Genomic DNA, 460,252 nt, shown 5'->3' on the forward strand with positions numbered 1-460,252 from the left:
ATTGGCTCAGTGGAGAATTCCCGCTGACCATGGAGCAGATCAGGGGTATGGTGGTGGACCGCTGCGATCTGCCGGAAGGATATGATGTAAATAATTACGAGTTCTTTCAGGGGACGCCTACAAGAGTGTTGAAGGATAACGATTCGATCGACATCGGCGGGCGCATTCTGCGGGTGCTGCATACGCCAGGTCATTCGCCGGGGCATATGTGCTTTTATGAAAAGGAGCGGGGCTACCTCTTCACCGGAGACCTGGTTTACAAGGATACCCTGTTTGCCTACTATCCCTCCACCGACCCGACTGCCTATCTTGCTTCTCTTGAGCGGGTGGCGGCACTTCCAGTCAAACAGGTCTTTCCGGCGCATCACAGCCTGGATATCGGGCCGGAAATACTCCTAAGAATGCGTGACGCCTTCCGGCAGCTGAAAGCGGAAGGCAAGCTGCATCACGGCGGCGGAACATTCGATTACGGCGACTGGGCTGTGTGGCTGTAAGGAGAATTCATATGAAACTGACTTATGTGCCTGCCGAAGGAAGTGATATTGAGCCGTTGCTTCATCTGAGTAAGGACTTGATTGACCGATATGAGAACATCTCTCAAATCGACTACCCGAACGTGTTATCATGGGTTCTGAATAAAATTAAAAAGAATATCAACGAATATACCTGTATTTTTCGAGATAGTCAAAAAGTCGGGTACTGCCGTTTTCATTCCGTTGGCGAAAAGATGGAATTGGATGATATATACGTTTTTTCACCATATCAGAATCAAGGTATCGGGAGTGAAGTGATCCGGAAGTGTATCGCGGAAACGGGTTTGCCCATATTTCTCTATGTTTATATTCAAAATACGAAAGCTGTTTCTCTGTATAAAAAGTTGGGTTTTCGGATCACAGAAACCATCCGTGATTCACGGTATATCATGGAAAGAGACTGAGTGATTTTGAGCATAGTTATGTTGACGATCTGGCGGCCGGCAGCCATGATATCACCATGAGAAAATTAATAGGTATACATTTCCAGCCTCCTGTTCTTTAATTTCCGCGGTTTCAAGCCAGCGAATGAAGTAAGCATAAGTGAAAAGACAGTGGACTGCCGTAAAACCGGGAGTCCACTGTCTATATTTTAACCTGTATCAGGCCAGCTTCCAGCCGATAGCCTCTCTGCGGGCGTTCAGGAATTCGGAATAAATACCGGGCTGCTCCGCAAGCTCATCGTGCGTACCTTTCTGGACAATTTTCCCATTGTTCAACACCAATATCTGATCGGCTTTGCGCACTGTTTTCAGGCGGTGTGCAATCATGATGAGGGTCTTGTTGTGTGTCAGTGCGTCAATGGCATTCTGCAGTTCCGCTTCGTTCTCCGGATCGACGCTTGCGGTCGCCTCGTCTAAAATAACAATAGGCGCGTCCTTCAGCATAGCCCGGGCGATGGAGATTCGCTGCTTTTCTCCTCCCGAAAGGGAGCAGCCGCCTTCTCCGACCATGGAACCATATCCGTCCGGAAGCGCGGAAATGAATTCGTCGCAGCACGCCGCTTTGGCGGCGGCAACTACCTGTTCATGAGTTGCATCCGGTTTGCCGAATTTAATATTGTTTTCCACGGTATCGTTGAACAGGTAAACGTTCTGAAACACCATTGCAACGTTTTTCATGAGGCTGTCCAGTTTGTATTTCCGAACATCATATCCGCCTATCGTAATGGAGCCGCTGTCCACGTCCCAAAAGCGGGCGATGAGATTGCACAGAGTGGTTTTGCCGCCTCCGGAGGGGCCTACAACAGCGGTGGTGGTTTTTGCGGGAAGGGTAAGGTCGATTCCGTTTAGGACTTTCCGATCACCATAGGAAAAATTAACATGATCAAATATGATATCAGATGTAGCAGGGACGATATCCTCTCCATCGGTATCCATCATTGGCATATCGTCGATTGAGTTTGCTTTGTCCATGGAAGCCTCCATCATCTGCAGGAGGGACGCCATATTGCCTGCCGACTCCAATTCACTATACACCATAAAGGATGCAATCAGCATTATCAGGCAATGCGCCAGAGACAGTTCGCTATGCAAGTACAAAATGACAGAAGCTGTCAGAATTGCAATGCCGGCCAAGCGGATCACCACGGCTTTCAAAATATCACCTGGCACATACCTGCGGGTAACGCCAAGGTTGCGCTCACAGCTCTCATCAATCGCTTTTCGAATAGCCTGATCCCCATCGCCTTCCAAATTGAAAGCTTTTACAACGCTCATACCCTGCAGATATTCCATAACAGCGGCAACCAAGCCCTCCTGCGCCCTTTGGCGTTTAGGCCAACTTTTTGAAGATACGCGCCGGGCGGCCTCAGTCACCAGGAGATAAAGAGCAATTCCAGTCAATACGATCAGCCCTATTCGCCAGTTGATGGCACATACTCCCAGGCCAAGAGCAACGGAGGTCAGAAGCCCGCCAAGAACAGACACCATACACCGGGAGGCTGAGTTTTCCACATCTCCCAGCGTGGTGGTGACAACGGCCGTAATATCACCCAAACTGTTCCGATTGAAAAATCCCATGGGAATATACCGCAGCCGGTCCCCGATATGTATGCGCTTTTCTGCTACCATATAGTAGCCGATTTCGGTTTGCTGCATATTTGAAAAATAAGAGGATACCGCCCGACCGGCAATCGAAACCAGCATGATGCCCAGCGCAATCCACGCGGTTTTTGCGTTGCGGTTTTCCGCCAGGACTGCCGACAGAACGACTGAAAGAGCATAGAACTGCAGTGCGGAAAATATCGCGCCAATAAAGGAAATTCCAATTGACTTTCGCATTAGCCTCCGGCGCCCGCCTGCAAAGCTTGAGATTTTTTTTAAAACTCTGAACATTTTTTCTCCTTTCAAGCCTGATCGCGGGTGCCCTGATAAGCTGCCCACATATCGGCGTACACAGGGCAGGTGGAAAGCAGTTCGTCCTGCTTTCCCTGTGCTGCAATTTTCCCGTTTTTCACCACTACGATGTTGTCCGCATCCGTAATGGTGGAAAGGTGATGGGCTATGACAATCAGCGTTTTTCCCTTTGTCAGCGCGGATAGTGCCTTTTGAATGGCGGCCTCATTCTCGGGGTCAATGGAAGCAGTTGCCTCATCCAATATTACGATTGGAGCATTCTTGAGCATGGCACGGGCAATCGCCACACGCTGCCGCTCCCCGCCGGACAGGCTGCCGCCGCCGTTCCCCGCCGCGGTATCATAGCCGTTTTCAAGCCGGCGGATAAACTCCTCGCAGCCGGACGCTTTTGCCGCATCTTCCACCTCGGCGTCCGTGGCGTTTTTCCGCCCCATGCGGATATTTTCTCGTATTGAGCGGTCAAAGAGATAGTTGTCCTGAGAGACATAGGCGATTTGAGCCGTCCACTGCGTCAGGGGAATCCTGCGCACGTCGCACCCATCAACCGTGATCTGCCCGTCCGTTACATCCCAAAAACCTGCGATCAGCTTGGCGATGGTAGATTTGCCGGAACCGGAAGGCCCGACCAGGGCCGTTACCGTACCGGGACGGATATTCAGGTCAATACCGCGAAGAACCTCACCGCTGTCTTTCCCATAGGTAAATGATACGTTCTTAAGGGCAATATCCAGATGATCCAGCCTGACAGGCTCCTGAGGCCGTTCCAGTTCAGCTGTTTCCAGAATGCCGCTGATTTCCCCTACATTCGTACCAATGACCGCCAGGTCGTCCACAAAGGTCATGGCTGCCATAATAGGCCCGGTAAGCCCCAGGGAAAGCACAATAATTGTGAGAAAATCCGGTGCGGAAAGGCTGCCGCCTGCCCAGAAGGCAAAACCTGCCGGAAGCACGGCTACAAGGACAGCCGGGATGACGGACGTCCACAGACACATGTATTTCAGATTATCGCCCATCCAATCCACATAGTACTGACCGTTTGCTCTGACCGCGTCAGCGTACTTTTGATAGGAGCCCGCGGATTGGCTGAATGCCTTGACTACCTGAATTCCGCCGATATACTCCACAATCGCGTTGTTCATTCGACGCCCTGCCTCCACCGCTCCGGCCCAGCGCTTCGCGTAGGTTTTACCGCTCCGGGCGACAAATATAAACCCGATAAAGAGCGTTATGAGGGAGATAAGGGCCATACGCCAGTCAAGAATGAGCAGGTAAACCAAAATCGCAATCGGCACCAGAGCATTGGAGGTCATTTCCGGAATCAGATGGGCAAGCGTCGGTTCCATGCCCTCGACTCGATCCACAATCGTGGTCTTATACTGCCCGGACGGAGTGTTCAGCACTGTGCCCATCGGTACTCTCGCAAGCTTGGAAGTCAGCGCTTTGCGCAGATCCCGCAAGGTATGATAGGTAGCCGTATGCGAAATCAGGGTGGAGAAGCTGCCAAAGAGCACCTTCCCCAGATAGCCCGCCAAGGCTATGCCGCACCACATAAGATATGCAGGCATACTCACGCTGCCAGACAGCAGCAGGCGGAGGATGGCCGCCACGGAAAAGTAGGGAATCATCCCGCATGCTACGCCGAGTACTGCCAATAGGACGGAGCCAAGGAAGCTTCCGTGGTAAGGCCTTGCCCAACCCCAGAGTTTTGCGGCGGGGTGTGAGCCGGTTTTTTCTTTCATGTAATACATCTCCTTTGGTTAGATTAATCTAACTACACAGCAAAAGATAAAGGGTCTCAGGCGTTTGAGAGCCCTAAAATCTTAAACCAGCCGGCAGAATAGAATTCTCGAAGGCTATTTGTGTAAATAACAGCCTTTTCAAATGGCATGTCGTGTTTTACAGTTTCAAACATTCCAAAAAAGAGTGCGCTTGAAACGATATGAATCAGTGCGTCGTCAATGCAGCGAATCTTTAGCCCTTCCGCTGTCATCCGGTCAATCAAAGCCCGGCTTGAATTTGCTTCAATCTCAATTAAGGTATCAATGTAGTGCTCGTATTTTGTTCCGGCAGAGCAGCAGATAATAAGCTTAAACGCATCAAAATGATCGTAAATATGCCGAAGCATCCACAGCTGTTTCTCATCCGGCACCTCGGGTAACTCACATAATTGGCGTTCCAGCGGCATGGCAGCGAAGGACTTCTGGAGCTTGCGATACTGCTCCACTAAAGTTTTGGCGGACTCCTCGACCAGTGCGTCAAACAAAGCTTCTTTGTCCGAATAGTAGCGGTAAATGGCTCCGGTCGTAACACCCAGCGACGCTGCGATACTGCGCAGGGACGCCCCCTGAAAACCCATAGAGAGAAATTCCTTGCTGCCTGCTTTCAGCAGGTTTGCGGCAAGCTTTTCATTGACAAGCTTCATATCCAGCCTCCATAATATAACGGCGTTATTCAATAACGGTGTTATATTAACGCTTTGCTGATCATTTGTCAAGTTATATTTCAGAATAGAGAAATCGTCCTCCAAGAGATAAGCTTGAAGGACGATAAATGCTATGAAATATCGTGTTAGATCTGAGTAGGTCTATATGTCGTTTTTCTTGCCGGCTCCCCTAATCTCAGTTTATTAGCTTGACAATCAATATTAAGGTATGCTATACTAACAATCGGTTAGAGGAAGCTAACCGATTGAATGATAATTAGCACCTGTTATTAGGATAAAGGAAGTGACTCGTCTTATGTATCAAATGGCAAACAACCCAAGCCGCTATTATCAGGTGATTCATAATTATCAGGAGGCGCAGCTGCTTTTCGCGGCGATTCATTTAAATGTATTTTCCCATCTGGACACGCCGGCGACCGCTGAAGCGATTGCCGAATCTCTAAATTGTGATAAAAAGCAGATCGAACTGTTGCTGCTAACGCTAGTTTCCTGCGGATTTGTCAGCAAGATCGGCGATTTTTACGCGAACACTCCGGAAACAAAGGATTTTCTATCCCGAAACAGTGAAGTTTTCCTCGGAGAGGCATTGCTGTTCCGGGAAAAAATGACTTCCTTAAATGAGTTGGAATCAAAACTGAAAACCAGCCCGAAGTCACGTTCAAACAATTATGACTTTGAAGATTTAGCAAAAGCATCCATTCCGGAAATGTATACCGGGCGAGTACAGTCTTTTCTGGAAGAAATGCAGAAACTGTTTCCGAACCCGAAACGCCCTCTCCGTATCTTGGATTTAGGGGGAGGGACGGGAATTTTAGCGATTGAATTTGTTAAACATTTTCCCGGCAGCAAAGCAACCGTCTTCGAAACACCTGGAGTGGCTTCCGTAACAAATCAGATAGTCCGGCAGCACCATGAGGAAAAACACGTCGATGTTCTCTCCGGAAATTTTAATACGGATGATTTAGGAGGAAGCTACGATCTGATTATCGCTTCCGGTATCCTGAATTTTGTAGAGGGTGATATCGCATGCTTTATGCAGAAGCTGTCCTCGGCCTTGCGCGATGGCGGCTATCTGCTTGTGATCGGGCAATATGCGGATCACAAATATGACGCTCCGCCCAATATGCTGAGCTGGCTGTCCGGCTTTCTTAACGGAGTTCCGCTTCCTCCCAGTGACATAGAAATGGAAAGAGCCGTCAAAAAGGCCGGGCTGAAAGCCGCAGACGTTCTGGAGAACACGCTTTTTGAGGGGCAGCTTTACCGGAAAGGGATTACCGATCTCTCGCTGTGTTCAGGAGATGTTGTTCGTTCTTTTATTGAACTGACGGAGCAAATCGCCAACAGCAGAACGAATGTTCTTGACTTTGGCAGTGAAAATTTGACTTTTTACCGGGGCGAGATTCACATGATAAAAATGATCGGCGATTTCCCCGGCATTTACAGCGCGGAGCTTGCGCGGAAATTTGGAATTACCCGGCCTGTTGTCCATAAAACACTGCAAAAGCTCAGTGAGCGGGAACTGATTGCAAAGGAAGATGATCAAAAAGACAAAAAACGTTACCGGCTGTATTTGACGGAAAAAGGATGGACCGCTTACCGATTTCATCAGAGATACCACGAGGAAAATGACAAAGCGCTGTTCGATTACCTCTCAAATATGCCCGGAGATCAATTGACCGCGATAAAAGGCTTTCTGGATCAGGCAATTCAGCTAATTCATAACCACGCCTGAAAGAGGCCGTAGTATGAGAAGAACAGACTGGATACGCTGCCCTGTGTGCGGGAACAAAACCCGCATCCAAATCAGAGATGATACGATACTCATTCATTTTCCTTTGTTTTGTCCAAAATGCAAACAAATAACTTTGATAGACGTAAAAGATCAAAATATGATAATCGTAACAGAGCCAGACGCTAAGACGCAGAGCCGATAACACTGTAAAAGGTGCGATCGGCTCTGTGTCTTTATTTTACATGCAGCAGGAGGGGCTAACTTGAATCAGAGCATATTAGTAAAAGACATTAAAAAGAAAAATCGTGTTTCCAACGTGTTGATTGCAGTTGGTGCGCTATTTGATTTGATTCCACGCTTTTTAACGATACACATGGCAGCTTCTTTTATTGCCGGGCGACTAACCGTCGGTATCGTGATCACAGATAGCTGTTTTATGCTGTCATCGTTCCTGATAAAAGCAATTTGCTCTTATTATGCAACTTGGGAAGCGCATAAGGCCGCATACGGCACGCTTACAGATTTGAGGCTGCGCTTGATCCGGCATCTGAAGAAATTACCGCTTGGCTTTTTTCAGGAGCGAAAAACCGGCGATCTGACAAATATTGTAGAGCACGATGTGGAGCAGGTAGAGTTTTATCTTGCGCATGGATTGCCGGAGATTATGTCGGCGACCCTGTTTCCCGCCATTATTTTTGCAGCCATGCTGTTTCTCGATTGGCGTCTCGCACTGCTGATGGTTTCAAGCCTGCCGCTGATGCTGCTGATAAAAAAAGGATCCGCTGCTGTCTGGGATAAAAACCAAAGAATGTTTGTGGACAGCACAAAGGCCATGCAGGAAAACATGATGGAATATATTCAGAACATTGCGGTAATAAAGGCGTTTGGCAAAGAAGAGACCAAGACCCAAAATACAATACAGCTTGCCAAGGATTATGTAAGGGCCGCAAGAAAAGCCGCAGCCGGTGTTTCGCTGTCCATGGGTTTCATTGACATTTTTATGGAGGGCGGCGTGGTTCTGGTGATGATTCTGGGGAGCGGCTTTCTCTTAAAAGGGCAAATTTCGGTGCCGGTCTTCGTCCTTTCCATGATTCTGGGCGGGGCGTTCACTGCTTCCATCGCAAAAACCGCCACCCTGCAGCACTATAATATCGTTTTTCATCAGGCGATGCATGAGGTTGGTTCGGTTCTGGACGTGTCCGCTTCTGAAAAAAAAGAAGCGGCCGTCCCTGTGCGGAATGGTGATATCCGGATTCAAGGCGTCGATTTTTCCTATCCTGGAAAAGGCCGGTCTCTTGAAAATATAAATCTGACCTTCAAAAAGGGAAGCCGCAACGCGATTGTCGGCGCATCCGGCTGTGGCAAAAGTACACTTGTCAGTTTGATTATGGGCTTTTGGATTCCACAAACAGGCAGGATTCAGATCAATGGCGTTGATATTAAAAGTATGTCGGAAAAGCAATGGAACGCATTCATTGCCATTGTTCAGCAGGATACATTTCTTTTTAATATGAGCGTGGAAGAAAATATCCGGCTTGGGAAACCGGACGCAACAAGGGGTGAAATTGTTGCCGCGTCAAAAAAGGCAAATATCCATTCGTTTATTTCCTCCTTGCCGCAAGGCTATGACACAAAGGCCGGAGAATCGGGCGTTAAATTTTCCGGCGGGGAGAAACAGCGGATTGCGATCGCCAGAATGATCTTAAAAGACGCCCCCATTCTCATCCTCGACGAAGCAACCGCAGCGGTCGATGCCGAAAACGAAGCGTCTATTCAGGAGGCATTAGAGAATTTCAGCAAAGGGAAAACGGTGATCTCGATCACCCATCATCTCAACACCATCCGTAACGCGGATCAGATTATTGTCATGGATTCCGGACATGTCGTAGATCGCGGAACGCATCAAGAGCTGACAGAACGATGTAAATTATATCAACGGGCCGTACAGGATCAAAACCAGACAGAGCTTTGGAGTATCAAGGAGGGATGAAAAATGATTCGGGGTATCTTAACGCTTCTGACCGCAAAAGGGAAAAGAGCTTTAGCTTCCAGCGTTCTATGGTTTTCAATTTATGCCCTTTCCGGGATTGTCATGATGCTTTTGGTATTAAAGATGCTGGATCTTATAATGACCGAACAGGAGATTTCCCTTTATGCTGATTGGCTGGCACTTGCCCTTCTCTTACTGCTTAGGGGAATATCCAGTACCTTTGGCGATTTACGCAAACACTATGCGGGATTTGACTTGAATTATGAACTCAGAGAAAAAATTATTCACCGTTTAAAATCTTTTTCACTTGGTTTTTACACAAACGAAAGGCTTGGAGAAATCAGCACAGTCATCCACAGGGATGTTGATAATATGGTAATGGTCGTAGGGCACCTTTGTCCGCGGATGCTCAGCGATTTTATTGTATCCGCTGTTATGATAACCGCCTTGCTGATTGTGAATGGAAACATGGGTTTGCTGATGATTTCAATCCTGCCCGTTGCCCTGCTGATTCTAATTCTTGGCAACAAACGCGGAGCCAAACTGGAAGCGGAAAACGGAAATCGTCTTGCCGACATGGTCAGTCTGTTTGTGGAATATGTAAAGGGAATCCCATTGTTGAAAGCTTTTTCAACAAGCAGAAAAATTGATGAGAAGCTGGAAAAAGCAACCGTTCATTTCGGTGAAAGCAGTAAGGAGCTTTCCCGATACAAGGCAAGGCAGCTTTCCCGCTATGGCTTCTTTGTTGATTTATCATACGGCGTCATGGCGATTACCGGAGCCATTTTCGTGTTCAGCGGAAAGCTGGCGCTTATGACATATTTTCTCTACATTATCGTCAGCAAGGAAGTATATAAGCCGTTTAACGCAATGGAGACCTATTGGATGAATTATTTATCCGTTACGGACAGTTATTGCCGAATCAGGAAAATACTCGACGCTCCAATTATAGAAGAACCTGATAAGCCCCTGCAGCCATCCGGTTCAGATATCGAGTATCGAAATGTCGGATTTTCATATGAAGAAGATGAATTTGCGATGCGAAACGTCAGTTTCAAGCTCCCGCCAATACCTTAACGGCTTTGGTCGGAGAATCGGGTTCCGGAAAAACAACCGTGACAAATCTCCTGCTTCGCTTTTGGGATGTTGAAAACGGCAGTATTCAGATCGGCGGTACTGATATTCGGAGCATGAGCTATGATGATTTGCTCGGTTCCGTCAGCATCGTTATGCAAAACGTTCAGCTTTTCGCGGATACCATTGAAGGCAATATCCGGCTGGGAAACGCGAATGCCACCGATGAGGAAATCATCAGAGCGGCTCAAAAGGCAAGAATTCATGATTTTATTATGACTTTACCGCAAGGGTACAAAACGGTAATCGGAGAAAACGGCGCAACTTTATCCGGAGGGCAGCGGCAACGGATTTCCATTGCAAGGGCATTTTTAAAGGATGCCCCTATCTTAGTTCTGGATGAATTTACAAGCAGCATTGATCCGGGCAATGAAGTGCTGATTCAGGAGGCAATCACGGACCTGATCAAGAACAGAACCGTTTTGGTGATTGCTCATCACCTGAATACCATCCGCTCGGCGGACCAGATACTGGTTTTTCGGAATGGAGAAATTGTGGAGCGTGGCAGGCACGAGGAATTATTAAAAAAGAACGGATATTACAATAGCCTTTTTAAAGCTCAATCCATTAAATGAAAGGAGCAAAGTTCAATGAATTTAAGATTTATATATCTGGAATTACTTGTAAAGGAGATACCACAAGATGAAACATAATGTTACAGCCTTTGTTCTAACCGGTATTCTGTGCCCGCTTCTGGCGGCCTGCGGTCAACCAGCGAAAGAGGCGGACACGTTCTCCGCGGCGAAACCATCCGCTTCAGTCTCTAATGAATCAAGCAACACCGCATCGGTATCAGCCCAGTCCAGAATCATCACTGACTTGGACGGCAACACGGTCAAAATACCGGCCGCCTCGGAAATTAAGCATATCGTCATAATAAGTCCTCCGGTTATGTCGTTTGTTATTAAGAATCTCCCGGATACCGGCATGATTGTTGGAATCAATTCCCGCTCGTTTACAACATCCAACACGGAAATCGTGAAAAAAGTGTTTCCTGACTGGAAGAACGTTAATACGTCTTTTATCGATTCCAGCTTCGCAGTCAATAAGGAATCCCTGATGGAGCTTCACCCCGATATTATCTTCTACTATGGAAACGTACAAAAAAGAGGACTTAAAAATATAGACATTCCATCTGTTGATTTCTTTTCAAAACAGTTGAATGATCCCGAAGAAGTTTCCATTGCATGGGATAAGCAGATCTGCGAAATTTTAGGGCAGGGTTCTACAAGCAGTTTGCAGGATGAATGGACTACGGCCAATAAAAAGTTATCTGATATTTTGAAAAGCAAAAAAGAAACCAAAACCGCGCTTTGCGTTTTCTCAAATACGGCCGGAAAAGTTGTTGTAAGCGGCAGCGATTCGTTCGATTCCTATGCACAGAGCTTTTTTGACAAAGCGGAAATCACAAATGTTGCCGCCAATCTTAACGGTACCTCCGAGGTTTCCATGGAGCAGATTTATAAGTGGAATCCCGATATGATTCTTGTGTTTCATGACTCTCCGGCGCAGGCTATTTTGGAGAATTCTATCGAGGGTCAGGACTGGTCGCTGTTGGACGCCTGGAAAAGCAAAGCGGTCTACGACGTTCCAAGAACCACATACTCCTGGATAACGCCTTGCGCGGATTCCCCGTTGATGCCTTTGTGGCTGGTATCCAAAGCCTATCCCGATTTGCTGGATGAAAACAGCATGGATAGCCTGCTCTCGAGCTATTATCAGCGTAATTACAAGATTGATCTAATCGATTCTGACATCCGCTCAATTTTGGATTTGAGGAAAGCCACAACGCGATGAACAGAGAAAAAAACAAACGCTGCCATAAGGTAACGCTCATTCTGATTCTTCTTTTGACGATCACCGCTGTATGCGCTGTGCTGGTGGGACAATATACGATCGGTCTTACCGACTTTTGCCGGATCATAACGGAAAAAGTAAGAGGTACGCTCGGCGATTCCATGAAAACCTCCGCACACGTCATCTTTCAAGTCCGCATTCCGCGAATTTTGTTGGCGGGCATGGTGGGGGCCGGGTTGTCCATATCCGGATCCGCCTTGCAGGGAACGTTTCAAAACCCGTTAGTTAGTCCCGATTTGCTGGGAGTTTGCTCGGGGGCAGGGTTTGGAGCGGCACTGGGCATTTTGATCGGGAACGGTACTGGTTTGCTGACGCCCGTACTGTCACTTGTATTCGGATTGGTAAGCGTCTTATTGGTGTTCTTTTTTGCGGGTGTGAGCAGCCGTTCAGAGACGTTGTCCGTTATATTGGGAGGAATCATAGTTTCCTCCATTTTTACGGCGTTGATTTCTTTCATCAAATATGTCGCGGATTCCTCTGAAACACTCCCTGCCATCACATTCTGGCAGATGGGGAGCTTTGCGAACGCAAGCTATCACGATATTGGGATTTCCTTTGTCCCCATTGCCTTCGGAATAATCGGGCTGCTTTTGCTGCGCTGGAAAATCAATCTTCTTTCCCTTGGGGACGAAGACTGCAGCACACTCGGCATAAATCCAAACCATACCCGCTGGATGGTGATCCTGTTCACGACTCTGACAACCGCCGGATGCGTAACGGTCTCCGGTGTAATAGGCTGGGTGGGCCTTGTGATTCCGCACATTTGCAGAAAAATCGTAGGGGTAAATCACGGTTATCTGCTTCCGACCTCTTGCCTTGTAGGAGCGATTTTCATGATTCTTGTCGATACCGTTGCGCGGAATCTGACATCGGCTGAAATTCCCATCGGGATTCTCACCGCCTTGATTGGCGCGCCTTTCTTCGCGGCTATTTATCACAAGCGGAAAAAGGTTGGATAATTAGTAAAGACGAAGTGAGGAACGAATATGATTTTAGAAGTTTATAACGGCTGTTTTGAATATACGCAAGGGCAGCCTGTTTTGCAAAATATTGCTTTTCATTTGGATTGCGGACAAATTATGGCGGTCATGGGCAGAAACGGCATTGGCAAGACCACTTTGATCAAGTGTATTGTCGGAATTTTAAAATGGAATCGAGGATATTCCACGGTGGATGGGGTGAGAAGTCAGGTCGGCAAACCCATGAAAAGCGTAGGGTACGTACCGCAGGCCCACAAAGTTTCCTTTTCCTACTCGGTAAGAGATATGGTTGTGTTCGGCAAGGTCGGACATCAATCTTATCTGGCGGTTCCCGGAGATAGCGACTATGCTCTTGCAGACCAAATTCTTGACAAAGTGGGCATTTATGACTTGCGGAATCATTCCTGCAATGAGTTAAGCGGTGGACAGTTGCAGCTTGTTTTTATTGCAAGGGCCTTAATCAATTCCCCCAAGCTCCTTGTCTTAGATGAACCGGAAGCGCATCTGGATTTTCGCAATCAAATCAGGCTGATCAAATTGATCAAGAATGTCGTATCAGATAATAACATTGCCTGCATCATCAATACGCATTACCCAAATCATGCGTTGAGAATTGCCGATAAGTGTTTTTTATTGGGAGAGCAGGACTATATAGAGGGCCGAACCCTTCAGATCATGACAGACGATAATATCCAAAAATATTTTGGTGTCTATTCTCATGCCTATCAGTTTCAGTATAAAGACGAAAACATTACTGCATTCACATTTTTAGATGAAGTATAATTCCTATGCCTTAATAATTTTGAGGTTGCCCGCCCAACAAAAAACTTTTCCCCTTCCGAACTTCCGGGCTTGGAGGGCTTCTCTATGCGAGTCCGGCATGATAGGAACAGGCGGCTTCTGTTTATCAGCGGCCGGGTGTGATGAAGCGGACATTTATCTGCTGCATTTCGCCCGCCTTCTTCTTCGAACAAGTAGTATTACTTTGCAGCTTGCTTTTCCTGCCTTTATGAAACATACTGTATGGGAAGATTAAGCTGCCAAAATAAACACTATTGATAAAAGCGCATGAAGCATGTAATTTAAATCCTGTTTAAATTTATGTTTTAATATAATGAATGTCCGTGAAGGGGGGAGTACCAATGAATAAGATCCTCGTTGTTGACGATGATTCCAACATCCGCGAATTGATCCGGCTGATTCTGAAAAAAGAGGGCTTTGAAGTGACAGAGGCCACAGATGGAAAAGACGCACTGGAAAAGATTGAAAAGAACAAGATCGATTTAGCTGTGCTGGATATCATGATGCCGAAAATGGACGGCTGGGAATTTTGTAGAGAGGCCAGAAAGTTTTGGGACCTTCCGATTCTCATGCTGACCGCCAAGGGAGAAACAAGTCAGAAGGTAAAAGGCTTTGAGCTCGGCGCGGACGATTATCTGACAAAACCGTTCGAACCGGCAGAGCTTACCGCGCGTGTGAAAGCCCTGCTGAAACGCTGCCATATAGCCGCCTCAAAGATCATTGAACTCGGAAAAATAACGATTGATCAGAACCAATACATGGTAAGAACGGAAACAGAAGAAATCACGCTGCCGCTCAAGGAATTCGACCTGCTGTTTATGCTGGCCGGCACCCCCGGAAAAACGTTTTCACGGGACCGGCTGATTGAGGATATCTGGGGATACGATTTTGATGGAAACGAGCGTACGCTGGATGTGCACATCGGACGGCTGAGGGACAAATTCCCGCCGGATTTGTACGGTTTCAAAATCACGACCATCAGGGGTGTTGGCTACAGGCTTGAGGTGGCAAGATGAAACATGGGGTTGAAGCATATACTCCTGTATCTTATCCTTGCGGCGGCGCTTTTTACTTGTCTGCTGATTGGCGCGTATCTAACGGCGCCTTTATTCGGCGGGGGAATCTCTGTTCAGGCAGCCGCCAGGCAGGCCGCTTATTCGGCTGCCGGATTGCTTCTTTTTGTGTTGCTTTTATTTCTGCATCAGACGATACGCCATTGGATCGCCCATCATACGTGTTATGGGAAAGTGCATAAAAACTCCTACCATACCTTCATCAACGAAATAGAGACCGCTTTGGACAAAATCACCATAGGGGATTTCGAAGCCCGGATCGATAAGGAAAAGTACTCTGATGCCGGATACCATATGTCGGATCTCATCGACAAAATCAATCATATGGCATCTGAACTGGGCGGAATGGAGACGATGCGTCAGGATTTCGTGTCGAATGTTTCCCATGAAATCCAGTCGCCGCTGACCTCAATCAGAGGCTTTGTTTCTTTGCTCAAGGATGACAGCCTGAGCAGGGATGAGCAGCTCCATTATATCGGGATTATCGAGTCTGAGAGCCTGCGTCTGTCGAAGCTCGGTGAAAACCTGCTGCGGCTTTCGACACTGGAATCCGAATGCGCCGAAAGCAATCCGAAAAATTATTCTCTCAGCAGGCAGCTAAAAGACGTGATCCTGCTGCTGGAACCGCAGTGGTCTGCAAAGAATATTGAGGTATCGCTCAGCGAGGAGGCCGCCGATGTTTTTGCGGATGAGGATTTGCTCAGCCAAGTGTGGATCAATCTTCTCAATAACAGTATTAAATTCACTCCTGCCGGAGGAAAAATTATAATCTCTGCCGCAAAGCAAGAGATGCAGACGGAGGTAACGATATCCGATACCGGGATCGGGATGACGGAAGAAACCATGGCGCATGTCTTTGAGCGCTTTTATATGGCGGACAAAGCGCGCAGCAGAAGTGCGGGAGGAAGCGGCCTTGGCTTGTCCATTGTAAAAAAGATCGTCCAGATGCATCACGGCCGGATCGGTGTTGAAAGCAGGCCCGGGGAAGGGACAACCTTCTGGATTGCGATTCCCCAAAATACGGAGTCTGTTTAAACTGCGTTTAAATTCACGCTAAATGGAGTTTAAGAAGGGGTATTAAGATGTAGACAGTAACAGCAAAGGAGGCAATCAAATGAAAACAGGAATAACGGCGACTGGCCATGAAAAATCAAACCTTTCGGGATCACGACAGGGAAACGATAGGATGCCGAAGGTTCTGATTGATTATTTGTTCAGCCTGATAAAAACGGATCGGGAGATATCCGGCTGCCGGCATATTTTCAGACTCGGAAAAGGCCAACTGGGCGGTGAAGAGATTCAGGATATCTTTCACACCGGTGAAAACAAGGCGATTGCAATACACAGGGTGTTCGGTTATAAGCCTCTCGCCGCCGAAATTATCGTGATCTGTGACGGAACGAACTATTATATGTCGCTTTCAAATGATGCGTTTGCCGCAGACGGTCCTACGGATTCCCGTATAGAAACAAAAATGTCTTTTTTAGCGGCTGCGGCCTGTAACATATGAAAAATGAAATCAAATGAATCCTGTGAAAACTACCTCAAAGCGATCTATGAGTTACAAAACCGCCAGGGAGAAGTGCGATCCGTTGACATAGCCAGAATGCTCGGCTATTCAAAAGCAAGCGTTTGCGTAGCCATGAAAAAGCTCACACAAAAAAAGCTGGTAGAGATGAATTCAAAGAAAGAAATCCGTCTGACTGCGTCAGGTGAAAAGGCCGCCGCAGATCTTAAAAAGAAATATACTCTGTTAAAACGCTTGCTCACCTCGGTGCTGGATGTGGATGAACAAACAGCAGCCCAAGATGCCTGTCGGATCGAGCATGTAATCAGCAGCGAGTCTTTAAACCGACTTGAAATGGAATTAATTCGAGACACTCAATTAAAAAAAGCCGGTATTGACAAATGAGTTTAGCTGCTATATGCTGGGATCATGACAAATATAAAATCAAAAAACAGGACAAAGATAAGCTACACTTTTTTAAGGGTAGTCACCAAGTTTTCTGAGATTGACAGGAAGACCCGGTATTACGGCACGGACCAACCCTTATACGAGGCGGAGATCCATATGATCAAATCCATCAAAGAGAACGAGGGAATCCATGTGACGGGTTTGGCCGATATTTTGGGCGTGACGAAAGGCGCGGTTTCCCAAATTATCGGCAAGCTGGAACGCAAGGGGATGATCGTCAAGGATACCGACCCCCGCAATCTGTCAAGACTTTCATTGAGATTGACCCCAAAGGGTGAAACGGCCTATCAATACCACGAAGAGCTGCATCAGGAACTTGACGGGCTTTTCAAAGCCGCGCTTGAAGACGCTACTGAGGAAAATAAGGCGTTTTTGAAAGACTTCCTTAATTCGCTTGATGGAAAACTTGACGTCTATGAAAAAGAAGTGCGTCCAGACCGTTGGCAAAAATAATCGTCCGGCTTCGGCCGGATGATTTCAGGCAAAAGTGTATAGCTGCTACACTGAAACCTGGATTCATAAAAGGCAACGGTATTTATTGAGAATGTGTATAGCAGCTAAACTAATTTTTGAAAGGAACATATATTATGAACGAAAAAGATCAAAAGCTTGAAATGATGCGGAGCGGAAAAGTATCCACCGCATTGCTGAAAATGGGGCTCCCCACCATGATTGGAATGCTTGTCTCAGCGCTGTACAGCATCGTGGACGCCTATTTTGCCGGATGGCTCGGAACTTCGCAGCAGGCGGCAATCGCGGTTGTGTTCCCGATGATACAGATTATCATCGGATTGGGTATGACCTTCGGCACCGGCGCGGGGTCTTTCATTGCGAGACTTCTCGGAAAAGAAGATATGGACGGGGCAAACCGGGCTGCGTCTACAGGAATGTTCACCAGCCTGTTTGTCGGTATTTTAGCAAGTATGGGCTGTCTGTGTTTCCTGGAACCGCTTCTCAGAGGCCTTGGGGCGACGGACACGATTCTTCCTTTCGCAACCGATTATGCCGTTGTGTATATTGGCCTCGCGTTTTTTGACATTTTCAATGTTACCATGAACAACATTGTGACCGCAGAGGGCCGCGCCAAGCTGGCGATGATCTCCATGATGCTCGGAGGCGGTCTGAATGTGATACTGGACCCGGTGTGTATGTTCGGCCTCCATATGGGAATCCAAGGAGCAGCCGTTGCGACTGTGATCTCCCAGGCGGTTGTGTCGGTGATGTTCCTGCGGTATATTCTGGGCAAAAAAGGAACGCTGCGTTTCTCTCTGCGGCTGTATACCCGCAAATGGTATCTCTTCCAGGAGATTTTCAAGGTGGGCATTCCCATTCTTGTCTATCAGCTTTTGTCCAGCGTTTCCATGGGCATGACAAGCTCCGCGGCGAGTACATACGGGGATTCCGCCGTGGCGGCGTTCGGCGACGCGATTCGTCTGATGACACTGGGAACGTATGTGGTGTTCGGTTTTTTGAAGGGCTTCCAGCCGATTGTGGGCTACAATTACGGCGCAAAGAACTATGACCGCGTCAGAAAACTTGTCAATACGACGCTGAAATGGTCAACCATCTTCTGCGTCGTCGTCGCGGCGATTATGCTGATCTTCCCCAGTCAGCTCATGTCCATCTTTACGAAGAGCGACACAGAGCTGATTCGAATCGGCGCATTGTCTCTGCGTGCCAATGGAGTGATTTTTGCCCTCTTCGGCTTCGAGCAGGTCGCGATGGCGGTGTTCCTTGCAATGGGAAAAGGAATGCAGGGCGGTCTTCTCAGCATCAGCCGTCAGGGCCTGTTCTTCATTCCGGCAATGTTGCTTTTGCCAAGGATATTCGGTCTGAACGGTATTGCGTGGGTACAACCTGTTGCCGATGCATTTACAATTCTTCTGGCCGCAGTCTTTATGGTTCAGTTCTACCGGGACTTGCGTCGGCTGAGCGCGGCCAGCGTGCCGGAAGAGGGAGAATAACCGTTTTCTCTATCCGGTAGGCGATTATTAAACTTATCCGTGTTTTCATTATTGTGATTCACGGTCGAAGCTACTGTAAGCCAAAAGAAACGATGGAAAAGCCAATCAAGGCCATCATAAAAATAAAGGAGCATGAGAAAAATGAAAAAGAAAATTATTACAATCAGCAGAGAGTTTGGCAGCGGGGGCAGAACCATTGCAAAGGCGCTGGCAACACGCCTCGGTATTGCATATTACGACAAGGAGCTGGTCAAGCAGATGGCGATTGATACCGGCCTGGATCAGCAATTTGTTTCAGACGAGAGCGATTATGCTCCAAGCAAGAGTATTTTTGCCTATAATTTACAGGAAGGTATGTTGGGTGGGCTGTGTGCGGCGGATATTCTCTGGGATGTGCAGCGCAAAGTGATTCTGCAACTGGCGGATAAGGAACCCTGCGTCATCGTCGGAAGAAACGCGGATTATATTCTGAGGGATCGCACCGATTGCCTGAACGCGTTCATCCATGCCGACACCTCATTTCGATCGGAACGTATTGTAAGGCTTTACGGCACAACGGAAAAGACGCCGGAGGAGCGCTTAAAGGATAAAGACGCCAAACGGCGAATTAATTACAAGCATTTCACCGAAAAGGAATGGGGCATGTCACAAAATTACCATATCTCGCTGAACAGCGGCGTCATCGGCATTGATAAATGCGTGGATATTATCGCTGATCTTTTTACCGGACAAAGCAATTTGAAATAGCAAGTGAAATGTCGTAAACCGGCAAAGAAATAAGTATATGACTGAAAGAAAATTAGGAGGTCATGATGACAAATTTTAAAGAAAGACTGAAAACCTATGGATTGAACAAGGTTCTCTCCTACATGGATTCGAACTACGAACATAAAATTCCAAAAGCTCTCGACTGGCTTGAGCGTTTTGACAAAGAAGGCCAATACGCCGGAGCATATAAAACTGTAAGAGAAGTCATGGCAGTACCTGAAAAGTGTTTTTTCCGATCTTGATGAAGGCTCCAGAAGGATGCTTTTATTATCAATGCATCTATTATTGATTTATCCTATTGGGTAATGGCATTTGTCGGCGTAATTTTTGTACTAAACGGCAGTTTGAATCTAATGAATTATTTGATTTATATTATGATCAGCAAAGAATTTTATAAACCTTTCACCGCTATGGAATCACATTGGATGAATTATCTAAAAGTCACAGATAGTTACCGCAGGATACGTAAAGTACTTGATGCCCAAATAGTGGAAGAACCAAAACAGCCCCTGCAGCCAAAAGGCTCGGACATCGAATTTCGCAATGTTAATTTCTTCTATGAAGAAGATGAATTTGAAATGAAAAACATCAGTTTCAAAATTTCTGCAAATACATTAACTGCGCTTGTCGGAGAGTCGGGCTCCGGTAAAACTACGGTTACCAATCTACTTCTCCGCTTTTGGGATGTACAGGATGGAAGTATTCAAATCGGCGGAGTAGATGTCCGAAATATGAGCTATGATGATTTGCTTGGCTCCATCAGCATTGTTATGCAAAACGTGCAGCTTTTTGCAGATACCATTGAAGGTAATATACGGATTGGAAAGGCCAGAGCAACTAACAAAGAAATTATTGAAGCCGCAAAAAAGGCACGGATTCATGATTTTATTATGAGCCTGCCGCAGGGATATAAAACCGTTATTGGAGAAAACGGCGCTACTCTTTCAGGAGGACAAAAGCAGAGAATTTCCATCGCAAGAGCTTTTTTAAAGGATGCTTCCATAGTAGTACTGGATGAAGTGACAAGCAATGTAGATCCTGTTAATGAAGCTTTAATCCAAGAAGCTATCTCTGAGCTTACCAAGAACAGAACAGTTCTTGTAATTGCCCATCATCTAAGCACCATTCGTTCGGCAGATCAGATACTGGTGTTTAGAAAGGGAGAAATCGTGGAACGCGGCAGCCATGAAGAATTATTAAACGAGGGTGGCTATTATAATAAACTTTTCGATGCTCAGTCATTTAAAGAAAAAACAATCGACACTGAAAAAGGACTAAGCATAATGAATAGGCGTATATATGGCAATGTGTAAAAACAGCAATTTTCAGCCGGTAGACGTATGTCTTTTATAGAAATATGAACAAAGCATGGCGCTACCCGCCAACAAAAAAACGTGAGTTTGGCGGGTCAGTTTTTATGCCTGAATAAACAATTTCCTTCTTTCCCTCCAAGCTCACAAGTTTGGAGGGTTTTCTTATGCGCGTTCAATATACGTTGAGTTTCAGGCGACCGCTGCCAAGCAGCGGCCGAGCGTGATGAAGCGGACTACAATCTACTGCTCATCGCTTTTTTAACTGGTAGACTGTCAAAAAAAGCCTGTGCTTCTCATGGGAGAGGTATGAGCATAGACACGAACCAGTAGAGCAGGTATTTTGCGAAATAATTTATAGGAGCGCACTCATGGGCATCAATGCTCACCGATGTGCTCCTTTTTTATTATATGCTATCACTCCCCACTGCCGGGCCCCACCGTTTGTTCTTCATTTCCGGATTTTAACAATCACGAAATGGAGGACAAGCCCTATGGCAAAGTATCAGAAAAAGACAAATTACCGAGAGAAGTATCCCGGTTTGAGCGAAGAAATTATTGAGGTCTTGGAGAAAAGCGATCGGCAGATGGAATATCTGCAGTATGACATCAAAGTCGAGCGATGCCGGATCAACTCTGTCAGCGGCGCTGTTACATATCTCCCCAGCCGGGAGGACTCCTATGAACGGCTTCTGGAAGAAAACAGGCATTCATTTTATGACCATCCATGACAGAAAGATAATAATTCTTAGCAAATTAAAAAAGCTGATGGAAAAGTAGAAATTTTTCCGTGCAGCCCCCTCGCTCAACGGGTAAGTAAGTGAGGGGGTTTTTCTATTCCCTCGTTGTTCCTTGAAAATTTCATATCCGGCAGCATAAATACATGATCTGTCCGGCCGTGATGAGCGGCAGCGAAATGACGGGCGCGCCAGGACTACCTGCGGATGGGTGACAGACATCCGTCGAACCGACGGCATCGAAGGCGACGAGCGGGAAGGCCCGGTCATAAAACAGCCTGTGGTGGGCTGTTTCGCAGTGAAACGGACAGTGCCAACGCTACTTCCGTCCAGCCACAGATTCAAGCAATGGGGGCGGCTCGGTGAGAACCACGGAGAGGTGAAATTTTTATGGCGTTTGCTTAACCGGCAAACCGTTTATGCTGCCGCCCTAGCTTCGGGAAGCAATGCCGAATAGAAGCATCAGACCAATAAAATGAAGAACAAGCTTACTATAGATTTGAGGGACAGCCATGTCCAACCGGCTGTCCCTTGTTACATACAGTGGCGGAGGTGCTTGGCATGAATATAAGCAGAGGAGATGTTTTCTATGCGGATTTGATGCCGGTCATCGGGTGCGAGCAGGGCGGCATCCGCCCCGTCCTTATTATTCAAAACAATATCGGGAACCGATACAGCCCCACCGTAATCGTTGCAGCCATCACCAGCCGCATGGAAAAGATTTCTTTGCCTACCCACGTGCCGCTGACGGGAGAGCATATCGGACTTCGGCAACATTCCATCGTAATGCTGGAGCAAATCCGCACCATTGACCGCTCCCGCCTGCGCGCGTATCTGGGCCGCATCGGCGGCGAGTGCCTTCGGAGTGTTGACGAAGCCCTGGGCGTCAGCCTGGGGCTTTTTATCAGACAAGCTGAGAGTAAGGAGGAGCAGTATGAAACGAGCATGGCTTTATTACCGCATAGACGCGCCGGAGGATCGAAACGGCGCGCTAAAGAAGCAGGAAAAGCAGCTTTATGATTTTGCGGAACAGTTGGGATATCAAGTTGCAGGAGTAAGCGTTGATCTTGATCAGAATACGGGATTGGAGAAGCTGAAACAGGATGCCGACGTGAAACGTTTTGATGCTCTCCTTGTCACCAGCCTGTTCCATATTCATCGTGACCGCCGTCAGGCGCTTGCCTGGGTGCATGAATTTCAAAGCTTTGGAATTGAAGTCTTTTCTCCTTTGGAAGGACATATTTCCGCAGGGGAGGGTTTGATATGATTGCCGTTTCCGAGCGGGTGTATCTCTCCATGTTCAGGGATGAGCCGGAGGTCTTCACGGTTCCGGAAGCCGCAAAATTGCTGCGTATCGGTATCAATCAGACCTATCGCTTGGCACGGAGCGGCCGATTGGGGAGCATCCGGGTGACTAACAAGGTACTGGTCCCCAAACTGTCCGTTGTGGCGTTTCTGGTCGAAAATAACCCGTGCAGGTTTGTACCGTTTGACACCTGGCTTTCTCCGTCTGAGTGTGGTATTGTGTGTACTGCCGACGGCAGTACCGGAGAAAGCCACGCGAAAGGAGAACGGAAATGAAACGAATCACAGGCCGTTTGGCCACGAAAAATCAGAAATGGTACGCCGTATTAAATTTGTATGACACAGATGGAGTCCGCAAGCAAAGATGGGTCAGTCTTGACCTGGAGGACAAGCGCGGCACGAAAACGGAGGCCAACCACCGGCTTGCCGAGGTATTGGCGCAGTACAACGTCGGGGATTTATACCTTCAGGAAAACATGACCCACGCGGAACGGGAACGCAACCGGATCGCCAATATGTTGGTGGAAAATTATCTTCTGGAATGGCTGGAGCAGCACAAGCCCAATATTTCAAGCTCTACCTACCTGAATTACAAGAGAATGATCAACGGCAGGATGACAGCTTTTTTCAAACCGATGAAGTCAAGGTAAAGGAGGTCACCGGCGACGAAATCAACGCCTACTACACGACGATTCGCGCAGACGGGCTGAAAGGTACAACGGCGCAGCGTCACCACGCCATGCTGCACAGGGCTTTCCAACAGGCCGTTAAGCGGCGCATCATTCCTTCAAACCCATGCCAGCAAGCGGATCGTCCCAAATCAGTGCCTTTTATCGGAAACTATTACAACGCCGAGGAGCTAAAAGAGTTTCTGAACTGCGTCGAAGGGGACTCGATCCGTTTGGTCATCATACTGGCTGCCTACTACGGTTTGCGCCGCAGCGAGGTACTGGGGCTGAAGTGGTCAGCGGTGGATTTTACCGCCAAGACGGTCAGCATCCGGCACAAGATTCTGGAGGAAGAAACCAAGAACGGCGTCGTGCTCAAGGGCTACGACGTGATGAAAACGAAATCCTCTTACTGCACTCTGCCACTGATCTTCCATGTAGAGGAGGAACTTCTGGCGGAAAAGGTGAGGCAGGCGGAAATGCGAAAGGTTATGCGCGGTTCCTACAGCAAGGAATACACGGAGTACATATGCGTAGACGCGCTGGGCAGGCTGATTACCCCGCAGTATGTCAGCAACCATTTTCAGGTGATTCTCAAAGAAAACGGCTTGCGAAAAATACGCTTCCACGATTTGCGTCACAGCTGTGCCTCGCTTCTGCTGGCAAACAATATTCCCATGAAGATGATTCAGGATTGGCTGCGGCATTCCGATATGGCGACCACCGCCAACATCTACTCGCACATCGACAGCTCCAGCAAGCTGGCCAGTGCCAACATGATTGAAGAAGTGCTTGGAGTGACCGAAGACCAGGATAATCCGGAGAACGACAAGGACGAAAAACCGGAATAAACTCTCCGAAGGTTCGAACCCACGCAATGTCGCAGAAGGCTTTCCCATCTTGCAGTTTTCTTGCAAAAAAGCTTAGAAAAGCCGCGAATCCGCTTGCCTCGATTTCTACCAAAGTGGGGGAAGTAATGTGAAAGCAGGCATAAAAATGTCCTAAAAGCCCGGAAAGTCCGGGCTTTTAGGACGATTGTGGCGGAGAGGATGGGATTCGAACCCATGTGACGTTGCCGTCAAACTGATTTCGAGTCGTTGAAACCGAATGCTCACGGGTGCCTTTGGTGCGCTTTTTGGTGCGCTTGACCTGAGCCCCGAAAACTGAGCCAATAGAAAAGTTAGTCACAATATGATAAAATGCAGATGGAGTGATTAACATGAAGAAACGGTTCAGTGAGGAACAGATCATCAGGATTCTAAAAGAACATGAAGCAGGTAAAAAAGCGACGGATATTGTTCGAGAATATAATATTTCTGAACAGACATTTTACCGTTGGAAAAGCAAATACGGCGGGATGGATGTCAGCGAAGCAAAGCATTTAAAGCAACTGGAAGAAGAAAACCGCCAATTAAAAGAACTAGTGGCAAACCTTACTCTGGATAATCACATTCTAAAGAACGTCCTCGCAAAAAACGGATAAAGCCTGCCGAGAAGCGTCACATTGCGGAAGAGATACAGCAAACGTACCAGCTAAGTGAGCGCAGAGCGTGCAGGCTGTTGGATTTTGGCCGAAGCAGCAAACGATATGTTCCGGTGGATAAAACAGAAGATAAAGAAATAACAGACCGGTTAACACAGTTGGCAAGTCGATGGAAACGCTTCGGCTACCGGCGTTTGCATGTTATGCTCCAACGGGAAAACGTCTATATCAACCATAAAAGAACATACCGACTGTACAAAGAAGCCGGATTGACCTTGAAAAAGCGGAGTAAAAAGAAGAAATACGAAAAGCGTGGAATGCCGGACAGAACATCCCTGTTAGCAAATTCCAGATGGTCAATGGATTTTGTTTCTGATCGTACCCGATCCGGAAACCACATTCGAGTCTTAACTGTAATTGATGAAGCCACACGGGAATGCCTAGCGTTGGAAGTGGACAGCTCCATCACAGGGAAAAGAGTTGCAGCCGTACTCAACCGCATTGCCCTGTTTCGCGGCCTTCCCAAAGAGATTCTAACGGACAATGGTTCTGAATTCACAGGGAACGCACTAAACGTATGGAGTTACGACCACCATGTAGAACATGTTTTTACTGATCCCGGTCACCCGACCCAAAACGGATATATCGAAAGTTTTAATGGAAAGCTTCGGGATGAATGTTTAAACCAAAACTTGTTTAAAAATCTCTATGAGGCCAAAGAAATCATTGAAGACTGGCGAAATGAATATAACCACCTTCGCCCACACAGTTCTCTGGATAATTTGACGCCGGCAGAATACGCCATGAAAATCTCAGGTGATTACTAACTTTCTATCTGGACGGCTTTTGGGGGCAGGTCACGCTGAAAACCGCCACAAACGGCGTACTGATGCGGGTTCACGGGCACAAACGCTGATCGGAACACATGTTTACAAAATGACCGCCAAAAGCACGTTTTCAGGATAACTGTTAGCAAAGTGTTAGCAAGAATAACTTAATAAGGTCTTGCCTACGGTTCAGCCGCCCTCCGGGGCGGCTCATATTAATTATTGTAACTTTGATAAAGTTACAAAGAACCTAATAATCCTTTTGCCTTTTCGACTTCGCAGAGTTTATTCCCATTACTTATTACATCAGTTAATAATTTTTTGGCCTCAATCGTTCGCCCTTGTTTTAAGTATAACTTTGCGAGAGAAAATTTACCTAAAATTAAACCCCTTTTGGTCCGTGACGAAGCAATCATTTTGCAAAAAAATTCTTCACACTCATCCGTTTGGTCTGTTAAAAGTTTTTGCTCAAAAATATTAGCTTGATATATGTTATAAAATAACTTTTTATAGTCTTTACTGATATTTGCGTTTTCTATCATTAGTTTCATTTTATCCAACATAGCCTCAGCTTTTTGGTTTTCATTGTTTTCAAGATACGCACTTGCCAGATTGTTATAATAGAGAATTTTGTAATGCTTCGGAAACGCTTTATATTTGTCAACATCAATTGAATTTAACAACTCTAAAGCGCCTTGTGTATCTCCCAGCGATAGAATACCAGCACTTTTATTAATAAGTAAAGTTTGTCTCGTAATTCTTGAATTACATGCATCTAATAGTCTATCAATTTCTTTCAGAAACAAATCTGGGTCGCAGGCATTTTCCTGTAAATCAATCGCATATTTGAGTTTGTGCATATATAAAGAATTTGTTGAACAGTATACAAGAACTACTAATACAATAATGATAAAAACAACAGGCCAAAAGGGCAAGTTGCTTTCAGCAAAAACAATAGCAATTGGCATAGCAATAGCTATTGGAATTATAAATAGAAAGAACTTGGAGTATTTGAGAAAAATCATTTTGTGTTCCTCTCTTATCTTCGATTGATAAAGGTTCCTGTTGTAAAACAATTATACCATAAATTCTATGGTGGTAATTAGATTTAATACAATTTTATAGATCATGTCTTGCCTATATTTACAAAAGAGTTTAAGCAGACTTATACTTTGGCTGCATTAGATTTGGTGTCTGTATCCCCTCTTATGATGGGAATTGAATTTTATTTTTGGTCTTATTACAACTCGGCTAAGGCTATATTCTGCAAGGAATTATTAAATCAGTGAAACTTTTATAGAAATATTAAATATGCGGAATATCTTTGCTTGATAGTTGAACAGCCCTTTGGGGCGGTTGCTTTTTGCCTGTCGAAACCGGTCGGAATTATTCTAACACTTTTCGTTGACGAGAATGGTTAGAATGTGTTAGAATGTGTGTTAGAACAAACAAGGAAGTGAATACCATGCAGTTTGCTGAGAGCGCGACGCTTGAATTAAAGCGTCAGGTTGTTGATGATATCCGCAAAACGGTTATTGCCTTTGCCAATACGGAAGGCGGAACCATTTATATCGGAGTTGACGATGACGGCTCCATCGTCGGTGTAGAAGACACAGATGGTGAGATGCTGAGGTTATCCAACATGATTCGAGACGCTGTTAAGCCGGATGTTACGATGTTTGTTTCCTACTCATGCGAAGAAGAGCAGGGCAAAAAGATTATCGCGGTGACTGTGCAAAAGGGCACGGAATGCCCCTATTATCTAAGCTCAAAAGGATTGCGGCCGGAAGGCGTGTTTGTTCGGCAGGGCGCTTCATCCGTGCCGGCAACTGAGAACGCTATACGCAGAATGATCAAGGAAACAGACGGAGACAACTTTGAGGCGATGCGCTCACTCAACCAGATTCTGACGTTTGAAGCAGCGGCACGCGAATTTGAAGTTCGGAACGTTCCGTTCGGGGACAGCCAATTTAAAACCCTAAGGCTGACAAACGAGGACGGCCTTTATACGAATCTCGCTCTGCTGCTTTCGGATCAATGCGGTTACACCATAAAAGCCGCCGTGTTTGAGGGTGCAGGGAAAACGGTTTTCAAAGATCGGCGGGAGTTTGGCGGCTCATTGCTCAAACAGTTGAACGATGCGTATGCATTTATTTCACAGTATAACAAGGTTCATGCAGAGTTTTCAGGTCTATATCGCAACGACCGGAAGGATTATCCCGAAGAGGCACTGCGTGAAGCTTTATTGAATGCGCTGGTGCACAGGGATTATTCCTACAGTGCCAGTATGCTGATCAGCATCTTCGACGACCACATGGAATTTGTTTCGGTAGGCGGTCTTGTCAAGGGCATTTCTCTTTCTGATATTATGCTGGGCGTTTCCGTGACGCGTAATGAAAGGCTGGCAAATGTTTTTTATCGTCTGGCGTTAATCGAGGCGTATGGAACGGGCGTGCCAAAAATCATGCAAAGTTATCAGGGATACCCTGTTCAGCCAAAATTCGAGGTTACGGACAATGCTTTCAAAATCACGCTGCCGAATCAGAACGCAATACAAGGGGGTACGCATCTCTCTGACACGGAAATGAAGCTCGTTAAATTGGCAGGCAGCAAAGGAAAGATTGCACGCAAGGATGTAGAAGCGGAGCTTGGAATTTCGCAGACGATGTCCGGGCGGCTGCTCAAGAGTATGGTTGTCAAAGGGATTCTTCAGACAGTCGGTAGCGGAAAAAATACAGGATATGTATTGAATAAACAGTAAAATCACAAAATGATGATCTTGTTTATTTAATTATCAGTATTACCGTTTAAAAGTACTTTTGTCACGGGGTACCATATTGCTTTCTTGATAACTTGCTCCGTTTCTTCCCAAGGGAGATTCATAAAGTCGAGCGTCTTTTCGTCGGAAAACAGAGACGAACAGTAGGCTGGCAGCACATTCTCCGGCACTATCCCTATGTAATCCTTACCCAAAAGCATTGCGGCCAGTTCTATAGCGTTATCCAAATAAATCGGCAAGCCATGTTCCGAAAGCACCAAGTAAAACTTGACGGTTTCTACCGAACGGCCCACGCTGGAGCCGGCCAACCGGAGCCACCAACCTTTTCCGTCGTGGTGGACGTACAATGAAATGTGTGTGGAATTGCCGCCGCGACAAACCTCCCAAGGGTGCCCGCCTTGATGTGCTTTGCTATGGTACCATGTGCTGAACGCTTCGGCAGACGATCCATCCAGCTCTGACAGTCCTTCGTCCCGTCCGTCAGCATGGGTATAATATAACTCTTTTGACGTCAATTTTTCTGTGCCTTCATAACCATTTGCTTCGTAACCCAACCGGCAGCAGTTGAAAAATAAATCGGCTGTCATCTCGGACAAGCGGGTCAATGGTTTATCAGACGGCTGCTCATTGATCAGCGAAATGAACTGGTTGATTTCATTAGGCTTTATATCTTTGAGATACGCCGTTTTTTCATCGGGGAAAATCCGCCAGTAGTTTTCCCGAAGAATTTTTCCAATGCGCTTGCGGTAGGGCAGATTATTACGCACATATTCGTTGTATGCGCCTCTTTTGAGAGAAGCTATCGTATCATTCACGGCTCTCAACAGCCAACCGGCAAGCTCAGATTTATCGCAAGGATATTGCCGCTGCAGCTCCGACTCCGGCAGAATCTGTAATACCAGCTTGCCGCTTATAAAGACCGAGCAGTTATCCTTGTAAACCATTGTAGACAGCAGATACCACTTTTGCGGATCCGGATATTCTGAAAGCCACAACTCCTCAAATTCCTCACGGCTTTCCACTTCGCCGTCTTCCAGATAAACTTTGTAATCTCCGAATTCCTCAATCGACCCTCGCGGGGCTGTTAACCATAATTTTCTTTGTTCGTCTTCGCCACAAGCGGCTATGGATTGTAATTTTCGGAAGAGTTCATTAACCAGAGCTTTTGTCCGGCCATCCGAAATTTCATATAGCTTTTCTGCCTGATAGATCAGATTATCCGCTTTTGGTGCGGACAGCGACTTTACGGATTGACTGTCCTTATTCATTAGCGCCCTCCTTTGAACTATAGGGAGCATCACATAAGAAATCGTTCATTACATTTTAACGCACGGCCGATACACAGTAAATATGCAGCTTAGCAAAAAAATATAAAATCGTGCGATCATTCGGAACCATCCGGGAGGAAGGTTCCTTTTTTATTTGCGGAGGTGCAGAATGAAGATATCCAGCCGGAACAGCAGGACACCGTTCGTGATGGTGGATAAGGCCGTGCTGATGAACGAAACGCTTTCCGTCTATGACAAGGTGATCTACTGCATCCTCTGCGCTTACGCCGACAAAGACAGCCGGAGCTGTTTCCCATCTTATCAGACTATCGCGCGCAAAACCGGATGTTCGCGCCGTAAGGCCATTTCCGTTGTTGCCCATCTGGAGGAACTCGGCCTGATCGAGAAAAAGGAACAGCGCAATGCAATCGGAGACAGTACCAGTAATCTTTACACGATTAAGCCGATGGATGTGTCGGCGGAGCAGAGTGGTGAAACCAGTGCTCTGGATGACGAACAACTGGCTTTGCCAAGTGAACGCGAGATACCCGCACAATACTTGTTCAAACAAAAACAGTTAGATGGAACTCAATCTTCCACTTATCGTTCGGAAGCGTTTGACAGACTGAAAGAACAGATCGAGTACGATTACTTCGAAGAAAACTTTCCTAACCGCATCGGTTTTATTGACAGCCTGCTTGGCTATATGCTGGAGCTCAGGCAGGAGGGACGACCGGATATCCGCCGTCTGCTCGACAATGTGGACAGCTCTGTGATCTTCGAATTTCTTGAGGAGATGAAAGGAAAAAACTTTGCTGGAGTGCGGAATGTCGGTGCGTATATCAAAAAGAGCTTCGCTGAATTTCTGCGGGAGCGGGAGGTGCTGATGGCAACGCTGGAGTAAAGATTATTATTCTGCTGTTCACATAAAGTCGTGCAATACTGACCACATTGGCCGTTTGATACGCGTCTCGTTCCTGAACGGTAAAGGGAATGTTTTCACCCCAGAAGGCTCCCAAAATGTCCTGCTGACCGCTTTCCTCCGGCTTTTGCACCATTGTATCACCTTTGCGTGGCAAAACATAAATCTATAGAGTTATGTCAGCGTCCAGCATACTTTCCTGCTCGACGGTTACGCCCGTTCGCAGAATCGCGGCGATCCCATCCCGAATGACCGTGTTGTCCGTTCCGGATTGAAATTGCTCCAGACGATGCAGATACTCAGCATTCCTGGATTTCCCGGTTTTAAGATAGCGGTACAATTCTGAGGAACCCATTCGGTACGGGCGAAGATTTGGAACAATGTTTCTCCGCAGGCGCTCCAGCATCTGAAAACCGCCCAGATCCAGGTCGCCCCAAAAATAGAAAAGCGTATCCTCTTTTGCGTCTTGCATAATTTTTCGAAACAGACAACCATGCGGCGGAGAGTAAAAGCCGCCGTGATGGATCAGCAAAACCTCGGAAGGAATGCCCCTCAATACCAGAGCTCGATAATTGGTTCTGTTTTCGACAAAATAGACGCGGCGGATTCCGTCAAGGCGGATGTCCTGAACATCTGCGAGCGTTTCAGACTGCAGGCAAAACCCGCGCGCAAACAGTGCAGTCGGGACGGAAACGCCTTGCACGGTCAGGGCAATATCCCCACAGAACTCAAAGATTTCAGGATAGCGCAAAATGCCGATCTGTGCCAGCACCTCGTTATCCGTGAGCCTTTCATCGCTTTGGCAAGAATAAGCGACGATATCCGGCTCATAGCGACGGGCAATGGAAAGCAGAAATCTCAGCAACTCCCGCTCAAGATGCTTGGAATCCTGAAAACATTGTACGCTGAGGACGCGCATCAGCTGAGACTCTTTTTCCGAAGCCCTCAAGGCCGAAAATAGATCTTTCACAAGGCCGGGTTTTTCCGGAAGCAGGCGGCTTGCACGAAATGTTTCCCTCAGCCGAGTCTGCTCGTCTTCGATGAAGCGGCGAACCCAAGCGCGGCCGCTTTGCGCATACGCATCGTCAAGAACCTCCTGCAGCTCCCGCGCCTGCAACGATACCGGCGAGCGTTCGGCAACCCGATAAGCATTTGGCAGTCCGTCCAGATTCAAAAAAACCTTTTCAATCAACCATCCCTCATAGCCTTTTTGATATTGAAAAGTCACGAGGCCTGCCGACTGCATCTTCCCGATCGCCATATTGACCTCTTCCACTCGCTCTCGCCGGTTTTGCTGATAATAGGGAAATTCGGCCTCATTTAACGAGATGCCGATGCGTTTGTTGGAATTTTTCCCGGGAAGGCAATGCGCGCTACGCTCGTATTTATCCAGCAGCCGGTTTAACAGTTCGTTCTGAATATTCATTGCGCCAGGCCCTTCCGGTAAGCGGAGAGCACGGAGGTCTGATCATCCGGCTTCGTGACGACCCATGTGCGTTCCACCAGCGGCGCGATATAGGCGGCGCGGTCCGTCGGGGCGACGACGATGCTCTGGAAGCCGATCTTCTTGAGCATTAGCACGCACTCTTCGATGCGGCTGGTGTCGATTTTATCGAACGCCTCGTCAAACACCACCAGCCGCATGCTGTTCTCGTTCTGATTGACCCGGTAAGTTTTCATCAGTGAAGCCAGAATGGCGATATAAAAAGGGGTCTGACGTTCTCCGCCGGATTTACTGCCCATGCTGCGGCTAAGCGGATGTTCCTTTCCCTCAGCATCCACCTCGACCAGATCAAATCTAAGGTAGGTCTGAAAGGATTTATATTTTTCAATGTTTTCTTCAATCTGTCGGCGGTTAGTGGCGTCAGTATCTTCGGAGGAGATCAGCTGGAACAGCGTTTTAAGCAAAGGTTCGTACTCCTTTTGCGTATCCCGCTGCATAAATGTGTAGAGGCTGAGCCCATCCAAGCTGGTGTTCATAATGAGATCATAGTACCTCCGCAGATCGGCGTTTTCAGTCGGTTCGCATTTGAAACGGTACTGCACCCGTCCAAAGGTGTATTCCGCCAGCGTTTTATTCAGACTGCCGATTTCCAGCCGAACGTTGTCGATATTCCGCTTGATCTGATTGATAAATTCATTGCGAAAAATCTCCTCCGCACGGTCACGCGCTCGCGCTACTTTTTCCTGAAACTGCGCAATTTCAACTTTTTGCACTGCATCGTAGGCAACTTTCCATTCGTCGCTCGCGATATCGTCGCTCAATGAGGCCTCCTGATGGGCGCCGTTGTACTTTTGTACTTGCTCCCGAAAAGCTTTCGACAAAGAACTCAGCGCCTGTTCGGTCTGGCCTTTGGCGGGAATAAATGCCTGTTTGAGCTTTTCGGCTTTCCCTTTCTGGGCAAGCTCCCTTTCATACCGGGCAGAAAGAGAACTTGTAAACTCCTGCTCATCCCGATAAGCGGCTTCAAACGCATCGGATTTTTCCCGGAAGCGGGGCCGAAGCGTTTCGATCATTTCTTTTGCCTGCCGGATGGCCTGCTTTCGTTCGCCGAGCTGAGTCGCGTAATCCGTCAATTCCTTCCGGATTTCCTGGAGTCTCTTCTCGGTGGCCTTCTTCTGATTTCTGAGAGAATCTTCAAAGCTCGTATCCAGCAGATTCAGCTTTTGGGCCAGTTCGTCCGCTTTTCGGTCAAGTTCCGGAACACCCCGCAGGTCGCTTGCCGATTTTGCGAGAGTCTCCAGAAAATCGGGGTTGAATTCTGTCTCCTTCAAAATCGGATCCGTCATCCGCAGTTGCTCTTTGAGTGTTTGTAGTATATCGCGCAGCTCGGCAAGCCGCTGCCGGGTCGCCTCAATCTGCTGTGAAATGCTGCTTTGACCAATAAAATGGAGACGCCACAGCTTTTCTTCCATGCGTGCCGTGCTGTAGCTTTTATAAAGCATGCCGTCTTCCGTTACGGCAGTGCGTCTGCCGTCGACTTCCTCTATTTTCTCCACGCATTCTACGCGGCCGAGTAGGTAATCGACGTAGGCCCGTGCAAACGGATTTTCCGTTACAATGACACGCGCGAGACTGTTCGAGTAGACGTCCGGGTGTTCCTGCCGGATACTGTGGGTATTGACGATATTGTAGCGGGTGCAAGCATTTTCGCGGCTGTATTTTTTGAACAGACGGACAGCCGCACGGTAGCAATCCGGCTCGATGAAGAGATAAAATTTCTGCCGGGCGAGGTATCCCTCAATGGCGTTCGCCCAGTGTGGATCCTGAATATCGATCAGGTCTGCAAGAATGTTCACGGATATTGGGCGATCGAACTGTGCCGACAGTTCTCTTTGCAAAAAGGCGCGAAGTTGCAGCAAATCCAGCATATATTGCTTTTTCCCGGCTTCCAGTTGGCGCAGACGTTCTTCCGCTTCCTGCTGTTCGGAAAGCAGACGGGCATGCTCTTCTTCCCATTGGTTTTTTTGCCTGCGGATATCCTCCGTCAGGCGATTCAGCGCAGTCACATGTTCCTGAAAGCGGGTTGCGTTAAAGTTTGCGAAGGAGTTCAGATCAAGCTGCTGCTGTTGTCCGAAAAAGCTGGATTCCCGTTCCGTCGCGGGCCAGTCGAGTGAAAGAAACACCTTTGCTTCCTGCAGCCCGTTTAACTGTCGGTGCCATCCGGCGCTGCGCTGCCGAAAAGCGTTCAAGCGGTTCGTTCCATAAGCCCGAACCTCCTGAATTTTCGCGTTCAACTCGCCAAGCTGGTGCTCGAGTTCTTTGCGTGGCCCTTCCGCCTGAGCCAGCTGCGTAACTAAAAGTTCATGCTTTTTGGAGACTTCTTTTTCCTCGTTCGATTTCTCAGCTTGGCTTTCTAAAAGGCCCTGATGTTCTTTCTCCTGACGATCCCTCAGATTCTCTTGTCCCGCGATGGATTCCCAAAGGATGTCCACATCCGCGCGATCCAGAAAATACTGTTCTTCCTGCAGCCGGGAGAGCCTGTTTTGGTAGGCTTCGTGTGTCTGGCTGATCACACTGAGTTCTTGCTTTTTTTGTTCAAATTCCTGCATTTGCTGCTGCATCCGCTGATATTCGCGAATGGCGGTCTTCATTTTTTCTACGTCGATGGTATCTTCGATATGGCAGATATTGTGGACGATGAAGTCGTCAATACGGTTGAGCGGAACATATGCCACAGCCGTCCGGAACACGGAGAAGAAATTTTCATCGAATATCTGCAGACGGTACAGCAAATCCTTACGATAGGCAGTATTTGTCTGCGGCCAGTGGATCGGTAAACGATTCTGCTTCGCAAAAGATGAAAACTCTTCCATGCTGCGGGCGACGCGGCGGCCGTTCAGCGCCCATTCCTGTTTGAAAGAGCAGTCGGCGATGAAGTAGCTGTAATCTGGCCGGTCCTGATCGGCTTCCAGATCAAAGACAATGCCGAAGCAAAAATCTTCGTTTCTCAGATCGTCGAAGAAGTCCAGCGCAAGATAGGAGCTGAACCCCTTTGCCGCTCGCTTTTCTCCGCCATCGTACGCTCCGCGCAGATAGGTGGCGATGGTGCGGTCCGATTTGTTGCCCGTGGCGGATTTATTATAGAAATTTCCGTTGACCTCGCCGAGCATCAGAATTTGTATTGCGTCGACGATGGTGGATTTCCCCGAGCCGGTGATGCCGGTCAGCAGATTGGAAGCGCCGAAATCGATGGATTGCGGAGGATAATACATCCAATTGATCATGTGAAACTTTTTCATCCAGATCATTCCGATACCTCCTCGCTTGTGGCGGCGGCCTGTTCCTCCGGCAGCGACTCCAGCAGACGCTTGACCTTTGGTGCCGATATCGCGCACAGAATGGAAGGCATAATCGCAAGTTGGGTGTCCGGCTCCGTCAGTTTCCCGGTGATGCGGGTAATGATGTTTTTATTTTGCAGCGTGCGGAGCGCCCGCTCCCGCTCCTGCCGGCTGACCGGTTCGAGCGCGTCGAGCGTCGACAGCTTTTCGAGCAGTTCCTGTACGGTGGCAAAAACCTCACCGGAGGCGGACGCCCGCATCTTCTTTTCATCATATAAAAGCCGCAGGCCAAACAGATAATAGCTCTCCGTTTTGGTCAGAGTGACTTTTGTGGACGGATAGAGGCTGGTGAGATAGATGACGCCCGCCTGCGTGTCCTGGTTCAGCTTCCAGCCGCATTGCTCCAATAGTTCGGCCACGCAGTCGAAATTGAGGGATAAAAACGAATAGTCCGGGTTTGCCCTGCGCAACGTGTCGTTCGGCGCAAAAACAAACTCCAAAATGTAATTTTCGTCAAACAGCTTATGGCAAAGTTCTCTGATTTCCTCCCGCGTTTCGGCGCTTTCCTGATCAATCCGCAATTTTATCCCTTCTTTTCTTTCAGTGTGAATTCCGGCAGTAAATACCGTCCGTGTTCCGAAACGCCGTCCCGTACGGTGAAGCGATACGGGCATTCGTAGTCGTCGCTGTTGGTGGCAAGATAGATCGACATGAGATAGTCCTCGTCGTTTTCAATGCGGAACTCCTGCGAGGAGATGCTTTCGCGGTTTTGGAGCAGCTTGCCCGCGAAGGCGTTGATTTTTGATTTTACAAATTTAGCGCCCACCGTATCCAGAATAGCGGTGACATCTTCTTCCGGCACTTCGGGTGCCGGTTCGGTTGGGACGTCCTCGCCCCGCTCATGCCTGTGATTTCGGCGTGGACGGTAAAAGCTGTCATCCGTAATTGTCCCAACTTCTGAAAAATTGCAGCACTGTGCAAGCGATTCCCAGAAATCCTCTGATTCTGCTTTGCTGCGTTTCAGCAGCGAAATGATGTTGCCTTTTAGGCTGGTATCCATGGTCAGCATGTATTGCAGCTTCTGCCGTGTTACGCGCAGATAAAGATTGTTGCGGTCGTCCAGCTGCCGGATAACGGCTTCGATATTGTCAAATTGGCTGTGGATGAAGTGGAGCATTTCAAGCAAACCGGCGCGCGCATCTTCCTCGGTGGCTTCCTTCCGCGCTTGAACGGCATAGCGGAGCACGGTGTTCAAAAGCGGCGTATCCGAAAGAAGGTCGGCCGAGGCGGAAAGAATGGGACCTTTGAACCGGTCGACGCTGTCGTCCACTTTCAACGGAAAAAGAACTTTGTCTACCACGTCATGGACATAACCGTTCAGATGCGATTGCAAGAGGGCTTCCGGCCTCTGGTTCTCGAGCACAAGCGTATAGTAGGATTTGATTTTGGAATACATCATTTCCAGGCTGGTCAACAGCCGCCGCGTGCTGTCGTAGGCATTTTTTACACAGACATAGCCGTTTTCCGGCATCAGCCGGACCTGTTGCAGATTGGAATAGGTGTTGACGACATGGCCCGACTGATCCTCCAGTTGTAGAAGATTCCGAACGAAATCCGTCAGTTTCTTGCCGTACAGGGTGATGAAAACCATATCTGAAGCCCGGTCGCCCGACTCGTCGCTGTCTATCCACCCGCTTTCGATAAACTTGCGGACGGTATAGGCCGCCGTATCGTTCACTTCGTTCGGGCTTGCTCCGAAATCTTCTTCGTCTGAAAGATCTTCCCGCCAGTTTTCCCGTTCCAATCGGCGATGAAGCTCCCGCATCATTGCCGATCTTGGCAGGGCGATCTGTTTTGCTTCCGAAAGGGTGGACTCCATCAGCAAAAGGACATGGATATAATATTCCTTATGGATGGAGATTAGCAGGTTGAAAAATCGGGGGGATAAATCCTTGGGAAGCAAACCCATGACGGCACCTTCTTTGACATTGAAATCAAATTACGAAAGATATCTCTATATTGCTCATTGACCAAATTCGCTGGTATCAAATTTTAATGTTTTACAATTTTCACGGATTGTACGCGCAACGTCCTCAGGAATCCCATTCGGGATATTAACTTGAATATCTAGGGTAACGGTAACTGATGCGCCGGAGAGCTGCGACAAATGCTGAAGGACTTCCTGATTAATGGTCCCGGCGGTGGATCCCAACTTGCCGGGATCGAGTTTAACGCTGCCATAAAAATGTGTGTTGAGGATGGGCGTAGATGCCGAAGTTGCGGCTGGCACAAAGACGGTACCAATATTCGAAGAAACTGCCGTTGGGGCAACGATATTTCCAGAAATAGTTGCCTCCGTATTGTTTCCTGGCTCCCTTTCTTTCTTTTCTGATTCAATTTGCCTCAACGCTGCAGAGGACTTAACCAAAAGACCATCAGGAGTGATCTGCAGATATCCGCAATTTCCAAAGCAAAGGCCCTGGTACCGACCGTTGTCATCCTGTCCATCTGCATATCCGAAATAATCACTGGATTTAACGCCGATCTCCAAAGTATAAAATAAAACATCTTTATTTTTTAAACGTTGCAGATAGGTATAACGTGCATAATCTTCGCACAATTCGCGGACGGATATGAATTCATGACCCTTCCACAGATCAAATTCATCCATCTCCATCAGTAGGACTTTTGGAGAGAGCTGATCAATCATCAAATCATTTTCCCTGAGTTTCTGTGCAGCTTTTGCAACTGGGTTAGTTGTCCCGGATGCTCGGAGAATATTCCATTTTACCGGATTTGTACCATCTTGCGTTGGAACGAGCAACCAGCAGTATGCCTCCTGCAATCGATCGGAAATTGTATCTTCATAATGGTGAATTGCCTCGTGCACTTCTTTTTCCTGGGCCGCATCAAGATTGAGGCTGTCAGCATCATGTTCGATGGAACGCCACGCTAAAAGGACTCGCATATCCTGCATAAGCTGTTCCGTTATGCTGAAATCGGGTGCCAAAAAAACGATCATATTTCGATACATACGGGGAGAACCACCACGAGTTTCGAAATACTCGTGGATCGTTTTCAACGCTTCACTGTCTTCGTCGTCTCGTTTATAAGTCTGCTCAGCGGACAATAAAACCAGATGCACAGCCTGCTGATCCGGGATATCGGAGGAACTTGACGGAGCAATATGCAAACCGTCGAAAGGATCTTTGTTGCGGCATATAACCTTGAGAACCTTTTCCAGAGAAGAGACTGTGTCATAAGAATTTTGCATGCGCGCACGATCAGCAACTGTTTTTTTCAGTGTTGGCCGAGTATCATACCAATAACGGTAATCAGCGCTGCTATACAGATAGGTTAACTCATTGGCAAGACGCGAAAGCGCATCATTATATGTCGACATGTTTTCTTCCGGCTGTACAGCTCCAAGGTGAATATGAGCCATATTTATGCCTCGTGTTCTTTGTGCACGTGCATCCGGCGCACTGCCGAGAAAAATCGTACGGGCCACCCGACTGCTAGCAAAATACTTGCTGTAATATGTGTTTTTGTCATCCAGTGTAACCGGAGCAGAGTGCCGGCCATCTACTTCATTTTCGATGATGGTATCCCATCCAGGAGAAAGATAGCGGGTCAATTCCTCACGAATTTGCGTTTTGCCAAGCGGAATGGAACCGGGCATGATCATTGCACCGCTGTCGCCGGAGGCATAGAGCTCATGGATCACAGCAGCCATAAAACGCAGAACGCCGCGAGTCCTTTGAAACGATTCGAGCGTTGCCCAATCATTGTACAGTCGGTCGAATACCTCCGGATGAATAGGATAGCACTTTTTCATCTTTGTCAGATATTCCGTTTCATGGCATTCAACTGGGAAATCATCAGGGTGCTGGCAGTACATTTCAAAATAGGCATTGCAGACACGATCAACGGCATCCTTATCGGAAAGATCGCGAAACAACCTGCGACGTACGATTTCAAAGCCTTCTTCTGCCACAACCGGTTTCCAGACGGCCTCCATGCGCCCAAAGGTCCTTTCCACGCGCTCGAGTGCGATCATGCCAGCCTCCCCGCCGGCTTCGGTCTCCGACTCCGGGATAGAGGCGACTACAATGCTGTTTTTGCTGGCACGTGCCGCCTCAGTCAATTCCTGTACAAAGGAAAGCACATTTTCAAATGTGCCCGCAGGGATATCACCTTGTTTGTATCCGTATAATTTTCGCGCATAAGCGACAAGTTCATCAATAAGAATCAGGCAAGGTCCGCTATCGTCAAGGACATTACGAAGCGTATCAGATCCAGGCGAAATACCCTTTTTATCCGATTCCTTGATCAAGTCGTACAGCTTCGGATTGTTAGCCTGTTCGGCGAGCTGTGCGGTCATTTCTCCCCAGAGCGTGTTGATCGTGATTCCCGGAAAATTGATCGGCCTCCGCTGTTTGGCCGGTTCGAGGAAGGTGCCAACCAGAACGGCGACTTTCACTTTGGGCATGGTTGAAATACCCGCACTATTCAAGATCTCCGGAATGCCTTTTAACGACATAGGCGAAACAGCGCGCATCAAATGATAAAGTGCCAACATGCTGTGTGTTTTTCCACCGCCAAAAGCCGTCTTTAGCTGAATCACCGGTTCGCCGCCTTTGCTGGCGACCCTTTGTACCGCTTTGGTCAGCATGCTTTTCATCCCGGCAGTAATATAAGTTCGAGCGAAAAACTCTACCGGATCCTGATATTCAGGCATGGCCGTACCGCGCAGCACCTGTGAGAGATCGGCGGCAAATTCCGCTTGGCGATAGGTGCCTTTGGATACATCTGGATGCGGCTCGGCAATTTGCCGCCAGGGACGTGCATAGGAGTAGGCCGGTGAGGAAGGTGCTGAAGGAGTTACCGGAAACTGTGACTCCCGATGCGTAGCTTCTTCCTGATCACGCAATTTGCGCATCAGCTTTCGAATTTCTTCCGCTGATTCCTGATCGATGGGTTCCATCAGACGCGTCATAGTATCCAGAGCACGTACACCGTCGTCTGCGCTCAGACCGGAGCCGCTTTCATGAGCCCAATCATTACGTGTCGTAAGCAGTTCTTTTACCCAGTTGCGCTGCTGCAGCGTCATTTTGTACTTAAAGAGTTCGTTCCAGTTGCGGTCGATAATCTGGAAGCAGGCGGAGACATCTAGGCTATCCACCAGCTTGTCCCATTCGCCGCCGCGCGGGAGATTGCGGGTATAGACCTCTGAAAGAACGGTCAAAACACGATCCTGCCACCATCTGGGACCAATGCTATGCAGCATCTCCTGCCCGACATAAGCGGAAAGAATCGGTCGCATCACATCAAAGCCCTGATTGACATATGCACCTGCGCTCATCTGCATATCCATTGAACCTCTTTTCTAAATATTCAGCTTTGTTTGTTCAGGTACTTCCTGCTTCAGCTGGTCCATTCGCTCAAGCAATTCCGGCCAAGCAGAAACAAGACTGTTATAGGCGAAGGCTTCAGCCGTAGCGTGCTGACGTTCTGCGGCCAGATATGCCCGGTAGGCCAAGGACTTTATATTTTCCAGGTTTTCGTAGTTGGGCGTGGAGAGCTCCCGCATAGCTACGGCCGCGGCTCCGATGCCTCCGCCCTGCTCAAGCAAACGGCACAGCCTCTGCACCATGGTCCAGACCGTATTTTCACGGGAGACATCCCATTTTTCCGGCAGTTCGTTCCGGCCTTTCAACCGTGTGACGCCTCGCGCATGCTCCAGAACGCCGTCCGCTACCAGCTCATGCAGGTGGGCCAGTTTGGCGCGGGCGAGAGTGTCGGCTTCACCGGACTTTCCGGCGTTCAAGCCGTGCAGTTCGTACCATGCAATACAGAAGCGGCTGTCCGGATCCATACCGCCCTCCTGCGCGTTAAGATAGGCGTCGAGTTCCTGATTGATCAGCACCAGTGCCTCGTGCACATTCATGGGTGTGCCATCAGCTTCAAGCACCTCGGAATACTTGGAATACACCTCCATACCCGGCCCGATGGCCGCCTGCTGCAAGTCCACAGGCGCGATGTTGCCCGTTTGAAGATAATGGAGACCTTCTTTTAAGCGCTCTTTCAGCTCGGATAGAAATTTGCGCCGTGATATAGAAGGTGCATTTTCTGGCCTTGGGCGGCAAACGAGAGCGATGGAAGAGGCAAGGGCGTTTGATTCGATAGATATCGTTCTCCCGGGACGTTCCGTTCTCATCGGCCATGTTCCAGTTACCGTAAAACCTGCTTTAATCAAGGCGGATAGCATGCTTTCCCAACCAGTTGAAACTATTTTATTGCCAGCAACATTTGTAGAATCCTCATCGTTTTCACTTTGTTTAAATGCATAGTAGATTGTAAGTGGATATTCAGGAGAACTTGTTTCACGCATTTTTGAAAATGCAGAATACATACCATCCTCAAAGAAGTCTCGCGCTTTTTCAGCATCACCATTAAAACGATATGGTGTTGCTACTAATTCTTCTGTTTTGGGCACCAGCATCGTTGAAAACAGATTTGGATAAATTTTATCAAGCGAGCGTCGAAGCCAAATATAAAAGAAGTCGGACAGATCCGCATAGCCAATATTGTCGTAATAAGGCGGATCAGTAGAAATGACAATAGGCACTTGATTCCCTAATTGTGTTGCATCCTGCTGCGTCGCAAAGCCTTGTGCATTTGGTGTAAAACATGAAATGCATTCAGCCACCCATTCAACGCAATTGTCCCAACAACCGGATTGATCCGAAAAAATATTTGTCTCTGCAAAATCCCAGATCATTGGGATAGCCTGTCTGGAAAATGTGTTTCTTAATCCGTCTCTTGAAACATTCCAAGTGCATATTGATGAGCTATAGTCTGTTTCCTTATCCAAACAAAACGCCAGATATACGCCGATTGCTTCTGCATATGCACATGCACCGATGCCACCGTTATCGAGGCCTATATTGTCATCAGGCAATTTCGCTGACATAGCATCCTGTTTCACCTTAGCAATGGCATCGCCTATAAGGTCACTGAACGTGACAAGGGTGGTAAGTTGGCGAGGTGTAAAAAGATCAGAATATTTTGTCATACCGTATTGCTGTACTCGAAATCCTAAAGCCCTTTCTGGTAAAGGTGCAGAAGGATAATCCTTTGTTCTAAGTACATCCGCAGCTTGAGCATGTAACTCGTTGGGTGATAAATATTCTCTGCCATATTTGCTGTCTGCCACAATCGCCATTAATCTGGAATCCATGCGGCCTGCTTTTGCTTCCTCACGAATGTATGGAAATTCGACAGGCTGCCCGCAGCAAACGCAGCGTGCACCCTTGCGATTCACGGTACCTCCCGGTACTTTACCTTTACCATGTTGCACAACAAATTCGAATGATTTCCGGTCGGAGCTGATTCTTGGCAACACCCAGGCTTCCTTATTTTTCTTTTTCGAGAGTTCAAAAGAGTTGACAAGCGGCATTTCCACTCCACAGGCCGGGTTGGGGCACTTGACGGTTCGCGCCCATTTCCATGCGATGACGGTGGCTTCGCTTCCGTCCGGCAGCGTTGCTTTGGGGTAAAGATGGCCTACCCGCTTTTCCGCTTGTTCTTTCATCCATGCTCCATAATACTGTACGTCGGCGGCAAGCCCCGCCGCACCTTTATAGCCCGACGAGGAACCGCCCAGTCTTGTGCGAGATTCCGGATTTACCGGCGGGGTTGCCTGCGAACTTCGGCGGAATTTCGATCATTGCTTTATTGATAAGCACGGCTACGGGATTCAAATCGCCCGCGTGCGCTTTCAATCCAAGTCGTTGTGCCTCCAATGGGATAGAGCCGCCGCCGGCGAACGGGTCGAGGATAGGCGGCGGATTGCTGTTGGTCGACTTAAGGATTTCCTCGTAAGCATCACGATAAAGCTGTTCATCCCCGATGTTTTTCCAAACCACGAGCCTCTTAATCAAACCGTGCAGGCGTTCACGTTCTTTTTGTTGTGCCTCCTCGGTGGGAAATTTATCTTTATGGCTCGACGGATCGTCCACCAGCGAAGCAAACAGCACCGCACGGCAAGCGGCAAGCGGTTTTCTTGACCACCAAAGGTGAAGAGTGGAAGGGTGACCGTGGCGGATAGATTTTTCTCGTGCCGCTTCTTCGTTGATAGCCTCCAGTGGCAGCGATACCTCAATCAGTTTTTTCTTCATATAAGGATCTCCTTCTCGAACGCCACGGTGGCCACCCGGCGCAATTTATCCAGTTCAATGGTGTGATTGACATCCGCAAAGCCCGGCGGCTGCTGTACCCAGTTTTGATAATAGGTCACATGACGGTGGGGGCCGTCGACTTCCACTACCGCGAGCAGCGTTCGTTCCGGCTGGTTGGCAGCCACAAGCATTTCATTGTGTGTGACGGTAACGGTACCTTGCCCCGCCTGGCGCCCTTTGACCTCTATAAACCGCAGCTCATTGTCGGACGTTCGGGATTCCACGTCATAGCCAACCTTTTGGGCCCCTACGTCAACCGGGCTGTTACCGAAATCTTTTTCAATTGTCATGACGGTTTCCATAGCAATCCGTTCAACCAGAGCACGCCCTTCTGTACTGAAAGATACCGTTGTGCCTTTGGACAATGCTTGCGTGAGCATGGCGCGGGGAATTACCCACGCACCCCCCAATACGGTTGGAGGCTTGGAAATGATATTTCTTTCCTGTGTAAGTTCCGCGAGCCTGCGGTTCAGACGACGCTCCAAGTCGTTTACCCGTTCTCTGAAACGATCGGCATTGAGTTGGGCATTGGTTTTACCCTGAGCCACCTGATCGTACATTTTTCCGGCCTGCGCATCCCAAAAGGCAATTTCAGCATTAAGCCGCTTTCGAACTTCTGCTTCCACTTTATCGACATAAGCGATACGGCGATCGCGTACCTCTTTGAGATGCGTGGGCATGAGGGTTCGCACGGCAAAATCACGTGCCAGTTTTTCCGCGTCCTTTCCCCACCATGCTTTTTCCGCAAGTAGGCTTTGAATGAAAGGAATTTCTTCCGGCGTAGGCGCTGAATAATCGAGGTACGGCGCATAGCCAGCTGACGAAACCGTACTATCTTTGGATATCTCGACAAAGTGCAGGCGGTGCGAAACCTTTACAGGACGTCCTGCGCTGTCGTGACGGCCGTCCTCCAAAATATCTTCAATATAAAACAGCAGCCGGTCATTGCCGTGTGTGCCAGTTTCATCGATAAAAACAGTGCCTCTTTTCAAAAATGTCATTCCCTTATCGAGCACTTCATCAATAAGAGCATTCAGTAAGGGTTGACCCGGGCAAATCAGAGTGGCGTCCGGTTTACCATTGACATGAATATATTGCTTTTCAAAAGTGACTGCCTCATAGTTACGGGCGATTGCGTAGGGAACTCCCTGCGCGTTTCGCCGCTCACGCAAAGCATTGGGAACATGGGGGAGGGCAAATCTCTTATCTCCACGTGGACGTATCTGGCCTTTCACACTTTCATAAGCCTTTGTAAAAAAACTCTCAATGTAATGCGGTTGGAGCCGGCGTGCTTCTATACGCTCCATATCTTCACGGATTTCCTGCACCTGCTGCAGACCTAAAGACTGTCCGGCTAAGGAGCGCTCTTTTAATAATTTTTCAAGCGCGCCACGGTCGAGCGCCCCGTCAATCGTTTGGTCAAGACGTCGACGAACTTCGGGTCGGTTGCCGTAACGAATGGCCTCAATTAAAAGGTCACGTAATGGCTTTTCACCGAAAGTAACTTTCCCCAGCACATCAAAAACGCGACCACCTAACGCTTTACGCTCACGCTCAAGCTTTTCAAACAGACGCTGGAAAACCTCTCCCTCACGGGTTTCCATTGCAACCAAATTCCACAAGTGACAAACTTCACGCTGGCCAATGCGATGGATTCGGCCGAATCTCTGTTCAATGCGGTTTGGATTCCATGGCAGGTCGTAATTTATCATCAGGTGAGCACGTTGAAGGTTGATACCCTCGCCAGCCGCATCAGTCGCGACCAACACTGATACTGCAGGATCATTTTTGAAGCTTTCTTCAACCAGCTTGCGATCTTCTCTATGTAAACCACCCTGGATCGTAACGACGGCACTGGGGTCTCCCAGCATGTTTCGTATTTTTTCAGCTAAATAATTGAGAGTATCTCGATGTTCCGTGAAAATAATGATCTTTTCACGTGCTCCGGATTTATCATACATCAATGAATTATCTTGCAGAGTTTTAGAGACCTGCTCCCATTTTCGGTCGACTCCGCTGTTGCGCAATTTAAGTGCGAGGGCTTCAAGATCTTTGAGCCATTCGATTTCATTAGCAAGCTCGGCGACACTCTTGGCGGCAGTGGCTTCATCAACAAATTGTTCTTCAATAGTATTGACTTCATCTTCAGGCGCGTCTTCAAGATCATCCCAGTCTTCTTCAGAAAAAGCAGACGCCTGCATTGATTCGGAAACAGATTTGGAGGCTTCAAACTCTTCTTTGCGTTTTTCCAACCGCTCCCGCCGACGGCGAAGCGACTGGTAAATGGCTTCAGGTGACGAAGCCAACCTGCGTTGTAAAATGGTTAAAGCAAATCCGACCGCATGCGCGCGATTTGGATCAAGAACCTCAAGCGCTTTGTCAAATCCATCCTGCACATATTCGGTAACGTCATCGTATAGCTGACGTTCAAGAGGTGAGAGCTCATAACCAAGCGTATAGGCAATCCGTTCTGGAAACAATGGTTTGCCTTCAAAAGTCAAGAGTTGTTCTTTGACCAGACGGCGCATTAAATCGGAGGCATCTATTTTTTCTTTTCCACGATTGCGTCCGGCAAAGCGATCGCTATCAAGCAATCGCATAAAAAGCTGAAAGTCTTCGTCTTTACCATTGTGCGGCGTAGCGGTCAAAAGTAAGAAATGTCGTGTGATGCCGGACAGCAATAAACCTAGATTGTATCGCTTTGTTCTCTTTTCTTCATTACCAAACATTGTGGCGGACATTTTATGCGCTTCATCACACACAATTAAATCCCAATCGGACACTTTGAGCTTTTCTTTTATATTGTCATCGCGTGAGAGTTTATCCAAGCGTGCAATACAATACGGCATATCTAAAAATGCGTTTCCATGAACGGAGGACTCCAGCCGATCATTTGATAAAATTTCAAATTCTAACTGAAAACGTGAGTAAAGTTCATCCTGCCATTGTTCCACCAAATTACCCGGACATACAATCAAACAGCGACTAATGTCACCGCGAACCTTTAACTCTTTAATAAGTAGACCAGTCATAATTGTTTTTCCTGCGCCTGGGTCATCTGCCAACAGATATCGCAATGGTTGTCGGGGCAGCATCTCCTGGTAGACTGCTGTAATCTGATGTGGAAGAGGCTCAATCATCGATGTATGTACAGCCAAGTGTGGATCGAAAAGGTGAGCCAACCGGATACGGTACGCCTCTGAAGCCAACCGGTACCCATCGGCGTCCGTATCAAAGCTCCATGGCAGTCCACTGGTTTCGATTGAAACCTGATCCATCGCATTCGCGTAAAGCAATTGCTGACCAAGCGAACCATCATGACGGCGATATATTAGTTCAACAGCATCATGGCCAAAAGGAATTGCTGAAATAACTTCGATAACTTCTCCGGGTACCACGCCATTTATTCGTAGTCCGGCTTTTACTTCATCGAGTTGCATCGCATGGTCCCTCCTCTTTATATGGATTCAATCTATTCTTTCTGCAAAAATCATTGAAAACACCAAGAGCCATTTTATTAGGCTTCGTTTTACCATTTTCCCATCGGTTAATCGTTGCAAAACTGACATTTATGGCCCGTGCCAAGTCCTCTTGACTAAGGCCTAACTTTTCACGCACATCTTTAACGGCTCTTGGAAAATCCATGCAACTCACCTCATGGCTATTATAGCACATGTTATAACATGCGTAAATAAATATTTGAATTTGGACGATTTATATCCGTTTTTGTTGTGATTGATATATTCCCTCGAATGTCGGCATGCTTCCAAGCTCCTTAACTTCGTCCGCGCATGCCCGGTGCAGGTTGTCGAGTTGATTCGTGGGGAAACGCACATAAGCGGCGAACAGGCGGCTCAGCTTGGCCAATTCGACCGCGATCTTGTATTGCCCGGTGCCGAGCGATTTGCCGACCTGCTCCATTTTCTGTTGTGCCGCCGAGGTGAACATGTCATCGAAGAATTTCGGGTTCTGCTCGGCGTTCAGGAATCCGGCGTAAAATTCGATGGCTTTTTCCACAAAGGTATTGCGGGAATCCGCCCCTGCACGCTCCAGATTGTCATCGCAGAGTTTGAGATGGGCGGGTGTCAGCGCCAGCCCGGTTTTGACCCTATTTTTCATGATATCGGTCTCCTTTTTTCTGTTTATTCTCGTCGGTACCTCTCTACGACACCTAACAGGAAGCCGTGAAATGCCGATGTGATGCGATTGCTGTTTTGCTACGACCACGTTTGCGGTACCAAACGCATAAATCCGACCACCCAAGAGGTACCAGCCCCAACCCGCATTGCGGGGCGGTGTCGTTCGGCGCGGGGCACCTCCGGTGACCACGCGCCTTTATCCTGCTTGGTTTTCGACCCTGTGAATCACCCGCTTTCCATGCCGGAGTAAGGGCGACATTTTTCACTCTTCATCTCGGCAACTGTTTTCTGCTGCGTTTTTGTGTCCGGTGTCGATTTCGTAAACAACCCGTACAAAAGCTCAACGTTTGCTTTTTTCTACCGGAGGGGCACGGATGCCACTCCGGTTCCCAGAGCGGCACACAGGGGCGCACGGCCGCAGACAGGGGGATTAAGGCCGCGCGTGCTCTCCATCCCGCGCAACCGGAACGACAAGCAAGGCCCGCCTTTCCAGACGGGCCCCGGAGTATGTGCGTGGTTTCAGATCAGGCTGAGCATTTTCAGCAGCCGAAAGCAGTCTTTCGCGCCCTGCAGATAAAAAAATTCGATCTGATGGCTATTGATGTCTTCAACCGTGTCATTGTAATCGACGATCAGCTGTTTTGTCTGGCTGTTCATGCTGTCCTTCGCCTGCTCCAACCGATTGCTCAGTTCAATACGGTGCCTGACCAATGCGTCGAATTCCGCGTCCTGTTCTCGCAGGTGATGGATATTCAGGTCGGTCAATTCCGCCATAACCATGCCCCAGATTTCCGAGTATTCCATGTCGATGCTCGCCTCCTTCGTTTTCAACACACAATACTCGAAAACCGGTGCATAATCCATTCAGCAGACCCAACAAAGAAGCTATACCCGAACTGTCTGATTTGATCATTGCATGGAGCAGTGCCGTTTGCGATATTTCCGCGTTTCTACCGCTTCAAATGCAAAGGGGAGCCAAGTTGGCGCACTTTCCCGTACCTTCCCATAGCAGTCATTGAAAAATGTGACGAAACCGCCCATTCTGTCACAGTTTCTGTATCCACGGCTGACACGTGATCTATATCGTTCATATTTCCCGCTTTTTTGAGACGTTTATAGCCATGATGGTATATTTTTTACTTACAGTCCTTGTTGAGCACGGATGTTTTCACGATTGACCGAAGCACTTCTGCCAGCTCCGTGAACGTCCAACGGTCCGATTCGTCGTAATTCCTGTGCGGTACCGCGTCCCCCTATTGTGTATACGGGAAACAGAGACTTTTCGGAACCGCCGTTTCCGAATTTCATATTATTTTACGAAATTGCTCCGAACAGTACTTTTCTTGGGAGAAACAATGATTCGCCGAGAGCTTAGAGCCAAAGCGTGAGCCAGGTAGGTGCACATTTCAAAGCCACCTTGAGAAAAAACTTAAACATGAGCCAAGTAGGTGCAAGTTTATGCACACGCACTTGAAAAACGAAAAGTAAACCATGTAAGTTTGCGAAGCGGAATTTGAAACATTCGACATATACGAGGCAATCTGCGGCGTGAACCGATGCCCGGCATGCACAAACCGGTGCATATGATACACCACATCCAGAGCAGGCCATTCACCACCCGATGCGTCCCAAACACCACCTGATGCAGAAGATACACCTGAACAATATCCATATAAACAGAATCAGTGGAACGAGAGTCATCTCTCTATCAATCGCTCAGTGCCCGACAGACTGAAAACATCCAATGAGGTGTATGCAGGGCGAGATTTGCGGCGAATGAAGCAACCCTGACACCCAATAGGTGCATGCAGAATAAAAACTGCTTCGAATGAGTTGAACTCGATGCACAACGAAATCCCGGCGTATCGCTTTCTGATACCGCCGGGACAGTTCGCTTTTTCAGAGCGCAGATTTATGGTAAAACAGTTGATGCCCGGTTATCCATCAACTGGAAATGTACGAATGTCCTGAAACATAAAAACAAGCCTGTCAACCTGTTTACTGGTATGGTAATGGCCGCAGTACCATTTTTCATAACTCAACCGGCGCTCGATGGTGTCCAGCCATTCTTCCGTGCTTTTGTCGACGGTCGACTGGTCAATGCCGGGCAGGAATACCTCGGTGGGTTCATATTGGAGAGGGCAGGTGTGCGTGAGGACGATGTCGACTCTCCAATTTTCTTTTTCCAGGCGCTTTTCCACCCGCGCCTTGATTTCAGCGGAAGGCTGTTCATCCGCCCACCAGCACCGGCCGCGTGCCAGACGATAGTATTTATCCACACTGTACGCACCGCCGATCACGAGGCACCGCTTGCCGCCGAAGTCATAGATTTCTCCGTCTTTCGCGAAAAGCAGACGAGGAAACTCCGGTTCTACGAAAACGGTGCCGCCCCGCCAGAGGGTTTCGGCATAGCCGGGGATATTCTGCGGGCGCTCCTCATGATTCCCGTGGATGCAGAACAGCGTGATGGGCAAGCGGCTCAGCGCCCGCTTGAGCCGCCGGTCCTGCTCTTTTCCAAAACCGTTGATTCCCGCGTCACCCAGAATGATCAGCACGTCTTCTGCTGAGGTATGGATTTTCTCGCACAGAGAAACAACATGGGAAAAGTTTCCGTGGGTATCGCCGGTAATGTAGATCATAGAACCGCCTTTCATAACTGAGGGGATTTCTGCTCGCCGTACTGGCTCAGCTCGTTTGCCAGACGCCACGCCAGCCAGAACCCGCTGACGAAACTGTCAAAGGAAATATCGTGGATCAACTGATCCTTATCGTCGATGATTCGCAGCACCAGTCTGCGGTCGGCCTTACTCAGGTGATCAATTAATATCCGATGGTTGGCTTCTATGCGCCGAGCCTGCGGTGTGTTCTGCGGCTTGCTGTAAAAATTGCCGTACAGCGCTTCCAGAATATCTTCCATGCGCGTCGCCTCCTCAGCAACACACAATACCACAAACCGGTTGGAATAGCTATCAGATTTTCTGTATATGCAAATGTTCGCCTTTGCGCTCGCGGGCGCGCCGCGGTATAATAAAAACAGGTGGTCGTATGGATGAAAATTATATCAGCGGCGTAAAAATTTCAAAGCCTCTGCCGGAGGAGTCGTATCTGAACAGCCTGCCGGCGGTGCGGAATCTGATCCGGCAGGGCGGTCTTTCGTTTGAAAAGCGCGTCACTTTTCTGGTGGGCGAAAACGGTACGGGCAAATCCACATTGCTCGAAGCCATCGCGGTTGCGGCCGGCTTCAACCCGGAGGGCGGCACCCGGAACTTCACCTTTTCCACTCGTGCGACCCATTCGGAGCTGTACCGACATCTGACCGTCGCCCGGCGCGCACACCCGAAGGACGGCTTCTTTCTGCGGGCGGAGAGTTTTTACAATCTGGCAAGCAATATTGATGAAATGGACAGCGAACCGTCTTTTGGTCCACCGGTCATCGACAGCTACGGCGGCCGGTCACTGCATACGCAGTCGCACGGTGAAAGTTTTCTGGCGCTTATTGAGAACCGTTTCGGCGGCAACGGGCTGTATCTGCTCGACGAGCCGGAGGCGGCGTTATCGCCCAGCCGTCTGATGACGCTTTTGGTACGCATCCACGACCTTGTGCAGAAGCATTCGCAGTTTATCATTGCCACCCATTCGCCCATTCTGATGGCGTATCCGAGTGCTGTGGTGTATGAGCTGACGGAGGACGGCATCCGCCAAGTGGATTACCGCGAAACGGAACACTACCAGCTCACCCGCCGGTTTCTGGAAAACCCGGAGCGGATGCTCCGATATCTTTTGGAGGAATAAAAACATCTATGAAATATCAAAGCACATTGCTCGCCGTGCGCAATATGGAGCGTTCCCGGCGCTTCTACTGCGATCTGCTCGGCATGACGATTACCGCCGACTTCGGCGCCAATATCACGCTGTCGGATTGCGTCTCGCTACAGACACTGGACACCTGGAAAGGTTTTATCCATCGAGAAGAGAGCGAGATTCTCCTCGGAAGCAATGCAGCCGAGCTGTATTTTGAGGAAGAGGACATGGACGGCTTTCTTAAGCGGCTTGCGGCAACGCCGGACATCGAATATGTCCACCCGCCAATGGAGCATGCGTGGGGCCAGCGGTCGTGCGCTTCTATGACCCGGACCGGCATATCATCGAGGTGGGGGAAAACATGACGATGGTTGTGCGCCGGTTCTTCGAAAGCGGTCTTTCCGCCGAAGAAACCGCCAAACAGATGGATGTGCCGGTGGAGTATATCCTGTCTGTGAACAGTAACGCCGCCAATAGGTAATTGCAGAGCAATGTCGGAAAGGAGAAGCCATACATGGGCTTACATGTTGCAAAAGGGGACATCACGGCTTTTGAGACCGACGCTATTGTGAACGCGGCGAACACTTCACTGCTGGGCGGAGGCGGGGTGGACGGCGCCATCCATCACGCGGCTGGGCCGGAACTGCTGGCAGAGTGTCGTACCCTGAATGGCTGTGAAACCGGGCAGGCAAAAATTACGGAGGGCTATCGTCTGCCCGCGAAGCATGTCATTCACACGCCGGGGCCGGTATGGCGTGGCGGAAATTCCGGCGAGGACGGCCTGCTCGCTTCCTGCTACCGGAACTGCCTGCGACTTGCCGAGGAAAACGGCTGCCGGACTGTGGCGTTCCCTTCCATCAGCACCGGGGTCTACCGCTTTCCGCTCGACCGGGCGGCAGCCATCGCCGTGCGTGAGATTGCCGCGTTTCTCAAAACCTCCAAAGTAGTCCGTGAGGTAACGATGGTTTGCTTTGACATCGTTACGGAGGCGGCGTACAAAGCGGCGTTGGAAAAAGCGCATGCGAAAACAGAATAACGGGTTGATTCAAGGAGTACGCGGCGGGCATAGAAAAAGCATGTTGCCCGCCGCTTTTTGTTTTGCTGATCAATTTTTCTGCATTAATGCCAGAACTTTTTCAATGGTATTCCAGTTACGGGAGGTCAGCCGGTTCTGATGGCGCTTTGCGCCCAGCACCTTCGCGCCGAAGGGGGAAGAAAGCGTTTGGCCTTTCGGCACGATCCAGAACGCATCGCCGGCCGCCGGGTGAAACTGCTCATTTTCGCTGTGCGGTGTAGTGGTGAACAGCATGTCCAGCTCCTTCGGGAGCGCGGCGCTGTCGCAGAGCAGCAGATAGAGGTGACAGTCTTCCGGCACGGAGAGCGTGCGGGTAACGTCCTGTAATGTTTCCAACTCAGAAACCGAACGCAGATAAACAGGTGCGTCATAGCCGAGCGTTACTTTCAGCCTGTTTTCGATCAGTGGCTTCACTTCCTGCATGGATTGCTCCGCCATAAACACTACGTTCCCGGTGTTTAGCACCGTGCGCGCGCCGGTGAAGCCCATGCCCGCAAATGCTTCTTTGAGGTCATCCATTTTGATTTTGTTGCCGCTCACATTGATGCCGCGCAGAAATGCGGCAAAAGTTTCCGCCATGGCGTGTTCCTTTCTGCGGTTCAGCCCTTCCAGTTCCACCATTTGCATTTTTCAGGCTCCGGGTTCGGGGTGGAGGCGAAATATACCGCGCATCGGTAAACGTAAAGCTGGCAGCGGTCGATGGCGACACATCGTTCCACGCAGTCGCGCTCATACATCTCCTCGGGGTTCGCACCCTTGAGCGCCGCGATTGTTGAGTAACCCAGCCGGATCAGATCCTGCTCGGTCTGTTTCCCCACGCCGGGGATTTTGCGTAGTTCTCCCATGCGGCAAGCCTCCCGTTTGTTTCCTTTCCTATATTGTACCATACCTAAAGACCGTCCAAAAGATGAACCCCCGAGAAGGAGTAAGGAAAGCTGCTAATCGTTACATTCCGAGCCGGTTTCAGCATCTTTCTTCCGCCTGCGGAATGTGTTGACGTTGAAGTGATTGCGGCAGGTGGCCGAACAGAATTCGCTGCGGGGGTTCGTGCTGTAGTAGGCATTACCGCAGAATTTGCACAGCTTCAGCGGCGCGGCGGGGTCGGTTGCCGCACCGGAATAAGCGAGGCGAAGCACCGTCAGCAGGTTTCGCGGCTTCCAGAGAAGCTCCGGTTTTTCGCCAAAGGTCAGCTGATAAGTAAGCCCGTCGATTCCGTCCGAAAAATCGCGCTCCCATGCTTTCCTTAGCTTCTCCTGTTCGGCAGGAGAACTTATATGACCCTGCGCTGCTAGAAAATGTGCGTATATGGCCGTGAACTTTGCTTTGAAGCGGTCAAACGGTTCGCCGTAACTTCGTGAAAAGACGCCGTTATAGTAAGGAGACGTGCCGGCGGATTCCGCACGTTCATCCTGTGCCCCGGCACCGAAGAACAGATTCTGCGCCGTGGTGTTCGATGTTCCGAAACCCAGCAACCCATATCGGCGGGCAAAATCCAGACAGGCCCTGTCCAAATCCGGGGCAGCGTGCCAGATTTTCATCCCCGCGTTGAGGGCGTTCACCACCAAATCCTCCGGCTTTTCGGCGCAGTTATAAGGGATCGGCTCGGCTACTTTCACCGGGCGGATGTACTGCACGTCGCTTACCTCGGCGATTTCGTAATCCGACCACCGTACCCATTGGGCGTTCAGATTCAGAAAAAGTTCTTTCAATTCCATAGTTAACCTCATACAGGCAGACCAGCATTGAGAATTGCCGGTCTGTTTTTTGTTATGCTGATTCGAATCAGCATTATGCCGCCATGATTTTCGCCTTGAGCTTCGGGTAAATCCAATCCGCCACGAGCCAGCCGACCATAAACGGCCAGCAGATCACGCCGACAAGCACAAGCGCCGCAGCCCCTACTGTGCCCTCGGCCCTCCGGCTGCTTACCGTTTCCAGCGTTCTGCGGATGCTCTCCAGTGCCCGCTGTCGGATTTTGCGGATGTTTCGCTCAGAAACGCCCCGCGCCGACGCGATTTCCGACGTTGTGAAGAGACGTATCACGTTCCAGAAGAGGACTTCCTTCTGAGGAATGGTCAGCTTCTGAACAGCCTTGCTGATCGCTTCGTCGGTCACCAGCTCCTGCAGGTCTTCTGGTTTCCTTGAGTAGATGATGTCGAGCCAATCCTCGTCGTTGCTGAGTTTCAGCATTTTGGCGCCGGAAAAATTTCGTTTTCTTCCGGCTGCCGGTCGACGATGGTCGTGTCCATATCATCCCGATGTTCGTCATGCTTCCGGTCGTTGTTGCGCAGCTCGCCGTCCAGCCCGGCCAAAACCGCTTTCCAGTTTTTCTTCTTTTTCGCTGCCCTCAAAAATTTTCCCCTCTTTTCTGTTTTAACGATACCGTTTTTCCCGTTCCCGCCGTCTATAAAATAGAAACGTAATTGTTGTAATGTAATTATACTATTACAATAATTATTTTGTCAATCCCCGAAAACGGGAAAAGTCTGGTTTATTTGAGATGGAGGGCAAGAATGAGAAATACAGTAAGTTTACAGCAGGGCTGTGCGATGATGTTCCGCAATTACCCGGATGTGGTGGACGTGCCGGCAATGCGGGAAATGCTCGGCGGCATCGGGCGGCGGGCGGCTTACGCTCTGCTGAAAAGCGGCGAGATCGAGAGCGTGAAAATCGGTCGGATATACCGTATACCGAAACTCGGCATTATCGCGTACCTGTGTAATAGTTCCCGCGCGGCGGAAGAAGAACAGAACCGCAAAATAAACCGCGCAAAGTCGAGAGGGAATTGTCCGAACGGACTTGAATGAGCGCCAGAGCTATGGTAACATACGACACCACAGCGAGAAACCATTTCAGACAGGAGGGGTTCTAATGGTCACAGGCTGTCTCATTGAGCGTGGCGGCAAATATACCGCCGTGCTTAATCTTTACATCGGCGGAAAACGGAAGCAGAAATCCATCGCCACCGGCCTGCCGGTAAAAGGTAACAAGCGCCGTGCGGAAGAACTGCTCGAGCAGTATAAGCTCGAATACAGCGAACCCGCCGGAGGCAAGGTTCGAAGCGGTAAGTCGCCGCTTTTCGCAGATTTCATGCGCGACTGGCTCGAGAGCACCAAACGGAGTATCGAGCGCACTACTTACCAGAGCTACAAGAATATGATCGACGCGCGTATCGACAAACACTTCCGTGACCTGGGTGTCACTCTCGCGGAGGTGGAACCGAAGCACATCGAGATGTTGCATGAGAAGATTTTCAAAGACGGATTCACCGCCAATACGGTGATCCACTACCATGCAGTCATCCGCAAGGCGCTCCAGTACGCCGTGAAAAACGGATTGATCGACCATAATCCAGCCGACAGGGTTGACCGTCCGAAGCTGAACCGCTATCTCGCGGGGCACTATACCCGTGAAGAACTGATGACCCTGTTCGATGTCGTGAAGAATGATCCAATCTCGGTGGTGATTCTGCTCGCCGCCTATTATGGTCTGCGCCGGAGTGAGGTACTGGGCCTGCGGTGGAGCTGCATCGATTTTGAACAGAAGACTATCACCATTAATCACAAGGTGACGGAGGGCAAGGAGGACGGAAAAACTGTCTTGTTCACCGAGGACAAGCTCAAAACAAAGTCGAGCTTCCGCACCCTGCCTTTGATCCCGGCGGTAGAAGAGCTTCTGAAAGCAGTGCGCACCCGGCAGGAGCAGTACCGGAAGCTGTTCAAAAAGAGCTACGACGTAAGTTATCTCGATTACATCTGCGTCGACCAGATGGGCGTACTGTTCCGCCCGAATTACATCACCGATCATTTTCACTGGCTGCTCGAACACTATCAGCTCCGGAAGATCCGGTTTCACGATCTTCGGCATTCCTGCGCGAGCCTGCTGCTGGCGCAGGGCATCCCGATGAAGGCAATTCAGGAATGGCTGGGGCATTCGACTTTCGCTACGACGGCGGATATCTATTCGCACCTCGATTTCAGTTCCAAGCGTGAATCCGCCGAAGCTATCAGCTCGGCTTTCAGCATTGAAGCAAAGAAGCCCGTTTCGAACGGTGAGCCGGATGAATAAGGAGTACGCCCGGCTGCGGGCGGAATATCCGTCGGTGGTCACTCTCGACCAGGTCTACCGCATCTGCCACATCAGCAAGCGCAAGGGACGCTGGATGCTCGAAAACGGCGTGATTCCCTGTATAGACACAGGCAGGAAAACACACCGCTTTCAAGTGAAAATGGCAGACATCATTGATTTCTGGAACGGCGGGAGAATGGCGGCGTTACCATGCCGAGCGGTATCTTCTCAAACCGCCGGGCGTACCGGAAAGAAGCGCCACCCATGGTAAATGAGCAGCACTTCCGTGAATATCTGGAACGGGAATGGGCGGCTCTTCCCGACGCACTCACGGCCTGTGAAGTGGCAGGTTTGCTCGGCTATCACCGCACCACGGTGAACAGCTGGGCGGCTGGCACGAAATCGCGCTTGGGCAAGCTGCCATCCATTCATTATTTCGGCGAAACGGTTTTTGCCAAAGAACACTTGATCGCTTTTCTGGTTTCCACCGTGAACATCGGTTTTGTGGAAAAGTCGGCGAAGCACCGGGCGCTAATTGAAGCGTATCGGCAGGCAAAAGAAATTCGGGATGACTTGGTAAGTTGTTAATGGCTGGTTTCGGGATTATCCGTGCGTTCCAGCAGATAATCGACGCTCACATGGTACAAATCCGCAAGGGCACGAAGAATATGCGGCGGGATCACCCGTTGCCCCGCTTCATAATAAGCATATGTTCGCTGGGGCACGTTGATAGCCTCTCCGACTTGTGTCTGCGTCATATCATGGTCTTCCCGCAGGTTTCGTATTCTGGGATATACTTTCATAAAGATCACCATAAAAAGTATATCCTAGAACAGATTGTTCTATTGATTTTTAGATTGTATTGTTCTAAAATAGTCGAGGTGATGAAAAATGGCGGATTATCAACAGATGTATCTTAAACTGTTCAATAAGGTCACGGATGTAATCGAAGAATTGCAGCAGGTTCAGCGGGAAACCGAGGAACTCTACATACAGGGCACGGACACCGAACTGACAGTGTTGCAACCGGAACAGGATGATAATCCCGAAAAATGAGCGAACCCGCTTTTCTATATTGGAGAAGCGGGTCGTTTTCTGCAACCATTAGGGTGCTCATGCCGCACCGGAAGTTTTCGGCTTGTAACAAAGAGACTACCAAAAAAGGCAGCTCTTTATCGCGTAGCAAGAGCCCTCAAAAAATGGAAAATGACGCATGCTTGATCCAAAATCCGCACACCCCCTGTCTTCCGTTTGAGGAATGTGCATTTCTGTTATGTTTCCGTTTACCGAGTGCGGTTTTCCGTTTATCGGGTGAACATATGATTTCAAGGCTGTGTTGACATAAAATCAATTTTTGACTCAAGATCTGATAGTTTTGCTCTTATTTCACCTACATCTGAATTGTTATTATCGAAAGATGATAACCTAGAAAGAATATAATCAATGTTATCTTGTATTTCCGTCAAGCGTGTATCCAACGACCTGTAGTTTAAAAAGGCCATATATTCTGAGAAACTCAAGCCTAACTCATTGGCGGCAATTTTCAACTGTTCTAAAAGAGCTTGAGTTTCTTCTTTTTGCTTGATGAGCTGTTGTCTTTCTCGTTCTGCTTTTTCTTCCTTTTTTAACCGTGCCCGCTCTGCCTGCTCATTTTTTAGCTGTTGGAGTCTGTCTTTAGCTTTATCTATGACGCTCATATTGTACTCCTTTAATGTTCATTGTTAGGGGTAACGGAAAACACCTATCAACCAAGTAGCGTTCGAAGTTTGTCAGCAAGGATAGTTTTGCGCTTTTCATAGAATTCTTCAAAGTTTTCCAATTCAAGAGAAGTATCATCCGGTATGATTGCTTGTTTACAAAACTCTGCTTTCTGCTCGTCATTCATGTCATTATAGTAGTCCACAAGCCTCATATCGTTTTTACTACCATTACTTCTGCCTTCCAGAAGTTGGAGATTCGGCAGTCTGTTACGGCTGCTTCTCCATCTTCTCCAATCTTCCATGGATACCGAAACTGGCTTACTTCCATCAAACCGATCATAGGGATGAAGGTGATCTTGCTCATATATAAAGTTCTTATTTATCCAGTCAAGACTTAAGTAGTATAGTGCTTCTCCGGCAACTCTGCTACCTTTTTCTGAATTGAGAATATCTTCGATCTTTCCATCAGTCACACGAAGTTCGTTCATTTGATTAAGCATATCCACGGTGATTTCATAGTCATAGCTGTTGATATTACTCTTCATTTGTTGCAGTTTCCCGGTTGTACCAGATTGGAAGTATGTAAACAGAATAGCTCTAAGGAGATAGCTGCGTATACCTTCCATATTTTTTGCATAATCAGGGTTGTAATAAATGAAATAGATTATAGGCAGTAACACGTTCCAGCTACTCGAAAAACGACTGACTTCGATTTTCATGCCTCTAAGCACCGAATCAAGGTCTTGTAAAGCTTTCTTAAAAGTGTTCCAATTGTTTTTCAATTCATCTGCAATTTTCTTACTGATGTTTGACTTTACTACATCACCATACAACATGAGAGCAGAGCGAATAATAAAATCGGAGCCAAAGCCTGCATAGGAATCAACAAGAAGTTTTCCAAATTCCGTTTTTGCACTTGGCCAGTATGCCTCAAGAATGGACATGGTAATCTCCGATTTACGGAGAGCTTTACCGCCGCTATTGAATCGTACAAACATTTCAAGCGCATCATCTTGCTTCATGTCCGTAATTTCCGTATAGCGTATTAACTTTTCTACAAATATTTTTTGGTAGAGCTTGTTCAGAACATCTCTTGCATACTGCTTACTGTCAGACGGGACATTGGCTATGGCGTCTTCGATTGCTTTTTCCCTAGTAGATTCGTTCTGAAACTTGTTATTCAGAATACTCTTAATATCAAATTGTGTTGGGCTTAATCTGCCGACCTTTTCGCTGAACTTAATGTCATATTTTTTGCTGTTATATTCTTCTTCATCAACATCTAGTTTATTTTTATTTAGTTCAATCAGCAGTTTAGTGACGAGTCCACCACTGATTTTCTTCCTTGCGTGTTTTTGCCGAATATAGGCATCACCTAACAAAGAAAGGTATAAAGAGGTTAGACGCTGTTGTCCATCAAGTATGGCAGTATCGGTTACTTTAACATTAATGCTCGTCAGTTCATAATTTGTACTATCTGCTTGTTTACGACTATCAAATGTAACATTTGATAGAAAATTACAGAAATATGTGTCCCATGTAACATTGTCGTCATCTACGTGCCAATATAGAAAAGTAGCAATAGGATAGTCGAGTAAAATGGAGTCCCACAACTTCTCAATTTGCTCCATGCTCCAAACATATTGACGCTGAAATGCAGGCATAACATACTTTCCAGTTTTTATATTTTGCAGAGCTTCATAAATGCTTATGCTGTTATCGATCAAGATGCTCATATCAAGTCTCCTCGTTGTAGAAACCGGATTTATATTTCATAAGAGTGTTTTCAACTTCACTCCATATCCAAACCTTGTCGCCATTATCTTCAAATACTTTACCGTGGCTTTTTGCACCGTCGATTTTCAATTGAGAGTAGTTATTCTTGAAAGTTGGTACAAATAATTCTGGATGACTTTTGTCACTGCATAACCGTTCCATCATTGAAATGGTGGCATTGCCTGCTATGTCAACCGCCGTAAAATATGCACGGATTATTTTATGATTATATTGATCGGGTTTTAAAGCCCAAATAGGAATCCGCTGTTCAGCTTTTCCAAAATAATCTTCGCTGCTTATTGTTTTAGAAGTCTTTGGAGTGTATTCCTGCGATGCTTTTTCAAATGATTTTGCAATATATGTCCGCATACAAGTTTCAACAGCAGCATCCTTCTTTTCTTTGGTGAGGGCTAATGCCAGACAAAACTTTTCATATACATCTGATTCAATGTTAAATGTTACATCTTTTTTTATAGAAAGGCACCTCCAATTAGGTTGACTTTTTTAGTGTAGTACGCACCAGTGTATTTGTCAATACTAATTTACTAATTGAGTCTTGACTAATAAGCAGCTAATAAACGCAAAAGCATTCCGCATTACCGTGAGGTGCTAAAACACCGCTGAGCAACATCGGTGTCGAGCAGTGTAATCCAAATCCGCTCGTCTCTCCTAAAATTGTCAACGGCTGTTGGTTTAAAATTTCAATGACATCCTTGCCTTTTTCCGTTTGCAGAGTGTGCATAGGTAAAAATGTGATTTTGAATTTTTGATAACTTTTAACCGACAGGCCTTGCTATTTTCTGATTTTTGAGTACTAATTTTAGGAAACAGTACAGAGGTTTTACTGTGGATAAAAAAAGCATAGATATAGAAATCAAATATCAATTGCTCAAGGTTAGGGCATCTCACAGTGTAATCAGACGCAGCAGTGTGCGATGGTGGCTTCTTCGACCTGCTCACCAAGTGAAAACAGAGTACAAATCGATAGTGTTCCCATGAGTGAACACAGTGTTCAAATCTTCTCTGAGTTGGGGCTAAGTTTTCTTGCCTATAATCTGAAACGGGCGATAAATCTTCTGGGAACCAAGGCTCTGGTGGACGCGATACAGGGGTAATATGCCCCTGCTTTTCCACGCAAGCGGGAAAAAGAGCTCGAAAATGAGCATAAAAATGCCGAAAATCCCGATAAAATCGGACTTTTCGGCCAAAATGTGGCGGAGGCGGAGAGATTCGAACTCTCGGACCCGATAAAGGGCTTACCGCATTTCGAGTGCGGGCCGTTATGACCGCTTCGATACGCCTCCATATATAATTTTACCGCAAAAGCGGGAAAACGCGAGTTTAAAAAAGTGTTAGCAAACTGTTAGCATGTGCTTGATTTTCGGGAAGCATCGACCGCCGACAAGCCCTGATTTCATGCGGGTTCGCGGCTTTTCGGGTGAAACGTAGCCCACTTGATTTCGAGCCGTTGAGAAAACGGCACGGTACCTCACAGAACCTCACGGTTCATCACGGAAAAAATCCACGCAAAGCCTCGTGTTTCCAAGGCTTTGAGCCAGTAAACCCTGATAAAATAAGGGCTCATGAGCACTCCGGTTTGTCAACTGAATTTCAAGCGAAAATGCCCTCGTTTTGCAGATTTTCTGCAAAAGTGCAAGAAAACTGCAAGATGAAATTCCCTGACGCCATGCGCCTTTCTAGAACCGACTTTGTAAAATTGCAAGAAACAGGACCCTGATTTTAGAATGATTCTCCTTTCTGCCGTCGGCAAACAACGGAAAGGAAGAATTTAAATGACACAGGAACAACTCCGTAAAAAGCTGGAGCGGCAGTTCAAAAAATATCCCGATTGTGTATTTCCCGAGGACGTATCCAAAATGCTCCGCCTCGGTATCAACACCGTTTACCACATGCTGAAGGGTAACTTGATCTCCTGTTATCTTGTGACTAACAAATATCATGTGGCCAAGCAGGACGTGATTGACTTTGTTCTCGCCAGCGGCTACACCGAATGCATCTCACCCACTGACCAGCGCAAGGAAATCCAAAAGTACTGCGCCAAGGAGCCGCGAACCGCTTCTGAGATCTCGAGTATACTGGGGGTATCCAACCAATACTGCCGAAAGGTGCTGCTGGCGCCTATGTGCCGGGAGAAGATGTTGGAATCCTATGTTTCCTCCGGTAACGACCGTTTCAAGGGCGTAGTGCTATATCGGTACAAAAAGCAACAGCCCGGACGAGGCTCTAAAAAATGAGCAAGTATGCTGATTTGAAGGGTCGGTATCCTGAAGACCTGACTCTGGACGAAATGCGCACGGTCTTGCACATCAGCAAGCGTAAAGCCAGCTATATGCTGAAAAACGGCTATATCCCCTGCAAGGACAGCGGCAAGAAGACGCGCAACTTTCGGGTCAAACTGAAGGATGTCATTTCTTATCTGGAGGAGATGGAAAAGCATCCGGATAAGTATATGCTTCCCAGCGGAGCCTTTTCTTCTGCCACTCCGCATCAGCACGGCAAAGGGGCACAAAGGTTGCCTGTAGAAGAATTCCGCCTCTGGCTGGAGGATGAGTGGTTTGCCGCGCCGGATGCCATGACCAAAAGGAAAATGGCGCAACTGACAGGCTATTCCGACAGCGCCTTTCAAGATTGGATCTCTACGGGAAAACTGAGGTGCGTTTTACTCTATAACCAATCTGTAACAGCTAAGGTATGGTTAATTGATTTTTACTGCCATGATGGCTACCTCATTATACATAAATCGGAAAAGCACCAGAAACTGCTGAACCGTTTTTTTGAGGAATATCATGGCGAACCCGCGCGGCGTTGATATTTTGATGAACTTAGGCTAAAATAGAAACCGGCTCTGTTTTAGCCTGAGTTTTTATTTAGCCAGGAGGTTGACAAGATGGAAAAATTCATTCCCTATGAGAAACTGTCCAAGAAAAAGCGACGGGAGCTTGCCGCAGCACGGCGAGGAAGTTGGGGCGCACTGAATCCCGTTACTCGCAAGCCAGAAAATCCAAAAGCCTACAATCGGAAAAGGGCACGGAAATGGAGTGATGAATCACCCATGACCGTGCCTTTTGATTATTTACTCCGCACGGAGTATTTCACTTTGTTCCCGTATTTCTGTGCTGACAAAAGACTAAGCTCCTCAAATTTTAGTACAAAGTTGCGTATCGTAGCATATGCGGCATTGCCAAAGTCGCGCTCGAGCTGTTTGGTCGAAAATTCACCGTTCCCGTATGCGGACAGGACAAAGTTCCAAAGGTCTTTCTCTTTCTCTGTGATTTGGCCATTATCCAAAGCTTTGTTGAAAGCTGCCATCGTGTTGACCTGCGGCAGCACACTGCCGAGCTTGTTGTATACATTCTCAATAAAATAGGCGAGAAACGGAGTCACATCCATCACGCCGCTGATCTTCGCATTTCCCTCGGCTAGCGAATAGGCGTTATAATATCCCTTTCGGCTTCGCTCGATGTAGCTGGAGAACGGGATAAACAACGTTGATGAGTAACCCTGCCTCTTCAAGTACCATAGATGTATAAGCCTGGCCATGCGACCGTTGCCGTCAAAATACGGATGCAGATAAGCAACATAGAAATGGATAACCGCCGCCTTGAGCAAGTCGTTCATCGTGCTTTCAGCATTGATGAAGGTTACGAATTTGCTCATATATTCAGGAAGCTTTTCATAAGGCAGGCCGGTATGCTCCAGTTCCTGACCAATGATATATACACTGTCGTGACGATAGAAGACGCCCGGCTTTAGTTTGTCGTTTTCCGGCAAGTATTGGCCGATAGCTATATCATAAAGAGTGTGTATGTTATCCTCAGTGATCTCGTTGTCAGGATCAGAAATAAACTCAAGGCCCTTTTTCATGCCAAAGATACGGTTCTCACTCTCGTCGGCAGGCGCGTAGCCGCGCAGTATTTTTCTTACGCTATCGCGTGAGAAATCAATGCTTTCTATGGTAAGCGAAGATGCAATTTCGTCCTCCATTGCCTTGAGCCCAAAAGCTTCGTTTGAGCTTTGGGGCGTGAGGAGGAGTTTCACTGCCTTCATCCGTACCTGTGCCGCATTTGCCATATAAACAAGATTGTTCCCAGCAAAGTCCAGGATGGGCATAGTTTTATAAACGCTGAATTTCAACAGCGCTATGAATTCTTTTATGTCAATATCAGGGAATTTATATTTGATTTTTTTCAAATCGGTAATGCTTTTGTCTGAAAGTATCTTGGCATAAAGCGCCGCATCCATATACTCACCTCATCTCGCGATATTATTTAGTATCATTATGTATCAGTATAATGCAAATTATACCGATATGCAAGGGTAATTGACTATTGCAAAAAGATAAATGGTTTTCTCGACGCAGGGTTATAGTTAAACTGGGAGCGCAAGCTACCAAGTAAGCAACACCTTAGTACAGAGAATTAATGAAAAATTGAATAGCCAGGAAATCCAGCAAAATCAAGGGTTTCCGAACACATGGGGGTATAGCTCAGCTGGGAGCGCAAGCGCTCAGGTATGCGACCCCTCAAAAATGAGAAAAAGCAAAAAACTGAATAGCCGGGAAATCCAGTGAAATCAAGGGTTTCCGAACACATGGGGGTATAGCTCAGCTGGGAGAGCGCTTGAATGGCATTCAAGAGGTCAGCGGTTCGATCCCGCTTATCTCCACCAAAAACAATAAGCCACAAGGCCAAAACCTTGTGGCTTTCGTTTTACCTATCAGACCGGGCACTTGATAAAGAGCAAAGCATAAAAAGAGACGCCGTTGCACATTACTGCACACGACCGCGCCTCTTTTTTGCATATCATCCTTACCCCCTTCACGTATAGAAGCGGAAGCACTTGATTTGGCAGAAAAAAGTAATTATACTGAACCTATACTTTATAGAGAAGGGTGATTAAAATGCCGCGCGGATCACGTAAAAAGCCCATTGAAGAACAGATTGCGGATGTTGAATCCAAGATTCAGGAACTCCAGACGAAAAAGAAAGAACTGCTGGAGGCAAAAGAACAGGAAGATATCCGTCGACTTCTGGATGCCGTAAAAGAAGCCGGCACAACTCCCGAAGAACTTGTAAAGCAGCTTCTCTCTCAAAATGAAAATCAGTGATCTTTGATCGATAAAAACGAAGGCATGAGGGGAATTCCTGATGCCTTTGCTTTTTTATAAAGTGAGCGCAAGCATAAATAAATTTGGACAGAGCCATGTTTTCCGATTTGGAGAGCATGGCTCTTTTTTATACCCCGATATAAAATTCAGAAAAGAAAGGCGGAATGCTCCATGGTCTATGCAACCCTATCAAATTCAAACCGGCCCGGCTCACCTGCCGTGACAGTCGGCTTCCCCATCACGGAAAATGTATACGCGGATTTGGAGTCCATTGGTATCGGCAGCGCTACGGAGCGTGACTGTTATGCTGCTTCGGTCGGCGGTGACGTTCCGATCCTCAAGCGTCTTGAAAAGACTGCCGTGAACGTCGACGAGCTGGACTATCTCGTCAAACGGCTGGACAGCTTTGACCGGCGCGAGCTCGCACAGTTTCAGGGTGTGGCTGTCAGCCGCGGCTATTTTGACATGACCGATCTCATCAATCTGACCTTTTGTTGTCAGAGCGCAACGGTGGTGCAGAATTTTTCCGACCTCGCCTCCATTGGCCGCGCGCATTATCTGGACATCCATGGCGGCGCAACGGCAGAAGAACTGCAGTCAGTCGACGCCCGAAAGCTGGCCCTGTCCCTTCTGCTCAACGAGGACGGTAAGGTCACGCCTTACGGCGTCGTCTATGACAACGGCATGCAGCTGGAACAACTCTACGATGGACAGTACTATCCCGACTACCTGTACAGCGGCAATACCGTGCTGACTGTGGCGATGACGGATCGCAGATTTTCTGAAGATGCCACGCCGATCACCTGGCTGCACTTTCCTATAAACGACTGGCAGATAGAACGATCTGTCATTCGAACCGGGATCTCTGTTCCCGAAGACATGCGGCTGCGGTATTCCGACAGCGAGCTACCGAAGGAATTAACTGCGTTGCTGGGCGGCGAGAACCTCCATGACGTCAATGATCTATGCGCCGTCTTTGTAGAATTGGATCAGGGCTACCGGCAAAAGCTTGGCGCCGTCCTTCAGATGGTTCAGCCCGATGATCTTGTCCAAGCGCGGAACCTCCTGAAACAGCTCGACCTGTTCGATTTCATTCCGAAGGTCTCCACTCCCGCGGAATACGGGCGGTACATGATCGCGGAATCTGGTCGATTTGAATACGATGAAAATTTGGATGAGTTCTATGACTATCAAAAGTATGGAAAACAGCGCATGAGTCAGGAGCAGGGCCAGTATGTCGGCGGCGGCTATGTCAGCTACCACGGCTTCATTTCCATTGAGGAAGTGCTGGCGGGCAGTGAAACGGAACGGATGGAACAGACGCTGGGAGGAATGTGACATGCTCAAGCTGCAGTTGACCCGAGACGGTGCCTATGACGACGAATATCTGGAGCTTCCGGCAACTCTGGCCGATGTCGGTGAGGTAATGTCACAACTGGATGAAACAAGCAGCAATGTTGCTTCCACCCGCATCTACGGCACCATCAGCGACGTCTGGAATATCGGACGCTACTTGAAGCGTGCAAACGTGAATGATCCCGATCAGCTAAAAAAGCTGAACCGCATCGCGGAGATCGTCAACACGCTGGGCCGCGAGCAGTGCTTCGTATTCGAGGGTGCGTTGGATGCCGAGTCTGTAAATGGCCTGGATGATGTGATCGACATTGGAGAACGGCTGGAAGATTATATTCTCGTTCCCGAAATTACTACTGACCGGGAGCTGGGCGTTTGTCTTGTGGAATCCGGCGTCAAGCCTTTCAGTGAAAGCGTCCGACCTTATCTGGACTACGGGAAGATCGGCACCGAGTATTACGCCGATCACGGCGGCGCGTATATTTCCTGCGGCTATGTTCTCAGAAAAGACAGCGCGGATCAGGCCCTGCTGGATTTTACCCAGCCCCACCAGGCTCAGGAGTTCGGCGGAATGAATATGGGATAGCTATTCCCGCCGCTTCATGGTATCCTGTGTGCTTGACAAATATAAAGGAGATGAAAATTACACATGAGCGTAAACGCCAGAGAGGAACAGTATGAACATGTGGAGCTTTTCGGAAAACCCGCCCTCTTTACGAATTCCCGCATTGACCGCGCCACGATACCCGAAGGCTTCCACTGCTACGACCTGCGCGGCTCCGACTACGATCCCGGCAAGCCGGTGACAGTGGAAAATCAGGTTGCGGTCAATCACGCCGGCACGGTGCTGACTGCTGAGCCGGTGACCATTCCCAAGGAGGGCTTCCGCCGATTGCGCGGCAAGCTTAATTTTCTCGGTGAATGCCTGACGCTGCCGGAATTCTGCGAGGAACACGGCATCGCGCTCCCGCCCGACCACCGGAAATTCATTCTGCGCCCCGCCTCTCCTAATGAGGCGGGATTTTTTTATGCCCTGCCGGAGGAACAGGACGCGGAGCTGGGCGCCATCGGCCATGTCCGCATTGATTTTGGGCACGACGGCAATGAGTTCTGGCACACCTGGCATCCTCGCGGCGACGAGTCGCTGAACAGCCCCGAGTTCAAGACGGAACTGACAGAGCTGGTCAACGAGCTCAGGGAAACCGGCCCTCTGAAAAATCTCAGTGCCATGTACGGCTATTGCGGCAATCGCGGCGGAGAGATCGAGGGCGGCTGGCGGCAGAACTACGGCTATGTGATTGAAACCGGGCGGTACCGTTACTGCCTGCGGTGCAATCCCGGCTCCGGAGATTACCACGCCTATCTCACCGCCTTCGACCTGCGGGCGCAACGGATGAACATGAAGCAGGAATCTCCAGAACAAAAACATGGCCTCACGGAGGCTGGAAAGGAACTGCTCCGGAACGCCGCGGACAATACGCTGCCTCACAGCTACAGCTGGTTCATTTTTCAGGATTATAACACGCCCAGTGAAAAGCTCACCAGCGACCTGACGCTTCCGGAGGCGATCCAGTTATATAACGACATAGGCAGCGGCAACAAGCGGCTCGGCGTGACCAAGGACGGGATCGCCACCGTGGATCTCGCAATCACGCTGAACGGCGAACAACAGCTGTCGGAGGACTACACCCGACTCGCCAGCTTCTCCGGCGATCCGGTCATCGCGGAGGCGGCGGAAACGCTGCGCGGGGCAATCATAGAACAGACGCCCGAGCAGGGCATCACGATGGGAGGTTTATGAAATGAGACAGAACTCCGAATGGGTGAAATTCATAAAGGAACAGTATCCGCCCGGCACCCGCATCCGGCTCACGGAAATGCGCGATCCCTACGCTCCGGTGCCACCCGGCACTGAGGGAACCGTTGATTTTGTTGACGATGCCTGCGGGATACACATGCAATGGGACAACGGCCGCACCCTCGCGCTCATCCCCGGTGAGGATCGCTTTTCCGTCATTCCGCAGCCGCTTCAGACGCTGAAGCTGTACATGCCGCTCACCGTCAGAAGCTATGAGCGCAACGAATACGGCGACATGGACGATGATCCCATTGAGCTTGACGGCCGGACGGCCCTTTCCTATGAGGATCACATTCTCGCCGCCCTTCTGAAAGAACGCAGGCCGGAGGAAACGGAGCGCGGCCTTATGAAATACTACGGCGCGGACGACAGCGTAAACAGAAAGGTACGGTCTTACGTTTTCACAATAGAACGTGTTCAGGGCCAATTGATGGGGGTTGCCGAGTGCCACGTGCAGGGCGATCTGATGGCGGAGGAACTCGACCGGCTCAAGGAAACCATCATCGGTCAGGCAGCAGACGGCTTCGGGGAAGGGTTCGAGCAGCGCCCAATCAAAACCGGGGACGGCGAAATTTATGTCAGCCTGTGGAGCAGTGATAAAAGCTGGAGCATCATGACACGGGACGAGTTGGAGCAGGGCCAGCAGATGGGAGGAATGACGCTTGAATAATAAAACTATGGAGCTGGAGATCAGCCGCCCCGGCCCGTTCGGGGCAAACACTTCCGCAACCCTCGTTCTGCCTGCCATGCCCTATGAAATTCTGGACGCGCTGGACAGGGCGCGCGTGACGGATGAGCGCGTCATTTACTCCACGGAGATCCTGAGCTGTGAGCTGGACTACCTGCCGCAGTTTCTCAGCCCGAGCTCCAACCTTTATGAACTCAACCACCTGTGCAATCGTCTGGCTTCCCTCAGCGATTGGGAGTTGGACTGCTTCGAGGGCATGGTCATGATGGACGCTGTGCAAACCAGCTACGCACCCATCCCCTTGGACCGGCTCATCAACATGACCGCCAGCATGGAGCACTGCCAGATCGCCTATGAAGCGCACGACGACGAATCCCTCGGCAAATTCTACGCGGAAAACGGGTTTGTCCCGCAGCTCGACAGTGTGCCGGACAATATCTACGCCTGGCTGGACTTTGAAAAGATCGGTAAGGAGATGCGCGAGGGCGAGGGCGGCGTCTTCACTCCCCACGGTTATGTGGTACAGAACGGCATCATCGCACGGCTGTACCAAAGCGGAGAGGCCGTTCCCGCCGAGAAGCCGGATTATACCGTACTCCTTCACGTGACTAAGGGACGCTTCAACGATCCCGAATATGACAACGACCTTTCAACGCTCCTGAAGCTGCCCACCGGCGATCAGGAACTTTTTCACGCGGTGAAGGAGGTTGACGCAGCCTCCCCGGAGGAATGCGCGTTCACCGCCGTGGACTGCACCGTCCCCCGGCTGATGGAAAAGATCACTGACGAGCTGGAAGCCACGAACGGCGACTGTTACGGGCTGGTTAATGAGCTGGCCGGACAGCTCCGACACCTCGACCGGGAGGGCGGCATCCCGGTCTGCAAGGCCATGATCGCAGCGGCGCCCGATGACATCTCACTGGACGAGGCGCTCGACCTCGCGTATCAGGCCGACGAGTTTTCTCTTCTGCGGGAAGCCGCCACCCCCGCGGACTACGCGAAAACGGAGCTTGCGAAATGCTCAATCCCTCTGAAAGAAGAACTGTTTTCCGGCGATGCGGCTCTCCATCATTACGGCGAAAAGCTCATGGAGCACAACCTCGCCTCCGCCACCGATTATGGCATCCTCGTCTCCCGAAACGGCCGGACGGTGGAGCAGTGCCTGAACCGGCCCGGGCCGCAGATGGAAATGAGGTGAAAAAGATGAAAGCATATCCGTATCCCTACCCGTGGAAAGATCTTTCCGGCAGCATGGATGAAACGGCATATCTGGAACGCCGCTTTGCCGAAATGTCCGTCCGGGAACGGTATTTGCTGGAGGGTGCCGCCCGGCTTCAATCCATCGACACCGCCGCGGACATGATTAATCTGACGGAGCAGCTCGACAGCTTTTCCCTCTGCCTTGGCGCGACGGATGACGCCGCGCTCGGCGCTTATGTCGCCCGTTGCCGGGAAAGAATTCCCGAAAAACAGATACCCCTTCTTGATACGGCGCGCTGGGGACGCGACCTGCGGGAGCAGCATGACGGGGTTTTCACATCGGGCGGCTTCGTGGAGCAGACCTCTCCCCTCCGGCAGATCTACGCCGCCGGGGACTCTCTCAGCAAGCTGACGGCCGGAGACGCCGCCATGCGGCTGAAGGTTGCGTCCGCTCACTGTCCGGACGGCGTGTGGCTCATGCTCCCCGACCACGAACCCATCACCGGCGAGCCGGACGAGCGGGCCGCCGCGCGGGAAGTGCTCGGCGTGACGGGATGGGACGGCGCGGTCTTGCTGGAGGCGAAATGCTGCCTCTGGAACATCACGAACCCCGCGCGTCAGTACGCGACTCTCGAACAGCTCATCGACGCCGGAAATAACCTCGGTTACGTGCTGGAGGAACAAGAACAGGGAATGACCTGCTTCGACGAATATTTCCGGGCGGCAATGGAGCTGGAGGGCTGTACCCGGCTCGACGAGGCGCTGGACATCTCCCAAAATCTGAACTGCTATGATTTCATTCCTTCCGAGGAACATTGGAAAAAGTTCGGGCGCCGGATTGCTGAACGGGCAGGAATTATCGCTCCCAACAGCACCGCGGCCCTGTATTTCGACTATGCCTCCTACTGCAAGTCCGAGATCGAACGGCTTGGACTCAAGCGCTGCGCGGACGGATATATTGCCCGGAACGACCAAGCGTTCATCCATGAATTCAGCGAACCTGCCCCACAGGAACAGAGTTTGAGCCTGAACCTATGAAGGAGGCTGGCGACATGAGTATGATATTTTCTCTCGTCGGTCTGGAAACCAACACCGGCATCCGGGATATCGGGATCATGGGTGGCATACCGGAACTGGAGGACATCCAGAACTCCAAGGTGTACCGGGAGCTGGTGGAGGACTGCGGCGAATCGGAATACATCGCCGTCGTTGTCAAGTCCTTCCGTTATGGGCAGGGCCCACCCGAGCCCGCCTCCTCGGAAGACCTGAGCTGGATCGGGATGCATCCTGAGATTGTGAAAAACGGCGACGCGGCGGAGCTTCAGACCTCACGCTTCGCCATCCTTTATCCCGACCAGGGGATGCAGTTTCATATGTAGCGCCTTCTGATTTTAAAAGAATCGGAAGGCGCTTTTTGCGTTTCAGGGAAAAAAGCAGGTCGTCGTCAAATCGATACACAATCGCATACGGAAAACGAGAGGCGCTGTCTTTGTAAAAAGGCGGCGCCTTTTTTGTTTTCCGGGAAAGGAGCGCGCCATGCGCCAGGAAACCAAAGCAGAAGAAAAAACAGGAGCCGGAGCGACCGGCCCTCCGGAGAAACACACCGTGCCCCCTCCGCGGGATCTCCCACGCTGTGAGGGCTGCCCATATCCCCGCGTCGGCTTTATCTGCTGGAGTCCGGACGGTTCCTGCATGAAAACCGACATGGACAGATTCAGCCGCAGCCGGAAAGGCGGGTGACGCGATGAACAGCATCATCAGCTGGGTGGGCGGCAAGAAAGCGCTGCGGGATCTCATCTATCAGAAAATGCCGAAGGAGTTCGGACGGTATATCGAAGTCTTCGGCGGCGGAGGCTGGGTGCTGTTCGGACGAACACCCGACGCCGCCATGGAGGTCTACAACGACTTCAATTCCGACCTTGCCAACCTGTTCCGCTGCGTCCGCGACCAGCCGATGGCGTTCCTGAAGGAGTTGGGTTTCCTGCCGCTGAACGGCCGGGATGAATTCTTTGTGCTGAGAAAATTTCTGGAGCAGGAGGAATTCACCGACGCGTTTATGCGCCAGGAGCTGGAGCTTGCCCAGCGGGAGCTGACGCCCGTCCAGTTCGACGAGATCAAGGCGATTCTTTTGGAAAGAGCCGAGATGAACAATATCCGGCGGGCCGCCGCGTTTTTCAAGGTGATCCGCTACAGCTACGGAAGCGGCTGCACCAGCTACGGCTGTCAGCCTTTCGATATCCGTAAGACTTTCGATCTCATTTGGCAGGGCAGCCGGAGGCTAAAAGATACGGTCATAGAGAACAAGGATTTTGAAGAACTCATCAAGCAGTACGACCGGGAAAACGCTTTCATCTATTGCGACCCGCCGTACTATCTGACGGAAGGCCACTACGCCGTGGAATTCCGCAGAGAGGATCACTTCCGGCTGCGGGACACCCTGAAGGGCTGCCAAGGCAAATTTTTAGTCAGCTACAACGACTGCGAATTCATCCGGGAGCTGTACCAGGATTTCCGGATCGAAACGGTCAGCCGCCTGAACAATTTGGCGCAGCGGTACGACAGCGGCTGCGAGTACGCCGAAGTCCTGATCTCCAACTACGACACCGGCGAACGCCTGCGGGACTTGCCAATCCAGCTGGGGCTTTTCGATACCGCCGGGCTTACCGCGTGAAATCGACCCAAATATATTTTAGGAGGAAACCAATATGAAGCTTTTGAAAGTGTCCGCAAATGTGGACAAGGAGGGCCGCCTGGTTCTGCCCATGGAGTCCGTGAAACTCGAAGGGTTCCGGCCCGGCGACGAGGTGTTCGCTCTTCTGGCCGTCCCGGAGGACGAAGAATTTCCCGGCCTGATGATGCTGGCCGCGCCGAAGGATTCGGCCATGTCTTTCTTCACACAGGACTGCGGCGGCGATGAGGACGGAGAAAGCGCTGAGGAAGCGGACGATTTCGCCCTGCCGCACGATCTCCTGCGGGCCGCGGGCATCCCCATCGACGGGGATCTGGACGTCACCTGCGTCCCCGGCGCCATTATCATCCGGGAATCGGACGTCCTCGACCGCCTGCCGGACGGTCTCCGGGAGATATTCCGGTCCTTCGGCATCCATCCCGACACCGTGCGGGAGGTTATGAAAAAGGAGGGTTACTTCGCATGAAAGCAAAGCAGATGTATAAGGTCGTGGACGGCAAGGGCCGTGTCCTCATTCCAAGAGAGCTCCGCGCCGCATCCGGTATGGATTACGGCGACATCGTCCGGCTTGGCGTCAGCCAGGGAGCCGTCAACGTGAAAAAGGTGGATCTCATCGAGGTTGGCGACCAGTCTCCGGAGGCGGTGGAAGCCTTCATCTACGCCGCGATCCGGGACATGCCAGAGGAAAAAAAGATCGCCATAGCCGCGAAGCTGCTGGAACAGCTTCAGGGCGGGAAGGAGCCGCTTCGTGTCAACTGAAAAATCGCGGTACGGGCCCGAGGACTGCGTCCGGACCGGAACCGGCATGTTTATCGCCGGTTTCGTGGCCGTCATCGATCCGGATGCTCTGCCGGAAGACCAGCGCGGCGTCCGCCAGCTCCTGTTCTGCGAAGGCGGGGCAGGCAGCTTCCCAAACGCGGCCGACGACGCCGTGCGCGCCGTGTCCCTCTCAAACGGAGAATGCGTCATCAGAAAGCGCGGTGAGCTTCTCGGCCTGTTAAAGCCCGAACTGCTTCCCGACCGCGCGCGGCTCCAGCTCTCGCAGATTCGTCCTCTGGATTCGGAGATTCCGAAGAAACCGGAGTTTTTCGGCTACTGCTTCCTGCCGGACGGCCGGTACGCTTCAGGTGTCCCACTTGCGAATGATCTGGAGGTCCGGGAGTACATCGATATCCAGAGCCGCTACCAGCACCGCCTCATGATCTGTGACCGGGAGGATTGCTGCGTTTTTGATATGCGGGAGGGCAAGCTCATTTTCCCGACGAGGGAAGCTCTGGACGTACAGCGTCCGGAGTCTGACAGCGGCATGGAACTGAAATTATGAACCATATGCCGGGAAAGGAGGAACCCCCATGGACGGCATTCAGGTGAAAAACAACCGCATCCTGTACTATGGCAACACCGCGGGATATCTTGACGCAAAGCGGAACAAGGCGGTCGTCGACCCCATGTTCCGCACCGACGAAATGGAGTCTTATCTCTCGGAACAGAAAGGGCTCTCGGTGGAATGGGCGTCCGGTACCTATGACCGTCTCACGTCCGGCATCTCCGATACGGAGGGCAACCCGCAAGTGCTGAAAAAGTGCCGGATTCATCAGCTGAAGCCAGACGCCGACGTCATGATGAAATTCATCGGCTACGACGAGCTAACGGAACGCTTCGGGGAGCCGGACCCGGAAAATTATGAGGTAGTATACGACGGTGAGGTAAGTACCAACGATCTCGAAGCGCTCTATGAGAAATTCAACATCGACCACCCGCCCGGCTATAAGGGCCACAGCCTCTCGATCTCGGACGTGGTGGAGTTGTACGACGTGTCCGGCAGCACCTTTCACTATGTAGATCGCTTCGGGTTTAAAGAGATTGGCTTTCAACAACCTGGACAGGAAATGTGTCAGGGGCCCGCCATGAGCCCTTAAAAGATTCTCAAGGATTTTATCACATATGGAGGTGTGATATGCAAAAAAGGATTTTGATGATTGTCCTATTCATTCTTTTGCTCGTGGCAATCGGTATCACTTTTTCTTTTTGCCATGCCGGGACACCGAATGGCAGCCCATCCCCATCCAGCCAATCGGCCCCTTCTTCGCTCGATGATAACGGCAATGCCTTACCGGGCGGGTACGTTCCCAAATCCCGGCAGGAGATCCTATCCGAGCTGCGGGAGAAGGAGGTCGTAGTCACCGACAAAGTAAGCGAACAGATCGCTTTTTCAAGCGGTGGAAAGGGCACAGTCGGGACATGGACGGTGGAAAACCCGGCATCCAACAAGGTAATTGAGCAGTGCGCTGTCATACTGAACGGGCAGACTGTCGCAACGTCGGTGCCAATTTATCCAGGTCAGCACATTGAACAGATTACGCTCTCCCAGAAGGTGGCCCCCGGTACTTACGACGTCATCGCAAATATCAAATATTACAGCACGGATACCAAGTCACTGCTCGGCCAGGCGGATTACCGCCTTAAGCTCACCGTTTCATAATGAGTCGGAATTTCGGCTTACAATCAGATTTATAAGGAGGATTCCCCATGAAAAAAGGTATCAAGAAACTGCTGGCGGGTATTGTCACCCTTACTATGCTCACCCTCGCGGCGGTTCCGGCGTTTGCTGCGACCACCACAACCGATTCGGGCACCGGCAGCGTCACCGGCAACGTGACGATCAACGGCTCCATTTCACCGCTGACTATCAGCGTGACGCATCCGATCAACGTGGCATACGCCATCAGCCCCGACGCCGGCACGTTCACCTCGCCGGACATTGGGATCACCAATAATACCAAAACGGCGGTCAATGTTACCGTTCAGTCCCTCACCGCAGCATCCGGCGGTACACTGACCTTTACCGATGTCGATCCTGCGGCGAAAAGCTGGAATACGCTGAACAACGCAGATTCCAAGAAATACATCGCGCTCGGCGTGAAGGCAAAGGACTCCATCGGCTGGAACTCCGGTTACAGCACCGCCACCCATTGGGCGACCACCCCGTCGTCGCTGCTGGTCGGATCGCTGAACCCTGCCACGACCGGAACCTTGACGCTTACGGCGGATTACGGCCTTGCCTTTGACGCGGCCTACACCGCAAACCACAGCCTCGTGTTCCTGTTCCAGCTCACATAACCGATAACGGACAGGCTGCCGGAAGCACATCGCTTCCGGCTATCTGCCCCCCGGAAAGGAGGTCAAACTCTTCATGCATCACTTAAAGCGCCTGCTCTTCGTCCCGTTTCTTTCGCTCGCGCTGCTGTTTTCCTTCGCCGCGCCCGGCGTGACGGCTTCGGCCGCGACAGCGTTGACCCTTTCCGCTTCGCCCAACGCGTCCGGCAACTATGTCGCGCTCAGCTGGACCAACAGCGACAAAAACCAGCCGTACAGCTATATGCTCTACAGCAAGTCCTCCCACGAATCCACGTTTCAGAGCATCCCCTCCAAAAGCAGCGTGAAGGTGCTGAACATTTACCCCGACGTGACGTCCACCGTAACTTTTACAACATGGACGGGACAAAACTACACCCTGCCGAAGTCGGCGTCACTTAAAATGTGGATGGAGACTCCAAACCAATACGACTCCAAAGGTTACGGCAAGGGTTTAATTTCAGTCGATACCGTGTCCATCACCAGTTATAACGCCAATCCGAACGCATACCTGAAGAATTCGGGTGGCTCGTATAAGTACGATACCCTCTATTTTGGAGCATGGGATGCCTTTGCCAGCGAGGATCTTTCGGCTGCGGCGGAAACCGCTACCGACACTTTCATCAAAACCGGCAGAGGTGTGCTGTTCGGGCACGATACTATGGTAGACAACAGTGGCATCTCCATGCCGAATTTCTTTAAATTGGCCCATTACTGCGACATTCAGACCATCAGCAATTACACAGTGCTTGGCAACACGCAGATCAAGGTTTTGAAAAAAGGCTTGCTCACCAACTATCCATGGCAGATCGGAGACGTCGGCACGGTGCTGAATGTACCGCTTTCTCACTCCAACCAGATGGCCTTCGGCGATATATGGATGACCTACCAGCAGCCTTTTACTTATCCAAACAGCGCTCTGGTCACCTCGGGCATGGGCACCAACAATTTCTACCTCACCAGCTGGAGCAATGCCGCCATGATCCAGACGGGGCACAGCAATGGCGATGCCACCCCTGACGAGCAAAAAGTGACGGCTAACACGCTCTTCTATTTGAGCCAGATCACTACGGATACTTCGTGGAACGATCACAAGGGGCAGGATCTGGATTCACCGGACGCACCGGCGATATTGGGTGTCACCCACAATGCTGGCCGGACGCAGTACACGATCAGCTATTCATCGCAGGACAATGCCACTGGTTATCAGTATTATGTGGAAAGCACAGGCGAAAACGATGGTGCGAAATACAGTTCGTCCACCATCAGCACCAGTATAGAAAGCGGCATGCGGGGATATTCAGTTTCCGTAGACAATAACCCTTCAGGCATTCCAAACGGTATGGTTACCACTACGATGGGAAGTTACACTTTTGCACGGCCCTCCGGCAGCGGCTTCTATATTCACGTCGAGGCAATTGATGCGTCCGGAAACATCTCTCCGGTGACGACCTACCATGTGGACGAGTTAGTTTCCATTACGCACCCGGTCAGCGTCGGCTATGTGATCGATCCCAACAGCGTGGCTCCTTTTACGGCACCGGATGTCCAGATTATCAATAATTCCACGATTCCCATCCGGGTCTCGGTTCAGAACCTTTCCGCGACCGCAGGCGGTTCGCTCACGCTGAACGATGTGCCGCCGTCCAAGTATGCGGACTGGAGCAAGCTGACATCCGCGCAGACCAAGTCGGATATCGCCTTCGGGCTGGTGATCAGGGAAACCGTAACCGGAAGCGGCACATGGTCGGAGATCAACCGGACAACCCCGCTTTATGCCTCAGATATAACAGGCAAAACTCCAATTGGCATATTGAACCCCAATGGTGCCACAGGGACACTGGTGCTTACGGCGAAATACGGGCTTGCCTGGGATAAAGCATACACCTCGGTTCATGCTCTTACGCTATTTTTTGACCTTACAGACTGAAAATACTTCTCGGCTGTTTGGCCGCATCCATCTTGGACGTGGTGGAGCTGTACGATGCGTCAGGCAGCGCCTTTCACTATGTCGACCGCTTCGGCTTCAAGGGAATTGCGTTTCAGGCGCCGGAGCAGGAACAGCGGCAGGGCCCGCAGATGAGCCTGTGACCCACGGCAGCCGAACGGCTGCTTTTTTATTTCACAGCAAGGAGGATTTACCAATGTCAGATGAGTTTCCGATTATCTACCCCTATTCTTGCGAGGAAGCAAGAAGCCGGAACCAGATCTCCCAGTGGCGTGAGAGCCACAGGGAGAATATCGCGTGCAAAAACGCCATTGAGGAAGCGATCCGCAGGGATTTTGACGGGATGCACCTCAAGGCTGAATGCGCACAGAGCGTGATCGAACAATACGGCTTCAAACGCGTTCAGCGGGTGCTGGCAAACACCGTACAGCAGAAATCATGGGACGGGCGCTTTTCCCATGACAACAAAGCCTGGGCAAAAAGCGTGTACATCCCGCCCGATAAGAACAGCCTTACAGACCACAATCTGGAGTATGTGGCGGAAAGCCACCCCGCCGTGCTGGATGGCTTCATCAATCAGTACCGCCGCGCGTATCAGGCGCTGGAACTGTTCGGCCCCGGCCAATGCGAGCCGGACTCCGATAAGCTGAGCTACGAAGGCCGCGTTCTGGTGCTGTCGCCGGACATTTTGAAGGAGAACAGCTGGAGCCAGCAGAATCAGCTCTGGCTGGCGACCGGCGGCTTCGGCTGCGCCCCCAATTCTTCCGGCCGGGCGGTGTTCGCCACCTGCCTGAACGATGGAGAAAAAACGCGCTGGAACCGCGCTGACTTTACCGGCGTTCTGCAAGAGCAGCTTCTGCCCGATTGGGCGAAGGAAAAGTTCTCGGAGCTTCAGGAGCAGCAACCGTCCGAAGGCATGGGCGGCATGAAGATGGAATGATCACAGACACAAAAATCTGAAGGAGGAAACGATCATGAGTAAAAACCAGGCAGCCGAAAAAGCCCCGCAGACGGCGCAGAGCGCCGCGGAACAGCCCATGCCGATGAAAGTAGACGTGAAAATCGGCTCCATCCGGCCGGAGGGCAGCGTCCGGGCCTTCGCGTCCATCAACCTGAACGACTGCTTCGCCATCCGGAACGTCAAGGTCGTGGACAGCACCAAGGGCCTGTTCGTCGCCATGCCCAGCTACAAAGCGGGCAACGGCGAGTACAAGGACATCTGTTTTCCGGTGACCAAGGAATTCCGGGAGCAGCTCAATCAGGCGGTGCTGGACGCCTATCATCAGGTTCTCACGCAGAGCCAGAACCAGGGACAGACCCAGCAGAGGGCGGCAACGCCCCCTTTTGAACAGGCACCGGAGCAGGGTTCCGGTATGAAGATGGCGGGGCTGTGAGGCCCCGCTTTTGCTATGAAAAAACATATTGGAGGTAAAGCGAAATGAAGAAATTTCTGAGCAACACAAAGAACGGCCTGGTTTCCATGGCGAGGCGCGCGAAACGCGGCCTTAAAAGTATGGCAGACAAGGCCAGATATGAGCTGACCATGTTCTACCTGAATTCCCGCGGCCTGCTTCGCTCCCAGAGCGGCGAAGGCTACGTGGACACGGCCATCAAAATCCTCATCGCGGTCGTCATCGGGGCGTTGCTGCTGGCGGGCCTCTACGCTCTGTTCGGGGAAACGGTGCTGCCGACCCTGAAGAAACGCATTCAGGACATGTTCAACTATGGCGGTTAACGGTCCGCTTCTTCTGCAGGCGGTCAGCTTCACCATTCTGCTGACCGCCGCGGCGGTGTGCGATATCCGCAGGCGAATCGTTCCGAATCTGCTCTGCGCGGGGATCGCCCTGACGAGCCTTCTCGCGTTTGAACCGGAAAATCTCGCCGGAGCGCTCATCGCAGTGATCCCGCTGGTGATCGCCCGGTTTTTCGGCGGTATTGAGGGCGGGGACATCAAGCTCATGGCGGTGTCCGGGTTGGTGCTGGGTTTCCGACAGAGCCTTGCCGCCGCCATTCTCGGCTTCACCGCGTTTGCGGTGATTTCCGGCATTTACACGTTAATCGGGAAGGTGCGCGGAAGGGATACGGAACAAAAGCCGTATCCCCTCGCGCCCTTTCTCTCTCTCGGCTGTCTTGCAGCCTATTTTCTTTTCTGATGGGAGGAAATACTCATGAAATTTTTAAAAAACCGCACGGTGCTGGGCGCTGTCTGCATCGTGCTTTCCTTGCTGATCTGTTTCGCGCTGACGCCGCTTTTCAATCAGAGCGTGTCGCGAAAGACCACCGTGGTAAGAGTGGTTAAGGACATCCAGAGCGGAGAGCAGATCACCAAGGACATGGTCCAGACTGTGGAGGTGGGCGGCTACAACCTGCCTGAAGCCGTCATGAAAAAAGCCGATTCCGTGGTCGGCAAATACGCCAAAGCCGACCTTGCTCCCGGCGATTATGTCCTTTCCGCCAAGCTGTCGGATGCTCCGGCAGTGGAAAACGCCTATCTGTCCAGCCTGAACGGGACAAAGGAGGCCATCTCCGTCAGCATCAAGAACCTTGCGGAGGGGCTGTCCGGAAAGCTGGCGTCGGGCGACATCGTCAGCGTCATCGCCCCGGACTACAAAAAGCAGGGCTCCACGGTCATCCCGCCCGAGCTGACCTATGTGGAGGTCATCGGCGTGACAGCCAGTTCCGGCAATGACACCGATCAGACCAAGACTGAGTCCGGCAAATCCGACAGCGAGGACGAGGAAAAGCAGCTCCCCGCCACCGTGACCCTGCTGGCAACCTCGGATCAGGCGAAGATCCTGGCGGAGCTGGAGTCGGAGGGCAGCATCCATCTATCCCTTGTCTACCGGGGCAGCAAAGACAAGGCCGATGAATTTCTAGCGACGCAGGACAAGCTGCTGGATGCGTTATATCCGAAAAGCGCAGGCAGTTCCAGCGGAACAGGCACCGGTACGAATGCCCCCGCCGCGAGCTCCGAGGCGCCGGAAAGCGAGGGGAAATAAATGCTCAATTTCATGAAGGGGAGCATCTTCACCCGAAATAAACCGGCCCCTCCCCAGGAGGAAGCGGAGCCGGACATCCGGATGCTGGCGGTCTGGGGCAGCCCCGGCAGCGGCAAAACCACCGTCAGCGTGCGCCTCGCCAAATATCTGGCCGACCACAAGCGCGACGTGGCGCTGCTTCTGTGCGACATGACGGCTCCCATGCTGCCCTGCGTCTGTCCGCCCGCCGAGCTGGAGTGTGAACGCTCCCTCGGCAGTATTCTCGCGGCAGCCCATATCACCGACACCCTCGTCAGGCAGAACTGCGTCACCTTGAAAAAGACGAGCCACCTGACCATCATCGGCATGCTCAAGGGCGAAAATGTGTTCACCTATCCGCCCTATACCCAAGAGCTGGCGGCCGAGCTTCTGGACCACCTGCGCGACGTCGCCCCGACCGTCATCGTCGACTGCGGCAGCTATATCGCCCACGACGTCCTCTCGGCGGTGGCCCTGCTGTCGGCCGACTCCGTTCTCCGGCTGGTGAACTGCGACTTGAAGTCCGTCAGCTACCTTTCCAGCCAGCTTCCGCTCCTGAAAGAGCAGAAATGGGACGCTGACAAGCAATACAAGGCGGCCTCCGACATCAAATCCAATCAGGCCGGGGAGCACATCGAGCAGGTGCTGGGCAGCGTGGCGTTTCAGATTCCGCATTCCTCCGAGCTGGAAAATCTGGCGCTGGAGGGGAACCTGCTGGGTGAGCTGGCCCTCAAGGACAGCCGGGGGTTCCGCTCGGAGATTGCCAAAATCGCAAAGGAGGTGTTCGGCGTATGAGCAGAAGGCCCGATCTTTTAGCTTCCCAAAACATGACGGACAGCCAGGATCTGTTCTTCTCCTCCGGGGAAACCGTCCGGGATTTCCGTTCGGTGCTGCGCGACGTGCAGGAGTACATTTCCAGTAAATACGCGACGCTGATCACGGACGGCGGAACCGAGGAAGTCAAGGCGCAGGTCAAGCGGTATATCGCAAAATATGTGCAGGATTACCGCCTGACGGTGCAGGGCATGACACAGGAGCAGCTTGTGGATGCGCTTTATACCGAGATGGCGGAGTTCTCGTTTCTGACCAAATACATCTTCGGAACGGGCATCGAGGAAATTGATGTGAACGCCTGGAACGACGTGGAGGTGCAGTACAGCAGCGGCATCACGAAAAAGCTGGACGAGCGATTCGACAGCCCGGAACACGCCGTCAACGTCGTTCGCCGGATGCTCCATGTGTCCGGCATGGTGCTGGATAACGCCAGCCCCGCCGTGCTGGGACATCTGTCGAAGAACATCCGCATCGCGGCGCTGAAAACGCCGCTTGTGGACGAGGACGTGGGCGTATCGGCGTCCATCCGTATCGTCAACCCGCAGTCCATGAAAAAACAGGACTTCATAAACGGCGGCACCGCCACTGGGCCGATGCTGGATTTTCTCTCAGAATGCCTGCGTTACGGCGTTTCCACCTGCGTCGCCGGGGCCACCAGCTCCGGCAAGACCACGCTGGCGGGCTGGCTTCTGACCACCGTGCCGGACAACAAACGAATCTTTACCATTGAAAACGGCTCCCGCGAGCTGTCTCTGGTGCGGCAGGAAAATGGGAAGGTGGTCAACAGCGTCATCCACACCCTGACCCGCGACAGCGAGAACGAGCGTCAGCGGATCACGCAGACCAGCCTGCTGGATATGTCTCTCCGCTTCAACCCAGATTTGATCGTGGTTGGCGAGATGCGCGGCTCCGAGGCTTACGCGGCGCTGGAAGCCGCCCTGACCGGCATCGGCGTTCTGACCACCATCCACGCAACCTCCTGCGACGCGGCCTACCGCAGAATGGTCGCGCTGTGCAAGCGCGCCGTGGACATGTCGGATGAAACGCTCATGGCCTACGTCACGGAAGCCTATCCGCTGGTGGCCTTCTGCAAGCAGCTGGAGAACAAACAGCGCCGCATCATGGAGATCATGGAGTGCGAGATCCTGCCGGACGGCACAAGAAGCTTCCGCCCGCTTTTCCGGTACCATATTTCCGAGAACCGCATGGAGCAGGGCAAATTCATCATTACCGGCGAGCACGGCAGCGTGCAGCCGATCTCGGAAAGCCTGCAGAGGCGGCTCCTCGAAAACGGGATGCCGCAGGCTACCCTGAACCGCATCCTTTCCATGGGAGGTGAGGCGGCGTGAACGCCATTCTTCTGATTGCCTGCGTCGGCATGATCGCCGGCGCTTTTTTACTGCTCGGAATCTCTCCGCTGGGGTTTGCCGACGGGCTGTTCGGGTTTCTGACCCGGAGGAACAAAAGTCTCCGCGCGGAGATCGACGAGGCCGCGCGGCGCAAAAAGGCGTCCTTTTTCCGCAGGGAAATCTCGGAGGTACAGGAAATCCTCAAGATCACCGGCCGGAGCGGACGGTTTTCCCTTGTCTGCGCGGCGTCCCTGCTGTGCTTTGCCGTGGGCGCGGCCTTCGCCATCCTGCTCGGAAACGTGTTCCTTCTGCCGGTGATGGCCATAGGGATGATGTTCATTCCGCTTTGGTATGTCCGCCTGACCGCAGGCCACTACAAAAAGGCCGTCGCGTCTGAGCTGGAAACGGCTCTGTCGATCATTACCACGGCCTACCTGCGCAATGAGGACATCGTGTCGGCGGTGGAGGAAAGCATCGCATATCTGAACCCACCCGTGAAAAGCGTGTTTGCAGGTTTTCTCACGCAGGTGAAGCTTATCAGCCCGGATGTGGAGGCGGCGCTTCATGACATGAAGCCGAAAATCGAAAACGACGTCTTTCACGAATGGTGCGACGCGCTTGCCGCCTGCCAGTATGACCGGAGCCTGAAGACCACTCTGACGCCCATCGTCAGTAAGCTGTCCGACATGCGCATCGTCAATGCCGAGCTGGAATATCTGGTGTTTGAGCCGAGGAAGGAATTCATTGTCATGGCGATGCTGGTGGCCGGAAACATTCCTATCATGCGCCTGTTAAATAAGGATTGGTACTATACCCTGATGCACACGCCGGCGGGACAGATCACTCTTGCGGTGTGCGCGGCCGCCATTTTTATCTCCACGGCTTTTGTCATTAAGCTGACGAAGCCCATCGAGTACAGAAGATAAGGTGCGCACAATTTCTGCGGAAATTGCATGGTTCGCTGTGCTCACGGCGCACCTCACGGGCGGGACCAGTCCCCCCGTGTGCCCCCTTGCTCTCCGAGGGGGATTTTTACAGTAAAGGAGGTTCTATTTTGAATTTACTCTTTGTAGTTGGCGGTCTTCTGGTAATTGGACTGTTCTTTATTTTGGCGGATGTGCTAAAGCTCCCCACGCTGAAAGCGGCGAAAGCCATGCTGGGTGCGGGCAAGGAAAGCAAAAAAGCCTCCAAAACGTTGGAGGCCTGGCTGATGTCCGGCGCCGTGAAGCTGGCAAGGCACATCCGCATGGACGAGTACAAAAGGGCGCGGATGGCGAATGTGCTGAAGGCGGCCGGTTATTCCATGACCCCGGAGGTGTACACAGCCTACGCCCTGACAAAATCCGGCGCCATCCTGCTGGGCGTGATCCCATGCCTGCTTCTGCTGCCTCTGTTGACCCCGCTGGTGGTTATCCTCGCCGTCCTGTCGTATTTTAAGGAAGCGCGCAAGGCGGACGAGCAGCTTAAAACAAAGCGGGATCAGATCGAAGGCGAGCTGCCCCGGTTCGTAGCGACCGTGGAGCAGAGCCTGAAGGCCAGCCGGGACGTGCTGGCAATGCTGGAAGCCTACAAGAAAAACGCGGGCCCCGCCTTCGCCCATGAGCTGGACGTGCTGACGGCCGACATGCGCTCCTCCTCCTACGAGGCGGCGCTCACCCGGTTCGAGGCAAGGTTCAATTCCCCTATGCTTTCCGACGTGGTGCGCGGGTTGATCGGCGTCCTGCGCGGCGACGACAGCGCCGTGTATTTTCAGATGCTGTCCCACGATTTCAAGGCGCTGGAGCTTCAGCGCTTAAAAGGCCGGGCACAGAAAATCCCGCCAAAAATCCGCGTGTTTTCCTTCGTGATGCTGATGTGTTTTCTTTTGACTTATATGGTCATCATCGCGGTGCAGATCATGGATTCTCTCGGCACCATGTTTTAACAAGGAGGGTTTTGTATGGATCAAAATGAAAAACAATTGGAGAAAAAACTGCGTGACCGGATCGAGGCCAACTACCGCTCCTATATCCAGCAGCTCCAAAGCAGGCCCGCTCCCGACCTGATCGAACAGGCCGCGGAAATCGCCTCGGTAAAGCTGGTGTATGACGAACTTATGGATTGCTGCAATCCCGGTGACGCGGAATACCTGCTCCGGTTTGAAAACCCGCTGCGGCTGGTGAGTGACCAGTGGCTGGCTGAGCAGAACGTGTCGCACAGCGACGAGCTCGGGCATGTGCTCTGGAGCATCACCGACAAGGGGCTTGGCGAGGGCGAATACGCCATGCTGGATGCGGTGCAGGATGGCCCGGAAACGGCCGGGCTTGATCAGGGGGTACAGCTATGCTGAAGCTCCTCCGCTCCCGGCGCGGCGAGGGATATATCGACACAGCGGTGATGATTCTCTGCGCCATGCTGGTGATCGCGGTGGCGATGAGCGTCCTGCCGGTGTTTGTCACCAAAAACAGGCTGGACACCTATGCCTCCGAGCTGTGCCGTGAAGCGGAAATTCAAGGATGCGTCGGAACGGAAACAGCACGTCGGGCGCAGGTGCTGACCGAGCAGACCGGCCTCGAGCCGGACATCTCATGGTCGAAGACCGGAAAGATTCAACTCAACGAGGAATTCACCGTTACCGTCTCCGTGCGGGCCGATATCGGGCTGTTCGGCGGGTTCGGGAGCTTTCCCGTTACGCTGACGTCGAAAGCGTCGGGCAAAAGCGAGGTGTACTGGAAGTGACATCCAAAAAATTCTGTGCTATACTCAAAAGCAATAGAGGATCGGCCTTTCCGCTCACCATCGCGGTGACGCTGGCGCTTTTGCTGCTTCTCTGCGTCGCTTCCGAGGGCATCCGGCTGATGATCATCGCCCAGGGCGTGCGGGACGCGGTGCAGTCCGCCGTGATCTCAACCGTAAATGACAGCTATGACAATGTATATCACGGCGTGCGGGAGGGCTATTCCGGCGCTTACCAACTCTCGGCGGACGACTTCGAGGAAAGCCTCGATTACGGCGATATTTACGGACGGCTGGACAATCTGCTGGAACTCCGGCAGGAGAATGGATATCATGTGAAATACGCCGGGGACGAAGCCGAGTTTCGGTTGTCAAACCTGTCCGTCAATCTCAGGAACATGCCGCTGGCACCGTCCGATCCGGACAACGCGAACGGTTATCTGGCCGACGCGGTGATCCGATTGGAGGTTCCCGTGCGGTTTGGAGGGAATATCCTGCCGCCCATGACGATCAGCCTCAAGGTACAGGCAAAATATATGCCTTTATTCTGACTATTTCACGCGTGCCCCATAGACTTTCGAAACCGTCTGTGGTACTGTGTGATACTGAAAAAAGTCGATGAATCAACAACATGAAAAAGGAGGGTATCTCATATGAAACTGACAGATAAAACAAAAAAACGGCTCACGCTTGCCGGGCTCGGCGTTTTGAGCATTGTGCTGGTCGTCGCTATCGCCGCGCAGTTCAGAACGGGGACGCCCATGGATGGGAAAGGGAACGCCTCCTCCGCCGCGTCGGATGCCTCGGTTCCTTCAATCTCCGCTCCAGAAACCACGGGCTCTTCACCGGACGTCAGCGTCCCGGTTGTTTCCGCGCCGGACACGGCTTCTCAGAATGGCGGCGCCGAAGATACCGGGGATTCCAGCGGCACGGACCAGAGCATTCAGGCACCGGTGACCAAACCGTCCGAGCCTTCGTCGGAAGCGAAAACGAACCCCAATCAGACGCCGGACGGTAAAAAGACAACGAAAACCGATGGCGGAACGCCGACCGCGAATTCCTCCTCCGAACCATCGACACCGAAGGCCGGAGATAAGAACAGCAAAGGTCAAGTTTATTTCCCCGGCTTTGGATGGGTTGATGACGAAGGCGGCGGTACATCGGGAACAACCGCCGGTGATATGTACGAAAACGGCAATAAGATCGGCAACATGAATTAGCTCGATATCACGATATTACGGAAAGCACGGCTTCGGCCGTGCTTTTTCGTTTGGAAGGAGGATTTCATGAAACGAATCATCAGCCTTTTTTTAGCGTTTGTACTGATGATTTCCGTATTCCTGCCGATGAACGCCTATGCCATCGGAGACGGGAATGTGGATGGCGGCGGAGGTGGGATGGGAGACGGAACTAACACGGATTTCTGGAACACCGGCGACGAGGGAGTACGGGTAACGGTCATCCGGGCCAACGATCATGCGGTTGTGACAACGCCGGTCGATTTAACGAACAGGACCCCAGCCGGAACAATATGGCACTTTGGAAAGGTGTGCAAAATCTCTTATAATAGAGGGCAAACTTTAACACCAAGGACCGGAAACTATTCTTATGTAAACCCGTCTCAGGCTCTGCCCAAGATCATCAGCACATCCGGAGGAAACGGTAACATCGCCGCGATCAAGAGCTATTTCACTGACGAGCAGGTAATTCGGAGTATCGCGAACCTAACCGGAATGAACTTTAATGTCCTGATCAACGGGCAGTACAAGCTGCTTCTGGAGCCCATCGCATATATGACGTTCGGCGGTGTCAAATACGCCATGACCGCCACGGAGGCCGCGCTGTTCGATCAGCAGCTCGGGGGCGGCCTGCGGAGCAAGATGGTCTCTCTCAGCCACAAAAACCTGCCGCTAGCGATGTTCTTGGAAACCCCGGATCTCGGCTACCCGGCGTGGGGCGGTTCCACGACCAGGGCGGCGTCGGACACGGATATCATCTCATCACTTGGCCTTGGCATCGTGCGGTTCAGCGAAGCGGAACCGCCTACGATCAGTACAACAAATTATGAATACCGCGTCAACACGGAGGTCATCACATCCGTGACGGTGCGGGGCGGGCAGTCCGATCCGAACAATCCCGTCACAGTGCGTTTCACTATTGGGGGCCAGACTTACACCGTAGGCGGCGTCTACTACCCAGATGGCGACAGCCAGCTGGCGTGGGTGCGCTGGACAACCCCATCCACTCCGCAGACCATGACCATCCGCGTGTCGGTGAACGGCGGCGGCTCGGCAAGCGAGGGAACCATCACCGCAAAAATTACGGATCTCTCCGGACACGATCCACCCGATCCGGTGGCGGATGACCGGAACGACTCCTACGCCGCGTCACCTGTCCCCAATAATACGCAGAAAACTTCGGCGTCCTGGGGAGTCTGGTGCCCGTCATGGCACGCGAATTGGGTCTGGATTTCCACAGGAGAGGACTCCGGCTATTGGGAAGACACTGGATGGTGGGACTTTAACTGGACTTCTTATTCCGCGAGCCTGACCGCTTCCATGAGCATTACGCCGGATGCGAAAGATCCCACGGCATCGGGCAAAGTCCTGAAAAGCGGCTATGGGATCAACCAGACAACGACTGCCAGAGTAAGCACCGGCCAGTCTTCGGCGGTGACGGACGCGCAGACCGCCGTCACGTACTTTCCGGAATTCGGGTACCAATCATTCTGGCGGCTACTGGAACAGACGCGCTCCGGATATAACGCAGAATTTGAGTTTGCATCAAACAAATATTCGACTTACAAACGCCGGACGCACTTCACGCCGATTTGGATGCCGGACGGCAGCTACACGCCCTATACCTATCTGGAGGACTGCTGGACGCCCGCGGGGATGCTCAGCATGAACCTCACCGACTCGGTAACGATACGGGGCAGCCTTTGGAGCGACTGGCACATCGCGCCTGTAAAGCCATAGCAACAGAAAAGAAAAAGGATCGCGGAGCAGGAGCTTCAGCGGTCTTTTTTTCTTGCACAAAATTATTTGAAAGGTGGAAAATCCATGAAAACGAAACGTATTTTCGCGGTTCTGTGTGTGGTTCTCATCCTGACCTGCCTCTTTGGAACGACCGCGTATGCTGCGGGAAGCGGCGATGTGGCGGGAGCCGTGGAAGGCACTTGGAAAACAGCGTCACAGCAGATAAAGACTGTTGTCAACAGCGTGGTATTCCCAGCAATCGACCTGATTCTGGCCGTGTTTTTCTTCGCCAAATTAGGCACGGCTTATTTCGACTATAGAAAACACGGGCAATTTGAGTGGGCGGCGCCGGCAATCCTATTCGCCTGTCTGGTGTTTACATTGACGGCGCCGCTATATATTTGGAGCGTAGTTGGGATGTGATATATGAAAGCAGTCCGGCTCCAAGAAAGCCGGACTGCTTAAAATGGTATTGAATTTCAATTGGTCACTTTAATTTTGAAAGAAAATCCTGCAATTCAGGTCCGTTGTGAACAGGTGAACCATGCGAAGGACATAACCATTCAAATTCCAAGTTTTTGAGCATGGAGAGTGATTTTATTACTTCATCCTGATTCCAGTTCATAAATCCAGGGAAAAGTGCAAAGCGGCCATGGATAAATTTAAACAGATCGCCTGTAAAAACAATGTCCCGAACCTGAAAAATAGTATGTCCCGGCGTATGCCCGGGCGCACGCAGAATATGTATATCGCTGTAAGGCCAACCGGCGCTATAAGTTCCGCTGACGGCAGATTTTCGCGGCCTTATGATGGTTTCAATCAGATGCTTTACACCTGGACGCCTTTTCTCACCAATGATGTAGGGAATGTCTTCCGAAGGTGCCCACAGCTCGGCACCGGTGGCTTCCTGCAATTGCTTTGCATTTCCGATATGGTCTACGTCATGATGTGTGAGCAGAATCATGCGAATATCGTCGGGGCAAGTGCCGAGGCTTCGGATTTCTTCCAATATTTTTTTTGAAAGCCCCGGCATTCCCGTATCGATTAAAAACGTTTCATCCGTCCTGACTAAAAAAACATGGCTGCGTTTAGCAGCTTCCAGTTGAAAAACATTCTCGGTAATTTTCAAAGATATTCCTCCAATCAGCATGCGAACAATATTCCGATCGTTCATATACACTATTTAAACATCAGCATACCGCCCATGACAACGATCATTATGAAAAGCACCGGCTGGAGAACCTTCTCCAGCTTTTTCTTGTCCGCCCGTTTCAGGAGGAACGGCCCGGCGAGCGCGCCGCACATGGTGCCGATGGCCAGAAGCCCGACAAGCTGCCAGTCGATATTCCCAACGCTGAGATGCGCGAGAAAACCTGTCACCGCGATTCCGAACAGCACCAGAACCGAGGTGCCAACGGTCTCCAGTGCCGGACAGCCCAGGATCATCAGGCCCGCGACAATCGGACCGCCGCCGCTTAAACCCACCAGTCCGGACATGATTCCGCCGAGCAGTCCGAAGCAAACAGCCTTTATGGTGTTAGCCTTTTTTATTTGGGCAGAGTCCTGTTCCGCTGTTTTGCCGTGCTTTTTTCGCAGGAAGGAGATTAGCATCTGCAGGGCAAGCAGAAGTAGGATGATTCCGGTTAGTTTGTTATAAAGGCCCTGCGGCAGAAAACCGGAACACAGCGAACCGATGACGGAGCCGACCGCGCCGCTTACGAGCATTGTAATGCCGAACCGCAGATTCATGTTTCCGGCCTTCCAATGGGAAAACGCCCCCACCGCCGTGGTAGGGATCGTGGTAGCAAGCGAGGTTGATGCCGCAATAGCAGGCGAAATGTGAAAGAACACCGTCAGAATCCCAACATAGACGGCTCCGCCGCCTCCGCCGAGAGAAACAATCAGCAAGCCTACGACAAACCCAACAATGGGTAAGGCAATATAAGTACCCATATCAATCACTCTTTTCCATACTTAAAGATGAAATCAACCGAAAAGCAAGCTGTCGATAACTTTCGTCGACGTCCGCACCATTTCCACGGAAAAATCCAGCCGCTTCCAGAGAAACAAACCCATGGAGCGCACTGCGGAAACCACGGACAAAATGGATCGTTTCCTCTTCCCCTAAGTGATACGGCTCCATCACCTGATACAGAATCCGGACAACGGTGTGCCCCTTCTCCTGAACATCGCTGTCGCCGCAGTCCGGGAAGCGCAGGATTGCCTTGTAAAGCTCCGGATTTTCTTTCGCGTAGCTCCGATATGCCAGGGCGATTGCCAGTAACGCGTCGCCCTCGGACCGGCCGACCGCCGCGCCGCGGATTGCTTCTTCCAGCCTGCCGAGGGCAAGCTTCGCAATTCCTGTGGAGAGCTCCTGAACTCCGCTCAGATGGTTATAAAGGGACGGCGATTTGACCCCCAGCTTTTCCGCTACCTGAAGCAGAGAGACATTTTCAAGCCCCTTTTCTTCCGCGAGCTCCGCCGCAGTATTCAGGATTGTCTGCGAGTCCAGATTTCTTCTTGTGCCCATTGTGACCACTTCCATAAACTATAATATGCTTATTATAAACTAATGTAATTAGTTTATCAATACCCAATAATAAAAAAGGAGGCGATGTCCGATTGTTCTATCTCTAAGCGCCCGCAATCGTTTTGCATTGGAGCCTGCGAAAGCGGGCTCCATATTTTTTGAAGGAGGTGACCTCCCATGTTCATATGGGACTTTGTGGCAAACACCGTGCTGGGGCAGATTCTGGACTGGATCTACAGCCAGATGATCGGATTCCTCGGCAACTTTTTCGCGGCCATGGGCAACATGGGCGCGGACCTGTTCGACATGACATGGGTAAAATCCATCGTCCTGTTTTTTACTTACCTTGGCTGGGCGCTCTACGGGACCGGGCTGGTGGTTTCGGTCTTTGAGTGCGGCATTGAGTACCAGTCCGGCCGGGGAAGCATCAAGGACACCGCGCTCAACAACATCAAGGGTTTTCTCGCGGTCGGCCTTTTCTCCACGGTGCCGGTGGAGCTGTATAAGCTCTCAGTCTCCCTGCAGAGCAGCTTCACGGCTGGCATAACCGGGCTTGGAACCGGCATTGACACCGTAGCCGGAAACATTATCAGCCAGCTGTCCTCCGCGGGGGCGCTGGAGCAGGCCGCGAATGCCGGAGTGTTCGGCGGGATCGGAGGCACGCTCAATCCCATCATGCTGATCTTTATCCTCATCATGATGGGCTACGCCGTGATCAAGGTGTTTTTCGCCAACCTGAAGCGCGGCGGTATCCTGCTCATCCAGATCGCGGTGGGCAGCCTGTACATGTTCAGCGTCCCGAGAGGATATCTGGACGGATTCGTGAGCTGGTGCAAGCAGATCATCGGGCTGTGCCTGACCGCATTTTTACAATCTACCATCCTCATTGCGGGGCTGATGGTGCTGAAGGATCACGTCCTGCTGGGGCTTGGCCTGATGCTGGCGGCCGGGGAAATTCCGCGCATCGCTGGAGCGTTCGGATTGGACACCAGCACCAGAGCCAACTTCATGAGCGCCGTCTACGCCGGTCAGACCGCGATGAACATCACCCGCACCATTGTGAAGGCGGTGGCGAAATGAGGCTGGTATATATCTGCTCTCCCTACGCGGGGGATGTTGAAAGCAACGTCCGGTTTGCCAAAGCCGCCTGCCGATATGCGATGAAACAGGGCTGCGCGCCTGTCGCCGTTCATCTGCTGTATCCGCAGATTCTGAACGATGCCGTTCCCTCCGAGAGAAAAGCCGGTATCCGGATGGGGCTGCGGGTGCTGGTTTCCTGTGAGGAACTGTGGGTTTGCGGCGGCACCGTCAGCCATGGAATGAGCTGTGAGATCGCAAAAGCCGCACGATTGGGAATCCCCGTTCGATACCTGTCTGCGGAGCAGATTCAAAGCGAAGCTCCCGTAAGGCAATACGGCGTTCTGGCGCGCCGGAGCGCCGCGTCAATCTGCGGAGCGGCGGAAAACTGGCTCCAGCAGGACGGAAGGCCCATGACATTCGGCACTTATGAAGAAGCTGCGGCGGAAGCCGAGCGGCTGAACGACCGAATGGGGCCTGTCAACCGAACCGTCGAGTATTTTCCAAAAGAAACGGAGGCTGTGCCGGAGGAAACGCCTTCCTTCGGCATGGAACTGCGCCTGTGACCGCGCCGCTGACCCTTGGCAGCCTGTTTGACGGGATCGGCGGATTTCCGCTGGCAGGCGTCCGGCAGGGGTTCACTCCTGTGTGGGCCAGCGAGATCGAACCGTTCCCGATGAAAGTTACAAAAATACGGTTTCCGGATATGCTCCCTGTCGGCGACATCATGAAGCTGAAGGGCTCGGAGCTGACCCCCGTGGATGTGGTCTGCGGCGGGAGCCCGTGCCAGGATCTCAGCGTGGCAAACGGCAGGCGTCTCGGACTTCAGGGCGAACGCTCCGGCCTGTTCATGGAGCAAATTCGGATCATCAAGGAGATGAGAGCGCATGACAAAGCAAACGGAAGGCCAGCTGACGCTGTTCGACCTCGGTATATGGTCTGGGAAAATGTGCCTGGAGCCTTCTCCTGCTCAGGAGGCGAGGATTTCCGGGCGGTTCTCGAAGAAACCTGCCGAGTTGCTGACAACACCGTATCTGTACCTCGACCTCCGGGAGGGGTATGGCAATCTGCTGGGGCCATATTGGGAGATCAATTCTCCGTTGCTTGGAGAGTATACGACGCTCAATACTGGAATGTCCCGCAACGGCGCAGGCGCATCTTCCTTGTCGCGGATTTTGGAGGCCGAACCGCCCCAAAAGTACTATTTGAGCAGGACCGCCTGCCTGGGAATTCTGCGGCGGGCGAGAAAGCGCGGCAAGGAGTTGCCCCCGGTGCTGAAGCAGGCGCTGGAGCTTCAGGCGGGAATCCGGTCGGAGGATGCCTGACATCATGGGATGTACAAAGCCACCGGATATATGAAAGCGAGGGCGTCTGGCCCTCCCTGTACAGCGGCGGCGGTGGCGGGCACGGCTATGTATCCACAGAAAAAGAAAAAACGGAACCTTCGGAGGGCGGACCCATGGCTTTTGCGTGCAATCAGCGCGATGAGGCTCGGAACTTGCACGATGTGTCCGGGGCAATACAGGCCCAGCCCGGTATGAAGCAGCAGACTTTTATAGCCGAGACACCGCAGCAGGAGAATGCGAACTGCCTAACGCCATGGGATACCCAGCAGGGCCGAGTTTTTACAGAAAAAAGCGTTGCGCCTACGCTGGCCGGCGCCGATGGAGGCGGCGGCAGAAATCCGGGCGGGCTTTTGTTTACGGCGGCGTTCAGCGCGGGGGCCGGTTCGTCCGCAGGAGGGATCGGCTATCAGGAGGAATGTGCGCCGACCTTGAAGGCGACGGCAAGCGGAAGCATGATGCCCTCCGTGCTGTGCCTGAACGACCAGGGCGGCAACCGCATGGATGTTTCCGAAGACGTCGCCGCCACGCTCCGCTCGCAGGAACACGGCCATTCGCCGCTTGTCATGGGAAACCAGCCGGAGCTGTTTGAGAATTATGGGATCGACTCGCGTTACACGGGACCGCACAAGGTAGCGCCCACCATGTCCGCGAGATACGGGACCGGCGGGAACAACGTCCCTTTAATCTCCCAGCCGTCTGCGTTTCTGGCGGACTCGGGCGAAGACTCGGCGCCTGCCGAAACCTACTGCATTGCCGGAAATATCATCGACCGCCAGGACAAAAACGGCGGGAACGGTATCGGCGTCCAGCCGGATATCAGCTATACCGTCACGGCCACCGACCGGCACTGCGTGTTTTCCCAGCAGCGCAGCGACGAGTACGCGCCGAACGAGGTGGTAAGCACCGAGAGCGCCCGGCAGTATAAGGACGCCACCGACCTCGTGTGTGAAACGAGCCAAGCCGGGGCGCCTGAACCTCGCGGTGCGCCAGCCGAACCACATGTGCATCCCTATCGCATCCGCAAGCTGATCCGAAGGCTAACCCCGTTGGAATGCGAACGGCTACAGGGTTTTCCGGATCACTGGACGGACATCCCCGGCGCTTCGGACAGCGCCAGATATAAAGCTCTTGGTAACAGCGTGGCGATACCCTGCGTGGAGCATGTGCTCCGGGGAGTCGCTTATTTTTTACGCAAATTCAAGGAGGAATCATCATGTACATCTATCCGGACAACCTGAAATCCAAGGCGACGCTGTGGCTGTGGCAGCTCCGGGACATCGGGATCATCGGCGTGGGCCTGCTGCTCTCTGTGTTTGCGCTGGCACAGCTCCGGTTCCTGCCGCCTATTGTCATCACGGCTCTCTACGCGTTTCTGACGATCCGTTTTGATGATACCAGCATCCTCGACTTTATCAAAAACGCCTGCTCTTTCTTCTTCGCAAGGCAGCAGGTCTACGAATGGGGGTATGGAAAACATGAATAAGGCAGAAAAGAAAAACGCAAGGCAAAAACAATATACCCGTCAGCTCATCAACACGAAGGCCGTCACCGATTACAGTCTTGCGACCAGCCGCGGCGACGAGCTGGTGTATTTTATTATCAAGCCCACCAACATCTCCGTGCTTTCCGAGGAAAGCGTCTCGGCCCGAATTTATGCTTTGATGACCGTGCTCAAGGGCATCGCGGAGCTGGAATTTCTGTGCCTGAACAGTCGGGAAAACTTTGAAGACAACAAGCAGTTTCTCCGGACACGGCTGGAGCAGGAGAACCATCCCGCTGTGCGGCAGCTTCTGGAGCAGGATCTCTCCCAGCTCGACCGGATGCAGGTACAGATGGCGACGTCCAGAGAATTTCTGGTGGTGATCCGGCTCCGGAATGAAAAGCAGAGCGAAGTGTTCTCCTACCTGAACCGCATAGAAAAAACCCTGCGTGAGCAGGGCTTTTCCACAAAACGCGCCGGCAAGGAGGACATCAAGCGTATTCTCGCCATTTATTTCGAGCAGAATGTTACAACGGAAAAATTTGAGGACTACGACGGAGAGCGCTGGATCGTGCCGGAGGACTGACAGCTTATTTCAGCTTTTCGGAACAATCATCCATCAGAAGCTGAAACACCTGTTTCCCCGTCTCGCTGTCCTCATAAACCAGGCTGTCCAGCAAGGCGCAGGAGAGCCCATAGGAAAATCCCATGGAAGCAGGGACGGCAAGAAATTGCTCCTTCAGCATCCGGTTAATCCGCTCCATCGGGGGCTCTCCGACGACAGCGGAAATTCTGTCATACAGCATGTTCAGATCAGCGTTTTGGAGAACTTCGCTGATGCTATCCCTTTTATCCGACAGGAACCGGGACATGGCGTATTGGAGGAATTTCTCCGCCAGCAGCGCGTAATGCCGGTTCACGACAGTAAACCGCTGTGCAGATTGATCCGAATGTTCCTCAAAATTCTGCTTTACCTCCGGGTAAAAGGGATGTTCCTCTGCCTCTGCGCCGGTGTTGGTCAGTTGGAACGGGCGGTGCTTGTGCTCAGACGAATTTCCTGAGACTGCATCCAGAGCATAAAAGCACAGGTCTCTCAGCTCCGATGACACCTCATACCCGTCTGACACAGCCTCCTGACTGGAGGAAGCGATGACCGCTTGAAAGAAATGGGACAGGTAGCTCTCCACCAGATATCCCTCCCCGCCGAGCTTCGTCCGGATATCCGTGGTAAGCAGCAGGAGATCCGTGATGGAACTGGGCTGTTCAGTTTCCTTGGAAACCAGCAGATCCTCAGGATTCTGAAAAATGTTCATTTTTACCCCGACCTTTCTTTGAAGTCGGGAATCTCCGGCGCTTAAAAGTGCGGGCAAAGGCGGGGCTTCTCTGCCCGCTACCCTTGCACGCGCGAAAGATTCTTCTTGTGCCGCCACAAAAAACAAGGTACAATAGCCTTGTCGTGGTGCCGTTTACGGTTGTGCAGGGTGGTATGTTCACCTTTGCGCAGGGCTGATATGTTCTCAGCATATCAGCCTGCCATGACGCTTTTATTTTTCCGGGCAACTCCCGTTGGTGTCTATATCAACTCTGATCAAAAGAAAAGTCAAGGGCCTTGTGAGAGACGGCAAAAAAATTGGGAAGTCAAGAGCATAAGCTCTCAGCTTCTCATTTTGCTCCATAATGATCAGTTGGGCTTATACTAAATTACATGAGTTGGGCGCATAATGCTATCATTTTCATCCACAATTAATTTTCCTTCTAAATATTTATCAAATATTGATAAGCAAGGAAAACTAACCACTCCATCATCATCTTGAAACTCTATATCTAAAGGCTTTGAAGAAACAAAAAGAAAATGCGCTTTTACTGATTTTTGAGCCCCAATAAAAGTTTCCATCTTTTGTGGTTCACTAAGCACTAAGTCATATCTTCTTCTACAGTGGTCATAATATCCATCAGTTTTATAGAGCTTTTCATAGTCAGATATAATCCCGCTATTATTTAATGAATCAGAGAAAAATTTGGCTTCAATCAGGAATAACTCATTTGTTTCCTTTGTATAAAAAATTAAATCAAAATCACCGTAATTGATGGGCTTGCTTCCGAAAATTCTGTCATATTGAACATCAATCTCATCAAAGTAAGCTGTGTAATGATTTCTCAGCTTTTCTCTGAGAATATCAACTAACTTTACTGACAGTTCTTCATTACGCTTTTCAATAGTTGCAGTTAATTTGTCTTTGCAATTCGAGTAACTCATTCCACCATTATTAAAAATTGATACCCAAAGTTGCTTGGCCTGCTCAATAGCACAATACGAAATATTAACCCGGTCATGTAATGGTCAAGCAATTTTGTAACACCACTGTCTAAATTAAATCAAAGCATACCTTGCTTCATATGGTGTACGATAATCATTGTAGGAATGCGGGCGAATCTGATTGTACCAAACATAAGCAAACTCTGAAATTGCATGTGCCAATTCTTCATCGGTCCGAAAATTGAAGCGATTGATCAATTCCGCCTTAAAAGTATTGTAATAACGTTCCATCGGGGCATTGTCATAAGGACACCCTGCAGCGCTCATACTCTGCGTGATGTTGTGTGCCCGACAGTAAAGAATAAATTGAGCGGAAGTAAACTGGCTTCCCTGATCGGAATGTAATATCAGATTTTCTGGTCTTTTCTTTTGGGAATGAAGGGCCTTTTCGAGAGTCAGGATCGCTAAATCGCTTGTAATCCATTTGCCGGTTTCACTTGCAATCACGCTGCGGTCATATAAATCAATGATGGTACAGTTGTAACGCATGGAACCGTTCGTAAGAAAAACATATGTGAAATCCGTACACCAAACCTGATTCATTTTGTCTGCCAAAAAGTTTTGATTCAAGAGGTTTGGAAAGATTTTATGAGCATGTCCCTTTTTATACTCAGGGCGCTTACGGCGGCAGATACACTGCAGCTGAAGTTCTTTGTTCATATATTTATGAACCGTAGTTTTGCTTAAAAAGACCTGGTTTCTTTCAAGAAAGACACGCATGCTCCTGTAGCCAAGAATTCCCCCGAATTCATGATAAATGCCCTTGATTTTACGGCAAATTTCATTTTTCTTGGCGTAGTAAGCAGCTTTGGTTTGTTTTCTGTAATTGTAATATGCATTTGGATAAATCCCCATGCGCTTTAAGAGCCAACGAGTTCCGAAATGTCTTTGATGTTTCTCAATGAATCGATATGCCACTAATCGATTTCCTTCGCAAAGAATGCCGCTGCTTTTTTTAGAAAGTCGTTTTCCTTTTCAGCTTCTGCAAGTTTCAGCCGAAGCTGCCTGACTTCCTGCATTAATTCGTTTTCTGATTTTGCGGCATCATTTGTTTGGCATTCTTCACGGTAAGAGCGAATCCAGTTTGAAACAGTAGCGTGGCAGATTCCGTATTCAGCGGCAAGGCTGGCAATCGTGCGACCGTCCTGTATATGTAGCTTTACAACTTTTTTCTTGGTTTCCTCTGTTATTGTTTGCATGGCGTACTCCTTTTCTAATAGATATTATATTCCATTAGACAGGAGTGTTACAAATTTAATATACCACAACATCATTATCTAAACAAATAAATGGTCTTAACTCGTGTCTATACTTATTTGAATTCATCACCCAAATAATAGGGTCATTCTTTCTCACTTGATCTTTAACGTTCTCCTTTGTTAAAACAAATGTATTAAAAAATGCATTTCCGTCAACCAAGTTATTAGAATACTGTCCCACTTCGCCTATGAACTGGTCTTTATCAATAATTGTCATAGCTATTTTTCCATCTGATAACATATATTTTTGAAAAGAACTCATTACTTTTAATGAGTTAATAAACTTAATATTATACTCTTCGAAAAATCCTTTGCCAAATACTGATTGATCAGCATTTTTTAGTTCGCCATTTGTGTCGAAAACATTTTGATTTCCCGTCAACAAAGTATTGAAATAAATTATGGGGTGATATTTTATTACCTCCGCAGGAACATCCCTATTTGGAGTAATAGATATTCCATAAAACATTTCCTTATCGCCAAATTTTTGGCTCATTGAGAGTAAGGATAAAGCTTGGGATGCAAGACCATAGATATACATATCCAAAAACAACTCAAAATCAACATCAAACGACTTTGTATCATATTCTTTAGTCAAATCAGTCTGATAAAGAGCACAGTTTTCTAACCATAAATTAACCGCATCAATAACATTGCGAGACATATTACGGTTTTGCTCAAAAGTATCTCCTATTGATGCAGTGCTGACATTTAGTCCAGACATTTCGTGTCGTGCGTTTTTTTGCCGAATATAGAAATGAAAACACTCGTCTAATATTTTGTATAAGTCCTTTATTGTCAGATTAATATTTTCGCACTTCATCCGAATCATCATCTTATCCTGAATACTTCCTGTGATTGTAGATAGTAAAGCAATAGCTTCTGCTCTATTCTCGATGGAGTAGTCATTTCCTCCAAAGTATTCTTTATATTTCGCTCTAACTATTGAATTTGGTACATTAAGCTCAAACCAGAATGGCCTTGTCATAAATATGTAATCCATTGGCTATCTCCTTTTCTCCAAATACGCAAATAATCATCAATTGAGCTATATCATGTTTCGATTATTTCCACGATTAAAATTGCCGATCATATAAAATAACACGAACTTTTGCATTGAGACTATTATACCATATTTTGTTTCAAGAGTGTTCAGCGCCGTCACAGGAATGTGGCGGCTTTTCTTATATTCAGAATCAACTCAGAAAGGAAGAATGCCCTATGGCAAAACAGCCGAAAACCAACGCGCCTGCGCAGGAGGATGCCCGTATTCAGGAATTCCTCGATATGATATCGCCCTCCATCATCAAATTTAGCACCGATTACTTCATCTGCGGCAATACTTTCCGCTGTGTGTGGGCCCTGCGGGAATACCCAACCTCCACGGAAGAACAGGCGATCCTGCGTTATCTTGGGGAAAAAGACGGCGTGACGTTGCACATCTATACCCGTCATGTAACCCCGATTGAAGAAAAGAAAATCATCAGCAACGCGGCCAACAAGAACAGGATGCAGCGCAGTAGCACTCAGGACCTCCAGCAAACCGTCACGGCCGAAAGCAACCTGCAGGACGTCGCTACCATCGTGGCGCAAATGCACCGGAGCAAGGAGCCGCTGGTTCACACGGCGGTGTACATCGAGCTGTCCGCCCACGACCTCGACCAGCTCAAGCTCCTGCAGACGGAGGTTCTGACCGAGTTGGTGCGCTCCAAGCTCAATGTGGACCGTCTTTTACTGCGGCAGCAACAGGGCTTCCTGTCTGTGATGCCCTCCGGATGGAATGTGTTCGGGGATCAGTTCGAACGGGTTCTGCCCGCCAGCTCCGCCGCCAACCTGTACCCGTTCAACTATTCCGGCAAGACCGACCCGAAGGGCTTCTGCTTAGGCCGGGACAAATTTGGCAGCAATATCCTCGTCGATTTCAACCGCCGCTCCGACGACAAGACCAACGCCAATATTCTCATTCTCGGCAACTCCGGCCAAGGCAAAAGCTATCTGCTGAAGCTGATCCTGTGCAGCCTGCGGGAATCCGGCATGCACATTCTGGCCTTAGATCCCGAGATGGAATATGAGGATCTGACCCTGAACCTCGGCGGCTGCTTCATCGACCTGATGAGCGGCGAATTCATCATTAATGTGCTGGAGCCGAAAAGCTGGGACGAGCAGACGGAGCCAGTGCTCAATCCGCACGCGAAAACGTCGCCGGATCAGAGCGCCGACGACGGCGGGTTTGTGCCGGAAGCCTTTCGCAAAAGCAGCAAACTCAGCCAGCATATCAGCTTTCTCAAGGACTTTTTTCGCGCTTACAAGGATTTCACTGACAGGGAAATCGACACCATCGAAATCATGCTGGGCAAGCTCTACGACAAATGGGGTATCACCGACCACAGCAATTTCGACCGCCTCAAGCCGGAGGATTATCCCATCCTGTCCGATCTGTACGATCTCATCGAAGCGGAATATAAGGATTTCGACGAGAGCCGACGCCAGCTTTATACAGCGGACTCCCTGCGGGAAATCTGCCTCGGGCTCCACTCCATGTGCAAAGGAGCGGAGTCCAAATTTTTTAACGGCCACACGAATATCACCAGCAGCGAATTTGTGACCTTCGGTGTGAAGGGTGTGCTCAACGCCAGCAAAAATCTGCGCAACGCCCTGCTATTCAACGTTTTGTCCTACATGAGCAACGAGCTTCTGACCATCGGCAATACAGCGGCCAGCATCGACGAGCTGTACCTGTTTCTCACCAACCTGACCGCCATCGAATATATCCGGAACTGCATGAAACGCGTCCGCAAAAAAGAAAGCGCAGTCATCCTCGCGTCGCAGAATCTGGAGGATTTCAACGTGGAGCACGTCCGCGAATTGACGAAGCCTTTGTTCTCGATTCCTACTCATCAGTTCCTGTTTAACGCCGGTTCCATCGACGCGCGGTTCTACATGGATACGCTCCAGCTGGAGAAATCCGAATACGAGCTGATCCGCTACCCCCAACGCGGCGTGTGCCTCTACAAGTGCGGCAACGAACGGTACAACCTCATGGTTCAGGCGCCGGAGTATAAGGCGGCGCTGTTCGGAAAGGCGGGCGGACGGTGATAAAGCATGGACATGAAGGATCAGCGCTTCGGTATTGAGGTGGAGATGACCGGCCTCACCCGGCAGCAGGCCGCACAGGTGGCCGCTGAGCATTTCGGCTCGTCCGTCCATTTTGACGGTACCTATTACGGGATTTATTCCACGCTGGACAGCGAGGGGCGTCAATGGAAATTCATGAGCGACGGCAGCATCGACACGCAGAAAAAAAGCGGACGGCAGATCGTTTCCGCCGACAGCGACTACAGCGTGGAGATGGTCAGCCCCATCTGTCGCTACGGGGATATCGAAACGATACAGGAGCTCGTGCGGAAGTTGCGTGGGGCCGGGATGTTGGTCAACAGCTCCACCGGCATCCACGTTCATGTGGACGCGTCGCCTCACGACGCGAAGACGCTCCGGAACATTACCAACATCATGGCTTCCAAGGAGGATCTGATTTACAAGGCCCTGCAGGTGGAGGTGGCGCGGGAGCGGCAGTATTGCAAAAAGGTAGATCAGAGCTTCCTCGATGAAATCAACCGGAAGAAACCTAAAACGCTGGACGAGGTCAGCCGCATCTGGTACGGCGGTGAATCCCGCAGCAGCCAGCATTATGACAACAGCCGCTACCACTGCCTGAACCTGCATTCCGTGTTCCAGAAGGGTACGATTGAGTTTCGCCTCTTCAATTCCACCACCCACGCCGGAAAAATCAAGGCGTACATTCAGCTCTGCCTCGCCATCTCCACACAGGCCCTGAACCAGAAGTGCGCCAGTCGGCAGAAAACCCACAGTACCAATGAAAAATACACCTTCCGCACCTGGCTTCTGCGGCTGGGGCTGATCGGGGACGAATTCAAGACCGCCAGGCTTCACCTGCTGGAGCATCTGGACGGGTGCATCGCGTGGAAAGATCCGGAGCAGGCCCTGCGGCAGAAGGAACGGTTAAGGCAGAAAAAAGAAAAAGAGCTGGCCGAGGCCGCGCAGACGGTATCGGGACAGCCGGAACCTACAACTGAAAACGGACAGGAACAGGCCGGGGAGGAAGAAAGCCCCGGCTTTTCTCTGTCCATGTAGAAGGAGGAACCATTTCGATGAAATCCGAAACCCTGTACATCGCCTACGGCAGCAATCTCAACCTGCCGCAGATGGCGTTCCGCTGCCCCACCGCCAAAGTGGTCGGCGTCAGCGAAATCAAGGACTACGAGCTACTGTTCCGCGGCAGCCGGAGCAGCGCGGTTGCTACGGTGGAGCCGTTCCAGGGCTCCAGTGTCCCTGTTCTTCTGTGGAAGTTGAAGGATCAGGATCTGCAGGCCCTTGACCATTATGAAGGCTATCCGAGTTTTTATCGCAAGGAGCTTCTGCCGGTGGAGCTGAACGGAAGAACAGCCTCCGCGATGGTTTACATCATGAACGACGGGCATCACTTCGGGACTCCCTCCGATTATTACCTGAACACTATTCTAGAGGGCTACCGCACCTCTGGCTTCAATACGGATTTTCTGGAACAAGCCGTGGAGAAATCCGTCCGGCTGGCACAGGAGCAGCAGGAAACGGAACCGGAGCAAGGTACGCTGTTCGGACCGAAATGGTGGTAAAGAAACGAGCCATACCATCCGGTACAGCTCGTTTCTCAGCTGTCTCTTAACATCGCCTCAATGGTCGCGTAAAGAATCTGAAGCTGTTTCTCATTGCATTGCCGCATCAGCCGTTCGGTTTTGCGGTAGGTCTCCAGCCCATCCGCCCGTTCCGGAAAGAACAACGTGTCCAGCGACAGGTTCAATGTCCGCACCAGCCGGTACAGAAGCTCTATCGACGGCTTGCGGTGTTCGCTTTCAATATGCTTGACATGCGTCGGCGTAATCCCGACCAGCTCTGCCAATTCCTCCTGCGAAAGGTGTTTTTCCAGACGCGCGGCGCGGATAGCCGATCCAAGCTCACCCTTTTCCAATTCGGTTTTCATAACTATCAGCTCCTTTATATATTAGCTTACAGAGTCTATTTACGGTTGAAAATTAGCTAATAGAGATTTATAATATCTCTTATAGCTAACTATACAAGAATTTATACAGAAGGAGTAAAAAGTATGGGAAATCGATCAGGGAATAGCGAGCTGGATCTTTACCGCACCTGTTGCTTTACGGGGCTACGGCCGCAGAAGCTGCCCTTCGGCTTCGACGAGGGCAACAGGCTGTGCCTGCAAATCAAAGAACGGCTGAAGCAGGAAATAATCCGTCTGATTACGGAGCAGCATGTGACCCATTTCATCAGCGGGATGGCTCTCGGTGTGGACCAATGGACAGCCGAGGTTATCTTGTGTCTGCAGGAGCAGTATCCGGATATCACGCTGGAGTGCGCGCTTCCTTGCGAAACACAGGCGGCCAAGTGGTCGGTAAACCAGCGGGAACGCTATTTTTCCATCGTGGAAAGGTGTTCAAAGGAAACTATGCTGCAGACCAGCTATACGCGCGACTGCATGATAAAACGCAACCGTTACATGGTCGACCGCAGCCGGTATGTGCTGGCTGTTTGGGACGGCTCCAACGGCGGGACGGGCTATACGGTCCGATACGCCCGGAGCCAAAACCGGATCGTACAGATCATCAACCCAACTGAATTATAAAAAAACATACCGCAGAAACAGGGTGCTTCCGGTTGTTCGGAAAACATCCTGTTTCGTGCTGAAAGGGGGAAAATCACTTGGCAGCTCCCGCAATTGCCTTGGCGGTCAAGGCCGCCATCGCCGCCGCCACCGACAAACGAACGTGGAAGGCGGTCGGAATCCTGATCGCCGCCATTCTGACGCCCGTCATTCTGGCAATCGTCCTGATTCTCAGCCTTCTCTCCGGCACCTCCCAGCATAACAACGCCGCCGTTGACCTGTGTTTCAACGGCGGCGCTTTCTCGTCCTCCGCGCCCGCCGAGTATACCGCTCACATCGAGGATATGAGGAACTGTTTTTCTGCGCTGGATCAGGCGATCTCCGGCGCGGAGGCGGAGATGGACGGCGGCACGCTCGACAGCGTCCGGATCAAATCCATTTTTTACGCTCTGAATTTCGGCGCCGACCACTTGTCCCTGTCCGGCGCGGAGGCCAGATCCTTTGTGGACTGCTTCGTCAGATATGAGGAAAGGACCAAAACTGTGAAGGATGAGGCGACCGGCGAGGAAAAAACGGAAACCGAAACGGTCGCCGTTCCGGTCGGTCTGGACACGGCCTACGCGAACCTCTCGACGTCGGGAATCCCGGCTGGCAGCGACGACAGGACCAACGCGCAGAAGATCTATGAAAAGGTTGCCTGTGGCGGATCAGGATCGTATTCCGGCGGAATCGATCGAGGCGGCGGAAACGGAATCGCGCTGGACGGGCTTACCCTGCTCCACCCAGAAACCAAAAACAACCTGGACCTGGTTATCTACGCGAAGAACGCCTATGACTCCGGCTGGGGATATGTGTGGGGCACCTACGGCGATGTCCTGACGGATTCGCTGTTCGCGTCCAAGCTGAAGCAGTACCCGGACGGCGTGGGCAGCTACGCGGATTTCATTCGTGAAAACTGGCTGGGCGGCAGGACAACAGACTGTGTCGGGCTCATCAAAGGCTACGGCTGGTTTGATCCCGGCACGAAAGCCATTGAATACGGGACCAACGGCATGAAGGACGTGGGCGCGGACGGCATGCACAGCGCCGCCATCGTCAAAGGCTCCATGGACACCATGCCCGACACGCCCGGCCTCGCCGTCTGGAAGTCGGGGCACATCGGCGTCTACATCGGAAACGGCGAGGTGGTCGAGGCGATGGGCACGAAATACGGCGTGGTAAAAACAAAGCTGGCGGGCCGCGGCTGGAGCGCGTGGCTGCAGATCCCGTACATCAGCTACATTACGAAATAGGAGGAAAAACAAATGAGCATAACGGAACTGAATCTGTCCTTCCCCACGGAGAAGCTGGACGCTCTCCGCTTTTTTATGGATAAAAAGCAGCAGAGCATTGAGCATGAACTGCAGGATTATCTGGACAAAACCTATGAAAAGCTGGTTCCCGCGCAGGTACGGGAGTATGTGGAGAGCCGCATGGAGCCGGTGTCCGCACAGCGGCAGGAATCCCCGGCGCCAGCCAGAGAGCGCCCCGCGCGCCAGCCCCGCCGTTCCCGGCAGGCGGCATCCGAGGCGGCGTCGGTGCCGGAAGCTCCGCCCGAGCCTGAGGGCCCTGACGAGCAGGAGGGTCAGGGCATGACCTTGAACATGTGATCCACAGAAGAAGGAGGTGCGAGCTATGATCAAGCTCGGTGTGGACAACGGAAACTACAACACTAAATCCTCAGAGGGGATGCTCTATGCCTCCGGCTATGCGGTGAGCGACAAGGAATTCATCACGCCGGAGATGCAGCTTTTCTACGAGGGAAAATATTATGCTGTCGGAGAACGCCGCCTGCGCTTTCAGCAGGATAAAACCAAAGAGCCGGATACCTTCATCCTGACGCTCCCGGCCATCGCGGAAGCGATGAAAAGGACAGGAGCCGTCAATGCGGAAATCATCCTCGGTGTGGGGCTTCCCATCGACAGCTATGGAACGCAGAAGGACGCATTCCGCCGGTATTTTCTGCATGACAATCTCTCGTTTATGTTCGAGGGTACAACTTACCGCTGCCGTATCGCGGACTGTAAAGTGTTCGCCCAGGGGCACGCGGCGCTTTGCCGGTACTATCAACAGCTGAAGGAATACCGGAGTATCACGCTGGTGGATATCGGCGGGTACACCGTGGACGTTCTCACTGTTCACAATTTCAGATTAGACAGATCCAGCTGCGCCAGTCTGCGCATGGGAACCATCACGCTTTACAGCCGGATTCAGGACGCGCTCCAGAAAAACGACATTCTGCTCTCAGACGAGCTCATCACCGACGCCATCCGCGGGCAGATTCAGCACGCCGACCGCGGGCGGATCGATACAGTAGTGAAACAGTCTGTCGCAGTCTACTGCAAGGAGCTGTTCAACGCTCTTCGTGAAAGAGGGCTCGACCTGAAGCTCCCCACCGTGTTCGCGGGTGGCGGCGCGGAGCTGCTGGAATCCCGATTGCGCGGCGAGGGCATCAATACAGTGGCGGTCCTGAACCGATTTGCCAACGCGGACGGGTACCGCCTCCTGATGGGGTGAGCCTATGAGAAAGCGGTACTATCTTTCGTTTGACATGGATGATCCCAGGCATCGGGAAGCCGAAGCCCTTCTTGCCGATCAGGGCAGCCGCCAGCGCACCGAGTGTGTGGTTTCCGGCCTACTGGCGGCGAAGCAGGCAGATCACATAGAGCGGATTATCCGGCAGGCAGTCAGTGAGGAACTAAAAATCCTCCAATGTCGGTCATCCCCTCTACTGGCGGATGCGGCCGATAAAACGCAGTTGGCCGATCTCCCAGACAGCCTCATCCACGCGCTGGACGAAATATAAACCAAGTTGGCTCAACTATTTCGTGCCTTCCGGAAGTCGCATGGAAAGTTGCACCAACCTGGCTCACTTCTGAGAAATCGATATGGAAAGGAAGCAATCATCTATGAAAATGTCAACTGTTCAGATCCGGTATGACAGCGAAAAGTTGAGCGCCCTTCGGGAACACATGAGCGAAGCTGAGCTTCGCGCCGGACTGGAGGAACACCTGCAGGAACTCTATGAGCGGAATGTTACGGCGGAGCTGCGAAAAGCTCCCGGCCGCCGGGATGAAAGCGCCGCTGTCTGAGAGATACGGCGGTCTCGCTTTTTTTCTCTCTGCCGTTCGCGCTGCAGGCGCCATGGCATCCCGCTGAATGCGTACTGCGGCAGCATCCAAGCTGAATCGGAGAATCTGACGGGCCAAATGACACAGCAGATATGAAAGCCCGCGTCACCGCCCGTGTGCCCCTGTGCCGCGTTTTCCCCACGGGATGGCACGTTTACACCATCAAAAACGGTTGCGCCCCGTGTCGGAGCCTTGCACGGAAATTTGGCAGACAGCCGACCGGCAAGACTCCGGAGCCCGAGGTGAACCATGGGGTCGAAAACGATGCGGGTTAAAGAAGCGGGGTCGTAAAACGCCCCCGCTTCGGCTTACACCGCCCCGCAACGCGGGTCGGGGACGTTTCTCACCGGGGTCAGAATCCGGCCCTTGGTGTCGCTTCCGGGGTTATGAGAAAAGCGGAATGCCGAAAACACAAGCTAAATCAAGAATTTCTTAGGGGTTGCGACCGGTGTTGCGGCCCCTTTTCGCGTGAATGGAGGTTTTTGCATGCCGGAAGAAACAAAGAACAAAAAGAAGTTTCCGCTTTGGATGTATCCGGAAACCAGAAAGCTGGTTTCGGATTGGTATGAACGGGACAATTGCCAGAGCCAGAGCGAATTTATTGAAAAAGCAATCAAATTTTACTGCGGCTATATCTCTGCGGAGGAAGGCGTGCGCTATCTTCCAGCCGCTATCACCTCGGCCATGACCGGCATGGTGGACGGCATGGAGAATCGCATGGCCCGCCTGATCTTCAAGCTGGCGGTGGAAATGAGCATGATGATGAATGTCCTCGCCTCCACCGCCGATGTGGACGAAGCCACCCTTCGCCGTCTGCGGGGCAAGTGCGTCAGTGACGTCAAAAAATCGGTCGGCGCCGTGACCTTTGAGGACGTGGCAAGATTCCAGAAGGGTGAATGATTATGCCCCGGATTATCTTCAAGTGCCGATATCTGAAAAACGCGGCGGCGCACGCGGAAAATCTGGTGACCTATGTGGCGACACGGGAGGGCGTCGAAAGAATCCCGCAGAATAGGCGGAGCCTCCCGGCCACAGTCAAGCAGAAACTGCTCATCGCGGACATTCTCTCTCAGTTCCCAGATTCCGACCGGCTGTTTGAATATGAGGACTATCAAAACAGCCCGACCGTGGAGAATGCCTCGGAGATGATCTCGGCGGCGCTGGATCAGAACCTCGACCAGCTCTCGCACCAGGAGATTTACGTTAATTACATTGCCACCCGCCCCCGCGCTGAAAAGGTCGGTGTCCATGGCCTGTTCTCCGATGAGGATACGCCGCTGGTGCTGTCGCAGGTTGCGGAGGAAGCGGCCCGGCATACCGGCAACATCTGGACGCCGATCATCTCCCTGCGGCGTGAGGACGCCGCCCGGCTCGGCTATGACAATGCCGCCGCTTGGATGGCGCTCCTGCGGAAGCAGCGGAACATGTTCGCGGAGCAGATGAAGATCGCACCGGAAAACCAGCGCTGGTACGCCGCTTTTCACAACGAGGGGCACCACCCTCACTGTCACATGATCGTGTACTCAGTTGATCCCCGCGAAGGCTACGTTACTAAACCGGCCATCGAGAAGATGCGAAGCGGCCTCGCGCGAGAAATCTTTCAGCAGGATCTGCTCCAGATTTATTCCGAACAGACCGCGCGGCGGGACTCCCTGACCGCCGAGAGCCGGGATACCCTGCGGGAGCTTCTGGAGCAGATGTGGACCGGCACCTGCGCAAACCCTGTAATTGAGGATTTGATGTCCCGGCTGGCGGAGCGGTTGAAGTATACGGCCGGGAAAAAACAGTATGGCTACCTGAAAGCCCCGCTCAAGGAGTTGGTCAATCAGATCGTGGATGAGCTGGCGAAGGACGAACGGGTAGCGGCAGCCTATGCCAAATGGCAGGAGCTCCGCAACGAGGTTCTGCGTACCTATAAGGATCAGCTACCAGAACCCTTGCCGCTTTCCCAGCAGAAAGAATTCAAGCAGATTAAAAACATGGTAATTGCAGAAGCGGTCAGCCTCGGCAGTCACCATGTTACGTTTGAGGGAGATGCGAATGCCGGGCCGTCTTCTGAAGAAGAAAACGCCACCGAGGAAACGGAACCCGAACTTCCTCTATCGGAGCCGCCTGAAACAGTCGTGGATCAGGATGGTTCCCCATATGACAATGCTTTAGGCGATGTGTCAAGTCAGGAGTCCGGCGATACCCCGTCCGGCAAGCCCCACATCGCGTGGAATGACCGTTACAAGGAGGCCCGCACGTTTCTCTTCGGCAGCGATGAGACGGAGCCGGACTTTGAGCAGGCCCTCCGGCTGTTCCGGGAGAGAGCGGAGGACGGCAATGCCCTTGCCATGCACGACCTTGGCCGAATGTATGCGGACGGGCTAGGTGTGGAGATCGACACTGACACGGCTTTCGGCTGGTATGCCAAGGCCCTCTCCGCTTTTGAGGACATCGAGTCGGTGAAGGAAAACCGGTATGTGGAATACCGGATCGGCAAAATGTACGCGGCGGGACTCGGCGCGGAACAGGATTACGAGGCGGCAGCCGGATGGTTTGGCGAAGCGGTCGCCAAGCGCCACAAATACGCGCAGTATTCCCTCGCCGGACTGTACTTCCGCGGGCAGGGTGTGGAGCAGAGCTATGAAACCGCATTCAGCCTGTACATGCGCGCTGCGGTACAGCACATGCCATACGCCGATTACGAACTGGCAAAAATGTACCGGGACGGAGTCGGTACATCAGTCAACAGCGCGGAAGCCGCGCGGCATTTCAAAATCGCCTTTCAGGGATTTCAGCAGATGGAGAAACAAAGCCGCGACGATAAGCTCCAGTACCGTCTCGGCCAGATGCTTTACACCGGAACCGGGACGGAAAAGGATGTGGATGCAGCGCTCGGTTACTTTGAGAAATCCGCTCGGCTTGGTAATGTCCACGCACAGTACATGCTCGGCAGAATCTATCTGGACGCGGACGGCGGCCATGAAAACGCGGAGCAGGCCGTCCAGTGGCTGACGAAGTCCGCGTATGGCGGCAATGCCCTCGCACAGTACGCGCTCGGCAAGCTCTACCGGGACGGAAAACATGTGGAAAAGGACATTCAGAAAGCTATTGCCTTTTTTACATCCGCCGCGGAACAGGACAATTCCTATGCGGCATATGCCCTCGGCAGGCTTTATCTACAGAACGAGGATATCCCAAAGGACGTTGATGCCGCCGTCAAATGGCTGGAGAAATCCGCGAACCTCGGAAATCAGTTTGCACAATATGCCCTGGCAAAGCTGTACCTCTCCAGAGAAGATATCTCGAAGGATATTCCGAAAGCGCTGGAGCTGTTTCAGAAATCGGCAGCGCAGGGAAATTCATTTGCGCAGTACCGGCTCGGCAGGCTCTATCTGCTGGGTGAGGATATCGCAAAAAATGTGGATGTGGCCATTCGGTGGCTGACTGCCTCTGCGGAACAAGGCAACCAGTACGCCCAATACGCTCTTGGCAAACTCTATCTGCTGGGCGAAGACATTCCAAAAGACGTGGGCACCGCCGTCCGATGGCTGACCGCCTCTGCGGAACAGGGCAACCAATATGCTCAATATGCGCTCGGCAAGCTCTATCTGGCGGGGCGCGACGTCCCCCGCGACCGGGAAGCCGCCATTCGCTGGCTGACACGATCCGCGGAGCAAGGCAACATTTACGCGTACGCGCGGTTTTTTCTCGATCATCCGGACTCCTTCCGAGATCCGTCACTTTTCCTCGCAGCGACAAGGCTTCTGCACCATCTAAGCCGAATTTTCCGGGAGGAACAGGATCGGCTTCCCGGAGGTCCACGCATGCAGGTGGAAAGCAAGCTGCGGCGGAAAATCCGGCAGAAAAAGATCGCCCAGGGTCACGCTCCGGGCGATCATGAACAGAAGCTCATCACTTACTAAAAATAAAAGGAGGGTTCCTATGCACAGGCCCTTTGAAAAACCGTGGCAGAAAAAAGAAAACCTGAAAAAGCATATCAGCAGGCCGCCTGTTCGCCAACGGGCGGCCTTTTTCCGTCGCTGCGGAAAGCGCAAGCGCTGACGAGGGAGGGATTCCGGTATGGACTATGTGTATTTCACGGACGAGCAGAAGCAGCGGGCCAACTCCGTGGATCTGGTGGATTTCTTGGAGCGTCAGGGCGAAAAACTCGTCCGCTCCGGACATGAGTGGCGATGGAAACGCTATGACAGCGTCACCGTCCGCGGGAACGAATGGTTCCGGCACAGCCGCAAGGAGGGCGGCCATGCCATCGACTTTGTGCAGGAGTTCTACGACATGAGCTTTCCCGAAGCGGTGCGGTGGCTCCTGGGCGGCGAGAGCGGCGTGGAATGGAACCAGACGGACAAGAACGCTCCGGCACCGAAAAAAGAGTTTGCTCTTCCAGATGCCAATCCAGACATGCGGCGGGTATTCGCCTATCTCATCAAACAGCGTTTTATTGACCGGGATGTACTATCCCGGTTCGCCCATGAAAAGCTCATCTATGAGGATAAGCAGTACCACAATGCCGTGTTCGTAGGGCTGGATGAAAACGGGATTGCCCGTCACGCCCACAAGCGCGGCACTTATACCCAAGGGGCACCGTATAAGGGAAACGTGGAGGGCAGCGATCCCCGGTACAGCTTTCACTGGAGCGGCAAAAGCGACAGACTGTACGTCTTTGAGGCGCCGGTGGATATGCTGTCCTTTATCACACTGCACCCAAAAGATTGGATGAATCACAGCTATGTCACGCTGGACGGCGTGTCGGAACACGCCATGCTCCGGCAACTGGAGCTTCATTCAAACCTGCAAAAAGTCATTCTCTGCCTGGACCATGACGAGGCGGGCATCGAAGCCAATGGACGGCTCCGGGACATTTTGGCTGAAAAAGAATATACGGTTACAGTGATTCTGCAATCCACATGGAAGGACTGGAACGAGGACTTAAAAGCCCTGCATGGGATCACCCCCATCCCTGCGTCGGAGCATCCTAAACTGGAACTTTTACCGAAGGTATGCGATGAGCTTTCCGGCTTGTGTGAAACGCTTGCTTCGCGGAAGGATATCCGTGCTTTACTGACCGACTGCGCTCAGAAGCTGGAAGCGGCGGTCGTATCCGGAAAGGTAGCGCCTGAGAATACCGGCATAGCCGTGGACAGTTTGGAGTGCATGGCGGCGGGTTCCCTGCTGCTTTTGAAAGACCTGTGCCGACAGATGGAACGGCCCGTGACCGCGGAGCAGCTGGTGAGCAAGCTCCAGTCGGAATACAAGCCCCATGAAGACAGAGGCTGGCTGCGTTCCAGAATGGAGGACATCCGACGTGATCTGGCAGACATCGGCAGGCAGATCGGCACGCCCGGCATCCGAAGCGAGGACGATATGCGACAGCTCTGCCGGTCTTACCTAAACCTCGCTCTGGACTGTGTCAAAGCGCGGATGTTCATGGAGTTGGAATCACCCGAACTGATTCCGGAACAGGAGCGGGCCGTAAATTTTACGATGAGCATGTAGGACACGCTCCCTCCTAAATTATATTTTTATTCCTTGATTGATTTCATGCTAAAATGGCGTATAATATTAGCATGAAACAAAAATTGAGGGAGGTGATCCTGCATGTACGCGGAAACCCTGCAATCCCTTTGCGAACAGAGCGGCGGCATACTGCTCACAAAAGATATTGTCAACGCCGGCGTTCCCAGCAGTTATCTGACGGCATTTCTGAGAGAAGGTAAGCTGGAACGTGTCGGGCATGGCGTGTATATCACGCCGGATGTGCTGGAAGATAAGATGTTTACCCTGCAGGCCCGAAAAAAACGGCTGATCTATTCTCACGACACCGCTCTGTACCTGCACGACCTGACCGACCGCGATCCACTGACCTACAGCGTGACGGTGCCGACCGGCTACAACACCAAGCGCCTGACGGAAGAAGGGCTCAGCGTGTTTTCCATCAAGCCTGATTTATACGGGATGGGAATCACGACGGCGCAGTCACCCTTTGGCAGACCAATCCGGGCTTACGACGCGGAGCGCGCTCTGTGCGATATGCTGCGCAGCCGACATCAGATGGACGGCGCGCTTTTCCCGGAAGCCCTGAAGCGGTATGTCCGAAGAAAAAATAAAAACATTCCCCTGCTGATGCGGTATGCGGAATCGCTCCACGTCAACAAACTGCTCCGGCAGTATCTGGAGGTATTGCTATGAAAACATCCCGGCAGCTTAACGCCCTCATTCGGAACATGGCAAAAGATAAAAGCATCAACGCGCAGATCATTCTCCGGAACTTCATGCTGGAACGGATTTCCCTGTCCCCTTACCGGGAGAACCTGATTCTAAAGGGCGGCATGCTGGTCGCGGCCATGGTGGGGCTGGACACCCGCGCCACCATGGCCATGGACACCACGCTGAAGGGATACCCGCTGACCGAGGAATCCGTCCGCTCCGTTTTTGCGGATATTCTTGCCGTCCCGGTTGAGGATCATGTAACCCTTACGCTGAAAAAGCTGGAGGAAATCCACGACGAAGCGGAATATTCCGGCGTTCGTGTCACGCTGGAGATGCTCCTGGACGAAACAAGACAGACCCTCAAGGTAGACATCACAACCGGCGACCCAATCACACCGGCCGCGGTCGATTATTCCTTTCGGCTGCTGTTCGAAGACCGGAGCATTCAGATCAAGGCATACAATCTGGAAACGGTGCTTGCGGAAAAGCTGGAAACCATCTTCTCCAGAAGCACCACCAACACCCGTATGAGAGATTTTTATGACGTATATGTTTTATGGAACACGCGAAGAAGCGATATCCGTTTTCCTGTCATGAAGGAAGCGTTTCAGCGAACGGTCAGAAAAAGAGGAAGCGATTTTCTGTTGCGCGGCGGTATTCCGGAAGGTGCGGAGGCACTGTCCGGCAGCAAGGAAATGCAGGAGCTATGGGCACGCTATCAGAAAAAGTATTCCTATGCCGACGACATTGCTTGGGAGGACGCCGTCGCCGCGGCGAAGGAATTGTATAAAAGCGCCATGGCTGTGACAGAAAAGTAAAAAAAGAAATCATACATAAGGAAACCGCCGAAGAGCTTGAAAAACTCTCCGGCGGTTTCCTGCTGCCCAAGACAAGGAGGTATCGTATGCAAGCATCACAAATCATTATCTTAATCGTCGCCGGACTCACTATGTTCGGCGTTATCGGATTTTTATCCCTTCTAGCCCATTACTATACTCTGAACGGTATCAAGTCCAAGACCGTAGGCGACGGTCAGCACGGCACGGCACGCTGGGCGACCAAACAGGAGATTAAAAAGACCTATACGGAAGTCCGGTTTGAACCGGAAAAATGGCGCAAGGAAGAGAACCGACCCACGGCCCAAGGCCTGGTGGTCGGCTGGCGAAAGGCTTCCCTGTTCGACAAAACGGCTCCCCATGGTTACGCGCTGGTGGATGACGATGACATTCACTGCCTAATGATCGGCGCGGCAGGCGTTGGCAAGACCGCGAATTTTCTCTATCCGAACCTGGAATACGCCTGCGCCTGCGGTATGTCTTTCATTACCACTGATACGAAAGGCGACCTCTACCGCAATTACGCGGGAATCGCAAAGGATGATTACGGCTATCATGTGGCGGTCATCGACCTGCGCAATCCCACCCGCTCGGACGGCAACAACCTGCTCCATCTGGTGAACCGCTATATGGACCTGTATCTCGCAAATCCGGAAAATTTGGCGTACAAGGCCAGAGCGGAGAAGTACGCCAAAATCACGGCCAAGACCATCATCAACTCAGGAGGCTTCGATACCGCCTCTGCCGGACAGAACGCTTTCTTCTACGACGCGGCCGAAGGTCTGCTGACTTCCGTCATTCTGCTGATTGCCGAATACTGTAAGCCGAAGCAGAGGCACATCGTATCGGTGTTCAAACTGATTCAGGATCTGCTGGCGCCCAGCGGCGTGAAGGGCCGGACGCTCTTCCAGATGCTTCTGGCGCACCTGCCAGATGAGCACAAGACCAAATGGTTCGCCGGTGCCGCGCTCAACACGGCGGAGCAGGCCATGCAGAGCGTCCTGTCCACGGCGCTCTCCCGGCTCAACGCTTTTCTGGATTCCGAGCTGGAGCAGGTGCTGTGCTTCGATACCGCCATCGACGCGGAAAAGTTCTGCACGGAGAAAAGCGCCATCTTCCTCGTCATGCCGGAGGAAGACAACACGAAGTATTTTATTATTTCACTGATCGTCCAGCAGCTCTACCGGGAGATTCTCTCGGTGGCCGACGAGTACGGCGGTAAACTGCCGAACCGCGTGATGATGTTCCTCGATGAGATCGGCACTATCCCAAAGATTGAGTCGGCCGAGATGATGTTCTCCGCCAGCCGGTCACGCCGGGTATCCATCGTCGCCATTATTCAGAGCTTCGCCCAACTGGAGAAAAACTACGGCAAGGAGGGCGCTTCCATCATCATCGATAACTGCCAGGACACTGTGTTCGGTGGCTTTGCCCCCAACAGCGAGTCGGCGCAAATTCTCTCTAAAGCCCTCGGCAATCAGACCGTCATGAGCGGCTCCATCAGCCGCGGGAAGACCGATCCCAGCCAGTCCCTTCAAATGATCGAGCGGCCGTTAATGACATCCGACGAACTGAAATCCATGCCAAAGGGCCATTTTATCGTGACAAAGACAGGAGCCTACCCGATGCGCACCCGGCTGAAGCTATTCCTCGAATGGGGCATCACATTCGGAAAACCATATGAGATCGCGGAGCAATCCGCCCGAAAGGTGGAGTATGCGAACAGGCACTCGCTTGAGGAAGAAATCATCCGGCGCAATGCCGCGTGCGAAGCCGATCCGGAGGAAAAACCAGAACCCGATTCTCCCGCTTCCGTCGGTATCCAGCACACCCCCGCATTGGACCATAAGGCGCCGGAACAGCAAAAGCCCTCAATACGGATCTAGAGGGAGGTGATCCTATGAGCTACTTTTCCTCACTCTATTCTTCTGAACTGCCTCACCGGGCTAGGGCGGTGTACATGTATCTGCGCGACCGGGCTGACCGGGACGGCAAATGCTATCCGGCGATTGGTACCATCGCACAGGAGCTGAAGTTGTCCCGCAGCACCGTCAAGCGTGCGATTGCCGACCTTGAAAAAAGCGGTTACCTGCGCAGGGAACAGCGCTGGCGGGAAAACGGCGGCAAGAGCAGCAACATGTTTTACCTGACGAAGGCCGATTCCAGTTAGCGCTGAAAAATGGACATTCCTCCAGGGGAATGGTATGTCCATACGCTGGACTGTGGTACGGTTCATGGTGAACCATGAAGGTGAACCTCTCACTTTATAAAGATTTAACGACAGAGAAAAGAAAATTGTTAAGGCCTATTTTTACCCTCTTTCACCGTAATGTGAGTAACTTCCGCTGTATCCGGGTCAATTAGAATAATACCCTTGTTTTGCTTTCTGGCGTATGTAACAAGATGAGTAGCCGGTTCCATCAGTACCAGTGATTGGTCTTTGTAAACCGCCAGAAGCAATCCAGTGTGGTTTACCAAATACTCATTGCAACGGAGATAGCAGCGTCAAGGCCAAGCCTGTTTTTGAAAATGAAATTACAAGGACAGTGTAGGACTGCGATGAACATGAGATTCGAATTATTTCGGATACAGTTATTGCCCTGAAAAGTTCCCTGCGAAAACGCAATTGTGACTGATTCCTGAACAGAAAAAAAGCCCAGAAAAAATCTCAGGTTTGCTTCTAGATGAAGCCTCCTGAGATGTTTTTTTGCAGTGTTTCCTTTTTCCCAATTGGTCAGCCTACAACACTGTTCCGCCCTTTTCGTTTTGCCCGGTAGAGCTTCCGGTCAAGTATGCCGATGATTTGGTTTACCGTGCTGATGCCGCTTGTTTTGTAAATGGTTTGCACACCAAAGCTGCAGGTAAGATTCAATATCTGCCCATTGATACTGAAATTTCTCTTCTCAATGGACTGACGAATTCTGTTCGCAATTTTGACGGCCGTACCATGGTTGAGTTCCGGAAGACAGATCAGGAATTCATCTCCTCCATAACGGGCGGCCCATCCATCTTTTCGTCGAATACTGTTAAAAAAAATATCTGCCACCTCGCGCAAAACATAGTCCCCGGCAACATGTCCGTGTTCGTCGTTTATTGCTTTGAAAAAGTCTATATCTGAATAGATAAACGAAACCGGAGCGCCGTTTTGAAAGGTTCGTTTCAAATCCATGGGAAGTTTTTCATCGATATATCTGCGATTATACAGATTAGTGAGCGAGTCGGTGATGATTAATCTTTTAATATACGCAAGTGAATCCGGATTGTCGCTGTCTGAGCAGTAGCGAATCAATTCCAAGCGGCATTGCCGCCGTTCTACGGAAATTGGTATGCTGATTTCTATCTTAGCCTCTTTATCCCAAATCGAAAGAGTTGCGTCATGGAAAACATGGGACGCCGGATTTGACTCAAGAGAATTTGCGTTTTGAATCTCGTATAGGATTTGCCTGTGGTCATTGTCCCAAACGTGCACAATCGGAAAATACTTGTTCAACACATGCACAGATTGTTTTAATTGCTCAAAGTTTTCAAACTCCATAGACCTTCCCTTTGCTGTGATGATGGTATCACGTGTTTATTTATCCCATCTGAAATATGATAAGCCGGTTCACCGCTAAGGAGAAATTATGAAGCGGCTATATCCGCTAATATGCCCTATATTGAGCATATACATATATGTTCATTATAGGGCATACTTTAGATAAAGTAAAGTCTATGGGGTGAATAAATTTGATATCATATGCGCCATTATGGAAAACCATGAAGATAAGGGGTGCGACAACTTATACGCTCAGAAATAAAGGCGGCGAAGAAAATATAAGCGGTTCAACTATTTTAAGGTTGCAGAAAAACGAGTCCGTTTCCACAAATACATTGGACAGCCTATGCAGGATACTCAATTGCCAGTTGTCTGACGTTGCGGAATATATATCCAACTGATTATGTATAGATTTAAGAAATCGCAATTGCAAAATTGCTCGTACTGTGCGAGAAAATCATAATATCTCGCCAGTACGAGCTTTTCGCTTATGATGGAATGCTGTAAAACTACGATAAAGTCTTTGGCTTTGCGTCCCTGCGTTTAGAAAGATTTACCTATCAATTTTTCTATATATAACTTTTATCTATTACTGATTGTCACAGGTATGAGCCTTTCCCGATTTTTCGGAGACAAAGAAGTAGTGCAATCGGCTGATATCATAAAATATCGCAGAGTTGCTGACTATGCTGCCAGTTGCTGATAAAAGCGCCGTCGCAAATCCGCCGGCGGGAGATTGCCGATGGCAGCGTTGCGGCGCTGCCGATTGTAATAAATCTCGATATATTCAAAAATGGCGGATTGGGCCTGCTCTCGGGTTATGTAATGCTCGTGATAGATCATTTCCAGTTTAATCGTGCTGAAAAAGGATTCAGCACAGGCGTTGTCGTACGGCGTTCCTTTGCGGCTCATGCTGGGTATCATGTGATTTCGTTTCAAAAGCTTCTGATAGTCCAAACTGGCGTATTGAACTCCCTGATCGGAATGATGAATCAAGCCTGGTCCCGGTTTGTATCGCCGGATTGCAGTATTCAACGCTCGTTTGCAGAGGTCGGTATCTATTCGGCTTCCGGTGGCAAAGCCGACGATCTGCCGATCGAACAAATCCTTGACGGCGGCCAGATACAGCCATCCTTCCTCTGTTCGGATGTATGTAATATCGGTTACCCAGACCTTGTTGGGGGCTTCTACACGAAAATCCTGATGGAGAAGATTGGGAGCTACGGGATAATGATGTTTAGAATTGGTAGTGGCTTTGAACTTGCGACGGCGGATAGAGTACAATCCATGTACCCTTTGAATCCGGTAAAGCCGGTTCCGGCTGCAATGAGGAAAACGCAGACGCACATCGTCCAGCAACTTGTCCAGGCCCACGCGGCCTTTATTCTGATTATAGCTGTCTTTCAGCACATCATAAATCTTCTGATTTTCCCTGGCTGTCTTACTTTTTGGACAGGACAGCCACCGGTAATATCCGCTTTGGGAGACTTCTAAAATCCGGCACATCTTCGCCACAGAATGCTCCCCGCTCCGTTCGCGGATTATTTCGTACTTTTTCTCTGGCTTTGACTGAAGATGGCCGCCGCTTTTTTTAAGATTTCTACCGTATCCTCCAAATCCGCTTTTTCCTTGCGCAGCCGGCGGTTTTCTTCTTCCAGCTGCCGCATTTGCACCCTTTCGGCGTTGTGGCTGTCCGTATCCGCGGCAAGCCAGCGATCTACCGCATTGCGCGATACTCCCAGACTGCGACATACTTCCGCAATACTTTGTTTATTCTCCAACACTAATTTGACAGCGCCTTGTTTAAATTCCTCGCTGTACCGTCTTCCTTTGCTTTTTTCCATACTGGACACCCCTTCGTAGTAATTTTATTTTACACTACTCCGGGCTCTCCAGCAAATCGGGTATAGCTCAGTATGCTTTACTCATCACAATCGTCAGCGTACTGATGATCATGACAAACAGAACCCGTGGATTTCAATTTGCCATATAGATAATTGTTAACTGCCGTTTCGGCATCGCCTGATGCTCCGGTAATAACTTTGATCCCTTTTTCATTAAAAATATCAACTGCGCCACTGCCCATTCCACCGGAAATAATAACATTTACTCCCTTATCATACAAAAACACCGGTAAAAATCCAGGCTTGTGACCAGGATTCGGAATGAATTCTTTGCCTATAATCTGATTGTTTTCAGCTTCAAAAACGGAATAACCCTCACAATGGCCAAAATGCTCCGTTACTATTTTCCCTTCACAGGCAACTGCAATTTTCATTGAAATCAATCTCCTTTAAAATATTTATAAATAGTAATTAATCTGCTAAGATATCGAATACTTTCCGCCAGATATCTTTTATTATTTTACCGGCTTCGCTATCCATAATTATAAACAACAGTTTTTCCCGAATTGACATCCTATATGACAGCAAGATCAGACGGAATCTTATTGATAACCACTTAAAACAGCTAATTGCATTTTATTTCCTCCGGTGGACATTCAATGGGTTTGTTCCCATTGATATCGGAGATCTGGTCAAAAGTAACAGCGGCAAGTTTTTTCCGTATGGAATCTGATAAATTGGAGTATAGGCGATAAAATTTGCACATGCTTGTTGAGTTTCTGTTTTTACTGCAAACATCGGTTTTAACACAGCGGGTGAGGCCTATTTTTCCGTCAACCGCTTCAATGATGTCCAAGAGACTGATTTCTTCCGGCCTTTTATTTAATTCATACCCACCGCCAACGCCTTTATAGGAACGGATTACATGAGCAGCGCATAGTTTTCTCAGAATTTTTAATGCGAACCGTAAGCTGACGCCGGTACGGCTTGATATTTCTTTTGCGCACAGCCTTTCACCGCAACAGTTCAGGCAATCCACCATACGGACCGCGTCGTCCACTTCAAGCGTAAGATGCATTGGAGTCCCCCGCAACCATCATTGGCTACCGCCCCCGTGATACCCGGCGTGAATTTCTGTCATTTCCGAAAGCTCGCCATTTTTAAATTTTTTAACGATTTCTCCAACTGTTCCGTGAACAGCTTTCAGAATTTTGATATTGGCTGCTTTCAAAACATTGGCGGCGTTTTCGCCGCAATGGAATGTCACAACAGCTTTTGCTCCGCTGTCTACAATGGTCTGAGCGGCTTTGATTCCTGCGCCGCCCTGTGCCGCAGCGGCTTCATTGTCCAAAACCGTAAAATTTTGCGTATCGGTATCGACAAGGATAAAATAGATGGTTCTTCCGAAAGACTGGCAGACGGCGCTGCCAAGCTCTTTTCCTTCCGAAGGAATCGCAATTTTCATATCGAGTTTCCTTTCTGATTTTCCTCTTTAAAGAATTCATCCAGAGATTTGGTCGCCATTCATTTATCGCTTTAGGTCCTCCCCAGCGTATAGTTTCTTTTCAATTTCTTCAGCAGCATGACTCAAATATTCGTTATTCCCGTTTTCAATCTTACCCTCATCGCACAGGCGGGCCAGCAAAGGATCAATCGGAATGCGGCCGAGAACATCCAAACCAAGTTGAGCGGCGGTTTCAGCTAATTTGCTTTTGCCAAAAATCTCTTCCTTCCGGCCGCAGTCCGGGCATTGATAATAACTCATGTTTTCCACAATGCCAAGGACAGGGATATTCATCATTTTCGCCATGTTGTAGGCTTTTTTTACAATCATCGATACCAGATCCTGCGGGGAAGTAACTACAACAATGCCGTCAACAGGAAGGGACTGGAAAACAGTAAGGGGAACGTCTCCCGTGCCGGGCGGCATATCGACAAACATGAAATCAATATTGCCCCACACGACATCGGTCCAAAACTGTTTGACCGTGTTGGCAATCAACGGGCCTCTCCAGATAACCGGAGTTTCCTCTGTGTCTAAAAGCAGATTTACCGACATGACGCTAATGTTTCCACTTGTCTTTCTTGGTATAATTCCTAAATCATTACCTTCTGCCTTTCCTATTATCCCAAACATTTTGGGAATGGAAGGCCCGGTAATATCGGCATCCAGTACAGCTGTTTTATATCTTTTTTTGCTAAAGAAAGTGGCAAGCAGGGAAGTTACAAGTGATTTCCCGACACCACCCTTTCCACTGACAACACCAATCACATGTTTGACGCTGCTTGATGCATTCAACTTTACTCGAAAACTGTTTTTCGAAGATTGCTTTCTTTCATTACTGTTACAGTTTTGCCCATTTGTTTCGCCGCACGTTTCATTACGGTTACATCCATCATTCATGATTTACACCTCTTGTAATGAATATATGTATGTTCATTATGTTACCCAACCCATTGATTTATAAGCATATGTTTATAATGATTTATGGTACTGTTTCTAACAATACTGCAAAATATACCTATAAAAGATTGATTTTGGAAAAGTCGATATCACCGTTTTCTTTCAGCAGGGACTTTTCGCAGTGTACCGCTTCGACTTTCCCGATAAACATTTCGTGGGACCCGGTCATGATGGAATCGACGACCGAGCACTCGATGTTGACTGGGCAATCCTCCAAAATCGGGGCGTTAACTTTTTCGCCTTCCGCGACGGCCGCGCCGCATTTCGCCAGTTTATCCTCGTCCCGCCCGCTGTGGCTGCCGAGGTAATCAAACATTTCCTTCTGCTCCACGCCGACGAGATTGACAACAAAACACTTCGTTTCCTTGACCATATGGTAGGAATACCTAGATGGGACGATCCCGACCATCACCATTGGTGGGGCATAACTGCAGTTGCCGCAGTAAGCCACGGCAAGCGCATTGCTTTTCCCGTCCGCTCCTCGGCATGACACAAGGATTTTCGGCGCGGGCTGAAGGCAGGATTTCATGTTTGCATTTGCTTTTTTCATTGTAAAAGACTCCTTTTTAATATTTTAAATAGCTGAGGTAAATATGCTTTTGCGTAGCTTGCTCATCGCGTTTTGCGGGTTGCTAAAGTAAGATATTATTGGCACAGCTAAATCCCCTTATCGGCTTTCCAAGCTTGTATCATCAACGCACATTCGATCCTTTTTTTCTGCAAGGTACAACTTAGGTCGTTTGGCTGATCAATACTTCCGTTTGTAAAATAGGCGTTCGCGTGACATCCGCCGGCACAGAACAGCTTTGCCCAGCAATCCCGGCATTTCTGCTTCGCAAAAATATTGTTTTTCCTGAAACGGTCGCTCAGTGTGGTATTCGTGATACCGTGCTCAATGTCTCCGATTGCGAAATCGTCGTGGCCGACAAACTGATGGCACGGGAACAACTTCCCGTCCGGAGAGACGGCCAAATATTCGTAACCGGCGCCGCAGGCCGCGATTCGTTTAAAAATACATGGGCCACCATAGATGTCAATGTTGAAATGGTAAAAACGAAAAGCCCTGTTTGCCGCAATCCGCGCTATGTACTGTTTTGCCAGATTATCGTATTCTTCCAAGAGATCGGGAATATCGGATTCTGTAAAATACAGGTTGCTTCCGGAGCCGACGACCGGCTCAACGGATATTTCCTTAAATCCCATATCCGCCAAATGCATGACGTCTTTTGAAAAATCCTTGTTTTTCGTCGTAAAAGTGCCCCGTATAAAATAACTTTTCCCGTTTCTTTTGGCAACAAGCTTTTGCGCCGCCGGCATGACTTTGTCGTAACTGCCGCGCCCGAACCTGTCGTGCCGGACAGCGTCGTGGACTTCTTTTCTCCCGTCAATGCTTATGACGACGTTATCCATGTTTTCATTGATAAAATCAATTCTTTCCTGATTTAAAAGGGTCCCGTTTGTTGTAATTGTAAAATAGAAGCGCTTGTCTTTCTCTTCTTCAATTTTTCTTCCGTACGCAACTACTTCTTTCACTACATCGAAGTTCATGAGAGGTTCCCCGCCAAAAAAATCGATTTCTATGTAGTGCCTGCCCGTTGAATGAGACACCAGATAATCGACAGCCTTCAAAGCAACTTCTCTGCTCATCAAAGTTCGTCCGCTGTTGTAATCGCCCTTCGAAGCGAAGCAGTACTCGCAGCGAAGATTGCAGTCATGGGCCACATGAAGGCATAAAGATTTAACGCTGGTGTTCATTTGTTTGGAATTAGCAACCTCTTCAAGGCTCTCTTCGGTGGAAAACAGCATATCTCTATTAATCAAAGTTTGTATTTCTTCGTAAGCTTCCGTAATATCCTCACTGCGATACTTCCCACTCAATTCACTTTTAATTTCTTCAATAGGCGGAAGCGATTGTCTATCCTTTAAAATGTCATAGGTTAGGTCATTAAGCACATGAATGCTTCCACTGTTCCCATCAACTGCGATATGATAACTGTTTTGTGTATAAGTGTGAACCACTGATGCTATCTCCTTTTATTCGTTTTATTCGTTGTAGCTTTATAATTCAAAAGAATCCCCCGCATCCAAAAGCAGACACCGATCTCCAAGTTGTTTTTTAATCTCAGAAATTTGGGATTCCGATGTCTCTGTAACCGATGTGCAAAAATTTCCGGGAATACCGAAGCAGGGAAAAAGGGCAGACCCCCGCAATGATCATGTGACCATGGATTTATATTCAATAAAAATTGATAATCCGTGTTCCGCCAAAAATCCCCGCTTCCGAACAGTGTTGTTTACCAAAATATGAATTTTCATATCTGCATATCCTTATAGCCTTTTTTCGAAAAAAGTTGGCGACATAACAAACACAAACGCATTCGGCAATTTGAATTATTAATTCGCCCTGATAAATATTAAATTGCTGTAATTGATGCAAAAGCATTGTGAGCATAAGACCACAAAGACAATTGTAGAACAATTATGGGCATATGTCAATATTGCAATTAAAAAGAGTGGATTCTGCATTGGCAAAATCCACTCTAAAAAGGCATTTATAACGACATATATTTTCTGGAAGGTGTCCAGTTTGCACCTGAAAAATAAACTACTTTTTCATTCAAGGCTCCTGTTGGGCAGACATTGACACATGCCATACAGGCGGCACAGGCACTTTGATTTATTTCCGTATTGAAGCCCGCCGCAACAACTGTTTTATCTCCTCTGTTTACAAAGCCCAAATTACTCAGGCCGGAAATTTCCTGACACGCACGCACGCAGCGCCCGCACAGAACGCATTTGTTAGGATCATAATAGATCACAGGGCTGGAATCATCTTCTGGTTTTGTTTCAGTACTTTCCTCATATCTGCTTTCATGGATACCAGCCTGGCGAATAAGGCCTTGCAGTTCACAGGATGCCATGGGAGTGGGAACACCTTTCGAGCAGGTAAGGCAATTATGATGTCCAGACGCCATAAGAAGCTCCAATATGACGCGTCTGCAGTTATCCAGTTCCTTGTCCTCCGTAAGCACTTCCATACCTCCCTCGACGTGTGTGCAGCATGCTGCCGCAAAGTCTTTTCTTCCTTTGATTTTTACCAGGCATAATCTGCAAGCTCCATATTCCGTCAAGTCGTCATGGAAGCACAAATGAGGAAGATCGATTTTGTTTTCCATGCAAACGGTAAGCAGGTTCTGATTCTTCAGCGCTGAAATTTTCTGCCCGTTTATTGTTAATGTGACATGTTCTTTTTGCTTTTCGCTGAATTCTTTTTCATCAAAAAATCCGCCGTAAAGGTTCAGTTTCTCCGCAACCTCGGATAAAGCATAGCCATTCGGATTTTCGGGCAGACCTGTGCTTTCAAACGGATGGGTTAATACGGCGCCCCTGTCCATCGTAAAGTTTCCAATTCCTACCGTCTTTGCTATGCAGATTACTTTCTTATCCTTGAATACATATTCCACGCCTTCTAAACCATCCTGACAGATCAGCGGAATGACAACGGTCGCGGCGTCATACATATCTTTCTTTTTTATATCGTTTCTGTGTTTTTCCACAAGGTTTACCGTACATCCAATGCTGATTAAATCTTTTCCAAGCACGTGATAACCGTCTGCTACCAACATATCCGCCAATTTGCTCATCATGGCAGATCCGCCGATGCCGCAGGCTTTCACACACGTATCACAACTGATAATAACGATTTTGTCCTCCGGTACAAGCTGCTTTTTCAAATTCTCATAGCTTAAAGAACGAAGCGAGATAATCATTTTTCCGCCTCCATAATCAGTAATTTTTTGGAATCCATCGCTTCACCGGTACAAAGCCCATATTCATTGCCCCGCTCATTTTTGTGCTCCTGATAAGGCATCGTAACCTTCAGAATTTTCTGATCGGAGTCCGTTACCATCAAACCGATATCCGTTGTTGTTTCAACAATTTTATAATTTGAGTAATAACGCTTAATGTTTGACAGGCCCGCACTGCATGCGAGTGAAATAATCGTATTGATGTTTTTGCCCAATTTTGCAAAAAGGAGCTTTGGAGTGCAAGAGCTTGGAACCATATAGCCGTCTACTACGTTATATCCGTCTTTTCTTAATTTCAGCGCCAGTTCCTGCATTTTTTCTTCTCCGCCGCATCCGGAAGCTCTCACGCAAGACTCGCATCCGATGATCGTAATGACATCGCTTTTATCTAGTTTCCGTTTAATATCATTGTAAGGCAAAGCCTTTGTAAAAATCATTTGTATTCCCCCTATTTATTACTGGATACGGCATCTATGTATTCATTTTTGAAATAGCGCAGAGTACTCAGTACCGGATTGACCGATGTTTTGCATAAAGCGCACAAAGCGGTTTTTTGAATGACGGAGGCTAATTCCTCTAGTTTTTCAATGTCTTTCATGCTTGCGTTATGACTACAGATTTTATTTAAAATATTCAGCATCTGTTTTGTTCCTTCACGGCCGGGAACACATTTGCCGCAGGCTTCTTCCTTGCAAAATTCCATAAAAAATCTCGCAATATCCACGGCTGACTTATCGTCGCTCATGACAATCAATCCGCCGGACCCCATAATTGCCCCATATTCCTGCAATGTCTCATAGTCAACAGAAACATCCAGATGCTGCAAGGGAATACAGCCGCCGGAAGGCCCTCCAAGCTGAACCGCTTTAAAATGCTTGCCGCTTACAATGCCCCCGCCCAATTGATTGACAATCGTGTCAAGAGCTGTGCCGATCGGCACTTCCACACATCCGACATTATTGATGTCGCCTGTAATGGAGAATACTTTGGTGCCCTTGCTCTTTTCGGTTCCGATACCGGCAAACCATTCGCTGCCGTTTATAATAATTTGAGCAAGATTAGCAAGTGTCTCCACATTGTTGATTACAGTTGGTTTTCCCCAAAGGCCCGACTGAGCAGGGAATGGCGGTTTGGGCCTTGGATTCCCGCGCTCTCCTTCTATAGAATGGATTAGCGCCGTTTCTTCACCGCAGACAAACGCTCCCGCGCCTTCATAAACATCAATGTCAAAATCGAATCCGGTTTCCAAGATATTTTGTCCAAGAAGATGATAGGCCCGTGCCTGTTTAATCGCACGGTTCAGGGTTTCAACCGCCAGAGGATACTCGGCTCTGCAATAGATATATCCTTTGTGAGCACCGATTGCTTTTGCTGCGATCATCATGCCTTCCAATACGCTGTGTGGGTCGCTTTCCAACACGCTTCTGTCCATATAGGCACCGGGGTCGCCTTCGTCCGCGTTGCATATAATATATTTCACATCGCTTTTTTCTTTGGCTGCAAATTTCCATTTTAGCCCCGTTGGAAAACCCGCTCCGCCTCTTCCTCTCAGGCCGGAGTCAATTACCTCTTCTATAACGGCTTCCGGACTCATGGAAGTCAGTGCTTTTATAGCTCCCTGATAACCGTCCCTGCCAATATAATCATCGATTTTATTCGGATCAATCAAGCCCCTGTTGCGCATAACGCGCTGCTCTTGAAGGCTGAAAAAAGGGATTTCCTCAATGCCGCGGATGCTTTCGTCCATAACTGACTCACCCGGCATTTTCCCATGACCTTTAACGCGGTCTTTTATTTGATATTCCATACCACGTGCGAGAGCATATTCCGCCACCGGCTTTTTGCCCAGGATATGATTTTTGAATATCTCAGCTATTTTTTCCTCATTTACACACTCGTAAATAATCGGCTCCTGACCGGGAACAGATACGGTAACCAGCGGTTCTCTGGAACAGATGCCGGCACAGCCTGTTTGTATCAGTTTTACATCCGAAGCCCTTGTTTCTTTAACCGCGCTTTTTAAGGCGGATAAAATGTTCATGGCACCAGCGGCAATTCCGCAAGTTCCCATATGGATATAAACTTTCGTGCATCCTTGCTCATTGCTATTTTGAACTTTTTGCCGAATTCCATCAATATCTTCTATTTTCATACTGCTTTTTCCCCCATTCTACTTATATTGGTTTAAAATATCATCTACGGCATCAACAGTCACTTTGCCGTAAACCTTTCCATCCACCACCATGACGGGAGCCTGCCCACACGCACCAAAACATCTTGTCTTTTCATAAGAAAATCTTCCGTCTTTCGTACTATCGCCGACTTTAATATGATAGTCTGATTCAATTTTGTCGGCCAGCTTCTGACTGCCCTTAACGTAGCACGCTGTACCCATGCAAACCTGAACCCGATGACGTGCTTTTGGGTGCATGGTAAAAAAAGAATAGAACGAAATAACACCATAAATTTTATTTGGAGCAATACCCGTTTTTTCCGATATCCTTCTTTGAACGCTAACCGGTAAATACCCTAATAAATTCTGCGACTTTTCCAGCAAAGGAATCAGCCCTCCCGGCTCCCTGCCATAACATTCAATCAGGCTGTCCAATTGCTGGATTTGTTCAGTTGAAAGTTCCCTTGTAATCTCAGCCATTCCCATTCCTCTTTTCTGATTTTTTGATCAACATTGATAATTATTTAACAATATTAAGCACAATATTTATAGCATAAATCCATAAATTATTATAAAGTAATTATGGGCATATGTCAATATAATAGAGGAATATAATATTATTCTTCATCTTTTTGCCTTCAACATTGAGTTGACTTTAGAAGTTCAAGGCTCTATAATAGCTTTGTTTATGAATAATATACCATTTTATATTGGAAGGAAAAACATGAATCAATTTCGAATCAGAGAAAAATTTATTCCATATAATTTACCAAATCTGACGGATCAGGAAGTCAATGCGGTTATTGATACTTTGAAATCCTCTTGGATCGCCAAAGGACCGCGAACTGTAAAATTTGAACAGCAATTTGCGCAATTTGTAGGTGCAAAACATGCCATTGCGACAAACTCCGGTACAGCCGCACTTCATTTAGCATTACTCTCAAAAGGTATTGGCTCTGGCGATGAAGTTATTACTACACCCAATACGTTCGCTTCCACCGCTAATACAATAATCCATGTTGGCGCAAAGCCGGTATTTGCCGATATCGACTATCGAACAGGCTGTATTGATCCATCTGAGATTGAAAAGAAAATTACCCCGAGAACAAAGGCAATCGTACCAGTTCACTATAGCGGCCAAGTTTGCGACCTTGATCAGATTTATGAGATTGCCGACAAATATAGTTTATTTGTTTCCGAAGATGCGGCCCATGCGCTCGGAAGCTACTATAAAGGAAAAACGATTGGAAATCACACCAAAGGAACTGCTTCCTACAGCTTTTATGCCACTAAAAATCTGACAACTGGTGAAGGCGGTATGTTAGTGACTGATGACGACGAAATCGACGCAAAAGCACGCATTTGGGCTGGCCAGGGCATGAGTCAAAATGCATGGAACCGCTATTCAAAAGATGGAAAATGGCAATACGATATCTGCGAGCCTGGCTTTAAATACAATATGTTTGACATTCAGGCTGCTTTAGGCCTCGTACAGCTTTCACGCATGAATAAAATGCAAGCCAAAAGAAAGAAAATCGCGGAGAAATATCAGAATGAATTTTCAAGAATTGATGCCGTGGAACCGCCTTATATTCCGGATTACACTATACATTCATGGCATCTTTACATTATCCGAATCGTGCCGGAGCTTCTGACCATCAACCGCGATCGCTTTATTATTGAATTAAATAAACGTAACATTGGCACAAGCGTTCATTTTATTCCAGTTACAAGTATGAGCTACTACCAAAAGCGTTATGGGTTTAAAAAGGAAGATTTTCCGAATACCGAAAAGAATTATGAACGCATTATTTCCTTGCCGCTCTATCCATCTCTTTCCGATGAAGAAACCGATTACATAATTGATGCGGTACGCAACATTGTGGAAGAATATCACAAATAATAACGCAAAGAAGCAGCGACCTTACCTTTAGAGGTTGCTGCTTCTTTGTATACCCGGCAAATTATATTTATTTACAGATACAAGGTTGTTTCTGTCCGCGCCTGCGAATGAAGCTCTTTCCAGTTGGACAGAAGGCATAAACATTGATGGGATGAAGCTGAATTTTACTTTTCGGAGCCATGACGCCAGCAATTTCTTCTGCAAAATTTGTTTTTGCAGTTTTGTTTGCATACGACCCTTTTAGAACCGCATTCAGGGCAGGAGTATTTTCCGTTTTTGATGGATTCCAGATTCTCATAACTTTCCATCCATTCTTTACCGCAATCCAGACACTGAACCGGACAAATATTTCTGGTGAAATTACCGCCTTCTATATGAATCGTTTTTCCGTTTATCAGACTGTCAGCGATTTTTTCTCTCGCTGACAAAAGAATGCGCTGAAAGGTTGGACGGGAAACTTGCATTTTTTCAGCACACTCTGTCTGCTCAAGTCCTTCAAGATCTTTCAGGCGGATAGCCTCCAGTTCTTCAAGTTTTAATATGTTATCCGGAATATCATCCAGATTTTTATCCGAAGGAATAAAATAGGGTATGGTAGGTATATTTTCAATTTTTCTCCATTTTGTGGGCCTTGCCAAAATATCAGCTCCGTTTCATCTTTCTCACCTTAGATACTTTCAGTATGCTTAAAAACATATTCGTTTAAACAAACGCCAAGCTTTTGGGAAATCATCTCGCATTTTGCTTTTAAGAGAAAGAAAATCGGTTTACCACAACCCGAAAGGGCTTCAAAATTCCCCTGTCCCTTGCTTATTATAATATCTGCGCATTCAAAAGTATGTAAAAACTCCTCGCTGCAGTCTTCCAGAACAGCCCCTGGCGCGCTGCATCCGGTCGAAATAATCTTTGTATAATCAGCCAGACCGGAAGCATAAGCATCTTCGACTGTCGCATCGTTAATGATCGGCTCGCTTCTAACTGCATATGTAGTATCAAGAGGAAAAAGACGCTCGACTAACACGCGGTCAAAAACAGTCTCCCCCGCGTTATCGCCAATAATCAGCAGGCTTTTAGCGGTTTTCAGCTTGTCTTGAAAATGTCCGAGATCACATATTGAAAAATCTTTTCGCAGTTCTTCTTCGATACATTCCGTCATTCTCCCATTATTGTTGATTGCCGAATCTATAATATTCCCAGTGGCTGCAATTTTAAGTGCCCAATAAAGACTATTCTGTTTGCTTTTTAAAAAGCCATGAAGATCAGGCAATATTTTTTTTGCTGCATTGATGTCTCTTTTTTTAATTTCCGCATAAGGGTCTTTTACACAAGTGTGTTTTTTTACCGCCCGGTGTATTGCTTTACACAAATCAGGCGAGGATTTATATTCTTTATAATGTAATAGAATCTGAATGGAATCTTCCATTATCTTTTCCTGTAAGTCAGTCTGATGCGTTGCCAAGCGGGATGCTTCAAGCGCTTGCCGCAACATACAGGGAAGGCAGTCAAGTAATATTTCCATTGAATCCCTCTTATTTATAATTTATTTTTATAGTAACTATCCGATAAATAAATCGCGCCTAATGGATTATGCGCTAAAATCCTGTCCTTTACAGCAAATACGGTAATTGGAGCATCGGAGTATTTGATAAACAAGGAATCATGCCCGACACACAGGCCCAACATAATGTTTAATTCCGTTTTAGATTTATTTAGAAAAACCGCTTGCCCTATCGGATTGCACATTGGTTCATAAGTCCCCGGGCGATTCTTTTGGGAATCCTGAATGCCCAAAAACTCTTTTGGAACGCTTCCGTTTTTACAGATTACGGAGAATACTTCAAAACCATGATTTTTTAGGATGGAGCAGAAAATCTGCGCTTCTTTGCTGAGCCCAATGCAAAAAGCGATTCCTAATCTGTGAAATTGACATCTTTGCGCAAAATCAATAATTTCTTCCAATCTTGTTTTTTTACAGTATCCTTCTGATTCTACCAAAGCGGAGTTATACGCAAGCTTAGCGATTTCCGGATCTTGATACTTTTTCTTGATGTTCTCAATCTCATTTGTTTCCCGACAAGGGCAATTTTGAGGGGCGTTCTCTAAATCTCCGGTTCTGCAAGAATGTTTTTGACAAAATGCGCACGTATACATATTTGTTCTTCCTTTTTATACAGTAAAGATGGGATAAACCATATTTACATTATGTTAGCCCAATGGTAAACATATGTCTATGAAGACTATCGTTTATCACTTATTTCGGATATTCTTTCTGTAAAACTTTTTTCCCTCATAAGAAAATTTAAGCAGTTTGCCTTGTTTCACCAGCCTGGTGATAACTGCTTTATCCGCATTCCTTTTTCTGAGCAGTTCATCGACAATATCTTCTCTGACCGGATGAACCGACGTGATGCTCAGCAAATCATCCGCCACAGCTTCAGTAAAGAAAAATCCTTCTTCTTCTTCATCCCCCGTGATGCACTCAGTTTTCACTCCGGATATATTTTGAATTAATTTAACAGCATTCAAGAGGTTAGCTTTTGAAGCTCTTTGCACGCTGCTCTCAGCCGGTGGACGAGTAGGAACCAAAAGATAAGCCTTGCTTGGTTGAATTAATAACAACTGCTCAGCGATCTTTCTGATACATATTTCCTGATCGTTGATTCCGTCAACAAGCATTGTCTCAGTTACAAGCGTACCTTTATACGATTGTGAAAATTCAATAATGCCATTTATAATGTCTCGTTGGTTTAATGAACCATGCGGTCTGTCTATTTTACGCCAAGTATTATTATCTGCCGCATCAATACTAACGGATACCCAATCCGCTTTCATTAAATCGTTCTTTACATCATCCATCCATAGAAGCGACGCATTTGTGATGACGGCTATTTTGACATGAAATTGTTTCAGCAGGTTAATCTCAGTTCCCAGATTAATGTCGAGAGTGGGCTCCCCATCGGGAACAAAAGAAAAATAATCGGCGTGCCTATTTTGGCTGTCAAGTTGTTTCATCTTTAGTTCTGCTTCGTGAAAAATATCTTCCGGTCTGTAAAATTTCTGTCTAACAGCCCGCATTTTATCTGTTCTCCCGAGCTGACAATAAATACAGGAATAAGAACAGATCTTTGGCGGGATATTATTGATGCCAATGCTCTGACCCAGACGTCTTGACGGTACAGGTCCATATACGATCATTTACTATTAACCTCCGGTAAATCACTTTGTTTTATAATTGTACCAGGTATCATCTTATCTATAAATAATATTCCGTCAAGATGATCAATCTCATGGCAAAGAGCACGCGCCAGCAGCCCTGAGCCCTCCAAATCATACGACCTTCCGTTTTCGTCAAGCGCTTTAACAATAACTTTTTCAGGGCGTTTTACCTTGCCGTAAATGCCTGGAACACTCAGGCAGCCTTCTATTTCCTGTTGTTCACCTAGCGCTTTAACTATTACGGGATTAATCAGTTTAATAAGTCCATTTCCATCGTCAATGACTATAGCTCTGCGTAAAACACCTACCTGGGGAGCCGCTAATCCGGCACCATTAGAATGATACATGGTTTCAGCCATATCTTCAAGCAAGGTTCGTGTTCTGAAATCGAACTTTTCAACAGTTCTTGCTTTTTTTCGTAAAATATCATCTTTCTGATAATTCATAATGTTTCGCAAAGCCATAGATATCTACCCTTTTCATAAAAGATTAACTTACGCGAAAAAGGCAGGGAAAACCTGCCTTTTTCTGATGGATAAAAAACTATTCAGTATCTTTAATTCCGAAAGGCCTTTTTTACCTGTTCAAGCTGATTTTCATATACGGGGTATCCAAAATGTGTCCATCCTGGCAAACCAGCACGTGCTCCGTCGAAACCGTATGCGATGCTTATTGGTCTATACCCACGATTATATTAGTACTATTATAAGCATATGTCAATAACTATAGGAAAAAATAAACTTGTATGTGTTCAAAATAAATTTTGTTATATTATTGTTGACATATGCTCTTAATCTTATTATAATTTTAGTTGCGAATGCAAATCATTCGCAACTAAGTTATGTAAAGGTGGATAGCAATGAAACAACTAAAACAAATCGTGGTCTTCTGCTTGCTTATTTTAAGTCTCGCAGGGCTTGCCGGTTGCAGTACAAACGGTTCTGGTAACGCGACAGCATCATCCGAAAAACCGGACATCACAGTCAGCTCCTCTTCTAAAGTTTCGACTGAAAAGCCAATCATCGCCGTGACAATCGTTCCGGAGCAGACTTTTGCTAAAGCGGTTTGCGGAGATTTGGCTGAAGTGATTACTATGGTTCCTCCCGGAAACAGTCCTGAAAACTATGAACCCACCCCGGAAGAAATGAAAAAGTTCAGCAAGGCGTCTCTTTATTTCTCCATAGGAGTTCCAACCGAGGAGGCCAATATTCTGCCTAACACAGGGAATGTAGAAGTTGTCTCTCTCCAAAATGCCGTTTCGGCTGTATATCCTGAGCGGACGTTTAAATCCGGGGCAAGAGACCCGCATATTTGGCTTTCTCCCAAAAGAGTCAAGGTAATGGTTGAGACGATTGCTCAGAAGATGAGTAAACTTGACGAAGCAAATAAGGAAACATATGAGAAGAACGCAAAGGCTTATATTCAACAGCTGGATGCGCTCGACAAACAAATAACATCTGCTCTTAAAGGTGTGCAGAGCAAGAAGTTTATCGTGTATCATCCGGCCTTCGGTTACTTTGCGGACGATTACGGTCTGACCATGTATGCCTTGGAAGAGGACGGGAAAGAGGCAACGGCGCAACACCTGCAGGATATGGTTGATCTGGCAAAGAAAGAAAATATCAAAGTGATTTTCTATCAGGAGGAAATTGACAGCAGTCAGTCCGCCTCATTTGCCGAAGAAATTGGAGGGAAAACAATGCAGCTTGCACCGTTGGCGGCTAATTACATAGAGAACCTCAAATCCATGGCGGATTTAATGGCGGAGGTTATGCAATGAACGGCCCGGCGGTTCATATAGACAACTTGTCGGTATGTTACAGACAGACACCTGCTATTTCGGGTGTCTGTCTCGATGTTTCCGAAGGCGAATATCTCGGAATTATAGGGCCTAACGGTGGCGGAAAGTCAACGCTGCTTAAAGCAATTCTCGGTCTTGTCCCCATATCATCCGGAACTGTTCAGGTTTATGGAGATAGTCCTGGAAACCATAAAACCACAGTCGGGTATGTTCCGCAATTCACATCCTTGGACAAGCGATTTCCAATCACTTTAGGTGAAGTGGTTTTGACAGGACGTTTAAAAAAAGGCTTGTCTCCATTTTTCAGATATACGCAAAAAGATTATGATTTATCTCATCAACTGATTAAACAAGTTGGTTTGGAGAGCCTTGAAAATCGTCAGATTTCCGAGCTGTCCGGCGGTGAATTTCAACGGATGCTGATTGCGCGTGCGCTGGCTGTAAATCCAAAGCTTCTGCTTTTGGACGAACCAACCGCCAGTGTGGACGCTGCTTCACGAGATCAAATATATACTCTTCTGGCGGAATTAAATAAAAGTATGACCATTATACTTGTCACGCACGATCTGTTTGCCATTTCCTCTCATGTTCACAGGCTGGCCTGTCTTAACGGTCACTTAGTTTACCATGGTGAACCGCAGCTTACGGAAAATATCGTAAACAGTTTGTATGGGTGTCCTGTCGATTTGATTGCGCATGGCGTACCGCACAGAGTACTCAGAGAACACGGGGGAAACCTATTATGATCAAGGCTCTTTTTGAATATCAGTTTTTGCAGAACGCTTTTATATCGGGCATCCTTGCAAGCATTGTATGCGGCCTGATAGGGGTTATTGTTATTGAAAAGAAGCTGGTTATGATGAGCGGTGGTATCGCCCACACAGCCTATGGCGGTGTAGGGCTGGGATATTTAATGGGGTTTGAACCCATTATCGGTGCGTTTATATTTTCCATATGCGCTGCGATAGGGATAGGTTACATCAAAAGGAAAAGTGGCACAAGTTCCGACGTGATTATTGGCCTTTTCTGGTCTTTAGGGATGGCTTTAGGAATTCTTTTCATTGGGTTTATGCCTGGGTATCCGCCTGATCTGAGTTCTTATCTTTTTGGCAGCATCCTTTCGGTAACAAAATCAGATTTGTATCTAATCATAATTTTGACCTGTATTGTTACGCTTGTCGTTGTTATTTTATATAACGATTGGACAGCTTACTTTTTTGATGAGGAATTTGCATCGATCATCGGCATAAAGACAGCTTTCCTTGAATATTTACTTTTAATTCTTATTGCAATGACCGTGGTGGTTCTGATTCGGGTTGTTGGAATTATTCTGGTCCTTGCGCTTATTACGGCACCTGCCGCGACTGCGGGAATATTGACTTCTAATCTGAAGAAACGAATGGTATTTTCTATTTTGCTCGGCAGCGCTTTTTGTTTTGCGGGTTTATGGATTTCCTATGAACTAAATATAGCTTCCGGCGCATCTATAGTGATTTTATCGGTAATTTGTTATTTCATATTTTATATGGCAAATACCATCCATACACGGTTAAAAAGAAAACGGGTTACGGATGGTCATATTTAAGTAATGTCTGCTGAACAGGCAAAAAAGCCGCATGAATGCTGACTTATGGGAAGATTTATGGTAAAATAAGTGCAGGGAAAAGAACGGAGAAACCGAAATAACCTTGCACTTATGAGGCGATATGGATGTACAAATATGCGAGCGGACAGATCAGGTTTGAGGATTTCGGCCAGCCGGTCGGAATGAACATGAGTCCGAATAACCGGTGGGTAAAAAAGGGGGAAAGTATCCCCTGGGATGAAATAGAGCACCGGTATGCGGAACTTTTCAAGAATCGGAAAGGGAATGTGGCAAAACCGCTGCATCTGGCTCTTGGAGCTTGCATCATTCAATCGGAATACGGATATTCGGACGAAGAAACTGCTCTGCAGATTCAGGAAGGTCCGTACCTTCAATTTTTCTGCGGTTTTTCGCAATATGAATACAAACAGCCTTTTGACCCATCGCTGATGGTATATTTTCGCAAACGCCTGACGCCGGAGATTCTCGGAGAAATCAATGAACTGATCATCCAGAAAGCGAAGAAGGAATCGGAAGAAGAACGTCATGACGACAGGGATGATTCCGGCAAACCTCAACCGCCACAGAATAACGGGACGATGATTGTTGACGCAACCTGTGCGCCGTCGAATATCAAGTACCCGCAGGACACAGAACTGCTGAATGAAGCCCGTGAAAACACGGAAACCATGATTGACGGAATGCATGAGCCGAAGAACGGGAAACGGCCTCGCACCTACCGGAAACTGGCACACAAGAATTACCTGAAATTTGCCCGCAGCAAAAAGCATACGGGGAAGTCGATTCGCAAATCAGTCCGACAGCAGCTTGGATACTTGAGACGGAACCTCGGCGTGATTGATCAAATGCTGTCCAAAGGGAAAGTCCTCAGTAAAAAGCAGCAAAAGAGATTGGAAACCATCCGCACTTTATATGAGCAACAGGAAACCATGTATGAAAACAAAGTTCATTCCGTAAAAGATCGCATCGTCAGCTTAAGTCAGCCTTATGTGCGCCCGATCGTTCGTGGAAAGGCTAAAAACCCGGTGGAATTCGGCGCCAAACTGGATATCAGCGTTGTTGACGGTTTCGCCCGGCTTGAGAAACAGTCGTTCAATTCCTACAACGAGTCTACCTGCCTGAAGGAAGAGATCGAACGGTACAAAGCCAGAGAGGGCTGCTATCCGAAACGTGTCCTGGCGGACAAAATCTACCGGAACCGGGAGAATCTGAACTACTGCAAAGAGCGCGGCATCCGTCTTTCCGGCCCAGCACTGGGAAGACCGAGAAAGGATGCCGTCGTCGACCGAAAGCTGGAATATACCGATATCTGCGACCGGGTTGAGGTGGAACGGAAATTCAGCCTTGCCAAACGTAAATGCGGCTTGGGACTGATTATGACAAAGCTCCAGGTCACAACGGAGCATGTGGTTGCCATGTCGATTCTGCTGCTGAACCTCAGGAAGGTTCTCTGCGCATTTTTACGATCACTCTTCAATTGGATGTTCCTACCATGTCCCGTCAGAAATCAGCCTTTGTTCAGTTGACATTAAGTAAACGGGATGATTGCTATGAAGAAAACAGATTTTAGTAATGATTTGATCCGGAGCGGACTAAAAACGACAAAGCCTCGTACAGATATCATGGATATTTTGAAAAAGAGCGACAAACCGCTTTCTGCAGAACAAGTCTTTTTTGAACTTAGAAAGAGGGAAATACGAGTAAATCTATCAACAGTATACAGAGTCCTTAAGACATTAGCAGATAAAAACCTTGCTGTAAAACTCAATATTCCGGGGAATTCAAGGACTCTGTATGAGTTTAAACGTCTAGGTCACAAGCATTATTTAATTTGTCTCGGGTGCAATAAAGTTCTGGCAATAAACCGTTGCCCTTTGGGTAATTATGAAGAATCCCTTGCAAAAGAAACAAATTATGTTATTTCATGGCATAAACTGGTCATCTACGGCTACTGTCCAAAATGCCGGGAAAAGTATGCGCATAAGGAGTAAACGTGCGTAAAAAAACGACAACGGCATGGCTGGGATCAAAGCTGAAATCCGACGGCCTGATAACAGCGTGAAAGAACCCTTTTTATTCTAATTGCTATATTAGCCGGGCTTGGCCCCTACTAATTGAGTTTATTACCCAAACCATATTTAGTACTTTGCGTGTCTTATCATGTGCTGCACGGGAGAAGGCGTATATAACGCTTTCTTTTTTTATAGAATAGTTGTTGACATATGCCCATAATAGAGTTATTATAATTATGGGCATAGGCTTATAACTAATTATGACAGGCCAAAATTAAAGGAGATGGTTTTATGGCGGCAAAGGTAAATGAAGAAAAATGCGTTGGTTGCGGAAGCTGCGAAAGCGCTTGTCCAGTGGAAGCGATAAAAGTTGAGAACGGCAAGGCGAAAGTAAGCGACGACTGTATTGAATGCGGAGCGTGCGTCAGCGAATGCCCGGTAGAAGCAATCAGCATATAAAATTTTAATTGGAGGTGTTTATTATGCCCGGAAAAGACGGAACAGGACCGTTCGGTACGGGACCTGTGGCGGGAAAAGCGAGGCGAGGAGGGCAACGCGGAGGAACCGGCGCTGGACCGGCCGGATATTGTATTTGCCCGAAATGCGGTGAAAGAGTAAGCCATACGGCAGGAATTCCCTGTACTTCACTGAAATGCCCCAAATGCGGCTCCCCGCTTATAAGAGGTTTTTAGCTACCATGAAAAGCGATGTCCTTAATAAAAACATGACTCCCAGTAAGGAAAACTATTTAAAGGTTTTGCTTGAATTATCCGGCGGCAAGGAAGTGCATTCAAGCGATGTTGCCAATGCTCTGGGAGTTACCAGGGCCAGCGTCAGCTGTATGATGAAGCGGCTGAGGGATGAAGGATATGTTGTTAAGGAAAAATATGGGGCTGTTTCCTTGACGGAAAAAGGACTGAAAGAAGCCGCAAATGTGAAAAGACGCTATAACCTGCTCAAGTTGTTTTTCGTCAGGATTTTAGGGGTCGATACAGCAACGGCGGCCGAGGACGCATGCCGGATTGAACACATTATCAGCCCTGAAAGTATAAGCAAAATTCATGAGAGACTGAACTGTATTTGATCTGAATACGGGCAAGAATAATAAAAGGATTCCAAAAAATCAAGGAGGTGTGACAATGCCAAGAGGAGACGGAACAGGCCCACTGGGAATGGGGCCTATGACTGGACGCGGCGCGGGGTATTGTGCCGGCTTCAGATTCCCCGGATATCTTAATTTCGGGGGACGGAGCTTGGGTTTTGGCCGTGGGCGCGGATACAGACGGTTACTCTGGTTCGGCGGATTAGTACCGAGCGGCGCTTATCTGGCTTATCGCTGGTTTAATCGCAACAAAATAAGATAGGTTAAAATGTTAAAAATTAGGAAGGAGAATTTACTATGCCAAGAGGAGACGGAACGGGCCCGATGGGAATGGGTCCTATGACGGGACGTGGAGCAGGCTATTGCAACGGATTTGTGACATCGGGTTACGCAAATCCAGTTGGATTCACGGGAGGATTTGGATGCGGTTTCGGACGCGGATTTCGCAGGATGTTCTATGCGACCGGAATGCCCGGATGGGCACGCTACGGATATTCCGCATATACGGGAACAAACGCAGCCGCATTCGATGAGAAAACAAATCTAACCAATCAGGCTGAATTTTTGGAAAATCAACTTCAGCAGGTAAAGAAGCGGCTTTCCAGCCTGAACGGAGAAGCCGAATAACTTTCGGTTATTCATGCGTCATGGGGAAAAGGCATTGCTGTACGCCTTTTCCCCATAATTTAATCGGGAGGTAACGCATCAAAATGATACTCCCGTATTGGGGATCGTTAAACATGAGCTATGTTCAAACGCCAACTGCTGTGTAAGCAGCAAATCAAAAATGAAACGGAGAATTTATTATGAAATTAATCGTACCGGTAGAAAGTAAATCCCTTGATGTCCCCGTTTGCCCCTCCTTTGGTCGCTCTCCGCTATATGTGTCATTTGATACCGAAACCGGAAGCTGTGAATTTTTGGACAATTCCGCTGCCACAAGCCAGGGCGGAGCCGGAATCAAAGCTTCTCAGATGCTGGTAGATCATGGTGCAAAGGCTGTCATCACTTACCGCTGCGGGGATAACGCCGCGCAGGTTTTAAACGCCGCGAAAATCGAATTGTATAAGGCCCAGAATGGAAGCGTTTCTGAAAATATTGAAAAATTCAAGAGGGGAAAACTTTTGCGTCTCTCTGAAATTCATCCCGGATTCCATAACCACGGGGGTGCTAAAGAATGAGGATTGCCGTACTCAGTGGCAAGGGTGGAACGGGAAAGACCCTCGTATCCGTTAATCTTGCCTGTGCCGCTGAAAAAGCGGTATATGTAGACTGTGATGTGGAAGAGCCTAACGGGCACCTGTTTTTGAAACCGGAAATAACGGAAAAACAATCAGTTACTGTGGCGGTGCCTGAGATTGATATGAGCAAATGCACAGGCTGCCGAAAATGTGTTGATTTTTGTAAATACAACGCGCTGGCTTTGCTTCAGGACAGGCTGATGATTTTTTACGAGGTTTGTCATTCCTGCGGAGGCTGTATCCTTTTCTGCCCCGCAAAAGCGCTCACCAAAAAGCAAAGGGAAATAGGCACCATTGAAATTGGCAATTCCGATAATGTCACCGTTCTTACCGGCTGTTTGAATACCGGAGAGGTATCCGGAGTCCCAATCATCAAAGGACTCATGGGAAAGCTGCCGGAACAGGATACGATCGTAATCGACTGTCCTCCAGGAAGTGCCTGTATTGTTATGGAAAGCATTCGTGAGGCTGATTTCTGTGTGCTGGTCGCCGAACCCACTTTGTTTGGCGCTCATAATCTGGAAATGGTCTATGAACTTGTGAAACTCTTTAACAAGCCGTTCGGCGTTGTCCTTAACAAATGTTTGCCCGGAGAAAACCCTTCCAAAAAATTTTGCGAGGAAAAGAAGATCAATATCCTTGCTGAAATTCCTTATGATGAAAATTTGGGCAGGCTTAACTCCAAAGGACTTGTGGCTGTGCGCGAAAGTGGACAATATTATGAGCTATTTCGAAATCTCCTCTATAAGGTGGCTAAGGAGGCGCTGCAATGAAACAGCTTTTAATTCTTAGCGGCAAAGGCGGTACGGGAAAAACAACTGTAGCCAGCGCGTTTATAGCATTGAGTAAAGGCAGAGCGTTTGCTGACTGCGATGTGGACGCTCCTAATCTTCATCTTGTTATGTCCCAGTTATCTGAACCGATAAAAACGGATTATTATGGTTTTGGAAAAGCGGTGATTGATCAGAAAAAGTGTATCCGATGCGGCCTGTGCGAAAAAAACTGCAATTTTGGCGCGATAAAGGACTTTTCTATAGGTGAATTTGAGTGTGAGGGCTGCGGCGTCTGTGTGGGAATTTGCCCCGTACAGGCGATTACAATGATAGATCACGTATCCGGCAATATGATGCTTTATAAAAATGATGGAAGAGTGTTTTCAACTGCGCAGCTCAAAATGGGCAGCGGAGCTTCCGGCAAGTTGGTTACGGCTGTCAAGCAACAGCTAACCCAGGAAGTGCCTGACTCCGAGCTGGCCATTATAGACGGGTCGCCTGGAATCGGATGCCCTGTCATTGCGTCGATCAGCGGTGTGGATTTTGTGCTCATTGTAGCTGAACCAACCATATCCGGAATGCATGACATGAAGCGAATCATTGAAACCTCAAAGCATTTTGGAGTCAGCTGCGCTGTATGTATTAACAAGTACGATGTTAATACTGATGTCGCTAACGAAATCGAAAGTTATTGTAACAGTTTATCGGTACCGGTCGTCGGTAGAATTCCTTATGATACGGCAGTTATTAAGGCGGTAAACAATTGTCAGAGCATCGCTTGTTATCCGGATAGCCCGGCGGGAAAAGCGATCGCGTCAATATGGAAAAGAATTTCAAATGATTTAATTTCATTAAAAAAATGTATGTGAATGTAAAGACGTAACGGAATATTTTGTACATTATAAGGGATTGACCGTTTTTGATGCGGAACGCACAGATTACTAACAAATAATTTATCCTCAATCCGGGGCACAAACCTAGTTCCCATCTTTTCTTCCTTTATGATAATGTTAAACGCAATTAATTATTTCGAGCGCGGCATGAATGGGGGTAAAAAATGAAGTAATTACCGAAGTATCCTAGGGATACGAAAAAAATTGACGGCAATTATCTGCAGGGTGAACTGAAGCATGTTGACTAGTGCGGAGAATAATCGGTACTTTAAAATTGAGACATAAGCCACAGGAATTATGGTACTGATTAAAACTCTATGACAGCCTGACTGCCGATTGCCGCAGTGCAGAAACCTGCTCATCCGAGGGTGGGTTTCTGCTTCTTCTACGACATGAATGTGCTCTTCCTTAATCTGTGGCCTATTTACGCTTTTTTCTGTAACGGAAAAGGAAGTCTTACAAATGCGAGGATTCACCTATACTATGTGGAGGTTGAAATAAAGATAACCTACGCATAGCACATCGACGACATAAACATGTAAAAAAGGCAGCAGTTTGTAACGTGCAAACTGCTGCCTTTTTTTGTTCGACTTTTTTCTTATCCGTTCGACCGGATAGTATCTTTTTTGCACTTTGTGGGTTCTTGATCAGAACGCTGAAAAAACATTTGTGTTGCAGATCTCCGCCGCTTGTTCTTCATTTTCGGATTTCAACAATAACGAAATGGAGGACAAGCCCTATGGCAAAGTATCAAAAAAAGACAAATTATCGGGAGAAGTATCCCGATGTAAGCAGGGAAATCATTGAGGTTTTGGAAAAAAGCGATCGACAAATGGAGTACCTGCAGTATGACATCAAGGTCGAGCGTTGTAAAATAGATTCTGTCAGCGGTACCGTTACATATCTTCCCAGCCGGGAGGACTCCTACGAGCGGCTGCTGGAAGGGAACAGGCAATTTACCGCCGCTGGCGAGGGTGTGGACGATGCCGCTATTAAAACCGTGATGATCGAAAAAATGCTGACCTGTCTCAAGCAACTCAGAACGGAGGAACAGGAACTAATCATGGCCCTATTTTTCAATGACGACAGTGAACATCAGCTGTCCAGAAAAACCGGCGTTCCGCAGCGGACCATTCATGACCGGAAGGTAAAAATTCTGGCGAAATTAAAAAAATTGATGGAAAAGTAATTTTTTTCTGCTGGCCCCTTTGCTTAACATGGAAATAAGCTGGGGGTAAGTTTCCCGCTTCCATAGGACCGTGTATATGCGGATTTGTGACATCATCTCGGATTTTTTTTTGATTTCTCCCAAATATATTTGAGAATTCGACAGTAACGTTGTATAATGTGAATATCCAAATTTAGGAGGGTGCCTATGTCTGTTAGCTATAAAAAGCTGTGGAAGCTGCTTATTGACCGCGATATAAAAAAGAAAGACCTGTGTGTTTCGGCCGGTATCAGTCCCTCCTCGCTTGCCAAGCTGGGGAAAAGCGAAAATGTCAATACGGATATTCTCGTGAAGATCTGCAACGCGCTAAATTGTGATGTGTCCGATATCATGGAGGTCAAGCCGGCATCCGCAGAAAAGAAGGAGGAATCTGGGAATGAAAAGCACAGCTCCTAAGCTGCCCGGAAAGTTCTGCAGGGTGCTCTCCTTTATTCCCTGGATCAATTGGCTTTCCGTACTTTATATCGGAATCGTGAATACTAACGCACTGCATATTATTTGCGGAATTGTTTATGCGGTCATAACCTTCGCGGTTCCCTCTACGGCGCCGGTTTTTTGGATTGTGGGGGTCATCCAATATATTTTCGCTTACCGGAGCATCAAAAAGCGGATGGCTTCGGCTGAGACGCTTCCCGTCAAGCCGCAGGAAAAGGTCAATATCCATTCCCCATCACCGACAGCCCCCGGCTTTTCCGACATGGTGCTGCCGGGGGAGCCGGAGAAAAAACAGGCCGTTCCCGCAAGGCCGCAGTATTCCGCTCCCACGGTCCGGGTTTCGATCCATGATCCGCATGAAAAGTTCTTTGCGGATATGAAAAGGTTTGCCCAGAAGGACGGGAAAGCAGTTCCCTTTGTTCCCTTCATGTCTTATTGGCCAACTTATGACAGTATGAACAAAAGCCAGCAGGCATGGTATTTCTACTGGCGTTCCCAGGTTCGCCAGGGAAATTACATCGACACGGATCTGTCGTACATTTTCGTACTGATCTATGAATTGCTTAGCGCAACAGGATGGGAAACCCCGCAGGATGGCTATGAAAAGCTCACTCGGGTATGGAACGCCTACCGGGAGAGATTCCCCGCGCTGGATCGTTATCTGGCAGATTGGATATTTGACTTTGCCCGACAGAATGAACTTACAGACTTTTCCCTTTCAGAGCAGGAGAACCCTCACGCCTCGCCCTCGGCCAAAACGGATCTGATGATTGCCCAACATGCGTCCGAGGTTCCATTGAAGCTCTCTTTTTCTCTCATCGACGCGCTGTGCGACTATTCCATTGTCAGCAGCAAGTTCTATAAAGACGGCAATCAGGAACTGATGCGGGAGGCTATTCCTCGGGTTGTGGCTCTTGCTGACGCCGCACTTCAAAAGAAGACGGGAAAGGGTATCCTGGATACCTATGGTCCGACCCGAGCAAAAAAGCAGGACTACTATGCGTTTGCAAGCGCGGTATGCCCCCAGGCAAATCAAAAAATGACCTTTACGGTCAAGGGCTATTCCGCTTCCCCAAAACTGCGCGCTTACATCAATGAGCTGGTTCGCTACGGCGAAAACTCACTGAGAGGTTTGTGCGGATGCCGGGGCCGTCTTCGCGGGATTACGCTGGACCCGGAAACCTCAAAACTGATCGACAGCTTTCTGGCAAAAGAGTATGGCAATCGGCAGAAAATTGATTCGTCGGATGAAAAGCCCACGAAGGTCGTCCTGAATTTTGAGAATATTAACACGCTGCGGGAAGAATCGGACGCCGTACGGGAAGCACTTTCGGTGGAAGAACCGGAAGCCAAAGCAGAAAAGACTTTGCTGACCGATGTAAAAGAGGTCACCTCAATTTATCTGGCGCTGTCGCCTGAGTCGCGCGGCCTTCTGGACCGCTTGCAGAAAAACGCTTGGGAGGTTCCTTCCCAACAGGGAGACGAAGCCTTGATCCAAGAGATCAACCGGCAGTCGGAACGATATCTGGGGCGCGCGCTTCTGGTCGTGGAAAATTCCGATATTATCGCAGAGGACGATTACCGGGACGAACTCGCCTACATTTATGAAAATCCGCCCGCGATACCGGCGGAGGAAGCCCGGACAAAGTGCTTCGACGCATCTCTCCTGCCGGAAGAATTCCGTGGCTTTATGGAAGCGCTTTCGCCGGAGCAGGAAAAGGCTCTATTCGCTGTGACTGCGTCCGTTGACTCGCAGCCGGAACTGGAAAAAATCGCAGAGGAAGCGCTGACCATGCCGCAGATTCTTCTGGACGACATTAATGCGGCGGCCATGCAATATCTGGGGGATATTCTGATTGATACCGCCGAGGAATCGCCGCATATTCTAGACGAATACGCGCCGACTTTGAAAAAATCAATTGCTTAGGGGGAACGTTATCATGCAGACCGTAAAGATCAGCCGCCGGGAATCCGGCGCGCTTCTCAATTCTCTGATTGCCGGCGTCGTGCCGCGCGTCGGGCTTCGGCACATCGCTGTCGGGCGGCAGAAAGAGGTAGGCGCTTTTTTACAGGATTTATCCACAATTGAAGACGGCGGCGCGTCTTTCCGCCTTGTGACCGGCCAGTACGGCAGCGGCAAAAGCTTCCTGCTGCAGATGATCCGCAATAACGCCATGGAACGGAATTTTGTTGTCGCGGACGCAGATCTTTCCCCGGAACGCAGGCTGACCGGCACGAAAGGACAGGGCCTTGCAACCTACCGGGAGCTGATGCAGCATCTTTCGATTCTGACCCGGCCGGAAGGCGGGGCGCTGGAGGCAATTCTGCAGAAATGGATCAGTTCCCTGCAGGCGGCCGTCATTCAGGAAAGCGGCCTGCATCCCGGTGATCCGGGAATGGTTGACGCCGTCAGCGGCAAAATCGTAGCGGTCATGGCGGAGCTTTCCGAAATGGCCTATGGCTTTGCTTTTTCCACGGTGATCGAAGCCTACTGGCGCGGGATGAAAACCGGGCAGGAGGAACAGAAGCGGTCGGCGCTCCGCTGGCTGAGAGGCGAGTACACAACAAAAACGGAAGCGCGGCAGAACCTCTCAGTGGACTGCATCATTGACGACCAGAGCTGGTATGATTTTCTGAAGCTGTTCGCACTGTTTGCGGTAAGGGCGGGCTATCAGGGACTGCTTGTCTTTCTGGACGAGGGCGTCAACCTCTATAAGATTACTAATAAGCAGGCAAGAGACAGCAATTATGAAAAAATCCTGACGATCTTCAACGACACCATGCAGGGGAAAGCCCGGTATATCGGAGTCTTTATGAGCGGCACGCCGCAGTTTGTCTATGACGAACGCAGAGGCCTGTTCAATTACGAAGCTTTGCGCTCCCGTCTGGCGGACAACCAGTTCAGCGCAAACGGCTATACCGATTATTCGGGCCCAGTAATCAAGCTGAACCAGCTGACTCCCGAAGAAATCTATCTTCTGCTGGAACGCCTTTGCGAGCTTCACAGCTGCCATTACAATTACACCTGCCGGCTGGGGCAGCGGGAACTCACCACGTTTCTGAACGCGGTCGTTTCCCGCATGGGAGCGGATCAGCTTCTGACGCCCCGCGAGGTAACAAGGGACTTTCTCGGCCTTTTGAATATCCTCCATCAGAATCCGGAGCTGAGCTTCGATACTTTGGTGAATGAGAAGGGCTTTTCCGTCCAGAGCGCCGAACAGAACCCGGAAGAAGTGCCGGACAAAGAGGATGAGCTCTTCGCGGAATTTAATATATGAGCGGGACCGCATTCGAGCGCTACGCGCCGTTTATTCAGGAATACATCTACCGGAAACGCTGGACGGACCTGCGCGAGGTACAGGCGGAGGCCTGCTCCGCGATTCTTGACACGGACGATCACGTTATTATTGCTTCCGGCACGGCGTCGGGCAAGACGGAAGCCGCTTTTTTCCCCATTCTGACCACTCTGTACCATCACCCATCGAACTCCGTTGGCGTTTTGTATATCGGGCCGCTGAAAGCCCTGATCAATGATCAGTTCGAGCGGCTGAGCGGTCTACTGGAGGACAGCGGTATCCCGGTCTGGCCGTGGCACGGGGATGTTTCGCAGTCTATGAAGCAGCGCGCGCTGAAAGAAGCACAGGGCGTCTTGCAGATTACGCCGGAATCGCTGGAAGCCCTGCTCATGCTTCGCCCGTCAGAGGCAGCCCGCCTTTTCGGGGACCTGCGGTTTGTTGTCATCGATGAGATTCATGCCTTTATGGGAACGGACCGCGGACTACAGGTGCTGTGCCTGCTGTCCAGACTGGAAAAAATCGTGGGCTGCCGCCCGAGGCGCGTCGGCCTGTCCGCCACGCTGAACGACTACGAACCCGCGCTCCGGTATCTGGCGGCCGGGACGGATCGCCGCGCGCAGGCCGTTGGTATCCGTCATCATGGACGCACGATTTCCCTCTGCGCCGACAGCTTCCTCCTGCCTCACGACCCGGAAGAAGCGGAAAAGGTCATGGCGGAATACAATTCTTTTCTCTACGATAACTGCCATGACAAAAAGTGCCTGATCTTCACGAACAGCAGAAGCAACGCCGAAAAGGTCATCGCCGACATGAAAGAGATCGCGCACAAAAGGCAGGAAAAAGATGTTTTTTTTGTACATCACGGCAGCGTTTCCGCCGCGCTGCGGCAGGAAGCGGAAGCCGCCCTGCGCGACCGGGAAGGCCCGACCGTCGCCGCAGCCACGCTGACGCTGGAGCTGGGTATCGACATCGGAGATCTGGATTCCACCATACAAATCGGCGCGCCTTACTCCTGCACCAGCTTTGTCCAGCGTCTGGGACGTTCCGGTCGGCGCAGCGGAAAATCGCAGATGATGTTTCTGGAACTGCTGGAGCCGTCGGAGCGGAATGTTTTTGAACAGCTGCCATGGACGCTTCTACGGGCGATTGCCATCATTCAACTTTACCTCGAGGAAAGCTGGGTGGAGCCGTTCACCCTGAAGCCGAAGCCGTTCAGCCTTCTTGCGCATCAGACGCTAAGCACCTTGATGACCTACGGAGAGCTCAGTCCGCCGGAACTGGCCCGGAGCGTCCTGCTTCTTCCCGCCTTCCGTGAGACGATCACCCAAGAGGAATACAGGCTGATTCTTCGCTATATGATCGCTGAGGATTACCTGCAGCGTGTGGAAAACGGGGCAATTATCGTAGGTATCCGTGGCGAGCGGATTACCAACCATTATTCATTCTACGCTGTTTTTCAGGATGAACAGGCTTACCATGTGCAAAGCAAGGAGGGAGAAATCGGCACTCTGGACAGCTGCCCGACAGCGGGAGAAGTTTTTGTTTTGGCCGGACGAACCTGGAAAACGCTTGATGTCGATATGGAGCGGAAAATCGTATATGTCGCGCCGGTGAGAAACAGCCGGATTCCCAGCTGGAACGGAAGCGGAGGGCATATCCACACCAAGATCGTTCAGAGAATGAAAAAAGCTCTGGAAGAAGACGTCTGCTATCCGTACCTGACACCCAGGGCGCAAAAGGTGCTGGAAGCCGCCCGCTCTCTGGCAAGAAAGTCCGGTATGCTGGAAAGCAGCATCCTCCCGTGCGGGGAAAACTCCTTCTATTTCTGCCCATGGGTAGGCTCAAAGACAATGAAAACCATCAAGTGCCTGTTCAGCTGCGGACTTAAGGAGCCGCTTCAGATTTACTCCGTTTTTGGGGGCGACCATTACTTGCAAATCACAAGCGGCTTTTCAGGGGCTGAGTTTTTCCGGAGAATGGCGGAACTGTCCATTGACATGGACGACCCGGACATGGTTTCGCCGGAGGATCAAATCCCACAGGTGGACAAATACGACGCCATGATTCCGGGAGAATTGCTTCGCAGCGCTTTTTTGCATAACGAGCTGGATCTGGAGTCGGCAATTGATATTTTGAAAGATGTGGAAACCTGCAGTTAGTACGGAGGTGTTAAAACAGTATGAGAACAGCAATTACTCAGGATACCTATGATGAAGTTTCACGCATTGTGGAATGCGCCTTAAGCTCTGACACAAAAAAGCAGGCGGAACCGTTTACAAAGCGCCTGGAGTTTTTACGTTCCTCCGGTGGATATGGGGGATATGCAAATTGTGTTTTTGGTGACTTGATCGCGTCGACAAAACGCGCGTCCGGGAAAGTGGCAGACAAGGAAAGATTGAGCAGTTTCGCACGTACTGATCTTTATAAATTGAAAAGTCAGATCAGCAATTTTGCCGATAGCAAAAATATAAATGTCAGGGATTGACGTACAGGCAAAACGAACGCATAATGCGTCCGTTTTTACCGGGGATTTGGATACAACAAGCAAAATTGTTTTAATCTTAAGTTGTTTTTCCGAAATGCCTTTGAATGAGTTTAACTACTTCAACCATTGGAATGATGAGAAAAGCAAGACCCATGGCAGTCATATACTCCACAAATGAAATTGAGGTAAATCCAAAGGCGTTCACCAAGAACGGAACATAAATAACGACTGTCGTCAGAATGAGCGCAAGCGCAGCGCCACACCAAAGCCAGATATTCTGGCCTTCCAGCTTAAAAATTGAACCCCGGCGGGAACGCATATTAAAGGACTGAAAAATTTCAGCCATTGACATGGTGAGAAATGCCATTGTCATGCCATCCGGGCTATTGGTGATCTCCCAAGCACCCGCTTCCATGCGGTGACCAATGAAGTACGCCGCTAAGATCAGAATAGTGACAAATACGCCCTGATAAAGGACATCAATCCCGACGCCACCGGAGAAGAGGCCTGCTTTCGCATTGCGCGGGCGCTTTTTCATGGCATCCGGCTCCCCGCGTTCCATGCCGAGCGCCAGCGCGGGGAAACTATCGGTAATCAAATTGATCCAGAGAATGTGAGCTGGCTTCAGCAAGGTAAAGCCAAGCAAGGTAGCCAGGAAAACGCCAAGGACCTCGCTTAAATTGGATGAAAAAAGGAACTGAATCGCTTTGCGGATATTGGCATAGATTTTCCGCCCCTCCTCGACGGCCGAAACGATTGTCGCAAAGTTGTCATCCGCAAGGATCATATCCGCAACATTTTTTGTCACATCGGTACCGGTGATACCCATCCCGACGCCGATGTCCGCAGCCTTTATACTTGGCGCGTCATTGACTCCGTCCCCCGTCATGGCTGTGACTTTCCCGCAGCGTTTCCATGCATTTACGATCCGCACCTTATGCTCCGGCTGTACGCGTGCATAAACGTTGTATTTTCCAATGACGCGATCCAGTTCCTCATCTGACAGAGAATCCAGTTCCTGCCCCATGATTGCCTGGGAACGGTCTTTGAGAATTCCCAAGTCCTTTGCAATGGCAATTGCAGTATCAATGTGGTCTCCGGTAATCATGACGACACGGATTCCGGCTTCCCTGCATTTTTCAACTGCCGCCTTGGCCTCGGGCCGAACGGGATCAATCATGCCGTACATTCCAAGAAAAACCATATCATTCTCAAGCTCTTTGGGCTCAAAGCTGCCCGGCTTTTCAGGGAAATCCCTATAAGCAGCGGCGAGGACACGCAACGCCTTGTCCGCCATCTCCTTATTTTGACGCCGGATTTTATCTTTTTCATCCTCCGTGAGTGCCACTACTCCGTTTTCGGTACAGATCCGGGTGCAACGGCGAAGAATTTCATCCGGTGCCCCTTTGGTATACTGGACATAACCGGTTTCCGCTGCATGGACTGTCGACATCATTTTCCGCATGGAATCGAATGGTGCTTCGCCCACACGCGGCCATAATTTTTTGAGCTTATTTTTATTGAGGAATATTTTGTTCGCATAATTAACCAAGGCACACTCTGTTGGCTCACCTACCGCAGAGCCTGTTTCTTCATCGAGCTCCGCGTCCGAACAAAGGCACATCGCCGTGCCGAGCTTCTCTGCGTCAGCGCCGTAGGAATCCACTACGGTCATCTTGTTTTGTGTAAGCGTTCCGGTTTTATCCGAGCAAATGACTTGGGCACAGCCAAGCGCCTCCACTGCTGTCAGGCGGCGGATAACAGCATTCTTTTTCGACATCTTGGTCACGCCGATCGAAAGAACGATTGTGACTACGGCCACAAGACCCTCCGGAATTGCCGCAACCGCCAAACTGACAGCTAGCATAAAAGTATTCAGGACAACGAGAGTGGAAAACGCCCCCGCTTTGATGAGCCCAATTACAAAAACAATCACGCAGATTCCCAGTACGGCCCAAGTCAATATCTTAGACAGCCCCGCGAGTTTTAATTGCAGCGGTGTTGCCTCCTCTTTTGACTGAATCAGTGCATCCGCGATTTTACCCATTTCCGTCTGCATGCCAGTGCCGCAGACAACTGCGACGCCGCGTCCATAGACAACAGAACTGCCCATGTAAACCATATTTCTGCGGTCGCCCAATGGAATTTCCTGCCCATTTGCGTCAAGCGAATCCGACGTTTTTTCCACTGGAACAGATTCGCCAGTAAGTGCGGATTCCTCCACCTTCATGGATGCACACTCTATAATCCGCGCGTCGGCAGGGACTGAATCCCCTGCCTCGAGACGGATAATATCACCAGGAACGAGTTCCTCGCTCTTCACAACTATTACTTTTCCATCCCGCAACACCTTTGAGGTAGCTGCTGTCATTGTCTTCAGAGCGTCGATAGCCTTTTCGGCCTTATTCTCCTCAACAACGCCAAGTACAGAGTTCAGCACGACAACGAACAGGATAATAAACACATCTGCAAAAGATTCGCCTGCATAGGCAGATGTGATACCAGAAAGAATTGCGGCTGCCAGCAAGACAAGGATCATTGGATCGGCAAGTTGTTTCAGGAAGCGGGCGAACAGGCTTGTCTTTTTTTCTTCCGCAAGCTTATTTTTACCATACGTTCCAAGCCGTTTTTCCACCTCAGACGCTCTAAGTCCGCTCTCCGAAGACTGAAGCGCTTTCATAACCGCTTGCTTTTCCTGAAAATAGTATTTCATAATGTCAGTACTCCTTTGAGAAAATTGTAAGCAACAAAAAAACCCACCTACAACACGCCGCGATACCAATCAATGGAAACGCAGCAAATGTTGTACATGAGTCTCGTTCATTAAGATATGTCAGGCCAGATCGACCGTGTATGTTGACATATCACACTTTCGTGCAAACTACTCCCTCAAGGGTAATCTGTTCTTATATTAATTTCTTATACTGTACCGCTTAATTTTGTTTTTGTCAATGCTCTTGTGAAACTGCTGTCGAAATATAATGATACCAAAAAACAAACGAAACCGTGTACAAAACGGCCGGAGTTTTTGCATTTCTCTGCAGATATGGAGGGTATGTTAATTGTGTATTTGGTGACTTGATTGCGCTGACAAAACGCGCGTCCGGGAAAGTGGCAGACAAGGAAAGATTGAGCAGCTTCGCACGTGCTGATCTTTACAAATTGGAAGGTCTGATCAGCAATTCTGCCGATAGCGAAAATGTGAACGGCGTGGATTGACGTACAGGCAAAAAGAGAAGCAGTACCTTGGGGTGCTGCTTCTCTTTTTACAAGAAATTGATTATTGCTTTTTACTCGCCGCACTCGTCGTGATGCTGATGCTCGTGGCAGACGCTGCCGGTGGATTTCAGTTCGCCTTTCAAGTAACTCTCCGCCGCTGTCCGTGCGTCGCCGGAAGCACCCGTCACGACCTCCACATCCCGCTCATTGAAAATATCCACAGCACCCTGACCCATGCCGCCGCTGATAATGACCTTTACGCCCTTATCGGCGAGAAAGTTGGGCAGAAAACCAGGTTTGTGGCCGGGATTGTCAACGGATTCCTCTTTCGTAATCTGATTGTTCTCCACGTCAAACAGCATGAAATTGACACAGTGACCGAAATGCTCCGTTACTTTTTTGCCTTCAGCGGCAACCGCGATTCTAAACATACTTTTTCCCTCCGATTCATTTGATTGATTGATTTGCCCCGCCAGCAGTTCGCCAACAGTATCGAACCAGTTTCCGTTAAACAGTTCGATCATCCCGGCGTCACAAGCGGCCGAAATTTTGGGGTCGATGGGGAGCTTTGCCAACACCTGCAACCCATGTTTTCCGGCAATCTCGTCGATATGGCTCTCCCCGAAAATTTTGTAGTCCTTCCCGTTATCCGGACACCGGAAATACGACATGTTTTCGACCAGCCCCAGCACAGGGATCTTCATCATCTCCGCCATCTTCACCGCTTTGGAGACAATCATGGAAACCAGCTCCTGGGGCGAAGTCACAATGATGATGCCGTCCACGGGGATGGACTGGAAAACCGTCAGCGGCACATCGCCGGTTCCGGGGGGCATATCAATGAACAGAAAGTCCAGGTCGCTCCAAATTACGTCAGTCCAGAACTGCTTTACGGTGTTCCCGAGAATCGGGCCGCGCCAGATGACCGGGTCGGTGTCGTTCTCCAAAAGCAGATTGACGGACATGATGGCAATGCCGGTCTTGCTCTGCCTGGGGTACAGCCCCAATTCGCTTCCCTCAGCCTTTCCGCGGATGCCGAAGGCTTTGGGAATGGATGGCCCCGTCACATCCGCGTCCAGTATGCCGACCTTGTATCCAAGCCGCTGCATGGTGACTGCCAGCATTGCGCTGACAGAGGATTTCCCGACGCCGCCTTTTCCGCTGACGACGCCGATCACTTTTTTCACATGGCTCAGCGCATTGAGCGCCGCCCGGAAATCATGCTTTTCCTCTTTGCGGTCCGCGCACTCCATGCCGCAGCTTCCGCAGTTGTTGTCACAGCTTTTACTCATATTCTTTCACCTCTTACAGACTGATTGCCAGCCGGCTTCCGGTCGACAGATAGCCGATACGGTTTCCCATCACGGCCTTTAACCGCTGATACGCTTCCTGCCCCGTGCAGTGGCAGGTGTAGTACCGCGCGCCGGTTTGCAGAAGCTCCCGCGCCAGAGTGTCCACCGCCTCCGGGGATTCGCTTTTCCCGGAACCACGGCTGTGAAGATGGAATCCGCCGATTACCACGTCGGGAAAATGCCCGTAGTCCGACGTAAACTGCCGGACAATGTTGAGAATTCCCCGGTGGGCACAGCCGGCAATCAGAACGGCCCTTTTGTTCTGCCAAATGACCAGATTCTGCTCATGGGCAAAATCATCCGGCACAAAGGCTTCGCCTGCCTTTCGGTACAGCTCCGCATTGCCGGAGGGAACGGGCGTGATTTCCCGCACTTCCGAAAACAGCTCCAATTCCCCGTCAATCTTCTGACGCCCTCCGCAGAACACAAAGCGTTCATTGGGCAAAAGTTCCGGAGCAAGGCCGATATAGGCCTTGTGCCCGTCAGGGCGGTCGGCATAATGCGGTTCAAAGGCCCGCTCCTGCACATAGACCTTTGCCCGTTCGTTTTTTTCCAGAAAGGTTTTCAGCCCCCCGCCGTGGTCATAGTGTCCATGGGACAATACGGCAATATCCACCGCCGAAAGGCTGGCGCCCAGCTTGTCGGCGTTTTCCGCAAACAGCCCGCTTGCCCCGGTATCAAACAGCAGACGGTGCTGACCTGTTTCCACATACAGGCTGAGGCCATGCTCGCAGCCAAAATCTTCGGACGCCGCCGTGTTTTCCGACAGGACTTTGAGCATCATCTCGTTTCACCTCCTAAAAGCAGTTCCTTCACCTTTTCATAGACGTTCCGCACCGCCCGGCCGGACGGACAGTCCAGCTCCGCAATGCTTCTGCCGCTGTTGACGGCTTTCACCGCCTCCGCGTCAAAGGGGATTACCCCGGCAAAAGGAATCTGTTTTGCGCGGCAAAATGCGCGTATTTCCTCCGTTTTGGCGGGATTCACGTCGGCCTTGTTGACACAGACCGCCGTCTTTGTCCGGAACGTTTCCGCCGTTTTCACAATGCGCTCCATGTCGCTGATGCCGGAAGCAGACGGTTCCGCCACGATTAGCACCATGTCCACTCCGCTGATGGAGGCGATAACCGGGCAGCCGATGCCGGGGGAGCCGTCAATTACCGCCAACTCCGCATCTCCGGCGGCTGACGTCATTCGTTTTTTCACCTCGGTCACCAGTTTACCGGAAGTGCCGCTGCCCATCGCGAGCTTCGCCGTGGAGAAAACGCGGGTATCGTCCCGATACAGCGCCAATTCCCCCGCAGCAGTTGGTTCCATGGATACTGCCCCCGCCGGGCAGACCGCCGCGCAGACCCCGCAGCCCTCGCAGGCGAAGGGTTTCACTCGGAACGGAGTACCGGCTTCGATTGCATCAAACCGGCAATGGGAAAGGCAAGCCCCGCAACCGATACATTTGTCTGAATCAATCTGGGCTTTCGGCATCCCGAAATAGTCGGTACGCTGGGGCAGACTGCTCCAATGGGAAATCAGATGCAGGTTGGGTGCGTCCACATCGCAGTCGGCATAGGCATTTGCCTTGAATAGAAAGAGGAAGGCTCCGGCGACGGTGGTTTTTCCCGTGCCGCCCTTACCGCTGAGAATCAGAAGCTGCTTCATGCCGCGCCTCCTTTCCAATTTGCTCCAGCAGGGAGCCAAACAGCGCGCGGTACCGCTCGTTTTCCCGTGCGGCAATTCCGCCCTCCGCGTTCAGAGCGCCCAGCTCGGCATCGAACGGGATACGCCCGAGAATGGGAATCCGGTGCTCCAGACAGAACGACTCCGAAGGGTTTTCACCCGCCTGACATTTGTTGAGCACCGCGCCGAAGGGCTTATGAAACAGCGAAACCAATTCATAAACCATGGCCAGATTGTGCGCGCCGAATATGGTAGGCTCCGCCACCAGAACACAGAAATCCGCATCCTGAATGCTCTCCATCACGGCGCAGGCGCTGCCGGGGGGACAGTCGATGAAAACGGGGCGGTTCCCGCTGTTTGGAATTTTGCTAAGCAGTCGCTTAATCACCGGAATGCCGGAGGCTTCCCCGATGTTCAGCCGCCCCGTATATACATCTACACCATCAGATACTCCGGAGAATACCGTTCCCACGGCCTTGTCCGTTTCCCGGATAGCACCGGCGGGGCAGAGCAGGGCGCACCCGCCGCAGGAGTGACAGACCTCATCAAACAGCATGGGGTGATTTCCGGTAAAGGCCCGCGCGTGAAACGCGCAGAACTCCACGCATTTCCGGCAGCCGGTGCAAAGGGCTGTATCAATTTGTGGAATTTTGACTGCAACGGTTTCCTCTTCTGCTGCTTCGGGCTTGAAAAACAGATGGCCGTTGGGTTCCTCCACGTCGCAGTCCAGATACACCGCGTCCCCGGCCGCCGCCGCGAGATTGACCGACACCAGCGTTTTCCCCGTGCCGCCCTTGCCGCTGAGCACCGCTACGGTCAGGGGCTTATCCGCCATGGCCGTGAAAGCCCGCGTGAAATTCGGAAAGCGGCGAAAGCTTTCCCGCGGCCAGAGCTTCGAGATTTTCCTTTGCCGTTCCGTCCATGGCGCGGTAAGCCTTGATCTTCGCGCCGCTTAGTACCTTTTCCGCGTTTTCTCCGCAGCGGGGCGTAATCAGTTCGTCCGCGCCGCTGTCCGCCAGAAGCTGCGCCGCGGCGATGCCTGCTCCGCCCGAGCTTTCCGCCGCGCTGTTGGCAATCCATTTGATTTCCTTCGTATTGGTATCATAGAGCAAGAAATACGGCGCGCGTCCAAAGGACGGGCATACGCCGGATTCCGCATTTTGCTCATTCATGGGAATCGTGATTTTCATAAGGTTCCTCCGTTTCATTTTCCGTATTCTCAAAGCGCCTGCCACACCGGTGCCTGCGGCATCCGTTTCCGCCGCAGCCGTGCCCCTGCCCGTCGCAGAGGCGGTATTCTCCGCCCTCAATCAGCAGCGCCTTGCCGTTTACCAGCGACTGCGCCAGCTTCTTCCGGGCGCTGTCGTAAATGCCCTGCACCGTGGTGCGGGAAATATCCATCTGCGCCGCGCACTGCTCCTGCGTAAATCCGTCCAGGTCGATCAGCCGGATGGCTTCAAACTCATCCACCGTCATGGTAACCGTGTCCTCAGCCTGTGCATCCAGCGGGCCAAAGCGATTATTTTCGGGCAGGCAGCAAACTCTTCTCCATTTTCTTGGTCTTGGCATTTTCTCACCTCGCTTTTAGACAGAAACAAACCGGAGCGTCCCCCGGTTGTTTCCGCCCGCCTTACAGACTTTCCAGCTGACGGTCAATGTCCGCAAGCCGGTTTTTCAGCGCGTTCTTCTGCAACTGAAGCAATCCTTTGCGATCCTCCGCCGATAGTTCATTTCCGGCAGGAAATTGGCGAAAGCCACGGCCAAAGCCGCGTCTGCAGGCCATGCCGAGTCCAAGGCCAAGCCCCGCGCCTTTGGCAAGGCTTCCCGTACCGGCGCACGGCCCTAAGCTCCGTCCAGTCATGGCGCCGGCGCCCATAGGGCCGGTTCCGTTTCTTCCTGGCATATTGTTCACCTCCTTATAGTTTCCGGCATATGTCGTTTACAAATACTATTATAACCAGTTTCGGGCATATGTCAATAATAAATGCAAATCTTTTTCAGCGGACAACAGAATCCAGAATTTATGCATTGCACATTACGTTTGTATTGAGAATAATAGTAAAAACCGTGCGTTGAGTTCGTGCAGCACAAGCTCTAATAAGGCATAGACTAGCATGCTTCCCAAGACGCATTGAACGGCTGTCAGCCTCATTACCATCTTACAGCCAATTAACGGGCAGCCTGCGCGAACCTTATTTTTATGTAATTAATGTGATTGTCAGTTTCCCCGTTTCGATCTAAAATAAAGGAAACTTCTAAAAGTACTTGATTTCACCAGCAGATTTGGTAATTTAATACGCTGTAGCTACACTCAAAAAGTCGACAGTCCTTTATAAGTTGCGACCTTTTTGTTCCTATCACTAAAAGTGAACGTCAGCTGCCCAGAAACAATGGCATGCTACAGCAAACGATTCACGACAGAAAGGTAAAAGAACCTAACCAAGTTAAAAAAATTATGGAAAAGTAAAATTTTTTCCGCTCAACCCCCTCACTCAACGGGTAAGTAAGTGAGGGGGTTTTTTCTATTTCCCTCATTTGTTCCTTGAAAATTTCATATCCGGCAGCATAAATACATGATCTGTCCGGCCGTGATGAGCGGCAGCGACGATGACGGGCGCGCCAAGACTACTTGCGGATGGGTGACAGACATCCGTCGAACCGATGGCATCGAAGGCGACGAGCGGCAAGGCCCGGTCATAAAACAGCCTGTGGTGGGCTGTTTCGCAATGAAACGGACAGTGCCAACGCTACTTCCGTCCAGCCACAGACTCAAGCAATGGGGGCGGCTCGCAGAGATCCTGGGAGAGGTGAAATTCCTATGGCGTTTGCTTAACCGGCAAACCGTTTATGCCGCCGCCCTTGCTTCGGGAAGCAGTGCCGAATAGAAGCATTAAAATGAAGAATAAGTGGATTTTTTGATCTTAGAAACTACGCGGCAGGGCAAATGCGCCCTGCCGCGCCCTTGTAAGATCAAATCGTATTTAAAGAACTGGAGGTGTACGTATGGAACTGAAAAAAAGAGCATGGCTGTACTGTCGCATCGACGCTCCGGAGGATGCTCATGGTGCCTTAAAGGGACAGCGAAGGGAACTTTTGGATTACGCGGAACAGATGGGCCTTGAAATCGTGGGGGCTTCTGAGGATCTCGGCAGCGGGCTTAATTTTGACCGTGCTGGCCTTATGGAAGTCATGAAAGCGGCGGGAGATGGGAAAATGGATGTGCTGCTGGTAAGAAGGCTGGACTGTCTTGGGCGAGACACCGTGAAGATGCTTGAATTTCTCCAGGGCTTGGATCAGTTGGGTATCAAGCTCTATTCGCCATTGGAAGGCGAAATCAGGTTGCTCAAAGATATCGATGCGATCCATGGGCTTACCATGGGTACGGAACAGGAGGCTTCGCTATGAAAACAACTCAGCAGGATAAGAAGACAGAAACCATAAAAATCCAGATAAATGGAATACCTGTTACCTTGTTTTTTGCTACGGAGCCGAACAAAGAAGCGGCTGATTTTATAAAAAAGGCCCTAATCAATGCTTATGTGGTTAGGACTGCGTGATTTCAAAATATAACTTGAAGGCGGTTCTTTTCTGATGCAAAACGTAAAAAATCCGGCTATTTATATAGCTTTCTTCGGCTTTGTGTGAGATAATGTCGTTGGTGAAAAACCAATTGTTCCTTGACAATTGAACATATCAAGTGTCCGGTCTCTCACACAAAAACCAACGAATATGAGAGGACGGATACAAAATGGCTGAAAGAGTTTATTGTTTATACAGAGTTTCCACTGCCAAGCAGGTAGACCACGATGAGCAGAATCAGGCAGATATCCCGATGCAGAGGAAAGCATGCCATGAATTTGCGGAGCGTATGGGTTGGACCATCGTTCGTGAGGAACAGGAAAACGGAGTTTCCGGGTTCAAAGTCAGCGCCGCTGACCGCGATAAAATACAGCTCATAAAGGAACATGCCAAAGAGGGAAAATTCGATATCTTTCTGGTATTCATGTTTGACCGGATCGGGCGTATCGCGGAGGAAACACCGTTCATTCTGGAAGATTTGTTTGCATCCGGCGTAAGGATCTGGAGTGTGAACGAGGGCGAGCAGCGGTTTGATTCGCATGTTGATTTTCTTACCAATTACATCCGTTTCTGGCAGGCCAGCGGCGAGAGCAAAAAAACGTCGATCCGCACCAAGACCGCGTTAGGCCAGATGGTTCAGGAAGGACGCTTCCGCGGTGGCACGGCTCCGTATGGCTACCACCTTGAAAAAAGCGGTATCATTAACAAGCGCAAGCACGAAGTGAACAAATTGGTCATCGATGCGGAAGAAGCCGAAGTTGTGCGCATGATGTTTAATCTATGCGTATCAGCAGGTTACGGACGCTGGCGGCTTGCCATGTTCCTTAACGATAAGGGCATCAAAACCCGCAACGGAACCAACTGGCATGACGCTTCAGTAGGCGCGATCCTTCACAACGTAATGTATAAAGGCATCCTTCGCAGCGGATCAACTTACTCAGAACCTTTTCATGAACTTCAGATCATTGAACCAAGCACCTTTGATCTTGCGCAAAAGCTTATGACTGAACGCGCATATGAAAAGAATGAAGAAAGAACTGCTCCGCTGAATACCGCGGGTCAATCGCTTCTTTCCGGAAACGTATTCTGTGGGCATTGCGGAGGACGCCTGGTCCTAACCACCAATGGAAAAGTGGTCAAGCTTGCGAACGGTGAAAGAAAGGGCGTCAAGCGCATTCGCTACATCTGCTATAACAAAACGAGGCGCCGCCTTGACTGCGATGGTCAAACTGGTTATACTATGCATATTCTTGACGAGGCAGTGACTCAAGTGCTGCATCAGATTTTCGACCGCATGTCCTCCGCTTCTGACAGCGTAATTCTTGGAAGCACAGAAGATCGCCATATGGCTGAGTTGCGGGCAGAAGTGAAAAGAGCCAAAGCCGAGAACAGCAAAGCAACAACGGAGTATGAATCCATGAAAGCCGAAATGGTAAAGGTTGTTCTTGGCAAGAGCGATATGCCCAAGAATGTATTGTCAGAGGTTGTAAATGAGTGCCGTGATAAGGTTATAGCCACCAGTGAGCGGTTAACTGCGTTGACAGCCGATTTGGAACGCGGCAACGCGAGGGTCAGCGAAATGAAATCTGAACTTTCCCGCATCCGCACGTGGTCGGAGATTTTCGATGACAGCAATATGGAAGTCAAGAAGATGATTGCGAACTACATCATAAAGAGAGTCAACGTATTCAAAGGTTATAAGCTGGACATTGAGCTGAACCTGAACGTGCAGCAATTTCTGAATGGACTTGACAGCATCAGCGTCGATGAAGAACCGACCCCTGCGGCGGCATCATAATTGCTGCAACTCCAAAATACTCTTTTCAGCTGAGTAGATATCCACATATATGGGTTGGGTTTTGTGGTGGTGCACACCCGATACTTCGGGAGAGCGCTTGAATGGCATTCAAGAGGTCAGCGGTTCGATCCCGCTTATCTCCACCAAAACGATAAACCACAAGGCCAAATGACCTTGTGGTTTTTTCTTATACATGAGATCGGACACTTGATTATGTTTTCTTTAATTTCAACAGACGACACGTCTGCCCATCTCAATCCGATTAAGATTTTTTAAAGAGTAATCGTAAATTGATGCAATAATAATTTGATGGTCTGAAAAATCTCTATCTAAAATATTCATTAGTTTTTGAATGTTATCTTTATCCATTTCTTTTCCCGATGGTGAATCAAGTATTATTGGAAGTTTTACATTGAGAACTGAATCTACCGCTTTAATGTATGACATTTTGAAAGCGAATACCATCTTCATTAGGGTGGCACCACTAAGTTCCTTGAGATTATGAGTAAATACGAATCCAATTCCTGATGACATATACTTAGTTAATCCCAATTCTATTCCATACGTTTCAATAATATCATACATATCCTCAAGAATAGAGTTGTTGTTTTTCGCCAGTTCCGTAAGAGCTCGTTTAACTTCACTCTGCCGAGTATTAAGTTCATTCAAAATATTATCAACCGCTACTGCATCGATTGATATCTGCGATAAATTCTTATCGAATGCCTCGATCAAGGTTTCTGATGTAGGTTGCTGTGATTGATAATAAATTAAGTTTCTCAGCTTTGTGATCTGCTGATCTAACTTTGAAATCTGTGCTACTAATAGCTTTTTCCGTGACAGCAAAAAATCTGTATTGTCAATCAGTCCAACGATTGTGTCTTTGTTTACAGGTATCTCAGTTCCATCTGGAGCCTTTACACGCAAACTCATTTTTTCAATAAATTTTCCAATAGATATATTATCTGAAAGAGTGTTGGTAACCTGCGTAAGTTCTCGCCTAAGTGATTTAACATCAAATGAGCATACAGCTAAGTCGCGCTGTAGGGATTCATCGTATGTATCATGTATGATGTCGCCTTTTTCTTCATATACTTCCTGTTGATATTGCGCGACATCTTTCATCTGTTGATATTTTTTGATATCCCGCTCCAATAATTGAAGCTCAGCTTGAAGCTTCTCATAATCTCGACCCGACAGTCCAAGAATAAGTTGCTCAATATTGAACCCAATGCTACCTATTACTTTGCCACGATTAAGTAATGTCCAACCCTTTTCTTGATCCATATAGAACGTGCCAAGTAGATTATTGAGAATATCATTATCCTGCGTACCAAACAGTAATGAATGAAACTGGTTGAGCTCCGCCGGAAGAATGTAATAATCACTTTTTGTGCCTTCATTTACTATAAGATATTCATTTTCGCGTTTTATATGATATGTTATAGATTTTTCCTCCAAGATGGTTTGAGTGGAACATTTTTCAAATTTAATATTTTTTGTGTTTGGGATTGGATACCCAAGTGAATAGAGCATTAAGCGCAGAAGTGTGGTTTTCCCAACTGTATTATCGTTACTGTGAATTAAATTGGCGTTTTCTGAGAATGTATATGTTTTTGATTTTTGCCCCTCTGTAATCGTTATGGATTTAAATATCATAACAAATTCACCCTCTTTTTAACGTCATTTATTAATCGCCTTTGCTGGATAATTTGGTGCAGAATAATTTTTATAAGTGCTTCCGTTAAATCATCCTCTGACGTATCAGATGAAAAATCGTCTAAATACTCTGACCATTTTGAAGTAATAAAAGCAAGGACTCTTTCGTTACCAGTTTCATCAGTCTTTGGGTAGCTCTGAAAATCGCCTACAACACGAGTGACAAATGAAAACTTTTGGCATTTACATGATATGAAACTTTTATACCTTTCCATGATTTCTTCATATTCTCCATCATCCATGTCATCTATAAAAGGATTTCCTCTTCGCTCATTATCGCACATAATGACAATGAGCGGCCACATGATGTCCTTTTTTGTCAATATAATAGCTGTATTATGGAGGGTGGCATTTTCAAAGAGTTGCTTTTGCCATATATCTAGTACCTCCTGTGCGGAGCCCGAAATGGCGGACTTAATTGATGAGATGAAATCCTTGACTTTCTCAATAACCACCTTATAGCGGTCGTGCATATCGTTCTCAAAAGGCAGGGTATATATGTACAGTTTTGCTTTGTCTATATTGGTGCAGTTGCCCTTGCAAAGAATCCCGTCCACTACTTTTTTGCCGCTGTCATTTAAGGCAGAATAGGGCTTCCGAGACTGGCCATAAAAGCTCGGCATGGATTTTTTATCAGCCAAAGGATTATATGCATTAGTAATATAGACTAACTTACATACATTTGGATTTAATGCATCTTGATTTAATGTTCCGAACCCATCCGAAAGCTTTTGTTTTACATTATTCGTACTGGAGGGATTAGCCAACGCTTTTGCCTGAGAAAAAATACATCCACCATCTGTCATTGTAATTTCAATATCTTCGCTCTGGCCCTCAACTCTAACTTTTTGGATATTTTCAATATCCTCAAGCATAAGGACAATCGCAGCATTGATCTGAAAGTCCCATCCAAATAATGAATCACTTGCATTTGTTCCGGACATATCTATCCCCCCTATGATATATTAGTTGTCTGTAGTAGCGTGCGTGTCAAAAATCCGATCAAGATCCTCATTGGTGCTGATAGCCAAAACTTCACGCTGTATTGTGATATTCGTTAAATTGAGACGATAGAAGTGGCTTGCTCCATCAGTTCCAGAGAGTTTCCGAATTAGTTCAATTCTACCGTATACTACAAAATGGGCCTGAGCGAATTCGGCCAATCCCTTCGCTTTCGCACAATTATCGCTACGACTCGAATCATGTGGCTCAAGAATATCAAAAATATATCCATGTGCATCCTTTCGGACGATCATCATATCAGGGAACATGGCTTTGTACACACCTGAAACCTTATATGGAATTTCAATAGACCAATTTTTTCGGTCAAGGTTTCTAAGCCATGCAACAAAGTCGGCGCGGTGCATTTCTTCTTTAAGAACACCATCTTCCCATGCGTTTAATGTGACCCTGCAATTTCCGGTTTCATTTATAAATAAGTGCCTATCATATTCTGCTGAATTTTCTGAGCAGTTGAATGAAATGCTGAAAGGAGCTCTCCATTGCAATGGAGTAGCATTGCGTCCGGAAGAAACGAGGTGATCATATTTCTCGCGATCAGCGGTTCTAAGCATTTGAATTGCTCTACGATTTTCGTTATAAGTTTCATCAAAAAGCTTCCCAGCATAATCTTCTAGATTATCCATAGCGCTGACATTAGATGCCACAACAATCAGCTCAATTTTAGCTTCAGAATCATCTTTTTCCCGATTTTCTACGCGATATTGAGTTGCAATATAATCCCCAATTCTCTTTTCCGCTGTTTTAAAAATGGCTTCTTTATCTGCATTTAAAACTGAAACGCTCTGTGCATGATCCGCGACTATTTGATTTGTCGCGATTTCAACTTCCAACGTTTTCAAGTTCATGCCGGTTACACCAGATACTAATTTGTCGTAATTCTGAGACAACTTAATTACTTCAAGTTCTTCCCGAACCTTTTGACTCATTTTTTGCCGTATCGAGCGATCAGTAGATGCGTTTACTCCATCGACGGCAAGAAAAGCTCTTATCTTATCCAAGCGACGGAGATTAGTTTCTTTCCTGACACCTTCAACGCGGTATGTTACAAGATCCTGCATATGATTAAATACTTCTTCAAAAGCAGGATTTCTCGAAAGCGTAACAAGTTCAGGTGCAATTCCAGTTTCGGTCGGAGCTGCGTTTTCATCCTCTTTAAGGGCTTGAACCACATCACTGACTGTGCTTTGATCGAAGAAAGGAAGGAAAAGATGAACAGCATTTAGTGCTGCATTCATCTCGATACGATGAGCTAAAGGAGTTCGTACCATTCGGCCAAGCAACTGAGCAATATAGGTATAGTCTTGCGCAGAGCGGAAAGACATCATAACTTCTGCTCTCGGGCAATCCCAGCCTGTAGATAAGTTCATCTTAAAGAATACAAGAATTGCCTTTTCATTTTCTTCAATCCGTGATGGTTCTATTTTAACAATAGGAATAGAAAATCCATTCAGCGTTCCTTCGTCATTAAAGGTGTGGACGACTTCGCCAATTTCAAGTGACCTACCAAGCTCATCTGCCAGTGTCTCAAGACAGGTATTTATATCTGTGGTAGTCGCAACACTATCAGTCCTGTCATTCACCTGAACAACAAGAATGGGCTTCACAAGTCTTTCGCGCTCAGAAGCGCAATATGTACTCCATTCCACACTCATTGACTTCCATGTAGAAACCGCTTCTTGAAACAACGTCATTTCAGCGTTGAACGCCATTTCAGGGCAGTGGATAATAACTCTGTCTTTTAGTAGTCCAGATTCAATAACATCTTCAGGCCTTACAGAAACACTGTGTTTGGTGGAATTAGTTTCAGCAATCATACGTTGGAAGCGCTGAGGTGTAGCAGATACCCCAATAATTAGCGGCATCACGCAAAGACCATCCGCCTCACTTCCAACTATGAATTTTTGCATGATAGACCTTGCAATATTTTCGGCGCGAGTACTGATATTCATCCCCCGGTGTGCTTCATCAATAACCACGTAAAGTTGTTGCTGATATTTAGCAGCTGTATTGGTCAGCGTTTCCCATATAGTATACTGACGAGTATCGGATTTCTGAGTCAGAAGTTTATCGTTTCCCAGCTTTTGGGTATTAAGAAAATACACGTTTCCGGGGTCTAAACATTCTGAATCATAATTTGAATCAATGGTAATCAACCGTCTGGATTGAATCATGTCTGATTTTGCTTCGACTTTCAACTTCGACTGCTCATTCAGCTCAGGCATGTCAGATAGCCAAACAAAAATAGCGTCAGGCTGCGCATCAATATCGGCTGTACCAAAGAGAATATCTTCGAATAGTGATGTCATAATGATTGTTTTTCCTGCTCCAGTGGGGGCAGAAAATGTGATAATCTGCTGGCCCTGATTCATGGACAACAGATTGTGGGCAGCACCAATTTTTTTAATTAATTCTGCCTTTGCATCCTCTTGAAAGTCAAATAAGGACATCCTCATATTGAGTTCCTCCTTGTGTTGATCGTAAAATTATCAATGTAATCCCGATATAGTTGCTTTACATTGGGATTGTTAAGCTGTGATGCCATTTCCCTGAATGCTGTCTGTGAATCAGTTACCAAATATACATATTTAATATTGCACTTTCCTGCGATTTCATTCTTGAATGTTGAGAAGGCGCTTTCATTCAATAGCACTGCAAAGGAGCTGTTTTCAGGAATAAGCATCTCTGGAAGACCATCTTCTCCAATGGTTGGGCGCGACCCAACAGCTCCAGATTGCAACCAAAGCATAGGTAGGATCGCTTTGAAGCTCAAGCCGAGCTCTACGGAACTCTTGTCAAGGAAACCAAGTTTGAAATATTCTACATTTGCCTTGAATCCAGTACTCATAGGCACTTTTTTCTGATCTTGGACAATATAGTTTCCAAGTAACTCCTCTATTCGCGCCTTGGCAACAGAAAACAAGGTGTTGTCAGATGTCACTATGTAAAAATCCGTGATATGTTCTTGATCCTCTAAAGCAGCCAACCACTCATCAAGGCAGGTATCATTAAAAAGAATAGATGCAGTATGCTTTTCAGACACGATATATTGGCTGTCTGCTTTCACCAAGGACTGTGCTAACTTTTCTTTTCCAAGAAGCGATACGAGTTGCTTTTTCTTAGCAGTGGTATTCAAAGCATCCGCTGATGTGAACCCAATTTGGACGAAATTACGGGCAATTGTCTTATCATTGCTTTGAGTAGTAAAATACTCTCCGGATAGAATACTGCCATCAGTTCGCTTCCCTTCAATGGAATATTTCGTCCGAGGCCAAGTGACAGCATGGCAAATGCCCATATGTTCCCACTCATCATCACCGGGTTGGTATCCTTTGCTATATAACTCTTGCGCATCAGCTTCAGAAACCTCATTGTTAGTAACTAATATGCAACGGCGGTGCCCCTGATCTTCAGCATTTATAAGATTGACAGCATGAAGGGTAGTCCCGCTCCCTGCAAAGAAATCGACAATCAAAGCATTCTTTCTATTTCTCACTACTGCTAAAATAGCATCTCTTGTAGAATAAAGCGACTTTGGAAATGAAAAAGCCCTTGCTTGACCAATGATACTCGACACCATATCGGAGCCATACGCACCGGCGTCATGATAAGAACGATGCCATACCGTCTTAATCACACGGGTGTCATCTGCTGCATATTCAATTTCTACAACATTGGTAACCGGATCACGTCTAATAATTCGTATACTGCCTCGTTCAATTTTTTGTTGGTTTGGTTGGCTGATATAGCTAATTCCCCAAGTCTGGCGTTGTGAGTCATATTTACCACAAGAAACATATCCTTTTGAAATAAGGTCATTTAGCGTATCATTTCCAACGCTCCATCTACCCCAAGAACCGTCTCTTCTAACAGGCCATGCAACATCATAACCATCTATTCTTTCACCTAATACGGGATTCTCAGGTAATGGTAGAAAACCACCCGCCTTAACAACCATTTGTCGCTTACTGTCAATCAATACAGGATAAAACATACTCTCTCTATCACTACGCAAAGCATCTGTACCAGATCGCAATAGACCCTTCCATCTTGGCTTTCGATTGAGTTTGGGAGGATTAAGCAAATTATCATCACTATCTGCAATAAAAGCATTGGGTGCAAAACAATAGATTATGTATTCTTCTACGCGGGAAAAGCGCCCTTGCGTAACACCCTTTGGATTAATAACTGCAGTAATCATCTGGATATAGAACTCTGGAAACAATTCTTCTAGCAACACTCTTAAGTGATGAACTTCGTGCTCATCAATGGTAACAATGAGAACTCCATTATCAGGATTTAGTAAGCGTTTTGCGATTTTGAGTCTTTTCTGCATCATTGCCAACCATTTACTATGTCTCCAACTGTCAGCAGAATCCACATAATCGTTATTATATTTCCAGTCACGAGCACCGGTGTTGTAAGGAGGATCTATGTATATACAATCAACCTGTTTGGGATACAAGTATTCTAGCAGCTGAAGAGCATGATAATTGTCGGCCTCAATAAGGGTGTGCCACAGGCTACTATCTGGTGCATTTTCAACTTTATCCATGGGGATAAGTTGAGGGTAAATGGGCTCGCCAAATTGAGAAACGGGAACAATAGAGGCTTCGTTCAATTCAATAACTTCTTTAGTTTGTTTATTAACACAGGTTGCCACACCTTCAGCGACTTTGGCAACAATATATGTGTTCTTAATACTTGTTCCTTTTTTTGACACAGTGATGCCCTTTTTGATAGGCAAGCCGTATAGGGGAATGCACTCAGGTAAGTGTTCCTCGAATACCAAGCCGAACTTTTTAATATTATTCATTTTCGTGACTTCACACTGAATGCGCTCACGCAGCGTCTTATCTTCAATCTGAGAAATTAAGCCATTGATTACTTCCATTTATCATATCCTCCGATTTATATAAGGATGTCAAGATATATGTACTTAAATATGGACCGATAAATTGAGTGTCTCATTTCTCCGCCGCATTACCGGATTTCATCCATGCATCAACCTCGCTGACTTTGAACTTCCAAAGCCGTCCGATCTTAGCAGCAGGCATATCACGTTTCTCAATCCAATTGAGTACTGTATCACGGCTGACGCCAAGATATTCGATGATTTCTTTCATGGAGTACCAACGTTCAATGTTTGAGTCCATGGAAGTTCCCCCTCTTTCACATGAGTCAATAATTCAACTAAATAATAATACCATAAACTTGAAACACGCACAATGATTTTCGTGGTTTTATAATGAATTATATAGGTACTTTGCTTTTTATAAAGTGAACGCAAGCAAAAAAATTTGGGCAGAGCCATGTTTTCCAATTGGAAAGCATGGCTCTTTTTTTATACCCCAATATAAAATTTCAGAAAAGAAAGGCGGAATGCTCCATGGTCTACGCAACCCTATCAAATCCAAACCGGCCCGGCTCACCTGCCGTGACAGTCGGTTTCCCCATCACGGAAAATGTATACACGGATTTGGAGTCCATCGGTATCGGCAGCGCTACGGGGCGCGACTGCTACGTTTCTTCGGTCAGCGGTGACGTTCCTATCCTCAAGCGTCTTGAAAAGACCGCCGTGAACGTCGACGAGCTGGACTATCTCGTCAAACGTCTGGACAGCTTTGACCGGCGCGAGCTTGCACAGTTTCAGGGTGTGGCTGTCAGCCGCGGCTATTTTGACATGACCACTTTCATTAATCTGACTTTTTGCTGTCAGGACGCAACGGTGGTGCAGGATTTTTCCGACATCGCCTCCATTGGTCGCGCGCATTATCTGGACACCCATGGCGGCGCGACGGCAGAAGAACTGCAGTCAGTCGACGCCCGAAAGCTGGCCCTGTCCCTTCTGCTCAACGAGAACGGTAAGGTCACGCCTTACGGCGTCGTCTATGATAACAGCATGCAGCTGGAACAACTCTACGACGGACAGCACTTTCCCGACTACCTGTACAGCGGCAATACCGTGCTGACCGTTGCGATAACGGATCGCAGGGTTTCTCAAGATACCGCGCCAATCACCTGGCTCCACTTTCCTATGAACGACTGGCAGATTGAACGAGCTGCCATCCGTACCGGGATCTCTGTTTCCGAAGACATGCGGCTACGGTATTCCGACAGCGAGCTGCCGCAGGAATTAACCGCGCTGCTGGTCGGTGAGAACCTCCATGACGTCAATGATCTGTGCGCTGGCTTTGCGGCATTGGATCAGGGCAACCGGCAAAAACTCGGTGCCGTCCTTCAGATGGTTCGACCCGACGATCTCGCCCAGGCGCGGAATCTTCTGAAACAACTCGACCTGTTCGATTTCATCTCGAAGGTCTCCACTCCCGCAGAATACGGGCGGTACATGATCGCGGAATCCGGTCGATTTGAATACGATGAAAATCTGGATGAGTTCTATAACTATCAAAAGTATGGAAACCAGCGCATGAGTCAGGAGCAGGGCCAGTATGTCGGCGACGGCTACGTCAGCTACCACGGCTTCATTTCCATTGAGGAAGTGCTGGCGGGCAGTGAAACGGAACGGATGGAACAGACGTTGGGAGGAATGTGACATGCTCAAGCTGCAGTTGACCCGAGACGGCGCCTATGACGACGAATATCTGGAGCTTCCGGCAACTCCAGCCGATGTCGGTGAGGTAATGTCACAGCTGGATGAAACAAGCAGCGATGTCGCTTCCACCCGCATCTACGGCACCATCAGCGACGTCTGGAATATCGGACGCTACTTGAAACGCGCAGACGTGAATGATCCCGATCAGCTAAAAAAGCTGAACCGCATTGCGGAGATCGTCAACACGCTGGACCGTGAGCAGTGCCTCGTATTCGAGGGCGCGCTGGACGCCGAGTCTGTAAATAACCTGGATGACGTGATCGCCATCGGAGAACGGCTGGAGGATTATATTCTCGTTCCCGAAATCACTACCGACCGGGAGCTGGGCGTTTGCCTTGTGGAATCCGGCGCCAAGCCTTTCAGTGAGAGCGTCCGGCCTTATCTGGACTACGGGAAGATCGGTGCCGAGTATTATGCCGACCATGGCGGCGCGTATATTTCCTGCGGTTATGTTCTCAGGAAAGACAGCGCGGATCAGGCCCTGCTGGATTTTACCCAGCCCCATCCGGCTCAGGAGTTCGGCGGAATGAATATGGCATAGCTATTTCCGCCGCTTCATGGTATCCTGTGTGCTTGACAAAACAAGAAGGAGATGAAAATTACACATGAGCGTAAACGCCAGAGAGGAACAGTATGAGCATGTGGAGCTTTTCGGGAAACCCGCCCTCTTTACGGATTCCCGCGTTGACCGCGGTACGGTACCCGAAGGCTTCTACTGCTACGACCTGCGCGGTTCCGACTACGATCCCGGCAAACCGACGACGCTGGAAAATCAGGTTGCCGTCAATCATGCCGGTACGGTGCTGACCGCCGAGCCGGTGACTATCCCCAAGGAGGGCTTCCGCCGATTGCGCGGCAAGCTCAATTTTCTCGGGGAATGCCTGACGCTGCCGGAATTCTGCGAAGAACACGGTATCGCACTCCCGCCCGACAACCGGAAATTCATTCTGCGGCCCGCCTCTCCCAATGAGGCGGGATTTTTTTATGCCCTGCCGAAGGAACAGGACGCGGCGCTGGGCGCCATCGGCCATGTCCGCATTGATTTTGGTCGCGATGGTAACGAGTTCTGGCACACCTGGCATCCCCGCGGCGACGAGTCGCTAAACAGCCCCGAATTCAAGGCGGAGCTGACAGAGCTGGTCAACGAGCTCATGGAAACCGGCCCGCTGAAAAATCTCAGCGCCATGGCAAATTATTGCGGGAATCGCGGCGGAGAGATCGAGGGCGGCTGGCGGCAGAACTACGGCTATGTGATTGAAACCGGGCGGTACCGCTACTGTCTGCGATGCAATCCCGGCCCCGGAGATTATCACGCCTACCTCACGGCCTTCGACCTGCAGGCGCAGCGGATGAATATGAAACAGGAATCTCCAGAACAAAAACATGGTCTCACGGAGGCCGGAAAAGAAATGCTCCGGAACGCCGCGGACAACACGCGGCCGCACAGCTACAGCTGGTTCGTTTTTCAGGATTACAACACGCCCGGTGAAAGGCTCACCGGCGGCCTGACACTTCCGGAGGCGATCCGGTTGTACAACGAAACGGACAGCGGCAGCAAGCGGCTCGGCGTGACCAAGGACGGAATCGCCACCGTGGATCTCGTTATCACGCTGAATGGCGAACAGGAGCTGCCGGAGGATTACACCCGCCTTGCCAGCTTTTCCGGCGATCCGGTTATAACGGAAGCGATGGAAACGCTGCGCGGAGCCATTGCAGAACAGACGCCCGCACAGGGCATCACGATGGGAGGTTTATGAAATGATACAGAACCCCGAATGGGTGAAATTCATGAAGGAGCAGTATCCGCCCGGAACCCGCGTTCGGCTCACGGAGATGCGCGATCCCTACGCTCCGGTGCCGTCCGGTACCGAGGGAACCGTTGATTTTGTGGACGATGCCTGCGGGATACACATGCAATGGGACAACGGTCGCACCCTCGCCCTCATCCCCGGTGAGGATCGCTTTTCTGTCATTCCGCAGCCCTTTCAGACGCTGAAGCTGTACATGCCGCTCACCGTCAGGAGCTATGAGCGCAACGAATACGGCGACATGGACGACGATCCCGTTGAGCTTGACGGCCGGACGGTCTGTTCCTATGAGGATCACATCCTCGCCGCCCTTCTGAAAGAACGGCGGCCGGAGGAAGCGGAGCGCGGCCTCATGGAATATTACGGCAAGGACGATGGCGTGAACCGCAAGGTGCAATCCTATGTTTTCACGGCAGAGGAAGTGGACGGACGCCTGATGGGTGTCGCCGAGTGCCGGGTGCGCGGCGAGCTTACCGACGCGGAGCTGGAACAGCTCAAGGACGCCGTCGTCGGTCAAGCGGCTGATGGGTTTGGAGAAGGGTTCGAGCAGCGCCCGATCAAAACCGGGGACGGTGAGCTTTATGTCAGCCTGTGGAGCAGCGACAGAAGCTGGAGCATCATGACGCGGGACGAGCTGGAGCAGGGCCAGCAGATGGGAGGGATGACGCTTGAACAGTAAAATCATGGAGCTGGAAATCAGCCGTCCCGGCCCGCTCGGGGCAGATGCCCCCGCAACCCTCACGCTGCCCGCCGCGCCCTATGAGATTCTGGACGCGCTGGACAAGGCGCGCGTGACGGATGAGCGCGTCATCTACTCCACGGAGATCCTGAGCTGCGAGCTGGACTACCTGCCGCAGTTTCTCAGCCCAAGCTCCAACCTCTACGAGCTGAATCACCTGTGTCAGCGGCTCTCCTCGCTCAGCGATTGGGAGCTGGACTGCTTCGAGGGCATGGTGATGATGGACGCCGTGCAGACCTGCTACGAGCCGATTCCCGTAGACCGGCTGATCAACATGACCGCCAGCATGGAACACTGCCAGATCGCCTATGAAGCGCACGACGACGAATCCCTCGGCAAATTCTACGCAGAAAACGGATTCGTCCCGCAGCTCGACAGCGTACCGGACGACGTCTACGCCTGGCTGGATTTCGGCAAGATCGGCAGGGAGATGCGCGAGGGCGAGGGCGGCATCTTCACGCCCCACGGGTATGTGGTGCAGAACGGCATCATCGCGCGGCTGTACCAGAGCGGAGAGGCCGTCCCCATCGAAAAGCCGGATTATACCGTGCTCCTTCGCGTGACGAAGGGACGCTTCAACGATCCAGAATCTGAAAACGATCTTTCCGCGCTCCTGAAGCTGCCCGCCGGCGATCAGGAGCTTTTTCACGCGGTGAAGGAAGTGGAGGCGGCCTCGCCGGAGGAATGCGCGTTCACCGCCGTGGACTGCGCCGTCCCCCGGCTGACGGAAAAGATCACCGACGAGCTGGAAGCCGCGAACGGCGACTGCTATGGGCTGGTCAATGAACTGGCGGGGCAGCTCCGGTACCTCGACCGGGAGGGCGGCATCCCGGTCTGCAAGGCCATGATCGCAGTGGCTCCCGACGACATCTCGCTGGACGAGGCGCTCGACCTCGCGTATCAGGCCGACGAGTTTTCTCTTTTGCGGGAAGCCGCGACTCCCGCGGATTACGCGAAAGCGGAGCTTGGGAAATGCTCAATCCCGCTGAAAGAGGAACTGTTTTCCGGTGACGCGGCTCTCCATCATTACGGTGAAAAGCTCATGGAGCACAACCTCGCCTCCGCCACCGATTACGGCATCCTCGTCTCCCAAAACGGCCAGACGGTGGAGCAGTGCCTGAACCGGCCCGGGCCGCAGATGGAAATGAGGTGAAAGAGATGAAAGCATATCCGTATCCCTACCCGTGGAAAGAACTTCCCGGAACGGCGGAGGAAACACAATACCTTGGCTGGCGTCTTTCTGAAATGTCCGTCCGGGAACGGTATCTGCTGGAGGGCGCCTCTCAGCTTCAATCCGTCGACACCGCCGCGGATCTGATCAATCTGACGGAGCAGCTCGACAGCTTTTCCCTCTGTCTTGGCGCGACGGACGATGCCGCGCTCGGTGCTTACGCCGCCCGCTATCGGGAAAAGATTCCCGAAAAGCGGATATCCCTTCTCGATACGGCGCGCTGGGGACGCGACCTGCGGGAGCGGCATGGCGGCGTTTTCACATCGGGCGGTTTCGTGGAACAGACCTCGCCCCTCCAACAGCGATACACTGCCGGAGACTCTCTCAGCAGACTGACGGCCGGAGAAGCGGTCATGCGGCTGAAGCTGGCGTCCGCTCACTGTCCGGACGGCGTGTGGCTCATACTCCCCGACCACGAACCCGTCACCGGCGAGCCGGACGAGCTGGCCGCCGCGCGGAGAGCGCTCGGCGTGACGGGATGGGACGGCGCGGTCCTGCTGGAGGAAAAATGCTGCCTATGGAACATCACGAATCCCGCAAGCCAGTACGCAACCCTCGAACAGCTCATCGATGCCGGTAATAACCTCGGTTACGTTCTGGAGGAACAGGGACAGGGAATGCCCTGCTTCGACGAATATTTCCGGACGGCAATGGAGCTGGAGGGCTGCACCCGGCTCGACGAGGCGCTGGACATCTCCCAAAATCTGAACTGCTACGATTTCATTCCTTCCGAGGAACATTGGGAAAAGTTCGGGCGCCGGATTGCAGAGCGGTCTGGGATCGTCGATCCTGACAGCGCCGCGGCCATGTACTTCGACTATGCCGGATACTGCAAATCCGAGATCGAACGGCTAGGGCTCAAGCGCTGCGCGGACGGATACATCGCCCGGAACGGCCGGGCGTTCCTCCATGAATTCAGCGAGCCCGCCCCGCAGGAACAGAATTTGAGCCTGAACCTGTGAAGGAGGCTGACGGCATGAGCAAGATATTTTCTCTCGTCGGTCTGGAAACCAACACCGGCATCCGGGATATCGGGATCATGGGCGGCATACCTGAGCTGGAGGAAATCCAAGGCTCCAAAGTATACCGGGAGCTGGTGGAGGACTGCGGCGAATCGGAATACATCGCCGTTATCGTCAAGTCCTTCCGCTATGGGCAGGGCCCTCCCGAACCCGCCTCCTCGGAAAACCTGAGCTGGATCGGGATGCATCCTGAGATTGTGAAAAACGGCGCCGCGGCGGAGCTTCAGACCTCACGCTTCGCCATCCTTTATCCCGACCAGGGAATGCAGTTTCATATGTAGCGCCTTCTGATTTTAAAAGAATCGGAAGGTGCTTTTTTGCGTTTCAAGGAAAAAAGCAGGTCGTCGTTAAATCGATACACAACCGTATACGGAAAATGAGAGCGCTGTCTTTGTAAAAAGGCGGCGCCTTTTTTGTTTTCCGGGAAAGGAGCGCGCCATGTGCCAGGAAACCAAAGCAGAAGAAAAAACAGGAGCCGGAGCGACCGGCCCTCCGAAAACACACACCATACCATCTCCGCGGGATCTCTCCCGCTGTGATGGCTGTCCGTATCCCCGCGTCGGCTTTATCTGCTGGAGTCCAGACGGCACCTGCATGAAAACCGACATGGACGGATTCAGCCGCAGCCGGAAAGGCAGGTGACGCGATGAACAGCATCATCAGCTGGGTGGGCGGCAAGAAAGCGCTGCGGGATCTCATTTATCAGAAAATGCCGAAGGAGTTCGGACGGTATATCGAAGTCTTCGGCGGCGGAGGCTGGGTGCTGTTCGGACGAACACCCGACGCCGCCATGGAGGTCTACAACGACTTCAATTCCGACCTTGCCAACCTGTTCCGCTGCGTCCGCGACCAGCCGATGGCGTTCCTGAAGGAGTTGGGTTTCCTGCCGCTGAACGGCCGGGATGAATTCTTTGTGCTGAGAAAATTTCTGGAGCAGGAGGAATTCACCGACGCGTTTATGCGCCAGGAGCTGGAGCTTGCCCAGCGGGAGCTGACGCCCGTCCAGTTCGACGAGATCAAGGCGATTCTTTTGGAAAGAGCCGAGATGAACGATATCCGGCGCGCCTCCGCGTTTTTCAAGGTGATCCGCTACAGCTACGGAAGCGGCTGCACCAGCTACGGCTGCCAGCCCTTCGACATCCGCAAAACCTTTGACCTCATCTGGCAAGGCAGCCGGAGGCTCCGGGACACCGTCATTGAGAACAAGGACTTCGAGGAGCTCATCAAACAGTACGACCGGGAAAACGCCTTCATCTACTGCGACCCGCCGTACTATCTGACGGAGGGCCACTACGCCGTGGAGTTCCGCAGAGAGGATCACTTCCGTCTGCGGGATACTCTGAAGGGCTGCCAGGGCAAATTCTTAGTTAGCTACAACGACTGCGAATTCATCCGGGAGCTGTATCAGGACTTCCGGATCGAAGCGGTCAGCCGCCTGAACAATCTGGCACAACGGTACGACAACGGCTGCGAGTACGCCGAAGTCCTGATCTCCAACTACGACACAGGCGAACGCCTGCGGGACATGCCGGTCCAGCTGGGGCTTTTCGACACCGCCGGGCTTACCGCGTGAAATCCGATCCAATAAATTTTAGGAGGAAACCAATATGAAGCTTTTGAAAGTGTCCGCAAATGTTGACAAGGAGTGCCGCTTGATTCTGCCCATGGAGTCCGTAAACCTCGAAGGGTTCGGGCCCGGTGGCGAGGTGTCCGCGCTCCTGGCCGTTCCAGAGGCCGGAGAATTCCCCGGCCTGATGCTGCTGGCCGCGCCAAAGGATTCCGCCCTGTCGTTCCTGACTCAGGACCGCAGTGACGACGAGGACGAAGAAGGCGCTGAAGAAGACGCTGAGGAAACGGATGATTTCACCCTGCCGCACGATCTCCTGCGGGCCGCGGGCATCCCCATCGACGGGGATCTGGACGTCACCTGCGTCCCCGTCGCCATTATCATCCGGGAATCGGACGTCCTCGACCGCCTGCCAGACAGTCTCAGGGAAATATTCCGATCCTTCGGCATCCATCCCGACACCGTACGGGAAGTTATAAAAAAGGAGGGCTACTTCGCATGAAAGCAAAGCAGATGTACAAGGTCGTGGACGGCAAGGGCCGCGTCCTCATTCCGAGAGAGCTCCGCGCCGCGTCCGGCATGGATTACGGCGACATCGTCCGGCTGGAGCTTTCGGACGGACGGGTATCAGTGAAGAAAATCGACATCATCGAGATCGGGGATAAATCGCCGGAGGCGGTGGAGGCTTACGTCCGCGCCGCGATCCGGGAGATGCCGGAGGAAAAGCAGATCGCCATCGCCGCCCGGTTGCTGGAGCTTCTCCAGCAAAGAAAGGAAAACCGCAATGGATGAAAAAACGATCTACGGCATGGAGGATTGTCTTCCAAATGAGGATGATGCTTTTTTCTCCGGCATGGTGGTCGTCCTCAAGCCGGAGGCTCTGTCGGGGGAACGGCACGGCGTCCGCCAGCTTTTCTTCTGCACACAAGGAGCGGATGGCATCCAAGACGCGGCGAACTGGCCCGTGTCCGCCGTTTCCCTCGTTAACGGAGAGTGTGTCCGGTACAGGCGCGGGGAGCTTCTCGGCCTGTTAAAGCCCGAGCTGCTCCCCGACCGCGCGCGGCTCCAGCTCTCGCAGATCCGTCCGCTGGATTCGGAGATTCCGAAGGAGCCGGAGTTTTTCGGTTACTGCTTTCTGCCGGACGGCAGGTACGCCTCCGGCGTCCCGCTTGCGAACGATCTGGAGGTCCGGGAATATATCGATATCCAGAGCCGCTACCAGCACCGCCTCATGATCTGTGACCGTGAGGACTGCTGCGTTTTTGAAATGCGGGATGGCAAGCTCATCTTCCCGACGCGGGAGGCTCCGGACGCGCAGCGGCAGGAGCCGGATAACGGCATGGAACTGAAATTATGAACCATACCCGGCCTTTGTCATATTCAAATCCAAAAATGAAAGAGAGGAATGAAAAAGCGTATGAACCTGAAAAACAAAAGGAAGGGCGTCCTGCTTCTGGTTCTCCTGCTTGTTCTTCTGGTATGCGGCGGCATCTATACAGCTTACCGTCTGCACCCGGAGAGCTTCGTCGGAAAAAACGACGTCATCACCCGCGGGGAGTTCGCCGCGGATCTGGCGAAGGAGCTGAAGCTGGACACGGGAAGCGCGGTGAAGGACCCGCCCACCTTCTCCGACATCGACGGGCATTGGGCGGAAAAGTACATCGAGGCACTCGTTAGCGCAGGCATCATTGATCCCGCCGATTATCCGGACGGCTTCAAGCCAGACGAGCCGATCACCCGCGCCGAGATCATCAAAATGCTGGTTCGGGCCAGGGGCCAGGACGACGAAGCGAAAAACACCCAGGGGCACAGCGGTTATGACGACCAGTCGGATATTCCGGATGACGATAAGGGCTATGTCATCGTCGGAAAAGAAGATGGGATCATCGGGGATACCGGTGATGGCAAGCTTCACCCCAACGACCCGGTGACCAGGGGCGAGGCCGACGATATGACCGGGAAGGCCGATCCGAAGCCTGTCACGCCAACGCCATCCTCCCCGGCAACCGATACCCCGACCCCAGGCAAGCCGGAACAGCCGACGCCGACCCCAAGCGAGCCGGAGAAACCAACGCCAACCCCGACGCCAACTCCCGGAGATTCGGATTCCGGTGGCTCCTATTATTATCCGGACGCGCAGGTGCGGTTCGAGCTGCCGGAAACCGCCCATACCGATACCGAAATCAAGGTCATGCCGGTCTGGAAATACACGCAGAGCTTTGCGTGGTCGCTGACCAAAACAGCCGTGGACGGCTCCGAGCAGCCGGTGGAGCTTACTGACGCCGTCACCGGAAGCCTTGGGCTGGAGGGCGGTACCATTCAATTCAAAAAGGACGGCGTCTATACCCTGACCGCAACGGCGAAAAACGCCGGAGGAAAGGAAACGACGCTGTCCAAAACCGTGACCGTGTACCCGGTTCTCGACCTGACCTTTAACCTGCCGGAAACGACCCACACGGACAAATCCGTCACGCTGGCCTACGCTCAGGCATCGCTCTACGGCCACAACATCATCTGGACGGCGAAAAAAGACGGTGAATCTGCCCAACTCACCGACATTCTGGATGGCACGTTGGGCAACGAGGGCGGAACCTTCGCTTTTAAGAGCAAGGGCAGCTATAACCTGACCGCCTCCGTTACCGACGAAACCGGCCGCGTCTTCACGCATACGGAAAGCACGAAGGCCTATCCTGTCGCGGGTATTGCGTTCACGCTCCCGGAAACGTCCCACACAGACACCGCGGTGGATGTTGCCACCAAGCTGACAAACGCGGATGGCCTGCCCGTAATATGGAGCCTGACAAAGAACGGCGAGCCCGCGGCGCTGTCCGACGAGCTGGAGGGCACGCTGACCGACGCGGGCGGCAAGGTCCGCTTCAAGGACAAGGGCGTGTACCGGATTACCGGGACGCTGACCGATGAAACCGGCAGAGCCTTTGAAGCCTCGCAGACCGTCACCGTCTACCCGGTGGGCTCCGTGGGCTTCTACCTGCCGGAAATCGCGCACACGGACACCGACGTTCAGGTAAAAGCGACCTTCCAAAACGTCGGGACCGCCGAAATTCAGTGGTCGCTGACCAAAGACGGCAAGGCCGCGGCCCTTTCCGATTATGTGGAGGGTAGGCTCACGGATACCGACAGCACCGTCCGCTTTAAGGAAAAGGGCGAATACGTGCTGAAAGCAGCCTTCACCGATCCCGCGGGCAGAAGCTACAGCTACTCCGCGCCCATCAAGGTCTATCCCATCCCCGGCATCAGCTACAAGCTGCCGGAAACCGCCCACACCGACACCACCGTCACCGTAACGCCGGAAACCAGCGAGCTTGGGAGCCTGAAGGTGGAATGGCTCCTCGAAAACGGCTTCGGCTTTCAGGATTGGTCCACCTATGTCGACGGGACGCTCACAAACAGCGGCGGACAGATCAGGTTCAAGCACGCCGGCACCTATGAGCTCATTGCCCGGATCACGGATGAAACCGGGCGCGTGTTCCTGTATGAAACCGGCGGGAAAATCGAAGTCCTGCCTGTGCTGGATATTTCTTTCGAGCTTCCGGCATCGACCCATACAGACCGAACCGTCGACCTGCGCACCCGCGGCAACAACAACGTGCTGCCAGTGGAGTGGACGCTGACCAAAGGCGGCAAATCAGTGGAACTCACCGACGTGCTGGAGGGCAGCCTGAACGCCTACGGCGGTAAGATCCAATTCAAGGATGTCGGCAACTATACTCTGACCGCCTCCATGACGGACGCTCTGGGACGGGTGTTCTCCTACAGCGCCTCCACCATTGTCTATCCCGTTCCGATCGTCACGATGAGCACGCCGCAGACCTGGTACGCCGGAGAAGCCGGAACGGTCAGCGTCAGCGGCACAAATCTGGAGAATCTCACCGCCGACTGGACGGTTATCCGGAACGACGGCGGCGCGGAGCCTTACACGGCCTACACTTCCGGAACCCTTACCAAAGAGGGCGGCACGATCACCTTCCCGGCAAAAGGCCGGTACCAGCTGATCCTGACCCTGACCGACCCCGCGGGCCGTACCTTTATAAACAGCCGGAGCCTCACCGTGTACCCCATCCCTTCCATGAGCATCGGCATCCCGTCCCTGACCTACAGCGGCGACGCTTTCACGGTCACCGCCTCCGGTACCGAGCTGGACGGTGATACCGTGGACTGGTTTCTATCAGAGGACGGCGGCGAAGCAAAGTCCTATACGGAATACGCCGCCGGTTCTCTGGATAACAGCGGCGGCACCCTGCGAATCAGTACGGACAAGACCGTTTCCGTGAAGCTGCGGGCGGTGGTCACGGCCGGAAACGGCCGGAAATTCATCTTTGATTCCAACGCCGGGACCATCAAACCCGTCGCCAGCTTCCCGTTTACCGTTCCATCCTCCGCCCATATCGGCTCCAGCTTCACCGTGTCCCTGCCGTCAGCGACCGGCCTTGAAGGCAGAGCCCTCACCTGGGAGCTGACCAAAGACGGCGGCGCGGCCAGCTATACCGAAAACCTCACCAACAGCGGCGGCAGCATCGCCGTCAGCGCCACCGGAAGCTATACCCTGACGGCGACCACCACCGATAGCGAGGGCAGGACTTTCCAGTATTCACAGAGCTTCACCGTCACCAACAACGCGCCGAACAAGCCCATCGGAAGCGCCTCCGTCACCAGAACCGCAAAGAACGGAAATCTTCTGGTCAACATTAACGCGTCGGCAACCGATCCGGACGGCGATCCCGTGACGCTGGAATACTCCGGCAACACCTCCGACAGCTGCTATGCCGTTGGAGCGCATACCGTGAGAGTACGCGCGAAGGATGCCTGGGGGCTTACCTCCGACTGGACGGACATCACCTTCACGGTGGCAAACTCCGCGCCCACCACGCCGGTCATCATCCGCACCCCGGATGGCAACACCGTGGCGCCCGGCACGGCCATCACCATCACGGCCTCCAGCACCGACCCGGACGGCGACGCGATCACCTATGTCTGGGAAGGCCGCCCCGCGCAGACCAGCACCGACTACCCGCTGGGCAAAAATGTGGTGCGGGTAAAGGCGGTCGACTCCACCGACGCCGAATCCCCCTGGGCGGCTATCATCTTCTTTGTCGCGGACGCAAGCCACGGCGGGGGCATGACGCTGACCGGGCCGGACTCGACGATCATCGAAAACGGAATCGACGGGGCGACCATCACCAAGTATACCTTCACCGTGCCGCCTGTTTCGGGCCATTGCGGCAATGATTTTGGCCGTGTTCGCGGGTACAACATCATCACCGGGCAGTGGGACCAGCTGGACTACGGAACCACCACGAACGGTATCACCTTCACGCGGTCGCTGTCGCCCGGCATCTACTCGAAGCTGGAGATGTACTATTACACAAACCACGACTGCATGTACAACAAATCAAACATCACCTACAGCGTGGAATTCTACTTTAGCTGACGGTCAACCGCACCGGGAAAGGAGGACCCCCCATGGACGGTATTCAGATGAAAAACAACCGCATCCTGTATTACGGCAACACCGCGGGATATCTTGACACAAAGCGGAACACGGCGGTCATCGACCCCATGTTCCGCACCGATGAAATGGAGTCTTATCTCTCAGAAAGAAAAGGGCTCTCCGTAAAATGGACGCCCGGCACCTATGACAGCCTTGCGTCCGGCACCCCCGACACGGAGGGAACCCCGCGGGCGCTCAAAAAATGCCGGATTCATCAGCTGAAGCCCGATACCGACGTCATGATGAAATTCATCGGCTACGACGAGCTGACGGAACGCTTCGGGGAGCCGGACCCGGAAAATTATGAGGTGGCCTACGACGGCGAGGTGGAAACCAACGACCTTGAAGCGCTCTATGAGAAATTCAATGTTGACCACCCACCCGGCTACAAGGGACACAGCCTCTCCATATCGGACGTGGTGGAGCTGTACGACGCGTCCGGCAGTACCTTTCACTATGTCGACCGCTTCGGCTTTAAGGAGATTGCGTTTCAGGCGCCGGAGCAGGAACAACAGCAGGGCCCACAAATGAGCCTGTGACCCACGGCAGCCGAACGGCTGCTTTTTTATTTCACAGCAAGGAGGATTTACCAATGTCAGATGAGTTTTCCACTGTCTATCCCTATTCCTGCGAGGAAGCGAGAAGCCAGAACCAGCTTTCCCTGTGGCGTGAGAGCCACAGGGAGAACATGGCGTGCAAAAACGCCATTGAGGAAGCGATCCGCAGAGATTTTGACGGGATGCATCTCAAAGTCGAATGCGCGCGGAGCGTGATCGAACAGTACGGCATTAAGCGCGTTCAGCGGGTGCTGGCAAACACCGTACAGCAAAAATCATGGGACGGGCGCTTTTCCCATGACAACAAAACTTGGGCAAAAAGCGTGTACATCCCGCCCGACAAGAACAACCTTACAGACCACAATCTGGAGTACGTGGCGGAAAGCCACCCCGCCGTGCTGGACGGCTTCATCAACCAGTACCGCCGCGCGTATCAGGAGCTGGGCCTGTTCGGCCCCGGCCAATGCGAGCCGGACTCCGAAAAGCTGAGCTACGAAGGCCGCGTTCTGGTGCTGTCGCCGGACATCTTGAAGGAGAGCTGCTGGAACCAGCAGGATCAGCTTTGGCTGGCGACCGGAGGCTTCGGCTGCGCCCCCAATTCCTCCGGCCGGGCGGTGTTCGCAACCTGCCTGAACGACGGAGAAAAAACACGCTGGAACCGTGCTGATTTTACCGGCGTTCTGCGGGAGCAGCTTCTGCCCGATTGGGCAAAGGAAAAGCTCTCGGAGCTTCAGGAGCAGCCGTCCGAAGGCATTGGCGGCATGAAGATGGAATGATCCCAAACACCAAAATCTGAAGGAGGAAACGATCATGAGTAAAACCCAGGTATCCCCGCAGACGGCGCAGACAGCCGCGGAACAGCCCCTGCCGATGAAGGTGGACGTGAAAATCGGCTCCATCCGGCCGGAGGGCAGCGTCCGGGCCTTCGCGTCCATCAACCTGAACGACTGCTTCGCCATCCGGAACGTGAAAGTGGTGGACAGCACCAAGGGCCTGTTCGTCGCCATGCCCAGCTACAAAGCGGGCAACGGCGAGTACAAGGACATCTGCTTTCCGGTCACCAAAGAATTCCGGGAACAGCTCAACAATGCGGTGCTGGACGCCTATCATCAAGCTCTTACGCAAAGCCAGAGCCAGGGGCAGCCTCAGCAGAAGGCGGAAACGCCCCCTTTTGAACGGGCGCCGGAGCAGGGCTCCGGTATGAAGATGGCGGGGCTGTGAGGCCCCGCCTTTGTTATGAAAAAACATATTGGAGGTAAAGCAAAATGAAGAAATTTCTGAGCAACGCAAAAAACGGCCTGATTTCCACAGCGCGGCGCGCGAAATGCGGCCTTAAACGTATGGCGGACAAGGCCAGATATGAGCTGACCATGCTCTACCTGAATTCCCGCGGCTTGCTCCGCTCCCAGAGCGGCGAGGGCTTCGTGGACACGGCCATCAAAATCCTGATTGCCGTCGTCATCGGTGCGCTGCTGCTGGCGGGACTCTACGCCCTGTTCGGGGAAACGGTCCTGCCGACCCTGAAGAAACGCATTCAGGACATGTTCAACTATGGCGGCTAATGTGCCGCTCCTTCTGCAGGCAGTCAGTTTCACCATTCTGCTGACCGCCGCGGCGGTATGCGATATCCGCGGGCGGATCATTCCGGATCTGCTCTGCGCGGGGATCGCCCTGACGAGCCTCCTCGCCTTTGAGCCGGAAAATCTTGCCGGAGCGCTTATCGCGGTGATCCCGCTGGTGATCGCCCGGTTTTTCGGCGGCATCGAGGGCGGGGACATCAAGCTCATGGCGGCATCCGGGCTGGTGCTGGGTTTCCGGCAGAGCCTTGCCGCCGCCATTCTCAGCTTCACCGCGTTTGCGGTGTTTTCCTGCATTTACATTTTAATCAGAAAAGCGCGCGGAGGGGATACGGAACAAAAGCCGTATCCCCTCGCGCCCTTTCTCTCTCTCGGCTGCCTGGCAGCCTATTTTCTTTTCTGATGGGAGGAAATATCCATGAAGCTTTTGAAAAACCGCACGGCGCTGGGCGCCGTCTGCATCGTGCTCTCCCTGCTGATCTGCTTTGCGCTGACGCCGCTTTTCAATCAGAGCGTGTCGCGGAAGACCGCCGTGGTAAGGGTGGTCAAGGACATCCAAAGCGGAGAGCAGATCACAAAGGACATGGTCCAGACGGTGGAGGTGGGCGGCTACAACCTGCCCGAAACCGTCATGAAAAAGGCCGATTCCGTGGTCGGCAAATATGCCAAGGCCGACCTTGCTCCCGGCGATTATGTTCTTTCCGCTAAACTGTCGGACGCTCCGGTGGCGGAAAACGCCTATCTGTCCAGTCTGGACGGGACGAAGGAAGCCATTTCCGTCAGCATCAAGAACCTTGCGGAGGGGCTGTCCGGGAAGCTGGCGGCGGGCGACATCGTCAGTGTCATCGCCCCGGACTACAAAAAGCAGGGCTCCACGGTCATCCCGCCCGAGCTGACCTATGTGGAGGTCATCGGCGTGACAGCCAGTTCCGGCAATGACACCGATCAGACCAAGACTGAGTCCGGCAAATCCGACAGTGGGGACGAGGAAAAGCAGCTCCCCGCCACCGTGACCCTGCTGGCAACCTCGAATCAGGCGAAGATTCTGGCGGAGCTGGAGTCGGAGGGCAGCATCCATCTGTCCCTTGTCTACCGGGGTGGCAAAGACAAGGCCGATGAATTTCTGGCGACGCAGGATAAGCTGCTGGCGGCCTTGTACCCGAAAAACGCAAGTAGCTCTGCCACAGGCAGTTCCAGCGGAACAGGCGCCGGTACGAATGCCCCCGCTACAAGCTCCGCGGCGCCGGAAAGCGAGGGGAAATAAATGCTCAATTTCATGAAGGGGAGCATTTTCTCCCGAACTAAACCGGCCCCTTCCCAGGAGGAAGCGGAGCCGGACATCCGGATGCTGGCGGTCTGGGGCAGCCCCGGCAGCGGCAAAACCACCGTCAGCGTGCGCCTCGCCAAATATCTGGCAGACCACAAGCGCGACGTGGCGCTTCTGCTGTGCGACATGACGGCTCCCATGCTGCCCTGCGTCTGCCCGCCCGCAGAGCTGGAGTGTGAACGCTCCCTCGGAAGTATTCTCGCGGCGGCCCATATCACCGACACCCTCGTCAGGCAGAACTGCGTCACCTTGAAAAAGATGAGCCACCTGACCCTTATCGGCATGCTCAAGGGCGAGAATGTGTTCACCTACCCGCCCTATACCCAGGAGCTGGCGGCCGAGCTTCTGGACCATCTGCGCGACGTCGCTCCGACCATTATCGTCGACTGCGGCAGCTATATCGCCCACGACGTTCTCTCGGCGGTAGCCCTGCTGTCGGCCGACTCCGTCCTCCGGCTGGTGAACTGCGATTTAAAATCCGTCAGCTATCTTTCCAGCCAGCTTCCGCTCCTGAAGGAGCAGAAATGGGACGCCGACAAGCAGTACAAGGCGGCCTCCAACGTCAAATCCAATCAGGCCGGGGAGCACATCGAGCAGGTGCTGGGCAGCGTGGCCTTTCAAATCCCGCATTCCTCCGAGCTGGAAAATCTGGCGCTGGAGGGGAACCTGCTGGGCGAGCTGGCCCTTAAGGACAGCCGGGGGTTCCGCTCGGAGATTGCCAAAATCGCAAAGGAGGTCTTTGGAGTATGAGCAGACGGCCCGATCTTTTAGCTTCCCAAAACATGACGGACAGCCAGGATCTGTTCTTTTCCTCCGGGGAAACCGTCCGGGATTTCCGCTCGGTGCTGCGCGACGTGCAGGAATACATTTCAAGCAAGTACGCGACGCTGATCACGGACGGCGGAACCGAAGAAGTCAAGGCGCAGGTCAAACGGTATATCGCCAAATATGTGCAGGATTACCGCCTGTCGGTGCAGGGCATGACGCAGGAACAGCTGGTGGACGCCCTATACACCGAAATGGCGGAGTTTTCGTTTCTGACCAAATACATCTTCGGAACGGGCATCGAGGAAATCGACGTCAACGCCTGGAACGACGTGGAGGTGCAGTACAGCAGCGGCGTCACGAAAAAGCTGGACGAGCGCTTCGACAGTCCGGAGCACGCCGTCAACGTCGTTCGCCGGATGCTCCATGTGTCCGGCATGGTGCTGGACAACGCCAGCCCTGCCGTGCTGGGGCATCTGTCGAAGAACATCCGCATCGCGGCGCTCAAGACCCCGCTTGTGGACGAGGACGTGGGCGTGTCGGCGTCCATCCGTATCGTCAACCCGCAGTCTATGAAAAAACAGGACTTCATAAACGGCGGCACCGCCACCGGGCCGATGCTGGACTTTCTCTCCGAATGCCTGCGCTACGGGGTTTCCACCTGCGTCGCCGGGGCCACCAGCTCCGGCAAGACCACGCTGGCGGGCTGGCTCCTGACGACGGTGCCGGACAACAAGCGCATATTCACCATTGAAAACGGTTCCCGCGAACTGTCGCTGGTGCGGCAGGAAAACGGGAAGGTGGTCAACAGCGTTATTCACACCCTGACCCGCGACAGCGAGAACGAGCGCCAGCGGATCACGCAGACCAGCCTGCTGGACATGTCCCTCCGCTTCAACCCGGACCTCATCGTGGTGGGTGAAATGCGCGGCTCCGAGGCATACGCGGCGCTGGAAGCCGCCCTGACCGGCATCGGCGTGCTGACCACCATCCACGCAACCTCCTGCGACGCGGCCTACCGCAGAATGGTCGCGCTGTGCAAGCGCGCCGTGGATATGTCGGATGAAACGCTCATGGCCTACGTCACGGAAGCCTATCCGCTGGTGGCCTTCTGCAAGCAGCTGGAGAATAAGCAGCGCCGCATCATGGAGATCATGGAGTGCGAGATTCTGCCGGATGGCACAAGAAACTTCCGCCCGCTGTTCCGGTACCACGTTTCCGAGAACCGCATGGAGCAGGGCAAATTCATCATCACCGGCGAGCACGGCAGCGTGCAGCCGATCTCGGAGAGCCTTCAGAGGCGGCTCCTCGAAAACGGGATGCCGCAGGCCGTCCTGAGCAGCATTCTTTCCATGGGAGGTGAGGCGGCGTGAACGCCATTCTTCTGATTGCCTGCGTCGGCATGATCGCCGGCGCTTTTTTACTGCTCGGAATCTCTCCGCTGGGATTCGCCGACGGGCTGTTCGGGTTCCTGACCCGGAGAAACAAAAGCCTCCGCTCGGAGATCGACGAGGCCGCGCGGCGCAAAAAGGCGTCCTTTCTCCGCAGGGAAATCTCGGAGGTGCAGGAAATCCTCAAGATCACCGGCCGGAGCGGACGGTTTTCCCTTGTCTGCGCGGCGTCCCTGCTGTGCTTCGCCGTGGGCGCGGCCTTCGCCATCCTGCTCGGAAACGTGTTCCTCGTGCCGGTAATGGCCATAGGGATGATGTTCATTCCGCTTTGGTATGTCCGCCTGACCGCCAGCCATTACAAAAAGGCTGTTGCGTCCGAGCTGGAAACGGCTCTGTCGATTATTACCACAGCCTACCTGCGCAATGAGAATATTGTGTCGGCGGTGGAAGAAAGCATCGCGTATCTGAACCCGCCTGTGAAGAGCGTGTTTGCCGGATTTCTGACTCAAGTGAAGCTCGTCAGCCCGGACGTGGAGGCGGCGCTCCATGACATGAAGCCGAAGATCGAAAATGACGTCTTTCACGAATGGTGCGACGCGCTTGCCGCCTGCCAGTATGACCGAAGCCTGAAGACCACCCTGACGCCCATCGTCAGTAAGCTGTCCGATATGCGGATCGTCAACGCCGAGCTGGAATACCTGGTGTTTGAGCCGCGGAAGGAATTCATTGTCATGGCGATGCTGGTGGCCGGAAATGTCCCCATCATGCGCCTGCTGAACAAGGACTGGTACCATACCCTGATGCACACGCCGGCGGGACAGATCACGCTCGCGGTGTGCGCGGCCGCCATTTTCATCTCCACGGCTTTTGTCATCAAGCTGACGAAGCCCATCGAGTACAGGAGGTGACGCGGATGATGAAGCAACTGTTTTTCGCGGGACTTCTGCTGGCCGCCGGACTGTTCTTTATTCTGGCGGATGTGCTGAAGCTGCCCACTTTGAAAGCGGCGAAAGCCATGCTTACAGCCGGAAAAGAAAACAAAAAAGCCTCCAAAACCGTGGAGGCGTGGCTGATGTCCGGCGCCGTGAAGCTGGCAAGGCACATTCGCATGGACGAGTACAAAAGGGCGAGGATGGCGAATGTGCTGAAGGCGGCCGGTTATTCCATGACCCCGGAGGTGTACACGGCCTACGCCCTGATAAAATCCGGTGCCATCCTGCTGGGCGTGATCCCATGCCTGCTTCTGCTGCCTCTGCTGACCCCGCTGGTGGTGATCCTCGCCGTCCTGTCGTATTTTAAGGAAACGCGCAAGGCGGACGAACAGCTTAAAGCGAAGCGGAATCAGATCGAAGGCGAGCTGCCCCGGTTCGTGGCGACCGTGGAGCAAAGCCTGAAGGCCAGCCGCGACGTGCTGGCGATGCTGGAAGCCTACAAAAAAAACGCCAGTCCCGCCTTCGCCCATGAGCTGGACGTACTGACGGCCGACATGCGCTCCTCTTCCTATGAGACGGCGCTTACCCGGTTTGAGGCAAGGTTCAATTCTCCCATGCTTTCCGACGTGGTACGCGGGCTGATCGGCGTCCTGCGCGGTGACGACAGCGCCGTGTATTTCCAGATGCTGTCCCACGATTTCAAGGCGCTGGAGCTTCAGCGCTTAAAAGGCCAAGCACAAAAAATCCCGCCGAAAATCCGCGTGTTTTCCTTCGTGATGCTGATGTGCTTTCTTTTGACCTATATGGTCATCATCGCGGTGCAGATCATGGATTCTCTCGGCACCATGTTTTAATAAGGAGGGTTTTGTATGGATCAAAATGAAAAACAACTGGAGAAAAAACTGCGTGACCGGATCGAGGCCAACTATCGCTCCTATATCCAGCAGCTCCAAAACAGGCCCGCGGCGGATCTGATCGAGCAGGCGTCGGAGATCGCGGCGGTAAAGCTGGTGTATGACGAACTCATGGATTGCTGCAATGCCGATGACACGGAATACCTGCTCCGGTTCGAAGATCCCCTGCTGCTGGTGAGCGACCAGTGGCTGGCGGAACAGAATGTGTCGCACCGCGACGAGCTGGGGCATGCGCTCTGGAACATCACCGACAAGGGGCTTGGCGAGGGAGAATACGCCATGCTGGAACCGTCGCGGGACGGTCCGGAAGAAGCCGGGCCGGTCACCGTGCGGGAATTTCTCGAGCAGCATCCCGGCTCCTGCTTCGACATGATGACGCCGGGCGGCTTTGTCTGCCTGACGCCTGAAAAAGCCGCGCTTCTGCTGTCCGGCCAGAGCGTGAAGGGGCATTCCGGCGATATCGAATACGCGATGGAAATCCCCGCGGAGGAACTGCTGAATCAGGAGGTACTGAATGTGGGCTTCTGCGACGGATCGTGGCATATTCTGAGCGACGATGTCCACGACATGGAGCAGCAGGCCGCCGACTCGCCGGATCAGGGGGTACGGCTATGCTGAAGCTTCTCCGCTCCCGGCGCGGCGAGGGATATATCGATACGGCGGTGATGATCCTCTGCGTCATGCTGGTAATTGCGGTCGCGATGAGTGTCCTGCCGGTGTTTGTCACCAAAAACAGGCTGGATACCTATGCATCCGAGCTGTGCCGGGAAGCGGAAATCCAAGGATGTGTCGGAACGGAAACCACCCTGCGGGCGCGGGTGCTGACCGAGCAGACCGGCCTCAATCCGGACATCACGTGGTCGAAAACCGGAAAGATTCAGCTCAACGGGGAATTCACAGTCACCGTTTCCGTGCGGGCCGATATCGGGCGGTTCGGCGGGTTTGGGAGCTTCCCCGTCACTCTGACGTCGAAAGCGTCGGGCAAAAGCGAGGTGTACTGGAAGTGACATCCAAAAAATTCTGTGCTATACTCAAAAGCAAGAAAGGATCGGCCTTTCCGCTCACCATTGCGGTGACGATGGCGCTTTTGCTGCTTCTCTGCGTTGCTTCCGAGGGCATCCGGCTGATGATCATCGCCCAGGGTGTACGGGACGCGGTGCAGTCCGCCGTGATCTCAACCGTGAACGACGGCTACGACAATGTGTACCACGGCGTGCGAGAGGGCTATTCCGGCGCTTACCAGCCCTCGGCGGACGACTTCGAGGAAAGCCTTGATTACGGCGATATTTACGGACGGTTGGATAAGCTGCTGGAGCTCCGGCAGGAAAATGGATATCATGTGAAATACGCCGGGGACGAAGCGGAATTCCGGTTGTCAAACCTGTCTGTCCATCTCAGGAACATGCCGCTGGCACCATCCGATCCGGATAACGCGAACGGTTATCTGGCCGACGCGGTGATCCGTCTGGAGGTTCCCGTGCGGTTTGGAGGGAATATCCTGCCGCCCATGACGATCAGCCTCAAGGTACAGGCAAAATATATGCCTTTATTCTGACTATTTCACGCGTGCCCCATAGACTTTCGAAACCGTCTGTGGTACTGTGTGATACTGAAAAAAGTCGATGAATCAACAACATGAAAAAGGAGGGTATCTCATATGAAACTGACAGATAAAACAAAAAAACGGCTCACGCTTGCCGGGCTCGGCGTTTTGAGCATTGTGCTGGTCGTCGCTATCGCCGCGCAGTTCAGAACGGGGACGCCCATGGATGGGAAAGGGAACGCCTCCTCCGCCGCGTCGGATGCCTCGGTTCCTTCAATCTCCGCTCCAGAAACCACGGGCTCTTCACCGGACGTCAGCGTCCCGGTTGTTTCCGCGCCGGACACGGCTTCTCAGAATGGCGGCGCCGAAGATACCGGGGATTCCAGCGGCACGGACCAGAGCATTCAGGCACCGGTGACCAAACCGTCCGAGCCTTCGTCGGAAGCGAAAACGAACCCCAATCAGACGCCGGACGGTAAAAAGACAACGAAAACCGATGGCGGAACGCCGACCGCGAATTCCTCCTCCGAACCATCGACACCGAAGGCCGGAGATAAGAACAGCAAAGGTCAAGTTTATTTCCCCGGCTTTGGATGGGTTGATGACGAAGGCGGCGGTACATCGGGAACAACCGCCGGTGATATGTACGAAAACGGCAATAAGATCGGCAACATGAATTAGCTCGATATCACGATATTACGGAAAGCACGGCTTCGGCCGTGCTTTTTCGTTTGGAAGGAGGATTTCATGAAACGAATCATCAGCCTTTTTTTAGCGTTTGTACTGATGATTTCCGTATTCCTGCCGATGAACGCCTATGCCATCGGAGACGGGAATGTGGATGGCGGCGGAGGTGGGATGGGAGACGGAACTAACACGGATTTCTGGAACACCGGCGACGAGGGAGTACGGGTAACGGTCATCCGGGCCAACGATCATGCGGTTGTGACAACGCCGGTCGATTTAACGAACAGGACCCCAGCCGGAACAATATGGCACTTTGGAAAGGTGTGCAAAATCTCTTATAATAGAGGGCAAACTTTAACACCAAGGACCGGAAACTATTCTTATGTAAACCCGTCTCAGGCTCTGCCCAAGATCATCAGCACATCCGGAGGAAACGGTAACATCGCCGCGATCAAGAGCTATTTCACTGACGAGCAGGTAATTCGGAGTATCGCGAACCTAACCGGAATGAACTTTAATGTCCTGATCAACGGGCAGTACAAGCTGCTTCTGGAGCCCATCGCCTATATGACCTTCGGCGGCGTCAAATACGCCATGACCGCCACGGAGGCCGCGCTGTTCGATCAGCAGCTCGGGGGCGGCCTGCGGAGCAAGATGGTCTCTCTCAGCCACAAAAACCTGCCGCTAGCGATGTTCTTGGAAACCCCGGATCTCGGCTACCCGGCGTGGGGCGGTTCCACGACCAGGGCGGCGTCGGACACGGATATCATCTCATCCCTCGGCCTTGGCATCGTGCGGTTCAGCGAAGCGGAACCGCCTACGATCAGTACAACAAATTATGAATACCGCGTCAACACGGAGGTCATCACATCCGTGACGGTGCGGGGCGGGCAGTCCGATCCGAACAATCCCGTCACAGTGCGTTTCACTATTGGGGGCCAGACTTACACCGTAGGCGGCGTCTACTACCCAGATGGCGACAGCCAGCTGGCGTGGGTGCGCTGGACAACCCCATCCACTCCGCAGACCATGACCATCCGCGTGTCGGTGAACGGCGGCGGCTCGGCAAGCGAGGGAACCATCACCGCAAAAATTACGGATCTCTCCGGACACGATCCACCCGATCCGGTGGCGGATGACCGGAACGACTCCTACGCCGCGTCACCTGTCCCCAATAATACGCAGAAAACTTCGGCGTCCTGGGGAGTCTGGTGCCCGTCATGGCACGCGAATTGGGTCTGGATTTCCACAGGAGAGGACTCCGGCTATTGGGAAGACACTGGATGGTGGGACTTTAACTGGACTTCTTATTCCGCGAGCCTGACCGCTTCCATGAGCATTACGCCGGATGCGAAAGATCCCACGGCATCGGGCAAAGTCCTGAAAAGCGGCTATGGGATCAACCAGACAACGACTGCCAGAGTAAGCACCGGCCAGTCTTCGGCGGTGACGGACGCGCAGACCGCCGTCACGTACTTTCCGGAATTCGGGTACCAATCCTTCTGGCGGCTACTGGAACAGACACGCTCCGGATATACCGCGGAGTTTGAGTTTGCGCCCAATAAATATTCGACCTACAAGCGTCGAACGCACTTCACGCCGATCTGGATGCCGGACGGCAGCTATACGCCCTATACCTATCTGGAGGACTGCTGGACGCCCGTGGGAATGCTCAGCATGAACCTCACTGACTCGGTAACGATACGGGGCAGCCTTTGGAGCGACTGGCATATCGCCCCTGTAACCCCATAACAGCAGAAAGAAAAAGGGTCGCGGAACAGAAGCTTCAGCGGTCCTTTTCTCTGCAAAAAAATTATTTGAAAGGGTGGAAAATCCATGAAAAAGAAGCGTATTCTCGCGGTCCTGTGCGTGGTTCTCGTCCTGACCTGCCTCTTTGGAACGACCGCGTATGCGGCGGGAAGCGGTGATGTGGCGGGAGCCGTGGAGGGCACCTGGAAAACGGCGTCACAGCAGATCAAGACCGTCGTCAACAGCGTCGTATTTCCGGCTATCGACCTGATTCTGGCCGTGTTTTTCTTCGCCAAATTGGGCACGGCTTATTTCGACTACAGAAAGCACGGGCAGTTCGAGTGGGCGGCGCCCGCAATCCTGTTCGCCTGTCTGGTGTTCACATTAACGGCGCCGCTGTATATCTGGAGCGTAGTTGGAATGTGAGACAAAAGCACAGAGCAAGCCCATACTGACTTGCTCTGTGCAATATGAACCATAAAATTTATTAGGAGCAATAAATGGCGATTGAATTCGCCATAAACTCAGCGGTTCCTGTACCGTTTTTATCAATGTTTTGAGTAAATCTCTTATCACCGATATACATGAGTCCGAGACAGGATAGAATCTCTTTTGTGCAGTTATAGAAATTTGTAGTGATATAAGTCTGCCATCTTTTCACAAGCACCTGTGCCGCTTCACTATCTGGGGCAAGATGCCTATTCTCGCCAAATGTTTTTAGAATATTAGCTCCTTCACCGTTAAGAATTTTCCATTGCTGCTCATCGTAGCTGGAGGTTTTTTCCTCACTTTCCTTGTAAGCTTCAGTGTTGCCCCAACGCGTTTTCACCTCGGCGGCATATTTTTTCTTGTTTGTTTCGATTTCTGTCATGTCAAATTCTTTAAAGCTCATGCTTGTATCTCCTTTTATCGTATTTTCGATAAGAGCAATGAGTCCATCAAGGCGATTCCTCTTTTGAATCAACAATTCCTTGTGCTTTTGTAAAGCTTCCATCTTGTCGTAATGTGGATTCGTCATAATTTCTTTGATATCGTTCAGAGAAAAATCCAGCTCTTTAAAAAACAGGATCTGCTGTAAGGTTTCCAGCGTTTCTTCATCGTAAATGCGATAGCCAGTGTCGGTAATCCCATTTGGCTTTAACAGCCCGACTGCATCATAATAGTGCAAGGCTCTTATAGTTACGCCGGTTAACTTTGCGACTTCGTTTATCTTCAATTCCAAAAATCCTTCGTTTTCTTCATGATTTCCTCAGTGGAGGTAATGGTGGCTTCATAAATGCTCTTACCGGATTTTTTCAGGTAGTGCTTTATGAGCTGATATCCGCAGGCGTAACCACCACAGTAAGGCATTCCAATCGGAGCCGCACCGCGTATGGCCATAATTTCGTCGCCGTACAGATAGGAGGACAGCCTATTAAAATTATTTTCATTTAGATTGGACTGAATAGTGGGTTTAATTACTGTTTTCAATGTTTCATCGCTTATGTTGGTTACCCACATACCAATTTTATTTTCGCCGAACATTATTGCCGCAAAGTTTTCAGCAAGTCCTTCACTGACAATCATATCTGCCAATGAAATATTCGGATTCCACTGCATAAACTGCCATCTTACATTGTGATTGGTTTCATGCGCCAAAGCCACAGGTAACATCTGCAAGGATTTTTCATTTGGAATGATGGTGCCGATAATATAGCCTGGGATACCTCCATCGCCGCAGTAATCACCAGTCATAGCGGACATCGGGTTTTGAGGGTCATTAAGCAAAACTGTAAAAATATAATCTTGTACCGGCAAATGAATGACATGTTGCTCGAAACCCTCAAGAGCTTTGCTGATGCTATCTTCACAAGCATTCCAAAAGGAATCATCACTAATTTTTTCAATTTCGCCAAGTCGTTCCTCGGTGATTTGTGCCGGATGATAACCACCACCCATACTGCTTGCAGATACTACATCGTAGCCACCTTCCTTCTCTGCCTTTAAAGGCATGCCGATACACTTCCACTTAAACTCAAAGGGCTTCATCAACTCATAGCGATAAAGGTTCTCCCGTTCCTCATTCATGGATGAAGTCATTTTGCGATAAATTCTGTCAGAGCGTATTGCTTTAATATTCATGATCTCTACCTCATTTTGTCATTGCATATTATGTGTTCGAACAACAATTATGATAATACACTATGACGTTACGTCAGAGTCAATAGCCTTTGTAAAAAACAAATATTTAATTTGAGCATCTATAATCCCGGAGCCTGTGAAAGCGGGCTCCATATTTTTTGAAGGAGGTGATCTCCCATGTTCATATGGGACTTTGTGGCCGACACCGTGCTGGGGCAGATTCTGGACTGGATCTACAGCCAGATGATCGGATTCCTCGGCAATTTTTTCGCGGCCATGGGCAACATGGGCGCGGACCTGTTCGACATGACCTGGGTGAAATCCATCGTTCTGTTCTTTACTTACCTGGGCTGGGCACTCTACGGAACCGGGCTGGTGGTGTCGGTCTTTGAGTACGGCATTGAGTACCAGTCCGGCCGGGGAAGCATCAAGGACACCGCGCTCAACAACGTCAAGGGCTTTCTCGCGGTCGGCCTTTTCTCCACGGTACCGGTGGAACTGTATAAGCTCTCGGTTTCTCTGCAGAGCAGCTTCACGGCGGGCATCACAGGGCTTGGAACGGGAATTGACACCGTGGCCGGAAACATCATCAGCCAGCTGTCCTCCGCGGGGGCGCTGGAAAAAGCGGCGAATGCCGGAGTGTTCGGCGGGATCGGAAGCACGCTCAATCCCATCATGCTGATCTTTATCCTCATCATGATGGGCTACGCCGTGATCAAGGTGTTTTTCGCCAACCTGAAGCGCGGCGGCATCCTGCTCATCCAGATCGCGGTGGGCAGCCTGTACATGTTCAGCGTCCCGAGAGGATATCTGGACGGATTCGTGAGCTGGTGCAAGCAGATCATCGGGCTGTGCCTGACCGCATTTTTACAATCTACCATCCTCATTGCGGGGCTGATGGTGCTGAAGGATCACGTCCTGCTGGGGCTTGGCCTGATGCTGGCGGCCGGGGAAATTCCGCGCATCGCCGGAGCGTTCGGATTGGACACCAGCACCAGAGCCAACTTCATGAGCGCCGTCTACGCCGGTCAGACCGCGATGAACATCACCCGCACCATTGTGAAGGCGGTGGCGAAATGAGGCTGGTATATATCTGCTCTCCCTACGCGGGGGATGTTGAAAGCAACGTCCGGTTTGCCAAAGCCGCCTGCCGATATGCGATGAAACAGGGCTGCGCGCCTGTCGCCGTTCATCTGCTGTATCCGCAGATTCTGAACGATGCCGTTCCCTCCGAGAGAAAAGCCGGTATCCGGATGGGGCTGCGGGTGCTGGTTTCCTGTGAGGAACTGTGGGTTTGCGGCGGCACCGTCAGCCATGGAATGAGCTGTGAGATCGCAAAGGCCGGACGATTGGGCATTCCCGTCCGGTATCTGTCTGCAGAGCAGCTTCAGAGCGAAGCGCCCGCAAAACAATACGGCATTCTGGCACGCCGGAGCGCCGCGTCTGTCTGCGGTGCGGCGGAGAGCTTGGTGAAGCAGGATGGAAGGCCCGTAGTCTTCGGAACCTATGAAGAAGCTGCGGTAGAAGCCGAACGGCTGAACGGCCGGATGGGACCTGTCAACCGGACCGTCGAGTATTTTCCGAAAGAAATGGAGGCTGTGCCGGAGGAAGCGCCTTCCCTCGGCATGGAGCTGCTCCTGTGACCGTGCCGCTGACCCTCGGCAGCCTGTTTGACGGGATCGGCGGATTTCCGCTGGCAGGCGTCCGGCAGGGGTTCACTCCTGTGTGGGCCAGCGAAATCGAGCCGTTTCCGATGGAAGTCACAAAAATACGGTTTCCGGATATGCTCCCTGTCGGCGACATCATGAAGCTGAAGGGCCCGGAGCTGACCCCCGTGGATGTGGTCTGCGGCGGGAGCCCGTGTCAGGATCTCAGCGTAGCAAACGGCAGGCGCCTTGGGCTGCAAGGCGAACGCTCCGGCCTGTTCATGGAGCAAATTCGGATCATCAAGGAGATGAGAGCGCATGACAAAGCAAGCGGAAGGCCAGCTGACGCTGTTCGACCTCGGTATATGGTCTGGGAAAATGTCCCCGGAGCCTTCTCCTGCTCAGGAGGCGAAGATTTCCGGGCGGTCCTCGAAGAAACCTGCAGAGTTGCTGACAGCTCCGTATCTGTACCTCGACCTCCGGGAGGGGTATGGAAATCTGCTGGGGCCGTATTGGGAGATCAATTCTCCGTTGCTTGGAGAGTATACGACGCTCAATACTGGAATGTCCCGCAGCGGCGCAGGCGCATCTTCCTTGTCGCGGATTTTGGAGGCCGAACCGCCCCCAAAATACTATTTGAGCAGGACCGCCTGCCTGGGAATTCTGCGGCGGGCGAAGAAGCGCAGCAAGGAGCTGCCCCCGGTGCTGAAACAGGCGCTGGAGCTTCAGGCGGGAATCCGGCCGGAGGATGCCTGACATCATGGGATGTACAAAGCCACCGGATTTATGGAAGCGAGGGCGTCTGGCCCTCCCTGTACAGCGGCGGTGGTGGCGGGCACGGCTATGTATCCACAGAAAAAGAAAAAACGGAAGCTCTGGAGGGCTGGCCCATGGCTTTTGCGTGCAATCAGCGCGATGAGGTTCGGAACCTGCACGATGTGTCCGGGGCGATACAGGCCCAGCCAAGCATGAAACAGCAGACCTTTATTGCCGAGACATCGCAGCGGAAAGATGCAAACTGCCTGACACCATGGGATACCCAGCAGGGCCGGGTTTTTACAGAAAAAAGCGTTGCCCCCACGCTGGCAGGCGCGGACGGAGGCGGCGGCAGAAATCCGGGCGGGCTTTTATTTACGGCGGCGTTCAGCGCGGGGGCCGGTTCGTCCGCCGGAGGGATCGGCTATCAGGAGGAATGCGCGCCGACCCTGAAGGCGACGGCAAGCGGAAGCATGATGCCCTCCGTGCTGTGCCTGAACGACCAGGGCGGCAGCCGCATGGACGTTTCCGAAGACGTCGCCGCCACGCTCCGTTCGCAGGAGCACGGCCATTCACCGCTTGTTGTGGGAAGCCAGCCGGAACTGTTCGAGAATTACGGGATCGACTCGCGCTATACGGGACCGCACAAGGTGGCGCCCACCATGTCCGCGAGATACGGCACCGGCGGGAACAACATCCCCTTAATTTCCCAGCCGTCCGTGTTTCTGGCGGACTCCGGCGAAGACTCCGCGCCTGCCGAAACCTACTGCATTGCCGGAAATATCATCGACCGCCAGGACAAAAACGGCGGGAACGGTATCGGCGTCCAGCCGGATATCAGCTATACCGTCACGGCCACCGACCGGCACTGCGTGTTTTCCCAGCAGCGCAGCGACGAGTACGCCCCGAACGAGGTGGTAAGCACCGAGAGCGCCCGGCAGTACAAGGACGCTACCGATCTCGTGTGTGAAACGAACGAAGCCGGGGCACCTGAAACCCACGGTGTGTCACCCGAACCACATGCGCATCCCCACCGCATCCCCAAGCTGATCCGGAGGCTGACCCCGCTGGAATGCGAACGGCTCCAGGGGTTTCCGGATCACTGGACGGACATTCCGGGCGCTTCGGACAGCGCCAGATACAAGGCGCTGGGCAACAGCGTGGCGATTCCCTGCGTGGAGCATGTGCTCCGGGGAGTCGCTTATTTTTTACGCAAATTCAAGGAGGAACCATCATGTACATCTATCCGGACAACCTGAAATCCAAGGCGACGCTGTGGCTGTGGCAGCTCCGGGACATCGGCATCATCGGCGTCGGCCTATTAATCTCCGTGTTTGCGCTGGCGCAACTCCGGCTTCTGCCGCCCATCGTTATCACGGCCCTCTATGCGTTTCTGACGATCCGTTTTGACGATACCAGCATCCTTGACTTTATAAAAAACGCCTACGCCTTCTTTTTCACAAGGCAGCAGGTCTACGAATGGGGGTATGGAAAACATGAATAAGACAGAAAAGAAAAACGCAAGGCAAAAACAATATACCCGGCAGCTCATCAACACGAAGGCCGTCACCGATTACAGTCTTGCGACCAACCGCGGCGACGAGCTGGTGTATTTTATTATCAAACCCACCAACATCTCAGTGCTTTCCGAGGAAAGCGTCTCGGCCCGAATCTACGCCCTGATGACCGTTCTCAAGGGCATCGCGGAGCTGGAGTTTCTGTGCCTGAACAGCCGGGAAAACTTTGAGGACAACAAGCAGTTTCTGCGGACACGGCTGGAACAGGAGAACCACCCGGCTGTGCGGCAGCTTCTGGAGCAGGATCTCTCCCAGCTCGACCGGATGCAGGTGCAGATGGCAACGTCCAGAGAATTTCTGGTGGTGATCCGGCTCCGGAATGAAAAGCAGAGCGAAGTGTTCTCCTACCTGAACCGCATAGAAAAAACCCTGCGTGAGCAGGGCTTTTCCACAAAACGCGCCGGCAAGGAGGACATCAAGCGCATTCTTGCCATTTATTTCGAGCAGAATGTAACAACGGAAAAATTTGAGGACTACGACGGGGAGCGCTGGATCGTGCCAGAGGACTGACAGCTTATTTCAGCGTTTCGGAGCAGTCGTCCATCAGAAGCTGAAATACCTGTTTTCCCGTTTCGCTGTCCTCATAAACCAGGCTGTCCAGCAAGGCGCAGGAGAGCCCGTAGGAAAATCCCATGGAAGCGGGAACGGCAAGGAACTGCTCCTTCAGCATCCGGTTCAACCGCTCCATCAGGGGTTCCCCGACGACAGCGGAAATTCTGTCATACAGCATGTTCAGATCGGCATTCTGGAGAACTTCGGTGATGTTTTCCTTTTTATCCGACAGGAACCGGGACATGGCGTATTGGAGGAACTCCTCCGACAGCAGCGCGTAATGCCGGTTTACAACCGTAAACCGCTGCGCGGACTGATCCGGACGCTCCTCAAAATTTTGCTTGACCTCCGGGTAAAAGGGATGCGTCTCCGCCTCCGCGTCGGTATCGGTCAGTTGGAACGAACGGTGCTTGTGTGGGGACGAATCTCCAGAGGCAGCATCCAGAGCGTAGAAGCACAGGTCTCTCAGCTCCGAGGACGCATCGTATCCGTCGGACACGGCCTCCTGACTGGAGGAAGCAATGACCACCTGAAAGAAGCGGGACAGGTAGTTCTCAATCATATATCCCTCCCCGCCGAGCTTCGCCCGAATCTCCGCGGCAAGCCGCAGGAAATCCGTGACGGAACCGGACTGTTCCGCTTCCCTGGAACCCAGCAGATCCTCCGGATTTTGAAAAATATTCATTTGTACCCCGACCTTTCTTTGAAGTCGGGAATCTCCGGCGCGTAAAAGCGCGTGCAAAAGCGGGGCTTTTCCGTCCGCTACCCTTGCACGCGCGAAAGATTCTGCTTGTGCCGCCAGAAAAAACAAGGTACAATAACCTTGTCGTGGCGCCGTTTACGGTTGTGCAGGGTGGTCTGTTCACCTTTGCGCAGGGCTGATATGTTCGCAGCATATTGGCCTGCCATGACGCTTTTATTTTTCCGGGCAATTCCCGTTGGTGTCTATATCAACTCTGATCAAAAGAAAAGTCAAGTTGAATCAAGGGGAAAGATAGAAAATTGAAAACTATACTTTCAGTTTCCCAGTATGCTCATAAGTTGAGCGTTAAGGAGTGCTCCTGAAACATAGCGAAATATTGCGAAACTCCTTAGGTAGGTTCTTCCTCGGTATAGCTACCGCCGATTGTCTCAAGGAAAATATTACGGAATGGCTCATCGAGCGTGGCGCAAACGAGTTGAGCCCAAACCTCGGTGCTGAGGTTGCCGCCTTTTACGCACCAGACTTTATAGTGCTCGTCGGCGTACTCTCCGATGGAGATTCCGGTCTGCTGTTCGGCATCACGGTATTTTAATTCAAAGACATCCCTGGTGTACTGATTAACAGAGAAGTCGATATGCTCGAATTTTTCAAGCGACGGATAGTACGTCCCGTGTAGGTAATTTGTCATTATGACCGGTTCAGTACCGACGAAAATATCAGGGTTCCATATTTGCTCGACATTCAGATGATACAGCTCTGTACCGTTTTCAATAGCTTTCTTTATATATAAAAGTATTCGATGATTCGTCTTAGGATCGTAGTGGATAATCGTTTCTTTTCCGCGTCGGAGCTGCTCGGAAATATTCTCGAAGTTCAAGGTGATCCCACGATATTTCTGAGCGTCCCAAGTTGCGGTCCCGACCATTTGTGAATATGGGACGGCGAGATTATTGTCACATCGCGTGAGTATTCTTGCTGGCGGTTTTATGTGCTGCATTATCTCTATGGTGTTCGGCGCTTCGGGGTTAATACTTCCGATAGACGTATCAAGGAAGATATTGTAGAGATAGTACTTATCGTTCAACCTGAAGCCCTGCCTTAAAAATTCCGCATCCGTCACATCAGTCAGTCCATATTTGTCATGCGGCAGTTCGATACGCTCATGGCTGAGTATTTCGTCAACATCGTAAATCCGATAAACACATTCTTCAACAAGCCGGCAGATAAAAGCGCATATGAGGCGATCTATATCAACGTCGAAATTATCGACATAGGTTATCTTTCCGTCAGCGGCGTCCATGACGGCAATGTCATGAGCAAACTGTCCAGTGCCACGGTACTTTATGATCTTACCGGCTGTTGCAAGGTATATAAGGTCACCGCCGCCGTTCTTGGTTTCGGGCCGGAAGCAAAAGCAGAGCAACTCTTCGATATCAAGATCGGCGGCTTCAAACATTGTTCTGACTTTACTTGCCGTTTCAAGGAGCGGCAATGGTAAAGATTGATTTTTCTGAAAGAGCCGCGAAAATGAAAAGGCGTAGTTCTTCAAAAACAGGTTAGGGTATGTATTATGAAAAATCCCGCCATGCGGAGCTTTTTTCATCGAGCGCAAGTAATAGTTTATTTTCCAAAACTCCGGAGTTTTAATGACGTCCCGGATAAAGCCTCTAATGCTTTCAGATAAGTTCTTCATAAATCATCCACGCTGACTGGCTTCTGTGAAACAGATGCCCGATGAAGGTGCCCGTATTCTTTTACCAGTAGATAGACGCACACGAACAGCACCGCGGCAATCACAACTCCCCAGCTGGCAATTCCGCAGTCCCGCAGTACGGTCCAGATCAGAGACAAAAAGTCCATCATTTTGATTCGTCCTTTTCTTGAAGTTCTCCTCAGTAAGCTTATCTGTTACCCGACTATTGCATCTTCAAATACTGAGTAAGCTGAGTTAAAACAATCATTCTTGTGTCGAACATTCTTTGATTTGGTTAATAAAAAGTCGTGAGCCGGCCAATAGGCCGTCAAGAATGAACGATAATAAACCTTCTCATTACAATTTCATATTTTGCTATTATATACCAGATCCAGCGAGCTCCGCAAGTTCGTATAATATAATGTGAACTTTGTATGTGCCCTATTATACCATTCTTTTCTCTGAAAGTACCCATAGCCATCACAGAAATGTGGTGGCTTTTTTATATTCGAAATCAACTCAGAAAGGAAGATTGACCTATGGCAAAACAGCCGAAAACCAACGCGACTCCGCAGGAGGATGCCCGTATTCAGGAATTTCTCGACATGATCGCGCCCTCCATCATCAAATTCAGTACCGACTACTTCATCTGCGGCAACACCTTCCGGTGCGTTTGGGCCTTGCGGGAATACCCGACCTCCACGGAAGAACAGGCGATCCTGCGCTACCTCGGAGAAAAGGATGGCGTGACGCTGCACATCTATACCCGCCATGTAACCCCACTTGAAGAAAAGAAAATTATCAGCAATGCGGCCAACAAAAACCGGATGCAGCGCAGCAGCACCCAGGACCTACAGCAAACCGTCACGGCCGAAAGCAATCTGCAGGATGTCACGACCATCGTGGCGCAGATGCACCGGAGCAAGGAACCGCTGGTTCACACGGCGGTATACATTGAGCTGTCCGCCCACGACCTCGACCAACTCAAGCTCCTACAGACGGAGGTGCTGACCGAGCTGGTGCGATCTAAGCTCAACGTGGACCGGCTCTTGCTCCGCCAGCAGCAGGGCTTCCTGTCGGTGATGCCCTCCGGCTGGAATGTGTTCGGGGACCAGTTCGAACGGGTGCTGCCTGCCAGCTCCGCTGCCAATCTGTATCCCTTCAATTACTCCGGAAAGACTGACCCCAAGGGCTTCTGCCTGGGCCGGGACAAGTTCGGCAGCAATATTCTTGTGGACTTCAACCGCCGTGCTGACGACAAGACTAACGCCAACATTCTCATTCTTGGCAACTCCGGCCAGGGCAAGAGCTATCTGCTGAAACTGATCCTGTGCAGCCTGCGGGAATCCGGCATGCACATTCTGGCGTTAGATCCCGAAATGGAGTACGAGGATCTGACCCTAAACCTCGGCGGCTGCTTCATCGACCTGATGGGCGGCGAATTCATCATCAACGTGCTGGAGCCGAAAAGCTGGGACGAGCAGACGGAGCCCGTGCTCAATCCGCATACAAAAACACCGCCGGATCAGAACGCCGATGACGGCGGGTTTGTACCGGAAGCCTTTCGCAAAAGCAGTAAGCTCAGCCAGCATATCAGCTTTCTCAAGGATTTTTTCCGTGCCTACAAGGATTTCACCGACCGGGAAATCGACACCATCGAGATCATGCTGGACAAACTCTACGATAAATGGGGCATTACCGACCACAGCAATTTTGACCGCCTGAAACCGGAGGATTATCCCATCCTGTCCGATCTGTACGACCTCATCGAATCGGAATACAAGAATTTTGATGAGAGCCGCCGCCAGCTTTATACGGCGGACTCCCTGCGGGAAATCTGTCTCGGACTCCACTCCATGTGCAAAGGAGCGGAGTCCAAATTCTTTAACGGCCACACAAATATCACCAGCAGCGAGTTTGTGACCTTCGGCGTAAAGGGCGTGCTCAACGCAAGCAAGAACCTGCGCAACGCCCTGCTGTTTAACGTGCTGTCCTACATGAGCAACGAGCTTCTGACGGTCGGCAATACGGCGGCCAGCATCGACGAGCTGTATTTGTTTCTTACAAATCTCACCGCCATCGAATATATCCGCAACTGCATGAAGCGCGTCCGCAAAAAAGAAAGCGCCGTCATCCTCGCGTCGCAGAATCTGGAGGATTTCAACGTGGAGCACGTCCGCGAATTGACGAAGCCGCTCTTCTCCATCCCGACGCATCAGTTCCTGTTCAACGCCGGTTCCATCGACGCGCGGTTCTACATGGATACGCTCCAGCTCGAAAAATCCGAATACGAGCTGATCCGCTATCCCCAGCGTGGCGTGTGCCTTTATAAGTGCGGCAACGAGCGGTACAACCTCATGGTCCAGGCGCCGGAGTACAAGGCGGCGCTGTTCGGAAAGGCGGGTGGACGGTGATAAAGCATGGACATGAAGGATCAGCGCTTCGGCATTGAGGTGGAAATGACCGGCCTCACCCGGCAGCAGGCCGCGCAGGTGGCCGCCGAGCATTTCGGCTCGTCCGTCCATTTCGACGGCACCTATTACGGGATCTATTCCACGCTGGACAGCGAGGGGCGTCAATGGAAATTTATGAGCGACGGCAGCATCGAAACACAGCGGAAAAGCGGTAGACAAGTTGTTTCCGCCGACAGCGACTACAGTGTGGAAATGGTCAGCCCTATCTGCCGATATGGGGATATCGAAACGATACAGGAGCTTGTGCGGAAGTTGCGCGGGGCCGGGATGCTGGTCAACAGTTCCACCGGCATCCACGTTCATGTGGACGCGTCGCCTCACGACGCGAAGACGCTCCGGAACATCACCAACATCATGGCCTCCAAGGAGGATCTGATTTACAAGGCCCTGCAGGTGGAGGTGGCGCGGGAGCGGCAGTATTGCAAAAAGGTGGATCAGAGCTTCCTCGATGAAATCAACCGGAAGAAGCCCAAAACGCTCGACGAGGTCAGCCGCATCTGGTACGGCGGGGAATCCCGCAGCAGCCAGCATTACGACAACAGCCGCTACCACTGTCTGAATCTGCATTCCGTGTTCCAGAAGGGCACGATTGAATTCCGCCTCTTCAATTCCACGACTCACGCCGGGAAGATCAAGGCGTATATTCAACTCTGCCTCGCCATCTCCGCGCAGGCTCTGAACCAGAAGTGCGCCAGCCGGCAGAAAACGCACAGCACCAATGAAAAATACACCTTCCGCACCTGGCTTCTGCGGCTGGGGCTGATCGGGGATGAGTTCAAAACCGCCCGGCTTCATCTTCTGGAGCATCTGGACGGGTGCATCGCGTGGAAAGATCCGGAACAGGCCCTGCGGCAGAAAGAACGGTTAAGGCAGAAAAAAGAAAAAGAGCTGGCCGAGGCCGCGCAGATGGTATCGGGACAGCCGGAACCCACAACTGAAAACGGGCAGGAGCAGGCCGGGGAGGAAGAAAGCCCCGGCTTTTCGCTGTCCATGTAGAAGGAGGAACCATTCCTATGAAATCCGAAACCCTGTACATCGCCTACGGCAGCAATCTTAACCTGCCGCAAATGGCGTTCCGCTGCCCCACCGCCAAGGTAGTGGGTGCCAGCGAGATCAAGGACTACGAGCTGCTGTTTCGCGGCAGTCGGAGCGGAGCGGTCGCCACGGTCGAGCCGCTCCAGGGCTCCGGCGTCCCTGTTCTTCTGTGGAAGCTGAGGGACCGGGATCTGCAGGCTCTCGACCATTATGAAGGCTATCCGAGCTTTTACCGCAAGGAGCTTCTGCCGGTGGAGCTGAACGGGAAACCGGCCTCCGCGATGGTCTACATCATGAACGGCGGGCATCCCTTCGGGGCGCCGTCCGATTACTACCTGAACACCATTCTGGAAGGCTACCGCACCTGCGGTTTCGACACGGATTTTCTGGAGCAGGCCGTGGAGAAATCTGTCCGGCTGGCACAGGAGCAGCAGGAAGCGGAGCCGGAGCAGGGCACACTGTTCGGTCAGAAATGGTGGTAAAAAACGAGCCGTACCATCCGGCACAGCCCGTTTCTCAGCCCTCTTCTTTCAGCATGGCTTCCATAGCCGCGTAAAGAATCCGAAGCTGTTTTTCATTGCACTGCCGCATCAGCCGTTCGGTTTTGCGGTAGATTTCCAGCCCGTCCGCCCGCTCCGGAAAGAACAGCGTGTCCAGCGACAGGTTCAACGTTCGGACCAGCCGGTACAAAAGCTCTATCGACGGCTTGCGGTGTTCGCTTTCAATATGCTTGACATGTGTCGGTGTAATTCCGACCAGCTCGGCCAGTTCCTCCTGCGAGAGGTGTTTTTCCAGACGCGCGGCGCGGATAGCCGACCCAAGCTCGCCCTTTTCCAATTCGGTTTTCATAACTATCAGCTCCCTTATATATTAGCTTATAGAGTCTGTTTGTAATTGAAAATTAGCTAATAGAGATTTATAATATCTCTTATAGCTAACTATACAGGAATTTATACAGAAGGAGTAAAAAGTATGGGAAATCGATCAGGAAATAACGAGCTGGACATTTACCGCACCTGCTGCTTTACGGGGCTGCGGCCGCAGAAGCTGACCTTCGGCTTCGACGAGGGCGACAGGCTGTGCCTGCAGATCAAGGAGCGGCTGAAGCAGGAAATCATCCGTCTGATTACGGAGCAGCATGTGACTCATTTCATCAGCGGGATGGCTCTCGGTGTGGACCAATGGGCGGCCGAGGCCATTCTGTCTCTGCGGGAGCAGTATCCGGATATCACGCTGGAGTGCGCACTCCCCTGTGAAACACAGGCGGCCAAGTGGTCGGTAGACCAGCGGGAACGGTATTTTTCCATCGTGGAAAGGTGCTCCAAGGAAACTATGCTGCAGACCGGCTATACGCGCGACTGCATGATCAAGCGCAACCGTTACATGGCCGACCGCAGCCGGTATGTGCTGGCTGTATGGGACGGCTCCAACGGCGGAACAGGCTATACGGTCCGGTACGCCCGGAGCCTGAACCGGGTCGTCCAGATCATCGACCCAACTGAACTGTAATCAAACATACCGCAGAAGCAGGATGCTTTCCGTCTGTTCGGGAAGCATCCTGTTTTGCGCTGAAAGGGGGAAAATCACTTGGCAGCTCCCGCAATTGCCCTGGCGGTCAAAGCCGCCGTCGCCGCCGCCACCGACAAACGGACGTGGAAGGCGGCCGGAATCCTGATCGCGGCCATCCTGACACCCGTCATTCTGGCAATCGTCCTGATCCTTAGCCTTCTCTCCGGCACCTCCCAGCATAACAACGCCGCCGTTGACCTGTGTTTCAACGGTGGCGCTTTCCCGTCTTCCGCGCCCGCCGAGTATACCGCTCACATCGAGGATATGAGAAACTGTTTTTCCGCGCTGGATCAGGCGATCTCCGGCGTGGAGGCGGAGATGGACGGCGGCACGCTCGACAGCGTCCGGATCAAATCCATTTTTTATGCTCTGAATTTCGGCGCTGACCGCCTGTCCCTGTCCGGCACGGAAGCCCGATCCTTTGTGGACTGCTTCGTCAGATATGAGGAAAAAACCAGGACGGTACAGGATGCGGCGACCGGAGAGGAAAAAACAGAAACCGAAACGGTCGCCGTTCCGGTCAGTCTGGACACGGCCTACGCGAACCTCTCGGCGTCGGGAATCCCAGCCAGCAGCGACGACAGGACCAACGCGCAGAAGATCTATGAAAAGACCTCCTGCGGCGGGGCCGGATCGTATTCCGGCGGTATCGAGCGGGGCGGCGGAAGCGGAATCGCGCTGGACGGGCTTACCCTGCTCCACCCGGAAACCAAAAACAACCTGGATCTGGTCATCTACGCGAAGAATGCCTATGACTCCGGCTGGGGATATGTGTGGGGCACCTTCGGTGACGTGCTGACGGATTCGCTGTTTGCGTCCAAGCTGAAGCAGTACCCGGACGGTGTGGGCAGCTACGCGGATTTCATCCGTGAAAACTGGCTTGGCGGCCGTACGACGGACTGTGTCGGGCTCATCAAAGGCTACGGCTGGTTTGATCCCGACACGAAAGCCATTGAGTACGGAACCAACGGCATGAAGGACGTGGGCGCGGACGGCATGTACGGCGCCGCCACCGTCAAAGGCTCCATGGACACCATGCCCGACACGCCCGGCCTCGCCGTCTGGAAATCGGGGCACATCGGCGTCTACATCGGAAACGGTGAGGTGATCGAGGCCATGGGCACGAAATACGGCGTGGTCAAAACGAAGCTGGCGGGTCGCGGCTGGAGCGCTTGGCTGCAGGTCCCGTACATCAGCTACATTACAAAACAGGAGGAAAATCAATGAGCATGACAGAATTGCAACTGTCCTTCCCCACGGAGAAGCTGGACGCTCTCCGCTTCTTTATGGACAAAAAGCAGCAGAGCATTGAGCATGAACTGCAGGATTATCTGGACAAAACCTATGAAAAGCTGGTTCCCGCGCAGGTGCGGGAATATGTGGAAAGCCGCATGGAGCCGGTGTCCGCACAGCGGCCGGATCAGCGGCAGGAATCCCCGGTGTCCGCCAGAGAGCGTCCCTTGCGCCAGCCCCGCCGTTCCCGGCAGGCGGCATCCGAGGCGGCGCCGGCGCCGGAGGCTCCGCCCGAGTCCGAAGGCCCTGACGAGCAGGAAAATCAGGGCATGACCCTGGGCATGTGATCCGCGGAAAAAAGAAGGAGGTGCGGGATATGATCAAGCTCGGTGTGGACAACGGAAACTACAACACCAAATCCTCGGCGGGGATGCTCTACGCGTCCGGCTATGCGGTGAGCGACAGGGAATTCATCACGCCGGAGATGCAGCTTTTCTACGAGGGAAAATATTACGCCATCGGAGAGCGCAGAATGCGCTTTCAGCAGGATAAGGCCAAAGAACAGGACACCTTCATTCTGACTCTCCCCGCCATCGCGGAGGCGATGAAAAAAGCCGGAACGACCAGCGCGGAGATTGTTCTCGGTGTCGGGCTTCCCATCGACAGCTACGGGGCGCAGAAGGACGCGTTCCGCAGCTACTTTCTGCGGGACAATCTTTCGTTTGTGTTCGAGGGAGCGTCCTACCACTGCCGGATCACGGACTGCAGGGTGTTCGCCCAGGGACACGCGGCGCTCTGCCGGTACTATCAGCAGCTGAAGGAATACCGAAGCATCACGCTGGTGGATATCGGGGGCTACACCGTGGATGTTCTCACGGTCCACAACTTTCGATTGGACCGGTCCAGCTGTGCCAGCCTGCGTATGGGGACCATCACGCTCTACAGCCGGATTCAGGACACGCTCCGGAAAAGCGATATCCTGCTCTCGGATGAGCTTGTCACCGACGCCATCCGCGGGCAGATCCAGCACGCCGACCGCGCGCAGATCGAGGCCGTGGTGGAGCAGTCGGTCGCGGCCTACCGTAAAGAGCTGTTCAACGCTCTTCGTGAAAGAGGGCTCGACCTGAAGCTCCCCACGGTGTTTGCGGGCGGCGGCGCGGAGCTGCTGGAATCCCGGCTCCGGGGCGGGGACGTCAACACGGCGGCAGTCCTGAACCGGTTCGCCAACGCCGACGGATACCGTCTTCTGATGGGGGTGAGCCTATGGGGAACAGAAAGAGATACTTTCTATCCTTTGATATGGACAATCCCAGGCACCGGGAAGCTGAGGCGCTCTATTGCGGGCAGGCTGCCCGGCAGCGAACAGAGTTTGTGGTGTCCAGCATTCTGGAAGCGAACCGGACAGAATTACTGGAACAGGCCGTTCGGTAAGCAATCCGGGAGGAACTCAAAAATGTTCAGCTGCCCGCTAAAACGAAGAATCCGGAATCTGATATCCATCTGAACGATCTACCCGACAGCCTGGTCCATGCGCTGGAGGATTTGTAACCAAGTAGGCACACTTTCGTCAGCTCCGCCATGACGAATGACGAAAAGTATACCATCATGGCTATCAAAAATCAATGCGGAAAGGAAGCGCAAGATATGAAAATGTCAACGGTACAGATCCGGTATGACAGTGAAAAGCTGAACGCCCTTCAAAAATATAGGAGCGAAGCAGAGCTTCGCGCCGGATTGGAGGCTCACATACAGGAACTCTACGAGAGAAATGTTCCGGCTGAGCTTCGAAAGGCTCCCAGCCGCCGCGATCAAAGCCCCGCCGAGTAAAAACGGCGGGCTCGCTATTTTTCTCTCTGCCGTTCGCGCCGCGGGCGCCGGAGAGATATCTGTTAAAGGAGGAATTCTCCGATGGGAGATACATCAGTCGAATTGTGGCTTGACCGGCATCGGTTCAGCGCGTTGGAACAGGAGATGGAAGTGCAGGGTACGTCCCTCGAAAAGCACCTGCAGAATTACCTGATCGACCTGTACACCGAACAGGTTCCGCCCGAAAGCCAACGGGAGGTTGAAAAACAGATTGTCGAGGAAAAGCTTCGGGAGGAACAGCGTGCGAGGGAATCACGGAGGTTCGCCGTCTTCCGCATTACGGAAAACGGCGCTGTGCATTGCTTCGAATGTGATGACTGTCTGGAGCTGATGCAGCTGGCGCTTCTGGTGCGCAGGTATCAGCGCGGCGAACTGAAGCGCCAGCTGGAGTGCTTTGCGGCCCTGTTCCAAAATACAGTTCCCGTCAGCGACGCACAGTTTGAGGAAAACGTGAAAGCGCGAATGGACAATACCGGGCAGATCACCGGCGTGTTTGACATCAATTTTGACAGACAGGTTCTTTCCGGCGTTCACATTATGGACGGCTGGAAAACCTACTCCATGAAGGACACCGGTGCCGCGGCCTATCACGCCTACCGCGCCGATTACCTCCCGCGGGATAAGCGCTGGGGCATTTTTCTCGAACATCTCGCCGGAAAAGAAATCACGGAGCCTTCACAGTCGGCGGAGGAACATTCTCGGCGGCTCTCTGAAGCGGAGAATCTGACGGGCCAAATGACACAGCAGATGTGAACGCCAGCGTTGCCGCCCGTGTGCCCCTGTGTCGCCGCTTCCCCGTGGGGTGGCACGTTTACACCATCAAAACGGTTGCGCCCCGTGTCGGAGCCGTGTGCGGAAATTTGGTGGACGGTGGACCGACCGGAAAGGCTTCGTAGCCGGAGGTGAACCATGGGGTCGAAAACGATGCGGGTTAAAGAAGCGGGGTCGTAAAACGCCCCCCGCTTCGGCTTACACCGCCCCGCAATGCGGGGCGGGGACGTTTCTCACCGGGGTCGGAATCCGGCCCGTGGAGTCGCTTCCGGGGTTGTGAGAAAAGCGGAATGCCGAAAACACAAGCTGAATCAAGAATTTCTTAGGGGTTGCGACCGGTGTTGCGGCCCCTTTTCGCGGGAATGGAGGTTTTCGCATGTCGGAAGAAACAAAGAACAAAAAGAAGTTTCCGCTTTGGATGTATCCGGAAACCAGAAAGCTGGTGGCGGACTGGTATCGGCGGGATAACTGTCAGAGCCAGAGCGAATTCATTGAAAAGGCAATCAAATTCTACTGCGGCTATATCTCCGCGGAGGAAGGCGTGCGCTATCTCCCCGCCGCCATCACCTCGGCCATGACCGGAATGGTGGACGGCATGGAGAACCGCATGGCCCGCCTGATCTTCAAGCTGGCGGTGGAAATGAGCATGATGATGAACGTCCTCGCCTCCACCGCCGACGTGGACGAAACCACACTTCGCCGGTTGCGGGGCAAGTGCGTCAGCGACGTGAAGAAATCAGTCGGCACCGTGACCTTTGAGGACGTGGCAAGATTCCAGAAGGGTGAGTGATTATGCCCCGGATTATCTTCAAGTGCCGATATCTGAAAAACGCGGCGGCGCACGCGAAAAATCTGGTGACCTATGTGGCGACACGGGAGGGCGTCGAAAGAATCCCGCAGAACAGGAGGGGCCTCCCGGCCACACTCAAGCAGAAGCTCCTCATCACAGACATCCTCGCGCGATTTTCCGACTCCGACCGGCTGTTTGAATACGAGGACTATCAAAACAGCCCAACCGTGGAGAATGCCTCGGAGCTGATCTCGGCGGCGCTGGATCAGAACCTCGACCAGCTCTCGCACCAAGAAGTTTACATCAATTATATCGCCACCCGCCCACGCGCCGAAAAGCTCGGTGCTCACGGTCTGTTTTCCGACGAGAACACGCCGCTGGTGCTGTCGCGGGTGGCGGAAGAAGCGGCCCGGCACACGGGCAACATTTGGACGCCGATCATCTCCCTGCGGCGTGAGGACGCCGCCCGGCTCGGCTATGACAATGCCGCCGCCTGGATGGCGCTCCTGCGGAAGCAGCGGAACATGTTCGCGGAGCAGATGAAAATTGCACCGGAAAACCTGCGCTGGTACGCCGCTTTTCACAACGAGGGGCACCATCCGCACTGTCACATGATCGTGTACTCAGTTGATCCCCGCGAAGGCTACGTTACTAAACCGGCCATCGAGAAGATGCGAAGCGGCCTCGCGCGGGAAATCTTTCAGCAAGATCTGCTGCAGATTTACTCCGAACAGACCGCGCGGCGGGACTCCCTGACCGCCGAGAGCCGGGATACCCTGCGGGAGCTTCTGGAGCAGATGCGGACCGGTACCTGCGCAAGCCCGGTCATTGAGGATCTGATGTCCCGACTGGCGGAGCGGCTGAAGTACACGGCCGGAAAAAAACAGTACGGTTACCTGAAGGCCCCGCTCAAGGAGCTGGTCAATCGGATCGTGGACGAACTGGCGAAGGACGAACGAGTGGCGGCGGCCTATGCCCAATGGCAGGAGCTCCGAAACGAGGTTCTGCGCACCTATAGGGACCATTTGCCTGAACCCCTGCCGCTTTCCCAGCAGAAGGAATTCAAGCAGATTAAAAACATGGTGATTGCCGAAGCCGTCAGCCTCGGCAGTCGCCATGTTACGTTTGAGGAAGATGAGAATGCAGGGCCGTCTTCCGAGGAAGAAAATGGCGACGTGGAAACAGAACCCGAACTGCCTCTGCCGGAGCCGCCTGAAACAGTCGTGGATCAGGATGGTTCCCCATATGACAATGCTTTAGGCGATGTATCAAGTCAGGAGTCCGGCGATACCCCGTCCGGCAAGCCCCACATCGCGTGGAATGACCGTTACAAGGAGGCTCGCGCGTTTCTCTTCGGCAGCGATGAGACGGAGCCGGACTTCGAGCAGGCCCTCCGGCTGTTCCGGGCGGAAGCGGAGGATAGCAACGCCCTCGCCATGCATGACCTCGGCCGAATGTATGCGGACGGGCTGGGTGTGGAGATCGACGCTGGCACGGCTTTTGGCTGGTATGCCAAGGCCCTCTCCGCTTTTGAGGACATCGAGTCGGTGAAGGAAAAACGGTATGTGGAATACCGGATCGGCAAAATGTACGCGGCGGGACTCGGAACGGAACAGGATTACGAGGCGGCGGCCGGATGGTTTGGCGAAGCGGTCGCCAAGCGCCACAAATACGCGCAGTATTCCCTCGCCGGGCTGTACTTCCGTGGGCAGGGTGTGGAGCAGAGCTGTGAAACCGCATTCAGCCTGTACCTGCGTGCCGCGGTGCAGCACATGTCCTACGCCGATTACGAGCTGGCAAAAATGTACCGGGACGGAGTCGGCACATCAGTCAACAGCGCGGAAACCGCGCGGCATTTCAAAATCGCCTTTCAGGGATTTCAGCAGATGGAGAAACAAAGCCGCGACGATAAGCTCCAGTACCGCCTCGGCCAGATGCTTTACACCGGGACCGGGACGGAAAAGGATGTGGAGGCAGCGCTCGGTTACTTTGAGAAATCCGCCCGGCTTGGTAATGTCCACGCACAGTACATGCTCGGCAGAATCTATCTGGACGCGGACTGCGGTCATGAAAACGCGGAGCAGGCCGTCCGGTGGCTGACGAAATCCGCGGATGGCGGCAACGCTCTCGCGCAGTATGCGCTTGGAAAGCTCTACAGGGACGGAAACCATGTAGAAAAGGACATCCATAAAGCTATTGCCTTTTTTACATCCGCCGCGGAACAGGACAATTCCTATGCGGCCTATGCCCTCGGCAGGCTTTATCTGCAGAACGAGGATATCCCAAAGAATGTAGACGCCGCCGTAAAATGGATGGAGAAATCCGTAGACCTCGGAAATCAGTTTGCCCAGTATACGCTGGCAAAGCTGTACCTATCCGAAGAAGATGTCCCGAAGGATATTCCGAAAGCGCTGGAGCTGTTTCAGAAGTCGGCGGCGCAGGGAAATTCATTTGCGCAGTACCGACTCGGCAGGCTCTATCTGCTGGGTGAGGATATCCCCAAAAATGTGGATGTGGCCATTCGGTGGCTAACTGCCTCTGCGGAACAAGGCAACCAGTACGCCCAATACGCTCTTGGCAAACTCTATCTGCTGGGCGAAGACGTTCCAAAAGACGTGGACACCGTCATTCGCTGGCTGACCGCTTCCGCGGAACAGGGCAACCAATATGCTCAATATGCGCTCGGCAAGCTCTATCTGGCGGGGCGTGACGTCCCCCGCGACCGGGAAGCCGCCATTCACTGGCTGACACGATCCGCGGAGCAGGGCAACATTTACGCGCGGTTTTTTCTCAATCATTCGGACTCCTTCCGAGATCCGTCGTTTTTCCTCGCGGCGACAAGGTTTTTGCATCATCTGAGCCGAATTTTCCGGGAGGAACAGGAGCGGCTTTCCGAAGGTCCGCACATGCAGGTGGAAAGCAAACTGCGGCGGAAGATCCACCAGAAAAAGATTGCCCAGGGTCACGCTCCAGACGATCATGAACAGAAGCTCATCACTTACTAAAAATAAAAGGAGGGTTCCTATGCACAGGCCGTTTGAAAAACCGTGGCAGAAAAAAGAAAACCTGATCATAAAACAGAAGAAACCCGGCAAGCCGCCTGTTCGCCAACGGGCGGTTTTTTTTCGGCGCAGCGGAAAGCGCAAGCGCTGACAAGGGAGGGATTCAGGTATGGACTATGTGTATTTCACGGACGAACAGAAGCAGCGGGCCAACTCCGTGGATCTGGTGGATTTTTTGGAGCGTCAGGGCGAAAAGCTCGTCCGCTCCGGACATGAGTGGCGATGGAAGCGCCATGACAGCGTTACCGTCCGCGGGAACGAATGGTTCCGGCACAGCCGCAAGGAGGGTGGCCATGCCATCGACTTTGTGCAGGAGTTCTACGACATGAGCTTTCCCGAAGCGGTGCGGTGGCTCCTGGGCGGCGAGAGCGGCGTGGAATGGAACCAGACGGACAAGAACTCTCCGACACCGAAAAAAGAGTTCGCTCTTCCAGATGCCAATCCAGACATGCGGCGGGTATTCGCCTATCTCATCAAACAGCGTTTTATTGATCGTGAGGTGCTGTCCCGGTTCGCCCATGAAAAGCTCATCTATGAGGATAAGCAGTATCATAATGCTGTGTTTGTCGGGCTGGATGAAAACGGGATTGCCCGGCACGCCCACAAGCGCGGCACCTATACCCAGGGGGAACCATATAAGGGGAACGTGGAGGGCAGCGATCCCCGGTACAGCTTTCACTGGACCGGCAAAAGCGACAGACTGTACGTCTTTGAGGCGCCGGTGGATATGCTGTCCTTTATCACACTGCGCCCAAAAAATTGGATGAATCACAGCTATGTCACGCTGGACGGCGTGTCGGAGCACGCCATGCTCCGACAGCTGGAGCTTCACCCAAACCTGCAAAAAGTCATTCTCTGCCTGGACCATGACGAGGCGGGCATCGAAGCCAATGGGCGACTCCGGGACATTTTGGCAGAACGAGGATATACGGATACCGAAGTCTTGCAATCCGGCTGGAAGGACTGGAACGAGGACGTGAAGGCCCTGCATGGGATTACCCCTATCCCGGCGTCGGAGCATCCTAAACTGAAACTTTTACCGAAGGTATGCGATGAGCTTTCCGGCTTGTGTGAAGCGCTTGCTTCGCAGAAGGACATCCGTGCCTTCCTGACCGATTGCACTCAGAAGCTGGAAACGGCGGTCGCATCCGGAAAGGTAATGCCTGAGAATACTGGCATAGCCGTGGACAGGTTGGAGTGCATGGCGGCAGGCTCCCTGCTGCTTTTGAAAGACCTGTGCCGACAGATGGAACGACCCGTGACCGCGGAGCAGCTGGTGTGCAGGCTCCAGTCGGAATACAAACCCCATGAGGACAGAGGCTGGCTGCGTTCCAGAATGGAGGACATCCGGCGCGATTTGGCGGACATCGGCAGGCAAATAGACACACCCGGCATCCGTAGCGAGGACGATATGCGACAGCTCTGCCGGTCTTACCTAAACCTCGCTCTGGACTGTGTCAAAGCGCGGATGTTCATGGAGTTGGAATCACCCGAACTGATTCCGGAACAGGAGCAGGCCGTAAATTTTACGATGAGCATGTAGGACACGCTCCCTCCTAAATTATATTTTTATTCTTGATTGATTTCATGCTAAAATTGCGTATAATATTAGCATGAAACAAAAATTGAGAGAGGTGAGCCTGCATGTACGCGGAAACCCTGCAATCCCTTTGCGAACAGAGCGGCGGCATCCTGCTCACAAAAGATATTGTCAACGCCGGCGTTCCCAGCAGTTATCTGACGGCATTTCTTAGAGAAGGCAAACTGGAGCGTGCCGGTCACGGCGTGTATATCACGCCAGACGCGATGGAAGATAAAATGTTTACCCTGCAGGCCCGAAAAACCCGGCTGGTTTATTCTCACGACACCGCCCTGTATTTGCACGACCTGACCGACCGCGATCCGCTGACCTACAGCGTGACGGTGCCGACTGGTTACAACACCAAGCGGCTGACGGAAGAAGGGCTCAGCGTGTTTTCCATCAAGCCGGATTTATTCGGGCTGGGAATCACCGCGGTGCAGTCACCCTTTGGCAGACCAATCCGGGCTTACGACGCGGAGCGCGCCCTGTGCGATATGCTGCGCAGCCGACATCAGATGGACGGCGCGCTTTTCCCGGAAGCCCTGAAGCGGTATGTCCGAAGAAAAAATAAAAACATTCCCCTGCTGATGCGGTATGCGGAATCGCTCCGTGTTGACAAACTGCTCCGGCAGTATCTGGAGGTATTGCTATGAAAACATCCCGGCAGCTTAACGCCCTCATTCGGAACATGGCAAAGGATAAAAGCATCAACGCGCAGATCATTCTCCGGAACTTCATGCTGGAGCGTCTGCTGGAACGGATTTCCCTGTCCCCTTATCGGGAGAACCTGATTCTAAAGGGCGGCATGCTGGTTGCAGCCATGGTGGGGCTGGACACCCGCGCCACCATGGACATGGACACCACGCTGAAGGGATACCCGCTGACCGAGGAATCCGTCCGCTCCGTTTTTGCGGATATTCTTGCCGTCCCGGTTGAGGATCATGTAACCCTCACGCTGAAAAAGCTGGAGGAAATCCGCGATGAAGCGGAATATTCCGGCATTCGCGTTACGCTGGAGATGCTCCTGGACGAAACAAGACAGACCCTCAAGGTAGACATCACAACCGGCAACCCCATCACACCGGCCGCGGTCGATTATTCCTTCAGGCTGCTGTTCGAAGACCGAAGCATTCAGATCAAGGCATACAATCTTGAAACGGTGCTTGCGGAAAAGCTGGAAACCATCTTCTCCAGAAGCACCGCCAACACCCGTATGAGAGATTTTTATGACGTATATGTTTTATGGAACACGCGAAGAAGCGATATCCGTTTTCCTGTCATGAAGGAAGCGTTTGAGCGAACGGTCAGAAAAAGAGAAAGCGATTTTCTGCTGCGCGGCGGTATTCCGGAAAGTGCGGAGGCGCTGTCCGGCAGCAAGGAAATGAAGGAGCTATGGACCCGCTATCAAAAGAAATATACCTATGCCGACGACATTGCCTGGGAGGACGCCGTCGCCGCGGCAAAGGAATTGTATGAGAACGCCATGGCTGTGACTGAGGACTATAACATAAAAATAATCTAAGGGAAAAAGCCGTCGAAGCATGATGTGATCATCTCTTCGGCGGCTTTTTGCTGTCCAAGGCAAGGAGGTATCGTATGCAAACATCCCAAATTATTACCCTGATCGCTGCCGGACTCACCATGTTCGGCGTCATCGGCTTTTTATCCCTTCTGGCTCATTACTATACTCTGAACGGCATCAAGTCCAAGACCGTGGGCGATGGCCAGCATGGTACGGCGCGCTGGGCAACCAAACAGGAAATTAAAAAGACCTATACGGAAGTCCGGTTTGAACCGGAAAAATGGCGCAAGGGAGAGAACCGGCCTACGGCGCAAGGATTGGTGGTCGGCTGGCGAAAAGCATCGCTGTTCGACAAGACGGCTCCTCGTGGCTACGCGCTGGTGGATGACGATGATATCCACTGCCTGATGATCGGCGCGGCCGGTGTTGGCAAGACCGCAAATTTCCTCTATCCGAACTTGGAATACGCCTGCGCCAGCGGTATGTCATTCATCACCACTGACACCAAAGGCGATCTTTACCGCAACTACGCTGGAATCGCAAAGGATTATTACGGCTACCATGTGGCCGTCATCGACCTGCGCAACCCCACCCGCTCGGACGGCAATAACCTGCTCCATCTGGTGAACCGATACATGGACCTGTATCTCGAAAATCCTGATAATCTGGCGTACAAAGCCAGAGCGGAGAAGTATGCCAAAATCACAGCCAAGACCATCATAAACTCTGGCGGCTTCGACACTGCCTCAGCCGGACAGAACGCCTTCTTCTACGACGCGGCCGAAGGGCTTCTGACTTCCGTCATCCTGCTGATTGCCGAATACTGCGAGCCGAAGCAGCGGCACATCGTGTCGGTGTTCAAGCTCATTCAGGATCTGCTGGCTCCCAGCGGCGTGAAGGGCCGCACATTATTCCAGATGCTTCTGGCGCACCTGCCGGACGAGCACAAGACCAAATGGTTTGCGGGAGCAGCGCTGAATACGGCGGAACAGGCCATGCAGAGCGTCCTGTCAACGGCGCTCTCCCGGCTCAACGCTTTTCTCGACTCCGAGCTGGAGCAGGTACTCTGCTTCGACACCGCCATCGACGCAGAAAAGTTCTGCACGGAGAAAAGCGCCGTCTTCCTCGTCATGCCAGAAGAAGACAACACGAAATATTTTATTATTTCACTGATCGTCCAGCAGCTCTACCGGGAGATTCTATCCGTAGCCGACGAGTACGGCGGGAAACTGCCAAACCGCGTGATGATGTTTCTCGACGAAATTGGTACCATTCCCAAGATCGAGTCAGCCGAGATGATGTTTTCCGCCAGCCGGTCACGCCGGGTATCCATCGTCGCCATTATCCAGAGCTTCGCCCAACTGGAGAAAAACTACGGCAAGGAAGGCGCTTCCATCATAATCGACAATTGCCAGGACACCGTATTCGGCGGCTTTGCCCCCAACAGTGAATCGGCGCAGATTCTCTCAAAAGCCCTCGGCAATCAGACTGTAATGAGCGGCTCCATCAGCCGCGGAAAAAACGATCCCAGCCAGTCTCTGCAGATGATTGAGCGTCCGCTGATGACGCCGGATGAACTCAAATCCATGCCCAAAGGCCGGTTTATCGTCACTAAGACAGGAGCCTACCCGATGCGCACCCGGCTGAAGCTATTTCTTGAATGGGGCATTACCTTCGGAAAACCGTATAAGATTGCGGAGCAATCCGCCCGAAAGGTGGAGTACGCGAACCGGCACTCGCTTGAGGAAGAAATCATCCGGCGCAACGCCGCGTGCGAAGCCGAACCGGAGGAAAGGCCGGAATCTGACTCTCCTGCTTCCGGCGGTATTCAGCACACACCCGCATTGGAGCATAAAACGCCGGAACAGCAAAAGTCCTCGATACGGATATAGCGGGAGGCGGTTTGATGAGCTATTTTTCCTCGCTCTATTCCTCGGAGCTGCCCCACCGGGCAAGGGCGGTGTACATGTATTTGCGCGACCGGGCTGACCGGGACGGCAAATGCTATCCGGCGATTGGTACCATCGCCAAGGAGCTGAAGCTGTCCCGCAGCACCGTTAAACGCGCGATTGCCGACCTTGAAAAAAGCGGTTACCTGCGCAGGGAGCAGCGCTGGCGGGAAAACGGCGGAAAGAGCAGCAACATGTTTTATCTGACGAAGGTCGATTCCAGTTAGCACCGAATAAATAACCTTCCCTCCAAGGGGGCATTCTGCCCATACGCTGGACTGTGGTACGGTTCATGGTGAACCATCAGTGAAGGTCCCACTTTAACAGAAAGCTAACGTCAGAGAAAAACAATCTACTCTACAGGAAAGGGCCATCTTCCCGAAAGAAGATGGTCCTCTGCTTATTTCGTGTCCAGCAATGCCTTGACAGTTGCCATGACTACCTGCAGATCCCGCTCATCACATAGTTGGATCATATGGACGATATGCTCCCTTTTCTTGTCTGCGTGTTGGATTTCAGGATAAAAGATGGTATCCGCGGATATTTTCAGGGCGCGAATGAGCTTAAACAGTACTTTCATTCGGGGCTGTTTATTTTCATTTTCAATAGCCATGATGTACCGTGTTGTGACGCCAATCTGTTCGGCAAGAGCGTCCTGTGTCATTCCAGCAGCCAGTCTTGCGTCCTTGATCGTTTGGCCATAGTTATTCAGTAATTCATCCACTGTCAGTTCACCTCCAAGAAAATTCTACATTGGAGGGGAAACAATGAGAACGTACTGGCAGTGACTATTGTGACGAATAAATTGTAACGTGCTAAAATTAGGTTGTAAATAAATTAACTTTTGATTTCTTACCTTTTTTCTCGCTTGACTTTTTCAAAAAATTTTGTTAATCTAAGATCATAAAAATAAATAATGCATAACGACACATGTTGAGCATTGCTCGTAAATCTGATTACGGTAAATGCTTCGCATGTGTTTTTTTATGCTGAAAGAGGTATTTTTATATGATTTCTACTAAGCCTAAAATGATCGTTATCGTTGCTGCTTTCGCTGCATTTCTGGCAACCTTTAACGAAACATTCCTCAACGTAGCCTTTACACCGATTATGACCGACTTAAATGTAGGCGTATCCACTGTCCAATGGCTTGCCACCGCCTATATGTTGGGAGCCGCCGTTATGGTTCCGGTATCGGCTTTTATGTACCGCAGGATACCAACCAAGCCCCTATTTCTGTTTACCACCAGTCTGCTTATAGTCGGTAGCGTGATTGGCGCATTAGCGACCAGTTTTCCAATCCTGCTCGCTGGGCGTATCGTTCAAGCTCTTGGTACTGGTATGCTGATACCCATCGGTATGAATATCACGCTTGAAGTCGCGCCCCGAGAGAAACTTGGTACTTACATGGGAATTATGGGAGCCATGACGACACTTGGGCCAAGCTTAAGTGTTATTGTGGCCGGGATCTTGCTTTCATTCTCTAATTGGCATTTGCTCTTATGGGTATTCGCTGGATTGTCCGCGCTCTGTTTTATCAGCGGAGCTTTCATGCTCACCAATGTTGCCCATCTTACTCATCCGAAACTCGACTTTACGTCTGTTGTTTTGATTAGCATAGCACTTATCGGAATCCTGTATGCTGTATCTACAATTTTCTCGGGCAGCGTTACAGTGGCGATAATTGCAGCCGTTATTGGCGCCTTTTTGCTATACTTGTTCCTCAAGCGTCAAAAAAAGCTTTCGCAGCCGCTGATTGACCTGCGGCCTCTGAAAGTTAAGCCGTTTTCAATAGGCGTTATAATCAACATGATCTCGCTTGTGGTGATTTTTGCTATGAATATTATCATACCAATTTACATGCAGAGCGCAATGGGGGCATCGTCGCTGGGGGCTTCGCTCACACTGTTCCCGGCCATTATGCTGTCCTGTATAATTGCCCCAATAGCGGGGAAAGTTTTTGACAAGCATGGGGCAGGTGTTCTTTTACCTTTAGGTTTTGCAATGATCTGCCTATTTACCATAGCGTTGGCATTCTTACATACTTCCGGGTCGTTTGTTATTCTTGCCGTTTTATATATACCTGTTATTTGCGGTTCGGCACTGATCATCGGACCTGTGCAAAGTTTTTCCCTTTCATATCTTGACTACGAACTTAACCCACACGGTGTTACAGTAATGTCTACCGGTTTCCAGATAGCTGGTTGCATAGGTTCATCTCTCTTTACTGGCGTTTACTCTGCTGTTGTTGCCTCCAGGATGGCCTTTGGCTCCGATGCTTTTTCTGGAGCCAGTGACGGATTTATGATTACAGGTTTACTCGCAGCCGCATTTGCTTTGGTTGGCCTTATTTTGGCTCTATATACGAGAAAGTTTAATTGTGAATCGGAGAAAGTTGAGCCGACAGGAATACTCCGCTCCATCATGAAAACAAATGTTTATACGGTAAGTGCCGATGCAACACTCTTAGATGCCATGAGACTTATTACAGAAAAGGAAGTCAGTGGCGTACCGGTAATAGACAATGTTAAAAATATCGTTGGCTTTATCAGCGATGGCGATATATTGCGCTATCTTGCAAAAAAACATCCGTTATTTGAGAATGCCTATTCTCTCGCTGCTATGAGCGGAGACGGTTTCGACAAAAAGCTTTTGGAACTTATGAATATAAAAGTAATTGATGTAGCCGAAAAGAAAGTTATTACAACGGATGCAAATGATGATTTAGGCGACGTTTGTCGTATTTTGAGCGAATATCATCTAAAAAAGATACCTGTCATGGAAGATGGTCGCATGATCGGTATGATAAATAGCAGTAACATCACAAAATACGCCATGAATGCCTGTATCTCAGCCACGGCCATAGCAAAATAATCCTGCTATAAAAGCATGGAGAGGCGAAAGAAAAACTGCTTCGTCTTTTCATGCTTTTATATTGTCCAATACGAACTTGCACAAATTTAAGTATTGTACTATATGCGCATATTTAACGAATTTTTTAAACCTGCTTTTTTTGATTTGCGCTTCATTGTTCAAAAATGATAAAATTAGAATACAAAAGGGAGGCTAAAAAGCTATGAAACGAATCAAAGCAGCATGTATCGAGCAGACGATCCATTTCCAATTGAAAGAGGATTTGGGCCATGCGGCGGCAGTTCATGCCGTTAAGGATGAGCTTGAGCACTACAAAACTCAGCTTAATCGTAGCCGAACAAAATACAAGATCGTAGAGGAAATCGCTCAACCGGATGATTCCATCATTATTAAAATCAAGAAGCAATACACTGGGCATAACTGTGGAGATTATCTTGATTAATAATACTAGGGGAGAAGTTAAATATGAAGCGAGTTAAATACGCCTGCTTGGATCAGACAATTCATTTTCAGCTTAGAGAAGAATTGATTGGGCATGAGGCCGCTGCCAGAGCGGTCAAAGACGAGCTGGCACAATTCAAAGCGCAGCTTGAGCGTAAGCGCTCAAAATATAAGATCATTGAGGAAACTGTTCAACCTGACGATTCCATTATTCTAAAAATCAAAAAGCAGTATAACGATTATGACTGCGGAGATTATTTGGCATAGTTATTTTCTTGCTATGTAATTTTCAATGAAAAGAGAAATCGTTGTTCCAAAAGGAGAAAATCTCGAAGTCACAATTCTTACACAAAAGAAACCTGCGTATATTATAACGAGTAAAAATAATGGAGCCGCATGGGTATATTTACAGTGTTGGTCCTGATGGGCAGCTCAAAAAGCTACATACAGGTACGAATCCCACTGATCTTGAAAAAAGGTCTTTTACTAAAAAGTGAGGCTGTTGAAGTAATTCAGCAGTCTCACTTTTTCATGTAGCTATTCATCTGTAAAATCATCTTTTGGGCCATTTGTGGTGGTTTTTGGTGTTACCGAGGTTAATGCAGAAGGATCGGCTTGCGCTTTTTGTACGATCTCAGCTTCAAGCGCCCGCGCTTCGTCCATGTGCTCTTGAAAATACTGCTTTGCGGCTTCGCGGCCCTGTCCTAAACGTGTTTCTTCCATAAAGAACCATGATCCGGACTTTTGAACTAAATCAAGCGCCAGCCCGACATCGACTAGCTCACCTGCTTTTGAAATCCCTTCGCCGTAAATGATGTCAAATTCAGCCCGGCGAAAAGGCGGCGCAACTTTGTTTTTTACCACTTTAACGCGAGTGCGGTTTCCGATGATTTCCGTTCCTTGCTTAATTGGCTCAATTCTCCGAATATCGAGCCGGACGGAAGAATAGAACTTTAGAGCGCGCCCGCCGGTTGTGGTTTCGGGATTGCCATACATGACGCCGATCTTCTCGCGTAGTTGATTGATGAATATGGCAATGCAATTTGTCTTTGAGATGCTGCCGGTCAGTTTTCGCAGTGCCTGACTCATAAGCCGCGCGTGGAGTCCCATATGGCTGTCGCCCATATCTCCCTCAATTTCGGCCCGTGGAACAAGCGCGGCCACCGAATCTATCACGACGACAGACAGCGCTCCGGAGCGGATCAACGAGTCGGTAATCTCCAACGCCTGCTCCCCATCGTCCGGCTGAGATATCAGCATATTATCCGTATCCACACCCAGCGCGTGGGCATAGCTTGGGTCAAGCGCGTGTTCGGCATCGATATAGGCAACCTCTCCGCCCAGCTTTTGCGCTTCGGCCACGATATGTAAAGCGAGAGTTGTTTTACCGGAAGATTCAGGGCCATATATCTCGACAACTCGTCCCCTGGGTACGCCGCCGACTCCCAAGGCCAAGTCCAGCCCAATAGAGCCGGTCGGCAAGACATCTACTGAAAGCTGCGTTCTATCTCCCAAACGCATAATTGAGCCTTTCCCATAGACACGCTCGATTTGCGTGATTGCTTTCTCCACTGCCTGTTTTTTATCCAGGGCAGGTGCGGCGGACGGAATGGGACTCCTATCTGATGACATCTATCATGTCCTCCTGTTCATAAATAAGCAGGAACCTTCCTCGCTATTTTTTTACTTCATCAGGTGTATAACGCCCTTCCGTCACATATTCCGCAATCAAAACACACTGTTCCAAGTCCAGCTTTGTCTGTCGAAAGCTTGCCTCCAAAATGTTGAATGATTCCAACGATGAATGGCGCATATCAGATTTGTAGAAACTGGTTTCGTGCGCAACTGCTTCATTGAACTCGCAACCGTTCATTTTACATTCATTAAAGTGACACTCGGTAAGATCGGAACCGAAGAAGCGAATATTGCACAGATCAACCTTATGGAAAGACTGCTTGCGCAGTACGGTATAAGACCAGTCGCCGCCGATGATCTGCGCAAGCCCGCACTCGGCATTTAAAAAGTCCGACCCTGTCATCTTACAATCTTCCAATGTTGTCGCAAAAAACGAGGCGTTATTAAATTTACAGGACAGAAAGGCGCAATCCTTTATTGTCACACCATTCAGTCGCGCATTTGTGAAATCGCAGGACTCAAATGTACAACCATACATCACATCTATTTCCGAAAAATCTGTCCAACGGAAGTTACACTTGTCAAATTTCACGCGGGACAATTCAGATGCTTCTATCAGTTCCTTTGAAAAGTTATAGGACGAATAGGAGCTTTTTTCAATTCGCACTGTTAGTACTCCTTATATTTACGGCTTTTATTCATGCAGGCTGATTCTCTGTATCAGATATGGTGTTGTTTCTCCATATAAGGTGCCAGGGCGCGAAAGCTGCCTGCCGCGAAAGCTGCTGCCATATCCACTTCGGTTCCGGCTGTTCTGAGCTTTTAAGATCACCGGGTCAATCGGAATGTCACGGAGCCGCTTATCCTGCCTGAGTACATTGAGTGTTTGTAATACAGGGTCGATTAAATCCGTATCGGTGAGAGTAAAGGCATGGTAAGCTATTTGTTTGCGGAGCGTTGTAAAGGTAATGCCGATATTGCACCATGGCATTTCATAGGGTTTGCGAGCAATCAATATATCCGCCTGATAGGATATTTCGTCGATCAGAACAGTAAAGACATCTTGTAACAGCAGCTCTTTGTAAAGAGGCTCCTGCTGTTCATTGCATCGTTCAAACGAATCCATAAGGTCAATCGAGCGAAGCTTTGATCTGTATTGCACGGTCAGGCAATCCTCCGTCATTTATCAGTACCTTCTTCGGCGAGTGCCGCATCCTCCGACTGTTTCTTGGGCTTAGCCGGTGTCTTCCTCTTAGCGGGAGATTTTTTCTTCTTTACGGTGGCGCGTTTTAATTCAAGTAAGGCACGACGTTCTTCCTCACGGCGTTTTTCATCTTCCTCCGCGCGCTTCCGCCGTTCTTCTTCCATACGCTCCTGAATCTGGCGCAGTTCATCGTCCATCTTCTCTTTAGAGGCTGGATTGCATAATGTCAAAAACGATTCAAAGGCGGAGGGATAAAGAAATTTTTTAGTGCCATACCTTTCACAAAATTGTACCGTTACAGTCGTCATGGTTTGATTGATAACCGTTCCAACCCCAAACTGATGGTGGCAAACTTGGTCATGTATTACATTCATTTATCATGATCCCTCCGTTTCTCTTCAACTCTCTCAGCGATATATTCAGGCACTTGATCTTTTGGAATATTAAGCGCGGCGGCCAGCTCGCCAAAGAGAAGGTCTTCCGCTCGTTTCATGAATTTTTCATCCACGACTCCAAATTTCCGCTTCTGTTGCTCTGCAAACTGTTTTTTTGCATAGATGGACATGGAAAGTTCTATTAAATCCGAGCAATCGTGTGTGCTCAGTGACGCCTTATAATGTTCCGCGAGCTGATTTAGATCACGATTATGGTAAGCTTCCACCCGAATAGCAGGGATCATATCAATAAGCCTCTCCGCCTCGCCCTTCGAGATAATTGGCCGCATGAATATCTTTGTTGTAATGACCGGTGTAAAAATAGTGCAATTCTGATATAAGGGTTCCAGAACATAAAAAAGCTGTTTTTTGTCCTTCCCAGCCAGCTCTTGTGTCGTAATATCCGCAACTTTGCACACGCCTGTGCTTCCATAAAGAATTAGATCTCCGACCTGATACATTTTTTCATGCTACCTCCAGGTTTTTGCTTCGTTATCCGCCCAAGGGCGGGTACCTCCGTAATATTTTTGGGCGATACGTTCCTGCGTTGCTTCGTCTAATGAACGCAGTCTTTCCTGTGCTTTTTCCAGACTGTTTTGTCTCTGATAATAAGAGCATTTGACTCCGCTGCATTTCTGGACATTGAGCCATCTGCATTTTCCATTTTCAAGCAGCCCACCGCAGTCTGGCAGTTTTAATAACTCAGGATTTGAATAGCGGGTAAGCGCTGCCATTAAGTTCACCTTATTTCGCCAATAAACATTTTTTTAGAAATTGCCCGGTATAACTTGCTGAACAGTATGCAATCTGTTCTGGCGTACCGGCAAAAACTATATTTCCGCCCTGGTCTCCGCCCTCCGGACCAAGATCAATAATCCAGTCGGCGGATTTTATTACGTCCAAATCATGTTCAATCACAACCACGGTATTTCCAGCATCCACCAGCTTTTGAAGGGTGTCCAGCAAAATATGAATATCGGCCATGTGCAGACCGGTGGTCGGTTCATCAAGGATGTAGATTGTGGCACCGGTTGCTGGCTTCAGCAGTTCCGCCGCCAGCTTGACACGCTGTGCCTCACCGCCTGACAGCGTAGTGGAGGATTGCCCTAATCGGATATAGCCCAATCCCACATCACAGAGCGCCTGTATTTTACGCCGAAGCTTTGGAATGTTCTCAAAGAACGCAAGCGCCTCGTTCGCCGTTATATCAAGCACTTCTGCGATGTTTTTCCCTTTAAATCGGACTTCCAATGTTTCGCGGTTATACCGCTTGCCCTTGCAGACATCGCAGGGAACGTACAGATCGGGCAGAAAGTGCATTTCGATTTTGATGAGGCCGTCGCCGCAGCAGGTTTCGCAGCGCCCGCCGCGCACATTGAAGGAGAACCGGCCCGGGCCGTAAGCCCGAGCTTTGGCTTCGCTTGTAGAAGCGAACAACGCTCGGATATCCTCAAATAAGCCGGTGTAGGTGGCGGGATTTGAGCGTGGCGTCCGCCCGATGGGAGACTGGTCGATATTGATTACCTTGTCCAGATATTCCAATCCCTCTATGCGGTCGTGTGTCCCGGCTCTGGCCCTGGCATGATTCAGGTCGTGCGCCAGCTTTTTATAGAGTATTTCGTTTATAAGGCTGGATTTGCCGGACCCGGACACACCGGTCACGCAGGTGAAGGTTCCAAGCGGAATCTGCGCATTGATGTGTTTCAGGTTGTTCTCAGCCGCGCCGTAGATGGAAAGCATATGTCCGGTTCCGGTGCGCCTGTGCGCCGGAACCGGAATGCTTTTTTGCCCGGAGAGATATTGTCCGGTGATAGAGCGCGGTTCCGCTAATATGTCTTTCAGCCTGCCCTGCGCGACAATTTCACCGCCATTTATACCGGCACCCGGCCCGATGTCCACAATCCAATCCGCCTGTAATATGGTATCCCGGTTGTGTTCTACCACAATTAGCGTGTTTCCCAAATCGCGAAGCTCTTCAAGTGAGGACAGCAGTTTTTCGTTATCACGCTGATGTAAGCCGATGGAGGGTTCGTCAAGAACATATAGGACGCCCATCAGACCGGAGCCTATTTGCGTCGCCAGCCGGATACGTTGGCTTTCACCGCCTGACAGTGTCCCCGCCATGCGGGAGAGGGTAAGGTAACTAAGACCGACCTTTTGTAGAAAATCCAGCCGCGCGCGGATCTCTTTCAGAATGGAATCCGCAATCTTTTCCTCGGAGGGTGTCAACGTCAAGCTGTCGATAAAAGCTCTCGCCTGCAATATGGTCAGCTTGCAAAAATCCGAGATATTTTTGCCGCCCACTGTAACACTTAACACAACGGGACTGAGACGGTCGCCGCGGCAATCGGGACAAGGCTGTGCCGACATGTAGCTCTCCAGCTCCCGGCGTGCCTCGTCGGACTGCTGTTCCCGATACCGCCGCTCCAGGTTGGCGACAATCCCCTCAAACGGGCGGGATGCCGACCGAAAGCCGCCATAGTTTGTATAAGAGATATCCAAGTTTCCTTTTCCGGTGCCGAAAAGAATAGCATCCAATGCTTCCTGCGAAAGCTCGCGGAGCGGCGTATTCACCGTGAAGCCGTATTTTTTCCCGATCGCGGTGTAATAGGCGCAGCTTATGGAACCCTCAACCGCGCTGCGCCAGCCGCTTGCGGCGATAGCGCCCTTACTCAGCGGCAGATTTTTGTCGGCGATGACAAGCTCCTGGTCAATTTTCAGAAAAAAGCCAAGCCCGGAACAGGTTTTACAGGCTCCATAAGGACTGTTGAAGGAGAACATCCTTGGTGAAAGTTCCGGAAGAGATATTCCACAGTCAGGGCAGGCGTAGCTCTGTGAGAACATCTCCTCAGTATCGGTCTCCGTTTGCTGAATCACCACAAGGCCATCTGCCAGTATCAGAGCCGTTTCAACCGAATTCGTTATACGGAGCAGATTGTCGGCTTTCACAACGAGCCGATCAACAACAACATCTATATTGTGCCTCAGATTTTTATCCAGTTTGATTTCCTCTGACAGATCATAAATGGAGCCGTCCACGCGGACGCGGACATAGCCTCCTTTGCGGATATTCTCAAGCAGCTTTTGATGCTCTCCCTTTTTTCCATGAACTACGGGAGCCAATACTTGAAAACGGGTCCCTTCCGGCAGCGTCATAACCCGATCAGCAATCTGGTCAACCGATTGGCGTTTGATCTCTTTTCCGCACTTCGGACAATGAGGAATACCGATTCTTGCCCAAAGCAGACGCAGATAGTCGTATATTTCAGTTACCGTCCCTACAGTTGAACGGGGATTGGCAGAGGTGGATTTTTGCTCTATGGCGATTGCGGGCGAAAGACCTTCGATTGAATCCACGTCAGGCTTTCCGCGCTGCCCGAGAAACTGCCTAGCGTAGGAGGACAGCGACTCCACATAGCGCATTTGTCCCTCCGCATAGATCGTATCGAACGCAAGACTGGACTTTCCGGAGCCGCTGACGCCGGTAAAAACGATCAGCTTTTCCCTGGGCAGCGAAAGGCTTACGTTTTTTAAGTTATTCTCTCTCGCTCCGGATATCATAATGAAATTGTCGTTATCAAGCTTTTCGGCGTTCTTTATTGAAAATTCCATAGAATATCCCATCTCCGGCTATGTCAAAAATTAAAAAGCATGTAACTCTGACAACAGGACTTACGTTCGTCAGAACTACACGCTGCAATTATATTTTAGCACTTTTTCAAGCCAAAATGTAAGTAAAAAATGCAGATACGAGGCAAAATCAAGTTTGACTTTTGCTGATTAAACATGTTACAATTAACTTACCGAGCAGCATGCGCGTAAGTCCAGGTTTGGACTTACGCGCTTTTTTTATTATACGATCTACCTCAGCTAATCTTATTATTTACAGAGGGGGCTGTACAGTACAGTTTTAAATTATATCTCTCATTTTCGTATTTGAAAGGATTCTTACTATGCCAAAAACGAAATTTCAGGAAATCATATTTGCTTTATTGATGTCGCTGACGATGGCTTTTGGAATGGAACATTATAATCTCGGCATCGGTCACGGCGGATTCGATATGTGGATGTTCAAGGCCGCCTGGAACTGGAAGGATATACCGCTGATGACTGCAATTGTCTTCATTATGGAACATTTTATTGCCGGTCCTATTGCTCGGAAGAGGGCATTCAAGCTGGTAACGCCGAGCAAGGACAACCCCCTGTTGGTCACGGTGACAATTGCGGGCTGTACGGTGTTTCTGATGTGTCCGATTATGAGCTTTTGGGCCACACTTATTTTTAAATACAACGGACTGAAAACACTGCTTGCTGTTTATCTACAAACTTTGGTGTGCAACTTTCCCATGGCCCTGCTATGGCAGGTATTTTTTGCGGGTCCGTTCGTCAGGTGGCTTTTCCGGACAATATTCAAAAAACAGCTTGCAGAAAACTGCAAATCATGTGAACAAGAGGCAGCGGTATGAGCAAACCGGTTATAAAATTGTGGACAAGAGATTTCGTATTTATTATATTGATAAATTTCCTTGTTTTCTTAAACCACATTATGCTGTTGTCTACTTTCCCATTTTACATACAAAGTCTTGGAGGGAATGAGGCGCTTGCCGGACTTGCCGCGACTTTGTTCTCGTTGATCGCGGTTCTTTGCAGGCCGTTTATCGGTTGGATGCTGGACAACGGGAAACGGAAAGCAATCTTGGTTGTTGGTATCTGCGGACTAATCCTGATGCCTGTGGGATATATGTGTGTTTCTGTGCTCTTCCTCGCGTTCGTTTGCAGAATGGTACACGGGGCCTCTTTAGCCTGCTCCAATACATCCACCAGTACCATTGCCACCGATATCATTCCAAAACAGCGCTTTGCCGAGGGCATGGGCATGTTCGGCATGGCTACGGCACTGGCGACCTCTTGCGCTCCCGCTTTGGGATTGTATCTGATGGATAATATGGGTTTTACCACACTGTTTCTCTGCTCTGCGGGTTCCGCAGTTATTGCGCTAATCATATTTCTGCTTCTTAAGGTACCCCGGGTCGAGGCTGTAAAGAAGCCTTTGAGCTTCAAGGCACTGATTGACAGAGATGCGCTTCCGGCATCAAGTGTAATGCTGGTATTCCTGCTCACTTTTGGCGCACTTGAGAACTTTCTTGCCAAGTATGCCCGTGATAACAGCCTCCCGACCGGCGGTATTTATTTTGCGATAATGTCCTGTATGCTTTTGCTGGTACGTATCACGGTCGGAAAAGTGGCGGACCGGAAAGGGGAAGGCCTTTTCGTCTACTCTTGTAACGCCGCCATGTTTGCAGCTTTTCTGTTGCTGGCCTTTCATCCAAATACCGTCGCCTTTATCCTGTCTGCCGTATTGGCCGGTTATGGTTTCGGCGGACTCGAACCCGCACTACAGTCTATGGCCGTACACATTGCTCCTCCTGAGAGGCGCGGCTCCGCTAACTCCACCTTCCTTTGTGCTTATGATATTGGAATTGGTATAGGCGGTGGTATTGCAGGGCTCTTAATTACCTGCTGTGGTTATAATAAAATGTTCGTTATCATTTCCTTATCCAACATTGCCTCAGTTATTTTGTACGTCGTTTGGGGAAGAAAGCATCCCTCTTCCTTCTCATATGTAAAACATTGTAATTAACTGGATGACGTTTATAACAATGATCTCATTTTTGCTTTGATAATATTAGCAATAAGTCGACAAGAGCAAACTTGCCGAAAGGCAAGGACGCGAACCTTGAGGATATAAGGTATGTAAGCACAATGACAGTGGCAGGCCCTTTGTATGGATCAAAAAAATAAAGGCGCTACCCGCCCAACAAAAAAAACGCGAGTTTGGCGGGTCTATTCTTATGCCTGAATAAACAGCGTACCCTCCAGACTTGCAGGTTTGGAGGGTTTTTCTATGCGCATTCGATATGCTCTGAACTTCAGGCGGCCGCTCGGTAACAGCGGCCGAGCGTGATGTAGCGGACTACAATCTGCTGCACATCGCTCTTCTAACCGGCAGCTCGTCAAAAAAAGCCTGTGCTTTTCATGGGAACAGCGCGGGCAGCAACACGAACCATCAGAACAGGTAGAATATGAAATAATTTACAGGGGCGAACCTGTGGGCAACCATGCTCACAAGTACGCTCCTGTTTTGTTGTTTGCAGCTATACCGCGCTGCCGGGCTCCGCCGCTTGTTCTTCATTTCCGGATTTCAACAATCACGAAATGGAGGACAAGCCTTATGGCAAAGTATCAGAAAAGACCGGATTATCATGCGAAATATCCCGGTGTGAGCAAAGAAATCATTGAGGTCTTGGAGAAAAGCGACCGTCAGATGGAATATCTGCAGTATGACATCAAAGTCGAGCGATGCCGGATCGATTCTGTGAGCGGCACCATTACATACCTCCCCAGCCGGGAGGACTCTTATGAACGGCTTTTGGAGGAAAACAAGCAGTTTGTCGCCGCTGGCGAGGGTGTGGATGATGCCGCAATCAAGACCGTGATGATCGAAAAAATGCTGATCTGCCTCAAGCAACTCAGCACGGAGGAACAGGAATTGATCACTGCTCTGTTTTTCAAAGGCAAAAGTGAGCATCAGGTGTCCAGAGAAGCTAGTATTCCGCAGCGGACCATTCATGACCGGAAGATAAAGATCCTGGCGAAGTTAAAAAAACTTATGGAAAAGTAAAAATTTTTCTGCTGGCCCCCTTGCTCAACGTGGAAATAGGTGAGGGGGCCAACTTCTCAATTCCACAGGCTCATATATATGCATATTTGTGACATCATCTCGGATTTTTCTTTGATTTCTCCCAAATATATTTGAGAATTCGACATAGACGTTGTATAATACGAATATCCAAATTTAGGAGGATGCCTATGTCAGTTAGCTATAAAAAGCTGTGGAAACTGCTTATCGACCGTGATATAAAAAAGAAAGATCTGTGTGTTTCGGCCGGCATCAGCCCCTCCTCGCTTGCCAAGCTGGGGAAAAGCGAAAATGTCAATACGGATATTCTCGTGAAAATCTGCAACGCGTTAAATTGCGATGTGTCCGATATCATGGAGGTCAAGCCAGTATCCACAGAAAAGGAGGAATCCGAGAATGAAAAGCACAGCTCCTAAGCTGCCCGGAAAGTTCTGCAGGGTGCTCTCCTTTATTCCCTGGATCAATTGGCTTTCCGTGCTTTATGTCGGCATCGTGAATACTAACGCACTGCATATTATCTGCGGGATTGTTTATGCGGTTGTAACCTTCGCGGTCCCATCCACAGCGCCGTTCCTTTGGATTGTCGGGATCGTTCAGTATATTTTTGCTTACAGGAGCATCAAAAAGCTGATGGGTTCGACCGGGGTGTCTTCCTCCAAGCCGCAGGAAAAGGCCAATATCCATTCCCCATCACCGACGGCCCCCGGCTTTTCCGACATGGTGCTCCCGGGGGAGCCGGAGAAAAAACAGGCCGTTCCCGCAAGGCCGCAGTATTCCGCTTCCACAGTCCGGGTTTCAATCCATGATCCGCATGAAAAGTTTTTTGCGGATATGAAAAAGAATGCGCAGAAGGATGGAAAAGAAGTCCCATTTGTGCCTTTTATGTCTTATTGGCCGACTTACGAGAGTATGAACAAAAGCCAGCAGGCATGGTATTTCTACTGGCGTTCTCAGGTCCGTCAGGGAAATTATATTGACACGGATCTGTCATACATTTTCGTACTGATTTATGAGCTGCTCAGTGGAACCGGATGGGAAACCCCGCGGGACGGCTATGAAAAACTCACGCGGGTATGGAACGCCTACCGGGAGAGATTTCCCGCGCTGGACCGTTATCTGGCAGATTGGATATTTGACTTCGCCCGGCAGTATGAACTTACAGACTTTCCCATTTCAGAGCAGGAGAACCCTCACGCCTCGCCCTCGGCTAAAACGGATCTGATGATTGCCCAACATGTGTCCGAGGTTCCGTTGAAGCTCTCTTTTTCTCTCATCGACGCGCTGTGCGACTATTCCATCGTCAGCAGCAAGTTCTATAAAGACGGCAATCAGGAGCTGATGAGGGAAGCCATTCCTCGGGTTGTGGCGCTTGCCGACGCCGCTCTTCAAAAAAAGACGGGAAAGGGCATCTTGGACACCTATGGTCCGACCCGAGCAAAAAAACAGGAATACTATGCGTTTGCAAGCGCAGTATGCCCCCAGGCAAATCAAAAAATAGCCTTCACGATCAAGGGCTATTCCGCTTATCCAAAGCTGCGCGCTTACATCAACGAGCTGGTTCGCTACGGCGAAAACTCGCTGAGAAACCTATGCGGATGCCGGGGCCGTCTTCGCGGGATTACGCTGGACCCGGAAACCTCAAAGCTGATTGACAGTTTTATGGCAAAAGAGTATGGCAATCGGCAGAGAACCGATTTGTCAGAGGAAAAGCCCGCGAAGGTCGTCTTGAATTTTGAAAATATTAACACGCTGCGGGAAGAATCGGATGCCGTGCGGGAAGCACTCTCAGTGGAAGAAACGGAATCCAAAGCAGAAAAGGCTTTACTGACCGATGTGAAAGAGGTTACCTCGATTTATCTGGCACTGTCGCCTGAGTCGCGCGGTCTTCTGGATCGCTTGCAAAAAAGCGCATGGGAGGCTCCTTTCCAGCCGGGGGACGAAGCTCTGATTCAGGAGATCAACCGGCAGGCGGAACGATATCTGGGGCGCGCGCTTCTGGCCGTGGAAAATGCCGATATTATCGCAGAGGACGATTACCAGGACGAGCTTGCCTATATTTATGAAAATCCGCCCGCGATATCGGCGGAGGAGGCCCGGACAAAACGCTTTGACAAATCTCTCCTGCCGGAAGAATTCCGTGACTTTATGGAAGCGCTCTCGCCGGAGCAGGAAAAGGCTCTATTCGCTGTGACCGCATCCGTCGACCCGCAGCCGGAATTGAAAAAAATCGCAGAGGAAACGCTGACTATGCCGCAGATTCTTCTGGACGACATCAACGCGGCGGCCATGCAATACCTGGGGGATATTCTGATTGATACCGCCGAGGAATCGCCGCATATTCTGGACGAATACGCGCCTGCTTTAAAAAAATCAATTGCTTAGGGGGAACGTTATCATGCAGACCGTAAAGATCAGCCGCCGGGAATCTGGCGCGCTTCTCAATTCTCTGATTGCCGGAGTCGTGCCGCGCGTCGGGCTTCGGCACATCGCTGTCGGACGGCAGAAAGAGGTAGGCGCTTTTTTACAGGATTTATCCACAATTGAAGACGGCGGCGCGTCTTTCCGCCTTGTGACCGGCCAGTACGGCAGCGGCAAAAGCTTCCTGCTGCAGATGATCCGCAATAACGCGATGGAACGGAGTTTCGTTGTCGCGGATGCGGATCTTTCCCCGGAACGCAGACTGACCGGCACGAAGGGACAGGGCCTGGCAACCTACCGGGAACTGATGCAGCATCTTTCAATTCTGACCCGGCCGGAGGGCGGGGCTCTGGAGGCGATTCTGCAGAAATGGATCAGCTCTCTGCAGGCGGCCGTCATTCAGGAAAGCGGCTTGCATCCCGGCGATCCGCGAATGGTTGACGCCGTCAGCGGCAAAATCGCGGCGATCATGGCAGAGCTTTCCGAAATGGCCTATGGCTTTGCTTTTTCCACGGTGATCGAAGCCTACTGGCGCGGAATGAAAACCGGGCAGGAAGAACAGAAGCAGTCGGCGCTCCGCTGGCTGAGGGGCGAGTACACGACAAAAACAGAAGCGCGGCAGAACCTTTCGGTGGACTGCATCATTGACGACCAGAGCTGGTATGATTTTCTGAAGCTGTTCGCTCTGTTTGCGGTAAAGGCGGGCTATCAGGGACTGCTCGTCTTTCTGGACGAAGGTGTCAACCTCTATAAGATTACCAATAAGCAGGCCAGAGACAGCAACTATGAAAAGATCCTGACGATCTTCAACGACACCATGCAGGGCAAAGCCCGGTATATCGGCGTTTTCATGAGTGGCACGCCGCAGTTTGTCTATGACGAACGCAGAGGCTTGTTCAATTACGAAGCCCTGCGCTCCCGCCTGGCGGACAACCAGTTCAGCGCAAGCGGCTATGCCGATTATTCCGGACCGGTGATCAAGCTGAACCAGCTGACCCCCGAGGAAATCTATCTTCTGTTGGAACGCCTTTGCGAGCTTCACAGTTGCCATTACAATTATACCTGCCCGCTTGGGCAGCGGGGAGCTTACCGCGTTTCTGAACGCGGTCGTTTCCCGCATGGGGGCGGATCAGCTTCTGACGCCCCGCGAGGTGACAAGGGATTTTCTCGGTCTTTTGAATATCCTCCATCAGAATCCGGAGCTTAGCTTCGATACTTTGGTGAATGAGAAGGGCTTTTCCGTCCAGAGCGCTGAGCAGAACCCGGAGGAAGTGCCGGACAAAGAGGATGAGCTCTTCGCGGAATTTGACATATGAGCGGGACCGCGTTCGAGCGCTACGCGCCGTTTATTCAGGAATACATCTACCGGAAACGCTGGACAGACCTGCGCGAGGTGCAGATGGAGGCCTGCTCCGCAATCCTTGACACAGACGATCACGTCATCATCGCTTCCGGCACGGCGTCGGGCAAGACGGAAGCCGCTTTTTTCCCTATTCTGACCACTCTGTATCACCATCCGTCGAACTCCGTTGGCGTTCTGTATATCGGGCCGCTGAAAGCCCTGATCAATGATCAGTTCGAACGGCTGAGCGGTCTGCTGGAGGACAGCGATATCCCGGTCTGGCCGTGGCACGGGGATGTTTCGCAGTCCGTGAAGCAGCGCGCGCTGAAAGAAGCACAAGGTGTCTTGCAGATTACGCCGGAATCGCTGGAAGCCCTGCTCATGCTTCGTCCGTCAGAGGCAGCCCGCCTTTTCGGGGATCTGCGGTTTGTCATCATTGATGAGATTCACGCCTTCATGGGAACGGACCGCGGATTGCAGGTGCTGTGCCTGCTGGCCAGACTGGAAAAAATCGCGGGCTGCCACCCGAGGCGCGTTGGCCTGTCCGCCACGTTGAACGACTACGAGCCAGCGCTCCGGTATCTGGCGGCCGGGACGGATCGCCGCGCACAGGCCGTTGGCATCCAACACCATGGACGCACGATTTCCCTCTGTGCCGACAGCTTCCTCCTGCCTCACGACCCGGAAGAAGCGGAAAAAATTATGGAGGAATACAATTCTTTTCTCTACGATAACTGCCATGACAAAAAGTGCCTGATCTTCACGAACAGCAGGGGAAGCGCCGAAAAGGTCATCGCCGACATGAAAGAGATCGCACGCAAAAGGCAGGAAAAAGACGTTTTCTTTGTTCATCATGGCAGCGTTTCCGCCGCGCTGCGGCAGGAAGCGGAAGCCGCGTTGCGCGACCGGGATGGCCCGACCGTCGCCGCTGCCACGCTGACGCTGGAGCTGGGCATCGACATCGGAGATCTGGATTCCACCATACAGATTGGAGCGCCTTACTCTTGCACCAGCTTTGTCCAGCGTCTGGGCCGTTCCGGACGGCGCAGCGGAAAATCGCAGATGATGTTTTTTGAGCTGCTGGAGGCGTCGGAGCGGAATGCTTTTGAACAGCTGCCCTGGAAGCTCCTGCGGGCGATTGCCATCATACAACTTTACCTTGAGGAAAGCTGGGTGGAGCCATTTACCATGAAGCCGAAGCCGTTCAGCCTTCTTGCGCATCAGACGTTAAGCACACTGATGACCTACGGAGAACTCAGTCCGCCGGAACTGGCCCGGAGCGTCCTGCTTCTTCCCTCTTTCCGGAAGACGATCACCCAGGAGGAATACAGGCTGATCCTTCGCTATATGATCGCTGAGGATTACCTGCAGCGTGTGGAAAACGGGGCAATTATCGTAGGTATCCGTGGCGAGCGGATTACCAACCATTATTCATTCTACGCTGTTTTTCAGGATGAACAGGCTTTCCATGTGCAAAGCAAGGAAGGAGAAATCGGCACTCTGGACAGCTGCCCGACAGCGGGAGAGGTTTTCGTTTTGGCCGGACGAACCTGGAAAACGCTTGATGTCGATATGGAGCGGAAAATCGTATATGTCGCCCCGGTGAGAAACAACCGGATTCCCAGCTGGAACGGAGGCGGAGGCCATATCCACACCAGGATCGTTCAGAGAATGAAAAAAGCTCTGGAAGAAGACGTCTGCTATCCGTACCTGACACCCAGGGCGCAAGAGGTTCTGGAAGCCGCCCGTTCTCTGGCAAGAGAGTCTGGTATGCTGGAAAGCAGCATTCTCCCATGTGGGGAAAATTCCTTTTTCTTTTGCCCATGGGTTGGCTCAAAGATAATGAAAACCATCAAGTGCCTGCTCAGCTGTGGACTCAAGGAGCCGCTTCAGATCTACTCCGTTTTTGGGGGCGACCATTACCTGCAGATCTCAAGCGGCTTTTCAGGGACCGAGTTTTTCCGGAGAATGGCGGAACTGTCCATTGACATGGACGACCCGGACATGGTCTTGCCGGAGAATCAAATCCCACAGGTGGATAAATACGACGCCATGATTCCGGGAGAACTGCTTCGCAGCGCTTTTTTGCATAACGAGCTGGATATGGAGTCGGCAATTGATGTTTTGAAAGATGTGGAAATCTATAGTTAGTGCCGAGGTGATAAAAACAATATGAAAACGGCAATTACTCAGAATACCTATGATGAAGTTTCACGCCTGGTGGGATGCGCCTTAAGCGCTGACACAAAAAAGCAAGCGGAACCGTTTACAAAGCGGCTGGAGTTTTTACGTTCCTCCGGAGGATATGGAGGATATGTAAATTGTGTTTTGGGTGACTTGATCGCGTCGACAAAACGCGCGTCCGGGAAAGTGGCGGACAAGGAAGGATTGAGCAGTTTCGCACGTACTGATCTTTATAAATTGGAAGGTCAGATCAGCAATGCCGCTGATGAAGGAAACGATACATATTAAAACTGGCCATAAAGTCGGAGAAGCAGTACTGTTGGTGCTGCTTCTCCTTTTATAATGAATTGACAATCACTCTTCACTCGCCACATTATACATGTGAAAGTCTCGACTTAAATTTTTATAAATAAAAGTAAAAAAATTCCGCTCAATCCTCTCACTCAACGGGTAAGTAAGTGAGGGGGTTTTTATATTTCCCTCATTTGCTCCTTGAAAATTTTATATCCGGCAGCATAAATACATGATCTGTCCGGCCGTGATGAGCGGCAGCGACAATAACGGGCGCGCCAAGACTACCTGCGGATGGGTGACAGACATCCGTCGAACCGATGGCATCGAAGGTGACGAGCGGCAAGGCCCGGTTATAAAACAGCCTGTGGTGGGCTGTTTCGCAATGAAACGGACAGTGCTAACGCTACTTCCGTCCAGCCACAGACTCAAGCAATGGGGACGGCTCGGTGAGAACCACGGAGAGGTGAAATCCCTATGGCGTTTGCTTAACTGGCAAACCGTTTATGTTGCCGCCCTAGCTTCGGGAAGCAGTGCCGAATAGAAGCATTCAATCGATAAAATGAAGAACAAGCTTTATATAGATTTGAGGGACAGCCATGTCCAAATGGCTGTCCCTTGTTACATACAGTTGCGGAGGTGCTCGGTATGGATTTGCACAGAGGCGATATATTCTATACGGATTTGACGCCGATAGTAGGATGTGAGCAGGGAGGTATACGCCCCGCGCTGATTATTCAGAATGACATCGGCAACCGATACAGCCCCACGGTAATCGTTGCAGCCATCACCAGCCACATGGAAAAGAATCCTTTGCCTACCCACGTACCGCTGACGGGAGATCAAATCAAGCTCAGGCAAAACTCCATCGTCATGTTGGAGCAGATTCGCACCATTGACTGCTCCCGCTTGCGCGAGTACTTGGGGCACGTCGGAGGTGAGTGCCTTCGGAATGTTGACGGGGCCCTGGGTGTCAGCTTGGGGCTTTTTATCAGGCAACCTAAGAAAAAGGAGGAGCAGTATGAAACGAGCATGGCTTTATTGCCGCATAGACGCGCCGGAGGATCGAAACGGCGCGCTGAAGAAGCAGAAAAAACAGCTTTATGATTTTGCGGAACAGCTGGGATATCAAATTGCCGGAACAAGCGTTGATCTTGATCAGAATATTGAATTGGAGAAGCTGATACAGGCAGCCGACATGGGACGTTTTGACGCTCTTCTTGTCGACAGCCTGTTCCATATTCATCGCGACCGCAATGAGGTGCTTCGTTATGCGCATGAGTTTCAAAGTTTTGGGATTGAAGTCTTTTCTCCCTTGGAAGGACGCATTTTCGCGGGGGAGGGTTCGATATGATCGCTGTTTCAGAACGGGTCTATCTCTCCATGTTCAAGAATGAACCAGAGGTTCTCACGGTTCCCGAGGCCGCCAAACTGCTGCGTATCGGCATCAATCAGACCTATCGCTTAGCACGCAGTGGCCGATTGGGCAGCGTCCGAGTCACTAACAAGGTGCTGGTTCCCAAGCTGTCTGTTGTGGCGTTTCTGGTCGAAAATAACCCGTGCAGGTTTGTACCGTTTGACACCTGGCTTTCTCCGTCTGAGTGTGGTATTGTGTGTACTGCCGACGGCAGTACCGGAGAAAATCACGCGAAAGGAGAACGGAAATGAAACGAATTACAGGTCGTTTGGCCACAAAAAATCAGAAATGGTACGCCGTATTAAATCTGTATGACACAGAAGGAGTCCGCAAGCAAAGATGGGTTAGTCTCGATCTGGAGGACAAGCGCGGCACCAAAACGGAAGCCAATCACCGGCTCACCGAGGTGTTGGCGCAGTACAACGTCGGGGATTTATACCTGCAGGAAAACATGACTCACGCGGACCGGGAACGCAACCGGATTGCCAACATGCTGGTGGAAAATTATCTTCTGGAATGGCTGGAGCAACACAAACCCAATATTTCAAGCTCGACCTACTTGAATTACAAGCGGATGATCAATGGCAGAATGACAGCCTTTTTCAAACCGATGAAGCTCAAGGTGAAGGATGTCACCGGCGACGAGATCAACGCCTACTACACCACGATCCGCTCCGACGGGCTGAAAGGCACAACGGCGCAGCGCCACCACGCCATGCTGCACAGAGCTTTCCAGCAGGCGGTAAAGCGGCGCATCATTCCCACGAATCCCTGTCTGCAGGCGGACAGGCCCAAATCCGTGCCGTTCATCGGCAGCTACTACAACGCCGAGGAGCTGAAAGAGCTCCTGAACTGCGTCGAGGGGGACCCGATCCGTTTGGTCATCATGCTGGCGGCCTACTACGGACTGCGCCGCAGCGAAGTGCTGGGATTGAAATGGTCGGCGGTGGATTTCACCGCCAAAACGGTCAGCATCCGGCACAAGATTCTGGAGGAGGAAACCAAAAGCGGCATTGTGCTCAAGGGCTACGACGTGATGAAAACAAAATCCTCCTACCGCACCCTGCCGCTGATTCCTCACATTGAGGAGGAGCTTCTGGCGGAGCAGGCGAGGCAGGAGGAAATGCGAAAAGTCATGCGGGGCGCTTATGACAAGAAATATTCGGAGTACATATGCGTAGACGCGCTGGGCGGCCTGATCACCCCGCAGTATGTCAGCAGTCATTTTCAGGTCATTTTAAAAGATAACGGGCTTCGAAAAATCCGCTTCCACGATTTACGGCACAGCTGCGCCTCGCTCCTGCTGGCAAACAATATCCCCATGAAAATGATCCAGGACTGGCTGGGGCACTCCGACATGGCGACCACCGCCAACATCTACTCGCACATCGACAGCTCCAGCAAGCTGACCAGCGCAAACATGATTGAAGAAGTGCTTGGGGTGGCCGAAGACGGGGATAATCCGGAGAACGGCAAGGACGAAAAACCGGAATAAGCTCTCCGAAGGTTCGAACCCACGCAATGTCGCAGAAGACTTTCCCATCTTGCAGTTTTCTTGCAGAAAAAGCCCAGAAAAGCCGCAAATCCGCTTGCTTCGATTTCCACCAATGTGGGGGAAGCAATGTGAAAACAGGTATAAAAATGTCCTAAAAGCCCTCTAAAATAGAACTTTTAGGACAAATATGGCGGAGAGGGAGGGATTCGAACCCTCGTGAGATTGCTCTCAAACTGATTTCGAGTCAGCCCCGTTATGACCACTTCGATACCTCTCCATGTATTTTCAACCGATTGCTCGGTGAAAAGGCGATATTCAGTTGATTGCAAAATTGCAAGAAAACTGCAAGATGAAAATTAAAACTACTGTAAAACCAGAGCCGCAAACCCGCATGAATACAGGCTTTGTCGAACCTGTCCCATCGCTGACCACACGCGATTTCGAGTGCGGGCCGTTATGACCACTTCGATACTCTTCCACAGTATTTTCAACCGATTGCTCGGCGAAAAGGCGATATTCAGTTGATTGCAAAATTGCAAGAAAACTGCAAGATGGAAATTAAAACTGCTGCAAAATCGGAGCCGCAAACCCGCATGGAATCAGGCTTTTCCGGGATTTCCCCATCACAAAGCACCCGCGGTTTCGAGTCAGCCCCGTTATGACCACTTCGATACCTCTCCATGTATTTTCAACCGATTGCTCGGCGAAAAGGCGATATTCAGTTGATTGCAAAATTGCGAGAAAACTGCAAGATGAAAATTAGAACCGCTGTAAAATAGGAGCCGCAAACCCGCATGAAATCAGGCTTCTTCGAGCCTGTCCCATCGCCGACCACACGCGATTTTGAAGGGTCAGACCCGTGACGGCCGCTCTGACACGCTTGAGTCTATGCACGATAAGCGTGCTTTCTTATTTTACTGGGAAGCGCTGAAAAAGTCAAGGCTTTTTCAAAAACAATCAGCCGTAGGCCTGAATGGAGGAGGCGCTCTTGGCGTCATCTGGAAGAGTGACGGAAGGCGCGGAGTTAATCTTATCGATGTTCCCCGATAGTTCGCATTTTGTTACATGAACCGATACGCTGCTGCCGTCAATATTTTTGAAGATCTGATTGACCGCGTCCGTCAGGTCGGCTTCAATCCGGACGATTTTTCCGGTGCCTGCGTCAATGTAGCAATAGCCGTATAAATCGGGCGCGCCGTTGAGCAGAGCCGGGACCACCGTGCTGGAATTTTCAGCCATACCCGAAACCGTCACAATATTTTCCACTGCACTGCGCAGAATTTCACTGCTTAGCTTTAGCTCAATCTTATGGACTTTCCGGGAATGCAGCGTCGTTTCCCGCACATATTTCTGGTCTTCCGCATTGTTCAGCACGCGGAGAATATCCACCTGGGCCGCGGGCGAAGTGTCGAGGTTGCCCGCGTCGGTTTTCTGCCAGACCCCGTTTGGCTTACAGTAAAAGCTCGGTTTGCCGTTCTCGGTCAGGGTGTACGTCTCATTGTCGCTGGAGATGCCGTCATTCTGGATTTTCTGAACCGATTTTATTGCGAACGGCTTTGCCGTGTATGTAATACTGTTGGAGGAAGAATAGACATGTTGGGCGCCGTTCGCCGTAAACACAAGGTTCTGGCTGATGTCGGCGCTGCAGCTTTGTATGGAATCCGCGTCCGTTTTTGCTTCCCGGAACAGAACGCCGGCGTCGGGTCCGCCGGAACAGGCGTTGCACATTATCGCGGCGGCAAGAAACAGAAGCGCGGAAAAAATGCGATTAATTCGTTTCATGATGAACCTCTTTTCAGTCGATCTGAGCCTGTCCCCATTATAATGGTTTTAGAGTATGTCCGCAACCGGATTTCTTCCCCCGAACTTGACAGTTACCCTCCTGACAGCGTAAAATAGATGCAAAATCAACTGATTTCTTCCCTTTGCGCACTCTAAATTTTTTAATTAAGGAAGTTGCCCGCATGAATCAAATCAGCAGCCTTGCAATGAGTTTCGCCTCCCTTTCCGTCTATCGCGGAATATTAAACCGGCCGGTGCCCGCGGCGCTCTGCCGACTGCTTCACGCGGCGGGCCATTCGCAGCGGGAATTTGCGGAAGCGTGGGGCGCTTTCTTTTCCGCTCTTTGCGGGCAGGAGGGAAGCTCAAACCTGCGCGGCTGTCTCGCCAGGGATGTTTTATACGACCAAAACGCGTTCTCTCTGGCGGCGGCGCGGGGAGAGGAGATTGGCCGCACGGTTTTGGACGCGGCGCGGCGCGACCTGGACGTCGTCTTTCAGGCGGCTTCCGTCACGCCGGAACAGCTGCTCGAGGGATGCGACTTTGCGGACGGCCTAAGGGCGCTGAATCTGCCGCGGTGGCAAACGGGGGCGCTGCCCCCGCCGTTTGAGGCCGGCGGCGGAACTTTCGCGGACCGTGCCGCCCGGTATTACCGTGAAAACGGATGCGGCGTATACGCGCGCTGCCGGGCGTTTATCTGGCGAGGCGGAGAAATCAGGCCGGTTTTGCATCCTGACCCGACCGTTCTTTCCGAGCTTACGGGTTATGAGGATCAGCGCCGGACGGTGATTGACAATACGCTGGCTTTTCTTAACGGCCTGCCCGCGAATAACTGCCTGCTGTACGGAGACCGGGGCACCGGCAAATCCTCCACCGTCAAGGCGATTCTGAACGGGTACTGTCATCGCGGCCTGCGGATGATCGAAATGCCGAAGGAATCCCTCTCCGATTTTCCCGTCCTGGTGGACAAAATCGCAGAGCTTCCGATGAAATTTATCGTTTTTATCGACGATCTTTCCTTTTCCCGCCAGGATGAAACGTATGCTTCGCTGAAAGCGGTGCTGGAAGGCGGCCTTGCGGCAAGGCCGGAAAACACGCTGATTTACGCGACAAGCAACCGCAGGCATTTGCTGCGCGAAACGTTTTCCGACCGGGAGGGCGATGAAATCCACCGGGGCGACACGATTCAGGAAAGCCTCTCGCTTGCGGACCGGTTCGGGCTATCCGTCAATTTCAGCCTTCCGGCGAAGGACGAATATCTGGAGATTGTACGCGGGCTGGCTGAGCGGAGGGGGCTCGGCGGCCATATGAAGGAACTTGAGGAGGGGGCCGAACGCTGGGCGATCGGCCGCGGAGGGCGTTCGCCGCGCTGCGCGAAGCAGTATATCCGCGCGGCGGAGGCCCGCATTCGAAGCGGCCGGAAGCCGGAGTAAACCGAGACCGAGAAAAGGAGTCTGGAATGGGAAAAAGATTTTTGGCCGTATTCCTGGCGGCGATGCTTGCGTTTTCCGCCTTGTCCGCCTGCAGCCGCGCAAGTGATATTTCTTCCGGAGCGGGGGATAAGGACTTTCCCGTTGCGTTCGGGAATGTGACGATTCAAAAGGAACCCGCCGGCGCGGTGGTGCTGTCGCCGAATATCGCGTCCGTGATTCTGTCCATCGGATATGAAGCGACTCTGAAAGCGAGAAGCAAGGACTGCACGCAGAGCGATCTTTCCGTTCTGCCGGTCGTTTCCGCCGACGACGCGCAGAAAATACGCGACCTTGGCGCGGACATCGTTTTCGCGGATTCCCTGACCGAAGAGCAGAAATCCTCGATGGAAAAGGCGGGACTGACGGTCCTGACTCTGCAGCCGGCGAACAGCCGGGAAGGATTGGAAAAGCTCTATTCGTATGTGGGCTCGGCGCTCAAAGGCGCGCGGACCGGCTACCAGAAAGGGCAGGACGCGGCGGCCGGAATCTATCAGACCATCGATGACATTACCCGCATTTTACCGGACAGCGACACACCGGTCACGGCGGTGTATCTTTATGACGCGAAGGGCGCCGCCGCGACCGGCGACACGCTCGCCGGAAAGCTGATTGACGCTGCCGGGCTGACCAATTCCGCGGAAGGCGGAAAAGATAAAACCGTGAAAGTCTCCGATTTGCTGCTGGCGGACCCAAAGTACATATTCTGTGCCAAAGGCGTCAGGTCCCTGCTGGAAGCCTCGCCTGATTACGCAAAATTGACGGCGGTGAAGGAAAAACGCGTTTATGAGATGGACCCCGGCCTGATGAACCTTCAGGGGGAGGAACTGGTCCAGGCGGTCAGCTTTATGGCCGGAACCGTGCATCCTGAGCTGCTGGGTTCGGCCTCCTCGTCATCCGGGGCGGCCTCTTCCTCCTCTTCCTCTTCTTCGGGCGCTTCTGTCGAGACGAACCTGAATCTGGACCAGACTCTGAAGAACGGGATGCAAAGCGACGACGTTTTGAAAATGCAGAATCGTCTGGAACAGTTGGGATATATGTTCGTAAAGCCGACGGGGCTTTATGCGGAAGGAACCGAGCAGGCCGTAAAAGATTTTCAGCTTTTGAACGGAATGACGGTAACCGGCGTGGCGGACCCCGCGACCCTGAAAAAGATGTTCTCCTCCGGCGCGGTCAAACGGCCCGCTGAATAAACGCAAAATTGCCCCGGCGGCTTTCCGCCGGGGCAATTTTCTTTTGGTCAGGCATTGACAAACCCCGCGGCTTATCTTATAATGGATAAGCATTTGCGCATGAGAACGAGTCTTATGCGGGAAGCATTTTGAATGATTTGTCTCCGTAGCTCAGCTGGATAGAGCGTCCGCCTCCTAAGCGGAAGGCCAGGCGTTCAAATCGCCTCGGGGACGCCACAGCGCCGTATTTTTACGGCGCTCATTTTTTGTAATGCGAAAACTCGCGGCTGTGCGGGGAGTATTGGTCCCCTTCCGCACCCAAATGCTTTCGATTTCGTTTTGTCCTGTGTGCGGGAGGGGCAGGGGGAGAGAATCGCCGTTGCAAGTCTAAGAAACCCCTGAGCGGCCTTGAGACGCAGCCGGTAAAACAGGGCTTTGCCCGTATAGAAAGAGGGGGTGTTGCAAAACGGCACGAAAAAAAGTCGGAGCAACCATACGAAAAGGTATTGGCAGCTCCGGCTTTTTGCTTTAAAATTTAGTTGTGAAAGAAAATAAAAAGCTCTTAGAGCATAACAGATTTGAGCGAAAAAATCAACAGTTGACGCTCCCAATGGATATGGAAATAACAATACCGCAGGATGATCCGGTACGGCTTGCCAGCGCGCAGCTTGAGGAACTGGATTACAGGGAACTGTATCGCGCCTATTCTTCACAGGGAAGGAAATCGGCGGCTGAACCCCGGATCATCTTTGAGGTATTGGTGTACGGTTACATGTGCGGCATCTACTCGACGCGAAAGCTGGAGGAGGCCTGCCGGAAACGCGTGGACTTCATGTGGCTGCTCAATGGAGAACCGGTGCCGGACTACAGCACGTTTGCGAGGTTTCGCACCGGACGCACCAAAGAAGCGGTGGAAGATTTGTTTTACCAATTTGTCCGGCGCCTGGAACAGATGGGCGAGACGGAGCACGACGAGGTATTCATCGACGGCACCAAGCTGGAGAGCCGGGCGAACCGCTACACGTTTGTCTGGCGCAAGACGACGGAGAAATATTTGGCCAAAGTGAAGGATGCCGTGCGTGAGGAATTTGAAAGCCGTGGAATTTCCGGCAATGTGACCCTGAAAAAGTTCCGTGAATTGGTAAAATCGGAAAAGGCGGCCTGTGAGAAAAACGGAATTCATTTTGTACATGGAGCCGGTCGCCGCAAGCCGCCCCGGCAGCGGGCGTATGAGAAGATTTTTACATTGCTGGAAAAGTGGGAGGGCTATGAGAAGAAGCTGTTTTTAATGGGAAACAGTCGTAACAGTTATGCCAAAACAGATCCGGATGCCACCTTTATGCATATGAAGGAAGACCATATGCGCAACGGGCAGCTCAAACCGGGCTACAATGTGCAGATTGCCGTGAACAGCGAGTACATCACAGGCGCCGCGGCTTTTTCGAACCGGACGGACAGCGGGACGCTGCGACCCTTTTTGCGCAGACTCGAACAGCAGCATGGGGAACGCTACCGGGATATTGTGGCGGACGCGGGCTATGAAAGTCTGGACAACTACCTGTATCTGGAGGGAAACGGGCAGACCAGCTTCATCAAACCCATCAACTACGAAGCACAAAAAAACAAAAAGTTCAGGCAGCAGATCGGCCGCCGGGAGAATATGCAATATGACAAACAGCAAGACTGCTATGTCTGCGCGGCCGGCAGAAAGCTTCTTTTCCATCACGAAAGTACGCAGCGGAATCGGCAGGGATATTTCCCAACGACGGCGTATTACCGGTGCGATAGCTGCGTCGGCTGCCCGTGCCGTGAAGCTTGCTGCAAGGCAAAAAGCGGCACGCCGAAAGAACTGAGAGTGAAAACGGATTTGGTTCGCCTGAGTGACGATTCCCGGAAAAACATTAAAACCGAACGTGGAATTACGCTTCGGATGAACCGCTCTATCCAGGTGGAAGGGGCCTTCGGCGTTCTGAAAAGCAACCGCAAATTCAAGCGCTTTCTTACCCGGGGCCGGGCAAACATTTCAACGGAGCTTTACCTTTTGTGCATGGGCTACAACTTGAACAAGCTCTGTGCGAAATGCAACACAGGAAGGTTAAAAACACATTTGTTTTGCCTTCAAAAAGAGTAGATTCCAGAAAAACAGAAAATGATTGATTTTTCAGCTTCGCTTTACGGCGGAGCTTAGCATTGCTATTCCTATTTCGACGATTTGTCTCGCAAAGTTTTCAACAAAAGCTTCGTATTTAGATCACTTTTCAACATGAACGGGGGTGTTGCAAAATTTTCATTTTGCAACACCCCCTTACTATTGCTTTTTCTCGCTTTGTGTGCTACACTGGTCTAAAAATTTGCTTGAGGTGTGCAATGGCAAAGGTAAAGCTTACAATTACGGAGTCAAACTGCCGGTGCGGCATTCATCGGGCGGGCGAGACCTTCCTGGTGCAGGACCTTTGCCCGCCGATTTGCCATGAGCTGTGGAATAATATATATCCGTCCGTTTACGCGCTGCTGAACGGGGCGGAGCTAGAAATCGGCGAGAACAGACAGAAATGTTTCGACGCAAAATGTCCGGACGGCGGAAGAGTGTGCGTTCACGGAGAAGTTTGCGCCTGAAACATGAATCCATGGGGATGAAAAAATACAGGCTAAGGAGCTGTTGCAAAATGAATTTGCGATGGCAACTGTACAAACCAATAGCCCTGAAAGCGAGAAAATGCGCCTTGAGACGGCTTTAGAAGCCCAGTCAAAGCGCATTTTTTGTGCATTTTTACGACGAGGCCATTTTGCAAGCCTCTTTCTGTTCGATTATGATTCGGCAAGGGCTTTGTTACGATTTACTCCATTTCCAATTCATGTACTGCCGCACGACATCCGTTACGGCGACCTGCTTTTTAACGGCGACCTCCTCAAATATTCTCCGAACGACGGGAAGACCGCTTCCGAACGGGTCCTGAACTGTCAAAATACGCCTGTCCATTCTTTTCATTTCCTCGACTGTCAAAACTGGAACCTCCCTACTTTAGCAGATGACTCTATTATACCGCGATCATGTGCATTTGTCGCAATATCGCAATGAAATGATTCTCCGGAAAGTATTATGAGAGTTTGGGAAAAGATGCGGTGCCGGTAGTGATATTAACGACGCTTTGTGATATAATGAAAAATCAGATGCAGACATTCAAATTCTTTTCTTTGGGAGATTTTCTATGAGATACGATTCACCGTACGGTCCTTTCGGACCATATGGAGACCCGCGTTATTATATGGCCGTGCAGGAAGAAAAAAAGCAGATCCGCCGCGAGTCCAACCGCCTTGGCTGGACCGCGTTTTCCGGCATCTTTCTGCTGGCTGTAATCCCGCTAATCGGCGTGCTGTATTTTCGCATGCTGCAGCCGTACCAGCCCGGGATACAGGAATTCGGCGGAGTAAACCCGGTGATGTTTTATCTGATCAACGCGCTGGGCTACGTGCTGGGGCTGTCCGCCCCCGTGATGATCTATTTTGCGCTGCGCCGGATTCCTCTTTCAGCGGGAATCCCGTTTGAAAAGGCGGGAGTCCTCAAGACCCTTGCCTGTGTGCTCCTGGGCAGCGCCGGCTGCCTTTTGGCAAATTTTCCCGCCAGCATAATCGTCAATCTGGAACAGGCCTTCGGGTTCAGCGGGAATATTCCGGACATGCCGCTGAACGACAACCCCGCCGTACTGGCCCTGTATGTTCTGAGCGTTGTGGTGATCCCCCCGATTGTGGAGGAAATGATGTTCCGCGGCATGATTCTTCAGGGATTGCGCCGTTTCGGGAACGGGTTCGCGGTTTTTGCTTCCGCGGCGCTGTTCGGCCTGTACCACGGCAACCTGGCACAGTCTGTTTTTGCGTTTCTTTGCGGTCTGGTTCTGGGCTTTGTCGTCATTCGGACCAATTCGCTCCTTCCGTCCATCCTCATTCACGCGCTCAACAATCTGGCGGCGGTCGTCCTTGAATTTGTCGAACGGTACCGGGGAACCGGGGCCGCGGTGACGGTCGGCAATTACAGGGCGGGCGCCCTGCTTGTGCTTGGGCTGCTGTCCCTGATTTATCTGTTAATTCGGGACAGAAACTTTTTCCGCACGGGAGCTTCCGTCTCTCCGCTCCGTTTTTCCCAGAAGATCGGCGCTCTGTTTTCAAATCCGGGCGTGATCATGCTGACGATTTACGCGGCGGCCGCTTCCGTCTATGTGTTAACGGGGACTTGAGCCATGAGGACCGATGAGGATTTTATGCGCGAGGCCATCCGTTTGGCGCGGGAGGCCGGAGCAGAGGGAGAGGTTCCGGTCGGGGCAGTCGTGGCGCGCGGCGGCGAGGTGATCGCCCGCGGCAGGAACTGGAGGGAAAACGGCAAAAACGCCCTTTGCCACGCCGAGATGGAAGCGATCGACGGAGCCTGCCGGGCGCTGGGCGGATGGCGGCTGTGGCAGTGCGAGCTGTTCGTCACGCTGGAACCGTGCCCCATGTGCGCCGGGGCGATCATCAATTCCCGTCTTCGCCGCGTCGTGTTCGGCGCGCGCGACCCCAAGGCGGGTTCCTGCGGGTCTGTGGTCAACCTGTTCGAGCTGCCGTATAACCACAAGCCGGAGCTGACGGAGGGTGTTCTCAGGGAGGAATGCTCCGCTCTTCTTAGTGATTTTTTTCGGCGGCTTAGAAAATAGATCCGGGCAAATTGGATGGGAAAGGAATCTGTTCCATGACTGAGCTGGTTGATTTATTTTTCACCTTCTCCAAGATCGGCGTGCTGACCTTCGGCGGAGGGTACGCCATGCTTCCGATTCTGCAGAGGGAGATTGTTGAAGACAAAAAGTGGGCCGAGGACAGCGAATTGGCGGATTACTTTGCAATCGGGCAGTGTACGCCCGGAATTATCGCGGTTAACACGGCGACGTTTATCGGATGCAAGCGAAAAGGAGTCGCGGGCGGTATCGTCGCGACGCTGGGGCTGGTGTTTCCCGCTCTGATCATCATCACGGTCATTGCGGCGTTCCTTCGCAATTTTGCCGACCTTCAGCCGGTCAAAGACGCTTTTGCGGCCGTGCGCGTCTGCGTCTGCGTTTTGATTCTCAACGCCGTGATCAAACTGGGCAAAAGCTCCGTGAAGGATACGGTTACGCTGATCATCTTTCTCTGCGTTTTTCTGCTCTCCTTTTTCACGAATTACTCCCCGATTCTCTGGGTTGTGCTTGCCGCCGCGGCCGGAATCCTTGTGAAAGGCGGGCGCCGCGCATGATTTATCTGAAACTGTTTTACGAGTTTGCGAAGATCGGTCTTTTCTCCGTCGGCGGCGGTCTCGCGACCCTGCCGTTCTTAACGGATCTTGGGAACAGCACGGGCTGGTTTACTCCGGCGGACCTTGCGAACATGCTCGCGATTTCGGAATCGACGCCCGGGGCGATCGGCGTCAACATGGCGACCTATGTCGGCTTTCACGTGGCGTCTTTGCCCGGCGCGGCGGTTGCGACGCTGGGGCTGGTGACCCCTTCCATCGCGGTGATCCTTGTCATCGCCCATATGCTGAAGCGGTTCCAGCAGAACCGTTATGTCCAGAACGCGTTCTACGCTTTGCGCCCGGCTTCGACCGGGCTGATCGCCGCGGCGGGGATGGGCGTTGTGAGCATCTCGATTCTGACGCTGAGCGATTATTCGCAGACCGGAAATCTGCTGAATCTGGTAAACTGGAAAGCACTTTTGCTTGCGGTCGCCCTGTTTTTCGCCATGAAAAAAATCAAATGGCATCCCGCGGCGTTTATCGCGATTTCCGCCGTGATCGGGATTGTGTTCCATTTCGCTAGCTGAAGCGTCCGAAAGAATAAGAAACGGCCCCGGATAATCTGTCCGGGGCCGTTTCTTATTCTTTTCGCGTAAATTCCCGGTCGTCCAGGTAAAGGGTATTCCCGTCGACCCGAAAATCATAGGTTTCTTTCACGGTTTTGATCACGACTTTATACTGAATGGTGATCTGTGAACCCTCTACGCTGTAAGTTCCCTGAAAGGAGCCGAGGTTCAGCGCCTCGATTTTCATCGTCCCGTCGGAATTGAAGCGGTATTCCGTCAGACCGTACGAATCTTTCCAGCGGCCCGTGAGGTTGTCCGGCTCCGAGGGCGGGGCGGGCTTGCATCCGGCCAAGGTTAAAAAAAATACCGTCAGCAAAATCGCTGAAATCACTCGCTTCAAAAGGATCACTCTCCCCGTTATTCAGGAAAATGGTAGCATTCCCTTTTGCGTGGAACCTGTCATTTTCCGTCGTTTCACTTATTTTTCAAAGCGCAGGCCGACCACCCGGCGGGGCAGGCCGGAAAGCAGTGCGATCTGCTCCTGCGTCAGGGGGTTGTAAGTCAGGCTCCATTCTTCAAAATTCGGGTCGATGAGCAGGCAGGCGGCGAAAAAGTCCGCTTCCCTTTCATAGCGGGGCGCGCACAGATTGGTCAGGTCGGCGATGACCTGCGCGTTCAGCCCCGGATGAAGAAGCAGATGCCCCAGCTCGTGGGCGCAGCAGTAGCCGCTTTCCGTTTTGGAGAGAGTCTCTTTTAGTACAATAATCGGTTTTCCGGATTCGGTGCGAAAACAAAAACCGCGGACCTGCTCCGGCAGGTCCAGCCTCTGAACCTGGACCCCCATGCGGTCGCACAGGCAAAACGGAGAATTGCTCTGAAAACGCGCGGTAATCCGGTGCGCCAGCTTCTCGATTTCGTTCATCTTTACCTCCCGGAACCCTATTTCTTCGGAGAAGACAGGGCGGCGGCGACCCGGATGGCGTTCGCCAGCTTTTCGCGGTCGCCGCGGCTGATCGGCGCGCCGTTGAACATCAGCCCCGGCTGGCGTTCCAGCGTGCGCGCGAAACTGTCGATGACGTCCCCGACGTCGCTGGGGCGCGGCGTTTCCAACAGCTCGTCCGTGCTGCATTCCAGTACGGACGCCAGACGCTTAAGCGCCGTGCTGTCCGGCACGCGCCGCCCCTGTTCATACATGCCGACGGCCGACGGAGAGACGCCCAGGCGAGCGGCAAGCTCTTTCTGCGTCATTCCGCGCTCACAGCGCAGCTGCCTGATTTTATCGCTCAGCATTTCAAACACCCTCTGCGGTTTTCTTCATTTTATCACACAAAACGTGTTATTTCAAGAAATCTTTTGATGCCGAGAGGATGAGTCCCAAATTTGACCCTTAGCGTTTAAAATAAGAACATGTGTTCTAAAAAGTCTTGAAATGATTCTGGTAAGATGCTATTCTAAGTAAGCAGCGGGCCGAAACGGTTTTCGTTCGGTGCAGCTCTGTACAAAACAGCTACACGAAACGTGTAGAGAAAGGAAGTATATGGACTATTGCAAATGGGGGATGGAGTATCTGCGGCAGGCGCAGAAGCTGAAAGAACATTTAAAGCCCTTGCGCAGGCGGCTGAAAAACACCTCCGGGGAGGACTATGTTCTGCTCTGCCGGCGCGTTTCGATGCTCAATGAGATGTACCTGGAGCTTTGGCGCACGGGCAGGGATCTTTTGGAAAGGGGAGACGGAGAATGAAGCGAGGTTCCAATTTAAGCCTTGATTTGTTTGGGGACAGGCTGGATTTGAGCCAAAAGGGCTCTGACGACGGCGGCCGGCACAAGCGGATGCTCCGCACCATGATGCTTGCGGCGCAGGGGGAATTGACCGCCCGGCAGATGGAGTGCGTGCGCCTGTGTTACGAGGAGGGGAAAGGCGTGAGTGAAATTGCGGAAGAATTGGAGCTTTCTCCCTCCACGGTGTCCCGCCACCTGAAGAAGGCGCGCCTTCGCCTGAAAAAAATCCTGCAGTACTGCTATCCTTCGCTGAAAGGAGACCGCCCGTCCGCGCCAAAAGCCCAAAACGGGCGGAAAACGGCGGTCAGTCAGCCTCCGCGCGCGCAAGCCCGGACAGAAGGCGGTCGAAATCTTCGCTGAATTTTTTCAGCCGGATCGGCCTTCCTTCCCGGTTGCAGAAACAGTGTCCGCTTCTGCCGGTCGCGCGGAGACTCCCGGTTGAAAGGTCCGTGATGCGGTAGTCGATGGTCATCCGGACTCCCTGATAGGCGGAGACCCGGACGGAAATGCGAACCGTATCGCCGAATCGCACCGGGCTTTTATACCGGCAGGAGACCTCCGTCACGGGGATCATCAGGCCGTCGTCCTCCAGCTTTTTGTAGCCCCAGCCGATCTGTTCCAGAAAATCGATGCGGGCTTCCTCCATCCACCGGATAGTATTGGAATGGTGGATGATTCCCATTTTGTCCGTTTCGTAATAATTCGCTTTGCGCAGGTAGGGCGCGGGGGCGGGCAGCGAATCTGTTTTCTCAAGGGTCAGCAGGCGCTTTTTGATTTCCAGTCCCGCGGCGTAGCCGACGAGGGAGCCGTCCGCCCCGACCACGCGATGGCACGGAATCAGGATTGCGATCGGATTTTTATTGTTTGCCATACCCACGGCGCGGGATGCTTTCGGGCTCCCGATCTGCTCCGCGATTTGACGGTAACTGCGGGTTTCCCCGTAAGGGATGGTTTGCAGGGCGTCCCAGACGCGTTTTTGAAAGGCGGTTCCCTCCGGCGCGACGGGCAGGTCGAACGCGGTCCTTTTTCCGGAGAGATATTCTCCGATTTCCTCGGCGGCTCGGTCGGTCAGCTCCGAGCGGCGAAGCTCCGCGGGATCCAACGCGCCGAAATGGACCGTGGTAATCGCGTCTCCGTCGGACGCGACGGTGATTTTTCCGATCTGTGTCTCGTAAATACAGCAGGCTTTCCCCGATTCGACCGGCGCGGCCTTCTTTTTTTCACTTTCCGGCATTTTTGTCACCTCTCCCTGAAAAATTTATCTTTTCCCCAGTATAGCAGAAAACAGGACGATTGGAAACCGCCGCGGCGTGCAAAAGCGGGGCCACTGCGAAAGCAGCGGCCCCGCCCAAAATGGGGAGAAACCTTTTAGCTGATTTTATCTTTTGTCAGAACGGAAACGCCGGTATCCACATCTTTGTTTTCAATCGTCTGGCCGGAAAGAATGGACACCGCCGCTTTCATGCCTTCATAACCCATGACTTCCGGATTCTGCGCCATGGTGCAGAGCAGGGAACCATCCTTGATCAGCGAATAAATGGAGTCGGATTTATCAAATCCAACGCCGACCAGGTCGCTTTTGCCGGAGCCTTTGATCGCGTTGCCTACGCCGACGGTGCAGCCTTCGTTGGCGCCGAAGAGCCCGACCGCGCCCTGCGTGATGTAGTTGTCCGCGATGTCCTGCGATTTCGCCGCGTCGCCCTCGCTGTACTGGGTTGCGAGAAGCTCATACCCTTTGCCGTCAAAGGCGGAACGGAATCCTTTTTCACGCGCGACGGTGGAAGCGGTGGCGGAGTTTACGTTCACAACACCGATTTTGCCGCTCGTTTTACCGGCTTTCTGAAGTGCTTCAAGCATTTGCTCGCCGGCCTGTTTGCCTGCTGCCTCATTGTTCGTCGCAAAGGTGGCTTCGCCCTCTGTCTTCGCGGCGGAATCTACGTAGATGATTTTGATTCCCTTGGATTTTGCGTCCTCCAGAGCGGAGGTGATGGCATCCGGGCCGTTGGCCGCAATCAGGATTGCGTCGGCGTTGTCGGCAATCGCGGTGTTGACGCGTTCAATCTGCTGTGCGTCGTCCTTTTTGTCGGGAGCCAGCCACTTGTAGTCGACATTGTTGAGCTCCGCGACTGCTTTTTTGCACCCCTTATCGACCGAAACCCAGTGCTGGTCGATGCTGTCCATGGTGATCAGAATTACTTTGTGGTTTTTTTCACCCGCGGCCTGGCTTGACGCGGCCCCTGCGGAAGAACCCGATTCGCCGCCCGCGGCGGAAGCGGACTGCGACCCCTGGCTGCAGCCGGCTGCCGCGCCGAGAATCATGACTGAGGATAAAAAAGCTGCCAACAGTTTCTTTTTCATACAATAAAACCTCCCTGTTTTTATGATTTAAAGCGGTTGCTTTAAATTATTTGGCCGAACCGACCTGAACGGGTAAAACGCGCTTTGCCTTTTTGTGGGGCTTGTTTTTGCGGATGACCACGTCGAGCAGGACGGAGATTACGACGATTGTGCCGATGACAATGTTGCGGATTGCGACGGGCGCGCCGGCAAACTGGAGTCCGTTCTGAAGCACGCCCCAGATGGAAGCGCCGACCACGGTGCCGACCAGCAGACCCTCGCCGCCGAAGGTGGAAATCCCGCCGATGGCCGCGGCCGCGACTGCGTACATTTCATACATGTTGCCGGCGTCCATGGTTCCCATCCCCGCGATTGCACAGGTGATCAGGCCGACCACGCACGCGCAGAAGGCGCTGACAACGTAAACAATGACGGTTGTATTCACCGAATTGACGCCGGAGAGCTTTGCGGCTTCCATATTGCTGCCGATGGCGTAAATATGACGGCCGGTTCTGGTTTTACCAAGGAGAAAGTCAAAGGCAAGAAACAGAATCACCGCAATCCAGATGGTGTTGTACAGCCCCAGGGTCTTTCCGTAGTAAAACAGGTTCCGAAATCCCTGCGCCGAGTCGCCGATCGCGTCGGTGTTATAGTTGTTGTTGACAATCTGGGCGACCCCTCTCGCGATGGTCATGGTGCCCAGCGTTGCAATGAACGGCGGTACCTTGCACTTTGCGACCAGAGTGCCGTTTAAAACCCCGACTCCCAGACAGATCAGGATGGTAATCATCGTCGCGGCAAAGGGAGCAACCCCTTTTGTCATCAGCGTTGCGGAGATCATGCAGCTCATGCCGACCACCGAACCGATGGAAAGGTCGATGTTTCCCGTAATCAGCACATAGGCCTGCCCGATGCCGATAATCAGAATCGGGGCGATCTGCCGGAGCAAGTTGCCGACGTTGCGCTCGGAATAAAAGGAAGAGCTCAGCATGCTGAAGACGATGCAGAGAACGATCAGGCCGGCGGTTACGGTGACGACCTGACCGACCCCCCGAATGGACATAAACCGTTTCCAGGCGTTTTGCCTGTCTTTTGTTTCCATATTCTAATGCCCCCGTATCAATAGTTTGCAGTCAGATTGCTTCCGGAAGACCGGATTTCGTGTCAAACGTGGTTGCGTATTTCAGGATTAGATCCTGGGAGGCTTCGCCAATCTCCATTTCTCCGGTGATTTTTCCGTCGCACATGACGAGAATCCGGTCGCTGATTCCGAGAATCTCCGGCATTTCGGAGGAAACGAACAACACCCCGATGCCCTGCTTTTTCAATTCGTTCATCAAATTATAAATCTCTACCTTGGCCGCCACGTCGATTCCCCTGGTCGGCTCGTCGAACATCACGACTCTGGAGTTCCGGGCGAGCCATTTCGCCACAACCACCTTCTGCTGGTTGCCGCCGGAGAGCGTCGCCACATTCACGGCGGAGGACGGAAGCTTGATATTGAGGTCCTGAATGGATTTTTCCGACAGCTTTTTTTCTTTTTTCCGGTCGATGACGCCGAACCGGTTGCTGAGCATGTCAAGGTTTGGCAGAGAAATATTGCTCTGTACGCTGAGCTTGATGCAGAGGCCGTCTTTTCGGCGGTCCTCCGGGACCAGCATAATACCCCCGCGGATTGCGTCGATGGGGCGGCGGATGACAACTTCCCGTCCGTCCAGAAGAATCTGCCCCGAGTCCTTCGGGTCCGCCCCGAAGATCGCGCGGGTGGTTTCCGTTCTGCCTGCTCCGAGAAGCCCCGCAATGCCGACGATTTCGCCCGCGAACAGATCAAAGTTGATGTCCCGCACCATTTTTCCGGCGTTCAGGTTTCTGACTTCCAGGATTTTTTCTCCGCGCGGGCAGGAAATCCGCGGGAATTTTTCCGTGATTTCACGGCCGACCATATTGGCGATGATTTCGTCCATGGTGGTATCCGCGAAATTCATGGAGGTGATGTAGCGGCCGTCCCGCATAATCTGCACACGGTCGGCGATATTCTGCAGTTCTTCCAGCCGGTGCGAGATATAGACAATGCCGCACCCATCGCCTTTCAGCCTGCGAATGATCTGGAACAGCTCGTCGATTTCGCTCATGGTGAGCGCGCTGGTCGGCTCATCCATAATCAGGACCCGGGCGTCCGTCGACAGGGCCTTTGCAATTTCAACCATCTGCTGTTTGGAAACCGCCAGATTTCCCACTGCTTCGGCGGGGTCGATATCCAGATTCAGCCGGGCGAGAATTTCCGCGGCGCGCCGGTTCATGTCCTTTCGCTGAAGAACGCCGCAGCGGGACTCTTCCCGGCCGAGAAAGATGTTTTCCGCCACGGAAAGATGCCTGCACAGGTTCATCTCCTGATGAATAATCGCGATGCCCAGCTCCTGCGCTTTCTTTGGATTCAGGTCTTCGACGGTTTTGCCGAACAGCCTGATTTCGCCCTCATCCTTTTGATAGACGCCGCTTAAAACATTCATCAGGGTTGATTTGCCGGCCCCGTTTTCGCCAAGCAGAGCTAAAACTTCCCCGGACTTCAGCCGGAACGACACGTCGTCCAGCGCCTTTACGCCGGGGAAGCTCTTGCAGATGTGGTCCATCTCAACCAGGTACTCCCCCACGAAGCTCACTCTCCTTTTCCATTGCGTCCGTCTTAACTGTTTTCAGTATAGCAGGATTACCTTTTCGCGGTAAGGGGAGCGCCTTTCGATTTAAGGGGGGTATTTTTCGGTATTTTTGATGTTTCCAAACATAATTATTGAACTGATAATAAAAAATATAGACAAATTAACCACGAATCATAAAATGATTCCTTCGGAACGGAACAGGTAGAACTCGTCTCTGTAATACTCCTGACTGAACCGCCCCTTTTTCAGCAGGACCAGCCGGTCAGCGATAACCAGGGAATCCGCAAGATTCACCGACGGCATCACGACGGTAATTCCTTTCCGTTTCATCAGGCCGATCAGGTCGATCAGGTGCCTGCGCAGATACATGTCCGCGCCCGCAAAGGGCTGCATGCAGAATACGATCTTCGGGTTTCCGAGCACCGTACGGTAATAGACCAGATCATACAGGGAGGGAAGGCTCAGTCCCTTGACGTTCGGCTCGTAAATATCGTCGCCCACCAGCGCTGCGTACTCCTTTTCAATATGTCTTTTCATCCGTTTGCCGACGGGCAGGCGGTTTTGCTTTTCACCAATCAAAAAACAGAGGTTTTCAAGGTAGCTCATATCCTTGAAAATCATGCTTTTTGCGGGATTTTCGTCGATGAACGCGACCCCGTTCGCCGCGGCGCGCCGGGCCATGCGCTGCGTGTAGGACGCCCCGCAGAAAATGATTTCTCCGCTTTCCGGTTTCAGGCTCCCGTTCATTAAAGCCATAATATCCCGCAAAACCGTGTTGTCGATGTCCAGCAGAACGGTGCATTCTCCTTTCGCGACGGAAAAGGACATGCCGTCCATCGTTTCGGTCCGGACATCGCGGAACGAAAGAAATTCTTCTCCCGTGCGGGAAACCGGTTCTTTTTTTGGCAGATTGTCGAAGCTCTTGCTGTAAAACGGAAGCATGTTTTCCGGAAGAAACTCCCCGCGGTCGAGTACTTTCAGAATTTTGCCGTCTCTCATCAGGGAAATGCGGTCGCAGATTTTAAACGCCTCTTCATGGTGGCTGCAAATATACAGAACGGACAGGCCGTTTAGGCAGAAAAGCCGAAGCAGGCAGTGAAGATTGATCAGATCCGCCGCGCTGACGGAGTTGCTGATGTCCCTGACAACGACGAGCTTTTCCCCCATCATCAGCGCCCGCAGCAGCTCTACGGTGCATTTTTCGTAACGGGACAGGTTCGCGACCAGATCGCCGCCGTTGACTGCGATTCCCAGCCGACTTGTGAAAAGCCGAAGCTGCTCGTTTAAAACCCGGCGGGAAATGACGAATTTTTTTACGCCCCGGCGCAGCACGAAAATATTGTCGGAGACGGTCAGGTCTTCCACCAGGCGGCTTTTTTGCTCAATGACGGCGACCCGGTTCGGCGTCATGGGGCTGTGCTGGTAATTGTTGACCAGCGTTTCGTCAAAGTAAACGCGCCCGTAATGAATGGGCGCGTTTTGACAGATCAGACGGATCAGGGATTCTTTCCCGTTTTCGTTCAGGTAGACAAGACCCATGATTTCGCCTTTGAAAATATGAAGATTAAAATGATCCAGCAGGGTCAGTCCGTCCTCAAAGGTGGTGACCTGGTCCATCCTCAGTATCTCATTTTTCATAGGTGCCTCTGCCGTCCTTTTGAATCAGCGGAAGGGTAATTTCCACATCGGTGCCCACGTTCTGCGTGCTGTACATACAGATTCCGTACTCCTCCCCGAACAGGAGCTTGATTCGGTTGTTGACGTTCACCACCGCGATTCCGCCGTGGGACTCTTTTTCCGGATTGATATAATCGAGCGTCATGTCGCCCAGCCGGCTGTTGATTTCGCGGAGACGTTCCTCCGTCATCCCGATTCCGTTGTCGGAAACGGTGATGATCAGGCGGCGGGCGGTCACTTCGATTTTAATCCGCAGCCGGCCTTTTCCGATGATCCGTTCAATTCCGTGGTAAATCGCGTTTTCCACAATGGGCTGCAGCGTCAGCTTGGGCAGACAGTAGGACATGATTTCCGATTCGTGGTCCGCGTCGTATTCCACGCTGAGATTCAGCTTTTCCCCAAACCGATACCGCTGGATAATATAATAATTCCGGATGTTTGCCAGCTCGTCCTCCAGGGTAACCAGATTTTCGGAGCCTGAAATCGTGTAGCGAAAAAACGTGGACAGCGCTTCCGTCATCTTTGCCACGCTTTCAAGACCGGCGCTGAGCGTCTCGCCCCGGATTCCCTCCAGCGCGTTATACAGAAAATGGGGGTTGATCTGGTTTTGCAGGGCAAGGTACTGCGCCTGCTTCTTTGTCGCGCTGATCAGCTTGTCCGTGTTCATGATCTCCTGGATTTTCCGTACGGCGTCTTCAATTTCCGGGCTGAGCGCGGTGCGCTGACTGAACAGGCCGTTCATGGTGTAGCCCGTGGAAAACAGGCGCAGCGCCCGGGAGTTTTCCAGATAAGGCCGGCGGATCCACCGCCAGAAGACGGCCGCCGCCGCGGCAAACAGAAGAAAGCCCGCGAACACGAGCTCCATGTGGCGCTCTTCCCGGACGGCCACGGCGGTCCACGCCGCCAGGTACAGAAGAAAACACGCCGCGCAGACGGCAATCAGCCATGCGACCCGGTTTGAAAGGTATTTGAATTTTTTTCGTTTCATGCCGTTTCACGCCCTAAGCATACAATTTACGGTATTCGTTCGGCTTGAGCCCCGTGAATTTTCTGAAACTTTTCGTAAAGTGCTTCTGATCGCTGTACCCCACCTGCTCACAAACCGCGGCAACATTCAGGTTCGTTTCTCGAAGAAGCCGCTTTGCCTCTTCCATCCGTACTTCCGAAAGATAGTCGACAAAATTGCTGCCGGTTTCTTTTTTAAACAGCGTGCTGAAATAGGTCGGGCTGAATCCCACCGTGCCGCTGACCTCTTCCAGCGTCAGCGCACTGCGGAAGTTCTGCCGGATGTACTGCTTCGCCTGCCGGATGGGACGGGTGTCCGTTTGCCTTTTCTCTTCGGCGATCCGGTCCAGGGAGCCGGTAACCCGCGCGCAAAGATACGCGAACAGCTGCGAAACGCTGCCGCATCGGTTTGCCCGGGTCAGGAAATCACCCCGTCGCTCCCCGCCGCTTTCAACAGCGATCTTCAGACCGCGCAGATGCGTCAGGTACAGGTCGAACGCCTGGGAAGCGACGTAAAAAATTTCCTCGCCGCTCAGCTTCTTTTCCTCTTCAATTTTTTTCCCGAGTTGGAGAATACATGCCTGTACGGCGTCCCGGTCCAGGATTTCCAGGAACAGAGAAAGCTTTCTGTCAAAGTCCGAAAGCAGGCCGTCCGCACAGCCCGTGGAAACAGGCGGATGCGCAGGCTCGATGAGCCGGTCGCAGCCCACGACAAGCCTCTGCTCCACCGCGTATTTCGCGGACTGAAAGCTGCGGTGGAGCATTAAAACCTCCGGCTCCGCCTCGCCGATTCCCAGGGTGAAGGAAAACTTCTCAAAGGCGGCCTTTTGAAGCATCAGCTCATCCAGAAGGGATTTCATACTTTTTCGCAGATTCTTTTTTTGTTCGGGTGCGTAATTCAATACGCACCATGTCGTGCTGTCCATAAAGCTGGTTTCCAGGTCGAAACAGATGCCTTTCAGCGTGCGGCTGATAATCTGGACGGCCTTGTCTTCCAAAATCCGGATGGCGCTGTCGTACTCGTCCTCCCATCCGCAGTCGATCTTTACCGCGCAGACCTGATATAGGCCGGGGCGGAACGAATAGCGATAGGTTCGGTTCACCTCGACCGGACCGGCCCCGTCCGGCAAAACCGCTTTCCCCGGCAAAAGATCGGCAAACAGATTCTGGCGCAGCTTTTCCGTACCGCATTTCAGCTGGTCGTAAAGCATCTTTTCCTTGCTGATCCGTTCGCTGCGCCGCAGGTGCTTCTGGCGAATTCGGTTCAGGGAGGCCATCAGGTCTTCCCTTTTGATCGGCTTGAGGAGATAATCGCCCACACCGTACTTGATCGCGTCCTGCGCGTACTCAAAATGCTGGTATCCGCTGATGATAATGAAGCTCAGGTTCTCGCTGAGCCCCCTGGCCCGGCGGATCATTTCGATGCCGTCGTAGCCGGGCATGCGGATATCCGTGATCATCAGGTCCGGGGAAAGCTCTCGGACCATGTCGAGGGCTTCCACCCCGTTGTGCGCGATTCCCGCGATTTCCATATCCAGCTCGCGCCAGTCGACCAGATTCCGGATCAGCTGGCACACCTTGTCTTCATCGTCTGCAATAATTACCTTGATCATTTTTTCTCCTTGTTTGCTTTGAGAAGGCCGAATCATTCGTCGAACAGTTCGGATTCGACAAATGCGCAGATCATATGATAAACGGACAGATGGTCCTCCTGAATCTGATAGGTTTCCTTGTGCGGGGCGACGACGCAGCAGTCGGCGAGCTTCGCGAGCCGCCCCCCCGTTTTTCCGGTCAGGGCGATCGCAACCGCTCCGGCGGTCTTTGCGGCCATCAGGGCGTAAACCACGTTGGCCGCGTTGCCGGAGGTGCTGATGCCGAGCACGGCGTCGCCCGGCCGTGCGTAACCCAGAACCTGCTGAGCGTAAACCAGAGCTGGGTCCGCGTCGTTGGCGAAAGCGGAAATCAGCGCGGCGTGGGCGTTCAGGGAAATCGCCGGCAAACCGCGCTGAAGTTTTTCAGCCAGAAACGCCCCGTCATTTCCAAATTCCTGCTTTAGCCGGTCTTTCGTTTGCTGTTCCAGCGGCCGTTTCAGCAGGAAGCCCTTCATCAGCTCCCCGACAATATGCCCGCCGTCGGCGCAGCTGCCGCCGTTTCCGCACACCAGCAGCTTTCCTCCGCCGCGGTAAACGTCCAGAACAGCGGCGCATGCCCTGTCGATGCTTTCGCGTACCGGCAGCAGGTCGGGTCTTCGCAGGTAAAGCTGCTCCATAATTTTTTTACTGGATTCCTTCATGCTCTAGCTCCGTTTCATAATTGTATTTGGCGGTCATCAGCGCGGCCGCGTCCCCGACGTTTTCCAAAAGCGTGCTGGGCACGACCCGGCAGTTTTTACGGACGGCGGGCAGCGCTTCGCGCTCGATCACCTGTTCTGCAAAGGGGTAGATTTCGTCGTAACATCGGGCGAAGATACTGCCGATGACGATCCGCTCCGGATTGAGCACATCCATCAGAATGGACAGCCCTTTGCCGAGCTGAACGCCGACCCTGCGCAGAATTTCTCTTGCCAGCGGGTCGCCCGTCTTTGCAAATTCACCCACACGGGCCGCCGTGACGCCTTCCATCCCGTTTTCCCCCCGGCACAGGGCGGGCTGCTTTCCGGACTGCAGCTGCTCCAGAATCATCAGCTTTGCAAGCTGGGCGATTCCTCCGCCGCTGCAGAACCCCTCAAAGGACCCTGCCTTTCCGTAACCGCACGGACCCCAGTTTTCCAGACGGATATGCCCGACCTCGCCGGCCATGTCACACGAGCCCTTGTAGAGGCGTCCGTTTAAAATCAGGCCGGCGCCAAGGCCGGTTCCGAACGTGAGAAAAATCATGTTCGAACAGCCCTTTCCGGTGCCCAGCTTCCATTCCGCCAGAGCGCACGCGTCCGCGTCGTTGCAGAGCCAGGCGCGCAGGCCGGTTTTTTCCGTGAAATAATCCGTGACCGGCACACGGTCCCACCCGGGCAGATTCGGCGGGGAAAGAATCAGTCCCGCGCGGCTGTCCAGCGGGCCGCCGCAGCTGACGCCGATTCCGCAAACCCCGCCGATTCCTCCCGCCCGCTGTGCGCAGAACCGGATATCGTCCGACAAAAGTTTCAGCATTTTTTCCGCAGGCACGGATTTTGTTGGTCGGACGGCACATTTATGCAGAATTTTTACATTGTCGTCCACGATTTCGCCAAGGCAGACGGCGCATTTGGTTCCGCCGAGATCAACGCCGATTTCCAGCATAAGAACATCCCTTCTACATGATTGTATACAAATTGTTTCAGTCAATTAAGATTATTTTATCTAGTAATACAAAGATAGTCAATACAATTCTGATTTTTCAGGGCAATCGGCGAAATACGGGGCATGGAAAAGCCCATGGGAAGGGCCTGATGCGCGCGGGCTGCTTAAAAATAATCCCTCAGTGGTATGACGTTCCGTTTTTTTGTAAGCGGGCATAAGAAACAGGCAGCACTGGTTATTTATAGAAAATAAAATGTGAATAAAATGAAAAAGTAATTGCAAAAAAAGAATTGATGGATTATAATAGCAATTAAATTTACATTTAAAATTAAATATCAAAAAATGAATTTTCATTAAAATTTCAATTCAGAATTTGCCCGGTTAAAAGGCAAGCAGGTGAAACCGGGCCACAGTAGGTATGACAAACGGACAATAGCAAATTTTTCAGCAGAAGCGGATCAAAGCCGCCTTGTTTTCACGATGCAGAGGCGAGCCGGAGGGGTTAAGTTGTTTCAGAATATTCGAGCCATGCGCGTCAGCGACCAGATTGTCTCTCAAATCCAGTGCCAGATTGTAGAGGGAAAGCTGACGGAAGGACAAAGGCTGCCGAATGAGACGGACCTGTCCCAGCAGTTCGGGGTCAGCCGGGCGTCGGTGCGCGAAGCCCTGTCCGTGATGGAGTCGAAAGGCATTGTGGAACGACACAAAAACGGGGGAACGTTTCTTTGCAGGTTTTGCCTGGAAACAATTCTGAAGGCGATCGACATCCCGCGAAAACCGGACATTGAAATGTTTGAAGACCTTTACGAAGCAAGAGAGCTTCTGGAAATTAAAGTGGCGGAGCTGGCCTGCCGGCGGGCGGATGAGCTGGATCTGATGAAAATTGAAAGAACCCTGCGCCTGATGCAGGAAAGCGTCGACCGCAACGACTCCGGAATTGACTCCGATATTTTATTTCACCAGTGTATCGCGATGGCGACGAAAAACCAGGTGATTGCGGGAATGGTCCGCTCCCTGGGGACCACCATGAAGGAAATGCGGGTCAGGACGTTGGCTTACCCGGGAAGGCTTGCAAAATGCTTGCAGGAGCACCGCGACATTTATCTTGCCATAAAGAACCGGGATGAAAAGGCCTGCTGCTCTTTGATGGAACAGCATTTCGGCGAGGTCGCAAAGATCCGCGCCGCGATGCAGCTGCAAAGAAAGAACGATCCTCCGCGCAAAAAGCCGGAAAAAGTTTGACCGTGAGCATAAGCTCATAAAAATAGATTACATTTTGAAGAAGGGTGAATTATGAAAAAAAGAAAAATTACCGGGTTTGCAAGCTTCGCGCTTGCTGCATGCCTGCTGCTGTCTTCGTGCAATGGGGGAAGCACGGCGAGCAAAGCCGCGAACAGCGCTCCCGCGTCATCGGCAAGCAGCGGTTCTGCTGCCGTCAGCAAGGAAGGTGAGCTGATTGCAGCAACGGACCCCTCCAAACTGCCGGCGGTTGCAGCACAAAGGAAGGACACGCTGGTCATCGGTATCAATAAATTAGACAATTCATTCAACTGGATGTACAATGAGAACGCAGACGTCCAGTATGTTCTGTATGCCATGAACTGTACTCTCTCCGGCAATGACGAGCAGGGTAATATTATCGATGGGACCGCTTCCGTATCCGTCTCATCCGATGGCCTTACATATACATATAAGCTGAAAAAGGATACGTTTTCCGACGGCACCCCGGTTACGGCAAACGATTATATCAACTGCTTCAAAGTGCTTTACGACAAGAGCTATGACGGTCCTCAGGATCCAAGCACAGTCCCCGTTTTGGGAAAAGAGGATTATACGAATGGCAAAACGAAGGATATCGCCGGCATAAAGGCTCTGGACGATAAAACACTTCAGATTAAATTGACAAAGCGCAATTCCAGCGCATTGTATCAGTTGGGTTCCACCATCCCGATTTCTACAAAAAAATACGGCGACTTGATCAAACAGGGGGATTTGTCCGGCTTTAAAAAAATGGATATGATCAATTACGTCAGCGACGGACCCTACATACTGACCTCCTACAAAGTTGGACAGTCCGCAACATTAACGGCTAACCCCAATTATTTTTTGGGAGCGCCGAAAATCAAAACACTCATTTTTAAAGAGGTTGCTGAAGGCTCCGAACTACAGGCTTTGACCACCGGAGAAGTCGACGTTGAGCCGGAAGTAACCTGCAACGCGGACCAGATTCAAATGGGCAAAGCTGCAAAATTCGTTAATATGTGGATTCAGCCGACGCTTGGTTATGGTTACGTCGCCCTGAACTGCCAGAATCCTTTGTTCAATGATTTAAAAGTCCGTCAGGCACTTTTGTATGCCCTTGACCGCAAAAGCCTCGTCAAATCGGTTTACGGAGACTACGGATCCGTGTTGAATTGCAACCAGACGAAGATCAGCTGGCTGTACTCGGATAAAGGCCTAAACACATATGATTGTGATCCTGACAAAGCAGCATCTTTGTTGAAAGAAGCCGGCTGGACAAAAGACAGCAGCGGCAAGCTGATGAAAGACGGCAAAGAATTCAAATTTACGTTTTCGTGCATGAAAGGAAACCCTGTTACGGATGTTTTGGTTCCTATGATGATCGACAGCTATAAAAAATTGGGCATTACCATGCAGTCAGAATATATTGACGGTCCGACCATGTTTAAAAAGCATCAAAAAATGAATTATGATATGGAATTTATGGCTTGGGTTTTAAATGCCGACCCGAATGATTCCTTTATCTACAAAAAAGGCGGCGCTCAGAATTACAGCGGTTTCAGCGACCCTGAAATTGACAAAGCATATGATGCGGGGCTCGCCGCAACCACAAAGGAAGAAATGAAGACTGCTTACGAAAAAGTGTATCAGTTGATCAACAAAGATCTTCCCTGCTACTTTGTTTACCAGCGCAGCGACTGCATTGCTTACAATACTCGTGTCAAACACTTTAAGTCATCTTCTTATACCGGATTCTGGAATAATCTTCAGGAACTTGAACTCGCATAAGCTTTCGAGCAATACCATTTGAGGACGGAAAATTCAGGAAAGAGGTTGCACTCTTTTCTGGATTTTCACGTTTATTCAGAAAGGGAGATGTTTGCTTAAATGCGTTTGGTGGTAATGACATGAGGCAGTATATTACAAGACGGCTGTTGCTGATGATTCCCATTCTTATCGGTGTATCGATTATCGTATTTTTTCTAATTGCCGCAATACCGGGTGATGCCATTGACGCCCAGTATGCCCAATCGCATCTTACCCCAGAGAGGATAGCGGAAATGAAAGCCATGCTGGGCCTTGATAAGCCTGTGTGGGAACGCTACCTCATTTGGGCGGGAAACGCCCTGCGCGGCAATTTGGGCTACTCTACGCAGTACAATATGCCGATCGCCATGGTGATCCACAGTTTTATCTGGAATTCCTTTTTGCTCGCTATTGTTGCCTTTATTCTGGAACTGGCAATCGCAATTCCGGTCGGTGTGTTCTCTGCAACAAAGGTTCATTCGACATTCGACGTAATCTTCACCGTCGTTGCCTTTGCCGGGATCTCACTGCCCTCGTTCTTTCTGGCGCTGCTTCTGCAGAAAGTCTTTTCCGTCGATCTTGGGTGCCTTCCGTTGGACGGAATGAGTACGGTAGGAATTACTATGACCCCGATACAGCAATTAGGTGATTTGTGCCTTCACATGATTCTGCCGGTAATTTGCTTAACCATGATGCAGGTTGGCGGAACAATGCGGTATGTGCGTACATCCATGCTGGAAGTAATCCATCAAGATTATATTCGCACGGCACAATCAAAAGGTCTTTCGGAACGTGTTATCATTTACAAACACGCATTAAGAAATGCGGCAATTCCGATTGTTACCTTCGTAGGCGGAGCTTTACCCGGCTTATTTTCCGGTGCGTTGATTACGGAAACTATTTTTGGCTGGCCCGGCATCGGAAAGATTTTTCTTGCTTCCATCAGTCAACGTGATTACATGTTCATGATGGGCTATATTATGCTGCTTGCGTTGTTGGTTATGTTTGGAAACCTGCTTTCCGATATCTTATACAGCGTGGTTGATCCGAGAATACGTTTGAAGTGAGGCAGGAAAATGGAAAACATAAAAGTGTCGATGAAAAAAGAAAATATTGATTCTCCGTGGCGTCTTGCTTTCAGGCATTTGCACAAAAACAAAATGGCGATGGTTGGGCTGATTTTCCTGCTTATTATGATTGTAGTTTGTGTTATCGGGCCGCTGCTTTCACCGTACGGAGACGTTACGCAGGTTGACATTGCGAGTGCAAAGCAGCCCCCGAATGCTCAGCATTTGTTAGGGACCGATACCAGCGGACGTGATATTCTTACACGGTTGATGTTCGGCGGCCGTCTTTCTCTGATGATTGGTTTTGGTGCGACTGCAGTTGAAATTCTGATCGGCGCGTTTTTAGGTTGTGTTTCCGGTTATTACGGCGGAATAGTTGATTCCGTTATGATGCGTTTGGTTGACATTATACTTTCGCTTCCGGGATTGCCTATTTTGATCATGATCAGCGCAATTTTTTCTGAAATGCACATTGATACCGGCTTGCGAATCTATCTTTTAATATTGATTTTAGCCTGTCTCGGGTGGGCAGGAGTCTGTAGATTTTTCCGAGGCCAAGTGCTCACGATTCGGGAAATCGATTATATGACCGCAACGGAAGCCATGGGCCTGCATGATATGAGGAAAATTGCGAAACATATCATGCCAAATGTATTTCCACTTATTATTGTTACCGCAACGCTTGAAGTAGGCAATATCATTTTGATGGAGTCCGCCATGTCCTTTTTAGGCGTGGGCGTCCTGCCGCCTTACGCCAGCTGGGGCAATATGGTTCAGGAAGGTTCCAACATGGTGGATTTTACTCTTCATCCGTGGATGTGGATACCCGCCGGATGCTGCATTCTGGTCACCGTGCTTTGCATTAACCTGTTTGGCGATGGGGTTGCGCGATGCCCTCGATCCCAGAATGACTAAATAATAGGAGGGACTGCTGGATGGCGTTTGTGGAATTCAAGAATTTACATACCTGGTTTTACACCGAAAGCGGAATTGTGAAGGCTGTAAACGGCGTCAGCTTTGAAATTCCGGAAGGGAAAACCGTCTGCGTCGTGGGCGAATCCGGGTGTGGGAAAAGCGTAACCGCGCTTTCCATGATGCATCTGGTTCCGTCTCCGCCGGGAAAAATCGTCGAAGGCGAGATTCTGATGGACGGGATCGATCTTTTGAAGCTGAGCGACAAGGAAATGCAGCAGATCAACGGGAATAATATTTCCATGATTTTTCAGGAACCCATGACGTCGCTGAACCCTGTTTTTACAGTGGGTTATCAGATTATGGAAAACCTGTTGAACCATTCGACCGTCAGTAAGGAAGAGGCTAGAAAAAAAGCGATCGAAATGATCCGTCTGGTCAATATTCCGCGCGCGGAGGAAATTGTTGATTGCTACCCGCATGAGCTTTCCGGAGGAATGCGACAGAGAATCATGATTGCGATGGCCTTAATCTGCAATCCCCGTTTGTTGATTGCGGACGAACCGACAACGGCTCTGGATGTGACAATTCAGGCACAGATTCTGGACCTGATGCGCAAGCTGAAAGACGAGTTGAACATGTCCATCCTGCTGATTACGCACGATTTGGGCGTGGTGGCGGAAATGGCGGATTATGTTGTTGTCATGTACGCCGGAAAAGTCATTGAAAAAGGAAATGTTGCGGATATTTTTGCCCATCCGACCCACCCTTACACCGTCGGACTGCTGAAATCCAAGCCGGTCATCGGACAAACAGAGCACAACAAGCGTTTGTATTCGATTCCCGGCCAGGTACCGAACCCCGTCGATATGCCGGAAAACTGCTATTTTAACGAGCGGTGTGAATTCTGCACAAAGCAGTGTAAAGAGGAGATGCCCGTTCTTCGTGAGATCGAACCCGGGCACTTCGTGGCATGCTGGGTAAAACCCGAACAATGAAAGGGAAATGACGATGGAAGATTACATATTGGAAGTAAAGGACCTGAAACAGTATTTCCCAATCCGCGGCGGAGTGCTTCAAAAGACAGTCGGATGGGTAAAGGCGGTCGACGGCGTTACGTTCAAGGTGAAACGCGGCGAAACGCTGGGAGTTGTCGGCGAATCCGGGTGCGGAAAGTCAACGCTGGGGCGCAGCATTATGCGCCTGTATCAGATGACAAGCGGGCAGGTGCTGTTTGAGGGAAAGGACTTCGGGAAGTATTCCAGAAGGCAGCTTCGCAAGCAGCGCCTCCGGATGCAGATGGTGTTCCAGGACCCCTATTCTTCGCTTGACCCGCGCATGACGGTGGGAGAGATCATCGGAGAAGCTCTGATGGACCACCATATCACAAACCGCAGCGGCATGCGGCAGAAAGTGAAAGAAACGATGGATCTGTGCGGTTTGCCGTCCTACTATATCAACCGCTATCCTCACGAATTTTCCGGAGGGCAGCGCCAGAGAATCGGCATCGCGCGCAGCCTTGCGCTGGATCCGTCCTTCATCATCTGTGACGAGCCGGTTTCCGCGCTGGATGTTTCCATTCAGTCGCAGATCATCAATTTGCTTTGCGAGCTACAAAAGGAAAAAAAGCTCTCGTATATTTTCATTTCCCATGATCTGTCGGTCGTCGAGTATATCAGCGACCGGATTGCGGTCATGTACCTTGGAAATATTGTGGAAACGGCGGCGAAGGAAGACCTTTACGCGCACCCTTCCCATCCTTACACACAGGCGCTTCTTTCCGCGATTCCGCTGCCGGACCCGACCAGAAAACGCGAGCGGATTATTTTGAAAGGTGACATTCCGTCCCCGGCCAATCCGCCGTCCGGGTGCAAATTCCGCACGCGCTGCCCGATGGCCTGCGAAAAATGCGAAAAAGAAGTTCCGCCTTTTATCGATTTGGGCAAGGAACATTTTGTTGCCTGCCATTTCGCAAAATGAAACCACTGAATTTTCTAAAACTTGGGCAGGGCCCAAGACCCGACCTCCTGGAAGAGGAGCTCAGGCGGGAAGAAAAGCGCAAAGCCGAGCAAAAGGAGCAGCAGAACCGAAGCGAGCCGGCGGAGAAGTCCGCCGGAAAGGGAACGGGAGAAAACAGGCCCGATTTTGAAGGCAAGGATATTCTTGCCATGATTATCGCGATGTTCCAGCTGATTCTACCATGGATCGCGGTCGGAATTTTGGCGTATTTCCTGTTGATGTTTTTAATCACCAGAATATAAAATGGCCGCGCCGTGTTACGGCAGGCCGGAGATTCCGAAATGAAAAGGGATTGTAGAAAAATAGCTTCTCAAAAAATGCGCTTTGAATGGGCTAAAAAGTCTATTTCAAGGCGCATTTTCTTGCATTTTTGGCGGCTCATTTCTACAATTTGCTGCTGCAAATTCGTTTTGCAACATCCTCTTTTCAAATTTGGACCCATTTTATTCCCGTATGTAGAATACGGGGTGGAACGAATAAAAAGAATCGCCCAGCGGACTTTTTGTCGGCTGGGCGATTTTTTGTTTGGACTTTCCTCGTCAGGAGCCTGGTTATTTGTCGTACTGCGGGTTGAACGCATAGAAATTCTTGGAGTCGAGACTGTCGGTGATAATCCGTAACCCTTCGCCGAAGCGCTGGTAATGTACGACCTCGCGCTCGCGCAGAAAACGGATCGCGTCGCGCACCTCGGGGTCGTCGTCGCAGTAACGCAGAATGTTGTCGTAGGTCAGGCGGGCTTTTTGCTCGGCGGCCAAGTCCTCGTGAATATCCGCCAGAGAATCCCCGGTGGAAGCGAATGTTGCGGCGTTGAACGGCACGCCGGAAGCGTCGGCAGGATAAATGCCGGTTGTATGGTCGATAAAATAGGCGTCGAAGCCGGCTTTTTTGATTTGCTCCGGGGTTTGGTTGCGGGTCAGCTGATAAACAATGGCTCCCACCATCTCCAAATGCGCAAGCTCTTCGGTGCCGACATCGGTCAGAATCGCCTTGAGCTCCGGGTTCGGCATGGTGTATCGCTGGCTCAGATACCGCAGCGACGCCCCCATCTCTCCATGCGGTCCGCCGAATGGCCTACCGCGATGATTTTTTACCTGTAATACAGGCTGATTCGGTTTTGCGCGCGGTCAAATATGATCTTTCGGACCAGACACCGCAGCAGGGCGTTTTTTTGGTCGGGGGGAAAAGCGCCGTCGCGAAGGAATAGAATCAGGTCCGACGCAACGGCGTTCTGGTTTTCGCCGGACAGGCGGTTTAAATCCGTCTCCAGCGCATGGCAGGCGCGTTCGATTTCACCGCGTTCCTTTAAGTATTCCGCCAAATGCTCCGCGCCGCCCAGATAGGCCTCCCGCAGCCTTGAAAGGCGGCGGCGCTCTTTCCTCAGCCGCAGGCGAAGCAGCCCGCGCTCCTCGCTTTCCTCCCCGGAAAAGGGGGGAGAAATCCGCAGGGCGGTTGTTTGCAGGTCGTTTTCCAGCAGGGAAACCACCATGGCTTCCAGCTTCCGCGTGGAAATCGAGTGGGATTCCTGACAGGTCCCATGACTGTATCCGCCGCACTGCATGCTGCCCGAGGAGGAAGGAATCAGAAGCGATCCGCAGCCGGAACAAAAGACCAACCCCCTCAGCATGCACGGCGGCGCGCCGCGCCTGCGGACCGCGCCGGGGCGCAGACGGCTCTGGGCTTCCTCCCAAAGTGTTTCCGGAACGATCGGTTCATGGCAGCCCCGCGTCAGAAGCGTATCGGTTTCCGGGGAGCCCCGGCCCAGCGGCCCGCCGGGGTTCCACCTGAGCGCCCCGCAGTAGACCGGGTTTTTCAAAAGGTAGCGCACGGCGCGCGGTTCCCACTTTCCGCCGCGCCGTGTGCGAAGGCCCGTTGAGTTGAGCTTTTCCGCAATTTCGCCCGGGGACGCGCCGCGGAGGAAATCGGCGAAGACCAGCCGGACCGCGGCGGCCTCCTCCGCGTCGGGCACAAAGCGCTTCTCCGCCATCCGGTACCCGAACGGGGGGCCGGCGACCGGTTCGCCCCGAGCAATTTTTTTCCCGCATGCCTCGGCGGACCTCTTCGGCGAGATTCACGCTGTAATACTCGTCCATCGCCTCAATCATCGCTTCCACCAGAATGGAGGTCTTTTCGTCGCCGAGCGGCTCGCTGACCGAGATCACCTCGATGCCCCGGCGCCGCAGCAGGGTCTTGTAAAGGACGCTGTCCGCTCTGCTGCGCGCGAAACGGCTGAATTTCCACAGAAGGATGCAGTCGAACGGGCGCGGCCTGCGCTGCGCCTCGGCGATCATGCGCTGAAATTCCGTGCGCTTTTTCGCTCCGCGGCCGCTCACGCCGTCGTCCTCGCGGAAGATGTAACGGTCCGGCAGCAGATAACCGTTGCTCTTTGCGTAGTCGCGGATGCAGCTGAGCTGGCTGTCCGGGCTGTATTCCAGCTGGTCGCTGGTGGAAACGCGGATATAGGCCGCCGCAGTTTTCATGGAAAGTCACCCTTTGCGCGGGAATCGGCGGGGGATAGGACGGGCCGACGCCCCGTATAAATAGAAACGGGGTGAGTAAAATGAAAAAGAAGCCGTTTCGGTTTACGGGCGAGTGCTATTCGGCGGACCGGTCCGGAAATTTTTCGCTCAGAAGCCGCGCCGAATTTGAACAGCTTTCCGGGCCCGGCAGCGGCGGGTTCAGGGTGGTCGGCCGCCGGGAATATCTGCCGCGGGAAGAACAGCTCCGGCAGGACCGGGAACGGATGGAGCGCGCGGAGCGGGAAATGAACGCGCGTCCGTAGACGGTTTCGGCCTATTTCCATTTTCGCGCTCCGGCAATATGCAGATAGCGGACCTGTGAGAAAAAATAACGGTCCAGCGGTTTCATGTAAACGTCATAGGTGTGCGCCGCAACATAGATTCCGTCTTTTTCCACGGCGACCACGACGGGAGTATGGTAAAAACGCGCTCCGTTGCCCAGTTGGACCAGGTCGCCCGGCCGGATCCCGGAAGGGTCGGTTTCGACGGCGAAAGGTCCCGGCCCGTGGTTTCCGACCAGAAAGTCGTGCAGGTATTCGACTCCGCTCCAGGAGGCGGTCCGGTCGCCGGGACTGTTGTAGTACCAGCCGGTGTCTTTTTGATAGTTCATCACGCCGCATCCGGCAAATACGCACTGGGAGGCGAAATTGGTGCAGTCTCCGCCCATCCCGTCGAAGCTGTAGTATTTTGGGTTTCGGCTCGTTGCCCACTGTCTGGCGTAGGCGACCGTTTTTTCCCGGTCGTAGGAAATTTCGTTCAGCATTTGGATCCCTCCGGTTTCATGGCGGCTTTCCTATCATCCTATGCTGCGAAACAGGAAAGTATCCCTTTTCCATCATACCGAAGGGCCATTCGGCCCGCCATACTGCGATATGATCAGTTTGGCGAGCGCGGGATTCGGTGTTTTGATTTTTACCGGGTATTGCAGCCTTTTCTCATAAATCCACATTTATTTTCCCTCCTCGCTCAGTTCCCAGGGCCATGGCTCCGCGATCCAGGCCCAGCGGTTGGTATTCTGTGAAGTTTCGTTGATCGGTCCGTAAGCGGCCTCGTATTTCGCAACAAGGTCGTCGGTGATTTTTCGGTATTCCTCCATTTTGGCGGCCGCGGTGCAGTCGCCCGGGTGTGTATCAAGGTAGATGTGGAGCTCCCACATTGCGAAGTGATTCGCGTTGATTTTTCTCATCAGTTCTTCTTGTTCGCTCATTTTGCCATCCCTCCGCCTAAAAATGGTTTGTTCAGTTCCGGAAAAATCGTCCCGTAAACAAGCCCGCGCTCCGCGGGATAGGTGGTATCAAAGTGCTGGAACGGGACATAGGCCATTGCTACCGGCGTTTCCGCCGGAAAACTCGTCCGGTTCGGCAGGCAGCCCTGGCCGCCCATATAGTTGCTCTTCACACCGCCTTTGGATTCCGTCTGCACCGGCGACACCGCGGCGTTCATTTTATTCTGCGCGTCGGAGGGTGCGGAAAGCATTGCCTTGTTGCCGGAAGCCGACGGGGATACGGTCTGATTTGTCATGGGGTTTTTGCCGGAATACTCTGAAACAGCACCGTTGCCCGATGTTGCCGTTCCGGTTTTGGGATTCTGTCCGCTGGAATATTCCGAAATGACTCCTCCGCTGCTGCCGTGCGTTTTGACGGTGTTGCTTTTTGCGGCCGATTCCGGCGAAACCGAGGGGGAGGATTTCGCATTTTGTGCGCTGTTATATTCAGCCATCATATTATTTGAAGGATTTCCATAGTCAAGCATGATGTTTCTCCTTTCGCGAAACTGGATGTTTCTCATCTCATATTATGCAATAGATGAAAGACGGTGTTATTGCTTTTATCATTTTATCGGATTTATTGACATATTAGAAAAATGTAATTTGACGCTTTTTGGCGTTTTCATTTGTATTTTCAGTTTCGCCACCGGATTTTTCGGCGCAAAACCGCGGCCGGTCCGGGTTTGCCCGTGCCGGCCGCGGGCCCCGCGGAGGGATTAATGCGGATTTTACTTGTATAATCGGGCGGGATGTTATAAAATATATAAGTTATAGTTAAAAAAGACATTGAATTCTGGAGTTGAAGTATGGCGGAAGAAAAGAGAAAATTCGGTAAAAATCTTTTTGTAATCATTACGTTGATTCTTTCCGTCGGCATTCTGCTGTATTTTCTGTTCACAACGGGCGGAGGAATTGAAACACTCGCCCGCATTGCGAAAACCCTGCGCCGAACGTGGCTGCTCGCCGCGGTTCTGGCGGCGGTGGCCTGCTGGCTGCTGGAAGGGTTTGAAATTAACCTGCTGTGCCGGCACATGAAACCGAACTGGAAGTTTTCACGCTCCTTTTCCGCGGGGATGATCGGCTTTTTGTACAGCGCCGTTACCCCGTTTGCCACCGGCGGACAGCCGATGCAGATGTACACGCTCAGCAACATGGGCATGGATACCGGTATGGCCGGCTCCGTCGTCGCGGTGAAAACCCTGGTCTATCAGGTCGTGATGGTTCTGTACGCGCTCCTGATGGTGGCCACAAAGCTCCATTATTTTCAGACAAGCGTGACCAATTTCGCGTTTTTAACCATAGTCGGCCTGTTCACCAACTGTATTTTTATCGCGTTGGTCGTGCTGTTTATGCTCAGTGAAAAAACAACGGACCGAATCCTCCGGTCCACGCTTCTCTTGCTCCACCGGTTCAAACTGTGCCGGCATCCGAAAGCGCGTTATGAAAAAATTCACAGCCAGCTGCAGGTTTTCCACGACGCCTCTAAAATGATGGGAAATTCCGCGCCGCTTTATTTGAGCGTCATGGCTTCCGCGGCGGTTCAGATTACTCTCAACAGCCTGATCCCGTTTTTTATCTACCGCAGCTTTAATATGCGCGGGGCTTCGGTTACCGCCATGATCGCGGCGCAGGTTTTTGTGGCGATGGTTTCGGCGTTTGTGCCGCTGCCCGGCAGCTCCGGCGGGGCGGAAAGCAGCTTCTATCTGTTTTTCGGGCTGTATTTCAAATCGGCGATTTTTCCGGCGATTTTGCTCTGGCGATTGATCACCTATTACGCCAATATCGTGTTCGGCGGGATTTTCGCTTATATCGGCAGTAAGATGAATATGGAAAGGGATTCCCAATAGCATCTTTTTATTGACAAATAAAACGCGGGATGCTATACTGCGACTGTACTAATAAACATAATACGGTAAATACAGTGAGGTGAACAGGATGTTCGTGCTGGATTACAAAAGCAGGCTGCCGATTTACGAACAGCTTTACCGGTCGATGACCCGCATGGCGGCGATGGGCGCGATGGAACCGGGAGAAGCCCTGCCGAGCGTCCGCGCTCTTGCACAGGAACTCGGAGTAAATCCGAATACGGTGCAGAAAGCGTACCAGATGCTGGAGCGGGACGGGATCATTTTTTTCGGTGCAGGGAAAGGGTTCTTTCCTGGCGGGGGATGAATCCGCCGTTGACCGCAGAAAAAGCCTCGCGCTGGAAAAAGTGCGGGACGCGGCGGCGGAAGCGGTTTTCTGCGGCGTGACAAAGGAAGAAATTCTGGCGCAGATATCCGGTGTGTTCGACGGGAGGGCGGATCAACATGATTGAGGTTCAAAATCTGACGAAAAAATTCGGCGCCAAGGCTGCGCTGGACAATGTGAATTTTACGATCGGCGGGGGGTCCGTCTTCGGGCTGGTCGGTTCCAACGGAGCGGGAAAATCAACATTTCTCCGCACCTGCGCCGGCATCTATTTTCCGGACGGCGGGAATGTTCTGGTGGACGGAAAAGCTCCGTTTGAAAATGCGGAAGTAAAATCAAAAATATGTTTTATTCCGGACTACCCGTATTTTCTGCCACAGGCGACGCTGTCCGATATGGCGAAATTTTACTCGGGGATATACCCCAAATGGGACGCCGCGAGGTTTGAAGACCTGTGCAAGCTGTTTCCGGTTGGGAAAAAAGAACGGATTACAAACTTTTCCAAGGGGATGCAGCGCCAGGCCGCGCTGATCTGCGCGTTTGCCGCCCGCCCGGAGTACCTTCTCATGGACGAAATCTTCGACGGGCTTGACCCGGTCATGCGCCAGCTGCTCAAGAAACTGATCTGCGAGGAGGTTTCGGAGCATAACCTGACCGTCATCATCGCGTCGCATAACCTGCGGGAGCTGGAAGATTTGTGCGACCACGTCGGGCTGTTTCACAAGGGCGGGATTCTTTTTGAAAAAGACATTGACGCGCTGCGGCTCGGCGTGTGCAAGGTTCAGGCGGCTTTCCGCCCGATGCCGGAAAGAAGCGCGTTTGAACCGATGGAGATTCTCGAGTGGGAAACGCGCGGTTCTCTTTTAAACCTTGTGGTCCGCGGCGGCCGGGACGAAGTTCTGGAAAAGCTTAATTCCTTGAACCCCATCTTCGCGGAAGCGCTTCCGCTGACGCTTGAAGAAGTATTTATCAGTGAAATGGAGGTGGCGGGCTATGACATCAACAACATCCTGTCTTAACCGTTTCTCTCAATTCCGGCGGACCTATTTCTGGTCGCTGAGAAAGAACATCGGTATGGCGGTGCTGCTCGCGCTGCTGCTGTTTCTGGCAAATCCGCTGATTTTGCTGATTTCCCTGCCGGGTGAGGCGGCCGCCATCGCGCGGAACACGGACCTGACCCAGGCGGAAAGGACGGAGAGCCTTTCCAGAAGCTACACCAATATGGTCGGCGGCTTGCTGCCGGCGTTCGCGGTTGCGATCGTCCTGCTGTTCTGCGCGATTTTGTGCGTTCTGCTGTTCGGCTATCTGCAGAAGAAGCGGAGCGTGGATCTGTATCACGCCATGCCGGTCGGCCGCGAGGCCCTTCTGCTCGGGCGCTGGTGCGCGGGAATCACCGTATTGTTTGTGCCGGTGCTGCTGGACTTTATTTCCATGCGGATGATCGGCGCGGCCTACGGCGTTTCGGTGACGGACGGGGCGAAGTCGCCGCTTATCTCAATGCTTTGGGTCCTGCTGATGGGCGCGGCGGCATTTACCTTCTGCCTCTTCATGATGGTCTGCGCCGGAACCACGCTGGATGCGGTGCTTTCGGCGCTTGGGGTCAACGTCGGCTATCCGCTCCTGATTCTGTGCGTCTATACCGTCGCGGGGATGCTCCTGCCGGGATTCAGCGCGAATATTGCGGATCATTTGACGGTTGCCACCGCCTTTGCTCCGTTCGCAGCGGCGTTTGTCGCGGTTTTGCGGATCGGCTCCGCCTGGTTTTTGCTTTGGTGGGTTGCGTTGACGGCCGTGCTGCTGGCGGGTTCCGTCCTGCTGTATCGCAGGCGCAGGAGCGAATCGGCGGAAGACAATTTCGCCTTTCCTCTTCCGAAGCTTCTGGTCCGCTTCCTTTTGACAGCGGTCGGCGGGCTGGGGTTCGGGCTGGTTCTGAACGGCGCTTCGGATACCGCGTTCTTCATCGGCGTGCTTTGCGGGTCTCTCGCAACGCATGTGATCGTTGAGGTCATCTACTCCCGCGGGTTTCATCAGATGAAAAAGAGTTTCGCGTGGTACGGCGTTTTCGCCGTTGTGTTCGTCGCCTTTTTCGGCGCGCTCTGCACCGGGCTGTTCGGTTACGACACGCGGGTTCCGGACGCTTCGCAGGTGGAAAGCGTCTCCATCGACGCGGACAGCTACTGGAGCGGCTCCGGCAGTCAGACGGTTTACGACGAGAGCTTCGGAAACCGGATCTTGGCTCTGTCCCCGACCATCCGTCAGGAAGAAAACATCAAGGCGGTCGTCGGGATTCAGCAGGAGCTGATCAAGAAATACCGCGCCCGGTATCCCTACTGCTTAAAAACCAATCAGGGCAACGGGCTGACCCTTTCCTACCGGATGAAAGACGGGAGCGTCTTCAAAAGAACATACAGAAGCTATACCGACCAGATGAATCTGGAATCAATGCTGAAACCGGCCTATGACAAGCTGAACGGCATGAAGGAATTCGTGGAAAGCGAAGACCTTGTTTTCTACCTGTCGCCGGAGAATTTCAAGAGCATTGAAATCTATAACGGCAAGGCGAGCAGCAAGACCTTTGTTCCTGACGCGCAGCAGGCGGCGCAGTTCCAGAACGCTTTGGAACAGGATTTCCTCGACGGGAAGGTCAACCGCAGATATGAGATGACGCAGGAGCCGGAAAAGTACCTGGATATCAGCCTTGACTACCAAGAAAAGATCGAGCCAGGAGAGAAAATGAGAACCCTGCTCGGCGGGTACAAGGGGAAAATCAACCTGAACGGCGGCAATTACAGTTTTACGGATGAAAGCGCGGCGACGTGGAAGCTTCTGAAGCAGTGGGGCTGGGTTGAATGATAGGAGTATAAGGTTGTATTGCATCATATAAAAACAGGAAGGGCCGCGGGCATTTGCCCGCGGCCCTTCCGCATGCCCGGAGGTCCGGTTTCATAGATGGAGCGCGTATTGAACCCCAAGCGAGGTCAGAGACAGGACGACCCAGCAGATAAAACCGAGCAGAATCGGTTTCGCGCCGCTTTTCACCAGTTTGATCAGATTGGTGTTCAGGCCGATGGCCGCCATTGCCATCACAATCATGAATTTGCCGGCCTGGGACAGAAATCCGCAAAGAGCTGCCGGAAGGGGAAGAAACGTGTAGGCAACGGACGCGGCGACGAACCCAAGCACGAACCAGGGGAATATTTTTTTAAAATCATAGCTGCCTTTGCCGGAAGCCGCGTTTTTACGGGAGGTGTAAAAGGCCAGCACCAGTGTGACCGGAACAATCATCAGCGTTCGGGTCAGCTTTACGATCACGGCGAGATTGCCCGCGGCGTTGCTGTAAGTATAGCCCGCCGCCACCACGGATGAGGTGTCGTTGACGGCGGTGCCCGCCCAAAGGCCGAAGCTGTGGTCGCTCATGCCCATCAGATGGCCCAGGAACGGAAACAGGAAGGCCGCGATCACGTTGAACAGAAAGATGGTGGAAATCGAATGCGCGACGTCTTCATCGTCGGCTTTGATGACCGGCGCGGTCGCGGCGATGGCGGAGCCGCCGCAAATGGCCGAGCCGACGCCGATCAGCGTTTTTGTATTCGAATCCAGCCCCAATGCCCTGCCGGCAAAATAGGCGGTCACGAACGCGGCGGTCAGCGTGAACGCCATTAAAATCAGCGTCTGGCCGCCGACTTCAAAAACATGGAACAGGTTCATTTCAAATCCGAGCAGAATGATGGAATACTGAAGCAGTTTTTTCGACGTATACCGGATTCCGTCGTCGAACAGCGCGGGCCTTTTCAAAAAGGCGAGCAGCATGCCGAACAGGATTCCCAGGACGGGGCTGCCGACGACGGGGAACGCGCTCCCCAGCAGCCAGGCGGGAACCGCAATCAGGGCTGTCATGGCAATCCCCGGTATTTTTGAGGTGATTTGTTTCAAATGATCTTCTCCTTTCTTTTTTTCATCATACTCCTTGACTTATAATAAGTAAAATATTATTATCTTATTATATCGATAAGTAAAAAGGATGGGATCGTTTGACACTTCGGCATTTTAAAATCTTTGTCGCCGTCTGCGACCGGCTGAATATGACCGCGGCGGCGAAATCGCTGTTTATGTCGCAGTCCGCCGTCAGTCAGGCGATCGCAGAACTGGAAAAATATTACGGAGTCCGGCTGTTTGAACGGCTGACGAAAAAGCTGTACCTGACTTCGGCGGGGGAAAATCTGCTTGGGTATGCGCGCCACATGGTGCGGATGAACGAAGAAATTGAAAACAGCATGAAAACGCTCGCCGGCAGCGGCAGCGTGCGCGTCGGGGCGAGCGTTACGGTCGGGGCAAGCGTTCTGCCGCACCTGATCCTCCGGTACCGGCAGGCAAACCCGGCGGTTGAGGTGGAAGTGTTTGAGGACAACACGGCTCGGATTGAAAAAAGGATTCTGAGGGACACGACGGACATCGGCCTGGTCGAGGGGGAGACCGCGTCGCAGGATCTGATCACTCTGCCGTTTCTCACGGATGAACTGGTGCTGGTCTGCGGCAGGGAGCACCGATTTGCGGCACTTCGCTCCGTTGCGCCGGACGAGTTGGAGCGCGAACCCTTTATTATCCGGGAGGAGGGCAGCGGAACCCGAAAGACGTTTGAGGACGGGATGAAGGCGAAGGGCCTTTCTTTCCATGCCGGCTGGGTCTGCAATAATGCGGATACGATCAAAGCGGCCGTCGCGGAGGGGCTGGGGGTTACCGTGATTTCACGCCGCGCGGTCGAATCCGAGGTGAACCGCGGGCTTCTCTGCATCAGGGAGATCGAGGGGATCCGTTTTTTCAGGCAGTTTCGGATGATTGTGCATAAAAACAAATATCTGACCGCGGCGATGAGAAGGTTTATGGACCTGTGCCTGAATCAGGATGGCCTGCGGGAAAGTCCGGATGAGGCCGGCATCAAAAAACGCCCGGTGCAAAACACCGGGCGAACGAAAGATTAAGATTTAATTTGCGCCGCAACCTCGTCGGCGTATTGCCTCATAGCGGCCAGATCGTCGTCGGTCGGCATGAAGTTTACCCTCATCCCGTCGCCGACAAAGCGGAATTTCAGGTGTTCCAACCGGCTCTTCACCATCGGAACAGCTTCTCCGCTCCAGCCGAAGGAGCCGAATGCGCCCGCCGGTTTTGCGCGGGTATTGATCGGGTCGACGCTTGCCAAAACGTCCCATACAATCTTCGGGGCGTCCCGGTTAATCGTGCAGGAACCAACCAGAAGGGCGTCCGCCCGGTTGACCAGTTCCGCGGCCTTTTCAAACGGTTCAAAAACAATATTGATCAGTCTAACGTCAAGGGCATCGTTTTTGCCGAGCTCTTCCGCAGCGGCGCGAGCCAGTTTTTCGGTGTATCCGTATGAGGATGCGTAAAGGATGCCGAAAGTCTTTTTCGTCCGGAGCGCCGGGGTACTCCAGCTCCGATAAAGCTCTTTGCATTTCCGAATATTATCAGTCAGGCAAGGCCCGTGGCTTGTGCAGATAACCTCAGCGGGGAGTTCTTCGATTTTGTCCAGTCCGGACAGAACATACGGGCCGAACGGCGCCATAATGCACCGGTAGTAATTTTCAAATTCATCCCAGTACTTTTCCGGATAGTGAACCGAAGTGTCTTTCATGGTCGGCTCACAGTAATGGCATCCCAAAAAGTCGCAGGTGAACAGGATTTTTTCAGAAGGCATCCAGGTAAACATGGTGTCCGGCCAGTGCAGCAGCGGGGCGACGATAAATTCAAGCTCACGCCCGCCGAGGTCCAGCCTGTCCCCCTGTTTGACAACGACGCTTTGAAACTCACGGTTCATAATCGCGCGAAGATTTTTTTTCGCAGCAAAGGTGGAATAAATCACAAGATTTGGGTTCAATTCCAACAGCTTCGCGATGGACCCCGAATGGTCAGGTTCCGTGTGGTTGACGATCAGGCAGTCGATTTTGGAAATGTCCACAATGCTCCGGATGTTCTCGAGGTATTCGTCAAAAAAGGATTCGAGAACCGTGTCGACCAGAACATTTTTTTCGCCTGTAATCAGGTAGGCATTGTAGCTTGTCCCGTATTCCGCATGCATGATAATGTCAAAAACACGCATACCGGGATTCAAAACGCCGACGGAGTAGACATGGTCCGCTAATTTTTTCATGCTCATGGAAAACTTCTTTCTTAATCTTCGGGTGAGAACATGTCTTTGCCCACGCCGCATTCCGGGCAGGTCCAGTCGTCCGGAAGGTCTTCAAACGCGGTGCCGGGTTTCGCTCCGTGCTCAGGGTCGCCCTTTGCGGGGTCGTAAACATAACCGCATGCACTGCAAACATATTTTTTCATTTTTCCCACTCCTTATCAGATGTTTTCCATTAGTATAGTGGAGCAAAATAGTTTTGTCAATCAGAGCGGCTGTCGTACTTCAGGTCATCGATGATTTCACAAAGGTTCTCCGGAAACACTTTACAGCGGCAGAACTGGCTGGCAAGGTCCAGAACCCTTAAGAGATTTCTTGAAACATACTGGTCTGTGTAATCATTGTCTGAACGAAGAATTTTAATTCCATACCCTTTTCTGCGATTCCCAAATACATAGTATTTCAGGCAGACCCCCGGGATATCTGCGCAACCAATAAATCTGAACATTAACCACCATCCTCTCTGTGAATTTTAATCACATTTTACCTGATTACGGTAATATCATAATTCACAAAAAGGAATTTTTCAAGCGAAAAAGCGCGGATTTTGGTGCTAATCTGACAATAACGCAAGATGTCGCGAAGATTATTCAGAAGCAAAATAGATATTGTATGTAGGAATTAGAATTATTTTTCTACAATTTGTATAAGTATATTACAACAAACGCACATAATACGCCAAGTAATGATCCGAGGATTGTGTCGGACGGATAATGCACAAACAGAAAGACTCTCGAAAAAGCAATTAATAAGGCGAGTATCAGCGCGGCTGTGCCGAACCGGCTGTTAAAAAGCAGAATCACCGTCGCGGCCGCGAAGGATGACGCCGAGTGCCCGGATGGGCAGGAATAGCCGCCCGGGGTGTGAATCAGAAGGGATACGCCCGGATTGGCCATAAACGGCCTGGGGCGCCCGATAATCGGTTTTAAAATCTGGCTGATAATATGCGCGAGCGCCAGTGAAAAAAATAGCATGAACGCGAAAGTGCGGGTATGCCTGTTGTAGCCGAGGAAAACTGCGGCGGTCAGCCAAACCGCACCCGCATTGCCGATTCTGGAAAGAAGCGGGAAAATAAAATCGGTAAATCGGTTATGGCAGTGCGTTTGAACATAACTGATGATCCTGACATCCATTCCTGTTCCTCCGGTCAGAGTTGTTTCCCGATTATTATACCATATTTTTAATGCCTTGCGAATATACTTATATTAAAAAACAGGAGATGATACGGATTGGAATGGCAGAGCCTGACAAAAGAAGACTGTGCAAAAAAGCTCAGAACCAGCCTGCGCGACGGGCTGACGCCGCAGCAGGCAGCCGAACGGCTGCGAAAATACGGCGGCAACGAACTGGCCCGTCCTAAGAAAAAAAGCCTGATTCTTCGTTTTGCGGCTCAGCTGTCGGACTTTATGGTCATTGTCCTGCTGATTGCGGCAGGCATTTCCTTTCTCACATCCTATCTTCAGCAGGACAGCGACTATATCGATTCCATTATTATTCTGGTCATCGTCGCGGTTGACGCGGTAACGGGACTGATTCAGGAAAGCCGCGCGGAACGGGCGATCGAGGCGCTGCAGAGGCTTTCCAGCCCCAGGGCGCGCGTCGTCCGTTCGGGCAAGGAACTGGAAATACCGGCGGAAAAGCTGGTTCCCGGCGACTTGGTCGCGGTGGAAACAGGCGATCTGGTGCCGGCGGACCTTCGATTGACCGAAGCGATCGATCTAAAAGCGGAGGAAAGCGCGCTGACCGGGGAGAGTCTTCCCGGGGCCAAGGACGCCGACTCCGTATATCCGGCCGGAACGCCGCTGGGCGACCGGCATAATTTTTTGTATTCCACCAGCTCGGTCGCGGCGGGCCGCGGGCGGGGAATTGTGGTGGCGACCGGCATGCACACGCAGGTTGGAAGAATTGCTCACATGATCGGCAGCCAGTCGGCGCCGCAGACGCCCCTTCAGCGAAAGCTCGCGCAGACGGGGCGCATGCTGGGGGCGGGGGCGCTCGTCATTTGCTTGCTGATTTTTATCATGGGGCTGATCCAGAGAATCGACCCGCTGGATATGTTCCTGATTGCCATCAGTCTGGCCGTCGCCGCGATTCCGGAGGGGCTGCCCGCGGTCGTTACCGTCACGCTGGCCGTCGGGGTGCGGCGCATGGCGGCAAAACGGGCGATTGTACGCAGAATGCCGGCGGTGGAAACGCTCGGAAGCGCCAGCGTGATCTGTTCCGATAAAACGGGAACGCTGACGCAGAACCGGATGACGGTTGTGGAGCTGCAGGACGCGGCGGGAAAAATCGAGGCGGGTTCCGCGGCGGGCAGAAGACTTCTGGAGGCGGCCGCGCTTTGCACAAACTGCGCGGAAAACGGCGGGCGGCTCTGCGGCGATCCCACCGAAACCGCGTTGGTCCGCGCGGCGGCGGCCGACAAGGGCCGGCTGGAAAGACAATTTCCGCGAATCGGCGAGTTTCCGTTTTCAAGCGAGCGCAAAAGAATGACCACCGTGCACCGGCTGCCGGGCGGGCGCTTTCGAATCATCACAAAGGGTGCGCCGGATATCCTGCTTCAATACTGCGCCTCCGGGGGGGCCAAGGAGCGAATCGCGCACAGAAACGAGGAAATGGCTTCGCGGGCGCTGCGGGTGCTCGGCGTGGCGTACCGTGACGCCGACCGTCCCCCGAGAAGCGCCGAGGAGGCCGAACGGGGCCTTGTTTTCCTGGGGCTGGTGGGAATGATCGATCCGCCCCGCCCGGAGGCCGAGAGAGCCGTCAGGATGTGCAGGCAGGCGGGAATCCGTCCGGTCATGATTACCGGAGACCACGCAGCGACGGCGGCGGCGATCGCCGTGAGGCTGGGGATTGCGGAAAGCGCCGCAAACGTGGCGACCGGGCCGGAGCTGGACCGCATGACGGATGAGGAGCTGCGCCGCTGCATCAGCCGGTATTCCGTGTTCGCCCGCGTTTCACCGGAGCATAAGGTCCGTATCGTGAGGGCGTTCCAGTCGCGGGGAGAAGTCGTTGCGATGACCGGGGACGGCGTAAACGACGCGCCGGCCCTGCGGGCGGCGGACATCGGCTGCGCGATGGGGGTTTCCGGCACCGACGTCGCCAAGGCCGCCTCCGATATGATTCTGACGGACGACAACTTCGCCACCATTGTTTCCGCGGTCCGCGAGGGCCGCGGAATTTACCAGAATATCCGCAAGACGGTGCATTTCCTGATCAGCTGCAATATCGGCGAGCTGCTGACGGTTTTCGTCGGCTTTCTGCTCAGGCTGCCAAGCCCTCTGCTCGCCATTCAGCTGCTGTGGGTGAATCTGGTCACCGATTCGCTGCCGGCGCTGGCACTCGGCATGGAACCGATTGCCGGCGACGTGATGAACCAAAAACCCGTGCGGCGCGGGGAAAACATCTTTTCCGGAGGAATGGGATACAACATTATGGTGGAAGGATGCCTGATCGGGTCGCTTTCGCTGTTGGCTTACAGTATTGGAAGAGCGTTTTTCGATGTGGACCCGGCGTCCCCGTTTATTGGGCGGACCATGGCGTTTGCCGTATTGAGCCTTTCGCAGGTTGTACACACCTTTAATATGCGCTCCGACAGCTCCGCGTTCCGGGCGGGACTGTTTGCCAACCCTCAGTTGGTCCTGGCGGCCGTCGCCTGCGTGATTCTTCAGGCCTCCGTCATTGTTATTCCGCCGCTCGCGGCCGTTTTTAAGACCGCCGTCCTGACGGGCAGACAGTGGCTGGTCGTGGCGGCCCTGTCGCTTACGCCGCTTTTTGTGGTGGAGGCGGAGAAGGCCGCGCGGCATGTTAAGCCCGCGCGTACGCCCGCCGTGCGGCGCCTCGAAAAAGGCAGGGCCCCGTCGGACGGGGCGGAGGGTAGAAGAAAAGGGCCCGCCGGTTGATTCCGGCAGGCCCTTTTCGATGTGTCTTTATGCCTTGCGATTAATATCGGCGGGCTCTTCAAAACCGCCGCAGCTTCCGCAGTCGCCGCCGCAGCCTCCGTGCCCGAGGGAATCCACCGAATGGAATCCCAAAAACGCCAGCGCGGCGATAATCAGGCTGATCAGAATCCATGCCGCCATTCCATCACCTCCCGGGGAAAATGCGGTTCTATGAATGGAAAATTTCGGTAGTTTACGCTGATCTTGCTGGACCAGTTTAACACCTTTTTGCAGGACTGTCAACTTCGGCGCAGGGCTTTCCGAATTTCTGAAGAGACGCCGTGCCGTTTCCCTTTTAAAGCGTTTTGCCGCCGGAAGCGGGACCGCCGCGATCAAATAGGGTCGGAAGCTTTCCGGATTTTGTCAGCGTGGTATAGAGGATCATCAGAAGCGGAATATAAATCAGAATCCAGAAATTTTTAGCGATCAGGGCAAAGTAAATGGCGGCAAGCATCGAAAGCGGATGAATATTAATGGAGGAAGAAACGATCTTCGGCTCAATGATCTGGCGGATGGCGGTAATAATCATCCAGCTGACGAGGAGCATTCCGGCGGTAAAGATGTTTCCGGTGCAGAGATAGATGAGGGCGAGGGGGATATAAATCGTGCCGGGGCCCAGCACGGGAAGAATGTCCGCGACGCCGGTTACAATGCTTACGACCAGCGGGTAGGGGATGCCGAGGGCGATAAAGACGATCAGGGTTTCTAAAAATGTGATAAAATATATCAGCAGGTAGGAGCCGATATATTTTCCGCTCAGGCTGCGGCCGTTGCGGGAATAGCTGCGCAGGTCGTCCGCGCCTCCGGCGGTGAAAAGGCCCAGCAGGCAGTCCTTGATCTTTCTCATGTCTTTCGAAAAGAAGTAGGTGGAGAAAATCATCACGATGAACATGGTGAAAATTGCCGGGAGGGAGGTCAGAAATCCGAGCGTGGTGCTGAGGGCTTTGGTTGCAAGCGACAGCCCCGTCTGAGCCAGGTTCAGCATTTTTTCCTGATTCTGCTGAATAAACCCGGCGTCGATATGATTGATATAATCGCCGACCTGTTTCATGAGGTTGTCAAACGGAAGCGTCAGAATGCCCATGTCGGACGGGGACAGACTGGAAATGTAGGCGATCAGGTTGCTGATTTCACGGATCAGGAACAGCCCGATCAGGAACAGCAGGCCGAACAATACGGCGTAGACCAGCAGAGTCGCCGCTGCGGCGGCCGCAGCCGGGTGGAAATGCAGCCGGTCGCGGAGCCACTCAATCAGCGGCTGGGCGAGCAAAGCCAGAAGGAACCCGGCCAAGAACGGAAAGGTATATTTTAAAGTTACGGCGAACAGGACGAATCCGGCGGAATAACAGACGAAAAACACGATAAGAGGCAAAATGCGGATGAACTGGCGCTTGTCGAACAATGAAAAACCCCCTTGTCAATTTTCATGGAAAAGAGTATGATTCATTATAACGTGTATGGGAAGAAAAAGAAAGAAAAAAAAGAGTGTCCCGCTCAAGAATAGCGGAACACTCCTTCATCGGAACTTATTTCTCTCTGCCCAAAAGCCAATCCACAGAAACGTTGAGGATGTTGGCAAGTGCTGAAAGTTCAAAATCCGTTACATAGCGGATCTGCCCTTCAAGTTTGGACAGGCCGGAAGCGTTCATGTCGACTCCGTTCACTTGGAGCTGAGCTAAAAGCTCTTTTTGCTTCATGCCTTGATTCTTACGTGCCATTTCGACACGAGCTCCCACCAAGTTGCGGGTTCCGAGTGCTTGTTTGCGCAATCTCAATTCATTCATCTCCTCGTAGCAAATTTGGTTTCGCATACACTTCTTTTTCACAAGACTGTGCTTGCCGGCAGGATTCGGCAATACAGCTGATTTTCCGGGACCGAATCTACCCTTAATACCGACAGAGATTAGTATAATAGCTTTTTGTGATTATTGCAATAAAAAAATGGATTATTTTCACGTAGTTCGCAGTATTATTTAGAAAAAGTTTATAATTTTGACAAAGATGTCAACATACATTTATTATTTTATCACGACAAAATAAAATTATTCTTTTTTGAGAACTCCGAATCACTTTTTTACAAATGGGAATTTTTATTAAACCGTCGCTTGCAAAGGCGGCGCGGAGGTCGGTGCTGCGGGTATTATTTTTTTGCAGCGGCCAAAATGCCTGAATTCATCTTTCGGTGCTGCCTGAGTGACACGCTGCATTATGCATCAATCAATAATTTCGTGTCAGTCTATAATATGTCGGCTTGAGGATTGGAAGTCACAGTATTTTTGAATCTTATAATACAGGAGATGTTTTTCTTGGAAAATAACAGCGAAATGAAGACAAATCTGACCATGCTGACCGATTTTTATGAAATAACCATGGCGAATGGTTATTTCACAAACGGTCACCGGGACACCGTGGTTTATTTTGACATGTTTTTCCGCGAGATACCGGACAACGGCGGCTATGCGATTATGGCGGGCGTTCAACAGCTTGTGGATTACCTGGAAAACCTGAAATTCACGCCGGAGGATCTTGAATATCTCCGCGGCTGCAAGATTTTCAGCGAAGAGTTTATCGGGTATCTGCGGGATTTCCGCTTTTGCTGCGACGTCTGGTCGGTACCGGAGGGAATGCCGATTTTTCCGGGAGAGCCGATCCTAACCGTGCGCGGCCCGGTGATACAGGCTCAGTTTATTGAAACAATGATTCTGCTGACCGTGAATCATCAGAGCCTGATCGCGACAAAGGCAAACCGTATCTGCCGCGCCGCGCAGGGCAGACCGGTCATGGAATTCGGTTCCCGGCGAGCTCAGGGCGCCGACGGGGCCATCCTGGGGGCGCGAGCCGCGTATATTGGCGGCTGCTGCGGCACGGCCTGCACGATTTGCGACCGTGAATACGGGGTTCCGGCTCTGGGAACCATGGCGCACAGCTGGATTCAGCTCTTTGATTCCGAATTGGAAGCCTTCCGCGCCTATGCGCGGGAATATCCACGGAACTGTACGCTGCTGGTCGATACTTATAATGTTTTAAAGTCCGGCGTCCCCCATGCGATTCAGGTGTTCCGCGAAGAAATCCTGCCGCGCGGGTTTCGGCCCGGGGGAATCCGGATAGACAGCGGCGACATCACCTATCTTTCCAAAAAGGCCAGAAAAATGCTGGATGACGCGGGTTTCCCCGATTGTAAAATCTGTGCTTCCAACTCGCTCGATGAATATATCATCCGCGATATGCTGATGCAGGGGGCGAAGGTGGACAGCTTCGGCGTCGGAGAACGGATGATTACCTCCTCAAGCCATCCGGTATTCGGCGGCGTTTACAAGCTCAGCGGGGTGGAAGGAAAAGACGGCGTGGTCACGCCGAAAATTAAAATCAGCGAAAATGTATCGAAAATCACTACGCCCGGCTTCAAAAAACTCTGGAGGCTTTACGACCGATCGAGCGGTAAGGCGCTCGCGGACGTGATCACCCTCTCCGACGAGGTGATCGACGACACGCGGCCCTATGAAATTTTTGACCCGAATTTCGTATGGAAGCGCAAGACGCTCACGAATTTCCGCGCGGAGGATATCCGCGTTCAGCTGTTCCAAAACGGGCGCTGCCTGACGCGGAAGCAGCCCCTGAAAGAGCTGCAGTCATACTGCTGCGAACAGGTGGACACGCTCTGGGACGAAGTCAAACGGTTTGAAAATCCCCACAAGTATTATGTCGACCTGTCCCAGAAGCTGTGGGACGTGAAGAGCCGGCTGATTTCCGAATATTCCTTCGGCCCGAACGCTTGACATTTTGTCCGAAATCGTTTAGAATACAGAATACTATGCGAGCAGGCCGGGCAGCCGCGGGCGCAGCGCGAAAGCGCGCGCGCGAGGAAAGTCCGAGCTCCACAGGGCGGAATAACGGCTAACGGCCGCCGGGGGCGACCCCAGGGAAAGTGCAACAGAGAAATACCGCCGCGTTTTTTCGCGGTAAGGGTGGAAAGGCGGGGTAAGAGCCCACCAGCGCGCGGGAGACCGCGCGGCTCTGCAAACCCTATTCGGAGCAACACCGCAGAGGGACATCATGCGCCTGCCCGGCGCGTCCCGAGAAGGTGGCACTGAGCCGCGGTGGCAACACCCGGCCAAGATAGATGGCTGCTTAAGACAGAACTCGGCTTACAGACCTGGTCGCATGCAACAAAACGGCGCGCTGATTTCAGCGCGCCGTTTTTTTACGTGCGAGGACCCAGTCAAAACAACGATGATTTTTCGTCGGTTGTAAAATTGCGGGGCCTGCCGTCGGCGGAAGAAGCCGGCAGGCCCCGCTTGGCTGCTTATGTACTGTTGCTACCTTACGCTTTTCAATGAATAAAGAGTGAGATGATAAACAGAATGATGATAACGGAAATGCCCATGACAGCCGTCATGCCGGTTTGGCATCTGTAAGCTTCATCCGTTTTCATATCGGAGAACTGAGATACAACCCAAAAATAAGAATCATTGGCGTGAGAGGCAACCATGGAGCCGGCGCCGATTGCCAAAACGACAAGGACCTTGCCGATTGGGCTGGTGAAGCCCATATTGCTCAGCAAAGGAGCCATCATGCTGGAGGTTGTAATCATGGCGACAGTTGAGGCGCCCATGGCGAGCTTGAGTATCATAGCGATTACGAATGGGATGACAACGCCCAGCCCGGAAGCAAGCAAACCCGTAGTTGATTTTGAGATGGGAAGAAGCTGAAGAATTGCCCCGAAGGAACCGCCCGCACCGGTGATGGCAATGATGGAGGCGGAGTCGGTCACGCCTTTGCTTACCCATTTCAGGGAATTTGCCTTTTCGGATTTGGGAATGAGAGTCATGGCCAAAAATACGCCCAGGATTAAAGCGACCACGGGATTTCCCACAAAGGTCAAAACATTATAAATGGTCCCTTTGCCAAATGGTAGCGATGGGAAAGCGGCAATGGAAGAAACCCCGATCAGAACGATTGGCAGCAGGATCGGCGAAAAACTGTGCAGGACACCGGGGAGCCGACCGTATTTTTCTTTCAGCTCCTCGAGGGAACACTCTGAATTCGCCGGAATATTGATTTTGCTTGAAATCTTTTTCGCATACAGAATTGATACCGCGACAGCCGGAATCGATACCAATAAGCCCATCATAATCGTGAGGCCAAGGTCCGCGTTTAATGTGCCGCACATGGCGATGGGGCCCGGGGTTGGCGGCACCAAGCAGTGAGTGGCATACAGCCCGCCGGATAGTGCCGTTGCCATGACAGCCAGAGAGGTGTTGCTTTGCTCCGCAAGCGCCCTGCTGATGGGGGAGAGAACAACAAAGCCCGAGTCGCAGAATACGGGGATTCCGGTCACATACCCCATGGCGCCGATTGTGAGCACACTTCTTTTTTTGCCGACGATTTTCAGGATGCTGTTGGCCATGGTGAGCGCCGCTCCGGTTTTTTCAAGAATGGTGCCAATGATTGTTCCGCAGAGAATGACGATTCCAATGTTGGACAGAATGGAACCGAACCCGCTCTTTATTGTGTTGATGACCTTTACCGGCTCGATTCCACAGACGAGACCAACCAGAATGGAGATGACAACCAGCACAATAAACGGGTGCAGATTGAACTTAGAAATCGCGATAACCATGGCTGCGACAGCTAATATGATTACGCTGAATAGGAAAAATGAAGACATAATAACTCCTCCAGTTTTATTTTAAGGCAAAATTTGCCTCGTTACCCCTCATGCCGCATGAAACACAGACGCATAAAATATTCTTTTATAAAAGGATCGCTGTCGTTTAGATCCAGAGCATCCCACAGCTTGTGCAGCCGGTACTGCAATGTGTTTTTATGGATGTGCAATTCGTCGGCTGCCAGATTTACACTGCATTTTTTTTGGTAGTAGCAGGCGGCTGTTTCCATAAGACTGTTCAGCTCACCGTCGCTGAATTTCGTTTTTAAAATCTCGTACATTTCATCGATATCATGTTTTTCTCTCGCGTAGGTGTTTTGCATCAGATATCGGAATTTACAGTCCGTTTTCGTAATGTCGCTGACCGTGGGTTCTTTGGTGCAGAAACATAAAGCGGAAGTCTCTTCATAAGACCGCTTTATATCTTTGGAGTTAAAGCAAAGGCCCCCGATGCAGAGATGAAAAGCTTCTTTCATGCAGTCCTCTAGGCATTGATTCATCCGCGCGGTATATTTATCCTCGCTTTTTGTCATTCCGCTTTTTACAATTACCAGTCTGTTGTTTACGGTGCCCCAAACATCACATTGGCTGTTAATCAGCTGGTGGTAAAGCAGGCTTTCCGCAAGGCGGTTCATTTTTTGCTGTTCATGCAGGGCGTCCTGACCGGTGTTGATGCGGATCAGAATCACCCGGATCGGAAATTTCTGTTGTATGCAGAGCGCGCTGCCGAGAGAGGCAAGCATCTCATCGTCGCTGGGGGACAGGGCCAACAGTAAGTGGAGGTATCGGGTCCGCATCTCAGACGTTACCTGCTGTTGTAGCGCAACGGCGTTGAGCTCGATACATTTTGCGGTATATACAGCCAGCAGATTGGCGGTTTCCCGTACTTCATCCGGATTCCCAAAGATTCCGACTACGGCGATCAGATTTCCGCCGCTGTAAACCGGCATATTGTAGCCTTCCCGAGCACCCGGATATTGGTTGATCGCGTTCTTTTCAATGGCAACTGCACGCCCGGATCGAATCACTTCGCAGGCACCGGCGTGAATGGTTCCAATACGATCCCTTTCAGTAGAAGAGATGATGACGCCTTTTGTGTTCATAATGTTAATAATCCGCCCACCGACAAGACGTGAGGTAGCTTCAACAAGTTCTTGTGCCATTTCTTCAAAACGCATAGTTTTTTCTCCGACTTATTCAAATGCCACGCAGCTTCCCACAGACATGTGGCAGCCGCTGAATTGTGTGTTTTCCTCAAGCATTTGTTCCGCTTTCGACCCGGAGCAGTGGCTGAATCCCAGAATGGATATTCCCATGCCGCCCAGGGCCAAAAGCGTGCTTTGGATCCGCTGTGGGTCGGCTTCCACCAGATGGGTTCCTCCGAACAGAGCGTAGATGGGTTTTTTCAATCTCGTGCGTATCGTTTCCACCATATTCAATATGCCGGGGTGTGAGCAGCCCACAAGAAGAACCAGACCATTTCGTGATTCCGCAGCCAGACAAATTTCATCCGAAAAATCGTCGGCGCGAACTTGTGGGAGCGTTCCTTTCACAAATCGTTTGGGAATTGTCTCAAGACTGTTGGTGCGATTGAAATTACCGATGAGCCAGCAATGATCCGACAGAGGGAGAATGTCCGTACAGACGCGGTGTTCAATCCGATAATGTTCCAGAAATCGCAGGTCAATGCCGGAAGAAAGGTCTACATATTTTTTTCCGTCAAACGCATATTTCTTTTCCAAAAATCCGGGGCCGGTATAAAGAACTCGCCCGCCGAGTCCTTTTTCCGCGAGATCGCGATATCCGGCGGCATGATCATAATGGTTGTGGGTGCAGACTGTAAAATCCGCCGCCGCCAAATCGATTCCCAGTTTATGTGCGTTGTGCAGGGTCGCCGTACCTGCTCCGCAATCGAACAAAAAGCTTTGAGTATCGGTTTCAACCCACATGGAAAGCCCGTGCTCGTTTTTCAGCGATTTGTTTTCGTCATTTGCATCGTCCATCAGTGTGATAATGTTGATCATTTACAACCCCCGTTCGAGCCTTTCAGATAAGCTGCATATTATTTCGACTTTTTACAACAACTTTATAGTAATTATTATACTGAGTTTGATACGCTATTTCATTGTTACCGGTACCAAATTATTGACTGTGCGAGGCGGATAATCTTGTTCTAGGAAAATTTTGCAGATGCCGGACCCGGCGTTCATCAGACTGATAAGGGGAACGGCCCGCCTTTTCCGGCGGGCCGTTCCCCTTATATAGGAAGATATGGTAAGAATCTTGTAATTGAATAAAATTGATTATACAAGTGCGAAAAGAGAACTGAAGAAACTGGTCAGGTTACGAATGCAGATCAACAGCGTGACGGCAATCACGACCGAACCCAGAATGTTTTGAAGCGCTCCGTTTTTGTAACGGCCCAGCCCGCGGTGATTCATGCAATACATCAGGAACAGAGCGACGACGGGAAGAATGATCGCGTTCGCCGCCTGCGCGAGCAGAATGATCTGGGTCGGGCTGGATTTCCCCAGTGCGGAAAGAACCATGCCGAACGCCAGAACAACAATCCAAAGGCCTTTAAATTTCAGGTCCTTCATGTTTTTCCCGAAACCGAGAACGCCGGAGGTAGCAAAGGCCGCCGCGAGCGGCGCCGTGATCGCCGAGGTAAATCCTGAGGCGAAAAGGCCGATGCCCAGGCACAACCCCGACCAGCTGCCCAGAATCGGATTAAAGGCCTTGGCCATATCCGCGCCGTTTGCAACCTGATTGCCGGTTCCGTAAAGATTTGCGGAAGCGGCAACGACAATCGCCATGGAGATGAGACCGCCCAGCCCGATGGAGACCACGGTGTCGATCCGGGCGCTTTTCAAGTCCTCAACATTTTTCCATCGCTCGGAAGCGGAGGAGGCGTGCAAAAACAAATTGTACGGTACGACGGTCGTTCCGATCAGGCCGATTACGGTCATCCAGCCGGTTTTGCCCGTGGCGGGTACAAAAAGCCCTTTCAAAACCGCGCCCCAGTCAGGACGGGACATCAGCGCCGTGACAAGGAAAACGACGCTCATGATCAGGACCAGAGCGATCAATACCTTTTCAATTCTATTGTAGCTGCCGGACCAGAGCAGAAGAAACGCCAGCGCCGCGAGAATCGGCGCCCAGACGGTAACGGGAACAGACGGCACGATCGTGTTGATTCCAAGCGCGCCCCCGACAAGATTGCCGGTTTCATAGGCGATATTGCCGACAAACACGGCAAGAATGATGATCACCACTGTGATCGATTTTAAAACGGGAGAAAGAACCTTTTCACGGATATTTTCGCCCAGCCCTTTTTGAGAGATGATTCCAAGCCGCGCCGACATTTCCTGAAGGATCATCGTTGCGATGGTGGAGAAGAGCAGAGCCCAGAGCAGTGTGTAGCCGTACCCGGCTCCCGCTTTGATGCAGGTTGTGACCGTTCCGGGACCGATGAAAGCCGCGGCGACCAGGGCCCCCGGGCCGATATTTTTGATGCGATACTTCAGTTTTTCCATTGATTACCCTGCCTTAGATAACGGAGATCCGCTAGTATTTTTTCGTTATTTTGGCAGAGCGGCACCCGGCGCCGCACTTTCCGCCTTTTAAACGAGGGGTACAAAAGCGTGCAATCCCCCGCTTCAGGTGGAAAACACGCCTTTGTATTTAACGGTGATATTTCATTGTATTTTTTTGTTTGATTAAACCACGCTGAACAGCAGCTCGCCGTAGGTCGGGTACGGCAGATAGTCGGAACCGAGCAGCGGCTCCAGCTTGTCGGCGACTGTGCGGGTTTCCGCCATTTTTGCGAACACGGTGTTGCGGAAATACTGCGCCTGTTCCAGCGTATCCTTGAATTCCCGATCCGTATTGACGGCGGAGTCCAGAGCCTCAACCTTTTCATACAGCTCGGAAGAAAGCTCCGAAAGCTTTTTCAGCAGGGCTTCTTCGTAACCGCAGCACAGATCCGGGCAAAGCTGCTTTTTGCCGTTGGCTGTCTCGCTCAGGTCTTTCATGTAGGAAGCGGCCGCGGGGAGCAGATCCTTGCGAATCATGTCGACCATGGTAAACGCTTCAATGCCGACCTGCTTATAGTAGTTTTCCAGCTGGATTTCATAGCGGGAGACGACTTCCGTCTTGGTCAGAACGCCGTGCTTTTCAAACAGCGCGATGTTTTCAGGCTTAATATAGTAAGGCAGCGCCTCAACGGTGGAGTGGAGGTTCAGCAGTCCGCGCTTCGCGGCTTCATCGATCCATTCCGGCGCGTAGTTGTTGCCGTTGAAGATGATGCGTTTGTGCTCTTTGATTGTTTTCTGAATCAGAGCGTTCAGCGTGCCCTTGAAGTCGTCCGCCTTTTCCAGCTGGTCGGCAAACTCGCACAGGGCGTCGGCAATAATGGTGTTCAGCATCATGTTCGGGCAGGCGATGGAATCGGAAGAGCCGGCCATGCGGAACTCGAATTTGTTGCCGGTAAACGCAAACGGAGAGGTGCGGTTGCGGTCGGTTGTGTCCTTCGGGGTTTTCGGCAGAACGTCGGTGCCGATTTCCATGAAGACGCGGTCCTTTTTCACGCAGGGCTTGCCGGCTTCAATCGCGTCCAGAATTTCCTTCAGGTCTTCGCCGACAAACATGGAAACAATGGCCGGAGGCGCCTCGTTCGCGCCGAGGCGGTGGTCGTTTGCCGCGCTGGCCACGCTGATGCGGAGAAGATCCTGATGCTCGTCGACCGCTTTGATGACGGCTGCGAGGAAGAGCAGGAACTGTGCGTTTTCACTCGGGGTTTCGCCCGGTTCCAAAAGGTTTTCGCCCTTGTCGGTGGACATGCTCCAGTTGTTGTGCTTGCCGTTGCCGTTGATGCCCGCGAAGGGTTTTTCATGCAGAAGGCAGGTCAGTCCGTGTTTGATCGCGACTTTTTTCATCACTTCCATGACAAGCTGGTTATGGTCGGTTGCAATATTGCTGGAAGTGAAAATAGGCGCGAGCTCATGCTGAGACGGGGCAACCTCGTTATGTTCGGTTTTGGCCAGGATGCCGAGCTTCCACAGCTCTTCGTTCAGGTCCGCCATGAAAGAGGCGACGCGGGGCTTGAGCGCTCCGAAGTAATGATCGTCCAGCTCCTGTCCCTTCGGCGGTTTTGCGCCGATCAGCGTGCGGCCGGTGTAGATCAGATCTTTTCTCTTTTCATAGAGAGCCTTGTCGATGAGGAAGTATTCCTGTTCAGGGCCGACGGTGGTTGTAACGCGAACCGCTTCGGTGTTGCCGAACAGGCGGAGAATGCGCAGAGCCTGTTTGTTGACGGCGTCCATCGAGCGCAGCAGCGGGGTCTTTTTGTCCAGAGCCTCTCCGCCGTAGGAATAGAAGGCGGTGGGGATGCACAGGGAATTTTCCTTTATAAAAGCGTCGCTGGTCGGGTCCCATGCGGTGTAGCCTCTTGCCTCAAAAGTAGCCCTCAGCCCGCCGGACGGAAAGCTGGAAGCGTCCGGTTCGCCCTTGATGAGCTCTTTACCGGAAAATTCCATGATCACCCTTTCTCCGTCGATGGGGGAAATGAAGCTGTCGTGCTTTTCCGCCGTGATGCCGGTCATCGGTTGGAACCAGTGGGTAAAGTGGGTCGCTCCCTTTTCCAAAGCCCATTCCTTCATGGCGTTTGCGACCACGTCGGCTACTTTGGGGTCCAGCGTTTTACCCTGCTCTCTTGTTTCCTTGAGGGCCTTGTATGCTGATTTGGGAAGCCTAGCCTTCATTACGGTGTCGTTGAACACCATACTTCCGAACAATTCTGGAATATTGCTCATCAGAAATTCACTCCCTATATAAAATACGGTTGAAATGAAAAAAGATGCTGTCGGCCCCTTGGTATAAGAGCCCAACAACACCTTTGTTGCATGTTTTCATTATATTGCGATTTCGAAGGGAAGTCAATATTTAATTGCAGCCAAATGCAGAAATTAAAAGAAAAAAAGCCAATATGCTGTTTGGAATCATCCAATATGAATTTTACATTACAAATTCCTCCATTTTCTCAAATCTCAGTAAAACTATTGACTTTATCGGGTAAACAATATATCATGTAAAAACATACAAAAGAAAGTTTTTTTAAAAATTAGTTTACATTGTTAAGGAGACCTTCCGATGAACCGGGGCATTTTACTTCGACGGAATTTAGTCGGCAAACGAAAATTTCTTTTCTTGCAGGGAGGCTGATGGGAATATGCAAAATGAGGGGGAAATCAGAATCCCGTCCGGGTGCGCGATCACGGGCGTGATTTCAAAAAGCGGAGAGCGGTTCAGCGGCGAAACGGCCATCCGTTCCATTGAACCGATGCACGACCGTTCCAACGGGCTGGGCGGCGGGTTTGCCGCTTACGGAATTTATCCGCAGAACCGCGACCTTTACGCTTTCCATGTCTTTTATGACAGCGCGCGCGCGAAAGAGGAGTGCGAGCAGGTCCTTCAGACCAGCTTCGACGTTACGGTCGCGGAAAAGATTCCGACGAGGAAGATGCCGCAGATTACGGACGAACCGGCCATCTGGCGCTATTTCTGCCTTCCGTACGAAAAGCTGCTGCAAAGCACCGGCCTGGACGAAAGGGAATTCGTCTCCCGCTTTGTCGTGAAGATCAACACGCAGATTCGCGGGGCGTATGTGTTCAGCAGCGGAAAGAACATGGGTGTGTTCAAGGCGGTCGGCTTTCCGGAGGACGTGGGCCGGTACTACCGCCTGGAGGATTACGAGGGCTACTGCTGGACGGCGCACGGGCGCTACCCGACGAACACGCCGGGCTGGTGGGGCGGCGCGCATCCGTTTAACCTGCTGGATTACACGGTGGTTCATAACGGGGAGATTTCCTCTTATGATGCGAACCGACGGTTTATCGAAATGTTCGGCTACCGCTGCACGCTGCTGACCGACACGGAGGTCATTACATATATTATCGACTACCTGAACCGCAGGCAGGGCATGAGCCTGGAGGAAACCGCCGACGTTATCGCCGCTCCGTTCTGGAGCGAGATCGACGCGATGGACGAGGCGGACCGGAAAAAATTCACTTATTTAAGAAACGTGTATTCCAGCATGCTGATTACGGGCCCGTTCTCGATTCTGCTCGGATTTACCGGCGGCATGATGGCGCTGAACGACCGTCTGAAGCTGCGCAGCATGGTGGTCGGCGAAAAAGGCGACCGCGTTTACGTGGCCAGTGAAGAGTGTGCGATCCGCACGGTGGCGCCGGAGCTGGACCGCCTGTGGTCGCCGCGCGGCGGCGAGCCGGTCATTATTCAAGTCAACGAGGGGGTGCGGATCTGACATGGCGATCAACTATAATATCCCGGAATACGACGTTCTCCGCGACCCGCAGCGCTGCATCGCCTGCCGTGTCTGCGAGCGCCAGTGCGCAAACGAGGTGCACTCCTTCGACCCGGATTCCGGCACGATGAAAAGCGACGAAAGCAAATGCGTCAACTGTCACCGCTGCGTCGCGCTCTGCCCGACGCACGCGTTGAAAATTGTGAAGAATCCGGATACGTTCCGCCTGAACGCCTACTGGGGGCAGAACGACATCAGCGAAATTTACAGGCAGGCGGAAACCGGCGGAATGCTGCTTTCCTCCATGGGCAATCCGAAGCCATACCCGATTTACTGGGATAAAATCCTGATTAACGCCTCCCAGGTGACAAACCCGTCCATCGATCCGCTGCGCGAGCCGATGGAGACCCGCACGTTCCTCGGCAAAAAGCCGGGCGCCATTGAACGGAATCCGGACGGAAGCATCAAGACCGACAGCCTTCCGCCCCAGCTGAAGCTGGAGGTCCCGATTCTGTTCTCCGCCATGAGCTACGGCTCCATCAGCTACAACGCGCATCAAAGCCTCGCGAGGGCGGCACAGGAGCTGGGAACCTATTATAATACGGGCGAAGGCGGGCTCCACGAGGACTTTTACAAATACGGCCCAAACACCATCGTTCAGGTCGCGTCCGGCCGGTTCGGCGTTCATCACGACTATCTGGAAGCCGGCGCGGCGATTGAGATCAAAATCGGGCAGGGCGCGAAGCCCGGCATCGGCGGGCACCTGACGGGGGCGAAAATCACGGACGCGGTTTCCCGCACCCGCATGATCCCGAAGGGTACCGACGCAATTTCCCCGGCGCCGCACCATGATATTTATTCGATTGAGGACCTGCGCCAGCTGGTTTACTCCCTGAAAGAGGCGACGGAGTACAAAAAGCCGATCATCGTCAAAATCGCGGCGGTTCACAACGTGGCGGCGATTGCGAGCGGAATCGCCCGCAGCGGGGCGGACATCATCGCGATCGACGGTTTCCGCGGCGGCACCGGCGCGGCGCCGACCAGAATCCGCGACAACGTCGGCATTCCGATCGAGCTTGCGCTCGCGGCGGTGGACGAACGCCTCCGGCAGGAGCAGATCCGCAGCAACGTCTCACTGATTGTCGCGGGCGGCATCCGCAATTCCGCGGACGTGGTCAAGGCGATTGCGCTCGGCGCGGACGCGGTCTACATCGCGACCCCGGCGCTGATCGCGCTGGGCTGCCACCTGTGCCGCACCTGCCAGATCGGCAAGTGCAACTGGGGGATCGCGACCCAGCGGCCGGACCTGGTCAAGCGCCTGAATCCGGATATCGGCTACAAGCGTCTTATGAACCTCGTTTCCGCCTGGCAGCACGAGATCATGGAAATGATGGGCGGCATGGGCATTAACTCGATTGAGGCGATGCGCGGAAACCGTTTGATGCTGCGCGGCGTCGGCTTGAACGAAAAAGAGCTTGAAATTCTTGGAATCAAGCATGCGGGGGAATGAGTGATGAAACGGGTTTATGTGAATGAAGAATGGTGCCTGGGGTGCCATTTGTGCGAATACAACTGCGCGTTTGCCGCGACCGGCGAAACCGATATGGCAAAGGCGCTCAAGGGTGTTACGATTCACCCGAAAATCCAGATTGAGGAAAACAACCGGATCAGCTTTGCCGTTTCGTGCCGCCACTGCGACGACCCGATCTGTGTGAAAAGCTGCATCGCGGGCGCGATTTCCAAGACGGACGGCGTGGTTCATGTCGACAAGAGCAAGTGCGTCGGGTGCTACACCTGCATTCTGGTCTGCCCTTACGGCGCGGTGATGCCCGCCCCGGACGGCCACGCAATTCAGAAATGCGAGCTGTGCACCGACAACTCCTGCGGAGAGCCGGCCTGCGTCAAGGGCTGCCCGAATGCCGCCATTGTGTTTGAAGAGAGGTGAATCGACTTGAATTATGTAATTCTCGGAAACTCCACCGCGGCCGTCGGCTGCATTGAGGGAATCCGTTCCGTGGATACTCAGGGGACAATCACGGTGATCTCCGACGAACCGTACGCGGCTTATTCCCGCCCGCTGATTTCCTACCTGCTGTACGGCAGCACGACGGAGGAAAAGATGCGGATCCGTCCGGACGATTTCTATGAAAAGATGAAAGTAAAGACTTTTCTGGGGAAGAAAGCGGTTCGGGTCGATTCCGGCCGTAAAGCGGTTGCGCTTGACAGCGGAGAATCGATTCCGTTCGACAGGCTTCTCATTGCGACAGGCTCCCGGCCGTTTGTTCCGCCGATGCAGGGGCTTGATAAAGTCGGAAAAAAGTTTTCCTTCCTGACGCTGAACGACGCGAAGGCGCTGGAATCCGTTTTAACCCCCGAAAGCCGGGTGCTGATCGTCGGCGCGGGCCTGATTGGCCTGAAATGCGCGGAGGGGATCTGCGGCCGCGTCGGCTCCATCACGGTGGTGGACCTTGCGGACCGGATTTTGCCGAGTATTCTGGACGAAGCGGGTTCCGAAATGGTGAAGAAGCACATCGAGCAAAACGGCATCAAGTTTCTGCTGGGGGACAGCGTCGCTGAGTTTGAGGAAAACCGAGCGCGTTTAAAAAGCGGCGGCGCGGTGGATTTCGACGTGCTGGTGGTCGCCGTCGGCGTGCGCCCGAACACGGAGCTGGCGGCGGAGGCCGGATGCGAGGTCGGGCGCGGCGTCGCGATTGACGAAACTTCCGCGACGAGCGTGCCGGGAATCTACGCGGCGGGCGACTGCTGCGAATGCCGGGACATTACGACAGGACAGCGGCGCGTGCTGGCGATTCTGCCGAACGCCTATCTTCAGGGCGAAACGGCGGGAGTGAATATGGCGGGCGGCGAAAAGTCGTTCGCGAACGCCGTGCCGATGAACGCCATCGGATTTTTCGGGCTGCATGTTCTGACCGCGGGCAGCTACGACGGGGAAGAGATCGTCGAGACGAAACCCGGCGTTTACAAAAAGCTGATTGTCAAGGATCATTTGCTCAAGGGCTTTATTCTGATCGGCGAAATCGCCCGGGCGGGGATTTACACTTCGCTGATTCGGGAGCAGACCCCGCTGGATACCGTCGATTTTGAGCTTTTGAAACAGAAGCCGCAGCTGATGGCGTTTACGGCGGAGCGCAGGGCGGTCAAACTCGGAGGTGCGAAATGAACCGGATTGATGCAAACGGCAGGGATTTCCGCGCGCTGAACGAGGAAATCCGGGCGGCGGGACAGGAAATTCTGATAGAAAACTGCATGGGACAGCGGTATATCGCGGCCGGGATGAGCGGGGTCAGCCTGACGATTCAAGGGATTCCCGGCAACGCTCTGGGGTGCTACCTGAACGGCGGAACCATCCGGGTGCACGGCAACGCGCAGGACCAGACCGGGGATACCATGAACAGCGGAACCATTGTGGTCGACGGTTCCTGCGGGGACGCGACCGGGTATTCGATGCGCGGCGGGAAAATTCTGGTGCGCGGCAACGCGGGCTACCGCGTCGGAATCCACATGAAGGCATACCGGGAACAGCAGCCGCTGATTGTGGTCGGCGGCGAAACGGGAAGTTTTCTGGGCGAATACCAGGCGGGCGGAACCATTATCGTGCTGGGAATCGGTTCTGAAAAGAAGGCTCCGGTCGGAAACCTGTGCGGCACCGGGATGCACGGCGGGAAGATGTTTCTGCGGGCGGAAGAACTCCCCGCGGACTTACCGCCTCAGGTGGCGGCTTCGAAAGCGACCGAAGAAGATATGGCGGAAATCGACGGGTATCTGGAAGAATTCTGCGCCGCGTTCTCCATGGAGAAGCAGAGCCTGTTTGACCGCCCGTTCTACGTGCTGCGGCCGAATTCCAATAACCCTTATCAAAACCTGTATACGTTCAATTAAATATTCTGATTGCGATAGAAAGAGCCGGGTGCTTCGAAAGAAACATCCGGCTGTTTGCAGTTATGTTTTCTAAACGGCTTTGTACAAATCGTCCAGCAGAGCTTCGATCCTTTGATGCGCGTTGATACAGTCGTAGTAATCGGCCGAAGGGTCGATTCCGTAATTTTCTTTGATATAATCGGCACCCTCCTGTTCCCCCTGAATGATCTTTTGGTAATATCCCGCGTAATTGCCGGAGGTTTTTCCTGAAGGAAAAGGAGTGCCTAAGGGAAAGACAGCGCCTGAGGGCAAGAGAGCGCACACGCGTATATGGGCTCTCCGGTAATCCTGATAAGACAAAGCGCCGTCGTTGGTCAGGTCGGCCAGAAGGCTGTTTAATTGGGAATCAGACAGGCCGGAAGAATCCGCCAAATGATATTTTTCCCGCAGATACTGTTTTTGAGCGGCAGTCAAAGTTTTTGTTCCGGTCGAGTTCCGCCCCGCCTCCGTGATGTTTGCCGATTGCCCGGATTGGTTTGCGGAAAGCTGTACGGTATCCTGATTGCTTTTTGAAGCGCTGTTCAGTTTCTCTGCGAAAGAAGCGGAGCTTGTCCCTTGCTTCGGTTTGCTCTTGGAATCGATGAGGGAAGCTGTTTGCGTGGCGGATAACGGGTTGATTGTCATGTTATAACACTCCATTTAGAATTCATTTGTGGATGGGGCTATGGTTCCCGAACCGACTATTTTTAATAACAGATTAGAATCATAATTTCATACTATCACAATGACATTTTTTGTCAATCTGTTTTCGCAAAAATGATCGGTTGCTTTTTTCGGGCCATTTTTCGCAAATCCTTATCAGAACCTTATACGTTCAATTAAGAGCGCTCATTATTTTCCTTTTCTGATACAAAGAGGGACTCCGGAAATCCGGGGTCCCTCTTATCAAAATATGTAATTTTCGGGATTACCCGTTCCCCAACTCCTTCATCCCCGCGAAATGCGCCGCGACGACGCGGTCGCACCACGCGTCGAATTCCGGGTCCGGCGTTTGCAGCTCCGGGTGGGAACGAAGGTACTCCACGCTGCGCCGCACGCCGTCGGAAAACCGGATTTCAGCCTGGAACCCCGGAACCAGGCGCTTGAGCTTGGAATTGTCGAACACGCCGCAATACGCTTTGTCGCCCAGCAGCTTGCCGAGCAGCTCCGGGTCGAACGCCGCGAGGAAATCGGACGGAATGTGAACCAGGTTCGGCTTAACGCCGAGAGCCGCGCCGATCGCCTCGTAGGCGTCGTTCCAGGTAATCGATTCGTCGCTTGTAATGTGAACCGCTTCGCCGATCGCGTGCGGGTTGCCGAGCAGGCCGCAGAACCCTTTCGCAAAATCGTCCGCGTGCGTAAACGTCCACAGCGTCAGCCCGTCGCCGTGGACGATGACGGGTTTCCCCGAAAGGATTCTTTGAAGAACCTGCCAGGAACCGTTTTCCCCGTGAACGGCAAGCGGAACGCTTCGTTCACTATAAGTGTGGCTGGGGCGTATGATGGTAACAGGGAAACCCTCGGAGCGGTACGCCGCCGTAAACAGCTCTTCGCAGGCGATTTTGTTTCTGGAATAGCTCCAGAAAGGGTTGCGGAGCGGCGTGCTTTCCGTGATCGGATAGCGGACGGGCGGCTTTTGATAAGCGGACGCGGAGCTGATAAAAATAAACTGGCCGGTGTTTCCGGTAAACAGTGAAACATCCCTCGCGGCCTGCTCGGGCGTCATGACGGTGAAGTCCGCCACCGCGTCGAACGCTCTGCCGGAAAGAAGCTTCCGGACCTTTTCCTCATCGGCAATATCCGCGCGGATACATTCGGCACCGTCGGGAACAAGCTCCGGGTGCGTGCCGCGCGTCAGCAAAGCGACCTCCGCTCCTCGGGAAAGAGCCAGTTTTACCGCGGCGGAGCTGATGGTACCCGTTCCGCCGATCAACAATACTTTCATCTTGCACACTCCGTTCTTCTGTATTATAATAAGATTATCGTATCTTTTGTCGGTTTGTCGCATAATGATTACAATACTCAAAAGTTCGTGGAAAGGAAGTGACCGCAATGCTGAAGAATTTGTCCTTTCTGAACATGCTGGTCTGGAACCTTGTGATCGTCGGATTGTGGCATGTCGTTGTCTTTTTAATTTGCATCAAGCTGCCGAAATCTTCCTTTGATCCTGCCAAAGAGCGTTATGCCCCCAAGGAGTGGGAGCATGGCGGCCGCTGGTACCGGGATACTTTAAAAATTCAGGTTTGGAAAGACAGAGTTCCGCAGCATATCGGGAAAAACGGTTTTTCCAAAAGGCATCTGACGGAAATGTCGGTCGAGTATCTGGATGAATTTATTCTGGAAACCTGCCGCGGCGAGTGGATGCATCTGAAAAACTGCATCTGCGCCGTCGTCGCGCTGATTATAAACCCGCTGCTTGTCGGAATCATCATGTCTTTCCTGATCATGCTGGCCAACGCGCCCTTTGCGGCGGTTCAGAGATATAACCGGTTCCGCCTGCTGATTCTGCGCAAAAGGCGTTTAAGGGAGAGCCGCGCTTCCGGAGTGGAGCAGAACACCGTCACCGCTTAACCAGAACATCGGTTGATTGGACAGCCCTGTCGTTTGCGGCACGGCTGTTTTTGATTGCGGGAAGGGTAATGGGATGGAAAAAAAACTGTGCCTTGCAGCCGCTTTTACCTGCTTTTTTCTGATGCGGCTGCTGCCGGCGTCCGCCGCTGCCGCGTCGCCAACCTATTTTTCCTATTCGCTGGACCCCGTTTCCGCTTCCGGGGAAGAACTGGTGCGCCTGAATGTGACGGCATACAAAACCGAAGAAACCGCCGCCGGCTTTCGGCTCAAGATCCATTATGACGAGGACAAGCTTGACTTTATCAGTACGGAAACCTCGGGGGCCGTTAAAAGCGGAACCATGCAAACCAGCGCGGACTCCGGCCTGATCAGCAGCGTGTATGTCTGCAATACGGAAAACGGCAGCGCGCCCCGGCTTTCCGGAACGATTGCTTCTTTCCTGTTTCAGGTTGCGGCGGACGCGCCGACGGGGAACACCGCTCTGACGGTTTCCGCGGACCAGATCTGCGATTATGACGGGGATTCTTTGGAAGCGGACAACACGGAAGCAAAGCTGAATCTGAAGATTCAACGGTCTCTCTCTTCGGAAGCCCGCCTGACCGAACTGATTCCGTCGGCCGGCTCGCTGGAACCGGAATTTGCGCCTTCCGTTCGCAATTATATTTTAAAAGTCGGCAGCGATGTCGGCAGCGTGGATTTCCAGACCGGCGCGGCGGGCGGCGGCAGCGTCCGTGTCAGCCGAAAAACACTCAACGGCGCGGGAAAAGAAACACAGATTGCCGTAACCGTTACTTCGGAGGACCGGACGCAAAACGCGCAGTACCTGATTACGGTTGAACGCGCGGCGAAAGACGCTGCTGGGTCTTCCATCACCGAGGGCAAGGCGGCGGGCGGAGGCCCCGGCCCTTCGCGGGAAACGGAAAGCGCCGCGCGGGAGGCTTCCGGCGGGAACCGGAGCGGACCCGGCTCCGGTTCGAAGAGCTCCCCGGGCTTTGCGGCGGGCGGCGCGGGGGAGAGCGCTTCCGGTTCCGGAGGAGACACGCGGCAATCGGAAGCACTGCAGGCGGCCGGCGACAGGACTTTGATTTTGGTCGGCGACCGGATGCCCACCTTTTTAACCGGGATGCTGCTTGCGGTTCTCTGCGCTCTGGTCGGGATTCTTCTCAGTCTGTGGCTGCCCATTCGACGCAAACAGGATTAAGGCTCATGTCTTTTTGACAAATTCCGTATGGCAGACCGGACAGGTAATGACGATTTTTCCTTTGCCTTTCGGCACCCGGAGCGTATTATTGCATTTGGGGCACCGGTAGTACCGGTGCGTTTTTTTATCGTTCATGCGGTACAGGGTTTTGCTTCGCCAGCTTTCAAACCGGGAGGAGCTGGTCCGGAACCACTGAAGAATCCGGTTCCAGAACCGCAGGAACACGGCGTTTTCCTGGTGCCGCTTCGAGATGTTTCGGGAAAAAATCCGGTAGAGCCCCCACACCAGAAGCGCGAGCGCCAGATAGGAAAGAAGCGGCAGCCGGAGAAGATTGGCGATAAAGATCAGCAGAAGATAAGCGGCCATCAGGCCGATGCTCAGCTGGTCGGAGCCGTACCGTCCCGCCATCATCCGATTGTACCAGTAGGTAAAGCGCATCAGCCAGTTCAAATTTTCACATCCTTTTGCCTTGCGGCGATTCTATTGTCATCATAGCATAGAATTTCCCAAAAGAATTGAATAAACTGTAAAAACAAAAATCCCCGCCGTGCGGCGGGGAAAAATCGGGAATTAACGAACGACTACCGTGGTTCCTTCCGGAATATTGTCGTAAATCCATTTTGCGTTTGCCGTTTCCAGCCGGATGCAGCCGTGGGAAGCCGGAGTGCCCAGCTTTGCCGCTTCCTGCGGTTCCATTTTCTGGTTCTCGTCGAACGGCACGCTGTGAAACAGGAAGGTCTTATAAAAACGGGTCCAGTAATAGGCTCCCTCTTTGACCGCGGGGTTGTAAAAAGACTTTCCGCGGTCCGTGACGGTAAAGGTGCCGGTCGGCGTATCGTTGCCGGCTTCCCCGGAAGAACACACATATTCCTGCACCAGGCGGTCCTTCGCGTCCAGAATAGAAACCTTCTGATCCTTGAGCGAAACATTGATTTTCAGCGGCTTGGCCGCCTCATCCAGCGAGATTTTTTCCGCCTCGGAGGAGGAGGGTTCCTCAGACGTTTGGCTTTGCGGGGCCGCGGAAGACGCCGGCGCGGAAGGAACCGGCGCGGACGAGACGGCCGTGCCCGACGGCGGCGCGGAGGAGGAGTCCTTTTTGGCCGCTTCGGCGATCATATCAAATTTCATCCAGTCCACGACGGCGGTCATTCCCGCGCGGAACTGTACCGGCCTGAGCGAAGCGTACGTCGCGCCCGCACCGACAAACAGAATCAGGGCTGCGAGCAGTATGCGGTTTAACGGTCTTTTTCCGAACTCCTTCATCGGGAATCGGCACGTCCTTTCTATTTTTAACGGATCCCTGTCGTTTCGTGAGGAAAAGGGTCGTTTTCCTTTTTTTATTATTATAAATCAAAAGGACGTGTTTTGCCAACCTCCGGGAAAGAATTCACAATAAATTTATAGAATAAGGAAATATTGGATTTCCGTCAGGCGGCGGGGTCCGCGACCACGCCGAGGAACAGGGGCAGATTCGTCGAGGTGTCGACGACGGCGATGACGAACGGCCGGTCGAATACGACCGAACGGGGCCGCTGAGAGGATGAGGATCCCGCGTCCAGGATGACGGCGGTTGCCGCGCCGGCTTTTAAACCTGCCTCGTCAACCTGAAGAAAGGTTTTTTGCAGCACGCTGCCGATATAAAGATTTCCCGCGGGGGAAGAGCCCATCGCGGAAAAATCGGCTTTGCCGCTGTTGAACGCGTCGGTAAGGCCAAGCGACTGCAGCGCGTCGTTCAGGCTCAGCGCACAGCTGAATTTGAATTTCGGCAGAGTCCCAATCGCCGTTCCGTCACCCCCGGAGCGCAGCAGGCTTAAAAACTTCCGGCCGGTCAGCGATTGAACATAGTCGTTGACGGAGGTTCCGCTTTTCGGCAGAATCGCCGCGAACGCGTAACGCGGGTCCTTGAGCGGCTTGAGGATTCCCTCCGCTTCGCCGTCGTGCAGGTACGTTTCCGTCGACTCCATCATTTTCACGGTTTTGTCGCCTTCCGGCGCGTGAAACGTGCCGTCCCGGCTGTTGATGTAGGGGGATCTCCATTCCTGTTCCAGATACAGCGCGTTGATCAGGATCATCATTTCTTCCGGTTCGATCCGCCCGACCATCTTTTTGATGGTTCCGCCGGTGTTTTTGTCGACCCAGCTGTTGATCTTTCCCACGGCCGCGGGGTCGCCGAAGTCGAGCTTGTAGGCGTCCGCGCCGAAGAAATCGGCGTTGCTTTGCAGAAACGGCTTTTTGACCGAAAGGCCCTGGTCCCGGTACCAGATTGAGTTGGCAAGCAGAGTTTTCCCGCTGGTGACGGCTTTCAGCGCGCTCTGCTCGGCGGCAAAGTTTTTGTTCAGCGCGGAAAGATCCATCCCGCCGCCCAGCAGGGCTTCAAACTGGGAAAGCGTGCCGCCCTTCGCTCCGTTTGCCGTCATGCCGAGCGCCAGGGCGGCGGAAGTCGGGGAGACAAGCGAGTTTTTGCCCGCGTCGGCTGTTTTTTGAAACAGTTGTACCGCGAAATCCGCCTGCGCTGAGATAAAGTCCTGACCGGGCGCGGCGGGAACCTGCTGCTTTTGCGCACGGATGTTTTCCATCAGGTTTTCCTTTGCTTCCACGGTGACGGTCGCCGGTTTTAAAAGCGGCGAAAAAACCAGCGCGCAGACCAGAGCGGCGGCAAGCGCGCCGGGAAAGACCCATTTTGCGGTGCGCGGGCGCCGCGGCTGCTGCTGCATCCGGGAAGCGGCCGCATGCCTCCATGTTTCCGAAGCCCGAATCCGTTCGCATTCCTCACGGTACTGTTCTTTATGATTCATCGTCAAAACCTCCTGTCAAAGAGTTTTTCAGCGCGGCGCGCGCCCGGAACAGCCAGGAGGACACCGTGTTTTCCCTCCTGCGCAGGATGTGTGAAATCTCCCTGACGCTGTACCCTTCGTAATAATAAAGGTAAATCACGTTCCGGTACGGAACGGGAAGGCACAGCACCGCGTCCAGTACTTCCGTGCTGTGCGGGGAATCGGGGACCGACTCCTCCAGCGCGACGGTCGGCCGGTTCCGCGCCGATTTCAGAAAATCCCGGCACTGATTGACGGTGACGCGGATCATCCAGGCTTTTTCGTGTTCCGGGGAAGCGAACGAACGGCGCGCGGTGATCCGTTTCAGGAAAACCTCCTGCGCGATGTCCTCGGCGTCCGCTCTGGCTTTCACATTGTGAAGGGCAATCCGAAGCACCATGTCGGAATAGCGGTTTAAAAGCTCCTCCGCTTCTCCGCTAGGCTCTGCTGCTTTCATCCATTTCTCCCCTTTCAAATAGAATACGATTGAGGCGCCGATTTCCTTGCGCCCGGGTAAAAAATTTCCGCCGTTTTCCACTCCGGCCCGCATACCCCGCAAATTCAGAAATAATTTTCAGTTCGTTCATATTTGGGCTTGCAACAAGGTATCTCTATGGTATAAAATAAGGATGTAAAACAGTATGCGAAGATTACAATGAATGGGCAACGGGGTCCGACACGCTGTGCCGGGTTTTTTTTGACTTTATTTAAAATCTTACCGTCGGGAGGTATGCGGAATGGGCCATTACAGCAAAGAGGATATCTACAAGCTGATGGATGAAAACGACGTTACGTTCATTCGTCTGCAGTTTACGGATATTACGGGAATGATGAAGAACGTCGCGATCACCAAAAATCAGCTGAAAAAAGCGCTGAACAACCAGTGCGTGTTCGACGGCTCGTCTCTTGACGGTTTCGCGCGCGACGCGGAATCGGACATGTGCCTGCACCCGGACCGGGACACGTTTACCATGCTTCCCTGGCGGCCGACTCACGACGGGGTCGCGCGTTTTATCTGCGACGTCTATTCCCCGGACGGCGAGCCCTATGACGGCGACCCCCGGCGGATCCTGAAAAAAGAAATGAAAAAGGCAGAGGAACTCGGGATCGAGTTTAATGTTGGTCCGGAATGCGAATTCTTCCTGTTCGAAATGGACGATTACGGCAGGCCGACCACGCAGACGCGCGACACCGCGGGCTATTTCGACCTCGGCTCCATTGATATCGGCGGCGATATCCGCCGCGAAATCTGCCTGACGCTGGAAAGCATGGGCTTTGAGGTGGAGGCCTCTCACCACGAAGCGGCGGTCGGGCAGCATGAAATTGACTTCAAATACGATACGGCGCTCAAGACGGCCGACAATATCATGACGTTTAAAATGGCGGTTAAATCGATGGCGAAGGCTTCCGGCGGTTACGCGACCTTTATGCCGAAACCCCGTTCGGATGTGAGCGGCTCCGGAATGCATCTTCACATGTCGCTGATGCGCGACGGAAAAAATCTGTTCGACGGCCCTGACGATCCGTCCGGCAACGGCCTGAGCGAGACGGCCTACCGGTTTATGGCCGGGCTTCTCGCGCATGCCAGGGCGCTGACCGCGGTCTGCAATCCGACCGTCAATTCCTACAAGCGCCTTGCTTCCGGTTACGAGGCGCCCGTTCACATCACGTGGTCCTGCCGCAACCGCAGCCCGCTCGTACGCATCCCCTCTTCCCGGGGAAAAGGGGCCCGCATTGAATTCCGTTCCCCGGACCCCTCCGCGAACCCGTACCTGATGCTTGCATGCTGCCTGGCGGCCGGACTGGACGGCGTTGAGAAGAAGATGACGCCGCCGCCCGCGACGGATTGCGACCTGTTCGACCTGCCGGAGGAAAAAATCAATGAAATGGGGATTGAAACGCTTCCGCTCAGCCTGATTGACGCCATGGAAGCGCTGAAAAGCGATCCGGTGATTGCGAATGTGCTTGGGGGGCACGCCCTGCATAATTTCCTGCTGGAAAAAGAGCGGGAATGGGCTCGTTACACCCGCGCGGTGACCGACTGGGAAATTGAAAATTACTTGCAGAAATATTAAGCCGGGGCCGTCTGTATGGCCCTGAACGGCCGTACCCCGCCGCTGCGGCAGCAGCGGCGGGACTTTTTTCGTCCGGTCTTGAATTCGTTTCTGCGGAGAGCTAAAATAGGAACATTATTTGATACGGAAGGCGATGAGATGCCGTTGCAAAAAAACGTTCTGGCCGTACACGATATTTCCTGCGTCGGGAAATGCTCGCTGACGGTGGCGCTGCCGATCCTATCCGCGGCGGGCTGCACCGTCAGCGTTCTGCCGACGGCGGTGCTTTCGACGCATACAGGGGGATTCACGGGGTTTACGTTCCGGGACCTGACCGAGGATATTCCGAAAATCGCGGACCACTGGAAATCACTGGGACTGCGGTTCGACGCGATTTACACCGGATACCTTGGCTCGTTTGACCAGCTCCGGCTGGTTTCCGGGCTGATTGACGAATTGGCCGCGCCGGGGGCGATGGTGTGCGTTGATCCGGTCATGGCGGACAACGGCAGTCTGTACGCTTCTTTTGGCCCTGAATTCCCGCAGGGGATGGCGGCTCTCTGCCGGAAGGCGGACCTGATTCTGCCGAACCGGACGGAGGCTGCGCTGCTGCTGGGGGAGCCGTACCGGGAGGGCCGGCAGGACCGCAGGACTGCGGAGGAAATGCTTCGGCGGCTGTCGGAGCTTGGCCCCCGCCGCGTGGTCTTGACGGGCGTTTCTTTCAGCGCGGAACAAACCGGATGCGCCGCGTACGACCGCGAGACGGGTGAATTCCGCTTCGCGTTCGCTCCGAAAATCGAAGGGAATTACCACGGCACGGGCGACGTGTTTGCCAGCGCGCTGATCGGCGCGCTGATGAACGGCTTCTCCCTCGGCGCGGCTGCTCAAGAGGCCGTCGACTTTACGCAGCGTGCGATTGCCCGGACTCATCTGGCGGGGACGGACGTGCGCTACGGCGTAAATTTTGAAGAGGGAATCCCTTCCTATGCGCAAAGACTGGCTCCGGACCCGGAGGCTTTGTAACGGAACCGTGAAAAAAAGGAAAATCTTGGCTGCCGGAAATTTCCGGCTCGTATTCAATAGAGAAAGGCGACTGGAATGAAACATAAAATCCGTACGGAAGCATTTGACCTGATGCAGTATTTTTATACTTCGGCGCACAATCCGCTGATCCGCGCGATAATCCGCTTTTCGGGGCGTCTGGACCCGGATGTGCTCAGACGCGCGGTTGAGCTTTCGGTTTCCGCGGTTCCCGTTTTCCGGTGCGTCTTTTCATCGGAAACGCACGGCTGGGAAGACAAGGGATTCGGGGCGGACCGGATCGTGAGCGTGTCGGAAAACACGGAGGGCGCCGCGGCGGAAGAGCGCCTGCTGCTGGATACGATCAGGTTGGATTCGGAGCCGCAGCTGAAAATCCATTTGGTGCGCGGGCCGGAATCCGACACCCTCTGCGTGATTATCAGCCATCTTGTGGCGGATGGGGCCGGGTTTAAGGAGTACCTGTACCTGCTGGCGTCCCTTTACCGCCGCTGTTTGGAAAATCCCGGCTTTATTGTACCGCCTGAGCCGCTGGACCGCGACGTCGGACAGGTTTTCAGGGGGATGGGCGCGGCGGAGCGAATCAGGGTCCTGCGTTCCCCTGTTAAAATTGAAAAACAGGAGCCGGAAATGTTTCTGCCGATGGAGAAAGAGGAGGGGGAGCCGGTCACCGTTCTGCGCCGCGTCGAAAGCGAGCTTCTCACGGAGCTGAAGCGGTATGCAAAAAAGAGGGGAGCAACCTTCAATGACCTTATGCTGACGGCATACGGACGCGCGCACCATGCGATCACGGGGGTGCGCGGAATTCTCGATTCCCTGTCCGGTTGATTTGCGCAAGTACCTTTCCGAAAGCGAAAAGTGCGGAATCTGCAACCTGACGAGCAATTACATTTGCCGCTTTTCGATGAAAAAAAACGAGCCGTTTGAAGAGACCCTCGGGAAAACCGCCGCCCAGATGTCCTCACAGAAGGAAAACCGGAACTGCCTGAAAGGGCCGCTTGTTCTGGATTTTCTGTTCGCCGTTCTGCCTTATTCCGCCGCGAAAAAACTTTTTGACAAGAAATTTTCAATTCCGGTTGTCTCCTTTACGAATCTTGGGGTTTTGGATTGGCGCAGGCTCGATTTCGGCAACGGAAAAATCAATGACGCCTACCTTGCGACGGCGGTCAAGCACCCGCCCAGTTTTCAGGTTTCGGTTTCCACGTTCGGCGGCCGCTGCGCGCTTTGCAGCAGCCTGTACGCAACGGAGAAAAACAGGCGCGTCGCCGAACGGTTTCTGGACGGGATGATTCAGGAACTGGAGAGCGCTGTTTCGCCTTCTTCGCATAAAGCTCCGGCGAAAAGCCAAAATAATGCCGGAGGTGGTTCCAGTGCCCAAAGACAGCCAGCCGGACAACAAGAAGGATCGGATTCGAAAGGCGAACGGGCAGACGCCCGTGACAAGGGAAAATCAAAATCAAAACCGAAACGCAAAAAAACAGTCCATCAAAAATAACGATGTATAAAAGAGGGTGCCTCAATGGCGAAAGCGGGAATGCGGCGCCCCGATTCCGGAGAGCCGACGCAAAGCAGTAAAAAAGCGCATATGCCGAGGAACACGCGTCCGGTGCCGGAGCTGCAGGGCAAAGCAAAACACGGGGAAAAACGCGCGCGGCCGACGTAACGGGCAGGGGAAAAAGCGGTTTTCGCTTTTTCCCCTGCGCCTTTTCCCCTCCGGACAGCCGGGGCATGCGCGCGGGCGTGGCCTGCTCAGGGGCGGAGATAGGCGTATCAAATCCATATCATCACTATAATACCAAATTCCGGACTTTGTAAGGCTTTTTTGCAAAATTCGGATCTGGGCATCGCAGGGCAAAGACAGATTTGCGCGGGCATGCTATACTATTACAAAATGATTGATCGGGGGAGCTGCCGTAATGGGCGAAATCATCACCATCTATAAAATCAACTGCTATTCCGCGCCGGAACCGGAGCAGGAGGGGGAAAGCTGCTCCCTGCTTCCGTGGAGGAATCAGCCGGGCGTAACCGGCCGTGACGACGGCGGAAGGGACTATGTTCTGCCGGAGGAGTACGGCGCGGGCATCGCGCCGGGCGGCGACCCTGCCGTGTTCAGCGCGGAGGGCGGCCTTTGCGGGCTGATGCTGCACAACGGCTGCCCGCTTTTGATCGATGAAAAAAAACGGCGGGCTTATCTTTTGGAGCCGGTCAAAAAAATCGCGTCATACCGGCAGGCAACCGGCATGACGCTCGCCGAGCTTGCCGAACGGCTTTCCGTTACGCCTCAGCTGCTGTATCAGTGGGAAAACCTCGAGCGTGAGCCGGATGAGGAAATCCTGCTTCAAATCGCGTCGATTCTGGGCTGTAATCCGTCGGATTTGCGATAAAAAATTTCTTCCGCGGCTTGCAAAGTAGACCGTTTCCGTCTATAATGTAAATGCACATCAATTTAGTATACATTAAGGGCAAATGCCCGTTTCATTGTAAAAAGTCGGAGAGGTGGAAAAGTCAGTGCAACTTTTGGAAATCAGGGATCTTGCGGTCAGCGTGGAGGGCAATCAGATTCTCAGCGGGCTGAACCTTACCGTGGGAAAAGGAGAAGTCCATGTTCTGATGGGCCCGAACGGCGCGGGAAAGTCCACACTGGTCAACACCGTGATGGGACATCCTCAGTACCATGTGGACGGCGGCTCGATTCTGTTTGACGGACAAGACATTACAAACGCGCCGGCGAATGAACGAGCGAAGGCCGGGCTGTTTCTTTCATTCCAGAATCCGGAGGAAGTGCCGGGAATTTCGCTGGAAAATTTCATGCGCACGTCGCGCTATGCCGTAACGGGGAAGCCGGTAAAGCTGTTTGCCTATAAAAAAGAGCTGGCGCAGAAGATGGAGGAGCTCCACATGGATGAGGAGTATGCCTCCCGCTATTTAAACGTCGGGTTTTCCGGCGGGGAAAAGAAAAAGTCGGAAATTTTGCAGATGCTGATGCTGAACCCGAAGCTCGCGATTCTGGACGAAACGGATTCCGGCCTGGACGTGGACGCGGTCAAAATCGTCTCGAAGGGCGTCGAAAAATTCAGAAACGGAGAGAATTCCCTGCTGATTATTACGCACAATACGAAGATACTTGATTTCCTGCCGGTGGACGCCGTGCATATCCTGATGGGCGGCAGAATCCAACAAACGGGCGACAGAACTCTGATCGACAGGATCAACGAATCGGGATTTCAGGGGCTTGAGGCCGTCTGAGAACGCGGAGGGAAATAAGAGTTGAACGCTTTGCATAAAAGAAAAACACAGGTGGAGGACATCGACCGCACGGTTTACGATATACGCGACCGTGTCAACGCCTCCTATCAGGTCGGACAGGGTCTGACGGCGAAAATTGTCAATGAGATTTCCGCCGCGAAAAACGATCCGGAGTGGATGCGCCTGTTCCGGCTCAAATCGCTTCAGATCTACAACCGCCTGCGGCTGCCGGGCTGGGGGCCGCCGCTCGACGAACTGAATATGGATGAGATCGTCACCTACATCCGTCCGAACACCCAACTGAAAGCCAAATGGAACGAGGTGCCGGACGACATTAAAAATACGTTTGAGCGCCTGGGAATTCCGGAAGCGGAACGCAAGTCGCTCGCGGGCGTCGGGGCGCAGTACGACTCTGAGGTCGTTTACCACAACGTGCGCGAGGAAGTCCGCCGTCAGGGCGTTATCTATACCGATATGGAAAGCGCGGTCCGGGACCCGGAATACGGCCCGATGGTTAAAAAGCATTTCATGAAGCTCGTCCCGCCGGAGGACCATAAATTCGTCGCCCTGCACGGGGCGGTCTGGTCGGGCGGTTCGTTTGTTTATGTTCCGCCGGGCGTCAATGTGGAAATTCCGCTTCAGTCCTATTTCCGGCTGAACGCGCCGGGCGCGGGCCAGTTCGAGCACACGCTGATTATCGTCGGCGAGGGCGCGAACCTCCACTTTATCGAGGGCTGCTCCGCGCCGAAATACAACGTTGCGAACCTGCACGCCGGGTGCGTCGAGCTGTATGTGGGCAAAAACGCGCGCCTGCGTTACTCCACCATTGAAAACTGGTCGAAGAACATGTTCAACCTGAACACCAAGCGCGCGGTGGTTGAAGAGGGCGGGACCATCGAATGGGTGTCCGGCTCGTTCGGCTCCCATATTTCGAATTTGTACCCGATGAGCATTTTAAAGGGCGAAGGCTCCCGCATGGAATTTACCGGCATCACCTTCGCCGGCCGCGGCCAGTCGCTCGACACGGGCGCGAAGGTGGTTCACGCGGCGCCGCATACCTATTCAAGCATCAACACCAAGTCGATTTCGAAAGACGGCGGCTGGTGCACCTACCGCAGCTCGGTCAGCGTCCTGCCGCAGGCGTACGGCTGCAAATCGTCCGTTTCGTGCGAATCCTTGATGCTGGACGACCGTTCCCGCTCCGACACGATTCCGGTTATGGACATCCGCAACGACGACGTGGACGTCGGACACGAAGCAAAGATCGGCCGCATCAGCGACGACGCGATTTTTTACCTGATGAGCCGCGGCATTTCCGAAGAGGACGCCAAGGCGATGATCGTGACCGGCTTTGCGGAGCCGATCGCCAAGGAACTCCCGGTGGAATACGCCGTGGAGATGAACAACCTGATTAAGCTGGAAATGGAGGGCTCCATCGGTTAAGGCCGGTGAAAGGGATTAAAATGAATCTGGAACTGGAACATGTCAATTCCCTGCCGGCGCCCACCTGGTTCCGGCTGGGAATCAACGAAATCAAAATCGGGGAAACAATTCCCGAAATTCATCCGTACGACGGGCAATATCTTTCCACGGAATTGCCGCGGAGTGTTGAAATCTCCGCGGAGCCGCTTCCCGCGCCGGAGCTTTCCACCGGCATGGGGGACGCGGTCAGGAATTTTACGGAGGACAACCGGACCTGCGGCGTCACGGTTCGCGTGCCGGACGGCGTGAAGGCGGAGCGACCGGTGCATCTGACTTACCGCGTGGACGAAAAGAATCCTTCCGTACTGGACGTCACGACGGTTGTCGCCGGGGAGAACAGCGAAGTGACCGTCGTCATGAGCTACACATCGGCGGCGGATTTCCCCGGCTTCCACGGGGGGCTGACAAAGCTTTACGCGGGCAAGAACGCGGTGATCCGGCTGATTCAGGTGCAGATGCTCGGCGACAAATGCGTGCATTACGACGATGTGGGCGCGCAGTGCGCCGAAAACGGCGAAGTCAGCGTGATTCAGGCGGAGCTTGGCGGGAAAAGCGCGGCGGCCGGCCTGAAAGCCGCCCTGAAGGGCCGGAAAAGTCTGCTGAATCTGAATACCATCTATTTTGGCGACCGCAGCCGTTCCATTGATATTAATTATTTGGCGGAGCATACCGGCCGCGCGACACACAGTGAAATCCACGCGAGCGGCGCGCTGATGGATGAAAGCCGCAAAACGTTCCGCGGAACCATCGATTTTATTCGCGGCTCCAAACGCGCGGTCGGGCACGAAAGCGAGTACAGCCTGTTGTTCAGCCCGAAAGTCGTGAATCGCTCCGCACCGCTGATTTTGTGCGCGGAAGAGGATGTGGAGGGCCAGCACGCGGCCTCCGCCGGCAAGATCGACAGCAACCGCCTGTTTTACCTCATGTCCCGCGGATTAAGCGAGCTGGATGCGAGAAAACTGCTGATCGAGGCGCAGTTCCGCCCGGTGACCGACCGGATTCCGGACCCGGCGCTGCGGGACGCGGTTTCCGAGTATGTGAAAGAGAGGCTGGAAGCCATTGAATCCGTATCTTAACGATTTTCCGATTCTGAAAGAAGAACACAACGGCAAACGCCTTGTTTACCTGGACAACGCCGCCACAACGCAGAAGCCGCTTTCCGTCATCCGGGCCGTGGACGAATACTACCGCAGCTCCAACGCGAATCCGCACCGCGGTCTTTATGAGCTGAGCATTCGCGCCACACAGATGTACGAGGACTCCCGCGCCGCGGTTCGTGAATTCATTCACGCGGAGAAGGACTGCGAGGTCCTGTTTACCCGCAACGCGTCCGAATCCCTGAACCTTGTGGCGTACAGTTACGGGCTGAACTTCATGAAAGAAGGGGACGAAATCGCCCTGCCGGTTTCCGAACACCACAGCAATGTTCTGCCGTGGCAGATGGTGGCAAGGGCGAAGGGCGCGAAGCTGGTCTTTCTGTATCCGGACAAAAACGGCCGCCTGCCTCAGGCGGAGCTGGACAAAATCGGCCCCAAAACGAAGCTGGTCGCGGTCGCTCATGTTTCCAATGTTTTGGGCACGGTGTACCCCGTGGAGGAAATCGTCCGCAGGGCGCACAAAGCCGGCGCAGTGGTTGTGCTGGACTGCGCGCAGAGCATTCCGCATTACCCGGTCGATGTTAAAAAGCTGGATGTGGATTTCGCCGCGTTTTCCGGTCATAAGATGCTGGCGCCGATGGGCGTCGGCGTGCTGTACGGAAAAGAAGAGCTGCTGAATCAAATGCCGCCGTTTTTAACCGGCGGCGAGATGATCGAATCTGTCAGCGAGCAGGACGCGACGTTCGCACCGCTGCCGCAGAAGTTTGAAGCCGGGACGCAGAACGTCGGGGGAGCGGTTGGCTTGGCCGCCGCGATCGGCTACCTCAAACAGGTCGGCTACGACACAATTATCAAAACGGAAGAGGAACTGCTGGCATACGCGCTCGACGGTATGGCGAAGATTCCGCATGTGACGGTGTACGGTGACACCAGAGCGGGCGAGCAGCGCTGCGGCGTGATCTCGTTTAACGTGGACGGAGTCCATCCGCACGACGTTTCCTCCATCCTGGATTCCGACGGGGTGGCAATCCGCGCCGGGCATCACTGCGCGCAGCCGCTCATGCAGTACCTTGGCGTGAACGCAACCTGCCGCGCAAGCCTGTATTTTTACAATACGAAAGAAGATATTGATATTTTTCTTGCAAGCCTGAAAAAAGTCAGGGGGTGGCTCGGCCTTGGGGATTGAAAACATCTACACGCAGATTCTGACGGAACACAATAACTCCAGCCGCAACAAGCACCATATTGAGAATCCCACCGCGGTGCTCAAAGGCGTCAACCCGAGCTGCGGCGATGAAATTGAGCTGGAGCTGCGCGAAAAGGACGGCGTGATTGAGGACGCCGGCTTTACCGGCATCGGCTGCGCGATTTCACAGGCTTCGGCCTCCATTATGATCGACCTGATCAAGGGGCAGACCAAAGAGGAAGCGCTTCGTTTGGCGAATCTGTTTTTCGGCATGATCAAGAACGAAGTAACGGATGAATCGCAGCTGGAAGACCTTGACGAAGCGATTGCGCTCAAGGACATTTCCCACATGCCCGCCCGCGTCAAATGCGCCGTGCTGGGGTGGCACACGCTGGAAAACGCGATTCACGGGGAGCGAAACCCAGAAAAATCGTAAGGAAGCGGTTTTCATGAAAACGGTTACCTTTTCTCCGAATCCGAACAGCGCTGCCCGCGCGGCAGGCTTTTTGCACGAACCGAACGGTGAAATGCCCGACCGCGCGAAGCGGCCCTGTGTCGTAATCTGCCCGGGCGGCGGCTACGCCATGCTGTCGGAGCGGGAAACTGCCCCGCCTGCGGCTGCTTTTTTCGCAAAGGGATATCAGGTTTTTGTTCTGTATTACTCCATTCGGGAAAACGCGAAAAATTTGCAGCCTCTCATAGAACTGTCAAATACCGTTCTGACGATTCGGGAAAACAGCGCTGAATGGGGAATCGTTCCCAACAAAATCGCGGTTTGCGGTTTTTCCGCCGGCGGGCATGTGGCGGCTTGCCTCGGCACCTTATGGGACAGCCCGGAGCTGAAGGCGAAAACGGACACGCAAGAAGGCGGCAACAGGCCGGATGCCATGATTTTGTGCTATCCGGTTCTCACCGCAGGGGAATTCACTCACAGCGAGTCCGCGGCCTTTGTGTGCGGCGGGGAGCCGACGGCGGAGCAGGTCGGGCTTTTCTCCCTGGAAAATCAGGTGAGCATGAAAACGCCGCCTGCTTTTTTGTGGCATACGTTTGAAGACGACTGTGTTCCGCTGGAAAATACGCTGTTTTTCGCCGCGGCTCTTCGGCGATTCCGGATTCCGTTTGAATACCACGTTTTTCAGAAAGGCGGGCACGGCCTTTCCATGTGCAGCGAAGAGGTCGGCACGCCGAATCCGCACTGCGCGGAATGGTTTCCGCTCTGCACGCAATGGCTGGGCGACCTGTTTGAGTTTAAGGAATAAAGCAAAACAGAAGCGGGAGGAATCCTGAGGTCGGCATGCTGAGTCATTTCGGTTCTGACCCATCCCGGAAGGAATTGGACGAAGAACGTATTTTGCGTACGGATACAGAGACGGTTTACAAATTTTTAATGACCTGAAAAGGAAACAGGGTTGAATGAGTGCAAACTCATTGAACCCTGTTTTTTTATGCCCTTTAAACCCCCCGGCTATGCCGGGGGGTTCAGAAGAGCTTTAGCGTTGAGCAGAAAATGCGCATCGAACCTACCCCAAACCCCTCCCATTCTAATTTCGAAGCGAAAGCAAGGCAGCCTCCATGAAATGGGAGGTGCTATGGCAGGGAGGGGGCAGGGGGTGAGAAGTACCGTTGCAAGCGTAAGAAAGCTCAAAGCGCCTTGAGGCGCTGCCGGTAAAACAGGGCTTCGCCGGGGGTTAACTGTTCAGATTGTTATCGAACGGTATGGCTCCGGAAGCTACGATTTGTCTAAATTTCCATCGTGCCGACTAAACTCTTCATCGCGTCGATGGTGCGGCTCATCAGGTCGTCGAGGCTCCAGCCGAGCATGTCCGCGCCCTTCAGAATGACGTCCCGGGAACAGCCCGCGGCAAAGGCGGGAGTCTTGAATTTCTTTTTCACGGATTTTAACTGCATGTCCGAAACGCTTTTGGAGGGATGCATCAGCGCGACGGCGCCGATCAGCCCGGTTAATTCGTCGGTGGCAAACAGGATTTTTTCCATGATGTGTTCCGGCTTGACGTCGACCGTCAGGCCGTAGCCGTGGCTGACTACTGCGTGGATCAGCTTTTCGTCGATCCCGCGTTCCCGCATGATTTCCTGTTCTTTGATGCAGTGCTGTTCCGGGAACTGCTCAAAGTCCAGGTCGTGCAGCAGGCCGACCGCTTTCCAGAATTCCACGTTTTCCGGGTCGTATTCCTGTGCAAAATATCCCATCACGCCGGAAACCACTTTTCCGTGATGCAGGTGGAACGGATCTTTGTTGTATTCCTCCAGCAGCTTCTGCGCCTCTTCCAGACTCGGTATTTTTCCCATTTGAACCCCCCGATTTCCATTTTGTTATTCCAGTAATTTCTGCATATCCTTAACCCATATCCTAGCCGATTCGGTTTCATTTGTCAAGAATCGCGGGTCTCCGCCGCGGGCTTGTACGCGGCGCTTGGGGGGGATATAATAGAAGCAGCGGATCAGATACAGCGGGGAGGAGAGCCTGTCTTATGCGGATTTCACATCAGGACGCGATGCGGATTGTCACGGAAATGAGCGGGATTATCGATTATCCCGTCAATATGATGAACGACAGGGGCACAATCATCGCAAGCACGGACCCGAAGCGGATCGGGCAGTTCCACGAGGGCGCAAGCCAGATCGTGGAACGGAATCTCGACCGGATGAACGTGGAGAACGACAATGAGTACGCGGGGGCGCGGGAGGGAGTGAACTTCCCGATTTTGTTTCAAAATACGATCGTCGGGGTTGTTGGGATAACCGGAAAACGGGCGGAAGTGGCAAAATACGGTGAAATCATCAAGAAGATGACGGAGATTCTGTTGCTGGACAGTTACCTGAAGGAACAGAAATTACGGGACGAGACCATCCGGAACCGTTTTCTGGAGGAATGGATCTTTACGGAGAACGCGGAGCAGGACCCGTCTTTTCCGGAGCGCGGAAAATCCATCGGGATTGATGTTGAAAAGGCGCGCCGGGTGTTCATCTTGTCGCCGGAGGGAATGACGGACTGCGATGAAACCGCGGAGGGACGGCGTTTGGCGGAGCAGATGGAAAAGGCCGTCAGGGGGCGGCTGAAAAGGGAGCAGGGTTGTCTGGTGCTGCGCAGCGGCGACAAAATGTTCTGCATCGCGTCGCGCAGGACGGACGAACAGATGAAGCGGCTTGCCGCAGCTGTTCAAAGAGAGGCGGAGGAGGAATTCGAAATTCCGTTTTTCGCGGGCATCGATGGCAGCCAAGCCGGCTTTTCTTCTGTTTATGCCGCTTGCCGGCAAGCCGAGAAAGCGCTCCGCGCGGCACGGTCCCGCCGGGGTTCAAGACTGCGGCTGTATGACGAAGTAACGGTCGATATTTTTTTGAACGAGATTTCCGACGCGCGCAAGGAAGAGTATATCCGCAGAATCTTCCGCGGCTGCGGGGACGAGGAAGTCAAAGAATGGGTGCGTCTCCTGGAGGTTTTTTTCCGCGCGAACGACTCCATCTCAAAGGCTGCAGAGGAGCTTTTTATGCACAAAAACACGCTTCAGTACCGGCTGAAAAAGCTCGTCGAAGAAACGGGACTGGACGCGCGAACCATGCCGGACGCCGCGCTCTTCTACCTTGCGGTGCTGTTTTACCGCGAGCTGCATCCGGAGGAGAGCACATAGCGAAACTGACAAGGGTCTGTTTTTGAGAACAGAAAACCGGGCCGGATTCTGTCGCCCGTAACATATACGATTCCGCCGCGTCAGGATAAAATGGAAGCATACTCCGCTTTCAGGCGGGGATCCTGATTGAAAAGGTGTGGATTGCAATGAAAAAGTTTGTTTTGATTCCGGATTCCTTTAAAGGCACGATGAGTTCCGCGGAGGTCTGCCGGATTATGGCGGAGCAGATCGGACGATTTTACTCCGATGCCGAAATCGTCTCCATTCCCGTTGCGGACGGCGGAGAAGGCAGCGTGGACGCTTTTCTGGCTGCGGCGGGCGGTGAAAAGGTTTTCTGCAGGGTCAGCGGGCCTTTCGGAGAAGAAATGGAAAGCTTTTACGGCCTTCTGCCCGGCGGCACGGCGGTGATCGAGATGGCGGCCTGCGCGGGCTTCGCCCTTTCGGAGGGACGGCGCAGGCCGGATCTGGCGACCACCTTCGGGGTGGGTCAGCTGATGAGAAACGCGGCCTCGCGCGGGTGCCGAAAAATTATTGTCGGTCTGGGCGGAAGCTGTACGAACGACGCGGGGGCGGGCGCCGCAGCGGGCGCGGGCGTTAAGTTTTTTAACGCGGACGGAAAAGAGTTCGTCCCGACGGGCGGAACGCTGTCGCGGGTCAGCCGGATCGACGTTTCAGGACTTGACCCCAGACTAAAAGAGGCTGAAATCACAGCGATGTGCGACATCGACAATCCGCTTTACGGGGAAATGGGCGCAGCCTATGTGTTTGCTCCGCAAAAGGGCGCGGACCCTGAAATGGTGCGCGGGCTGGACGGGGAATTGCGGTGCTTTGCCGAAACGGTTCAGCGCGAGCTGCGGCTCGACATTGCTGATATTCCGGGCGCGGGCGCGGCCGGAGGCATGGGCGCGGGGATGGCGGCTTTTTTTGGGGCGGAGCTGAAAATGGGGATTGAAACGGTGCTGGATACCGTTGCCTTTGACCGTATCGCACAGGATGCCGACCTGGTTTTCAGCGGAGAGGGAAGGCTGGATTCCCAAAGCCTGCGCGGCAAAGTAGTCGCAGGTGTGGCCGCGCGGACCAAAAAGCTCGGCGTCCGGCTGATCGCGGTTGTCGGGGACATCGGCGACGACATTCAGCCGGTCTATGACAGGGGGGTGTCGGCCGTGTTCAGCATCAACCGCGTGGCGGTAGATTTCAGCAAGGCGAAAAAAAGGAGCACAAACGACCTTGCTCTGACCATGGAAAACCTGATGCGTCTGTTCAGCCAAATGAAACTTTAATGCGCTGAACGCAGTTTTCGCAAAAGGGTGCCGCCCCTCGAAACCGGGGGGCGGCGGAAGAAAGAGAAGTATTATGAAAAAAGTAATATCGTAAAGCCTTTTCGCAAGGCGCTTGCTGTTTGTCTGCGGGCCTGTGGTCCGGTATTCCGTCCTTCACCGCCGGCCTGCTGCAGTATTTTTTCTTCTTTTCACATTTTGATTGGAACATTTATAGTATGAATGGAAATTATGTCTTGTCGGTGAACCGCGTTTGAAGTTTTTTAGAAGATTCTGTGAAAAAATAAGCGGCCCCTTTTTCCCTCCGCCATCGACATCTAAATGCTTACCTGAATTTCCCACATAACGCCCCTATTTCCTAAAAAGTCTTGACATTCGTTTCCGGGTATGGTATTATAATCGAGCGCTTTAAAAATGCTGGCGTAGCTCAGTTGGTAGAGCAGCTGATTTGTAATCAGCAGGTCGGGGGTTCAAGTCCGTCTGCCAGCTCCAATTTCAGCGAAAAAGGAGCTTTGCTTTTTCCAACAAGGCTCCACATATGGGAGAGTTCCAGAGCGGTCAAATGGGGCAGACTGTAAATCTGTTGCCTTACGGCTTCGATGGTCCGAATCCATCCTCTCCCACCAAGGGAAAACCCGCATGATTTCTAGAATCATGCGGGTTTTCAGTCTGAAGACAAAGTATCGAAATCAGGTACTTTGTCTTTTTTTAGTGCTTGAGAAATGGTAAAATATAAACAGGTGATAAAAATGTTGAACGAAAAAAAGTAATGACAGTCGGAAACAAGTCGGCTTTTACCGCATGGAAGATCTGGTACCGAAAGAGCGTGTATTGAGGAAAATAGATAAAGCGATTGATTTCAGCCTCATATATGAGCGTGGCAGCGCGTTTTCATTCAATACCTTGCTCATGTTGCCGGGTAATCATGTGGACTTTACAACGTGACCGGGCCGGAGATGATAAGCAAGCGCACAGGCGTTTGACTGCGATTACCGGAAAATGACGGAGCTGTTTCAAAAAGTCACGGAGGTAATACGCCAGCTTTTCCGGTATCAGATCCATAGGAGTACCGATCAGGAAATGATCCTCCTGCCGGAGCTTGTCAAACGTCTCTTCTGAAAATGCTATAATAATATTGGTAAAGGAGGGGAATCCGATGGATCGTGTGGAGAAACTGATCGGAGAAATCAACGGCACAATGGCAATAGAAGGAATGCCCCTGACTGAGGAAGACCGCGATATGCTTCGCAGGTGCATTACCGGTAAAACCACTCCGGATGAGGAAATCAAACGGCTGGTGAAAAAGTATTCGGTAGTGCCGGAGAGATAAAATGAATGAAAATTGTCAATATGATTATGAATGGGATAGCAGCTACTGTTATCCCTCTTCTTTTACCCTGAAGAACAAACTGAATATTACCGACGCGAAACAGCTAAACGAAGTTGAGCGTAAAATGACGGCACTTTGAATCTACACTTTGCAGACAAATCCGGTTAAGGGCGCGTTCGATTTAAAGACAGCCATATGGAAAAGATTTTCACCGGAGAGGAATCCGTGGATGACGGACTTCTCGCCGCGAAGCGGGAAGGGATGTGTGGCTGAAAGGCAGCGGACCGGCGGTTTGACAAGAACCATATTGTGCATGCGAATTCCTACAGAACCATGAGGCCGGAAGAGCTTTTCTATTTGCACAAGCAAATTGCACAAACCAACAGCCTAAAAACAAGAAATGCGTCTTAAAACGGCTTCGAAGCCGGATTAAGACGCATTTTATATGCAGGATTTTGTAAGAGGCTGTTTTGCAACAAGGTCCTTTCTTAATAGGTGACGCAGATTTCCAGGCCGTGATTGGCGGAATCCACCACGTAAGAAACGTTTTCGGGGCTTTTACCGGACTGCCTGCACGCCTGCTGCAAATAGGTTTTCATCTTATACGGGGATGCGGAGACCAGCCCGTTCACGACAGAAGTAAACTTCGGGCCGGCGTCAATATAGAATGCAACCGTTGGGTCGGATTCGGCAAGGTCGGCGGAAAGCTGCTGAACCACGGTGCTGTCACCGGCATTGCCCAAATCCGTGATCTTAATCCCTTTTACCACATAGTAATTTTCCGCAGTCGACTGGCAGGCGGGAAGAAACAGATTGACCTGTGAGTTCGCCGCGGCAAGCTGCTGCTCCGTCAGGGAGGAATAAGCGGGAGAGATTTTATGGGTTTGCCGGATGACCTGGTCGGTGACGTTGAAATAATTGTAGATCGGCTGATTCCCATCGCACCACGTCAGGTCAAGATGATACCAGTTTTCCCCGATGCTGACGGCGTTCCACATGTGTCCGACTCCGTTGCTGGAGCCTCGGATCAGCGTGCAGTGCAGTCCCAGATAACTTGAAAGCAGTTCCATTGCGCGGGAGTACCCTTCGCAGACCACGTGGCCGTCCATCAAAGCCCCGTAGGCCGTAAACGCCTGCCAGATGCTTGTGTCTTCTACTGCGGCGTCGTTGTAGCTGCAGTTTTTGGTCAGATAGTCGTACAGGGCCTCTTCCCGGTCAAATTCGCTCAGCCCGGCCGGGACGGATTGAATTACCTGCTGCAGCTTGCTGTTCAGCGCGTTGACCGCCTCGCGGCAGCCATCGGCGGAGAGAACGGAAAAAAGCTGTAAAATTGATGAATCGCCGTCATATCCGTAGGAGAATACGTTTGTGAGCCAGAACACCTCCGGATGATCGTTTGTATATGCCAGAAATACTTTCTGCAGCCGTGACTGGTCCAGCTTTGCCGTCAGTACGATCTGGCCGACCGGGTAGTATCCGCTGACGGACTGGTTGGACACCTGATAGGCCGCGTTGTCGATATACTCGTAAAGGGTTCGTTCCGAATCCGACGACAGGGCCCGGTAGCCGTAGTCCTGTTTTACAAAAGAATAGGCCGGCCGGGCGTCCGCTGATGCCAGATATTTATTCAGGGTGATCCGCGTACCTCCCGGGACGTCCGCGCTGGAGGTGATTTCCCGGATTGCCTGATAGGCTTTGTCGTCTTGTCCGGATCCGTTCGCGCCGCCGCCTTCCGTTCTGGCGACCGAGCTTGTGGAAAAAGGTACCGCGGCCTGTACGGAAGCCGATGCCGTCAAAGAGCCGCCGGCTCCTGGAAGGAATCCCGGTAAGCCCGAGATGGAAGAGATGAGAAGAAAGGCCGAGAAACAGCCGGCAGCCGCGGCTCTGCATTTTTGAAAGCGCATTCAGAGTTCCCCCAATTTTCAATTCACATCATAAATTATACCATATCATTCCAGCGTTTCAAATGAGTATTCCATGAAAAATGTGTAAATTGTTTTGAATTCCTCAAAGCCAAAAACCCACGACAGGATCATAGCCGGGGTGGGAGGAAGGCGCAGTTTTGCCGCGCAGCGGAACGTTTGCCTTTGCGTCCCCCGGGATGACAAATGAATTGCCAGATCGGCATCGGCGCGTCCGCATTGCGGACGCGTTTTCCATCGGTAAAAATTGCCGGACCGCTTTCATCGGGTCCTCATAATAAATTCATTCCCCCGTCACAAACATAGGGTACCCTACAGGAAAGCGAAAGCGAGGTGGATCTCGATGCTGAGAAAGAAATATCTTAAAAACATGACTCAATTTATCAGCTATCTTGTGGTCGGCGGCGGTGCGACGGTTGTGGAATGGGCGCTGTTCTTTCTGTTTGTGTACCCAATGAAGTGGGACCAGAACGCGGGCTTTACCGTTGCCTATCTCATTTCGACCTTTGTCAATATGATTCTGGGCAGACTGCTGACCTTTCGAAATGCCAGCGTGGTCAATCAAAGTAACAGTGCGGTCCGGAATTTTTTGAAGGAAGCCGCGCTGATTTATCTGGTGGCGGCAGTTGGATGTGTCCTGAATCTTCTGTTCCTGAACCTCTTTACGGACTTTTTCGGGATGGATTCCATGACTGCCAAAATATTGACGACCGGAATTATGCTGATTGGGAACTATCTTGCCAGAAAGCTTGGCATTTACCGTGAAAATACCCAAACGGCGGCCGCACCTACTCATCTTGATTGTAAACCTGAAATCGACCGGAAAGGGTAGAAAATATGAAAACTGTTCGAAAGTACCGCGAGGCGGTTCTGCTGTCGCTGATCCTGCTTCTGGCGGCTTTTCTGTCCGTCTATAACATCTGGAACCTCGGCTATGGCAATGAATTTTACGCGGCCAGCGTAAAGAGTATGCTGACCGGCTGGAAAAACTTCTTCTTCGCCTCTCTGGACCCGGGGGGGTGGATCACGGTGGACAAGCCTCCTGTCTCCCTGTGGGTGCAAACGGCTTTTGCCAAAGTGTTCGGATTTTACGGCTGGAGCATCATTTTGCCGCAGTGTCTCGCGGCGGTTGCCACGGCGGCGATCATTTATCATGTCGTCAAACGTCATTTCGGGAGCGCGGCGGGGCTGATTTCGGCTTTGGTGCTGGCCCTTTCACCGATCTTTATCGTTGTCAGCAAAACGAACAACACCGATTCGGTGCTGATTTTCTTTATGGTGCTTTCCGCGTGGGCCATGATGGCGGCTTCCGACCGGGGACAGCTTCGCTGCCTGATTCTTTCCATGGTTTTTCTGGGAATTGCGTATAACGCAAAAACACTGGAGGCGTTTCTGATCCTCCCCGCGCTTTATGCCGTTTACTTTTTCGGAACCAAGATCAAATGGAGAAAGAGAATCTGGCATCTCGCGGTGGCAACGCTTGTCCTGCTAGTGGTTTCGCTGTCCTGGTCGGTGGCGGTGGACCTGACCCCGGCAAGCGAGCGGCCGTATGTCGACAACAGCACGAACAATTCCGAACTGGAGCTCGCCTTGGGCTATAACGGAATCCAGCGGATCACGGGGCAGAACCGGGGAAGCTCCGGTTCTGCCGGTACGAATGGAGAGATGACAAGCCCTCCGGGTATGACGGATGACGGCGGTCAGCCGGGCCAGCCCGGCGAGGAGGGAACCTCCGGCGGCGCGCAGGACGGGCAGATATCTATGTCTTCGCCGTCTTTGCCGGACCAAACTTCTGACGGTACAAACGGCACGGAGCAATCGGGCGATGCTTCGTCCCGCGCGGACGGGCGCGACAGCACGGATGGCGGAGGCTTTGAAAAAGGAGGCGCAAACGGCTTTGCGGGCGGCCCCGGCGGCAACGGAGGCGGCGGAGGCATGTTCAACGGCGGCGGAAGCGCCGGACTTCTGCGTATGTTCAACACGACTCTCGGCGGTCAGGACAGCTGGCTGCTTCCGTTCGGAGCGTTTTCCGCTCTGGCGATGCTGCTGGGAATGCGGAATGCCGAGGAAGAGCGGCGCAGGAAGCTGCTGCGCGGAGTCTTGATGTGGGGCGGCTCCGTCGTCACCATGGTCGGCTACTTCAGCGTGTCCGAATTCTTTCATCCTTATTATATCTCCGCGATGGCGCCTTTCCTCGCGGCGCTGACCGGCATCGGCGCAGTGGAATTGTGGAAGCTGTACCGCCGCGGCGGTGCGTCCGGCTGGCTGCTTCCGGCGGCTTTTGCTTCGACGCTTGCCGTACAGGCCGCAATGCTCGTGTCCTATCAGGGCTACTCCAAAATTCTGATTCCGCTGATCTGTGCCGTTACTGGAATACCGGCAGTTCTTCTGGTTGCTCTGCGGGCTTTCGGAAAAAACACGGGCGGCACTCTGGCGGCTGCCTGTGTCACGCTCGGCTTTGCAGGGCTGCTGATCGCGCCGGCCGTATGGACCGGATATTCGGTGTTCAGTAATCAAATGAACACCTCGATTCCGTCGGCAGGTCCGTCCGCGGAAGGCGCTTCAATGTTCGGGCAGGGCGGCGGCGGCCGGCAGTGGTCGGGCGGAAATACGTCTGAAGACGACCGGCGCGACGGCCGGACGGACACGGAAAGCCAAGACGGCGGTACTCATTTCGGCGGAAGCTTCGGGAATCAGGAAAGCAGTTCCTCCGACTCGGCGCTGATCAGCTTTTTGGAACAGAACAATACCGGCGAAAAATATCTGGTCGCGGTTCAAAGCGCCAGTGAAGCGGAACCGATCATATTGGCAACCGGCAAGCCGGTCATGGCGGTCGGTGGATTCAGCGGGACCAATCGGTCGCTGACGGTGGAAAAGCTGGAGCAAATGGTGAAGTCCGGCGAATTGAAGTATTATCTGGTGGGAGGAAGAGGCGGCATGAGCGGCGATTCCTCCGATGAAGTGACCAAGTGGGTCGAAGAGCATGGCACGGCGGTGGATTCCACCGTGTGGAGTTCTTCCTCCGGTTCGGGTATGGAGGGCGGCGGTTCCCAGACGCTATACGACCTGTCGGGTTATCAAAAGGGATAACTCAAAGGCGGCTGAATGAAAAAAAGGGGCCGATTAGAACAGCTTTGTAAAAAGCATTGCATAAAAACGCGCCTTGATTCAGCTGAATCAAGGCGCGTTTTCTATGGGGCTTTATTTCTTTCTGTGGGTTGACGCGGCAAAAATCCCTTGTCCCGGTTGGCTATTTGTCGCTGTTCAGAGCGCTTAGATACCGGTATATGGTCGGCTCGGAGCATTTAAGCTGTTTTGCGGCCTGACTGACGGCGCCCTTTAATAAAAAAAATCCACGTTTGTTCAAAATGTCCACGATGTGCATCTTTTCCGCCTGGGTTAAACGATCCGTGTACAAGATACCGCTGCCCGGAAGGCAGCTTTCCAATACGGTTTCAATCATTTCGGCAACCGTTTCGGGAAAGCTTTCAACCGCTCCGGACAGCGCGTCCGGCACGTCGGGGAGGGGGCCTTCCGGCTCTTTGAGCGTTTCCTGCCGGATATTGCACAGCTCCAGTATTTTTTGGCTGACGTCGGTAAAGCGGGAAGCGTCGAAATTGATACACAGCATGCCGATCAGGCTGCCGTTTTCATCCTTGATGAAAATGGTGGAAGACCGCAGCACTTTGCCGGACTTCGAAATTCCTTTATAATTCAGGACATAATCGTTGGTTTCGTAAACCTTATCTTTAATCATCTTCAGCGCAAAATCGGTTATGGGCGCGCCGACCTTTCTGCCGCTGATGTGACCGTTTGCAATCGCGATGATGGACTGGCTGTCGGAGCTGATTTCATGGAGCGCGATTTCATAGTCCGGGCCGAGAACATTCCCCAAAAATTCGACAAGAATGCCATAATTCTTTAGAAGCTTTGAACTGGTCGATTTCATGGTTTCCTCCCGATTCAAAAAATAGGGAACAACACCGCGGGATGTGTTATTCTCTACTAGAAAGGATAGCACGATGAGACGGAGGATGCAACAAATTTATTAGAAATCGGCGATAATTATTTATTAAAAGCACATTCTAACCGCACAAAATCGTAAATTTAAATAAAAATCGTCTTTTTTAGCCGAAAGTATTGACATTTTATTATTATAATGATAAATTATTATTACAATAAAAAAGAAGGAGAGCGGTTACAACGCAGAAAATCATTCATACGGAAGACGCTCCAAAGGCGATCGGCCCTTATTCCCAGGCAACAGGATTTGAAAAACTGATCTTCACTTCAGGGCAGCTTCCCCTGAATCCGCGCACGGGAAAATTTGTCAATGGAGGAATCGAAGAGCAGACGCGCCAGTCCCTGATGAATCTGAAGGCGGTTCTCGCCGCGGGCGGTTCCGATTTCAGCCATGTTATAAAAACAAATGTCTTTCTGAACAGTATGGACGACTTTGCGGCGATGAACAGGGTCTATGCGGAGTTTTTCACAGGCGAATTCCCGGCAAGATCGGCGGTTCAGGTTGCGAAGCTGCCCATGGGAGCGCTGGTTGAGATTGAAGCGGTAGCGTGCCGCTCCGATGCGGATTAACGGATTGAGAAAGAAATACGAAAGAAAGGATGTGCTGCTGAAATGGATAAACAAAAGATTATTGACATTTTGAACAGTGAGATGGAACTGGCGACAGGGTGTACGGAGCCTGCGGCGATTGCTTTCACCGCTGCCGTAGCCGCCGAACACCTGAGCGGAAAACAGGTGGAAAGCGTCTGCGTTCGGGCAAGCGGAAACATGATTAAAAACGCGATGGCCGCGGGCATCCCCGGAACCAACTATACGGGAATGGAGTACGCCGCCGGAATCGGCGCTCTGGGCGGTGACCCGAATAAAAAGCTCCAGGTTATTTCGGGGGTGGACCCGGCGGTGTATCCCGCGGCGCAAAAATTGGTGGAATCCGGGAAAATAACCGTTGAAGTTGCGGAAACGCCCGAAAAGCTGTATGTCGATGTAACGCTTGGAAGCGGGAAAGACTCCGCACGGGCGGTAATTTCCGGCGCGCACACCAACATTGTTCTGGTGCAGGAAAATGGAAAAACGGTCTTTGAAAACAAGGGCGGAACCGGGCCGACCGGAGGAATCGGCCCGGAGGAAATCAAAAACACTCTGTCAGTTCAAAAAATCTATGAGTTCGCGCAGCAGATCGACCCGGAAAACGACCCGCTGGACATCATACGGCAAAGCATTTCCGTGAACACGGCCATTTCGGAAGAGGGACTGAAAAATGACTATGGCCTGAAAATCGGAAGAACCGTCCGGGAGGAACTGGAAAACGGAATGATCGGTAACGACATGGTTTCAAACGCCGTCTGTGTAACCACGGCCGCCGCCGACGCCAGAATGGCGGGCGCCCCGTTTGCGGTGGTCTCCAACTCCGGGAGCGGAAACCAGGGCATCACAACAACCATGCCGGTCGTCGCCACGGCAAAATGGTTGAAGGCCGGGGAGGACCGGATGCTCCGCGCGGTCACCTTGAGTAACCTGATCGCCATTTACATTAAATCCAAATTCGGCAGGCTTTCCGCACTGTGTGGAGCAACGGTAGCCGCGACCGGAGCGGCATGCGGGATCACTTATTTGATGGGAGGGGATTTAAAGGCCATTGGATTTGCCATACAGAACATGATCGGCAATGTGACCGGCATGCTGTGTGACGGCGCAAAAGCGGACTGCGCGCTGAAAATCAGCACATGTACCAACGCCGCGATGCAAGCCGCTTTCATGGCAATGAAGGGGCTGTGCGTACAGAAAACCGACGGTATCGTTGATAATGACGTAGAAAAATCTATCGATAATTTTGCGACGCTTGGAAACAAGGGTTCGTCGGGGATGGATCCGCTGGTGCTCGAAATGATGCTGCATAAGGATCGAAAATAGAGACGATCGGCAGGAATATAGGAAGATTGTAAAGTTCGGAGGAGTAAAATATGCAGGCTATAGTGGCGTTTTTCATTCTGGCTGCCTTATATGCGGTCGGCGACTTTGTCGGGACAAGAACAAAAGCATGGGTACCGTCGGTTTTTGTGGTGGCGTGTTTGTTCCTGGCCGGGTATTGGACCTTTTTTCCAAAGGATATTGTTTCGCTCGCCGGAATGGGGGCCCCGCTGGGCGGTACGCTGGCGATTCTGTTCTGCATCACACATATGGGCACTATTATCAGCGTCAGGGAACTCATTTCTCAGTGGAAAATTATTGTGATTACTTTAATCGGCCTTACCGGCATGGTTTTGTTCTGCTGGTTCATCTGCGTCCCTCTGGTCGGCAGGAGCTATGTCGTCGCCGGCTTGCCGCCTCTTTCGGGGGGGATTGTGGCCGCTGTCATGGTGCAGCAGGCGGCCGCGCAGAAAGGTCTGGAAACAGCGTCTGTTCTGGCCATTTGTATGTATGTCATCCAGGGGTTCGCCGGTTATCCGCTGACTGCGCTCCTTTTGAAAAAAGAGGGGAAGAAACTTCTCAGAGAATATCGCAGCGGATCGGCAGTGGCCGTGCAGAACGTTAAGGTGGAAGGAAGCAACGGCAAACTGGCCGCACAGGAACCGGAGCGGAAAAAGCTGATTCCTCCCGTGCCGGAAAAGTATAATTCCACTGCATTGATTCTGGCAAAACTCTCATCGGTTGGCGTGCTTTCCTATCTGATTCAGGTCTGGTCCGGCGGAATATTAAATATGGCGGTTGTCGCGCTTGTCCTCAGTATCCTTGCAACGGAACTTGGATACCTCGACAAGGACTCGCTGCATAAGGCCGGCTCGTTTGGCTTTTTGATGTTTGTCCTGATGATTTTTGTGTTTTCGGGGCTGGCAAAAGCGACGCCCGCCATGCTTGGCAGCATTGTGTTCCCGCTCGTGACAATTATCGTGATCGGTGTGATTGGCATGTCTGTTTTCGCCCTGATTGCAGGCAAACTCCTGCATATCAGCCCTTATATGGCCGTAGCGACATCTCTGACCTCACTGTACGGATTTCCGCCGAACTATGTGCTGACGGATGAGGCGGCCAAGGCCTTGGCGGAAACACCGGAAGAAAAGGAATATCTGATGAACGCCATGCTGCCGCAGATGATTGTAGGAGGATTTGTAACCGTTACGATTACGTCCGTCGTTATCGCAGGGGTTTTCGTCAATCTTTTATAAAGCACGCCGTTTCAGACGCGTTCGGGGAACAGGAAAGGAGCAACCGCAATGGTAATCAAAGAACTGGCGGAACAGTACGACGCCTTTATTATTGAAAAAAGAAGAGCCTATCATCAGCATCCGGAACTAAGCTGGAAAGAAGAAAATACAACCCAATCGATTCAGGCGGATCTTGAAGCAATGGGAATCGAGACGAAGAGATTCGATGGGAAAACAGGTGTTGTCGGCTTGATTCGGGGAGGCGCTCCGGGTAAAACAGTTATGCTGAGGGCGGATATCGACGCGCTGCCGATCGAGGAACATGCGGATGTGCCGTTTCGTTCCCAAAATCAGGGCGTCATGCATGCATGTGGCCACGACTGCCATATCGCGATGCTGCTCGGCGCGGCAAAAATCCTGTCGGCCGTTCGGCAGGAACTTCACGGCAATGTGAAATTGATTTTTCAGGCGGCGGAAGAAACCTGCCACGGTGCGGAATACTATGTGCAGCAGGGGCTGCTGGACGGTGTCGACGCGATTATGGGAATGCACATCTGGGGAACGCTGGACGCGCCGAAAATCAATGTTCAGCAGGGCGGCAGGATGGCTTCCTGTGACAACTTTAAAATTGTAGTCCGGGGCAAAGCGTGCCACGGATCCGCGCCGCATATGGGCACGGATGCGATCGTAGCTGCAGCTTCCGTTATCATGAATTTGCAGACCTTTGCCAGCCGAAGAAACGATCCGCTCAACCCGCTTGTCATCAGCATTGGCACGGTTCACGGCGGAAACGCGTTCAACATCATTGCCGACCGGGTTGAAATGGAAGGAACCATCCGGACTTATTCGCGTGAACTTAGGAAAAACATTGAAACAATGATGAGAGAAATCATCGTTAATACCGCGAAGGCATGCGGTGCGGAGGCGAGTCTTGAATACTGGCAGTTCCCCGGTCCGATTATCAACGAGCAGGAGAACCTGAACCGCATTGCGAAAAATGCCGCGGTCAAGCTGTACGGAGAAAGTGGAACGGCGCCGCTGGAAAAGATGACAGGCTCTGAGGATTTCGCGTATTTTATGGAAAAAATACCGGGAATTTATGCCTTTATCGGCTGCCGCAATCCTGAAATCGGCGCGACGTACGGGAACCACAGTGATAAATTTAAAGTTGATGAAACCGCTTTGCATCGGGGCGCGGCTTTTTACGCTCAATTTGCGAAAGACTTTCTGGACGAAAAATGAAAAGCGGCATAATTCGAATGCCGCAAATGGTTTGGCCGATGCTGCCCCGGATGATTGAATCGGGGCAGCTTTTTTGCTGGGGACGACTGTAAACGGCGGGCCAAACGACGACTGTTTTGGAACGTTGGGCTTAACCGGATTTTTTGCCGTGTGTGCCTTGAGTGTTCCGACGGATGAAAGGAATAAATGTGATTCAATCTGGAGCTAAATTCCTTCATAAAGAAGACACCTTTTCTTCACAGAATTAACAGAATGATCGGGTATATTAAAACCAGCGTCAATGGAGGTGGTTGTTAATGTACTGCAATGGATTTGGTTTGGGCGGATACGGTTACGGCGGGTTTGGATTTGGAGGAATTGCCATAGATGATCGGTTTTTTACTCATCCTTGGACTGGCGATTTATTTCATATATCAATCTGGGCGGCGCGCGGTTCCTTCAAAAGCGGCGGTTTTTGAGGAAATTTACCCCGGAGCCCTTGCAATTTTGAACGAACGCTTCGCAAGAGGCGAAATCGGTGAGGAAGAGTACCGGTCCAGAAACAACCAGATTTTAAAGCATTAAAAAAACAGGGATTCGCCGTCCATTCGGGGAACCCCTGTTTTTGTGGGTGTATTTATATTTTGACAAGCTCGTAATCGCGGCTTCCAAGGCCCATTTTCACCGCGTGGTCAATCATGACGTTCCAGTCGGTTGTGGGATGAATATCCTTGAAATGATCATGGTGCGAGTTTCCTCTTTTTTCCAGTAAGCTGCCGGGAATGACGGGCTGGCTGTTGACGGCCTGCGTGCAGGCCAGGTCGAGCGCAACGGGGTCAAACGAGGCGAACATGCCGACGTTCGGCACAATCGGAATGTCGTTTTCCGCGTGGCAGTCGCAGAAAGGAGATACGTCTACGACCAGACTGATATGGAATTGGGGGCGGTCGTGCAGCACCGCGTAGGAGTATTCCGCGATTTTCTTATTCAGGATGTCGTTGGATTCGTCGGAAGCGGGCAGAACCGCGTCCGTCGGGCAGGCACCGATGCATCTCCCGCAGCCGACGCACAGATCGTGGTTGATGGACGCTTTTCGGTTTTCAATGGAGATGGCGCCGTGCGCGCAGTTCTTTTTGCAGGAACCGCAGCCGACGCAGGACTCCTGATTCACATGGGGCTTGCCGCTGCTGTGCATTTCCATTTTTCCCGCGCGGGAGCCGCAGCCCATGCCGATATTTTTCAGGGTTCCGCCGATGCCGGTGGATTCATGGACTTTAAAGTGGGTGAGAGAAATGAATACGTCGGCATCCATAATCGCTCGACCGATTTTTGCTTCCGTCACATATTCCCCACCCCGCACAGGGACAAGCGCCTCGTCGATCCCCTTGAGTCCGTCCGCGATCAGAACGTGGCATCCGGTGGAAAAAGGAGAGAATCCGTTGCCGTAGGCGGAATCCAGATGGTCCAGGGCGTTTTTGCGCCCCCCCACATAAAGCGTGTTGCAGTCGGTTAAAAACGGCTTGCCGCCGAGCTCCCGCACAACGTCCGCGACCACCTTTGCGTAATTCGGGCGAAGAAAAGCGAGATTGCCCGGCTCGCCGAAATGTATTTTGATCGCGGCATATTTCCTGTCGAAATCAATCTGTCCGATTCCAGCCGACTTGATCAGCCTTTTCAGCTTTTGAAGAAGGTTTTCGGTCAATGTCGCGTGCATATCGGTGAAATACACCTTTGATTTTTCCATTCTCAATCCTCCGTGCATTTTATTTAAAAATTGTCTGACGGCCGGTGCGAGGCCGCATTGGCGGGTCTTTTCTGTAATTGACATTATAGCATTGATGATTTATTATGAAAAGTAGTTACATAAAAGTTACCATTGAAATTGGGAGGCAGGATTTGAAAATCGAGCGGGTTTTAGAGGAAAATATCTGTGAATGCCCGGCGGGGCTGGAATGCTCCATCGAGAAAACGCTGGAGGTCCTGGACGGGAAATGGACGTTTCTGATCATCCGGGACTTATTTGACGGGGTAAAGCGGTTCGGGGAGCTGAAAAAATCTCTTGAGGGGATCAGCCCGAAGACGCTTTCGGTGCGTTTAAAGGAACTGGAAGCGAAGGGAGTCGTCCTGAGAACCGCATATCCGACGGTGGAGTATACGCTGACGGAAAAGGGGAACAGCCTGAAACCCATTATTATCGCCATGAAGCTGTGGGGCGCGAAATGGAGCTGAGGCGCGCATAAAAAAACAGCCGCGGTTGCCGAAACCGCGCTGCCTCTTCATTGATCCGTTTATTTTACAAGACTTTTGGTGTAATAATGCCTCGTTCCGGAAACGGGGTATTCTTTCAGAACAAATTTCTCCACGTAGCCCAGTTTTTCATAAAATCGAGGAGCCTGGAATCCAAACGTATTCAGAAAAACATATTTGCAGCCGCGTTCCATTGCGAAAGATTCCGCTTTCTGAACCAATTCCGTTCCAATCTTCCGGCCGCGCATTTTTTCACTGACCCATAAATATTCAACTTCCAGCCAGTTCCCGTGGGTATCGCCGATTAAACCGGCGGTTTTGTTTCCGCTCTCGTCTTCCAGAAAAATTGCCAGGTCCCTTGCGTCTTTATTTTCAAGATGCGCTAGGTTATAGCGGAGCAATTCGCGGAATATTTCGTCTTTCTCCTGTGGGGAGGGAGATTCCGTCAATCTGTAATTCATAATAACCTCTTTCCGGAACTTCAGTGATGATTTATTATATCACGTAGCCCGGTAGAAAGAAAGAACAGCCTGCGCCGGCGGGTTCTCGCCGGCCGCCCCCAACGAAAACGGCAGCCCGACCGCAGGGGTCGGACTGCCGTTTTGGTCGAGGTGACAGGACTTGAACCTGCGACATCCTGCTCCCAAAGCAGGCGCGCTACCAACTGCGCTACACCTCGAAAATAATACAGCTTTCCTATTATAAGAGAAATAGTATGCAATGTCAAGAAAACTGCACCGGAATAGAATCAAGAATTTATAATTTTTTTAATGGTATTTGTGTTATAATGAATCATAAAAGGATTTGAAAGGACGGGAGAGAAAATTGAAACTCGGAAGATTTGATCGAAAATTAACTGCGGCTCTGCTTGCCTTTGCTTTGTCGATTCAACTTAGCGGGTGCGCGGGTTCGAATCTATTATCGGCCGCCGATTCTTCGTCGTCCCCGGCGCCGCTGTCATCCGCCGCATCCTTCGATTCCCAGCAGGAGAAGCCCAAATTGCCAGCGGTCTCTTCCTCTGTTTCAAAGCCGTCCTCTTCCGTCTCTTCTGCGGTTCAGTCTTCGGCCCCGCGAAAGGCAAAATCGGAATCGGAGGTCCAGACTCCCCAAAAAGTTCCGGAATCAAAAGCTTCGCAGACGGTGAAACGGCTGAGTATACAAAATGCCGCGTCAAACGGTTTTACCGCGGTATCTCAAAGCGGCGGGTATCAGGCGCTGAAGACGGAATCGGAAAGAACCCTCTACAAATTGATCGAAAACAGCGTATATCAGGTTGCGGTTTCAAAAACCTATCAAAATTACGCCCCGACCGGTCAGATTTCAATTCCCGGGAAGCTGACGGAAGCGGAAATTCGCCTGACAACGACAGCCTATCTGGATGACCATCCTCAGGTTTTCTGGGTCGCGAACGCTTATTCTTACGGATACCGGAACGACCAGACGATTTTGCAGCTTTATTCGGAGCTGACGCAGAGCGAGTGCAGCGCGGCTGTTCTGGCTTTTAACGGAAAGGTGCAGTCCATCCTCCAGTCTATGCCGTCCGGGCTCGGCGAGTTCGACCGCGAGGAATATTTATTTGATTACATAACGAAGGCCTGTTCTTACGATGATTCCGCCGTTACAAATAAGAATTGGAAATCCTATACGGCATACGGGGCGTTGATCGACGGAAAAGCGGTGTGCGAAGGATACTCCAGGGCGATGCTGCTGCTCGGCGGATACGCGGGCCTTTCCGGCGTGCTGATCCGCGGGACAGGCGAGGGAGTCGCCCACATGTGGAACGGTTTTAAGATTGACGGTAATTGGTATCACGTTGATCTAACCTGGTGCGACAATACAAATACGGTATATAACTACTTTAATATAGATGATAAGACGCTGAAGCTGACGCATGTCATCGCGCCGGTCGCTTCGTCGCTGACGGAAGCGCAAATCTGCAGCGCCAACGCGGTCTACAATATGACGCTCCCGGTCTGCGGCTCCACGCAGGACAACTATTTCAGAAAAAAAGGAATCGTCATTTCCACTCTGGACGGATCTGAAGACGACGCGGTCGTTTCATCCGTTGCGGCGCAGATGAAGCAGAAAAAAACAACGATTGCTTTTTTGGTTACCGCCGCCGGCTACGATGCGACGATTAAGGGCCTTACCACGGCGAAACCGTATAAAATGGCAGCCTATTTGCAGGAAGCAGCTTCCGCGGCGGGCGTGACTTTGAACCTAAAAAATGTTTCTTATGTGACAGATCAGGCTGACTTGGGGCTGAATGTCTTTGTTTCCTATCGGTAATGATATAATTTGAGGCAAAAACAGAAAACCCAAAAAAAATGAAAAAAAGGGTTGACAATAGGGGTGGGTTTTGGTATTATAGTGAAGCGCCTTACGGAAAGGGCGCTGCGGAAGAGGGTCTGCAAGGGCCGGAAAACCGCATGGGACCTTGAAAATTAAACAACGAGACGATAAAGAAGGAACCCGTAAAGATTTCGAGAGTAAAAGTACTTTCGGACGAAAAGAGAGGGACACTCTTTCAAAAAAAACCAAAAGATACGTTAGTGTATCGACTGAAGAGCCGAAACGACTCTAAGATAGATATAAACGCCTTCGGGTGATTATATACCATATTTTAGAGAGTTTGATCCTGGCTCAGGACGAACGCTGGCGGCGTGCCTAACACATGCAAGTCGAACGGAAACAGATTGAAGCTTGCTTTGAACTGTTTTAGTGGCGGACGGGTGAGTAACGCGTGAGGAACCTGCCTTTCAGAGGGGGATAACGTCTGGAAACGGACGCTAATACCGCATGACATTTTGTTGCCGCATGGTGATAAAATCAAAGGAGCAATCCGCTGAGAGATGGACTCGCGTCCGATTAGCCGGTTGGCGGGGTAACGGCCCACCAAAGCAACGATCGGTAGCCGGGCTGAGAGGCTGAACGGCCACATTGGGACTGAGACACGGCCCAGACTCCTACGGGAGGCAGCAGTGGGGGATATTGCACAATGGAGGAAACTCTGATGCAGCAACGCCGCGTGAGGGAAGAAGGTTTTCGGATTGTAAACCTCTGTCCTCAGGGACGATAATGACGGTACCTGAGGAGGAAGCTCCGGCTAACTACGTGCCAGCAGCCGCGGTAATACGTAGGGAGCAAGCGTTGTCCGGATTTACTGGGTGTAAAGGGTGCGTAGGCGGCACTGCAAGTCAGGTGTGAAAACCATGGGCTTAACTTATGGATTGCACTTGAAACTGTGGTGCTTGAGTGAAGTAGAGGCAGGCGGAATTCCCGGTGTAGCGGTGAAATGCGTAGAGATCGGGAGGAACACCAGTGGCGAAGGCGGCCTGCTGGGCTTTAACTGACGCTGAGGCACGAAAGCATGGGTAGCAAACAGGATTAGATACCCTGGTAGTCCATGCCGTAAACGATGATTACTAGGTGTGGGGGGTCTGACCCCTTCCGTGCCGGAGTTAACACAATAAGTAATCCACCTGGGAAGTACGACCGCAAGGTTGAAACTCAAAGGAATTGACGGGGGCCCGCACAAGCAGTGGAGTATGTGGTTTAATTCGAAGCAACGCGAAGAACCTTACCAGGTCTTGACATCCAACTAACGAAGCAGAGATGCATCAGGTGCCCTTCGGGGAAAGTTGAGACAGGTGGTGCATGGTTGTCGTCAGCTCGTGTCGTGAGATGTTGGGTTAAGTCCCGCAACGAGCGCAACCCTTGTGATTAGTTGCTACGCTAAGAGCACTCTAATCAGACTGCCGTTGACAAAACGGAGGAAGGTGGGGACGACGTCAAATCATCATGCCCCTTATGACCTGGGCTACACACGTACTACAATGGCCGTTAACAACGGGAAGCGAAGCCGCGAGGCGGAGCAAAACCCCAAAAACGGTCTCAGTTCGGATCGCAGGCTGCAACCCGCCTGCGTGAAGCTGGAATTGCTAGTAATCGCGGATCATCATGCCGCGGTGAATACGTTCCCGGGCCTTGTACACACCGCCCGTCACACCATGGGAGCCGGTAATACCCGAAGTCGGTAGCCTAACCGCAAGGAAGGCGCCGCCGAAGGTAGGATTGGCGACTGGGGTGAAGTCGTAACAAGGTAGCCGTATCGGAAGGTGCGGCTGGATCACCTCCTTTCTATGGAGACCCGAGCAGATGAAACATTCTGTTCCAACATCCAAGGTCGGTTACGGATGACTTATTATCCAATCGTTGTTTAATTTTGAAGGCCTCGCAGGCTGAGCCTGCACGCACGACGCGCTGAAGCAGACTGGAAACAGAACGCCGAACGCCGCGGAAATGGGTGCGGAGGAAAGCCGGCGGCACAAAGGTCTTGTGTTCGCGGCAAAGCGGCCCGGGAGACCGGAAAGCCAAAGCGCGGCGAAAGACACTGTGTGTCGGTCTTCTCAGAGATAGCATAGGAAGAACCAATCAGTTGAATAGCTTCCAATACGGGGGTATAGCTCAGCTGGGAGAGCGCCTGCTTTGCAAGCAGGAGGTCAACGGTTCGATCCCGTTTATCTCCACCAGCGGACTGAAGTCCGCGGTCACGACGCGCCGGGGCGTTTCAGAAATGAAAAGGCTCGCGGTCGCGGAGAGAACCGCAGAGGAAGTCTGCAAAATACTGGCTATAGTGGCAGAAAGACCGGATAGCCTCAAAGCCGGAGAAATATGGGCTTATAGCTCAGCCGGTTAGAGCGCACGCCTGATAAGCGTGAGGTCGGTGGTTCGAGTCCACTTAAGCCCACCAGCAGGCTGAGCCTGCATGCACGACGCGCTGAAGCATTCTGGAGACAGGAAGCGGAATGTCGCGGAAATGGATGCGGCAAAAGTCTGGAAACGGCAAACAGGAAGCGAAAGCGGAATGGGAGCCAAAATTACATACGGGGTTTCAGTCCGCGACAGCAAGTTTGGGAAACCAGCGGGCAAAGGCGCGATGAAAGACACTGTGTGTCCATATGATGTTCTGGTCCATGCAAATGGAAAAGAGTATTGTGTGTAATCTGATGGCTGGGAAAGGCCGCGACAGGCAAGGTTCTTTGAACTGAAAGCTGACCCGCGACGTGCGTCAACCTCAGGTTGTACCTTGAAAACTGAATAAAGCGAGAAGCAGATAAAGCGAGAAAAAGTTGTTATTCTAACAAGATTAATCTGATAGAAAAACTACAATTTTGAAGAACCAAAGAATCACATGGTCAAGCTACAAAGAGCGCAAGGGGAATGCCTTGGCACTGGGAGCCGAAGAAGGACGCGGCTAACTGCGAAAAGCTATGGGGAGCCGTAAGCAGGCATTGATCCATAGGTGTCCGAATGGAGCAATCCGGCTGGAGTCATGTCCAGTCACCGTGGAGTGAATTCATAGCTGCACGGGGGGAACCGCCTGAACTGAAACATCTAAGTAGGGCGAGGAAAAGAAATCAACCGAGATTCCGCAAGTAGTGGCGAGCGAACGCGGAAGAGGCCAAACCGTGGGCAGCAATGCCCGCGGGGGTGTGGACAGCCAAAAAGTACGCAATCCTGAGCAGAACGGCATGGAAAGGTCGACGAAAGAGTGTGAAAGTCACGTATGCGAAGGGAAAGCGCAGTGGGCTGTATCCCGAGTACTGCCGGACACGTGAAACCCGGTGGGAACATGGGGGGACCACCCTCCAAGCCTAAATACTACCCAGTGACCGATAGTGAAGAGTACTGTGAAGGAAAGGTGAAAAGCACCCCGGAAGGGGAGTGAAATAGAACCTGAAACCTTGTGCTTACAAGCACCGAGAGCCCGTCAATGGGTGATCGGGTACCTTTTGTAGAATGGTCCGGCGAGTGAATGTAACTGGCAAGGTTAAGTCCTTCAGGGACGGAGCCGCAGGGAAACCAAGTCTGAACAGGGCGTATGAAGTCAGTTGTATTCGACCCGAAACCGGGTGACCTACCCATGTCCAGGTTGAAGTGGGGGTAAAACCCCATGGAGGACCGAACCGACTCCCGTTGAAATGGTAGCGGATGAGGTGTGGGTAGCGGAGAAATTCCAATCGAACCCGGAGATAGCTGGTTCTCTCCGAAATAGCTTTAGGGCTAGCCTCGTATTAGATTACCGGAGGTAAAGCACTGAATGGTCTAGGGGCCGAAAGGCTACCGAAGCCTATCAAACTCAGAATGCCGGATAATTGATGTACGGGAGTCAGACAGTGTGAGATAAGTTTCATTGTCGAAAGGGAAACAGCCCAGACCCACAGCTAAGGTCCCTAAACACGGTTAAGTGGCAAAGGATGTGGGGTTGCTTAGACAACCAGGATGTTGGCTCAGAAGCAGCCATTCATTAAAAGAGTGCGTAATAGCTCACTGGTCGAGTGACCCTGCGCCGAAAATTCAACGGGGCTAAAATCGTGTACCGAAGCTTGGGATGCTCAAATATTCTCCATGCTTTCAGGAAGTTGAGAAGCGGAATCTGGCGGCGCGGAAGCGCTGCGGAAAGCCTCTTTCCCGCACAGAAGCGGAAGAGGAAGGAAAAGGTTCCGGATCAGCGGGCGCAAAGCGCCGCGAAATTTCACAGTAAGGTTGAAATGGAGCGCCGATTGAAGGTTTGGAGAATGTTTGAGCATGGTAGGAGAGCGTTGAATGAGAGTTGAAGTCGGAGCGGAAGCGCCGGTGGATTTCATTCAAGTGAGAATGCCGGAATGAGTAGCGAGAAATATGTGAGAATCATATTGGCCGAAAGTCTAAGGTTTCTGGAGGAAGGTTCGTCCGCTCCAGGTAAGCCGGGAGCTAAGGTGAGGCCGAGAGGCGTAGCCGATGCACATACGGTTGACATTCCGTAGCCGCAGAAGGATTTAAGTAAGATGACACCTGCAAAGGGCATGACCCGGGCGTTGGTTGACCCGGGCGTAAGGGACCGAAATCAAGTAGGGAAGCATGCGCAGAGCAGGGCGAGAAAAGTCTTATGGGATATCCGATGCGCCCGTACCGCAAACCGACACAGGTAGACAGGAAGAAGATTCCAAGGCCAACGGGAGAAGGGTAGTTAAGGAACTCGGCAAATTGACCCCGTAACTTAGGGAGAAGGGGGTGCCTCAGAAATGAGGCCGCAGAGAATAGGCCCAGGCGACTGTTTAGCAAAAACACAGGTCTCTGCCAAATCGAAAGATGACGTATAGGGGCTGACACCTGCCCGGTGCTGGAAGGTTAAGAGGAGATGTGCAAGCATTGAATTGAAGCCCCAGTAAACGGCGGCCGTAACTATAACGGTCCTAAGGTAGCGAAATTCCTTGTCGGGTAAGTTCCGACCCGCACGAAAGGTGTAACGATCTGGGCACTGTCTCAATTACCCGCCCGGCGAAATTGTAGTACCGGTGAAGATGCCGGTTACCCGCGACAAGACGGAAAGACCCCATGGAGCTTTACTGTAGTTTAATATTGGGTTTCGGTAATTTATGTACAGGATAGGTGGGAGACTGTGAAGCGGCGGCGCTAGCTGCCGTGGAGTCACCCTTGGGATACCACCCTTAAGTTGCTGAAATTCTAACCTGCGGCCGTGAATCCGGCCGGGGGACATTGTTAGACGGGCAGTTTGACTGGGGCGGTCGCCTCCAAAAGAGTAACGGAGGCGCTCAAAGGTCAGCTCAGCACGGACGGAAACCGTGCCAAAGAGTGTAAACGCGTAAGCTGGCCTGACTGCGAGGATGACGGTCCGAGCAGAAACGAAAGTTGGAGTTAGTGATCCGGCGGTATGAGAGTGGAATTGCCGTCGCTCAACGGATAAAAGCTACCCTGGGGATAACAGGCTGATCTCCCCCAAGAGTCCACATCGACGGGGAGGTTTGGCACCTCGATGTCGGCTCATCACATCCTGGGGCTGTATTCGGTCCCAAGGGTTCGGCTGTTCGCCGATTAAAGTGGTACGCGAGCTGGGTTCAGAACGTCGTGAGACAGTTCGGTCCCTATCTGTCGTGGGCGCAGGATATTTGAGGAGAGCTGTCCTTAGTACGAGAGGACCGGGATGGACGCACCTCTGGCGCACCAGTTGTCATGCCAATGGCACAGCTGGGCAACTATGTGCGGATCGGATAAACGCTGAAAGCATCTAAGCGTGAAGCCGACTCCAAGATTAGATATCCCACAGCATAAGCTGGTAAGGCCCCTTGAAGACTACAAGGTTGATAGGCTGCGTGTGTAAGCACGGTAACGTGTTCAGCTTGGCAGTACTAATAGGCCGAGGGCTTGACCATATTTTTGGTTCGACCCTTCATTTCCCTTTTTCTGCTTCCAGTTTTGTTCAGTTTTGAGGGTACGATATGTATCTGAAAAAGCAGCGCGGGAAGTTCCCGTAAGCCGATGGTTTAATCGCCGGAGGCGCGTGCTGACCGCATGGTCTATGCACCATTAGCTCAGTTGGTAGAGCACCTGACTCTTAATCAGGGTGTCCCGGGTTCGAATCCCTGATGGTGCACCAAGAGGAAGTCGGAAAGGGGTCAGGGACCCTGACCTCCGTGCCGGCTGAAAAGATGTTGGATATGGCCCGTTGGTCAAGCGGTTAAGACAGCGGCCTCTCACGCCGTTAACGTGGGTTCGATTCCCGCACGGGTCACCAAGTTTGATCATTAAATAGTTGAATATAGTTGGTGTCGATTGCGATGAGGGTACACCCGTTCCCATTCCGAACACGGAAGTTAAGCTCATCTGCGCCGAAGATACTTGGCTGGTAACGGCCCGGGACAATAGGTGGTGCCAACATCTTCATATTCCTCAATAGCTCAGCCGGTAGAGCATGCGGCTGTTAACCGCAGGGTCGTTGGTTCGAGTCCAACTTGGGGAGCCATAAAAAGTCGTCCGCGTTCGTGGACGGCTTTTTTGTTGAAGAAAATTATTTTACAGGCGCGCAATCACTTGCAGCCGCAGATTGGGCGGGTTTTACCCGGAAGGCGGGAAAAGCAGCGGATGATAACCCACATACTGCAAGAGACGGTTTGTGCGTCGTACCTGACCAAAGATTAAATAGTTAAGCAAAGTTGATCGATTATGAAACATTTTTTAAATGTACTGCATACAGTAATTGTGATAAGTCCATTACAGAAGGCGGTTGTTTAAAAAATGCACAATCCATAGTCAAATCTGAAGGTGTTTTTATATGAGCATACAAATAAATGAATAATTTAAATATGAACTTGCAATTATTACTTGAGTGATATATAATAAGGCATCAAGATTTAACGGTGTTTGAGCAGCACCGGCGAAATCGAATCACCATTCTTATACCAGCAGGCGGATATGAAATATCGGCAAAGGCGCCGGACCTATTTAATAGGTCCGGCGCCTTTTTGGGTAAGAACAGGTGCGCATTGGGGTATGAATCGAATCAAGAACGGAGGGTCATTATGAATTTTGCTGTTATGCAAACGGGGCTACAAAATATTCTTTTATCAGCGGTGAGCGCGGCTTCGCTCCCCGCAGAGCTGCTGACTTCCATTAATACGGTATGGACTCTGATTTCCGCGTTTCTGGTGTTTTTTATGCAAGCCGGATTCGCAATGCTGGAAACGGGCTCAACACGTTCGAAAGGCGCCGCCAATATTATGATGAAGAACCTGATGGACTTTTGCATCGGGTCCATCGCGTTCTATTTTGTCGGTTACGGCTTGATGTTCGGCCAAAGCGTGGGGGGCCTGTTTGGCGGATCGGATTTCTTTGGGACGATTGATCATACGATTTCGGTTTGCGGGATTCCGGTCGATGCATTTATTCTTTGGGAGACCGTTTTCTGCGCAACCGCCGCGACCATTGTATCGGGTGCCATGGCGGAACGCACCAAATTTATTGCTTACTGCATCTACAGCGCGGTCATTTCGCTGGTGATTTACCCGGTCGCGGGCCACTGGATCTGGGGCGGCGGCTGGCTTGCCCAAATGGGCTTCCAGGATTTTGCCGGTTCCACGGTTGTTCACTCCATCGGCGGTTGGGCCGCTCTGGTCGGCGCAGCGATGCTTGGGCCCCGTATCGGCAAATACTCAAAAGACGGAAAGCCCAACAGTATTCCCGGCCACAGCATTACGCTTGCCGCGCTCGGCGTCTTTATTCTTTGGTTTGGTTGGTTTGGATTTAACCCGGGCTCTACTCTGTCCGCGCTGACGCTGGGCGACGATGGAAAGTTCAGCATTGCGTCAATCGGGACCATCGCGATGACCACCAATATTGCCGCAGCGGCAGGCGCTTTCGCTGCAATGATCTACACGTGGTTCAAGCACAAAAAGCCATCCGTCAGCATGGCGCTGAACGGAGCGATCGGCGGATTGGTTGCAATAACCGCCGGCTGCGCCTATGTCAGCATTGAAGGCGCTCTGGTCATCGGTTTGATTGCTGGCGTGCTTGTGGTCGCGTCGATTGAATTCTTTGAAAAGGTTCTGAAAATCGATGACCCGGCGGGCGCGATCAGCTGCCATTGCACCTGCGGCGTTTACGGCACCTTGATGGTCGGCTTGTTCGATACCAGCAAGGGCCTGTTCTACGGCGGCGGACTGGGACTGTTCGGTGTTCAGCTGCTTGGCGTTCTGACTGTCGGCGCATGGACCGCGGCAACAAGCTTTGTGCTGTTCAAAGTTCTGAAATCCACGGTCGGCCTGCGGGTCAGCGCGGAAGAAGAGCTTGCCGGACTGGATGTTTCCGAGCATGCAGAGGAAGGTTATCCTGATTTTCAGCAGATCGATACGATCCATATGGCGTGATTCGAAATACGAACTATATAAGCGCCGCCCTGAATGGGCGGCGCTGTTTTTTTGCATTTTTCCGTTAAACATATTTATTCTGAGAAATGCGTGGATATTTCGAGCAAAAAAATAAGGCCAATGTTGCTGAGCATTATGAAATAACGCTAAATTTAATCGAGAATATCAGACTAAAATAGCAATATTTGCACGGTTAAAAAACAGAAGAGCAAAAACCGCTGTTGTAATTCCAATGAGGAAACGATAAAGTTAAAATATAGATTATTTAATAACCTGATAGAAAACAGGATGAAATTGATGGGAGGAAGATATTATGAAAAGGTTATTAGCTGTTCTTTTGTCCACCCTGCTTTGCGGGGGGACCATGGCCGGCTGTTCAGGAGGAGCAAATCCGGTCGGCTCAAAAGCGGATGCCGCCGTTTCGCCCGCAGCTGAGGCCGGCAGCGAAGCGGTTAGCAGCGAGGGCATTCCGACGGATCCGGTTACTCTTCGATTTGAATGGTGGGGCGGAGATGATCGCCATGAGGCAACATTGAAGGCCATTAAAAAGTTTGAGGAAAAGTATCCCTACATAACCATAAACGCCGAGTATGCTGGCTTTAACGGAATGCAGGAAAAGGTCAACACTCAGTTTGCGGGGCATACCGCGCCGGATATTGTCCAGGTAAATCACGATTGGATTCCGTCGCTTTCACCAGACGGCAAGGGGTTTTACGACTTGAAAACTCTTGGCGGCATTATCGACCTTTCCCAGTGGGATGACAGTACTCTGGAATTCGGGATGAGAAAGGGGAATCTGAACGCGATTGCCGTTTCGGTTACCGGGCGCAGCTTCTTCTACAACAAGACTGCTTTTGACAAGCTAAACGTCGGCATTCCGAAGACGTGGGATGATCTGATTGAAGCGGGCAAAAAATTCGAGGCGGCCGGCAAAGACATGTATCCGACGGACCTTGATACCGGCAGCGGTTATACTTCCTTTTACGCGGCGGTTGCTTACGAGCAGCAGAAAACGGGCAAGGAATTTTTGGACCAGAATGGAAAGATCGGGTTCAGCATCGATGAGATCAAAGACGCGCTCGATTTTTATATGAAACTTGAAAAGAACCATGTCACAAGAACACAGAAACAAATTCAAAACGACGCCGGAACGACACCGCTGTACCAGACAGACAATTTCATTTCCGGCAAGGTCGCGGGCATGTTGGAGTGGAGTTCATCCGTCGGCAAATTCAGCAAGGTGCTGACCGAAAAGAAGAGCGAGCTGGTTTTGGGCGAACTGCCGGAGTTGTCGGGCGCAAAAATGAGCGGCTGGTTGGAAAAGCCGTCCCTCCTGCTGGCAATCAGCGCGGAAACAAAATATCCAAAACAGTCCGCTTTGTTCCTCAACTGGCTGCTGAACGACCCTGACGCCGCGGTCGTCCTCGGTACATCGCGGGGCATTCCGTCCAGCAAAGCGGCAATGAAAGCACTCTCTGCCTCGGATAGTAATTTGGAAAAGGACCTTTCCTATCAGGGAACCTTGCAGATCATGAATTGCAAACCGGTGCTGCAGAGTCCTTACATGAACAATTCCGACATGGCGCAGGCCTACATCACGGCGGTCCAGTCCATTTCCTACGGCACGGCGGATACCCAAAGCGCCGCGCAGACGCTTTATGATACCATGCAGAGCGTCCTTTCCGGTATTGTTGAGTAAAAGTATGTTTTGATAAATTCCTCTGACAACGCGGGCACGCTGTATGGAAGACCGCAGCGTGTCCGTATGCTCTGAAATTAGCATAGCAAGCGGAGAGAGATGAGTGGAAATGGAAGCTACTGCATCGGACAATAAAAGAAGTCAGAAAAAAACGAAGTCTGCACGCAAATTGGGGGAGAGCCGTTTTCACGGGCTGCTTTATGTGGCGCCGTGGTGTATTGGGTTTCTGCTGTTTACCTTGTACCCGTTTATCACATCCTTTTACCTCAGTTTCACCAGGTTTAATCTGGTAACCGACCCCAAATGGGTCGGTCTGGCAAACTATATCCGGTTATTTCAGGATCCTATCTTCAAAAAGTCGATTTCGGTTCTGTTTGAATATGTCGTGATGGAAGTCCCGCTGAAAATTGTATTTTCTCTGCTGATCGCGATGATTCTGAATATGAAAATCAGTGGAATCAATTTTTTTCGTACGGCGTACTACATTCCATCCATTCTGGGTTCTAACGTGGCGATCGCGGTGCTGTGGAAGTTTATTTTCCAGTCAAACGGTCTTGCAAACCAAGTCCTAGCCGCTTTTGGCGTGCCGCCTGTTGGGTGGTTCGGGGAGCAGTTCCCCGCCCTGATGACGATCGCGTTGCTGCGCGTATGGGAATTCGGCTCCACCATGGTTATCTTTCTCGCGGGTCTGCAAAGCGTTCCGGGAGAACTGTATGAAGCGGCCAGTGTGGACGGCTGTTCCAAAATAAGGCAGTTTTTCAAAATCACGGTCCCGCTTTTAAGCCCGACGATTTTTTATAATCTGGTGATGCAGCTGATTATGGCATTCCAGGAATTCAACGGACCTTATCTGATTACATCCGGCGGGCCCCAGCACGGAACCTATCTGCTTTCCATGTACATTTACGATCAGACCTTTAAAAGCTATAAAATGGGTTACGCCGCGGCGATGAGCTGGATTCTGTTTGTCATTATTCTGGTATTCACGCTGCTGGTATTCCGCTATTCCAAGTACTGGGTCTTTTATAACGACGATGGAAAGGGGAACGACAATGCTTGATGCACTGGTCAAAAAGCAGGTCCGTAAAGTGATTTTATATGTTATTTTGATTGCCGTAAGCATCGTTATGCTGTATCCGATGCTCTGGCTGTTCGGCGCCAGTTTTAAAAGCAACGCGGATATCCATTCATCCATCTGGTTTATGCCGAAATCGTTCAGTGCGGAACCGTATCGGCACGGCTGGGTAACAGGCTCTGAGTATACTATGGGGCACTATTTTCTCAACACGTTTAAAATGGTAATTCCAACCGTAATTTTCACGATCGTTTCCAGTGTTCTGACGGCCTACGGTTTTGCCAGATTTGAGTTCCCCGGTAAGAAAGTGCTGTTTTCTCTCCTGATTGCCACAATGCTGTTGCCGGTCATTATCCTGAGAATTCCGCAGTACGTCATGTGGGGATGGTTTCGGGTTCTGGATACCTACACGCCTTTGGTGCTGCCCCATCTGTTCGCGAGCGATGGAGTTTTTGTGTTTTTGCTGATTCAGTTTTTTAGAAGCATTCCGAAAGATTTGGATGAAGCTGCGAAGATAGACGGCTGTTCCCGCATAAATACGTTAATCCGCATTCTGGTTCCGGTGATTAAACCGGGGATTGTATCCATCGGGCTGTTTTCTTTTATGTGGTCGATGAATGACTTTATCGGGCCGTTAATCTATATTTCCAGCGTAAAAAAGTATCCGGTTACGATTGCGCTGCGCATGTCGATGGACGCGACCGGCAACGGGTATGATGAAAATCAGATTATCGCGATGTCCGTCATCAGTCTGATTCCGTCGATCATAGTATTTGCGCTGGGGCAGAAGCAGTTTGTGGAGGGCCTGACGACAGGAAGTCTTAAGGGTTAGCCGTTTTGTCCTTATGCTCCGGGCTGTAATATCTGCGGTACTGAGTCGGCGACATTCCGGTACCCAGCTTAAACATCCGGCTGAAATGGGCGCTGGTGTTGAACCCTGTTTTTGTCGCGATGCTGCTGATCGAACATCCGGTGGTCTCCAGCAATTTTTTTGCCGCGCGGATCCGCACGCTGTTGATATATTCGACCACGGATAAATTTGTCGTCTTTTTAAACAAATGGCTCAGATAATAGGGACTGATATAAAATTGGGCGGCTATTCCTTTCAGATTTAGCTGAGATGTATAGTTCTTTAAAATAAAAGCGATGATCCTATCTACGGTCTTATTACTCAGCTTTTCAGAGTTCTCATGCCGTGCCGCCTGTTCTTCGGCACAGCTTTTCAGGGTAATCAGCAGTTCGGCAAGCAGGGCGCGGCGCAGAACGACCGCTTCCGGAGAGTTCCTGCCGTTCAAATCGTACAACCGCTGAAAAATGCTCTCAAACAGGCCCTGCAGTTTCATGGAAACGGTCAAAACTTTGATGCCGAGGCTGAAAAAAGAAAAAGGGTCAAAGCCCCAGTCCCACGACCGGCCGAAATATTCAGGATTGAAATTCAGTACATAGCGGGTGTGAGGGGCATCGCCGGAGGAGGCAGTTTTATGTATTTCGTCTGGGCCTATGATGACGATGTTGCCGGCATTGACGGGGTATACGGAGTCGTCGATGAAATATTTCCGGGCCCCTTCGGCCAGATAGTAAATTTCATATTTTTTGTGCATATGAAAGGTTTTCATGTCATACCCGGCTGTTCGGTGAGACTTGCTGATAAAAAAATCGTAATGAGGAGAATAGACGTATTCCCTGACTATGGTTGACACCGCCTTTCGTTCTAGATATTTTCATTTTACACTATTTTTCCTGTTTTGCAATATCAAGATATTCATGCATTGTAGGTGACAAATTGTGGATTTCAAAATTATCGGTCTTTTTGTTCGCAGTGTCTCGTTTGAACTGACGAACTCGGACTGCTATCATTCCCGGATTCCGTATGATGTTGAACTCAACGGCAGAAAAATCGCTGAAAATCTGAACCGCAATATTTTCAGCCTTTACGACCTAAGGCCGAATACGGAGTATCGGGTGACCGTTTCCGCAAACGGTACAGCCGTTTCTCATGCTTTTACCACAAAGAGGGAGAGCTTCCGGCTGAACGCGCGGGACTTCGGCGCCGCCGGAGATGGCGTGAAACAGGATACCTCCGCGATTCAGGCTGCGATTTTATGCTGTCCGAAGAACGGAACGGTGTTGATTCCGAGCGGAGTTTACCTGACGGGTCCGCTGTTTCTGAAAAGCGATATGACGCTGGAGCTTGCGGAAGGCGCCATGCTGCTTGGAATGACCGACCGCAGCGTTTATCCGGTTCTCCCGGGAGTAACACAGTCCGAGGATGAACGGGAGGAGTATTACCTCGGTAGTTGGGAGGGGAATCCGCTGTCCTCTTTTGCAAGCCTTCTAAACGGAATCCATGTCAGCAATGTTGACATTGTCGGTCCGGGTATTATAAACGCGAATGCGGCTCAGGGGGACTGGTGGCGGAATCCAAAGGTAAAGCGCGGTGCCTGGAGGCCCAGGATGCTCTTTCTGAACGGATGCGAGCAGATTCGTGTTCAGGGTATAACGCTTGAAAATTCCTATGCCTGGACGGTTCACCCATTTTACAGTAAAGACGTCAGTCTTCTGGATATTCGGATTTACAATGACCCGGATTCCCCGAATACGGATGGAATCGACGTGGAGGCTTGCAGCGGTGTGAAAATCTGCGGCGCTGTCATTTCAGTTGGGGACGACTGCGTCGCTCTGAAATCCAGCAAAATCTATATGGGCAGCCGTTTGAATACACCAACTTGCGGGATTGTGCTTAGAAACTGTCTGCTGGAGCGGGGGCATGGCGCCGTGGTGATCGGCAGCGATGTTTCCGCAGGCGCGCGGAGCATTAGTGCCACACAGTGCGTGTTTCAGGGAACCGACCGCGGCCTGAGAATCAAAACAAGGCGCGGAAGGGGCGAATTGTCAGTCGTAGATCGCGTTTCTCTCGAAAATATATGGATGGATCGGGTCAACACACCTTTTGTCGTCAATATGTTCTATTGCTGCGACCCGGACGGGCACAGTGATTATGTTTCCTCGAAAAAACCGGTTCCGGTCAACGAGTTTACTCCCAGGGTCGGTAACCTGAGCTGCCGCAATATTGTATGCGAGCATTGCAGCACTGCGGGAGTGTTCCTTTGCGGTCTGCCGGAAATGCCGATTGAAAGCGTGAGCTTTCGGAATGTGCGGATTTCCTTTGCGGCGGACGCACGGGCCGGGTACCCGGCGATGATGGACGGTTTGGAACCGGTCGCGAAGTTGGGGCTGTTTGCACGTAATGTGAAAAAGCTGTCGCTTGCCGGTGTAACGATCGAGGGGTTTGAAGGAGAAAAAACGGACTTTGCAGATATTGAGGAGCTGTGGGAGGAAGAATCCAATGGACACGGAGACAATTAGCCGGTTGGGGAGGTTCGCGGATAGCTTAATGGAACGAAGCTGCGCGCAAAGCCCTGCATGGAACCTGGAACGGCTTCAAAAGCCGGATAAAAACCGATGGAATTATGTCGATGGCTGTATGTTATCTGCGTATCTGCAGCTTTATGCGGCGACGGGAAAGGAAAAATATCTGAAATTCACGGATTCCTTTATGGGCGAACTTCTGCGGGAGGACGGTTCTCCTCCCGCGCTGTCTGACGATGACCGCAGTCTGGACGCCATTGCGCCCGCAAGAGTTTTTTTCCCCTTGTTTGATCTGACGGGCAAAGAGAAATATCGCAAAGGGATGGACTTCTTTTTCTCCAGGCTGATTGAGATTCCGCGGACGCGGGAAGGAAATTTTTGGCATAAAATTTCCTACCCGTGTCAGGTGTGGCTGGATGGGCTTTATATGGCCATGCCGTTTTTTATGATGTATGAGAACCGGTATGACGGAATGAAAAACTATTTTGATATCTACACCCAGTTTTCGGTAGTCCGCAAAAGAATGAGGGATGAAAAAACAGGTCTGTACTATCACGGTTACGATGAGAGCCGCACCGCGGGCTGGGCAGACAAAATGACTGGGTGCTCCCCTTCTTTCTGGCTCCGCGCGGAAGGATGGCTCTTAATGGCATTGGTCGAGACGCTGGAAGTGATGGACGAACAGCTTTATTATGAATACCGCGGCCTTCAGTCCATGATGCGCGAGCTCTTGGACGCGGTGCTTGTATTTCAGGATTCTACCGGCATGTTTTATCAGGTAGTCGACCGGGGAATGGAAAAAGGCAATTATCTCGAAACCAGCGGAACGGCAATGATTGCGTACAGCATTTTAAAAGCAGTTCGCCTGCATCTCCTGCCGGTTCGTTACGCGGAGCGCGCAAAGCAGGCTTTTAACGGCATTCTGAACCGGTACTTCATGGACGGACCGCTGAATCCGTCTCTTGGGGGCGTCTGCATGGTCGCTGGGTTGGGGGGGCCGGAAGAACGGGATGGAACTCCCGTTTATTATTATGGGGAACCTGTCGTACAGAATGAGGGGAAAGGTGTTGCCCCTTTTTTGATGGCGTTTGCCGAGCTGCTCAGAATAGATGAGGTACCGACCGAGCCGAAAGAGGGGAGACTTGGCCTGTGATTGCCGTCGGAGTGCGTGCGCACGACTATGGGTGCCGCGAACCGGAACAGCTTTTTTCACAAATATCTCAGGACGGTTTCAGCTGTGTACAACTCGCGTTTCAAAAGGCGATTGCCGGTGTGAAAGAGCTGAATGACCTGACTTCGGAAATCGTGAACCGAACAGCCGCCGCCATGAAAGGGAATCGACTCAGCACAGCGGTGTTCGGCGCTTACACAGACCTTGCCCTGCCGGACCGTAAAGTCCGTGATAAGAATGCTGAACTGCTGCTGCGCTGTTTGCCTTACGCAAAGCGGTTGGGTGCCGGCTGCGTCGGATTGGAAACCACGGCGCGGGAAAAGCAGGGCGGAATGTCGCGCAGAGATGCGCTGCGGGTTTTTCTGGAAACACTGGAACCTATTTTGCGGGAGGCGGAGGATACCGGCGTTATCCTTGCGATCGAACCTGTTTTCGCGCATACGGTCAACACGCCGGAATGCGCTCTGCAAGTTTTGCGGGCCGCCGCTTCACCGAATCTGAAAGTGATTTTCGATCCCTGCAATCTGCTTTCCCCGAAATCTGCCGGCGCGCAGCGGGAAATTTGGGACCGGATGTTTCATCGACTTGGAAAAGACATCGTGTCCGTTCATTTTAAAGGAAGGGCCGTTGATCGGCGGGGACAGCTATATAAAACGGATTTGGCCCACTCCGTGCTGGATTATCCGTATTTGTTTGAGCAGCTGAAAAAACTGCCCCAAAATCTCAGTATTCTCAGGGAAGAGGCCAACCCGGCTTTCGCCGCGCGGGACTGCGCGTTTTTGAAAGACGGGCTGTTGAAATGAAAGCATGAGGGCAACGGTTTCAAAAGACGGGTCGGGAGAGTTCACGACCGTCGCGGAAGCAGCCAAGGCAGCCCACGGAGATAAAATGGAGATCTACATTAAGAACGGATGGTATCGGGAGAAGCTGACGCTTTTCGCAAATGAGATCCAACTGGTCGGCGAAGACCCGGACCGAACCGTCATTTCTTTTGGCGATGGTGCAAATTTTTCGGGCGCAAACGGGGAAATGCTTGGAACATTTCGGAGCTATACCCTGTACATGAATGCCCGGCGCGCTCTTCTGGAAAATCTGTCCGTGAAAAACACCGCGGGCAACGGCGACATCGCCGGGCAGGCGGTTGCCGTTTACGCGGATTCCTCTCTGGCTCGGTTTGAGCATGTGAATATCACCTCGCGGCAGGATACCCTATTTTTGGCACCGCTACCGGACCAACCGAGGATCCCCGACTCGTTTAAAGGGCCGGGCGAGCAAATGCCGCGACGGCCCTGCATGGATTATTTCAGGGACTGTCGTGTGGAGGGAGACGTCGATTTCATTTTTGGAGGCGCGGAGGCAGCGTTTGAAAACTGTGAGATTGTTTCCGCTAACCGGGGAAAAAGCATTAACGGCTATGTGACAGCGGCCTGCACGCCGCTGGACCAGACATACGGATTTCTTTTTTACCGCTGCCGCCTTGACTCTGACTGTGCTCCCGGTACGGTATACCTGGGGCGGCCTTGGAGGGAGCACGCTGCTGCGGCTTTTTTGAACTGTAAGATTGGTTCCCACATTACGGAAAGGGGATGGGCGGATTGGGAAGGCCGCCCTCAGGACCGGACAGCGGTTCGGTTTGAGGAATTCGGCAACCGGGGGTCCGGTTCTGCTGTCTCGGCACGGGCACCGTGGGTGCACCTGCTAACGAGAAAAGAAGCGGCCAGGCGAATTAATCGTATTCATGAAATCGACCGGCTAACCTTGCAATCCCAAAGGAACCGCCCTGAAAATTTCTGATGGGCAGCCTACCCTACGGCATCATAAAAGAAGCCTACCCAAAAGGGTGGGCTTCATTTATGGGAACAAGTAAATTCAAGCAGACGGTGTATCTGAAGCGTGCCGGGATGTAAAGAAATGCAGACGACTTATCAAAAAAATCGAACCGGTCTGTTGAAATTGAGATTTATCATGATTGATCTGCTGTTTGACTATAACGGATCAGCGGCATAAAAATTTCGTCTACAATCTCCGTGACGGTTGTGTCGGAAATTTCCTGTTTTGTAATTAGTTCATACTGCAACAGGTCAATGGGCAGGGTGATGATCCTGGGCGACAGCCCTTCAAGGCAGACTTCCCCACGTTTTTCCGCGTTTTTCATCATGGCCGTCATCGCAGCCGTCAGCTTGTTTTCCGATTTCCACTGAGCAAATTGCGGCATGGCCGCGGCGATATGACGCCAAATCAACGGCTCCATCATAAGTCCCCGGATCGTCTGCACGCCGATTGCCTTCAGCGGTCGAATACGCTCTTGCAGATAGGCATACACGTCATCCCGCAGATTTCCGGTATTTGGAACCGCTTCGGTGATTTTAGGCAGACGCTTATGCAAGGCAGCAATCACAAGTTCATACTTGTTTGCCCAGCGGCGGTAAAGGACAGCCTTGTTGGTCCCCGCCCGATCCGCTACTTTTTCCATCGTCAGGTGTGCATAGCCGATTTGGTCGAGTTCATCCAACGTGGCATCCATAATTGCCTCTTCCAGAATCTCTCCACGACGGCGAGTGCCTTTTTTTTGCTCGTCCATCCTTCATTCCCTCCAATCCTTTAATCCCATCCATCGTTATAGAATGTGCATATAGGAAACGATATAGTTTCTTATATTCATGTGAAGTATGCGAATTGAAAGTATTTCGCATTTATTTTATCATATGCATATAAGAAACGCAACCGTTTCTTTTGAAAAAGGAGGATGATATTCTTGAGTGCAAAAAAAGTAAGGCCGGTAAAAGAAAGACTTGATCCGGTGGCACTGCGGGTTGCTATTATTCTGATCGTCGGCGCGCTCGCACCGCTGTTTGATTCCACGATGGTCAATGTGGCGCTCCACACCATCGCGGCCGAAATGAAGGCAACTATCTCCGTCGTGCAGTGGGTTACGACGGGCTATGTGCTGGCAATGGGGCTGGCGGTTCCGGTCTCCGGCTGGGCCACCAGACGGTTTGGATGCAAACGGCTCTATATCTTTTCCCTGGTCATTTTCCTGATTGGTTCCATCTGCACCATGCTTTCCTGGAGCATTGAGAGCATGATCGCGTTCCGGGTTATTCAGGGCGTCGGTGCCGGATTATTAATGCCGACCCTCCAGACGGAGCTTGTTCAGGTTTCCGGCGGCCGCAATCTCGGGCGAATTATGGCAATTATCAGCATACCATCTTTGCTCGGACCGATTCTCGGGCCAGTGCTGGGCGGCATCATTGTCAATAACTTGGGTTGGCACGCCATCTTCTGGGTGAATATTCCGATCTGCATCGTAGCGATTCCCCTCTCCGTATGGGGGATACCGAAAGATAATCTCCTCGATCAGAAAGCGTCCATTGATCTGCTCGGTATGCTCTTGTTATCGCCCGCATTCGCAATCTTGATTTACGGTATCGTCCAGATAAGCACGCACGGCGGCGTTGCGGACAGCGCGGTCTATATTCCGCTGCTCATCGGCCTCGTTTTGATGGTTCTGTATGTTGTTCATGCCTTGCAGACAAAACGGGAAACGGCGCTGAACGTGCGGCTGTTCAAATCCGTCAATTTTTCCGCATCCAATATCCTGTTGATTTTCAGCGGCATTATTACAAACGGGGCCATGCTGATGCTGCCGCTCTATTATCAGGAAGTGCGCGGCGCAAGCGCGCTTGCTGCGGGGCTGTGGATGATTCCGCAAGGCGTAGGCATGCTGCTCACCCGGAGCTGGGCCGCCAAAGCGGCTGATCGCGGCGGTTCGCGCAATATTGTGCTTTTCAGCCTCGCCACTGTTACAATCGGCACGCTGCCGTTTGCTTTTGCCGGTACGGAATCAAATTATATCCTTTTATCTCTTGCCCTTCTCATCAGGGGGGCCGGACTCGGCGGTTTGTTTATCGCCATCATGATGTCCGCTTACGTCGGTCTGTTGAAAGAGCAAATTCCGCATGCGAGCATCGCGACAAGAATTTTTCAGACCATCGGCGGTGCTTTCGGGTCGGCGATTCTTGCAACCGTTGCGCAGGGTCAGATGGCGGGGCGTGCCGATTCCGATCTTCATGCGGCTGCGCGCGCATTCAACGTCTCTTTCTGGTGGTCCATCGGTTTTACCGTGGTCGCCGTAATCCCTACGCTGTTCTTGGCAAAAGGCAAAAAATCAGGGTCGGAAGCGGCTCAGCACTAAGTGCGGCAGAGGGGCGAGGGGCAAAGGACTGCCTCTACGGTGATTTCGGCTAATACGGGTATGCCCAAGGGGCTGCCCTGGTAACTTCATCTCGGGCAGTCAACCTGAGTGCAAAATGAATCAAGCCTGTCCCAAAGGGCGGGCTTTTACCATTCCCGGTGGGTTCTGGCAATGTGAAAGAGCCGGACCAGTGTGGAAACCAGAAGCACTCCCATCGCAAGGGCTCCCGCGATTCCCAGCGTGTGAAGGCCGGTGCTGAGAAACATGGAATTGTTGCCGATTACAACATATTCCATGGTGTAAAAGATGCCGCCGCCAGGTACAAAGGGGAGCAGCGCGATAATCTGAAATTCGGTCGCGGGTTTCTTGGCGAACCGCGCCATGCTTTCGGAATAGACCGCCGTAACAACGGTTGCGATAAAATATTGAATCATATCGTTGTGCAGGGGGGAAAGCAGAGAAAAACACAGCCAGCCGAGAAATCCTCCAAAGGAGGCAATCGTCAGTGCGCGTCCGCGGATATTAAACAGGAAGCAGAAAGCGATACAAGCGGCGTATGCCCACAGGCAGCTCAGAAATATTTCCATTATTACACCCCCAACAGCATGCGCGAGGCAGTCAGGGCAATGCCCGCGCCGATGGCGATGGCGGTTGCGACCAGGACGCTTTCGGTCAGGCGCAGAATTCCGGCGATCAGGTCGCCCGCGATAATATCCCGCATAAAATTCGTGATTGCGATTCCCGGTACCAGATTCATCAGGGAGCCGATGATTATTTTATCGTAGCTCAGGAAAAAATCGAAATTTGCCGCGGTCAGGGCAATCGCAGCCGCCACGAAACTGGCTGCAACGTTGATGAAGAAGGAATTGACGCGAAAGAGTTCCAAGGACCGTGTGACAAGCCGGATCGCCGCGCCGCAGAACAGAGCCACGGCGGCGTCGCGCGGGGAACCGCCGTAGAAGAGCGTGAAGGCCGCCCCGATCAGCGCATAAGCGAGTATCTGCATCGGAAACGACAGCGTGGGGCGCTTTCCGATGCGGTCCAGCTCCGCCCTGATTTCGGAAAACTGCGGCTTATCGCTCCAGATACGCCGGCAGAGGGCGTTCACCTGATCGACGCGGTCCAGATTCATCGTGCGCGTCGGCACGCGCTTAATCCGTGTGATCGGCCTGCCGTCCCGCGTGCAGACGGTTACCTCAATCAGGGTCGGAATGACGAACACTTCGCCGGTTTCCACGCCGTAGGCGCGGAAAATTCGCTGCATGGATTCTTCGGCCCGGTAGATTTCCCCGCCGTTGGCCACCAGAAGATAGCCGGCTTCGACCGCGGTGTTGACCAGATCACTGTAATTCATTGGCTCAGCTCCCGGCATTCAATTTCAGATTCGGGAAACTCCGCTTTTCACGGCCGCTTCCGCCACCGCTTTGGCGACAGCGGCGGGGACTTTGCGGTCGAGAGCGCTTGGAATAATATAGTCCGGCTTCAGCTTATCATCCGGGATGTAGGAGGCGATGGCGGTAGCTGCCGCGATTTTCATTTCCTCATTGATATCCGACGCCCGCGCGTCGAGCGCGCCGCGAAAAACGCCGGGGAATACCAGAACATTGTTGATCTGATTCGGGAAATCGCTGCGGCCCGTTCCGACGACCGCCGCCCCCGCCGAAAGCGCTGCGTCAGGCATGATTTCCGGCGTTGGGTTCGCCATGGCGAAAACAATCGGTTGATTCATGGAAGAAACCATATCCTCCGTGACCAGATTGGGGCGCGAAACTCCGATAAAAACGTCCGCGCCGCGCAAAACGTCGGCAAGAGAACCGCGCTCCTGTTCCAGATTGCTTCTCAGAGAAATCGCCGCCTGGCCGGAAGTCAGATTGTCGTCCCCCCTGCAGATCGCGCCGTTGAGGTCACACAAAATCACATTGCCGAACTTCATGTCCAGCAGCAGATTCCCGATTGCGATGCCGGCGGCCCCGGCGCCGTTGATGACGATTTTGGCGTTGCCCTGTTTTCTGCCGGTCACTTTGAATGCGTTAATCAGGGCGGCGGCGACGACAATAGCCGTACCGTGCTGATCATCGTGAAAAATCGGAATGTCGCAGCATTCTTTCAGCCGTTTTTCAACTTCAAAGCAGCGGGGGGCCGCGATGTCTTCCAGATTGATTCCGCCGAAGCTGCCGGCAATCAGCCGGACGGTGTTGACAATGTCGTCCGTGTCCTTTGAGCGAATGCAGAGCGGAACGGCGTCCACGTTTCCGAACGCTTTAAAAAGCGCGCATTTTCCTTCCATCACGGGCATTCCCGCTTCCGGCCCGATATCCCCGAGTCCCAGCACCGCGCTGCCGTCCGTTACAACGGCGACCAGGTTCGAGCGGCGGGTCAGTTCATAGCTTTTCCGGACGTCCTTTTGAATTTCCAGGCAAGGCTGCGCCACGCCGGGCGTGTAGGCAAGCGACAGATCGTCGCGGGTTTCCAGCGGTACGCGGCAGTTGATTTCAATTTTACCGTTCCACTGATAGTGCAGTTTCAGAGATTCTTTCGCGTAATCCATATTCTTTTCCCTTTCTGCTGTATTTTACCCCTATATTTCTATGATGATTCTTTTGCATTCCATTCGTCAGGATACGATTGCCAGAGTTTTCAGGACAAAGATGCCAATAAAAATGACAAACATGGAGCAGAAAGTGCTGCTCAGAATAATTTCGCCGGTCAGGACTTCATCGGAGCGCATTTCCCTCGCAAGCATATAGCAGTTGACGGCGCTCGGCGAGGCGGAAACAAGAAAGGCCGTTGCCAGCTCGTAGCCGCGGAAGCCGAAAAACCAGGCGAGCGGGACAATAAAAAGAGGTGTGACAAGCACTTTCAGAATCGTGGCGGAGACCACATATTTACGGTCGGAGAGAACGGAGCTCATGGTCATCTGGGCGCCCAGGGTGATCAGGGCGAACGGCGTCGCCATATTGGACAGGGAGGCGAGCAGCTTTGTCAGGAACCCGGGCAGCGGCACGCCGAGCTGCTGCAGCAGAATCGCGGCGATCGCCGCGAGAATAATCGGATTTTTCATTACGCTGGCAAAAGCTTTTTTCAGAGGATGTGTTTTGGCATCGTCATTTTCCGGGTCCATGGCGCAAAGGATCAGTACGGCGACGATGTTGTTGACCGGAATCAGAACGGGCATCAGCATGGAAATCGCCGCGGAATGCTCCTCGCCGAAGGCCATAATCATCAGCGGGAATCCAAGCACGATGACGTTCGGCTTGAACACGGTGTGGATGATGGCGGAGGCCTTGCTTTTGTCCTTTACGATCCTCGGTACGGTCAGGCAGAGGATCAAGGCGAAGAACAGGCACCCCGAAGCCATTAAGCCGACAAATTTCCAGTCAAAAAAGTCAGCGGCCTTTGCCTGATAAATATTTAAAAATAAAAGGGCAGGCAATCCTGTCCTGAAGTTGAGCTTGCTCGCCGCGTCAACGAAGGGTTCATTGACCAGACTGGTTTTTCTGGCAAGCCAACCGATTGCGACCAGAAGAAAAACGGGAGCGACCGTATTGAAGCTGAAGATTAAATTAGCCATCTGGACTGTTCCTCCGGATTCTTCGGAAAAAAGCGCATTTCGAAAAACACGGCTTTCCACCGCTGCTGTTATTGTTGGTAAGACTACAATGTTATTTTATGGGGTTGATTGCTGAATTTTGTTTTCTGCCGGGAACAGGTTTTAGCCATATTATAGCATTACCCGAGGACAGAATCAACCAAACAAAAGACGGACCGCCAAAGGCGGTCCGCGGGGCGGCTGTTTCCCTTCGTTGAAGCGCATCGGCTCTGCGCGGGAGATTTCGCAGCTCTTTATATTCCTTTTTCGACCTGTACGGTGCGGGTGGGAAAGGCAATTTCCGCCTTCTCTTCCTCAACAATCCTCAGGACTCCGTAGAAAACATCCTCCCGGACTTTCAGGTGCTTTTGCCAGTCGGTTGTTTTTGTGAAGAAATAAAGCATCAGGTCAAGACTGCTTTCGCCGATGCTGTTGAAGGCGACGATGACGGTATCCGGGTCAATCTCCTCATTCTGAAGGAGCATTTGGCGAATCCGGTCCGCGCAGGCACGAAGCTGCCGCTCCGTCGTCCCGTATTTCAGCCCGACCGTAAAGCTGACCTTGCGTTTTCCCATTCTGCTGTAATTCGTTACCGGCCGGTCGACCAGTTTGGAATTCGGAATCGTGACGACGGCCTGTGAAAAGGTGCGGACCTTTACACTTCGGAAATTGATATCCTCGACGGTTCCCTCCGTGTCGTCGGCCTGAATCCAGTCGCCGATCGTAAACGGGCGGTCGAGAAAAATAACCAGACCGCCGAACAGGTTGGACAGCATGTCCTGCGCGGCCAGCGCAAAGGCCAGACCGCCAAGACCCAGGCCCGCGAGCAGGCCGCTGATACTGTAATTCCATTCCTGGGCGATGATCAGAAACGCGAGGCACAGGATGATAAAGCGAAGGATTTTCGACAGAAACGGGAACAGAACCCCATCGGTGTTTACATCCAGCTTTTTTAGTAGCAGACCGCCGGTCAGCTCCCGGCTGTCGCACAGGCGGGAGAAGCCCCAGGCCAGCAGCAAAATCAGCAGACTGCGGAAACACTTGACGGCGACGGCCCAGAAGGGGCCGGTATGAGCCACCGCGGGCGAAATCCACAGCGCGGCGTACGCGCCGCACGCCGCGATCAGCACCCGAAGCGGCTTTTGAAAGCTGTGCTCCAGCTCAACCGGCCAGCTTTTTCCGCGATTCAGCTTGCGCACGGGACGGAACAGCCACGAAACGGCCGAACCGCGAAGAAGATAAAAAATCAGAAGAACAGCCAGAGGGATCGCGAAATCGGCAACCCAGGCAATCTGCCACAGCTTTCTCATAAAATCCAAAACCGGCGTCATGAATCCCTCCCTCGCGGTATCGGCCGCGGCTCCGTTACGAATGGCGTATTGCGTGAAGGACACTGGTAACAAGACCGCCCCAGATGACGCATATGGCGACGATCATCATCACAACTGCGGAAGCGCTCATTCCTTTTCCTCCTTTTTCTCAAAGACACGTTTGTCCTTCCAGGACAGGCGTGAAATCAGAACAGCGAACACCAGCATCAGAATTACCATGCCCCAGCCAAACACGCCGACAAAATTTACCGGGTACCCGCCGTATACGGTCGAGATGTTTGTAATCAGAGAGCTGAAAAGAATGATAACCAGCATAACGGGGGTGATGAAACCCAGTGAAATTTTGAAGTAACCGCCCAGACGGATCTGAGAATGCAGGTTGGCTTCTTCCATCAGGGGCTTCATCTTATGGAAAACCCACAGGACAAGAACAATTTCAAAAACCGCAGACGGGAGCACGCCGAATCCGTTGACAAAATTGTCCACGACGTCCAGCAGATACATCCCTCCGCGCGTGGAGTAGGCGACGGAGACCAGCGTGGCAAGGCCGCCGATGGTCAGAACGGCGCGGTGCCGGTCCCAGCCGAATTTTTCCGTCGCGGCGGAGATGCAGACCTCCAAAAGAGAAATCAGCGAGGTGATCCCCGCGATCAGCAGGCAGGCGAAAAAGACGATGCCGAAAAACTGGGGAAAAGGAAGCTGGTTGATGATCTGCGGCAAAACGACAAACGCGAGGCCGATTCCGCCCGCGGCGAGGTCCTTGACCGCCACACCGGAATTGTGGGCCATAAAACCAAGCGCGGCAAAGATGCCGAAGCCCGCGAGAAGTTCAAAACCGGAGTTTGAAAAGGCCGCGATGAAAGCATTGTTCGTGGTGTCGGTTTTTTCCGGCAGATAACTGCTATACGTAATCATAATGCCCATTGCGAGCGAAAGACTGTAAAAAATCTGCGAATAGGCGGCTTTCCAGATTTCCGGATTCAAAAGCTGGTTCCACTGCGGCTCAAAGAACGCATTCAGCCCCAGAGAAGAACCCGGAAGCGTGACCGCGCGGATGACAAAAATCAGGAAAAGAACCACCAGGGTCGGGATTGCGATTTTGCTGACGCGTTCGATTCCCTGCTTCACGCCCCGGTAAGAAATCGCAAGCGTAATCACCCAGATAATCAACAGCGGAATAAATGCGTGCCATTCAATTCCGCCGAAGTTTGTTACGGAAGCGTTCGGAAGAACATTCAGGTAGGAGTTAAAAAGAAAATCCTTTGTGTCGGTTCCCCATGCGAGCGTTGCGGAGAAGCCGATATAGCTCATGGCCCATCCAAGGATAACGGCATAGTAGGTCATGATGACGAAGCTGATCGCAAACTGCCACCAGCCAACAAATTCCATGCGGCGGTTAATCCGGAAGTAAGAAAGCGGCGCCGAGCCGCGGTATTTTTTGCCGATGACGAACTCCAGCGCAACAAAGGACAAACCCGTGGTCAAAAGCGCAAACATGTACGGAATCAGGAAAGCCCCGCCGCCGTTTTTATAGGCAACATAAGGAAATCGCCAGATATTGCCCAAGCCGATTGCGGAACCCACCGCAGCCAATACAAATCCCCATCTGGAACCCCATTGTTCTCGATCCATTTTGTTCACCCTACTCTTAAGAATTTTCCGTGCAGTTTTAAGAACCCGTTTTCATCGCCGCAGCACGATTAATCCGGTAATTGTTACCGCCATATGCGTTGAAAATATTCGGAATAAACAGGATTCCCGTTTTTTCGTTTTTGTCTGACGAAAAAACTCTCGTCGCTATATCGTTTTCTCCCTGATAAGAAAAGGCCCCAAAACCTACATCAAAAAGCTATTATAGCACAAAAACTTCTTAAAATTAATTAAAATGAATCAAATTCTTTAAAAAATGCAAAATATCAAGATCAAACCAAGTCGGAAGAAACAAATCAGACGACCTGCCAGGGGTTTTTCTCTCCTTTTGAAAAAAGGATGCAGCTTCTGATTGAATTTTCCACCATGTCGCTGACCGCCTGGTCGGTGTAAAACGCCATGTGCGGAGTCACCAGAACATTCGGGTAGGATTTGAGGACCGCGAGGCCGCGGTTCTTCATAATATCGCATTTCAGATCGTTGTAGTACAGGCCCGCCTCATTTTCCACAACGTCCAGCGCGGCGCCGCCGATTTTGCCGTTTTCCACCGCGTCCAAAAAATCGTCGGTGTCGATGAGGGAGCCGCGCGCTGAATTGATCAGAATGACGCCGTCTTTCATCTGCGCGATGGTGTCGCGGTTAATCATATGATGGTTTTCCCGGGTCGCGGGCATGTGCAGGGTGATCAGGTCGCTCTGCTTCAGCAGCTCCGGAAGCGTAACGTATTCCGCGATTTTCCGGACCGAATCGTTCGGATAAAGATCGTAGGCAAGCAGGCGGCAGCCGAATCCGGTCAGGTTTTGCAGCACTGTTCTGCCGATGCGCCCGGTGCCGATCACCCCGACGGTCAGGTTGTGCATTTCCATTCCTTTTACGCCGCGAAGGGAATAATCCTGGTTCGCGCTTCGGAGCAGAATGGCTTTGACTTTGCGCACGGCCATCAGCATCATCATGACGGTGTAATCCGCCACGCTGTTCGGGGAATAGCTGACGTTGCCGATATGAAGCCCCAGCTGTTCCGCCGCCTTCAGATCGATGTGGTCGTACCCGATGCTGCGGGTCGAAAGAAAGCGGATTCCCGCGTCCCGGTATGTTTTCAACAGCGTTTCGTCCATCGGCGTGGTGATGATGCTGACGCATTCGCAGCCCTCGGCAATACCGACGGTTTCGGCAGTCGGGGATTCTTTGGTTGCAAACAGCTCGACGCCGTGCTTTCTGCGGAATCCTTCCAGGTATTCCGCTTCGTCCGAACGGCAGTTGTAAATTGTAATTTTCATTCTGATCCCTCTCTAAAAAACAATAAACTTCAATGAATTTTTGGAACGGATGCGGCGAAATGCCGAGATCCGTTTACAGGGCGCTGATATCCCGGACAAGGCGTTCCACGTCTTCGTCGCGGGTCGCCCAGCTGGTGCAGAACCGGACGGCGCTGTGCGATTCGTCGATTCTTCCAAAGTAGGACACCTCATAATCCTGCCGTAGGGATGAAAGCGCCGAGTCCGGCAGAACCGGGAACTGCTGGTTGGTCGGGGAAGGGGACAGAAATTGCCAGCCTTTTTCCGCGCAGGCGCGGTGGATCCGCATGGCCTGCCGGTCGGCGCGCGCCGCGATGTCAAAGTAAAGATCGTTTTCCAAAAGGGCGAGAAACTGAATTCCCAGCAGACGGCCCTTGGCAAGCATTCCGCCCCTTTGCTTGAGAATGTAGCGGAAATCCTGTTTCAGCGCGGAATTGCGGATGACCAGCGCTTCACCGAACAGCGCGCCGACCTTGGTTCCCCCGATGGTGAACGCGTCGCAGAGCCCGGCGAGCGCGGGCAGAGTAAGGTCGCAGCCTTCGGCGCTCAGCCCGTAGCCGAGGCGGGCGCCGTCCACATACAGGAGTAAACCGTTGCGGCGGCAGGTTTCGCTGATTTCGGTCAGTTCCTTTTTGGAATAGATTGTGCCCAGCTCCGTGGAAAAGGACAGGTACGCCATGCCCGGCTGAACCATGTGCTCGTGGGTCTCGTCGCCGAAATGCGCGTCGCAGGTAGCCTGAATCTGAGCGGCGGTGATTTTTCCGTCTGTTCCCGGCACAGGCAGAACCTTATGCCCGGTCGCTTCCACGGCGCCGCTTTCGTGGACGTTGATATGCCCGGTGTCGGCGCAGAGAGCGCCCTGGTGGGGACGCAGGGATGCGGCAATCACAATCAGGTTGACCTGAGTTCCGCCGATGGTAAACTGTACGTCGGCGTCGGGGCAGGCGGCTTTTTGGCGGATCAGTTCGGCCGCGCGCCTGCAATAAGGGTCTTCGCCGTAACCGGCGGTTTGTTCCAGGTTGGTTTGTGAAAGCAGTTCCAGGACTTTCGGGTGTGCGCCTTCGCTGTAATCGCAGTTGAATCGAATCATGAATTTACCTCTTTGATAGCATGTTTTCTTTTCCCGCTGATTTGTTCGGCTGTGACTTTGAATACGGCGGTCTGCCGGACCATCCGGTCGTCAAACCGGAATCCACCGCCGGACCGGTAGTGTTCCATCAGGCGGGTCAGCGCGCCGGTTTTTTCCGCCGGATCCGTGATGAATTCGGCGATGCCGAAAGCGACGGCGCTTTCGTACTCCGTAGAGCAGTCACAGGCTTTTTCTCCGGTAATCAGGCGATGGGAACAGTCAAATTGAAGGCAGACCCGCGGGTCTTTCCGAAGCAGGTCAATTTTCCGGCCTTCCCCCGCGCAGTGAAAATAAAAGGTAGCCCGGTTTTCTAAAACGGCATAGCCAAAACTCATCGGCACCACATAGGGCAGACCCTTGTCCGTCATACCGATATGGCATACGTCGCACCGGTCAATGATCTTGATGATTTCGTTCAGTTCGAGGATTTCGCGGTCTTTGCGTCTCATTGTAAAAAAATCTCCTTTTGCAGTGTATCAACTGAAAGAATTCATTCTCTCGGATGATAAAAAAACCGATTGCGGTCCCGAGAGGAGACAAACCGCATCGGTAATCTGGTCACAGTAATGTCGCTAAAGGCGGCCATTCCGTCTTCATCGCGGTCTCTGCATCCCAGGCATGCCGGATTAGAGATCATGGGTGCGGGGAAAAGCGCCCTTGCTTTTCGGACTCTGTATTGAATACTATTATTATATGGGTTTCATAGGGACTTGTCAATTTCATCACGCGCGCAGCCGGTGCGCTATTTTCTACTTTACAAACCCGCCAACCGTGATATAATAATGAGAAAACCCGAAGTTAGGCGGGGGAGCATGGCGCTGAAAATGCCGTTGTACCTGCCATCCGCCGCGAAAGCTGTCCAGGGAGTAATCAGAAGCAAGGAGAAGATAAAATGGCGTATTTTTATGAAGAGCCCTGCCACACGTTCAGCGAATATCTGTTGGTGCCGGGCTATTCCTCCGCGGAATGCATGCCCGCGAATGTCTCGCTGCAAACACCTGTCGTGCGTTTTAAAAAGGGTGAGCAACCGGAGCTGAGCATGAACATTCCTCTGGTTTCCGCGGTTATGCAGTCGGTTTCCGACGACCGCATGGCGATTGCGCTGGCAAAGGAGGGAGGAATTTCTTTCCTTTACGGCTCCCAGAGCATTGAAAAGCAGGCGGAAATGGTCGGGCGCGTCAAAAGCTATAAAGCTGGATTTGTGATCAGCGACTCCAACATCCGGATGGACCAGACCCTGGCCGATGTTCTTGATCTGAAGGAAAAGACGGGCCATTCCACGGTGGCGGTGACGGACGACGGCACACCGAACGGGCATCTGCTTGGAATCGTGACAAGCCGCGATTACCGGGTGAGCCGGATGTCGCCGGAAGAAAAGGTCTTTACGTTCATGACGCCGATCGAAAAGATTATCTATGCCGAAGAGGGCGTCAGCCTGAAGGAAGCCAATAATATCATCTGGGACAACAAGCTCAATGCCCTTCCGATTCTGGACAAGGACCAGCGGCTGGCGGCGTTTGTGTTCCGCAAGGACTACGATTCTCACAAGGGGAATCCGCTGGAGCTTCTGGATTCCCACAAGCGATATGTGGTCGGCGCGGGCGTCAACACACGCGATTACAAAGAGCGCATCCCCGCTCTGGTGGAAGCGGGTGCGGATATTCTCTGCATCGATTCCTCGGAAGGATATACCGAGTGGCAGAAACGCACGCTTGACTATGTGCGCAAAACTTACGGGAATTCCGTGAAAATCGGGGCCGGCAACGTGGTTGACCGCGATGGGTTCCGCTTTTTGGCGGAAGCGGGCGCCGATTTTGTCAAAATCGGGATCGGCGGCGGTTCCATCTGCATTACGCGTGAAGCCAAGGGAATCGGCCGCGGTCAGGCAACCGCCGTAATCGAGGTTGCGAAGGCGCGCGACGAGTACTTCGAGGAAACCGGGGTCTATGTTCCGATCTGCTCGGACGGCGGGATCGTTTACGACTATCATGTGACGCTGGCGCTGGCGATGGGCTGCGACTTCTGCATGCTGGGCCGCTATTTCGCCCGCTTTGACGAGAGCCCGACCAATAAAGTGATGATCAACGGAAATTATATGAAGGAATACTGGGGCGAAGGTTCCGCCCGCGCCCGCAACTGGCAGCGCTATGACATGGGCGGCGACAAAAAGCTGAGCTTTGAAGAAGGGGTCGATTCCTATGTCCCCTATGCCGGCAGTCTGCACGACAATCTTTCGCTGACGCTGAGCAAGATGCGCTCCACCATGTGCAACTGCGGTGCGCTTTCTTTGCCGGAGCTGCAAAAGAAAGCCCGCTTGACACTGGTGTCTTCCGTCAGCATTGTCGAAGGCGGCGCCCACGACGTGGTGCTGAAAGACGACATGCATCTGATGAAATAAAAGTTTGATATTCTGTAAACGGCGGAACCGGGATGAGAATCCCGGTTCCGCCGTTCTTTTCTATATGCTGTATGCTGCCGTGAAACCGGAATCAAGGGAAACGGCTTTTGGGAGCTGCTCGGACAAGGGCCACGATTCCTCCGCGGTCTGTTTTAGAAACCGGCCGTTTTCTCTTGGCGCCAATAGCAAACAGAGTAATATCGGATCAGGCTTTCGCGCCCTTTGCCGATGCGGCGATGGATGACGAAACCATACGGAACAGGCCTCCTAACCGAACCGTTAGGTCGTATGTTAGGAGGCCTTTTCTGCCTGGATGTTATTTTACCGAGCCTTCGCCGCCCATCAGCCTTGTCATTTCCTCAATTCGTTCTATGGGAAAAGGCGGTGAAGTAAGCGGTTTCATGGCAATCGACATGAGTTTGATCGGATTGTCATCCGCCGCCACACGATTTGAACTGATCTTCCCGCAGACGCGGCAGCGGTGAATGATTGCCCACTCTCCGTTTTTTTTGACCCATACGGCAACCGGTTCCATGATTCCCCCGCAATCGGCCAAACGATCCCCCGGTTCATCATCAACATGCAGGCTCGACAGGCAGTTTGGGCAATGATTTCTGTGGTTGGTTCCGGCACCTTCCGGTGTTACAATTCTTCCGCATAGCTTGCAGGTAAAGGTCTCGTTGCAAGCGTGTGTTTTATAATATCCTTTTTCAAATGATTTTTTCTTGTTTTCCCGATTCATGGGATGGTCCTCCTAACAGATGATAAAAATCCTATTGGGAGGTTTCGATTTGATTCTACGCAACCTCCCGGTTAGCGCACAATCACCTTGGCGTTATTATTTTTCATACAATAATCTCCTTAAAATATCTTTATAATCAAGCCGATTGGCCGGATTAACGATGTCTAATATTATTATACGCTTATGTACGATCGGCATCAAGTTTTAGTCAATATTTTTGCTCAAAATTCTATCTGGGCAGCCCTCCGCACTTGTCCGTCGGCTGATTGCATAAATGAGGACAAATTCGCCGTGAAACTAAAATCCGGTGGGGCGGCGGAGGCGGACGGATGATCACACCCCACACGGCAAACTTAGTGTGGGGGTGCATTTAATGATTGACATATCAGAGCAGCCCACCGCACCTCAATCACTCCTCACTTCACCCTCGCAAAATCAAATCTGACCACACAACCTCGAAAAAATTCATAATACATCTAAATCGACCACTTACAATTTTAACCTGCTAAGATTTCAACTGTTTTTTCTTTTTAATTCATCCCACTCAGCACGGCTGATTGCATACACTTTAGTGATTTTATTAGTGTCATCTTCAAACTCGTCAACCAGATGACACCCATAAGTTATCGCTGTTCTATACGATGGTACGTTTGTATACATCATATAGGAATAAATGATGTTAAAAGGAGTATTCATAAAAGTCCAGTCCCTTACTGCCTTTGCAGCTTCACTGGCGTACCCTCTCCTCTGACAGTCTTTCCGAATATGATATCCTATTTCCGGCCTTATCTGTTCATTAATGATCTGCATTGTAAGACCGCAATCCCCAATCATATCACCGGTTTCTTTCAAAACCACAGCCCACAAACCGAAACCAAAGACTTTGTATCTTTCAATATTTTTCCTTATCCACCCGCTAACTCTATCCTTGTCAAAAGAATATGGATAGTGCTGCATAATATCCGAATCTGCAAGGACAACATACAATGCATCAAAATCATCCTCTGTCATTTTTCGTAGAATCAATCTGTCTGTTTCTATAACCATAATCTAAACTCCTTAGCAAACACCTGGCCACACAACCTCGTAAAATCCAAAAACAATTTTGCTCATCGGATTTTTACCCCAAAACTCAGAAAAGCCTTTATTTCAAGGCTTTTCTACAAACTCATTTCTCAACCCCTCGACATTAATACCACGCGCTCAACGTGTGATAGGGAGGCTAAATTTGCAGGACAGAATAGATGTCAAAATTGCGTATAATATACAATAATATACACCGCTGTTCTGCGATAAATTGTTAATAATCACTAATTTTCTGCTGCTATAAACTGTGGTCCTATCCGTAAGGATGAGAGGTTTATTTTGATGTCGCTTCCGATTTATACATGTATGACTCTGGGATGGCTTTTCCACTCGCTAAGCTCAGTCGTCCAATACTTTGCCCATTCCTTCGTTTCCTCATATTCCGGATGGCTAGGATTTAGCATGATTTCACGGAAGTTCACAAATCCTCCTACGCCACCAACGTCCTCCGGCGGAGTTTGGCCACTTGCCTCCAGCAAATAGGGTGATTCCTTGTCGTATTCATCAATCACGCGTACAAGCTGTATCTCATGCTCCCAGTTATCCCCCATATCATATGTATAGCGCATAGACTTATATCTGGGTAAAAACTCTGACAAGAGATGCCCTTTCATTAAAAGAGCATCTTCATCATAATCCAAGTCATCCTCCGACGGGACAAGTCTGACAGCCGGTTGATCTTCATTGTCAGCAAAGACTGTAAAATCGTATAAATGGTAATCTTCCCAGTCAAACACAGACTGCAAAACCTTGTGTAGCTGTGTAAATTCCAAGCCGACAGGCACAATAATTCTTCGTGTTGCCTTGTATATATCCAGATCAAGCGTTATTAATAGTTCAAACGCCCGATATTGGTAAGTTTGCTTTCCCGTGAGATTAGAAAGGACGTCAAACATCGCTTTGTAAGGTATAAAACCCTCGCTATTTTTACCGGAATAATTGACAGGCCTGTAGTTTGTGGAAACGCCTACGGTATCGCTGAACATTTTCGCAATACCGTTATACTCATTGGCAATATGAAAAGAGCAGTCCATCCCCGCTTTTGTTACCCATGCAGTTGTTTGTCTGTTTGTATTTTGGACAAACATCACCTTGCCTGCCAGCCGCATATATTCCTCAACAATCTTAGGATTAAGATTCATGGAAAGCATTGTGTTTGAAATAGCCGCACTCATCATTTCCATTACATTGTTCAGATCTTTTCGTTTCACTTGATAAATTGCGACGGTAAAACGCGTGGCGTTATTCACCAAAACCAGCATATCCTCCGCGCGGCGATTTTCCCATACCTTTGTCCAGTTTGCTGTCCAAGAAAAAAGCGAATTTTCATCTCCGCGTGCGGACGAAGGATTTATCCCCATGGCTTCCGCTAATTTTTTTGTCAGTGCAATCTGCATTTTATCACATCCTTTAACAATCACAAATCTGCTGTTATGCCTGCTATCTCATCACATTGTGAAAAGTAATTATTTATCCGGCTTCTCCTCCTTTGAACTGTAATGCGTATCTTTCCGTTTTGTCATTAACTAAATGGCCCTGTCCTGTCGCGAAAGCCCGTTATCAATCCTGTTCTTTCGCGAACTAAATCCGACCTGATAGACTGATCCCCATGTACAAGCAAAATCGCGTTTTGAGACGATTACTCTCTAAATTTCGGCCATCTGTTATACCCAATGAGAGGGTTGTTCGAGTTATATAGCTGAATATACTCAACTTCTTTTTTATTTACCTCTGCATCTGTTGCTGTTTCAGAATCCCACAATATCTCTTTTGTTATAGTAAAAGTTTTTGCTTCCTCATAGGTAAAGTCTCGTGAGACTAAATCACTGTTGGCGCTGCCAAAATAATTTATACTGCCAGTCAAGTCTTTGCCAATATAAATTTTACCATTCGGATATATAATTTTGTAAATCTGCTTCACATAGATTCCTCACTCTTTTACCCTCGTCATCAATACCACGCACTCCACATGCGCGGTGCGGGGGAACAAATCCACCGGCGTGATCTGCATGGTTTTATATCCGCGCAATGCGAACCGCTTTAAATCGCGCGAAAGCGTCTCCGGGTCGCAGGAGACGTAAACCACGCGCTGGGGGGCCATCTTGCCGACGGTATCAATTAAAGATTCGTCACAGCCCTTTCGCGGCGGGTCCAGAATGACGACGTCCGGCTTTTCTCCGCGGTTCTTCAGCATGTCGGCGGCTTTTGCGGCGTCCATGCAGAGGAATTCCGCGTTTTCAATCCCATTCTCCTCCGCGTTTTGCCTGGCATCCTCCACCGCCTGCGGAATGATTTCCACTCCGATCACCTTGCCCGCGTTTTTCGCCATGGAAAGCCCGATGGTTCCCGTGCCGCAGTAAAGATCCAGAATCGTTTCGCCGCCGGTCAGGCCCGCGTACTCTGCCGCCAGACGGTAAAGGCGTTCCGCTTGCCGGCGGTTTACCTGGTAAAAAGAGAGCGGGGAAATGCGGAATTTCAGGCCGCAAAGCTCATCCGTAATGGTGTCCTGGCCCCAGATGGTCCGGCATTTGGGGCCGAGTATGACGTTGGTGCGCTCGCGGTTGCTGTTGATGACAACGCTTTTTAATCCGGGAACGTTGTTTTTCAGCAGCTCAACAAGCTCCGGTTCGTTGTGGACTCCGTTGCCGTTGACGACCACGCACGCCATGACTTCGCCTGTGGATTCCGCCAGACGGAGGAAAAAATGCCTGATGTGGCCGCGCCCTGTTTTTTCATCGTATACGTCTTCCCGGGTGCGCTTTTCCCATTCGCGGAAGGCGCCGGCTGCCGCGGAGAAAACCTGCGGCTGCAGCAGGCATTCGCCGCAGTCGATGATCCGGTGACTGTGGGAGGCGTAAAAGCCGAGGCTGATTTCTCCTCCAGGACCGCCGCCGACCGGCAGCTGCGCTTTGTTGCGGTAGTGGTCCGGATTTTCCGCGCGGACAATCGGATTCAGAATTGTGTAATGAAATCCCGCGATTCGCTCGATTGCGTCCTGAACCCGCTGCTGCTTGGCTTTGCATTCGGCTTCATACCGAACGTGCCGGTAGACGCATCCGCCGCAGCGGGAAAACTGTGGGCAGTCCACCGGAATGCGGTCCGGGGAGGATGAAAGGATTTTTTCAATCTTGCCGAACGCATAGGTTTTGGCGGTTTTTAAAATTTTAACGGAAAGACGGTCGCCTGCGGCGGCGTGCGGAACAAATACGGCAATTCCGTTATAGCGCCCGACTCCGTTGCCTTCGGCCGTATATCCGGTTATATCGAGTTCGATCATTTGATTTTTCTTGAGTTCCATTTTTCTCCGTTCTCCTTTTCCTGTTACCCGTCTAGTGTACCATTGAGCAACCGACAATACAAGGCGTACGGAAAAATGATCGGATGTGCCCGGCTGGTTCAGAAAGCATAATAGTGAATAATAACTAAAAGTGTTCGTTTTATTCCTACGTTTTATACAAAGAGTAGATTCTGTTTGGGATTCCTGGAAAGCCGTTGACAGAATGCGCCCAGGGGGGTATACTGATATCAAAGAAATGAAAGATACGAATTTAATCGATTCATTTCTTTAAGGCCTTATTTGTTTTGTGATTATAAGTCCTGTGGCAGAGTTTGCCACACCTTTTCAATACAACTCCTCCCCAAAAAGACAAAAACCGGTGAAAGCCGGTTTTTGTCTTTTTCATTTTTTGCAAGATGCTAAACAGCAAAATTCATAATGATTTTAGTTCTGTGAACGAATTACACTTCTTGCGATGCTTTGACGGAAAAAGTGGTACGATCAGGAGAGAAAGGATGGGGAATTATGGGGAAAATGTTCGAAAAAAGGTTTCCGTTTACTCTTTCTCTGATCATTTTGTTTTTGGCCGTGATTCCTACCACTGCATTTTACGCACAGGAAACTGCAAAACAGGGGAGCGCCGCAGTCAGCGCGGAGGAACACTGGTTTGGCGCCGACGCCACCGTGGAATCGGTCGGCGCGCAGTTAAAGGCTTTTGATCCGAGCATTACCGTGGTGGTGACGGACCAGGACGGAACCCCCAGAACCGGCGGCTTGCTGGAAGAAGGGGATTTCGTCATGATGTATGATGCTTCGGGAAAGCTGCGCAAGGAGTTTGTAAATATTAATCCGGACAGTCAGGAAAGCTCTTCCTCCGATTCCGCGCCGCCGGTCTCCTCACAACCGGAAGACAGCGCGCCGTCCTCCGAACAGGCCTCGTCGCAGAGTCAGCCGGAGAGCAGCGATCCATCCGATTTGCCCTCCGCCTCAGAACCGTCTTCTGCGTCGAATGCCGACTCTTCCGCGCCCTCCGGACAGTCATCGGGCTCCGGGGTCTCTTCCGGGCCGGCGGATGGGTTTTTATCAGGGGATGAGAATTATTTTGACTTCAGAACACCTGTTTCGGTGGAAGAACTGGAGGATCAGCTCCTGGATGAGGGCGTGCCGGATTCCCGGCTGACGGTCAAAGCCTATAACGGCAGCACCCGGCTGGGCGGCTCCGTCTGCACGGGGGATGTTCTGACTGTTGAGAATCCGGACGGCACGGTGCAGAACCGCGTGACGGCGGTCGTTGCCGGAGATCTGACGCGCCGCGGTACCCCGGACGAAGCCTCGTGCAGAGCGCTTTACAATTATCTGACGGGCTCCGGAACACTGAGAGCCGACCTTCGCCGCGCGGCGGACCTCAACGGGGACGGAACCGTTACCACCAGCGACCTTCTGAAACTGAAAAAGATGATTTCCGGCGAAGACTGAGGATTGACCGGGTTCGAAAAAGTAATATAATAGGAATGATCGAGAAATAAAGGAGATTATATTATGTTTGAACCCGCTGAAATCAGCAGCCTGTTTGATTTGTCCCATACGGCGGCCGCGCCGCTGCTCGCCGCGCTCCGCTATCCCTGGGAGGCACTGCCGAAAATCGGAGAATTGATCCTGCGGATCGGCGCCGGCCTGCCGGAAGAAGAATATGAACTTCGCGGTGAAGCCGTCTGGGTACACCGCACCGCGACCGTGTTTGAGTCCGCTTACCTGCATGGGCCGATAATCATCGGACCCCGGACGGAAGTGCGTCAGTGCGCGTTTCTTCGCGGAAACGCCCTGGTCGGCGCGGACTGCGTCGTCGGGAATTCGACGGAGCTTAAAAATGTGATTTTGTTCGACGGCGTCCAGGTGCCCCACTACAATTATGTGGGCGACTCCATTCTGGGGTATAAGGCGCATATGGGTGCCGGCTCCATCACCTCAAACATCAAATCAGACAAAACGGACGTGACCATCGCGACCGGGGCCGAGCGGATCGCGACGGGTCTGAGAAAGATCGGCGCCATGCTGGGCGACCGTGTGGAAATCGGCTGCAATTCGGTTCTGAATCCGGGGACCGTGATCGGCAGGGAAACCACCGTTTATCCGCTTTCCATGGTGCGCGGATTTGTGCCGCCCAACAGCATTTATAAACGCGCGGGAGAAATCGCCGTAAGAAAATAATACCATGGCCGCCGAAGGGCGGCCGTTTTCTTTTTATCATTCTGCATTTTTCTCCTTGAATCCGTTTGCCGATCCGTCTATTGTGAGGATATTACGGTTTGGAGGGATTCAAAATGAGTGATAACAAACGCGCGGCTCTGATCGGTTCGGTCTGCGGGACCGGGAAATGCTCGCTGACCGCCGCGCTGCCGGTTCTGGCCGCCGCGGGCATCGAGGTGTGCGTGGCACCGATGGCTGCGGCGTCTTCGCCGGGACCGGCGAAGGAAAAACGAATTGATTTGGGCGGCGGCCTGCCGTCTTACGCGGATCAATGGAAGAAGTTGGGCTATTCGTTCGATGCGGTGCTGTTTGAACTTCCGGAAAACGCAAAAGAAGCCGATGCGCTCGCCTCTTTCCTTCACGCGTTCCGGGAAAAGGACAATCTGATTTTGTTTGGCTCTTCCTCTTGGAACGGGAACGGCGGCAAAGACGGAATGACGCGGGAACGGGCAAAACTGGCGGAACAGTTTTGCCCGCTGGCCGATCTTGTAATTCTGCCGGCCTGCGACGCCGCTTTTCTGACGGGAGAGCGCGAGCGGGTCGGGCCGTGGAACCGCAGAACGGTGGAGGACCTGCTGCGGGGCATCTGTTCCCTGGGCGCAAAAAGCGCGGTGATGACGGGGGTCTGGTTCAGTCAGGACCTGATGGGCGCGGCGGCTTACACCGCGGAAAACGGGAGCGTCAGCTATGCGTTTTCGCACCGGATCGCCGGGGAATGGCTGGGGGCGGGAGACCTGTTCTGCGCCTCTCTTCTCGCGGGGCATTTGTACGGGATGCATCTGAGCGCCGCCATGCAGCTCGCGGTCGATTTTACGGCCGACTGCATCCGCCGCACAAGGGAAAGCGGGGACGACGGAAAGTTTGGATTGAAATTTGAGGCATGCCTGCCGAAGCTGGTCAACCAGCTGGGAACCGTAAAGCCGTAACCGGCGTGCAAAAGGCACGCCCGGCCGCCGATTGGTCCGCGTTTTTCGAACAGAAAATTTTACGCGTTTTTCGGCGGCCCGCGGTGCGGCCGCGATCCGGAACCCCGGTTTACTTTAAAGCCGAATGCCGCTATAATGTTTCATGAACCGAAAGGAGGTCCTTTCCTTGAATACGTTTTTAACCGCCCTTACAAGCGCGGAGTCCATCCTGCTGTTTGCGGCGCGGGTTGCCGTGGCGCTGATCAGCGGCGTCGTGGTTTTTCGCTGTTTTTCTTCCCTGCGCGTCGGGCGCAGGCGCGAGGACCCCGTCGTGGTTCTGGAAGATATGGTGACGCATGAGGTGATTCCGGTCCTGTACTGGGAAAATTCCATCGGGCGAAGCCGAAGCTGCGACATTGTTCTAAACGACGAAACCGCAAGCCGGGCCCATGCGGTGCTGTTCCGCCGGGAAAGCGGTTGGCTTGTCACGGATACCGATTCGAAGGCCGGCACATTCATCAACGGCAAAAAAGTCCGGCAGAACGCTCCGATCCTGCCCGGGGACACCGTCGCGATGGGGTCCACCGCGCTGATGCTCAAACGCACTGCGGACGTGAGCGGCCTGAAACCGTCCAAACGCCCGCGCAGGCCGGCTGCCTCCCCAGTGTCGCTGATGCTCGCGGTTACCGCCGCTCAGCTTCTGCTGGGGGCGCAGGCGTGCTTCGCGGGGGACAAGCCCGCTTTGATGCCGCTTGTTCCGCTGGGAATTCTGCTGCTGCTGGGATGGGGACTTTACTTTTTTTCCAGAAAAATACTGGGGCGCGTCAGTTTTGAGCTGGAAACCATCGCCTTTCTGAACAGCGGGATCGGAATCCTGCTGATTTCCGGCACGAATGTCAAAGAGACCTGGGTTCAGCTTGCGGCGCTTGCAGCCGGGATGGCTTTGTTCTGCGCGATGATCTGGTTTTTAGGCGACCTGGACCGCGCGATGCGGTGGCGCGTGGCGATCGGCGTGCTGGCGATTCTGCTTTTTGCCGCGAATCTGCTGCTGGGCAGGGAGTATAACGGCGCGAAAAACTGGATTGAACTCGGCCCGGTCACCGTTCAGCCGTCGGAACTGATTAAAATCGCCTTTATTTTTGTCGGCGCCTCCACGCTGGACAGGCTGCAGACCGCGCGGAACCTGACGGGGTTCATCGCTTTTTCGGCGGTGTGCATGGGCGCGCTGTTCCTGATGAAAGATTTCGGCACGGCCTGCATTTTCTTTGTGACCTTTTTAATTATCGCGTTCATGCGGTCCGGCAGCCTTCGCACCATTGCGCTGATCTGTTCGGTGGCCGGGCTCGGCGCGTTCCTGATTCTGAAATTCCGGCCCTATGTCGCGCAGCGGTTTGCGGTCTGGGGGCATGTCTGGGAGCATGCGAGCGACTCGGGCTACCAGCAGACCAGAGTGCTGAGTTATTCCGCCTCCGGCGGGCTGTTCGGCGTGGGACTGGGGCGCGGCAGCCTGAAATCGGTGTTCGCGGCCCAAAGCGACCTGGTTTTCGGGATGCTCTGCGAGGAACTGGGATTGATTGTCGCGCTGATCGCGGTGCTGTCGGTCGCGGGCCTGCTGCTTTACGCGCGCTCCGACGCGACCCGGAGCCGTTCGACGCTCTATTCCATTTCCTCCTGCGCGGCGGCGGGCATGCTGTTGTTTCAGGCCTGCCTGAATATTTTCGGCGCCACGGACGTTCTTCCCCTGACCGGGGTGACGCTTCCGTTTATCAGCATGGGCGGCTCCAGCATGGTGTCCGTCTGGGGGCTTCTGGCCTTTATCAAGGCCGGGGATGAGCGGACTTATGCGGTGCGCAGGAGGAGAAAACCATGAAAACGACCGGGACGCGTTCTTTTATTCTTTATATTCTCTGCGCGGGCTTTGCCGCCGGACTTTGCGTGTTTCTTTACGGGCTGTTTGTCAACGGCGGCAACTGGGCCGTTCAGCCGTTCAACAAGCACATTTCCGGCGGGAGCTCGGTTTCCGCCGAGGGGCGTGTACTGGACCGGAGCGGCGTGGTTCTGGCCGAAAGCGAAAACGGCAAACGGGTGTACAGCAATGACGAGACCGTCCGCAGGGCGATGCTGCACGCGGTCGGGGATACGCAGGGATACATTTCCACGGGCGTTCAGTACAACTTCCGTGCGGAGCTTTCCGGCTACAATTTCGTGACGGGGCTTGCCTCCCCGACGGGACAGTCTTCCGGAAACGACCTCCGGCTTACCCTGGACAGCGGCCTGTGCAGCCTGGCCCGGCAGCAGCTTGGCAGCCGCAACGGCGCCGCGGCCCTTTACAATTACAAAACCGGGGAGCTGCTCTGTATGGTCAGCACGCCCGACTATGACCCGGCAAATCCGCCGAAAGACCTGACAACCGATCAAACGGGCAAATACGACGGCGTGTTCGTCAACAAGGTGCTGTCCTCCTCGCTGACTCCCGGCTCCATTTTCAAGCTGGTGACCTCCGCCGCGGCGATTGAACAGATCAAGGACCTGGACAGCCGTACCTGGAACTGCAACGGCAGCGTCACGATCAACGGGAACAAGATCACGGATATGAGGGCGTACGGGAAACTGGATTTTAAAAACGCGCTCGCCAAATCCTCCAACGTGGCGTTTTCGCAGATTGCCATTGAGCTGGGCGCGGACACGATGACCGCAATGGCAAACGAAATGGGCTTTAACCGCACATTTGCCCTGGAGGGAATTCCGTCTGCGAAAAGCGTGTACAATGTAAACGGCGCTCAGCCGCAGGAACTCGGCTGGTCCGGCGTGGGGCAGTTCACCGACCTTGCCAACCCCTATCACATGATGATCCTGATGGGAGCGATTGCAAACGGAGGAACCTATGTGCAGCCGTATCTGGTCCAAAATGTCTCCAATTCCTTTGGATTCCGGACGGTAACCGGCTCCGCGAAAACGGGCGGGCAGCTGCTCAGCCCCGAGACCGCCGCAAAACTTACAACTTATATGCGCTATGACGTCACGTCGGATTACGGAGACGGTCTGTTCCCCGGCATGAAGGTTTCGGCGAAAACCGGGACCGGGGAAATCGGCAGCGGAAAAAAGCCGAACTGCTGGATGGTTGGATTCTCTTCCGACGAAAAGACTCCGTTCGCGTTTGCGGTTCTGGTTGAAAATCAGAATTCAAGCATTGCTTCCGCCGGGAAGCTCGCGTCCGCCTTGATGCGGGCCGCGGCAAAAATTTCATAAGTTTTTTCAGGGACTTCGGGGTGCCAACCCTTTCCGTTTGAATCCGCGAAAATTGGTGCATTTCGCCCTTTTATATCTCCGCCGGTTATGCTAAAATAAGTTGGATAAAATCTGAATGATGAATCGGATCGAAATTCAGCCGTTCAGCCGGCGGAATGGGGGAAAAAATGTCAGAAGTCATCCGTGTTTTTGTGGAAAAAAAGCCGGGGTTTGACTCGGAGGCGCGGCATCTGCGCGCGGACCTGATGGAAAACCTTGGCCTGACTTCCGTGGAAGACGTCAAAATCGTCAACCGCTACGATCTTTCCGGAATTTCAGGCAAAGAATATGAGGCGGCAAGGGACACCATCCTTTCGGAACCAAATGTTGATCTGGTGTACGAAGAGGAATATCCTTTGCCGGAGGGGTACAGAGCCTTTGCGACGGAGTATCTTCCCGGGCAGTACGATCAGAGAGCGGATTCGGCGGCCCAGTGTGTCCAGCTGCTGACGCAGGGGGAGCGGCCGCAGGTTGCGACGGCGAAACTCGTCGCGGTCAAGGGTGAATTGAATTCGGAAGCTCTTTTGAAAATTGAAAATTATCTGATCAACCCGGTTGAAAGCCGCCTTGCTTCCATGAGCAAGCCGGAAACACTCGATTCCGAGGCAAAGGTGCCTGAGGATGTCGTTCGTGTGGAAGGATTCACCTCCTGGAACGATGGGCGGCTTTTTGAATATCACCGCTCGATGGGGTTCGCCATGAGCCGCGAAGACCTTTTGTTCTGCCGCGACTATTTCCGCGACGCGGAAAAGCGGGACCCGAGTGTCACGGAACTGCGCGTGATCGATACCTACTGGAGCGACCACTGCCGCCATACGACGTTCCTGACCCGCCTGAACCGCATCACGGTGGAACGCTCCGCGCTGAGCGCGGCGATAGAGGACGCGCTCGCGGCGTACTATCACGCCCGCGACGAGGTTTACGGAAGAACCGACCGGCCGGTATCCCTGATGGACATGGCGGTCATCGGGATGAAGCTGCTGAGAAAGCGCGGCCTGATCCCCGACCTTGACGTAAGCGAAGAGATCAACGCCTGTTCGATTGAAGTGCCGGTTGCGGTGGACGGGAAGGTCCAGACATGGCTGGTGCAGTTTAAAAACGAAACCCACAACCATCCGACGGAGATCGAACCGTTCGGCGGCGCGGCGACCTGCCTGGGCGGCGCGATCCGCGACCCGCTCTCCGGCAGGGCGTACGTCTATCAGGCGATGCGCGTCACCGGCTCCGGCGATCCGCGCGTGCCGTTTGAAAAGACCAGGAAGGGCAAGCTGCCGACGCGCAAGATCACGACCGGCGCGGCGCAGGGGTACAGCTCTTACGGGAATCAGATCGGCCTTGCCACGGGGCAGGTCACGGAGCTTTACGACCCCGGCTATGTTGCGAAACGCATGGAAATCGGCGCGGTGATCGGCGCGTCCCCCAAAGAAAACGTTATGCGCGGCGTTCCGGCGCCCGGTGACGTGATCGTTCTGCTGGGCGGGGCGACCGGACGCGACGGCTGCGGCGGGGCGACCGGCTCCTCCAAGGCGCACACGCAGCAGTCCATCGAGGTGTGCGGCGCGGAGGTTCAGAAGGGCAACCCGCCCACGGAGCGTAAGATCCAGCGCCTGTTCCGCGACCCGAAGGTCGCTCAAATGATCAAGCGCTGCAACGATTTCGGCGCGGGCGGCGTCAGCGTCGCGATCGGCGAGCTGGCGGACGGCCTGAGCATCGACCTTGACAAGGTCCCGAAAAAGTACGAGGGACTCGACGGAACGGAGCTTGCCATTTCGGAATCGCAGGAGCGCATGGCGGTGGTGCTGGCCCCCGGAGACACGGAAGCCTTTGTCTCCGCCGCGGCGCGGGAAAACCTCGTCGCGACCGTTGTGGCCGTCGTGAAAGAAGAGCCGAGGCTTCGCATGACATGGCGCGGAGACAAAATTGTCGATATTGCCCGATCTTTCCTGAACACGAACGGCGTTACCCAGAACGCCGACGCCCTGATTTCGGCCGTCGACCCAAAGCAGAACTACCGCGAAAGGGTTCCGGCGTGCCTTGCGGGGCTTTCGCTGGAGCAGGCGTTTGAAACGAACCTTTCCCGTTTGGAAGTTTGCGGGCAAAAGGGACTTTCCGAGCGCTTCGACGCGAGCATCGGCGCCCAGACGGTCCTGATGCCGTTCGCGGGCACCTACCAGCTGACGCCGGAAGAGGGCATGGTCGCGGGTCTGCCGGTCGCCGGTGCCAGCGACGACGCGACCGCGATGAGCTACGGCTTTATCCCGGGAATTTCCCGTTTCTCGCCGTTTCACGGCGCGGCCTACGCGGTGGTCGAGAGTCTTTCGAAGCTCGCGGCGCTCGGCGCGGACCCGCTTTCGGCGCGGCTGACCTTTCAGGAATATTTCGAACGGATGACGGACGACCCGAAAAGCTGGGGCAAACCCACCGCCGCGCTGCTCGGCGCGCTTTCCGCGCAGATCGGGCTCGGCGTTCCGTCCATCGGCGGCAAGGACAGCATGAGCGGTACGTTTGAATCCATCAGCGTTCCGCCGACTTTGGTCAGCTTCGCGGTGGCGATGATGAAAAAGAGCAAGACCGTTTCCGCGGCTTTTCAAAAAGCCGGTTCCAAGGTCTTGCTGCTTCCGCTTCCGGAGGACCCGGAGACGCTTCTGCCGAACTGGCAGAAGCTGAAGGCTTATTATGCCGCGGTGGTTCACCTTGTTCGGGAGGGCGGCGTCCGGTCCGCCTCCGTCGTAAAAGAGGGCGGCGCGGCCGCCGCCGTGGCGCGCATGTGCTTCGGCAACAAAATCGGTTTCCGCTTCAATCCGCCGGTCCTGAGCCCGCAGTGCCTGTTTGCCCCGGCTTCCGGCGCGATTCTTGTGGAACTGGACGAGGAAACGCCGGTTCGGAATCTGGCGTTTCTCACGTTGGGCCATACGATAGAGCAGCCTCGGGTGGAGCTGGGAGACACGGCGCTTGACCTTGACCGGCTGATCTCCGCGTGGAGCGGTACGCTGGATAAAATATTCCCTTCAGCGGCGCCGGGTACCCCGATCCGTGATGTTCCGCTCTGCACGGAACGCAGCGCGGCGGCGCCTTCGATCAAAACGGCGAAGCCCCGCGTATTCATTCCGGTGTTCCCGGGCACGAACTGCGAATACGACAGCGCCCGCGCGTTTGAAAAGGCCGGGGCCGTACCGGAGGTTCTGGTCGTGAGAAATCTGACGCCGAATGATATTGAAGAAACCATCGAACGGATGGCGGAGGCGATTTCCCGTTCACAGATCATTATGATTCCGGGTGGCTTCTCGGGCGGCGACGAGCCGGACGGTTCGGGTAAATTCATTGCGACGACGTTCCGGAATCCGCGAATCGCGGAAGCGGTTGAGCAGATGCTTACCAAAAGAGACGGCCTGATGCTGGGAATCTGCAACGGGTTCCAGGCGCTGATTAAGCTGGGTCTTGTTCCCTACGGCAGAATTACGGCGCCGTCGGAACATGCGCCGACCCTGACCTTTAACAGCATCGGAAGGCATATCTCCCGCATGGTGTACACGCGTGTGACTTCGGTAAAATCCCCATGGTTCGCGGGGGTGAACGCGGGCGACGTGTTCGCCGTTCCGATTTCCCATGGGGAAGGCCGCTTTGTCGCGGATGAGGATGTGATGAGCGGCCTGATCGCAAACGGACAGGTCGCGACGCAGTACTGCACGCCGGACGGCGTACCGAGCGGAGCTTCCGAATGGAGTCCGAACGGCTCCGTCTGCGCGGTGGAGGGAATCACCAGCCCCGACGGGCGAATCCTTGGGAAAATGAGCCATTCGGAGCGGATGGGTGAAAATCTGTACCAAAACGTTCCGGGAAAGAAAGACCAGAAGCTGTTTGAATCCGGCGTGAACTATTTTAAATAAACAAGTATGAGAAGTCTGAAAGCTGGCGGTCGGTGTGACGGAAAATATTTTGAAGCGGACGTGGGCTGAAATCAGCCTGGACGCCGTGGAACACAATTACCGGGAGATCAAAAAGAGGCTGCGTGCTGAAACAAAGGTTTGCTGTGTGGTTAAGGCGGACGCCTACGGCCACGGCGCTGAGCGTCTTGCGGCGGAATATGAAAAGCTGGGCGCGGACTGGTTCGCGGTTTCCAATTTTGAAGAGGCGCGGCAGCTGCGCAGGGCGGGCATCAAACTGCCGATTCTGATTCTGGGTTACACGCCGCCCGAAATGGCGGAGGAGCTAGCCCGGCTGAATATTTCGCAGGCGATGGTCGGCGGCGAATACGCGGCTGCGCTGAGCGAGCGGGCCGTGAAGGCCGGGGCTTCCGTAAAGGTACATATTTCGCTGGACACCGGCATGAGCCGGGTCGGATTTTTGTATCAGCATCCGGAGCGTGACGGCGGTTCGCTGGACGAAATTGAACGCGCCTGCGCACTGCCCGGAATCGACCCTGAGGGAGTTTTCACGCATTTCGCGGTGGCGGACGAGGGTGAAAACGGGCGTGACTATACCCGGATGCAGGCTCACAATTTCCGCGATGCAATCGAAAAGCTGAATCGGCGCGGCATATCATTCCGGATTCGTCACTGCGCCAATTCCGCGGCGATCTTCGATTATCCGGAGATGCAGATGGACATGGCGCGCCCCGGCATAATCCTTTACGGCCTGATGCCGTCCGGCTGCATCCGAAATCCCGCGCCGCTGATTCCCGTCATGCAGCTGAAAAGTGTTGTGGCGCTTGTCAAGACGGTCCCCGCCCGGACCTCGGTGAGCTACGGACGCAAATTTACCTCTCAGGAAGAGATGAAGGTGGCCACGGTGCCGGTTGGTTACGCGGACGGTTACCCGAGAAGCTTGTTTCAGTCCGCGGAGCTGCTGGTGCGCGGGCAGAGGGCAAAGATCATCGGCAGGGTCTGCATGGATCAGCTGATGCTGGACGTAACCAGAATCCCGGACGTGAAGGCGGGGGACACGGTTACGGTATTCGGCACGGACGGCGCCGCCGCCCTTCCGGTGGACGAGCTGGCTTCTCAGGCTGGAACGATCAACTATGAACTGGTTTGCGGCGTGTCCAAGCGGGTCCCGCGTGTTTTCCTGCGAAACGGTAAGACGATTGGCAGCCTTGATTATCTCAGGCGCTAAAGCACGGTCTTAAACGGGGAGAGGGGGAACGGGAATGCAAAGAAATAGAGCCGTTATGATTCTTGCATGGGCTTTTTCGGCTGCCGCGGTCGCGGCAGCGATTCACAACGCGGTTACGGGAACGGGGTCAATGGAATGCGCCGTTCTGATCACGGCTTCCCTGATTCTTCAGTTTTTATATGCGCGAAGCCTGAAACAAAACAAACCATAAAGGGCTGTTGCAAAATGAATTAGTGAGAGCGATTTCACAAAGAAACAGCCTTAAAAACAAGAGAATGCGTCTTGAAACGGCTTTTATAGGCCGGATCAAGACGCATTTTTTTACATACCTGAATAGGGCTATTTTGCAACAACCCCTGTTCCACCCAAATCAGAGCGTTCTACTGCAGAAAACCAACCTTTCTCATGACCTTGCGCAGCGTTTTGCGGGCGATAACCTCCGCTTTCCTCCCGCCTTCGGCGTAACATTGTTCCAGATAGTCTTTATTCTTCATATAGTCGTCGAATTTCTCGCGGATGGGGCGAAGATGCTCCGCGACCGCCTCGCCGACCGTCGTCTTAAAGTCGCCGTAACCCTTTCCGGCAAACTCCGCCTCGATTTCCTCGTCTGTGCGTCCCGTCACGCAGGAATAGATGCCCATCAGATTGTTGACCCCGTCTTTGCCCGGGGCGCGGCGCACGCAGGCTTCGCTGTCCGTCACGGCGCGCTTGAATTTGCGCATGATATCTTCCGGGCGGTCCAGAACCGCGATGGAGGAGTTCACGTTCTCATCGGATTTACTCATCTTACGGGCGGGGTCCTGCAAAGACATGATTTTTGCGCCCGTTTCCGGAATATACCCCTCCGGCAGCTTGAACGTCTGGCCGTACAGACCGTTGAAGCGGTCGGCAATGTTGCGGGTCAGCTCGATGTGCTGCTTCTGGTCCACGCCGACCGGGACAAGGTCGGCCTGATAAAGCAGAATGTCTGCCGCCATCAGGCTTGGGTAGGTGAACAGACCGGCGTTGATGTTGTCGGGATGCTTCTGGGATTTATCCTTAAACTGCGTCATGCGCTGCAGCTCGCCGAACTGCGTGTAGCAGTTCAGAACCCACGCGAGCTGGGCGTGCTCCGGTACCTGGCTCTGAATGAAAAACGGGCTTTCCTGCGGGTCGATGCCGCAGGCGAGCAGCAGTGCGTACGCCTCAAGCGTATTGCGGCGGAATTTTGCGGGCTCCTGCCGCACCGTAATGGTGTGCAGATCCGCGAGCGCATAGATGCATTCGTATTCGTCCTGCAGCTCAATCCAGTTTTTCAGCGCGCCGAGATAATTGCCGAGTGTGATGGTGCCGCTCGGCTGAATCGCGCTGAAGATGACCTTTCTGGTGTTTTCGTTTTTTTCCGGTTCCATTAAAACTGATGCCTCCATATTGACGCTTTTACGGGATCATGTCGCTTGCGACTTCCCCTAAAAGCTGAATGCCGCGCACGAGGTTTTCGTCGGTCGGCGTGGTGTAATTGATGCGGAACGACTGGCAGGGCTTTGATTCGTCGGTCAGAAAGGCGTTGCCGGGCACGACGCAGACCTTGTGGTCAATCGCGCGTTTGACAAATTCGAGCATATCGATTCCGTTCGGCAGGGTGCACCAGAAAAACAGGCCGCCCTCGATCGGCAGATAGGTGATTTTCGGCAGAAGCCATCGATTCATCGCATCGACGGCGACCTTCGATTTTTTGCGGTATACCTCGCGCAGGCGGGCAAGATGCGCGCCAAAATCGTATTTTGTCATCAGCTCGTCGCAGAGCATTTGGCCCCAAATGTTGGTATGCACGTCCTCGCCTTGTTTGCATACGATCATTTTCTGAAGAATCGGCTTCGGTCCGACCGCGTACCCAACGCGGATGCCGGGCGCAACGACCTTGGAAAAAGTGCCGGAGTAGAGGACGATGCCCTCCGTGTCGAAGGACTTGATGGCCGGAAGGTCCTCCCCCTGAAAACGCAGGTCGCCGTAAGGGTTATCCTCCAGGATCATCACGCCGTATTTCTTTGCGAGCTCATACATTCCGTGCCGCTTTGCAAGGCTCATGGTCGCGCCGGTCGGATTCTGGAAGTTCGGGATGGTGTAGATGAATTTTACCCGCTTTTCCTCCTTTAATGCCTGTTCCAGGCCTTCCAGGCTGATTCCATCCGATTCCATCGGAACGCCGCGCAGTTTCGCCCGGTAGGAACGGTAGGTGTTCAGCGCTCCGAGAAAGCTCGGGGCTTCGCACACAATGGTGTCCTCTTCATCGACGACGGATTTTGTAAACAGGTCCATGATCTGCTGCGCGCCGCTTGTAATGATCAGGTCGTCGCCGTCCGAACCGATTCCGGACGTTTCTTTCAAATAGGCGGCAAGATGTCCGCGCAGGGGCGTGTAACCCTCCGTCGTGCCGTACTGAAGAGCGTCGATCGGGCGCTGAGCCAGAATTCCCGCTGAAATTTCCGCGATTTCACGAACCGGGAACGCCTCCGGAGCGGGATTTCCGGCGGAGAGTGAAATAACCTGCGGATCGGCGGCATATTTGAAGATTTCCCGGATTGCAGAAGGCTTGAGTTCCAACACGCGCCTGGAAAATTGGTATTCCATAATGATCGACCTTTCTTACTGAATATTTTATTCCCTATTTTAACACAGTTTCCCTCCGGTTGCCAGATAAATCCTAATAAATGATAATATGGTTTTATCCGATTCTTTTCGCCATTATTTTACGCCATGTTATGACAATATGGTCTAAATACAAATCGTATAATAGACTTAGGTCAATTTGGGGACAAGTTGTTCCAATAAACAATGGCGGTGATAGATCCATGGCAAAGGAAAACATCCGGCGTATCCGACTTTCCGCGGCGGCGGCGGCCCCGGCACGGACGGCCGCGCGGCATCTTGCGGCTTTTACGGCGGGCATGCTTTTCGCGCGGGGGACCGTTTTCGGGCAGTACGCGCCGTTCGGCGTTGCGGCGGCGGCAGCGATGCCCTATTCGGTTCTGTGGAGCGCGATTCTTGGCAGTGCCGCGGGGTATCTTCTTCCCTCGGCCGTTACGGTCCCGGTTCACTATCTGGCCGCGCTGCTGGCTGCCGCGGCGATTCGCTGGACCCTGAACGATCTTGTGCGTTTACGCTCGCACCCCGTGTTCGCGCCGGTGGTTGCGTTTCTGCCTGTGCTGGCAACCGGGATGAGCGTGGCGCTGGTCAATGGTTCCGGAACCGCGACGACCGCCATGTACGTGGCGGAAGCCATGCTTGCGGGCGCGGCGGCGTACTTCTTCCGTCGGACGGTCTCCGTCTGGGAATCAGGCCGCAGCCCCGGTGAATGGAGCGCGCAGGAGACCACGTGCGCCGCGTTTTCGGCAGGGCTTCTAATTCTCTCCCTGTCCGGCTTGTCCGCTGGGGGAGTTTCGGCGGGCCGGGTCCTCGCGGTGCTGGCGATTCTGTTTGCCGCGCGGTACGGCGGGGTCAGCGGCGGAAGCGTTTCCGGTGTTGCGGCCGGAATCGCGTTCAGTCTTTCCACGGCGGGCCTGAATTATCTTTCCGGCGCTTACGCTCTGGGCGGGCTGATGGCCGGGCTGTTTTCGCCGGTGGGCCGGCTTGCATCCGCCTGCGCGTTTGTGGCGGCGAATACCATCGCTTCCCTTCAGGTTGGAAATCAGGCGGCGGTGGTGAGCGGCCTTTACGAGGTGATGGCGGCGACCGTCATTTATATGCTGCTCCCGGCCAAAACCGGCAGCGGCCTTGTCGGAATTTTCTCGCGAAGCGACGATTCTTCCCGTGCGGAAGGCTTGCGCCGTTCGGTGATCATGAAGCTGGATTTCGCCGCGAAGGCGCTCGGCAGCGTCTCGGAATCCGTCGAGGAGGTTTCCAAAAAGCTGCAGGTCGTCTGCTCTCCGGATATTAGCAGCGTTTACCACAAAGCTGCGGACGAGGTCTGCCGCACCTGCGGACTGAACGCCTATTGCTGGGACCGAAATTTCACCGACAGCATGAACGCTTTTAACGATCTTTCAGGAAAGCTGAAGGAAAAGGGCCAGATTCAGCGCGAGGATTTCAGCCAGCCGTTCGCTTCGCACTGCGGCCGCCTGAATCTGATTGCGGACGCCGTGAACCGCAACTACGGCGAATATGTGGTCCGCGCCGCCGCGGAGGGCCGCGCGCAGCAGGTGCGGGACGTCGTCGCGGTTCAGTTTGAAACGACGAGCAGCATGCTGGAGGAGATGGCATCCGAGCTGGAGCTGTACGACCTCTTTGACTACGCGGCGGCGCAAAAGGTGGAGGAAACGCTGCGTATCGCCGGGATTCAGCCCTTTGACGTCAGCTGCAGAACAGATCGGTTCGGGCGCATGTCGGTTGAAATCGTATCGGGTCCGGTGGACTGCGCGCGGCTGAGCAAGGCTGAGCTGACCGAGGAGATTTCCCGCGCCTGTTCCCGCACGTTTCAGCCGCCGTGCGTTACCACGGCGGGCGGAAAATGCCGGATTCAGATGACGGAGATGCCTGTCTTTCGCATCAAGTCCGGATGTGCGCAACATGTTTGCGGAAACGGAAAACTCTGCGGTGACAGCTGGGAGATGTTCTCCGACGGCAACGGCCGTCAGATCGCCGTCCTGAGTGACGGGATGGGGACGGGAGGCAGGGCCGCCGTGGACGGAGCGATGGCCTGCGGTATTATGACGCGTCTGATCAAAGCGGGAATCGGATTCGACGCCGCGCTGAAAATCGTGAACTCGGCCCTTTTGGTGAAATCAGGCGACGAATCGCTTGCCACCATGGACATTGCCGCGGTGGATCTGTTCAACGGCCGTGCCGAGCTGTTCAAAGCCGGAGCGCCGTCCGCGATTCTGCGGCGGAACGGGCACGCGGCGGTGATCGACACCCCCAGCCTGCCGATCGGAATCCTGAACGAAACGCGGTTTGCAAAATCCTCCGAAACGCTTGCGGACGGGGATCTGCTGATTCTGATGACCGACGGGGCGCTTTCCTCCGGCGCGGAATGGATTTGTGAAGAGGCGGAGAAGTGGAACGGCCGTCTGCCGCAGGAGCTTGCGGAGGCAATCGTCTCGCGTGCGATATCAAACCGCAGGGACGGCCATGACGACGATATCACCGTTGTGGTTCAGATGCTGACAAAACTGGAGTAAATCTGAAACCGGCCCATTTTCCGTTGAATTAGGCTGCGGAACATGCTAAAATATCCAATGGAGAAAACAGTCGGGAGGAAACAAAATGCAGACTGCCATTGGAATCCTGATGATCCTTGCCGGAATCGCCGGCGCGGTTTTTATGATGAAAAAGGCGGAGCGCAGGGCGGCTTCGGCGCCGCCGGCGGAACCGATCCGCCCGGTTCCGATTGAAGAAGCCGTCGAAGCGCTGAACCGGAAGCTGAAAGAGGATCCGGGCGCAAGGCTTTCCGTGGAGCTCTACGGCCTCGCCAGAACGGACCTTCCGGCCGTCGCACCGGTGACCGAACGCCCGGCGGCCTGCTATAAAACCGTTTCGTATTCGTGCCGTGAAAAAAGCGGCGGGCAGAGGCGGGGATTCCGGTCCGCTTCCAATCTGGAACAGACAGAAGAGTACCGGGAATCGGGCCCGGATGATTTCTATATTATGGATTCCACGTCGGATGAAAAGATCTATGTGGATCTGGAAAGCTTCGGCGACCGGGCGGAGCTGCTTTCCGCCTGCGACAGCTATGAAGAGAAAAATTCCAAATGGATGGACAGGCACCTGAAAAGCTGCCGGCGATTTTTCCCGCGGCTTGGTTCCGATATTGCCGGATACCATGTTCTGGAGTATTTTTACCATGTGAATCAGCCTTTGAACATCGCCGGGGACCTGTACCGGCATGCGAGGCGGTACCGCATCGCGGCGTCTTCCGGGAAGAAGCGTTCGCTGGTCACTTATAAATCAGAGGAACAGGCCCAAAAAGTTCTGCAAAAATCCCGCTTGACGGCGGTTGGGCTCGGCCTGATTGCCGTGGTGGTCGGCATCGGAGTGATCATCGCCGGATTCCGATAAAAAAAAGACGTAAAAATAATTTTTTGGTAATGACAGGAGCCGGATGCATGCGTCCGGCTCCTTTTTGTTGAAGTGGAATTTTTTGCTGAATCGTTTCTTTAACAAGAAAGTAAAGATTACTAATTATTTTTGATATCGATAGCTGAATTCATTGAATTTTCATTAAAATCTCATCCGATCCAAGAAAATGAAAAAAAGCAGTTGACAAAACATGATTTTAGCGTATGATTGTATTAGGACGTTAATACAGTAACAAACCGTTTTATTTTGCTCGGCTTCTGTTGACAATCATAAAATTCGCAGTATTATTTAGGTTGTTGACCGGAAATTCGCTGATTTTGGAAAGGAGTAAAATGATGAAAAAAGGGATTGCCCTTTTATTGACGCTCACATTGGCAGCGGGCGCCACGGTTCCTGCTTACGCGCAAGAAACGGCACAGTCTTCGGATCAGAAGCAAACGGTCGAGGTTACACTCGACAGCATCGAAGATATTATGTCAACCTACAACCTGAATGTAAAGACTTATCTGAACAATCTGAAAATTGCGAAAGACAATAAGGATGATTACGAAGATACCGACAACGAAGAATATTATGACAATCAATACGACGCTGCACAGGTTCAATATGATGAAAATATGAAGAACGCGGTTCTGAACGCAAAGCAAAGTTACCTGAACTACTGTGCGGACAACGACCGTTACGCGGCGGCGCAGACGAGCGCGGAAAATGCGCAGAAGGCATACAACGCAGCTCTTTCTTCCCTTTCCTCCGGCTTTATCTCTCAGAGTGACTGCGACAGCCAGAAAGATAAATACAATCAGGCGCAGAACACGTTGACGCAGCTGGATTCGCAGCTGATAAGGGAAAGAGCCTCCCTTCGCACGCTGCTGAACCTGCCGTCCAATGTCAATATGGATATCAAACCCGTCACGGCGGATGACCTTACCCTGCAGGAGATTCCGAAGATCAATTACAGTGCGGATGTGATCGTCATGCGCGGACTGAACTCCAACATAAAGAAGGCAAAATTGGCTTACGAACTTCAGCAAAACCAAGAAGGGGATCCAGGGTATACAAAAAACACTTTGGATAATGCCTATATTGCGCTTCAGCAGACCAGAACATCGGAAGAGGCTGCGTTTCAGAAGCTTTATGATTCCATGACCAGCGCATATACGGTTTACCAGCAGGCTTTGGACCAGGTACAGCGGAAACAGGCGGAACTCACACAGGAAAGCAAAGCGCTTTCCCTCGGTTACTCCAGTCAGAAATCGGTGGACGAAAAAACCGATGAGCTGAAAACCCTGCAAAGCACGCTCGCCGACGACCGGAATACCCTGTTTACCAGTTATTTGAGCTATATAAATATGAAAAACGGATTTTCAACAGGGAGCTGAATACATGAAACTAAAACCGAAAAAGTTTAAGTTTACCAAAAAAACGGCGGCGATATTGCTGGTAGCGGTTTTGGTCCTGGGGGTTGGAGCGTACTCCTGCTCCGTGCGCGCCAAATCCAAGAACATACATACCAATATTACAACCACCAAGCTGTCAAAAACGAACCTTCAGGATACCGTGGCCGTGTCCGGGACGGTTCACAGCAACGATTCCCACAATGTGTATACGACTTTGACCTATCCGGTTAAAACCGTCAGCGTGGATGTCGGCGACAGTGTGAAAAAGGGAGACGTTCTGGCGGTTTTGGATACCGCTACATTGGAAAAGGACGTTGAACAGCAGCAGTACACGACGGACGATGCGGGTAAGAGCGCGGCGCTTGCTCTCGCGCAGGCCAAAAGAAACTATGATAACGCGCTGTACCTGAACAGCAACGGTTTGAACAACGGCGTAGTAACGGCTCAGGCCGCGCTGAAAACCGCGGCGGATAACTATAACTATCAGAAACTGCTGTATGAAAACGGTCAGATTTCCAAAACGGCGATGGAACAGGCGCAGAGTGATTATGATAAAGCGCAGAAATCGCTGACGATCGCGCAGAATCAGGCGGATCAGGATCTGAAAGCAGCAAAGGAAGCCTATGACAGCGCGGTGCTGAAGGCGGGGGACAAAAGCGCGGATGTCGGGCTGGAAAAGCTGAAGAAAAACCTTGAGGATTCCGTGATTACAGCGCCGGCGGACGGCACCGTTACGGTGAAAAGCGCGACGGTCGGGGCCGTGCCGACCGGAGTCATGTTTGTTATTGAGAATACGGGCGACCTGATCGTAGACACGCAGATCAAAGAAATGGATGCGGCGAGCGTAAAGCCGGGCGACCCCGTAACCATTCAGACCGACGCGACGGGGGATGCGAAAATCAAGGGTACGGTTACAACCATCGCTCCGGCGGCAACCGCGTCGACGGAAGGAACCGGCAACGTCACTTATGCCGCGAAGGTATCCATAGACGACCTGAATTCGTCCCTTCGCATCGGGATGAAAGCCCGTATGGACATTGTTCTTCAGGAAAAGAAAAATGTTTTTGTTGTTCCGTATGATGCCCTGCTGCAAAAGGACGACGGCAACATCATCATGGCGGCGGAAAAAACCGGCGCTCTTTATAAGGCAAAGGAAATTCCGGTTACCACGGGTCTTGAAACCGACGTCTCGGTTGAAATCTCCGGCTCCGGGCTGAAAGACGGAATGCTTATCATCGGAAACTCGGACGGGATTTCCGCGGGTGATACGATTCAGCTGGCAGGGGAGGCCCAAAAATGAGCCGGACGATCATCCAGATGAATTCAATCATTAAAAATTATTATATCGGAACACCGAATGAGCTGCATATTCTCAAAAGTATTTCTCTGGAAGTGGAGGAAGGGGACTTCATTGCCATTGTGGGGGCTTCCGGTTCCGGAAAAAGCACGCTGATGAACATGATCGGCGTGCTGGACCGCCCCACGTCGGGGGAATATATCTTGGACGGGATTTCCATCAAACGGATGAGCGACAATCAGCTGTCGGATGTCCGCAATAAAAAAATCGGGTTTGTTTTTCAGACCTTTAACCTGATTCCCCGCAACAACGCGCTGAAAAATGTGGAACTGCCGATGCTTTACGCGGGAATGGACCGTAAAAAGCGCGTGGAACGGGCGAAAGAGCTTCTGAGTCTGGTGGGGATGGGGGACCGCATGGATCACCAGCCGAACGAGCTTTCCGGAGGGCAGAAGCAGCGCGTCGCCATCGCCCGCGCGCTGGCGAACGACCCGGCCATCCTGCTGGCGGACGAACCGACGGGCGCGCTGGATTCCGAGACCGGGCGAATGGTCATGGATCTGTTCCACAAGGTGCATGAGGAAGACGGCAAGACGATCGTCCTGATTACGCACAACCCAGAGCTGGCGGAGGAAACCAACCGGGTCGTGACGCTGCGCGACGGAATGATTGTCGGCGACAGACCCGGTTCCGGAAAGGCGGCGGTGTAATGTTCCTGAAAGAAAACGTCATTCTTGCGGTCGCCGGTCTGAGGGCGAATAAAATACGCGCGTTTCTGACGATGCTCGGCATCATCATCGGCATCGGCTCGGTCATTGCGATTGTTTCCATCGGGGACGCGGTGACCAATAATGTTTCCGATACCATGGCGGGCCTGGGGGCAAACAACATTTACGTTTATGTTGCTCCGAGCGATAACGACAGCATTTACGGGCAGATGAACGGATCAGGGACGGAGAAGATGGACGACAGCGATCTGCTGACCTTTGAGCAGATTGAGCAGGTGCGCAAAAAGTTCTCCAATGAAATCAGCGATCTTGCACTTTATGAATCCGTCGGCAGCGGCAAGGCGCAGGATGGGCATAAGTACGCGAATGTAACGATTTACGGGGCAAATCCGGGATTCGGTTCGGTTGAAAATGTCGATGTTCAGAAGGGCAGATTTCTGACGGACCGCGATATCAGCGGAAACCGGAGTGTCGCGGTGGTTTCCGATAAGCTGGTTTCCAACATGTTCGGCAGTGGAACCGATCCGCTCGGCCAAAAAATCAACGTGGACACAAGCGACGGCGTGGAATCCTACACGATCGTCGGCGTGTACAAATATGTTCAGCAGGGGTTCGGCGGCGCTGCCGTCGCGGACAAGGACATCAGCACGACGCTTTACATTCCGGTCAGCGTTGCCAAGGAAACGTCGGATAACCAGAACTATTCCTCGTTTGAAATCAGGCTGAAGAATGTGAACGATACCCATGCGTTCACGGACCGGATTGAGTCCTACATGAAACGGCTGTACGCCAACAATCCCAAATACACGTGCTCGGCTTACAATATGGAGAACATGCTGTCCTCCGTGACCTCCATGATGGGGACCATTTCCATTGCGATCGCCGCGATCGCCGCGATTGCCCTGATTGTCGGCGGCATCGGCGTCATGAACATCATGTTGGTTTCCGTGACCGAGCGCACGCGGGAAATCGGCACGCGCAAGGCTCTTGGCGCGCGCAGCAGCTATATCCGGATGCAGTTTATCGTGGAGTCGGTCATCATCTGCGTCATCGGCGGGATAATCGGGATTATCACGGGAATCGGATTGGCTGCGGCGGGGGTGGCCCTGCTGAAGATGAAGCTGGTAATTTCCGTGCCGATCATTTTCATCAGCGTCGGATTTTCCATGCTGATCGGCATTTTCTTCGGATATTATCCGGCGAAAAAGGCCAGCCAGCTGGACCCGATCGAAGCGCTGCGATACGAATAAGCGGAAAAAATCCCCTTTGAAAGGGGAACTCCATACCCCGGCGGCGCCCGATTGGCTGCTTGTTGAAAAAGTCCGGCGGAAGCTGGGCTTTTTCGTTGTAATACGGCAAAACAGAAGCAGACAATAAAAGAAGTTGAAACGGGAAAAACTGCGCAGAAACGCAGTGGAATTTGTGAACACGGACTTATTGGTGCCACAAGAGCATCTGCTGTGGAAGATTGACAGCACGGTGGATTCCTTCCATTTCTATGATTTTGATAAAGAATGATACTGTGAGGACAACGGCCGGACCCAGCGTGGGTCCGGCCATTCTGTTTGAAGATTGTGTTTGCTCAACATCGGTACGAAATCCCCACTTGGGCCGGACGATTCAGTCGGATTCTTTTTGCATTCTCCAAAGGGTAGAACGGCTGATATGAAGCATGCCGGCAATTTCCTTTTGCGTATATCCCAATTTGTCGGATAAATCATGAAGCATATCCGCAGAAGCGTCCGTGACCCCGGGCGCGTAATGGTACCGGCTGAAAACATCCGCCAGCAGCCGCTTTTCCCCAATACACTCGCGGAGGATGCGCGAAAATGATTTTTCTTCTCCCTGCGCATTCAGAAAAAGAGAAAAGCGCGCGCACACATTATGAAGTTCGCGGATGTTTCCCGGCCATGAGTACATCCGGAGAAGGGAAAGGTCATCATCCGGAATCAGAACCGGTCCGGCCTCTACTTTATGATTCAAAAATTGCCGGAAAAGCAGAAGAATATCTTCCCCGCGCCTGCGCAAAGGAGGCAGTTCGAGCTCAAGCTCATTCAGCCGAAACAGCAAGTCCATACGAAACCCGTCTTTCAGCATATCCTCCGGATTTTTATTTGTCGCCGCGATCACCCGTACGTCGACGGGTATGATTTTGTCGTCTCCGATCCTCATAATCTCGTGTTCCTGCAAAACCCGCAGCAGCTTGACCTGCAGCGCCGGGGATACGCTGCCGATTTCATCGAGAAAAATGGTTCCGCCGTTAGCAAGCTCAAAAAGGCCCCGGTGCCCGCCTTTTGCGCTGCCGGTAAAAGCGCCCTCCTGATAGCCGAACAATTCGCTTTCCAGCAAATTATCCGGCAGCGCGGCACAGTTGACAGCCACAAAACTTTGCCCCGCGCGTTCGGAATAGTTGCAGATGCTCTGCGCCAAAAGTTCCTTTCCGGTGCCGGTTTCCCCGAAGATTAAAATATTGTAATTCGTTTTTGAATAAAGTTTTGCTTTATTCAGGGTCTTCTTCAGTTCCGCGCAATTTCCGAGGATATCAGAAAAATGATATTTCGAAATAAACCCGCTTTTGCTTAACAGCGCGCGCTGTTTGATCAAATAAGACATTTCTGATTTTCTGAAGTCGGAAAGGTCGGTGATCAAAGCAGTTGCGGCGGCCTCCACGGCCGGGTCTTCCGTCATCAGAATTTTGCGAAGATGCAGCTGACGGTTGTGGTACAGTACGACCGTATCCTCAACGCGTGATTTTTGCTGAAAGGTGGAGGTCAGTTTCAACTGCGGGAACAGGGTTTCAGCCTGTTTGCCCAGCGCGTCGGACGCCGTTACCCCCAGATAGTTTTCGGCGCTTGGGTTGTAATTTGTAACGGCTCCGAAGCGGTCGATACTGATGATCCCGTTCGGCGACTCTCCGATTACGGCGGCATAATACATCATATCGCTCTTTTTCTTTCTTAGCCGCTGCGCGAATATTTTGGCGGTGCGAAACGCGTTGATAATGACCTGAATGCCGGGATAAATTAACACGCCGGTTAAACCGAGCTGCGCGGCAACCTCACACGCGTACCCTCCTCCCATGATGAGAGGGCAGCCGCAGTCCCTCATCTTTTCCGGCAGATCCGTATTGCGGTTATAAATGATTTTTTTGATTTGGATTCCCAAAAAAGGTTCAAGCAGGCTGAAATCATAGTTCAGCCTGTTTTGATAGCAGGCAATGCCGATCCGGTCGGCCTTCTTCGACGCTTCCACAATATGCTGCAGATAATCCTGATACCCCACTTCAATACCCACGATTGGGATGTCATAAGAATGCGAAATGGTTTCAAAGTTCGAGCTGCCGGCAATAAAAACCTCCGTATTGTTTTTTAAAGCCAGCCGGATGCTTTTGTTTAGTTTTTGCCCCTGTGTTGAGACGCAGGTTATTTCCATCTCGGGATCGTTGAGCTGCCGGACGGCATTCAGCGCCAGTTCATGCAGCTTACCGTATGTAAAACAACAGATTCTGTATTTCTGAAACATTTGTGTCCGCTCCTTTCAACGAATCGGCCGGCTGCCCATCCTCCACAGTATAGCACAAAGATACGCAGAAGAACATCTAAATTGACTAAATTGTAACTTCATATGCTGGATACAGTTATTGAAATAGTAAAAGGTTACTGTTAAAAATATGTTTCAAAATTCCGATCGTCTGAAATTTTGAAACATATTTTTTTTCGGTGTAACGATTCTATCGTATTTTGCGAAGGGATTCATCAGATTCTCAAATCGGTCAAGCCGCCGGTGCCGGCCGCTTCCTCCGCTCCTGATAAGAATTTTCATCCCTTCCCGATGAATCTGGCATGACTTTTGCTGATTCAGGAGGTTGTTCGGGTACAACGTTCCCGAAAACGGCATGTCCTAACGAAAGGATGAAGGAAAAATGGAGTATGAAGGACTACTGAAAGGTTGCAAAGTCCTCGACCTTACCAGAGTGCTGGCAGGCCCTTACTGCGCAATGCTTCTGGCCGACATGGGTGCCGACGTCACCAAAATTGAAATACCCGGGAAAGGCGACGACTCCCGTGCCAACGCGCCCATGGTTCAGAGCAACGGGCTGAAAGAAAGCGCGTATTACATGAACCTGAACCGGAACAAACGCGGAATGACTTTAAACCTGAAAAGCCAGGACGGCAAGGATATTTTCAAACAACTCGTAAAGCAAAGCGATATTGTTCTGGAAAATTACCGTCCCGGCGTCATGGAGCACCTCGGACTGGGCTACGACGAGCTGCGGCAGATCAACCCCGGAATCATCTACGGCTGCGTCTCCGGATTCGGGCACTACGGCCCTTACAGCCAGCGCGCCGGGTATGATATTGTGGGGCAGGCGATGTCCGGCCTGATGAGCACTACCGGATGGCCCGGAGGCCCCCCCACCAGGACCGGGACCGCCATTGCCGACGTAGTCGGCGGTTTAAACTGCGCCATCGGCGTTCTTGCCGCATATTCGCATAAACTGCAGACGGGGGAAGGTGAAAAAGTCGACATCTCGCTGGTGGACGGCATGGTTTCCGCGCTTGAAATCATCAACATGATCTATTTGGTTCAGGAAAGAGTTCCCACCCGGATCGGCAACCGTTATGAAGCCGTATACCCCTACGACACGTTTCGCGCAAAGGGGGAAGATCAGTACGTCGTGATCGCTGCCGGCAACGACAAGCTGTTCGGGCTGCTGGCCGGTGTAATGGGCCGGCCCGAGCTTACGGAAGACCCCCGCTTCCGCACAAATATTCTCCGCGTCCAAAATCACGAAGCGCTGAAACCGATCGTGGAAGCATGGACTGCTCAGTACACGATTGATGAAATTGTCGACATGCTTCTGAAAGTCGGATGCCCGGCGGCGCCGATCAACACCATAGACCGCGTGGTCAAGGATCCCCACATTTCCGGCGCGCGAAAAATGTTCGTGGAATGCAACCATCCAATCGGCAAGTTGACAATTACCGGCAACCAGATTAAACTGACCAACCACCCCATTGAAGAATTCCGCCCCGCGCCTCTGCTCGGCCAGCAAACCATGGAAATTCTGGGCGAAAAGCTGGGTCTCAGCGATAGCCGGATCAATGAATTGAAAGCGAAAGGAGCTCTGTAAGGAGGTGATTACGATGAAAAAAATCGACGTGATAGAGGTCGGTCCCCGCGACGGTTTTCAAAACCTGCCCGATTATCTGCCCGTTTCGGACAAGCTGACCGTCATCGACAATCTGGTGCAATCGGGCGTAAAACACATGCAGATTACATCTTTTGTCAATCCCAAAGCGATTCCCCAGATGAAAGACGCCGGTGAAGTCGCCCGCGCCTGCCTTCGGAAATACCCGGAGCTTGATTTGTTCGCGCTCATCCCGAATTTCAGGGGCGCGCAGTCCGCCCGGGAAGCCGGAATAAAAAAGGTAACCAACGTGATTTCGCTGAGCGTCAGTCATAATAAAGCAAATATCAACCGGACACATGACGAATCGTTTGCAGAACTGGCAAAAATCAAGGAGTCTTTTCCGGAGCTCGACGTTTGTCTGGACGTCGCGACGGCGTTCGGCTGCCCGTTTGAGGGAAAGTTTCGCAGGGTGGAGCCGCTTCTCGGTTTCCTGCAGCGCGCCTGGGGCCTTGGAGTTACAACGTTCAATCTGTGCGATACCGTCGGTTTGGCGGACCCGGCACAGGTTCGCCTTTTTCTGAAAGCGGTTAAAGAGAAATTCCCCGCCGCCAGGGTGGAAATCCACATTCACGACACGCGGAACATGGGGCTTGTCAATACCCTTGCCGCCGTGGAATCCGGAATAGACGGAGTGCAGGCAACGCTCGGCGGTCTGGGCGGCTGCCCGTTCGCTCCCGGTGCGTCGGGGAATACGGCCACGGAGGACCTTGTTCTGATGCTGAACGAGATGGGATATGAAACCGGGATTTCCTTTGAGAAAATTCTTGCGGCGGCAAAGGCGGAATATCAGATGATTCCAAACGGAATTTACAGCGGCCATAATATCCGAATCAAAAGCGGCTTGTGTTGCTAAAAATATGTTTCATAAATTTTTATGTAGGAAATAATGAAACATAACTCAATAAATCCGCCCTGCTGACATGACCTGTATTGGCGTATTTTATCTATAATTTTCTTAATGTATCTGCATTTTTTGACGATTTGTATGTAAATGGCACAGATTTTGCTATTATACTAAATCAGTGCCTGTTCACTGCTGCAAAACCGGGTTTCGCGCTTTGACCGATTTGCAGGCATTTGTAAAGGCGCAAATAATTAGAACAGGAGTTTGTATTATGAAAAGGAAACTTGCACTGTTTTTAACCTTTGCACTTCTCACAACTTCCCTGCTGAGTGCCTGCGGCGGCTCAGGGGCGTCAACGCAGACCGCCTCAAATCCGGGCGGCGCCGCATCCTCCGCGTCGGGGGGTGACGCTTCAAAGGACCCAGCGGTTACATTCAAGGTTAACAATACTCATTCCGGGGAAGGCGTCCAGGACACCACGATGGACCTGCTGATTAAATTGTGCGACCAGTACTCCGGCGGCACGATAAAAGGAACAAAAATCGCAGGCGGCAGCCTGGGCGGAGAACGTGAAATGACGGAAATGGTCCAGCTTGGAACCCTGGATGTCGGCCTGATCGCGGACATGGGAATCGATTCGTCAATCGGCGGACTCGGCTGGGCATGGCTTCCGTTTATGATTACCTCTTACGATCAGGTTGACAAATATTATATCAACGGATGGATCGGGCAGGAGCTGACCAAAGAGATGGCCGCGAAGGGAATTGTTCGTGTGGCGGCTACGGAAAATGAATTCCGCGAATGCGGTACCGTATCGCGCCCGATTCAATCCATGGACGACTTTAAGGGCCTGAAAATCCGCGTGCCGGAAGTTGACGCGTGCCAGGACTTCTACAAGGCCTGCGGTGCGATTCCCGCCGCGATCAGCACCAGCGAAACCCTCGCGGCGCTCGAGCAAAAAACCGTGGACGGCGTTGACAACTCGGTTTACAATCTGAAATCCATGGGCGTTCTTGACGACATTAAATATGTGACTATGCTAAATTACATGTATTCCGGCGCGTCCATTGTATGCAGCCAGTCCTTCTGGGACAAAATGACCCCCGCGCAGCAGGCCGCATTTACAAAGGCCGCGACGGAAGCCGGCGCGAGCTTCCGCAAATCCATGCGCGCCGACACTCAAACCATTATAAAGAACGGTAAATTCAAGACCTACGAAGTGAAAGAAGATTCCCAATTCTATAAAGATCTGAAGAAAGTTGCGGTAAACCTGTGGTCCACCTATAACAACAAGTTCGATTCCTCCATCATGGAAAAAATCAATAAGGATTTTGGCGTTTAAGCCGGAATCTCGCCGATTCAAACGTTTGTGAAAGGAAAACAAAGCAGCGGCGGATTCCAAAATTGAATCAATCCGTCTGCTGCTGTTTTCTTTAAAAACCGTTTTTAAATCCATTTGGGATGTGAGGGTACTTGATATGCAGAAAAAAAGCGCCGAAAAAACCTTCCGTAAAATTGAACACGGCATCGTCGCCGTGGAGAATATCTTTCTGGTTGTTTCGCTGGTCGCCATGGTCGGCAGCATTGCGATTCAGGTCGTCTGCCGTTATCTTCTGATGATTTCCTCCCCTTGGTGCGAAGAGCTCGCGCGGTATCTTTTTGTGGCTCTGACATTTATCGGGGCCGCCCGCGCGTTTGCGACCAAGGAGCACATCGGAATCGACCTTGTGGACACGATCGCCGAGAAAAAATGCAAAAATCCTCAAAAGGTGATCGCGCTGTTTAATAAGCTTGCGATTCTGATTACGTTCCTCTTTATCGTTTTGTTCTCTTATCTTTATTTTGACTATCTTCAAAGCATCGCAGTGCACCCGCAGGTTTCTGCGAGCATGCACATCAACATGCTGATTCCGATGAGCAGTATTCTGATCGGCAGCATTCTGATGGCCTACCACGATATTTGCCGTCTCTTTTATTCCTATCAAACAAATGATGAAGCAACGGAGAGTGCTTGATTAAAGGAGGATAAAAACAATGAGCCCATTGGCATTACTCGGTATTTTTCTGCTGTTCTTCCTTGGTCTGGCCATGTGCTTCAAAGTTCCGGTCGGGTATTCTATCGGCATGGCAACGCTGGCCGTACTGTTCTTCGACGGCTTAAGCAGTAAAATTCTCTGCACGGTCGCCTTTTCCGGTCTGGACAGCTTTCCGCTGCTTGCCGTTCCGCTGTTTATTTTTGCGGGCGCAATCATGCAATACAGCGGCATCGCGGCCGCGCTGATTGAATTGATCGATTCCCTGGTGGGGCGCCTGCGCGGTTCCCTGGGCGCCGTAACCATTCTGACTTCTGCGGCGTTCGGCGTTTTGACCGGCTCCTGCCTCGCGACCATCAGCTGTGTGGGCGGCATCATGGTCCCGGAAATGAAGAAAAAGGGGTACTCGGCCAGCTACTGTGCGGCGCTGGCTGCCGCGGCAAGCTTTCTGGGAATTTTAATTCCGCCGTCCGTACCGGGAATCATGTATGGTTTGTGCGCCTCGGTCAGTATTTCTCAGGTATGGATGAGCACCGTCGGACCCGCTCTTATCTGCATCGTCGCCTTTATGGGAATCAACTACTTTGTGCAGGGGCGCAGGGAAGAAAAAAGCACGGTCCGGATTACTTTTCCCCTTTACATAAAAAACGTCGGAACGGCTTTTCTGAGCTCCATTCCCGCGCTGATTATGCCCGTGATTATTTTCGGAGGAATCTACGGCGGCATTTTTACCGCTACCGAAGCCGGTGCCGTCGCTGTCGTTTACGGAATGATCTTTTTCCTGTATAAAAAGATATTTCATAAAAACGAATTGACTTCCAAATTCCTCGGCCTAACTTTAAATGCGGCGATCTCAACCGCGGCTATTTGTATTCTGATCGATTTTTCCAACTGTTCCGGCCGCGTCATCTCCATGATCGGCATTGCGGAAGCGATCAAAGTTTTTGTCACCGCCCATATTGCGAGCGGCGCCGTCTTCCTGATCTTTGCCAATGTCATTTTCCTGATTGCCGGAATGCTGATCGATATTAACGCCGCGATCCTGCTCATCGTTCCGCTTCTGCTGCCTACCGCAACGGCAATGGGAATCAACCCGATCCACTTCGGCGCCATTATTCTTGTCAACCTGAGCGTTGGATTCATAACGCCTCCCTTCTGCAGCTCCGTATTCATGGCCCAGAAAATTTCCGGCGCGCGGTATGTGGATATTGTAAAAGATGTTATGCCCTTTGTTATCGCCAGCCTGGTCGTCGTATTGCTGACCACCTATATCCCTGCAATTTCCACTTTCATTCCGAACCTGCTGGCATAAACAAACTTTCCTTTCCAATCACCTCACTTTGGCCTTAACGCAAAAGAAAAATGGAATCGCTCCGGAGAGAGCGGTTCCACTTTTCTTTATTTCAGACTTCTGCGTTCAAAGGCGTTTTTGATCTTCAGCTCATCGCGGTATTTTGCAACCGTTCTGCGTGATAGGTTAACTCCCGATCCCTTCAGCTTTTCCGCAAGCGCGCTGTCGCTAAGCGGTCTGGCAGCGTCTTCCTCCCGAATCAGCCTGACAATCATTTCCTTGACCGCGTGGCTGCTCATCGTTTCTCCGCAGGACGCCACGCCGGCGCTGAAAAAGTCCTTAAACAGACGCGTGCCAGCGGGCGACTGAAGATATTTTTCCCGAATTGCCCGGCTGACGGTCGATTCATGAAGCTTCAGCTCGCTCGACACCATGCTGAGATTCAGCGGCGCCAAAGGACCTCTGCCCTCGAAATACTCTTTCTGCCTGTCGAGGACCACGCGCGTCACTCTAAGAAGGGTATTGCGCCTTTGCTCAACGCTTTTCACAATAAACTGCGCCCGCCGGATTTTTTCTTTCAGGTACTCCGTCGTGCCCGGGTCTTTCGAATGGTGATACAGAGCTTCATACATTCTGCTGACGCCGACGGATCCGATCCACCGGTCATTGAGCGTAATCTCCCAGGAGTCTTCCTGCCGGTCGATTAAGACGTCCGGTATGATGTAAGCCGGATTCTCCGGGCATCCAAACCCGCTGCCAGGGCGCGGGTTCAGGGTGTGAAGGACCGCAACGTATTCTTTCACCTCTTTGATCGGAAGAGAAAGCTGCCGTGCTAGTTTATGATAATGGCCATAGGCGACCTCAGGCAGGTGATTTTCTACGATCGAAGCAAGATTGCGGTCCCAAAGGCCTTTTGCCTCCAGCTGGAGCAGCAGGCACTCGCAAAGGCTGCCGGCCCCCACTCCGGCGGGCTCCATGCCCTGAACCGCGTCAATGCATTTTCGCACCTGATCCGGGCTGCAGTTTGTAAGGGAACTGATTTCGTCCGCCGAAACCGTGAGATAGCCGTCCTCATCCAGAAGGTCGATGATATACTGAATCAACTGGATTTCCCGCTTTGTATACATACGCAGCCTGATTTGGGATTTCAGTGATTCCTGCAAAGAAATCGTTTGGTCTTCTTTCCGTGCAGGCTCCCGCTCCTCATCGTCCCATTCAATGCTCTCGGGGCCGTGTCCCTGACGGCAAAACCAATCGCCGACCGAACGGATCTTCTCCTCTTCCGAACCGCCTTCCAGCTCCAGCACGGGATTTTCCATTTGCTCGCGCTGCAAAAAATCATACAATTCGCTGTTGTTCATCATCAGAATCTTCAGCGACTGAGTCTGCAGGAGCGACAACGTTTGCTTCTGGCTGATTTCCTGCAGTAAGTCCATCCCAAATTCCTCCCCGCTTTCATCTCTCAAGTTCAATATAGCAGCAATTTGCCGTATCATAATAACAATTCGGAAAATGAGAGCAAAGCCGGTTCGAAGCAAGCATCAAATTCATGGAAAATTAGGATTAAAAGCCATATGCCGAGGATCAAACATATGGTTATCCGGTGAAAGGCCGCGGCCGCTGATCAAATGACATTCGAGCTTCCATCAAGTCCCCGTCACTGAAAACGCAGGTTGTTCGGGCACGAAATGCCGCCGACAGCCTGCTTTTTCATATCCGCCGGCGGATGCTTCCCGAACGGGCGTAAGCCTTTAAACGAGCGAAAGTTCAATGTCAGCCTGTTCGATGAAGCTTTTCCAGTCGGAGGACAGTCCGCTGTCGGTGATAATCATATCCATTTCATTGAGCTGAGCAAAATAAGCCGGGCTTACCTTGCCGAACTTGCTGGAATCCGTAATCAGGATTTTTGTCTGCGCGGACTGGATGACCGTGCGCTTGTTTGGGACCTCGTAATTGTTCGCGCAGGTTATTCCCAGCTTTTCATGGACGCCGGTGGCTGAAATAAACGCCTTGGTCGCCCGGATTTCCCCGATCAGCTCAATGGATTGGGGGGATTCGAACAGCTGCTCGGTCGGGTGGTAATACCCGCCTGGAAAAATCAGCTTGGTCAGCGTTTTATTGATGAGGCAGGAGAGCACGTTGTAATTGTAGCAGAGCACCGTAATATCCATGTCTTCCGGCATGTACCGCGCGAGCTTGTCCGCGGTGGAGCCGGAGTCGATGATGACCACGTCGCCCGGTTCAATCAGGGTTGCCGCAAATTTCCCGATCCGGTCCTTTTCTTCGTTTTGCTGTATTTTTGCCGAATACAGCTCGTAATTCGAAACGGTGTTCTCGACGACGCTGTTTCGACGATAGGTTGCGCTTCCATAGCTGCGGTCCACAATGGCTTCGCTTTTCAGCGTGTCGAGATCGCGGCGGATGGTCATTTCGGAAACGCCGAGAAGCTCGGCCAGCCGCCGGACCGACACGGTTTCATTTTCTTTTAAAATCGCGACTAATTGATTGAGCCGTTTACTTCGGTTTTTCATGTCCACATACCCAAGTTTCTTTACTTACAGCAATTCCAGTTGAATTGTAGAAGTTACTTATGTCCCTCCCCCGCATTCGGCGGGGAGGGACATGTCCAATCTAAATTGGAAATGCTGTAACGTTATAAATTGATACTATCATTATACCAAATTTCTGAAAGAAATCAACCGATTTCCATTTTTTTGATTGATGTCCACCTGATCAAACATGTATATGTTCGTTTTAATCTAAATTTTGTTACATATATGTTCGACTTTTAATAAATTGTTTGATACTGTTGTAAAAAGCAACATATTTTAAAGAACTATCTCGATAATAACAACGAAATTGTTTTTTTGTATTGACTTAGTGTTCGATTCAGCTCATAATTGTGTTCGAATGCAGGGCATATCACACAGGAAGTGATCTTAAAACTTATAAAATTTTGGCGTTTCATTAAATCGGACCGCCGCCGGAAAGGATGGAAAAAAATGAACGCAGCGGAAAAAAAGAAGCTTCAGATCCTTGCCTGCAAGGTGAGGCTAGGCGCAATCGAAGGGGTATATCGCGCCAAATCGGGACATCCGGGCGGAAGTCTGTCGGCCGCCGACCTTTTTACATACCTGTATTTCAGGGAGATGAGGGTGGACCCGGCGAATCCGGGGGATGAAAACCGGGACCGCTTTGTACTGTCCAAGGGACACAGCGCGCCGGGCTTGTATGCGGCGCTTGCCTTAAAGGGATATTTCCCGATGGAGGAGATCAGTCGGCTGCGCCGCATCGGGGCCATGCTCCAGGGGCATCCGGATATGAAGGGGACGCCGGGCGTAGACATGAGCACCGGTTCTTTGGGGCAGGGCTTTTCCGCAGCCTGCGGCATGGCGCTTGCCGGCAAGATGGACCGCAGGGACTACCGCGTTTTCACCCTGCTGGGGGACGGGGAGATTGAAGAGGGCGAAATCTGGGAGGCCGCAATGTTTGCCGCCCACCACCGGCTGGATCATCTCTGTGTGATTGTGGATAACAACGGACTGCAGATTGACGGCTCCGTTGAGGAAGTCGCCGGGCCGGCTCCGATTGACGAGAAATTCCGCGCCTTCGGCTTCGACGTTCAAACGATCGACGGTCACAGTTTCGACGAGATCGAAAAGGCGCTGAATCACGCAAAAACCGTCAGGGGAAACCCCTGCGCCATCCTCGCAAAGACGGTAAAAGGAAAGGGCGTATCTTTTATGGAAAACCAGGCCGGCTGGCACGGAAAAGCCCCGAACGACAAACAGTATGCGGTGGCCAGGAATGATCTGAACAAGATACTGCGCAGACTGGAGGCGGAATAATATGGCGGAAAAGGTGAAAAAGGCGACCAGAGAAAGCTACGGAGAGGCGCTGAGGGAGCTGGCGGAAGAATATCCGCGTGTGGTCGTTCTGGACGCGGATTTGGCGGAAGCGACCAAGACGGCGCTCTTCAGGGACGCATATCCGGAGCGTTTTATCGACTGCGGCATCGCGGAATGCAATATGGTCGGTGTGGCGGCCGGCCTGGCCTCCTGCGGTAAAATTCCGTTTGCCACCTCTTTCGCGATGTTTTCCGCGGGCCGCGCTTATGAACAGGTGCGCAACTCCGTCGGCTATCCGAGGCTGAATGTAAAAATCGTCGGTTCCCACGCGGGCGTTTCCGTCGGGGAAGACGGAGCAACTCACCAGTGCTGTGAAGACATCGCCCTGATGCGCACCGTGCCGGGGATGGTCGTTCTCAACCCTGCCGACCACTACGAGATGAAGGCGGCGGTGAAAGCGGCCGTTGAGTGGAAAGGCCCGGTTTATATCCGCCTGGGAAGGCTCGCGGTGGAGAGCTTCAACAATTCGGACGGCTACAGTTTCGAGCTTGGCAAAGGCATCACGCTGCGGGACGGCAAAGATCTTACGATTATCGCCACCGGACTGATGGTGTCGCGCGCGCTGGAAGCGGTGAAAAATTTGGAGAGACAGGGCGTTGACGCCAGACTGATCAACATCCATACGATCAAGCCGATTGACAGGGAACTGGTCGTACGGGCGGCGAGGGAAACCGGAAAAATCATCACGGTGGAAGAGCACAGCGTGATCGGCGGACTGGGAGACGCGGTTTGCGGCGTTCTTTCCGGGGAATGCCCGGTGCGGGTCGTTAAAATCGGGGTGAACGACCAATATGGTCACTCCGGCCCGGCGCAGGACCTCCTCGACGAATTCGGGCTCAATGCCGACCACATTGCGGAAACCGCGCGGAAGGTTATGGAACGGTCGTAACGGGCCGGATGCGCCGGAGCCTGAAACCCGGCCGCATCATCCCTGACGGAATATCTGAAATGACGGAAAAGGAGCTATGGAGTATGAATCGGAATACGGTCGTGATCGGCTGCGACAATGCCGCAGTGGAGTTAAAAAAGACGATTGCCGGCTATCTGGAGGAAAAAGGCTGCCGGGTGGAAAATGTCGGCTGCGACGAATCCGGCGACCCAACCAATTACCCGACCGTTGCAAAGCGGCTCTGCCGGAAGATCATCGACAGCGGTTACAACAAACGCGGGATTTTGATTTGCGGCACGGGGATCGGCATGGCAATGTGCGCGAACAAGTTCAGGGGAATTCGCGCCGCCGTCTGCCACGACGCCTATTCCGCGGAGCGCGCCGCGCTGAGCAACAACGCAAACGTCCTCTGCATGGGGGCCCGAGTCATCGGACCGGAGCTTGCGAAAAAAATCGTGGACGAGTGGCTTCCGCTGGAATTCAAGGGAGGCCGTTCCACCGTCAAACTGGAGGAAATCTCCGGGATTGAAGCTGAAAATTTCCGGTAGCTGCTGATCATAACAGAAAGGGGCTTTTCATGGACCGCAGGAAAAAGATTTATTTGGGCACCAACACCAAGATGTACAAGACCACGGCGCAGACTGTGGCGTTTTTAAAAAGGCTGAACCAGTTGACGAAGGATATTTCACGCGACAGGATGGAGCTCTTTGTCATCCCTTCCTATCCGTCCCTCGCGGCTGCGCGGGAAAGCGTTCCGAGACAGAGCGTTTCCCTGGGCGCGCAGAACATGGCGTGGGAAGAGGAGGGGCAGTTCACCGGGGAGATTTCTCCGCTGATGCTTCAGGAAGCCGGCGTGGATCTCGTCATGGTCGGACATTCCGAGCGCCGCCATGTGTTCCGTGAAACGAATGAAGAAGAAAACAAAAAGGTTTTATGCGCTCTGAAGGCCGGGCTTTCCCCGCTGCTCTGCGTTGGGGAGACCGCCGGCGAAAAGGGGTTCGAAATCGCAGAGGAAGTGATCCGCACCCAGCTGAAGATCGGCCTGTACGGCGTCATGCCCTGCGAGGCGAGAAAAATCCGGATCGCCTACGAGCCGGTATGGGCCATTGGGGTGAACGGCGTGCCCGCCTCCAAGGAATATGCCGATCAGATCCACACGGTGATTCGCAGGACGCTGACAGAGCTGTTCGGCGCCGAGGCCGGCGGGGATGTTCCCGTTCTTTACGGCGGAAGCGTAAACCCGCAAAATGCAGAGGAATTGATTTGGATGCCGGGGATCGACGGGCTGTTCATCGGCCGCAGCGCATGGGACGCGGACAACTTCAACGCCGTCATCCGCAAGGTGCTGCCGGTGTTCGAAGAAAAACGCGCGGGGGGAGGGTGCCGAATGAAGCCGTCCCAGCTTTACGCGCTGAATGAGTCCATCCGCGATCTGGATTACGTTCTTGCCGCCTACTATCTTGAGCTGCCGAAGGAAGCCGACGTGGTGGAAAAGGCGGCGGGAATGGCAATGGGCCAGACGATCGGCACCTGGGTCCCGGTTCCGGGAATTACGGACGAAATGAGGGAAAAGCATATGGGGAAAGTGGTCAATATCATTGACCTTCCCCCGTGCGACCTTTCCACTCAGGTGCAAACGGAGACGGCCGCCTACCTGATTCAGCTCGCATATCCGGTGTCCAATTTCGGGGCGCAGTTTCCGCAGATGCTGGTGACGCTGCTCGGGAACGACGCTTCCACTTCCGCTCAGGTGAAGCTGGTGGATCTGCAGCTTCCGAGAAGCTTTGTCGGGGAGTTCCGGGGGCCGCGGTTCGGGATCGAGGGTCTGCGCAGGCTGACCGGGGAGCCGGAGCGCCCGCTGCTTTTGAACATGATCAAACCCTGCACCGGTTTTACGCCGGACGTGGGAGCGAAGATTTTTTACGAGACGGCTCTGGGCGGCGTTGACTTCATCAAGGACGACGAGCTGCTCGGCAATCCGGAATTCTGCCCTGCGGCGCAGCGGGTGAAAGCGTATGGGAAAGCCTCTGACGCAGCGTATGAAAAAACCGGGCACCGCGCGATTTACATCTGCAATGTGACGGACCGCGCGGACCGCGTGCTTGACAACGCGAAGCGCTGTGTCGAGGCCGGCGCGAAAGCCGTCATGGTCAGCTATGCCGCGGTCGGCTACAGCGTGGTACGCGCGCTTTCGGAAAGCGTGGGGGTACCGGTTCTGGCTCATTATGCGGGCAGCGGACCGCTGTTCGAGGGCGTTGCCAGCGGTCTTTCGTCCCCGTTTGTCACCGGGCTGTTTCCAAGAATGGCCGGCGCGGATCTGATCATGATGAATACTCCGTACGGCGGATACCCGCTGAAATACCAGAAATATATTCAGGCGGCGCATCAGATGTCCCTGCCGTATTATCATTTGAAACCTTCCATGCCGATTGCGGGCGGCGGCGTGCACCCGGGCATTGTCGAACGCTATGTGAAGGATCTGGGGACTGATATGATTCTCGGCGCGGGCGGTTCCGTTCAGGGGCATCCGATGGGGGCGGCCGCCGGCGCGCGGGCCATGCGCCAGGCAATTGATGCCGCGATGGCGCGCGTCCCTGTGGAGAATGCCGCGAGGGAGCACGAGGAGCTGCGCGCCGCGCTGGAACGATTCGGGCGCGACGGGTAGACGCGTTTCAAGAACCTGCCGGCCGGTTGCCCCTACGGGCCGGCGGACAACACGAAAACTGATCGAGGTGTGTGAATTGCAGCAATATGACATGATCATTATCGGCGGCGGGATAACCGGCTGCGCCATCGCGCGGGAGCTTTCCAAATACCGGCTGAAGGTCGCTTTATGCGAAGCATCCGCCGATGTTGCGGCGGGTACGACCAAAGCGAACGGCGGCCTGATCCATGCCGGAGACGATCCTGTGCCCGGAACCCTGAAAGCGCTTTTAAACAGCAAGGGGTGCCTGATGTACCCCGTTCTTTCCGAAAAGCTGGGGTTCCGTTTTCAGAAAAAGGGCTCGATGGTGGTCGGCTTCGACGAAAAGGATCTCGCCGTTTTAAAGAAGCTGCTGGAACGCGGCCGGCTGAACGGAGCTCCGGACCTGGAGCTGATCGGCGGAGACCGCATCTTCGACCTGGAACCGGAGACAAACCGGAAGGCGAAATATGCTCTTTATACCCCGCACACGGGAATGGTGGACCCGTTTGAAGTCGCGATTGCTTTCTGCGAGAACGCGGTCGCCAACGGCGTTCGGCTGTATCTTTCCTCCCCTGTTACGGCGATCCGCAGAGCGGAGGGCGGCGGGTTCCTGGTTACTATCCCGAAAGGGGAGATTGCCGGCAGGTATGTTCTTAACTGCGCCGGCGTGCACGCGGACGACGTGGCGCGGCTGGCCGGCGCGGATGAATTCACCATTCGCGCGCGCCACGGCGACCTGCTGGTGATGGACAAAAACTGTGGGATCCGCGATGTGATGACGCTGTATCCGGTGCCAAAGCCCGAATCAAAGGGCGTCGTCCTCATGAATTCCGTTTCCGGGAATATCCTGGTCGGCTCCACGGCGGTCATGATGGAAAAAGACGACGTCGCGAGCTACCGCGATGGGATCGAAGAGCTGATTTCCAGCGCGAACCGGCTGATCGAGAAGCTGGATACCCGCAAAGTGATCCGCACGTTTGCGGGCAACCGCGCCGTTGTCGTGGGAAACAACAACGACTTTTACATTCGGCCCTCCCAAAAAGTTGAAGGGCTGTTCCATATTGCCGGAATCCAGTCCCCGGGGGTGGCTTCCTCCCCTGCGATCGCGGCCTATGCGGTTCAAATGCTTAAGGCTTACGGCGTGCCGATGGTTGAAAAGGACGACTTTATCGACACACGCACTCCGCCGGTCGATTTCAGCACGCTCACCGCGGAGGAACAGGATGAGCTGATCCATAAAAACCCGGCATATGGCCGGATCGTCTGCCGCTGTGAGTGCGTGACCGAGGGGGAAATCGTCGACGCCCTGCGCCGAAACCCCAGACCGACGACGGTGGACGCCGTCAAACGCCGCACCAGGGCGGGAATGGGACGCTGCCAGGGCGGCTTCTGCCAGCAGAAGGTTCTCGGCATCATGGCGAGGGAACTGGGGCTCAGCCCGACTGAGATCAGTCTCGGCGGGGCGGATTCTCAGATCGTTTACTCCAAGCTGAAGGAGGGCTGCTGATATGAATAAGCTGCAATTTGACGTTGTGGTGATCGGGGGCGGGCCCGCCGGCATGGGGGCGGCGCTGAAGGCGCAGGAAAACGGCGCGAGCGTCGCTTTAGTCGAGCGAAACCCGCGCCTGGGAGGAATCCTGCTGCAGTGTATCCACAGCGGGTTCGGTCTGAGGCTTTTTAAGAAAGAGCTGACCGGGCCGGAGTACGCACAGCGTTTTATCAACCGGCTGAAGGATACGGGTGTGAAAGTTTTTCTTTCCACCATGGTACTGAGAATCACTCCCGACAGGGAAGTGGTCTGCATGAACGAGACGGGAATTACCGTGATCCGCGCGAAAGCCGTTGTGCTCGCAATGGGCTGCCGCGAACGCACCCGGGGGGAAATCAAGATTCCAGGCGACCGCTGCGCCGGCGTTATGACTGCCGGCCAGGCCCAGCACTATATCAACATCGACAATTTCTGCCCCGGCCGTCGGTTTGTCATTCTCGGCTCCGGGGATATCGGGCTCATCATGGCGCGCCGCCTGAGTCTGGAGGGGATGAAAGTAGAGGGCGTTTATGAGCTGATGCCGTATCCGAACGGCCTTGTCCGGAATCTCAAAAACTGCCTGGAGGACTTTGGTATTCCGCTGCATCTCTCCACCACCGTGTCCCGCGTCATCGGCAAGAACGGCCGCGTTTCCGCGGTCGAGGTGACAAAAGTGGACGACAGACAGCGGCCTTTGGAGGGAACGTCTGAAATCGTGCCGTGCGACACGCTTCTTCTTTCCGTCGGCCTGGTCCCGGAAAACGAACTGTCTCTCGGCGCCGGAGTCAGGCTCAATCCCCGCACGAACGGCGCGGCGGTGGACGACAGCCTGCAGACCAGCGTCCCCGGCGTCTTTTCCTGCGGCAACGTTCTGCACGTGCACGACCTGGCGGATAACGTCACAATGGAGGCGGAACGCGCGGGGGAATCCGCGGCCGCTTATGCAAAGGGCGTTCGGGGCGAAAGTACGGCGGACCTGAAAATCCGCTGCGAGGAACCGATCGGCTATACGGTTCCTTCGGTCATTCGCTCGCGCGAAAAGACCTCCGTCATGTTCCGCGTGCGGCGTCCCTGCGACCGTGCGCGCCTGACGGTTATATCCGCCGGAGAAGTTTTGCTGCGGGGCAAACCGCGCCGATACATCCCGAGCATTATGGAAGAGCTGATCCTGACGCCCGCTGTTTTGCAAAAGGCCGAAGGCGAGATCACTATGAAAATCGAATCCGTATGAGGAGGAATCCTGGATGGACACCAGAAAACTTGTGTGCACGGTCTGCCCGAACAGCTGCGGCATAACCGTTGAGTTAAACGAAAAAGCGGAAACGGTCCGGGTTTTGGGGAACAAATGCCCGCGCGGCGAGGCTTTTGCCAGACAGGAAATCACCTGCCCCGTACGGGTGATCACCAGTACGGCGCTGCTTCGCTGCGAAGACGGAAGGGAAGCTCTGCTTCCGGTGCGTTCCTCCGAGGCGTTCGCGCTGAGCAAGCACGCGCGGGCCATGGAGCTGCTCCGGCATGTTACGGTGCGCTCCCCGGTCAGGATGGGCGACATAATCATCCGCAATTTGCTGGATACGGGCGTTGACCTGATTGCCTCATGCGATTCCTGATTTCAGCGCTTTCATCACCGGCATTTGGGCTGGTTATCATTCTTGGCGTCACTTTTCTTATTTACGCCGTCTGCCGGGCCCGCTTGTTCCGGCGCGGCGTCGTAGATGCGGCAGCCGTATTTTTGAAGAGAGGTGTGCCATTCCTGAGAAAGAGGCCGGTCGGTGATAATTGCGCTCAGGCAGTCGTACCCGCAGATGGTGATGAACGATGCCTGATTGAATTTTGTATAGTCCGCGACCAGGTAGCATTCTTTGCTGCGCTGAAGGATGGTTTTACGTATCTGAGCCAGGTCGTCGTTGGAATCCGTAACGCCCTGGTCGATGGAAAGCGTACGGCAGGAAAAGAAAGATTTATCCACATAATACTCGTTCAGGGCTTTCTGCGCTTTGCTGCCGTAGAAAGCAAGCTCTTTGAGGGAGAAAAACCCGCCGATGCCGATCAGGCGGATGTTCTCCTTTTTGGAAAGAAGATTGATAATGGGCAAAGAGTTTGTAATCAGCGTGAGCCTCATGTCCTCTACGGCCTTTGCAATTGCGAAAGTGGTCGTTGAATGATCCAGAAAAACAACGTCGCCGTTTTGGATGAGGCTCCTGCATTTTTCGGCGATAATGCCTTTTTCCTTTAGGTAGACGGTGGAACGAATGCTGTAGTCGATCAGATTTTCAACGCCTGTCTGTACGAAGGCTCCGCCGTAGGAACGCAGCAAGACTCCCTCCGATTCCAGACTTCTGAGATCGCGCCGGATCGTTTCGTCCGTTACGGAGAACAGTTTGGCAAGCTCCGAAACCGTGGCGCTTTTCTTTTCCAGAATCAGATCTTTAATTTTCTGTTTGCGTGTAACCGATAACATCGGGCAGGACTCCTTTCCTGATTGCGGCGGATTCCGAAATGCGCTGCCGCCGCTTTTCAACGCTTTTTTTAGTTTGTGGGCAATGGCTTCCCGGGGTTCATCGGATTGTTCGGCTCTTAACGCTGCACCCTCCTTTCCAACTGAAAATTTCACGGGCCGGCAGTCCGAAAAAAACAAGAATTCAATATAAAACAACATAACAACAAAATTGCTTATAACAATTATATAATATATATCCTATAAATGCAAATATTTTTTGGGAAATTACGTAATATTTGCCTAAATATGATTGACACTCCAACATAATAATGGTATAATCCATCATAAATCCAAATAATGACGAGATAAACAAAAATGCAGAATGGGGCGATAAAATGTTTGTACAAAATAACTATCCCACCGATGAGCAAGCAAAATTGGATATCGTCAAATATGGACGCGGATTGTTTCAACACGGTTATGTGGTATCAAATGACGGGAACATTTCGGTGAAGGTATCGGAAAATGAAATCTGGTGCACCCCGACGGATGTATCCAAGGGAGATATGAATCCCGATATCATGGTGAAGCTCGATTTGGACGGAAACATCATAGAAGGGCATGAAACGCCGTCTTCCGAAGTGAAGATGCATCTGCGTGTTTATCAGGAGAATCCGGACGTCATGGCGGTTGTGCACGCCCATCCCATCTATGCGACGACATTTGCGATTGCGGGCGTTGCGCTGGATGAGCCGACGCTCATGGAAGCGCTGATGCAGCTTGGCAGCGTGCCGGTGGCAAAATATGCAAAGCCCGGTGTGGACGAAGTCCCCGAAAGCATCGCGCCTTTCTGTAAGGATTACAACGCCGTTCTTCTTTCCAATCACGGGGCGCTGACCTGGGGGGATTCCATTTCCACGGCATACCGCCGCATGGAGGTTTTGGAGGATTATGCAAGGATTACGTTTAACCTTCATCTTCTTGGAAAAGCCCGCTATCTGACGGAGGAGCAGCTGGCGGGGCTGGATGAACGCCGGCGGGCCGGCGGCTTTACCACCGGACTGCTGCCGCGTGGGGTCAGCCGGCCGCAGAACGCGTCGGATGTTCTTCCGAGAACAGCTGACCTCGGACCGCTTTAAAAGTACAGAGAAAAGGGGATACGGTTATGTTAAGCAGGAATTTAATCCGTTTGAATCTTGATGTAAAAAGCAAAGAAGAGGCAATCCGCATACTGGCCGAAGATTTTGTGGAGGCCGGCGTTGTCAAAGAGAGCTTTGTGGATGCGGTGCTGGAGCGCGAACAAGAGTCGCCGACGGCGCTTCCGGCCGTCGCTTATGATGTTGCCATTCCCCATACCGTGAGCGCTCACGTGATTACCCCGGCGATGAACGTCGCCGTGCTGAAGCACCCGGTGGAATTTCAGCAGATGGGGTCTCCCGACGTCACGCTTCATCCCCAGGTGCTGTTTATGCTTGCCATCAGCGACCCGAAAGATCAGCTTTCACTGCTTCGCCGCATTATGAAAATGCTGCAGAACAAGGATCTGCTCAATCAGATCCGCGCCGCAAAAAGCGAAGATGAAATTTATGGTTTGCTCAAACCCGTCATTGAAGTCTGACCGCTTTTCATGGATTAATATCAAAGCCGCGGCCGAGGTATTAACATAGATTTTATCTAAAAAAGGAGTGTGTGTTTATGGCAACAAGAATCAAGATTTTATCAATCTGTGGCTCGGGGGTGGTGACCTCGAACATGGTAGCCGGCAAACTCAAGGATCTGTTTGCGGAAAAGGGCTACGACGCGGAAACGGTCGAAGCCAATTCCAGCGAGGTCGAAGGCTGCTGCAGCCGGGAGCACTTCGACCTGATCGCGTATGCAAGCCCGATCAGCAACAACTGCGGCGTGCCAGCTTTCAACGCGATCGGCTTGATTACCGGAATGGGCGAAGACGAATTTATGGAGGAGGCGATTGAAGCACTGCATAAGGCCGGGAAATAACCGGATTGAGCTTTGGTAGCTGCGGAGGTTGTACGGGAAAAGGGGCATATCGGCTTCTTATTCCGAAATGAAATTGGGAGGATTCACAATGTTTTTTACAGCGATTAAAACCTTCTTCGATACATTTGGACCCGTCGTATTTGTACCGGTCGTCATCTTTATCATTGCGGTTATCCTGAAGGTTCCGGTCAAAAAGGCTTTTATGTCCGGCTTGTCCGCCGGCGTCGGCCTGGAGGGATTTAACCTTGTGATCGGCGCTTACAGCCCTATCATCACGCCGATCATCAATCAGCTGGTTAAGGATACCGGCATTCACCTGAATATCCTTGACATGGGCTGGCAGACCACTTCGATCATCGCATATTCCACAAACATCGGTATGATCTACCTGGTTGTGGCGATCGTACTCCAAACCGTGCTGTTTCTGACGCATTATACCAATGTATTCCAAGCCGGCGACCTTTGGAACAACTACTCCTACATGGCTTGGGGGTCCTGCTTGTTCCTGCTGACAAAGAATTTTGCGCTTTCCCTTTCCTGCATGATCATGCAGCAGCTTTTCACCCTCTGCTTTACAGAGGTGATTGAAGAAAGATGGTCCAAATACTATCGTTATCCAAGCTGCACCATCGCTTCCCTACATACCGCGACCGTCGGCGTTTATGCGGTCGGCATGAACTGGGTCCTGAACCGTCTGGGTCTCTACAAGGTGAAAGCGGACCCGGAAAGCTTCCGAAAGCGCTTCGGCTTTTTGGGCGAACCCATGACGCTGGGATTTCTGCTTGGGCTGTTTATCGGCGTCATCGGGAACATAAAGCATCTGGGAGAACTCGCATCCTGGGGCACGATTCTCGTCTGCGGTGTCGCCACCGCCTCCGTCATGGCGGTTTTTCCGAAGATTTCGGGCATTTTCGCCGGTTCCTTCGGGCCTATCACAGAGGCTTCCAAAAAATCCGTGAAAGGAACCAAGGGAGAATGGTACCTGGCCGTCAACGACGCCTGCGGATACGGCGAAACCGCAACGCTGATTTCCGGAATTGTTCTGATGCCGATCGTACTGATCATTTCCTTTATTCTTCCGGGAAACCAGACGCTCCCCATGCTTGATCTGGTTGCGATCCCATACGTCATCCAGCCCTGCGTTGCCTGTTCAAACGGCAATATGCTCAAATCCATTATCTCCGGCGGCATTTACTGCGTTTTGTTTTTGTATTGCTGCACCATGACCGGCAGCGCGTTCACCGATGTGGCCAAGAGCGTCGGCACCATCGAAATCCAGGCCGGCGTAATGATGATCACAAGTTTTATCATACTTGGTCAGCCGGTCGGCGCAATTATCTTTATGGCGTTCCTTTCGAAGAATCCGATCGCGATCGGGGCGGTCGTAGCCGTGTATATTTTCTCTTACATTTTTGTACGCAAGAATCGCGCCAAGATTCACGCCTGGATCGAAAAAGAAGCGGTGAACCCCGGCCATATAAACGACAGTGCCGCCACCGTGCCCGCGCAAAGCTGAACATCCCGCTTTTCATGCAGCGGCATTCGGCCTTGCCGCTGCGGCAGCCGTTCGGTCGACAGCTATGTTAACGTTCCGAGGGAAAAAGGGGCGCCGCACTGTTTCGGCGGTGCGATTTCCCCTTTCCCTTTTTTGAAATGATGAAAAGCCGTCTGGAAGCTTTCCAAAGTCAAGGAGGAGTTTGAATTGGTATGTCAGGGAAATCCGGTGTCCGAAGGAATCGCGATCGGCAAGGTCATGCGATATGAGCCGTTTGTTCCTGTGGTCGACAATACGGCGATTGCCGGGGAAAAGATACCGGCGGCCTTGAGCCGTTATGAGGAAGCGCGCAGCGGCGCGAAGCAGGAACTGGAGGAATTGCGGCTTCGCCTTGAGCAGGAAGACCCGCAAAAAGCCAAGATCATCAAGGCCCATATGGATATCCTGTTTGACGTGGCCATGGAGGAGGAAATCCGCGACGAGATTGCCGGAGGAAAAAGCGCGGAGGCAGCGGCGGACCAGATCTTTCGAAAATACGCCAGGATCATTGGAAGATCCGCGGATGAAAGGATTCGGGAGCGCGCTTCGGACCTGGAGGACGTCAGATGCCGCCTGCTCAGGAACTGCATGGGAATTCCGGAACGGAATCTGGCGTTCCTCGCGGAACCGGCGGTGGTCGTAGCAAAGGATCTCTTTCCGTCGGATACCGCGTCCATGGACCGCCGGAAGGTGCTCGCCATTGTCACGGAGGTCGGCGGCCCCACTTCGCATACCGCGATTCTCGCACGCAGTTATGGAATTCCGGCTTTACTGGGTGTAAAGGATGCGCTTTCGCTGCTGCAGAGCGGTCAATCCGTCATCGTAGACGCCGTGGACGGCAAACTGATTGTCAACCCTGCCGGCGAGGAGGAAAAAGCGTATCGCAGAAAGGCGGCCGAGTTTCGGCGCCAGGCGGAAGAGACGAAAAAATATCTGGACGGCGACTCCTTTACAAAGGACGGCGTAAAAATTGAGGTTGAGCTGAATATCGGTTCCGCCAACGCACAGGAAATCGACGCAATTCGGCACACAAACGGCGTGGGCCTCTTTCGCTCCGAATTTCTGTATCTGGGAAGAGAGACTCTTCCCACGGAGGAGGAACAATATAAAATATACCGCAGGGTTCTGATGCAGGCGGGAGACGCCCCCGTGATTCTGCGAACCTTGGATATCGGCGGTGACAAGAAACTTGAATGCCTGCAGCTTCCGAAGGAGGAGAATCCGTTCCTCGGCAACCGCGCCCTCAGACTTTGTCTGGAGCGCCGCGATATTTTTAAGACCCAGCTTCGCGCGGCGCTCCGCGCCGGTACCGTAGGAAATTTGTGGCTGATGTTTCCGATGGTGGGCAGCATGGACGACATCCGAAAAGCCAAGGGGGTTGTCAGGGAAGTACAGCGGGATTTGGATTGTGAAAAGATTGAATATAACAGGGAAATTAAAATCGGCATCATGATTGAAATTCCCGCCATCGCCCTGATCGCGGATCTGGCCGCCAAAGAAGTCGATTTTGCGAGCATCGGCACGAACGACCTTTGCCAGTATACCACGGCGGCGGACCGGCTGAACCAGAATGTCGCACAATATTATCAGAGCTACCACCCGGCGCTGTTCCGGCTGATACGCGATACGGTGCGGCAGTTCGACAGGGCCGGGAAACCGATTTCCGTCTGCGGTGAATTGGGGGGCGACGGTCTCGCCATGCCGGTCCTTCTCGGCTTCGGCATGCGGCGTGTCAGCATGGGATTATCGGCGGTCGCGCGCGCGAAAAGGATCATTTCCCGCCTGGATCTGGCGCAGGCGCGGGACATGGCGGACCGGGTCTGTCAAATGGAAACGGCGGGAGAGGTGGAAGCGTATCTCAGAGATGCGCTGAAAGATATTGTATAAGAGATAAGGAGACACGACGATGTATTCGAAGAAAACCGTTATTGCGAACCCGACCGGGCTTCACGCGCGCCCGGCATCCGACTTTATCGCGGCGGCAGGAAAATTCTCCTCCAAGATCAGAATTTCCCGCGTTGCCGGGGACCCGGAAGAAGATGCGGCGAATGCCAAGAGCATTATCAGCTTGCTTTCCTTGGGGCTTGCCCAGGGAGAGGAAGTAGAGGTCTTTGCGGATGGGGCGGATGAAAAACAGGCGGTGGACGATCTGGTCGCGCTCATCGATTCCAAATTCGGGGAATCATCCGCAGGATGAACGGCCGTTGCAAACAGGGGAGGGATGGCTGATATGGAGCCGATCGCTTATCAATTCAAATTGACGATGGATGATTACAGGGAAATGGTTTTCTTCTCCACTTTTTCGTTTCGCAAAGGGCAGAACATCGCTGTCTTAATCGCCTGGATCGCGGGCTCCTCCGCCTTTTTGCTTGATTTGGCCGGAATCATCGAGCTGACGGAAACGATCCACCTTTGCGCTCTGATGGTGGCCGTTACCATGCCGATGCTCTTTGTGAGCGCTTTGCTCCGCGTCCGCCGGTTTAAGCGGGACGGATCCGCTTACCGCAAAAGGGCGCATACGGTATTGCTGGCAAAAGACGGGATGCAGTACCGGGAAAGCGGAAACTACCATACCGGAAAGGACAACTGGGACGACATCGCTTACGCCTTCGAGACGAGTCATCTTTTTATGATCTTCCGGACGCAGAACGACGCGGTCCTGCTTCCCAAAAGAGGCGTGCCGGAAGATTTGATTGAAAAAACCCGCGTTTGTCTGAAGGAGCATCTCGGCGTTCGTTTTAAAATACATTGCAGGGCCGGGTCTAAGAATTGGAAACGGACTGGAAAATCCGGCGCAGCCATGTAACTTTTTGCGATAAAATGATTTAAAAAGGCAAACGGACTCCTGACGGCAAGAGCCCGCTTGTTTTTTTGAGCTGTTTAAAATCTCAGGAAGAACGGTTTTTCGCGTGCTTTTTGGCAGGGAAGAGGGAGAGAACCCCTGTATGGGTCCGCAGCGGACGACCGTTCAGCGAACAATGCCTCTTAATTTTTGCAGACGCGGAAAAGGGTTTCCGCGTTTTCTTTTGCCAAATTTAAAATATCCTGCGGACTTTCGCCTCGGATTTCAGCGATTTTTTCCGCGACGAAAGGGATCAGCGAGGAATCGTTGCGCTTGCCGCGGTACGGGACCGGCGCGAGATAGGGACAGTCGGTTTCCAGCAGCAGGCGGTCGCGCGGCAGGCTCTTTACCACCTCGATCGGAACGCGTGCGTTCTTAAAGGTAACGGAACCGCCGACGCCGAGATACATCCCGAGCCGAACGGCTTCGGACGCCATTTCAACGCTGCCCGAAAAGCAGTGGATGACCCCGGTCGGGCGGTGGCGGCGCAGCAGCTCCATGGTGTCGCCGTGCGCGTCGCGGTCGTGCACGATCACCGGCAGGCGGAGCTTGTTTGCCAGAAGAATCTGCTTTTCGAAAATATCGCGCTGCACGTCTCTGGGGGCGTTTTCCTCAAAGTGATAGTCAAGGCCGATTTCCCCGACCGCAACAATGTGCGAATCGGCGAGCAGCTCTTCCAGCTGTGCCTGCCAATCGGCGGGAACGTCTTTGGCGCATTCCGGATGAATGCCCGCCGCCGCCGAAAAATAGCCGTACCGCCCCGCAAGTGAAATTGCTTTTCGGGAAGAGACAAGGTCCGCGCCGCAGTCGACCACATGGCAGACGCCCCGCTCCGGGAGCGAAGCGAGCAGTTCGTCCCGGTCGGCGTCGAACGCTTCGTCGTCGTAATGCGCGTGGCTGTCGAAAATATTGGAGTAATTCATATGACCTCCATCAAAGATTTCTTTAGTGCGTTGAGGTGCATGGGATAAAAGCCGTTCCTGTTCCGTGAAAGCATCTCTTTGCACTTTTGGCGTGTGGCCCATCGCATATTGGCGGTTTCGTTTGTTTCCGTCGGTAAAGTTCCTCTGCTTGGCACACGAATGTCTGCAAAACAAGAAATATCCGCCATCCGCCGAAAGATTTTGTGTGGAAAAAAACCGGGAGAATCCAAAGACTCTCCCGGCGAATGTGATGAAAATCAGCATTGGGCTAAATGCCGGGCGTGCGCGCGGCTTTAGGCTGCTACCGGATCTTGCTGCCGGCGGGAACACCGTCGACAAAGACCACCCGGACATCGTCCTCGCCGGCGTCGGCGGCAAGGATCATTCCCTGGCTTTCCACGCCGCAGAGCTTGGCTGGCTTCAGATTTGAAACCACAATGACCGTGTGCCCGATCAGGTCTTCCGGCTTGTACCACTGCGAAATGCCGGAGGCGACCGTGCGTCCGCCCATGCCGTCATCCAGCGTCAGCTTTAAAAGCTTTTTGGAACGCTTGATCGGTTCGCAGGCCGTTACTTTTGCCGCACGCAGATTCACTTTCGCGAAATCTTCGATTCCGATCTGTGCGATTCCCTCGGGCTGATCCTCCGCTTTCGTTTCCTGCGCGGCTTTTGCGTTTGCCGGGTCGGCAGGATTCGGAATCAGCTTGTTCAGTTCCTCAATCTCTTTGTCCACATCGATGCGGGGGAAGAGGGTCGCCCCTTTTTTAACGACTGCATCGGTTGTAAATACGCCCCAGCTTCCTGCTGATTCATAGGTTACCGCATCGCCGGAAATGCCGAGCTGCTCCTGAATTTTCGGGGAAGTTTCCGGCAGAAACGGAGTGAGCAGAACGGATATGATGCGGAGCGACTCGCACAGATTGTAAAGAACCGCCGCAAGGCGAGCCTTTTGACTTTCGTCTTTGCCCAGCGCCCAGGGCGCCGTTTCGTCGATATATTTGTTCGTGCGCGAAATCAGCTTCCAGATTTCCGCGAGCGCGTTCGAGAACTGGTATTTATTGATCGCCTCGTCGCACTTGCCGCGCAGGGAAAGCGCCATGGCCTTCAGCTCTTCGTCGAGCGGGGCCGCTTCGCGTTCCGCGGGGATTTTCCCGCCGAAGTATTTTTCCGCCATCGCGGTCGTGCGGGAAAGCAGGTTCCCCAGGTCGTTCGCAAGGTCGGAGTTGATGCGGCTGATCAGCGCTTCGTTCGTAAACAGGCCGTCGGCGCCGAACGGGATTTCCCGCAGCAGGAAATAGCGGATCGCGTCCACACCGTAACGGGAGCAGAGAATCATCGGGTCGACCACATTGCCCTTGCTTTTGCTCATTTTGCTTCCGTCGCCGAACAGAAGCCAGCCGTGGCCGTAAACCTGCTTCGGCAGAGGAAGGTCGAGCGCCATCAGCATTGCCGGCCAGATGATGGTGTGGAACCGGACGATTTCCTTGCCGACGAACTGCACATCCGCGGGCCAATATTTTCGGTAAGCGGAATCGTCGTTCGAGTTGTACCCGAGCGCGGTGATATAGTTGGTCAGCGCGTCCAGCCAGACGTATACCACGTGCTTCGGGTCAAAGGTGACCGGGATGCCCCAGGAAAAGCTGGTGCGGGAGACGCACAGGTCCTCAAGGCCCTGCTTGATAAAGCTGATCATTTCATTCTTGCGGCTTTCCGGCTGGATGAAATCAGGGTGTTCCTCATAGTATTTCAGGAGCGGTTCGGCAAAATTGGACAGGCGGAAGAAATAGGCCTCCTCGCTGACGATTTTCACTTCGCGGCCGCAGTCGGGACACTTGCCGTCTTTGAGCTGCGTCTCAGTCCAGAAAGCCTCGCAGTCCGTGCAGTACCAGCCCCTGTATTCACCCTTGTAAATGTGCCCGCGGTCGTACAGATCCTTGAAAATCTTCTGAACGGCCTTCACGTGGTACTCATCCGTCGTGCGGATAAAGCGGTCGTTTGAGATGTTCAGCAGTTTCCACAGATCTTTAAAAACCTGCGCCATGCGGTCCACATATTGTTTTGGCGTGACGCCTTCCTGCTCCGCTTTTTGTTCGATTTTTAAACCGTGTTCGTCCGTCCCGGTTAAAAACATCACGTCGTACCCCTGCATTCGCTTGTAGCGCGCGATGGCGTCGCTGGCCAGCGTGCAGTAGCTGTGTCCGATATGGGGCTTGCCGGACGGGTAATAGATGGGCGTCGTGATGTAAAAGGTCTTTTTCTCCATTTTTTCAGCCTCCGGGAACTTAATTTTTATTATTATACCATTCTGTGCCATAAAATAAAAGCAATTTCACTTCTTACGGAAAAACGGCGGGTTTCCCCGCCGTCACAAGCCGTTGATCGCGGCGCGCGACCGCAAAAATCAGGTTCCGTCCGAGCTGCTTTCGGACGAGCTGTTTTCGCCGTAGAGAAATTGCCGCAGAACGGTGCAGTTCTTTTCCAGATTGATCGAAACCACTTTCCCGATTCCTTTCACGGAAACGCTGTCGTCAAAGGTATTGGGAGCGGGAATCTGCTGAGTTTCAATTTTGTAGCCGGAAAGCGACGCGCCGACGGACGCAAGGTACAAAAGCTGGCTGTCGCTCAGGTTCGTTTTTACATAATTTAAATAATCGTAAATCAGTTTGTTGGCGTCGATGAGGTTCATGGATTTCATTTTTTGGATCATAAGCTCCACGACCTGCCTCTGCCGCCCCGTGCGGCCGTAGTCGTCATGACCGAATTCGTCGGTCGCGTGGCGGATGCGGGCGTAATAAAGGCAGAGTTTTCCGTTTAGATGGTGGGTGATGGTTTTTTCGCCGGCGGAGGGGTAGGACAGATGGCTTCCCATATTTGCATTCTCCGCCTGGCAGGCCGCTTTGGACATCGGCACGTCCAGCCCGCCCATTTTGTCAATCACGGCGACGAAGTTATTGAAATCGACCGAAATATACTGGTCGATATTGATTCGGTAATTGTTTTCCAGCGTCTGCATGGTCAGGGCGACTCCGCCGTTCGCGTAGGCGACGTTGAGCTTGTTTTTCCCGACGGTCGGAATTTCCAGGTAGGAGTCCCGCAGAAAAGACACCAGCCGGATGCTTTTGGATTTGCTGTCGATGGACATCAGCATGTTGGTGTCCGACCGGCCGTCGGAGCCATCCTCGTTCTCATCCACGCCGAGCAGCAGGATGTTCATGACGCTGTTGTCAGACTTTACGTTCCAGGCCGGGGCGCCGCTCGGCAGCTGCACATAATTCGCCAGCTGCGAGCTGGTTACGTCGGAACGGTCCAGGCGGGAGGAGAGAATGTGGAAATAAATAAATCCGCCGCCGACCGCGGCCAGCGCGACAACGAGGAGCAGAGTGAATAATTTTTTCAGGCAGCCGCCCTTTTTCCGCCGCTTTTTGGCTTGTGTGCCGCGGCGTTTGGGGGAATTGCTGTAGATATCCCGGTCGACCACATTGTAGCGATCGATTTCCTGCGTGTCCCAGGAAACATTTCGGCGCGCCGACGGTCTGCCCGCGGCGTTTCGGCTGGCGCCGGAGCCGGCACGGCGGACGGGACTTCCCATGTTTTGTCTGTTCATACTGCACCTCGCGTTCATTTCAATCAAGCCTACTTATTGTATTGCAAAGAGGAGGGCTTGTCAACGCGGAGCGTTTTCGGCGGCTTTATGAAATTCCTGTGAAGATCGGGCAAAACACTGTATTTTCAATCCGCCGTTTGCTATAATAAAACGAATGGGACGAATGGGAGGGATTGCCATGAAGCATCAGCCGGCGCCGGGAAAACCGCATGCGCTGTTTGTCCGGATTCTTGCCGGAGTCTGCGCGGTTTTGATCGCTGCCTCCGCTTTTTTTCTGGCGTTTTTTTCCTGAAGACCGGTCGTCGCGGCAATGCGGCGGACTTTTTGTTTTAACAGCCGGAGACTCCCAAATTTTGAACATACAGAGGTATCTTTGAATGGATCAGTTGGTTACCACATTGATCAATGCCCTGCGGGGCATTCCCGCTGAACTGATTGTGTTTCTTATTTCTCTTTTGCCGCTGCTGGAGCTCAGGGGCGGCATCCTTGCGGCGGGTTTGCTGCACGTCGGAATGATCCGTGCGTTTTTTATTTGTCTGGCCGGCACGCTGCTGCCCGTCCCTTTTATCCTCCTTTTTTTCCGAAAAATTCTGGACTGGCTGCGCAACACGCGCTTTGTCCGTCTGGTGCGCCGGCTGGAGGACAAGATGAACCGCAAAAGCAAACAGATTGAAAAATACAAGACGTTCGGCCTGCTGCTGTTTGTCGCGATTCCGCTGCCCGGCACCGGCGCGTGGACAGGCTCCGCCGCCGCCGCCCTGATCGGCATGAAGTTCCGGCACGCGCTGATTTCCGTGGTGCTTGGCTGCGTCGTCGCGGATGTGATTATGTGCCTGCTCGCCTACGGCGTTTTGGGCTCGATTCTGTAGGAAAGGAGGGACCCCCATGCAAAAGGCGGATCTTGCGGTCGTCGGGGGAGGGGCCTCCGGCATGGCCGCGGCTTTGGCCGCCGCGCGGGCCGGAGGGCGCGGGACGAGCGTCGCGGTGCTGGAAAAGAACGACCGCGTCGGAAAAAAGCTGCTGCTGACCGGCAACGGCCGCTGCAACCTGACCAACCGCTGCGCGGGAGAAAGCTCCCACTACCACGGGGACGCGGCGGCGCATCGGATTCTGAAAGACTTTTCGCCGGAACAGGCGCTTTTGCTGTTTCAAAAGCTGGGCCTGCTCTGCCGTGAACTGGACGGCGGACGGATTTATCCATACAGTCTGCAGGCGGCATCCGTTTTGAACGTTCTGCGCAGAAATCTGGACCGCCGCGGCGTCGAGACCGTCTGCGGCTTTGATGTAAAGAGTATTCAGAGGTCGCACGGTGGATTCTTGCTGTCTTCCCCGCAGCGAGAACTTTTTGCCCGGAGGCTGATTCTTGCGGCGGGCGGTTCAGCCTGCCCGCGCTCCGGCTCGGACGGCGGGGGAGCTTTGCTGGCGAAAGCACTGGGCCACACCGTCGGGCCCCTTTTCCCGTCTTTGGTTCAGGTCAAAACGGACCCGGCGCGGGTGCGCCCTTTAAAAGGGGTTCGCTGCCCGGCTGCCGTTTCGTTCCGCGCGGAGGGAAAAATCCTGCGCGCATCCGCCGGGGAAGTCCAGTTTACGGAAAACGCGCTTTCCGGCATCTGTATTTTTGAGCTTTCCCGGTGTGTCGGCGAGGTTCGAGCTCCGAAGAATGCGGAAATCCTGCTTGATTTGTTTCCGGAGCATTCGCCGGAAAAGCTGAAAGAGCTGTTGCGGGCAGCCTCGGTCGGCGCGGGCGGCTGGACCGTTTCGCAGCTTCTGGAGGGTTTTCTGCCCAAAGCGCTGACGATCGAGCTGTCGAAATCCGCGCTGGGCGGCGCGTCGACGCCGGCCGGCCGGCTTTCGGACGAAACGCTGGACCGGCTGGTTTCGGCGGCGAAAGGCTATGCCTTCCCGGTCAGGGGGACGCTTTCGTGGGACCACGCGCAGGTAACGGCGGGCGGCGTTCCTCTTTCGGAACTGACGGAGCGACTGGAATCGAAAAAGTGCGGGGGACTGTATCTGTGCGGCGAGCTGCTGGATGTCGACGGCGACTGCGGGGGATATAATCTGCACTGGGCCTGGGCCAGCGGTGTAACCGCCGGAAGGGCCGCCGCGGAATCTTTAAAAGGAGGGTGACGGCAGTTGGAAGGCGAACTCATGATTGACGTACTGATGTTTGTGTTTACGGGGCTGATCCTGCTGGTCGGCTGGCTTGTACGGGACCATCACTCCGGGTACCCGGATACGTTCTGCGGGTATCATGTGGGAGGCATCGCCGCGAAGAGCGGGGAGGCTTGGGAAGATGCGAACCGCTGGTGCGGCGGCGCATTTTTGAAATGCGGGTCGGCCTTCCTCTTTCTGGACGCAGCCGCGGCGCTGACGTTCCGGGTGATGCGGGCGGAGGAGCGGCTTCCGGGCCTTCCCGTCAGCTATCTGATGGCGGCGATATTGGTCCCGACGGCACTGTCCATCGTTTGGACGGAGCGGCGGCTCAAGCAGAAATACAACCCTGACGGCACGTTGAAATAAGGAGAACCTGCGATGAACTGTGCTTATTATGTTGTGGACGCGTTTACGGACCGCGTTTTTCGGGGGAATCCCGCCGGGGTCTGTGTCCTGAGTGAATTTCCGGAGCGGAAGCTCATGCAGAGCATTGCGGCGGAAAACAATCTGTCCGAAACCGCGTTCGTGGTTCGGCGGGATGCGTATTATGAGATTAAGTGGTTTACCCCGGCCGAAGAAGTTGACCTATGCGGCCACGCAACGCTTGGCTCTTCCTATGTGGTTTCACATTTTGTTGAGCCGGGAAGCAAAAAAATCGAGTTTCACTCCCAAAGCGGAACCTTATCGGTAGAGTGCAGTGACGATGTGTTTACACTGGATTTTCCCACACGTTCCCCAAAACCGGTTGAAACACCGAAGAATCTCGCGCGGATTCTTGGTGCCAATGTGCGGGAAACACTTTTGTCGCGTGACCTGGTTGTTCTGCTGGATTCCGAACAGCAGGTGCGTGACCTCACACCGGATTTTTCCGGTATGAAGGAGCTTAAGGACGGGATGGGAATTCTGGTGACAGCAAAGGGGGAGCGTGTGGATTTTGTGTCGCGCTGCTTCTTCCCAATTTATGGAGTTCAGGAAGACCCCGTGACCGGTTCGGCACATTGCAGTTTGATTCCATATTGGGCAGAGCACCTTGGAAAAACAAAGATGAAAGCGGCGCAGCTCTCCGCGCGGGGCGGCCTGATCGACTGTGAACTGTGCGGAGATCGCGTAAAAATCGGCGGGAAAGCCGCTTTATACCTGACAGGAGAGATTACAATTTGATTTATCGCATTTCAGAACTTCGCTTGGAGCTGGGCGGGTCGGAGGATGAACTGAACGCGCAGGCCGCCAAGCGCCTGCGCGTTTCAACAGAGGAAATCCGCTCGATGAGCCTGTGCAAAAAATCCGTAGACGCGCGCAAAAAGAACGACGTCCATTTCATCTGCACCGTGGAGGCCGACTGTCCGTCGGCCCGAATGCCCAAAGACCGGCGTGTGACAAAGGCCGAACCATACCGGTACCGTCTGCCGGCTTGCCGCCCTCTGGAACAGCGGCCCGTGGTGGTTGGATTCGGTCCCGCCGGAATGTTTGCCGCGCTGATTCTGGCGCAGGCGGGGCAGCGTCCCGTGGTGCTGGAACGCGGTTCCCGCGTGGAGGAACGGCAGAAACAGGTTTCCGCTTTCTGGAACGGCGGAATTTTAAATCCGGAGTGCAACGTCCAGTTCGGCGAGGGCGGCGCGGGAACCTTTTCCGACGGAAAGCTGAACACCGGCACGAAAGACCCGCGCATCCGCAAGGTGCTGGAGGAATTTGCCGCGGCGGGCGCCCCGCCGGAAATCCTGTATGAAGCGAAGCCGCATATCGGCACCGATTGGCTGCCGCAGACGGTACGGGGAATCCGGCAGAAGATTCTGTCCCTCGGCGGCGAAATCCGGTTCGACACGCAGATGACCGCTCTGCTGAGGAGAAACGGCGGTGTTTCCAGCGTGGAATTCCGAACGAAGGGCGGCGCGCCGGAGCGGATGGAGACCGGCCATGTCGTGCTGGCGGTCGGGCACAGCGCGCGGGATACGTTCGAAGAACTGCTCGCCGCCGGCGTCCCGATGGAGCCGAAGGCGTTTGCCGTCGGCGCGCGGATCGAACACCCGCAGAGCCTGATCGACTCCGCGCAGTACGGGGCTGCCGCGGGGCACCCGGCGCTGGGAGCGGCGGACTACAAGTTGGCGGTTCATCTGGAAAACGGGCGGGGCGTATACACGTTCTGCATGTGTCCGGGCGGCCAGGTCGTTGCGGCGGCCAGTGAGGGCGGCCGCCTGGTGACAAACGGGATGAGCCGTTTTGCCCGCGACGGGCAAAACGCCAACGCCGCCCTGCTGGTCGGCGTTACCCCAGCGGATTTCGAAGGGGAAGGCCCGCTTGCGGGGGTACAATTTCAGCGCATGCTGGAGGAGGCCGCGTTCCGGCTGGGCGGCGGCGAATACCGCGCCCCCGTTCAGCGGGTGGAGGATTTTCTGGAGCGCCGTGCTTCTTCCCGGCTTGGAGACATTGTTCCGACTTGTCGCCCGGGAGTGACACCCTGCTCCCTGGACAGCTGTCTGCCGCCTTTTCTTGCGGACTCCATGCGCGAAGGAATCCGGCGAATGGACGCCCTTCTGCACGGCTTTGCCATGCCGGACGCGGTTTTGACGGCGGTGGAAAGCCGTTCTTCGTCCCCGGTGCGCATCCTGCGCGGGGACGACGGGCAGTCGCCCGTCCTTTCCGGCTTGTATCCCTGCGGGGAAGGCGCGGGCTACGCGGGCGGCATCGTTTCCGCTGCGGTGGACGGAATCAGATGCGCGGAGCGGGTGCTCGGCGGATAACACAGCAATGGGACTTGCGGAAAAAGGTCGGCGGGGAAATTTCCCCGCCGACCTTTATGCTTTTTCCGGTTCGCCCGGCAGATTCCGGATTCTGCCCATGATCATTTCATCCACGTAGGTCCCGTTCCGGATGGCGGCTTTCCGCTTTGTGCCCTCCACCTCAAACCCCATCTTTTTGTAGAGGCGGATCGCCCGGTCGTTGTCCGTGTAAACGCCGAGCTCGACCCGCACCAGCATCAGCCAGTTGTCCGCCACATCCAGAACGGTTTTCATCAGAGCTTCGCCGATCCCCTGATTCTGATAATCCCTATGTACCATAATGCCAAGCCCGGCGGAGTGGCGCAGCCGCGGGTTTGCGCTGATGTTCAGACCCGCCATGCCGATTATTTTTTCTGTTCCGTTAACCTCCGTTACGGCGACGAATTCATGGCTGTTCGGACCCATTGCCGCAATAAAATCCTCTGTCTTTTGAATCCGTTCGGACGGAAGGGCAAGCATGTTGTAAAAAACCTCCGGCATTCTGCGCATTTCGTTGATTCCCTCGGCGTCTTCCTTCCTTACGGGCCTGATTTCAAAATTCCGCATAAAAATTCCTCCGTTTTATTGCAAAAAGCCCGACAAAATCAGGCTTTTAGTAAACTTACAAACCATTCCGCCTCCGGCATTGGGGCCGAGGGGAAGCAGACGGAATTTTCCGCGGCGTTTTCAATCGCGGAAAAATAGCACAGCGCCAGCGCCATGGAGTCGCCCTGACGGATTTCTCCTATTTTCTGCCCGGCTCTGACAGTCGGGACAAGTTTTTTCGCAAAGTCCATTTCCCGGACCGTTTTCTTCATTTCCTCCGTCAGGTAATCGGCATAGAGAGCCTGCTTCGCAAGCAAAAAGACCTTGGCCGTCGCGGGGGAAACCGCGAAATAAGACAGCGCGCTTTCTGCAATTTGGCGGAAAACTTCAATCGGGCTCAGGGAAAGGCGAAGGTATTCCTCCATCATCCGGATGCCGTCGAGCGCGGTTTTCAGGTGTTCCAAATAGAGCTGTTCCTTTGTGTCGTAATAGTGGAACAGCAATCCGGAGCTGATTCCCAGCGCGCGGGAAATTTCGCGCGTGCTGGTTCCCGTGTAGCCGTGCCGGATAAAGAGGTCCAGACTTTTGTCCAAAATCTCTCGGCGCCTGCCTTCTTTCTGCTTTTGCCGCAGGGTCATTCGCATAGTCCTCCTTCCGGGGCTGGAGATCTTCTTAATATTTGAAACAGCATAGCAGATTTAACAAATCCTGTCAATGCCGGATATTTCTTCAAAATCCTGTAATTTTGAATGACAAATCGAAGATAATTGCAAATTCCTCTTTCTATTAAAAAAGGACTATGCTACAATAATCTGTAAAAAAGAGAAGACGGGAAGTGTTCCTCGTGGAGTTTTCCAAACGGATGCGCCACTTTGAAACCGGCGTTTTTTCCGCGCTGGCGCAAATGAAACAGGAAAAACTTGCAAAGGGGGAAGCGGTGATCGATTTCAGTATCGGGTCGCCGAATATTCCCCCGGCGCAGCACATTATAGACGCCTTGGCGGAGGGGGTCAAAGACAGAAGCAATTACGAGTATGCCATTACCGACAGCGCTGAATTGCGGCGGGCCGTCTGCGTCTGGTACCGCAGAAGATACGGGGTGGAGCTGGATGCGGAAACCGAGGTTGTGTCGCTGCTGGGCTCGCAGGACGGGCTGGCGCATCTCTCGCTTGCCGTTGTGGACCCGGGCGACCTTGTGCTGGTGCCGGACCCCGGGTACCCGATTTTCGGGGACGGGCCGCTTCTGGCGGGCGCCGAGCTGTACCGCATGCCGCAGGAAGAGAAAAACGGGTGGATTGTCGACCTGAAAACCGTGCCGGAACAGATCGCCCGCCGCGCCAGATTTATGATCGTTTCCTATCCGAACAATCCCGTGACCAGTATCGCGCCGCCTTCCTTTTACCGGGAGCTGGTGGATTTCGCGAAGACCTATGAAATTATTGTTTTGCACGACAATGCGTACAGCGAGCTGGCGTTCGACGGGGCAAAGTGCGGCAGCTTTTTGCAGACCCCCGGAGCGAAGGATGTCGGAATCGAGTTCAACTCGCTTTCCAAAACCTATGGCCTGGCCGGAGCCAGAATCGGCTTTGCCCTTGGCAACCGGGAAGTGATATCGGCCCTGAAAGCACTGAAATCCAATCTGGACTACGGGATGTTCCTTCCGATACAAAAGGCCGCGGCGGCGGCCTTGACCGGACCGCAGGACTGTGTGGAGCAGACGCGCGCGGCTTACGAGCAAAGAAGAAATGTGCTGGTGGAGGGATTGAACGCGATCGGCTGGAGGGTGAAAAAACCTGCGGCGACCATGTTTGTCTGGGCGAAGATTCCCTCGCCTTACACCGACAGCGTCGTGTTCGTAAAAGAGCTTTTTCAAAAGACCGGAGTCCTGGTAACGCCCGGTTCGGCGTTTGGGCCGTCCGGCGAGGGATATGTCCGCATGGCGCTGGTACGGAGCGAAGAAGAGATGCGTGAAGCGATCCGTGCGATCGAACAGAGCGGAATCCTGAGGAATTCCTGATTCAGAAGACAAATCAAAACGGCCGGAGCAACCGCTTCGGCCGTTTTTTGTCTAGGGGCGAATGACGAGCCCCAGATAACGGGAAAGCTCGCACGCCTGCAAAGTAGTGACGACGGCGCCGCGCAGCTCCGGGCCGGAAACCGCGAGACCGTCGATCTCATCGCTGGTCAAATCGATTCCGGCGAGCGGCGTGTGCAGAAACTCGGCTTTTTGCAGGCCGCAGTTTGAAAACGTAACGCCTTTCAGCGCGCAGTCCTCCAGATCCCCGCTCTCCATCCCGCAGTCCAGAAATCTCGTTTGTTTCAGCTTCGAGCTTGCCAGACTGACCCAGTCCGCCTTGCATCCCCGAAACACAACGTGTTCCCACAGCGTGCGGGAAAAATCCGCGCCGACCAGTTTGCAGTTTTTAAACTCGACGCGGCGGAACAGGCTTTCGGACAGGGTCGCGTTTGAAAAATCACACGATTCGAATACAACGTCGATAAAAGACAGCTTTTCCGCCCGGCACCCCGTGAAGCGGCAGCCTGAAAACCGGCACTCGCGAAAATCGACGCCGGCAAATTCGGTGCCCGCGGCGGATTGCCCGGAAAAGTACAATCCGGAACAGGCCGATTCTTCCAGAGAGGCCTTTAAGATCATCTGTGCCATATTTTCCGCGGCGGTTGTCGAGTCCGGCAAATTCGGGGAATCCGGTTTCATTTCTAAAGCTTCCTTTCCTGATAGAACTTGTTTCAGTTTAGCAGAAGCCATCGGCAGTGTAAAGAGCACTCGATCATAAATTGCCGCTGATAGCTCATACTAAGCGGTGAAAAGGGAGGGATGCTTTTTGTTTCCCGAAAAAGTTTATTACGAACCGGACGCGCTGTCCTATGACTTGGGGAAAATGCTGAGGGAAAAGTTCGGCGGGTCGCCGTGGATTCCGATCGAAAGCCATAATAAAATAGACGAGCTGAGAACACAGCCGAATTCCGCGTTCAGGGATCTGAAACGGCTTTTGATCGTCGGGGTCAGGAAAACGCATCGATACGTCCCGAATACCAAAACCTCCGATTTTCTGGTTCCGTACACATCCTCCGGGTGCAGCGCGTCCTGCCTGTACTGCTATCTGGTTTGCAATTACAATAAATGCGCGTACCTGCGCCTCTTTGTCAACCGGGAGGAAATGCTGGACAAACTGGAAAAAACAGCCCGGAAGTCGGAACGCGAGCTTACGTTTGAAATCGGAAGCAACAGCGACCTTGTGCTGGAAAACACAATCACGCATAATCTGGAGTGGACCATAGAGCGCTTTGCCTCTCAGGAAAAGGGCTTCCTTACTTTCCCAACAAAATTCAATATGGTCGGGCCTCTTTTGCCGCTTGAACACCGCGGACGGGTGGTGTTCCGGATGAGCGTGAATCCGCAGGAAATCATTCGGACGATTGAGCTGGGAACTTCACCGCTGGAACAGCGCGTGGAAGCTCTGAACCAAATGGCTGAAGCGGGATACCGCGTCGGAATGCTGATCGCGCCGATTATCCTGGTTGAAAACTGGAAGCCGCAGTATCTGGAACTTCTGGATTTTCTGGAAGCGAAACTTTCCGACCGGGTGAAGCGCAGCGTTGGGATTGAAGTGATTTTTATGACTTACAGCTATGTTCACCGCGCCATCAATTCCGAGGCGTTTCCCAAGGGCTCCGACCTGTATGACCCCGAGAGGATGACGGGACGGGGCAGAGGAAAGTACTGTTATCGTCCGGACGTCAGAAACGAAGCGGAAGCTTTTTTAAGGCGGGAAATAGAGAAGCGGTTCGGGGCAAAGTCGATCCTTTATATTGTTTGAAGCTTCCGATCCGGTTAGACCGGTTTGAAAAACCGGGACGTTATTTCAGGAATCTCGAACGGGAATTCTCAAAATATCTCGAAAAGGGATTGACAATCTCAAATGATTTGGTATAATAAATCTTGCTGTTGCAAACAAGATTTTGCGGAATTGTGTAAAGGTAGCACGACAGACTCTGACTCTGTTTGTGAGGGTTCGAATCCTTCTTCCGCAGCCAGGCTCCATTTTCGGGGCCGTTTTTCGAGGTGTGGCTCAGCTTGGTAGAGCGCTACGTTCGGGACGTAGAGGCCGCTGGTTCGAATCCAGTCACCTCGACCATAGAAGAAGGGTCTCCGGTATATCCGGAGGCTTTTTTGTTATGCGACCGGGTTGGAACCATCCGGCTTGGGGGACCGGGGATAAAACGAGGCGTTTCAAACAGGAGGGATTTCCCGAAACCCGAGAACAAACTACTCGTCTTTTCTTCGCCCGCGCGGCGTCAAAGTCATGTTGAAAGAGTGTAAATACTATCATGCCGCAAAATCCCATGAGAAAACAGGCGGCTTAAAATAGAGGGATGAGAATAAAATGATAAAACAGGAAAATATCGCTATAACGCATGGCGGAAAATTTCATGCTGATGACGTGTTTTCAGCTGCACTACTAAAAATTTTAAATCCACAGATCGATATTGTACGTACTTTTCAGATACCTGACGGTTTTCATGGGATTGTGTTTGACATTGGAGCCGGGAAATATGACCACCATCAGGAGGGAGCGGAGGTACGTGAAAACGGTGTACCTTATGCAGCCTTTGGCTTGTTATGGCGTGAATTCGGGGAAAGCATATTAAGCAAATGCCTCTCTGAGGAACAAACAAAGAAAGAAGCGGCACACTTCGATGAGAAGTTCATCCAGCCTCTGGATGAGAATGATAACACCGGAAGCGGAAATCAGCTGGCCGACATGATCTCACGATTCAATCCAAACTGGGACTCTGACGAATCTCAGGATTTCTGTTTTTCAAAAGCGGTTGACCTGGCCGCTATTATTCTGAATAGAGAATTTGATTGTATCATGAGTAGCCAAAAAGCAAAAGAAATTGTTGAAGCCGCACTTGCCAATTCAAAAGACAACATCGTAATCTTGCCTAGGTTTGCACCGTGGAAAATGGTGCTGATACCATCGGATGCGGAATTTGTGGTATATCCCTCTCAGAGGGGCGGATACAGCGCGCAGGTAATTCCAGTAGATTTCGATACAAAAGAATCAAAATGCGATTTTCCTAAGGAATGGGCGGGTAAACCAGAAGATGAGCTGCAGCGAATTTCGGGAATCCCAACATTAACGTTTTGCCATAAGGGCGGCTTCCTTATCTCTGCGGATTGCTTAGAGGATATTATAAAGGCCTGCAAACTTGCGCGAGATTTATAATGTGATATTCTGTTGCCCATAGTTCAACTCTGCGATTGAACTTCCGATATAGTCTAATTCATTTATTATCGGACGAAACAAAAATAGAATTGAGGAACTATTCATGAGCGATATAATTGAAACAAAAAGGCTGGTTCTAAAGCCGTATAGTGATTGCGATCAAGAGTCAATGATAGAATTATTGACTAACGAAAAAATCAAAGAAACATTTATGATTCCAGATTTCCAGAGGAGAACCGAAGTCATATCCATGTTCAAAAAGCTTCAACAATTTTCCCATTCAGAGGATCATTATGAGCGTGGAGTTTATGTTGGACAACAACTGATTGGCTTTCTCAACGATGTCGAAATTGTAGCTGACAGAATCGAACTTGGATATGTAATTCATCCCGATTATCACAACAGAGGATATGCGACGGAAGCGTTAAAGGCATCGATTGAACACTTGTTTCAGAAAGGCTTTGTTGAGATTGTTTCGGGCGCTTTTGTAAATAATAAAGCAAGCATTTGTGTAATGAAAAAATGCGGTATGACACGAATCGAGAGAGAGGAAGATATATGCTATCATAATGAAACAAGGCATTGCTGCTATTATGCTATCCGCAGGAAGCCGGATTGAGTTGGATAAAAAGCCTCCCGTAAACAAACTCGAGCTTGACTAAACTTTGCAAAACTGGCAAGGCCTGAGTATTTCTAGAATGCCGAGGCGTAATCATAAAACATTGTTCTTTTGAATAAATAATGTGCCGCCACAGAGAATTCTTCATCATGCAACCGGATTGAAAAAATATTTGATGGATTTGCCCTGATGAATAATTGCATTTATTTCTTACGATGATATACTGAAAGAAATAAATGAGGGAGGCGTTTGCAATGCCGCGTGGAAAGAAGAAAACCGCAGTGGAATCTTTTAACGAGCAAATCGAAAAGATTGATGCACAGATTTTAACCCACCAGGATAAGCTCAATGAACTCAAAGCTCAGAAGAAAGATCTGCTGGAACAGAAAAAGAAATCTGAGGTTGAAATGCTCTATCAAAAAATTCAGGAAAGCGGAAAGTCCGTTGACGAAGTTTTCGCGATGTTTGAGCAGGAATAAAAGTGGCCGTCCCGTTTGGGACGGCCACTGCTTGTTATGGTAGCATTCGCTTTTCAGGCGTTTCCCGCGATTTCCCGCCATGTGACTTTAAAAGCAGTATGCCACAAAATTAAAATGAGCCCGATCGACAGCGCGATGAAGAGATAGATTCCGGGGCTGAAAAACCGCAGCAGCATAAAATGCACGCCCGCAAACGCCCCGCTTAAAGCCATAGACAGTATCATAAGGCCAAGGTTGCTGCCGTTTTGTGTATATTGAAAATCCTTGCAGAAAGGCAGTTCCTTTTTTGAAAATCCACTGATCAAGAGCATCAAAATCAACGTGTTGAGAAAAATCAAAATAATGTCGGGAATGATTTTAGCCCCGTAGATCGCCGAGAAAATAAGGCCGGCAAAAAAGAAGACCGGGAATATATATTTATAGATAAAGGCTTTGGCTGCACCCTTTAGAATCTCTCCGGGACTGCCGATGGGCATAACTCTGTAAATCCAGGAACCCTTGTAATTTTCGCTCATGCCAAGCATCACGATCATAGGCGCGAGCAGCATCGCCGAAAGATACAGAAACAAAAAGTAGTCGCCGCCTTTTATTTCTGCCAGCGCTTGTGCGAACGACCGCCCGCCGCTCAAAAAGTTCAATAGGAAGATGAAAGGAAATATCATTGCAAACGTGATGTTCGGATAAAGCCTAAGTTTGAGCTTCCGCTCGTTTTTAAGCATCCGCGCAGAAAAAGTGAAAAATGCCCTCTCAAGCCTGCTGCGGCAGATAACGTTCGAAACGGTTTGCTGCAGCGAGTGCTTTTTTACCACATGCCCCCGCTCTGCGCTGTTGTTGAGCTTCTGCAGATTCTTTTCGAAGACGGGCGCCGCGACCTTGAGATAGAGGATAATCGCCGTGACCGAGATGACGATGCCCGCCGCGGTGAGCAGAATGTAATAGATATTAAAGTCATGATCCACCAGCAGGCTGAAAGGCGCGGCAAACCACGCCGAGGGCAGCAGAAAATTCCACCACAGAGGGGTGAAATGCAAATCTTTGAAATCAAAGAGCCTCCCTATCAGCTGATAACCCACGGTCATGAAGACAGAAAGGGCTATCTGAAAATAATTGATGATGTCCTTGAGCTTCTCGCCGCTGAAGAAATGCAGGATTATAAAATATAAGATCGAGGTGAACAAAATCACAAACCCGCAGATCAATATCAGCTCAAACAAAAACAGCAGGAAAAACCATACTCCGTGGCGGATAAGGCCCGCGACGAGCGAAACTCCGGACATCGCGGCCGTTATGCTCAGCAGGTAGATGACAATATGCACAAGCTTCGCCGCATTGAGCGTGCGTAAATTTACCGGCCGGGTGAGCAGGATGCTTTTATCCTTCAGATCCAGCAGCACCGAAGAAAAATCCGAGATCATCGTAGTCATGATCATAAACAGCAGCATGCCCAAAACGATGTTCATCTGTAAAAACAGCGGCATCGGCACGATCATCATCAACCCGATAAACAGTCCGATAAGCCCGTAGGCCAGCAGCGATGATCGGTAGGAGCTGCTGCCCTCCTCTTCGCTCCGCCCGCTGCCTATGACGGTAGGCACCCTGCGGCCGTCCATCACCAGCTTGATCCGGATGATTTTGCGCATCACGGGATATTCGACCCCGAAGGCTTCGAAAACCGGCCGCATCCTGTCTAGAAATTTAAGCGACCTGAAATCCTTCATTTTTTCCGTGCCATGGGGCTCGAGCCTATGAATCGTCCTCATCCAGTCACTCCTTTAAAACGGAGATAAACTCATTGGCAATATCCCTGTATTGGTCAAAGCCGGTAAGCTGGTTAAAGATTTCCTCTAACGAGCCCTCGCTGCACTGTTCCTTAAGCTCGTCGAAGGTGCCGTCAGCCATGATCCGGCCGCCGTTTAGAATGATGATCCTGTCACTGATCTTTTCGACCACCTCCATGATGTGCGAGGAGTAGAAAATCGTCTTTCCCTGCGCGGAAAGCTCCGACAGGACCTCCTTGAACACCATCACGCTGTTGGCGTCGAGTCCGCTCAGGGGCTCATCGAAAAAAAGGATATCCGGATTGTGCAAAAGGCTCGCGATGATCAGAAGCTTCTGCTTCATGCCCTTCGAAAAAGAGGATATTCGCGCGCTGTAGCCTTCGCCGATGCTGAACAGCGACATCAGCCGCTTTGCCTTGCCGTCGGCGGCGTCATGATCCATGCCGCACAGCTCGCCGACGAAAGTGAGATATTCCTGCGCGGTCAGACTCTCATAAACATCGGCCGTTTCGGGCACGTAGCCGATCCTCTTTTTGTATTCGATGCTGCCGGAGGAGATATCTTCCCCGAAAACCTTCACCTCGCCCTGATACCCATCGAGGATGCCAAGAAGAATTTTGACCGTTGTGCTCTTGCCCGCTCCGTTGGGTCCGATGTAGCCGATAACCTGCCCTCTTTGAATTTCGAGGTTGATCCCCCTGAGCACCTCTTTGCTGCCGTAGCTCATCCTTAGATCCCTGATGGAAACCACGGGTTCGCCTGTCGGGTTCATAGCTTTCACTCCCGCTTTTTTCTACTTTGTCAGTACAGAGAATACGAAATTATAATTCTATCTCAAATTCATTATATCTTATATTTCCGCGGCTTTCAATCACGTATGAAAATATGTACGGCCGCCTGCCGTTCCCGCGTCCCTGAAAGGGCTCCTTATTCCCGGTCTTTCAAGCGGTTTCGCATTCCCCGAATTGGCACTTACCTGCGTCCTTATCCGGCAGGTTTATTGAAGCAGGAGATATAGCTTTGCAACCCTTTCCGCCAGTTTTTCATCAAGGCCAGAAATTTTATGGACAGCGCCTTCAATTCCCAGGTTGGAAATGCATTTCTGCATTTCTACGGATGCGGCGTCCTCTTTTCTATCGAATGTATAACCCGCGGCAATGGCTTTTAGGATGGAGTTGTCCGGCAGGCGGTACTTTTCGCAGAGAAGAAGGGGAGAAACCAGACGCTCGCGGTTAGACAGCTTGCGAATAGGGTCCCTTCCGACGCGGCAGAGCTCGTCCTGAAGATAAGAATTCTGGAAACGGCGCACCAGCTGATCGGCGTATTTCGTCAACTCTTCCACGCTCAAACCGTGCTTTTTGCTAAGGGCCGCAAGAGCTTCTCTGTGGAAGCCGTGAACTTCTTTCAAAATGCTTTGATCCAGCATGGCTTCATGTACAAATCGGTACCCTCTCCGGCAGCCCAAATAGGCGACGGCGGCATGAGCGCCGTTGAGCATAAACAGTTTTCTTTCCAGATATGGCGCCAGATTTTCAACATAGTTCACATTGGCGATTTCCCTGTTTCGGCGTACTTTTCCGCTTTCAATGTCCCATTCGAAGAAGTCCTCCGCCGCGACGTCTACAGGCAGTTCCTTCTGCACGGCCGCATTGGGGACGATGCGGTCAACCGCGCAGTTGGGAAATCCGACGGTTTCGCTTAAATAGGCGTTAAACTCGTCGTCCTCCGGTTCTTTCAAGGCTTTACAGAGTATGTCGGTCGCACAGAGGGCGTTTTCGCAGGCGATAATATCGAGCCGCGCGGCACCGTTTTTCTCCTTGCGCGCCATAAGCAGGGGGCGCAGAGCCTTTCCCGCCTGTTCCAGGTGGTTTGCTCCGATGGATAATGTAATCAAGTCGGCGCGGATGACGGACCGTTCCAGCGTTTCGACATCGTCGGTCCGTATGGCGCAGATCCCTGAAATTTCTTCCTGCTTTCGTACAGAGCCAAGTGTTTCGACATGATAGCGGCCGAACTGATTCAGGTCTTCCACCAGCGGAGCGGAAATATCGGCAAAGGTGACGTGATACCCCGACTTTGTTAGCAGGTAGCCGATAAAGCCCCGACCGATGTTGCCAGCTCCAAAATGAACAGCTTCCATAATAACTCCTTTTCCGTGCCGGCTGCCGCGCGGCGCGAATTTTTTTCTAATCCTCCGGGCGTGACCGGAGCTAAAAAGAGAGGACGGATTCCGCCGGAATCCGTCCTGCTGTTTCTGCCTCTTTTCACAAAATCATTTATTGAGCTGTGCCCAAAGGTCGTTCCACTTTTTGCAGATGGATTCCTTGTTTTTCGCGAGGTAATCAAAGTCCAGTTCCTTCACGTTCAACGTTTTTGCGGCGGGCAGGTCGCTTAGGTTGCACAGAGAGTTGGAACCGCGCCCGGAAGATTCCTTGGCTCTTAAGGATTGGAATTCCGAGGAAGAAAGCAGATCCATCATCGACTGTGCGGCTTCGAGATTCTTTGCGCTTTTTACGATCGCGGCACCGCCGGCCATCGCCGTATTGCCTTCCTTCATATAAACGCATTCAATGGGGGCTCCGTCTTTTATCATGGCCTTGACGCTGGATTCGTAGGACAGGCCTGCGACATATTCACCGTTACTGACCAGATTGTAAACGTCCTTGGAGGACGTGGTGCTGAAAGACATAGGGATGAGTTTCTTGATGTAATCCCAGGACTTGTCGTCGTTGAATTTGTCGCCCATAACCGTAAGAATGGTCTGAAGCTGACGCCAGCCGGAAGAAGAAGCGTTCGGGTCTGCCAGAATGATTTTGCCCTTGAGCTTCGGGTTCAGCAGGTCCTCATATCCTTCAATCTTGATTCCAAGCTGGTCGCGCAGCGACGGATTGACAACCAGACACATCAGCTGCACATCGTAATAGGTGTAGTATCCGTTCGAGTCATGATACGCCTGTTCCTTGTCGCAGGCCGCCGTGTATTTCTGCAGAATATCGTGGTAGGTGTCGCCGTCGGCCTGAAAGAGCCCGCCGATGACGACATCGGCGTTGCTGGACTGATCGCCGCGGATTTTTGTTGCAAGCGTTCCGACGGAGTCGGCCTGGATCTTCATTTCACATTTCGGGTAATATTTGCTCCAAAGCTCTTTCAGAACCACCTGCTGGGTCTCTTCCATGGTGGTGTAGACGGTGATTGTGCCCGTCACTTTATCCGAGTCGCGTACGTAGTAAGGACGCTGATCTTCCGCAGAAGATGTCTGGGCGGATGCCGAAGACGATGCCGCGCCGCCGCCGGAACTGCAGGCCGTTGTGGAAATGCCGATTGCTGCTGCGAGTAAGACTGACAATAACCTTTTCATTTGTACTTTCTCCTTTTTTTGTTTTATAGCTTCACATCATCGTCCGACTTAGCGAATCTAAGATATATAAACAGACATATGATGGTAAAGACCGTTGTGATGGTTGCGAAAACAGCTGCGACACCGAAAATGCCCGCCGTAATGGATTCATAAGTCCCAATCGTCAGTGTGATGGTGTTGTTGTTATACAGGATGATGCCGGAGGACATTTCCGTGATGATGGAGACCCAGCTCAGCACTGCGCCTGCAATAATGCCGTTCGACATCATCGGAACCGTAACGTGGGCAAACGCGCTTAGCTTCGATGCGCCTAAGCTGATGGCGGCCTCTTCCGTGCTGATAGGCACCTTCATCATGGCTGCCGTTGCCGAACGACTGGTAAACGGCATCCTCCTGATGGCCAGCGCGATGACCATAATGACCAGTGTGCCGGTCAAGGGGAATGGCTTCTTGCTGAATGCGATGATCATCGCGATGCCGATAACGGCGCCCGGCATAATATATGGCAACATGGAAACGGTGTCGATTGCGTGATTCAATACGTTGCTTCTGCGAACGACCAGGTAGGCGATCAGCACGGCGATTAGCACAATGACAGCTAGGGTTGCGAAGCTGATGATCAGCGAATTGCAGATGGAAAGCACGAGGGATTTATCAAGCGCCTTCTGATAGTTCACGAGGGAATAGCCCGGCCGCAGCACGCTGTTGTTGTAGTTTCGGAATGACATGTTGATGATGTAAAGCTGTGGAAGAAGCGCGACCGCGATGGGCAGGTAGCAGAACAGATTCATCAGGATGCCGGAAATCCTTTTGGGCTTTTGTGGCTCCATGGGATGAAGCGCGTTGATGGTGAATTTGAAGCGGCTGGTCGCATATTTTTGCAGCAGGAAGATCAGTGCGGTGATCAGAACGGCGATCACGCTGATCGCCGCGGCAAAATGGTAGTCCGCACCGTTTTCGCCGAGGTACTGGTTATAGATCAGTACCGGGAAGGTCACATACCCGCGTCCAATCAGAATAGGGGTGCCGAAATCCGCAAAGGACCTCATGAAAACCAGCATGGCCGCAGCCAGAATGGTCGGCATGGTCAGCGTCATGACGACCCGGAAAAACCGCTCCACACCTTTGCAGTTCATGCTTTCGGCCGCTTCCATCAGGGAATTGTCGATATCCTTGAAAGCCCCGTTCATATAGATCACCACAAGCGGAAACAGGTTGAGCGACTGCACAAAAACAATTCCTTTTTCACCGTAAATGGTAATGCCCGTGATTCCGATGGACCGGAGCATCTGGGTAATGAGGCCGGAGTTCCCCAACAGCAGGATCCATGCGTAAGCGCCGATGAACGGAGCCGACATGGTGCACAGCAGACAGAGCACGAAAATGATCTTTTTTCCACGGAGCTGATAGAACGAATAGAAATAGGAAAACGGAATGCCAAGCAGCAGGGTGACGACTGTCACACTGAGGGCAATCTTCGTACTGTGCCCGATGGTTTCATAATAATAGCGCTGGTGAAAGAACTTCTGGAACGCATCCATTGAAAATGCACCGTTCGTATAAACGGATTCCTTCAGCAGCTGCGTAATTGGAAATAGGAGAAAAATGAGGAATAGCGCCAGCAGGAGAAACGATATGGCGGTCCAGACGTCCGCCTTTTTTTTCAGATTCCCCATATCAATTCCTCCCGACCTGATCGGAAGCGGCAGGCCCCGCCACATTTTCGACTCCGTCCATCAGGCTCAGCGTGCTGTCCGCGTCGAAGACGTTGGCTTTCATCGTGTTCAGCGTCAGCAGTACGGGACTGCCCGGGGGCAAGATGGAATCGATTCTGGATTCCTGGATGATTTCCACCTTTTCTCCGGTTTCCAAATCCACGAAATAGTGGGTGTTGAGCCCGAGAAACATGCTGTCGCTGACTATTCCCCGGATTCCATCCTTCGGCTGCGCGCTCTCTCCGAAATGCACAAGCAGTTCCTCCGGGCGGGCGGAAACGGTGACTTCCCGCTCCCTGTGCTCTTCTTTGCGAATATTGCTAAACTCCGCCTCATAGCCGTTCAGGAATTTTACTCTGCAGCGTCCGTTGGTGACGAACAGCTTTGCCTTCAGCAGGTTTGATTTCCCGATGAACGTTGCGACAAAGAGGTCGGCCGGTCGCTGGTAGATGTCCTTTGGCCTGCCGCAGTGATGGATCACACCGGCCTTCATAATGGCGATTTCATCGGAGATGGCCATTGCCTCCTCCTGGTCGTGCGTCACATAAACGGTGGTAATGCCGACGTCCCGCTGAATGTTTTTGATTACCGTACGCATTTCTACCCGGAGCTTTGCGTCCAAATTCGACAGCGGTTCATCCATCAGCAGCACGTCGGGTTTAATGACGAGAGCACGGGCAAGGGCCACGCGCTGCTGCTGCCCGCCGGAGAGGCGATCCGGCATGCGGTCCGCATACTGGTCCACGTGAACCAAATTCAGAAAGCGGTCCGTTTCCTGCTTGATTTCCTCTTTGGAAAGGCTGCGGTGCTTCAGGCCAAACTCAACGTTTTTGCGCACGCTCATGTTCGGGAAAATCGCGTAATTCTGAAAGACCATGCCGATGTTCCGTTTGCCGGGGTCCATATCGTTGATGATCCTGTCATTAAAAGAAAAGGTGCCGCCCTCAATGCTGTTGAACCCCGCAATCATACGGAGCAGCGTGGTCTTGCCGCAGCCGGATGGGCCGAGCAGCGTAAACAACTTGCCGTTCTGAATTTCCAATGACAGATCGGGAATCACGGTGTTCTGACCATACCGCTTAACCGCGTGCTTGATTGAAATTCCTACGCTCATATCGCTTCTCCTTGATTCCACTAAAAATAATCCATATTTTTGGACCTCTATAAAATTATTATAGTGATACTGCTGAATTTCCGATACCCAATATCCCGAATAAAAAGCGAAAATACAACACGTTTGAGAGCGGGTCGTTCCTGCTATTTCTCGCCGCGCCTGGGAAACAATTGTTTGTTTGCATAGAAACGCTTGACTTAAGGCACAAAAACAGGCTAATATGTATGAGAAAGACGCGTTTGCTCGGGAAAGAAGATTCTCTTCCGCACTGCGGGGGTGGGTCTGCGAACGCGGCGTGGAACCGGCGGGGGTTTCATATGAAATGGAATGAAAAAATGGCCACGGGAATTTTTGAACAGCACCTGCGAAGGATGGTGGCAAAAAAAATACTGCTTCTTCTGGCGGTGGGCATAGCGCTTTTTCTTGTCGGTTTATATGCCGTTACACTCGGTGCGAACAGCACAAATGCGTCGGATAACCTGCAGATGCTGAAAAAGGTCTACATTTCGCTATATCAGAAAAACAGGGATTTCCTGTTCGATAAACAGACGATTACCCTGAGTGAAAAAGCTCTGCGGGATCATGGAGATTCCGCTGACCTGAACTACTGGTTTCAGGAATTTAACGGAAAATGCAGCGTAAAAAATGAGGTAATTCTTTCCGATTATCAAGGGCGTGTGGTTTACTCTTCATACGAGCAGGGGGTGCTGTCGGATTACCGGGTGAACTACAATGCTGCCATATGCCACAATGCAAAAGAGCTGAAGCCTGGCCAGATCTACAACGCCGTTTATTACGACAGCGGCAATTATTCGGACTACATTTTCGTCATGCCTGTTTATTCGGACGGAGCTGTCCTTGGGTATGTTAGCCTGTATCTTTCCGGTGACGACTGGAACTTCTATCTGCTGAACTACAATTACGACGGAGCCATCACGGATGACAAGAACAACGTCATATATGCCAGTAAGCCGAAGTTGATCGGTTCCAGCAACAAATTCTACGGACAGGAAAACGGCATTTGCTATTACAACGACGAGAGATTCTGGATGAAATCGGAGTCGCTGCCGGAGTATAAGGTGAAAATCTTTTCTCTGGTTTATTACCCTAAGAACTCCGCGCTTCTCATCGGCCTATTCGTCATCACCATCATGGGCATCAGCTGGTACCTGCTGGCAAACTGGATGGCCGGCTCCATGGCAAAAAACAATGCAATGCGAATTGGGCAGCTTCTCAGTGAGATCCGCATTATCCAGAAGGAAGACCAGGCGCACCGCATTTGTATGGATACGCAGGACGAGTTCAATGAAGTCGCCGTGCAGATCAATTCCATGCTGGACAGCATCCGGGATCTGCACGGCCGGAACACCGAGCTGTTACAGTTGAAAAATACCATTGAAATGAGCCAGCTCACGGCTCAAATGAACCCTCATTTTCTTTACAATACGCTTGAGATTATCCGAAACCTTGCCCTGTTTGACGGCGAGCGGGCTGAAAAACTGATCGTGCAGCTGACGCAGATTCTGCGGTACAGCATTGACAAAAGCCGGGAGGATGTCCTGCTGGAAGAAGACATGCAGTATATCCGCGATTATCTCGACATCCAGAAGTGCCGCTTTGGGGACAGACTGAGCTGTACGGTCAATATTGACGCAGACTGCGACAGAAGCAACATCCCGAAGCTTGTACTCCAGCCCATTATTGAAAACAGCATTAAATACGGCTTCAGGAAAAAGATGAATATAAAAATTAAAATCCGTGGCCATATGGAGGGGAACATGCTTGTGCTGTCTGTAAAAGATGACGGCTTCGGGATGCCGGAAGAAGATGCGTCATCCCTAAACAATTCCCTTGGAAAAGCATATTTCCCGGAAAAGTCCTACGGGCTTCACAATATTTCAAGACGACTTTTTCTCCGCTACGGAGAAGAAAGCGGAATTCATATTGTAAACCATCAGGGTTACAGCTTTGAGGTGATTCTGAAAGTGATACAGCCGGGCGGGAGGGACCATGTATAAAATTTTGATTGCCGAAGACGAAGATATCATTCGGAAGGGCCTGGTTTTTTCCATACCATGGGCGCAGATGGACTGCTCCGTCATCGATGAGGTTCGCAACGGTGTTGAAGGAATTGAGAAAATTCGGGAACACCAGCCCGACATTCTGATTGTGGACGTCAATATGCCCGTTATGGATGGTCTGGAAATGATCCGGCAGACTTACGAGAAATACGATTACATCGCAATCATCCTTTCAGGTTATTCCAACTTTGAGTATGCACAGCAGGCTATCTGTTGCGGAGCAATGGGGTACCTTTTAAAGCCGCTGAAAATAGAGGAACTAAAGGACGCGATCCTGCGGGCACAAAAGGAATGCGAAGTGCGGCGTGCTTATGTGAACAAGCAGTTCAGCAAAGAGGAATGGAAGCATTTTAATTTGCTAAAGGAGGGACGGGAAGCCGCAGGCAGCGATGAAGTGGCGCAGCGGATGCTGGATTATATTGCGGCGCATTACCGTGAAAAAATTATTTTGCAGGATGTGGTAAAGCAATTAAGTTACAGCGAAACTTTGTTGAACAAACGATTCAAAGAAGCCACTGGAATCACGTTCATTGAATATTTAAACCGTTACCGAATTCAAAAGGCGCTTAAACTGCTGCAGAACAGACACGGCACAATATCGGAAGTGGCTTGGGAGTGTGGAATCGGAGATTATAAATACTTTGGGACGGTATTTAAAAAATATATTGGTTGCAGCCCTAAGGAATATTTGACAGAAATCGGCGGTTTATGAAGTCAAATCAACTCGCCAGCCGGTCGGAAAACAGGATGTAAATAAGAAGGGGCTGTGCAAAATATATTTATCCAAAAATTATGCACAAAAAATGCGCCTGAATCTGGCTTATAAAAGCCGTTCCAAGGCGCATTCTCTTATTTTTGAGGTTGTTTCGTAAGCGTCAAAACCTAATGGTACCTTGACGACAGACAGCCGAAAAGGCCCCGACTTGTGAATCTTCAAGTCGGGGCGAAAGTTCAGTTTTTAGGGGAACAGCCGGCTTTACAGTTTTCCGGGGCGTTCCACGGCAGCAGAATTTTAACCGTATCCGGATCCTTGGACATAAGGTAACCGTCAAATTCACCGTCACATTGTAGGGATTTATGATCCTCTGACCTCTTTACTATCTATTTTTTAAGTAGTAAAATGAAACAAATAAGGAGAGGTCGGTATGATAAAAGTTCAGCATTCAAGGCCGCATTTAATTTTCTTTATACTGTATTCGCTATGCAATTTTGTACTATGGTATTTATCAGATAATGGCGGCCTTTTTATTATGTTAGTTTGGAATGCCTTTTTATCATTTTTACCTGTGCTTTTTTCACAATTTACTGTTTCTTCTTTAAGTAATCATAAGCGTTTTGGGATATTATGGGCATTACTTTGGATTATTTTCTGGCCCAATACGTTTTATATGGCAACAGATATTGTTCATTTTACAGGAGATGCTTTTTTTCAAGTAGTAAAAGGTATTCCCTATGTTGAACAGCCTCAGATCATATATTCAGATAATCTTCTATTATGGTCAAAAGGAGTCATAATTGTTTTAGGGATTTTATATGGAATTATGAATGGAATTAATTCAGAAATGATTTTTGAAAACATCCTCATAAATAAATATGGGAAAGGTAAAAATCTACTATTACGTTTTATATGCTCAATTTTGGGTGGAATAGCAATTTATATAGGACGATTTTTGCGATTCAACTCGTGGAATATTTTTAATCCGATCAGAATAGTGACCGGTTTCCAGCTTTCTGGGCATGAGTGGAGATTCGTCTGTGGCTTTGTAGGAATATTTGCTGCATTTATACTGTGCATATTGAGTTTTGCAAAAGCCTTTTACCGGCAAAAAAACAAAATTGATACATTAAGTTGAGATATTTTCTCATCAAGTATATCTTGACTTTGATTTTTCAATCGTCCTGTTTCAGCTCGTCAATAATTCCGCGCTGTTCCAGCAGCCAGCCGATGAAATCCCGTTCCGCCATTTTCCCGGCCTTGACCTCGGCCTTGCGCCGTTTTGCCTCGATGCGAAAGTCCTTCATAGCCGATGCGCCGAATGGGGAAATCTGGCCTACGGCTATCTTTGGTGGATCCTTGACGGCGACAGCTATGCGGCTCTGGGTGACGGAGGCAATGTAATCTATGTGAATACAAAGAAAAAAATGGTGATTTCCATTGCTTCGCTTCTTATACCGGATGCCAAGGTCCGGTGGACCTCAAAAGATATGACGCGCTTACCGGCGGGAAGGCGGTGATTGCTCATGTCCGTTGATCCGGTACAGGAACAGATCCGGCTGTATGCGAAGTTGAGGCTGCCCACTTTTGCCAGGTACCCGGATATTCTGCGGAAAGCCCGCCCGGATGCCCGCTTTGAGGAATTGCTGTTGGAACTCATGAAGGCGGAAACCGCGCAGCGTCAGGAAAACCAGAACCGGAAACGGCTGAGAACCGCGGGCTTTCCCTACACAAAAACCTTGGACGAGCTGGACCTGTCCCGCTATGACGGAAATCTTTCCGAACTGTTTTTAAACGAGCTTGTCAGCTGCAAGTTCATCTCTGAGAAAAAGAATGTAGTCATGATCGGCAATCCCGGCCGCGGCAAAACCCATATGGCCATCGGGCTCGGTCTGAAGGCCTGCGCGCTCGGTATGAGCGTGCTGTTCAAGAATGCGGCAACGCTGTCCACGGAACTGACCGAGGCCAAAGACAACTATGTCCTGGGCAAGTTGGAAAAGCGTATCCGTCAGGCGGATCTGCTTATTTTAGATGAAATGAGCTATGTGCGCTTTGACCGTTTTCAGTCGGAGCTGCTGTTCAAGGCCGTCTCCGACCGCAGCGAGCGCGGCAGCATCATCGTCACGACAAACCTTCCGTTTTCACAGTGGACGGAACTGTTTGAGAACACGGCCATGGTCGCCGCCCTGGTAGATCGGCTCACGTTCAAGTCTTATGTCCTTGACATGAACGGCGATTCTTACCGTCTCGACCAGACCCTGAAGGCACATCATTCTTAAACAGGTGGCCTACTTTCTGGTTGGCGGTAGTGGTATACTTTTAAGTCAGCGCCTGGTCTACTTTCTGGTTGACAAACACAAATCACCCGATTTTTCATTCTCAATTTCTTTTTTTCTGTCATTTAACATTTTTTCAAGTTCATCGATAACGTTTGATTCATTTTCCGTATTTTCCAGTTTAAGCAGGGTTGCTACTAGATGAGGAATTGCAGTTTCCTTGCTCGGATCAAAATAATGTGTAAACTGCATTGTCGCAAAATCATTAGCGCTTAACAAAGGTTTATATTCACGTGCGTTTGTTTTATAAACTTTTGTATAAGATGATACCTCTATGACTTTCTTGGAGAGCAATGATTTAATTGTGTTTTGCACGCTAAAAATGCTGAAATTGTTATCTCCTGTAAGTTCAGATATTTCGGTGGCCACGCTCATCGAATTTATCAACGCCTCGGAAGTGAGAGAAGATGACGAAGAATTTAAAAATCCCGTGGATCTCATGTTTGAAGCTCTGGAGAAAGAGAAGCCAAACCACTTCGCCGTCCGGCAATATAAAAAGTATAAGTTGGCGGCGGGTGTTATATGCTCTAAGAGGCTTATTTATCATGTTTTTTGTCATGGTTAATGAAGCTGCTTAGAGCATTTTACATATAGGAGGTCGCAAGCATGGGAAACGGCAAAATTACTCCGCTATACGAACGG

General features: G+C 52.0%; 452 protein-coding genes, 14 tRNA genes, 3 rRNA genes, 1 other RNA gene and 10 pseudogenes (2 of these 480 cut by a window edge). 313 read left to right on the plus strand and 167 right to left on the minus strand.

Annotated features, from left to right (window positions below):
* On the plus strand, positions 1-494 hold the 3' portion of the coding sequence (locus HCR03_RS13855) for an MBL fold metallo-hydrolase (RefSeq protein ID WP_066643957.1). It extends 268 nt beyond the left edge of the window; only the last 494 of its 762 coding nucleotides appear in the window; the start codon falls outside the window, past its left edge; its stop codon occupies positions 492-494.
* Between the two features lie 11 nt (positions 495-505).
* Complete coding sequence (locus HCR03_RS13860; protein WP_187034764.1) at positions 506-937, plus strand: GNAT family N-acetyltransferase; 432 nt, start codon at positions 506-508, stop codon at positions 935-937.
* Between the two features lie 198 nt (positions 938-1,135).
* Here the strand turns inward: HCR03_RS13860 and HCR03_RS13865 are convergent, their stop codons facing one another.
* Genes HCR03_RS13865 through HCR03_RS13875 form a run of 3 tightly spaced genes read right to left on the minus strand, consistent with a single transcriptional unit; the run spans position 1,136 to position 5,312 of the window.
* Positions 1,136-2,869: an ABC transporter ATP-binding protein gene (locus HCR03_RS13865; protein WP_187034766.1), complete on the minus strand. Its 1,734-nt coding sequence runs from the start codon at positions 2,867-2,869 to the stop codon at positions 1,136-1,138.
* Between the two features lie 11 nt (positions 2,870-2,880).
* Positions 2,881-4,629 carry an ABC transporter ATP-binding protein gene (locus HCR03_RS13870; protein WP_187034768.1) on the minus strand — a complete coding sequence of 583 codons (1,749 nt, stop codon included), beginning with the start codon at positions 4,627-4,629 and terminating at the stop codon, positions 2,881-2,883.
* Between the two features lie 56 nt (positions 4,630-4,685).
* A complete protein-coding gene (locus tag HCR03_RS13875; protein WP_066643961.1) occupies positions 4,686-5,312 on the minus strand; it encodes a TetR/AcrR family transcriptional regulator in 627 nt (208 codons plus the stop codon).
* Positions 5,313-5,628: 316 nt separating this feature from the next.
* Here HCR03_RS13875 and HCR03_RS13880 point away from each other — a divergent pair, with 316 nt between their 5' ends.
* The 23 genes and pseudogenes from HCR03_RS13880 (at position 5,629) to HCR03_RS13990 (ending at position 25,937) form a co-directional block, all read left to right on the plus strand.
* Complete coding sequence (locus HCR03_RS13880; protein WP_156991082.1) at positions 5,629-7,065, plus strand: methyltransferase; 1,437 nt, start codon at positions 5,629-5,631, stop codon at positions 7,063-7,065.
* 13 nt (positions 7,066-7,078) lie between these two features.
* Positions 7,079-7,267, plus strand: coding sequence for a cysteine-rich KTR domain-containing protein (locus tag HCR03_RS13885; RefSeq protein WP_187034770.1), 189 nt, complete (start codon positions 7,079-7,081; stop codon positions 7,265-7,267).
* A gap of 60 nt (positions 7,268-7,327) precedes the next feature.
* Positions 7,328-9,055 (plus strand): ABC transporter ATP-binding protein, encoded by a 1,728-nt coding sequence (locus HCR03_RS13890; protein ID WP_187034772.1) that lies wholly within the window; start codon positions 7,328-7,330, stop codon positions 9,053-9,055.
* Between the two features lie 3 nt (positions 9,056-9,058).
* Positions 9,059-10,764 (plus strand): annotated as a pseudogene (locus tag HCR03_RS13895) (ABC transporter ATP-binding protein).
* Between the two features lie 67 nt (positions 10,765-10,831).
* Positions 10,832-11,986 (plus strand): ABC transporter substrate-binding protein, encoded by a 1,155-nt coding sequence (locus HCR03_RS13900; protein ID WP_156990844.1) that lies wholly within the window; start codon positions 10,832-10,834, stop codon positions 11,984-11,986.
* Positions 11,983-13,005 (plus strand): FecCD family ABC transporter permease, encoded by a 1,023-nt coding sequence (locus HCR03_RS13905; RefSeq protein WP_156990843.1) that lies wholly within the window; start codon positions 11,983-11,985, stop codon positions 13,003-13,005. Before HCR03_RS13900 ends, HCR03_RS13905 begins: the two co-directional genes overlap by 4 nt.
* Before the next feature lie 27 nt (positions 13,006-13,032).
* On the plus strand, positions 13,033-13,809 hold the full coding sequence (locus tag HCR03_RS13910) for an ABC transporter ATP-binding protein (protein WP_187034774.1): 777 nt from the start codon (positions 13,033-13,035) through the stop codon (positions 13,807-13,809).
* Positions 13,810-14,168: 359 nt separating this feature from the next.
* Positions 14,169-14,843 carry a response regulator transcription factor gene (locus tag HCR03_RS13915; protein WP_187034776.1) on the plus strand — a complete coding sequence of 225 codons (675 nt, stop codon included), beginning with the start codon at positions 14,169-14,171 and terminating at the stop codon, positions 14,841-14,843.
* A gap of 3 nt (positions 14,844-14,846) precedes the next feature.
* Positions 14,847-15,935 (plus strand): sensor histidine kinase, encoded by a 1,089-nt coding sequence (locus HCR03_RS13920; protein WP_187034778.1) that lies wholly within the window; start codon positions 14,847-14,849, stop codon positions 15,933-15,935.
* A 79-nt stretch (positions 15,936-16,014) separates the two neighbouring features.
* Positions 16,015-16,410, plus strand: a complete 396-nt coding sequence (locus HCR03_RS13925; RefSeq protein ID WP_187034780.1) for a hypothetical protein — start codon at positions 16,015-16,017, stop codon at positions 16,408-16,410.
* 3 nt (positions 16,411-16,413) lie between these two features.
* The gene (locus tag HCR03_RS13930; protein WP_187034782.1) at positions 16,414-16,812 is read left to right on the plus strand and encodes a metal-dependent transcriptional regulator; all 399 of its coding nucleotides are present in this window, start codon (positions 16,414-16,416) and stop codon (positions 16,810-16,812) included.
* Positions 16,813-16,971: 159 nt separating this feature from the next.
* Positions 16,972-17,328: a MarR family winged helix-turn-helix transcriptional regulator gene (locus HCR03_RS13935; RefSeq protein ID WP_267459186.1), complete on the plus strand. Its 357-nt coding sequence runs from the start codon at positions 16,972-16,974 to the stop codon at positions 17,326-17,328.
* Between the two features lie 134 nt (positions 17,329-17,462).
* A complete protein-coding gene (locus HCR03_RS13940; RefSeq protein ID WP_187034786.1) occupies positions 17,463-18,839 on the plus strand; it encodes an MATE family efflux transporter in 1,377 nt (458 codons plus the stop codon).
* Positions 18,840-18,980: 141 nt separating this feature from the next.
* A complete protein-coding gene (locus HCR03_RS13945; protein ID WP_187034788.1) occupies positions 18,981-19,586 on the plus strand; it encodes a cytidylate kinase-like family protein in 606 nt (201 codons plus the stop codon).
* Positions 19,587-19,648: 62 nt separating this feature from the next.
* Positions 19,649-19,849 carry a hypothetical protein gene (locus tag HCR03_RS13950; RefSeq protein WP_187034790.1) on the plus strand — a complete coding sequence of 67 codons (201 nt, stop codon included), beginning with the start codon at positions 19,649-19,651 and terminating at the stop codon, positions 19,847-19,849.
* Positions 19,850-19,888: 39 nt separating this feature from the next.
* A pseudogene (locus HCR03_RS13955) lies at positions 19,889-20,920 on the plus strand (ABC transporter ATP-binding protein); the annotation flags it as partial.
* Positions 20,921-21,411: 491 nt separating this feature from the next.
* Positions 21,412-21,648 (plus strand): hypothetical protein, encoded by a 237-nt coding sequence (locus HCR03_RS13960; RefSeq protein ID WP_228724971.1) that lies wholly within the window; start codon positions 21,412-21,414, stop codon positions 21,646-21,648.
* A 567-nt stretch (positions 21,649-22,215) separates the two neighbouring features.
* Positions 22,216-22,554: pseudogene (locus tag HCR03_RS13965) on the plus strand (type II toxin-antitoxin system PemK/MazF family toxin); the annotation flags it as partial.
* 34 nt (positions 22,555-22,588) lie between these two features.
* Positions 22,589-22,921 carry a recombinase family protein gene (locus HCR03_RS13970; protein WP_187034794.1) on the plus strand — a complete coding sequence of 111 codons (333 nt, stop codon included), beginning with the start codon at positions 22,589-22,591 and terminating at the stop codon, positions 22,919-22,921.
* Positions 22,918-23,235 (plus strand): helix-turn-helix domain-containing protein, encoded by a 318-nt coding sequence (locus tag HCR03_RS13975; protein ID WP_156990833.1) that lies wholly within the window; start codon positions 22,918-22,920, stop codon positions 23,233-23,235. Before HCR03_RS13970 ends, HCR03_RS13975 begins: the two co-directional genes overlap by 4 nt.
* A complete protein-coding gene (locus HCR03_RS13980; protein WP_156990832.1) occupies positions 23,232-23,609 on the plus strand; it encodes a tyrosine-type recombinase/integrase in 378 nt (125 codons plus the stop codon). The genes HCR03_RS13975 and HCR03_RS13980 overlap by 4 nt, the downstream gene beginning before the upstream one ends.
* Positions 23,501-24,478, plus strand: coding sequence for a tyrosine-type recombinase/integrase (locus HCR03_RS13985; RefSeq protein WP_187034796.1), 978 nt, complete (start codon positions 23,501-23,503; stop codon positions 24,476-24,478). The genes HCR03_RS13980 and HCR03_RS13985 overlap by 109 nt, the downstream gene beginning before the upstream one ends.
* Positions 24,479-24,846: 368 nt before the next feature.
* Positions 24,847-25,937 (plus strand): IS3 family transposase gene (locus HCR03_RS13990; protein ID WP_407926813.1). Its coding sequence is split into 2 segments (ribosomal slippage): positions 24,847-25,105 and positions 25,105-25,937, totalling 1,092 coding nucleotides; the frame shifts between segments, so codons are not numbered across the junction.
* A gap of 239 nt (positions 25,938-26,176) precedes the next feature.
* Here the strand turns inward: HCR03_RS13990 and HCR03_RS13995 are convergent.
* Positions 26,177-26,962, minus strand: a complete 786-nt coding sequence (locus tag HCR03_RS13995) for a tetratricopeptide repeat protein (RefSeq protein WP_187034798.1) — start codon at positions 26,960-26,962, stop codon at positions 26,177-26,179.
* 440 nt (positions 26,963-27,402) lie between these two features.
* Between HCR03_RS13995 and HCR03_RS14000 the strand changes: the two genes are divergently transcribed.
* A complete protein-coding gene (locus tag HCR03_RS14000) occupies positions 27,403-28,698 on the plus strand; it encodes an RNA-binding domain-containing protein (RefSeq protein ID WP_187034800.1) in 1,296 nt (431 codons plus the stop codon).
* A 26-nt stretch (positions 28,699-28,724) separates the two neighbouring features.
* Here the strand turns inward: HCR03_RS14000 and HCR03_RS14005 are convergent, their stop codons facing one another.
* Positions 28,725-29,984, minus strand: coding sequence for a hypothetical protein (locus HCR03_RS14005; protein WP_187034802.1), 1,260 nt, complete (start codon positions 29,982-29,984; stop codon positions 28,725-28,727).
* A 169-nt stretch (positions 29,985-30,153) separates the two neighbouring features.
* Between HCR03_RS14005 and HCR03_RS14010 the strand changes: the two genes are divergently transcribed.
* Positions 30,154-30,888 (plus strand): helix-turn-helix domain-containing protein, encoded by a 735-nt coding sequence (locus HCR03_RS14010; protein ID WP_187034804.1) that lies wholly within the window; start codon positions 30,154-30,156, stop codon positions 30,886-30,888.
* A gap of 184 nt (positions 30,889-31,072) precedes the next feature.
* Here the strand turns inward: HCR03_RS14010 and HCR03_RS14015 are convergent, their stop codons facing one another.
* The 13 genes from HCR03_RS14015 to HCR03_RS14070 form a co-directional block, all read right to left on the minus strand.
* Positions 31,073-32,332 (minus strand): Wadjet anti-phage system protein JetD domain-containing protein, encoded by a 1,260-nt coding sequence (locus HCR03_RS14015; RefSeq protein WP_187034806.1) that lies wholly within the window; start codon positions 32,330-32,332, stop codon positions 31,073-31,075.
* Positions 32,329-35,658, minus strand: coding sequence for an ATP-binding protein (locus HCR03_RS14020; protein WP_187034808.1), 3,330 nt, complete (start codon positions 35,656-35,658; stop codon positions 32,329-32,331). Before HCR03_RS14020 ends, HCR03_RS14015 begins: the two co-directional genes overlap by 4 nt.
* A complete protein-coding gene (locus tag HCR03_RS14025; RefSeq protein WP_187034810.1) occupies positions 35,655-36,269 on the minus strand; it encodes a DUF4194 domain-containing protein in 615 nt (204 codons plus the stop codon). Before HCR03_RS14025 ends, HCR03_RS14020 begins: the two co-directional genes overlap by 4 nt.
* Positions 36,270-36,271: 2 nt before the next feature.
* Positions 36,272-37,657, minus strand: coding sequence for a Wadjet anti-phage system protein JetA family protein (locus HCR03_RS14030; RefSeq protein WP_187034812.1), 1,386 nt, complete (start codon positions 37,655-37,657; stop codon positions 36,272-36,274).
* A gap of 54 nt (positions 37,658-37,711) precedes the next feature.
* The gene (locus tag HCR03_RS14035) at positions 37,712-41,065 is read right to left on the minus strand and encodes a DUF499 domain-containing protein (protein WP_228724972.1); all 3,354 of its coding nucleotides are present in this window, start codon (positions 41,063-41,065) and stop codon (positions 37,712-37,714) included.
* A gap of 12 nt (positions 41,066-41,077) precedes the next feature.
* Positions 41,078-43,285: a DUF1156 domain-containing protein gene (locus HCR03_RS14040; protein WP_207727250.1), complete on the minus strand. Its 2,208-nt coding sequence runs from the start codon at positions 43,283-43,285 to the stop codon at positions 41,078-41,080.
* A gap of 46 nt (positions 43,286-43,331) precedes the next feature.
* Entirely contained in the window at positions 43,332-43,871 is a 540-nt protein-coding gene (locus HCR03_RS19555) for a DUF1156 domain-containing protein (protein ID WP_207727251.1), read from the minus strand.
* Positions 43,868-47,371, minus strand: coding sequence for a helicase-related protein (locus HCR03_RS14045; protein ID WP_187034814.1), 3,504 nt, complete (start codon positions 47,369-47,371; stop codon positions 43,868-43,870). Before HCR03_RS14045 ends, HCR03_RS19555 begins: the two co-directional genes overlap by 4 nt.
* Positions 47,358-47,576 carry a helix-turn-helix domain-containing protein gene (locus tag HCR03_RS14050; RefSeq protein ID WP_187034815.1) on the minus strand — a complete coding sequence of 73 codons (219 nt, stop codon included), beginning with the start codon at positions 47,574-47,576 and terminating at the stop codon, positions 47,358-47,360. Before HCR03_RS14050 ends, HCR03_RS14045 begins: the two co-directional genes overlap by 14 nt.
* Before the next feature lie 69 nt (positions 47,577-47,645).
* On the minus strand, positions 47,646-48,050 hold the full coding sequence (locus HCR03_RS14055; RefSeq protein WP_187034817.1) for a hypothetical protein: 405 nt from the start codon (positions 48,048-48,050) through the stop codon (positions 47,646-47,648).
* Between the two features lie 539 nt (positions 48,051-48,589).
* On the minus strand, positions 48,590-48,934 hold the full coding sequence (locus HCR03_RS14060) for a hypothetical protein (RefSeq protein WP_187034819.1): 345 nt from the start codon (positions 48,932-48,934) through the stop codon (positions 48,590-48,592).
* Positions 48,935-50,007: 1,073 nt separating this feature from the next.
* Positions 50,008-50,709, minus strand: coding sequence for a metallophosphoesterase family protein (locus HCR03_RS14065; protein WP_187034821.1), 702 nt, complete (start codon positions 50,707-50,709; stop codon positions 50,008-50,010).
* A gap of 11 nt (positions 50,710-50,720) precedes the next feature.
* Entirely contained in the window at positions 50,721-50,987 is a 267-nt protein-coding gene (locus HCR03_RS14070) for a hypothetical protein (protein ID WP_187034823.1), read from the minus strand.
* A 128-nt stretch (positions 50,988-51,115) separates the two neighbouring features.
* Between HCR03_RS14070 and HCR03_RS14075 the strand changes: the two genes are divergently transcribed.
* From HCR03_RS14075 to HCR03_RS14085, 3 genes and pseudogenes are all read left to right on the plus strand, one after another.
* Positions 51,116-51,862, plus strand: a complete 747-nt coding sequence (locus tag HCR03_RS14075; RefSeq protein WP_187034825.1) for an AAA family ATPase — start codon at positions 51,116-51,118, stop codon at positions 51,860-51,862.
* Positions 51,863-51,870: 8 nt separating this feature from the next.
* Positions 51,871-52,352: pseudogene (locus HCR03_RS14080) on the plus strand (VOC family protein).
* A gap of 33 nt (positions 52,353-52,385) precedes the next feature.
* Positions 52,386-52,907, plus strand: coding sequence for an O-acetyl-ADP-ribose deacetylase (locus HCR03_RS14085; RefSeq protein WP_187034827.1), 522 nt, complete (start codon positions 52,386-52,388; stop codon positions 52,905-52,907).
* 69 nt (positions 52,908-52,976) lie between these two features.
* Here the strand turns inward: HCR03_RS14085 and HCR03_RS14090 are convergent, their stop codons facing one another.
* The 5 genes from HCR03_RS14090 to HCR03_RS14110 all read right to left on the minus strand — a co-directional run bounded on the left by HCR03_RS14090 (position 52,977) and on the right by HCR03_RS14110 (position 55,297).
* A complete protein-coding gene (locus HCR03_RS14090) occupies positions 52,977-53,573 on the minus strand; it encodes a DUF1697 domain-containing protein (RefSeq protein ID WP_187034829.1) in 597 nt (198 codons plus the stop codon).
* A complete protein-coding gene (locus tag HCR03_RS14095) occupies positions 53,546-53,791 on the minus strand; it encodes a helix-hairpin-helix domain-containing protein (RefSeq protein ID WP_187034831.1) in 246 nt (81 codons plus the stop codon). The genes HCR03_RS14090 and HCR03_RS14095 overlap by 28 nt, the downstream gene beginning before the upstream one ends.
* Positions 53,792-53,884: 93 nt before the next feature.
* Positions 53,885-54,661: a hypothetical protein gene (locus HCR03_RS14100; protein ID WP_187034833.1), complete on the minus strand. Its 777-nt coding sequence runs from the start codon at positions 54,659-54,661 to the stop codon at positions 53,885-53,887.
* Between the two features lie 73 nt (positions 54,662-54,734).
* The gene (locus HCR03_RS14105; RefSeq protein WP_187034835.1) at positions 54,735-55,136 is read right to left on the minus strand and encodes a sigma-70 family RNA polymerase sigma factor; all 402 of its coding nucleotides are present in this window, start codon (positions 55,134-55,136) and stop codon (positions 54,735-54,737) included.
* Complete coding sequence (locus tag HCR03_RS14110) at positions 55,130-55,297, minus strand: hypothetical protein (protein WP_187034837.1); 168 nt, start codon at positions 55,295-55,297, stop codon at positions 55,130-55,132. The genes HCR03_RS14105 and HCR03_RS14110 overlap by 7 nt, the downstream gene beginning before the upstream one ends.
* A 162-nt stretch (positions 55,298-55,459) precedes the next feature.
* Between HCR03_RS14110 and HCR03_RS14115 the strand changes: the two genes are divergently transcribed.
* The 4 genes from HCR03_RS14115 (at position 55,460) to HCR03_RS14130 (ending at position 57,602) form a co-directional block, all read left to right on the plus strand.
* Entirely contained in the window at positions 55,460-55,753 is a 294-nt protein-coding gene (locus HCR03_RS14115; protein WP_330601013.1) for a helix-turn-helix domain-containing protein, read from the plus strand.
* 64 nt (positions 55,754-55,817) lie between these two features.
* Entirely contained in the window at positions 55,818-57,014 is a 1,197-nt protein-coding gene (locus HCR03_RS14120; RefSeq protein WP_187034839.1) for a tyrosine-type recombinase/integrase, read from the plus strand.
* Positions 57,007-57,285: a hypothetical protein gene (locus HCR03_RS14125; protein WP_187034841.1), complete on the plus strand. Its 279-nt coding sequence runs from the start codon at positions 57,007-57,009 to the stop codon at positions 57,283-57,285. Before HCR03_RS14120 ends, HCR03_RS14125 begins: the two co-directional genes overlap by 8 nt.
* A complete protein-coding gene (locus HCR03_RS14130) occupies positions 57,279-57,602 on the plus strand; it encodes a MerR family transcriptional regulator (protein ID WP_187034843.1) in 324 nt (107 codons plus the stop codon). Before HCR03_RS14125 ends, HCR03_RS14130 begins: the two co-directional genes overlap by 7 nt.
* On the opposite strand, the gene HCR03_RS14135 is transcribed toward HCR03_RS14130, so the two are convergent.
* A complete protein-coding gene (locus HCR03_RS14135; protein WP_330601014.1) occupies positions 57,599-57,772 on the minus strand; it encodes a helix-turn-helix domain-containing protein in 174 nt (57 codons plus the stop codon). The genes HCR03_RS14130 and HCR03_RS14135 overlap by 4 nt on opposite strands.
* Positions 57,773-57,905: 133 nt before the next feature.
* On the opposite strand from HCR03_RS14135, the gene HCR03_RS14140 reads away from it, so the two are divergent.
* Positions 57,906-58,070 carry a hypothetical protein gene (locus HCR03_RS14140; RefSeq protein WP_187034845.1) on the plus strand — a complete coding sequence of 55 codons (165 nt, stop codon included), beginning with the start codon at positions 57,906-57,908 and terminating at the stop codon, positions 58,068-58,070.
* Positions 58,071-58,339: 269 nt separating this feature from the next.
* Here the strand turns inward: HCR03_RS14140 and HCR03_RS14145 are convergent, their stop codons facing one another.
* From HCR03_RS14145 to HCR03_RS14160, 4 genes are all read right to left on the minus strand, one after another.
* On the minus strand, positions 58,340-58,711 hold the full coding sequence (locus HCR03_RS14145; protein ID WP_187034847.1) for a hypothetical protein: 372 nt from the start codon (positions 58,709-58,711) through the stop codon (positions 58,340-58,342).
* 47 nt (positions 58,712-58,758) lie between these two features.
* Positions 58,759-60,450: a DUF262 domain-containing protein gene (locus HCR03_RS14150; RefSeq protein WP_187034849.1), complete on the minus strand. Its 1,692-nt coding sequence runs from the start codon at positions 60,448-60,450 to the stop codon at positions 58,759-58,761.
* Between the two features lies 1 nt (position 60,451).
* A complete protein-coding gene (locus tag HCR03_RS14155) occupies positions 60,452-60,859 on the minus strand; it encodes a hypothetical protein (RefSeq protein WP_228724973.1) in 408 nt (135 codons plus the stop codon).
* Between the two features lie 843 nt (positions 60,860-61,702).
* Positions 61,703-61,794: transfer RNA gene (locus HCR03_RS14160), tRNA-Ser, on the minus strand.
* A 489-nt stretch (positions 61,795-62,283) separates the two neighbouring features.
* Here HCR03_RS14160 and HCR03_RS14165 point away from each other — a divergent pair.
* On the plus strand, positions 62,284-62,745 hold the full coding sequence (locus HCR03_RS14165) for a MerR family transcriptional regulator (RefSeq protein WP_187034851.1): 462 nt from the start codon (positions 62,284-62,286) through the stop codon (positions 62,743-62,745).
* The gene (locus HCR03_RS14170) at positions 62,742-63,320 is read left to right on the plus strand and encodes a MerR family transcriptional regulator (protein WP_187034853.1); all 579 of its coding nucleotides are present in this window, start codon (positions 62,742-62,744) and stop codon (positions 63,318-63,320) included. Before HCR03_RS14165 ends, HCR03_RS14170 begins: the two co-directional genes overlap by 4 nt.
* A 260-nt stretch (positions 63,321-63,580) precedes the next feature.
* Here HCR03_RS14170 and HCR03_RS14175 read toward each other — a convergent pair whose 3' ends face one another.
* Entirely contained in the window at positions 63,581-64,753 is a 1,173-nt protein-coding gene (locus tag HCR03_RS14175; RefSeq protein ID WP_187034855.1) for a Fic family protein, read from the minus strand.
* A gap of 350 nt (positions 64,754-65,103) precedes the next feature.
* Here HCR03_RS14175 and HCR03_RS14180 point away from each other — a divergent pair.
* From HCR03_RS14180 to HCR03_RS14345, 34 genes are all read left to right on the plus strand, one after another.
* Positions 65,104-65,179 (plus strand) — tRNA-Ala (locus HCR03_RS14180).
* A gap of 232 nt (positions 65,180-65,411) precedes the next feature.
* Positions 65,412-65,618, plus strand: a complete 207-nt coding sequence (locus HCR03_RS14185) for a hypothetical protein (RefSeq protein ID WP_187034857.1) — start codon at positions 65,412-65,414, stop codon at positions 65,616-65,618.
* Positions 65,619-65,789: 171 nt separating this feature from the next.
* On the plus strand, positions 65,790-66,956 hold the full coding sequence (locus tag HCR03_RS14190) for an antirestriction protein ArdA (protein ID WP_187034859.1): 1,167 nt from the start codon (positions 65,790-65,792) through the stop codon (positions 66,954-66,956).
* 1 nt (position 66,957) lies between these two features.
* Complete coding sequence (locus HCR03_RS14195) at positions 66,958-67,557, plus strand: hypothetical protein (protein ID WP_187034862.1); 600 nt, start codon at positions 66,958-66,960, stop codon at positions 67,555-67,557.
* Positions 67,558-67,620: 63 nt separating this feature from the next.
* Positions 67,621-68,772 (plus strand): LPD28 domain-containing protein, encoded by a 1,152-nt coding sequence (locus tag HCR03_RS14200; RefSeq protein WP_187034864.1) that lies wholly within the window; start codon positions 67,621-67,623, stop codon positions 68,770-68,772.
* A 1-nt stretch (position 68,773) separates the two neighbouring features.
* Entirely contained in the window at positions 68,774-69,499 is a 726-nt protein-coding gene (locus tag HCR03_RS14205; RefSeq protein ID WP_187034866.1) for a DUF4314 domain-containing protein, read from the plus strand.
* Entirely contained in the window at positions 69,492-70,715 is a 1,224-nt protein-coding gene (locus HCR03_RS14210; RefSeq protein ID WP_330601015.1) for an antirestriction protein ArdA, read from the plus strand. Before HCR03_RS14205 ends, HCR03_RS14210 begins: the two co-directional genes overlap by 8 nt.
* A 5-nt stretch (positions 70,716-70,720) precedes the next feature.
* The gene (locus HCR03_RS14215; RefSeq protein WP_187034868.1) at positions 70,721-71,755 is read left to right on the plus strand and encodes a hypothetical protein; all 1,035 of its coding nucleotides are present in this window, start codon (positions 70,721-70,723) and stop codon (positions 71,753-71,755) included.
* A 14-nt stretch (positions 71,756-71,769) separates the two neighbouring features.
* On the plus strand, positions 71,770-72,096 hold the full coding sequence (locus tag HCR03_RS14220) for a hypothetical protein (protein ID WP_187034870.1): 327 nt from the start codon (positions 71,770-71,772) through the stop codon (positions 72,094-72,096).
* Between the two features lie 157 nt (positions 72,097-72,253).
* The gene (locus tag HCR03_RS14225) at positions 72,254-72,457 is read left to right on the plus strand and encodes a hypothetical protein (protein WP_187034872.1); all 204 of its coding nucleotides are present in this window, start codon (positions 72,254-72,256) and stop codon (positions 72,455-72,457) included.
* 4 nt (positions 72,458-72,461) lie between these two features.
* Positions 72,462-73,388, plus strand: a complete 927-nt coding sequence (locus tag HCR03_RS14230) for a DNA adenine methylase (protein ID WP_187034874.1) — start codon at positions 72,462-72,464, stop codon at positions 73,386-73,388.
* A 34-nt stretch (positions 73,389-73,422) separates the two neighbouring features.
* Entirely contained in the window at positions 73,423-73,872 is a 450-nt protein-coding gene (locus HCR03_RS14235) for a hypothetical protein (RefSeq protein ID WP_187034876.1), read from the plus strand.
* Complete coding sequence (locus HCR03_RS14240; protein WP_187034878.1) at positions 73,869-74,165, plus strand: AbrB/MazE/SpoVT family DNA-binding domain-containing protein; 297 nt, start codon at positions 73,869-73,871, stop codon at positions 74,163-74,165. The genes HCR03_RS14235 and HCR03_RS14240 overlap by 4 nt, the downstream gene beginning before the upstream one ends.
* Positions 74,155-74,730 (plus strand): hypothetical protein, encoded by a 576-nt coding sequence (locus HCR03_RS14245; protein ID WP_228724974.1) that lies wholly within the window; start codon positions 74,155-74,157, stop codon positions 74,728-74,730. Before HCR03_RS14240 ends, HCR03_RS14245 begins: the two co-directional genes overlap by 11 nt.
* Positions 74,731-74,758: 28 nt before the next feature.
* Positions 74,759-75,325 carry a YodL domain-containing protein gene (locus HCR03_RS14250; RefSeq protein ID WP_187034880.1) on the plus strand — a complete coding sequence of 189 codons (567 nt, stop codon included), beginning with the start codon at positions 74,759-74,761 and terminating at the stop codon, positions 75,323-75,325.
* A 38-nt stretch (positions 75,326-75,363) separates the two neighbouring features.
* Positions 75,364-75,888: a hypothetical protein gene (locus HCR03_RS14255; protein ID WP_187034882.1), complete on the plus strand. Its 525-nt coding sequence runs from the start codon at positions 75,364-75,366 to the stop codon at positions 75,886-75,888.
* 47 nt (positions 75,889-75,935) lie between these two features.
* Positions 75,936-76,526, plus strand: coding sequence for a hypothetical protein (locus tag HCR03_RS14260; protein WP_187034884.1), 591 nt, complete (start codon positions 75,936-75,938; stop codon positions 76,524-76,526).
* A 73-nt stretch (positions 76,527-76,599) separates the two neighbouring features.
* Positions 76,600-78,471: a DUF5057 domain-containing protein gene (locus tag HCR03_RS14265; RefSeq protein ID WP_187034885.1), complete on the plus strand. Its 1,872-nt coding sequence runs from the start codon at positions 76,600-76,602 to the stop codon at positions 78,469-78,471.
* 38 nt (positions 78,472-78,509) lie between these two features.
* Positions 78,510-78,632, plus strand: coding sequence for a hypothetical protein (locus HCR03_RS14270; protein ID WP_456236871.1), 123 nt, complete (start codon positions 78,510-78,512; stop codon positions 78,630-78,632).
* A gap of 53 nt (positions 78,633-78,685) precedes the next feature.
* Entirely contained in the window at positions 78,686-79,429 is a 744-nt protein-coding gene (locus HCR03_RS14275; protein WP_187034887.1) for a DUF3849 domain-containing protein, read from the plus strand.
* 34 nt (positions 79,430-79,463) lie between these two features.
* Positions 79,464-79,883 carry a SpoVG family protein gene (locus HCR03_RS14280; protein ID WP_187034889.1) on the plus strand — a complete coding sequence of 140 codons (420 nt, stop codon included), beginning with the start codon at positions 79,464-79,466 and terminating at the stop codon, positions 79,881-79,883.
* A 119-nt stretch (positions 79,884-80,002) separates the two neighbouring features.
* A complete protein-coding gene (locus HCR03_RS14285; protein WP_187038135.1) occupies positions 80,003-80,224 on the plus strand; it encodes a DUF6133 family protein in 222 nt (73 codons plus the stop codon).
* Positions 80,214-80,642 (plus strand): prepilin peptidase, encoded by a 429-nt coding sequence (locus HCR03_RS14290; protein ID WP_187034891.1) that lies wholly within the window; start codon positions 80,214-80,216, stop codon positions 80,640-80,642. Before HCR03_RS14285 ends, HCR03_RS14290 begins: the two co-directional genes overlap by 11 nt.
* 15 nt (positions 80,643-80,657) lie before the next feature.
* Complete coding sequence (gene cpaB / locus HCR03_RS14295) at positions 80,658-81,488, plus strand: Flp pilus assembly protein CpaB (protein ID WP_187034893.1); 831 nt, start codon at positions 80,658-80,660, stop codon at positions 81,486-81,488.
* On the plus strand, positions 81,489-82,301 hold the full coding sequence (locus tag HCR03_RS14300) for a nucleotide-binding protein (protein ID WP_187034895.1): 813 nt from the start codon (positions 81,489-81,491) through the stop codon (positions 82,299-82,301).
* A complete protein-coding gene (locus HCR03_RS14305; RefSeq protein WP_228724975.1) occupies positions 82,298-83,689 on the plus strand; it encodes a CpaF/VirB11 family protein in 1,392 nt (463 codons plus the stop codon). The genes HCR03_RS14300 and HCR03_RS14305 overlap by 4 nt, the downstream gene beginning before the upstream one ends.
* Complete coding sequence (locus HCR03_RS14310; protein ID WP_187034897.1) at positions 83,686-84,615, plus strand: type II secretion system F family protein; 930 nt, start codon at positions 83,686-83,688, stop codon at positions 84,613-84,615. The genes HCR03_RS14305 and HCR03_RS14310 overlap by 4 nt, the downstream gene beginning before the upstream one ends.
* Before the next feature lie 125 nt (positions 84,616-84,740).
* Positions 84,741-85,613 carry a secretion protein F gene (locus tag HCR03_RS14315; protein WP_187038137.1) on the plus strand — a complete coding sequence of 291 codons (873 nt, stop codon included), beginning with the start codon at positions 84,741-84,743 and terminating at the stop codon, positions 85,611-85,613.
* A gap of 15 nt (positions 85,614-85,628) precedes the next feature.
* Positions 85,629-86,018, plus strand: coding sequence for a DUF3848 domain-containing protein (locus HCR03_RS14320; RefSeq protein ID WP_187034899.1), 390 nt, complete (start codon positions 85,629-85,631; stop codon positions 86,016-86,018).
* Complete coding sequence (locus HCR03_RS14325) at positions 86,012-86,407, plus strand: DUF4320 family protein (protein WP_187034901.1); 396 nt, start codon at positions 86,012-86,014, stop codon at positions 86,405-86,407. Before HCR03_RS14320 ends, HCR03_RS14325 begins: the two co-directional genes overlap by 7 nt.
* Entirely contained in the window at positions 86,404-86,955 is a 552-nt protein-coding gene (locus tag HCR03_RS14330; protein WP_187034903.1) for a hypothetical protein, read from the plus strand. Before HCR03_RS14325 ends, HCR03_RS14330 begins: the two co-directional genes overlap by 4 nt.
* A 102-nt stretch (positions 86,956-87,057) precedes the next feature.
* Entirely contained in the window at positions 87,058-87,624 is a 567-nt protein-coding gene (locus HCR03_RS14335) for a DUF6550 family protein (RefSeq protein ID WP_187034905.1), read from the plus strand.
* Between the two features lie 66 nt (positions 87,625-87,690).
* Entirely contained in the window at positions 87,691-89,382 is a 1,692-nt protein-coding gene (locus HCR03_RS14340; RefSeq protein ID WP_187034907.1) for a hypothetical protein, read from the plus strand.
* Positions 89,383-89,466: 84 nt separating this feature from the next.
* Positions 89,467-89,805, plus strand: coding sequence for a DUF3852 domain-containing protein (locus tag HCR03_RS14345; RefSeq protein WP_187034909.1), 339 nt, complete (start codon positions 89,467-89,469; stop codon positions 89,803-89,805).
* A gap of 64 nt (positions 89,806-89,869) precedes the next feature.
* Here HCR03_RS14345 and HCR03_RS14350 read toward each other — a convergent pair whose 3' ends face one another.
* Genes HCR03_RS14350 through HCR03_RS14360 form a run of 3 tightly spaced genes read right to left on the minus strand, consistent with a single transcriptional unit; the run spans position 89,870 to position 91,912 of the window.
* Positions 89,870-90,511 (minus strand): MBL fold metallo-hydrolase, encoded by a 642-nt coding sequence (locus HCR03_RS14350; protein ID WP_187034911.1) that lies wholly within the window; start codon positions 90,509-90,511, stop codon positions 89,870-89,872.
* Between the two features lie 50 nt (positions 90,512-90,561).
* Positions 90,562-91,335, minus strand: coding sequence for a sulfite exporter TauE/SafE family protein (locus HCR03_RS14355; protein ID WP_187034913.1), 774 nt, complete (start codon positions 91,333-91,335; stop codon positions 90,562-90,564).
* A 1-nt stretch (position 91,336) separates the two neighbouring features.
* Complete coding sequence (locus tag HCR03_RS14360) at positions 91,337-91,912, minus strand: TetR/AcrR family transcriptional regulator (protein ID WP_187034914.1); 576 nt, start codon at positions 91,910-91,912, stop codon at positions 91,337-91,339.
* 177 nt (positions 91,913-92,089) lie between these two features.
* Here HCR03_RS14360 and HCR03_RS14365 point away from each other — a divergent pair, with 177 nt between their 5' ends.
* The 5 genes from HCR03_RS14365 to HCR03_RS14385 are packed head-to-tail and all read left to right on the plus strand — an operon-like array spanning position 92,090 to position 96,401.
* Positions 92,090-92,992, plus strand: a complete 903-nt coding sequence (locus HCR03_RS14365) for a conjugal transfer protein TrbL family protein (protein ID WP_187034916.1) — start codon at positions 92,090-92,092, stop codon at positions 92,990-92,992.
* Positions 92,989-93,555, plus strand: a complete 567-nt coding sequence (locus tag HCR03_RS14370) for a DUF7768 domain-containing protein (protein WP_187034918.1) — start codon at positions 92,989-92,991, stop codon at positions 93,553-93,555. The genes HCR03_RS14365 and HCR03_RS14370 overlap by 4 nt, the downstream gene beginning before the upstream one ends.
* Positions 93,552-95,573 carry a DNA cytosine methyltransferase gene (locus HCR03_RS14375; protein WP_187034920.1) on the plus strand — a complete coding sequence of 674 codons (2,022 nt, stop codon included), beginning with the start codon at positions 93,552-93,554 and terminating at the stop codon, positions 95,571-95,573. The genes HCR03_RS14370 and HCR03_RS14375 overlap by 4 nt, the downstream gene beginning before the upstream one ends.
* A complete protein-coding gene (locus HCR03_RS14380; protein ID WP_187034922.1) occupies positions 95,549-95,818 on the plus strand; it encodes a hypothetical protein in 270 nt (89 codons plus the stop codon). The genes HCR03_RS14375 and HCR03_RS14380 overlap by 25 nt, the downstream gene beginning before the upstream one ends.
* Positions 95,811-96,401 carry a hypothetical protein gene (locus HCR03_RS14385; protein ID WP_187034924.1) on the plus strand — a complete coding sequence of 197 codons (591 nt, stop codon included), beginning with the start codon at positions 95,811-95,813 and terminating at the stop codon, positions 96,399-96,401. The genes HCR03_RS14380 and HCR03_RS14385 overlap by 8 nt, the downstream gene beginning before the upstream one ends.
* 4 nt (positions 96,402-96,405) lie before the next feature.
* Here the strand turns inward: HCR03_RS14385 and HCR03_RS14390 are convergent, their stop codons facing one another.
* From HCR03_RS14390 to HCR03_RS14405, 4 genes are all read right to left on the minus strand, one after another.
* Complete coding sequence (locus HCR03_RS14390; protein WP_187034926.1) at positions 96,406-97,128, minus strand: hypothetical protein; 723 nt, start codon at positions 97,126-97,128, stop codon at positions 96,406-96,408.
* 383 nt (positions 97,129-97,511) lie between these two features.
* Complete coding sequence (locus HCR03_RS14395) at positions 97,512-98,072, minus strand: hypothetical protein (RefSeq protein WP_187034928.1); 561 nt, start codon at positions 98,070-98,072, stop codon at positions 97,512-97,514.
* A gap of 114 nt (positions 98,073-98,186) precedes the next feature.
* Positions 98,187-99,331 (minus strand): IS3 family transposase gene (locus HCR03_RS14400; RefSeq protein ID WP_187034929.1). Its coding sequence is split into 2 segments (ribosomal slippage): positions 98,187-99,089 and positions 99,092-99,331, totalling 1,143 coding nucleotides; the frame shifts between segments, so codons are not numbered across the junction.
* Positions 99,332-99,386: 55 nt separating this feature from the next.
* Positions 99,387-100,394: a hypothetical protein gene (locus HCR03_RS14405; protein WP_187034931.1), complete on the minus strand. Its 1,008-nt coding sequence runs from the start codon at positions 100,392-100,394 to the stop codon at positions 99,387-99,389.
* Between the two features lie 218 nt (positions 100,395-100,612).
* On the opposite strand from HCR03_RS14405, the gene HCR03_RS14410 reads away from it, so the two are divergent.
* From HCR03_RS14410 to HCR03_RS14420, 3 genes are read left to right on the plus strand one after another with little or no spacing between them, the layout of a single operon-like run.
* A complete protein-coding gene (locus HCR03_RS14410; RefSeq protein WP_187034933.1) occupies positions 100,613-102,487 on the plus strand; it encodes a VirB4 family type IV secretion system protein in 1,875 nt (624 codons plus the stop codon).
* A 6-nt stretch (positions 102,488-102,493) separates the two neighbouring features.
* The gene (locus HCR03_RS14415; RefSeq protein ID WP_187034935.1) at positions 102,494-103,543 is read left to right on the plus strand and encodes an amidoligase family protein; all 1,050 of its coding nucleotides are present in this window, start codon (positions 102,494-102,496) and stop codon (positions 103,541-103,543) included.
* Between the two features lie 17 nt (positions 103,544-103,560).
* Positions 103,561-104,064: a gamma-glutamylcyclotransferase family protein gene (locus HCR03_RS14420; protein WP_187034937.1), complete on the plus strand. Its 504-nt coding sequence runs from the start codon at positions 103,561-103,563 to the stop codon at positions 104,062-104,064.
* 35 nt (positions 104,065-104,099) lie between these two features.
* On the opposite strand, the gene HCR03_RS14425 is transcribed toward HCR03_RS14420, so the two are convergent.
* Positions 104,100-104,429 carry a helix-turn-helix transcriptional regulator gene (locus HCR03_RS14425; protein WP_187034939.1) on the minus strand — a complete coding sequence of 110 codons (330 nt, stop codon included), beginning with the start codon at positions 104,427-104,429 and terminating at the stop codon, positions 104,100-104,102.
* A gap of 123 nt (positions 104,430-104,552) precedes the next feature.
* On the opposite strand from HCR03_RS14425, the gene HCR03_RS14430 reads away from it, so the two are divergent.
* The 13 genes from HCR03_RS14430 to HCR03_RS14490 all read left to right on the plus strand — a co-directional run bounded on the left by HCR03_RS14430 (position 104,553) and on the right by HCR03_RS14490 (position 117,460).
* Positions 104,553-105,089 carry an SLOG family protein gene (locus HCR03_RS14430; protein ID WP_187034941.1) on the plus strand — a complete coding sequence of 179 codons (537 nt, stop codon included), beginning with the start codon at positions 104,553-104,555 and terminating at the stop codon, positions 105,087-105,089.
* Positions 105,090-105,166: 77 nt separating this feature from the next.
* Complete coding sequence (locus HCR03_RS14435) at positions 105,167-106,360, plus strand: hypothetical protein (RefSeq protein WP_187034943.1); 1,194 nt, start codon at positions 105,167-105,169, stop codon at positions 106,358-106,360.
* A 12-nt stretch (positions 106,361-106,372) separates the two neighbouring features.
* Positions 106,373-106,717, plus strand: coding sequence for a DUF6103 family protein (locus HCR03_RS14440; RefSeq protein WP_187034945.1), 345 nt, complete (start codon positions 106,373-106,375; stop codon positions 106,715-106,717).
* 25 nt (positions 106,718-106,742) lie between these two features.
* Positions 106,743-107,624: a ParM/StbA family protein gene (locus tag HCR03_RS14445; protein WP_187034947.1), complete on the plus strand. Its 882-nt coding sequence runs from the start codon at positions 106,743-106,745 to the stop codon at positions 107,622-107,624.
* A 4-nt stretch (positions 107,625-107,628) separates the two neighbouring features.
* Positions 107,629-107,913: a plasmid segregation centromere-binding protein ParR gene (locus tag HCR03_RS14450; RefSeq protein WP_187034949.1), complete on the plus strand. Its 285-nt coding sequence runs from the start codon at positions 107,629-107,631 to the stop codon at positions 107,911-107,913.
* 103 nt (positions 107,914-108,016) lie between these two features.
* Positions 108,017-108,199 (plus strand): hypothetical protein, encoded by a 183-nt coding sequence (locus tag HCR03_RS14455; RefSeq protein ID WP_187034951.1) that lies wholly within the window; start codon positions 108,017-108,019, stop codon positions 108,197-108,199.
* Between the two features lie 525 nt (positions 108,200-108,724).
* Positions 108,725-109,138 (plus strand): hypothetical protein, encoded by a 414-nt coding sequence (locus tag HCR03_RS14460; RefSeq protein WP_187034953.1) that lies wholly within the window; start codon positions 108,725-108,727, stop codon positions 109,136-109,138.
* 2 nt (positions 109,139-109,140) lie between these two features.
* Positions 109,141-112,149, plus strand: a complete 3,009-nt coding sequence (gene mobP3, locus HCR03_RS14465) for a MobP3 family relaxase (protein ID WP_187034955.1) — start codon at positions 109,141-109,143, stop codon at positions 112,147-112,149.
* 157 nt (positions 112,150-112,306) lie between these two features.
* Positions 112,307-113,740, plus strand: a complete 1,434-nt coding sequence (locus tag HCR03_RS14470) for a DUF3991 domain-containing protein (protein WP_187034957.1) — start codon at positions 112,307-112,309, stop codon at positions 113,738-113,740.
* 102 nt (positions 113,741-113,842) lie between these two features.
* Positions 113,843-114,433, plus strand: coding sequence for a type IV toxin-antitoxin system AbiEi family antitoxin domain-containing protein (locus HCR03_RS14475; protein WP_187034959.1), 591 nt, complete (start codon positions 113,843-113,845; stop codon positions 114,431-114,433).
* Positions 114,430-115,272, plus strand: coding sequence for a nucleotidyl transferase AbiEii/AbiGii toxin family protein (locus HCR03_RS14480; protein WP_187034961.1), 843 nt, complete (start codon positions 114,430-114,432; stop codon positions 115,270-115,272). Before HCR03_RS14475 ends, HCR03_RS14480 begins: the two co-directional genes overlap by 4 nt.
* Before the next feature lie 86 nt (positions 115,273-115,358).
* Positions 115,359-117,176: a VirD4-like conjugal transfer protein, CD1115 family gene (locus HCR03_RS14485; protein ID WP_187034963.1), complete on the plus strand. Its 1,818-nt coding sequence runs from the start codon at positions 115,359-115,361 to the stop codon at positions 117,174-117,176.
* A 14-nt stretch (positions 117,177-117,190) separates the two neighbouring features.
* Complete coding sequence (locus HCR03_RS14490; RefSeq protein ID WP_187034965.1) at positions 117,191-117,460, plus strand: helix-turn-helix domain-containing protein; 270 nt, start codon at positions 117,191-117,193, stop codon at positions 117,458-117,460.
* A gap of 564 nt (positions 117,461-118,024) precedes the next feature.
* On the opposite strand, the gene HCR03_RS14495 is transcribed toward HCR03_RS14490, so the two are convergent.
* A complete protein-coding gene (locus HCR03_RS14495; RefSeq protein ID WP_187034967.1) occupies positions 118,025-118,825 on the minus strand; it encodes a GGDEF domain-containing protein in 801 nt (266 codons plus the stop codon).
* A gap of 221 nt (positions 118,826-119,046) precedes the next feature.
* On the opposite strand from HCR03_RS14495, the gene HCR03_RS14500 reads away from it, so the two are divergent.
* Positions 119,047-119,226, plus strand: a complete 180-nt coding sequence (locus HCR03_RS14500) for a helix-turn-helix domain-containing protein (RefSeq protein ID WP_330601189.1) — start codon at positions 119,047-119,049, stop codon at positions 119,224-119,226.
* Between the two features lie 283 nt (positions 119,227-119,509).
* Here the strand turns inward: HCR03_RS14500 and HCR03_RS14505 are convergent, their stop codons facing one another.
* From HCR03_RS14505 to HCR03_RS14560, 12 genes are all read right to left on the minus strand, one after another.
* Positions 119,510-120,370 carry an IS3 family transposase gene (locus tag HCR03_RS14505; RefSeq protein ID WP_228725209.1) on the minus strand — a complete coding sequence of 287 codons (861 nt, stop codon included), beginning with the start codon at positions 120,368-120,370 and terminating at the stop codon, positions 119,510-119,512.
* Complete coding sequence (locus HCR03_RS14510; protein WP_187034971.1) at positions 120,367-120,669, minus strand: transposase; 303 nt, start codon at positions 120,667-120,669, stop codon at positions 120,367-120,369. The genes HCR03_RS14505 and HCR03_RS14510 overlap by 4 nt, the downstream gene beginning before the upstream one ends.
* A 77-nt stretch (positions 120,670-120,746) precedes the next feature.
* Positions 120,747-121,103, minus strand: coding sequence for a NifB/NifX family molybdenum-iron cluster-binding protein (locus HCR03_RS14515; RefSeq protein ID WP_187034973.1), 357 nt, complete (start codon positions 121,101-121,103; stop codon positions 120,747-120,749).
* Between the two features lie 191 nt (positions 121,104-121,294).
* Positions 121,295-121,747 (minus strand): RrF2 family transcriptional regulator, encoded by a 453-nt coding sequence (locus HCR03_RS14520; RefSeq protein ID WP_187034975.1) that lies wholly within the window; start codon positions 121,745-121,747, stop codon positions 121,295-121,297.
* Positions 121,748-121,765: 18 nt separating this feature from the next.
* Positions 121,766-122,134 carry a NifB/NifX family molybdenum-iron cluster-binding protein gene (locus tag HCR03_RS14525; RefSeq protein ID WP_187034977.1) on the minus strand — a complete coding sequence of 123 codons (369 nt, stop codon included), beginning with the start codon at positions 122,132-122,134 and terminating at the stop codon, positions 121,766-121,768.
* Between the two features lie 63 nt (positions 122,135-122,197).
* On the minus strand, positions 122,198-123,073 hold the full coding sequence (locus HCR03_RS14530) for an Mrp/NBP35 family ATP-binding protein (protein WP_228724976.1): 876 nt from the start codon (positions 123,071-123,073) through the stop codon (positions 122,198-122,200).
* A 118-nt stretch (positions 123,074-123,191) separates the two neighbouring features.
* Positions 123,192-123,683 carry a flavin reductase family protein gene (locus tag HCR03_RS14535; protein WP_187034978.1) on the minus strand — a complete coding sequence of 164 codons (492 nt, stop codon included), beginning with the start codon at positions 123,681-123,683 and terminating at the stop codon, positions 123,192-123,194.
* A gap of 107 nt (positions 123,684-123,790) precedes the next feature.
* Positions 123,791-125,152, minus strand: coding sequence for a thioether cross-link-forming SCIFF peptide maturase (scfB, locus tag HCR03_RS14540; protein WP_187034980.1), 1,362 nt, complete (start codon positions 125,150-125,152; stop codon positions 123,791-123,793).
* A gap of 533 nt (positions 125,153-125,685) precedes the next feature.
* A complete protein-coding gene (locus tag HCR03_RS14545; protein ID WP_187034982.1) occupies positions 125,686-126,903 on the minus strand; it encodes a 2Fe-2S iron-sulfur cluster-binding protein in 1,218 nt (405 codons plus the stop codon).
* Positions 126,900-127,379, minus strand: a complete 480-nt coding sequence (locus HCR03_RS14550; protein WP_187034984.1) for a hypothetical protein — start codon at positions 127,377-127,379, stop codon at positions 126,900-126,902. The genes HCR03_RS14545 and HCR03_RS14550 overlap by 4 nt, the downstream gene beginning before the upstream one ends.
* 11 nt (positions 127,380-127,390) lie before the next feature.
* Positions 127,391-129,094, minus strand: a complete 1,704-nt coding sequence (gene nuoF / locus HCR03_RS14555; protein ID WP_228724977.1) for an NADH-quinone oxidoreductase subunit NuoF — start codon at positions 129,092-129,094, stop codon at positions 127,391-127,393.
* 18 nt (positions 129,095-129,112) lie between these two features.
* Positions 129,113-129,595, minus strand: coding sequence for an NADH-quinone oxidoreductase subunit NuoE family protein (locus tag HCR03_RS14560; protein ID WP_187034986.1), 483 nt, complete (start codon positions 129,593-129,595; stop codon positions 129,113-129,115).
* Positions 129,596-129,839: 244 nt separating this feature from the next.
* Between HCR03_RS14560 and HCR03_RS14565 the strand changes: the two genes are divergently transcribed.
* Entirely contained in the window at positions 129,840-131,018 is a 1,179-nt protein-coding gene (locus HCR03_RS14565) for a DegT/DnrJ/EryC1/StrS family aminotransferase (protein ID WP_187034988.1), read from the plus strand.
* Positions 131,019-131,182: 164 nt separating this feature from the next.
* Here the strand turns inward: HCR03_RS14565 and HCR03_RS14570 are convergent, their stop codons facing one another.
* From HCR03_RS14570 to def, 5 genes are all read right to left on the minus strand, one after another.
* Entirely contained in the window at positions 131,183-131,656 is a 474-nt protein-coding gene (locus HCR03_RS14570; protein WP_187034990.1) for a DUF134 domain-containing protein, read from the minus strand.
* A 29-nt stretch (positions 131,657-131,685) separates the two neighbouring features.
* Complete coding sequence (locus HCR03_RS14575; RefSeq protein ID WP_187034992.1) at positions 131,686-132,537, minus strand: damage-control phosphatase ARMT1 family protein; 852 nt, start codon at positions 132,535-132,537, stop codon at positions 131,686-131,688.
* Between the two features lie 14 nt (positions 132,538-132,551).
* Positions 132,552-133,169 carry a DUF1847 domain-containing protein gene (locus tag HCR03_RS14580; protein ID WP_187034994.1) on the minus strand — a complete coding sequence of 206 codons (618 nt, stop codon included), beginning with the start codon at positions 133,167-133,169 and terminating at the stop codon, positions 132,552-132,554.
* Positions 133,170-133,265: 96 nt separating this feature from the next.
* Positions 133,266-134,213 (minus strand): radical SAM protein, encoded by a 948-nt coding sequence (locus HCR03_RS14585; RefSeq protein WP_187034996.1) that lies wholly within the window; start codon positions 134,211-134,213, stop codon positions 133,266-133,268.
* A complete protein-coding gene (def, locus tag HCR03_RS14590; protein ID WP_187034998.1) occupies positions 134,210-134,698 on the minus strand; it encodes a peptide deformylase in 489 nt (162 codons plus the stop codon). Before def ends, HCR03_RS14585 begins: the two co-directional genes overlap by 4 nt.
* Positions 134,699-135,093: 395 nt before the next feature.
* Here def and HCR03_RS14595 point away from each other — a divergent pair, with 395 nt between their 5' ends.
* From HCR03_RS14595 to HCR03_RS14680, 18 genes are all read left to right on the plus strand, one after another.
* Positions 135,094-136,014, plus strand: a complete 921-nt coding sequence (locus tag HCR03_RS14595) for a metal ABC transporter solute-binding protein, Zn/Mn family (RefSeq protein ID WP_187035000.1) — start codon at positions 135,094-135,096, stop codon at positions 136,012-136,014.
* A complete protein-coding gene (locus HCR03_RS14600; protein ID WP_187035002.1) occupies positions 136,011-136,781 on the plus strand; it encodes a metal ABC transporter ATP-binding protein in 771 nt (256 codons plus the stop codon). The genes HCR03_RS14595 and HCR03_RS14600 overlap by 4 nt, the downstream gene beginning before the upstream one ends.
* The gene (locus HCR03_RS14605; RefSeq protein ID WP_187035004.1) at positions 136,778-137,620 is read left to right on the plus strand and encodes a metal ABC transporter permease; all 843 of its coding nucleotides are present in this window, start codon (positions 136,778-136,780) and stop codon (positions 137,618-137,620) included. The genes HCR03_RS14600 and HCR03_RS14605 overlap by 4 nt, the downstream gene beginning before the upstream one ends.
* Before the next feature lie 125 nt (positions 137,621-137,745).
* On the plus strand, positions 137,746-139,167 hold the full coding sequence (locus tag HCR03_RS14610) for an IS5 family transposase (RefSeq protein ID WP_187035006.1): 1,422 nt from the start codon (positions 137,746-137,748) through the stop codon (positions 139,165-139,167).
* A gap of 24 nt (positions 139,168-139,191) precedes the next feature.
* Complete coding sequence (locus tag HCR03_RS14615) at positions 139,192-139,632, plus strand: Fur family transcriptional regulator (protein ID WP_187035008.1); 441 nt, start codon at positions 139,192-139,194, stop codon at positions 139,630-139,632.
* Positions 139,633-139,944: 312 nt separating this feature from the next.
* Positions 139,945-140,112 carry a 4Fe-4S binding protein gene (locus HCR03_RS14620; protein WP_187035010.1) on the plus strand — a complete coding sequence of 56 codons (168 nt, stop codon included), beginning with the start codon at positions 139,945-139,947 and terminating at the stop codon, positions 140,110-140,112.
* A 238-nt stretch (positions 140,113-140,350) separates the two neighbouring features.
* Positions 140,351-140,737, plus strand: a complete 387-nt coding sequence (locus HCR03_RS14625; protein ID WP_228724978.1) for a metal-dependent transcriptional regulator — start codon at positions 140,351-140,353, stop codon at positions 140,735-140,737.
* Between the two features lie 97 nt (positions 140,738-140,834).
* Entirely contained in the window at positions 140,835-141,017 is a 183-nt protein-coding gene (locus HCR03_RS20635) for a DUF5320 family protein (protein ID WP_407926873.1), read from the plus strand.
* 35 nt (positions 141,018-141,052) lie between these two features.
* A complete protein-coding gene (locus tag HCR03_RS14635) occupies positions 141,053-141,382 on the plus strand; it encodes a DUF5320 domain-containing protein (RefSeq protein WP_187035015.1) in 330 nt (109 codons plus the stop codon).
* A gap of 179 nt (positions 141,383-141,561) precedes the next feature.
* The gene (locus tag HCR03_RS14640; RefSeq protein WP_187035017.1) at positions 141,562-141,936 is read left to right on the plus strand and encodes a NifB/NifX family molybdenum-iron cluster-binding protein; all 375 of its coding nucleotides are present in this window, start codon (positions 141,562-141,564) and stop codon (positions 141,934-141,936) included.
* Positions 141,933-142,769 carry a nucleotide-binding protein gene (locus HCR03_RS14645; protein ID WP_187035019.1) on the plus strand — a complete coding sequence of 279 codons (837 nt, stop codon included), beginning with the start codon at positions 141,933-141,935 and terminating at the stop codon, positions 142,767-142,769. The genes HCR03_RS14640 and HCR03_RS14645 overlap by 4 nt, the downstream gene beginning before the upstream one ends.
* On the plus strand, positions 142,766-143,638 hold the full coding sequence (locus HCR03_RS14650; protein ID WP_187035021.1) for an ATP-binding protein: 873 nt from the start codon (positions 142,766-142,768) through the stop codon (positions 143,636-143,638). The genes HCR03_RS14645 and HCR03_RS14650 overlap by 4 nt, the downstream gene beginning before the upstream one ends.
* Positions 143,639-144,401: 763 nt before the next feature.
* Positions 144,402-144,851 (plus strand): sigma-70 family RNA polymerase sigma factor, encoded by a 450-nt coding sequence (locus tag HCR03_RS14655; RefSeq protein ID WP_187035023.1) that lies wholly within the window; start codon positions 144,402-144,404, stop codon positions 144,849-144,851.
* A 186-nt stretch (positions 144,852-145,037) separates the two neighbouring features.
* Positions 145,038-145,286, plus strand: coding sequence for a helix-turn-helix domain-containing protein (locus HCR03_RS14660; protein ID WP_187035024.1), 249 nt, complete (start codon positions 145,038-145,040; stop codon positions 145,284-145,286).
* Positions 145,267-147,252: a TerB N- and C- terminal domain-containing protein gene (locus HCR03_RS14665; RefSeq protein WP_187035026.1), complete on the plus strand. Its 1,986-nt coding sequence runs from the start codon at positions 145,267-145,269 to the stop codon at positions 147,250-147,252. Before HCR03_RS14660 ends, HCR03_RS14665 begins: the two co-directional genes overlap by 20 nt.
* Before the next feature lie 13 nt (positions 147,253-147,265).
* The gene (locus tag HCR03_RS14670) at positions 147,266-148,603 is read left to right on the plus strand and encodes an ATP-binding protein (RefSeq protein ID WP_187035028.1); all 1,338 of its coding nucleotides are present in this window, start codon (positions 147,266-147,268) and stop codon (positions 148,601-148,603) included.
* Positions 148,600-150,780, plus strand: a complete 2,181-nt coding sequence (locus HCR03_RS14675) for a DEAD/DEAH box helicase (protein ID WP_187035030.1) — start codon at positions 148,600-148,602, stop codon at positions 150,778-150,780. The genes HCR03_RS14670 and HCR03_RS14675 overlap by 4 nt, the downstream gene beginning before the upstream one ends.
* 20 nt (positions 150,781-150,800) lie before the next feature.
* Positions 150,801-151,106: a hypothetical protein gene (locus HCR03_RS14680; RefSeq protein WP_187035032.1), complete on the plus strand. Its 306-nt coding sequence runs from the start codon at positions 150,801-150,803 to the stop codon at positions 151,104-151,106.
* Positions 151,107-151,182: 76 nt separating this feature from the next.
* Here the strand turns inward: HCR03_RS14680 and HCR03_RS14685 are convergent, their stop codons facing one another.
* The 8 genes from HCR03_RS14685 to HCR03_RS14720 all read right to left on the minus strand — a co-directional run bounded on the left by HCR03_RS14685 (position 151,183) and on the right by HCR03_RS14720 (position 159,254).
* Entirely contained in the window at positions 151,183-153,819 is a 2,637-nt protein-coding gene (locus HCR03_RS14685) for a calcium-translocating P-type ATPase, PMCA-type (protein WP_187035034.1), read from the minus strand.
* Positions 153,820-154,396: 577 nt separating this feature from the next.
* A complete protein-coding gene (locus HCR03_RS14690) occupies positions 154,397-155,617 on the minus strand; it encodes an iron-sulfur cluster carrier protein MrpORP (RefSeq protein WP_187035036.1) in 1,221 nt (406 codons plus the stop codon).
* A gap of 13 nt (positions 155,618-155,630) precedes the next feature.
* Positions 155,631-156,461 (minus strand): MBL fold metallo-hydrolase, encoded by an 831-nt coding sequence (locus tag HCR03_RS14695; RefSeq protein WP_187035038.1) that lies wholly within the window; start codon positions 156,459-156,461, stop codon positions 155,631-155,633.
* Positions 156,458-157,333 carry an ATP-binding protein gene (locus HCR03_RS14700; RefSeq protein ID WP_187035041.1) on the minus strand — a complete coding sequence of 292 codons (876 nt, stop codon included), beginning with the start codon at positions 157,331-157,333 and terminating at the stop codon, positions 156,458-156,460. Before HCR03_RS14700 ends, HCR03_RS14695 begins: the two co-directional genes overlap by 4 nt.
* Entirely contained in the window at positions 157,305-158,186 is an 882-nt protein-coding gene (locus tag HCR03_RS14705; protein ID WP_187035044.1) for a nucleotide-binding protein, read from the minus strand. The genes HCR03_RS14700 and HCR03_RS14705 overlap by 29 nt, the downstream gene beginning before the upstream one ends.
* Complete coding sequence (locus tag HCR03_RS14710; RefSeq protein ID WP_187035046.1) at positions 158,176-158,541, minus strand: NifB/NifX family molybdenum-iron cluster-binding protein; 366 nt, start codon at positions 158,539-158,541, stop codon at positions 158,176-158,178. Before HCR03_RS14710 ends, HCR03_RS14705 begins: the two co-directional genes overlap by 11 nt.
* Positions 158,516-158,920 (minus strand): DUF134 domain-containing protein, encoded by a 405-nt coding sequence (locus HCR03_RS14715; RefSeq protein WP_187035048.1) that lies wholly within the window; start codon positions 158,918-158,920, stop codon positions 158,516-158,518. The genes HCR03_RS14710 and HCR03_RS14715 overlap by 26 nt, the downstream gene beginning before the upstream one ends.
* Positions 158,921-158,981: 61 nt before the next feature.
* On the minus strand, positions 158,982-159,254 hold the full coding sequence (locus tag HCR03_RS14720) for a DUF5320 domain-containing protein (RefSeq protein ID WP_187035050.1): 273 nt from the start codon (positions 159,252-159,254) through the stop codon (positions 158,982-158,984).
* A gap of 823 nt (positions 159,255-160,077) precedes the next feature.
* Here HCR03_RS14720 and HCR03_RS14725 point away from each other — a divergent pair.
* From HCR03_RS14725 to HCR03_RS14740, 4 genes are all read left to right on the plus strand, one after another.
* Positions 160,078-160,236: a hypothetical protein gene (locus tag HCR03_RS14725; protein WP_187035052.1), complete on the plus strand. Its 159-nt coding sequence runs from the start codon at positions 160,078-160,080 to the stop codon at positions 160,234-160,236.
* Between the two features lie 118 nt (positions 160,237-160,354).
* On the plus strand, positions 160,355-160,756 hold the full coding sequence (locus tag HCR03_RS14730; protein WP_187035054.1) for a recombinase family protein: 402 nt from the start codon (positions 160,355-160,357) through the stop codon (positions 160,754-160,756).
* The gene (locus HCR03_RS14735; protein WP_187035056.1) at positions 160,753-160,908 is read left to right on the plus strand and encodes a hypothetical protein; all 156 of its coding nucleotides are present in this window, start codon (positions 160,753-160,755) and stop codon (positions 160,906-160,908) included. Before HCR03_RS14730 ends, HCR03_RS14735 begins: the two co-directional genes overlap by 4 nt.
* Before the next feature lie 191 nt (positions 160,909-161,099).
* Positions 161,100-162,728 carry a recombinase family protein gene (locus tag HCR03_RS14740; protein WP_187035058.1) on the plus strand — a complete coding sequence of 543 codons (1,629 nt, stop codon included), beginning with the start codon at positions 161,100-161,102 and terminating at the stop codon, positions 162,726-162,728.
* 228 nt (positions 162,729-162,956) lie between these two features.
* Here HCR03_RS14740 and HCR03_RS14745 read toward each other — a convergent pair whose 3' ends face one another.
* The 5 genes from HCR03_RS14745 to HCR03_RS14765 all read right to left on the minus strand — a co-directional run bounded on the left by HCR03_RS14745 (position 162,957) and on the right by HCR03_RS14765 (position 170,623).
* On the minus strand, positions 162,957-164,387 hold the full coding sequence (locus tag HCR03_RS14745) for a hypothetical protein (RefSeq protein ID WP_187035060.1): 1,431 nt from the start codon (positions 164,385-164,387) through the stop codon (positions 162,957-162,959).
* A complete protein-coding gene (locus tag HCR03_RS14750) occupies positions 164,384-165,391 on the minus strand; it encodes a hypothetical protein (RefSeq protein WP_187035062.1) in 1,008 nt (335 codons plus the stop codon). The genes HCR03_RS14745 and HCR03_RS14750 overlap by 4 nt, the downstream gene beginning before the upstream one ends.
* A 21-nt stretch (positions 165,392-165,412) precedes the next feature.
* Entirely contained in the window at positions 165,413-167,923 is a 2,511-nt protein-coding gene (locus HCR03_RS14755; protein ID WP_187035064.1) for a DEAD/DEAH box helicase, read from the minus strand.
* Positions 167,920-170,361: a site-specific DNA-methyltransferase gene (locus HCR03_RS14760; protein ID WP_187035066.1), complete on the minus strand. Its 2,442-nt coding sequence runs from the start codon at positions 170,359-170,361 to the stop codon at positions 167,920-167,922. Before HCR03_RS14760 ends, HCR03_RS14755 begins: the two co-directional genes overlap by 4 nt.
* Before the next feature lie 73 nt (positions 170,362-170,434).
* Complete coding sequence (locus tag HCR03_RS14765) at positions 170,435-170,623, minus strand: helix-turn-helix domain-containing protein (protein ID WP_187035068.1); 189 nt, start codon at positions 170,621-170,623, stop codon at positions 170,435-170,437.
* Positions 170,624-170,856: 233 nt separating this feature from the next.
* On the opposite strand from HCR03_RS14765, the gene HCR03_RS14770 reads away from it, so the two are divergent.
* From HCR03_RS14770 to HCR03_RS14910, 29 genes are all read left to right on the plus strand, one after another.
* On the plus strand, positions 170,857-172,023 hold the full coding sequence (locus tag HCR03_RS14770) for an antirestriction protein ArdA (protein ID WP_187035070.1): 1,167 nt from the start codon (positions 170,857-170,859) through the stop codon (positions 172,021-172,023).
* Between the two features lies 1 nt (position 172,024).
* Positions 172,025-172,624, plus strand: a complete 600-nt coding sequence (locus HCR03_RS14775; RefSeq protein ID WP_187035072.1) for a hypothetical protein — start codon at positions 172,025-172,027, stop codon at positions 172,622-172,624.
* A gap of 64 nt (positions 172,625-172,688) precedes the next feature.
* The gene (locus HCR03_RS14780; RefSeq protein WP_187035074.1) at positions 172,689-173,840 is read left to right on the plus strand and encodes an LPD28 domain-containing protein; all 1,152 of its coding nucleotides are present in this window, start codon (positions 172,689-172,691) and stop codon (positions 173,838-173,840) included.
* A 1-nt stretch (position 173,841) separates the two neighbouring features.
* Positions 173,842-174,570 carry a DUF4314 domain-containing protein gene (locus tag HCR03_RS14785; protein ID WP_187035076.1) on the plus strand — a complete coding sequence of 243 codons (729 nt, stop codon included), beginning with the start codon at positions 173,842-173,844 and terminating at the stop codon, positions 174,568-174,570.
* Complete coding sequence (locus HCR03_RS14790) at positions 174,560-175,783, plus strand: antirestriction protein ArdA (RefSeq protein WP_228724979.1); 1,224 nt, start codon at positions 174,560-174,562, stop codon at positions 175,781-175,783. Before HCR03_RS14785 ends, HCR03_RS14790 begins: the two co-directional genes overlap by 11 nt.
* A 5-nt stretch (positions 175,784-175,788) precedes the next feature.
* On the plus strand, positions 175,789-176,823 hold the full coding sequence (locus HCR03_RS14795) for a hypothetical protein (protein WP_187035078.1): 1,035 nt from the start codon (positions 175,789-175,791) through the stop codon (positions 176,821-176,823).
* Positions 176,824-176,837: 14 nt separating this feature from the next.
* Entirely contained in the window at positions 176,838-177,164 is a 327-nt protein-coding gene (locus HCR03_RS14800; protein ID WP_187035080.1) for a hypothetical protein, read from the plus strand.
* A gap of 157 nt (positions 177,165-177,321) precedes the next feature.
* Positions 177,322-177,525, plus strand: coding sequence for a hypothetical protein (locus HCR03_RS14805; RefSeq protein WP_187035081.1), 204 nt, complete (start codon positions 177,322-177,324; stop codon positions 177,523-177,525).
* A gap of 4 nt (positions 177,526-177,529) precedes the next feature.
* Positions 177,530-178,456 carry a DNA adenine methylase gene (locus HCR03_RS14810; protein WP_187035082.1) on the plus strand — a complete coding sequence of 309 codons (927 nt, stop codon included), beginning with the start codon at positions 177,530-177,532 and terminating at the stop codon, positions 178,454-178,456.
* Between the two features lie 34 nt (positions 178,457-178,490).
* Entirely contained in the window at positions 178,491-178,952 is a 462-nt protein-coding gene (locus HCR03_RS14815) for a hypothetical protein (protein WP_187035083.1), read from the plus strand.
* Complete coding sequence (locus HCR03_RS14820) at positions 178,949-179,242, plus strand: AbrB/MazE/SpoVT family DNA-binding domain-containing protein (protein WP_187035085.1); 294 nt, start codon at positions 178,949-178,951, stop codon at positions 179,240-179,242. The genes HCR03_RS14815 and HCR03_RS14820 overlap by 4 nt, the downstream gene beginning before the upstream one ends.
* Positions 179,235-179,807 carry a hypothetical protein gene (locus HCR03_RS14825; protein WP_187035087.1) on the plus strand — a complete coding sequence of 191 codons (573 nt, stop codon included), beginning with the start codon at positions 179,235-179,237 and terminating at the stop codon, positions 179,805-179,807. The genes HCR03_RS14820 and HCR03_RS14825 overlap by 8 nt, the downstream gene beginning before the upstream one ends.
* Before the next feature lie 60 nt (positions 179,808-179,867).
* Entirely contained in the window at positions 179,868-183,899 is a 4,032-nt protein-coding gene (locus tag HCR03_RS14830) for an S-layer homology domain-containing protein (RefSeq protein ID WP_187035089.1), read from the plus strand.
* A gap of 32 nt (positions 183,900-183,931) precedes the next feature.
* Complete coding sequence (locus HCR03_RS14835; RefSeq protein ID WP_187035091.1) at positions 183,932-184,498, plus strand: YodL domain-containing protein; 567 nt, start codon at positions 183,932-183,934, stop codon at positions 184,496-184,498.
* Between the two features lie 53 nt (positions 184,499-184,551).
* A complete protein-coding gene (locus tag HCR03_RS14840; protein ID WP_187035093.1) occupies positions 184,552-185,292 on the plus strand; it encodes a DUF3849 domain-containing protein in 741 nt (246 codons plus the stop codon).
* Between the two features lie 34 nt (positions 185,293-185,326).
* A complete protein-coding gene (locus HCR03_RS14845) occupies positions 185,327-185,737 on the plus strand; it encodes a SpoVG family protein (protein WP_187035095.1) in 411 nt (136 codons plus the stop codon).
* A 119-nt stretch (positions 185,738-185,856) separates the two neighbouring features.
* Positions 185,857-186,078 carry a DUF6133 family protein gene (locus tag HCR03_RS14850; RefSeq protein WP_187038142.1) on the plus strand — a complete coding sequence of 74 codons (222 nt, stop codon included), beginning with the start codon at positions 185,857-185,859 and terminating at the stop codon, positions 186,076-186,078.
* Positions 186,068-186,496, plus strand: a complete 429-nt coding sequence (locus HCR03_RS14855) for a prepilin peptidase (protein ID WP_187035097.1) — start codon at positions 186,068-186,070, stop codon at positions 186,494-186,496. Before HCR03_RS14850 ends, HCR03_RS14855 begins: the two co-directional genes overlap by 11 nt.
* A gap of 15 nt (positions 186,497-186,511) precedes the next feature.
* Positions 186,512-187,357 (plus strand): Flp pilus assembly protein CpaB, encoded by an 846-nt coding sequence (gene cpaB, locus HCR03_RS14860; protein ID WP_187035099.1) that lies wholly within the window; start codon positions 186,512-186,514, stop codon positions 187,355-187,357.
* Positions 187,358-188,170 carry an AAA family ATPase gene (locus HCR03_RS14865; protein ID WP_187035101.1) on the plus strand — a complete coding sequence of 271 codons (813 nt, stop codon included), beginning with the start codon at positions 187,358-187,360 and terminating at the stop codon, positions 188,168-188,170.
* Entirely contained in the window at positions 188,167-189,558 is a 1,392-nt protein-coding gene (locus tag HCR03_RS14870; protein ID WP_228724980.1) for a CpaF/VirB11 family protein, read from the plus strand. The genes HCR03_RS14865 and HCR03_RS14870 overlap by 4 nt, the downstream gene beginning before the upstream one ends.
* Positions 189,555-190,484: a type II secretion system F family protein gene (locus HCR03_RS14875; RefSeq protein ID WP_187035103.1), complete on the plus strand. Its 930-nt coding sequence runs from the start codon at positions 189,555-189,557 to the stop codon at positions 190,482-190,484. The genes HCR03_RS14870 and HCR03_RS14875 overlap by 4 nt, the downstream gene beginning before the upstream one ends.
* Before the next feature lie 8 nt (positions 190,485-190,492).
* On the plus strand, positions 190,493-191,362 hold the full coding sequence (locus HCR03_RS14880; protein WP_187038144.1) for a secretion protein F: 870 nt from the start codon (positions 190,493-190,495) through the stop codon (positions 191,360-191,362).
* Between the two features lie 15 nt (positions 191,363-191,377).
* The gene (locus tag HCR03_RS19850) at positions 191,378-192,040 is read left to right on the plus strand and encodes a DUF3848 domain-containing protein (RefSeq protein WP_228724981.1); all 663 of its coding nucleotides are present in this window, start codon (positions 191,378-191,380) and stop codon (positions 192,038-192,040) included.
* A complete protein-coding gene (locus HCR03_RS14890) occupies positions 192,034-192,429 on the plus strand; it encodes a DUF4320 family protein (protein ID WP_187035105.1) in 396 nt (131 codons plus the stop codon). Before HCR03_RS19850 ends, HCR03_RS14890 begins: the two co-directional genes overlap by 7 nt.
* Complete coding sequence (locus HCR03_RS14895; RefSeq protein ID WP_187035107.1) at positions 192,426-192,977, plus strand: hypothetical protein; 552 nt, start codon at positions 192,426-192,428, stop codon at positions 192,975-192,977. Before HCR03_RS14890 ends, HCR03_RS14895 begins: the two co-directional genes overlap by 4 nt.
* 102 nt (positions 192,978-193,079) lie before the next feature.
* Complete coding sequence (locus HCR03_RS14900) at positions 193,080-193,646, plus strand: DUF6550 family protein (RefSeq protein WP_187034905.1); 567 nt, start codon at positions 193,080-193,082, stop codon at positions 193,644-193,646.
* 66 nt (positions 193,647-193,712) lie between these two features.
* Positions 193,713-195,404, plus strand: coding sequence for a hypothetical protein (locus HCR03_RS14905; RefSeq protein WP_187035109.1), 1,692 nt, complete (start codon positions 193,713-193,715; stop codon positions 195,402-195,404).
* A gap of 84 nt (positions 195,405-195,488) precedes the next feature.
* Positions 195,489-195,827, plus strand: a complete 339-nt coding sequence (locus HCR03_RS14910; protein ID WP_187035111.1) for a DUF3852 domain-containing protein — start codon at positions 195,489-195,491, stop codon at positions 195,825-195,827.
* Positions 195,828-195,888: 61 nt separating this feature from the next.
* Here HCR03_RS14910 and HCR03_RS14915 read toward each other — a convergent pair whose 3' ends face one another.
* Both HCR03_RS14915 and HCR03_RS14920 read right to left on the minus strand, forming a co-directional pair.
* Positions 195,889-196,617 carry a MerR family transcriptional regulator gene (locus HCR03_RS14915; protein ID WP_187035113.1) on the minus strand — a complete coding sequence of 243 codons (729 nt, stop codon included), beginning with the start codon at positions 196,615-196,617 and terminating at the stop codon, positions 195,889-195,891.
* Complete coding sequence (locus HCR03_RS14920; RefSeq protein WP_187035115.1) at positions 196,614-197,522, minus strand: DUF2268 domain-containing protein; 909 nt, start codon at positions 197,520-197,522, stop codon at positions 196,614-196,616. The genes HCR03_RS14915 and HCR03_RS14920 overlap by 4 nt, the downstream gene beginning before the upstream one ends.
* Positions 197,523-197,699: 177 nt before the next feature.
* Here HCR03_RS14920 and HCR03_RS14925 point away from each other — a divergent pair, with 177 nt between their 5' ends.
* The 5 genes from HCR03_RS14925 to HCR03_RS14945 are packed head-to-tail and all read left to right on the plus strand — an operon-like array spanning position 197,700 to position 202,011.
* The gene (locus HCR03_RS14925; RefSeq protein WP_187035117.1) at positions 197,700-198,602 is read left to right on the plus strand and encodes a conjugal transfer protein TrbL family protein; all 903 of its coding nucleotides are present in this window, start codon (positions 197,700-197,702) and stop codon (positions 198,600-198,602) included.
* Positions 198,599-199,165 carry a DUF7768 domain-containing protein gene (locus tag HCR03_RS14930; protein WP_187035119.1) on the plus strand — a complete coding sequence of 189 codons (567 nt, stop codon included), beginning with the start codon at positions 198,599-198,601 and terminating at the stop codon, positions 199,163-199,165. The genes HCR03_RS14925 and HCR03_RS14930 overlap by 4 nt, the downstream gene beginning before the upstream one ends.
* The gene (locus HCR03_RS14935; protein WP_187035121.1) at positions 199,162-201,183 is read left to right on the plus strand and encodes a DNA cytosine methyltransferase; all 2,022 of its coding nucleotides are present in this window, start codon (positions 199,162-199,164) and stop codon (positions 201,181-201,183) included. Before HCR03_RS14930 ends, HCR03_RS14935 begins: the two co-directional genes overlap by 4 nt.
* Entirely contained in the window at positions 201,159-201,428 is a 270-nt protein-coding gene (locus tag HCR03_RS14940; protein ID WP_187035123.1) for a hypothetical protein, read from the plus strand. The genes HCR03_RS14935 and HCR03_RS14940 overlap by 25 nt, the downstream gene beginning before the upstream one ends.
* The gene (locus HCR03_RS14945) at positions 201,421-202,011 is read left to right on the plus strand and encodes a hypothetical protein (protein ID WP_187035125.1); all 591 of its coding nucleotides are present in this window, start codon (positions 201,421-201,423) and stop codon (positions 202,009-202,011) included. The genes HCR03_RS14940 and HCR03_RS14945 overlap by 8 nt, the downstream gene beginning before the upstream one ends.
* Positions 202,012-202,015: 4 nt before the next feature.
* Here HCR03_RS14945 and HCR03_RS14950 read toward each other — a convergent pair whose 3' ends face one another.
* The 3 genes from HCR03_RS14950 to HCR03_RS14960 form a co-directional block, all read right to left on the minus strand.
* Positions 202,016-202,738 carry a hypothetical protein gene (locus HCR03_RS14950; protein ID WP_187035127.1) on the minus strand — a complete coding sequence of 241 codons (723 nt, stop codon included), beginning with the start codon at positions 202,736-202,738 and terminating at the stop codon, positions 202,016-202,018.
* 406 nt (positions 202,739-203,144) lie between these two features.
* Positions 203,145-204,449 (minus strand): hypothetical protein, encoded by a 1,305-nt coding sequence (locus HCR03_RS14955; protein WP_187035129.1) that lies wholly within the window; start codon positions 204,447-204,449, stop codon positions 203,145-203,147.
* Positions 204,446-204,619: a hypothetical protein gene (locus HCR03_RS14960; protein ID WP_187035131.1), complete on the minus strand. Its 174-nt coding sequence runs from the start codon at positions 204,617-204,619 to the stop codon at positions 204,446-204,448. Before HCR03_RS14960 ends, HCR03_RS14955 begins: the two co-directional genes overlap by 4 nt.
* Before the next feature lie 369 nt (positions 204,620-204,988).
* Here HCR03_RS14960 and HCR03_RS14965 point away from each other — a divergent pair, with 369 nt between their 5' ends.
* From HCR03_RS14965 to HCR03_RS14975, 3 genes are read left to right on the plus strand one after another with little or no spacing between them, the layout of a single operon-like run.
* Positions 204,989-206,863: a VirB4 family type IV secretion system protein gene (locus HCR03_RS14965; RefSeq protein WP_187035133.1), complete on the plus strand. Its 1,875-nt coding sequence runs from the start codon at positions 204,989-204,991 to the stop codon at positions 206,861-206,863.
* Positions 206,864-206,869: 6 nt separating this feature from the next.
* Positions 206,870-207,919 (plus strand): amidoligase family protein, encoded by a 1,050-nt coding sequence (locus tag HCR03_RS14970; protein WP_187035135.1) that lies wholly within the window; start codon positions 206,870-206,872, stop codon positions 207,917-207,919.
* Between the two features lie 17 nt (positions 207,920-207,936).
* Positions 207,937-208,440 carry a gamma-glutamylcyclotransferase family protein gene (locus tag HCR03_RS14975; protein ID WP_187035137.1) on the plus strand — a complete coding sequence of 168 codons (504 nt, stop codon included), beginning with the start codon at positions 207,937-207,939 and terminating at the stop codon, positions 208,438-208,440.
* Positions 208,441-208,474: 34 nt separating this feature from the next.
* Here the strand turns inward: HCR03_RS14975 and HCR03_RS14980 are convergent, their stop codons facing one another.
* Positions 208,475-208,807, minus strand: coding sequence for a helix-turn-helix transcriptional regulator (locus HCR03_RS14980; RefSeq protein ID WP_187035139.1), 333 nt, complete (start codon positions 208,805-208,807; stop codon positions 208,475-208,477).
* 123 nt (positions 208,808-208,930) lie between these two features.
* Here HCR03_RS14980 and HCR03_RS14985 point away from each other — a divergent pair, with 123 nt between their 5' ends.
* The 13 genes from HCR03_RS14985 (at position 208,931) to HCR03_RS15045 (ending at position 222,529) form a co-directional block, all read left to right on the plus strand.
* On the plus strand, positions 208,931-209,467 hold the full coding sequence (locus HCR03_RS14985) for an SLOG family protein (RefSeq protein ID WP_187035141.1): 537 nt from the start codon (positions 208,931-208,933) through the stop codon (positions 209,465-209,467).
* Positions 209,468-209,545: 78 nt separating this feature from the next.
* The gene (locus tag HCR03_RS14990; RefSeq protein ID WP_187035143.1) at positions 209,546-210,754 is read left to right on the plus strand and encodes a hypothetical protein; all 1,209 of its coding nucleotides are present in this window, start codon (positions 209,546-209,548) and stop codon (positions 210,752-210,754) included.
* Complete coding sequence (locus tag HCR03_RS14995) at positions 210,751-211,107, plus strand: DUF6103 family protein (protein ID WP_187035145.1); 357 nt, start codon at positions 210,751-210,753, stop codon at positions 211,105-211,107. Before HCR03_RS14990 ends, HCR03_RS14995 begins: the two co-directional genes overlap by 4 nt.
* 29 nt (positions 211,108-211,136) lie before the next feature.
* Positions 211,137-212,264: a ParM/StbA family protein gene (locus tag HCR03_RS15000; protein WP_228724982.1), complete on the plus strand. Its 1,128-nt coding sequence runs from the start codon at positions 211,137-211,139 to the stop codon at positions 212,262-212,264.
* A gap of 140 nt (positions 212,265-212,404) precedes the next feature.
* Positions 212,405-212,587, plus strand: a complete 183-nt coding sequence (locus HCR03_RS15005) for a hypothetical protein (RefSeq protein WP_187035147.1) — start codon at positions 212,405-212,407, stop codon at positions 212,585-212,587.
* A gap of 81 nt (positions 212,588-212,668) precedes the next feature.
* The gene (locus HCR03_RS15010) at positions 212,669-213,379 is read left to right on the plus strand and encodes a hypothetical protein (RefSeq protein ID WP_187035149.1); all 711 of its coding nucleotides are present in this window, start codon (positions 212,669-212,671) and stop codon (positions 213,377-213,379) included.
* Positions 213,380-213,773: 394 nt separating this feature from the next.
* Complete coding sequence (locus HCR03_RS15015) at positions 213,774-214,187, plus strand: hypothetical protein (protein WP_187035151.1); 414 nt, start codon at positions 213,774-213,776, stop codon at positions 214,185-214,187.
* A gap of 2 nt (positions 214,188-214,189) precedes the next feature.
* Positions 214,190-217,192, plus strand: a complete 3,003-nt coding sequence (mobP3, locus tag HCR03_RS15020) for a MobP3 family relaxase (RefSeq protein ID WP_187035153.1) — start codon at positions 214,190-214,192, stop codon at positions 217,190-217,192.
* A gap of 166 nt (positions 217,193-217,358) precedes the next feature.
* Positions 217,359-218,792 (plus strand): DUF3991 domain-containing protein, encoded by a 1,434-nt coding sequence (locus HCR03_RS15025; protein WP_187035155.1) that lies wholly within the window; start codon positions 217,359-217,361, stop codon positions 218,790-218,792.
* A gap of 101 nt (positions 218,793-218,893) precedes the next feature.
* Positions 218,894-219,484 (plus strand): type IV toxin-antitoxin system AbiEi family antitoxin domain-containing protein, encoded by a 591-nt coding sequence (locus HCR03_RS15030; protein ID WP_187035157.1) that lies wholly within the window; start codon positions 218,894-218,896, stop codon positions 219,482-219,484.
* Positions 219,481-220,353, plus strand: coding sequence for a nucleotidyl transferase AbiEii/AbiGii toxin family protein (locus HCR03_RS15035; RefSeq protein ID WP_187035159.1), 873 nt, complete (start codon positions 219,481-219,483; stop codon positions 220,351-220,353). Before HCR03_RS15030 ends, HCR03_RS15035 begins: the two co-directional genes overlap by 4 nt.
* A 74-nt stretch (positions 220,354-220,427) precedes the next feature.
* On the plus strand, positions 220,428-222,245 hold the full coding sequence (locus tag HCR03_RS15040) for a VirD4-like conjugal transfer protein, CD1115 family (protein ID WP_187035161.1): 1,818 nt from the start codon (positions 220,428-220,430) through the stop codon (positions 222,243-222,245).
* Between the two features lie 14 nt (positions 222,246-222,259).
* Positions 222,260-222,529, plus strand: coding sequence for a helix-turn-helix domain-containing protein (locus HCR03_RS15045; protein WP_187035163.1), 270 nt, complete (start codon positions 222,260-222,262; stop codon positions 222,527-222,529).
* A gap of 173 nt (positions 222,530-222,702) precedes the next feature.
* Here the strand turns inward: HCR03_RS15045 and HCR03_RS15050 are convergent, their stop codons facing one another.
* Positions 222,703-223,026, minus strand: coding sequence for a helix-turn-helix transcriptional regulator (locus HCR03_RS15050; RefSeq protein ID WP_187035165.1), 324 nt, complete (start codon positions 223,024-223,026; stop codon positions 222,703-222,705).
* Positions 223,027-223,310: 284 nt separating this feature from the next.
* Here HCR03_RS15050 and HCR03_RS15055 point away from each other — a divergent pair, with 284 nt between their 5' ends.
* From HCR03_RS15055 to HCR03_RS15065, 3 genes are all read left to right on the plus strand, one after another.
* A complete protein-coding gene (locus HCR03_RS15055; protein ID WP_187035167.1) occupies positions 223,311-225,176 on the plus strand; it encodes an MFS transporter in 1,866 nt (621 codons plus the stop codon).
* A 202-nt stretch (positions 225,177-225,378) separates the two neighbouring features.
* Positions 225,379-225,618, plus strand: a complete 240-nt coding sequence (locus HCR03_RS15060) for a M14 family metallopeptidase (protein ID WP_187035169.1) — start codon at positions 225,379-225,381, stop codon at positions 225,616-225,618.
* A 23-nt stretch (positions 225,619-225,641) separates the two neighbouring features.
* The gene (locus tag HCR03_RS15065) at positions 225,642-225,884 is read left to right on the plus strand and encodes a hypothetical protein (RefSeq protein ID WP_187035171.1); all 243 of its coding nucleotides are present in this window, start codon (positions 225,642-225,644) and stop codon (positions 225,882-225,884) included.
* A gap of 270 nt (positions 225,885-226,154) precedes the next feature.
* Here HCR03_RS15065 and recA read toward each other — a convergent pair whose 3' ends face one another.
* From recA to uvrA, 7 genes are read right to left on the minus strand one after another with little or no spacing between them, the layout of a single operon-like run.
* The gene (gene recA / locus HCR03_RS15070) at positions 226,155-227,249 is read right to left on the minus strand and encodes a recombinase RecA (protein WP_187035173.1); all 1,095 of its coding nucleotides are present in this window, start codon (positions 227,247-227,249) and stop codon (positions 226,155-226,157) included.
* A gap of 43 nt (positions 227,250-227,292) precedes the next feature.
* Complete coding sequence (locus HCR03_RS15075) at positions 227,293-227,919, minus strand: pentapeptide repeat-containing protein (protein ID WP_187035175.1); 627 nt, start codon at positions 227,917-227,919, stop codon at positions 227,293-227,295.
* Between the two features lie 27 nt (positions 227,920-227,946).
* Entirely contained in the window at positions 227,947-228,435 is a 489-nt protein-coding gene (locus HCR03_RS15080) for a hypothetical protein (protein WP_187035176.1), read from the minus strand.
* Positions 228,432-228,830, minus strand: a complete 399-nt coding sequence (locus HCR03_RS15085; RefSeq protein WP_187035178.1) for a hypothetical protein — start codon at positions 228,828-228,830, stop codon at positions 228,432-228,434. Before HCR03_RS15085 ends, HCR03_RS15080 begins: the two co-directional genes overlap by 4 nt.
* The gene (locus tag HCR03_RS15090; protein WP_187035180.1) at positions 228,827-229,351 is read right to left on the minus strand and encodes a CarD family transcriptional regulator; all 525 of its coding nucleotides are present in this window, start codon (positions 229,349-229,351) and stop codon (positions 228,827-228,829) included. Before HCR03_RS15090 ends, HCR03_RS15085 begins: the two co-directional genes overlap by 4 nt.
* 9 nt (positions 229,352-229,360) lie before the next feature.
* A complete protein-coding gene (locus tag HCR03_RS15095) occupies positions 229,361-229,624 on the minus strand; it encodes a hypothetical protein (RefSeq protein ID WP_207727252.1) in 264 nt (87 codons plus the stop codon).
* Between the two features lie 10 nt (positions 229,625-229,634).
* Complete coding sequence (uvrA, locus tag HCR03_RS15100) at positions 229,635-232,502, minus strand: excinuclease ABC subunit UvrA (protein ID WP_187035182.1); 2,868 nt, start codon at positions 232,500-232,502, stop codon at positions 229,635-229,637.
* A gap of 341 nt (positions 232,503-232,843) precedes the next feature.
* Between uvrA and HCR03_RS15105 the strand changes: the two genes are divergently transcribed.
* The 13 genes and pseudogenes from HCR03_RS15105 (at position 232,844) to HCR03_RS15160 (ending at position 244,737) form a co-directional block, all read left to right on the plus strand.
* The gene (locus HCR03_RS15105; RefSeq protein WP_187035184.1) at positions 232,844-233,356 is read left to right on the plus strand and encodes a DUF2798 domain-containing protein; all 513 of its coding nucleotides are present in this window, start codon (positions 232,844-232,846) and stop codon (positions 233,354-233,356) included.
* Positions 233,353-234,531 carry an MFS transporter gene (locus HCR03_RS15110; RefSeq protein WP_187035186.1) on the plus strand — a complete coding sequence of 393 codons (1,179 nt, stop codon included), beginning with the start codon at positions 233,353-233,355 and terminating at the stop codon, positions 234,529-234,531. The genes HCR03_RS15105 and HCR03_RS15110 overlap by 4 nt, the downstream gene beginning before the upstream one ends.
* Before the next feature lie 591 nt (positions 234,532-235,122).
* Positions 235,123-235,572, plus strand: a complete 450-nt coding sequence (locus HCR03_RS15115; RefSeq protein ID WP_187035188.1) for a sigma-70 family RNA polymerase sigma factor — start codon at positions 235,123-235,125, stop codon at positions 235,570-235,572.
* A 188-nt stretch (positions 235,573-235,760) separates the two neighbouring features.
* On the plus strand, positions 235,761-236,006 hold the full coding sequence (locus HCR03_RS15120; protein ID WP_187035190.1) for a helix-turn-helix domain-containing protein: 246 nt from the start codon (positions 235,761-235,763) through the stop codon (positions 236,004-236,006).
* Positions 235,987-237,972, plus strand: coding sequence for a TerB N-terminal domain-containing protein (locus HCR03_RS15125; RefSeq protein ID WP_187035192.1), 1,986 nt, complete (start codon positions 235,987-235,989; stop codon positions 237,970-237,972). The genes HCR03_RS15120 and HCR03_RS15125 overlap by 20 nt, the downstream gene beginning before the upstream one ends.
* A 13-nt stretch (positions 237,973-237,985) precedes the next feature.
* On the plus strand, positions 237,986-239,215 hold the full coding sequence (locus tag HCR03_RS15130) for an ATP-binding protein (RefSeq protein ID WP_267459187.1): 1,230 nt from the start codon (positions 237,986-237,988) through the stop codon (positions 239,213-239,215).
* On the plus strand, positions 239,127-239,324 hold the full coding sequence (locus tag HCR03_RS20180) for a BREX system ATP-binding domain-containing protein (protein WP_267459188.1): 198 nt from the start codon (positions 239,127-239,129) through the stop codon (positions 239,322-239,324). The genes HCR03_RS15130 and HCR03_RS20180 overlap by 89 nt, the downstream gene beginning before the upstream one ends.
* On the plus strand, positions 239,321-241,501 hold the full coding sequence (locus tag HCR03_RS15135) for a DEAD/DEAH box helicase (RefSeq protein ID WP_187035194.1): 2,181 nt from the start codon (positions 239,321-239,323) through the stop codon (positions 241,499-241,501). Before HCR03_RS20180 ends, HCR03_RS15135 begins: the two co-directional genes overlap by 4 nt.
* Before the next feature lie 21 nt (positions 241,502-241,522).
* Positions 241,523-241,822, plus strand: coding sequence for a hypothetical protein (locus HCR03_RS15140; RefSeq protein ID WP_187035196.1), 300 nt, complete (start codon positions 241,523-241,525; stop codon positions 241,820-241,822).
* A gap of 651 nt (positions 241,823-242,473) precedes the next feature.
* A pseudogene (locus HCR03_RS15145) lies at positions 242,474-242,812 on the plus strand (type II toxin-antitoxin system PemK/MazF family toxin); the annotation flags it as partial.
* Between the two features lie 34 nt (positions 242,813-242,846).
* Positions 242,847-243,179: a recombinase family protein gene (locus HCR03_RS15150; RefSeq protein WP_187035200.1), complete on the plus strand. Its 333-nt coding sequence runs from the start codon at positions 242,847-242,849 to the stop codon at positions 243,177-243,179.
* Positions 243,176-243,493 (plus strand): helix-turn-helix domain-containing protein, encoded by a 318-nt coding sequence (locus HCR03_RS15155; RefSeq protein WP_187035202.1) that lies wholly within the window; start codon positions 243,176-243,178, stop codon positions 243,491-243,493. Before HCR03_RS15150 ends, HCR03_RS15155 begins: the two co-directional genes overlap by 4 nt.
* Positions 243,490-244,737: a tyrosine-type recombinase/integrase gene (locus HCR03_RS15160; RefSeq protein ID WP_187035204.1), complete on the plus strand. Its 1,248-nt coding sequence runs from the start codon at positions 243,490-243,492 to the stop codon at positions 244,735-244,737. The genes HCR03_RS15155 and HCR03_RS15160 overlap by 4 nt, the downstream gene beginning before the upstream one ends.
* Positions 244,738-244,925: 188 nt before the next feature.
* On the opposite strand, the gene HCR03_RS15165 is transcribed toward HCR03_RS15160, so the two are convergent.
* Positions 244,926-245,014 (minus strand) — tRNA-Ser (locus HCR03_RS15165).
* A gap of 680 nt (positions 245,015-245,694) precedes the next feature.
* Positions 245,695-246,519: a hypothetical protein gene (locus HCR03_RS15170; protein ID WP_066648516.1), complete on the minus strand. Its 825-nt coding sequence runs from the start codon at positions 246,517-246,519 to the stop codon at positions 245,695-245,697.
* Positions 246,520-246,701: 182 nt separating this feature from the next.
* Between HCR03_RS15170 and HCR03_RS15175 the strand changes: the two genes are divergently transcribed.
* The 5 genes from HCR03_RS15175 (at position 246,702) to HCR03_RS15195 (ending at position 251,773) form a co-directional block, all read left to right on the plus strand.
* Positions 246,702-247,949: an ATP-binding protein gene (locus tag HCR03_RS15175; protein ID WP_083210216.1), complete on the plus strand. Its 1,248-nt coding sequence runs from the start codon at positions 246,702-246,704 to the stop codon at positions 247,947-247,949.
* A gap of 26 nt (positions 247,950-247,975) precedes the next feature.
* Positions 247,976-249,178, plus strand: coding sequence for a peptidoglycan-binding protein (locus tag HCR03_RS15180; RefSeq protein ID WP_187035206.1), 1,203 nt, complete (start codon positions 247,976-247,978; stop codon positions 249,176-249,178).
* A 139-nt stretch (positions 249,179-249,317) separates the two neighbouring features.
* A tRNA-Arg gene (locus HCR03_RS15185) sits at positions 249,318-249,394 on the plus strand.
* Positions 249,395-249,767: 373 nt separating this feature from the next.
* Complete coding sequence (locus HCR03_RS15190) at positions 249,768-251,288, plus strand: IS1182 family transposase (RefSeq protein WP_187034602.1); 1,521 nt, start codon at positions 249,768-249,770, stop codon at positions 251,286-251,288.
* Between the two features lie 236 nt (positions 251,289-251,524).
* Positions 251,525-251,773, plus strand: coding sequence for a TIGR04076 family protein (locus tag HCR03_RS15195; protein WP_066647207.1), 249 nt, complete (start codon positions 251,525-251,527; stop codon positions 251,771-251,773).
* Positions 251,774-251,987: 214 nt separating this feature from the next.
* On the opposite strand, the gene HCR03_RS15200 is transcribed toward HCR03_RS15195, so the two are convergent.
* Entirely contained in the window at positions 251,988-252,161 is a 174-nt protein-coding gene (locus HCR03_RS15200; protein ID WP_156991499.1) for a hypothetical protein, read from the minus strand.
* Positions 252,162-252,366: 205 nt separating this feature from the next.
* Here HCR03_RS15200 and HCR03_RS15205 point away from each other — a divergent pair, with 205 nt between their 5' ends.
* The 4 genes from HCR03_RS15205 to HCR03_RS15220 are packed head-to-tail and all read left to right on the plus strand — an operon-like array spanning position 252,367 to position 254,980.
* The gene (locus HCR03_RS15205; protein WP_083210157.1) at positions 252,367-253,389 is read left to right on the plus strand and encodes a CPBP family intramembrane glutamic endopeptidase; all 1,023 of its coding nucleotides are present in this window, start codon (positions 252,367-252,369) and stop codon (positions 253,387-253,389) included.
* 3 nt (positions 253,390-253,392) lie between these two features.
* Positions 253,393-253,842, plus strand: a complete 450-nt coding sequence (locus HCR03_RS15210) for a nucleoside deaminase (protein WP_187035208.1) — start codon at positions 253,393-253,395, stop codon at positions 253,840-253,842.
* Positions 253,843-253,877: 35 nt separating this feature from the next.
* A complete protein-coding gene (locus tag HCR03_RS15215) occupies positions 253,878-254,414 on the plus strand; it encodes a chromate transporter (RefSeq protein WP_187035210.1) in 537 nt (178 codons plus the stop codon).
* The gene (locus HCR03_RS15220; protein ID WP_187035212.1) at positions 254,411-254,980 is read left to right on the plus strand and encodes a chromate transporter; all 570 of its coding nucleotides are present in this window, start codon (positions 254,411-254,413) and stop codon (positions 254,978-254,980) included. Before HCR03_RS15215 ends, HCR03_RS15220 begins: the two co-directional genes overlap by 4 nt.
* 52 nt (positions 254,981-255,032) lie before the next feature.
* Here HCR03_RS15220 and HCR03_RS15225 read toward each other — a convergent pair whose 3' ends face one another.
* The 3 genes from HCR03_RS15225 to HCR03_RS15235 form a co-directional block, all read right to left on the minus strand.
* The gene (locus HCR03_RS15225; protein ID WP_228725211.1) at positions 255,033-255,350 is read right to left on the minus strand and encodes a DUF5640 domain-containing protein; all 318 of its coding nucleotides are present in this window, start codon (positions 255,348-255,350) and stop codon (positions 255,033-255,035) included.
* 87 nt (positions 255,351-255,437) lie between these two features.
* Entirely contained in the window at positions 255,438-255,881 is a 444-nt protein-coding gene (locus tag HCR03_RS15230; protein ID WP_066647194.1) for an ImmA/IrrE family metallo-endopeptidase, read from the minus strand.
* Between the two features lie 17 nt (positions 255,882-255,898).
* On the minus strand, positions 255,899-256,249 hold the full coding sequence (locus HCR03_RS15235; protein ID WP_066647191.1) for a helix-turn-helix domain-containing protein: 351 nt from the start codon (positions 256,247-256,249) through the stop codon (positions 255,899-255,901).
* Positions 256,250-256,496: 247 nt separating this feature from the next.
* On the opposite strand from HCR03_RS15235, the gene HCR03_RS15240 reads away from it, so the two are divergent.
* Together HCR03_RS15240 and HCR03_RS15245 are read left to right on the plus strand one after the other, a co-directional pair.
* Positions 256,497-256,700 carry a hypothetical protein gene (locus HCR03_RS15240; protein WP_066647190.1) on the plus strand — a complete coding sequence of 68 codons (204 nt, stop codon included), beginning with the start codon at positions 256,497-256,499 and terminating at the stop codon, positions 256,698-256,700.
* Positions 256,697-257,098: a sigma-70 family RNA polymerase sigma factor gene (locus tag HCR03_RS15245; protein WP_066647189.1), complete on the plus strand. Its 402-nt coding sequence runs from the start codon at positions 256,697-256,699 to the stop codon at positions 257,096-257,098. Before HCR03_RS15240 ends, HCR03_RS15245 begins: the two co-directional genes overlap by 4 nt.
* Here HCR03_RS15245 and HCR03_RS20640 read toward each other — a convergent pair.
* From HCR03_RS20640 to HCR03_RS15295, 10 genes and pseudogenes are all read right to left on the minus strand, one after another.
* Positions 257,043-257,501, minus strand: a complete 459-nt coding sequence (locus tag HCR03_RS20640) for an acyl-CoA thioesterase (RefSeq protein WP_228725212.1) — start codon at positions 257,499-257,501, stop codon at positions 257,043-257,045. The two genes, HCR03_RS15245 and HCR03_RS20640, sit on opposite strands and share 56 nt — an antisense overlap.
* Positions 257,475-257,972: pseudogene (locus HCR03_RS20645) on the minus strand (methylated-DNA--[protein]-cysteine S-methyltransferase); the annotation flags it as partial. The pseudogene HCR03_RS20645 and the gene HCR03_RS20640, both read right to left, overlap by 27 nt.
* A 134-nt stretch (positions 257,973-258,106) precedes the next feature.
* A complete protein-coding gene (locus tag HCR03_RS15260) occupies positions 258,107-259,096 on the minus strand; it encodes a substrate-binding domain-containing protein (protein WP_156991503.1) in 990 nt (329 codons plus the stop codon).
* A gap of 46 nt (positions 259,097-259,142) precedes the next feature.
* Positions 259,143-260,177: an ABC transporter permease gene (locus tag HCR03_RS15265; protein WP_066647182.1), complete on the minus strand. Its 1,035-nt coding sequence runs from the start codon at positions 260,175-260,177 to the stop codon at positions 259,143-259,145.
* 31 nt (positions 260,178-260,208) lie between these two features.
* Complete coding sequence (locus tag HCR03_RS15270) at positions 260,209-261,726, minus strand: sugar ABC transporter ATP-binding protein (RefSeq protein ID WP_187035214.1); 1,518 nt, start codon at positions 261,724-261,726, stop codon at positions 260,209-260,211.
* A 177-nt stretch (positions 261,727-261,903) separates the two neighbouring features.
* Complete coding sequence (locus HCR03_RS15275; protein ID WP_187035216.1) at positions 261,904-263,370, minus strand: ATP-binding cassette domain-containing protein; 1,467 nt, start codon at positions 263,368-263,370, stop codon at positions 261,904-261,906.
* Positions 263,360-264,397, minus strand: coding sequence for a sensor histidine kinase (locus HCR03_RS15280; RefSeq protein ID WP_187035218.1), 1,038 nt, complete (start codon positions 264,395-264,397; stop codon positions 263,360-263,362). Before HCR03_RS15280 ends, HCR03_RS15275 begins: the two co-directional genes overlap by 11 nt.
* Before the next feature lie 13 nt (positions 264,398-264,410).
* Positions 264,411-266,027 carry a response regulator gene (locus HCR03_RS15285; RefSeq protein WP_187035221.1) on the minus strand — a complete coding sequence of 539 codons (1,617 nt, stop codon included), beginning with the start codon at positions 266,025-266,027 and terminating at the stop codon, positions 264,411-264,413.
* A gap of 32 nt (positions 266,028-266,059) precedes the next feature.
* Entirely contained in the window at positions 266,060-266,707 is a 648-nt protein-coding gene (locus HCR03_RS15290; RefSeq protein WP_187035223.1) for a D-sedoheptulose-7-phosphate isomerase, read from the minus strand.
* Positions 266,691-267,689 (minus strand): ROK family protein, encoded by a 999-nt coding sequence (locus tag HCR03_RS15295; protein ID WP_187035225.1) that lies wholly within the window; start codon positions 267,687-267,689, stop codon positions 266,691-266,693. Before HCR03_RS15295 ends, HCR03_RS15290 begins: the two co-directional genes overlap by 17 nt.
* 507 nt (positions 267,690-268,196) lie before the next feature.
* On the opposite strand from HCR03_RS15295, the gene HCR03_RS15300 reads away from it, so the two are divergent.
* The 7 genes from HCR03_RS15300 (at position 268,197) to HCR03_RS15330 (ending at position 274,977) form a co-directional block, all read left to right on the plus strand.
* Positions 268,197-268,931 carry a FadR/GntR family transcriptional regulator gene (locus HCR03_RS15300; RefSeq protein ID WP_187035227.1) on the plus strand — a complete coding sequence of 245 codons (735 nt, stop codon included), beginning with the start codon at positions 268,197-268,199 and terminating at the stop codon, positions 268,929-268,931.
* A gap of 51 nt (positions 268,932-268,982) precedes the next feature.
* The gene (locus tag HCR03_RS15305; protein WP_187035229.1) at positions 268,983-270,719 is read left to right on the plus strand and encodes an ABC transporter substrate-binding protein; all 1,737 of its coding nucleotides are present in this window, start codon (positions 268,983-268,985) and stop codon (positions 270,717-270,719) included.
* A 119-nt stretch (positions 270,720-270,838) separates the two neighbouring features.
* On the plus strand, positions 270,839-271,804 hold the full coding sequence (locus HCR03_RS15310) for an ABC transporter permease (RefSeq protein ID WP_187035231.1): 966 nt from the start codon (positions 270,839-270,841) through the stop codon (positions 271,802-271,804).
* A gap of 30 nt (positions 271,805-271,834) precedes the next feature.
* Entirely contained in the window at positions 271,835-272,719 is an 885-nt protein-coding gene (opp4C, locus tag HCR03_RS15315; protein WP_228724983.1) for an oligopeptide ABC transporter permease, read from the plus strand.
* 20 nt (positions 272,720-272,739) lie between these two features.
* Positions 272,740-273,714, plus strand: coding sequence for an ABC transporter ATP-binding protein (locus tag HCR03_RS15320; RefSeq protein ID WP_187035233.1), 975 nt, complete (start codon positions 272,740-272,742; stop codon positions 273,712-273,714).
* 13 nt (positions 273,715-273,727) lie between these two features.
* Entirely contained in the window at positions 273,728-274,696 is a 969-nt protein-coding gene (locus HCR03_RS15325) for an ABC transporter ATP-binding protein (RefSeq protein WP_187035235.1), read from the plus strand.
* Positions 274,693-274,977, plus strand: coding sequence for a hypothetical protein (locus HCR03_RS15330; RefSeq protein WP_187038178.1), 285 nt, complete (start codon positions 274,693-274,695; stop codon positions 274,975-274,977). Before HCR03_RS15325 ends, HCR03_RS15330 begins: the two co-directional genes overlap by 4 nt.
* Before the next feature lie 309 nt (positions 274,978-275,286).
* On the opposite strand, the pseudogene HCR03_RS15335 reads toward HCR03_RS15330, so the two are convergent.
* The 3 genes and pseudogenes from HCR03_RS15335 to HCR03_RS19855 form a co-directional block, all read right to left on the minus strand.
* Positions 275,287-275,802: pseudogene (locus tag HCR03_RS15335) on the minus strand (manganese catalase family protein); the annotation flags it as partial.
* Positions 275,803-275,822: 20 nt separating this feature from the next.
* On the minus strand, positions 275,823-276,701 hold the full coding sequence (locus tag HCR03_RS15340; RefSeq protein ID WP_187035237.1) for a recombinase family protein: 879 nt from the start codon (positions 276,699-276,701) through the stop codon (positions 275,823-275,825).
* Positions 276,702-276,810: 109 nt separating this feature from the next.
* Positions 276,811-277,212, minus strand: a pseudogene (locus tag HCR03_RS19855) (recombinase family protein); the annotation flags it as partial.
* Positions 277,213-277,292: 80 nt separating this feature from the next.
* Here HCR03_RS19855 and HCR03_RS15345 point away from each other — a divergent pair.
* Positions 277,293-277,514, plus strand: coding sequence for a hypothetical protein (locus HCR03_RS15345; protein WP_187035239.1), 222 nt, complete (start codon positions 277,293-277,295; stop codon positions 277,512-277,514).
* An 11-nt stretch (positions 277,515-277,525) separates the two neighbouring features.
* On the opposite strand, the gene HCR03_RS15350 is transcribed toward HCR03_RS15345, so the two are convergent.
* The 4 genes and pseudogenes from HCR03_RS15350 to HCR03_RS19860 form a co-directional block, all read right to left on the minus strand.
* On the minus strand, positions 277,526-278,014 hold the full coding sequence (locus tag HCR03_RS15350; RefSeq protein ID WP_066645376.1) for an amidase domain-containing protein: 489 nt from the start codon (positions 278,012-278,014) through the stop codon (positions 277,526-277,528).
* 84 nt (positions 278,015-278,098) lie between these two features.
* A pseudogene (locus HCR03_RS15355) lies at positions 278,099-278,200 on the minus strand (manganese catalase family protein); the annotation flags it as partial.
* On the minus strand, positions 278,201-278,458 hold the full coding sequence (locus tag HCR03_RS15360) for a spore coat protein CotJB (protein ID WP_187035241.1): 258 nt from the start codon (positions 278,456-278,458) through the stop codon (positions 278,201-278,203).
* On the minus strand, positions 278,455-279,003 hold the full coding sequence (locus HCR03_RS19860; protein WP_228724984.1) for a spore coat associated protein CotJA: 549 nt from the start codon (positions 279,001-279,003) through the stop codon (positions 278,455-278,457). Before HCR03_RS19860 ends, HCR03_RS15360 begins: the two co-directional genes overlap by 4 nt.
* 321 nt (positions 279,004-279,324) lie before the next feature.
* Here HCR03_RS19860 and HCR03_RS15370 point away from each other — a divergent pair, with 321 nt between their 5' ends.
* From HCR03_RS15370 to HCR03_RS15385, 5 genes are all read left to right on the plus strand, one after another.
* Positions 279,325-280,365: a lysylphosphatidylglycerol synthase transmembrane domain-containing protein gene (locus tag HCR03_RS15370; protein WP_066645383.1), complete on the plus strand. Its 1,041-nt coding sequence runs from the start codon at positions 279,325-279,327 to the stop codon at positions 280,363-280,365.
* A gap of 88 nt (positions 280,366-280,453) precedes the next feature.
* On the plus strand, positions 280,454-280,690 hold the full coding sequence (locus HCR03_RS19865) for a GntR family transcriptional regulator (protein ID WP_228724985.1): 237 nt from the start codon (positions 280,454-280,456) through the stop codon (positions 280,688-280,690).
* Positions 280,656-280,835 (plus strand): hypothetical protein, encoded by a 180-nt coding sequence (locus HCR03_RS19870; RefSeq protein WP_228724986.1) that lies wholly within the window; start codon positions 280,656-280,658, stop codon positions 280,833-280,835. Before HCR03_RS19865 ends, HCR03_RS19870 begins: the two co-directional genes overlap by 35 nt.
* Entirely contained in the window at positions 280,828-281,727 is a 900-nt protein-coding gene (locus HCR03_RS15380) for an ABC transporter ATP-binding protein (protein WP_066645386.1), read from the plus strand. Before HCR03_RS19870 ends, HCR03_RS15380 begins: the two co-directional genes overlap by 8 nt.
* Positions 281,702-283,561, plus strand: a complete 1,860-nt coding sequence (locus HCR03_RS15385) for an ABC transporter permease (protein WP_187035243.1) — start codon at positions 281,702-281,704, stop codon at positions 283,559-283,561. The genes HCR03_RS15380 and HCR03_RS15385 overlap by 26 nt, the downstream gene beginning before the upstream one ends.
* Before the next feature lie 90 nt (positions 283,562-283,651).
* Here HCR03_RS15385 and HCR03_RS15390 read toward each other — a convergent pair whose 3' ends face one another.
* Positions 283,652-284,605 (minus strand): YeiH family protein, encoded by a 954-nt coding sequence (locus HCR03_RS15390; RefSeq protein WP_407926874.1) that lies wholly within the window; start codon positions 284,603-284,605, stop codon positions 283,652-283,654.
* 134 nt (positions 284,606-284,739) lie between these two features.
* Here HCR03_RS15390 and HCR03_RS15395 point away from each other — a divergent pair, with 134 nt between their 5' ends.
* A complete protein-coding gene (locus tag HCR03_RS15395; protein ID WP_187035247.1) occupies positions 284,740-285,687 on the plus strand; it encodes a LysR family transcriptional regulator in 948 nt (315 codons plus the stop codon).
* On the opposite strand, the gene HCR03_RS15400 is transcribed toward HCR03_RS15395, so the two are convergent.
* The 4 genes from HCR03_RS15400 to HCR03_RS15415 all read right to left on the minus strand — a co-directional run bounded on the left by HCR03_RS15400 (position 285,684) and on the right by HCR03_RS15415 (position 288,040).
* Positions 285,684-286,871, minus strand: coding sequence for an FprA family A-type flavoprotein (locus HCR03_RS15400; RefSeq protein WP_228724987.1), 1,188 nt, complete (start codon positions 286,869-286,871; stop codon positions 285,684-285,686). The two genes, HCR03_RS15395 and HCR03_RS15400, sit on opposite strands and share 4 nt — an antisense overlap.
* A gap of 20 nt (positions 286,872-286,891) precedes the next feature.
* Positions 286,892-287,053, minus strand: a complete 162-nt coding sequence (gene rd, locus HCR03_RS15405; protein WP_066645396.1) for a rubredoxin — start codon at positions 287,051-287,053, stop codon at positions 286,892-286,894.
* A 56-nt stretch (positions 287,054-287,109) separates the two neighbouring features.
* Positions 287,110-287,355 (minus strand): DUF6514 family protein, encoded by a 246-nt coding sequence (locus tag HCR03_RS15410; protein WP_066645398.1) that lies wholly within the window; start codon positions 287,353-287,355, stop codon positions 287,110-287,112.
* A gap of 187 nt (positions 287,356-287,542) precedes the next feature.
* Positions 287,543-288,040, minus strand: coding sequence for a phosphatase PAP2 family protein (locus tag HCR03_RS15415; RefSeq protein ID WP_066645399.1), 498 nt, complete (start codon positions 288,038-288,040; stop codon positions 287,543-287,545).
* A gap of 96 nt (positions 288,041-288,136) precedes the next feature.
* On the opposite strand from HCR03_RS15415, the gene HCR03_RS15420 reads away from it, so the two are divergent.
* The gene (locus HCR03_RS15420; protein WP_228724988.1) at positions 288,137-290,806 is read left to right on the plus strand and encodes a calcium-translocating P-type ATPase, PMCA-type; all 2,670 of its coding nucleotides are present in this window, start codon (positions 288,137-288,139) and stop codon (positions 290,804-290,806) included.
* 27 nt (positions 290,807-290,833) lie between these two features.
* On the opposite strand, the gene HCR03_RS15425 is transcribed toward HCR03_RS15420, so the two are convergent.
* From HCR03_RS15425 to HCR03_RS15435, 3 genes are all read right to left on the minus strand, one after another.
* Entirely contained in the window at positions 290,834-290,986 is a 153-nt protein-coding gene (locus HCR03_RS15425; protein WP_156989575.1) for a FeoB-associated Cys-rich membrane protein, read from the minus strand.
* A gap of 154 nt (positions 290,987-291,140) precedes the next feature.
* Positions 291,141-292,247: a sporulation integral membrane protein YtvI gene (ytvI, locus tag HCR03_RS15430; RefSeq protein ID WP_066645403.1), complete on the minus strand. Its 1,107-nt coding sequence runs from the start codon at positions 292,245-292,247 to the stop codon at positions 291,141-291,143.
* A 124-nt stretch (positions 292,248-292,371) separates the two neighbouring features.
* Entirely contained in the window at positions 292,372-292,629 is a 258-nt protein-coding gene (locus HCR03_RS15435; RefSeq protein ID WP_321173055.1) for a helix-turn-helix domain-containing protein, read from the minus strand.
* A 540-nt stretch (positions 292,630-293,169) separates the two neighbouring features.
* On the opposite strand from HCR03_RS15435, the gene HCR03_RS15440 reads away from it, so the two are divergent.
* Both HCR03_RS15440 and rnpB read left to right on the plus strand, forming a co-directional pair.
* Positions 293,170-294,621 (plus strand): nicotinate phosphoribosyltransferase, encoded by a 1,452-nt coding sequence (locus tag HCR03_RS15440; RefSeq protein ID WP_066645421.1) that lies wholly within the window; start codon positions 293,170-293,172, stop codon positions 294,619-294,621.
* Between the two features lie 38 nt (positions 294,622-294,659).
* Positions 294,660-295,009, plus strand: an RNA gene (gene rnpB / locus HCR03_RS15445) — RNase P RNA component class A.
* A gap of 166 nt (positions 295,010-295,175) precedes the next feature.
* Here the strand turns inward: rnpB and HCR03_RS15450 are convergent.
* From HCR03_RS15450 to HCR03_RS15470, 5 genes are all read right to left on the minus strand, one after another.
* Positions 295,176-296,513, minus strand: a complete 1,338-nt coding sequence (locus HCR03_RS15450) for a GntP family permease (RefSeq protein WP_187035251.1) — start codon at positions 296,511-296,513, stop codon at positions 295,176-295,178.
* Between the two features lie 41 nt (positions 296,514-296,554).
* Positions 296,555-297,691 (minus strand): CdaR family transcriptional regulator, encoded by a 1,137-nt coding sequence (locus HCR03_RS15455; protein ID WP_187035253.1) that lies wholly within the window; start codon positions 297,689-297,691, stop codon positions 296,555-296,557.
* A gap of 15 nt (positions 297,692-297,706) precedes the next feature.
* Positions 297,707-298,537, minus strand: a complete 831-nt coding sequence (locus HCR03_RS15460; protein ID WP_187035255.1) for an MBL fold metallo-hydrolase — start codon at positions 298,535-298,537, stop codon at positions 297,707-297,709.
* Positions 298,538-298,816: 279 nt separating this feature from the next.
* Complete coding sequence (locus HCR03_RS15465) at positions 298,817-300,049, minus strand: Nramp family divalent metal transporter (protein ID WP_066645405.1); 1,233 nt, start codon at positions 300,047-300,049, stop codon at positions 298,817-298,819.
* Positions 300,050-300,232: 183 nt separating this feature from the next.
* On the minus strand, positions 300,233-302,326 hold the full coding sequence (locus tag HCR03_RS15470; RefSeq protein ID WP_187035256.1) for a glutamine synthetase III family protein: 2,094 nt from the start codon (positions 302,324-302,326) through the stop codon (positions 300,233-300,235).
* Positions 302,327-302,742: 416 nt separating this feature from the next.
* On the opposite strand from HCR03_RS15470, the gene HCR03_RS15475 reads away from it, so the two are divergent.
* The 5 genes from HCR03_RS15475 to HCR03_RS15495 are packed head-to-tail and all read left to right on the plus strand — an operon-like array spanning position 302,743 to position 307,737.
* Positions 302,743-303,837 (plus strand): class II glutamine amidotransferase, encoded by a 1,095-nt coding sequence (locus HCR03_RS15475; protein WP_066645409.1) that lies wholly within the window; start codon positions 302,743-302,745, stop codon positions 303,835-303,837.
* Position 303,838: 1 nt separating this feature from the next.
* Positions 303,839-305,347: a glutamate synthase-related protein gene (locus HCR03_RS15480; protein ID WP_066645410.1), complete on the plus strand. Its 1,509-nt coding sequence runs from the start codon at positions 303,839-303,841 to the stop codon at positions 305,345-305,347.
* A 3-nt stretch (positions 305,348-305,350) separates the two neighbouring features.
* Positions 305,351-305,782 (plus strand): 4Fe-4S dicluster domain-containing protein, encoded by a 432-nt coding sequence (locus tag HCR03_RS15485; protein ID WP_187035258.1) that lies wholly within the window; start codon positions 305,351-305,353, stop codon positions 305,780-305,782.
* Between the two features lie 6 nt (positions 305,783-305,788).
* Positions 305,789-307,018 carry an NAD(P)/FAD-dependent oxidoreductase gene (locus HCR03_RS15490; RefSeq protein ID WP_187035260.1) on the plus strand — a complete coding sequence of 410 codons (1,230 nt, stop codon included), beginning with the start codon at positions 305,789-305,791 and terminating at the stop codon, positions 307,016-307,018.
* Positions 307,015-307,737, plus strand: a complete 723-nt coding sequence (locus HCR03_RS15495; protein ID WP_187035262.1) for a GltB/FmdC/FwdC-like GXGXG domain-containing protein — start codon at positions 307,015-307,017, stop codon at positions 307,735-307,737. The genes HCR03_RS15490 and HCR03_RS15495 overlap by 4 nt, the downstream gene beginning before the upstream one ends.
* 69 nt (positions 307,738-307,806) lie before the next feature.
* Here HCR03_RS15495 and HCR03_RS15500 read toward each other — a convergent pair whose 3' ends face one another.
* Positions 307,807-308,400 carry a hypothetical protein gene (locus tag HCR03_RS15500; protein ID WP_066645418.1) on the minus strand — a complete coding sequence of 198 codons (594 nt, stop codon included), beginning with the start codon at positions 308,398-308,400 and terminating at the stop codon, positions 307,807-307,809.
* A gap of 283 nt (positions 308,401-308,683) precedes the next feature.
* Complete coding sequence (locus HCR03_RS15505) at positions 308,684-309,700, minus strand: SDR family oxidoreductase (protein ID WP_187035264.1); 1,017 nt, start codon at positions 309,698-309,700, stop codon at positions 308,684-308,686.
* 107 nt (positions 309,701-309,807) lie between these two features.
* Here HCR03_RS15505 and HCR03_RS15510 point away from each other — a divergent pair, with 107 nt between their 5' ends.
* Together HCR03_RS15510 and HCR03_RS15515 are read left to right on the plus strand one after the other, a co-directional pair.
* Entirely contained in the window at positions 309,808-310,326 is a 519-nt protein-coding gene (locus HCR03_RS15510) for a glycosyl-4,4'-diaponeurosporenoate acyltransferase CrtO family protein (RefSeq protein ID WP_066646003.1), read from the plus strand.
* Between the two features lie 73 nt (positions 310,327-310,399).
* On the plus strand, positions 310,400-311,527 hold the full coding sequence (locus tag HCR03_RS15515; RefSeq protein WP_187035266.1) for a cohesin domain-containing protein: 1,128 nt from the start codon (positions 310,400-310,402) through the stop codon (positions 311,525-311,527).
* 3 nt (positions 311,528-311,530) lie between these two features.
* Here HCR03_RS15515 and HCR03_RS15520 read toward each other — a convergent pair whose 3' ends face one another.
* From HCR03_RS15520 to HCR03_RS15535, 4 genes are all read right to left on the minus strand, one after another.
* The gene (locus HCR03_RS15520) at positions 311,531-311,977 is read right to left on the minus strand and encodes a hypothetical protein (RefSeq protein WP_228724989.1); all 447 of its coding nucleotides are present in this window, start codon (positions 311,975-311,977) and stop codon (positions 311,531-311,533) included.
* 120 nt (positions 311,978-312,097) lie between these two features.
* Entirely contained in the window at positions 312,098-312,790 is a 693-nt protein-coding gene (locus HCR03_RS15525) for a L,D-transpeptidase (protein ID WP_187035268.1), read from the minus strand.
* A gap of 164 nt (positions 312,791-312,954) precedes the next feature.
* Positions 312,955-314,322: a serpin family protein gene (locus HCR03_RS15530; protein ID WP_187035270.1), complete on the minus strand. Its 1,368-nt coding sequence runs from the start codon at positions 314,320-314,322 to the stop codon at positions 312,955-312,957.
* On the minus strand, positions 314,312-314,797 hold the full coding sequence (locus HCR03_RS15535) for a sigma-70 family RNA polymerase sigma factor (protein ID WP_156989585.1): 486 nt from the start codon (positions 314,795-314,797) through the stop codon (positions 314,312-314,314). Before HCR03_RS15535 ends, HCR03_RS15530 begins: the two co-directional genes overlap by 11 nt.
* A 280-nt stretch (positions 314,798-315,077) precedes the next feature.
* On the opposite strand from HCR03_RS15535, the gene glnA reads away from it, so the two are divergent.
* The 12 genes from glnA to HCR03_RS15595 all read left to right on the plus strand — a co-directional run bounded on the left by glnA (position 315,078) and on the right by HCR03_RS15595 (position 325,702).
* The gene (glnA, locus tag HCR03_RS15540; protein WP_156989586.1) at positions 315,078-316,415 is read left to right on the plus strand and encodes a type I glutamate--ammonia ligase; all 1,338 of its coding nucleotides are present in this window, start codon (positions 315,078-315,080) and stop codon (positions 316,413-316,415) included.
* Between the two features lie 138 nt (positions 316,416-316,553).
* Positions 316,554-317,417, plus strand: coding sequence for a pyridoxamine kinase (locus tag HCR03_RS15545; protein ID WP_066646011.1), 864 nt, complete (start codon positions 316,554-316,556; stop codon positions 317,415-317,417).
* Positions 317,418-317,492: 75 nt separating this feature from the next.
* Entirely contained in the window at positions 317,493-318,260 is a 768-nt protein-coding gene (locus HCR03_RS15550; protein WP_187035272.1) for a hypothetical protein, read from the plus strand.
* On the plus strand, positions 318,214-318,927 hold the full coding sequence (locus HCR03_RS15555) for a hypothetical protein (RefSeq protein ID WP_187035274.1): 714 nt from the start codon (positions 318,214-318,216) through the stop codon (positions 318,925-318,927). Before HCR03_RS15550 ends, HCR03_RS15555 begins: the two co-directional genes overlap by 47 nt.
* A 24-nt stretch (positions 318,928-318,951) precedes the next feature.
* Positions 318,952-319,095, plus strand: coding sequence for a hypothetical protein (locus tag HCR03_RS15560; RefSeq protein ID WP_166525041.1), 144 nt, complete (start codon positions 318,952-318,954; stop codon positions 319,093-319,095).
* Between the two features lie 253 nt (positions 319,096-319,348).
* The gene (locus HCR03_RS15565; RefSeq protein WP_066645991.1) at positions 319,349-319,816 is read left to right on the plus strand and encodes a helix-turn-helix domain-containing protein; all 468 of its coding nucleotides are present in this window, start codon (positions 319,349-319,351) and stop codon (positions 319,814-319,816) included.
* A 124-nt stretch (positions 319,817-319,940) separates the two neighbouring features.
* A complete protein-coding gene (gene sufC, locus HCR03_RS15570) occupies positions 319,941-320,678 on the plus strand; it encodes a Fe-S cluster assembly ATPase SufC (protein WP_228724990.1) in 738 nt (245 codons plus the stop codon).
* 30 nt (positions 320,679-320,708) lie between these two features.
* Positions 320,709-322,121, plus strand: coding sequence for a Fe-S cluster assembly protein SufB (gene sufB / locus HCR03_RS15575; RefSeq protein ID WP_156989603.1), 1,413 nt, complete (start codon positions 320,709-320,711; stop codon positions 322,119-322,121).
* Between the two features lie 20 nt (positions 322,122-322,141).
* On the plus strand, positions 322,142-323,236 hold the full coding sequence (locus HCR03_RS15580) for a SufD family Fe-S cluster assembly protein (RefSeq protein WP_187035276.1): 1,095 nt from the start codon (positions 322,142-322,144) through the stop codon (positions 323,234-323,236).
* Complete coding sequence (locus HCR03_RS15585) at positions 323,220-324,443, plus strand: cysteine desulfurase (RefSeq protein ID WP_066645980.1); 1,224 nt, start codon at positions 323,220-323,222, stop codon at positions 324,441-324,443. Before HCR03_RS15580 ends, HCR03_RS15585 begins: the two co-directional genes overlap by 17 nt.
* Positions 324,433-324,879 carry a Fe-S cluster assembly sulfur transfer protein SufU gene (sufU, locus tag HCR03_RS15590; protein ID WP_066645978.1) on the plus strand — a complete coding sequence of 149 codons (447 nt, stop codon included), beginning with the start codon at positions 324,433-324,435 and terminating at the stop codon, positions 324,877-324,879. Before HCR03_RS15585 ends, sufU begins: the two co-directional genes overlap by 11 nt.
* Before the next feature lie 13 nt (positions 324,880-324,892).
* Positions 324,893-325,702 (plus strand): alpha/beta hydrolase, encoded by an 810-nt coding sequence (locus HCR03_RS15595; protein ID WP_066645976.1) that lies wholly within the window; start codon positions 324,893-324,895, stop codon positions 325,700-325,702.
* A 481-nt stretch (positions 325,703-326,183) separates the two neighbouring features.
* Here HCR03_RS15595 and HCR03_RS15600 read toward each other — a convergent pair whose 3' ends face one another.
* Positions 326,184-326,750: a hydrolase gene (locus HCR03_RS15600; protein ID WP_066645974.1), complete on the minus strand. Its 567-nt coding sequence runs from the start codon at positions 326,748-326,750 to the stop codon at positions 326,184-326,186.
* Between the two features lie 182 nt (positions 326,751-326,932).
* Between HCR03_RS15600 and HCR03_RS15605 the strand changes: the two genes are divergently transcribed.
* The 5 genes from HCR03_RS15605 (at position 326,933) to HCR03_RS15625 (ending at position 330,697) form a co-directional block, all read left to right on the plus strand.
* On the plus strand, positions 326,933-328,090 hold the full coding sequence (locus HCR03_RS15605) for a CdaR family transcriptional regulator (RefSeq protein WP_187035278.1): 1,158 nt from the start codon (positions 326,933-326,935) through the stop codon (positions 328,088-328,090).
* A gap of 146 nt (positions 328,091-328,236) precedes the next feature.
* Positions 328,237-329,370, plus strand: coding sequence for a glycerate kinase family protein (locus HCR03_RS15610; RefSeq protein WP_066645970.1), 1,134 nt, complete (start codon positions 328,237-328,239; stop codon positions 329,368-329,370).
* 413 nt (positions 329,371-329,783) lie between these two features.
* Positions 329,784-329,859, plus strand: a tRNA-Thr gene (locus tag HCR03_RS15615).
* A 48-nt stretch (positions 329,860-329,907) separates the two neighbouring features.
* A tRNA-Tyr gene (locus HCR03_RS15620) sits at positions 329,908-329,993 on the plus strand.
* 530 nt (positions 329,994-330,523) lie between these two features.
* On the plus strand, positions 330,524-330,697 hold the full coding sequence (locus HCR03_RS15625) for a hypothetical protein (protein ID WP_156989591.1): 174 nt from the start codon (positions 330,524-330,526) through the stop codon (positions 330,695-330,697).
* 488 nt (positions 330,698-331,185) lie between these two features.
* Here HCR03_RS15625 and HCR03_RS15630 read toward each other — a convergent pair whose 3' ends face one another.
* Entirely contained in the window at positions 331,186-332,493 is a 1,308-nt protein-coding gene (locus HCR03_RS15630; protein WP_166525042.1) for a transglutaminase domain-containing protein, read from the minus strand.
* A 469-nt stretch (positions 332,494-332,962) separates the two neighbouring features.
* On the opposite strand from HCR03_RS15630, the gene HCR03_RS15635 reads away from it, so the two are divergent.
* Together HCR03_RS15635 and HCR03_RS15640 are read left to right on the plus strand one after the other, a co-directional pair.
* On the plus strand, positions 332,963-333,451 hold the full coding sequence (locus HCR03_RS15635) for a GtrA family protein (protein ID WP_187035281.1): 489 nt from the start codon (positions 332,963-332,965) through the stop codon (positions 333,449-333,451).
* A 5-nt stretch (positions 333,452-333,456) separates the two neighbouring features.
* The gene (locus HCR03_RS15640) at positions 333,457-335,709 is read left to right on the plus strand and encodes a glycosyltransferase family 39 protein (protein ID WP_187035283.1); all 2,253 of its coding nucleotides are present in this window, start codon (positions 333,457-333,459) and stop codon (positions 335,707-335,709) included.
* A 160-nt stretch (positions 335,710-335,869) separates the two neighbouring features.
* Here HCR03_RS15640 and HCR03_RS15645 read toward each other — a convergent pair whose 3' ends face one another.
* Positions 335,870-336,568, minus strand: coding sequence for a helix-turn-helix transcriptional regulator (locus HCR03_RS15645; protein WP_066645960.1), 699 nt, complete (start codon positions 336,566-336,568; stop codon positions 335,870-335,872).
* Between the two features lie 293 nt (positions 336,569-336,861).
* Here HCR03_RS15645 and HCR03_RS15650 point away from each other — a divergent pair, with 293 nt between their 5' ends.
* The 5 genes from HCR03_RS15650 to HCR03_RS15670 all read left to right on the plus strand — a co-directional run bounded on the left by HCR03_RS15650 (position 336,862) and on the right by HCR03_RS15670 (position 341,591).
* Positions 336,862-337,212, plus strand: coding sequence for a RidA family protein (locus tag HCR03_RS15650; protein WP_407926875.1), 351 nt, complete (start codon positions 336,862-336,864; stop codon positions 337,210-337,212).
* Positions 337,213-337,254: 42 nt separating this feature from the next.
* Positions 337,255-338,553: an L-cysteine desulfidase family protein gene (locus HCR03_RS15655; protein WP_187035285.1), complete on the plus strand. Its 1,299-nt coding sequence runs from the start codon at positions 337,255-337,257 to the stop codon at positions 338,551-338,553.
* A 50-nt stretch (positions 338,554-338,603) separates the two neighbouring features.
* Positions 338,604-339,806 (plus strand): hypothetical protein, encoded by a 1,203-nt coding sequence (locus HCR03_RS15660; RefSeq protein WP_187035287.1) that lies wholly within the window; start codon positions 338,604-338,606, stop codon positions 339,804-339,806.
* Between the two features lie 48 nt (positions 339,807-339,854).
* Positions 339,855-341,027: an amidohydrolase gene (locus HCR03_RS15665; RefSeq protein ID WP_187035288.1), complete on the plus strand. Its 1,173-nt coding sequence runs from the start codon at positions 339,855-339,857 to the stop codon at positions 341,025-341,027.
* Between the two features lie 366 nt (positions 341,028-341,393).
* Positions 341,394-341,591 carry an SHOCT domain-containing protein gene (locus HCR03_RS15670; protein WP_156989597.1) on the plus strand — a complete coding sequence of 66 codons (198 nt, stop codon included), beginning with the start codon at positions 341,394-341,396 and terminating at the stop codon, positions 341,589-341,591.
* A gap of 52 nt (positions 341,592-341,643) precedes the next feature.
* Here HCR03_RS15670 and HCR03_RS15675 read toward each other — a convergent pair whose 3' ends face one another.
* Entirely contained in the window at positions 341,644-342,750 is a 1,107-nt protein-coding gene (locus HCR03_RS15675) for a DUF362 domain-containing protein (RefSeq protein ID WP_187035290.1), read from the minus strand.
* Positions 342,751-342,902: 152 nt separating this feature from the next.
* On the opposite strand from HCR03_RS15675, the gene HCR03_RS15680 reads away from it, so the two are divergent.
* Complete coding sequence (locus HCR03_RS15680; RefSeq protein ID WP_228724991.1) at positions 342,903-343,235, plus strand: winged helix-turn-helix transcriptional regulator; 333 nt, start codon at positions 342,903-342,905, stop codon at positions 343,233-343,235.
* Between the two features lie 59 nt (positions 343,236-343,294).
* Here HCR03_RS15680 and HCR03_RS15685 read toward each other — a convergent pair whose 3' ends face one another.
* Together HCR03_RS15685 and HCR03_RS15690 are read right to left on the minus strand one after the other, a co-directional pair.
* A complete protein-coding gene (locus tag HCR03_RS15685) occupies positions 343,295-343,714 on the minus strand; it encodes a GNAT family N-acetyltransferase (protein WP_066645951.1) in 420 nt (139 codons plus the stop codon).
* Positions 343,715-343,856: 142 nt separating this feature from the next.
* Positions 343,857-343,932: transfer RNA gene (locus HCR03_RS15690), tRNA-Pro, on the minus strand.
* Between the two features lie 146 nt (positions 343,933-344,078).
* Between HCR03_RS15690 and HCR03_RS15695 the strand changes: the two genes are divergently transcribed.
* The 14 genes from HCR03_RS15695 (at position 344,079) to HCR03_RS15760 (ending at position 357,565) form a co-directional block, all read left to right on the plus strand.
* Positions 344,079-345,542, plus strand: a complete 1,464-nt coding sequence (locus tag HCR03_RS15695; RefSeq protein ID WP_187035294.1) for a transglutaminase domain-containing protein — start codon at positions 344,079-344,081, stop codon at positions 345,540-345,542.
* A gap of 331 nt (positions 345,543-345,873) precedes the next feature.
* A 16S ribosomal RNA gene (locus tag HCR03_RS15700) occupies positions 345,874-347,393 on the plus strand.
* A 316-nt stretch (positions 347,394-347,709) separates the two neighbouring features.
* Positions 347,710-347,785: transfer RNA gene (locus HCR03_RS15705), tRNA-Ala, on the plus strand.
* Positions 347,786-347,929: 144 nt separating this feature from the next.
* Positions 347,930-348,006: transfer RNA gene (locus HCR03_RS15710), tRNA-Ile, on the plus strand.
* A 15-nt stretch (positions 348,007-348,021) separates the two neighbouring features.
* Positions 348,022-348,258, plus strand: coding sequence for a hypothetical protein (locus tag HCR03_RS15715; protein ID WP_066649249.1), 237 nt, complete (start codon positions 348,022-348,024; stop codon positions 348,256-348,258).
* A gap of 191 nt (positions 348,259-348,449) precedes the next feature.
* Positions 348,450-351,469, plus strand: a 23S ribosomal RNA gene (locus tag HCR03_RS15720).
* Positions 351,470-351,617: 148 nt separating this feature from the next.
* Positions 351,618-351,693 (plus strand) — tRNA-Lys (locus HCR03_RS15725).
* A 63-nt stretch (positions 351,694-351,756) separates the two neighbouring features.
* Positions 351,757-351,831: transfer RNA gene (locus HCR03_RS15730), tRNA-Glu, on the plus strand.
* 27 nt (positions 351,832-351,858) lie between these two features.
* A 5S ribosomal RNA gene (rrf, locus tag HCR03_RS15735) occupies positions 351,859-351,974 on the plus strand.
* Together the 16S, 23S and 5S rRNA genes with 5 tRNA genes alongside form the textbook arrangement of a ribosomal RNA operon.
* 9 nt (positions 351,975-351,983) lie before the next feature.
* Positions 351,984-352,059: transfer RNA gene (locus tag HCR03_RS15740), tRNA-Asn, on the plus strand.
* Positions 352,060-352,615: 556 nt separating this feature from the next.
* The gene (locus HCR03_RS15745; protein WP_066646328.1) at positions 352,616-353,959 is read left to right on the plus strand and encodes an ammonium transporter; all 1,344 of its coding nucleotides are present in this window, start codon (positions 352,616-352,618) and stop codon (positions 353,957-353,959) included.
* Positions 353,960-354,272: 313 nt separating this feature from the next.
* The gene (locus tag HCR03_RS15750; protein ID WP_066646326.1) at positions 354,273-355,658 is read left to right on the plus strand and encodes an ABC transporter substrate-binding protein; all 1,386 of its coding nucleotides are present in this window, start codon (positions 354,273-354,275) and stop codon (positions 355,656-355,658) included.
* A 109-nt stretch (positions 355,659-355,767) separates the two neighbouring features.
* Complete coding sequence (locus HCR03_RS15755) at positions 355,768-356,718, plus strand: carbohydrate ABC transporter permease (protein WP_207727280.1); 951 nt, start codon at positions 355,768-355,770, stop codon at positions 356,716-356,718.
* The gene (locus HCR03_RS15760; protein WP_228724992.1) at positions 356,711-357,565 is read left to right on the plus strand and encodes a carbohydrate ABC transporter permease; all 855 of its coding nucleotides are present in this window, start codon (positions 356,711-356,713) and stop codon (positions 357,563-357,565) included. Before HCR03_RS15755 ends, HCR03_RS15760 begins: the two co-directional genes overlap by 8 nt.
* Here the strand turns inward: HCR03_RS15760 and HCR03_RS15765 are convergent.
* Positions 357,555-358,349 carry a helix-turn-helix domain-containing protein gene (locus HCR03_RS15765; protein WP_066646324.1) on the minus strand — a complete coding sequence of 265 codons (795 nt, stop codon included), beginning with the start codon at positions 358,347-358,349 and terminating at the stop codon, positions 357,555-357,557. The two genes, HCR03_RS15760 and HCR03_RS15765, sit on opposite strands and share 11 nt — an antisense overlap.
* 169 nt (positions 358,350-358,518) lie before the next feature.
* Here HCR03_RS15765 and HCR03_RS15770 point away from each other — a divergent pair, with 169 nt between their 5' ends.
* From HCR03_RS15770 to HCR03_RS15785, 4 genes are read left to right on the plus strand one after another with little or no spacing between them, the layout of a single operon-like run.
* Positions 358,519-360,099, plus strand: coding sequence for a glycoside hydrolase family 28 protein (locus tag HCR03_RS15770; RefSeq protein WP_187035296.1), 1,581 nt, complete (start codon positions 358,519-358,521; stop codon positions 360,097-360,099).
* On the plus strand, positions 360,080-361,255 hold the full coding sequence (locus HCR03_RS15775) for a glycoside hydrolase family 88/105 protein (RefSeq protein WP_187035298.1): 1,176 nt from the start codon (positions 360,080-360,082) through the stop codon (positions 361,253-361,255). Before HCR03_RS15770 ends, HCR03_RS15775 begins: the two co-directional genes overlap by 20 nt.
* Positions 361,252-362,076, plus strand: a complete 825-nt coding sequence (locus HCR03_RS15780) for a sugar phosphate isomerase/epimerase family protein (RefSeq protein WP_187035300.1) — start codon at positions 361,252-361,254, stop codon at positions 362,074-362,076. Before HCR03_RS15775 ends, HCR03_RS15780 begins: the two co-directional genes overlap by 4 nt.
* A 4-nt stretch (positions 362,077-362,080) precedes the next feature.
* Positions 362,081-363,067: a pectinesterase family protein gene (locus HCR03_RS15785; RefSeq protein ID WP_187035302.1), complete on the plus strand. Its 987-nt coding sequence runs from the start codon at positions 362,081-362,083 to the stop codon at positions 363,065-363,067.
* A 169-nt stretch (positions 363,068-363,236) separates the two neighbouring features.
* On the opposite strand, the gene HCR03_RS15790 is transcribed toward HCR03_RS15785, so the two are convergent.
* Positions 363,237-363,854: a TetR/AcrR family transcriptional regulator gene (locus HCR03_RS15790; protein ID WP_066647328.1), complete on the minus strand. Its 618-nt coding sequence runs from the start codon at positions 363,852-363,854 to the stop codon at positions 363,237-363,239.
* A gap of 174 nt (positions 363,855-364,028) precedes the next feature.
* Here HCR03_RS15790 and HCR03_RS15795 point away from each other — a divergent pair, with 174 nt between their 5' ends.
* Complete coding sequence (locus tag HCR03_RS15795) at positions 364,029-365,468, plus strand: MDR family MFS transporter (RefSeq protein ID WP_187035304.1); 1,440 nt, start codon at positions 364,029-364,031, stop codon at positions 365,466-365,468.
* Between the two features lie 146 nt (positions 365,469-365,614).
* Here HCR03_RS15795 and HCR03_RS15800 read toward each other — a convergent pair whose 3' ends face one another.
* From HCR03_RS15800 to HCR03_RS15845, 10 genes are all read right to left on the minus strand, one after another.
* Complete coding sequence (locus HCR03_RS15800) at positions 365,615-366,055, minus strand: threonine/serine exporter family protein (protein WP_066647324.1); 441 nt, start codon at positions 366,053-366,055, stop codon at positions 365,615-365,617.
* A 2-nt stretch (positions 366,056-366,057) separates the two neighbouring features.
* On the minus strand, positions 366,058-366,822 hold the full coding sequence (locus HCR03_RS15805; RefSeq protein ID WP_066647321.1) for a threonine/serine exporter family protein: 765 nt from the start codon (positions 366,820-366,822) through the stop codon (positions 366,058-366,060).
* A 24-nt stretch (positions 366,823-366,846) separates the two neighbouring features.
* The gene (locus HCR03_RS15810; RefSeq protein WP_187035306.1) at positions 366,847-368,016 is read right to left on the minus strand and encodes an NAD(P)-dependent malic enzyme; all 1,170 of its coding nucleotides are present in this window, start codon (positions 368,014-368,016) and stop codon (positions 366,847-366,849) included.
* 66 nt (positions 368,017-368,082) lie between these two features.
* Entirely contained in the window at positions 368,083-369,039 is a 957-nt protein-coding gene (locus HCR03_RS15815) for an AEC family transporter (RefSeq protein WP_066647316.1), read from the minus strand.
* 272 nt (positions 369,040-369,311) lie between these two features.
* Positions 369,312-370,388: a mechanosensitive ion channel family protein gene (locus tag HCR03_RS15820; RefSeq protein ID WP_156990111.1), complete on the minus strand. Its 1,077-nt coding sequence runs from the start codon at positions 370,386-370,388 to the stop codon at positions 369,312-369,314.
* A 34-nt stretch (positions 370,389-370,422) separates the two neighbouring features.
* Positions 370,423-370,518 (minus strand): methionine/alanine import family NSS transporter small subunit, encoded by a 96-nt coding sequence (locus tag HCR03_RS15825; protein WP_156990110.1) that lies wholly within the window; start codon positions 370,516-370,518, stop codon positions 370,423-370,425.
* Complete coding sequence (locus HCR03_RS15830) at positions 370,515-372,020, minus strand: sodium-dependent transporter (RefSeq protein ID WP_187035308.1); 1,506 nt, start codon at positions 372,018-372,020, stop codon at positions 370,515-370,517. The genes HCR03_RS15825 and HCR03_RS15830 overlap by 4 nt, the downstream gene beginning before the upstream one ends.
* Before the next feature lie 314 nt (positions 372,021-372,334).
* Entirely contained in the window at positions 372,335-373,315 is a 981-nt protein-coding gene (locus tag HCR03_RS15835) for a D-isomer specific 2-hydroxyacid dehydrogenase family protein (protein ID WP_187035310.1), read from the minus strand.
* Positions 373,316-373,388: 73 nt separating this feature from the next.
* Entirely contained in the window at positions 373,389-374,423 is a 1,035-nt protein-coding gene (locus HCR03_RS15840; RefSeq protein ID WP_187035312.1) for a threonine aldolase family protein, read from the minus strand.
* Positions 374,420-374,911, minus strand: a complete 492-nt coding sequence (locus tag HCR03_RS15845; protein ID WP_156990106.1) for a pyridoxamine 5'-phosphate oxidase family protein — start codon at positions 374,909-374,911, stop codon at positions 374,420-374,422. Before HCR03_RS15845 ends, HCR03_RS15840 begins: the two co-directional genes overlap by 4 nt.
* 443 nt (positions 374,912-375,354) lie before the next feature.
* On the opposite strand from HCR03_RS15845, the gene HCR03_RS15850 reads away from it, so the two are divergent.
* Positions 375,355-376,860 (plus strand): IMP dehydrogenase, encoded by a 1,506-nt coding sequence (locus HCR03_RS15850; RefSeq protein ID WP_066647300.1) that lies wholly within the window; start codon positions 375,355-375,357, stop codon positions 376,858-376,860.
* A 316-nt stretch (positions 376,861-377,176) separates the two neighbouring features.
* Here HCR03_RS15850 and HCR03_RS15855 read toward each other — a convergent pair whose 3' ends face one another.
* The 5 genes from HCR03_RS15855 to rlmD all read right to left on the minus strand — a co-directional run bounded on the left by HCR03_RS15855 (position 377,177) and on the right by rlmD (position 381,986).
* Positions 377,177-377,602 carry an RNHCP domain-containing protein gene (locus tag HCR03_RS15855; protein ID WP_066647295.1) on the minus strand — a complete coding sequence of 142 codons (426 nt, stop codon included), beginning with the start codon at positions 377,600-377,602 and terminating at the stop codon, positions 377,177-377,179.
* A 513-nt stretch (positions 377,603-378,115) separates the two neighbouring features.
* On the minus strand, positions 378,116-378,649 hold the full coding sequence (locus tag HCR03_RS15860) for a GNAT family N-acetyltransferase (RefSeq protein WP_066647292.1): 534 nt from the start codon (positions 378,647-378,649) through the stop codon (positions 378,116-378,118).
* Between the two features lie 335 nt (positions 378,650-378,984).
* Complete coding sequence (locus tag HCR03_RS15865) at positions 378,985-380,085, minus strand: plasmid pRiA4b ORF-3 family protein (RefSeq protein ID WP_187035314.1); 1,101 nt, start codon at positions 380,083-380,085, stop codon at positions 378,985-378,987.
* 242 nt (positions 380,086-380,327) lie between these two features.
* Positions 380,328-380,609 carry a GIY-YIG nuclease family protein gene (locus HCR03_RS15870; RefSeq protein WP_187035316.1) on the minus strand — a complete coding sequence of 94 codons (282 nt, stop codon included), beginning with the start codon at positions 380,607-380,609 and terminating at the stop codon, positions 380,328-380,330.
* A 9-nt stretch (positions 380,610-380,618) separates the two neighbouring features.
* The gene (gene rlmD, locus HCR03_RS15875) at positions 380,619-381,986 is read right to left on the minus strand and encodes a 23S rRNA (uracil(1939)-C(5))-methyltransferase RlmD (RefSeq protein ID WP_187035318.1); all 1,368 of its coding nucleotides are present in this window, start codon (positions 381,984-381,986) and stop codon (positions 380,619-380,621) included.
* A gap of 504 nt (positions 381,987-382,490) precedes the next feature.
* Between rlmD and HCR03_RS15880 the strand changes: the two genes are divergently transcribed.
* From HCR03_RS15880 to HCR03_RS15915, 8 genes are all read left to right on the plus strand, one after another.
* Entirely contained in the window at positions 382,491-383,441 is a 951-nt protein-coding gene (locus HCR03_RS15880) for a dockerin type I domain-containing protein (protein WP_187035321.1), read from the plus strand.
* A gap of 63 nt (positions 383,442-383,504) precedes the next feature.
* Entirely contained in the window at positions 383,505-384,173 is a 669-nt protein-coding gene (locus HCR03_RS15885; RefSeq protein ID WP_066641990.1) for an acyltransferase, read from the plus strand.
* A 113-nt stretch (positions 384,174-384,286) separates the two neighbouring features.
* The gene (locus tag HCR03_RS15890) at positions 384,287-385,138 is read left to right on the plus strand and encodes a carbohydrate kinase family protein (protein ID WP_187035323.1); all 852 of its coding nucleotides are present in this window, start codon (positions 384,287-384,289) and stop codon (positions 385,136-385,138) included.
* A gap of 166 nt (positions 385,139-385,304) precedes the next feature.
* The gene (locus tag HCR03_RS15895; RefSeq protein WP_228724993.1) at positions 385,305-386,987 is read left to right on the plus strand and encodes an FtsW/RodA/SpoVE family cell cycle protein; all 1,683 of its coding nucleotides are present in this window, start codon (positions 385,305-385,307) and stop codon (positions 386,985-386,987) included.
* Positions 386,984-388,366 (plus strand): penicillin-binding transpeptidase domain-containing protein, encoded by a 1,383-nt coding sequence (locus tag HCR03_RS15900; RefSeq protein WP_187035327.1) that lies wholly within the window; start codon positions 386,984-386,986, stop codon positions 388,364-388,366. Before HCR03_RS15895 ends, HCR03_RS15900 begins: the two co-directional genes overlap by 4 nt.
* 167 nt (positions 388,367-388,533) lie before the next feature.
* Positions 388,534-392,292, plus strand: a complete 3,759-nt coding sequence (locus HCR03_RS15905) for a phosphoribosylformylglycinamidine synthase (RefSeq protein ID WP_228724994.1) — start codon at positions 388,534-388,536, stop codon at positions 392,290-392,292.
* A 34-nt stretch (positions 392,293-392,326) separates the two neighbouring features.
* Positions 392,327-393,517: an alanine racemase gene (gene alr, locus HCR03_RS15910; protein ID WP_187035331.1), complete on the plus strand. Its 1,191-nt coding sequence runs from the start codon at positions 392,327-392,329 to the stop codon at positions 393,515-393,517.
* 34 nt (positions 393,518-393,551) lie between these two features.
* Positions 393,552-393,728 carry a hypothetical protein gene (locus tag HCR03_RS15915; protein ID WP_187035333.1) on the plus strand — a complete coding sequence of 59 codons (177 nt, stop codon included), beginning with the start codon at positions 393,552-393,554 and terminating at the stop codon, positions 393,726-393,728.
* Between the two features lie 169 nt (positions 393,729-393,897).
* Here HCR03_RS15915 and trpS read toward each other — a convergent pair whose 3' ends face one another.
* Positions 393,898-394,908 (minus strand): tryptophan--tRNA ligase, encoded by a 1,011-nt coding sequence (gene trpS / locus HCR03_RS15920; protein ID WP_228724995.1) that lies wholly within the window; start codon positions 394,906-394,908, stop codon positions 393,898-393,900.
* Between the two features lie 28 nt (positions 394,909-394,936).
* Positions 394,937-396,127, minus strand: coding sequence for an aminotransferase-like domain-containing protein (locus HCR03_RS15925; protein WP_066642013.1), 1,191 nt, complete (start codon positions 396,125-396,127; stop codon positions 394,937-394,939).
* A gap of 221 nt (positions 396,128-396,348) precedes the next feature.
* Between HCR03_RS15925 and HCR03_RS15930 the strand changes: the two genes are divergently transcribed.
* The 7 genes from HCR03_RS15930 (at position 396,349) to HCR03_RS20185 (ending at position 404,511) form a co-directional block, all read left to right on the plus strand.
* Positions 396,349-398,673, plus strand: coding sequence for a SpoIIE family protein phosphatase (locus tag HCR03_RS15930; protein WP_187035337.1), 2,325 nt, complete (start codon positions 396,349-396,351; stop codon positions 398,671-398,673).
* A gap of 85 nt (positions 398,674-398,758) precedes the next feature.
* Positions 398,759-399,550 carry a hypothetical protein gene (locus tag HCR03_RS15935; RefSeq protein WP_187035339.1) on the plus strand — a complete coding sequence of 264 codons (792 nt, stop codon included), beginning with the start codon at positions 398,759-398,761 and terminating at the stop codon, positions 399,548-399,550.
* Between the two features lie 353 nt (positions 399,551-399,903).
* Complete coding sequence (locus HCR03_RS15940) at positions 399,904-400,950, plus strand: TolC family protein (RefSeq protein WP_187035341.1); 1,047 nt, start codon at positions 399,904-399,906, stop codon at positions 400,948-400,950.
* Positions 400,951-400,954: 4 nt separating this feature from the next.
* Complete coding sequence (locus HCR03_RS15945) at positions 400,955-402,268, plus strand: efflux RND transporter periplasmic adaptor subunit (RefSeq protein ID WP_187035343.1); 1,314 nt, start codon at positions 400,955-400,957, stop codon at positions 402,266-402,268.
* Positions 402,265-402,975, plus strand: coding sequence for an ABC transporter ATP-binding protein (locus tag HCR03_RS15950; RefSeq protein WP_156989846.1), 711 nt, complete (start codon positions 402,265-402,267; stop codon positions 402,973-402,975). The genes HCR03_RS15945 and HCR03_RS15950 overlap by 4 nt, the downstream gene beginning before the upstream one ends.
* On the plus strand, positions 402,975-404,243 hold the full coding sequence (locus HCR03_RS15955; RefSeq protein WP_066642027.1) for an ABC transporter permease: 1,269 nt from the start codon (positions 402,975-402,977) through the stop codon (positions 404,241-404,243). Before HCR03_RS15950 ends, HCR03_RS15955 begins: the two co-directional genes overlap by 1 nt.
* Positions 404,244-404,376: 133 nt before the next feature.
* Positions 404,377-404,511, plus strand: a complete 135-nt coding sequence (locus HCR03_RS20185) for a hypothetical protein (protein ID WP_267459189.1) — start codon at positions 404,377-404,379, stop codon at positions 404,509-404,511.
* Positions 404,512-404,613: 102 nt separating this feature from the next.
* Here the strand turns inward: HCR03_RS20185 and HCR03_RS15960 are convergent, their stop codons facing one another.
* Entirely contained in the window at positions 404,614-406,515 is a 1,902-nt protein-coding gene (locus HCR03_RS15960) for a sigma 54-interacting transcriptional regulator (RefSeq protein ID WP_156989847.1), read from the minus strand.
* Positions 406,516-406,915: 400 nt separating this feature from the next.
* On the opposite strand from HCR03_RS15960, the gene HCR03_RS15965 reads away from it, so the two are divergent.
* The 5 genes from HCR03_RS15965 to HCR03_RS15985 all read left to right on the plus strand — a co-directional run bounded on the left by HCR03_RS15965 (position 406,916) and on the right by HCR03_RS15985 (position 412,376).
* On the plus strand, positions 406,916-408,127 hold the full coding sequence (locus HCR03_RS15965; protein WP_066642036.1) for a CaiB/BaiF CoA transferase family protein: 1,212 nt from the start codon (positions 406,916-406,918) through the stop codon (positions 408,125-408,127).
* A 13-nt stretch (positions 408,128-408,140) separates the two neighbouring features.
* Complete coding sequence (locus tag HCR03_RS15970) at positions 408,141-409,040, plus strand: hydroxymethylglutaryl-CoA lyase (RefSeq protein WP_187035345.1); 900 nt, start codon at positions 408,141-408,143, stop codon at positions 409,038-409,040.
* Positions 409,041-409,302: 262 nt separating this feature from the next.
* A complete protein-coding gene (locus HCR03_RS15975; RefSeq protein ID WP_066642043.1) occupies positions 409,303-410,373 on the plus strand; it encodes a TRAP transporter substrate-binding protein in 1,071 nt (356 codons plus the stop codon).
* Between the two features lie 136 nt (positions 410,374-410,509).
* Entirely contained in the window at positions 410,510-411,046 is a 537-nt protein-coding gene (locus HCR03_RS15980; RefSeq protein ID WP_066642045.1) for a TRAP transporter small permease, read from the plus strand.
* A gap of 19 nt (positions 411,047-411,065) precedes the next feature.
* The gene (locus HCR03_RS15985) at positions 411,066-412,376 is read left to right on the plus strand and encodes a TRAP transporter large permease (protein WP_187035348.1); all 1,311 of its coding nucleotides are present in this window, start codon (positions 411,066-411,068) and stop codon (positions 412,374-412,376) included.
* A gap of 86 nt (positions 412,377-412,462) precedes the next feature.
* Here the strand turns inward: HCR03_RS15985 and rpoN are convergent, their stop codons facing one another.
* Both rpoN and HCR03_RS15995 read right to left on the minus strand, forming a co-directional pair.
* Positions 412,463-413,791 (minus strand): RNA polymerase factor sigma-54, encoded by a 1,329-nt coding sequence (gene rpoN, locus HCR03_RS15990; RefSeq protein WP_187035350.1) that lies wholly within the window; start codon positions 413,789-413,791, stop codon positions 412,463-412,465.
* Positions 413,792-414,106: 315 nt separating this feature from the next.
* Complete coding sequence (locus HCR03_RS15995) at positions 414,107-414,886, minus strand: DeoR/GlpR family DNA-binding transcription regulator (protein ID WP_066642286.1); 780 nt, start codon at positions 414,884-414,886, stop codon at positions 414,107-414,109.
* Between the two features lie 471 nt (positions 414,887-415,357).
* On the opposite strand from HCR03_RS15995, the gene HCR03_RS16000 reads away from it, so the two are divergent.
* From HCR03_RS16000 to HCR03_RS16035, 7 genes are all read left to right on the plus strand, one after another.
* Positions 415,358-416,203: a transketolase gene (locus HCR03_RS16000; RefSeq protein ID WP_066642055.1), complete on the plus strand. Its 846-nt coding sequence runs from the start codon at positions 415,358-415,360 to the stop codon at positions 416,201-416,203.
* A gap of 1 nt (position 416,204) precedes the next feature.
* Positions 416,205-417,152, plus strand: a complete 948-nt coding sequence (locus HCR03_RS16005) for a transketolase family protein (protein ID WP_066642057.1) — start codon at positions 416,205-416,207, stop codon at positions 417,150-417,152.
* Positions 417,153-417,235: 83 nt separating this feature from the next.
* Entirely contained in the window at positions 417,236-417,700 is a 465-nt protein-coding gene (rpiB, locus tag HCR03_RS16010; RefSeq protein WP_066642295.1) for a ribose 5-phosphate isomerase B, read from the plus strand.
* A gap of 29 nt (positions 417,701-417,729) precedes the next feature.
* Entirely contained in the window at positions 417,730-419,817 is a 2,088-nt protein-coding gene (locus HCR03_RS20650) for a triose-phosphate isomerase (protein ID WP_407926814.1), read from the plus strand.
* Between the two features lie 76 nt (positions 419,818-419,893).
* Positions 419,894-421,345 (plus strand): NAD(P)/FAD-dependent oxidoreductase, encoded by a 1,452-nt coding sequence (locus tag HCR03_RS16025; protein WP_066642064.1) that lies wholly within the window; start codon positions 419,894-419,896, stop codon positions 421,343-421,345.
* Between the two features lies 1 nt (position 421,346).
* Entirely contained in the window at positions 421,347-422,597 is a 1,251-nt protein-coding gene (locus HCR03_RS16030) for an NAD(P)/FAD-dependent oxidoreductase (RefSeq protein WP_187035352.1), read from the plus strand.
* 13 nt (positions 422,598-422,610) lie between these two features.
* Complete coding sequence (locus tag HCR03_RS16035) at positions 422,611-422,976, plus strand: DUF1667 domain-containing protein (protein ID WP_066642081.1); 366 nt, start codon at positions 422,611-422,613, stop codon at positions 422,974-422,976.
* Positions 422,977-422,990: 14 nt separating this feature from the next.
* Here HCR03_RS16035 and HCR03_RS16040 read toward each other — a convergent pair whose 3' ends face one another.
* Positions 422,991-423,827 (minus strand): DeoR/GlpR family DNA-binding transcription regulator, encoded by an 837-nt coding sequence (locus tag HCR03_RS16040; protein WP_083209901.1) that lies wholly within the window; start codon positions 423,825-423,827, stop codon positions 422,991-422,993.
* A 374-nt stretch (positions 423,828-424,201) separates the two neighbouring features.
* Between HCR03_RS16040 and HCR03_RS16045 the strand changes: the two genes are divergently transcribed.
* The 7 genes from HCR03_RS16045 (at position 424,202) to HCR03_RS16075 (ending at position 430,144) form a co-directional block, all read left to right on the plus strand.
* On the plus strand, positions 424,202-424,945 hold the full coding sequence (locus HCR03_RS16045) for a class II aldolase/adducin family protein (RefSeq protein ID WP_156989853.1): 744 nt from the start codon (positions 424,202-424,204) through the stop codon (positions 424,943-424,945).
* A 26-nt stretch (positions 424,946-424,971) separates the two neighbouring features.
* Entirely contained in the window at positions 424,972-425,424 is a 453-nt protein-coding gene (locus HCR03_RS16050) for a PTS sugar transporter subunit IIA (protein WP_066642098.1), read from the plus strand.
* Positions 425,425-425,501: 77 nt separating this feature from the next.
* Positions 425,502-425,804 (plus strand): PTS sugar transporter subunit IIB, encoded by a 303-nt coding sequence (locus tag HCR03_RS16055; RefSeq protein ID WP_066642107.1) that lies wholly within the window; start codon positions 425,502-425,504, stop codon positions 425,802-425,804.
* A gap of 88 nt (positions 425,805-425,892) precedes the next feature.
* The gene (locus HCR03_RS16060; RefSeq protein WP_066642109.1) at positions 425,893-427,320 is read left to right on the plus strand and encodes a PTS transporter subunit IIC; all 1,428 of its coding nucleotides are present in this window, start codon (positions 425,893-425,895) and stop codon (positions 427,318-427,320) included.
* 186 nt (positions 427,321-427,506) lie between these two features.
* Positions 427,507-429,225, plus strand: a complete 1,719-nt coding sequence (ptsP, locus tag HCR03_RS16065; protein ID WP_228724996.1) for a phosphoenolpyruvate--protein phosphotransferase — start codon at positions 427,507-427,509, stop codon at positions 429,223-429,225.
* A 19-nt stretch (positions 429,226-429,244) separates the two neighbouring features.
* A complete protein-coding gene (locus HCR03_RS16070; RefSeq protein ID WP_066642111.1) occupies positions 429,245-429,535 on the plus strand; it encodes an HPr family phosphocarrier protein in 291 nt (96 codons plus the stop codon).
* 24 nt (positions 429,536-429,559) lie between these two features.
* On the plus strand, positions 429,560-430,144 hold the full coding sequence (locus HCR03_RS16075) for a YcxB family protein (RefSeq protein WP_139103978.1): 585 nt from the start codon (positions 429,560-429,562) through the stop codon (positions 430,142-430,144).
* A gap of 179 nt (positions 430,145-430,323) precedes the next feature.
* Here HCR03_RS16075 and HCR03_RS16080 read toward each other — a convergent pair whose 3' ends face one another.
* The 3 genes from HCR03_RS16080 to HCR03_RS16090 form a co-directional block, all read right to left on the minus strand.
* Positions 430,324-431,103, minus strand: coding sequence for a TatD family hydrolase (locus HCR03_RS16080; RefSeq protein WP_187035355.1), 780 nt, complete (start codon positions 431,101-431,103; stop codon positions 430,324-430,326).
* A 301-nt stretch (positions 431,104-431,404) separates the two neighbouring features.
* Positions 431,405-433,366, minus strand: coding sequence for a methionine--tRNA ligase (metG, locus tag HCR03_RS16085; protein ID WP_187035357.1), 1,962 nt, complete (start codon positions 433,364-433,366; stop codon positions 431,405-431,407).
* Between the two features lie 138 nt (positions 433,367-433,504).
* Positions 433,505-434,707 (minus strand): LCP family protein, encoded by a 1,203-nt coding sequence (locus HCR03_RS16090; RefSeq protein WP_187035359.1) that lies wholly within the window; start codon positions 434,705-434,707, stop codon positions 433,505-433,507.
* A 377-nt stretch (positions 434,708-435,084) separates the two neighbouring features.
* On the opposite strand from HCR03_RS16090, the gene HCR03_RS16095 reads away from it, so the two are divergent.
* The 5 genes from HCR03_RS16095 to HCR03_RS16115 are packed head-to-tail and all read left to right on the plus strand — an operon-like array spanning position 435,085 to position 439,599.
* The gene (locus HCR03_RS16095; protein WP_066642120.1) at positions 435,085-435,576 is read left to right on the plus strand and encodes a COG2426 family protein; all 492 of its coding nucleotides are present in this window, start codon (positions 435,085-435,087) and stop codon (positions 435,574-435,576) included.
* Between the two features lie 16 nt (positions 435,577-435,592).
* Complete coding sequence (locus tag HCR03_RS16100) at positions 435,593-436,834, plus strand: BaiN/RdsA family NAD(P)/FAD-dependent oxidoreductase (RefSeq protein ID WP_187035361.1); 1,242 nt, start codon at positions 435,593-435,595, stop codon at positions 436,832-436,834.
* A 6-nt stretch (positions 436,835-436,840) separates the two neighbouring features.
* Positions 436,841-437,227, plus strand: coding sequence for a hypothetical protein (locus HCR03_RS16105; protein WP_156989858.1), 387 nt, complete (start codon positions 436,841-436,843; stop codon positions 437,225-437,227).
* Between the two features lie 12 nt (positions 437,228-437,239).
* On the plus strand, positions 437,240-438,022 hold the full coding sequence (locus HCR03_RS16110; RefSeq protein ID WP_187035363.1) for a PhzF family phenazine biosynthesis protein: 783 nt from the start codon (positions 437,240-437,242) through the stop codon (positions 438,020-438,022).
* Entirely contained in the window at positions 438,022-439,599 is a 1,578-nt protein-coding gene (locus HCR03_RS16115; protein ID WP_187038151.1) for an NAD(P)/FAD-dependent oxidoreductase, read from the plus strand. The genes HCR03_RS16110 and HCR03_RS16115 overlap by 1 nt, the downstream gene beginning before the upstream one ends.
* Before the next feature lie 54 nt (positions 439,600-439,653).
* Here HCR03_RS16115 and HCR03_RS16120 read toward each other — a convergent pair whose 3' ends face one another.
* The gene (locus HCR03_RS16120; RefSeq protein ID WP_156989860.1) at positions 439,654-440,184 is read right to left on the minus strand and encodes a GNAT family N-acetyltransferase; all 531 of its coding nucleotides are present in this window, start codon (positions 440,182-440,184) and stop codon (positions 439,654-439,656) included.
* A 38-nt stretch (positions 440,185-440,222) separates the two neighbouring features.
* The gene (locus tag HCR03_RS16125) at positions 440,223-440,801 is read right to left on the minus strand and encodes a TetR/AcrR family transcriptional regulator (RefSeq protein ID WP_166525059.1); all 579 of its coding nucleotides are present in this window, start codon (positions 440,799-440,801) and stop codon (positions 440,223-440,225) included.
* 206 nt (positions 440,802-441,007) lie between these two features.
* Here HCR03_RS16125 and HCR03_RS16130 point away from each other — a divergent pair, with 206 nt between their 5' ends.
* A complete protein-coding gene (locus HCR03_RS16130; protein ID WP_187035365.1) occupies positions 441,008-442,180 on the plus strand; it encodes an aminotransferase class I/II-fold pyridoxal phosphate-dependent enzyme in 1,173 nt (390 codons plus the stop codon).
* A gap of 51 nt (positions 442,181-442,231) precedes the next feature.
* On the opposite strand, the gene HCR03_RS16135 is transcribed toward HCR03_RS16130, so the two are convergent.
* A complete protein-coding gene (locus HCR03_RS16135) occupies positions 442,232-442,879 on the minus strand; it encodes a pentapeptide repeat-containing protein (protein ID WP_187035367.1) in 648 nt (215 codons plus the stop codon).
* 127 nt (positions 442,880-443,006) lie between these two features.
* On the opposite strand from HCR03_RS16135, the gene HCR03_RS16140 reads away from it, so the two are divergent.
* The 6 genes from HCR03_RS16140 (at position 443,007) to HCR03_RS16165 (ending at position 446,513) form a co-directional block, all read left to right on the plus strand.
* Entirely contained in the window at positions 443,007-444,002 is a 996-nt protein-coding gene (locus HCR03_RS16140) for an SPL family radical SAM protein (protein WP_139103981.1), read from the plus strand.
* 143 nt (positions 444,003-444,145) lie between these two features.
* Positions 444,146-444,219, plus strand: a tRNA-Gln gene (locus HCR03_RS16145).
* A gap of 24 nt (positions 444,220-444,243) precedes the next feature.
* Positions 444,244-444,320 (plus strand) — tRNA-Pro (locus HCR03_RS16150).
* Positions 444,321-444,569: 249 nt separating this feature from the next.
* Entirely contained in the window at positions 444,570-445,415 is an 846-nt protein-coding gene (locus tag HCR03_RS16155) for an MYG1 family protein (RefSeq protein WP_156990861.1), read from the plus strand.
* A gap of 103 nt (positions 445,416-445,518) precedes the next feature.
* Positions 445,519-446,034, plus strand: a complete 516-nt coding sequence (locus HCR03_RS16160) for a GNAT family N-acetyltransferase (RefSeq protein ID WP_228724998.1) — start codon at positions 445,519-445,521, stop codon at positions 446,032-446,034.
* Positions 446,035-446,288: 254 nt separating this feature from the next.
* Positions 446,289-446,513 carry a hypothetical protein gene (locus HCR03_RS16165; RefSeq protein ID WP_066646128.1) on the plus strand — a complete coding sequence of 75 codons (225 nt, stop codon included), beginning with the start codon at positions 446,289-446,291 and terminating at the stop codon, positions 446,511-446,513.
* Positions 446,514-446,566: 53 nt separating this feature from the next.
* Here the strand turns inward: HCR03_RS16165 and HCR03_RS16170 are convergent, their stop codons facing one another.
* From HCR03_RS16170 to HCR03_RS16195, 6 genes are all read right to left on the minus strand, one after another.
* Positions 446,567-448,273: an ABC transporter permease gene (locus tag HCR03_RS16170; protein ID WP_187035369.1), complete on the minus strand. Its 1,707-nt coding sequence runs from the start codon at positions 448,271-448,273 to the stop codon at positions 446,567-446,569.
* A gap of 4 nt (positions 448,274-448,277) precedes the next feature.
* A complete protein-coding gene (locus HCR03_RS16175; protein ID WP_156990858.1) occupies positions 448,278-449,063 on the minus strand; it encodes an ABC transporter ATP-binding protein in 786 nt (261 codons plus the stop codon).
* A gap of 225 nt (positions 449,064-449,288) precedes the next feature.
* Entirely contained in the window at positions 449,289-450,431 is a 1,143-nt protein-coding gene (locus tag HCR03_RS16180; RefSeq protein ID WP_066646126.1) for a mannitol-1-phosphate 5-dehydrogenase, read from the minus strand.
* A 132-nt stretch (positions 450,432-450,563) separates the two neighbouring features.
* The gene (locus HCR03_RS16185; RefSeq protein ID WP_066646120.1) at positions 450,564-451,649 is read right to left on the minus strand and encodes an extracellular solute-binding protein; all 1,086 of its coding nucleotides are present in this window, start codon (positions 451,647-451,649) and stop codon (positions 450,564-450,566) included.
* A 23-nt stretch (positions 451,650-451,672) separates the two neighbouring features.
* Positions 451,673-453,325, minus strand: coding sequence for an ABC transporter permease (locus HCR03_RS16190; protein WP_066646114.1), 1,653 nt, complete (start codon positions 453,323-453,325; stop codon positions 451,673-451,675).
* Position 453,326: 1 nt separating this feature from the next.
* The gene (locus HCR03_RS16195; protein WP_187035372.1) at positions 453,327-454,478 is read right to left on the minus strand and encodes an ABC transporter ATP-binding protein; all 1,152 of its coding nucleotides are present in this window, start codon (positions 454,476-454,478) and stop codon (positions 453,327-453,329) included.
* 317 nt (positions 454,479-454,795) lie between these two features.
* Between HCR03_RS16195 and HCR03_RS16200 the strand changes: the two genes are divergently transcribed.
* The 3 genes from HCR03_RS16200 (at position 454,796) to HCR03_RS16210 (ending at position 458,412) form a co-directional block, all read left to right on the plus strand.
* Positions 454,796-456,496 (plus strand): sensor histidine kinase, encoded by a 1,701-nt coding sequence (locus HCR03_RS16200; protein WP_187035374.1) that lies wholly within the window; start codon positions 454,796-454,798, stop codon positions 456,494-456,496.
* A complete protein-coding gene (locus tag HCR03_RS16205) occupies positions 456,489-457,271 on the plus strand; it encodes a response regulator transcription factor (RefSeq protein WP_156990853.1) in 783 nt (260 codons plus the stop codon). The genes HCR03_RS16200 and HCR03_RS16205 overlap by 8 nt, the downstream gene beginning before the upstream one ends.
* A 433-nt stretch (positions 457,272-457,704) precedes the next feature.
* Entirely contained in the window at positions 457,705-458,412 is a 708-nt protein-coding gene (locus HCR03_RS16210) for a DUF1361 domain-containing protein (protein WP_156990852.1), read from the plus strand.
* A 37-nt stretch (positions 458,413-458,449) separates the two neighbouring features.
* On the opposite strand, the gene HCR03_RS20190 is transcribed toward HCR03_RS16210, so the two are convergent.
* Complete coding sequence (locus HCR03_RS20190) at positions 458,450-458,581, minus strand: hypothetical protein (protein WP_267459190.1); 132 nt, start codon at positions 458,579-458,581, stop codon at positions 458,450-458,452.
* A gap of 219 nt (positions 458,582-458,800) precedes the next feature.
* On the opposite strand from HCR03_RS20190, the gene istB reads away from it, so the two are divergent.
* Complete coding sequence (gene istB, locus HCR03_RS16215; protein ID WP_187035376.1) at positions 458,801-459,553, plus strand: IS21-like element helper ATPase IstB; 753 nt, start codon at positions 458,801-458,803, stop codon at positions 459,551-459,553.
* Positions 459,554-459,610: 57 nt separating this feature from the next.
* Here the strand turns inward: istB and HCR03_RS16220 are convergent, their stop codons facing one another.
* On the minus strand, positions 459,611-459,985 hold the full coding sequence (locus HCR03_RS16220) for a hypothetical protein (protein ID WP_187035377.1): 375 nt from the start codon (positions 459,983-459,985) through the stop codon (positions 459,611-459,613).
* 231 nt (positions 459,986-460,216) lie between these two features.
* On the opposite strand from HCR03_RS16220, the pseudogene HCR03_RS16230 reads away from it, so the two are divergent.
* Positions 460,217-460,252: pseudogene (locus tag HCR03_RS16230) on the plus strand (recombinase family protein); its annotated part runs 381 nt beyond the window's last position; the annotation flags it as partial.

It is taken from the genome of Caproicibacter fermentans (assembly GCF_014303955.1).
Taxonomy (GTDB): domain Bacteria; phylum Bacillota; class Clostridia; order Oscillospirales; family Acutalibacteraceae; genus Caproicibacter; species Caproicibacter fermentans.

Bases quoted from the DNA above. Each gene is read 5' to 3' on its own strand.
- HCR03_RS15960 (WP_156989847.1), bottom strand. From the start codon at position 406,515: ATGTTTCAGAAATACAGAATCTGTTGTTTTACATACGGTAAGCTGCAT.
- HCR03_RS14235 (WP_187034876.1), top strand. From the start codon at position 73,423: ATGAAGCTTTTGAAAGTGTCCGCAAATGTGGACAAGGAGGGCCGCCTG.
- HCR03_RS13915 (WP_187034776.1), top strand. From the start codon at position 14,169: ATGAATAAGATCCTCGTTGTTGACGATGATTCCAACATCCGCGAATTG.
- HCR03_RS14285 (WP_187038135.1), top strand. From the start codon at position 80,003: ATGGCAGACAAGGCCAGATATGAGCTGACCATGTTCTACCTGAATTCC.
- HCR03_RS15485 (WP_187035258.1), top strand. From the start codon at position 305,351: ATGAAACGGGTTTATGTGAATGAAGAATGGTGCCTGGGGTGCCATTTG.
- rpiB (WP_066642295.1), top strand. From the start codon at position 417,236: ATGAATCGGAATACGGTCGTGATCGGCTGCGACAATGCCGCAGTGGAG.
- HCR03_RS15925 (WP_066642013.1), bottom strand. From the start codon at position 396,127: ATGGAATACCAATTTTCCAGGCGCGTGTTGGAACTCAAGCCTTCTGCA.
- HCR03_RS14710 (WP_187035046.1), bottom strand. From the start codon at position 158,541: ATGAAAATCACGATTCCCATGAATGAGCAAAATGCGGAATCCGGCGTA.
- HCR03_RS14645 (WP_187035019.1), top strand. From the start codon at position 141,933: ATGAGGATTGCCGTACTCAGTGGCAAGGGTGGAACGGGAAAGACCCTC.
- HCR03_RS15820 (WP_156990111.1), bottom strand. From the start codon at position 370,388: ATGACGCCGGTTTTGGATTTTATGAGAAAGCTGTGGCAGATTGCCTGG.
- HCR03_RS15045 (WP_187035163.1), top strand. From the start codon at position 222,260: ATGAGCTATTTTTCCTCGCTCTATTCCTCGGAGCTGCCCCACCGGGCA.
- HCR03_RS14010 (WP_187034804.1), top strand. From the start codon at position 30,154: ATGAAGATATCCAGCCGGAACAGCAGGACACCGTTCGTGATGGTGGAT.
- HCR03_RS15440 (WP_066645421.1), top strand. From the start codon at position 293,170: ATGAAGACAAATCTGACCATGCTGACCGATTTTTATGAAATAACCATG.
- HCR03_RS14205 (WP_187034866.1), top strand. From the start codon at position 68,774: ATGAGACAGAACTCCGAATGGGTGAAATTCATAAAGGAACAGTATCCG.
- HCR03_RS14345 (WP_187034909.1), top strand. From the start codon at position 89,467: ATGAAAACGAAACGTATTTTCGCGGTTCTGTGTGTGGTTCTCATCCTG.
- HCR03_RS14290 (WP_187034891.1), top strand. From the start codon at position 80,214: ATGGCGGTTAACGGTCCGCTTCTTCTGCAGGCGGTCAGCTTCACCATT.
- HCR03_RS13940 (WP_187034786.1), top strand. From the start codon at position 17,463: ATGAACGAAAAAGATCAAAAGCTTGAAATGATGCGGAGCGGAAAAGTA.
- HCR03_RS14395 (WP_187034928.1), bottom strand. From the start codon at position 98,072: ATGAGTTACTCGAATTGCAAAGACAAATTAACTGCAACTATTGAAAAG.
- HCR03_RS15980 (WP_066642045.1), top strand. From the start codon at position 410,510: ATGCAGAAAAAAAGCGCCGAAAAAACCTTCCGTAAAATTGAACACGGC.
- HCR03_RS14490 (WP_187034965.1), top strand. From the start codon at position 117,191: ATGAGCTACTTTTCCTCACTCTATTCTTCTGAACTGCCTCACCGGGCT.
- HCR03_RS14275 (WP_187034887.1), top strand. From the start codon at position 78,686: ATGTCAGATGAGTTTCCGATTATCTACCCCTATTCTTGCGAGGAAGCA.
- HCR03_RS14665 (WP_187035026.1), top strand. From the start codon at position 145,267: ATGAAAAGCACAGCTCCTAAGCTGCCCGGAAAGTTCTGCAGGGTGCTC.
- HCR03_RS14735 (WP_187035056.1), top strand. From the start codon at position 160,753: ATGAAAACAACTCAGCAGGATAAGAAGACAGAAACCATAAAAATCCAG.
- mobP3 (WP_187035153.1), top strand. From the start codon at position 214,190: ATGCCCCGGATTATCTTCAAGTGCCGATATCTGAAAAACGCGGCGGCG.
- HCR03_RS14470 (WP_187034957.1), top strand. From the start codon at position 112,307: ATGGACTATGTGTATTTCACGGACGAGCAGAAGCAGCGGGCCAACTCC.
- HCR03_RS13960 (WP_228724971.1), top strand. From the start codon at position 21,412: ATGGCAAAGTATCAGAAAAAGACAAATTACCGAGAGAAGTATCCCGGT.
- HCR03_RS15215 (WP_187035210.1), top strand. From the start codon at position 253,878: ATGACTGAGCTGGTTGATTTATTTTTCACCTTCTCCAAGATCGGCGTG.
- HCR03_RS15240 (WP_066647190.1), top strand. From the start codon at position 256,497: ATGGACTATTGCAAATGGGGGATGGAGTATCTGCGGCAGGCGCAGAAG.
- HCR03_RS14930 (WP_187035119.1), top strand. From the start codon at position 198,599: ATGAGGCTGGTATATATCTGCTCTCCCTACGCGGGGGATGTTGAAAGC.
- HCR03_RS20190 (WP_267459190.1), bottom strand. From the start codon at position 458,581: ATGAAGGACTTTCGCATCGAGGCAAAACGGCGCAAGGCCGAGGTCAAG.
- HCR03_RS14740 (WP_187035058.1), top strand. From the start codon at position 161,100: ATGGCTGAAAGAGTTTATTGTTTATACAGAGTTTCCACTGCCAAGCAG.
- HCR03_RS15950 (WP_156989846.1), top strand. From the start codon at position 402,265: ATGAGCCGGACGATCATCCAGATGAATTCAATCATTAAAAATTATTAT.
- HCR03_RS16050 (WP_066642098.1), top strand. From the start codon at position 424,972: ATGTTAAGCAGGAATTTAATCCGTTTGAATCTTGATGTAAAAAGCAAA.
- HCR03_RS14475 (WP_187034959.1), top strand. From the start codon at position 113,843: ATGTACGCGGAAACCCTGCAATCCCTTTGCGAACAGAGCGGCGGCATA.
- HCR03_RS14970 (WP_187035135.1), top strand. From the start codon at position 206,870: ATGGACATGAAGGATCAGCGCTTCGGCATTGAGGTGGAAATGACCGGC.
- HCR03_RS14705 (WP_187035044.1), bottom strand. From the start codon at position 158,186: ATGGCGGATAAGCCCCTGACCGTAGCGGTGCTCAGCGGCAAGGGCGGC.
- HCR03_RS15470 (WP_187035256.1), bottom strand. From the start codon at position 302,326: ATGAGCAATATTCCAGAATTGTTCGGAAGTATGGTGTTCAACGACACC.
- HCR03_RS14845 (WP_187035095.1), top strand. From the start codon at position 185,327: ATGAGTAAAACCCAGGTATCCCCGCAGACGGCGCAGACAGCCGCGGAA.
- HCR03_RS16060 (WP_066642109.1), top strand. From the start codon at position 425,893: ATGTTTTTTACAGCGATTAAAACCTTCTTCGATACATTTGGACCCGTC.
- HCR03_RS14195 (WP_187034862.1), top strand. From the start codon at position 66,958: ATGCTCAAGCTGCAGTTGACCCGAGACGGTGCCTATGACGACGAATAT.
- HCR03_RS16175 (WP_156990858.1), bottom strand. From the start codon at position 449,063: ATGAACCCGACAGGCGAACCCGTGGTTTCCATCAGGGATCTAAGGATG.
- HCR03_RS15645 (WP_066645960.1), bottom strand. From the start codon at position 336,568: ATGAAATCGACCAGTTCAAAGCTTCTAAAGAATTATGGCATTCTTGTC.
- HCR03_RS14120 (WP_187034839.1), top strand. From the start codon at position 55,818: ATGGTCACAGGCTGTCTCATTGAGCGTGGCGGCAAATATACCGCCGTG.
- HCR03_RS14155 (WP_228724973.1), bottom strand. From the start codon at position 60,859: ATGCGGACATATATTGCAAAATCATTTGAAAAAGCATCGCAGGAATAC.
- HCR03_RS14905 (WP_187035109.1), top strand. From the start codon at position 193,713: ATGAAACGAATCATCAGCCTTTTTTTAGCGTTTGTACTGATGATTTCC.
- HCR03_RS15525 (WP_187035268.1), bottom strand. From the start codon at position 312,790: ATGAAGGAGTTCGGAAAAAGACCGTTAAACCGCATACTGCTCGCAGCC.
- HCR03_RS14745 (WP_187035060.1), bottom strand. From the start codon at position 164,387: ATGATATTTAAATCCATAACGATTACAGAGGGGCAAAAATCAAAAACA.
- HCR03_RS14455 (WP_187034951.1), top strand. From the start codon at position 108,017: ATGAAAATGTCAACTGTTCAGATCCGGTATGACAGCGAAAAGTTGAGC.
- HCR03_RS15305 (WP_187035229.1), top strand. From the start codon at position 268,983: ATGAAAAAAAGAAAAATTACCGGGTTTGCAAGCTTCGCGCTTGCTGCA.
- HCR03_RS14005 (WP_187034802.1), bottom strand. From the start codon at position 29,984: ATGAATAAGGACAGTCAATCCGTAAAGTCGCTGTCCGCACCAAAAGCG.
- HCR03_RS14420 (WP_187034937.1), top strand. From the start codon at position 103,561: ATGAAATCCGAAACCCTGTACATCGCCTACGGCAGCAATCTCAACCTG.
- HCR03_RS15900 (WP_187035327.1), top strand. From the start codon at position 386,984: ATGAAAACGACCGGGACGCGTTCTTTTATTCTTTATATTCTCTGCGCG.
- HCR03_RS14715 (WP_187035048.1), bottom strand. From the start codon at position 158,920: ATGCCAAGACCAAGAAAATGGAGAAGAGTTTGCTGCCTGCCCGAAAAT.
- HCR03_RS14980 (WP_187035139.1), bottom strand. From the start codon at position 208,807: ATGAAAACCGAATTGGAAAAGGGCGAGCTTGGGTCGGCTATCCGCGCC.
- HCR03_RS13970 (WP_187034794.1), top strand. From the start codon at position 22,589: ATGAAACGAGCATGGCTTTATTACCGCATAGACGCGCCGGAGGATCGA.
- HCR03_RS15755 (WP_207727280.1), top strand. From the start codon at position 355,768: ATGGAAGCTACTGCATCGGACAATAAAAGAAGTCAGAAAAAAACGAAG.
- HCR03_RS14675 (WP_187035030.1), top strand. From the start codon at position 148,600: ATGAGCGGGACCGCATTCGAGCGCTACGCGCCGTTTATTCAGGAATAC.
- HCR03_RS13875 (WP_066643961.1), bottom strand. From the start codon at position 5,312: ATGAAGCTTGTCAATGAAAAGCTTGCCGCAAACCTGCTGAAAGCAGGC.
- HCR03_RS13985 (WP_187034796.1), top strand. From the start codon at position 23,501: ATGGCTGGAGCAGCACAAGCCCAATATTTCAAGCTCTACCTACCTGAA.
- HCR03_RS14075 (WP_187034825.1), top strand. From the start codon at position 51,116: ATGGATGAAAATTATATCAGCGGCGTAAAAATTTCAAAGCCTCTGCCG.
- HCR03_RS14185 (WP_187034857.1), top strand. From the start codon at position 65,412: ATGCCGCGCGGATCACGTAAAAAGCCCATTGAAGAACAGATTGCGGAT.
- HCR03_RS15205 (WP_083210157.1), top strand. From the start codon at position 252,367: ATGAGATACGATTCACCGTACGGTCCTTTCGGACCATATGGAGACCCG.
- HCR03_RS14550 (WP_187034984.1), bottom strand. From the start codon at position 127,379: ATGATTTTTACAAAGGCTTTGCCTTACAATGATATTAAACGGAAACTA.
- HCR03_RS14565 (WP_187034988.1), top strand. From the start codon at position 129,840: ATGAATCAATTTCGAATCAGAGAAAAATTTATTCCATATAATTTACCA.
- HCR03_RS14870 (WP_228724980.1), top strand. From the start codon at position 188,167: ATGAGCAGACGGCCCGATCTTTTAGCTTCCCAAAACATGACGGACAGC.
- HCR03_RS15210 (WP_187035208.1), top strand. From the start codon at position 253,393: ATGAGGACCGATGAGGATTTTATGCGCGAGGCCATCCGTTTGGCGCGG.
- HCR03_RS13925 (WP_187034780.1), top strand. From the start codon at position 16,015: ATGAAAACAGGAATAACGGCGACTGGCCATGAAAAATCAAACCTTTCG.
- HCR03_RS15195 (WP_066647207.1), top strand. From the start codon at position 251,525: ATGGCAAAGGTAAAGCTTACAATTACGGAGTCAAACTGCCGGTGCGGC.
- HCR03_RS14280 (WP_187034889.1), top strand. From the start codon at position 79,464: ATGAGTAAAAACCAGGCAGCCGAAAAAGCCCCGCAGACGGCGCAGAGC.
- HCR03_RS19860 (WP_228724984.1), bottom strand. From the start codon at position 279,003: ATGCTTGACTATGGAAATCCTTCAAATAATATGATGGCTGAATATAAC.
- HCR03_RS13980 (WP_156990832.1), top strand. From the start codon at position 23,232: ATGAAACGAATCACAGGCCGTTTGGCCACGAAAAATCAGAAATGGTAC.
- HCR03_RS15495 (WP_187035262.1), top strand. From the start codon at position 307,015: ATGAACCGGATTGATGCAAACGGCAGGGATTTCCGCGCGCTGAACGAG.
- HCR03_RS16070 (WP_066642111.1), top strand. From the start codon at position 429,245: ATGTATTCGAAGAAAACCGTTATTGCGAACCCGACCGGGCTTCACGCG.
- HCR03_RS14055 (WP_187034817.1), bottom strand. From the start codon at position 48,050: ATGAAAAATAGGGTCAAAACCGGGCTGGCGCTGACACCCGCCCATCTC.
- HCR03_RS15890 (WP_187035323.1), top strand. From the start codon at position 384,287: ATGAGTGATAACAAACGCGCGGCTCTGATCGGTTCGGTCTGCGGGACC.
- HCR03_RS14600 (WP_187035002.1), top strand. From the start codon at position 136,011: ATGAACGGCCCGGCGGTTCATATAGACAACTTGTCGGTATGTTACAGA.
- HCR03_RS14910 (WP_187035111.1), top strand. From the start codon at position 195,489: ATGAAAAAGAAGCGTATTCTCGCGGTCCTGTGCGTGGTTCTCGTCCTG.
- HCR03_RS14575 (WP_187034992.1), bottom strand. From the start codon at position 132,537: ATGGAAATATTACTTGACTGCCTTCCCTGTATGTTGCGGCAAGCGCTT.
- HCR03_RS15480 (WP_066645410.1), top strand. From the start codon at position 303,839: ATGGCGATCAACTATAATATCCCGGAATACGACGTTCTCCGCGACCCG.
- HCR03_RS15310 (WP_187035231.1), top strand. From the start codon at position 270,839: ATGAGGCAGTATATTACAAGACGGCTGTTGCTGATGATTCCCATTCTT.
- HCR03_RS15510 (WP_066646003.1), top strand. From the start codon at position 309,808: ATGCTGAAGAATTTGTCCTTTCTGAACATGCTGGTCTGGAACCTTGTG.
- HCR03_RS14100 (WP_187034833.1), bottom strand. From the start codon at position 54,661: ATGGAATTGAAAGAACTTTTTCTGAATCTGAACGCCCAATGGGTACGG.
- HCR03_RS16040 (WP_083209901.1), bottom strand. From the start codon at position 423,827: ATGTTATCGGTTACACGCAAACAGAAAATTAAAGATCTGATTCTGGAA.
- HCR03_RS14165 (WP_187034851.1), top strand. From the start codon at position 62,284: ATGACACAGGAACAACTCCGTAAAAAGCTGGAGCGGCAGTTCAAAAAA.
- HCR03_RS14965 (WP_187035133.1), top strand. From the start codon at position 204,989: ATGGCAAAACAGCCGAAAACCAACGCGACTCCGCAGGAGGATGCCCGT.
- HCR03_RS14340 (WP_187034907.1), top strand. From the start codon at position 87,691: ATGAAACGAATCATCAGCCTTTTTTTAGCGTTTGTACTGATGATTTCC.
- HCR03_RS14820 (WP_187035085.1), top strand. From the start codon at position 178,949: ATGAAAGCAAAGCAGATGTACAAGGTCGTGGACGGCAAGGGCCGCGTC.
- HCR03_RS16000 (WP_066642055.1), top strand. From the start codon at position 415,358: ATGAACGCAGCGGAAAAAAAGAAGCTTCAGATCCTTGCCTGCAAGGTG.
- HCR03_RS14415 (WP_187034935.1), top strand. From the start codon at position 102,494: ATGGACATGAAGGATCAGCGCTTCGGTATTGAGGTGGAGATGACCGGC.
- HCR03_RS15665 (WP_187035288.1), top strand. From the start codon at position 339,855: ATGGTAATCAAAGAACTGGCGGAACAGTACGACGCCTTTATTATTGAA.
- HCR03_RS15040 (WP_187035161.1), top strand. From the start codon at position 220,428: ATGCAAACATCCCAAATTATTACCCTGATCGCTGCCGGACTCACCATG.
- HCR03_RS14115 (WP_330601013.1), top strand. From the start codon at position 55,460: ATGAGAAATACAGTAAGTTTACAGCAGGGCTGTGCGATGATGTTCCGC.
- HCR03_RS15685 (WP_066645951.1), bottom strand. From the start codon at position 343,714: ATGAATTACAGATTGACGGAATCTCCCTCCCCACAGGAGAAAGACGAA.
- HCR03_RS14070 (WP_187034823.1), bottom strand. From the start codon at position 50,987: ATGGAAGATATTCTGGAAGCGCTGTACGGCAATTTTTACAGCAAGCCG.
- HCR03_RS14145 (WP_187034847.1), bottom strand. From the start codon at position 58,711: ATGAGCGTCATAGATAAAGCTAAAGACAGACTCCAACAGCTAAAAAAT.
- HCR03_RS14925 (WP_187035117.1), top strand. From the start codon at position 197,700: ATGTTCATATGGGACTTTGTGGCCGACACCGTGCTGGGGCAGATTCTG.
- HCR03_RS15285 (WP_187035221.1), bottom strand. From the start codon at position 266,027: ATGATCAAGGTAATTATTGCAGACGATGAAGACAAGGTGTGCCAGCTG.
- HCR03_RS16180 (WP_066646126.1), bottom strand. From the start codon at position 450,431: ATGGAAGCTGTTCATTTTGGAGCTGGCAACATCGGTCGGGGCTTTATC.
- HCR03_RS15985 (WP_187035348.1), top strand. From the start codon at position 411,066: ATGAGCCCATTGGCATTACTCGGTATTTTTCTGCTGTTCTTCCTTGGT.
- HCR03_RS14815 (WP_187035083.1), top strand. From the start codon at position 178,491: ATGAAGCTTTTGAAAGTGTCCGCAAATGTTGACAAGGAGTGCCGCTTG.
- HCR03_RS15265 (WP_066647182.1), bottom strand. From the start codon at position 260,177: ATGGAAACAAAAGACAGGCAAAACGCCTGGAAACGGTTTATGTCCATT.
- HCR03_RS14230 (WP_187034874.1), top strand. From the start codon at position 72,462: ATGAACAGCATCATCAGCTGGGTGGGCGGCAAGAAAGCGCTGCGGGAT.
- HCR03_RS16005 (WP_066642057.1), top strand. From the start codon at position 416,205: ATGGCGGAAAAGGTGAAAAAGGCGACCAGAGAAAGCTACGGAGAGGCG.
- HCR03_RS14685 (WP_187035034.1), bottom strand. From the start codon at position 153,819: ATGAAATACTATTTTCAGGAAAAGCAAGCGGTTATGAAAGCGCTTCAG.
- HCR03_RS15190 (WP_187034602.1), top strand. From the start codon at position 249,768: ATGGATATGGAAATAACAATACCGCAGGATGATCCGGTACGGCTTGCC.
- HCR03_RS14615 (WP_187035008.1), top strand. From the start codon at position 139,192: ATGAAGAAAACAGATTTTAGTAATGATTTGATCCGGAGCGGACTAAAA.
- HCR03_RS14065 (WP_187034821.1), bottom strand. From the start codon at position 50,709: ATGATCTACATTACCGGCGATACCCACGGAAACTTTTCCCATGTTGTT.
- HCR03_RS14530 (WP_228724976.1), bottom strand. From the start codon at position 123,073: ATGAATGATGGATGTAACCGTAATGAAACGTGCGGCGAAACAAATGGG.
- HCR03_RS14150 (WP_187034849.1), bottom strand. From the start codon at position 60,450: ATGAGCATCTTGATCGATAACAGCATAAGCATTTATGAAGCTCTGCAA.
- HCR03_RS15280 (WP_187035218.1), bottom strand. From the start codon at position 264,397: ATGAAACGAAAAAAATTCAAATACCTTTCAAACCGGGTCGCATGGCTG.
- HCR03_RS16090 (WP_187035359.1), bottom strand. From the start codon at position 434,707: ATGAACAGACAAAACATGGGAAGTCCCGTCCGCCGTGCCGGCTCCGGC.
- HCR03_RS15930 (WP_187035337.1), top strand. From the start codon at position 396,349: ATGGCAAAGGAAAACATCCGGCGTATCCGACTTTCCGCGGCGGCGGCG.
- HCR03_RS14840 (WP_187035093.1), top strand. From the start codon at position 184,552: ATGTCAGATGAGTTTTCCACTGTCTATCCCTATTCCTGCGAGGAAGCG.
- HCR03_RS14495 (WP_187034967.1), bottom strand. From the start codon at position 118,825: ATGGAGTTTGAAAACTTTGAGCAATTAAAACAATCTGTGCATGTGTTG.
- trpS (WP_228724995.1), bottom strand. From the start codon at position 394,908: ATGGAACCGGAAAAAAACGAAAACACCAGAAAGGTCATCTTCAGCGCG.
- HCR03_RS16205 (WP_156990853.1), top strand. From the start codon at position 456,489: ATGTATAAAATTTTGATTGCCGAAGACGAAGATATCATTCGGAAGGGC.
- HCR03_RS14640 (WP_187035017.1), top strand. From the start codon at position 141,562: ATGAAATTAATCGTACCGGTAGAAAGTAAATCCCTTGATGTCCCCGTT.
- HCR03_RS15800 (WP_066647324.1), bottom strand. From the start codon at position 366,055: ATGGAAATATTTCTGAGCTGCCTGTGGGCATACGCCGCTTGTATCGCT.
- HCR03_RS15415 (WP_066645399.1), bottom strand. From the start codon at position 288,040: ATGGATGTCAGGATCATCAGTTATGTTCAAACGCACTGCCATAACCGA.
- HCR03_RS15360 (WP_187035241.1), bottom strand. From the start codon at position 278,458: ATGAGCGAACAAGAAGAACTGATGAGAAAAATCAACGCGAATCACTTC.
- HCR03_RS14750 (WP_187035062.1), bottom strand. From the start codon at position 165,391: ATGTCCGGAACAAATGCAAGTGATTCATTATTTGGATGGGACTTTCAG.
- HCR03_RS14485 (WP_187034963.1), top strand. From the start codon at position 115,359: ATGCAAGCATCACAAATCATTATCTTAATCGTCGCCGGACTCACTATG.
- HCR03_RS15090 (WP_187035180.1), bottom strand. From the start codon at position 229,351: ATGTATCAGGTCGGAGATCTAATTCTTTATGGAAGCACAGGCGTGTGC.
- HCR03_RS15970 (WP_187035345.1), top strand. From the start codon at position 408,141: ATGAAAAAAATCGACGTGATAGAGGTCGGTCCCCGCGACGGTTTTCAA.
- HCR03_RS14335 (WP_187034905.1), top strand. From the start codon at position 87,058: ATGAAACTGACAGATAAAACAAAAAAACGGCTCACGCTTGCCGGGCTC.
- HCR03_RS15790 (WP_066647328.1), bottom strand. From the start codon at position 363,854: ATGGACGAGCAAAAAAAAGGCACTCGCCGTCGTGGAGAGATTCTGGAA.
- HCR03_RS14730 (WP_187035054.1), top strand. From the start codon at position 160,355: ATGGAACTGAAAAAAAGAGCATGGCTGTACTGTCGCATCGACGCTCCG.
- HCR03_RS14500 (WP_330601189.1), top strand. From the start codon at position 119,047: ATGAAGATAAGGGGTGCGACAACTTATACGCTCAGAAATAAAGGCGGC.
- HCR03_RS15435 (WP_321173055.1), bottom strand. From the start codon at position 292,629: ATGAATGAATTGAGATTGCGCAAACAAGCACTCGGAACCCGCAACTTG.
- HCR03_RS15505 (WP_187035264.1), bottom strand. From the start codon at position 309,700: ATGAAAGTATTGTTGATCGGCGGAACGGGTACCATCAGCTCCGCCGCG.
- HCR03_RS14770 (WP_187035070.1), top strand. From the start codon at position 170,857: ATGGTCTACGCAACCCTATCAAATCCAAACCGGCCCGGCTCACCTGCC.
- HCR03_RS16075 (WP_139103978.1), top strand. From the start codon at position 429,560: ATGGCTGATATGGAGCCGATCGCTTATCAATTCAAATTGACGATGGAT.
- HCR03_RS14325 (WP_187034901.1), top strand. From the start codon at position 86,012: ATGCTGAAGCTCCTCCGCTCCCGGCGCGGCGAGGGATATATCGACACA.
- HCR03_RS14050 (WP_187034815.1), bottom strand. From the start codon at position 47,576: ATGGATTTTCCAAGAGCCGTTAAAGATGTGCGTGAAAAGTTAGGCCTT.
- HCR03_RS15245 (WP_066647189.1), top strand. From the start codon at position 256,697: ATGAAGCGAGGTTCCAATTTAAGCCTTGATTTGTTTGGGGACAGGCTG.
- HCR03_RS15935 (WP_187035339.1), top strand. From the start codon at position 398,759: ATGCAGACTGCCATTGGAATCCTGATGATCCTTGCCGGAATCGCCGGC.
- metG (WP_187035357.1), bottom strand. From the start codon at position 433,366: ATGGAGAAAAAGACCTTTTACATCACGACGCCCATCTATTACCCGTCC.
- HCR03_RS14510 (WP_187034971.1), bottom strand. From the start codon at position 120,669: ATGGAAAAAAGCAAAGGAAGACGGTACAGCGAGGAATTTAAACAAGGC.
- opp4C (WP_228724983.1), top strand. From the start codon at position 271,835: ATGAAAAAAGAAAATATTGATTCTCCGTGGCGTCTTGCTTTCAGGCAT.
- HCR03_RS15965 (WP_066642036.1), top strand. From the start codon at position 406,916: ATGGAGTATGAAGGACTACTGAAAGGTTGCAAAGTCCTCGACCTTACC.
- HCR03_RS14090 (WP_187034829.1), bottom strand. From the start codon at position 53,573: ATGCAAATGGTGGAACTGGAAGGGCTGAACCGCAGAAAGGAACACGCC.
- HCR03_RS15535 (WP_156989585.1), bottom strand. From the start codon at position 314,797: ATGAAAGCAGCAGAGCCTAGCGGAGAAGCGGAGGAGCTTTTAAACCGC.
- HCR03_RS15410 (WP_066645398.1), bottom strand. From the start codon at position 287,355: ATGTTCAGATTTATTGGTTGCGCAGATATCCCGGGGGTCTGCCTGAAA.
- HCR03_RS15055 (WP_187035167.1), top strand. From the start codon at position 223,311: ATGATTTCTACTAAGCCTAAAATGATCGTTATCGTTGCTGCTTTCGCT.
- HCR03_RS14060 (WP_187034819.1), bottom strand. From the start codon at position 48,934: ATGGATTATGCACCGGTTTTCGAGTATTGTGTGTTGAAAACGAAGGAG.
- HCR03_RS13945 (WP_187034788.1), top strand. From the start codon at position 18,981: ATGAAAAAGAAAATTATTACAATCAGCAGAGAGTTTGGCAGCGGGGGC.
- HCR03_RS14725 (WP_187035052.1), top strand. From the start codon at position 160,078: ATGAAACGGACAGTGCCAACGCTACTTCCGTCCAGCCACAGACTCAAG.
- HCR03_RS14625 (WP_228724978.1), top strand. From the start codon at position 140,351: ATGAAAAGCGATGTCCTTAATAAAAACATGACTCCCAGTAAGGAAAAC.
- HCR03_RS15515 (WP_187035266.1), top strand. From the start codon at position 310,400: ATGGAAAAAAAACTGTGCCTTGCAGCCGCTTTTACCTGCTTTTTTCTG.
- HCR03_RS14390 (WP_187034926.1), bottom strand. From the start codon at position 97,128: ATGAACATTTTTCAGAATCCTGAGGATCTGCTGGTTTCCAAGGAAACT.
- HCR03_RS15640 (WP_187035283.1), top strand. From the start codon at position 333,457: ATGAAAACTGTTCGAAAGTACCGCGAGGCGGTTCTGCTGTCGCTGATC.
- HCR03_RS14045 (WP_187034814.1), bottom strand. From the start codon at position 47,371: ATGCAACTCGATGAAGTAAAAGCCGGACTACGAATAAATGGCGTGGTA.
- HCR03_RS15600 (WP_066645974.1), bottom strand. From the start codon at position 326,750: ATGGGAAAAATACCGAGTCTGGAAGAGGCGCAGAAGCTGCTGGAGGAA.
- HCR03_RS14355 (WP_187034913.1), bottom strand. From the start codon at position 91,335: ATGGGTACTTATATTGCCTTACCCATTGTTGGGTTTGTCGTAGGCTTG.
- HCR03_RS15625 (WP_156989591.1), top strand. From the start codon at position 330,524: ATGGATCGTGTGGAGAAACTGATCGGAGAAATCAACGGCACAATGGCA.
- HCR03_RS14480 (WP_187034961.1), top strand. From the start codon at position 114,430: ATGAAAACATCCCGGCAGCTTAACGCCCTCATTCGGAACATGGCAAAA.
- HCR03_RS16160 (WP_228724998.1), top strand. From the start codon at position 445,519: ATGAGCGATATAATTGAAACAAAAAGGCTGGTTCTAAAGCCGTATAGT.
- HCR03_RS15450 (WP_187035251.1), bottom strand. From the start codon at position 296,513: ATGTCTTCATTTTTCCTATTCAGCGTAATCATATTAGCTGTCGCAGCC.
- HCR03_RS14780 (WP_187035074.1), top strand. From the start codon at position 172,689: ATGAGCGTAAACGCCAGAGAGGAACAGTATGAGCATGTGGAGCTTTTC.
- HCR03_RS15945 (WP_187035343.1), top strand. From the start codon at position 400,955: ATGAAACTAAAACCGAAAAAGTTTAAGTTTACCAAAAAAACGGCGGCG.
- HCR03_RS14670 (WP_187035028.1), top strand. From the start codon at position 147,266: ATGCAGACCGTAAAGATCAGCCGCCGGGAATCCGGCGCGCTTCTCAAT.
- HCR03_RS16030 (WP_187035352.1), top strand. From the start codon at position 421,347: ATGAATAAGCTGCAATTTGACGTTGTGGTGATCGGGGGCGGGCCCGCC.
- rpoN (WP_187035350.1), bottom strand. From the start codon at position 413,791: ATGGACTTACTGCAGGAAATCAGCCAGAAGCAAACGTTGTCGCTCCTG.
- HCR03_RS15065 (WP_187035171.1), top strand. From the start codon at position 225,642: ATGAAGCGAGTTAAATACGCCTGCTTGGATCAGACAATTCATTTTCAG.
- rlmD (WP_187035318.1), bottom strand. From the start codon at position 381,986: ATGGAACTCAAGAAAAATCAAATGATCGAACTCGATATAACCGGATAT.
- HCR03_RS15810 (WP_187035306.1), bottom strand. From the start codon at position 368,016: ATGGATTACGCGAAAGAATCTCTGAAACTGCACTATCAGTGGAACGGT.
- nuoF (WP_228724977.1), bottom strand. From the start codon at position 129,094: ATGAAAATAGAAGATATTGATGGAATTCGGCAAAAAGTTCAAAATAGC.
- HCR03_RS15805 (WP_066647321.1), bottom strand. From the start codon at position 366,822: ATGAATTACAGTGATCTGGTCAACACCGCGGTCGAAGCCGGCTATCTT.
- HCR03_RS15850 (WP_066647300.1), top strand. From the start codon at position 375,355: ATGGCGTATTTTTATGAAGAGCCCTGCCACACGTTCAGCGAATATCTG.
- HCR03_RS14855 (WP_187035097.1), top strand. From the start codon at position 186,068: ATGGCGGCTAATGTGCCGCTCCTTCTGCAGGCAGTCAGTTTCACCATT.
- HCR03_RS14515 (WP_187034973.1), bottom strand. From the start codon at position 121,103: ATGAAAATTGCAGTTGCCTGTGAAGGGAAAATAGTAACGGAGCATTTT.
- HCR03_RS16135 (WP_187035367.1), bottom strand. From the start codon at position 442,879: ATGAAACCGGATTCCCCGAATTTGCCGGACTCGACAACCGCCGCGGAA.
- HCR03_RS16045 (WP_156989853.1), top strand. From the start codon at position 424,202: ATGTTTGTACAAAATAACTATCCCACCGATGAGCAAGCAAAATTGGAT.
- HCR03_RS14960 (WP_187035131.1), bottom strand. From the start codon at position 204,619: ATGATGGACTTTTTGTCTCTGATCTGGACCGTACTGCGGGACTGCGGA.
- HCR03_RS13865 (WP_187034766.1), bottom strand. From the start codon at position 2,869: ATGTTCAGAGTTTTAAAAAAAATCTCAAGCTTTGCAGGCGGGCGCCGG.
- HCR03_RS15180 (WP_187035206.1), top strand. From the start codon at position 247,976: ATGGGAAAAAGATTTTTGGCCGTATTCCTGGCGGCGATGCTTGCGTTT.
- HCR03_RS15150 (WP_187035200.1), top strand. From the start codon at position 242,847: ATGAAACGAGCATGGCTTTATTGCCGCATAGACGCGCCGGAGGATCGA.
- HCR03_RS14105 (WP_187034835.1), bottom strand. From the start codon at position 55,136: ATGCTGAAACTCAGCAACGACGAGGATTGGCTCGACATCATCTACTCA.
- HCR03_RS15760 (WP_228724992.1), top strand. From the start codon at position 356,711: ATGCTTGATGCACTGGTCAAAAAGCAGGTCCGTAAAGTGATTTTATAT.
- HCR03_RS14695 (WP_187035038.1), bottom strand. From the start codon at position 156,461: ATGATGCTCAAAGTCCTGTCGGAAAACACGGCGGCGTCCGAAGATTTT.
- HCR03_RS14520 (WP_187034975.1), bottom strand. From the start codon at position 121,747: ATGCATCTTACGCTTGAAGTGGACGACGCGGTCCGTATGGTGGATTGC.
- HCR03_RS15110 (WP_187035186.1), top strand. From the start codon at position 233,353: ATGAGCAAACCGGTTATAAAATTGTGGACAAGAGATTTCGTATTTATT.
- HCR03_RS14140 (WP_187034845.1), top strand. From the start codon at position 57,906: ATGGCGGATTATCAACAGATGTATCTTAAACTGTTCAATAAGGTCACG.
- HCR03_RS14765 (WP_187035068.1), bottom strand. From the start codon at position 170,623: ATGGACTCAAACATTGAACGTTGGTACTCCATGAAAGAAATCATCGAA.
- HCR03_RS15325 (WP_187035235.1), top strand. From the start codon at position 273,728: ATGGAAGATTACATATTGGAAGTAAAGGACCTGAAACAGTATTTCCCA.
- HCR03_RS14690 (WP_187035036.1), bottom strand. From the start codon at position 155,617: ATGAGTAAAAGCTGTGACAACAACTGCGGAAGCTGCGGCATGGAGTGC.
- HCR03_RS14000 (WP_187034800.1), top strand. From the start codon at position 27,403: ATGCAGTTTGCTGAGAGCGCGACGCTTGAATTAAAGCGTCAGGTTGTT.
- HCR03_RS15835 (WP_187035310.1), bottom strand. From the start codon at position 373,315: ATGAAAATTACAATTTACAACTGCCGTTCGGACGAAGCGGAATACCTG.
- HCR03_RS16120 (WP_156989860.1), bottom strand. From the start codon at position 440,184: ATGCGGAATTTTGAAATCAGGCCCGTAAGGAAGGAAGACGCCGAGGGA.
- HCR03_RS14650 (WP_187035021.1), top strand. From the start codon at position 142,766: ATGAAACAGCTTTTAATTCTTAGCGGCAAAGGCGGTACGGGAAAAACA.
- HCR03_RS15175 (WP_083210216.1), top strand. From the start codon at position 246,702: ATGAATCAAATCAGCAGCCTTGCAATGAGTTTCGCCTCCCTTTCCGTC.
- HCR03_RS14220 (WP_187034870.1), top strand. From the start codon at position 71,770: ATGAGTATGATATTTTCTCTCGTCGGTCTGGAAACCAACACCGGCATC.
- HCR03_RS14445 (WP_187034947.1), top strand. From the start codon at position 106,743: ATGATCAAGCTCGGTGTGGACAACGGAAACTACAACACTAAATCCTCA.
- HCR03_RS19555 (WP_207727251.1), bottom strand. From the start codon at position 43,871: ATGAAGAAAAAACTGATTGAGGTATCGCTGCCACTGGAGGCTATCAAC.
- HCR03_RS15370 (WP_066645383.1), top strand. From the start codon at position 279,325: ATGGCGGAAGAAAAGAGAAAATTCGGTAAAAATCTTTTTGTAATCATT.
- HCR03_RS14545 (WP_187034982.1), bottom strand. From the start codon at position 126,903: ATGATTATCTCGCTTCGTTCTTTAAGCTATGAGAATTTGAAAAAGCAG.
- HCR03_RS14760 (WP_187035066.1), bottom strand. From the start codon at position 170,361: ATGGAAGTAATCAATGGCTTAATTTCTCAGATTGAAGATAAGACGCTG.
- HCR03_RS16185 (WP_066646120.1), bottom strand. From the start codon at position 451,649: ATGAAAAGGTTATTGTCAGTCTTACTCGCAGCAGCAATCGGCATTTCC.
- HCR03_RS14560 (WP_187034986.1), bottom strand. From the start codon at position 129,595: ATGGCTGAGATTACAAGGGAACTTTCAACTGAACAAATCCAGCAATTG.
- HCR03_RS14900 (WP_187034905.1), top strand. From the start codon at position 193,080: ATGAAACTGACAGATAAAACAAAAAAACGGCTCACGCTTGCCGGGCTC.
- HCR03_RS15105 (WP_187035184.1), top strand. From the start codon at position 232,844: ATGCCAAAAACGAAATTTCAGGAAATCATATTTGCTTTATTGATGTCG.
- HCR03_RS14250 (WP_187034880.1), top strand. From the start codon at position 74,759: ATGGACGGCATTCAGGTGAAAAACAACCGCATCCTGTACTATGGCAAC.
- HCR03_RS15830 (WP_187035308.1), bottom strand. From the start codon at position 372,020: ATGGATCGAGAACAATGGGGTTCCAGATGGGGATTTGTATTGGCTGCG.
- HCR03_RS15035 (WP_187035159.1), top strand. From the start codon at position 219,481: ATGAAAACATCCCGGCAGCTTAACGCCCTCATTCGGAACATGGCAAAG.
- HCR03_RS16110 (WP_187035363.1), top strand. From the start codon at position 437,240: ATGAACTGTGCTTATTATGTTGTGGACGCGTTTACGGACCGCGTTTTT.
- HCR03_RS14240 (WP_187034878.1), top strand. From the start codon at position 73,869: ATGAAAGCAAAGCAGATGTATAAGGTCGTGGACGGCAAGGGCCGTGTC.
- HCR03_RS15140 (WP_187035196.1), top strand. From the start codon at position 241,523: ATGAAAACGGCAATTACTCAGAATACCTATGATGAAGTTTCACGCCTG.
- def (WP_187034998.1), bottom strand. From the start codon at position 134,698: ATGGCTTTGCGAAACATTATGAATTATCAGAAAGATGATATTTTACGA.
- HCR03_RS14805 (WP_187035081.1), top strand. From the start codon at position 177,322: ATGTGCCAGGAAACCAAAGCAGAAGAAAAAACAGGAGCCGGAGCGACC.
- HCR03_RS15385 (WP_187035243.1), top strand. From the start codon at position 281,702: ATGACATCAACAACATCCTGTCTTAACCGTTTCTCTCAATTCCGGCGG.
- HCR03_RS15905 (WP_228724994.1), top strand. From the start codon at position 388,534: ATGTCAGAAGTCATCCGTGTTTTTGTGGAAAAAAAGCCGGGGTTTGAC.
- HCR03_RS14525 (WP_187034977.1), bottom strand. From the start codon at position 122,134: ATGAAAATTGCGATTCCTTCGGAAGGAAAAGAGCTTGGCAGCGCCGTC.
- HCR03_RS15605 (WP_187035278.1), top strand. From the start codon at position 326,933: ATGCGGATTTCACATCAGGACGCGATGCGGATTGTCACGGAAATGAGC.
- mobP3 (WP_187034955.1), top strand. From the start codon at position 109,141: ATGCCCCGGATTATCTTCAAGTGCCGATATCTGAAAAACGCGGCGGCG.
- HCR03_RS16200 (WP_187035374.1), top strand. From the start codon at position 454,796: ATGAAATGGAATGAAAAAATGGCCACGGGAATTTTTGAACAGCACCTG.
- HCR03_RS14985 (WP_187035141.1), top strand. From the start codon at position 208,931: ATGGGAAATCGATCAGGAAATAACGAGCTGGACATTTACCGCACCTGC.
- HCR03_RS15785 (WP_187035302.1), top strand. From the start codon at position 362,081: ATGAGGGCAACGGTTTCAAAAGACGGGTCGGGAGAGTTCACGACCGTC.
- HCR03_RS16210 (WP_156990852.1), top strand. From the start codon at position 457,705: ATGATAAAAGTTCAGCATTCAAGGCCGCATTTAATTTTCTTTATACTG.
- HCR03_RS14405 (WP_187034931.1), bottom strand. From the start codon at position 100,394: ATGGATTACATATTTATGACAAGGCCATTCTGGTTTGAGCTTAATGTA.
- HCR03_RS13935 (WP_267459186.1), top strand. From the start codon at position 16,972: ATGATCAAATCCATCAAAGAGAACGAGGGAATCCATGTGACGGGTTTG.
- HCR03_RS14580 (WP_187034994.1), bottom strand. From the start codon at position 133,169: ATGTATACGTGCGCATTTTGTCAAAAACATTCTTGCAGAACCGGAGAT.
- cpaB (WP_187035099.1), top strand. From the start codon at position 186,512: ATGAAGCTTTTGAAAAACCGCACGGCGCTGGGCGCCGTCTGCATCGTG.
- HCR03_RS14365 (WP_187034916.1), top strand. From the start codon at position 92,090: ATGTTCATATGGGACTTTGTGGCAAACACCGTGCTGGGGCAGATTCTG.
- HCR03_RS16055 (WP_066642107.1), top strand. From the start codon at position 425,502: ATGGCAACAAGAATCAAGATTTTATCAATCTGTGGCTCGGGGGTGGTG.
- HCR03_RS15120 (WP_187035190.1), top strand. From the start codon at position 235,761: ATGTCAGTTAGCTATAAAAAGCTGTGGAAACTGCTTATCGACCGTGAT.
- HCR03_RS14920 (WP_187035115.1), bottom strand. From the start codon at position 197,522: ATGAATATTAAAGCAATACGCTCTGACAGAATTTATCGCAAAATGACT.
- HCR03_RS16220 (WP_187035377.1), bottom strand. From the start codon at position 459,985: ATGAGCGTGGCCACCGAAATATCTGAACTTACAGGAGATAACAATTTC.
- HCR03_RS15670 (WP_156989597.1), top strand. From the start codon at position 341,394: ATGATCGGTTTTTTACTCATCCTTGGACTGGCGATTTATTTCATATAT.
- HCR03_RS15015 (WP_187035151.1), top strand. From the start codon at position 213,774: ATGTCGGAAGAAACAAAGAACAAAAAGAAGTTTCCGCTTTGGATGTAT.
- HCR03_RS15390 (WP_407926874.1), bottom strand. From the start codon at position 284,605: ATGACAGCCCTGATTGCGGTTCCCGCCTGGCTGCTGGGGAGCGCGTTC.
- HCR03_RS16125 (WP_166525059.1), bottom strand. From the start codon at position 440,801: ATGACCCTGCGGCAAAAGCAGAAAGAAGGCAGGCGCCGAGAGATTTTG.
- HCR03_RS15170 (WP_066648516.1), bottom strand. From the start codon at position 246,519: ATGAAACGAATTAATCGCATTTTTTCCGCGCTTCTGTTTCTTGCCGCC.
- HCR03_RS13910 (WP_187034774.1), top strand. From the start codon at position 13,033: ATGATTTTAGAAGTTTATAACGGCTGTTTTGAATATACGCAAGGGCAG.
- rd (WP_066645396.1), bottom strand. From the start codon at position 287,053: ATGAAAAAATATGTTTGCAGTGCATGCGGTTATGTTTACGACCCCGCA.
- HCR03_RS14190 (WP_187034859.1), top strand. From the start codon at position 65,790: ATGGTCTATGCAACCCTATCAAATTCAAACCGGCCCGGCTCACCTGCC.
- HCR03_RS14305 (WP_228724975.1), top strand. From the start codon at position 82,298: ATGAGCAGAAGGCCCGATCTTTTAGCTTCCCAAAACATGACGGACAGC.
- HCR03_RS15880 (WP_187035321.1), top strand. From the start codon at position 382,491: ATGGGGAAAATGTTCGAAAAAAGGTTTCCGTTTACTCTTTCTCTGATC.
- HCR03_RS14785 (WP_187035076.1), top strand. From the start codon at position 173,842: ATGATACAGAACCCCGAATGGGTGAAATTCATGAAGGAGCAGTATCCG.
- HCR03_RS13930 (WP_187034782.1), top strand. From the start codon at position 16,414: ATGAAATCAAATGAATCCTGTGAAAACTACCTCAAAGCGATCTATGAG.
- HCR03_RS14450 (WP_187034949.1), top strand. From the start codon at position 107,629: ATGAGAAAGCGGTACTATCTTTCGTTTGACATGGATGATCCCAGGCAT.
- HCR03_RS15580 (WP_187035276.1), top strand. From the start codon at position 322,142: ATGAATCTGGAACTGGAACATGTCAATTCCCTGCCGGCGCCCACCTGG.
- HCR03_RS16155 (WP_156990861.1), top strand. From the start codon at position 444,570: ATGATAAAACAGGAAAATATCGCTATAACGCATGGCGGAAAATTTCAT.
- HCR03_RS15455 (WP_187035253.1), bottom strand. From the start codon at position 297,691: ATGCGTTTTGAAGAAATGGCACAAGAACTTGTTGAAGCTACCTCACGT.
- HCR03_RS14175 (WP_187034855.1), bottom strand. From the start codon at position 64,753: ATGGATGCGGCGCTTTATGCCAAGATACTTTCAGACAAAAGCATTACC.
- HCR03_RS14995 (WP_187035145.1), top strand. From the start codon at position 210,751: ATGAGCATGACAGAATTGCAACTGTCCTTCCCCACGGAGAAGCTGGAC.
- HCR03_RS14030 (WP_187034812.1), bottom strand. From the start codon at position 37,657: ATGGGTTTGCTTCCCAAGGATTTATCCCCCCGATTTTTCAACCTGCTA.
- HCR03_RS15745 (WP_066646328.1), top strand. From the start codon at position 352,616: ATGAATTTTGCTGTTATGCAAACGGGGCTACAAAATATTCTTTTATCA.
- HCR03_RS15155 (WP_187035202.1), top strand. From the start codon at position 243,176: ATGATCGCTGTTTCAGAACGGGTCTATCTCTCCATGTTCAAGAATGAA.
- HCR03_RS15545 (WP_066646011.1), top strand. From the start codon at position 316,554: ATGCCGTTGCAAAAAAACGTTCTGGCCGTACACGATATTTCCTGCGTC.
- HCR03_RS14260 (WP_187034884.1), top strand. From the start codon at position 75,936: ATGAAAAAAGGTATCAAGAAACTGCTGGCGGGTATTGTCACCCTTACT.
- cpaB (WP_187034893.1), top strand. From the start codon at position 80,658: ATGAAATTTTTAAAAAACCGCACGGTGCTGGGCGCTGTCTGCATCGTG.
- HCR03_RS14125 (WP_187034841.1), top strand. From the start codon at position 57,007: ATGAATAAGGAGTACGCCCGGCTGCGGGCGGAATATCCGTCGGTGGTC.
- HCR03_RS13950 (WP_187034790.1), top strand. From the start codon at position 19,649: ATGATGACAAATTTTAAAGAAAGACTGAAAACCTATGGATTGAACAAG.
- HCR03_RS15975 (WP_066642043.1), top strand. From the start codon at position 409,303: ATGAAAAGGAAACTTGCACTGTTTTTAACCTTTGCACTTCTCACAACT.
- HCR03_RS15260 (WP_156991503.1), bottom strand. From the start codon at position 259,096: ATGAAAAAGAAACTGTTGGCAGCTTTTTTATCCTCAGTCATGATTCTC.
- uvrA (WP_187035182.1), bottom strand. From the start codon at position 232,502: ATGGAATTTTCAATAAAGAACGCCGAAAAGCTTGATAACGACAATTTC.
- HCR03_RS14660 (WP_187035024.1), top strand. From the start codon at position 145,038: ATGTCTGTTAGCTATAAAAAGCTGTGGAAGCTGCTTATTGACCGCGAT.
- HCR03_RS15465 (WP_066645405.1), bottom strand. From the start codon at position 300,049: ATGGAAAAACTGAAGTATCGCATCAAAAATATCGGCCCGGGGGCCCTG.
- HCR03_RS14795 (WP_187035078.1), top strand. From the start codon at position 175,789: ATGAAAGCATATCCGTATCCCTACCCGTGGAAAGAACTTCCCGGAACG.
- HCR03_RS15275 (WP_187035216.1), bottom strand. From the start codon at position 263,370: ATGAAAAATGAGATACTGAGGATGGACCAGGTCACCACCTTTGAGGAC.
- HCR03_RS14595 (WP_187035000.1), top strand. From the start codon at position 135,094: ATGAAACAACTAAAACAAATCGTGGTCTTCTGCTTGCTTATTTTAAGT.
- recA (WP_187035173.1), bottom strand. From the start codon at position 227,249: ATGTCATCAGATAGGAGTCCCATTCCGTCCGCCGCACCTGCCCTGGAT.
- HCR03_RS14035 (WP_228724972.1), bottom strand. From the start codon at position 41,065: ATGGATATGCAGATGAGCGCAGGTGCATATGTCAATCAGGGCTTTGAT.
- HCR03_RS13900 (WP_156990844.1), top strand. From the start codon at position 10,832: ATGAAACATAATGTTACAGCCTTTGTTCTAACCGGTATTCTGTGCCCG.
- HCR03_RS15595 (WP_066645976.1), top strand. From the start codon at position 324,893: ATGAAAACGGTTACCTTTTCTCCGAATCCGAACAGCGCTGCCCGCGCG.
- HCR03_RS14095 (WP_187034831.1), bottom strand. From the start codon at position 53,791: ATGGGAGAACTACGCAAAATCCCCGGCGTGGGGAAACAGACCGAGCAG.
- HCR03_RS13870 (WP_187034768.1), bottom strand. From the start codon at position 4,629: ATGAAAGAAAAAACCGGCTCACACCCCGCCGCAAAACTCTGGGGTTGG.
- HCR03_RS15220 (WP_187035212.1), top strand. From the start codon at position 254,411: ATGATTTATCTGAAACTGTTTTACGAGTTTGCGAAGATCGGTCTTTTC.
- HCR03_RS15295 (WP_187035225.1), bottom strand. From the start codon at position 267,689: ATGCTGGAAATCGGCGTTGATCTCGGCGGAACCAAATGCGCCGTCTGC.
- HCR03_RS13975 (WP_156990833.1), top strand. From the start codon at position 22,918: ATGATTGCCGTTTCCGAGCGGGTGTATCTCTCCATGTTCAGGGATGAG.
- HCR03_RS15000 (WP_228724982.1), top strand. From the start codon at position 211,137: ATGATCAAGCTCGGTGTGGACAACGGAAACTACAACACCAAATCCTCG.
- HCR03_RS15160 (WP_187035204.1), top strand. From the start codon at position 243,490: ATGAAACGAATTACAGGTCGTTTGGCCACAAAAAATCAGAAATGGTAC.
- HCR03_RS16080 (WP_187035355.1), bottom strand. From the start codon at position 431,103: ATGAATTACTCCAATATTTTCGACAGCCACGCGCATTACGACGACGAA.
- HCR03_RS15565 (WP_066645991.1), top strand. From the start codon at position 319,349: ATGGGCGAAATCATCACCATCTATAAAATCAACTGCTATTCCGCGCCG.
- HCR03_RS15060 (WP_187035169.1), top strand. From the start codon at position 225,379: ATGAAACGAATCAAAGCAGCATGTATCGAGCAGACGATCCATTTCCAA.
- HCR03_RS14385 (WP_187034924.1), top strand. From the start codon at position 95,811: ATGAATAAGGCAGAAAAGAAAAACGCAAGGCAAAAACAATATACCCGT.
- HCR03_RS14880 (WP_187038144.1), top strand. From the start codon at position 190,493: ATGAAGCAACTGTTTTTCGCGGGACTTCTGCTGGCCGCCGGACTGTTC.
- HCR03_RS16195 (WP_187035372.1), bottom strand. From the start codon at position 454,478: ATGAGCGTAGGAATTTCAATCAAGCACGCGGTTAAGCGGTATGGTCAG.
- HCR03_RS15380 (WP_066645386.1), top strand. From the start codon at position 280,828: ATGATTGAGGTTCAAAATCTGACGAAAAAATTCGGCGCCAAGGCTGCG.
- HCR03_RS14360 (WP_187034914.1), bottom strand. From the start codon at position 91,912: ATGGGCACAAGAAGAAATCTGGACTCGCAGACAATCCTGAATACTGCG.
- HCR03_RS15230 (WP_066647194.1), bottom strand. From the start codon at position 255,881: ATGAACGAAATCGAGAAGCTGGCGCACCGGATTACCGCGCGTTTTCAG.
- HCR03_RS15290 (WP_187035223.1), bottom strand. From the start codon at position 266,707: ATGAAGGAATCCAGTAAAAAAATTATGGAGCAGCTTTACCTGCGAAGA.
- HCR03_RS14720 (WP_187035050.1), bottom strand. From the start codon at position 159,254: ATGCCAGGAAGAAACGGAACCGGCCCTATGGGCGCCGGCGCCATGACT.
- HCR03_RS14020 (WP_187034808.1), bottom strand. From the start codon at position 35,658: ATGATCTGGATGAAAAAGTTTCACATGATCAATTGGATGTATTATCCT.
- HCR03_RS15130 (WP_267459187.1), top strand. From the start codon at position 237,986: ATGCAGACCGTAAAGATCAGCCGCCGGGAATCTGGCGCGCTTCTCAAT.
- HCR03_RS13995 (WP_187034798.1), bottom strand. From the start codon at position 26,962: ATGATTTTTCTCAAATACTCCAAGTTCTTTCTATTTATAATTCCAATA.
- HCR03_RS13920 (WP_187034778.1), top strand. From the start codon at position 14,847: ATGGGGTTGAAGCATATACTCCTGTATCTTATCCTTGCGGCGGCGCTT.
- HCR03_RS14535 (WP_187034978.1), bottom strand. From the start codon at position 123,683: ATGAAAAAAGCAAATGCAAACATGAAATCCTGCCTTCAGCCCGCGCCG.
- HCR03_RS14380 (WP_187034922.1), top strand. From the start codon at position 95,549: ATGTACATCTATCCGGACAACCTGAAATCCAAGGCGACGCTGTGGCTG.
- HCR03_RS14585 (WP_187034996.1), bottom strand. From the start codon at position 134,213: ATGATCGTATATGGACCTGTACCGTCAAGACGTCTGGGTCAGAGCATT.
- HCR03_RS14955 (WP_187035129.1), bottom strand. From the start codon at position 204,449: ATGAAGAACTTATCTGAAAGCATTAGAGGCTTTATCCGGGACGTCATT.
- HCR03_RS14370 (WP_187034918.1), top strand. From the start codon at position 92,989: ATGAGGCTGGTATATATCTGCTCTCCCTACGCGGGGGATGTTGAAAGC.
- HCR03_RS14460 (WP_187034953.1), top strand. From the start codon at position 108,725: ATGCCGGAAGAAACAAAGAACAAAAAGAAGTTTCCGCTTTGGATGTAT.
- HCR03_RS15560 (WP_166525041.1), top strand. From the start codon at position 318,952: ATGGCGAAAGCGGGAATGCGGCGCCCCGATTCCGGAGAGCCGACGCAA.
- HCR03_RS15840 (WP_187035312.1), bottom strand. From the start codon at position 374,423: ATGATTCGATTCAACTGCGATTACAGCGAAGGCGCACACCCGAAAGTC.
- HCR03_RS14775 (WP_187035072.1), top strand. From the start codon at position 172,025: ATGCTCAAGCTGCAGTTGACCCGAGACGGCGCCTATGACGACGAATAT.
- HCR03_RS15350 (WP_066645376.1), bottom strand. From the start codon at position 278,014: ATGCTGAACGAAATTTCCTACGACCGGGAAAAAACGGTCGCCTACGCC.
- glnA (WP_156989586.1), top strand. From the start codon at position 315,078: ATGGGCCATTACAGCAAAGAGGATATCTACAAGCTGATGGATGAAAAC.
- HCR03_RS14040 (WP_207727250.1), bottom strand. From the start codon at position 43,285: ATGAAAGAACAAGCGGAAAAGCGGGTAGGCCATCTTTACCCCAAAGCA.
- HCR03_RS14410 (WP_187034933.1), top strand. From the start codon at position 100,613: ATGGCAAAACAGCCGAAAACCAACGCGCCTGCGCAGGAGGATGCCCGT.
- HCR03_RS14680 (WP_187035032.1), top strand. From the start codon at position 150,801: ATGAGAACAGCAATTACTCAGGATACCTATGATGAAGTTTCACGCATT.
- HCR03_RS14300 (WP_187034895.1), top strand. From the start codon at position 81,489: ATGCTCAATTTCATGAAGGGGAGCATCTTCACCCGAAATAAACCGGCC.
- HCR03_RS14655 (WP_187035023.1), top strand. From the start codon at position 144,402: ATGGCAAAGTATCAAAAAAAGACAAATTATCGGGAGAAGTATCCCGAT.
- HCR03_RS15655 (WP_187035285.1), top strand. From the start codon at position 337,255: ATGGATAAACAAAAGATTATTGACATTTTGAACAGTGAGATGGAACTG.
- HCR03_RS15115 (WP_187035188.1), top strand. From the start codon at position 235,123: ATGGCAAAGTATCAGAAAAGACCGGATTATCATGCGAAATATCCCGGT.
- HCR03_RS14215 (WP_187034868.1), top strand. From the start codon at position 70,721: ATGAAAGCATATCCGTATCCCTACCCGTGGAAAGATCTTTCCGGCAGC.
- HCR03_RS19865 (WP_228724985.1), top strand. From the start codon at position 280,454: ATGTTCGTGCTGGATTACAAAAGCAGGCTGCCGATTTACGAACAGCTT.
- HCR03_RS16170 (WP_187035369.1), bottom strand. From the start codon at position 448,273: ATGAGGACGATTCATAGGCTCGAGCCCCATGGCACGGAAAAAATGAAG.
- HCR03_RS15025 (WP_187035155.1), top strand. From the start codon at position 217,359: ATGGACTATGTGTATTTCACGGACGAACAGAAGCAGCGGGCCAACTCC.
- HCR03_RS14865 (WP_187035101.1), top strand. From the start codon at position 187,358: ATGCTCAATTTCATGAAGGGGAGCATTTTCTCCCGAACTAAACCGGCC.
- HCR03_RS14255 (WP_187034882.1), top strand. From the start codon at position 75,364: ATGCAAAAAAGGATTTTGATGATTGTCCTATTCATTCTTTTGCTCGTG.
- HCR03_RS14015 (WP_187034806.1), bottom strand. From the start codon at position 32,332: ATGAATATTCAGAACGAACTGTTAAACCGGCTGCTGGATAAATACGAG.
- HCR03_RS14425 (WP_187034939.1), bottom strand. From the start codon at position 104,429: ATGAAAACCGAATTGGAAAAGGGTGAGCTTGGATCGGCTATCCGCGCC.
- HCR03_RS15555 (WP_187035274.1), top strand. From the start codon at position 318,214: ATGCGATCACGGGGGTGCGCGGAATTCTCGATTCCCTGTCCGGTTGAT.
- HCR03_RS14135 (WP_330601014.1), bottom strand. From the start codon at position 57,772: ATGACGCAGACACAAGTCGGAGAGGCTATCAACGTGCCCCAGCGAACA.
- HCR03_RS14265 (WP_187034885.1), top strand. From the start codon at position 76,600: ATGCATCACTTAAAGCGCCTGCTCTTCGTCCCGTTTCTTTCGCTCGCG.
- HCR03_RS15095 (WP_207727252.1), bottom strand. From the start codon at position 229,624: ATGGCAGCGCTTACCCGCTATTCAAATCCTGAGTTATTAAAACTGCCA.
- HCR03_RS15765 (WP_066646324.1), bottom strand. From the start codon at position 358,349: ATGAAAACCTTTCATATGCACAAAAAATATGAAATTTACTATCTGGCC.
- HCR03_RS14620 (WP_187035010.1), top strand. From the start codon at position 139,945: ATGGCGGCAAAGGTAAATGAAGAAAAATGCGTTGGTTGCGGAAGCTGC.
- HCR03_RS19850 (WP_228724981.1), top strand. From the start codon at position 191,378: ATGGATCAAAATGAAAAACAACTGGAGAAAAAACTGCGTGACCGGATC.
- HCR03_RS15775 (WP_187035298.1), top strand. From the start codon at position 360,080: ATGGACACGGAGACAATTAGCCGGTTGGGGAGGTTCGCGGATAGCTTA.
- HCR03_RS14700 (WP_187035041.1), bottom strand. From the start codon at position 157,333: ATGAAGCAGCTTCTGATTCTCAGCGGTAAGGGCGGCACGGGAAAAACC.
- HCR03_RS16035 (WP_066642081.1), top strand. From the start codon at position 422,611: ATGGACACCAGAAAACTTGTGTGCACGGTCTGCCCGAACAGCTGCGGC.
- HCR03_RS15005 (WP_187035147.1), top strand. From the start codon at position 212,405: ATGAAAATGTCAACGGTACAGATCCGGTATGACAGTGAAAAGCTGAAC.
- HCR03_RS15550 (WP_187035272.1), top strand. From the start codon at position 317,493: ATGAAACATAAAATCCGTACGGAAGCATTTGACCTGATGCAGTATTTT.
- HCR03_RS13905 (WP_156990843.1), top strand. From the start codon at position 11,983: ATGAACAGAGAAAAAAACAAACGCTGCCATAAGGTAACGCTCATTCTG.
- HCR03_RS13885 (WP_187034770.1), top strand. From the start codon at position 7,079: ATGAGAAGAACAGACTGGATACGCTGCCCTGTGTGCGGGAACAAAACC.
- HCR03_RS15675 (WP_187035290.1), bottom strand. From the start codon at position 342,750: ATGGAAAAATCAAAGGTGTATTTCACCGATATGCACGCGACATTGACC.
- HCR03_RS14975 (WP_187035137.1), top strand. From the start codon at position 207,937: ATGAAATCCGAAACCCTGTACATCGCCTACGGCAGCAATCTTAACCTG.
- HCR03_RS14940 (WP_187035123.1), top strand. From the start codon at position 201,159: ATGTACATCTATCCGGACAACCTGAAATCCAAGGCGACGCTGTGGCTG.
- HCR03_RS14945 (WP_187035125.1), top strand. From the start codon at position 201,421: ATGAATAAGACAGAAAAGAAAAACGCAAGGCAAAAACAATATACCCGG.
- HCR03_RS14225 (WP_187034872.1), top strand. From the start codon at position 72,254: ATGCGCCAGGAAACCAAAGCAGAAGAAAAAACAGGAGCCGGAGCGACC.
- HCR03_RS15940 (WP_187035341.1), top strand. From the start codon at position 399,904: ATGATGAAAAAAGGGATTGCCCTTTTATTGACGCTCACATTGGCAGCG.
- HCR03_RS15010 (WP_187035149.1), top strand. From the start codon at position 212,669: ATGGGAGATACATCAGTCGAATTGTGGCTTGACCGGCATCGGTTCAGC.
- HCR03_RS14800 (WP_187035080.1), top strand. From the start codon at position 176,838: ATGAGCAAGATATTTTCTCTCGTCGGTCTGGAAACCAACACCGGCATC.
- HCR03_RS15860 (WP_066647292.1), bottom strand. From the start codon at position 378,649: ATGGTTATAGAAACAGACAGATTGATTCTACGAAAAATGACAGAGGAT.
- HCR03_RS15030 (WP_187035157.1), top strand. From the start codon at position 218,894: ATGTACGCGGAAACCCTGCAATCCCTTTGCGAACAGAGCGGCGGCATC.
- HCR03_RS15845 (WP_156990106.1), bottom strand. From the start codon at position 374,911: ATGAGACGCAAAGACCGCGAAATCCTCGAACTGAACGAAATCATCAAG.
- HCR03_RS15815 (WP_066647316.1), bottom strand. From the start codon at position 369,039: ATGGCTAATTTAATCTTCAGCTTCAATACGGTCGCTCCCGTTTTTCTT.
- HCR03_RS15885 (WP_066641990.1), top strand. From the start codon at position 383,505: ATGTTTGAACCCGCTGAAATCAGCAGCCTGTTTGATTTGTCCCATACG.
- HCR03_RS14610 (WP_187035006.1), top strand. From the start codon at position 137,746: ATGTACAAATATGCGAGCGGACAGATCAGGTTTGAGGATTTCGGCCAG.
- HCR03_RS20180 (WP_267459188.1), top strand. From the start codon at position 239,127: ATGGGGGCGGATCAGCTTCTGACGCCCCGCGAGGTGACAAGGGATTTT.
- HCR03_RS14320 (WP_187034899.1), top strand. From the start codon at position 85,629: ATGGATCAAAATGAAAAACAATTGGAGAAAAAACTGCGTGACCGGATC.
- HCR03_RS13860 (WP_187034764.1), top strand. From the start codon at position 506: ATGAAACTGACTTATGTGCCTGCCGAAGGAAGTGATATTGAGCCGTTG.
- HCR03_RS15080 (WP_187035176.1), bottom strand. From the start codon at position 228,435: ATGACGGAGGATTGCCTGACCGTGCAATACAGATCAAAGCTTCGCTCG.
- HCR03_RS14825 (WP_187035087.1), top strand. From the start codon at position 179,235: ATGGATGAAAAAACGATCTACGGCATGGAGGATTGTCTTCCAAATGAG.
- HCR03_RS15425 (WP_156989575.1), bottom strand. From the start codon at position 290,986: ATGGCGGCATGGATTCTGATCAGCCTGATTATCGCCGCGCTGGCGTTT.
- HCR03_RS15235 (WP_066647191.1), bottom strand. From the start codon at position 256,249: ATGCTGAGCGATAAAATCAGGCAGCTGCGCTGTGAGCGCGGAATGACG.
- HCR03_RS15855 (WP_066647295.1), bottom strand. From the start codon at position 377,602: ATGAATCGGGAAAACAAGAAAAAATCATTTGAAAAAGGATATTATAAA.
- HCR03_RS13880 (WP_156991082.1), top strand. From the start codon at position 5,629: ATGTATCAAATGGCAAACAACCCAAGCCGCTATTATCAGGTGATTCAT.
- HCR03_RS15610 (WP_066645970.1), top strand. From the start codon at position 328,237: ATGAAAAAGTTTGTTTTGATTCCGGATTCCTTTAAAGGCACGATGAGT.
- HCR03_RS15750 (WP_066646326.1), top strand. From the start codon at position 354,273: ATGAAAAGGTTATTAGCTGTTCTTTTGTCCACCCTGCTTTGCGGGGGG.
- HCR03_RS14755 (WP_187035064.1), bottom strand. From the start codon at position 167,923: ATGAGGATGTCCTTATTTGACTTTCAAGAGGATGCAAAGGCAGAATTA.
- HCR03_RS15660 (WP_187035287.1), top strand. From the start codon at position 338,604: ATGCAGGCTATAGTGGCGTTTTTCATTCTGGCTGCCTTATATGCGGTC.
- HCR03_RS14635 (WP_187035015.1), top strand. From the start codon at position 141,053: ATGCCAAGAGGAGACGGAACGGGCCCGATGGGAATGGGTCCTATGACG.
- HCR03_RS15460 (WP_187035255.1), bottom strand. From the start codon at position 298,537: ATGATCAACATTATCACACTGATGGACGATGCAAATGACGAAAACAAA.
- HCR03_RS16190 (WP_066646114.1), bottom strand. From the start codon at position 453,325: ATGGGGAATCTGAAAAAAAAGGCGGACGTCTGGACCGCCATATCGTTT.
- HCR03_RS15995 (WP_066642286.1), bottom strand. From the start codon at position 414,886: ATGAAAAACCGAAGTAAACGGCTCAATCAATTAGTCGCGATTTTAAAA.
- HCR03_RS14605 (WP_187035004.1), top strand. From the start codon at position 136,778: ATGATCAAGGCTCTTTTTGAATATCAGTTTTTGCAGAACGCTTTTATA.
- HCR03_RS15330 (WP_187038178.1), top strand. From the start codon at position 274,693: ATGAAACCACTGAATTTTCTAAAACTTGGGCAGGGCCCAAGACCCGAC.
- HCR03_RS15125 (WP_187035192.1), top strand. From the start codon at position 235,987: ATGAAAAGCACAGCTCCTAAGCTGCCCGGAAAGTTCTGCAGGGTGCTC.
- HCR03_RS14810 (WP_187035082.1), top strand. From the start codon at position 177,530: ATGAACAGCATCATCAGCTGGGTGGGCGGCAAGAAAGCGCTGCGGGAT.
- HCR03_RS16100 (WP_187035361.1), top strand. From the start codon at position 435,593: ATGCAAAAGGCGGATCTTGCGGTCGTCGGGGGAGGGGCCTCCGGCATG.
- HCR03_RS14200 (WP_187034864.1), top strand. From the start codon at position 67,621: ATGAGCGTAAACGCCAGAGAGGAACAGTATGAACATGTGGAGCTTTTC.
- HCR03_RS14440 (WP_187034945.1), top strand. From the start codon at position 106,373: ATGAGCATAACGGAACTGAATCTGTCCTTCCCCACGGAGAAGCTGGAC.
- HCR03_RS15635 (WP_187035281.1), top strand. From the start codon at position 332,963: ATGCTGAGAAAGAAATATCTTAAAAACATGACTCAATTTATCAGCTAT.
- HCR03_RS14430 (WP_187034941.1), top strand. From the start codon at position 104,553: ATGGGAAATCGATCAGGGAATAGCGAGCTGGATCTTTACCGCACCTGT.
- HCR03_RS14170 (WP_187034853.1), top strand. From the start codon at position 62,742: ATGAGCAAGTATGCTGATTTGAAGGGTCGGTATCCTGAAGACCTGACT.
- HCR03_RS15320 (WP_187035233.1), top strand. From the start codon at position 272,740: ATGGCGTTTGTGGAATTCAAGAATTTACATACCTGGTTTTACACCGAA.
- HCR03_RS15915 (WP_187035333.1), top strand. From the start codon at position 393,552: ATGCAAAGAAATAGAGCCGTTATGATTCTTGCATGGGCTTTTTCGGCT.
- HCR03_RS15345 (WP_187035239.1), top strand. From the start codon at position 277,293: ATGAAAAAGAAGCCGTTTCGGTTTACGGGCGAGTGCTATTCGGCGGAC.
- HCR03_RS14830 (WP_187035089.1), top strand. From the start codon at position 179,868: ATGAACCTGAAAAACAAAAGGAAGGGCGTCCTGCTTCTGGTTCTCCTG.
- HCR03_RS15475 (WP_066645409.1), top strand. From the start codon at position 302,743: ATGCAAAATGAGGGGGAAATCAGAATCCCGTCCGGGTGCGCGATCACG.
- HCR03_RS15865 (WP_187035314.1), bottom strand. From the start codon at position 380,085: ATGCAGATTGCACTGACAAAAAAATTAGCGGAAGCCATGGGGATAAAT.
- HCR03_RS15825 (WP_156990110.1), bottom strand. From the start codon at position 370,518: ATGAGCGCTTCCGCAGTTGTGATGATGATCGTCGCCATATGCGTCATC.
- HCR03_RS16165 (WP_066646128.1), top strand. From the start codon at position 446,289: ATGCCGCGTGGAAAGAAGAAAACCGCAGTGGAATCTTTTAACGAGCAA.
- HCR03_RS14130 (WP_187034843.1), top strand. From the start codon at position 57,279: ATGGTAAATGAGCAGCACTTCCGTGAATATCTGGAACGGGAATGGGCG.
- HCR03_RS14950 (WP_187035127.1), bottom strand. From the start codon at position 202,738: ATGAATATTTTTCAAAATCCGGAGGATCTGCTGGGTTCCAGGGAAGCG.
- HCR03_RS15500 (WP_066645418.1), bottom strand. From the start codon at position 308,400: ATGACAATCAACCCGTTATCCGCCACGCAAACAGCTTCCCTCATCGAT.
- HCR03_RS14890 (WP_187035105.1), top strand. From the start codon at position 192,034: ATGCTGAAGCTTCTCCGCTCCCGGCGCGGCGAGGGATATATCGATACG.
- HCR03_RS14085 (WP_187034827.1), top strand. From the start codon at position 52,386: ATGGGCTTACATGTTGCAAAAGGGGACATCACGGCTTTTGAGACCGAC.
- HCR03_RS15085 (WP_187035178.1), bottom strand. From the start codon at position 228,830: ATGAATGTAATACATGACCAAGTTTGCCACCATCAGTTTGGGGTTGGA.
- HCR03_RS15955 (WP_066642027.1), top strand. From the start codon at position 402,975: ATGTTCCTGAAAGAAAACGTCATTCTTGCGGTCGCCGGTCTGAGGGCG.
- HCR03_RS15530 (WP_187035270.1), bottom strand. From the start codon at position 314,322: ATGAATCATAAAGAACAGTACCGTGAGGAATGCGAACGGATTCGGGCT.
- HCR03_RS14835 (WP_187035091.1), top strand. From the start codon at position 183,932: ATGGACGGTATTCAGATGAAAAACAACCGCATCCTGTATTACGGCAAC.
- istB (WP_187035376.1), top strand. From the start codon at position 458,801: ATGTCCGTTGATCCGGTACAGGAACAGATCCGGCTGTATGCGAAGTTG.
- HCR03_RS15135 (WP_187035194.1), top strand. From the start codon at position 239,321: ATGAGCGGGACCGCGTTCGAGCGCTACGCGCCGTTTATTCAGGAATAC.
- HCR03_RS20635 (WP_407926873.1), top strand. From the start codon at position 140,835: ATGACTGGACGCGGCGCGGGGTATTGTGCCGGCTTCAGATTCCCCGGA.
- HCR03_RS15715 (WP_066649249.1), top strand. From the start codon at position 348,022: ATGCACGACGCGCTGAAGCATTCTGGAGACAGGAAGCGGAATGTCGCG.
- HCR03_RS20650 (WP_407926814.1), top strand. From the start codon at position 417,730: ATGGACCGCAGGAAAAAGATTTATTTGGGCACCAACACCAAGATGTAC.
- HCR03_RS15400 (WP_228724987.1), bottom strand. From the start codon at position 286,871: ATGAAAAAATTAGCGGACCATGTCTACTCCGTCGGCGTTTTGAATCCC.
- HCR03_RS16095 (WP_066642120.1), top strand. From the start codon at position 435,085: ATGGATCAGTTGGTTACCACATTGATCAATGCCCTGCGGGGCATTCCC.
- HCR03_RS14850 (WP_187038142.1), top strand. From the start codon at position 185,857: ATGGCGGACAAGGCCAGATATGAGCTGACCATGCTCTACCTGAATTCC.